398 protein-coding genes, 2 tRNA genes and 2 pseudogenes are annotated in these 427,721 nt (G+C 72.9%); 232 read left to right on the top strand and 170 right to left on the bottom strand.

Going from position 1 to position 427,721, the window contains the following annotated elements; genetic code table 11:
- The first annotated feature begins 622 nt into the window (after nt 1-622).
- Both AB0C21_RS02010 and AB0C21_RS02005 read left to right on the top strand, forming a co-directional pair.
- A complete protein-coding gene (locus AB0C21_RS02010) occupies nt 623-1,348 on the top strand; it encodes a ribonuclease HII (RefSeq protein ID WP_500202220.1) in 726 nt (241 codons plus the stop codon).
- On the top strand, nt 1,345-1,659 hold the full coding sequence (locus AB0C21_RS02005) for a DUF2469 domain-containing protein (RefSeq protein WP_500202219.1): 315 nt from the start codon (nt 1,345-1,347) through the stop codon (nt 1,657-1,659). The genes AB0C21_RS02010 and AB0C21_RS02005 overlap by 4 nt, the downstream gene beginning before the upstream one ends.
- 444 nt (nt 1,660-2,103) lie before the next feature.
- Here AB0C21_RS02005 and dprA read toward each other — a convergent pair whose 3' ends face one another.
- The 3 genes from dprA to AB0C21_RS01990 are packed head-to-tail and all read right to left on the bottom strand — an operon-like array spanning nt 2,104 to nt 5,210.
- On the bottom strand, nt 2,104-3,303 hold the full coding sequence (gene dprA, locus AB0C21_RS02000; protein ID WP_500202218.1) for a DNA-processing protein DprA: 1,200 nt from the start codon (nt 3,301-3,303) through the stop codon (nt 2,104-2,106).
- Nucleotides 3,300-4,856, bottom strand: a complete 1,557-nt coding sequence (locus AB0C21_RS01995) for a YifB family Mg chelatase-like AAA ATPase (protein WP_500202217.1) — start codon at nt 4,854-4,856, stop codon at nt 3,300-3,302. The genes dprA and AB0C21_RS01995 overlap by 4 nt, the downstream gene beginning before the upstream one ends.
- Entirely contained in the window at nt 4,857-5,210 is a 354-nt protein-coding gene (locus AB0C21_RS01990; RefSeq protein WP_500202216.1) for a YraN family protein, read from the bottom strand.
- Between the two features lie 157 nt (nt 5,211-5,367).
- Between AB0C21_RS01990 and AB0C21_RS01985 the strand changes: the two genes are divergently transcribed.
- Nucleotides 5,368-6,279, top strand: a complete 912-nt coding sequence (locus tag AB0C21_RS01985; protein ID WP_500202215.1) for a tyrosine recombinase XerC — start codon at nt 5,368-5,370, stop codon at nt 6,277-6,279.
- Nucleotides 6,280-6,685: 406 nt separating this feature from the next.
- Here AB0C21_RS01985 and AB0C21_RS01980 read toward each other — a convergent pair whose 3' ends face one another.
- Nucleotides 6,686-7,384: a murein hydrolase activator EnvC family protein gene (locus tag AB0C21_RS01980; protein ID WP_500202214.1), complete on the bottom strand. Its 699-nt coding sequence runs from the start codon at nt 7,382-7,384 to the stop codon at nt 6,686-6,688.
- Nucleotides 7,385-7,774: 390 nt separating this feature from the next.
- On the opposite strand from AB0C21_RS01980, the gene rpsB reads away from it, so the two are divergent.
- The 5 genes from rpsB (at nt 7,775) to AB0C21_RS01955 (ending at nt 12,150) form a co-directional block, all read left to right on the top strand.
- On the top strand, nt 7,775-8,764 hold the full coding sequence (gene rpsB, locus AB0C21_RS01975; RefSeq protein WP_500202213.1) for a 30S ribosomal protein S2: 990 nt from the start codon (nt 7,775-7,777) through the stop codon (nt 8,762-8,764).
- Between the two features lie 84 nt (nt 8,765-8,848).
- Nucleotides 8,849-9,685 (top strand): translation elongation factor Ts, encoded by an 837-nt coding sequence (gene tsf, locus AB0C21_RS01970; RefSeq protein WP_149257789.1) that lies wholly within the window; start codon nt 8,849-8,851, stop codon nt 9,683-9,685.
- A gap of 58 nt (nt 9,686-9,743) precedes the next feature.
- Entirely contained in the window at nt 9,744-10,523 is a 780-nt protein-coding gene (gene pyrH / locus AB0C21_RS01965; RefSeq protein ID WP_149257788.1) for a UMP kinase, read from the top strand.
- Between the two features lie 74 nt (nt 10,524-10,597).
- A complete protein-coding gene (gene frr, locus AB0C21_RS01960; protein ID WP_149257787.1) occupies nt 10,598-11,155 on the top strand; it encodes a ribosome recycling factor in 558 nt (185 codons plus the stop codon).
- A gap of 221 nt (nt 11,156-11,376) precedes the next feature.
- Nucleotides 11,377-12,150: a phosphatidate cytidylyltransferase gene (locus AB0C21_RS01955; RefSeq protein ID WP_500202212.1), complete on the top strand. Its 774-nt coding sequence runs from the start codon at nt 11,377-11,379 to the stop codon at nt 12,148-12,150.
- 72 nt (nt 12,151-12,222) lie between these two features.
- Here AB0C21_RS01955 and AB0C21_RS01950 read toward each other — a convergent pair whose 3' ends face one another.
- On the bottom strand, nt 12,223-13,368 hold the full coding sequence (locus tag AB0C21_RS01950; protein ID WP_500202211.1) for a suppressor of fused domain protein: 1,146 nt from the start codon (nt 13,366-13,368) through the stop codon (nt 12,223-12,225).
- Between the two features lie 161 nt (nt 13,369-13,529).
- Here AB0C21_RS01950 and rlmN point away from each other — a divergent pair, with 161 nt between their 5' ends.
- The 3 genes from rlmN to AB0C21_RS01935 all read left to right on the top strand — a co-directional run bounded on the left by rlmN (nt 13,530) and on the right by AB0C21_RS01935 (nt 16,134).
- The gene (rlmN, locus tag AB0C21_RS01945) at nt 13,530-14,675 is read left to right on the top strand and encodes a dual-specificity RNA methyltransferase RlmN (protein ID WP_500202210.1); all 1,146 of its coding nucleotides are present in this window, start codon (nt 13,530-13,532) and stop codon (nt 14,673-14,675) included.
- A 67-nt stretch (nt 14,676-14,742) separates the two neighbouring features.
- A complete protein-coding gene (locus AB0C21_RS01940) occupies nt 14,743-15,246 on the top strand; it encodes a DivIVA domain-containing protein (RefSeq protein WP_500202209.1) in 504 nt (167 codons plus the stop codon).
- A gap of 63 nt (nt 15,247-15,309) precedes the next feature.
- The gene (locus AB0C21_RS01935; protein WP_500202208.1) at nt 15,310-16,134 is read left to right on the top strand and encodes a DUF1963 domain-containing protein; all 825 of its coding nucleotides are present in this window, start codon (nt 15,310-15,312) and stop codon (nt 16,132-16,134) included.
- Between the two features lie 101 nt (nt 16,135-16,235).
- On the opposite strand, the gene AB0C21_RS01930 is transcribed toward AB0C21_RS01935, so the two are convergent.
- The 6 genes from AB0C21_RS01930 to AB0C21_RS01905 form a co-directional block, all read right to left on the bottom strand.
- The gene (locus AB0C21_RS01930; RefSeq protein ID WP_500202207.1) at nt 16,236-16,928 is read right to left on the bottom strand and encodes a hypothetical protein; all 693 of its coding nucleotides are present in this window, start codon (nt 16,926-16,928) and stop codon (nt 16,236-16,238) included.
- On the bottom strand, nt 16,925-17,641 hold the full coding sequence (locus AB0C21_RS01925) for an ATP-binding cassette domain-containing protein (protein ID WP_500202206.1): 717 nt from the start codon (nt 17,639-17,641) through the stop codon (nt 16,925-16,927). The genes AB0C21_RS01930 and AB0C21_RS01925 overlap by 4 nt, the downstream gene beginning before the upstream one ends.
- 351 nt (nt 17,642-17,992) lie before the next feature.
- Nucleotides 17,993-18,430, bottom strand: a complete 438-nt coding sequence (locus AB0C21_RS01920; RefSeq protein WP_500202205.1) for an HIT family protein — start codon at nt 18,428-18,430, stop codon at nt 17,993-17,995.
- Nucleotides 18,423-18,914, bottom strand: a complete 492-nt coding sequence (locus AB0C21_RS01915) for an NUDIX hydrolase (protein WP_500202204.1) — start codon at nt 18,912-18,914, stop codon at nt 18,423-18,425. The genes AB0C21_RS01920 and AB0C21_RS01915 overlap by 8 nt, the downstream gene beginning before the upstream one ends.
- 27 nt (nt 18,915-18,941) lie before the next feature.
- Entirely contained in the window at nt 18,942-19,199 is a 258-nt protein-coding gene (locus AB0C21_RS01910; RefSeq protein ID WP_500202203.1) for a type II toxin -antitoxin system TacA 1-like antitoxin, read from the bottom strand.
- Nucleotides 19,200-19,295: 96 nt separating this feature from the next.
- Nucleotides 19,296-19,757: an Lrp/AsnC family transcriptional regulator gene (locus AB0C21_RS01905; RefSeq protein WP_500202202.1), complete on the bottom strand. Its 462-nt coding sequence runs from the start codon at nt 19,755-19,757 to the stop codon at nt 19,296-19,298.
- A 164-nt stretch (nt 19,758-19,921) separates the two neighbouring features.
- On the opposite strand from AB0C21_RS01905, the gene AB0C21_RS01900 reads away from it, so the two are divergent.
- The 6 genes from AB0C21_RS01900 to AB0C21_RS01875 are packed head-to-tail and all read left to right on the top strand — an operon-like array spanning nt 19,922 to nt 26,950.
- Nucleotides 19,922-21,355 carry a gamma-aminobutyraldehyde dehydrogenase gene (locus tag AB0C21_RS01900; protein WP_500202201.1) on the top strand — a complete coding sequence of 478 codons (1,434 nt, stop codon included), beginning with the start codon at nt 19,922-19,924 and terminating at the stop codon, nt 21,353-21,355.
- Between the two features lie 37 nt (nt 21,356-21,392).
- Nucleotides 21,393-22,547 (top strand): ABC transporter ATP-binding protein, encoded by a 1,155-nt coding sequence (locus tag AB0C21_RS01895; protein WP_500202200.1) that lies wholly within the window; start codon nt 21,393-21,395, stop codon nt 22,545-22,547.
- Nucleotides 22,544-23,797 (top strand): polyamine ABC transporter substrate-binding protein, encoded by a 1,254-nt coding sequence (locus AB0C21_RS01890; RefSeq protein WP_500202199.1) that lies wholly within the window; start codon nt 22,544-22,546, stop codon nt 23,795-23,797. The genes AB0C21_RS01895 and AB0C21_RS01890 overlap by 4 nt, the downstream gene beginning before the upstream one ends.
- Nucleotides 23,797-24,660, top strand: coding sequence for an ABC transporter permease (locus AB0C21_RS01885; RefSeq protein ID WP_500202198.1), 864 nt, complete (start codon nt 23,797-23,799; stop codon nt 24,658-24,660). Before AB0C21_RS01890 ends, AB0C21_RS01885 begins: the two co-directional genes overlap by 1 nt.
- On the top strand, nt 24,657-25,508 hold the full coding sequence (locus AB0C21_RS01880; protein ID WP_500202197.1) for an ABC transporter permease: 852 nt from the start codon (nt 24,657-24,659) through the stop codon (nt 25,506-25,508). The genes AB0C21_RS01885 and AB0C21_RS01880 overlap by 4 nt, the downstream gene beginning before the upstream one ends.
- Nucleotides 25,505-26,950 (top strand): NAD(P)/FAD-dependent oxidoreductase, encoded by a 1,446-nt coding sequence (locus tag AB0C21_RS01875; RefSeq protein WP_500202196.1) that lies wholly within the window; start codon nt 25,505-25,507, stop codon nt 26,948-26,950. Before AB0C21_RS01880 ends, AB0C21_RS01875 begins: the two co-directional genes overlap by 4 nt.
- A 13-nt stretch (nt 26,951-26,963) precedes the next feature.
- Here AB0C21_RS01875 and AB0C21_RS01870 read toward each other — a convergent pair whose 3' ends face one another.
- Nucleotides 26,964-27,482 (bottom strand): PH domain-containing protein, encoded by a 519-nt coding sequence (locus AB0C21_RS01870; protein ID WP_500202195.1) that lies wholly within the window; start codon nt 27,480-27,482, stop codon nt 26,964-26,966.
- Nucleotides 27,483-27,618: 136 nt separating this feature from the next.
- Between AB0C21_RS01870 and AB0C21_RS01865 the strand changes: the two genes are divergently transcribed.
- On the top strand, nt 27,619-28,239 hold the full coding sequence (locus AB0C21_RS01865) for a hypothetical protein (RefSeq protein ID WP_500202194.1): 621 nt from the start codon (nt 27,619-27,621) through the stop codon (nt 28,237-28,239).
- Here AB0C21_RS01865 and AB0C21_RS01860 read toward each other — a convergent pair.
- From AB0C21_RS01860 to AB0C21_RS01825, 8 genes are all read right to left on the bottom strand, one after another.
- The gene (locus tag AB0C21_RS01860) at nt 28,200-29,399 is read right to left on the bottom strand and encodes a hypothetical protein (protein ID WP_500202193.1); all 1,200 of its coding nucleotides are present in this window, start codon (nt 29,397-29,399) and stop codon (nt 28,200-28,202) included. The genes AB0C21_RS01865 and AB0C21_RS01860 overlap by 40 nt on opposite strands.
- Nucleotides 29,400-29,573: 174 nt before the next feature.
- Nucleotides 29,574-30,419, bottom strand: a complete 846-nt coding sequence (locus AB0C21_RS01855) for a glutamate ABC transporter substrate-binding protein (RefSeq protein WP_500202340.1) — start codon at nt 30,417-30,419, stop codon at nt 29,574-29,576.
- Nucleotides 30,416-31,924, bottom strand: coding sequence for a GlnX family signal transduction membrane protein (locus tag AB0C21_RS01850; RefSeq protein WP_500202192.1), 1,509 nt, complete (start codon nt 31,922-31,924; stop codon nt 30,416-30,418). Before AB0C21_RS01850 ends, AB0C21_RS01855 begins: the two co-directional genes overlap by 4 nt.
- The gene (locus AB0C21_RS01845) at nt 31,921-32,823 is read right to left on the bottom strand and encodes an FHA domain-containing protein (RefSeq protein ID WP_500202191.1); all 903 of its coding nucleotides are present in this window, start codon (nt 32,821-32,823) and stop codon (nt 31,921-31,923) included. The genes AB0C21_RS01850 and AB0C21_RS01845 overlap by 4 nt, the downstream gene beginning before the upstream one ends.
- Nucleotides 32,824-32,825: 2 nt before the next feature.
- On the bottom strand, nt 32,826-34,157 hold the full coding sequence (locus tag AB0C21_RS01840; RefSeq protein WP_500202190.1) for a vWA domain-containing protein: 1,332 nt from the start codon (nt 34,155-34,157) through the stop codon (nt 32,826-32,828).
- The gene (locus AB0C21_RS01835) at nt 34,154-35,512 is read right to left on the bottom strand and encodes a PP2C family protein-serine/threonine phosphatase (RefSeq protein WP_500202189.1); all 1,359 of its coding nucleotides are present in this window, start codon (nt 35,510-35,512) and stop codon (nt 34,154-34,156) included. The genes AB0C21_RS01840 and AB0C21_RS01835 overlap by 4 nt, the downstream gene beginning before the upstream one ends.
- Nucleotides 35,509-37,890: a serine/threonine-protein kinase gene (locus AB0C21_RS01830; protein ID WP_500202188.1), complete on the bottom strand. Its 2,382-nt coding sequence runs from the start codon at nt 37,888-37,890 to the stop codon at nt 35,509-35,511. The genes AB0C21_RS01835 and AB0C21_RS01830 overlap by 4 nt, the downstream gene beginning before the upstream one ends.
- Nucleotides 37,887-39,137, bottom strand: a complete 1,251-nt coding sequence (locus AB0C21_RS01825) for a hypothetical protein (protein ID WP_500202187.1) — start codon at nt 39,135-39,137, stop codon at nt 37,887-37,889. Before AB0C21_RS01825 ends, AB0C21_RS01830 begins: the two co-directional genes overlap by 4 nt.
- 202 nt (nt 39,138-39,339) lie before the next feature.
- Here AB0C21_RS01825 and AB0C21_RS01820 point away from each other — a divergent pair, with 202 nt between their 5' ends.
- Nucleotides 39,340-39,846 (top strand): helix-turn-helix transcriptional regulator, encoded by a 507-nt coding sequence (locus AB0C21_RS01820; RefSeq protein WP_500202186.1) that lies wholly within the window; start codon nt 39,340-39,342, stop codon nt 39,844-39,846.
- Nucleotides 39,847-39,920: 74 nt separating this feature from the next.
- Here the strand turns inward: AB0C21_RS01820 and AB0C21_RS01815 are convergent, their stop codons facing one another.
- Nucleotides 39,921-41,051, bottom strand: a complete 1,131-nt coding sequence (locus tag AB0C21_RS01815; protein ID WP_500202185.1) for a glutamate--cysteine ligase — start codon at nt 41,049-41,051, stop codon at nt 39,921-39,923.
- 115 nt (nt 41,052-41,166) lie between these two features.
- Here AB0C21_RS01815 and AB0C21_RS01810 point away from each other — a divergent pair, with 115 nt between their 5' ends.
- The gene (locus tag AB0C21_RS01810; RefSeq protein WP_500202184.1) at nt 41,167-42,174 is read left to right on the top strand and encodes an NAD(P)H-dependent amine dehydrogenase family protein; all 1,008 of its coding nucleotides are present in this window, start codon (nt 41,167-41,169) and stop codon (nt 42,172-42,174) included.
- Here AB0C21_RS01810 and AB0C21_RS01805 read toward each other — a convergent pair.
- Both AB0C21_RS01805 and AB0C21_RS01800 read right to left on the bottom strand, forming a co-directional pair.
- Entirely contained in the window at nt 42,149-42,943 is a 795-nt protein-coding gene (locus AB0C21_RS01805; protein ID WP_500202183.1) for an alpha/beta fold hydrolase, read from the bottom strand. The genes AB0C21_RS01810 and AB0C21_RS01805 overlap by 26 nt on opposite strands.
- Before the next feature lie 62 nt (nt 42,944-43,005).
- Nucleotides 43,006-44,628 carry a PucR family transcriptional regulator gene (locus AB0C21_RS01800; protein WP_500202182.1) on the bottom strand — a complete coding sequence of 541 codons (1,623 nt, stop codon included), beginning with the start codon at nt 44,626-44,628 and terminating at the stop codon, nt 43,006-43,008.
- 147 nt (nt 44,629-44,775) lie between these two features.
- Between AB0C21_RS01800 and AB0C21_RS01795 the strand changes: the two genes are divergently transcribed.
- The 5 genes from AB0C21_RS01795 to AB0C21_RS01775 all read left to right on the top strand — a co-directional run bounded on the left by AB0C21_RS01795 (nt 44,776) and on the right by AB0C21_RS01775 (nt 51,575).
- Complete coding sequence (locus AB0C21_RS01795) at nt 44,776-46,119, top strand: aspartate aminotransferase family protein (RefSeq protein WP_500202181.1); 1,344 nt, start codon at nt 44,776-44,778, stop codon at nt 46,117-46,119.
- Nucleotides 46,116-47,615 carry a CoA-acylating methylmalonate-semialdehyde dehydrogenase gene (locus AB0C21_RS01790; RefSeq protein ID WP_149257762.1) on the top strand — a complete coding sequence of 500 codons (1,500 nt, stop codon included), beginning with the start codon at nt 46,116-46,118 and terminating at the stop codon, nt 47,613-47,615. The genes AB0C21_RS01795 and AB0C21_RS01790 overlap by 4 nt, the downstream gene beginning before the upstream one ends.
- 226 nt (nt 47,616-47,841) lie before the next feature.
- The gene (locus AB0C21_RS01785) at nt 47,842-48,207 is read left to right on the top strand and encodes a hypothetical protein (protein ID WP_149257761.1); all 366 of its coding nucleotides are present in this window, start codon (nt 47,842-47,844) and stop codon (nt 48,205-48,207) included.
- Between the two features lie 466 nt (nt 48,208-48,673).
- On the top strand, nt 48,674-49,879 hold the full coding sequence (locus AB0C21_RS01780) for an ABC transporter substrate-binding protein (protein ID WP_500202180.1): 1,206 nt from the start codon (nt 48,674-48,676) through the stop codon (nt 49,877-49,879).
- Between the two features lie 712 nt (nt 49,880-50,591).
- Nucleotides 50,592-51,575, top strand: a complete 984-nt coding sequence (locus tag AB0C21_RS01775) for a sensor histidine kinase (RefSeq protein WP_500202179.1) — start codon at nt 50,592-50,594, stop codon at nt 51,573-51,575.
- 1 nt (nt 51,576) lies between these two features.
- On the opposite strand, the gene AB0C21_RS01770 is transcribed toward AB0C21_RS01775, so the two are convergent.
- Nucleotides 51,577-52,425, bottom strand: a complete 849-nt coding sequence (locus AB0C21_RS01770; RefSeq protein ID WP_500202178.1) for an NAD(P)H-binding protein — start codon at nt 52,423-52,425, stop codon at nt 51,577-51,579.
- A gap of 103 nt (nt 52,426-52,528) precedes the next feature.
- Between AB0C21_RS01770 and AB0C21_RS01765 the strand changes: the two genes are divergently transcribed.
- The 11 genes from AB0C21_RS01765 to AB0C21_RS01715 all read left to right on the top strand — a co-directional run bounded on the left by AB0C21_RS01765 (nt 52,529) and on the right by AB0C21_RS01715 (nt 66,680).
- On the top strand, nt 52,529-52,930 hold the full coding sequence (locus AB0C21_RS01765; RefSeq protein WP_235036598.1) for a winged helix-turn-helix transcriptional regulator: 402 nt from the start codon (nt 52,529-52,531) through the stop codon (nt 52,928-52,930).
- Nucleotides 52,931-52,978: 48 nt separating this feature from the next.
- Nucleotides 52,979-54,196: a 1-deoxy-D-xylulose-5-phosphate reductoisomerase gene (gene dxr, locus AB0C21_RS01760; RefSeq protein ID WP_353820207.1), complete on the top strand. Its 1,218-nt coding sequence runs from the start codon at nt 52,979-52,981 to the stop codon at nt 54,194-54,196.
- A gap of 36 nt (nt 54,197-54,232) precedes the next feature.
- Nucleotides 54,233-55,432, top strand: coding sequence for a M50 family metallopeptidase (locus tag AB0C21_RS01755; protein WP_500202177.1), 1,200 nt, complete (start codon nt 54,233-54,235; stop codon nt 55,430-55,432).
- Between the two features lie 115 nt (nt 55,433-55,547).
- Nucleotides 55,548-56,741, top strand: a complete 1,194-nt coding sequence (ispG, locus tag AB0C21_RS01750; RefSeq protein ID WP_500202176.1) for a flavodoxin-dependent (E)-4-hydroxy-3-methylbut-2-enyl-diphosphate synthase — start codon at nt 55,548-55,550, stop codon at nt 56,739-56,741.
- A gap of 293 nt (nt 56,742-57,034) precedes the next feature.
- Nucleotides 57,035-58,696, top strand: coding sequence for an alpha/beta hydrolase (locus AB0C21_RS01745; protein ID WP_500202175.1), 1,662 nt, complete (start codon nt 57,035-57,037; stop codon nt 58,694-58,696).
- Nucleotides 58,697-58,850: 154 nt separating this feature from the next.
- On the top strand, nt 58,851-60,452 hold the full coding sequence (locus tag AB0C21_RS01740) for an alpha/beta hydrolase (protein ID WP_500202174.1): 1,602 nt from the start codon (nt 58,851-58,853) through the stop codon (nt 60,450-60,452).
- Nucleotides 60,453-60,649: 197 nt separating this feature from the next.
- On the top strand, nt 60,650-62,239 hold the full coding sequence (locus tag AB0C21_RS01735; protein WP_500202173.1) for an alpha/beta hydrolase: 1,590 nt from the start codon (nt 60,650-60,652) through the stop codon (nt 62,237-62,239).
- A 126-nt stretch (nt 62,240-62,365) separates the two neighbouring features.
- Nucleotides 62,366-63,208, top strand: coding sequence for a GNAT family N-acetyltransferase (locus AB0C21_RS01730; protein WP_353820209.1), 843 nt, complete (start codon nt 62,366-62,368; stop codon nt 63,206-63,208).
- Nucleotides 63,209-63,303: 95 nt separating this feature from the next.
- A complete protein-coding gene (locus AB0C21_RS01725) occupies nt 63,304-64,218 on the top strand; it encodes a helix-turn-helix domain-containing protein (protein ID WP_500202172.1) in 915 nt (304 codons plus the stop codon).
- Nucleotides 64,219-64,345: 127 nt separating this feature from the next.
- Complete coding sequence (locus AB0C21_RS01720; protein WP_500202171.1) at nt 64,346-65,494, top strand: S8 family peptidase; 1,149 nt, start codon at nt 64,346-64,348, stop codon at nt 65,492-65,494.
- A 277-nt stretch (nt 65,495-65,771) separates the two neighbouring features.
- Entirely contained in the window at nt 65,772-66,680 is a 909-nt protein-coding gene (locus tag AB0C21_RS01715) for a hypothetical protein (RefSeq protein ID WP_149257749.1), read from the top strand.
- A gap of 24 nt (nt 66,681-66,704) precedes the next feature.
- Here AB0C21_RS01715 and AB0C21_RS01710 read toward each other — a convergent pair whose 3' ends face one another.
- Nucleotides 66,705-67,121, bottom strand: a complete 417-nt coding sequence (locus tag AB0C21_RS01710) for a DUF3037 domain-containing protein (RefSeq protein WP_500202170.1) — start codon at nt 67,119-67,121, stop codon at nt 66,705-66,707.
- Nucleotides 67,118-67,945, bottom strand: a complete 828-nt coding sequence (locus AB0C21_RS01705; RefSeq protein WP_500202169.1) for a HipA family kinase — start codon at nt 67,943-67,945, stop codon at nt 67,118-67,120. The genes AB0C21_RS01710 and AB0C21_RS01705 overlap by 4 nt, the downstream gene beginning before the upstream one ends.
- A 45-nt stretch (nt 67,946-67,990) precedes the next feature.
- Here AB0C21_RS01705 and AB0C21_RS01700 point away from each other — a divergent pair, with 45 nt between their 5' ends.
- From AB0C21_RS01700 to AB0C21_RS01690, 3 genes are all read left to right on the top strand, one after another.
- A complete protein-coding gene (locus AB0C21_RS01700; RefSeq protein ID WP_500202168.1) occupies nt 67,991-68,674 on the top strand; it encodes a cyclase family protein in 684 nt (227 codons plus the stop codon).
- A 65-nt stretch (nt 68,675-68,739) separates the two neighbouring features.
- Entirely contained in the window at nt 68,740-69,483 is a 744-nt protein-coding gene (locus tag AB0C21_RS01695) for a hypothetical protein (RefSeq protein WP_500202167.1), read from the top strand.
- Nucleotides 69,484-69,529: 46 nt separating this feature from the next.
- Nucleotides 69,530-70,372, top strand: coding sequence for an LLM class F420-dependent oxidoreductase (locus AB0C21_RS01690; protein WP_500202166.1), 843 nt, complete (start codon nt 69,530-69,532; stop codon nt 70,370-70,372).
- A 1-nt stretch (nt 70,373) separates the two neighbouring features.
- Here AB0C21_RS01690 and AB0C21_RS01685 read toward each other — a convergent pair whose 3' ends face one another.
- The gene (locus AB0C21_RS01685; protein WP_500202165.1) at nt 70,374-71,018 is read right to left on the bottom strand and encodes a DUF4870 domain-containing protein; all 645 of its coding nucleotides are present in this window, start codon (nt 71,016-71,018) and stop codon (nt 70,374-70,376) included.
- 178 nt (nt 71,019-71,196) lie between these two features.
- Here AB0C21_RS01685 and AB0C21_RS01680 point away from each other — a divergent pair, with 178 nt between their 5' ends.
- Nucleotides 71,197-71,829 carry a PaaI family thioesterase gene (locus AB0C21_RS01680; protein ID WP_500202164.1) on the top strand — a complete coding sequence of 211 codons (633 nt, stop codon included), beginning with the start codon at nt 71,197-71,199 and terminating at the stop codon, nt 71,827-71,829.
- Here AB0C21_RS01680 and AB0C21_RS01675 read toward each other — a convergent pair.
- Both AB0C21_RS01675 and AB0C21_RS01670 read right to left on the bottom strand, forming a co-directional pair.
- The gene (locus AB0C21_RS01675) at nt 71,813-73,144 is read right to left on the bottom strand and encodes an MFS transporter (protein ID WP_500202163.1); all 1,332 of its coding nucleotides are present in this window, start codon (nt 73,142-73,144) and stop codon (nt 71,813-71,815) included. The genes AB0C21_RS01680 and AB0C21_RS01675 overlap by 17 nt on opposite strands.
- Nucleotides 73,145-73,266: 122 nt before the next feature.
- Nucleotides 73,267-73,788, bottom strand: a complete 522-nt coding sequence (locus AB0C21_RS01670; protein WP_500202162.1) for a hypothetical protein — start codon at nt 73,786-73,788, stop codon at nt 73,267-73,269.
- A 27-nt stretch (nt 73,789-73,815) separates the two neighbouring features.
- On the opposite strand from AB0C21_RS01670, the gene AB0C21_RS01665 reads away from it, so the two are divergent.
- The 3 genes from AB0C21_RS01665 to AB0C21_RS01655 all read left to right on the top strand — a co-directional run bounded on the left by AB0C21_RS01665 (nt 73,816) and on the right by AB0C21_RS01655 (nt 76,113).
- On the top strand, nt 73,816-74,496 hold the full coding sequence (locus tag AB0C21_RS01665; RefSeq protein WP_200841696.1) for a response regulator transcription factor: 681 nt from the start codon (nt 73,816-73,818) through the stop codon (nt 74,494-74,496).
- Nucleotides 74,493-75,836: a sensor histidine kinase gene (locus AB0C21_RS01660; RefSeq protein WP_500202161.1), complete on the top strand. Its 1,344-nt coding sequence runs from the start codon at nt 74,493-74,495 to the stop codon at nt 75,834-75,836. Before AB0C21_RS01665 ends, AB0C21_RS01660 begins: the two co-directional genes overlap by 4 nt.
- Before the next feature lie 88 nt (nt 75,837-75,924).
- Nucleotides 75,925-76,113 (top strand): hypothetical protein, encoded by a 189-nt coding sequence (locus AB0C21_RS01655; RefSeq protein ID WP_500202160.1) that lies wholly within the window; start codon nt 75,925-75,927, stop codon nt 76,111-76,113.
- Here AB0C21_RS01655 and AB0C21_RS01650 read toward each other — a convergent pair.
- The 3 genes from AB0C21_RS01650 to AB0C21_RS01640 form a co-directional block, all read right to left on the bottom strand.
- Entirely contained in the window at nt 76,110-76,613 is a 504-nt protein-coding gene (locus AB0C21_RS01650) for a DinB family protein (protein WP_500202159.1), read from the bottom strand. The two genes, AB0C21_RS01655 and AB0C21_RS01650, sit on opposite strands and share 4 nt — an antisense overlap.
- A gap of 68 nt (nt 76,614-76,681) precedes the next feature.
- Nucleotides 76,682-77,176 carry a hypothetical protein gene (locus AB0C21_RS01645; RefSeq protein WP_500202158.1) on the bottom strand — a complete coding sequence of 165 codons (495 nt, stop codon included), beginning with the start codon at nt 77,174-77,176 and terminating at the stop codon, nt 76,682-76,684.
- Nucleotides 77,177-77,601: 425 nt separating this feature from the next.
- The gene (locus AB0C21_RS01640) at nt 77,602-78,162 is read right to left on the bottom strand and encodes a TetR/AcrR family transcriptional regulator (RefSeq protein WP_353821832.1); all 561 of its coding nucleotides are present in this window, start codon (nt 78,160-78,162) and stop codon (nt 77,602-77,604) included.
- 72 nt (nt 78,163-78,234) lie between these two features.
- On the opposite strand from AB0C21_RS01640, the gene AB0C21_RS01635 reads away from it, so the two are divergent.
- Nucleotides 78,235-79,611: an amidase gene (locus AB0C21_RS01635; RefSeq protein ID WP_500202157.1), complete on the top strand. Its 1,377-nt coding sequence runs from the start codon at nt 78,235-78,237 to the stop codon at nt 79,609-79,611.
- A 52-nt stretch (nt 79,612-79,663) separates the two neighbouring features.
- On the opposite strand, the gene AB0C21_RS01630 is transcribed toward AB0C21_RS01635, so the two are convergent.
- The 5 genes from AB0C21_RS01630 to AB0C21_RS01610 all read right to left on the bottom strand — a co-directional run bounded on the left by AB0C21_RS01630 (nt 79,664) and on the right by AB0C21_RS01610 (nt 84,781).
- Nucleotides 79,664-80,425, bottom strand: coding sequence for a glucose 1-dehydrogenase (locus AB0C21_RS01630; RefSeq protein ID WP_500202156.1), 762 nt, complete (start codon nt 80,423-80,425; stop codon nt 79,664-79,666).
- Nucleotides 80,426-80,495: 70 nt separating this feature from the next.
- Complete coding sequence (locus tag AB0C21_RS01625) at nt 80,496-81,065, bottom strand: TetR/AcrR family transcriptional regulator (RefSeq protein ID WP_500202155.1); 570 nt, start codon at nt 81,063-81,065, stop codon at nt 80,496-80,498.
- Between the two features lie 86 nt (nt 81,066-81,151).
- Entirely contained in the window at nt 81,152-81,847 is a 696-nt protein-coding gene (gene nfi, locus AB0C21_RS01620; protein WP_500202154.1) for a deoxyribonuclease V, read from the bottom strand.
- A gap of 21 nt (nt 81,848-81,868) precedes the next feature.
- Entirely contained in the window at nt 81,869-83,041 is a 1,173-nt protein-coding gene (locus AB0C21_RS01615; RefSeq protein ID WP_500202153.1) for a serine hydrolase domain-containing protein, read from the bottom strand.
- 69 nt (nt 83,042-83,110) lie between these two features.
- Complete coding sequence (locus tag AB0C21_RS01610) at nt 83,111-84,781, bottom strand: bifunctional lysylphosphatidylglycerol flippase/synthetase MprF (protein WP_500202152.1); 1,671 nt, start codon at nt 84,779-84,781, stop codon at nt 83,111-83,113.
- 166 nt (nt 84,782-84,947) lie between these two features.
- Between AB0C21_RS01610 and AB0C21_RS01605 the strand changes: the two genes are divergently transcribed.
- Nucleotides 84,948-85,403 (top strand): flavodoxin family protein, encoded by a 456-nt coding sequence (locus AB0C21_RS01605; protein ID WP_149257727.1) that lies wholly within the window; start codon nt 84,948-84,950, stop codon nt 85,401-85,403.
- Between the two features lie 30 nt (nt 85,404-85,433).
- Entirely contained in the window at nt 85,434-85,733 is a 300-nt protein-coding gene (locus AB0C21_RS01600; protein ID WP_149257726.1) for a Dabb family protein, read from the top strand.
- Nucleotides 85,734-85,916: 183 nt separating this feature from the next.
- On the opposite strand, the gene AB0C21_RS01595 is transcribed toward AB0C21_RS01600, so the two are convergent.
- A complete protein-coding gene (locus AB0C21_RS01595) occupies nt 85,917-86,147 on the bottom strand; it encodes a hypothetical protein (protein ID WP_149257725.1) in 231 nt (76 codons plus the stop codon).
- Between the two features lie 275 nt (nt 86,148-86,422).
- Between AB0C21_RS01595 and AB0C21_RS01590 the strand changes: the two genes are divergently transcribed.
- On the top strand, nt 86,423-88,564 hold the full coding sequence (locus AB0C21_RS01590; protein ID WP_500202151.1) for an MMPL family transporter: 2,142 nt from the start codon (nt 86,423-86,425) through the stop codon (nt 88,562-88,564).
- Here the strand turns inward: AB0C21_RS01590 and AB0C21_RS01585 are convergent.
- Nucleotides 88,551-89,216, bottom strand: coding sequence for a TetR/AcrR family transcriptional regulator (locus AB0C21_RS01585; protein ID WP_500202150.1), 666 nt, complete (start codon nt 89,214-89,216; stop codon nt 88,551-88,553). The genes AB0C21_RS01590 and AB0C21_RS01585 overlap by 14 nt on opposite strands.
- Nucleotides 89,217-89,343: 127 nt before the next feature.
- Here AB0C21_RS01585 and AB0C21_RS01580 point away from each other — a divergent pair, with 127 nt between their 5' ends.
- On the top strand, nt 89,344-89,931 hold the full coding sequence (locus AB0C21_RS01580) for an HAD family hydrolase (RefSeq protein ID WP_500202149.1): 588 nt from the start codon (nt 89,344-89,346) through the stop codon (nt 89,929-89,931).
- A gap of 54 nt (nt 89,932-89,985) precedes the next feature.
- On the opposite strand, the gene AB0C21_RS01575 is transcribed toward AB0C21_RS01580, so the two are convergent.
- Nucleotides 89,986-91,692: a LamG domain-containing protein gene (locus AB0C21_RS01575; protein ID WP_500202148.1), complete on the bottom strand. Its 1,707-nt coding sequence runs from the start codon at nt 91,690-91,692 to the stop codon at nt 89,986-89,988.
- A 179-nt stretch (nt 91,693-91,871) separates the two neighbouring features.
- Nucleotides 91,872-92,942 carry an Rv1352/Rv1906c domain-containing protein gene (locus AB0C21_RS01570; protein ID WP_149257720.1) on the bottom strand — a complete coding sequence of 357 codons (1,071 nt, stop codon included), beginning with the start codon at nt 92,940-92,942 and terminating at the stop codon, nt 91,872-91,874.
- Nucleotides 92,943-93,042: 100 nt separating this feature from the next.
- Between AB0C21_RS01570 and AB0C21_RS01565 the strand changes: the two genes are divergently transcribed.
- Nucleotides 93,043-93,717, top strand: coding sequence for a hypothetical protein (locus AB0C21_RS01565; RefSeq protein ID WP_500202147.1), 675 nt, complete (start codon nt 93,043-93,045; stop codon nt 93,715-93,717).
- 58 nt (nt 93,718-93,775) lie between these two features.
- On the opposite strand, the gene AB0C21_RS01560 is transcribed toward AB0C21_RS01565, so the two are convergent.
- Both AB0C21_RS01560 and AB0C21_RS01555 read right to left on the bottom strand, forming a co-directional pair.
- The gene (locus tag AB0C21_RS01560; RefSeq protein WP_500202146.1) at nt 93,776-96,304 is read right to left on the bottom strand and encodes a M14 family zinc carboxypeptidase; all 2,529 of its coding nucleotides are present in this window, start codon (nt 96,302-96,304) and stop codon (nt 93,776-93,778) included.
- 58 nt (nt 96,305-96,362) lie between these two features.
- On the bottom strand, nt 96,363-96,992 hold the full coding sequence (locus AB0C21_RS01555) for a hypothetical protein (RefSeq protein WP_500202145.1): 630 nt from the start codon (nt 96,990-96,992) through the stop codon (nt 96,363-96,365).
- Nucleotides 96,993-97,167: 175 nt separating this feature from the next.
- On the opposite strand from AB0C21_RS01555, the gene AB0C21_RS01550 reads away from it, so the two are divergent.
- From AB0C21_RS01550 to AB0C21_RS01525, 6 genes are all read left to right on the top strand, one after another.
- Nucleotides 97,168-97,461, top strand: a complete 294-nt coding sequence (locus AB0C21_RS01550; protein WP_500202144.1) for a hypothetical protein — start codon at nt 97,168-97,170, stop codon at nt 97,459-97,461.
- 505 nt (nt 97,462-97,966) lie between these two features.
- Nucleotides 97,967-99,043: a sugar ABC transporter substrate-binding protein gene (locus tag AB0C21_RS01545; RefSeq protein ID WP_149257716.1), complete on the top strand. Its 1,077-nt coding sequence runs from the start codon at nt 97,967-97,969 to the stop codon at nt 99,041-99,043.
- 119 nt (nt 99,044-99,162) lie between these two features.
- Nucleotides 99,163-99,948: an ATP-binding cassette domain-containing protein gene (locus AB0C21_RS01540; protein ID WP_500202143.1), complete on the top strand. Its 786-nt coding sequence runs from the start codon at nt 99,163-99,165 to the stop codon at nt 99,946-99,948.
- Nucleotides 99,949-99,959: 11 nt separating this feature from the next.
- Nucleotides 99,960-101,243, top strand: coding sequence for a sugar ABC transporter permease (locus AB0C21_RS01535; protein WP_500202142.1), 1,284 nt, complete (start codon nt 99,960-99,962; stop codon nt 101,241-101,243).
- 235 nt (nt 101,244-101,478) lie between these two features.
- A complete protein-coding gene (locus tag AB0C21_RS01530; protein WP_149258063.1) occupies nt 101,479-102,237 on the top strand; it encodes an ATP-binding cassette domain-containing protein in 759 nt (252 codons plus the stop codon).
- Nucleotides 102,237-103,457 (top strand): ROK family transcriptional regulator, encoded by a 1,221-nt coding sequence (locus AB0C21_RS01525; RefSeq protein WP_500202339.1) that lies wholly within the window; start codon nt 102,237-102,239, stop codon nt 103,455-103,457. The genes AB0C21_RS01530 and AB0C21_RS01525 overlap by 1 nt, the downstream gene beginning before the upstream one ends.
- Here AB0C21_RS01525 and AB0C21_RS01520 read toward each other — a convergent pair.
- The gene (locus tag AB0C21_RS01520; protein ID WP_500202141.1) at nt 103,435-103,980 is read right to left on the bottom strand and encodes a flavin reductase family protein; all 546 of its coding nucleotides are present in this window, start codon (nt 103,978-103,980) and stop codon (nt 103,435-103,437) included. The genes AB0C21_RS01525 and AB0C21_RS01520 overlap by 23 nt on opposite strands.
- Nucleotides 103,981-104,109: 129 nt before the next feature.
- Nucleotides 104,110-105,312 (bottom strand): lysylphosphatidylglycerol synthase transmembrane domain-containing protein, encoded by a 1,203-nt coding sequence (locus AB0C21_RS01515; protein WP_500202140.1) that lies wholly within the window; start codon nt 105,310-105,312, stop codon nt 104,110-104,112.
- 227 nt (nt 105,313-105,539) lie between these two features.
- Between AB0C21_RS01515 and AB0C21_RS01510 the strand changes: the two genes are divergently transcribed.
- Nucleotides 105,540-106,970, top strand: a complete 1,431-nt coding sequence (locus tag AB0C21_RS01510) for a hypothetical protein (RefSeq protein ID WP_500202139.1) — start codon at nt 105,540-105,542, stop codon at nt 106,968-106,970.
- An 86-nt stretch (nt 106,971-107,056) separates the two neighbouring features.
- On the opposite strand, the gene AB0C21_RS01505 is transcribed toward AB0C21_RS01510, so the two are convergent.
- Together AB0C21_RS01505 and AB0C21_RS01500 are read right to left on the bottom strand one after the other, a co-directional pair.
- A complete protein-coding gene (locus AB0C21_RS01505) occupies nt 107,057-107,326 on the bottom strand; it encodes a hypothetical protein (RefSeq protein WP_149257711.1) in 270 nt (89 codons plus the stop codon).
- Between the two features lie 61 nt (nt 107,327-107,387).
- Nucleotides 107,388-108,932, bottom strand: a complete 1,545-nt coding sequence (locus AB0C21_RS01500) for a hypothetical protein (protein ID WP_500202138.1) — start codon at nt 108,930-108,932, stop codon at nt 107,388-107,390.
- 106 nt (nt 108,933-109,038) lie between these two features.
- Between AB0C21_RS01500 and AB0C21_RS01495 the strand changes: the two genes are divergently transcribed.
- Complete coding sequence (locus AB0C21_RS01495; protein ID WP_500202137.1) at nt 109,039-109,740, top strand: HAD family hydrolase; 702 nt, start codon at nt 109,039-109,041, stop codon at nt 109,738-109,740.
- On the opposite strand, the gene AB0C21_RS01490 is transcribed toward AB0C21_RS01495, so the two are convergent.
- The 3 genes from AB0C21_RS01490 to AB0C21_RS01480 all read right to left on the bottom strand — a co-directional run bounded on the left by AB0C21_RS01490 (nt 109,732) and on the right by AB0C21_RS01480 (nt 112,310).
- Nucleotides 109,732-110,796, bottom strand: coding sequence for a TRM11 family SAM-dependent methyltransferase (locus tag AB0C21_RS01490; protein ID WP_500202136.1), 1,065 nt, complete (start codon nt 110,794-110,796; stop codon nt 109,732-109,734). The genes AB0C21_RS01495 and AB0C21_RS01490 overlap by 9 nt on opposite strands.
- A 91-nt stretch (nt 110,797-110,887) precedes the next feature.
- Nucleotides 110,888-111,250, bottom strand: a complete 363-nt coding sequence (locus AB0C21_RS01485) for a hypothetical protein (protein ID WP_500202135.1) — start codon at nt 111,248-111,250, stop codon at nt 110,888-110,890.
- An 82-nt stretch (nt 111,251-111,332) separates the two neighbouring features.
- Nucleotides 111,333-112,310, bottom strand: coding sequence for a ferritin-like domain-containing protein (locus AB0C21_RS01480; protein WP_500202134.1), 978 nt, complete (start codon nt 112,308-112,310; stop codon nt 111,333-111,335).
- Between the two features lie 265 nt (nt 112,311-112,575).
- Here AB0C21_RS01480 and rimP point away from each other — a divergent pair, with 265 nt between their 5' ends.
- The 17 genes from rimP to AB0C21_RS01395 all read left to right on the top strand — a co-directional run bounded on the left by rimP (nt 112,576) and on the right by AB0C21_RS01395 (nt 129,992).
- A complete protein-coding gene (gene rimP, locus AB0C21_RS01475; RefSeq protein WP_149257706.1) occupies nt 112,576-113,238 on the top strand; it encodes a ribosome maturation factor RimP in 663 nt (220 codons plus the stop codon).
- Between the two features lie 26 nt (nt 113,239-113,264).
- Nucleotides 113,265-114,314 carry a transcription termination factor NusA gene (nusA, locus tag AB0C21_RS01470; protein WP_500202338.1) on the top strand — a complete coding sequence of 350 codons (1,050 nt, stop codon included), beginning with the start codon at nt 113,265-113,267 and terminating at the stop codon, nt 114,312-114,314.
- Nucleotides 114,280-114,621, top strand: coding sequence for a YlxR family protein (locus AB0C21_RS01465; RefSeq protein ID WP_308800780.1), 342 nt, complete (start codon nt 114,280-114,282; stop codon nt 114,619-114,621). The genes nusA and AB0C21_RS01465 overlap by 35 nt, the downstream gene beginning before the upstream one ends.
- 108 nt (nt 114,622-114,729) lie before the next feature.
- A complete protein-coding gene (infB, locus tag AB0C21_RS01460) occupies nt 114,730-117,756 on the top strand; it encodes a translation initiation factor IF-2 (protein ID WP_500202133.1) in 3,027 nt (1,008 codons plus the stop codon).
- 210 nt (nt 117,757-117,966) lie between these two features.
- Complete coding sequence (locus AB0C21_RS01455; protein ID WP_353821427.1) at nt 117,967-118,263, top strand: DUF503 domain-containing protein; 297 nt, start codon at nt 117,967-117,969, stop codon at nt 118,261-118,263.
- Between the two features lie 86 nt (nt 118,264-118,349).
- Nucleotides 118,350-118,898: a 30S ribosome-binding factor RbfA gene (rbfA, locus tag AB0C21_RS01450; protein WP_500202132.1), complete on the top strand. Its 549-nt coding sequence runs from the start codon at nt 118,350-118,352 to the stop codon at nt 118,896-118,898.
- Nucleotides 118,895-119,953 (top strand): DHH family phosphoesterase, encoded by a 1,059-nt coding sequence (locus AB0C21_RS01445; RefSeq protein ID WP_500202131.1) that lies wholly within the window; start codon nt 118,895-118,897, stop codon nt 119,951-119,953. The genes rbfA and AB0C21_RS01445 overlap by 4 nt, the downstream gene beginning before the upstream one ends.
- A 60-nt stretch (nt 119,954-120,013) precedes the next feature.
- Nucleotides 120,014-120,886: a tRNA pseudouridine(55) synthase TruB gene (truB, locus tag AB0C21_RS01440; RefSeq protein WP_500202130.1), complete on the top strand. Its 873-nt coding sequence runs from the start codon at nt 120,014-120,016 to the stop codon at nt 120,884-120,886.
- Between the two features lie 104 nt (nt 120,887-120,990).
- Nucleotides 120,991-121,659 carry a PAQR family membrane homeostasis protein TrhA gene (gene trhA, locus AB0C21_RS01435; protein WP_500202129.1) on the top strand — a complete coding sequence of 223 codons (669 nt, stop codon included), beginning with the start codon at nt 120,991-120,993 and terminating at the stop codon, nt 121,657-121,659.
- A 135-nt stretch (nt 121,660-121,794) separates the two neighbouring features.
- Nucleotides 121,795-122,736 carry a bifunctional riboflavin kinase/FAD synthetase gene (locus tag AB0C21_RS01430; protein ID WP_500202128.1) on the top strand — a complete coding sequence of 314 codons (942 nt, stop codon included), beginning with the start codon at nt 121,795-121,797 and terminating at the stop codon, nt 122,734-122,736.
- Between the two features lie 465 nt (nt 122,737-123,201).
- Nucleotides 123,202-123,471, top strand: a complete 270-nt coding sequence (gene rpsO / locus AB0C21_RS01425) for a 30S ribosomal protein S15 (protein ID WP_067792110.1) — start codon at nt 123,202-123,204, stop codon at nt 123,469-123,471.
- A 271-nt stretch (nt 123,472-123,742) separates the two neighbouring features.
- On the top strand, nt 123,743-126,091 hold the full coding sequence (locus tag AB0C21_RS01420; protein WP_500202337.1) for a polyribonucleotide nucleotidyltransferase: 2,349 nt from the start codon (nt 123,743-123,745) through the stop codon (nt 126,089-126,091).
- A 93-nt stretch (nt 126,092-126,184) separates the two neighbouring features.
- Nucleotides 126,185-127,504 carry a M16 family metallopeptidase gene (locus AB0C21_RS01415; protein WP_500202127.1) on the top strand — a complete coding sequence of 440 codons (1,320 nt, stop codon included), beginning with the start codon at nt 126,185-126,187 and terminating at the stop codon, nt 127,502-127,504.
- A 123-nt stretch (nt 127,505-127,627) separates the two neighbouring features.
- Nucleotides 127,628-128,251 carry an FMN-dependent NADH-azoreductase gene (locus AB0C21_RS01410; protein WP_500202126.1) on the top strand — a complete coding sequence of 208 codons (624 nt, stop codon included), beginning with the start codon at nt 127,628-127,630 and terminating at the stop codon, nt 128,249-128,251.
- 36 nt (nt 128,252-128,287) lie between these two features.
- Nucleotides 128,288-129,025: a 4-hydroxy-tetrahydrodipicolinate reductase gene (gene dapB / locus AB0C21_RS01405; RefSeq protein WP_500202125.1), complete on the top strand. Its 738-nt coding sequence runs from the start codon at nt 128,288-128,290 to the stop codon at nt 129,023-129,025.
- A complete protein-coding gene (locus AB0C21_RS01400; RefSeq protein ID WP_500202124.1) occupies nt 129,025-129,552 on the top strand; it encodes a transglutaminase-like domain-containing protein in 528 nt (175 codons plus the stop codon). The genes dapB and AB0C21_RS01400 overlap by 1 nt, the downstream gene beginning before the upstream one ends.
- Nucleotides 129,552-129,992 carry a GNAT family N-acetyltransferase gene (locus AB0C21_RS01395; protein WP_500202123.1) on the top strand — a complete coding sequence of 147 codons (441 nt, stop codon included), beginning with the start codon at nt 129,552-129,554 and terminating at the stop codon, nt 129,990-129,992. Before AB0C21_RS01400 ends, AB0C21_RS01395 begins: the two co-directional genes overlap by 1 nt.
- A gap of 6 nt (nt 129,993-129,998) precedes the next feature.
- On the opposite strand, the gene sigJ (AB0C21_RS01390) is transcribed toward AB0C21_RS01395, so the two are convergent.
- Nucleotides 129,999-130,880, bottom strand: coding sequence for an RNA polymerase sigma factor SigJ (gene sigJ, locus AB0C21_RS01390; protein ID WP_500202122.1), 882 nt, complete (start codon nt 130,878-130,880; stop codon nt 129,999-130,001).
- Nucleotides 130,881-130,981: 101 nt separating this feature from the next.
- On the opposite strand from sigJ (AB0C21_RS01390), the gene AB0C21_RS01385 reads away from it, so the two are divergent.
- A complete protein-coding gene (locus tag AB0C21_RS01385; RefSeq protein WP_500202121.1) occupies nt 130,982-131,821 on the top strand; it encodes an SCO6745 family protein in 840 nt (279 codons plus the stop codon).
- A gap of 36 nt (nt 131,822-131,857) precedes the next feature.
- Here AB0C21_RS01385 and ftsH read toward each other — a convergent pair whose 3' ends face one another.
- A complete protein-coding gene (ftsH, locus tag AB0C21_RS01380; RefSeq protein ID WP_500202120.1) occupies nt 131,858-133,927 on the bottom strand; it encodes an ATP-dependent zinc metalloprotease FtsH in 2,070 nt (689 codons plus the stop codon).
- Between the two features lie 144 nt (nt 133,928-134,071).
- Complete coding sequence (modA, locus tag AB0C21_RS01375; protein ID WP_500202119.1) at nt 134,072-134,851, bottom strand: molybdate ABC transporter substrate-binding protein; 780 nt, start codon at nt 134,849-134,851, stop codon at nt 134,072-134,074.
- A gap of 112 nt (nt 134,852-134,963) precedes the next feature.
- On the opposite strand from modA, the gene AB0C21_RS01370 reads away from it, so the two are divergent.
- The gene (locus AB0C21_RS01370) at nt 134,964-135,638 is read left to right on the top strand and encodes a uracil-DNA glycosylase (protein ID WP_500202118.1); all 675 of its coding nucleotides are present in this window, start codon (nt 134,964-134,966) and stop codon (nt 135,636-135,638) included.
- 258 nt (nt 135,639-135,896) lie between these two features.
- Nucleotides 135,897-136,907, top strand: a complete 1,011-nt coding sequence (locus tag AB0C21_RS01365) for a hypothetical protein (protein ID WP_500202117.1) — start codon at nt 135,897-135,899, stop codon at nt 136,905-136,907.
- Here the strand turns inward: AB0C21_RS01365 and AB0C21_RS01360 are convergent.
- From AB0C21_RS01360 to AB0C21_RS01345, 4 genes are all read right to left on the bottom strand, one after another.
- Nucleotides 136,871-137,737: a 1,4-dihydroxy-2-naphthoate polyprenyltransferase gene (locus AB0C21_RS01360; RefSeq protein ID WP_500202116.1), complete on the bottom strand. Its 867-nt coding sequence runs from the start codon at nt 137,735-137,737 to the stop codon at nt 136,871-136,873. The two genes, AB0C21_RS01365 and AB0C21_RS01360, sit on opposite strands and share 37 nt — an antisense overlap.
- A 34-nt stretch (nt 137,738-137,771) precedes the next feature.
- The gene (locus AB0C21_RS01355) at nt 137,772-139,421 is read right to left on the bottom strand and encodes an MFS transporter (protein ID WP_500202115.1); all 1,650 of its coding nucleotides are present in this window, start codon (nt 139,419-139,421) and stop codon (nt 137,772-137,774) included.
- Nucleotides 139,422-139,469: 48 nt separating this feature from the next.
- A complete protein-coding gene (locus AB0C21_RS01350; protein ID WP_149257687.1) occupies nt 139,470-140,030 on the bottom strand; it encodes a GNAT family N-acetyltransferase in 561 nt (186 codons plus the stop codon).
- Between the two features lie 70 nt (nt 140,031-140,100).
- Nucleotides 140,101-140,697, bottom strand: a complete 597-nt coding sequence (locus tag AB0C21_RS01345; RefSeq protein WP_500202114.1) for a CGNR zinc finger domain-containing protein — start codon at nt 140,695-140,697, stop codon at nt 140,101-140,103.
- A gap of 105 nt (nt 140,698-140,802) precedes the next feature.
- Between AB0C21_RS01345 and AB0C21_RS01340 the strand changes: the two genes are divergently transcribed.
- Both AB0C21_RS01340 and AB0C21_RS01335 read left to right on the top strand, forming a co-directional pair.
- A complete protein-coding gene (locus AB0C21_RS01340; RefSeq protein ID WP_500202113.1) occupies nt 140,803-141,057 on the top strand; it encodes a hypothetical protein in 255 nt (84 codons plus the stop codon).
- On the top strand, nt 141,054-141,407 hold the full coding sequence (locus AB0C21_RS01335; RefSeq protein WP_500202112.1) for a VOC family protein: 354 nt from the start codon (nt 141,054-141,056) through the stop codon (nt 141,405-141,407). The genes AB0C21_RS01340 and AB0C21_RS01335 overlap by 4 nt, the downstream gene beginning before the upstream one ends.
- Before the next feature lie 45 nt (nt 141,408-141,452).
- Here the strand turns inward: AB0C21_RS01335 and AB0C21_RS01330 are convergent, their stop codons facing one another.
- Entirely contained in the window at nt 141,453-142,847 is a 1,395-nt protein-coding gene (locus AB0C21_RS01330; protein ID WP_500202111.1) for an aminotransferase-like domain-containing protein, read from the bottom strand.
- Here AB0C21_RS01330 and AB0C21_RS01325 point away from each other — a divergent pair.
- Entirely contained in the window at nt 142,846-143,823 is a 978-nt protein-coding gene (locus AB0C21_RS01325) for a DMT family transporter (RefSeq protein ID WP_500202110.1), read from the top strand. The genes AB0C21_RS01330 and AB0C21_RS01325 overlap by 2 nt on opposite strands.
- Nucleotides 143,824-143,825: 2 nt before the next feature.
- On the opposite strand, the gene AB0C21_RS01320 is transcribed toward AB0C21_RS01325, so the two are convergent.
- A complete protein-coding gene (locus AB0C21_RS01320; RefSeq protein WP_160160852.1) occupies nt 143,826-144,002 on the bottom strand; it encodes a hypothetical protein in 177 nt (58 codons plus the stop codon).
- 238 nt (nt 144,003-144,240) lie between these two features.
- Here AB0C21_RS01320 and AB0C21_RS01315 point away from each other — a divergent pair, with 238 nt between their 5' ends.
- The 8 genes from AB0C21_RS01315 to pgsA all read left to right on the top strand — a co-directional run bounded on the left by AB0C21_RS01315 (nt 144,241) and on the right by pgsA (nt 154,220).
- A complete protein-coding gene (locus AB0C21_RS01315) occupies nt 144,241-145,275 on the top strand; it encodes a hypothetical protein (RefSeq protein ID WP_500202109.1) in 1,035 nt (344 codons plus the stop codon).
- A gap of 138 nt (nt 145,276-145,413) precedes the next feature.
- Nucleotides 145,414-145,635, top strand: coding sequence for a hypothetical protein (locus AB0C21_RS01310; protein ID WP_149257682.1), 222 nt, complete (start codon nt 145,414-145,416; stop codon nt 145,633-145,635).
- A gap of 155 nt (nt 145,636-145,790) precedes the next feature.
- Entirely contained in the window at nt 145,791-146,729 is a 939-nt protein-coding gene (gene dapA / locus AB0C21_RS01305) for a 4-hydroxy-tetrahydrodipicolinate synthase (RefSeq protein WP_500202108.1), read from the top strand.
- Nucleotides 146,726-148,411 carry a ribonuclease J gene (locus tag AB0C21_RS01300; RefSeq protein WP_500202107.1) on the top strand — a complete coding sequence of 562 codons (1,686 nt, stop codon included), beginning with the start codon at nt 146,726-146,728 and terminating at the stop codon, nt 148,409-148,411. Before dapA ends, AB0C21_RS01300 begins: the two co-directional genes overlap by 4 nt.
- Before the next feature lie 123 nt (nt 148,412-148,534).
- On the top strand, nt 148,535-151,201 hold the full coding sequence (locus AB0C21_RS01295; RefSeq protein ID WP_500202106.1) for a DNA translocase FtsK: 2,667 nt from the start codon (nt 148,535-148,537) through the stop codon (nt 151,199-151,201).
- Between the two features lie 145 nt (nt 151,202-151,346).
- Complete coding sequence (locus AB0C21_RS01290; protein ID WP_500202105.1) at nt 151,347-152,099, top strand: helix-turn-helix domain-containing protein; 753 nt, start codon at nt 151,347-151,349, stop codon at nt 152,097-152,099.
- A gap of 106 nt (nt 152,100-152,205) precedes the next feature.
- A complete protein-coding gene (gene rimO, locus AB0C21_RS01285; protein WP_500202104.1) occupies nt 152,206-153,630 on the top strand; it encodes a 30S ribosomal protein S12 methylthiotransferase RimO in 1,425 nt (474 codons plus the stop codon).
- Nucleotides 153,627-154,220 carry a CDP-diacylglycerol--glycerol-3-phosphate 3-phosphatidyltransferase gene (gene pgsA, locus AB0C21_RS01280; RefSeq protein WP_149257676.1) on the top strand — a complete coding sequence of 198 codons (594 nt, stop codon included), beginning with the start codon at nt 153,627-153,629 and terminating at the stop codon, nt 154,218-154,220. The genes rimO and pgsA overlap by 4 nt, the downstream gene beginning before the upstream one ends.
- A gap of 4 nt (nt 154,221-154,224) precedes the next feature.
- On the opposite strand, the gene AB0C21_RS01275 is transcribed toward pgsA, so the two are convergent.
- Complete coding sequence (locus AB0C21_RS01275; RefSeq protein ID WP_500202103.1) at nt 154,225-155,028, bottom strand: MOSC domain-containing protein; 804 nt, start codon at nt 155,026-155,028, stop codon at nt 154,225-154,227.
- 88 nt (nt 155,029-155,116) lie between these two features.
- Between AB0C21_RS01275 and AB0C21_RS01270 the strand changes: the two genes are divergently transcribed.
- The 5 genes from AB0C21_RS01270 (at nt 155,117) to AB0C21_RS01250 (ending at nt 159,084) form a co-directional block, all read left to right on the top strand.
- Nucleotides 155,117-155,629: a DUF1990 domain-containing protein gene (locus tag AB0C21_RS01270; protein WP_500202102.1), complete on the top strand. Its 513-nt coding sequence runs from the start codon at nt 155,117-155,119 to the stop codon at nt 155,627-155,629.
- Nucleotides 155,630-156,079: 450 nt separating this feature from the next.
- Complete coding sequence (locus AB0C21_RS01265; protein WP_500202101.1) at nt 156,080-157,375, top strand: CinA family nicotinamide mononucleotide deamidase-related protein; 1,296 nt, start codon at nt 156,080-156,082, stop codon at nt 157,373-157,375.
- A gap of 111 nt (nt 157,376-157,486) precedes the next feature.
- Complete coding sequence (locus AB0C21_RS01260; protein WP_141577403.1) at nt 157,487-157,840, top strand: helix-turn-helix domain-containing protein; 354 nt, start codon at nt 157,487-157,489, stop codon at nt 157,838-157,840.
- A 131-nt stretch (nt 157,841-157,971) separates the two neighbouring features.
- A complete protein-coding gene (locus tag AB0C21_RS01255) occupies nt 157,972-158,439 on the top strand; it encodes a Dps family protein (RefSeq protein WP_500202100.1) in 468 nt (155 codons plus the stop codon).
- A 144-nt stretch (nt 158,440-158,583) separates the two neighbouring features.
- Nucleotides 158,584-159,084: a hypothetical protein gene (locus AB0C21_RS01250; protein WP_500202099.1), complete on the top strand. Its 501-nt coding sequence runs from the start codon at nt 158,584-158,586 to the stop codon at nt 159,082-159,084.
- Here AB0C21_RS01250 and AB0C21_RS01245 read toward each other — a convergent pair whose 3' ends face one another.
- The 3 genes from AB0C21_RS01245 to AB0C21_RS01235 all read right to left on the bottom strand — a co-directional run bounded on the left by AB0C21_RS01245 (nt 159,085) and on the right by AB0C21_RS01235 (nt 161,370).
- On the bottom strand, nt 159,085-159,969 hold the full coding sequence (locus AB0C21_RS01245) for a LysR family transcriptional regulator (protein WP_500202098.1): 885 nt from the start codon (nt 159,967-159,969) through the stop codon (nt 159,085-159,087).
- Between the two features lie 131 nt (nt 159,970-160,100).
- Nucleotides 160,101-160,904: a DNA-formamidopyrimidine glycosylase family protein gene (locus AB0C21_RS01240; RefSeq protein WP_500202097.1), complete on the bottom strand. Its 804-nt coding sequence runs from the start codon at nt 160,902-160,904 to the stop codon at nt 160,101-160,103.
- 1 nt (nt 160,905) lies between these two features.
- On the bottom strand, nt 160,906-161,370 hold the full coding sequence (locus tag AB0C21_RS01235; protein ID WP_500202096.1) for an RrF2 family transcriptional regulator: 465 nt from the start codon (nt 161,368-161,370) through the stop codon (nt 160,906-160,908).
- Between the two features lie 111 nt (nt 161,371-161,481).
- Between AB0C21_RS01235 and AB0C21_RS01230 the strand changes: the two genes are divergently transcribed.
- The gene (locus AB0C21_RS01230) at nt 161,482-161,865 is read left to right on the top strand and encodes a tautomerase family protein (protein ID WP_500202095.1); all 384 of its coding nucleotides are present in this window, start codon (nt 161,482-161,484) and stop codon (nt 161,863-161,865) included.
- A 252-nt stretch (nt 161,866-162,117) separates the two neighbouring features.
- Here the strand turns inward: AB0C21_RS01230 and AB0C21_RS01225 are convergent, their stop codons facing one another.
- Genes AB0C21_RS01225 through AB0C21_RS01210 form a run of 4 tightly spaced genes read right to left on the bottom strand, consistent with a single transcriptional unit; the run spans nt 162,118 to nt 166,676 of the window.
- Nucleotides 162,118-163,575 carry a glycoside hydrolase family 3 protein gene (locus tag AB0C21_RS01225; RefSeq protein ID WP_500202094.1) on the bottom strand — a complete coding sequence of 486 codons (1,458 nt, stop codon included), beginning with the start codon at nt 163,573-163,575 and terminating at the stop codon, nt 162,118-162,120.
- A complete protein-coding gene (locus AB0C21_RS01220) occupies nt 163,572-164,411 on the bottom strand; it encodes a carbohydrate ABC transporter permease (RefSeq protein WP_500202093.1) in 840 nt (279 codons plus the stop codon). The genes AB0C21_RS01225 and AB0C21_RS01220 overlap by 4 nt, the downstream gene beginning before the upstream one ends.
- The gene (locus tag AB0C21_RS01215) at nt 164,408-165,379 is read right to left on the bottom strand and encodes a carbohydrate ABC transporter permease (RefSeq protein WP_500202092.1); all 972 of its coding nucleotides are present in this window, start codon (nt 165,377-165,379) and stop codon (nt 164,408-164,410) included. The genes AB0C21_RS01220 and AB0C21_RS01215 overlap by 4 nt, the downstream gene beginning before the upstream one ends.
- Nucleotides 165,380-165,401: 22 nt before the next feature.
- Nucleotides 165,402-166,676 (bottom strand): extracellular solute-binding protein, encoded by a 1,275-nt coding sequence (locus tag AB0C21_RS01210; protein WP_500202091.1) that lies wholly within the window; start codon nt 166,674-166,676, stop codon nt 165,402-165,404.
- Nucleotides 166,677-166,930: 254 nt separating this feature from the next.
- Between AB0C21_RS01210 and AB0C21_RS01205 the strand changes: the two genes are divergently transcribed.
- Nucleotides 166,931-168,151 carry an ROK family transcriptional regulator gene (locus AB0C21_RS01205; protein WP_500202090.1) on the top strand — a complete coding sequence of 407 codons (1,221 nt, stop codon included), beginning with the start codon at nt 166,931-166,933 and terminating at the stop codon, nt 168,149-168,151.
- A 119-nt stretch (nt 168,152-168,270) separates the two neighbouring features.
- On the opposite strand, the gene AB0C21_RS01200 is transcribed toward AB0C21_RS01205, so the two are convergent.
- A complete protein-coding gene (locus AB0C21_RS01200; RefSeq protein WP_500202089.1) occupies nt 168,271-168,405 on the bottom strand; it encodes a hypothetical protein in 135 nt (44 codons plus the stop codon).
- Nucleotides 168,406-168,639: 234 nt separating this feature from the next.
- Here AB0C21_RS01200 and secA2 point away from each other — a divergent pair, with 234 nt between their 5' ends.
- Nucleotides 168,640-170,973, top strand: coding sequence for an accessory Sec system translocase SecA2 (gene secA2, locus AB0C21_RS01195; RefSeq protein WP_500202088.1), 2,334 nt, complete (start codon nt 168,640-168,642; stop codon nt 170,971-170,973).
- On the opposite strand, the gene AB0C21_RS01190 is transcribed toward secA2, so the two are convergent.
- Entirely contained in the window at nt 170,954-171,526 is a 573-nt protein-coding gene (locus AB0C21_RS01190) for a TetR/AcrR family transcriptional regulator (RefSeq protein ID WP_500202087.1), read from the bottom strand. The two genes, secA2 and AB0C21_RS01190, sit on opposite strands and share 20 nt — an antisense overlap.
- 90 nt (nt 171,527-171,616) lie before the next feature.
- Between AB0C21_RS01190 and AB0C21_RS01185 the strand changes: the two are divergent.
- Nucleotides 171,617-172,402 (top strand): annotated as a pseudogene (locus AB0C21_RS01185) (DMT family transporter); the annotation flags it as partial.
- 77 nt (nt 172,403-172,479) lie between these two features.
- Here AB0C21_RS01185 and AB0C21_RS01180 read toward each other — a convergent pair.
- The gene (locus tag AB0C21_RS01180) at nt 172,480-177,306 is read right to left on the bottom strand and encodes an Lhr family helicase (protein WP_500202086.1); all 4,827 of its coding nucleotides are present in this window, start codon (nt 177,304-177,306) and stop codon (nt 172,480-172,482) included.
- Nucleotides 177,307-177,480: 174 nt separating this feature from the next.
- On the opposite strand from AB0C21_RS01180, the gene AB0C21_RS01175 reads away from it, so the two are divergent.
- Both AB0C21_RS01175 and AB0C21_RS01170 read left to right on the top strand, forming a co-directional pair.
- Nucleotides 177,481-178,773 (top strand): alpha/beta hydrolase fold domain-containing protein, encoded by a 1,293-nt coding sequence (locus tag AB0C21_RS01175; protein WP_500202085.1) that lies wholly within the window; start codon nt 177,481-177,483, stop codon nt 178,771-178,773.
- 10 nt (nt 178,774-178,783) lie between these two features.
- Entirely contained in the window at nt 178,784-178,978 is a 195-nt protein-coding gene (locus AB0C21_RS01170; RefSeq protein ID WP_500202084.1) for a DUF3046 domain-containing protein, read from the top strand.
- A 7-nt stretch (nt 178,979-178,985) separates the two neighbouring features.
- Here AB0C21_RS01170 and AB0C21_RS01165 read toward each other — a convergent pair whose 3' ends face one another.
- From AB0C21_RS01165 to AB0C21_RS01155, 3 genes are all read right to left on the bottom strand, one after another.
- Entirely contained in the window at nt 178,986-180,143 is a 1,158-nt protein-coding gene (locus AB0C21_RS01165) for a glutathionylspermidine synthase family protein (RefSeq protein ID WP_500202083.1), read from the bottom strand.
- 3 nt (nt 180,144-180,146) lie between these two features.
- A complete protein-coding gene (locus AB0C21_RS01160) occupies nt 180,147-180,458 on the bottom strand; it encodes a hypothetical protein (protein ID WP_149258052.1) in 312 nt (103 codons plus the stop codon).
- 168 nt (nt 180,459-180,626) lie between these two features.
- Nucleotides 180,627-181,496: an ATP-grasp domain-containing protein gene (locus tag AB0C21_RS01155; RefSeq protein WP_500202082.1), complete on the bottom strand. Its 870-nt coding sequence runs from the start codon at nt 181,494-181,496 to the stop codon at nt 180,627-180,629.
- Nucleotides 181,497-181,738: 242 nt separating this feature from the next.
- On the opposite strand from AB0C21_RS01155, the gene recA reads away from it, so the two are divergent.
- From recA to AB0C21_RS01135, 4 genes are all read left to right on the top strand, one after another.
- Complete coding sequence (gene recA / locus AB0C21_RS01150; protein WP_141577386.1) at nt 181,739-182,854, top strand: recombinase RecA; 1,116 nt, start codon at nt 181,739-181,741, stop codon at nt 182,852-182,854.
- 205 nt (nt 182,855-183,059) lie between these two features.
- Nucleotides 183,060-183,659: a recombination regulator RecX gene (gene recX / locus AB0C21_RS01145; RefSeq protein WP_500202081.1), complete on the top strand. Its 600-nt coding sequence runs from the start codon at nt 183,060-183,062 to the stop codon at nt 183,657-183,659.
- 993 nt (nt 183,660-184,652) lie between these two features.
- The gene (rny, locus tag AB0C21_RS01140) at nt 184,653-186,212 is read left to right on the top strand and encodes a ribonuclease Y (protein WP_500202336.1); all 1,560 of its coding nucleotides are present in this window, start codon (nt 184,653-184,655) and stop codon (nt 186,210-186,212) included.
- Between the two features lie 125 nt (nt 186,213-186,337).
- A complete protein-coding gene (locus AB0C21_RS01135) occupies nt 186,338-187,570 on the top strand; it encodes a glycerophosphodiester phosphodiesterase family protein (RefSeq protein WP_500202080.1) in 1,233 nt (410 codons plus the stop codon).
- Nucleotides 187,571-187,574: 4 nt separating this feature from the next.
- On the opposite strand, the gene AB0C21_RS01130 is transcribed toward AB0C21_RS01135, so the two are convergent.
- The 5 genes from AB0C21_RS01130 to AB0C21_RS01110 all read right to left on the bottom strand — a co-directional run bounded on the left by AB0C21_RS01130 (nt 187,575) and on the right by AB0C21_RS01110 (nt 193,189).
- Entirely contained in the window at nt 187,575-189,611 is a 2,037-nt protein-coding gene (locus AB0C21_RS01130) for a S9 family peptidase (RefSeq protein WP_500202079.1), read from the bottom strand.
- A gap of 174 nt (nt 189,612-189,785) precedes the next feature.
- Entirely contained in the window at nt 189,786-190,769 is a 984-nt protein-coding gene (locus AB0C21_RS01125) for an amino acid ABC transporter permease (protein ID WP_500202078.1), read from the bottom strand.
- A complete protein-coding gene (locus AB0C21_RS01120) occupies nt 190,766-191,449 on the bottom strand; it encodes an amino acid ABC transporter permease (RefSeq protein WP_500202077.1) in 684 nt (227 codons plus the stop codon). The genes AB0C21_RS01125 and AB0C21_RS01120 overlap by 4 nt, the downstream gene beginning before the upstream one ends.
- Nucleotides 191,450-191,558: 109 nt before the next feature.
- Nucleotides 191,559-192,428 (bottom strand): glutamate ABC transporter substrate-binding protein, encoded by an 870-nt coding sequence (locus AB0C21_RS01115; protein ID WP_500202076.1) that lies wholly within the window; start codon nt 192,426-192,428, stop codon nt 191,559-191,561.
- Nucleotides 192,429-192,466: 38 nt separating this feature from the next.
- Complete coding sequence (locus tag AB0C21_RS01110) at nt 192,467-193,189, bottom strand: amino acid ABC transporter ATP-binding protein (RefSeq protein ID WP_500202335.1); 723 nt, start codon at nt 193,187-193,189, stop codon at nt 192,467-192,469.
- A 283-nt stretch (nt 193,190-193,472) separates the two neighbouring features.
- On the opposite strand from AB0C21_RS01110, the gene miaB reads away from it, so the two are divergent.
- Nucleotides 193,473-195,002 (top strand): tRNA (N6-isopentenyl adenosine(37)-C2)-methylthiotransferase MiaB, encoded by a 1,530-nt coding sequence (gene miaB / locus AB0C21_RS01105; protein WP_500202075.1) that lies wholly within the window; start codon nt 193,473-193,475, stop codon nt 195,000-195,002.
- 54 nt (nt 195,003-195,056) lie between these two features.
- Nucleotides 195,057-195,770, top strand: a complete 714-nt coding sequence (locus tag AB0C21_RS01100; protein ID WP_500202074.1) for a class III extradiol ring-cleavage dioxygenase family protein — start codon at nt 195,057-195,059, stop codon at nt 195,768-195,770.
- Here AB0C21_RS01100 and AB0C21_RS01095 read toward each other — a convergent pair.
- Nucleotides 195,767-196,066: an antitoxin gene (locus AB0C21_RS01095; RefSeq protein WP_500202073.1), complete on the bottom strand. Its 300-nt coding sequence runs from the start codon at nt 196,064-196,066 to the stop codon at nt 195,767-195,769. The two genes, AB0C21_RS01100 and AB0C21_RS01095, sit on opposite strands and share 4 nt — an antisense overlap.
- A 121-nt stretch (nt 196,067-196,187) precedes the next feature.
- On the opposite strand from AB0C21_RS01095, the gene miaA reads away from it, so the two are divergent.
- Nucleotides 196,188-197,099: a tRNA (adenosine(37)-N6)-dimethylallyltransferase MiaA gene (gene miaA / locus AB0C21_RS01090; RefSeq protein ID WP_500202334.1), complete on the top strand. Its 912-nt coding sequence runs from the start codon at nt 196,188-196,190 to the stop codon at nt 197,097-197,099.
- 8 nt (nt 197,100-197,107) lie between these two features.
- The gene (gene dapF, locus AB0C21_RS01085) at nt 197,108-197,920 is read left to right on the top strand and encodes a diaminopimelate epimerase (RefSeq protein WP_500202072.1); all 813 of its coding nucleotides are present in this window, start codon (nt 197,108-197,110) and stop codon (nt 197,918-197,920) included.
- A gap of 259 nt (nt 197,921-198,179) precedes the next feature.
- Here the strand turns inward: dapF and AB0C21_RS01080 are convergent, their stop codons facing one another.
- Together AB0C21_RS01080 and AB0C21_RS01075 are read right to left on the bottom strand one after the other, a co-directional pair.
- A complete protein-coding gene (locus AB0C21_RS01080) occupies nt 198,180-200,141 on the bottom strand; it encodes a sensor histidine kinase (RefSeq protein ID WP_500202071.1) in 1,962 nt (653 codons plus the stop codon).
- A gap of 293 nt (nt 200,142-200,434) precedes the next feature.
- Nucleotides 200,435-201,046, bottom strand: coding sequence for a TetR/AcrR family transcriptional regulator (locus tag AB0C21_RS01075; RefSeq protein WP_353820278.1), 612 nt, complete (start codon nt 201,044-201,046; stop codon nt 200,435-200,437).
- 103 nt (nt 201,047-201,149) lie between these two features.
- Here AB0C21_RS01075 and AB0C21_RS01070 point away from each other — a divergent pair, with 103 nt between their 5' ends.
- The 5 genes from AB0C21_RS01070 (at nt 201,150) to AB0C21_RS01050 (ending at nt 207,491) form a co-directional block, all read left to right on the top strand.
- Entirely contained in the window at nt 201,150-202,133 is a 984-nt protein-coding gene (locus tag AB0C21_RS01070) for a hypothetical protein (RefSeq protein ID WP_500202070.1), read from the top strand.
- Between the two features lie 90 nt (nt 202,134-202,223).
- Nucleotides 202,224-203,216 (top strand): ABC transporter permease, encoded by a 993-nt coding sequence (locus AB0C21_RS01065; RefSeq protein WP_500202069.1) that lies wholly within the window; start codon nt 202,224-202,226, stop codon nt 203,214-203,216.
- Nucleotides 203,213-204,022, top strand: a complete 810-nt coding sequence (locus AB0C21_RS01060) for an ABC transporter permease (RefSeq protein WP_500202068.1) — start codon at nt 203,213-203,215, stop codon at nt 204,020-204,022. The genes AB0C21_RS01065 and AB0C21_RS01060 overlap by 4 nt, the downstream gene beginning before the upstream one ends.
- Nucleotides 204,019-205,821: a dipeptide ABC transporter ATP-binding protein gene (locus tag AB0C21_RS01055; protein WP_500202067.1), complete on the top strand. Its 1,803-nt coding sequence runs from the start codon at nt 204,019-204,021 to the stop codon at nt 205,819-205,821. The genes AB0C21_RS01060 and AB0C21_RS01055 overlap by 4 nt, the downstream gene beginning before the upstream one ends.
- Nucleotides 205,818-207,491 (top strand): ABC transporter family substrate-binding protein, encoded by a 1,674-nt coding sequence (locus AB0C21_RS01050; RefSeq protein WP_500202066.1) that lies wholly within the window; start codon nt 205,818-205,820, stop codon nt 207,489-207,491. Before AB0C21_RS01055 ends, AB0C21_RS01050 begins: the two co-directional genes overlap by 4 nt.
- Before the next feature lie 20 nt (nt 207,492-207,511).
- On the opposite strand, the gene AB0C21_RS01045 is transcribed toward AB0C21_RS01050, so the two are convergent.
- The 5 genes from AB0C21_RS01045 to aceB form a co-directional block, all read right to left on the bottom strand.
- The gene (locus AB0C21_RS01045; RefSeq protein ID WP_500202065.1) at nt 207,512-208,225 is read right to left on the bottom strand and encodes a hypothetical protein; all 714 of its coding nucleotides are present in this window, start codon (nt 208,223-208,225) and stop codon (nt 207,512-207,514) included.
- A gap of 103 nt (nt 208,226-208,328) precedes the next feature.
- Nucleotides 208,329-209,615 carry a (Fe-S)-binding protein gene (locus tag AB0C21_RS01040; RefSeq protein WP_500202064.1) on the bottom strand — a complete coding sequence of 429 codons (1,287 nt, stop codon included), beginning with the start codon at nt 209,613-209,615 and terminating at the stop codon, nt 208,329-208,331.
- The gene (locus AB0C21_RS01035; RefSeq protein WP_500202063.1) at nt 209,615-210,811 is read right to left on the bottom strand and encodes an FAD-binding oxidoreductase; all 1,197 of its coding nucleotides are present in this window, start codon (nt 210,809-210,811) and stop codon (nt 209,615-209,617) included. The genes AB0C21_RS01040 and AB0C21_RS01035 overlap by 1 nt, the downstream gene beginning before the upstream one ends.
- Nucleotides 210,811-212,259: an FAD-linked oxidase C-terminal domain-containing protein gene (locus tag AB0C21_RS01030; RefSeq protein ID WP_500202062.1), complete on the bottom strand. Its 1,449-nt coding sequence runs from the start codon at nt 212,257-212,259 to the stop codon at nt 210,811-210,813. Before AB0C21_RS01030 ends, AB0C21_RS01035 begins: the two co-directional genes overlap by 1 nt.
- A 113-nt stretch (nt 212,260-212,372) precedes the next feature.
- A complete protein-coding gene (gene aceB, locus AB0C21_RS01025; protein ID WP_500202061.1) occupies nt 212,373-213,980 on the bottom strand; it encodes a malate synthase A in 1,608 nt (535 codons plus the stop codon).
- Between the two features lie 219 nt (nt 213,981-214,199).
- Between aceB and hflX the strand changes: the two genes are divergently transcribed.
- The 3 genes from hflX (at nt 214,200) to AB0C21_RS01010 (ending at nt 218,199) form a co-directional block, all read left to right on the top strand.
- Nucleotides 214,200-215,636 (top strand): GTPase HflX, encoded by a 1,437-nt coding sequence (hflX, locus tag AB0C21_RS01020; protein WP_500202060.1) that lies wholly within the window; start codon nt 214,200-214,202, stop codon nt 215,634-215,636.
- A gap of 450 nt (nt 215,637-216,086) precedes the next feature.
- Nucleotides 216,087-217,301 carry an imidazolonepropionase gene (gene hutI, locus AB0C21_RS01015; protein ID WP_141577361.1) on the top strand — a complete coding sequence of 405 codons (1,215 nt, stop codon included), beginning with the start codon at nt 216,087-216,089 and terminating at the stop codon, nt 217,299-217,301.
- A 34-nt stretch (nt 217,302-217,335) separates the two neighbouring features.
- Nucleotides 217,336-218,199, top strand: coding sequence for a DegV family protein (locus AB0C21_RS01010; protein ID WP_500202059.1), 864 nt, complete (start codon nt 217,336-217,338; stop codon nt 218,197-218,199).
- Here the strand turns inward: AB0C21_RS01010 and AB0C21_RS01005 are convergent.
- On the bottom strand, nt 218,118-218,975 hold the full coding sequence (locus AB0C21_RS01005; RefSeq protein ID WP_500202058.1) for a helix-turn-helix domain-containing protein: 858 nt from the start codon (nt 218,973-218,975) through the stop codon (nt 218,118-218,120). The two genes, AB0C21_RS01010 and AB0C21_RS01005, sit on opposite strands and share 82 nt — an antisense overlap.
- 66 nt (nt 218,976-219,041) lie before the next feature.
- Here AB0C21_RS01005 and AB0C21_RS01000 point away from each other — a divergent pair, with 66 nt between their 5' ends.
- The 4 genes from AB0C21_RS01000 to holA all read left to right on the top strand — a co-directional run bounded on the left by AB0C21_RS01000 (nt 219,042) and on the right by holA (nt 224,482).
- Nucleotides 219,042-220,352, top strand: a complete 1,311-nt coding sequence (locus AB0C21_RS01000; protein WP_500202057.1) for an MFS transporter — start codon at nt 219,042-219,044, stop codon at nt 220,350-220,352.
- A gap of 67 nt (nt 220,353-220,419) precedes the next feature.
- Nucleotides 220,420-221,154: a ComEA family DNA-binding protein gene (locus AB0C21_RS00995; RefSeq protein ID WP_500202056.1), complete on the top strand. Its 735-nt coding sequence runs from the start codon at nt 220,420-220,422 to the stop codon at nt 221,152-221,154.
- A complete protein-coding gene (locus tag AB0C21_RS00990; RefSeq protein WP_500202055.1) occupies nt 221,151-223,454 on the top strand; it encodes a ComEC/Rec2 family competence protein in 2,304 nt (767 codons plus the stop codon). The genes AB0C21_RS00995 and AB0C21_RS00990 overlap by 4 nt, the downstream gene beginning before the upstream one ends.
- 74 nt (nt 223,455-223,528) lie before the next feature.
- Nucleotides 223,529-224,482, top strand: a complete 954-nt coding sequence (gene holA, locus AB0C21_RS00985) for a DNA polymerase III subunit delta (protein WP_500202054.1) — start codon at nt 223,529-223,531, stop codon at nt 224,480-224,482.
- A gap of 35 nt (nt 224,483-224,517) precedes the next feature.
- On the opposite strand, the gene AB0C21_RS00980 is transcribed toward holA, so the two are convergent.
- Nucleotides 224,518-224,922 carry a nuclear transport factor 2 family protein gene (locus AB0C21_RS00980; protein ID WP_500202053.1) on the bottom strand — a complete coding sequence of 135 codons (405 nt, stop codon included), beginning with the start codon at nt 224,920-224,922 and terminating at the stop codon, nt 224,518-224,520.
- A gap of 85 nt (nt 224,923-225,007) precedes the next feature.
- On the opposite strand from AB0C21_RS00980, the gene AB0C21_RS00975 reads away from it, so the two are divergent.
- Nucleotides 225,008-225,553, top strand: a complete 546-nt coding sequence (locus tag AB0C21_RS00975; protein WP_500202052.1) for a TetR/AcrR family transcriptional regulator — start codon at nt 225,008-225,010, stop codon at nt 225,551-225,553.
- A gap of 11 nt (nt 225,554-225,564) precedes the next feature.
- Here the strand turns inward: AB0C21_RS00975 and AB0C21_RS00970 are convergent, their stop codons facing one another.
- Nucleotides 225,565-225,984, bottom strand: a complete 420-nt coding sequence (locus AB0C21_RS00970) for an SRPBCC family protein (RefSeq protein WP_500202051.1) — start codon at nt 225,982-225,984, stop codon at nt 225,565-225,567.
- Nucleotides 225,924-226,844, bottom strand: a complete 921-nt coding sequence (locus AB0C21_RS00965; protein ID WP_500202050.1) for a LysR family transcriptional regulator — start codon at nt 226,842-226,844, stop codon at nt 225,924-225,926. Before AB0C21_RS00965 ends, AB0C21_RS00970 begins: the two co-directional genes overlap by 61 nt.
- Nucleotides 226,845-226,913: 69 nt before the next feature.
- On the opposite strand from AB0C21_RS00965, the gene AB0C21_RS00960 reads away from it, so the two are divergent.
- Nucleotides 226,914-227,441 (top strand): hypothetical protein, encoded by a 528-nt coding sequence (locus tag AB0C21_RS00960; RefSeq protein ID WP_500202049.1) that lies wholly within the window; start codon nt 226,914-226,916, stop codon nt 227,439-227,441.
- Here the strand turns inward: AB0C21_RS00960 and AB0C21_RS00955 are convergent.
- Together AB0C21_RS00955 and rpsT are read right to left on the bottom strand one after the other, a co-directional pair.
- Nucleotides 227,383-227,919, bottom strand: a complete 537-nt coding sequence (locus tag AB0C21_RS00955) for an RNA 2'-phosphotransferase (RefSeq protein WP_500202048.1) — start codon at nt 227,917-227,919, stop codon at nt 227,383-227,385. The two genes, AB0C21_RS00960 and AB0C21_RS00955, sit on opposite strands and share 59 nt — an antisense overlap.
- 46 nt (nt 227,920-227,965) lie before the next feature.
- The gene (gene rpsT / locus AB0C21_RS00950) at nt 227,966-228,235 is read right to left on the bottom strand and encodes a 30S ribosomal protein S20 (protein WP_149257619.1); all 270 of its coding nucleotides are present in this window, start codon (nt 228,233-228,235) and stop codon (nt 227,966-227,968) included.
- A 241-nt stretch (nt 228,236-228,476) separates the two neighbouring features.
- Between rpsT and lepA the strand changes: the two genes are divergently transcribed.
- Nucleotides 228,477-230,321 (top strand): translation elongation factor 4, encoded by a 1,845-nt coding sequence (gene lepA, locus AB0C21_RS00945; protein WP_149257618.1) that lies wholly within the window; start codon nt 228,477-228,479, stop codon nt 230,319-230,321.
- 21 nt (nt 230,322-230,342) lie between these two features.
- Here lepA and AB0C21_RS00940 read toward each other — a convergent pair whose 3' ends face one another.
- The 3 genes from AB0C21_RS00940 to AB0C21_RS00930 all read right to left on the bottom strand — a co-directional run bounded on the left by AB0C21_RS00940 (nt 230,343) and on the right by AB0C21_RS00930 (nt 233,403).
- Entirely contained in the window at nt 230,343-230,861 is a 519-nt protein-coding gene (locus AB0C21_RS00940; protein WP_500202047.1) for a DUF4870 domain-containing protein, read from the bottom strand.
- Between the two features lie 147 nt (nt 230,862-231,008).
- A complete protein-coding gene (locus AB0C21_RS00935) occupies nt 231,009-232,415 on the bottom strand; it encodes a hypothetical protein (protein WP_500202046.1) in 1,407 nt (468 codons plus the stop codon).
- Nucleotides 232,416-232,518: 103 nt separating this feature from the next.
- A complete protein-coding gene (locus AB0C21_RS00930; protein WP_500202045.1) occupies nt 232,519-233,403 on the bottom strand; it encodes a hypothetical protein in 885 nt (294 codons plus the stop codon).
- 217 nt (nt 233,404-233,620) lie between these two features.
- Between AB0C21_RS00930 and AB0C21_RS00925 the strand changes: the two genes are divergently transcribed.
- Nucleotides 233,621-234,013, top strand: a complete 393-nt coding sequence (locus AB0C21_RS00925) for a hypothetical protein (RefSeq protein WP_500202044.1) — start codon at nt 233,621-233,623, stop codon at nt 234,011-234,013.
- A gap of 39 nt (nt 234,014-234,052) precedes the next feature.
- Nucleotides 234,053-235,261, top strand: a complete 1,209-nt coding sequence (hemW, locus tag AB0C21_RS00920) for a radical SAM family heme chaperone HemW (protein WP_500202043.1) — start codon at nt 234,053-234,055, stop codon at nt 235,259-235,261.
- A 184-nt stretch (nt 235,262-235,445) separates the two neighbouring features.
- On the opposite strand, the gene AB0C21_RS00915 is transcribed toward hemW, so the two are convergent.
- Nucleotides 235,446-236,258, bottom strand: coding sequence for a DUF3097 domain-containing protein (locus AB0C21_RS00915; RefSeq protein WP_500202042.1), 813 nt, complete (start codon nt 236,256-236,258; stop codon nt 235,446-235,448).
- Between the two features lie 204 nt (nt 236,259-236,462).
- Between AB0C21_RS00915 and hrcA the strand changes: the two genes are divergently transcribed.
- From hrcA to AB0C21_RS00900, 3 genes are all read left to right on the top strand, one after another.
- On the top strand, nt 236,463-237,473 hold the full coding sequence (gene hrcA, locus AB0C21_RS00910) for a heat-inducible transcriptional repressor HrcA (RefSeq protein ID WP_500202041.1): 1,011 nt from the start codon (nt 236,463-236,465) through the stop codon (nt 237,471-237,473).
- A complete protein-coding gene (gene dnaJ, locus AB0C21_RS00905; protein WP_149257609.1) occupies nt 237,474-238,607 on the top strand; it encodes a molecular chaperone DnaJ in 1,134 nt (377 codons plus the stop codon). It begins immediately after the preceding gene.
- A gap of 160 nt (nt 238,608-238,767) precedes the next feature.
- A complete protein-coding gene (locus tag AB0C21_RS00900; RefSeq protein ID WP_149257608.1) occupies nt 238,768-239,499 on the top strand; it encodes a 16S rRNA (uracil(1498)-N(3))-methyltransferase in 732 nt (243 codons plus the stop codon).
- A gap of 6 nt (nt 239,500-239,505) precedes the next feature.
- Here AB0C21_RS00900 and AB0C21_RS00895 read toward each other — a convergent pair whose 3' ends face one another.
- Nucleotides 239,506-240,192: a hypothetical protein gene (locus AB0C21_RS00895; RefSeq protein WP_500202040.1), complete on the bottom strand. Its 687-nt coding sequence runs from the start codon at nt 240,190-240,192 to the stop codon at nt 239,506-239,508.
- Nucleotides 240,189-240,776 carry a SigE family RNA polymerase sigma factor gene (locus tag AB0C21_RS00890; protein ID WP_396080258.1) on the bottom strand — a complete coding sequence of 196 codons (588 nt, stop codon included), beginning with the start codon at nt 240,774-240,776 and terminating at the stop codon, nt 240,189-240,191. Before AB0C21_RS00890 ends, AB0C21_RS00895 begins: the two co-directional genes overlap by 4 nt.
- A 301-nt stretch (nt 240,777-241,077) precedes the next feature.
- Between AB0C21_RS00890 and AB0C21_RS00885 the strand changes: the two genes are divergently transcribed.
- The 4 genes from AB0C21_RS00885 to AB0C21_RS00870 all read left to right on the top strand — a co-directional run bounded on the left by AB0C21_RS00885 (nt 241,078) and on the right by AB0C21_RS00870 (nt 244,442).
- Entirely contained in the window at nt 241,078-241,422 is a 345-nt protein-coding gene (locus AB0C21_RS00885) for a histidine triad nucleotide-binding protein (protein WP_500202039.1), read from the top strand.
- Nucleotides 241,423-241,546: 124 nt separating this feature from the next.
- A complete protein-coding gene (locus AB0C21_RS00880) occupies nt 241,547-242,623 on the top strand; it encodes a PhoH family protein (RefSeq protein WP_500202038.1) in 1,077 nt (358 codons plus the stop codon).
- Complete coding sequence (gene ybeY, locus AB0C21_RS00875) at nt 242,620-243,096, top strand: rRNA maturation RNase YbeY (protein WP_149257603.1); 477 nt, start codon at nt 242,620-242,622, stop codon at nt 243,094-243,096. Before AB0C21_RS00880 ends, ybeY begins: the two co-directional genes overlap by 4 nt.
- On the top strand, nt 243,096-244,442 hold the full coding sequence (locus AB0C21_RS00870; RefSeq protein ID WP_500202037.1) for a hemolysin family protein: 1,347 nt from the start codon (nt 243,096-243,098) through the stop codon (nt 244,440-244,442). Before ybeY ends, AB0C21_RS00870 begins: the two co-directional genes overlap by 1 nt.
- 170 nt (nt 244,443-244,612) lie before the next feature.
- Here AB0C21_RS00870 and AB0C21_RS00865 read toward each other — a convergent pair whose 3' ends face one another.
- Nucleotides 244,613-244,951 (bottom strand): cytidine deaminase-like protein, encoded by a 339-nt coding sequence (locus tag AB0C21_RS00865; RefSeq protein WP_500202036.1) that lies wholly within the window; start codon nt 244,949-244,951, stop codon nt 244,613-244,615.
- A 179-nt stretch (nt 244,952-245,130) separates the two neighbouring features.
- Here AB0C21_RS00865 and AB0C21_RS00860 point away from each other — a divergent pair, with 179 nt between their 5' ends.
- The 3 genes from AB0C21_RS00860 (at nt 245,131) to era (ending at nt 251,842) form a co-directional block, all read left to right on the top strand.
- Entirely contained in the window at nt 245,131-247,263 is a 2,133-nt protein-coding gene (locus AB0C21_RS00860; protein ID WP_500202035.1) for an MMPL family transporter, read from the top strand.
- A gap of 52 nt (nt 247,264-247,315) precedes the next feature.
- Nucleotides 247,316-250,657: an ATP-binding protein gene (locus AB0C21_RS00855; RefSeq protein WP_500202034.1), complete on the top strand. Its 3,342-nt coding sequence runs from the start codon at nt 247,316-247,318 to the stop codon at nt 250,655-250,657.
- 294 nt (nt 250,658-250,951) lie between these two features.
- Nucleotides 250,952-251,842: a GTPase Era gene (gene era, locus AB0C21_RS00850; protein ID WP_500202033.1), complete on the top strand. Its 891-nt coding sequence runs from the start codon at nt 250,952-250,954 to the stop codon at nt 251,840-251,842.
- A gap of 9 nt (nt 251,843-251,851) precedes the next feature.
- On the opposite strand, the gene AB0C21_RS00845 is transcribed toward era, so the two are convergent.
- Nucleotides 251,852-252,691 (bottom strand): hypothetical protein, encoded by an 840-nt coding sequence (locus tag AB0C21_RS00845; protein WP_500202032.1) that lies wholly within the window; start codon nt 252,689-252,691, stop codon nt 251,852-251,854.
- Between the two features lie 101 nt (nt 252,692-252,792).
- On the opposite strand from AB0C21_RS00845, the gene AB0C21_RS00840 reads away from it, so the two are divergent.
- From AB0C21_RS00840 to leuA, 3 genes are all read left to right on the top strand, one after another.
- On the top strand, nt 252,793-253,404 hold the full coding sequence (locus AB0C21_RS00840; RefSeq protein WP_500202031.1) for a hypothetical protein: 612 nt from the start codon (nt 252,793-252,795) through the stop codon (nt 253,402-253,404).
- A gap of 1 nt (nt 253,405) precedes the next feature.
- Nucleotides 253,406-254,182 carry a dimethylargininase gene (ddaH, locus tag AB0C21_RS00835; RefSeq protein ID WP_500202030.1) on the top strand — a complete coding sequence of 259 codons (777 nt, stop codon included), beginning with the start codon at nt 253,406-253,408 and terminating at the stop codon, nt 254,180-254,182.
- A gap of 212 nt (nt 254,183-254,394) precedes the next feature.
- On the top strand, nt 254,395-256,122 hold the full coding sequence (leuA, locus tag AB0C21_RS00830) for a 2-isopropylmalate synthase (RefSeq protein ID WP_500202029.1): 1,728 nt from the start codon (nt 254,395-254,397) through the stop codon (nt 256,120-256,122).
- Between the two features lie 57 nt (nt 256,123-256,179).
- On the opposite strand, the gene AB0C21_RS00825 is transcribed toward leuA, so the two are convergent.
- Both AB0C21_RS00825 and AB0C21_RS00820 read right to left on the bottom strand, forming a co-directional pair.
- Nucleotides 256,180-256,431, bottom strand: a complete 252-nt coding sequence (locus AB0C21_RS00825) for a protealysin inhibitor emfourin (protein ID WP_353820246.1) — start codon at nt 256,429-256,431, stop codon at nt 256,180-256,182.
- Nucleotides 256,428-257,447, bottom strand: coding sequence for a M4 family metallopeptidase (locus AB0C21_RS00820; RefSeq protein ID WP_500202028.1), 1,020 nt, complete (start codon nt 257,445-257,447; stop codon nt 256,428-256,430). Before AB0C21_RS00820 ends, AB0C21_RS00825 begins: the two co-directional genes overlap by 4 nt.
- Before the next feature lie 209 nt (nt 257,448-257,656).
- On the opposite strand from AB0C21_RS00820, the gene recO reads away from it, so the two are divergent.
- Complete coding sequence (gene recO, locus AB0C21_RS00815; RefSeq protein WP_500202027.1) at nt 257,657-258,421, top strand: DNA repair protein RecO; 765 nt, start codon at nt 257,657-257,659, stop codon at nt 258,419-258,421.
- Entirely contained in the window at nt 258,418-259,224 is an 807-nt protein-coding gene (locus AB0C21_RS00810) for an isoprenyl transferase (protein WP_500202026.1), read from the top strand. The genes recO and AB0C21_RS00810 overlap by 4 nt, the downstream gene beginning before the upstream one ends.
- Nucleotides 259,225-259,377: 153 nt before the next feature.
- Here the strand turns inward: AB0C21_RS00810 and AB0C21_RS00805 are convergent, their stop codons facing one another.
- The 5 genes from AB0C21_RS00805 to AB0C21_RS00785 all read right to left on the bottom strand — a co-directional run bounded on the left by AB0C21_RS00805 (nt 259,378) and on the right by AB0C21_RS00785 (nt 263,724).
- A complete protein-coding gene (locus tag AB0C21_RS00805; protein WP_500202025.1) occupies nt 259,378-259,803 on the bottom strand; it encodes an OsmC family protein in 426 nt (141 codons plus the stop codon).
- A 98-nt stretch (nt 259,804-259,901) separates the two neighbouring features.
- Nucleotides 259,902-261,515, bottom strand: coding sequence for a M4 family metallopeptidase (locus AB0C21_RS00800; protein WP_500202024.1), 1,614 nt, complete (start codon nt 261,513-261,515; stop codon nt 259,902-259,904).
- 210 nt (nt 261,516-261,725) lie between these two features.
- Nucleotides 261,726-262,112, bottom strand: a complete 387-nt coding sequence (locus AB0C21_RS00795; protein ID WP_500202023.1) for a Fur family transcriptional regulator — start codon at nt 262,110-262,112, stop codon at nt 261,726-261,728.
- Nucleotides 262,109-263,011 carry a metal ABC transporter permease gene (locus AB0C21_RS00790; RefSeq protein WP_149257587.1) on the bottom strand — a complete coding sequence of 301 codons (903 nt, stop codon included), beginning with the start codon at nt 263,009-263,011 and terminating at the stop codon, nt 262,109-262,111. Before AB0C21_RS00790 ends, AB0C21_RS00795 begins: the two co-directional genes overlap by 4 nt.
- Complete coding sequence (locus AB0C21_RS00785) at nt 263,008-263,724, bottom strand: metal ABC transporter ATP-binding protein (RefSeq protein ID WP_500202022.1); 717 nt, start codon at nt 263,722-263,724, stop codon at nt 263,008-263,010. Before AB0C21_RS00785 ends, AB0C21_RS00790 begins: the two co-directional genes overlap by 4 nt.
- Before the next feature lie 131 nt (nt 263,725-263,855).
- On the opposite strand from AB0C21_RS00785, the gene AB0C21_RS00780 reads away from it, so the two are divergent.
- Nucleotides 263,856-265,127: an RNA-guided endonuclease InsQ/TnpB family protein gene (locus AB0C21_RS00780; protein WP_500202021.1), complete on the top strand. Its 1,272-nt coding sequence runs from the start codon at nt 263,856-263,858 to the stop codon at nt 265,125-265,127.
- Here the strand turns inward: AB0C21_RS00780 and AB0C21_RS00775 are convergent.
- The gene (locus AB0C21_RS00775) at nt 265,078-266,025 is read right to left on the bottom strand and encodes a metal ABC transporter substrate-binding protein (protein WP_500202020.1); all 948 of its coding nucleotides are present in this window, start codon (nt 266,023-266,025) and stop codon (nt 265,078-265,080) included. The two genes, AB0C21_RS00780 and AB0C21_RS00775, sit on opposite strands and share 50 nt — an antisense overlap.
- A 32-nt stretch (nt 266,026-266,057) precedes the next feature.
- Nucleotides 266,058-266,366 (bottom strand): DUF6703 family protein, encoded by a 309-nt coding sequence (locus AB0C21_RS00770; protein ID WP_500202019.1) that lies wholly within the window; start codon nt 266,364-266,366, stop codon nt 266,058-266,060.
- A 28-nt stretch (nt 266,367-266,394) separates the two neighbouring features.
- On the opposite strand from AB0C21_RS00770, the gene AB0C21_RS00765 reads away from it, so the two are divergent.
- From AB0C21_RS00765 to AB0C21_RS00755, 3 genes are all read left to right on the top strand, one after another.
- The gene (locus AB0C21_RS00765) at nt 266,395-266,679 is read left to right on the top strand and encodes an antibiotic biosynthesis monooxygenase family protein (RefSeq protein ID WP_149257583.1); all 285 of its coding nucleotides are present in this window, start codon (nt 266,395-266,397) and stop codon (nt 266,677-266,679) included.
- Between the two features lie 165 nt (nt 266,680-266,844).
- A complete protein-coding gene (locus tag AB0C21_RS00760; protein WP_500202018.1) occupies nt 266,845-268,233 on the top strand; it encodes a DUF1906 domain-containing protein in 1,389 nt (462 codons plus the stop codon).
- Between the two features lie 169 nt (nt 268,234-268,402).
- The gene (locus tag AB0C21_RS00755) at nt 268,403-269,791 is read left to right on the top strand and encodes a glycine--tRNA ligase (RefSeq protein ID WP_500202016.1); all 1,389 of its coding nucleotides are present in this window, start codon (nt 268,403-268,405) and stop codon (nt 269,789-269,791) included.
- 129 nt (nt 269,792-269,920) lie between these two features.
- Here the strand turns inward: AB0C21_RS00755 and AB0C21_RS00750 are convergent, their stop codons facing one another.
- Entirely contained in the window at nt 269,921-270,598 is a 678-nt protein-coding gene (locus tag AB0C21_RS00750) for a hypothetical protein (RefSeq protein ID WP_500202015.1), read from the bottom strand.
- Between the two features lie 297 nt (nt 270,599-270,895).
- Between AB0C21_RS00750 and AB0C21_RS00745 the strand changes: the two genes are divergently transcribed.
- Together AB0C21_RS00745 and secD are read left to right on the top strand one after the other, a co-directional pair.
- Complete coding sequence (locus AB0C21_RS00745) at nt 270,896-271,339, top strand: hypothetical protein (RefSeq protein WP_500202014.1); 444 nt, start codon at nt 270,896-270,898, stop codon at nt 271,337-271,339.
- Between the two features lie 63 nt (nt 271,340-271,402).
- A complete protein-coding gene (gene secD, locus AB0C21_RS00740; protein ID WP_500202013.1) occupies nt 271,403-273,673 on the top strand; it encodes a protein translocase subunit SecD in 2,271 nt (756 codons plus the stop codon).
- Between the two features lie 76 nt (nt 273,674-273,749).
- Here the strand turns inward: secD and AB0C21_RS00735 are convergent, their stop codons facing one another.
- On the bottom strand, nt 273,750-274,928 hold the full coding sequence (locus tag AB0C21_RS00735; RefSeq protein ID WP_500202012.1) for a septum formation family protein: 1,179 nt from the start codon (nt 274,926-274,928) through the stop codon (nt 273,750-273,752).
- Nucleotides 274,929-275,041: 113 nt separating this feature from the next.
- On the bottom strand, nt 275,042-276,928 hold the full coding sequence (locus AB0C21_RS00730; protein ID WP_235036578.1) for a glycoside hydrolase family 15 protein: 1,887 nt from the start codon (nt 276,926-276,928) through the stop codon (nt 275,042-275,044).
- Nucleotides 276,929-277,253: 325 nt separating this feature from the next.
- Here AB0C21_RS00730 and ppdK point away from each other — a divergent pair, with 325 nt between their 5' ends.
- The 7 genes from ppdK (at nt 277,254) to sigJ (AB0C21_RS00695) (ending at nt 286,296) form a co-directional block, all read left to right on the top strand.
- Nucleotides 277,254-279,953, top strand: coding sequence for a pyruvate, phosphate dikinase (gene ppdK / locus AB0C21_RS00725; RefSeq protein WP_500202011.1), 2,700 nt, complete (start codon nt 277,254-277,256; stop codon nt 279,951-279,953).
- Nucleotides 279,954-280,078: 125 nt separating this feature from the next.
- The gene (locus AB0C21_RS00720) at nt 280,079-280,927 is read left to right on the top strand and encodes a YdcF family protein (RefSeq protein ID WP_500202010.1); all 849 of its coding nucleotides are present in this window, start codon (nt 280,079-280,081) and stop codon (nt 280,925-280,927) included.
- 33 nt (nt 280,928-280,960) lie between these two features.
- Nucleotides 280,961-282,235, top strand: coding sequence for a deoxyguanosinetriphosphate triphosphohydrolase (locus AB0C21_RS00715; protein ID WP_500202009.1), 1,275 nt, complete (start codon nt 280,961-280,963; stop codon nt 282,233-282,235).
- 134 nt (nt 282,236-282,369) lie between these two features.
- Nucleotides 282,370-283,596 (top strand): NAD(P)/FAD-dependent oxidoreductase, encoded by a 1,227-nt coding sequence (locus tag AB0C21_RS00710; RefSeq protein WP_500202008.1) that lies wholly within the window; start codon nt 282,370-282,372, stop codon nt 283,594-283,596.
- Between the two features lie 48 nt (nt 283,597-283,644).
- Nucleotides 283,645-284,811, top strand: a complete 1,167-nt coding sequence (locus tag AB0C21_RS00705) for an MFS transporter (RefSeq protein WP_500202007.1) — start codon at nt 283,645-283,647, stop codon at nt 284,809-284,811.
- A 115-nt stretch (nt 284,812-284,926) separates the two neighbouring features.
- Nucleotides 284,927-285,379, top strand: a complete 453-nt coding sequence (locus tag AB0C21_RS00700) for a GtrA family protein (RefSeq protein WP_235036632.1) — start codon at nt 284,927-284,929, stop codon at nt 285,377-285,379.
- A gap of 56 nt (nt 285,380-285,435) precedes the next feature.
- Entirely contained in the window at nt 285,436-286,296 is an 861-nt protein-coding gene (sigJ, locus tag AB0C21_RS00695; protein WP_500202006.1) for an RNA polymerase sigma factor SigJ, read from the top strand.
- A 53-nt stretch (nt 286,297-286,349) separates the two neighbouring features.
- Here sigJ (AB0C21_RS00695) and AB0C21_RS00690 read toward each other — a convergent pair whose 3' ends face one another.
- Nucleotides 286,350-287,219, bottom strand: a complete 870-nt coding sequence (locus AB0C21_RS00690; RefSeq protein ID WP_500202005.1) for an LLM class F420-dependent oxidoreductase — start codon at nt 287,217-287,219, stop codon at nt 286,350-286,352.
- 123 nt (nt 287,220-287,342) lie between these two features.
- On the opposite strand from AB0C21_RS00690, the gene AB0C21_RS00685 reads away from it, so the two are divergent.
- Nucleotides 287,343-287,732 carry a MerR family transcriptional regulator gene (locus AB0C21_RS00685; RefSeq protein WP_149257567.1) on the top strand — a complete coding sequence of 130 codons (390 nt, stop codon included), beginning with the start codon at nt 287,343-287,345 and terminating at the stop codon, nt 287,730-287,732.
- Here AB0C21_RS00685 and AB0C21_RS00680 read toward each other — a convergent pair.
- A complete protein-coding gene (locus tag AB0C21_RS00680) occupies nt 287,684-288,109 on the bottom strand; it encodes a hypothetical protein (RefSeq protein WP_500202004.1) in 426 nt (141 codons plus the stop codon). The genes AB0C21_RS00685 and AB0C21_RS00680 overlap by 49 nt on opposite strands.
- Entirely contained in the window at nt 288,097-288,705 is a 609-nt protein-coding gene (locus AB0C21_RS00675) for a TIGR03086 family metal-binding protein (RefSeq protein WP_500202003.1), read from the bottom strand. The genes AB0C21_RS00680 and AB0C21_RS00675 overlap by 13 nt, the downstream gene beginning before the upstream one ends.
- Before the next feature lie 82 nt (nt 288,706-288,787).
- Between AB0C21_RS00675 and pdxR the strand changes: the two genes are divergently transcribed.
- The gene (gene pdxR / locus AB0C21_RS00670) at nt 288,788-290,221 is read left to right on the top strand and encodes a MocR-like pyridoxine biosynthesis transcription factor PdxR (protein WP_500202002.1); all 1,434 of its coding nucleotides are present in this window, start codon (nt 288,788-288,790) and stop codon (nt 290,219-290,221) included.
- On the opposite strand, the gene AB0C21_RS00665 is transcribed toward pdxR, so the two are convergent.
- The gene (locus AB0C21_RS00665; protein ID WP_149257563.1) at nt 290,218-291,492 is read right to left on the bottom strand and encodes an ABC transporter ATP-binding protein; all 1,275 of its coding nucleotides are present in this window, start codon (nt 291,490-291,492) and stop codon (nt 290,218-290,220) included. The two genes, pdxR and AB0C21_RS00665, sit on opposite strands and share 4 nt — an antisense overlap.
- Before the next feature lie 427 nt (nt 291,493-291,919).
- On the opposite strand from AB0C21_RS00665, the gene AB0C21_RS00660 reads away from it, so the two are divergent.
- From AB0C21_RS00660 to AB0C21_RS00605, 12 genes are all read left to right on the top strand, one after another.
- Nucleotides 291,920-293,446, top strand: a complete 1,527-nt coding sequence (locus tag AB0C21_RS00660; RefSeq protein ID WP_500202001.1) for a flavin monoamine oxidase family protein — start codon at nt 291,920-291,922, stop codon at nt 293,444-293,446.
- Nucleotides 293,447-293,448: 2 nt separating this feature from the next.
- Nucleotides 293,449-294,084 (top strand): Rid family hydrolase, encoded by a 636-nt coding sequence (locus tag AB0C21_RS00655; RefSeq protein WP_500202000.1) that lies wholly within the window; start codon nt 293,449-293,451, stop codon nt 294,082-294,084.
- A 172-nt stretch (nt 294,085-294,256) separates the two neighbouring features.
- The gene (locus tag AB0C21_RS00650) at nt 294,257-295,456 is read left to right on the top strand and encodes an RNA-guided endonuclease InsQ/TnpB family protein (RefSeq protein WP_500201999.1); all 1,200 of its coding nucleotides are present in this window, start codon (nt 294,257-294,259) and stop codon (nt 295,454-295,456) included.
- 134 nt (nt 295,457-295,590) lie between these two features.
- On the top strand, nt 295,591-297,570 hold the full coding sequence (gene dnaG / locus AB0C21_RS00645) for a DNA primase (protein ID WP_500201998.1): 1,980 nt from the start codon (nt 295,591-295,593) through the stop codon (nt 297,568-297,570).
- Between the two features lie 72 nt (nt 297,571-297,642).
- Nucleotides 297,643-298,788 carry an RNA polymerase sigma factor RpoD gene (rpoD, locus tag AB0C21_RS00640; protein ID WP_500202333.1) on the top strand — a complete coding sequence of 382 codons (1,146 nt, stop codon included), beginning with the start codon at nt 297,643-297,645 and terminating at the stop codon, nt 298,786-298,788.
- 205 nt (nt 298,789-298,993) lie between these two features.
- Complete coding sequence (locus AB0C21_RS00635) at nt 298,994-299,461, top strand: YbjQ family protein (protein ID WP_500201997.1); 468 nt, start codon at nt 298,994-298,996, stop codon at nt 299,459-299,461.
- A 157-nt stretch (nt 299,462-299,618) separates the two neighbouring features.
- Entirely contained in the window at nt 299,619-300,752 is a 1,134-nt protein-coding gene (gene efeO / locus AB0C21_RS00630) for an iron uptake system protein EfeO (protein WP_500201996.1), read from the top strand.
- A 36-nt stretch (nt 300,753-300,788) separates the two neighbouring features.
- Nucleotides 300,789-302,036, top strand: coding sequence for an iron uptake transporter deferrochelatase/peroxidase subunit (efeB, locus tag AB0C21_RS00625; RefSeq protein WP_500201995.1), 1,248 nt, complete (start codon nt 300,789-300,791; stop codon nt 302,034-302,036).
- A gap of 277 nt (nt 302,037-302,313) precedes the next feature.
- The gene (locus AB0C21_RS00620) at nt 302,314-302,856 is read left to right on the top strand and encodes a gas vesicle protein (protein WP_500201994.1); all 543 of its coding nucleotides are present in this window, start codon (nt 302,314-302,316) and stop codon (nt 302,854-302,856) included.
- Nucleotides 302,857-302,875: 19 nt separating this feature from the next.
- Entirely contained in the window at nt 302,876-303,832 is a 957-nt protein-coding gene (locus AB0C21_RS00615; protein ID WP_500201993.1) for a gas vesicle protein, read from the top strand.
- The gene (locus AB0C21_RS00610) at nt 303,816-304,145 is read left to right on the top strand and encodes a gas vesicle protein K (RefSeq protein WP_500201992.1); all 330 of its coding nucleotides are present in this window, start codon (nt 303,816-303,818) and stop codon (nt 304,143-304,145) included. Before AB0C21_RS00615 ends, AB0C21_RS00610 begins: the two co-directional genes overlap by 17 nt.
- Nucleotides 304,142-304,954 carry a GvpL/GvpF family gas vesicle protein gene (locus tag AB0C21_RS00605; RefSeq protein ID WP_500201991.1) on the top strand — a complete coding sequence of 271 codons (813 nt, stop codon included), beginning with the start codon at nt 304,142-304,144 and terminating at the stop codon, nt 304,952-304,954. Before AB0C21_RS00610 ends, AB0C21_RS00605 begins: the two co-directional genes overlap by 4 nt.
- A gap of 55 nt (nt 304,955-305,009) precedes the next feature.
- Here the strand turns inward: AB0C21_RS00605 and AB0C21_RS00600 are convergent, their stop codons facing one another.
- A complete protein-coding gene (locus AB0C21_RS00600; protein WP_500201990.1) occupies nt 305,010-306,263 on the bottom strand; it encodes a molecular chaperone DnaJ in 1,254 nt (417 codons plus the stop codon).
- 216 nt (nt 306,264-306,479) lie between these two features.
- Here AB0C21_RS00600 and AB0C21_RS00595 point away from each other — a divergent pair, with 216 nt between their 5' ends.
- From AB0C21_RS00595 to AB0C21_RS00550, 10 genes are all read left to right on the top strand, one after another.
- A complete protein-coding gene (locus AB0C21_RS00595; protein WP_149257552.1) occupies nt 306,480-307,055 on the top strand; it encodes a TerD family protein in 576 nt (191 codons plus the stop codon).
- A 49-nt stretch (nt 307,056-307,104) separates the two neighbouring features.
- Nucleotides 307,105-307,683: a TerD family protein gene (locus AB0C21_RS00590; protein WP_149257551.1), complete on the top strand. Its 579-nt coding sequence runs from the start codon at nt 307,105-307,107 to the stop codon at nt 307,681-307,683.
- A 62-nt stretch (nt 307,684-307,745) separates the two neighbouring features.
- Nucleotides 307,746-308,876, top strand: coding sequence for a DUF475 domain-containing protein (locus AB0C21_RS00585; RefSeq protein ID WP_500201989.1), 1,131 nt, complete (start codon nt 307,746-307,748; stop codon nt 308,874-308,876).
- Nucleotides 308,877-308,927: 51 nt separating this feature from the next.
- On the top strand, nt 308,928-309,506 hold the full coding sequence (locus AB0C21_RS00580; protein ID WP_500201988.1) for a TerD family protein: 579 nt from the start codon (nt 308,928-308,930) through the stop codon (nt 309,504-309,506).
- A gap of 72 nt (nt 309,507-309,578) precedes the next feature.
- Nucleotides 309,579-310,802 carry an HpcH/HpaI aldolase/citrate lyase family protein gene (locus AB0C21_RS00575; RefSeq protein ID WP_500201987.1) on the top strand — a complete coding sequence of 408 codons (1,224 nt, stop codon included), beginning with the start codon at nt 309,579-309,581 and terminating at the stop codon, nt 310,800-310,802.
- Nucleotides 310,799-312,157 carry a phosphoribosyltransferase family protein gene (locus AB0C21_RS00570; protein WP_500201986.1) on the top strand — a complete coding sequence of 453 codons (1,359 nt, stop codon included), beginning with the start codon at nt 310,799-310,801 and terminating at the stop codon, nt 312,155-312,157. The genes AB0C21_RS00575 and AB0C21_RS00570 overlap by 4 nt, the downstream gene beginning before the upstream one ends.
- Complete coding sequence (locus AB0C21_RS00565) at nt 312,154-313,266, top strand: cysteine protease StiP family protein (RefSeq protein WP_500201985.1); 1,113 nt, start codon at nt 312,154-312,156, stop codon at nt 313,264-313,266. Before AB0C21_RS00570 ends, AB0C21_RS00565 begins: the two co-directional genes overlap by 4 nt.
- Nucleotides 313,263-314,099 carry an HAD family hydrolase gene (locus AB0C21_RS00560; protein WP_500201984.1) on the top strand — a complete coding sequence of 279 codons (837 nt, stop codon included), beginning with the start codon at nt 313,263-313,265 and terminating at the stop codon, nt 314,097-314,099. Before AB0C21_RS00565 ends, AB0C21_RS00560 begins: the two co-directional genes overlap by 4 nt.
- Before the next feature lie 96 nt (nt 314,100-314,195).
- Complete coding sequence (locus AB0C21_RS00555) at nt 314,196-315,515, top strand: MGH1-like glycoside hydrolase domain-containing protein (protein WP_500201983.1); 1,320 nt, start codon at nt 314,196-314,198, stop codon at nt 315,513-315,515.
- Between the two features lie 17 nt (nt 315,516-315,532).
- The gene (locus tag AB0C21_RS00550) at nt 315,533-316,027 is read left to right on the top strand and encodes a hypothetical protein (protein WP_500201982.1); all 495 of its coding nucleotides are present in this window, start codon (nt 315,533-315,535) and stop codon (nt 316,025-316,027) included.
- On the opposite strand, the gene AB0C21_RS00545 is transcribed toward AB0C21_RS00550, so the two are convergent.
- Nucleotides 316,024-316,287, bottom strand: a complete 264-nt coding sequence (locus AB0C21_RS00545; protein WP_500201981.1) for a YtxH domain-containing protein — start codon at nt 316,285-316,287, stop codon at nt 316,024-316,026. The two genes, AB0C21_RS00550 and AB0C21_RS00545, sit on opposite strands and share 4 nt — an antisense overlap.
- Before the next feature lie 143 nt (nt 316,288-316,430).
- Here AB0C21_RS00545 and AB0C21_RS00540 point away from each other — a divergent pair.
- A tRNA-Asn gene (locus AB0C21_RS00540) sits at nt 316,431-316,503 on the top strand.
- Nucleotides 316,504-316,599: 96 nt separating this feature from the next.
- Here AB0C21_RS00540 and AB0C21_RS00535 read toward each other — a convergent pair.
- The 5 genes from AB0C21_RS00535 to AB0C21_RS00515 form a co-directional block, all read right to left on the bottom strand.
- Nucleotides 316,600-317,016 (bottom strand): tyrosine-type recombinase/integrase, encoded by a 417-nt coding sequence (locus AB0C21_RS00535; RefSeq protein WP_500201980.1) that lies wholly within the window; start codon nt 317,014-317,016, stop codon nt 316,600-316,602.
- Nucleotides 317,013-317,279 (bottom strand): hypothetical protein, encoded by a 267-nt coding sequence (locus tag AB0C21_RS00530; protein ID WP_500201979.1) that lies wholly within the window; start codon nt 317,277-317,279, stop codon nt 317,013-317,015. Before AB0C21_RS00530 ends, AB0C21_RS00535 begins: the two co-directional genes overlap by 4 nt.
- A 324-nt stretch (nt 317,280-317,603) precedes the next feature.
- Nucleotides 317,604-317,837, bottom strand: coding sequence for a helix-turn-helix domain-containing protein (locus AB0C21_RS00525; protein ID WP_500201978.1), 234 nt, complete (start codon nt 317,835-317,837; stop codon nt 317,604-317,606).
- Nucleotides 317,838-317,994: 157 nt separating this feature from the next.
- Nucleotides 317,995-318,381, bottom strand: a complete 387-nt coding sequence (locus tag AB0C21_RS00520) for a DUF3631 domain-containing protein (RefSeq protein WP_500202332.1) — start codon at nt 318,379-318,381, stop codon at nt 317,995-317,997.
- Between the two features lie 244 nt (nt 318,382-318,625).
- A complete protein-coding gene (locus tag AB0C21_RS00515) occupies nt 318,626-318,748 on the bottom strand; it encodes a hypothetical protein (protein WP_500201977.1) in 123 nt (40 codons plus the stop codon).
- Nucleotides 318,749-319,842: 1,094 nt separating this feature from the next.
- Between AB0C21_RS00515 and AB0C21_RS00510 the strand changes: the two genes are divergently transcribed.
- Both AB0C21_RS00510 and AB0C21_RS00505 read left to right on the top strand, forming a co-directional pair.
- Nucleotides 319,843-320,997: a hypothetical protein gene (locus AB0C21_RS00510; RefSeq protein WP_500201976.1), complete on the top strand. Its 1,155-nt coding sequence runs from the start codon at nt 319,843-319,845 to the stop codon at nt 320,995-320,997.
- A gap of 529 nt (nt 320,998-321,526) precedes the next feature.
- A complete protein-coding gene (locus tag AB0C21_RS00505) occupies nt 321,527-322,021 on the top strand; it encodes a hypothetical protein (RefSeq protein WP_500201975.1) in 495 nt (164 codons plus the stop codon).
- Here AB0C21_RS00505 and AB0C21_RS00500 read toward each other — a convergent pair.
- Nucleotides 322,013-322,903: an LLM class F420-dependent oxidoreductase gene (locus AB0C21_RS00500; protein WP_500201974.1), complete on the bottom strand. Its 891-nt coding sequence runs from the start codon at nt 322,901-322,903 to the stop codon at nt 322,013-322,015. The two genes, AB0C21_RS00505 and AB0C21_RS00500, sit on opposite strands and share 9 nt — an antisense overlap.
- Before the next feature lie 90 nt (nt 322,904-322,993).
- On the opposite strand from AB0C21_RS00500, the gene AB0C21_RS00495 reads away from it, so the two are divergent.
- The 7 genes from AB0C21_RS00495 to mnhG all read left to right on the top strand — a co-directional run bounded on the left by AB0C21_RS00495 (nt 322,994) and on the right by mnhG (nt 329,627).
- A complete protein-coding gene (locus AB0C21_RS00495; RefSeq protein ID WP_500201973.1) occupies nt 322,994-323,524 on the top strand; it encodes a TetR/AcrR family transcriptional regulator in 531 nt (176 codons plus the stop codon).
- 231 nt (nt 323,525-323,755) lie between these two features.
- A complete protein-coding gene (gene mbhE / locus AB0C21_RS00490; protein WP_500201972.1) occupies nt 323,756-326,566 on the top strand; it encodes a hydrogen gas-evolving membrane-bound hydrogenase subunit E in 2,811 nt (936 codons plus the stop codon).
- Nucleotides 326,563-326,985: a Na(+)/H(+) antiporter subunit C gene (locus AB0C21_RS00485; RefSeq protein ID WP_500201971.1), complete on the top strand. Its 423-nt coding sequence runs from the start codon at nt 326,563-326,565 to the stop codon at nt 326,983-326,985. The genes mbhE and AB0C21_RS00485 overlap by 4 nt, the downstream gene beginning before the upstream one ends.
- Nucleotides 326,982-328,505 carry a Na+/H+ antiporter subunit D gene (locus tag AB0C21_RS00480; RefSeq protein ID WP_500201970.1) on the top strand — a complete coding sequence of 508 codons (1,524 nt, stop codon included), beginning with the start codon at nt 326,982-326,984 and terminating at the stop codon, nt 328,503-328,505. Before AB0C21_RS00485 ends, AB0C21_RS00480 begins: the two co-directional genes overlap by 4 nt.
- Entirely contained in the window at nt 328,502-329,038 is a 537-nt protein-coding gene (locus tag AB0C21_RS00475; protein WP_500201969.1) for a Na+/H+ antiporter subunit E, read from the top strand. Before AB0C21_RS00480 ends, AB0C21_RS00475 begins: the two co-directional genes overlap by 4 nt.
- Nucleotides 329,035-329,301, top strand: a complete 267-nt coding sequence (locus AB0C21_RS00470) for an MrpF/PhaF family protein (protein ID WP_149257533.1) — start codon at nt 329,035-329,037, stop codon at nt 329,299-329,301. The genes AB0C21_RS00475 and AB0C21_RS00470 overlap by 4 nt, the downstream gene beginning before the upstream one ends.
- Nucleotides 329,298-329,627 (top strand): monovalent cation/H(+) antiporter subunit G, encoded by a 330-nt coding sequence (gene mnhG / locus AB0C21_RS00465; protein ID WP_500201968.1) that lies wholly within the window; start codon nt 329,298-329,300, stop codon nt 329,625-329,627. The genes AB0C21_RS00470 and mnhG overlap by 4 nt, the downstream gene beginning before the upstream one ends.
- 16 nt (nt 329,628-329,643) lie before the next feature.
- Here the strand turns inward: mnhG and AB0C21_RS00460 are convergent, their stop codons facing one another.
- Together AB0C21_RS00460 and AB0C21_RS00455 are read right to left on the bottom strand one after the other, a co-directional pair.
- Nucleotides 329,644-330,477: a siderophore-interacting protein gene (locus AB0C21_RS00460; protein ID WP_500201967.1), complete on the bottom strand. Its 834-nt coding sequence runs from the start codon at nt 330,475-330,477 to the stop codon at nt 329,644-329,646.
- A 10-nt stretch (nt 330,478-330,487) separates the two neighbouring features.
- Entirely contained in the window at nt 330,488-331,516 is a 1,029-nt protein-coding gene (locus tag AB0C21_RS00455; RefSeq protein WP_500201966.1) for an ABC transporter substrate-binding protein, read from the bottom strand.
- Nucleotides 331,517-331,653: 137 nt separating this feature from the next.
- Here AB0C21_RS00455 and AB0C21_RS00450 point away from each other — a divergent pair, with 137 nt between their 5' ends.
- The 5 genes from AB0C21_RS00450 (at nt 331,654) to AB0C21_RS00430 (ending at nt 336,605) form a co-directional block, all read left to right on the top strand.
- Nucleotides 331,654-332,712, top strand: coding sequence for a FecCD family ABC transporter permease (locus tag AB0C21_RS00450; RefSeq protein WP_500201965.1), 1,059 nt, complete (start codon nt 331,654-331,656; stop codon nt 332,710-332,712).
- Nucleotides 332,713-332,801: 89 nt separating this feature from the next.
- Nucleotides 332,802-333,806 (top strand): FecCD family ABC transporter permease, encoded by a 1,005-nt coding sequence (locus AB0C21_RS00445; RefSeq protein ID WP_500201964.1) that lies wholly within the window; start codon nt 332,802-332,804, stop codon nt 333,804-333,806.
- Entirely contained in the window at nt 333,806-334,615 is an 810-nt protein-coding gene (locus tag AB0C21_RS00440; protein ID WP_500201963.1) for an ABC transporter ATP-binding protein, read from the top strand. The genes AB0C21_RS00445 and AB0C21_RS00440 overlap by 1 nt, the downstream gene beginning before the upstream one ends.
- Nucleotides 334,616-334,695: 80 nt before the next feature.
- The gene (locus AB0C21_RS00435) at nt 334,696-336,168 is read left to right on the top strand and encodes an MFS transporter (protein WP_500201962.1); all 1,473 of its coding nucleotides are present in this window, start codon (nt 334,696-334,698) and stop codon (nt 336,166-336,168) included.
- Nucleotides 336,165-336,605, top strand: a complete 441-nt coding sequence (locus tag AB0C21_RS00430) for a MarR family winged helix-turn-helix transcriptional regulator (RefSeq protein ID WP_500201961.1) — start codon at nt 336,165-336,167, stop codon at nt 336,603-336,605. The genes AB0C21_RS00435 and AB0C21_RS00430 overlap by 4 nt, the downstream gene beginning before the upstream one ends.
- 13 nt (nt 336,606-336,618) lie before the next feature.
- Here the strand turns inward: AB0C21_RS00430 and AB0C21_RS00425 are convergent, their stop codons facing one another.
- Genes AB0C21_RS00425 through AB0C21_RS00405 form a run of 5 tightly spaced genes read right to left on the bottom strand, consistent with a single transcriptional unit; the run spans nt 336,619 to nt 341,494 of the window.
- Nucleotides 336,619-337,899 (bottom strand): ABC transporter substrate-binding protein, encoded by a 1,281-nt coding sequence (locus AB0C21_RS00425; protein WP_500201960.1) that lies wholly within the window; start codon nt 337,897-337,899, stop codon nt 336,619-336,621.
- Nucleotides 337,896-338,996, bottom strand: a complete 1,101-nt coding sequence (locus AB0C21_RS00420; protein ID WP_235036572.1) for a branched-chain amino acid ABC transporter permease — start codon at nt 338,994-338,996, stop codon at nt 337,896-337,898. The genes AB0C21_RS00425 and AB0C21_RS00420 overlap by 4 nt, the downstream gene beginning before the upstream one ends.
- Nucleotides 338,989-339,879: a branched-chain amino acid ABC transporter permease gene (locus AB0C21_RS00415; RefSeq protein WP_500201959.1), complete on the bottom strand. Its 891-nt coding sequence runs from the start codon at nt 339,877-339,879 to the stop codon at nt 338,989-338,991. Before AB0C21_RS00415 ends, AB0C21_RS00420 begins: the two co-directional genes overlap by 8 nt.
- Complete coding sequence (locus AB0C21_RS00410) at nt 339,876-340,697, bottom strand: ABC transporter ATP-binding protein (protein ID WP_500201958.1); 822 nt, start codon at nt 340,695-340,697, stop codon at nt 339,876-339,878. Before AB0C21_RS00410 ends, AB0C21_RS00415 begins: the two co-directional genes overlap by 4 nt.
- Nucleotides 340,694-341,494: an ABC transporter ATP-binding protein gene (locus AB0C21_RS00405; protein WP_500201957.1), complete on the bottom strand. Its 801-nt coding sequence runs from the start codon at nt 341,492-341,494 to the stop codon at nt 340,694-340,696. The genes AB0C21_RS00410 and AB0C21_RS00405 overlap by 4 nt, the downstream gene beginning before the upstream one ends.
- Before the next feature lie 184 nt (nt 341,495-341,678).
- Here AB0C21_RS00405 and AB0C21_RS00400 point away from each other — a divergent pair, with 184 nt between their 5' ends.
- Complete coding sequence (locus AB0C21_RS00400) at nt 341,679-342,425, top strand: neutral zinc metallopeptidase (protein ID WP_500201956.1); 747 nt, start codon at nt 341,679-341,681, stop codon at nt 342,423-342,425.
- Here AB0C21_RS00400 and AB0C21_RS00395 read toward each other — a convergent pair.
- Nucleotides 342,418-342,708, bottom strand: coding sequence for an MTH1187 family thiamine-binding protein (locus AB0C21_RS00395; protein ID WP_141577257.1), 291 nt, complete (start codon nt 342,706-342,708; stop codon nt 342,418-342,420). The genes AB0C21_RS00400 and AB0C21_RS00395 overlap by 8 nt on opposite strands.
- A gap of 16 nt (nt 342,709-342,724) precedes the next feature.
- Complete coding sequence (locus tag AB0C21_RS00390; protein WP_149257516.1) at nt 342,725-343,117, bottom strand: DUF7715 family protein; 393 nt, start codon at nt 343,115-343,117, stop codon at nt 342,725-342,727.
- A 63-nt stretch (nt 343,118-343,180) separates the two neighbouring features.
- Between AB0C21_RS00390 and AB0C21_RS00385 the strand changes: the two genes are divergently transcribed.
- Nucleotides 343,181-343,951 (top strand): enoyl-CoA hydratase-related protein, encoded by a 771-nt coding sequence (locus tag AB0C21_RS00385; RefSeq protein WP_149257515.1) that lies wholly within the window; start codon nt 343,181-343,183, stop codon nt 343,949-343,951.
- A gap of 60 nt (nt 343,952-344,011) precedes the next feature.
- Here the strand turns inward: AB0C21_RS00385 and AB0C21_RS00380 are convergent.
- A tRNA-Ile gene (locus AB0C21_RS00380) sits at nt 344,012-344,085 on the bottom strand.
- Nucleotides 344,086-344,359: 274 nt separating this feature from the next.
- On the opposite strand from AB0C21_RS00380, the gene AB0C21_RS00375 reads away from it, so the two are divergent.
- From AB0C21_RS00375 to AB0C21_RS00360, 4 genes are read left to right on the top strand one after another with little or no spacing between them, the layout of a single operon-like run.
- Complete coding sequence (locus AB0C21_RS00375) at nt 344,360-345,601, top strand: RNA-guided endonuclease InsQ/TnpB family protein (protein WP_500201955.1); 1,242 nt, start codon at nt 344,360-344,362, stop codon at nt 345,599-345,601.
- Nucleotides 345,602-345,634: 33 nt separating this feature from the next.
- Entirely contained in the window at nt 345,635-346,318 is a 684-nt protein-coding gene (locus AB0C21_RS00370; protein WP_500201954.1) for an LppX_LprAFG lipoprotein, read from the top strand.
- Nucleotides 346,315-347,946, top strand: a complete 1,632-nt coding sequence (locus AB0C21_RS00365; RefSeq protein ID WP_500201953.1) for an MFS transporter — start codon at nt 346,315-346,317, stop codon at nt 347,944-347,946. The genes AB0C21_RS00370 and AB0C21_RS00365 overlap by 4 nt, the downstream gene beginning before the upstream one ends.
- A gap of 42 nt (nt 347,947-347,988) precedes the next feature.
- Nucleotides 347,989-348,600, top strand: coding sequence for an Rv1733c family protein (locus AB0C21_RS00360; RefSeq protein WP_500201952.1), 612 nt, complete (start codon nt 347,989-347,991; stop codon nt 348,598-348,600).
- 17 nt (nt 348,601-348,617) lie between these two features.
- Here the strand turns inward: AB0C21_RS00360 and AB0C21_RS00355 are convergent, their stop codons facing one another.
- The 7 genes from AB0C21_RS00355 to AB0C21_RS00325 form a co-directional block, all read right to left on the bottom strand.
- Nucleotides 348,618-349,319, bottom strand: a complete 702-nt coding sequence (locus AB0C21_RS00355; RefSeq protein ID WP_149257510.1) for a 3-keto-5-aminohexanoate cleavage protein — start codon at nt 349,317-349,319, stop codon at nt 348,618-348,620.
- Nucleotides 349,320-349,343: 24 nt separating this feature from the next.
- On the bottom strand, nt 349,344-351,311 hold the full coding sequence (locus AB0C21_RS00350) for a hypothetical protein (RefSeq protein ID WP_500201951.1): 1,968 nt from the start codon (nt 351,309-351,311) through the stop codon (nt 349,344-349,346).
- Nucleotides 351,312-351,354: 43 nt separating this feature from the next.
- Nucleotides 351,355-352,689 carry an adenylosuccinate synthetase gene (locus AB0C21_RS00345; RefSeq protein ID WP_500201950.1) on the bottom strand — a complete coding sequence of 445 codons (1,335 nt, stop codon included), beginning with the start codon at nt 352,687-352,689 and terminating at the stop codon, nt 351,355-351,357.
- Nucleotides 352,690-352,692: 3 nt separating this feature from the next.
- On the bottom strand, nt 352,693-353,664 hold the full coding sequence (locus AB0C21_RS00340; protein ID WP_500201949.1) for a hypothetical protein: 972 nt from the start codon (nt 353,662-353,664) through the stop codon (nt 352,693-352,695).
- Between the two features lie 10 nt (nt 353,665-353,674).
- Entirely contained in the window at nt 353,675-354,703 is a 1,029-nt protein-coding gene (locus tag AB0C21_RS00335; protein ID WP_500201948.1) for a molecular chaperone DnaJ, read from the bottom strand.
- Nucleotides 354,704-354,860: 157 nt separating this feature from the next.
- A complete protein-coding gene (locus AB0C21_RS00330; protein WP_149257506.1) occupies nt 354,861-355,694 on the bottom strand; it encodes an NUDIX hydrolase in 834 nt (277 codons plus the stop codon).
- Between the two features lie 229 nt (nt 355,695-355,923).
- Nucleotides 355,924-357,906, bottom strand: coding sequence for an APC family permease (locus AB0C21_RS00325; RefSeq protein ID WP_500201947.1), 1,983 nt, complete (start codon nt 357,904-357,906; stop codon nt 355,924-355,926).
- Between the two features lie 380 nt (nt 357,907-358,286).
- Between AB0C21_RS00325 and ggt the strand changes: the two genes are divergently transcribed.
- The 3 genes from ggt (at nt 358,287) to AB0C21_RS00310 (ending at nt 361,634) form a co-directional block, all read left to right on the top strand.
- Nucleotides 358,287-360,218 (top strand): gamma-glutamyltransferase, encoded by a 1,932-nt coding sequence (gene ggt / locus AB0C21_RS00320; RefSeq protein WP_500201946.1) that lies wholly within the window; start codon nt 358,287-358,289, stop codon nt 360,216-360,218.
- A gap of 52 nt (nt 360,219-360,270) precedes the next feature.
- Complete coding sequence (cutA, locus tag AB0C21_RS00315; RefSeq protein WP_149257505.1) at nt 360,271-360,633, top strand: divalent-cation tolerance protein CutA; 363 nt, start codon at nt 360,271-360,273, stop codon at nt 360,631-360,633.
- A gap of 86 nt (nt 360,634-360,719) precedes the next feature.
- Nucleotides 360,720-361,634 carry an oxygenase MpaB family protein gene (locus tag AB0C21_RS00310; protein WP_500201945.1) on the top strand — a complete coding sequence of 305 codons (915 nt, stop codon included), beginning with the start codon at nt 360,720-360,722 and terminating at the stop codon, nt 361,632-361,634.
- Between the two features lie 3 nt (nt 361,635-361,637).
- Here AB0C21_RS00310 and AB0C21_RS00305 read toward each other — a convergent pair whose 3' ends face one another.
- The 6 genes from AB0C21_RS00305 to AB0C21_RS00280 form a co-directional block, all read right to left on the bottom strand.
- Nucleotides 361,638-363,179 carry a DHA2 family efflux MFS transporter permease subunit gene (locus AB0C21_RS00305; protein WP_500201944.1) on the bottom strand — a complete coding sequence of 514 codons (1,542 nt, stop codon included), beginning with the start codon at nt 363,177-363,179 and terminating at the stop codon, nt 361,638-361,640.
- Between the two features lie 104 nt (nt 363,180-363,283).
- Nucleotides 363,284-363,583, bottom strand: coding sequence for a metal-sensitive transcriptional regulator (locus AB0C21_RS00300; protein ID WP_117399389.1), 300 nt, complete (start codon nt 363,581-363,583; stop codon nt 363,284-363,286).
- 89 nt (nt 363,584-363,672) lie between these two features.
- Nucleotides 363,673-364,263, bottom strand: coding sequence for a histidine phosphatase family protein (locus AB0C21_RS00295; RefSeq protein WP_500201943.1), 591 nt, complete (start codon nt 364,261-364,263; stop codon nt 363,673-363,675).
- A 69-nt stretch (nt 364,264-364,332) separates the two neighbouring features.
- Entirely contained in the window at nt 364,333-365,448 is a 1,116-nt protein-coding gene (gene ald / locus AB0C21_RS00290; protein WP_500201942.1) for an alanine dehydrogenase, read from the bottom strand.
- A gap of 164 nt (nt 365,449-365,612) precedes the next feature.
- Nucleotides 365,613-366,779, bottom strand: a complete 1,167-nt coding sequence (locus AB0C21_RS00285) for a glycerate kinase (RefSeq protein WP_500201941.1) — start codon at nt 366,777-366,779, stop codon at nt 365,613-365,615.
- Nucleotides 366,780-366,958: 179 nt separating this feature from the next.
- The gene (locus tag AB0C21_RS00280) at nt 366,959-368,404 is read right to left on the bottom strand and encodes an NCS2 family permease (RefSeq protein WP_149257501.1); all 1,446 of its coding nucleotides are present in this window, start codon (nt 368,402-368,404) and stop codon (nt 366,959-366,961) included.
- 170 nt (nt 368,405-368,574) lie between these two features.
- Between AB0C21_RS00280 and AB0C21_RS00275 the strand changes: the two are divergent.
- The 9 genes and pseudogenes from AB0C21_RS00275 to AB0C21_RS00235 all read left to right on the top strand — a co-directional run.
- Nucleotides 368,575-368,907: pseudogene (locus AB0C21_RS00275) on the top strand (PucR family transcriptional regulator); the annotation flags it as partial.
- A 14-nt stretch (nt 368,908-368,921) separates the two neighbouring features.
- On the top strand, nt 368,922-370,220 hold the full coding sequence (locus AB0C21_RS00270; RefSeq protein WP_353821751.1) for a helix-turn-helix domain-containing protein: 1,299 nt from the start codon (nt 368,922-368,924) through the stop codon (nt 370,218-370,220).
- Nucleotides 370,221-370,289: 69 nt separating this feature from the next.
- Complete coding sequence (locus tag AB0C21_RS00265; protein WP_500201940.1) at nt 370,290-371,396, top strand: DUF5685 family protein; 1,107 nt, start codon at nt 370,290-370,292, stop codon at nt 371,394-371,396.
- Between the two features lie 110 nt (nt 371,397-371,506).
- Complete coding sequence (locus tag AB0C21_RS00260) at nt 371,507-372,136, top strand: copper resistance CopC family protein (RefSeq protein ID WP_500201939.1); 630 nt, start codon at nt 371,507-371,509, stop codon at nt 372,134-372,136.
- Entirely contained in the window at nt 372,129-374,198 is a 2,070-nt protein-coding gene (locus AB0C21_RS00255; protein ID WP_500201938.1) for a bifunctional copper resistance protein CopD/cytochrome c oxidase assembly protein, read from the top strand. The genes AB0C21_RS00260 and AB0C21_RS00255 overlap by 8 nt, the downstream gene beginning before the upstream one ends.
- A 58-nt stretch (nt 374,199-374,256) precedes the next feature.
- Nucleotides 374,257-375,489 carry a sensor histidine kinase gene (locus AB0C21_RS00250; protein ID WP_500201937.1) on the top strand — a complete coding sequence of 411 codons (1,233 nt, stop codon included), beginning with the start codon at nt 374,257-374,259 and terminating at the stop codon, nt 375,487-375,489.
- A complete protein-coding gene (locus AB0C21_RS00245) occupies nt 375,486-376,136 on the top strand; it encodes a response regulator transcription factor (RefSeq protein ID WP_500201936.1) in 651 nt (216 codons plus the stop codon). Before AB0C21_RS00250 ends, AB0C21_RS00245 begins: the two co-directional genes overlap by 4 nt.
- 17 nt (nt 376,137-376,153) lie before the next feature.
- Entirely contained in the window at nt 376,154-377,089 is a 936-nt protein-coding gene (locus AB0C21_RS00240) for a TIGR03621 family F420-dependent LLM class oxidoreductase (protein ID WP_500201935.1), read from the top strand.
- Nucleotides 377,090-377,223: 134 nt separating this feature from the next.
- Nucleotides 377,224-378,342: a baeRF3 domain-containing protein gene (locus AB0C21_RS00235; RefSeq protein WP_500201934.1), complete on the top strand. Its 1,119-nt coding sequence runs from the start codon at nt 377,224-377,226 to the stop codon at nt 378,340-378,342.
- On the opposite strand, the gene AB0C21_RS00230 is transcribed toward AB0C21_RS00235, so the two are convergent.
- Entirely contained in the window at nt 378,336-380,087 is a 1,752-nt protein-coding gene (locus tag AB0C21_RS00230) for a hypothetical protein (RefSeq protein ID WP_500201933.1), read from the bottom strand. The two genes, AB0C21_RS00235 and AB0C21_RS00230, sit on opposite strands and share 7 nt — an antisense overlap.
- A gap of 101 nt (nt 380,088-380,188) precedes the next feature.
- Between AB0C21_RS00230 and AB0C21_RS00225 the strand changes: the two genes are divergently transcribed.
- Genes AB0C21_RS00225 through AB0C21_RS00215 form a run of 3 tightly spaced genes read left to right on the top strand, consistent with a single transcriptional unit; the run spans nt 380,189 to nt 382,862 of the window.
- Nucleotides 380,189-380,863, top strand: coding sequence for a response regulator (locus tag AB0C21_RS00225; protein ID WP_160160848.1), 675 nt, complete (start codon nt 380,189-380,191; stop codon nt 380,861-380,863).
- Entirely contained in the window at nt 380,860-382,323 is a 1,464-nt protein-coding gene (locus AB0C21_RS00220; protein ID WP_500201932.1) for an ATP-binding protein, read from the top strand. Before AB0C21_RS00225 ends, AB0C21_RS00220 begins: the two co-directional genes overlap by 4 nt.
- The gene (locus tag AB0C21_RS00215) at nt 382,320-382,862 is read left to right on the top strand and encodes a hypothetical protein (protein ID WP_500201931.1); all 543 of its coding nucleotides are present in this window, start codon (nt 382,320-382,322) and stop codon (nt 382,860-382,862) included. Before AB0C21_RS00220 ends, AB0C21_RS00215 begins: the two co-directional genes overlap by 4 nt.
- Here AB0C21_RS00215 and AB0C21_RS00210 read toward each other — a convergent pair whose 3' ends face one another.
- Both AB0C21_RS00210 and AB0C21_RS00205 read right to left on the bottom strand, forming a co-directional pair.
- Entirely contained in the window at nt 382,863-383,579 is a 717-nt protein-coding gene (locus AB0C21_RS00210; protein WP_200841685.1) for a metal-dependent hydrolase, read from the bottom strand.
- 142 nt (nt 383,580-383,721) lie between these two features.
- Nucleotides 383,722-384,072, bottom strand: coding sequence for a winged helix-turn-helix transcriptional regulator (locus AB0C21_RS00205; protein WP_500201930.1), 351 nt, complete (start codon nt 384,070-384,072; stop codon nt 383,722-383,724).
- Between the two features lie 86 nt (nt 384,073-384,158).
- Here AB0C21_RS00205 and AB0C21_RS00200 point away from each other — a divergent pair, with 86 nt between their 5' ends.
- The gene (locus AB0C21_RS00200; RefSeq protein WP_500201929.1) at nt 384,159-384,782 is read left to right on the top strand and encodes an NAD(P)-dependent oxidoreductase; all 624 of its coding nucleotides are present in this window, start codon (nt 384,159-384,161) and stop codon (nt 384,780-384,782) included.
- A gap of 1 nt (nt 384,783) precedes the next feature.
- Here AB0C21_RS00200 and AB0C21_RS00195 read toward each other — a convergent pair whose 3' ends face one another.
- From AB0C21_RS00195 to map, 3 genes are read right to left on the bottom strand one after another with little or no spacing between them, the layout of a single operon-like run.
- Nucleotides 384,784-385,818 carry a DNA polymerase ligase N-terminal domain-containing protein gene (locus AB0C21_RS00195; protein WP_500201928.1) on the bottom strand — a complete coding sequence of 345 codons (1,035 nt, stop codon included), beginning with the start codon at nt 385,816-385,818 and terminating at the stop codon, nt 384,784-384,786.
- Nucleotides 385,819-385,837: 19 nt separating this feature from the next.
- The gene (locus AB0C21_RS00190) at nt 385,838-386,524 is read right to left on the bottom strand and encodes a ComEA family DNA-binding protein (protein WP_500201927.1); all 687 of its coding nucleotides are present in this window, start codon (nt 386,522-386,524) and stop codon (nt 385,838-385,840) included.
- A gap of 58 nt (nt 386,525-386,582) precedes the next feature.
- Nucleotides 386,583-387,434: a type I methionyl aminopeptidase gene (gene map / locus AB0C21_RS00185; RefSeq protein ID WP_500201926.1), complete on the bottom strand. Its 852-nt coding sequence runs from the start codon at nt 387,432-387,434 to the stop codon at nt 386,583-386,585.
- A gap of 69 nt (nt 387,435-387,503) precedes the next feature.
- Here map and AB0C21_RS00180 point away from each other — a divergent pair, with 69 nt between their 5' ends.
- Entirely contained in the window at nt 387,504-387,680 is a 177-nt protein-coding gene (locus AB0C21_RS00180; RefSeq protein WP_200841684.1) for a hypothetical protein, read from the top strand.
- On the opposite strand, the gene AB0C21_RS00175 is transcribed toward AB0C21_RS00180, so the two are convergent.
- On the bottom strand, nt 387,681-388,277 hold the full coding sequence (locus tag AB0C21_RS00175) for a hypothetical protein (protein WP_149257485.1): 597 nt from the start codon (nt 388,275-388,277) through the stop codon (nt 387,681-387,683).
- Nucleotides 388,278-388,365: 88 nt separating this feature from the next.
- On the opposite strand from AB0C21_RS00175, the gene npdG reads away from it, so the two are divergent.
- The 4 genes from npdG to AB0C21_RS00155 all read left to right on the top strand — a co-directional run bounded on the left by npdG (nt 388,366) and on the right by AB0C21_RS00155 (nt 391,327).
- Nucleotides 388,366-389,058 (top strand): NADPH-dependent F420 reductase, encoded by a 693-nt coding sequence (gene npdG, locus AB0C21_RS00170; RefSeq protein WP_500201925.1) that lies wholly within the window; start codon nt 388,366-388,368, stop codon nt 389,056-389,058.
- Nucleotides 389,059-389,095: 37 nt separating this feature from the next.
- Complete coding sequence (locus AB0C21_RS00165) at nt 389,096-390,181, top strand: potassium channel family protein (protein ID WP_500201924.1); 1,086 nt, start codon at nt 389,096-389,098, stop codon at nt 390,179-390,181.
- Between the two features lie 77 nt (nt 390,182-390,258).
- A complete protein-coding gene (locus AB0C21_RS00160; RefSeq protein WP_149257482.1) occupies nt 390,259-390,579 on the top strand; it encodes a hypothetical protein in 321 nt (106 codons plus the stop codon).
- Nucleotides 390,580-390,589: 10 nt separating this feature from the next.
- Nucleotides 390,590-391,327, top strand: a complete 738-nt coding sequence (locus tag AB0C21_RS00155) for a hypothetical protein (protein ID WP_235036563.1) — start codon at nt 390,590-390,592, stop codon at nt 391,325-391,327.
- Between the two features lie 95 nt (nt 391,328-391,422).
- Here the strand turns inward: AB0C21_RS00155 and panB are convergent, their stop codons facing one another.
- Nucleotides 391,423-392,274, bottom strand: coding sequence for a 3-methyl-2-oxobutanoate hydroxymethyltransferase (gene panB / locus AB0C21_RS00150; RefSeq protein WP_500201923.1), 852 nt, complete (start codon nt 392,272-392,274; stop codon nt 391,423-391,425).
- 153 nt (nt 392,275-392,427) lie between these two features.
- Here panB and AB0C21_RS00145 point away from each other — a divergent pair, with 153 nt between their 5' ends.
- The 3 genes from AB0C21_RS00145 to AB0C21_RS00135 all read left to right on the top strand — a co-directional run bounded on the left by AB0C21_RS00145 (nt 392,428) and on the right by AB0C21_RS00135 (nt 396,877).
- Nucleotides 392,428-393,999 carry an MFS transporter gene (locus AB0C21_RS00145; protein ID WP_500201922.1) on the top strand — a complete coding sequence of 524 codons (1,572 nt, stop codon included), beginning with the start codon at nt 392,428-392,430 and terminating at the stop codon, nt 393,997-393,999.
- A gap of 29 nt (nt 394,000-394,028) precedes the next feature.
- Nucleotides 394,029-394,658, top strand: coding sequence for a TetR/AcrR family transcriptional regulator (locus AB0C21_RS00140; protein ID WP_500201921.1), 630 nt, complete (start codon nt 394,029-394,031; stop codon nt 394,656-394,658).
- An 86-nt stretch (nt 394,659-394,744) separates the two neighbouring features.
- Nucleotides 394,745-396,877: a SpoIIE family protein phosphatase gene (locus tag AB0C21_RS00135; protein ID WP_500201920.1), complete on the top strand. Its 2,133-nt coding sequence runs from the start codon at nt 394,745-394,747 to the stop codon at nt 396,875-396,877.
- 196 nt (nt 396,878-397,073) lie between these two features.
- Here the strand turns inward: AB0C21_RS00135 and AB0C21_RS00130 are convergent, their stop codons facing one another.
- Entirely contained in the window at nt 397,074-398,864 is a 1,791-nt protein-coding gene (locus AB0C21_RS00130) for an NAD+ synthase (protein WP_500201919.1), read from the bottom strand.
- Nucleotides 398,865-398,896: 32 nt separating this feature from the next.
- Nucleotides 398,897-400,156, bottom strand: coding sequence for an MDR family MFS transporter (locus tag AB0C21_RS00125; protein WP_500201918.1), 1,260 nt, complete (start codon nt 400,154-400,156; stop codon nt 398,897-398,899).
- A gap of 55 nt (nt 400,157-400,211) precedes the next feature.
- On the opposite strand from AB0C21_RS00125, the gene AB0C21_RS00120 reads away from it, so the two are divergent.
- On the top strand, nt 400,212-401,237 hold the full coding sequence (locus AB0C21_RS00120; protein ID WP_500201917.1) for an ArsR/SmtB family transcription factor: 1,026 nt from the start codon (nt 400,212-400,214) through the stop codon (nt 401,235-401,237).
- Here AB0C21_RS00120 and AB0C21_RS00115 read toward each other — a convergent pair.
- The gene (locus AB0C21_RS00115) at nt 401,177-402,196 is read right to left on the bottom strand and encodes a terpene synthase family protein (RefSeq protein ID WP_500201916.1); all 1,020 of its coding nucleotides are present in this window, start codon (nt 402,194-402,196) and stop codon (nt 401,177-401,179) included. The two genes, AB0C21_RS00120 and AB0C21_RS00115, sit on opposite strands and share 61 nt — an antisense overlap.
- Nucleotides 402,197-402,368: 172 nt before the next feature.
- Here AB0C21_RS00115 and AB0C21_RS00110 point away from each other — a divergent pair, with 172 nt between their 5' ends.
- The 5 genes from AB0C21_RS00110 (at nt 402,369) to AB0C21_RS00090 (ending at nt 409,412) form a co-directional block, all read left to right on the top strand.
- On the top strand, nt 402,369-403,193 hold the full coding sequence (locus tag AB0C21_RS00110; RefSeq protein ID WP_500201915.1) for a substrate-binding periplasmic protein: 825 nt from the start codon (nt 402,369-402,371) through the stop codon (nt 403,191-403,193).
- A complete protein-coding gene (locus AB0C21_RS00105) occupies nt 403,151-404,020 on the top strand; it encodes an amino acid ABC transporter permease (RefSeq protein WP_235036561.1) in 870 nt (289 codons plus the stop codon). Before AB0C21_RS00110 ends, AB0C21_RS00105 begins: the two co-directional genes overlap by 43 nt.
- Nucleotides 404,017-404,844 carry an amino acid ABC transporter ATP-binding protein gene (locus AB0C21_RS00100; protein ID WP_500201914.1) on the top strand — a complete coding sequence of 276 codons (828 nt, stop codon included), beginning with the start codon at nt 404,017-404,019 and terminating at the stop codon, nt 404,842-404,844. The genes AB0C21_RS00105 and AB0C21_RS00100 overlap by 4 nt, the downstream gene beginning before the upstream one ends.
- A 125-nt stretch (nt 404,845-404,969) precedes the next feature.
- Complete coding sequence (gene glnA2, locus AB0C21_RS00095; protein WP_500201913.1) at nt 404,970-406,331, top strand: gamma-glutamylpolyamine synthetase GlnA2; 1,362 nt, start codon at nt 404,970-404,972, stop codon at nt 406,329-406,331.
- Between the two features lie 27 nt (nt 406,332-406,358).
- Entirely contained in the window at nt 406,359-409,412 is a 3,054-nt protein-coding gene (locus AB0C21_RS00090) for a bifunctional [glutamine synthetase] adenylyltransferase/[glutamine synthetase]-adenylyl-L-tyrosine phosphorylase (protein ID WP_500201912.1), read from the top strand.
- Nucleotides 409,413-409,484: 72 nt separating this feature from the next.
- Here the strand turns inward: AB0C21_RS00090 and AB0C21_RS00085 are convergent, their stop codons facing one another.
- Nucleotides 409,485-410,366, bottom strand: coding sequence for a phosphatase PAP2 family protein (locus AB0C21_RS00085; protein WP_235036560.1), 882 nt, complete (start codon nt 410,364-410,366; stop codon nt 409,485-409,487).
- Between the two features lie 238 nt (nt 410,367-410,604).
- Between AB0C21_RS00085 and AB0C21_RS00080 the strand changes: the two genes are divergently transcribed.
- Entirely contained in the window at nt 410,605-412,215 is a 1,611-nt protein-coding gene (locus AB0C21_RS00080; RefSeq protein ID WP_500201911.1) for an alpha/beta hydrolase, read from the top strand.
- A gap of 25 nt (nt 412,216-412,240) precedes the next feature.
- On the opposite strand, the gene AB0C21_RS00075 is transcribed toward AB0C21_RS00080, so the two are convergent.
- Together AB0C21_RS00075 and AB0C21_RS00070 are read right to left on the bottom strand one after the other, a co-directional pair.
- Nucleotides 412,241-412,633 (bottom strand): OsmC family protein, encoded by a 393-nt coding sequence (locus AB0C21_RS00075; protein ID WP_353822109.1) that lies wholly within the window; start codon nt 412,631-412,633, stop codon nt 412,241-412,243.
- Between the two features lie 81 nt (nt 412,634-412,714).
- Entirely contained in the window at nt 412,715-414,850 is a 2,136-nt protein-coding gene (locus AB0C21_RS00070) for a DEAD/DEAH box helicase (RefSeq protein ID WP_500201910.1), read from the bottom strand.
- A 299-nt stretch (nt 414,851-415,149) separates the two neighbouring features.
- On the opposite strand from AB0C21_RS00070, the gene AB0C21_RS00065 reads away from it, so the two are divergent.
- Nucleotides 415,150-415,731: an LppU/SCO3897 family protein gene (locus AB0C21_RS00065; protein ID WP_500201909.1), complete on the top strand. Its 582-nt coding sequence runs from the start codon at nt 415,150-415,152 to the stop codon at nt 415,729-415,731.
- A 105-nt stretch (nt 415,732-415,836) separates the two neighbouring features.
- Here AB0C21_RS00065 and glnA read toward each other — a convergent pair whose 3' ends face one another.
- Nucleotides 415,837-417,261: a type I glutamate--ammonia ligase gene (gene glnA / locus AB0C21_RS00060; protein ID WP_149257469.1), complete on the bottom strand. Its 1,425-nt coding sequence runs from the start codon at nt 417,259-417,261 to the stop codon at nt 415,837-415,839.
- 154 nt (nt 417,262-417,415) lie between these two features.
- Here glnA and AB0C21_RS00055 point away from each other — a divergent pair, with 154 nt between their 5' ends.
- Nucleotides 417,416-417,892, top strand: a complete 477-nt coding sequence (locus AB0C21_RS00055; protein WP_149257468.1) for an RDD family protein — start codon at nt 417,416-417,418, stop codon at nt 417,890-417,892.
- Between the two features lie 102 nt (nt 417,893-417,994).
- Here AB0C21_RS00055 and AB0C21_RS00050 read toward each other — a convergent pair whose 3' ends face one another.
- On the bottom strand, nt 417,995-418,690 hold the full coding sequence (locus AB0C21_RS00050) for a DUF4191 domain-containing protein (protein ID WP_353822105.1): 696 nt from the start codon (nt 418,688-418,690) through the stop codon (nt 417,995-417,997).
- A 47-nt stretch (nt 418,691-418,737) separates the two neighbouring features.
- On the bottom strand, nt 418,738-419,664 hold the full coding sequence (gene lipA / locus AB0C21_RS00045; RefSeq protein ID WP_500201908.1) for a lipoyl synthase: 927 nt from the start codon (nt 419,662-419,664) through the stop codon (nt 418,738-418,740).
- Between the two features lie 205 nt (nt 419,665-419,869).
- Between lipA and AB0C21_RS00040 the strand changes: the two genes are divergently transcribed.
- Entirely contained in the window at nt 419,870-420,370 is a 501-nt protein-coding gene (locus tag AB0C21_RS00040) for a YfbM family protein (RefSeq protein ID WP_149257465.1), read from the top strand.
- Here the strand turns inward: AB0C21_RS00040 and lipB are convergent.
- From lipB to AB0C21_RS00010, 6 genes are all read right to left on the bottom strand, one after another.
- The gene (gene lipB / locus AB0C21_RS00035) at nt 420,352-421,065 is read right to left on the bottom strand and encodes a lipoyl(octanoyl) transferase LipB (RefSeq protein ID WP_500201907.1); all 714 of its coding nucleotides are present in this window, start codon (nt 421,063-421,065) and stop codon (nt 420,352-420,354) included. The genes AB0C21_RS00040 and lipB overlap by 19 nt on opposite strands.
- A 37-nt stretch (nt 421,066-421,102) precedes the next feature.
- Nucleotides 421,103-421,840 carry a Type 1 glutamine amidotransferase-like domain-containing protein gene (locus AB0C21_RS00030; protein ID WP_500201906.1) on the bottom strand — a complete coding sequence of 246 codons (738 nt, stop codon included), beginning with the start codon at nt 421,838-421,840 and terminating at the stop codon, nt 421,103-421,105.
- A gap of 84 nt (nt 421,841-421,924) precedes the next feature.
- On the bottom strand, nt 421,925-422,812 hold the full coding sequence (locus tag AB0C21_RS00025; protein WP_500201905.1) for a TIGR01777 family oxidoreductase: 888 nt from the start codon (nt 422,810-422,812) through the stop codon (nt 421,925-421,927).
- Nucleotides 422,813-422,938: 126 nt separating this feature from the next.
- Nucleotides 422,939-424,438: a 2-oxoglutarate dehydrogenase, E2 component, dihydrolipoamide succinyltransferase gene (gene sucB, locus AB0C21_RS00020; RefSeq protein ID WP_500201904.1), complete on the bottom strand. Its 1,500-nt coding sequence runs from the start codon at nt 424,436-424,438 to the stop codon at nt 422,939-422,941.
- A 36-nt stretch (nt 424,439-424,474) separates the two neighbouring features.
- Nucleotides 424,475-425,866: a dihydrolipoyl dehydrogenase gene (gene lpdA, locus AB0C21_RS00015; protein WP_500201903.1), complete on the bottom strand. Its 1,392-nt coding sequence runs from the start codon at nt 425,864-425,866 to the stop codon at nt 424,475-424,477.
- A 157-nt stretch (nt 425,867-426,023) separates the two neighbouring features.
- Entirely contained in the window at nt 426,024-427,556 is a 1,533-nt protein-coding gene (locus AB0C21_RS00010; protein ID WP_500201902.1) for a leucyl aminopeptidase, read from the bottom strand.
- On the opposite strand from AB0C21_RS00010, the gene AB0C21_RS00005 reads away from it, so the two are divergent.
- Nucleotides 427,526-427,721, top strand: a 196-nt coding sequence (locus AB0C21_RS00005; RefSeq protein WP_500202344.1) for a hypothetical protein, incomplete at its 3' end; no start/stop codon positions are given. The genes AB0C21_RS00010 and AB0C21_RS00005 overlap by 31 nt on opposite strands.

Genomic DNA, 427,721 nt, shown 5'->3' with positions numbered 1-427,721 from the left:
CTGGAGGCGGCGGGGTGGTGCGGGGCCTGGGCCTGTCACTGCTGGGCCGCGTCCTTGCGCCGGTCGGCTCGACGGCAGGTCTGGCGGCTGCATAACGCGGGGTTCTGGGCGCGGTGCCTGGAGGCGGCGGGGTGGTGCGGGGCCTGGGCCTGTCACTGCTGGGCCGCGTCCTTGCGCCGGTCGGCTCGACGGCAGGTCTGGCGGCTGCATAACCCGGGGTTCTGGGCGCGGTGCCTGGAGGCGGCGGGGTGGTGCGGGGGCCTCGGGCGGTGGCGGCTGAGGTGCGTCCATGTGGGGCGGCTTGACGCAATGTTCGGCCACCGCGTGATCGGGAGGTCTGGACGCGGCTTCTGGGGGCTCGCTGAGTCGCTCGGCGGCTCCGGCCAGTGCCTGACTCGGGCCTGGTGCCTGAGGTCGGCGGCCCAATCGACGTCCACAGGATCGCGTTGCTCCGGTGACGGTTTGCCGGGTGCGTGGATATGGGCGCTGCTCGCGTTTTGAGCGGAGCGAGCCTGGGGTGGGCTGCGTTCTGGGTTGGGTGGATTCGGTGGGGTGGGGCATACGCGAGTAAGGGGCGCGTTCGGGGAGCGGTCGGGGCTTGGTGGGACGTACGCTGCGGAGCATGAACGGTCGTCCACTCCGCTTCACGCCGCGCCGGGACGCAGGGCTGTTCGCGTACGAGCGGGCTCTCGGTCACGCCGGTTTCAGCCCCGTCGCGGGCGTCGACGAGGCGGGGCGGGGGGCGTGTGCGGGACCGATGGTCGTCGCTGCGGTGATCCTCCAGGGCGGACGGGGCAAGATCGAAGGCCTCACGGACTCCAAGCTGCTCACCCCCGCGCGCCGGGAGCGGCTGTACGCGGAGATCATCGAGCGTGCCTACGCGTGGAGCGCCATCGTGATCCCGTGCCACGACATCGACCGGATAGGGCTGCACCGGTGCAACGTCACCGGGATGCGGCGGGCGCTGGCCGCCCTCGACAAGCGTCCCGCGTATGTGATCAGCGACGGGTTCCCGGTGCCGGGGCTGGACGTCCCCGGGCTTCCGATGATCAAGGGCGACCAGGTTGCGGCCTGCGTCGCCGCGGCGTCCATCGTCGCGAAGGTCACCAGGGACCGGATCATGGTGGATCTCCATGAGCGGTATCCGGAGTACGGCTTCGACGTCCACAAGGGCTATGTGACCCGTGCGCACGGCAAGGCGCTCGCCGCGCACGGCCCGTGTCCTGAGCATCGGTTCTCCTACGTCAATGTCGGGCGTGCCTTGCGCAACAATGGAGATGTGGTCCTGGAGGAGGAGACCGAGGGGGAACTCCCCGACCAGGACCGCACGGAAGGGGCACGAGCGTGAGCGCGGAGGATCTCGAGAAGTACGAGACCGAGATGGAGCTTCAGCTCTATCGCGAGTACCGCGACGTCCTCGGGCTGTTCAGCTACGTCGTCGAGACCGAGCGCAGGTTCTACCTCACGAACTCGGTCGACCTCCAGGTGCGCAGCGTCGACAACGGCGAGGTCTTCTTCGAGGTCACCATGCAGGACGCGTGGGTCTGGGACATGTACCGCCCGGCCCGCTTCGTCAAGAACGTCCGCGTTGTCACGTTCAAGGACGTCAACGTCGAGGAACTGGCGAAGAGCGAATTCGAACTCCCCGCCGACCAGTAGCCCGCTTCGACGCCCGACGGCGTCCCGGGCGCATGCCGTGGCGGTCTGCAAACGCGATCGCGATGGGATCCGCTGTCGTCCGGTTCGTACCCGAGGGGTTCCGGGCGGGTGCTGTGGCGGTTTGGCAACGCGATCGCGATGAGTTCCGCTGTCGTCCGGTTCGTACCCGAGGGGTTCCGGGCGCGTGCTGTGGCGGTCTCCCAGCGCGATCGCGATGAGAGCCTCTGCGGTCCGTTCTGTGTTCGACGGGGTTCCGAGCGCGTGCTGTGGCGGTCTGCCAACGTGATCGCCGCGAGATCCTCTGCCGTCCGGTCTCGTGTGGGGGGGCGGCCATCACCTGCGGATTTTCGGGCCCATGCGTTTGGTGGGTGGGGCTTTGTGCTGCTTCCTCTGAGGGCTTCGGTCCGCTCTTGGCGGGTGAGCATGGGGGATCGGGGTGGCTCATCAGGGCTCCTGGGAGGGGGCGTTGCCGGCGTCCGGGCGAGCGGGTGGGGGCGGCTCGGGTGGGCTGTTCGACTTGCCGGATTTCGTCAGGCGCCAGCCGGAGGGCGTGCGTTCTATGAAGCCGCCGGCGGCGAGGAGGCCGAGTTTGGCGTTGACGGTGTTCAGGTCCACGCCCGCCTTGACGGCGAGCTGGGCGGGGCCGGTGGTGCCGCGGGCCGGGAACGCCTCCAGGACGGAGCGGGTGACCGGTTCCAGGCGGTCGCGGGGCAGGACGGGGGTGGCCGGGGGAGGGGCCAGGTCGGCGCCGATGCGGCCGACGGCCTCGATGATCTCCTCGGGGCGGGTGACGAGGGTGGTGCCCTCCTCACGTAGGAGGCGGTGGCAGCCGACCGAGGAGCGCGAGGTGATCGGGCCCGGGACGGCCATCACCACGCGGCCGAGCCTGGCGGCCCAGCTCGCGGTGTTGAGGGCACCGCTGCGCGCCTCCGCCTCGACGATGACGGTGCCGCGGGAGAGCGCGGCGATCACCCGGTTGCGGACGAGGAAACGGAGGCGGTGCGGGTGGGTGCCCGGCGGCGACTCGCTCACCAGCAGCGCTCGCCGCGCCATCTCGGCGAAGAGCCCCTCGTTGGACGCCGGATAGGGGACGTCCACCCCGTTCGCCAGGACCGCGACCGTCGGGCCGTCGGCGGCCAGGGAGCCGCGGTGGGCGGCCGCGTCGATGCCGAGGGCGCCGCCGGAGACCACCGTCCACCCCCGGTCGGCGAGCTCGGAGGCGAAGTCGGCGGCGGCGCGCAGGCCGTAGGGGGACGCGGCGCGGGAACCGACGATGGCGACCGAACGCAGGCAGCTGTTGCGCAGGTCGCCGGGGCCGCGCAGCCACAGGGCGTACGGGCGCCCGGTGCCGAGGTCGTCGAGGGTCGTCGGCCATTCGGGCTCTCCCGGGCAGATGAGGCGGCCGCGGAACCGGGCGCACACGGCCATGTCCTGGTCGGGTTCGGCGGCGATGAGGCGGATCCGCCAGGTGTCGAGACGCCGCGCCTCCTGGGGTGTGGTCGGCACGCCGGGCGGGACGCGCGTGGTTCGGATCGCCTCCAGCGACTCTTCGGGGCCGCAGTGGTCGATCATGCGGTTGAGGAAGGCGTCGCCGGGCTCGGCGACCGCGGTCAGGGTGGCGCGGGCGGTTCGCTCGTCGCTCATTGGCGCCCCGCCGACCAGAGGGTGAGCGCGCCGCCGACGTCGTCGGGCCCGGGTTCGTCATGGCCCGCGAGGTCGGCGATCGTCCACGCCACCCGCAGGACCCGGTCGAGGCCGCGTGCGCTGAGGGTGCCTCGTTGCAGGGCCTCGTCGACCCCCTGCATCGCCTCCTGGGCCGGGGTGAAGCGGCGGCGCAGTTCCGGCCCGGGGACCTCGGAGTTGGACCGCCACGGGGTGCCGGCCAGGCGCCTTATCGTTCGCTCGCGGGCCGACATGACCCGTTCGGCCACGACCTTGCTCGACTCGGCGAACTCCAGGTCGTAGCGGAGCTCGGCCCGGCTGGCCGGGGTGAGCTCCAGTTTGAGGTCGATGCGGTCGAGGAGGGGGCCGGACAACCGGCTGGCGTACTTGCGGCGGACGCCCGGGGCGCAGGAGCAGTCGATCTGCTTCGCCGCGGCGCACGGGCACGGGTTGGCCGCCAGCACGAGCGTGAACCGTGCGGGGAAGTGCGCCATGCCCTCGATGCGGCTGATCCGTACTTCGCCCTCCTCCAGCGGCTGCCGGAGGGCGTCGAGCGTCCCGGCCATGAACTCCGGGGCCTCGTCCAGGAACAGGATCCCGCGGTGTGCGAGGGACACCGCGCCCGGCTGGAGCACGCGTCCCGAACCGCCGCCGACCATCGAGGCGCGGGAGGCGGTGTGGTGCGGCGCGTAGAACGGCGGCTGCGTGATCAGCGGCTGGCCCGGCCGGAGGGTTCCGGCGACCGAGTGGATCGCGGTGACCTCCAGGGCGACCTCCGGTTCGAGCGGCGGCATCAGCGTCGGGAGCCGTTCCGCGAGCATGGTCTTCCCGCACCCGGGAGGGCCCGCGAAGAAAAGGTGGTGCCCTCCCGCGGCGCTGATCTCCAGGGCGCGGCGGGCCTCGGCCTGGCCCCGGACGTCGGCCAGGTCGAGGTCGGGCGCGATCTCCTGCTGCCGCAGGGCGAAACCATTCGCGGGCGCGGAGGCACCCTCCTCCTCTCCGTCATCCTCGACGGGCGGCGGTTCGTCGCGCAGTAAGCACAGGAGTTCGCGGAGGGTGCCCGCCGGCACGACCTTCATGTCCGGGACGAGTTCGGCCTCCGCGGCGTTGGCGCGCGGGACCACGACCGTGCGGCACCCGCGGTTGGCGGCGGCCAGCACCGCGGGCAGCACGCCCTGGATGGGGCGGATTCGCCCGTCCAGGCCCAACTCGCCGACCAGCACCAGGTCAGCGCACCCGCGCGGCGGCACGACCTCCGCCGCCCCGAGCAGCGCGATCGCTATGGCCAGGTCGAAGGCCGAGCCCTTCTTCGGCATGCTCGCGGGGAACAGCGAGACCGTGACGTGGCGGTTGGGCCAGTCCTCGCCCGAGTTGAAGATCGCCGCCCGGACGCGGTCGCGGGCCTCGCTGAGGGCGGTGTCGGGGAGGCCGACGAGGTGCAGGCCGGGCACTCCGCTGGTGATGGCGGCTTCGACGTCCACGACGAATCCGTCGACACCGACCAGGGAGACCGAGCGCGTCTTCGCCAGCGTCATTCAGCACACCTCCCGGAGGTGATCGATCGAGAAGTCGTCGCCGTCGCCGATCAGGCCGAGCACGTCGACCCGGATCTGTGCGCCGCGGACGCCGTGCGCGGCCGCCCACCGCCACGCCAGCCGGCGCAACCGGGCGGCCTTGTCGGTGGTGATCGCTTCGAACGGATCACCGAATCGGGCCGACCTGCGGGTCTTCACCTCGCATGCGACGTGTCTTCGCCCGTCGTGGGCGATGATGTCCAGCTCGCCCTCGTTGCACCGCCAGTTGCGGTCGAGGATCGTCCAGCCGAGCCCGGCCAGGTACGCGGCCGCGGCGTCCTCGCCGCGGCGGCCGAGATCGATGTGGGTGTTCATAGGCCTCACCTCCGGCCTTCGACGGTGCCGGAGCGTGGCGGAGAGTAGTCATAGAACAGCGTTCTGTGGATAACGCCCTGCGGGCATTCCGGGTGATTCGCTCGAAACCGGGGGTCGGTGCTTGCTTCGGCCGTGACCTTGGCGCAGCGTGGCGCCTGTGACCAACGCGCTGGAGGACGCCGTCGCCGAGTTCGGGCGCCATCTGCGCGCCGAACGGGACGTCTCGCCCCACACCCTGCGGGCCTATCTCGGCGACCTGGCAGACCTCTGCGCCTATGCCGCCCTTGCCGGTCTGACGGAGCCGGCAGAACTGGACGTCACGGTCCTGCGGGCATGGCTCGCCCGTCAGCACGCTCTCGGCCGTTCCCGGGCGACCTTGGCTCGCCGGACGGCCGCGGTCCGCGCCTTCACCCGCCATCTCCACCGGCGGCGGCTCCTTGAGGACGACCCTGGCCTGCTCCTAGGCACACCCAAGCGGCGGCGTGACCTGCCCACAGTCCTCACACAGGACGATGCGGCACACCTCCTCGACACCGTGGACCCCGAAGGCCCCCTGGGGCTCCGCGACCTGGCCGTCCTGGAGGTCCTCTACGGGACGGGTGTCCGCGTGAGCGAACTGTGCGGGCTCGACATAGACGACCTGGACACCGGTCGCAGGACCGTGCGAGTGCTGGGGAAGGGCGGGCGTGAGCGGACGGTCCCCCTAGGAGAGCCCGCTGCCCGCGCCGTCCAGGACTGGCTGCGCGCAGGGCGCCCCGCGCTCGCGACGGACCACAGCGGCCCGGCCCTCTTCCTCGGCGCGCGCGGAGGCCGCCTGCACCCGACGAGCGCCCGGCGGATCGTCCACACGAGGATCTCGGAGGTCGGGCGGATCCCGGACCTCGGCCCGCACGGCCTGCGCCACTCCGCCGCCACCCACCTTCTCGAGGGTGGCGCCGATCTCCGGAGTGTCCAAGAGATCCTCGGCCACGCGTCCCTGCAGACGACCCAGATCTACACGCACGTGTCGGCCGAACGCCTGAAGCAGGTCCACCGCCAAGCCCACCCCCGAGGAACCCGCTCCGACTAGATCGTCTTTCAAAGTCCCGGCCCACTTCGCTCGCCTTGCGGCTGTGTTAACGCAGTCCCGGCCCACTTCGCTCGCCTTGCGGCTCGCTACGTGACCGGGCCTGGGCGAACGCGGCATCGCTTCGCGATCTGCCCGGTTCCGCTCGCCTCCGGCTTCCCTCCACCGGCCAGGTCACGCGTTCGCGCGCGTGGCCGAGGGCCACTTCGAGACAGGCCTGTGAGTCTTGTGCTGGCTGGTCTGGGATCGGCTGGCAAGGATGGTGTCGGCTGCTGCGGCCTTGGTCGTGACTCGAGACAGGCTCCCTAGCCGCAGCATTCCTCCCCGTCGAACCGGTCGTAAGTGCTTGATGGCTGGAGCAGGGCTGCCGCCCGGCTGGCGGAGCCGGGCGGCAGGAGTGAGAGGCGGGTCAGGGAGCGCGCCGCAGGCGGCGTTCCTGGGAGAGGTTGATGACGCCCGGTGGCTGACGGCGGCGGCGGTGCAGGCGGAAGCGGATGCGGGTCCGGTGCCAGGCGAAGACCAGGGCGAAGGACAGGACCATGCCCGTGAGCGCGCCGCCCGTGGCCGTGGCAGCGCCGCGCAAGGCCATCCTCGGCTGCGGAGACGGCGGATCGTCCGCGCGGGGAGCCGCCGACGGGGAGGGCCGCTGCCAGAGGGGCAGGAGGCGGACCTGATGCTGGACGAGGTTCAGCGGGTTCAGGTACAGGGCACCGCGGCGCAGGCCCCAGTGCAGGCACGCCGTGGGGCAGTGGAGCGTCCCGCGCTGCAGGACGCCGATCCGCGTGCCGGACGTGACGCGGCGGCCGACGTGGACGCTGGGCCGGACGGGCAGGTAGGTGGTCCGCAGGGCGCCATGGTCGATCGCCACGACGCCCCGTCCGGCCAGGTCGTCGGCGTACGCGACGCGTCCCGGCCCGGCGGCGTAGACGGCCTGCCCCGGACGGGCCGCGAGGTCGACGCCGCGGTGGCCCGCGCCCCACGGGACGGCCGGCGGCGAGAAGCCCCGGACCACCCGGGGAGCGGGCGGCCCTAACGGCCGGCGCCAGGCGTCCAGGCCGGGAGAGCCGATGGCGATCATGCAGGTGAGGAGCAGCGAGAACACGGTCATGGACCGAACCCTGCCCGGCGGAGGAGCGCCCCGTCGACAGGGTCCGCGAACTGTGGATAACCGCGGGGATCGATGAGGCCCGGACACCTTCGCGCCCTGATAATCTGTAGGGGTGTCCGAAAGGGCACCGGTCAGGGCCAGGCCGTCGTCGTCCCGCTTCTTGGCGGGCAGGCGAGAAGCCGCTCCCAGAGCGGGCGGGGCCCAGACCCGGAGACGGGTCACAGCCGCCTGGAGGTATCCCGGCGGCTGATTTCACGCGTCCGCATGCCACCGCAATCCTGGTGGGGCGCAGTCCCTCGGTCCGTCGCCTCGGCGACGGTGGGGCAGCACCCGGGCGCAGGCAGACAACCAAATGCGGCCCGGCAGGGCCAGAGAAGGAGAACACGGGCAATGGCACCCGTCGTCACCATGCGGCAGCTCCTTGAGAGCGGCGTCCACTTCGGCCACCAGACCCGCCGGTGGAACCCGAAGATGAAGCGCTTCATCCTCACCGAGCGCAACGGCATCTACATCATCGACCTGCAGCAGTCGCTGTCCTACATCGACCGCGCCTTCGAGTTCGTCAAGGCCACCGTGGCCCACGGCGGGACGATCCTGTTCGTCGGCACCAAGAAGCAGGCCCAGGAGTCCATCGCCGAGCAGGCCACCCGGGTCGGCATGCCCTACGTCAACCAGCGCTGGCTGGGCGGCATGCTCACGAACTTCTCCACCGTCCACAAGCGGCTCACCCGGCTCAAGGAGCTGGAGGAGATCAACTACGACGACGTGGCCGGCTCCGGCATGACCAAGAAGGAGCTCCTCGGCCTGCGCCGCGAGAAGGACAAGCTGGAGCGCACCCTCGGCGGTATCCGCGACATGGCGAAGGTTCCGAGCGCCATCTGGATCGTGGACACCAAGAAGGAGCACATCGCGGTCAACGAGGCCAAGAAGCTCGGCATCCCGGTCGTCGCCATCCTCGACACCAACTGCGACCCCGACGAGGTCGACTACCCGGTCCCGGGCAACGACGACGCCATCCGCAGCGTCAGCCTGCTGACCCGCGTCGTGGCCGACTCCGTCGCGGACGGCCTCATCGCCCGCGCGGGCGCCGCGTCCGGTGGCGACGAGAAGCCCGCCGCGGCCGCCGGCGGCGAGGAGCCCCTGGCCGAGTGGGAGCGCGACCTGCTGAAGCCCGCCGAGGCCGAGGACGCCGCGCAGGCGCCCGCCGAGGCTCCGGCTGAGGCCCCCGCCGAGGCCCCGGCTGAGGCCCCCGCCGAGGCTCCGGCTGAGGCCGCCGCCGAGGCTCCGGCCGAGGCCCAGGCCGACGCCGCCGAGGCCGCCCCGGCAGAGGAGGCCCCGGCCGAGGAGGCCCCGAAGGCCGCCGAGGCCGAGCAGGCTTGATCCCGCGGTCCCGGCGGCTCCCGTGCGGAGCCGCCGGGACCGTCGCGGGTCCCACGACCAACGACGAGAGAAGCGAAGAGAGCGATGGCCAACTTCACCGCCGCTGACGTCAAGCGGCTGCGCGACCTGACCGGCTCCGGCATGATGGCCGTGAAGAACGCCCTCACCGAGGCCGACGGCGACTTCGAGAAGGCGACCGAGCTGCTGCGCCTCAAGGGCGCCAAGGACGTCGGCAAGCGCGCCGAGCGCACCGCCGCGAACGGACTGGTCGCCGAGCACTTTGCGAACTCCGGTGACGGGGCGCTGCTGGAGCTCAACTGCGAGACCGACTTCGTCGCCAAGAACGCGCAGTTCATCGAGCTCGCCCAGCGCCTGGTCGAGTTCGCCGCCGGCAGCGGCGCCGCCGACGCCGACGCCGTGCTGGCCGCCGAGATCGAGCCCGGCAAGACCGTCCAGGCCCTGATCGAGGAGAACAGCGCCAAGATCGGCGAGAAGCTGGAGCTGCGCCGGTTCGCCCACTTCCAGGGCGCCTACGTGGCCAGCTACCTGCACAAGTCCGACCCGTCCCTGCCGCCGACCACCGGCGTGCTGGTCGAGCTGGACACCGAGAACGCCGAGGTCGCCAAGGACGTCGCCCAGCAGATCGCGGCGATGGCCCCCAAGTACCTCACCCGCGAGGAGATCCCCGCCGAGGCGATCGAGAAGGAGCGGGCGCTCGCCGAGCAGCTCACCCGCGACGAGGGCAAGCCCGAGAAGGCCATCCCGAAGATCGTCGAGGGCCGGGTGAACGCCTACTTCCGCGACTTCGTGCTCGTGGAGCAGGCGTTCGTGAAGGACAACAAGAAGACGATCGCCAAGGTCCTCGACGAGGCCGGCGTCAAGGTCGTCCGCTTCGCCCGGTTCAAGGTCGGGCAGGCGTAAGGGCACTCTGGAGACGAGTACCCGTCAGAAGCAGCGACGCAACGAGGAGGCCGCCGACGTGCCGGACAAGACGACCAGTAGCGCGACGGCGGCCTCGTCGTCCCGCCAGCACGCACCCCGCTCGGGCTGGAAGAGGGTGCTGCTGAAGCTCTCGGGCGAGGCCTTCGCCGGACGCGACCCGCTCGGCATCGACCCGGAGGTCGTCCAGCACGTCGCCGAGGCGATCGCCGAAGCCGTCCGGGACGGCGTGCAGGTGGCGGTCGTGTGCGGCGGCGGCAACATGTTCCGCGGCGCCGTCATGGCCGAGCGCGGCATGGACCGCGGCCGCGCCGACTACATGGGGATGATCGGCACCGTCATCAACTGCCTGGCCCTGCAGGACTTCCTGGAGAAGCTGGGGCTCGACACCCGCGTGCAGACCGCCATCACCATGAGCCAGGTGGCCGAGCCGTACATCCCGCGCCGCGCCATCCGGCACCTGGAGAAGGGCCGCGTGGTCATCTTCGGCGCCGGGCTCGGCCAGCCCTTCTTCTCCACCGACACCACCGCCGCGCAGCGCGCGCTGGAGATCGGTGCGGAGGCGGTGCTGAAGGCCACGCAAGTGGACGGTGTCTACGATGCCGATCCCCGAAAGAATCCAGACGCGGTCAAGTTCGACCGTTTGGAATACGGTGAAGTTCTACAGCGGGGCCTGAAGGTCATGGACGCCACGGCCATCAGCCTCTGCATGGACAACGCGCTCCCCATCGTGGTCTTCGACCTCATGGGGCAGGGCAACATCGTCCGGGCCGTCCGGGGTGAGAAGATCGGCACGCTGGTCAGCCCGGCGGAGGGCTGACCGCAGCCCCGGACCGCGCCGGACGCGGCGCGGAACCGCAGGACCAGGGCCGACCAGATGACACGGGAGTCACAGTGATCGACGAGACCCTCCTCGAAGCCGAGGAGAAGATGGAGAAGGCGGTCGCGGTCGCCAAGGAGGACTTCCAGGCCATCCGCACCGGCCGGGTCACCCCCGCGATGTTCAACAAGATCACCGCCGAGTACTACGGGACGCCGACGCCGGTCAACCAGCTCGCGTCGTTCACGCTGCCCGAGCCGCGGATGGTCATCGTCCAGGTCTTCGACAAGTCGTCCATGCAGGCCGTGGAGAGGGCCATCCGCGACAGCGACCTCGGCGTGAACCCCACCAACGACGGCAACGTCATCCGGGTGGTCTTCCCCGAGCTGTCGGAGGAGCGCCGCAGGGAGTTCATCAAGGTCGCCGGCACCAAGGCGGAGGAGAGCCGCGTCTCCATCCGCAACATCCGGCGCCGCGCCAAGGACGCCCTCGACAAGCTCGCCAAGGACGGCGAGGTCGGCGAGGACGAGGTCAGGCGTGCCGAGAAGGAACTCGACGACACGACGCACCGCTACGTGGCGCAGATCGACGAGCTGCTCGAGCACAAGAAGGCCGAACTGCTCGAAGTCTGATGGAACTCGACGACGCCGGGGAGCCCTCGGGCTCCCCGGACGAGCCGGAGGTCGACATGGCCGGCCCACCCCCCGGAGAAGCACTGGACTCGCCCCCCGGGCAGGGGCCGGACGGCTCCGGCGACTCCTCTCCTCCTAGCGGCGCGACTCCTTCCGGTGGCGCGACGTCCGCCGGAAAGCCTCCGAGCAGGACAGGGCGAAACCTCCCGATCGCCATAGGCGTGGGCGTCGCGCTCGGCGCCCTCGTGCTGGTCTCGCTGTACACGATCAAGGAGATCTTCCTTGGCGTGATGGTCGTGTTCCTGTTCCTCGGCATGCGGGAACTGACCGAGGCGCTCAAGAGCCGCGACATCCGCGTCCCGTTCATCCCCGTCGCGACCGGCATGGTCGGCACGCCCGTCGTCGCCTACGTGTGGGGCGCGACGGCGACCGTCGCGGCGGTCTCGCTGACGGTCCTGGCGCTGCTGATGACGCGCATGGCCGAGGGCGCCTCCGGATACGTGCGGGACGTCACCGCCGGGTCGCTCGTGGCCGGCTACCTGGTGCTGATGGGCGGGATCGTCGCGCTGCTCATGCGCCCGGCGGACGGTGACCACCGCATCGTCATCTTCATCGCCACCACCGTCGCCAGCGACATCGGCGGCTACTTCGCCGGATCCTTCCTGGGCAAGCACAAGCTGGCGCCCACCATCAGCCCGAAGAAGACCTGGGAGGGCGTCACCGGGTCCGCCCTCACCTGCATGGCCGTCGGCGGATGGCTGGTGTGGTGGCTCCTGGACGGCGGCCACGTCTGGCAGGGCGTGATCATCGGGCTCGCGGCCGTGGTCACCGCGACCGCCGGCGACCTCGTCGAATCGATGATCAAGCGGGATCTCGGCATCAAGGACATGGGAACGCTCCTGCCCGGACACGGCGGGGTCATGGACCGCCTCGACTCCCTCGTCGCAACGGCTCCCGTCGTCTGGCTGCTGCTGGAACTGTTCGTCCCCAGCTAAAGCGACCCCAGGGGACGAGAGTCCCTGGCCCGGCTGCGGGCCATTTCTGGGGCAGTCCCAGAGACGAGTCGCCTAGGAGACGATCCAGGAGCGGCCCTGCTGGGCCAGACGCCGTATGAGCGCGTCCGACCCCTCGCTCTTGGCGAAGCGGTGCTCCTCGCCCGTGATGGGCACGAGCCACAGCCATCGGACGGCGTCTCCGTTGAGCGTCAGCCCGGTCATGGCAGGCGCCCCGGGACCTGCGAGACGGTTCGGGTCGTCCAGGAGGAGCACCCCTTCCCAGGACGCCTCACCGGTGCTGAGCGGGAACGTGCGCGCCTCGTGGTACCACTTCACGACGTCCCCCGGGGCGAACCAGGTCACCGACCGCCACGGGTACTGCGCCAGCCACGGGAAGATGCTCCCCGCGCGCTGGCTGGGCAGAGTGCTGGCGACGGCCAGCTCGATGCGTCCGTATGGGGCGACGTCGTCCTCGTACAGCTCGACTGTGGGCATCCGCTGGCGGCTCATTCCGACCGTGCTCAGAACCGTGAACTCCCGGCCGCCCCTTGCGGGCCGCTCCGACACACCTACGGTCGGGGCCATGCTCGGCCTGCCGCTCGCCAACTGCCGTCCGACATCGTGCCAGTAGTGGCCGCTGGGGCCGAGACGTTGCAGCAGGTGGCCGAGCACCGACTGCTGGAACTCCGCCCAAGAACCGTCCGCGCGGCACCTCTTCCAGTGCTCGCGCGCTAGGTCGATACGCGGCCCGAAGTCCTCGATCTCCTCGTCCAAGGGGAAGGCGAAGGGGCTCTGTAGCGTGGCGTCGCGCGCGTAGCCCGGGATGCCGCGGCCCATGTCCGACCAACCGGGGATCACCAGCAGCGGGTCGCCCGCCTCCAGGACGGCGACCCCGTCGCCCTCCTCGAACCACACGACCTCCAGCGCCTCGGCGTCCAGCGGGGGGCGTCCCGCGGGGTGGCGCACATGGGTCTCCGGGAGGAGCGGCGTGAGGCCCGCGTCGAGCCGCGCCACGTCCAGCTCCCGCGGGGCCTCGCGGTGGTTCGCGACCCAGACCGCCCCGACCACCGAGTCGCGCGCGTCCTTCAGGTAGGCCGCGGTGACCTCGCCGTCGGTCTCGACGGTGAGCCGCCGGCTGCCGTACGGGCTGGCCGCCGCGTGGACGACCGTGGCCGCTGACCCCCGGGGCGAGGCCGCGCCCCTGCGCAATACCGACATGATCGAGACCTTAGCCGCAGACAAGACCGTGTGCAGGGATGTCGCCGTTCGGGAATGGCGGTGCTGGAAGCGTCCCCCGCCGCGGGAGCGGCGCCGTCCGGGGATGGCGGGCGTCCCGGACGGACGATGCACGCGCGGGTGTTTGCGACACTGGAAGCACCATGTCTACCACCCAGCCCGCCGCGACCGGCGCCGCGTCCGAGAAGACCCCGGCGAAGCTCGTCTTCGCCGCCCCCAGGCGCGGCAAGCCGCCGAAGCACCTCGCCGACCTCACCACGGCCGAGCGCCGCGAGGCGGTCGCCGCGCTGGGGGAGAAGCCGTTCCGCGCCGACCAGCTGTCGCGCCACTATTTCGCGCGCCTCGTCGACGATCCCGCCGAGATGACGGACCTGCCGGCCGCCGTCCGGGAACGCCTCGTCTCCGAACTGCTGCCGTCGCTGCTGACCCCCGTACGCGAGATGGACTGCGACGGGGGGACGACCCTCAAGACCGTCTGGAAGGCCTTCGACGGCGTCCTGTTCGAGTCGGTCCTGATGCGGTACCCCGACCGGGCCACGATGTGCGTCTCGTCCCAGGCGGGCTGCGGGATGAACTGCCCCTTCTGCGCGACCGGTCAGGCAGGGCTCACCCGCAACCTGTCCACGGCCGAGATAGTCGAGCAGGTCGCCGCCGGCGCGCGCGCACTCGCCCGTGGACGCATCCCAGGCGGTCCCGGACGCGTCTCCAACATCGTCTTCATGGGCATGGGCGAGCCCCTGGCCAACTACAAGGCCGTGATAGGCGCGGTCAAGCGCATCACCGATCCGGCGCCCGCCGGCCTGGGCATCTCCCAGCGGTCGGTGACGGTCTCCACGGTCGGGCTCGTTCCGGCCATCGAGAAGCTCGCCGCGGAAGACATGTCGGTCAGGCTGGCGGTGTCCCTGCACGCGCCCGACGACGAGCTCCGCGACGACCTCGTGCCCGTCAACAACCGGTGGAAGGTCGCCGAGGTGCTGGACGCGGCCTGGGCCTACGCCGACCGCAGCGGCCGCCGCGTCTCGATCGAGTACGCCCTCATCAAGGACGTCAACGACCAGGCGTGGCGGGCCGATCTTCTCGGAAGGCTCTTGCGCGGGCACCTCGTGCACGTCAATCTGATTCCGTTGAACCCAACGCCGGGTTCCAAGTGGACCGCCTCACGGCCCGAGGACGAGCGCGAGTTCGTCCGCCGCCTGGAGGCCCACGGGGTCCCGGTCACGGTGCGCGACACTCGGGGCAGGGAGATCGACGGGGCCTGCGGGCAGCTGGCCGCGGCGACCAAGGACTGAGCGCGCCGCCGGTGCGTCCCTGGCGCCGCGCGGGGCGCAGGGGACACGGCTGAGGAGCGCGGTGCCGGTGAAGACGGGTACACGGCTGCCGGTGGTCTTGCGGGGCTACGACCGGGACGAGGTCGACGCCCTGCTGAAGCGGGTCTCGCAGGCGCTGAGCGGCGGACCGCAGATGGCCGCGGACGAGGTGCGCCAGGCGCGCTTCACCACCGTCCTGCGCGGCTACGAGCATCGCGCGGTGGACGAGCTGCTCCGCGAGTGCATCAGGGAGCTCCAGGCCATGGCGCCGTTCGGGGAGCGACCCGGCCGCACGCGCGCCCAGCCGGCCTGGCTGATCAACTGGATCCAGAACGCGCGGTTCTCGGGCGCCGGGCTGCGCCCCGGCTACGACGTGCGGGACGTGGACGCGTTCCTCGACCGCGTGATCGCCGGGCTGCGCGGCGTCGCCCCGCCCGTGACCGCCCGCGACGTGCGGGAGAGCGCGTTCCGCACCGTCCGGCTCGGGCCCGGCTACGACGAGCAGGAGGTCGACCGCTTCCTGCTGCAGCTGTCGGCCGCGCTCGAACGCTGACGCGGTTATCCACAATTTCGCGGGATGCTGCGCGCCGGGTGAGGTCCGCGCCACGCTACGTGCATGGACCCCTTCGCCGCACAGTACCGACGGCTCCGCGCCCTGTTCGACTCCTTCCTCGCCCCCGAGATCACGGCCCTCCTGCTGCCCCTGATCAAGCCTGCGCTGCGCCTGTCCGGCCATGGCGAGGTGCCCGTCCGCCTCGGCGGCGCGCCGCTGCTGCCGCCGGGCGAGCCGTGGCCGACGTGGAAGGGCCGCCCGCTCGACTTCTTAGGCGCGATCGACATCGCGGGCCTCGCCCGCCTGGCCGAGATCCCCGGCCTGCCCGCCTGCCGCGCCGCGTTCTACTACGCGAGCGAGATTCCCCGCCCCTGGGGCGACGAGCCCGATCACCGCGGCGGCTGGCGCGTCCTCACCGGCGACCTCCGCCCTACGGCCACGCCACCGGGCAGCGTCTCCTACCCGGAGACCACACTGGGCGCCGCTCCGTTCCTCTCCCTGCCCTCTCCCCAGGAAGCCGTCATCCAGCGCCTGGAGAGCGTCTACGACGGCATCGTGCCCGTGTACGAACAACTGCACGCCGCCTGGACGCGCCACACCTGCCCGGACGACGCACCCGCCCACCAGTTGGGCGGCTGGCCGACGCTCGTCCAGCGTCCGCTCGGCCCCGACTGCCTGTACGCCTCGACCGGCCGCACCCTGAACTCCCTCCACCCGCCGGCCCTTACACCCGACGAGCAGCGCGCGGTCGGGGAGTGGCACCTCCTCCTCCAGCTCGACTCCGACGACCGCCTCGGCTGGTACTGGGGCGACCCGGGCCGCGTCTATTTCTGCAACCGCCGCGACACCCCCTTGGAGCAGACATGGCTGACCGTCCAAGCCGCCTGACACAGGCCACACCGCTCCTGGAGGGGCGGGCTTCTCCCGGCCGCGAACGTGGCGGAAGAGGCCACCCCTGGGCCGTCCTGCGGACGACCCCCGCCGGGCTCTCAGAGGGTGCGGCGGGGGACGGTGAGGAGGTAGGCGGCGCCGACCACCGCGGACCAGACGAGCACGTGGAGGGCGGTCGCGGGAAAGTGCGAGACGAAGGCGCTCGGGCCGTCGTGGGCCGCGTGCATCCAGCCGATCATCGGGACGGAGAGCCAGGAGAGCCGTCCCATGCCGAGGAGCAGGAGCGCGGTCGCGCCGCCGAGGAGCGCCAGCAGCGAGACGCCGGGATCGGGGATGAGGGCGCGGCTCGTCCATGCCCCCAGCAGTGTGCCCGGGACGGCGACGAGGAGGTTCAACGCGCAGCCCGCCAAGATGGCTTCCCCTGGCGAACCGACCTGGAAGGCCTGAATGAGAGGAACGGCCAGTGCCAGCGCGCCCAGTGAGACGTTCACGCAGTAAGCGGCGAGCAGACCGGCCCACGTGGGCGCGGACGGGTGGCGGGCCGCGGTGGCGGTCAGAGCGCGTTGCTCGTCGGGCTGGGTGTCGAGGAGGGCGCGGGCCGCCCACGCCCACACGGGGAACAGGATCGCCGCGACGTCCGCGAGCGTCCGCACGGCGAGGGCGGCGGCGTCCGGGCCGCCCGGCCCCTGCGAAAGGACCAGCGCGACGATCAGCGCCACGACGATCAGCGGCTGCAGGACGCGCAGCGAGCGGAGGTATCCCGCCACCTGGAACCGGACGAGCGCGATCACTCCGCGGGCCTTCGGACCCGGTAGCCGTCGGCGCGCAGCTTCGTCTCCACGGTGTCGGCCTCGTCGGCGGGCACCTCGACCTCCAGGACGGTCCAGGAGCTTCCGTCCCCGGCCGCCAGCGGGGTCACGGAGCCGTCGGCGACGTGCAGGCGGTCGACGCCCGGCATCGCCTCGATGCAGCGCTGGTGGTCGCTGACGACGACGGTGGAGCCGCGCGCCGCGAACTCGGAGATCAGCTCGGGAAGCGCATCGCGTGTGGCGGCGTCCAGGCCGGCGAAGGGCTCGTCGAGGACCAGCAGTTCGGGGTCCGCCATGAGCGCCTGCGCGATCCCGATCTTCTGGGCGCTGCCCTTCGACAACTCGGGCAGTCGGACATCGAGGAGGTGGTCGAAGCTCAACCGCTCCGCCCAGGCGTCGCAGGCGGCGGCGGGGACGCGTCGTATGGCCGCCATGTGGCCCAGGTAGGCGCGGACGCTGAACGGCTGGTCCACCGGGAACCGCTCAGGCGCGTAGCCGACCCTCGCGGGACGGCCCTTGACGGCGCCCGCACGGGGCCTGCGCAGGCCGGCCATCACGCGGAGAAGAGTGGACTTCCCCGCGCCGTTATGCCCGGTCACCTCGGTCACACTTCCTTCCGGAAGCGACAACGTGACGTCCCGGAACACCCACGGATCCCGCCGACGGTATCGAAAGGCGACACGCTCCAGCCGCATGACAACCAGACGCTAGAGCCAACCGCATAAGGACGCCGTTAGACCCGCCACCCCAAGAGTCGCCCCACCGCGGTGGAGTGCGCTGGGCGGGACTGTCCTAAAGATCGTGTGGGTGGGGTGGTGATCCGGAAGGCTGGGGCCTTTGCCTTGGCCGGGAAGGATCACACGTGACCAACCACGATGAGGACGAGCCGTAGGGCGGGCTGGAGGTCCAGCTCGCCGCCGATCTGGTCGAGAAGGCCAAGGCCGAGGGGGTGTCGCTGGCTTCGAGAGGGGGCGCTGGCGTGGGGGAGGGGTGGGGGATTCGGGGTGGGGTGTATTGGGGGCGGGTGGTTTTGCGGGTTGGGGTTGTTAGGTGGGGGTGGTTAGGGCTTGGGAGAGGCGGGTTGCGTAGGTGGCGGCTTCGGTTTCGGAGGCGTATTTCTGGCGGGGCCAGAAGAAGCCGCGGAGGCCGTCCTTCGGGTTGCGGGGGACCACGTGGACGTGCAGGTGCGGGACGCTTTGGCTGATCCGGTTGTTCATGGCGACGAACGAGCCGGCTGCTTCGAGGGTGTCTTCCATCACCTTCGCCAGGCGTTGGGCCTGGGCGAAGAACGGTCCGAGGAGGTCTTCGGGCAGGTCCGTGAGCGTCTCGTAGTGCGTCCGGGGGACCAGGAGGGTGTGCCCCTTGAACAGTGGCCGAGTGTCGAGGAACGCCATCGCGTCCGGTGCGTCGAGCACGATGTGCGCGGGACGCTCTCCCTTGATGATCTCGCAGAACAGACAAGCCCTGCTCGCAGCTTCAGCCATCCCCCCATTCTCCAGCCCCGCGCACCAGCCGGCCGGGTGGGGTCATCAGGGCCAGGGTCGTGTCGAGGGGTTGCGCGTCGTGGGGACGGGGGGTGGTCGGGTCCCACAAGCGGATCGCGGCTATTTCGTCGGTGGGGGTGAAGGCGCTGGGGCGGGTGGGGGATTCGCCCGTGTAGATGGCCGCGTACTCCTCTCGGAGCGGCGAGACCAGGCGGAAACGGGCGTAGCCGGCGAGGGTCAGACCCGGGAGGTGGAGGCCGGTCTCCTCATGGAGTTCGCGGACCGCCGCTTCCAGGGGCGACTCGCCCGCCTCGATGGCTCCGCCCGGGAGTTCCCATTGGCGGCGGTGGCGGTCGTAGACCAGCAGGAGGTGATGGTCGTGCCAGACCGCCGCCAAGGCCGCGGGCATCGGGGCGTCACTGGGGACGGGATGGGCGGCCGGGAGGAAGTCCGTCAGCTCGTTGCCTTCGCGGTCCTCCGCCAACGGGTTCCCTCGGCCTGGCATGGCGGGTCAGGTCAGGGCCAGCAGAAGGGCCGTGTAGGGAGGGATCGGGTCGGGGGCGGGTGCCGCCGCCTCCTGTGCGGCGGCGTGTTCGTAGAGGTCGCGTTCGGCGCGGTCCAGGGCGGCTGACAGGACGTAGTCGGTGACCGTCCAGCCGATCAGCTCGGCCGCCGTGCGGATCACGAGGAACTGCTCCGCGGAGGTCCGGAAGGCGATGTGATCGTCGGCGGGATCGACCGGAAGGTCCTGGCGAACCGACTCGGGCATGGCCGGTCTCCCTTCCTTGCGGCCTTTAAAAGTACGCCGCGAGGTGTTGCCAGAACATCCCCTCAGAGAACGAGAATCGTCGGGTGTCTGATGGAGTCAGCGGGTTCCCCAGGAGTAGGTCTGTTTGCGAAGTTTGAGGTAGACGAAGCTCTCGGTGGAGACAACGCCGGGTATGGCGCGGATTCGGCCGAGAAGTTCCAAAAGGCGTTCGTCGTCCTCGCAGACGAGTTCCAGGAGGATGTCGAACGAGCCGGCGGTGATCACCACGTAGTCGATCTCGTCGAGCGCCGCGAGCTCGTCGGCGGTCTTCTCCAGGTCGCCCTCGCACCTGACGCCGATCATCATCTGCCGGTGGAAGCCGAGCATGAGCGGGTCGGTGACGCCGACGATCTGCATGACCCCCGTGTCGAGGAGCTTCTGCACGCGCTGGCGCACGGCGGCCTCGGAAAGGCCCACGGCCTTGCCGATGGCGGCGTAGGAGCGGCGGCCGTCCTGCTGGAGCTGCTCGATGATCTGCTTGGCGGTCTCGTCGAGCTGGACGCGGGGGGCCCGTTCCATCAGGATCTCCTAGCTGCGGCATCGAGGGTGTGAGGCCTCTGGGTCAAGTGAATCAGTCGTGAAACTGGATCGTAACAACGGAATCACTTGTGTTGGGCTGAATCCTCTGTCAGGGTCGGGCCAACAGGACACAACGGGCGAAGATGCCCAGGAGGGACCTGAGGATGAGCGGCGAGCGGCTGCGCAACTTTATCGGCGGAGAGTACGTCGACGCCAAGGACGGGCGGACGCTGGAGGTGGTCGACCCCAGCACCGGCGAGACGTACGCGGAGGCGCCAGTGTCCGGCGCCGAGGACGTCGACGCCGCGTTCCGCGCGGCGGCCGACGCGTTCCCCGCCTGGCGCGACGCCACGCCGGGCGAGCGGAGCCTCGCGATGCTCCGCTTCGCGGACGCGGTCGAGAAGCGGGCGGAGGAGCTCGTCAGGGCGGAGAGCCGGGACACCGGCAAGCCGCTCCAGATGACGCTCGAAGAAGAGGTGCCGCCGATGGTGGACAACCTCCGGTTCTTCGCCGGCGCGTCCCGGGTGCTGGAGGGCAAGGCGTCCGCCGAGTACATGGCGGACCACACCTCCTCGATCCGGCGGGAGCCGATCGGGGTGTGCGCCCAGGTGACGCCCTGGAACTACCCGATGATGATGGCGGTCTGGAAGATCGGGCCGGCGCTGGCGACGGGCAACACCGTCGTGCTCAAGCCGTCCGAGACGACCCCCGCGAGCACGCTCATGCTGGCTGAGATCGCGGCCGAGTTCCTGCCCCCGGGCGTCTTCAACGTCGTCTGCGGCGACCGCGAGACCGGGCGTTCGCTGGTGGAGCACCCGACGCCGCAGATGGTGTCCATCACCGGGAGCGTGCGGGCCGGCATGGAGGTCGCCGCGTCGGCGGCCAAGGACCTCAAGCGGGTGCACCTGGAGCTCGGCGGCAAGGCGCCGGTGATCGTCTTCGACGACGCCGACGTCGAGGCGGCGGCGACGGGCATCGCCGAGGCGGGGTACTTCAACGCCGGCCAGGACTGCACGGCCGCCACCCGCGTGCTGGTCGCCGACCGGCTGCACGGGGAGTTCACCGAGGCGCTCACCGAGGCCGCCAAGGGGACGGTCGTCGGGCCTCCCAGCGACGCCGACGCCTTCTACGGGCCGGTGAACAACGCGAACCAGCTGGAGCGCGTCCAGGGCTTCATCGAGCGGGCGCCGAGCCACGCGAAGGTCCTCACCGGCGGTGAGCGCGTGGGTGACCGCGGCTACTTCTTCGCGCCGACCGTCGTCGGCGGCCTCCGCCAGGACGACGAGATGGTGCAGAACGAGGTGTTTGGTCCGGTCATCACCGTCCAGAGCTTCTCGGACGAGGCGCAGGCCGTCGAGTGGGCCAACGGCGTCCAGTACGGGCTGGCGGCCAGCGTGTGGACGCAGAACCACGGCCGCGCCATGCGGATGACCAAGGCACTGGACTTCGGGGCCGTGTGGGTCAACACCCACATCCCGCTGGTCTCGGAGATGCCGCACGGCGGCTTCAAGCATTCCGGCTACGGCAAGGACATGTCGATGTACGGAATCGAGGACTACACCCGCGTCAAGCACGTCATGCACTACATCGGCGGCTGAGCGCCGCCGACCGGAGCCCGTGAAGGAAGTCCCGCCCATGACCGAGACCCGACCCGTCGCGGCGCCGCGCGACGATCCGGCCAGCGCCGTCCCCGCCATCGAGCTCGAGGGCGTCGAGAAGTCGTACCACGCCTACGGCGAGACCGTGGCGGCCGTCCGCGGCGTCGACCTGACGATCGCGGAGGGGGAGTTCTTCTCCCTGCTCGGCCCGTCCGGATGCGGCAAGACGACGACCATGCGCATGATCGCCGGCTTCGAGGAGCCGTCGGCGGGCCGGGTCCGGTTGCACGGGCAGGACGTCACGGACGTGCCGGCCAACCGGCGCGACGTGAACATGGTGTTCCAGTCGTACGCGCTCTTCCCGCACATGAGCGTCTTCGAGAACGTCGCGTTCGGCCTGCGCCGGCGCGGCGTTCCGAAGGCGGAGATCACGCGGCGGGTGGGCGAGATGCTGGAGATCGTCGACCTGACGGGACGGGAGAAGCGCCGTCCCGCCGAGTTGTCCGGCGGCCAGCAGCAGCGGGTCGCGCTGGCCCGGGCGCTGGTGAACGAGCCCCGGGCCCTCCTGCTGGACGAGCCGCTCGGCGCCCTCGACCTGAAGCTGCGCCAGGCCATGCAGGTCGAGCTGAAGCGGATCCAGCGGGGGGTCGGCGTGACGTTCGTGTACGTGACGCACGACCAGGGCGAGGCGCTGACGATGTCGGACCGCGTCGCCGTCATGAACGACGGGGTGATCGAGCAGCTCGGCACGCCGCGGGAGATCTACGAGCATCCCGCGACGCGCTTCGTGGCCGGCTTCATCGGGACGTCCAACCTGCTGGAGGGGGAGGTCGCCGGCACCGAGCCGGGCAGCGCGGTGCTCTCCCACGGCCCGGACGGGCGGATCGAGGTCCCGATGCGGCACGGCCGCGAGGCCGCCGAGGGGGACCGCGTGGAGCTGACGGTCCGCCCCGAGAAGATCTGCATCGGGCTGGACAAGCCCGGTGACGGGCTGTGCGCGGTCCGGGGGACCGTGACCGAGGTCGTGTACCTCGGGACGTCGACGAACTACAACATCACCACCTCGGCCGGCGCCGACGTCGTGGTGTTCCTCCAGAACGCCACGTCCGCCGAAGACGTCGCCGCGCGCGGCGACAGCGTCTGGCTGTCGTGGGACCCGTGCCACTCGTACGCCATAGGAGCCCCACAGTGAGCCAGTTCGACCCCGCCTTCCTGCGCGGACTCACCAGGCCGCGCCTGGCGCGTTCCAGCGCGGGCGGCCCCGCCCGCCGCGACGTCCTCAGGCTGATGGGCGCGGCCGGCGCCGGGCTCGCCCTGTCGGCGTGCGGGGTGAAGGGCCAGGGCGGCAAGGAGAAGGTCAGCCAGAGCGACGTCGAGAAGTACTGGGCGGGCAAGACCAAGAACGGCACGCTCAGCTGGGCGAACTGGCCGGGCTACATGCAGGACGACAGGGAGACCATCAAGGCGTTCGAGAAGGAGACGGGCGTCAAGGTGACCTACAAGGAGGTCATCCAGGAGATGGGCCCCTGGTTCGGCAAGATCCAGGCGCCGCTGGCCGCCGGCCAGTCCATCGGCTTCGACCTGATGGTGATGACGAACGGGATCCAGCTGGAGCAGTGCCGCCAGCTCGGCTACCTGGCGCCGCTCGACCTGTCGAAGCTGCCGAACTTCCAGGCGAACGCCGGCCCGTCGTTCAAGAACCCCTCCTACGACCCCGGCAACGCCTTCACGATCCCGTACGAGTCGGGCGTCACCGGGATCGCGTACAACACCAAGTACGTGAAGGAGGAGATCACCAGCATCGCCCAGCTGTTCGACCCGAAGTACAAGGGCAAGGTCGGCATGATGGGCGACTCGCAGGAGCTCGGGAACTTCGGGATGTTCCTGCTCGGCATCGACCCGGAGAAGTCGACGAAGGCGGACTGGGAGAAGGCCGCCGCGAAGCTGCGGGAGCAGCGCGACAAGGGCATCGTCCGCAAGTACTACAGCCAGGACTACGTCGACGCCGTCAGCAAGGGCGACGTGTGGATGACCATGGCGTGGTCCGGCGACGTGTACAGCCTGACCAGCCCCGACGTGAAGTTCGTGGTGCCCGAGGAGGGCGGCACGATCTGGACCGACAACCTGTGCGTCCCGAAGACCGCCGAGAACCCGGTGGACGCGCTGATGCTGATGAACTGGCTCTACGTCCCGGAGAACAACGCGCCGCTGACCGAGTTCATCAACTACATGCCGCCGATCCCGGCCACCCAGAAGCTCATCGCGCAGAAGGCGGAGCAGGCCGGCGGCTCTGACAAGAAGGACCTGATCCGGCTCAGCACCAGCCCCCTGATCTTCCCCTCGCAGGCCGACCTGGCCCGGCTGCGGCACTACCGGCGGCTCACGCAGGCCGAGGAGGCCGAGTACCAGAAGATCTTCGAGCCGATCTCCAAGGGCTCGTGATGGGCGGGGCGCGGGGGCGGCTCGCGCCGTACCTCATGATCCTGCCGGGCGGGCTGTGGCTGGCGGCGTTCTTCCTCGTCCCGCTCGTGCTGATGGTCTCCCTGTCGCTGCAGACCGGGAACCTCATCGACGGCTTCCAGCAGACGCTGCACTGGCAGAACTACACCGACGGGCTGAGCACCTACGGCGACAAGTTCGTCCGGTCGCTCTGGTACGGGCTGCTCGCGACGATCGCGTGCATCGTGCTCGCCTACCCGGCCGCCTACTGGATCGCGTTCCGGGGCGGGCGCGCCAAGTCGACGTACCTGTTCATGCTGCTGCTCCCGTACTTCGTCTCGTTCATCCTGCGGACGGTCTCGTGGAAGCTCGTCCTCACCGACAACGGGCCGATCCTCGGGCCGCTGCGCGACCACGGCGTCCTGCCGCAGGGGTTCCACATCCTCGACACCGGCGCCGCGGTGGTGTCCGGGCTCGCGTACAACTTCCTGCCGTTCATGGCCCTGCCGATCTACGTGGCGCTCGAACGGGTCGACCCGCGCGTGGTGGAGGCGGCCTACGACCTGTACGCGAGCCGCACGCAGGCGTTCCTGCGGGTCATCCTGCCGCTGTCGCTGCCCGGCGTGTTCGCCGGCGTGATCATGACGTTCGTGCCGGTGTCGTCGGACTACGTCAACGCCGAGGTGCTCGGCGGACCGCAGAACACCATGATCGGCAACGTCATCCAGACCGAGTACTTCAACAACAGCGCCTACCCGATGGCGTCCGCGCTGTCGTTCGCGCTGATGGCGATCCTGCTCGTCGGCATCTTCGCCTACGCGCGCACGCTCGGCACGCAGGACGTCCTGGAGGCGGCCGGCCGATGACGACGCATACCGAGGCCCCGGTGACCCTCACCAAGCAGCCCCCGCGGCCGCGCCGCGCACCCCTCAGGCGCCGGATCTCCGTCCTGCACCTCTACACCCTCGCGCTGATCGCGTGGCTGATCCTGCCCATCGCGATCATGATCCTGTTCGGGTTCAACGACACCCGCAGCAAGCAGAACTTCCAGTGGCAGGGCTTCACGCTCAAGTGGTACGCCCACCTGTTCGACAAGAGCGACCTCACCGCGGCGGTCGTCAACTCGCTGACGATCGCGGTGTTCAGCACGCTGATCACGACCGTCATCGGGACGTTCGCGGGCCTCGCGCTCGGACGCTACCGGTTCCGCGGCAAGGGCTCGACGAACCTGGTGCTGTTCATGGCGATCTCCTGCCCGGAGATCGTGATGGGCGCGTCGCTGCTGTCGATGTTCGTCACGTTCAACCTGCCGCGCGGCTACCTGACGATCCTCCTCGCGCACGTGATGTTCTCGATCGCCTTCGTGGCCGTGACGGTCCGCGCCCGCGTCGTCGGGCTCGACCCCTCGGTGGAGGAGGCGGCGCAGGACCTCGGGGCCGGCCCGTGGACGCGGTTCCGCCTGGTCACCCTGCCGATGATCATGCCGGGCGTGCTGGCGGGCGCGCTGCTGGCGTTCGTGCTGTCCATCGACGACTTCGTCATCACGAACTTCACCAGCGGCGCCACCGTGACGTTCCCGCTGTGGATCTACGGCTCCACCAGGACCGGCACGCCGCCGCAGGTCAACGTGATGGGGACGATCATCTTCGGGGTCGGCGTGGTGATCGCGGTGGTGTCGGCGCGGCGTAGCGCCCGCGCGCGGACGCGAACGTGAACGTGGCCCAGTCGCTCGCCGACGCCGCCCCGGAGCCCATCTGGCTCCAGGACCCGGCCCGCCCCGCCGCGGGCCCGGCCCTGACCGGTGCGCTGGCATGCGACCTCGCCGTCGTCGGCGGCGGGTACAGCGGCCTGTGGACGGCGCTGCTCGCCAAGGAGCGCGACCCGTCCCTGGACGTGGTCGTGCTGGAGGCCGGCCGCATCGGCGCCGCCGCGTCCGGACGCAACGGCGGGTTCTGCGCCGCGAGCCTCACCCACGGCCTGGAGAACGGCCTCGGACGCTGGCCGGACGACGTCCACACCCTTGAACGCCTCGGCTGGGACAACCTGTGCGCCATCGGCGAGACCCTCACCCGCCACGGCATCGACGCCGAATGGGAGCCCACCGGGGAGATGAGCGTCGCGACCGAGGAGTGGCAGGTCCCGCTGCTCCAGGAGGCGGCGGAGAAGGCCTACGAGCACGGCTGGGAACCGATCCTGCTCGGCCCGGAGGCGGTCCGCGCCGAGGTCGACTCGCCCACCTACCTCGCGGGCCTGTGGGACCGCGACGCCGTCGCCATGGTGCACCCGGCCAAGCTCGCCTGGGGCCTGGCGGACGCCTGCCGCTCCCTCGACGTCCGCGTCTTCGAGAACACCCGCGTCACGGCCATGCGTTCCGACGCCCGCGGGCTCCGGCTCACGGCCGCCGCGCCCCCGCGCCGGAACGGCGGCGAGCCCGGTCCGCTCGGGACGGTCACCGCCCGGAAGGTCGCCCTGGGAACCGGCGCCTTCCCGCCGGTCCTGCGGCGCCTGCGCCACTACGTCGTCCCCGTGTACGACTACGCGCTCGTCACCGAGCCGCTCTCCGCCGCCCAGCGCGAGGCCATCGGCTGGCGGCACCGGCAAGGGCTCGGCGACAGCGCCAACCAGTTCCACTACTACCGGCTCACCGCCGACGACCGGATCCTGTGGGGCGGCTACGACGCCGTCTACCACTTCGGCAACGGCTTCCACCCCGGCCTGGAACGCCGCCCCTCCACGTACGCGACGCTGGCCCGGCACTTCTTCGCCACGTTCCCGCAGCTGGAGGGCGTCCGCTTCAGCAACGCCTGGGGCGGCGTCATCGACACGTGCAGCCGCTTCTGCGCCTTCTTCGGGACGGCCTACGACGGCAGGCTCGCGTACGCGGCGGGCTACACCGGCCTCGGTGTCGGAGCCACCCGCTTCGGCGCCGACACCATGCTCGACCTGCTGAGCGTCGGCCTCGCACCCGGCGAGGAGACCGAGCGGACGCGGCTGGAGATGGTGCGCACCAAGCCCGTCCCGTTCCCGCCCGAACCGCTGCGCTACGGCGTCATCGAACTGACCCGGCGCGAGATCGCCCGCGCCGACCGCAACGCCGGACGCCGCGGCCTCTGGCTCCGCACCCTCGACCGCATGGGCCTCGGCTTCGACTCCTGACCCCGGAGGGGGATCAGTCCGGCGACTCGTCGACGGAGCCGAAGATGACGGACGAGACCTCCAGGTACAGCTGCTCCGGGTACGGCATGAAGCCGACGTTGCGGAGCGCCTGCTTCTGGCCCGCGGACTCCATCACGAACTCGCCGTAGCCGAGGATCCGCCCGATCACCGAGCGGTTCAGCGCGATGTCGGTGACCTTGGCGAGCGGCATCATCGCGACGTTGCGGTTGAGCACGCCGTTGACGACCATCACCCGGTGCTCGGTGACGAGGAAGAAGTCCACCGACCAGGCGATCACCTTCCAGGTCAGGTAGCCGACGGCGATCAGCCACAGCCACCAGAGCCACACCTGCCCGGTGACCGCGCTCGCCGCGCCGCACGCGATGAGCCCGAGCACGACGACCGACACCGGCAGCAGCAGGACGGCGGGGTGCCGCCGCACAGCGATGACACGGCCCTCGTAGGACATCAGATACTTGTCGACGGTCCGCGACGAGGTGTCGCGGTGCACCATCATGTCCTGCAGATTCACGGCGGCGTCCTCGTCATGATCCGGGTGGGTCAACCGTAGCCGACGCGGAACCGGCGGTGCAGGGGCCGCGCGGTAAGGGCTCCGCCCCCGTGCGGGGCCTTGTCGCAGGCGGATCCGTTCGCCGATCATGGTTCTCATGGACGGTGACGCCGCGAAGCCGCAGGGGGCCGGCGGCCCGCGCGGCGAGTTCGCTCCCGACGTGACCGGACGTCCCATCTGGCGGCTGCTGCTGCGGGGCCTCGGGGTGTACCTGCCCGGCTGGGAGATGCCCGCGGGCGCGCTGCGCGTCCGCGAGGGGGCGCCGGCGCCCGGGTTCGGCCCGCCCGCCTACCTGAACGGCGACGCCGGCTTCGGCGTGCACGTCCCGGACCGCCGCCGCGGCCTCGAACCGGATCGCGAGATCTACGTACGCGGCCGGGAGGACCCGAGCTTCGGCATCGTCGTCGCGGGCCCGTCGGCGGCGATCGGCAGCCGCGTCGTGGACGCCGCCGTGCTGATGCGGTTCGCGCGGCGGCTGACGTTCGAGGAGCTCCTCGACACCGGCGACGCCGACTCCGTGCCGTACGCGGTGCGCGGTGCGCGGGCGGTGGAGAACGCGGTGTTCCTCGACCGCGCCGCCGGGATCGGGCTGTGCGTCGAGGCCGACCCGTGGACCGGCGCCCTGACGTGCCCCCTCTACGTGCGCATCGGCGGCCCTTCGGAGCGTGCCGTGCGGGCCTACGGCGCGGTGGCCCAGCCGGTGAGGTCCCACAGCTGATGGGACGGCAGCCGCCGCAGCCGGACGCTCGCGGCGGCCGGGTCCCAGAACACCTCGTCGCTCTCCAGCTCCAGTGACTGCGCGGCCGTCAGCACCGCGCACAGCAGCTCGTCCCGCGTCCGGACGGCCATGAGCGGGCCGATCTGCGCGACGGCGCCCGAGCACTCCGCCAGCGTCCGCAGGAGCGCCTTGAGCGCCGCCTCGTCCTCGGGGGCGCGAACCGGCTCCACGCCCGGCGGGACGCCCGGCTCGACCCTGGCGAGCCCGCGCTTGGCCTCGCCGCCCGACAGCCCGCCGTTGGGGCGCGCCCCGGCGCCCGCCGAGATCAGCAGCGCGCTGAACACCCCTGCGAGGTCCTCGCTGGCGTGGCCGCCGAGGAAGTAGCGGCGGCGCTCCGGGGAGCCGGGCGCCGGGCCGTTCGCGTCCTCGGCGGTGCGGAACCGGACGTCCAGCCGGCTGGCGCGCACGCAGCGCTCGTAGATGTCGCAGAGGATGTCCTCCAGCTGCTCGTCGCGCGTCCATAGCCGCCCCGTAGCGGTGACGGCGCCGCCGTGGGCGCGGGGACGCCCGGTGAGCGCCGCCGTGACGGTGTCGTCGAGCTCGCCCTCGGTGAACTGCAGCAGCTCGGCGACGACGTCCTCGACGTCCTCCAGGGTGCGGGTGAGGGCGCGCTGCAGCTCCAGGATCTCCTCGCCGCCGCGTTCGAGCTCCGCGAGCCGGCCGAGCGCCGCGTCGACCCTGCCGTCGGCGGTCTCGCCGCCCGCGCGGGTGACGGACCGCACCGACGTCTCGACCTCGCCGAGCTTGCGGCGCAGCGCGGCGAGGGTGATGCGCTGCTGCTCCAGCTCGTGCAGCCTGCCCGCCTGGGTCCGCAGGTAGTCGTCCGCCTGGTGGACGAGCCCGGCCAGCTCCTCCACCTGCCCGGTGTTCTGCCGGAGCCGGTTGTCGAGCGCGGGCAGCACGTCCTGCTTGACCCGCGACAGCTCCGCGGTGAGCTGCTCGCCGACGGTGACCAGGACGTTGTTCTGCTTGGTGACCTGGTCGTTCAGCTCGTCGATCCGGCGGGTGAAGGCGTTGGCCTGGTCCCGGCTCTGCTTGCCCGCGTACAGTTCGAGCGCCCCCACCACGACGCACATCACCACCAGGATGACCGTCGTCATTGCACTCCTCGGGCGTGACGCTGATTACCGGAACGGGTTTTGATCGCGACCATAACTTACGATCACGTGGGCCGACCAAAACTTACGTAACCGACTGATCTCAGTGACCGGTCGGCCTCACCGGTCCGTCCCGTGCCATTGCGTGACACTTCCCATGCGCTCGGTGACGAATTCTCAGACGCAGCCCTCGAATTGCGGGACGGTGGTGGTGACTTTCAGCCCGGCGGGGCGGAACCATTTGTCCAGCAGCCGCGGGGCGGTGCCGTCCTGGTACATCCCCGTGATCGCCTTGTTGACCGCCTCGCAGCCGTTGACGTCGCCCTTCCTGATGCCGACGCCGTAGGGCTCGTCGGTGAACGGGGCGTTGACGATCGTGAGCCCGCCGCCGCTCCCGGACGCCTTCGCCGCGAGGCCCGCGAGGATCAGGTCGTCGGTCGAGACGGCGTCGAGCCGCCCCCCGGTGAGCTCGGTGAGGCACCCGGCGTACCCGCCCGCCTCGACCGGCAGCGCCGCGACGCCCTGCTCGTCGTGGACGCGCGGGAACGACACCGACCCGGGGACACGGCACAGCCGCCGCCCTTTCAGGTCGTCGATGTTCCGGATGCGGCCGGCGTCGGAACGGCGGACGAGAATGTCCTGGTGGGCCACATAGTAGGGACCCGCGAACGACACCTGCACCTTGCGTTCGGGCGTGACGGAATAGCTGGCCACCACGAGGTCGACGTCGCCGTCCTGGAGCATTTTCTCGCGGGTCGCCGACGTGACCCGCTTGAACGTCACGTCGCCGGCGCGCACTTTCAGGCGCCGGGCGATCTCCTTGGCGATGTCGACGTCGAATCCGGTGAACGAGCCGTCGCCCTGGCGCTCGCCGAGCCCCGGCTGGTCGCCGTTCACGCCGATGACGAGCGCCTTCTTGCCGGCGACGGAGTCCTCCCGGGCGTCCGCGATCGCGCAGGCCGTCCCCGCGCCGAGGACGGCCGCGGCCGCGAGCGCCGCCGCCGCGAGGCGCCGGGCCCTCACTTCGACCACCGGTACTCGGCCAGGCGGGGGCGCACGCCGATGAGCACGAGCGCCGCGATGACGACGCCCGCGGCGGGCAGGACTGCGTACCAGCCGCTCGTCCCGCCGTCCCCTTCCTTCACTGCCTCGTCGAACGCCCTCTGGTGGATGGAGACCAGCGCCTGGAGGGAGCGGTCGTACCGGGTGAAGTCGGCGGCGGCCGCACCGCGGGCGGCGACCGCCTGGTCGCGCTGCCCTCCGTCCACGAGGTCGCGCATCCGGCGGTCGTTCGCCTGGACCTTCTGGTAGTCGGCGAGCACCTTGTTCATGCCGTCCGCGAGCCGCGCCTTCTGCGCGGCCGACCGCGCCGGCCGCCCGGCCTCGGCGCCCAGGAAGCCGAGGAACGGCACGCGTCCGGGCTCGAAGGACAGGTCCTTCTGGACGGCCGCGTTGTACTGGGTCAGGTTCCCGGCCTTCAGGTAAAGGACGGTCTGGGACTTGCTCAGGTACACCTGCTCGTAGGCGTCGGCCCGCCCGGGGTCGAGCAGGAACCGGGTCTCGTCGGCGTTCGCGCTGTTGCTGATGGCGCGGGTCCGCGAGAGCCCCAGGATCGAGTCGAATCCCTCCTCCTTGGCCTGGCGCAGATGGTCCGCCTGGCCGGTGAGCATGAGGGAGCCCGCCGCGACAAGGACGAGCGTGCCGAGCGTCGCCAGCGCGAGCGGAACGTTCAGCAGCCGGCGGAAGCGCCGGGCCAGGTAGAGCTGGAATCCGGCGAGGACGGCCACGAGCGCCAGGCCCGTGGCGAGGATGCCGGTGCGGCCCGCGAGGACCGCCGACCGCTTGTCCTCGTAGGTGTGCCGGACGAGCGTGCCGTTGTCGAGCGTCAGGTTGTACGCCTTCGGCAGCAGGTCCAGCTTCATCAGGTCGGTCGCCTGCCGGTAGAGGTCGACGACCTTCTGCGCCGGCGGCCCGGACGCGTGGGGGCTCTGCCGGTCCAGCAGCAGGGCCTGCCCGGCGAGGCGCTCGTAGCGGGCCAGCGCGTCCAGCAGGTCGCGGGCCGTGTTGTTCTCGGTCGTCTCGTCGGCGAGCTTGGCGGCCTTCAGCAGCGCGTCGCCGGCCCTGCGCCGGTTCTGGTCGTAGCGGGCGAGCGCCTGCTCGCGCCCGCCGCCCGCCGCGTCGCCGATCAGCAGCGCGTTCGCGAGCTGCGCGTCCATGTCGCTGAGCTGGAAGTACAGGTCGCCGGTGGCGACGACCTGCGGGCCCGCGTCGTGCCCGATGACCCGCACCCCCTCGCGGGCGTCGCCGATCGCCGCCCAGGCGACGCCGAGCAGCGCCACCAGCAGCACCAGCGACAGCGCGGTCAGCGCCCGGACGCGGGCCGCGACGGTGCGGGGCAGCAGCCGCGCGACACCGGTCGGCGCGGCGGCCGGGCGGAGGTCCCCGCCGCCTCCGCCCCGGGCCGGGGGCGGCGCGGTCGCCGCGGGGCTCGGCGGCCCCGCGGGCGGGGACTGCTGGACGGCCGTCATGACGCCTCGCCTCGGGTGAGGGTGATCGTGGTCCAGGCGCCCACGTGGATCCGGTCGCCGTCGGTGAGCGGGACCTCCACGTTGTAGGGGATGGGGGCGGTGGAGCCGTTCACGCAGGTGCGGTTGGTGGAGCCGGGGTCGACCAGCGTCCAGGTGCCGTCGGGCTTCGCCAGCAGCACCGCGTGCACGTGGGAGACGCCGGGGTCCTCGGGGGGCTCGCGCAGGTCGATCTCGGGCGGAGAGGGTTGCGAGGAGCTGCGCCGCCCGATGCGGACCTGCCCCCCGGTGAGCGGGATGCGCCGCTCGGGCGCGTACGGCGGGAACGCCAGCGACGCCGAGTCGGGCCCCTCCTCGGCGATGACCGTGTTGTAGTACTCGCGGTCGGCGCGGACGACCGCCGTCCACACCGCCCCGGGGGCGGACGGCTCCGGGACGGGATGCGTCGGAACCGGCGGCGCGGGGACCGGCGGAGCCGGGACCGGGGGAGCGGGCACGGGCGGCGCCGGCACGGGCGGTGCCGGGACGGGAGGCGCGGGCGGGCGCCGCGGGTCGGACGGCCCGCGCTGCGCCACGTCCGGTCCGGACGGGACGGACGCAGGGGACCCGGACGGAACGGACTCAGGGGACATGGCCTCATACGGCGCGGTCTGCGCCGGTGAGGGGGCGGTCTCCGCCGCCGGGGTGGGCTTGCCGCCCCCGATGGCGAAGTCGTAGCCGCACGCCTCGCAGAAGCGGTCGGTGCTCGGCGTCCCGCAGTCGGGGCACGGAGTCCCGCCCGGCGACGGCTGCGGGGCGGACGCGCCCGCGGCGGCGCCGGAGGGGGCGCCGCCGATGCGCTCGCCGCAGACGTCGCAGTAGTCCTGCGACTGCGAGGTGTGTCCGCTGGGGCAGCTCGCCATGCTCAGCCCTCGCTCCTCCTGGTGGTCACCGTCTCGTCCTTGCGTGTCCGGACCGTCTTGCTGGAGCGCGTGTCGAGCTCCATCTCGTCGGCCTTGGCGACGTCGCGCTTCAACCGGACGGTACCGGTCGCCTCGTCCACGACGTCCACCACCTTGCGCAGCATCGCGGTGATCTCGTCGTTGCCGGCCTCGCCCGCGAGCACCACGGCCCGGCCGAGCCGCGCCGTCGCGGTGTCGACGTCGCCGTCCTTGCGCGCCTGGAGGCCCTCCTGGATCGCCGTGGCCAGCTCCGCCTGCCCGGTGTAGCCCGCGACCCGCGGGTTGATCCGGGTGGACTCCGCCTCGTCGTCGGTCCACTGGGCGAGGACGTTCGCGCTCGCGGCGACCCGCGCCTCCTCCCCGGGCGGACCCGGCACGACGAGCTTCACCCACGCGGCGCGCAGCTCCTTGCCGACCTCTCCGGGCGGCAGCTCCACGCAGATGTGGTAGTCGCGGCTCTCGGCGCCCCACGCGCCGAGCGGGTAGTCGCCGGCCTGCGGGCCCGACTCGGTGCGCTTGGCGGTGAGGTCCTCCACCGACGGGGAGACCTGCTTGACGAACCGCAGCCGCGCCGTCTGGGGCGTCCACACGCGCAGGGCGACGTCGGCGACGGACTTGCCCATCGCCGCCTCCGTCATGGCGCGGAAGTCGGCCACCAGCCCCGCCGGGTCGGCCACGATGTCCACGCTGCCGAGCAGGGCGGACGCCACCTTGCGCAGCTCGGCGACCTCCCAGTCGGTGCCGACGCCGCGGCAGTCGCAGACGAACCGCCCGCCGCAGCGGGCCAGGGCCGCGTCGAGCTGCTCCGGCGTCTCGTGCTGGTTCTTGCCGTCGGTCAGCAGGATCGCGTGCCTGATGCCGTCGCGGCCGGCGAAGAGGTCGTCGGCCAGCCGCAGCCACGATCCGATCGCGGTGCCGCCGGACGCCTTCAGCCGGCTCAGCACGTGCTTGGCCTCGGCGCGGGTCTCCGGCGACGCCGCGACCAGCCCCTGGTGCCGGGGGAAGACCATTGAGGCCGTGTTGGAGCCGGAAACGACCGCGAACTCCACGCCGTCGCGCAGCGTGTCGATCGCGACCTGCGCGGCCGCGATCGCCGCGCGCAGCTTGGTCTCCGGGTAGGACATCGAGCCCGAGGTGTCGATGATGACGACCTCGGCCGCCCGGGTCGCGGACGGGGCGGGGGCGCCGCCCGGGGCGGCGACCGCCTCGACCGACACGATGGCGTGCATCTCGCGTCCGCCCACGGGCAGGTACTTGTTCTGGTCGATGGAGAGGGTGAACTGCGGCTCGCTCATCGGGGCTGCTCCGTGGTCTGGGAGATGCTCTCGTGGACGCGGCTGCCGGAGCCGCCGGGGGAGGGGACCGGGATCACGGCGACGGTGATGTTGTCGCGGCCGCCTGCTTCGAGGGCGCGGCGCACCAGAGTCCGCGCGGCGCCGAGCGGATCGGCCGCCGGGCCGGAGGAGCCCGCGTCCCCGGGTTCGCCGCCCTCAGGCTCACCGCCCTCGGGATCGCCGGCCAGCAGTGCCGCCAGGTCGGCGGCGTCGGGGAAGTAGTTCCACAGCCCGTCGCTGCACACCAGGAGCGTGCCGGGGCCGCTGGGCCGGAACGTCGCCACGTGCGGTTCGACCTGCCCGGCGTCGGCGCCCAGCCACGCGGTGATGACGTGCGCGTTCGGGTGCGCCTCCGCCTCCGCCTCCGTCAGCGAGCCCGTGGAGACCATGAACGCGGCCCACGAGTCGTCCTCGGTGAGCCGGCGGGACGGGCCGAGCTCGGCCATGTCGCCGGTGCTGACCTCGGCCTCGTCCACCTCGTCGGGTGCCGGGCCCGTCGCGGCCTCCCCGCCCGCCCCGGATGAGCCGTCAGCGGCCAGCCAGTAGGCGCGGCTGTCGCCGACCCAGCCGACCGTGACCGCGGGGCCGCGCGTCACCGCGGACACGTAGGTGCACGACGGCGCGTCCGACGGCGACGTGGCGAGCGCGGCGACGGCGGCGGCCGCCCGCAGCGCCGCGTGGCGGGTGGCGTCCTCGGCGTCCTCCCCGGCGTCCAGCCTCGCCACCAGTTCGGCGACGCCGGTGTCGGCGGCGGCGCGGGACGCCTCGTCGGGGCGCTGCGAGGACCCGACGCCGTCCGACACGACGGCCGCGACGCCGGTGGTGTGCGCGGCGAGGGCCAGCGCGTCCTCGTTGCGGCTGTAGCGGCGGCCGCGGTCGCTCGCGCCCGCCGCGACGACCGGCCGGGTGCCGTTGCCGCCGGCCGCGGCCGGCAGTTCGATCTCGACGTGGTCGCGTTCGGCGGGCTGGCGCAGGCCGCACGTCTCGCAGTAGCCGTCCGCGCCGATCGCCGTCCCGCCGCACCCCGGGCACGGGCCCGCGGTGCTGCGGCGGGCGGACGGCGCGGACTCCTGCCGGACCGTCGCGCCGTCGCGCCCGGCGGCCTCGGCGGGCGGTCCGTCGGCGAGCCGGTGCCCGCACTCCTCGCAGAAGATCTCCTCGGCGAACACCACGGCGCCGCAGGCGGGGCAGGACAGCTCGGCGGGCTTCCCCTGGTCGGTCAGGGCCGCGTCGGTTCCCGGGGTGTCGGGTCCGGGGGTGTCGGGTCCGGCGTCGGGACCGGTGGGGCGGTCGGCTCCGGTGGGGTCGTCGGTCACAGCAGCGTCCTCGGGCGTACGGCGTTGGCGGAGTCGACGAGCCGGCGGCACTCGTCCCGGTCGCGGGTGCGGCGCGCCAGCTCCCGGTACGTCCCCTCGAGCAGGCGGCGCAGCGGGGTCTCGGCGAGCGGGGCGCCGAACAGGGAGCCGCCCCGGGGCCCGGCCGCCGTGCCGGGTCCCGCCAGGAGCCAGCCGAGCGCGGCCTCCAGCACCTCGGCGGCGAGCCGGTCGCGGCGCTCGGCGTCCAGGTCGAGGGCGGCGAGCCGGTCGCCCGCGGCGACCAGCTCGGCCGCCGTCAGCTCGGCGGGGGGACGGCCGCGCACCGCCGTCACGACGGCCGCGACCTGGGCGGGCACGTACCGGATGGAGATCTTCGGTACCGAGTCGAGCGCGGCGACGGCGGCGCGGCGGTCGCCCGCCGCCAGATGCACCCGGGCGAGGCCGAAGGCGGCGTTGATGTAGCTCTGGTCGGTGCGCCACACCGTCTCGTACAGGCGGACGGCGTCGTGGGGCGCCGACCGCTCGCGGCAGTAGGCGAGGCCCAGCTTGGGGGCCGCCTCCCCGGGCAGCAGCCCGTACAGCCGGTCGAACAGCGGGGCGGCGTCGTCCACGCGGCCCCGCGCGAGCAGCCCGACCGCGCGGTACCAGCCGATCCGCCAGTCGGAGGGGCGCTCCGCGGCCAGCGTGTCGAGCAGCTCGTCGGCCTCCTCGGCCTCGCCCAGCTCGATCTTGGCGCGGGCGAGCGCCAGCCTGACCTCGGGCGTGCGCTCCGGCGCGTTCGCCGCCGCCTCGGCGGCCTGCGCCGGCTCCAGCGCGCCGAGCCCGGACACGAACGCGGCCGCGGGGTCGGCGCCGTCCACGAGCGGCGCCGGCAGCGCGGCGGCGGCGACCGGCGGCGGGACGGGCGGAAGCGCGGCCTCCTCACGCGTTCCCCCCGCCATCCGCGTCGTGAACCGCTCCGGGCCGAAGAGCCCGGACGGCGCGGGACGCGGCGCGCCGTCCTCGGCCGCCAGCACCTCCCGCAGCACGCCGGTCAGCTGCTCGGCCATCTCCGCCGCGTCCTGGAAGCGGGCGCTCGGCTCCTTGTGCGTGGCGCGGCGCAGCAGCCGGTCGTAGGACTCGAAGCGCCGCAGGACGGGGATCTCCTCGCGCGGCGGCAGCGAGTGGACGTACGCGCGGGTGTAGCCCTTGAAGGGGAAGCTCAGCACGGCGAGGGCGCGGCCGACCGTGTACAGGTCGGAGGAGACCGACGGGCCGGCGTCGGCGATCTCGGGGGCCTGGTAGCCGACCGTGCCGTAGATCGCGCCGTCCGGGTCGTCCAGCCGCCGCACCCCGCCGAGGTCGATCAGCCGGAGCTGCTCCTCGGACTGGATCACGTTGTCCGGCTTGAAGTCGCAGTAGACGAGGCCCTGCGCGTGCAGGTACTCGAACGCCCGCAGCACCTCCAGCCCGTAGGCGATGGCCTGCGCGAGGGGCAGGTGCTTCTCGCCGGACGGGTGCGGCTGAGCGAGCAGGATGTCCTTGAGCGACTGCCCGCCCACGTACTCCATGACGATGTAGCCGTCGCCGTCGTGCTGGACGAAGTTGTAGATCTTGACGATGTTGGGGTGCTCGACCTCCGCGAGGAACGCGCGCTCGGCCGCCGCCGCGGCCATCGCGTCGGCGTCGCCGCTGTCGAGCAGGCCCTTGAGGACGACCCAGCGGTCGCTGACGTTCTTGTCCTTGGCCAGGTAGATCCAGCCGAGCCCGCCGTGGGCGAGGCAGCCCAGCACGCTGTACTGGCCGCCGACGAGGTCGCCGGGGCTGAGCTTCGGGGTGAAGGAGAAGCGGGCGCCGCACTTGGGGCAGAAGCCCTCCGACCGCCCCGGCCGGTCGCCGCGCCCGCGGCCGACGGGCTCGCCGCAGCTGCTGCAGTACCGCTTGGCCTCCGCGACCTGCGGGTCGCTCATCACCGCGCTGGACGGGTCGCGGTAGGGGACGCGCGGCACCTCGACGAGCCCGGCGCCGAGCATGCCGCGGCGGCCGGACGAGCGGGTCGACCCGGTGCGGGTGCTGCCCGTCCGGGTGCTGCCGGTCGCCGTGCTCCCCGAGGTGGCCGCGCTGCCCGTGCCCCCGCCTCCCGATGTGCCCGTGCCCGGGACGCGCGCGGTGTGCGCGGGAGGCGAGCCGCACACGTCGCAGTAGCCGTCCATGATCGTGCCGGTGCACCCGGCCTGCCCGCACCGGTCGGGCCGCTCGGCGGACGGGCGCGGTGCCGGGACGCTCGCCGCGGGCGCGGCGGCCGCGGGAGCCGCCTGGGCCGCCGGGGGATTGCCGCAGACGTCGCAGTAGCCGTCCGCGATCGTGCCGCCGCACCCGGGCTGTGCGCACTGGCTCATCGATCCGCTCCCTTCGCCCGCGAGGTGACGGCCCGCTGGTACGCGGTCAGCGCCACGGTGGCCTTCCGCAGATCGCAGGGGGAGGTCCACAGCAGCTCGCGTGCCTGCTCGTAGGCCAGGGCCAGTTCAGGATCCTCGGCGTGGCCGAGCCGTGCGGCCTTCACCCGGTAGGCCTGGAGGCGGCCGCGCAGCTCCTCGCGCCGGTCCAGCAGGCCCCGGATCAGGCCGGCGGTCTCGCGGGCCCGCGCGAGCGCCGTGTCCGCCGCGCGCTCCAGATCGGCGACGCGTTCCGCGGCCTCGCGCCAGCCGCCGCCCCGCGCGGCGGCGCCCTGCCGGGGCCGGGTGACGGACGCGAGGCGGCCGGCGAGGGCGGCGGAGGCCTCGGGCAGGTCCGGCAGCGCGGAGGTGGTGATCTTGGCGAGGACCTCGTCCCGCGCGGCGCGCGCCTCCGCCTCGGCCTCGCGCAGCAGGTCCAGGACGGCGGCGACGCCGCGGAGCCGGGCGGCGAACCCGTCGCGCAGCCGCTCCGCCTCCTCCAGACTCCGCCGCACCTCGGCGAAGCCGGAGCGGACCGCGTCCAGCCGCGCGGTGTCGGCGTGGCCGTCCCGCGCCAGCGCGAGCGGGTCGGCGCGCACGACCGCGGCGACGCTCTCCAACTCGTCGCGGAGCCTCTCGAACTCGGGGTCCGCGCCGCCGAGGGACTCCAGCAGCTCCTCGGCCGCCCGCCGCTCGGCCTCCACCTCGGCGAGCCGCGACAGCAGCGTCGACCAGACGGCGTCCAGCGCGGACACCGCCCGCGCGACGTCCTCGTACAGCGGCGTCATCCGGTCGACGGCCGCCCGCAGCGTCAGCCGCTCGCCGGACGGGACGGCCAGCAGCGTCCGCCGCTCCAGCGGCACCTCCGGAGCGGGCAGCTCCACCGACGGCCCCTCCAGGAGGCGGGTGAGCTCGGCGAGCCGCGCCTGCCCGGGTCTGCCGGGGCGGGACCACAGCTCCTCGGCGGCGGAGAGCGCGCGCCCGTAGAGGTCGAACAGGAGCCACAGGGAGGCCGCCCGCGACCGCACGTCGGACTGGACGCGCAGCGTCGCGCCGCGCAGCGTCGCCCCCTCCAGCAGCTGGTAGCCCTGGTGGGCCTCCAGCTCCAGCAGGGCGGTGCCGATGCGCTCCCTCTCGTCGCGGAGGCGCGCGAGCATCCTGTCCGCCTCGTCCCGGCTCATCGGGGGCCGGTCCAGGCGCGGTTCACTCAACGCCGATCCACGGCTTGACCCATGTTCGCCCCTGATTCCCCCGAATAGAGCATGTTTTCCGAGCCTCAGTTTTCACCATGCGAGGCCGCCTTCTCAAGCGCGAAGCCGATCAACGCTCCGGACCGGCCCGCGGCGCGCCGCGCGCCGCGTCCACCCGCGCCGGGACCTCCAAAATGTCAGTGTTCGAACGTATGATCGAACCATGGCGAACGTTGCGACGCACCCCCAGTCCGCGCCTACCGTGCACACCGCACCCGCGCTCACGGCGGCGGAGATCGCCGCCCTCGCGCTCTCCCTCGCGCACCTCGGCGGCGGCCCGCAGGCCACCACCGCGCGCCGCGCCCTGCACACCCTCCTCGACGCCGCTCCGCACGACGACGTGGTCACCACCACGCTCGCCACCCTCACCGCGCCCCTGGACGCCTCCACCTCCGACCGGGCCCGCGTGATCGCCGCCGCCATCACCGAGCACCGCGTCGTCCGGCTCTGCTACGGCGACGCCGGCGCCAACGTCACGATCCGCGAGGTCGAGCCGGTCACCTGCCTCGTCCACCGCGACCACTGGTACCTCGTCGGCTGGTGCCGCATGCGCCGAGGCGTGCGCGCCTTCCGCTTCGACCGCATCCTCGCGGTCGAGTCCACCGGCCTGCTCGCCCGGCACCGGCGCGCCGACCGCTACCTCCCCTTCCAGAAGCGCCGCCCGGCCTGACCGCCCGGCCTGACCGCACCCGGCGCCGGGGCCGCACGACCGCGGCTCCGGCGCCGATCCGCACCCGCCCTCCCTCAGACCGACACCGTCTCCTGGACGGCGGCGGTGACCACGCTCGGCACGTCACCGGTCCGGGCGTAGACGGCGCGCTGGAACCGGGCCCCGTTCCCGCGCTCCAGCACGCCGCGGAGGAGCTTGGTGACGGTGTCGAGGTCCCCCGCGCGGTCGAGCGCGGGGGACAGGTGGTCGAGCAGCGCCTCCACGACCTCGCGGGCGGGGGCGGCGAGGTGGGTGCGGGGGTGGACGAGCTGTTCGCGCAGGCCGGAGCGTCCGGCCCGCCACATCGCCAGGCGCATCAGGTCCGCGCGCACCGGGTCGGGCGGCTCGCCCCGGTGCCACGCGTCCGCTGCGGTCTCGACGAGCGCCCGGACCAGCGCGGCCGTCAGCACGGCGTCGTCGGCCTCCAGGCACACGTCCGCGACGCGGATCTCCACGGTCGGGTAGTGCCGGGACAGCCGGGCGTCGAAGTAGATCATGCCCTCGTCCACCAGGGCGCCGGTCGCGAGCAGCGCCTCCACCGTGGCCCGGTAGGCCTCCGCCGAGCCGAACAGCTCGGTCGGGCCGCTGGACGGCCAGCGGCCCCAGACCTGGTGCCGCCAGCTGTCGGAGCCCGTGTCGGCGCCCTGCCAGAACGGGGAGTTCGCGCTGAGCGCGAGCAGCGGGGGCAGCCATGGCCGGATCCGGTCGAGGACGGCGACGCCCTCCTCCGCCGACTCGATGCCGACGTGCACGTGGCAGCCGCAGGTGAGCTGCTCGTCGGCGGTGGGGCCGTAGGCGTCGGCCATCCGCAGGTAGCGGTGCGACGGGGTCAGCGACGGGCGGACGCTGACCGGCGAGGTCGCCAGCGCGGCGACGGCGGCGCCCACCCCGGCCGCCGACTGGGCCGCCGCGATCCGCGCCGACCGGACGTGGTCGGACACCTCGTCCAGCGAGACGCAGACCGGGGTGGCCGTCTCGACCTGCTCGCGCTGGAGCTCGGTCTCCAGCGTCTTGGAGCGCCGCCCGCCGGTCAGGAACAGCTCGTCGTGGCGGCGGGCGTAGTGGATCACAGAGCCGGAGAGTGCCTGGGGCGCGCCCGTGTCCGGGTCGACCAGGAGCAGTTCCTCTTCCACCCCGAACGTGCGTGCACCCGCGCGAAGTGTCACCAGATGTTCCTTCCCGGCCTGCACGGATGTACGTCCCCGGGGAGGGTCGTTCTGGCCGGACCGGCGTGCCTAGAATGCGCCCGGTCAACCGAGCGCTTGGTCAAAAGGTGGTGGTATGTCCTATCTCGTCGGCCAGTGGGGCACCGGGCCCGTCGGCAGGTCGGCGCTCGGAGCGCTGCTCGGGCACCCGGACCTCGAACTGGCCGGGGTCGTCGCCACCGACCCCCGGCACGCCGGCGTCGACGCGGCCGAGCTGGCCGGAAGCGGCCGCCCCGCCGGGATCCGCGCCACCGAGGACCCGGCGGCGCTCCTGGCCCGGCGCCCCCACGTCGTCTGCCACACGGACTCCCGCGCCCGGGACGTGGCCGGGGAGCTGTGCCGCATCCTGGAGGCGGGCACCGGCGTGGTGTCGGACGCCCTGCCCTCGCTGGTCCATCCGCCCTCCGCCGACCGGGCCCTCGTCCGCCGGCTGCGGTCCGCGTGCGCGACCGGCGGCGCCGCCTGCCTCACCCTCGCGCCCGGCCCGGTGGACGACGTGCTCCCGCTGCTGCTGAGCGGCGGCTGCCGGCGCGTGCACGGCGTCACGATCACCCGGTTCACCTGCGGGGACGATCCCGAGGCCGGCGACCGGTTCGGCTTCGGCGGCCCCCTCGGGCACCGCCCGCCGATCGTCCGGCCGGGCGGCCCGCGACGGAGCTGGGGGCCGATCGTGCGCCTCCTCGCCGAGCACCTGGCGGTGCCGCTGGACGACGTGCGCGAGACCTACGAGTCGTGCCCGGCTCCCGATGACGCCGGGCGCGTCGCCAAGGGGACCCTGGCCGGGCTGCGGTTCCAGGTGTCGGGACTGCTGCGCGGCCGTCCCGTGATCACCGTCGAGCACGTCGCCCGGCTGCGCGCGGACATCGCCCCGCACTGGCCCGCGCCGCCGTCCGGCGGGACGGAGGGCCACCGCGTCGAGATCGACGGCGAGCCGCCCTGGCGGATGGACCTCGCGGGGCCCGGCGCCGCCGAGTCCGCCGCGCTGCGCATGGCAAGCGCCGTGACCGCCCTGGCGGAGGCGCCGCCGGGACTGCACACCCCGCTGACCCTGCCGCCGTTCACCGGCCGGCGCCGCCTCCGTTGAGCCACGCGGCGAGCAGCGTCCCGGTCTCCTCCTGGCGGTCGACGTAGAGCATGTGCCCGGCCTGGATCTCGCTGATCACGAGGCCGGGGCCGAGCGCGGCGCGCAGGTCGACCACGAACTCGGGCCGGACGAAGTCGGCCTCCGTCGCGATGACCAGGTGGGTGGGCATGTCCGCGGGCGGGGCGAGGTGGGGGCGGGCCATCTCCGAGTACGCGGTCACGGCGGCCGCGGGCTCGAACCGCCACCGCAGCCGCCCGTCCGGACCGTGCTCCAGGTGCTCGGCGACCTCCTCGTCCACGGCCTCCGGCGGCGCCGCCGGCCAGCGCGCCGCCCGGTCGGCCCGCGCCTCGGCGGCGTCGGCGAAGGACGTCGGCGACAGGTGAGCGCGCGCCTCGCGGCCCGCCGCCGCCGGGTCGAGCCCGATGGCCGGGTCCAGCAGCAGGAGCCGCCGCACCCGCCGCGGGGCGGTCCGTGCCAGATGCAGCGCGATCATCCCGCCGTAGGAGTGCCCGACGAGGTCGGCCCGCGCGACCCCCTCGGCGTCCATCACCGCCAGGACGTCGGCCACATGCCGCTCGACCGTCCACGGCGGCTCGTGCGTCGAGCGCCCGTGGCCGCGCAGGTCGGGGGCGAGGACCGAGCGGTCCGGAAGGTACCGCTCGGCGGTCCGCCGCCAGCGCGCCCCGTGCCCGCAGACCCCGTGGAGCATGACCACCGGCGCTCCGCCCGGGTCCCCGTAACGATGAACGTGCAGTACCGCGTCCGCCATGGCCTAAAGGGTAAGCGGGGCGGGGCCGCCGCGGACGGCCTTCACCGGTCACCGGCCCCGGATCAGGACCTTTCCCAGCGCACCGACGACAGGGCCAGCAGCGCCACATGGAGGGACACGCACGACTCCACGTCGTCGAGATCGGCGTCCAGGACCCGTTCGATGCGGCGGAGCCGCTCGTAGAAGGCGGGGCGGGACAGGTGCGCCTGCTGGGCGGCGACGGCCTTGTTCCGGCCGGACTCCAGGTAGAGCTCCAGGATGCGGGTGAGGTCGCTGCCGCGCTGGGCGTCGTACTCCAGGAGCGGGCCGAGCTCGCGCTCGACGAAGGTCTGCACGCGGACGTCGTCGCGGAGGAGGTGCAGCAGCCCGCGCAGGCGCAGGTCGGGCAGGCGGTAGAAGAGGCGGGCCCCGGAGCCGCGCGCCGCGACGTCGGCGACCTGCTCGGCCTCCAGGAAGGAGCGGCGGACGTCGCGGATCGTCTCCACCACCGAGCCGGCGGCCATGACGGTGTCGCCGGACTGCTCGCGGATCCGGGTGGCGACCTCGGTGAGGGCGGTCTCCACGTCGGCGCGGGCGGGCAGGGAGGCCAGGACGCCGACGCGGGCCTGCGGGCCGCCCTCGTCCAGGACGCCGACGAGCGCGGCGAGGCGCGCGTCCTTGCAGGCGGACGCGGCCGTCTCGGCGAGCTGCGACAGCTCCCCGACGGGCGGGGCGGTCCGCGTCAGGGCGGGGCCGCGGTGCCGGAGCACCGCGCCGAGCAGCCGGCGGCCGGACAGCGGGACCCCGAGGGCGCGGGCGCGGGCCGCCGCCTCCTGCGGGTCGGAGTAGGCGTGCGCGAGGATGCGGGCGATGATCGTCCCGTGCGCCTGGCGCTCGACGCTCTCGGCGTGCCGGTCGAGGAGCCGGCCGAGGGCGAGGGTGGTGGCGGCCCGCTCGATCAGCACGGTCTCGCGCGGGGTCGGCGGCGAGCCGAGGTCGATGATGAGCCGGCCCCAGTCCTCCCCCCGCGCGCCGACCATGGTGACCAGCCAGCCGGACGCCTCGTCGTAGCCGGTGCGGCGGCCGGGCCGGACGGCGCGCGACCGGGTCTCCCACGCCGACAGCAGCTCGGCCGGGTCGGCGCCGCCGGCGTCCGCGGCGAGGACCTGGTGGGCGAGGTTCTCCAGCACCACCGGGTGCCCGCCGAGCGCCGCCACCTGCCGGACGACCTCGTCGGTGGAGGCCCCCTCGACCGACAGCTGGGTGAAGATCTCGTGCAGCTGCTCGGAGGCGCGCAGCTCGGCGAACTGCTCCTGGACGATCCGGGCGTGCACCGATTCGGTGATGTCGACGAACGCGGGCTCGTGCGCCAGCACGATCACCGGCAGGCCGAACTCCTCGGCCGCGGCGATCAGGGCGGGCGGCAGCACGCTGGCGTAGCGCCGGCCCAGCTCGATCATCAGGCCGCTGACGCCGACCTCGGCGAGGTCGGCGATGTAGGCGCGCAGCCGCTCCGGCTCGTCCGGCAGCGCGATCCCGGTGGTGAGGACGAGCTCGCCGCCGTGCAGCAGGTGCGCGATGTCGGTGACCTCGGCGACGTGCACCCAGCGGACCCGGTTGCCGGTGCGGTCCGCGCCCGCGACGACGTGCGGCTGGCCGCGGCGCACCGCGTCGAGCTGGAGGACGTCGTCGACAGTGGGCAGCATCACCGGCGATGATATCCGGACAGGGTGTCAGCTGCGCTGATGCGGTCGTTACAGGGTGTCAGCCGCCAGCAGACCGTTAAGCGGAGCCCCCCGGTCCTGACACTCTGCGGGTGGCCGCGGCCGCCCGCGGGAAACCAGACTTGGGGCATGTCGGAACACGCGAACCTGCTCCGGCGCCACCGGGCGGTCATGCCGTCCTGGATGGCGCTCAACTACCGGGACCCCATCGAGATCGTCGGCGGCAAGGGCAACCGCGTGACCGACGCCGAGGGCAACTCCTACCTCGACTTCTTCATCGGCATCCTGACGAACATGCTCGGGTACGACGTGCCCGAGGTCCGGGACGCGGTCGAGCGCCAGCTCGCCACCGGCGTCGTGCACACCTCCACCGCGTACCTGCTGCGCGGCCAGATCGAGCTGGCCGAGAAGATCGCCCGCCTGTCGGGCATCCCGGACGCGAAGGTGTTCTTCACCAACTCCGGGACCGAGGCCAACGAGACGGCGCTGCTGCTGGCCGCCTATGCGCGGCGCAGCAACCAGGTCCTCGCGATGCGGCAGAGCTACCACGGCCGGTCGTTCGCCGCGACGGGCGTCACCGGGAACCGCGGCTGGACGAACCTGCCGTACTCCCCGCTGGACGTCCACTTCCTGCACGGCGCCGACCGGCGGCTCCCGCAGTTCGCCGGGATGTCGGACGAGCAGTACATCGACGCGTGCACGCAGGACCTGCGGCACGTGCTCGCCACCGCGACCGGCGGCGACGTCGCCGCGCTCATCGCCGAGCCGATCCAGGGCGTGGGCGGCTTCACGATGCCGCCGGACGGCCTGTTCGCCGCCTACAAGCGCGTCCTCGACGAGCACGGGATCCTGTTCATCTCCGACGAGGTGCAGACGGGGTGGGGGCGGACGGGCCAGGGCTTCTGGGGGATCGACGACCATGGCGTGACCCCGGACGTGATGACGTTCGCCAAGGGCCTCGGGAACGGCTTCGCCGTCGGCGGCGTCGTCGCGCGCGGCGACCTCATGGACGGCCTCCACGCGGTCGGCATCTCCACGTTCGGCGGGAACCCGGTGTCGATGGCCGCCGCGAACGCCACGCTCGACTACGTCCTCGACCACGACCTGCGGGCCAACGCGGCCCGGCAGGGGGCGAAGATCATCGGCGGGCTGTCGGCGGCGGCCGGCCGGTTCCCGATCGTCGCGGACGTGCGGGGCAAGGGGCTGATGTTCGCGGTCGAGCTGGCCGATCCGGAGACCGGGGAGCCGAGCCCGCCGCTGGCCGCCGCGCTGATGGAGGCGGCCCGCGAGCGGGGGCTGCTGGTCGGCAAGGGCGGCCTGTACGGCAACGTGGTGCGCATGGCGCCGCCGCTGACCCTGACCGATGACGAGGCCGGGGAGGGCCTCGGCATCCTGGTCGCATCGCTGGAGGACGTGAACGGGACCGCCGCCGCCGCAGGGCGCGGCTCGTCCCCTCGCCGGGAGGACGCATGACCAAGCATGTGACGCACTGGATCGGCGGGAAGCCGTTCGCCGGGGAGGGCGACCGGTGGGGCGAGATCTACGAGCCCGCGTCCGGCCGCGTGGCCGGGAGGGTCGGCCTCGCCGGGGACCGGGAGGTCGACGCGGCCGTGGCCGCCGCGAAGGCCGCCTTCCCCGCATGGCGGGACGCCTCGCTCTCGCAGCGCACGAAGGTGCTGTTCCGCTTCCGCGAGCTGGTCGACGCGCACCGCGCGGAGCTGGCGCGGCTGATCTCCGCCGAGCACGGCAAGGTGGTCTCCGACGCGGCCGGCGAGGTCGCCCGCGGACTGGAGGTCGTCGAGTTCGCCTGCGGCATCCCGCACCTGCTCAAGGGCGGGTTCTCCGAGAACGTCTCCTCGCGGGTGGACGCCTACTCGATCCTCCAGCCGGTCGGCGTGGCCGCCGGGATCACCCCGTTCAACTTCCCGGCGATGGTGCCGATGTGGATGTTCCCGGTCGCGATCGCGTGCGGGAACACGTTCGTGCTCAAGCCGTCCGAGAAGGACCCGTCGGCGTCGGTCCGGCTCGCGGAGCTGTGGGCCGAGGCGGGGCTGCCGGACGGCGTGTTCAACGTCGTCCACGGCGACAAGGCGGCGGTGGACGGACTGCTGCGCCATCCGGACGTGCGGGCCGTCAGCTTCGTCGGCTCCACCCCGATCGCCCGCTACATCTACGGGACGGCGGCGGCGAACGGCAAGCGCGTGCAGGCGCTCGGCGGCGCCAAGAACCACATGCTCGTGCTGCCGGACGCCGACCTCGACCTCGCGGCGGACGCCGCGGTGTCGGCCGGCTTCGGCTCGGCGGGGGAGCGGTGCATGGCGATCTCCGTCGTGGTCGCCGTGGACCCGGTCGGGGACGAGCTGACGGCCAGGATCAGGGAGCGCGTCGCCGGCCTCAAGATCGGCCCTGGTGACCACCCCGAGGCGCAGATGGGGCCGCTCGTCACGAAGGCGCACCGGGACAAGGTGGCCTCCTACCTGGACGGCGCCGTCGCCCAGGGCGCCACGCTCGCCGTAGACGGGCGCGACCCGGAGGTGCTGGGCGGCGCCGGCGGCGGGTTCTGGCTCGGCCCGGCCGTGCTGGACCACGTCACCCCGGACATGGACGCCTACAAGGACGAGATCTTCGGGCCGGTGCTGTCGGTCGTGCGGGCCGGCTCCTACGACGCGGCCATGGAGCTGATCTCCGCCAACCCGTACGGCAACGGGACCGCGATCTTCACCAACGACGGCGGGGCCGCGCGCCGCTTCCAGAACGAGGTGGAGGTCGGCATGGTCGGCGTGAACGTGCCGATCCCCGTGCCGATGGCCTACTACTCCTTCGGCGGTTGGAAGGACTCGCTGTTCGGCGACAGCCACGCCCACGGCATGGAGGGCGTCCACTTCTACACCAGGACGAAGGCCGTCACCGCCCGCTGGCTCGACCCGTCCCACGGCGGGGTGAACCTCGGCTTCCCCACCAGCGGCTGAGGAGCGGCGCGGGAATTACCTACCGAGCGCGTTTTACCGTTGTCAATTTCCGTCCGGGGCGGCCGGGTGAATAATGGCTCCACCCCATTGACGGGGTCTGTGTCCGGCGACACAATCTGACTGTCTCCATTAATTGGGGAGAATTCAAAAGTCAGGGTCGGCAGTCAGAAACCCGTGGTCTCCGGGCCGCGGGCCGGTGGAGCCGGACGTGCAGGAGAGCCGCGCTATGACCGCAGGCGACCACGCCGCCGAGGTGGACGCCCTCGGAAGGCGATTTCCGGGCTGGACCATTTGGTTCGGCCTCTTCACCGGCCATTGGTGGGCGCTGCCGCCCAAGGACCGCGACGTCGGCGACTTCCTCGAGGCCGACACCCCGCAGCGGCTCATCGCGCGGATCGAGGTGGTCGCGGGCGCCGCGCCGACACGGCGGCCGGCCGGCGGGCCGGCGCCTCCCGGCGGCCGCGCGCGGCCGCCCCGCGACACCCGGCAGGACGTGCGGCGTCCCTCGAACCTCCTCCGTCTCGAGGGCGTCACACCGCCGCCGTCAGGTCGGGTACCGGTGATCGCGTGGCCGGGCGGCACCCCTCGGTGATCCGCTGTTCCCCACCCCCCGCCACGCCCACCGGTGCCGCCGCGGCCCCGGGCAGGACGCCGGCCCGCGCCATATCCTCTCCAGCAACCTCCGTGTATGGCGCGGACGCCAGCACCCGCCGTCCCCCGGGGCCCCGGTGGTCTCCCGCTCACCGGCTCGGTCGAAATACGCATTGAAGAGTGCGGGAATGGTCATGGAGTTCTCACCTTCCGGAAAGTAGACCGGTCGCCGAAAGAGTCGCGATCTTCGGTAATTCCGGCCGCGGAGGCCCCGGGTCGGCGGGAAAGTTCCGCCAGAGCGCCGATCACGTCGTCCGTATCCGCGACGACGCGCGCAATGGCGGCCGGAGGCGCCGAGAGGCGGCGCGGGGCGCCGGGGCGGATGGGTCCGGCCGTGCCGGAGACGCTACGCTGCGCCGACGGGCCCGTTCACGAGGGGGAGGGCCCTGGCACGGATCGGGAGCGACATGCGGCTGAAGGCCACGGCACGGGTCAAGGCGGCGACGGCCCTGGCGGCGGCCGCGGCGCTCGCCGCCGCGGCGCTCGGCGGCTGCAGCGGCGGGGACGACAAGCCCGTCGGCGCCGCCAAGGTGATGAGCACCCTCGGCCCCGGCGAGGGGGCGTTGAACCTCCTCACGCTGCCCGGCTCGGTGGAGAGCGGTGCCACCGACCCGCGCGTGGACTGGGTCACCCCCTTCCAGGAGCGCACCGGCTGCAAGATCGGGATGAAGGTCGTCAAGACGCCCGAGGAGATGGCCGACCTCATGCGCGACGGGAACCGCCGCTACGACGGCGTCGCCGCGCCGCCGGAGGTCGCCGGGCGGCTGGTCGAGGAGAACCAGGTCGTCCCGATCAACCCCGACCTCGTGGACGGCTACAAGAAGCTCGAGCCGAAACTGCGCAAGCTCCTGGAACGCGACGGCAAGCACTACGGCCTGCCGTACGTGTGGGGCTCCAACCTGCTGATGTACGACACCCGGACCGTCCCGCCGCCGGCGGGCTGGGCCGCGCTGTTCGACCCCGCCCAGGCCCGCCGCTACGCCGGGAGGATCGTCATGCGGGACAGCCCGCTCGCGATCGCCGAGGCCGCGCTCTACCTCAAGGGCAGGCAGCGCAAGCTCAAGATCCGCGACCCGTACTCGCTGACGCCGGCGCAGCTCGCCGCCGCCGGCCGGGTCCTGGTCGCGCAGCGCCCGTTCGTGGGGGAGTACTGGGATCGTCCGGCCGACGCCGTCAGCGCGTTCGCCGGGGGCCGGGCGGTGCTCGGCCAGGCGTGGCCCTACCACCTGGACGTGCTGAACCGCGCGTCCCGGCCCGTCCAGGGCGTCATCCCGGCCGAGGGCGCGACCGGATGGATGGACGCGTGGATGATCGGCGCCCGCGCGGAGCACCCCAACTGCATGTACCAGTGGCTCCAGTGGACGGCCTCGCCGGACGTCCAGCAGCAGGTCGCCGAGTGGACCGGGGTCGCGCCCGCCAACCCGCAGGCGTGCTCGGGCGACCGCCTCAAGTCCGGGTTCTGCGCCGCCTACCACGTCGGCGACCGCGGCTACCTAGGAAAGATCATCTTCGCGCACGCGCCGTCGAAGGCGTGCGGCGGCGGGTCGGACAAGAAGGACTGCACGGACTACGCCGAGTGGACGCGGACCTGGATCCAGGCCACCAAGGCCTGAGGTCCGCCGAAGAGTCTCTCCGGCGTGCCCGACCGCCCCCAGTCGGGCACGCCTGACGGGTGGTCCCGGACTTCCCCCCGAAACGCCCGGGTCACCCTCTCCCTGGAGAGATCTCCATGACGGCGGCGCCGTGCGCCGCAGTCCGCGCCGGCGGCGGCTCCCCCACCGCCGGACCGGCGCCCGTGAGCGGCTCCCGGGGGCCCCGCCGTGCGCGGGGTACCGGCGGGGCGGGTGCGCAGTCGTCGCACGCGAACACCCCGGACGAGTCCGGCAGGCGGCCGACGCGGACGCGCGGCCGGGGCCACCTCTTGCGGCAGACGACGCAGGCGTCGCCCAGGCGCTGGGCTGTGCTCAACCCCCGCGGGTCGACGACCCGCTCGCCCGTTTGGCCCATGTCTCCATCCCCCCGGTGGGAGTCGCCATCACGTGTCTCCTTTATAGGCGGGGGAGCGTGTTGTGGCTGTTACGGAAGGTGAAAAGGGCGGCAAAGCCTTACGTGTCGACCCGCCGCCCGCGATCCACCGGGGCTATGCGCGGTGCCGAGACGCGCGTCGACGCCCCCGGTCGCGGGGCCGCCGACCAGGCTATGCGGACCCCGACCGGGCGCTTTACCCGCTTTTGGAGGGTGGTTGCGTACAAAGGAGGCATGTCGGCCAGGAACGTCGATGATCGGCGAGTCCGGCCGCGCAGGCCCCGCCCCCTTCGGGCGCGTGTGACGTCGGCGCCGTTCACAGCACTCGGCTCCCTGCTGGTGGCCGCGATAGCCTTGGCGGCCGCCGCCCTTCACGTGCTCGCCGGCGTCGGCCGCCCGGGGGTGCTCGCGGCCGTCATGGCGGGGCTCGCGGCGGTGGCCGTCGGGTCGGCCCGGTGGGGGGTCGCGCACTCCGCGCGCGGGTCGCTCCGCCCGGTGGAAAGGCTCCGGCAAGAGCTGGACAGGCTCACCGAGGACGGCGCGAGCGGCCGCGTCGACGTCCCGGCGACCGGCGACGAGATCGAGCGCCTGGCCGAGCGCGTCAACGAGCTGCTCGGCCGCCTGGAACGCGCGGTCCTGCAGCGGCGCTCGTTCGTCTCCGACGCCTCGCACGAGCTGCGCACGCCGATCGCCGGGCTGCGCACCCGCATCGAACTGGCCCTCTCCGCCCCCGACGACGGCGAAGCCGCGGACACCCTGCGGCAGTCGCTCGCCGACATCGACCGGCTGCACCGCATCGTCGAGGACCTCCTCGTCCTCGCCCGCATCGACTCCGGCGACCTCCTCGTCCGGGAGCCCGTCGACCTCGGGGCGCTGGTCGAAGCGGAGGCGGCGCGCCGCACCCCGCCGGTTCCGACGGTCGTCAAGGCCGAGCCGGGCCTCGTCGTCGCGGGCGACCGGCAGCGCCTCGCCCGCGCGGTGGACAGCCTGCTCGCCAACGCCGAGCGCTACGCCGCCGCGCAGATCGAGGTCGAGGTGCGCGCGGACGGCGACGGGGCCGTCGTCGAGGTGCACGACGACGGCCCGGGCATCCCGCCCGCCGACCGGGACCGCGTCTTCGAGCGCTTCGCCCGGCTCGACCCCGCCCGCAGCCGCGACAAGGGCGGCAGCGGCCTCGGCCTGCCGATCGCGCGGGAGATCGCCCGGGCCCACGGCGGGACCGTGCGGGTCGCCGACGTCGCCTACGGCGCCCGCCTCGTGCTCCGGCTCCCGCTGGCCCGCTGACTCACCGGAACGCGGCGACGTTCTCCTCGGCCCACCGCGCGAACGACCGGGCCGGGCGCCCGAGCACCTTCTCCACGTCGGGGCTGACGCGCCGTTCGGCCGCGGTGGGCTCGCCCAGGATGTCCAGGGTGCCGTCCACGACCGGTGCGGGCATGAACGCCAGCATCTGCTCCCGGGCCTCCTCCCGGGTCTGCTCCGCGAACGCCACCGGCTCGCCCAGCGCCTCGCCGATCGCCTGCGCCCGCTCCCGCGGCGAGACAGGGGCGGGCCCGGTGAGCTCGTAGACGCGGTCCTCGTGCCCGTCCTCCCGCAGGACCGCGGCCGCGACCTCGGCGATGTCGGACGGGTGGACGAACGGCAGTGCGACGTCGGCGAACGGCGCTGCGGCCGCCCGGTGGGCGCGGATCGGCTCCGCCCACGCGAACGCGTTGCTGTCGAAGCCGCCCGGCCGCAGGATCGTCCAGCGGAGCCCCGACTCCCGCACGGCGTCCTCGAACGCCCTGAGGTGGCTGTGGCTGTGCGCCGTCGGGCGCGTGCCGGCGCCCTGCGACGACATCAGCACGACCCGCTGCACGCCCGCGGACTTCACCACATCCAGGACGGCGCGCGGGTCCAGGTCCTCGGGCGAGCCGAGCAGGGGCCCGGCGACGAGCAGGAAGAGCGCGTCCGCTCCGTCCAGGACGGGCCGGAGGGTCTCCGGCTCGGCGAGGTCGGCCGCGCGGTGCGCGACCCCCTCGGGCAGATCGCCGGGATCGGTGCGCGACACCGCCAGCACCTGCTCGCCCGCCTCCGCCAGCGCCCGCACGAGCGGCCGTCCGACGTTCCCCGTGGCGCCCATGACAACGATCATTGCTTTCTCCTCCTGAGCTGCACTGGCGCCGCCGGAGGGCGGCGCCGTCGCGGTGCGACCCGGCGAAGCTAGCATCCTGGATATAGTAGGTACCTAGAAGAAAGTGACTACCCGGGAGGTCGCCATGGTGGACGCCAGGACCGAGGAGGCGCTCGACCCCGAGCTGGCCTGTCCGATCGCCCCGGTGGTCGACCTCGTCTTCAGCCGCTGGACGACGCCGATCCTCTGGACGCTGCACGAGTACGGGCGCCAGCGGTTCGTGGAGCTGCAGCGCCGCATCGGCACGATCACGCCGAAGGTGCTGACCCAGCGCCTCCGGCAGATGGAGCGCGACGGGCTCGTGGTCCGCACCTACCACCCGGAGGTGCCGCCGCGCGTCGAGTACGAGATCAGCGAGCTGGGGCGCAGCCTCGCACCGCTGTTCGCGGCGCTCGCGGAGTGGTCCGCCGAGAACATGGAGAAGGTCGAGCGGGCGCGGCGCGCCCACGACGGGGACGGCGGCTGAGCGGTCCGCGCGGTCCCGGCGCGTCCGATGCCCGACAATGGACGCGTGATGCCTTCTTCAAGCCCCGACGCGGCCGCCCGCGAGCTGGTCGTCCTCGGCTCCACCGGATCGATCGGCACCCAGGCGCTCGACGTGGTCCGCCGCAATCCCGGCCGGTTCCGGGTGGCGGGGCTCGCGGCGGGCGGCGGGCGGGTCGAGCTGCTGGCCGAGCAGGCGCTGGAGTTCCGTCCCGACGTCGTCGCCGTGGCCAAGGCGTCCGCGGCACAGGATCTCCAGCTCGCCTTCTACGCCGAGGCCAAGCGGCGCGGCTACGCCTCCGGCGCCTACCCCATCCCCAAGATCGTGGCGGGCCCGGACGCGGTCGCCGAGGTCGCCGCCTGGCCGTGCGACGTGGTGCTGAACGGGGTGACCGGCGCGCTCGGCCTCGCCTCGACGCTGGCCGCGCTGGACGCGGGGCGCACGCTCGCCCTCGCCAACAAGGAGTCGCTCATCGTCGGCGGCCCCCTCGTGCAGGAGCGGGCGCGGCCGGGGCAGATCGTCCCCGTCGACTCCGAGCACTCGGCGCTCGCCCAGTGCCTGCGCGGCGGGCGGGCCGAGGAGGTGCGGCGGCTCGTGCTCACCGCGAGCGGCGGGCCCTTCCGGGGGCGCGGGCGCGACGAGCTGGCGGACGTCACCCCGGAGCAGGCGCTGAACCACCCGACCTGGGACATGGGCCCGGTCGTCACGATCAACTCCGCGACCCTGGTCAACAAGGGCCTGGAGGTCATCGAGGCGCATCTGCTCTTCGACATCCCGATGGACCGCATCGAGGTCATGGTGCACCCGCAGTCGTTCATCCACTCGATGGTCGAGTTCGTCGACGGATCCACGCTGGCGCAGGCCAGCCCGCCCGACATGCGGCTGCCGATCGCGCTCGGCATGGACTGGCCCGACCGGGTGCCGGACGCCGCGCCCGGCGTCGACTGGACCAGGGCGCACACCTGGGAGCTGTTCCCGCTCGACGACGAGGCGTTCCCGGCCGTCGCGCTGGCGCGCCGCGCCGGCGAGCTGGGCGGGACGGTCCCCGCCGTCTACAACGCCGCCAACGAGGAATGCGTGGACGCGTTCCGCGCCGAACGGCTCCCGTTCCTCGGGATAGTCGACACTGTCGCGCGGGTAATGGAGGAGCACGGTTCGGGCACCACCGGCGGCCTGACGCTCGACGACGTCCTCGCGGCGGACGCGTGGGCGCGGACCAGGGCCAGGGAGCTGACCGCAACCGCCTGACCCGGGGACCCGCCTCGGGACGAACCCGGAGGGGCGATGGCCTTCTTCCTCGGCGCGGTGGCCTTCGTGGTGGCACTGCTGGTGTCGGTGATGCTCCATGAGGGCGGGCACCTGCTCACCGCCAAGCGGTTCGGGATGAAGGCCACGCAGTACTTCGTGGGGTTCGGCCCGACCCTGTGGTCCACCCGCCGCGGCGAGACCGAGTACGGCGTGAAGGCGATTCCGCTGGGCGGCTTCGTCAAGATCGTCGGCTACACGCCGCTGGAGGAGATCAGCCCGGCCGACCGGCCGCGCGCGTTCTACCGGCAGCCCGCCGGCCGCCGCGCCGTCGTCATCGCCGCCGGGGTGGTCGCCAACTTCGCGTTCGCGTTCCTGCTGCTCATGGCGATGGCCATGACGGTCGGGGTACGGGAGTCCGGCACGGTGACCAGCACCGTCGACCAGGTCACGAGCTGTGTGCCCGCCTCGCTGTCCGGCGGCTGCGGCGGGGACCGGCCGCCCTCCCCGGCCGCGCGGGCCGGTCTGCGCCCGGGCGACCGCGTCGTCTCGTTCAACGGCACGCCGGTCTCCGACTGGAACGACCTCACCAGGGCGATCGACGCGGCGAAGCCGGGCCAGACCGTCACCGTGGTGGTCGCGCGTCCGGGCGCGGCGCGGCCGGTGGCGCTGCCGGTCACGCTCGCGGACGTGGACGGGGGGCCGTTCGTCGGCATGGCGGCGAAGGTCGTCGGCGCCGGGTACGAACGGACCGGGCCGCTCAACGCGGCCGTGTTCGCCGGGCAGGGCATCGGCCGCACCCTCGCCGGCGTCGGCCGGGCCGCGGCGGACCTGCCGTCCGCCGTCCCGAAGCTGTTCTCGCCCGAGCGGGGGAGCACGCCCGGCGGCCAGGTCGGCAGCGTGGTCGGCGCGACCGAGGTGTCGGGGCAGATCTTCTCCTCCCAGAGCTCCGCCCGCGACAAGCTGACGCTGTACCTGTCGCTCGTCGTCTCGGTGAACATCTTCCTCGGCGCGCTCAACGTCCTGCCCCTGCTTCCGCTGGACGGCGGGCACCTCGCGGTCGTCGCCTACGAGCGGGCCCGGGCGGGCGTGAACCGGGTCAGGGGACGGCCGGATCCGGGCACGGTCGACATGACCCGGCTCATGCCCTTGACATACCTGGCCATCCTGCTGCTGGTGGGGTTCGGGGTGCTGCTGATCCTCGCCGACCTCCTCAACCCCCTCCGACTACCGGAATGACACACGATGTTTACCGAGTGTGGTCATATGGTCACACTGTTGGACGACGGGTGCCGTCAACTCAGCCGCGCGGGGCACCTAGGCTTTGTACGGGGCCGAAAACATGAGGAGAGGGATGAGCGTTTCACTGGGAATGCCGAGCGTCCGCGGCGATGGCGACGGGCAGGGGGCGCCCGATCCGATCGCGCCCCGCCGCAAGTCCCGGCAGATCATGGTCGGTGACGTACCGGTCGGCGGCGACGCCCCGGTGTCGGTGCAGTCGATGACCACCACCCTCACCGCCGACGTGAACGCCACGCTCCAGCAGATCGCGGAACTGACCGCGTCCGGATGCCAGATCGTCCGCGTCGCGGTGCCGTCGCAGGACGACGCCGAAGCGCTGCCGGCGATCGCGCGCAAGTCGCCGATCCCCGTCATCGCCGACATCCACTTCCAGCCGAAGTACGTGTTCGCGGCGATCGACGCGGGCTGCGCGGCCGTCCGGGTCAACCCGGGCAACATCAAGAAGTTCGACGACAAGGTCGGCGAGATCGCCCGCGCCGCCAAGGACGCGGGCGTGCCGATCCGCATCGGGGTCAACGCCGGCTCGCTGGACAAGCGGCTGCTGGAGAAGTACGGCAAGGCCACCCCCGACGCGCTGGTGGAGTCGGCGCTGTGGGAGTGCTCGCTGTTCGAGGAGCACGACTTCCGCGACATCAAGATCTCGGTCAAGCACAACGACCCGGTCGTGATGATCGAGGCGTACCGCAAGCTCGCGGCGGCCTGCGACTACCCGCTGCACCTCGGCGTCACCGAGGCGGGCCCGGCGTTCCAGGGCACGATCAAGTCGGCCGTCGCGTTCGGTGCGCTGCTCGCGGAGGGCATCGGCGACACCATCCGGGTCTCGCTGTCCGCGCCGCCGGTCGAGGAGGTCAAGGTCGGCACGGCGATCCTGGAGTCGCTGGGGCTGCGCAAGCGCGGCCTGGAGATCGTCTCCTGCCCGTCCTGCGGTCGCGCGCAGGTGGACGTGTACTCGCTCGCCGAGCAGGTGACCGCCGGCCTGAAGGACTTCCCGGTCCCGCTGCGCGTCGCGGTGATGGGCTGCGTGGTGAACGGCCCCGGCGAGGCCCGCGAGGCCGACCTCGGCGTCGCGTCCGGCAACGGCAAGGGCCAGATCTTCGTCAAGGGCCAGGTCGTCAAGACCGTCCCCGAGGCGCAGATCGTCGAGACCCTGATCGAGGAGGCGATGCGCATCGCCGACGAGATGGGCATCGAGATCGACGAGGACGGCGCGGTCTCCGGACCGGGCGCCGACGTGGTGGTCGGCTGACGAAGCGGCCTGCCGGCGGCGCGCCTGCCGGCCGGCGCCGCGGGCCGGCGCCGTAGCGAAACCCCCAGAGCCCCGGGTCTGCGACCCGGGGCTTTCGCATGTCCGGAACCCGTGTCGCAGGCGGGCATCCGGGACCGGAACGTCCGCAGATATCACAGAGTTCCGCTGATCTTGTCACGATTCAGCATCCACTGTGATGGGCCCCTGTCGGGTCGGAAGTCGGAACCGCCACAATCTTCGCTCATTGACCCGTATGTCTGACTCAACCGAGAGTCGGCGCGATAGGGGGATATGTGAAGAGGACTGTTGTCGTGGCCGCGGTGGCCGGGCTCGGTCTCACCGGTCTCGCCGCCACAAGCGCGCAGGCCGCGAGCCCCTCCGCCGGAACGGCCGGAGGATTCAACCCCGCCGCGGCCCAGTGGCACGCCTGCCCCGCGGACTTCGTCCAGACGGTGCACGACTTCTACGACGCGCTGTACCCGGTCTCCAAGATCGTGCAGTGCGCCGAGCTGTCGGTGCCGATGGACTACTCCAAGCCGAACGGCAAGAAGATCACGCTCCAGCTCACCAGGACGCCCCACACCGGATCCGGTCCGGCCAAGGGCGACATCGTGGTCAACCCGGGCGGCCCGGGTGGCGGCGGCGCGCTGTTCGGACCTCGCGTGTTCGCGCAGAACTCCGCCCCGATGCGCGAGGCGTACAACGTCATCGGCTTCGACCCGCGCGGCGTCGGGATGAGCGTCCCGGCGCTCACCTGCGACCCGAACTACACCAACGCCCCGCGCCCGGACTACGGCACCGGCGACCGCAAGTCGGTCAGCACGTGGCTGAAGCTGTCCAAGGGCTACGCCGAGGCGTGCGGCAAGGCCGACAAGACCGGGCTGCTCAACCACATCAAGACCATCGACTCGGTCAACGACGTGGAGTCGATCCGGCGGGCGGTCGGCAGCAAGAAGCTGGACTACTACGGCGCCTCCTACGGCACGTACCTCGGCTCCGCCTACGCCACCGTCTACCCCAAGAACGTCGGGAAGATGGTGCTGGACGGCAACGTCGGCCCCTCCGACGCCTGGTACGACGCCAACCTCAACCAGGACGTCCAGTTCGACATCAACATCGACTACTACTTCGGCTGGATCGCCAAGTACGACTCGGTGTACCACCTCGGCACCACGCAGAAGCAGGTCCGGAGCTACTTCTACGACCTGCGCGCGAAGCTCAAGGACAAGCCGGTCTACTACACCGACCCCGACAGCGGGCAGACCCTCGCCGTCGGACCGGACGAGCTGACCGACGTGATCCTGAACGCCGGGTACCGGCGCAGCCAGGCCATCTGGCACGGCTACGCCGCCGCGCTGTCGGCCTACAAGTCGGGCGACACCGCCACGTTCGCGGGGACGTTCGGCGCGCCCACGACCGGCGGCTCCGACGACAACGGCTACGCCGTCTACCTCGGCGTGCAGTGCACCGACGTGCAGTGGCCGCTGAGCTGGAAGAAGTGGCAGCGCGACAACGAGCGGGTGAACCGCAAGCACCCGTTCGAGACCTGGGGCAACGCCTGGTACAACGCTCCGTGCCTGTACTGGCCCGCCAAGGCCGGCAAGCCGGTGAACATCGGCCACACCCGCGACCTGCCGCAGAACATCCTCATGTTCCAGTCGACCGCGGACGCGGCCACGCCGTACGCGGGCGCGCTGGAGATGCACCGCAGGCTCAAGGGCTCGCGCCTGGTCGTCCAGGACGGCGACCGCACGCACTGCATCGTGCACCGCGGCTCCGCCCAGGTGGACGCCTACTTCGACGCGTACTTCCTGCGGGGAGAGCGTCCGGCGGCGCGCACCGTCCACGTCCCGCAGCTCGGTGACCCGAAGCCGCCGTCCACGGCGACCGCGCGGACGCTGAGCGGCACGGGCTCGCTGAAGGCCGCGCAGCTGAAGTCCGACGTCATCCGCTGACGCCGGTCGCAGGTCATGCGGACCGGACCCCGGGGGAGCGATCCCCGGGGTCCGGCATGGCCGGCCACACGCAGGAATCCGCATTCCGCTACGCATCGGCGACACCCCCCTCCGGCATGGCGCCGGCCCGGAGTCGCCGATCTGAGGGGGTCAAGTGAAAAGGATCGTTCTCGTCGCGACCGCTGCGGTCGTGGCGGCGGGCGGGGCGGGGTACGCCGTCTCCGCCAGCGCGGACACCGGGCGGTCCGGTGCCGCCACGGTCGCGGCCACGGGCATCGACTGGGGCAAGTGCGAGGTCAGCGGCCCGAATGACCCGATGAACAAGGCGCAGTGCGCCCAGGTCGAGGTGCCCCTCGACTACAGCCGGCCCAACGGCCGCAAGATCTCCATCGCGGTGTCGCGCTTCAAGCACACCGACGACAAGAACTACCAGGGCACCCTGTTCGTGAACCCGGGCGGCCCGGGCGGCTCCGGCCTCCAGTACGCGCCGGCCCTCGCCCGCTGGATCGGCGGCACCGGGCACGCGGACGTCGCCGCCAAGTACGACATCATCGGCTTCGACCCGCGCGGCGTCGGCTCCAGCAAGCCCGCGCTGACCTGCGACCCGCACTTCTCCGACCCGATCCGGCCGGACTACGTCCCCTCCTCCGCCAAGGAGGAGAAGGCCTGGATCGCCAAGTCGAGGAAGTACGCGCAGGACTGCGCGAAGAAGTTCGGCTGGCTGCTGCCGCACATGCGCACCACCGACGCCGCGCGCGACGTCGACGCGATCCGCGCCGCGCTCGGCCAGGACAAGATCAGCTGGTACGGCTTCTCGTACGGCACCTACTTCGGCGCCACCTATGCCACGCTCTTCCCCAAGCGCGTGAACCGGATGGTGCTGGACGGCAACGTCAACCCGAAGACGGTCTGGTACGACGCCCAGCTGGAGCAGGACAAGGCCTTCGAGCACAACATGAAGGCCTGGTGGGCCTGGATGGCCAAGTACGACTCGCTCTACCACCTCGGCAAGACCGAGAAGGCGGTCGAGGCCAAGTACTACGCCGTCCGCGCCGCCGCGAAGAAGGCGCCGATCGGCGGCCAGATGGGGCCGGACGAGCTGGACGACACCGTGCTGTCCGCCGGCTACAACACGGGCTACTACATCCCGTTCGCGCAGGCGCTCTCGGCGTGGGTCAACGACAACGACGCCTCCGGCCTCCTCGACTGGATGAGCCCCGGCGGCGACGACAACGGCTTCGCCGTCTACAACGCCGTCCAGGCCGCAGACGCCCGGTGGCCGCGCAGCTGGAGCAAGTGGCACAACGACGCCGCCAAGCTCTACCGGCAGGGCTACCGGTTCAACACCTGGAGCAACGTCTGGTTCAACGCCCCGATCGCCTTCTGGCCGTTCCAGGGCGGTCCGGCGTTCAAGCTGAAGGGCGCCAAGGGCCTGGCCGGCATGCTGCTCGTCCAGTCCACCCAGGACGCGGCGACCCCGGTCGCGGGCGGCCTGGAGATGCACAAGGTCTTCCCGTCCTCGCGCCTGGTGTTCGAGGTCGGCGGCAAGACCCACGCCAACACGCTCAACGGCAACGCGTGCCTGGACGACAAGGTCGCGGCGTACCTCGACACCGGCGCGCTGCCGGCGAGCCACCGCGGTCCGGACGCCTACTGCAAGGCCGTCCCGGCGCTGAACGACCCCGACCCGACGGCCATGACCGCGAAGGCCGCGCGGGCCTCCGCGGGCAAGGACCTTCCGGTCGGACGCCCCTAGCGCTCGGGCAGCCCCGGGTGGCACGGCACCCGGGTAGAGCGCCGTGACGCGGCGTGCCCGTCCCGCCCCCTCTCCGGGGCGGGCCGGGTACGCCGCGTTCGCTTTTCGAGGTTTGCCGAGGGCGGTCCCGTTTGAGGGTGGAATCGCGCGATCCCGGGATGCGCGACTCCGGGACCTCCCACCGGTAGAAAGCGAAGGTGCTGACCGACGCTGGAAAGAGGGCCGTGGCGGGGACGGCGGCCGTCGCGGCCGCGCTCGCGGTCGCCGGGGCCGCCGCATTGGGGGCGCCCGTTGCCGCCGCGCCCGCGCCCCCTCCCGAGCCGAGGCCCGCCGGCCTCGCCTGGAAGCCCTGCCCCGCCAAGGACCCGGTGGAGGGCGCCCGGCTCAAGGGCCTGCAGTGCGCGTCCCTCCGGGTGCCGCTCGACCACGCCGACCCGGCCGGCGAGCAGATCACCCTCGCACTCACCCGGGCCCCGCACACCGCGCCGAGGTCCCAGGGCGTGGTGCTGCTCAACCGGGGCGGGCCCGGCGCGCACGGGCGCGACCTCCCCGCCTTCTTCACGGACTCGCTGCCGAAGCGGGTCGCCGCGTCCTACGACTGGATCGGCTTCGACCCGCGCGGCGTCGGCGCCAGCGAGCCGGAACTCGTCTGCGACCCGAAGTACCAGAACCCGGGCCGCGCCCGCCCCGACTCCGTCCCCGCGAGCGCGGCGGAGGAGGAGGCCTGGAAGGACGGGGCCCGGCGGTACGCCGACGACTGCGCCCGAAGGTACGGCAGGATCCTCCCTCACATGGGCACCGCCGACTGGGCCCGCGACATGGACGCCGTCCGCGCCGCCCTCGGCCAGCAGAAGATCAACTACTTCGGCTACTCGTACGGCACGTACCTCGGCGCGGTGTACGCGACGATGTACCCGCAGCGGGTCCGCCGCATGGTGCTCGACAGCGTCGTCCGGCCGAGCGGGGTCTGGTACGGCGACAACCTCGACCAGAACGTCGCCTTCGAGAAGCGCATCAACGCGTACTTCGCCTGGATCGCCCGCCACCACGCGGCCTACCGGCTCGGGGGCTCCGGCGCCGAGGTCGCCGCCGCCTACGCCAGGGTGCGGGCCGAGCTCAAGGCCAAGCCGCTCGACGGGCGGATCGGGCCCTCCGAGCTGGACGACGTGTTCCTCGCCGACGGCTACGGCGACTACGGCTGGGCCGCGCACGCGAGGGCGCTGTCGGCCTACGCCGTCCGGCACGACCCGGCGCCGCTGCGCAAGGCGTGGCAACCACCGTCGCGGCTCGAGCAGAACAACTACACGGTCTACAGCGCCGTCCAGTGCCGCGACGCCGCCTGGCCGCGCGACTGGGGGCGCTGGCACGCCGACAGCGAGCGCCTCTACCGCCAGGGCTACCGTTTCGAGACCTGGAGCAACACCTGGTACAACGCGCCCTGCGCCTTCTGGGGGATTCCCGGCGGCCCGCCGCCGCGGGTGGAGGGCGGCCCCGCGCTGCCGCCGATCCTGATGGTGCAGGCCACCGAGGACGCCGCGACCCCCTATCCGGGTGCGCTGGAGATGCACGGCCTGTTCCCGACGTCCCGGCTGCTCGTCCAGGCCGGCGGGCACAACCACGGCGTCTCGCTGTCCGATGACAAGTGCGTCGACGGGGCCGTCGCCGCCTATCTCGACGCCGGGAGGCTGCCCGCGAACCGGCCCGGACCGGACCAGAGCTGCACGGCCGGGCCCGAGCCCGCCGCGGCCAAGGCGGACAGGGCGGAGCAGGCGGCGGCACACCGGTGACGCGCCGCTGATCCGCCGCCGGACGGGCCTGTGACCGAGGGCGCGGAGGTGCGCGGCCTCCGGACGGCATAGGCTTGTCCACGTGGAGCTTTCAGTGGTGAGGCCCGGGGGCCGGTAGCCGTGCGGATGCTGGGCTCGATGCCGGTGCGCGTGCTGGACGACCGGTACCGTGCGGAGGCCCTCGCGATCCTGGACGCCGACCCGGTGTCCAACGTGTTCGTCAGTTCCCGCGTGCACGCCGCGGGGCTCGATCCGCGCCGCCTCGGCGCCCAGATGTGGGGCTACCTGCGCGAGGGCCGGCTCGTCTCGCTGTGCTACTCGGGCGCCAACCTCATCCCGGTCGCGGCCGGGCCGGAGGCGGTCCGGGCGTTCGCCGAGCGGGCCCAGGCCCAGGGGCGGCGCTGCTCGTCCATCGTCGGGCCCGTCGACGCGGTCGGGGAGCTGTGGGAGATCCTGGCGCCCTACTGGGGGCCGCCCAGGGCCGTCCGCGCCGAGCAGCCGGTGATGGCGACCTCCACCGTCCCGGACGTGCCCGCCGACCCCGGCGTGCGCCGGGTCCGGATGGAGGAGTTCGACATCGTCTACCCGGCCTGCGTGGCAATGTTCACCGAAGAGGTCGGGGTGTCGCCCAACGCCGGCGACGGAGGCGTGCTCTACCGGGCCCGCGTCGCCGAGCTGATCCGTGACGGCCGCGCCTTCGCCCGGATCGAGGACGGCCGCGTCATGTTCAAGGCCGAGGTCGGCGCCGTCACCCCGCTGGCCTGCCAGGTGCAGGGCGTGTGGGTGCCCCCCGACCTGCGGGGGCGGGGCCTGTCGGAGACCGGGATGTCGGCGGTGGTGCGGGAGGCGCTGCACAGCATCGCGCCGACCGTCTCGCTGTACGTCAACGACTACAACACGCGGGCGCGGGCGGCCTACCGCCGGGTGGGGTTCACCGAGTCGGGCTCGTTTATGTCGATTCTGTTCTGAAACGCTCCTTTCCTGGGATTCTCAGGTGATTGTCATTACGTGCCTGATCTGCCCTGGTCTCTGATTCGATCTTCCCTGCCGGGTACCATCCCGCCGTGGAGTTCGCCGGGGCACTGCGGCAGGCGATCCAGTCGAGCGGGCTGACCCTGGAGCGGATCCGCCACCGGCTCGGCCGGCGCGGCCTCACGGTCAGCGTGGCCACCCTCAGCTACTGGCAGCGGGGCCGCAGCAGACCGCGCTCGCGCACCGTGGTCGTCGCGCTGGAGGAGATCCTTCAGGTGCCGTCCGGCGCCCTCACCGAACTGCTGGACGACCCCGCGCCCGCCGCCGCGCCCGTCCGGGGGCCCGCCGCGCGCGGCGGGGGCGGCGCCGGGCAGCCGAACGCGGGGGACCGCGGCCGGGGCGTCCGGGACCTGTGGCCCGATCCCGAACGCTACGCCTGCCTGGTCGGCCAGCTCGACCGGTCCGGCGACCACCGGCTCGAACGGCTCAGCGTCCACGACGTCTTCCGGCTGGACGAGGCCCGCCGGTCCTGGACGCTGTCGGTGCGGACCGTCCTGCGGGCGGCCGGCGACGACATCGACCGCGTGGTCTGCGTCCACCAGACGGGCAACGGGGCGGGCGGCGACCCGGCCGGGCTGGTGGACGTTCGGTACTGCCGCCCCGGCCGGATCCGCGCCGAGGGCGGCCTGGTGGCGTTCGAGCTGGTCTTCGACCGGGTGCTGTCGACGGGGGACACGGCGGTCGTCGAGTACGAGCTCGGTCCGGTGGGGCAGCCCGCACCCGACAGCTACGACCGGCGCTTCTCCCATCCGGTCCACGACTACGTGGCGCTCGTCCAGTTCGACGGCGACCGGCTGCCCGCGCGCTGCTACGGGTTCACGGCCGAGAGCTCCGCGTCCCCGCGCCGGCGGCTCGGCGAGCTGTGGATCGGCACCTCGGGCAGCGCGAACCTCGCGGTCGGGGCCGTCAGGCGCGGCATCGTCGGCATCGAGTGGGAGTGGCATTAACAGCTGAAATCCAGTCGGCGTCGAAATGTTGACGCTTTCTCGCGTTCTCGCAGAGCATTCACATCGATCGGCTTCGTGACCCCGGCCTCCCCCTGTGGCCGGGGTGCCCCCCACGAACGGAGTTTCGATGAAGAAGCCCCTGCTCGCGGCCCTCGCCGCGGCGCCCCTCGCCGCCGTCCTCGCCACCCCCGCCCAGGCCGTGACCCCCAACGCGCCGCTCACCCTCGCCGCCCCGGGCCAGGGCGTCGCCGGCCAGTACATCGTGACGCTGAAGTCCGGTGTGTCGGTCGGCGCCACCGTGTCCAAGCGCGGGATCAGCACCACCCACCGCTTCGGCAAGGTGCTGAACGGATTCGCCGCCAAGCTCAGCTCCGACCAGCTCACGAAGCTGCGCCGCACGCCCGGCGTCGCGTCGATCGAGCAGGACGCGGTCGTCCGCGCCGACACCACGCAGTCGAACCCGCCGTCGTGGGGCATCGACCGCATCGACCAGACCGCCCTCCCGCTGTCGAAGAGCTACACCTACAACTCGACCGGCGCGGGCGTGTACGCCTACATCATCGACACCGGCATCTACACCTCGCACCCGCAGTTCGGCGGGCGCGCGTCCAACGTGTACGACGCGACCGGCGGCAACGGCGTCGACTGCAACGGCCACGGGACGCACGTCGCCGGGACGGTCGGCTCCACCTCCTACGGCGTCGCCAAGAACGTCTACCTGCGCGGTGTCCGCGTGCTGAACTGCCAGGGCAGCGGCACCTACTCCGGCGTCATCGCGGGCATGAACTGGGTGGCGAGCAACCACTCCAACCCGGCGGTGGCCAACATGTCGCTCGGCGGCGGATACTCCTCCTCGGTGAACTCCGCCGCCAACAGCCTCGCGAGCTCCGGCGTCTTCCTCGCCGTCGCCGCGGGCAACGACAACGGCAACGCCTGCAACTACTCGCCGGCGAGCGCGGCGAACGCGACGACCGTCGCGGCGAGCACGAGCAGCGACGCCAAGGCCTCCTACAGCAACTACGGGTCCTGCGTCGACCTGTACGGACCGGGATCGTCCATCACCTCGACCTGGCTGAACGGCGGGACGAACACCATCAGCGGCACCTCGATGGCCACCCCGCACGTCACCGGTGTCGCCGCCCTCTACAAGGCCGCGAACGGCAACGCCTCCTACAGCACCATCCGCAGCTGGCTGACCTCCAACGCGGTCAGCGGCGTGATCAGCGGCAACCCGTCCGGGACGCCGAACCTCCTGCTCAACAAGCGCAGCCTCTGACAGAGCCTCCGGGTCCGGTCCGCGCCGGCGGACCCGGGAATCCGGCACCCCGCCCGCCGTGCGAGCGGCGGGCGGGGACCGGATCACGTCGGTAGGATTCATCGCCACGGCGCGACCGGGCCCCGGTGACCGCTTCGGCGGAAGCCGGGGCCGACGGTTGTGACAGTTTGCCTGTTGGCATCCCGCCCGCGGAGCCTTACAGTGAGCGCGGAAGTTGCAATTGCGGTAGTCAAGGCCGTTTTGCGGGGGCCGGCCGGAGCCGATCCGGAGGCCGAGCATGCAGAGTGTCGCAGAGGACGATCTTCTCCAGGTCCTCCAGTACGGGCCGTTCAACGTCGCCCTGCACGCCGCCATCCAGGCGCGCGGACTGAGCCTCGACTCGCTGCGGCGCCGCCTGGAGGAGCAGGGCATCGCGGTAAGCCTGTCCACCCTGAGCTACTGGCAGCGCGGCCGGACCCGGCCCGAGCGCGCCGACTCCCTGCGCGCCGTCCGCGGCCTGGAGACCATCCTCGAGCTGCCGCGGCACTCCCTGCTGACGCTGCTCAGGCCGACCACCGACCGTCCCGCCGGGCCCTGGCTGCCGGTCGAGGAACTGTGCCCCGAGCCCGGCGTCCGCGACCTGCTGGACGAGATCGGCGACCGCGGCGAGCGGCAGCTCACCGGCCTCAGCCTGCACGACCAGTACATCATCGGGCGGCGCCGGGAACTGCGCGAGGTCCGGGTCCGCGCGGTGTTCCAGGCCCAGCAGCGCGGCGTGGACCGCTGGATCGCCGTCTACCACCACCCGCAGGGCGTGCTGCCCTCGTCGCGCACCGTGCGCGGCTGCCGGTTCGGCCGCGTCCGGATGGACGAGGCGAGCGGCCTCATCGCCGCCGAGCTGCTGTTCGACCGGGCGCTCGGCCGCGGCGAGACCTACCTGCTGGAGTACGGCTTCGGGTTCGAGGAGACCGGCCCGCCCGTGACCGAGGAGGGCCGCGGCTTCCGCACCCCGCAGCACGAGTACCTCATCGAGATCCGGTTCCATCCGGCGGCGCTGCCCGCCCGCTGCTACCGGACGTGGCGCCCCGACGGGCACACCGCGCTGAAGGACACCGCCGACCTGCGGCTGTCCAGCTACCAGAGCGTCCACTTCATCGAGTTCGGGATGGCCGCCGGCTACCACGGCATCCGCTGGGAGTGGACCTGATCCGGAACCGGGCCCGGCCGGCCGCTACCGGACGAGCAGGTCGAGGAGCCGGTCGAGCTCGGCGGCCGGGTCGCCGGTGAGGCCGGCGTGCACCGGGCCCGGCTGCACGATCGTGCTGCGCGGCGCGGTCAGCCACCGGAACCGGGCGCCGGGGGCCTCCTTCGCGGCCTGGCCGGCGCGCTCCCCGCCGCAGCAGACCGCGTCCACCGCGTTGAGGGCGGCCCGGACGCCCGCCAGGTCGAGCGCAGGGTCCAGGGCGAGCAGGCGCCGCTCGTCGAGGTGCGTGCGGCACCCGAGGTAGTCGAGGGCGCGGCAGTACACGACCACGCCGACGTTCATGGACTCGCCCCGCTCGACGCGCGGGACGACGCGCAGCGCGGCGTACTCGAACACCGTGGGCTCGGCCGCCGTCCTGATGTTGGTCGTCCTGCCGGAGGTCACGAGGCGCCTCCGAGCCAGCCGGGACGGTTCTGGCCGCGCCGGGCGGAGGTGTCCGGGCGGTGGCCGCTGACGTCGAGGCCGGGCAGCCAGTCGCGCGGCTTCCCGGCGCGCGGCAGCAGGATGTCGACGTAGGCGTCGCGGAGGGCCTGCGGGTCGGCGAAGCCGGGCTCGCCCTCCAGCCAGTGGTCGGGCACGAGGCCGGCGACCTCGCGCAGCAGCCCCTCGGTGATCCTGGGGGCGAGCTCCGCCTCGGCCTCCTCCAGCCGGGTCGCGTACGGGGTCAGCACGTGGTCGTCCACGTCGTACGGGCCGGAGAACAGCCGGGCCGCGTTGGACCACGCGTGGTGGAAGATCAGGCTCGCGCCGTGGTCGATGAGCCACACGTCGCCGTGCCACACGAGCATGTTCGGGTTGCGCCAGCTGCGGTCGACGTTGCCGATGAACGCGTCGAACCACAGCACCCGGGAGGCGAAGCCGGGGTCGGGGCTCCAGCCGAGCGGGTCGAAGCCGAGCGAGCCGGGCAGGAAGTCGACGCCGAGGTTCCAGCCGGGGCTGGCCTTCAGCAGGTCCTGCACGTCGGGGTCGGGCTCGTGCCGTCCGATCGCCGGGTCCAGGTCGATGAGCACCTGCTCGGGCACCCGCAGGCCGAGGCGGCGCGCCAGCTCACCGGCGATCACCTCGGCGATCAGCGCCTTGCGGCCCTGCCCGGCCCCGTGGAACTTCATGACGTAGGTGCCGAGGTCGTCGGCCTCGACGACGCCCGGAAGCGATCCGCCCTCGCGGAGCGGCGTCACGTAGCGGATGGCGGTCACATGTGGCAACACGCCGCAACGCTACCGGGTGGGGGTGCGGCCGGGATAATCGATTACATGGGCGTTGAGCTGCTCGACCTGTCGGTGCCGATCACCACGGGCATGCCGGTCTACCCGGGCGACCCCGAGGTGGAGGCCGTCCCGGCCCTCACGGTCGCGGAGGCCGGCGTGAACGTGCTCCGGCTGCACATGGGTTCGCAGACCGGCACGCACGTGGACGCCCCGTTCCACATCGACGACGCGCTGCCGAAGCTGGACGAGCTGCCGCTGGCACGGTTCACCGGGCCGGCCGTGGTGATGGACGTGCGGGGCCTGCCGCCCCGCGCGCCGATCCCGCCGGACGCCGTCCCGACCGGTCTCGCGCCGGGCGACGTCCTGCTCATCGCGACGGGCTGGTCGGAGCGCTGGGGGACCGCCGACTACCTGGCCCACCCCTATCTGGCGCCCGAGACGGCGGAGGCCATCGTCGCCGCGGGCGTGCGGACGGTGGGCATCGACGCGCTCAGCGTGGACCGCACCCCGCCGCCCGGCTCCGACGACTTCTCGCTCGCCGCCCACCGCGTCCTCTGCGGCGCCGGAGCGGTGATCGCGGAGAACCTGACCGGTCTCGGCCGCCTCGCCGACGCCCAGGCGGCGGGCTGCGCGATCGACGTCTCCCTGTTCCCGCTGGCCCTGGCGGGCGCGGACGGGGCCCCCGTCCGGGCCGTCGCGCGCGTGGACGACCGGGCCGTCCTCGTCTGAGAGCGCGTCCGCGCCGTCCGGCCCATACTGGGGACCGGCCGACGGGAGGACGTGGACGGATGCGGGTGGAGTGGGCGACGGACCAGGGCAGCCCAGAGCGGCCCAACGAGGACTTCGTGGCGGCCGCCGCCGGAGCGGTCGTGGTGCTCGACGGGTGCGGGCTGCCCCTCGGCACCGACCTCGGCTGCGCGCACGGGACCGCCTGGTACTCCCGGTCGCTCGGCACCCGGCTCCTGGCGCGGCTGCTCGAGGGGTTCGGGCCGCAGGCCGGCCCGCCGGTGGGACCGCCCGAGGGCGCGCACCGGCCCGGCGCCCGGCCGCTGGTCGCGCGGCTCGCCGGGGCGATCGCGGACGTGGCCGCCGCGCACCGGGCCACCTGCGACCTGCGGGTCCCGACGACCCCGGCGGCGACCGTGCTCGCGCTGCGGCGGCGGGGCGACCTGGTCGACTACCTGGTGCTCGCCGACTCGACCGTCCTGCTGGACGGCCGCGACGGCCTGCGGGAGATCACCGGGGGCCGCGACTACGCCGCCGCGGACCCGGCCGTGGCCGACGCCGCGATCACCGGTACGGTGCCGGCCGCCGACCTGCGCCGCGCGTTCCTGCTGACCGACGGCGCGACGCGCCTCGCCGACATGTTCGGCGCCACCGGATGGGCCGGGCTGGCGGCGCTGGCCGCCGACCGGGGGCCCGCGGCGCTGATCGAGCGGACGCGGGAGGTCGAGCGCACCGACCCCCGGGCCGTCCGCTGGCCGCGGGGCAAGGTCCACGACGACGCCACCGCGGCCGTCTGCGATCTCGGCGGCTGAGCCGCGCCGAGCTATCGCTTGGTCACGCCGATAGGCTGCGGGGACCTTGACGGAGGGACCCGGCATGCGCCTCGGCATCACGATGTTCGCGACCGACCTGACCATGGCGCCGCACGAGCTGGCCGCGGAGGCGGAGGCGCGCGGGTTCGCCTCCCTCTACCTCCCCGAGCACACCCACATCCCCGTGTCCCGCGCCACCCCGGCGCCGACGGGCGCCGAGACCCTGCCCGAGGAGTACTCCCGCACCCTCGACCCGCTCGTGTCGCTCGCCGCGGCCGCCGTCACGACCGAGCGGATCGTCCTCGGCACCGGCGTCCTGCTGCCCGCCCAGCGCGAGCCGATCGTCACCGCCAAGGCCGTCGCCACCCTCGACCGGCTGGCCCCCGGACGGGTCGCGCTCGGCATCGGCTACGGGTGGAACGCCGAGGAGGGCGCGGACCACGGCGTCCCCTGGAAGCGGCGGAGGGCCGTGGCGCGCGAGCACGTCCTCGCCATGCGGGCCCTCTGGACGGACGAGGAGGCGTCCTTCGAGGGGGAGTTCGTGAGCTTCGCCGCGAGCCGCGCGTGGCCCAAGCCGTCCCGCCGCGTCCCCGTGCTGCTCGGCGGTGCCCCCGGCCCCACCCTGTTCGCGCACATCGCCGAGTACGGGGACGGGTGGATGCCGATCGGCGGCGCGGGCGTCCGCGAGGCCCTGCCCGCGCTGCGCCGCGCCTGCGAGGACGCGGGCCGCGACCCGGTGCCCGTGATCCCGTTCGGGACGCTGCCCACCCCGGGGAAGCTCGACCACTACGCCTCGCTCGGGATCGAGGAGGTCGTGCTGCGCGTCCCCGCGGGCGGCCGCGACGCGGTCCTGCCGGTGCTGGACGAGTACGCCCGCGCCCACCTGTGAGCTAGCGGATCATGCGGAAGCAGAAGAAGGTCGGGAACCGGTAGTACTGCCCCTTGCCGGCCTTCACCGCGCCGAGGATGAGGAATACCCAGCCCCCGATCAGCACCTCCAGGTACGGGAGGATGAGCGGGACGAGGAACGCGGGCTCCTTCATCACGATGGCCGGCGGGGCGCAGAGCGCAGCCACGGCCAGCAGGTGGATGAGCATCGTGAGCTGGTAGTTCATCGACTGCGCCGCGTGGAACCGGGTGAACGGCGAGGTGTTCTTCTTCACCAGGTAGATGACCAGCGGCGGGATGAAGCCGATCAGCACGTTCCCGACGTAGGCGAAGATCGCCCAGGTCGTCTCCTCGCCCGGGTTCTGCGCGGCGTACGGGACGCCGGGAGGGCCGTACCCGTAGCGCGGGTCGTACGCGGCGCCGGGCTGCGCCCCGGGCGGCGGACCCGGCGGCAGGCCGGGCTGCCCGGGCGGCTGGCCGTAGGCGCCGTAATAGGGCGGCGGCTGCTGGGGAGGCGGGGGCTGGTCGGAAGGCGGCGCCTGGTCCGAAGACGGCGCCTTGTCGAAGGACGGCGGCTGGTCGGAAGGCGGCGGCTGGTCGGAGGGCGGGGGCTGGTCGGAAGGCGGCGGTGGGGGGTGGTCCGTCACGGGGCGTCCTCATGTCCTCGTCGAGAGTCCCTGCAGGGGATACGCAGGAATCTATAGGAGCCGGGCGCGCCCGCGCGGCGACCGCTCAGCGGGACCGGTGTCCGGACCGGTCGCCCGCATCTTCTAGAATTTCGTTCGGCCAATGGGGCGAGGGGGCATGCCCCGCGAGGAGGCTGAGTTGAGCGAGATCCCGATGGACCGGCCCGTGCTGGGGGACGACGAGGCCGCGGCGCTGACGGGTCTCGCCGCCCGCGTGCGCGAACTCGCCGAGGCCACCGTCCTCACCGCCGCCGGGGCCGCCGAGGCCGCCGCGGTGGCGGACGAGATCGCGGCGCTGACCGCCCGGCTCACCGCCGAGCGCCGCGACGCGCCGCCGTTCGCCACGCCCGGCGAGACCCGCATGGACCGCCAGATCGCCAACCCCGTCGCCGGGGCGCTCAACCCCCTCGCGCCGCCGATCGCCCTGGAGGCCGACTCGGACGGCATCGTCCGCGGCACGTTCACGCTCGGCGCCGTCTACGAGGGCCCGCCCTCGTACGTGCACGGCGGCGTCTCCGCGATGGTGCTCGACCAGGCGCTCGGCATGGCGGCGGCCGCCAGCGGCAACCCGGGCATGACCGCGACCCTGGAGACGCGCTACCGGCGCCCCACCCCGCTCGGCGTCCCGCTCCAGGTGGAGGCGAAGGCGAGCCGGGTGGAGGGGCGCAAGGTCTACGCGTCCGGGACGATCAGCGCGCCGGACGGGCGCGTCACGGTCGAGGCGACCGCGATGTTCATCATGCCGCAGCGGTTCGTCACGTCGCAGTACTGACCTCCGTCCGGTCCGGGACCGGCGCGGGCAGCAGGGCGAGCGCACCGAGGGTCAGCGCCGAGGCCACGATCATGCTGATCGAGATGGCCTGCCAGCCGTAGTCGTGCAGCAGCCACGTCGCGAGCAGCGGCGCGGGGCCGCCTGCGAACACCGAGGCGAGCTGGTAGCCGATGCCCGCCCCGCCGTAACGCAGCCGCGTGGGGAACGTCGAGGCGATCAGCGACGCCTGCGGCCCGTACTGGACGGCGTGCGGGATCTGCGCCACCACGACCGCGACGACGACCAGCGCCGCGATCTCGGTGTTGAGCAGCGCGAAGTACGGGAACGCGAACAGCGCCACGCAGATCGAGCCGGCCGCGTACACCCGCCGGGGGCCGATGCGGTCGCCGAGATGCCCGGCGGCGGGGATCGTGAACAGCTCCAGCGCGGCCGCCGCCGTCACCGCGCTGAGCGCGAGCCCCTGCGCCATGTCGAGGTGCTTGTGCACGTAGGTCAGCGCGAACGAGGTGAACAGGTAGAACGGCATCTGCTCCGAGCAGCGCAGCAGCGCGCTCAGGATGATCTCCTTGGGGTGGCGCCTGACGACCTCGACGACCGGTACCCGGGCGACCTCGTCGCGCTTGACGACCTCGGCGAACAGCGGCGTCTCCATCACCCGGACCCGCACCCACAGCCCGATCGCGACGAGGACGAGGCTGAACAGGAACGGGATGCGCCATGCCCAGGCGCGGAACGCCTCGTCCGCGGAGAGGGCGATGGCGGTCATCATGCCGGTGCCGAGGATGAGCCCGATCGGGACGCCGAGCTGCGGCAGGCTCGCCATCAGCCCGCGCCGTTCCCGGTCGCCCCACTCCATCGACAGCAGCACCGAGCCGCTCCACTCGCCGCCGACCGCGATGCCCTGCAGGATCCGCAGGAACACCAGCAGGGCGGGCGCGGCCCAGCCGATCGTCTCGGTGCCCGGCAGCACGCCGATCAGCGCGCTCGACACGCCCATCAGCACGAGCGTGACGATCAGCGTGGCCTTGCGGCCGAGCCGGTCGCCCCAGTGCCCGAAGACCGCCGCGCCCACCGGACGGGCCGCGAAGCCCACCGCGTAGGTCGCGAACGCCGACAGCGTGCCCGCGTAGTCGCTCGACTCGGGGAAGAAGACGTCCTTGAAGACGATGGCCGCGGCGGTGTTGTAGAGGAAGAAGTCGTACCACTCGATGGAGGTGCCGATCACGCTCGCGGCGGCGGCCTTGCGGACCTGCGCGCGGCGCTCCTCGGCGTCCGCGGCGCCGGCGCGCCCGGCCTCTCCGGGATCCAGAACCATGGGAGCCGTTGACCTTTCCGACCGCCCCCGCCGGTCCCAGCGATTTGACCCACTGTTTCCCGCTGGGTTCGCCGCCGAAACCGTCGCGGCACGAAACAGTCGACAAACGGGTGGATCCCCGCTCAGTACTCGTAGACCTTGACGGTCGGGGCGTGCTGGTACCAGGACGCGATGATCGACGAGGTGTGCTCGTCGGACAGGAAGTCGACGCGCAGCCAGCCCTCGGTCTGCGTCACGCGCGTCTCGTAGCCGGGGTTGGGCGTCGCCGACACCAGGCGCACCCGGTCCTTCTCGATCGACATCGCCGCGCTTCCGCCGCGCGTGGCGTAGCTGCGCACGTGGTCGGTCGGCTTGGGCGAGGCGGAGCCGTCCGGCCTGCCGGGCGGCGTCTTCGGGGTCTTGGACGGCCGGGGCCCCTGGTCCTGGCCCGTCGGCGGACTCGACCGCGCGGTGGGCGACCCGATGCCCGTCGGCCCCGGCGGCGGGGACGGGCTGGAATGGATCACCGGCCCGGCGATCGGCGGCGGGGCCGACCGGTCCGACACCGCGCTGCGCACGACGCCGCGCACCCCGAGCCAGGAGAGCGCCACCGCGAGCGCGGTCACCCCGGCCCACGGGGCAACATACGACATCGCGCGACGCATGGGCACATGGTGGCATACGGTTCCGCCATGGCGAGTGTGTTGGTGGTCGAGGACGACGCGAACGTCCGGACCGCCTTGATCAGGGAGCTGAGCGTCCGGTCGCACGTCGTGCGCAGCGTCGGGACCGCGATGGACGCGCTGCGCGAGGTCACGCAGTCCCCGCCCGACGTCGTCGTGCTCGACCTCGGGCTGCCCGACCTCGACGGAGCCGAGGTGCTGAAGATGCTGCGCGGCATCTCGGACGTGCCGGTCATCATCGCGACCGCGCGCGACGACGAGCCCGAGATCGTCCGGTTACTGAACGCGGGCGCCGACGACTACCTCATCAAGCCGTTCTCCATCGAGCACCTCAGCGCCCGGCTCGCCGCGGTGCTGCGCAGGTCCGCGCGGTCCGGCCCCACCGCGGAGCTCAGCGTGGGCGGCCTGCACATCGACCTCGACCGCCGGGAGGCGCTGCTGGACGGCAAGCCGCTGGAGCTGACCCGCCGCGAGTTCGACCTGCTGGCCTACCTCGCCGCCCGGCCCGGCCGGGTCGTCGCGCGGCGCGAACTGCTCGCCGAGGTGTGGCGGCAGGCCTACGGCGACGACCAGACCATCGACGTCCACCTGTCCTGGCTGCGCCGCAAGCTGGGCGAGACCGCCGCCGCCCCCCGCTACCTGCACACGGTCCGCGGGGTCGGGGTCCGGCTGGCGGACCCGGGCGCATGAGGCGGACGCTCGTCCTGGTGTCGCTGGCGGTCACCTCGATGGTCGCGCTGGCGTTCCTCATCCCGCTCGCCCTCACCGTCCGGGAGATCGCCCGCGACCGCGCGCTGACCACCGCCGAGCGGCAGGCCAGCGCGCTCGGCCCCGTCCTCGTCGTCACCGAGGACCCGGCCGCGCTCGAACGCGCCGTCGCCAGCACCCAGGCCGGCGCGGCCGGGCGGATGACCGTGCACATGCCGGACGGCGGGCTCGTCCCGAAGAACCCCCGCGCCGAGAACGCCGCCCGGCCCGACCAGCTCGCCGAGGCCGGGCGGCGAGGCCGCTCCTACACCGCGCGCGTGGAAGGCGGGTACGCGCTGCTCCAGCCGGTGTCGCTGGACGCGGGCCGCACCGCCGTCGTCGAGGTGTTCCTGCCCGACGAGGACCTGTCGCGCGGCGTCTGGAAGGCGTGGCTCGTCATGACGACGGTCGCCGCCGCGCTCGTCGCCGGGTCCGTCGCCGTCGCCGACCGGCTGGGCGCGCGCATGATCCGCTCCACCCGCCGCCTCGCCGAGGCGGCGGGCGCGTTCGGCGACGGGGAGCTGTCGGTGCGGATCGAGCCGGACGGGCCGCCCGAGCTGGTCGAGGCGGGCCTGGCGTTCAACGCGATGGCCGACCACGTCGTCCAGCTGCTGTCGGCCGAGCGGGAGATGGCGGCCGACCTGTCGCACCGGCTCCGCACCCCGCTCGCCGCGCTCCGCCTCAACGTCGAGGCCCTCGGGGACGGGCACGTCGCCGAGCAGACCCGGGAGGCGGTCGACCGGATCGAGCGCGAGGTCGACCAGATCATCCGGACCGTCCGGCGGCCCACCGGCCGGGGCAGCTGCGACGCCTCCAAGGTGCTGCGCGACCGCGTCGCGTTCTGGTCCGTCCTCGCCGAGGACGAGGGGCGCTCCTGCGAGCTGATCGGCGCCGAGGGCCCCGCGCCGCTGCCGATCCCGGGCACCGAGCTCGCCGCCGCCGTGGACGCGCTGCTCGGCAACGTCTTCCGGCACACGGCCGAGGGCACCGGTTTCGTCGTCACCCTCCACCAGGGGCAGGGCGTCACCGGCATCCTCGTCGCCGACGGCGGCCCCGGCATCAGCGACCCGGACGCGGCGCTGAAGCGGGGCAGCAGCGGCGGCGGCTCCACCGGCCTCGGCCTGGACATCGCCCGCCGCGCCGCCGAGTCGACCGGCGGCTACCTGCGCATCCACCGGAGCGTCCTCGGCGGCGCCCAGGTGCAGATGTGGTTCCGGACGAGGTGGCTGCCGCCGGCCCGCCGCTCCCGCCGCCTCGTCCGCCGCCGCCACTCACGCACCTGATCGGCGCCCGGTATGCCAGGTATAGAGCCGCCTTAAATCCGCCTTAACCAGGGTGGAGACGCCGTGGAGCGCGCCTACCGTGGCCGGCATGAGACGCCCCCGCCCCCAGTACGTCGCCGCCGGACTCATCGGCGTCGTCGGCCTCGTGGTCGCCGTCCTCATCGCCGTCGCGGGCCTCGTCGCCGGCGGGAACGTGCCCACAGTGCCCAGCTCCTACACGATCCAGGTGGTGGGCCTCGCGGACCCGCACGACCTCACCCACGCGCCCGGGGGCTAGCCCTCCTCACGGACATGGTCACCGGTCGCGCCGTCGAGCAGCTCGCGGAGGATGTCCATGTGGCCGGCGTGCCGCGCCGTCTCCTCGACCATGTGGATCAGCACCCATCGCAGGGAAACTTCGGCGCCGTGCCAGGCGGTGCCCCGGTCCTCGAGGCCCAGCTCCTCGATGGCCTTGTCGGACGCGGCCCGCGCCCGCCCGTAGAACGCGGCGATGCCCTCGATCGTCTCGCCGGGCTCGATCCTGAGGTCGGCCTCCGGGTCGTCGTCGTTGAACGGAAGCGGCTCGGTCTCCCGCCCGAACGTCCTGGAGAACCAGTCGTACTCGACCGCGGCGAGGTGCTTGGTCAGGCCGAGCAGGCTCGTGCCGGACGGCGTCATGGGGCGCCGCGCCTGCTCCTCGTCCAGGCCGTCCAGCTTCCACAGGACCACGTCCCGATGCCGGTCGAGGGCGGCCTTCAGACTTTCCTTCTCATCACCGGTGTACGGCACTTCTTCCATGCGGGGACGCTATCAGCGCGACCGAACCGAGCCGGAGCCCTGGGGACGCCGGCCCGGTGGGCGTGCGGTCAGCAGTTGAAGTACTTGACGTACCACTTCCCGACGGTGTCCCCGTTGTCAGGGCCGAGCTTGTAGTCGGCGATCCAGCGGTGGGGAGTCAGCATGACCCACAGGTAGCCGTCCCTGCGCTCGATGGTGTCCCAGTCGGTCTTGACCTTGGAGTCCCTCGCCAGGACGCCGACCACCGGGTAGTCGAGGCTCGGCCCGGTGCGGACGTTGAGCCCGTTCTCCGGCAGGACCTCCCCGTAGCACCAGTGGCTGCGCCCCCCGTCGCGGGCGAGGAGCCGGTTCATCGCCTCGGCCGCGCCCTGCGGCCCGACCTCGATGGCGCCCGGACCGTGGCCCTCCTCCTGCGGCTGCGAAGGGCTGGGATGGGCCGCGTGCGACCCGTTCTGGCCCGGAACCGGCGGTGGCGCGGCCGAGGCGGTCGCGCCGAGCCCGAGCGCACCGCCGGTGAGCGCCGTAGCGGCCGCGGCGACGCCGAGCTTCATCCTTACGTGCATCTGAAACCTCCCCCTTGAGGCGGCGGACTTACACCAGCATGTTACCCAGAGTCATGCCAGATGTGCAGAGAGTCGCGAAGCCACTTCTTACTCCCCCGACCCGGGCACTCCCGCAGGCCCCCCAACCGAGCACCCACCCATCCACGCAGGTGAACGACTCCAGCCCCCCTCCCCGGCCACCCTCGGACGGGTCGTGAATAAGGGTGGCTCAGGGGTTCCCTAAGTGAGGCTTAAAGGGGTTCTGGTGGGGGGTGGGGCGGCTTAGCGTTGCGGGTGTCAGATCGGAGACACGGCGGAGGTGCACAGGCGGAGAGCACAGAGCGAGACGTCGGCTGAGGTTCCGACTGAGGTTCCTGATTGAGACAGGTTTCTGGCCCGCACGGCCCCCTTACCCCGCTCTGGGGCCGTGCGGGCCAGAAGTCTTTTCAGGGGCGGGGGAGGGCGCCGAGGAGGAGCAGGCGGAAGGCGTCGGCGGTGCCCGTGGCGGTGGTGTCGCCGGTGGCGAGGCGGCGGACGGCCAGGCCGTAGAGCATCGCGACGACCGCGGGGGCGTGGCGTTCGGCGTCCGGGATGCCGAGGGCGGTCAGAATGGCGGCGGCCAGGCGGTCGTAGGCCTCGACGGAGCGCGTGGAGGTCTCGCGGAGGGCCGGGTTTCGGGCGGCGTGCAGGTGGAGTTCGAGGTTCGCGAGCTGCTCGGGGTCGTGGGCGACGCCGAGGACGGCCTTCTCGACCTCGTCGGCGGCCTCGACGGGCGCGATGCCCGACTCGGCGAGGGCCTGGACGTAGGCGGTGATGCGGGCGATCTCCTGCTCGACGAAGGTGTGCAGCGCCTCGCGGAGCAGGTCCTCCTGGCTGGGGAAGTGGTAGGTCAGGGAGCCGAGGGAGACGCCGGCCGCGCGGGCGACGGCCCGGTTGGTCACGGCGCCGATGCCCTGCTCGCCGATCAGGCGGAGGGTGGCGTGGAGGATCTGGTCGCGGGCGCTCATCGAAGCACAGTCTTCCCTAGTACCGGTGGCTTCAGTATCGTTCGTTCGAACGAACGATAGCGGGAGGCTGCGGTGGAAGCGGGACTGGCCGGGCAGGCGGAGGCGCTGGCGAAGGGTGAGGTCTCCTCGAGCGACCTGGTGGAGGAGAGCCTCGAGGCCATCGGCCGGCAGGAGTCGCTCGGCGCGTTCCGGGTGGTGCGGGCCGAGGCGGCCGCGCAGGAGGCGCTGGAGGCCGACAAGCGGCTGGCGGACGGGGAGCGGCTGCCGCTGCTCGGGGTGCCCGTCGCCATCAAGGACGACACGGACCTGGCGGGGGAGACCACGCCCTTCGCGGTCGCGGCGGACCACCGGCCGGTGACGCGGGACGGGGAGGTCGTGCGCAAGCTGCGGGCGGCCGGGGCCGTCATCGTGGGGAAGACGACGACGTGCGAGCTCGGGCTGTGGCCGTTCAGCGAGTCGCGCGAGTACGGGATCGCGCGGAACCCGTGGAACCCCGACTACTCGCCCGGCGGGTCGTCGGGCGGGTCGGCGGCGGCCGTGGCGGCGGGCATGGTCGCGGCGGCGGTCGGTTCCGACGGGGCCGGTTCGGTCCGCATCCCGGCGGCGTGGACGGGCCTGGTCGGCATCAAGCCCCAGCGCGGGCGGGTGTCCGCCTATCCGCAGACGGATCCGTTCAACGGGATCACCGTGTGGGGGCCGCTGGCGCGGACCGTGGGGGACGCCGCCCTGCTGCTCGACGTGCTGACCGGCAGCCACCCCGAAGACGTCCACCAGCTCGACCCGCCCATCACCTCGTTCGCCGAGGCGGCGAAGCGGGAGCCGGGGAGGCTGCGGATCGCCGTGTCCTACCGGACGGCCCTCGGGGTCAGCGGGAGGCTCGACCCGCAGATCCGGTCGGCCGTGGAGCGGCTCGCGCGGAGGCTGACCGCCCTCGGGCACAAGGTGTTCCCCGCCGACCCCGACTACGGGCCGGTGGCGCTCGGGCTCGTCCCGCGCGGGACGGCCGGCGTCGCCGACTGGCTGGAGTCCCTGCCCAACCCGCGGCCCGATCCCCGGACGGAGGCCGAGGCGCGGATCGGGCGGGTCCTCGGCCGGCGGCTGCTGCCCCTGGCGAAGCGGATGGACCCGTACCTGAGGAGGCGGGTCGGGCGCATCTTCCAGGTCGCGGACGTGGTGATGACGCCCACGACCGCGCAGCCGCCGTTGCGCGTCGGAGCCTTCGACGGGGCCGGCTACCAGAAGACGCAGTCGGGCGTCGCGGCCGCGTGCCCGTACGCGTGGACGTGGAACGTCCTGGGGTGGCCCGGGGTGAACGTGCCGGCGGGGTTCACGAAGAACGGGCTGCCGATCGGCGCCCAGCTGCTCGGGCACGACTCCGACGAGGCGACGCTCATCTCGCTCGCGGCGCAGCTGGAGTCGGTCGAAGGATGGGCCGAGCGGCGCCCGTAGGCCCCGCGACGGGCCGCCGGTGCCTGCGAGCAGGCACCGGCGGCCCCTTCGCTCAGTAGCCGGCGCCCGTGAGCATGCCGCCGTCGACCAGGACCTCGCTGCCGGTGCAGTAGGTCGAGTCGTCCGAGGCGAGGAAGACGACCAGCCCGGTGATCTCCTGCGCCTTGCCCATGCGCCCGAGGGGCAGCGCCTTCATGAACGCGTCGGCGCTGTCGGCCGTGGCCGAGACGATGTCGTCCTGCATGGTGAGGGGCGTCAGCACGCCGCCGGGGTGGATGGAGTTCACGCGGATGCCGTACTGGCCGAGCTCGCGGGCGGCGGACTTGGTCAGCCCGCGGACGCCGAACTTGCTGGCGCTGTAGGCGGCGAGGCCGGCCGCGCCGATGAAGCCCTCGGTCGAGGAGACGTTGACGATCGAGCCGCCGCCCGCCGCGCGCATCGGGGCGGTCACCGTCTTCACGCCGAGCCACTGGCCGACCAGGTTCACGTCCAGGATCTGGCGGAACTCCTCGACCGCCATGTTCTCGATGGTCTTGTGCCGGAGGATCCCGGCGTTGTTGACCAGGACGTTCAGCGCCCCGAACGTCTCGGTCGCGGTCTGGACGGCGCGCTGCCAGTCCTCCTCCCGGGACACGTCCATCCGGACGAAGCGGACGTCGTCCCCGAGGTCGGCGGCCAGCTTGGCGCCCTCCTCCTCCAGGACGTCGCCGAACACCACTTTGGCGCCCTCGTCCAGGAACCGGCGGACGTGCGCCTTGCCCATGCCGCGCGCGCCACCGGTGATCAGCGCCACCTTGCCGTCAAGCTGCCCCATCAACGCTCCTCGTCGCCCGTTGCCTCCTCGCCAACCTAGCGAACGCTTGGTCAACAGAACAAGGCGGCCCCTATCCCGCGCGCAGCCCTCCGAACAGCAGCGCGAGCATCCGGTCGGCGTACCCGCCCGGGTCGGGGGTGCGCTCGGACGCCACGCCGATCGCGTTCGTGAGCCGCAGCAGGTCGCCCGGGTCGATCTCGGCGCGGACCGTCCCGGCCAGCTGCGCCCGCTCCAGCAGCCGGCCGAGCGCGGCGCGGATCGCGGCGGCCGCGGCGCCGAGCCCGGTGTCCGCCCACTCCGCGCCCATCGCCTCGATGATCAGGGTGCAGGTGCCGCGCGGGGTCGCCGCGCCCGCCAGGTAGGTGCGCAGCCAGCGGCCGAGCGCGGCCTCGGGGTCGGGTTCGGCGAGCAGCGCCTCGGCGTGCCCGAGCAGGCCGTCGATCCGCTCGCGCAGGACGGCGTGCAGCAGCGCGTCCCGGGTGGGGAAGTGGCGGTAGAGCGTTCCCGAGCCGACGCCCGCCCGCTTGGCGATGTCGTCGAGGGACGCGCCCGTGCCGTGCTCGGTGAAGGCGGTGCGGGCCGTCGTGACGAGTCGTTCGTAGTTGCGGCGGGCGTCGGCCCGCATCGGCCGGGTCTCCATGGGCACCGTCCAGCGGTCGCGGGTGGCCTGACGCGGCCCCCGGCCTGCTTCTTTGGACGAGCGTGCCATCTGACGGGCCGGATGCGCTACCCGGACCGCGCGGCGAGTGCGTCCCGCGACAGCCGGTCGGCCCTGCGCGTCGTCTCCGGCAGCCGGTACTCGGGCGTCAGGGCGAGGACGGCGCGGCACGCGGCGTCGAGGCCGGCCCGGTGCCCGACGGACACGAACACCGGCTTCACCCCGTCCCGGGTCCGCAGCACCCGGCCGACCGTCTCGCCGCCGTCCACCAGCGGGCTCGCGTCGCCGCGCCGCGGCCCCGGCTGCTCGTACGCGCCGACGAACGCGGTCTTGCCGACGCCGATGGACGGCAGGCCGGTCAGCACGCCGAGATGGCACGCCAGCCCGAAGCGGCGCGGGTGCGCGATCCCGAAACCGTCGCAGACGAGCAGGTCGGGCGTGGTCTCCAGGGCGCGGAGGGCCTCCAGCAGCGTGGGCAGCTCGCGGAAGGCGAACAGGCCCGGGACGTAGGGGAACGCGGCCGTCCCCACGGCGACCGACTCCTCCACGACCTCCAGCGTCGCCGCGTCCAGGACGACCGCGGCGGCGGCCAGCCGGTCGCCGGAGCCGCCGCCGTCGCCCGCGTAGGACACGTCCAGGCCCGCGACCGTGCGCGGCGCGGCCGGCCCCGGGACGTCCAGTTCGAGCATCGGGCGCAGCCGGTCCTGGATCGCCTCGGCCTCCTGCGGTGTGGCCGGCCAGGGATGCAGCTCGCGTACGTCCATGGCCCGGACGCTACCGTCCCGTCAGGCCAGCGACGCGTACACCGCCTGCGTCAGCCGGTAGGCGCGCAGGTCGCCGGACGCCTGGTCGCCCATCAGGTTCGGCAGGTAGGCGAGCGCCAGCCCGGCCTCGGGGTCGCCGAGGCCGATCGAGCCGCCCGCGCCGGTGTGGCCGAACGCCGACTCCCGGCCCGCCCGCGGAGTGAAGAAGGTCTGCGACGGGCGCATGAAGCCGAGGCCGAAGGAGCTCCGCACCAGCAGGGTGCGGTCGGGTCCGCCGGCGCGCGGGCGGACGGCCTCGCGCAGCGTGTCGGGACGCAGGATCCGGCCCGCGAGGAGGTCGCGGTAGAAGCCGGCGAGCGCGGGCGCGGTCGCCGTCATCCCGGCGGCCGGCCATCCGGCGCGCAGCACGACCGGGTTGTTGTAGCCGCCCTTGCCCGGGTTCGGGTTGTTCAGCGACCGGTTCATCAGGCTCCCCGGGTCGAGGTAGGCCTCGGCGAGCCGGGTCAGGACGTCGGGCTCGGTGGTCTTGGGCGCGTCGGCCCCGCCGCCCGAGCGCCGGCCCGACGACAGCTTCGCGGCCCGCTCGATCACCGCGTCCGGGGCTCCGACCCACAGGTCGAGGTCGCGGGCGAACGACTCCTTCACGAACGCGCCGACCGTCCGGCCACCGGAGTGGCGGCGGACGATCTCACCGGCCAGCCAGCCGTAGGTGAGCGCGTGGTAGCCGTGGGCCTCGCCCGGCGTCCACTCGGGCTCCTGCGCGGCCAGTTCGGCCGCGCGGGCGGGGGCGTCCGCGGCCTCCTCGGCCGAGACGGGACGCGCGAACGCGGGCAGGCCCGCCTGGTGCGACAGCAGGTGCGCGGCCGTCGCGCCGTCCTTGCCCGCGGCGCCGAACTCCGGCCACCAGTCCGTCACCGGGCCGTCCACCTCGTAGGCGCCGCGCTCGGCGAGCAGCAGCGCGGCCGCGGCCGTCACCGCCTTGGTGCAGGAGAAGCCGAAGCAGGGCGTGTCGGGCTGCCATGCGCGTCCGGTGCGGCGGTCGGCGACACCGCCCCACAGGTCGACGACCTTGCGGTCGCCCGCGTAGACGGCCACGGCGGCGCCGAGCTCGCGGCCTTCGGCGAAGTTCGCTTCGAACACCTCGCGGACGCCGGCGAACGCCGGATCGCAGTGGCCCTGCACCGTGCTGCTCATGCGCGATCCTCTCAGGCGGGGGCCTCCATAGAATCACGTTCTAGGACGCCCCGCCGAACCGGGATCGCCTCAGTACCGGCCCAGGTGGTGGACGGGTTCGGTGACGGGGCCGGCGGCCCGCTGGGCGGGACGCGTCCGGCCGAACTCCAGCGTGAGCAGCGCCGCCGCCAGCCACGCGATGTCCGACCAGGACCGGAAGACCACGTTGCGCGGCTTGTAGGACGGCCTGAACTTCTTGTCGAACAGGTACAGCGACTCGACCGCGATCCACGGATCGAGCAGGTGCAGGGCCCGGTAGCCGGCCTTCTCCAGCGGCCCGCGCTCGTCGGCGTCCAGCAGCTCGCGGAAGGCGGCGAAGTTCAGCGAGACGAGCCCGTGCCCGCGCCGGGCCGCGTACTCGATCATCTCGACGATGAGGCGCTCGTTCACGCCGTTCGGGCCGCCGGGGGTGCGGCGCATCGCGTCCAGGCTGATGCCCTCGCCCGCCGTGACGTAGCGCTGGAACGCGATGGGCTCCTTGTCCTCGTCGTAGGCGACGGCGACGACCGCGCCCGGGTGGTACCCGGTGAGCAGCTCGTCCAGGTTCATGGAGAAGCCGCGCTCGGCCGCGCCGCCGAGGGACTCGGACGCGACGTCCAGCAGCTTCTCGCGGAGCGCGGGCGTGAGCTCCCGCTCCGGGAGGATCTCCGACGAGACGCCGAAGTTCTCGGTGCGCTTGACGGCCTGCCGGACGTTGCGCATCTTCCGCCCCGACAGCGTGAACTCGCCGGGACGGATGACGACCTCGTCGCCGAAGCCGATCGAGCGGCACGGCCCCCAGGCGGGCAGCAGGGCGTCGCTCGCGCCGAGGACGGCCGGACGCCAGCCCGTCGTCCGGCACATCGCGAGGAAGGCCCGCACGGCGTCGGCGTGCGAGGCGGGGTCGCCGACCGGGTCGCCGCCCGCGACCGCCATGCCGAACAGGACCCGGTAGCCGATCGCGGCGCGGCCGTCCGCGCTGAACACGTACGCCTTGTCGCGCCGCAGCGCGAACGGGGAGAGGGTGTCGGAGCCGGGATGCAGGACGAGGCCCGCGACGCGGACGCGCTCGGCCTCGTCGCCGGGTGGGGGCGCCGGGTCGGGCGCCAAAAGTGTGATCACCAGCACGAGCAGTCCCGCCGCGCCGGCGAGGCCGAGCACGCCCGGCAGCCAGGACGCCCCGTCCATGGGCGCGCCGGTGGCGCCGAGGCCGCTCGCGACGTCGCCGACCGACCGCACCGACACCCCGCCGAAGAGCAGCGACACCGCGGTCGCGGCGGCGAGCAGCAGCGCGCCGGTCTTCACGGCCGCGCGGACGCGCTCGGGATGCGGGCGCACCGGGAAGCGGTCGCGCTCCAGCCACAGCCCGCCGAGGACGGCGGCGAGCAGGGGCAGGCGCCACAGCGGGTCGTCGCCGGACACGACGGCGAGCAGCCCGAGGACCACCAGCGTGGCGAGGCCGTACCAGGCGGCGCGGCGCCGCAGCAGCACGCCGCGGGCGACCAGCGCGAGCGCGAGGGCCAGCACGACGGCGTGCTCCGGCTTGAGCGGGCTCCCGGTGACGAGCTGCGACAGCCGTCCGAGGACGTGCGGGGATCCGGAGAACGCGGGCACCGCGATCAGCGCGGCGACCAGGGCCGCGGTCAGCGCGAGCGGCCAGACGGGCCGCGCATGGGGCGGCGCCCCCGGCCCGCCCTTGCGGGAAGACTCGTCCGTCAGCACGAAGCACACCTCCGCTGAGCCCCCAACCAAGATCTTCCGGAACTCATTCCCGGGTTCGGTCGTTCGTATGGGGCCTGAAATCAGCGTACGGCCGAATCCCCAGGCCGGGCGCTTCAACTCGGCCATACCCGGCCGGGGGCGGTAGGACACCGCTAGCCTCGGAGTGATGAAGAGGCTCCTGCTCGTGCACCACACGCCGTCGCCGTCCGTCCAGGCGATGTTCGAGGCGGTGCGCGCCGGCGCGTCGACCGACGAGATCGAGGGCGTGGAGGTCGTGTCCCGCGCGGCTCTGACCGCCTCCGCCGTGGACGTCCTGGAAGCGGACGGCTACCTGTTGGGCTCTCCGGTCAACCTCGGCTACCTGTCCGGGGCGCTGAAGCACTTCTTCGACCAGATCTACTACCCGTGCCTGGAGGAGACGGTCCGCCGCCCGTTCGGGGCCTTCCTGCACGGCAACAACGACGCCACCGGCGCCGTGCGGGCCCTGGACTCCATCACCACGGGGCTGAAGTGGAAGGCCGTCCAGCCGCACGTGGTGGTGACGGGCGAGCCGAGCAAGGCCGACCTGGAGGCGTGCTGGGAACTCGGCGCGGTCACGGCCGCGGAGCTCGGTGACGTCTGAGACGGGTGGGGCGCCTGTAGCGTGCCGACCATGAGTGGTTTCCGGCACATAGCGCTGTTCAGATGGATCGAAGGCACGACGACCGGCCAGCAGGACGAGGTGGCGGCGAAGCTGCGCGGGCTGCCCGGCGCGATCCCGGAGATCCGGGAGTACAGCGTGGGCGCGGACGCGGGGCTCAACCCCGGCGCATACGACTTCGCGGTGGTCGCGGACTTCGCGGACCGGGACGCCTACCTCGCCTACCGCGACAACCCCCTGCACCGGGCGACGGTCAACGACTACATCACGCCGATCACGGCGGAGCGCGCGTCCATCCAGTACGAGTTGTAAGCGGTACGGAATGTAACGCTCCAGCTCAGAGGGCGGCCCGGCGGAGAGCGCGGCGGCGCCGGCGGGCCGCCCGATACCGAAACCGAGCAAGCGCTTGTGCTGAAAGACTTTTCGGGTTAGTTTCCTCAGAGACGCCCGCTGGGAACGGATCGCGCCCCGTTCCCGGCGGGCGGCGAGCCAAGGTCACCCCCACCTGCGCAGACTCATGATCTCCTCGCGGAGCTGCTGCGCGGACGGCGCCTCCAGCAGCCGCGGGCCCTCGCGCAGCGGCACCATCGCCCACCAGGATCCGGTCGCCTCGCCGTACCAGACCCGCACGCCGGGGAACTGCTCCTGAAGGGTGCGCGCGGTGGCCGCGCGCAGGGCCGCGGGCGTGGGCTCGTCGCGACCGGCGGCCCCTTGGTCGGCCGTCATGCCGCCCTCCCCCCGTAGACCTCTCCCGTACCAGCGTCCCCACGGACCAAAGCGTCACCCCTACTCGGCAAATCGTGACTAAGCACACTATGGGCCTTCCGGGCGCCGAACCATGGGATACCGCGCCGGATGTACGCCGCCAGATGTAGCCGGCGCCCACGGGTGAGGCCGTCCGCCGGATGCCCGGGGCCCGACCCGGAGAGGACGCTGGGCGCGACAGCACATCCCCCAGGTGCGGCGCGACCGCGGAAGGCGCGTCCGCGGAGGCGGTACCCATGAGACTCGCAAGACTTGCCCGGTTCTGCTACCGGAGACGGCGACTGACGGTGGCGGGCTGGATCGTCGGGACGATCGCCGTCATGGCGCTGGGCTTCGGCCTCGCCGCCGAGCCCCTCAACGACTTCTCGGGCGGCGGCTCCGACGCGGCGAAGGCGTCGGACCTGCTGGAGGAGCACTTCCCGCAGCGCAGCGGCGACTCCATCACGCTGGCGGTGCGCGCCGAGGGCGGCGTCCGGGACCCGGGGGTGAAGGCGCGGGTCGAGCAGGCGATCGACAGGCTCGGCAGGACGCCGCATGTCGCCTCGGTGTCGTCGCCCTACGAGGCGCCCGGACAGATCTCCCGGGACGGGAGGACGGCGTTCGCGACGGGCGGCCTCGACATCTCGTCCGACGACATGCCCCGGGACGACGTGATCGCGCTCCTGGACGACGTGCGCACCGACTCCGGCCCCGTCCGGATCCAACTCGGCGGATCGGCGGTGGACGCCGCCGAGACGCCGGGCGGCGGCCCGTCCGAGGGCATCGGCGTGCTCGCCGCCGTCGTGATCCTGCTGATCGCGTTCGGGTCGGTGCTCGCCATGGGCCTGCCGATCGTGACCGCGCTGTTCGGCATCGGCACCGGCCTCGCGCTGATCATGCTGCTCGGGCACCTGCTGCCCGCGCCCTCGTTCAGCCCCATCGTCGCGGCGCTCATCGGGCTCGGCGTCGGCATCGACTACGCGCTGTTCATCGTCACCCGGCACCGGGAGGAGATGCACGCCGGCGCGGACCCCGAGGAGGCGGCGGTCACCGCCGTCACCACCGCCGGGCGGGCCGTGCTGTTCGCCGGCACCACCGTGGTGATCGCGCTGATGGGCCTGTTCGTCATGCAGCAGAAGCTGCTCAACGGCGTCGCGGTCGCGGCCGGCGTCGCCGTGCTGATGACGATGCTCGCCTCCGTGACGCTGCTGCCCGCGCTGCTCGGCTTCGCCGGGCACGCCATCGACCGGCTCCGCGTCCCGGGCCTCGGCCGGGCCCGCCGTCCGCTCGCCGAGCGCTGGGCGCGGGTCGTCCAGGCGCACCCGGTGCTCGCCGGCCTGTGCGCGGCCGCCGTCCTGCTGGTCCTCGCCGTGCCCGCGCTGTCGATGCGGCTGAGCCTGCCGGACTCCAGCACCCAGCCGCACGACCACTCCGGCTACCAGGCGAGCCGGATCATGGCGGAGGGCTTCGGGCCCGGGACCGCCGCGCCGCTGATCGTCGTCACCGAGGGCGGCGGGCTCGCTGAGACGGGACGGATCGCCGACGCGGTCGGCAGGACGCCGGGGGTCGCGGCCGTCCAGCCGCCTCGTCCCAGCCGGGACGGCAAGGCCACGATCGTCATGGCGTTCCCGAAGACCGGCCCGCACGACGAGCGGACGTCCGACCTCGTCCACACGCTGCGCGACGACGTCATCCCCGGCGCCGTCGCCGGGACGAGCGCCCGCGCCTACGTCGGCGGACCGAACGCCGCCTCGATCGACTTCGCCGAGAGCGTCTCCACCCGGCTGCCGCTGCTGATCGCCGTGGTCGTCGGCCTGTCGCTGCTGCTGCTCGTCGGGCTCGTCCGGTCGGTCACGGTGGCGGTGCAGGCCGCCCTCATGAACCTGCTCTCGATCGCGGCCGCGTACGGGGTGCTGACGGCCGTCGTCCAGTGGGGCTGGGCGGGGCGCGCGCTGGGATTCCCGACGGACATGCCCGTCACCACGTGGGTGCCGCTGATGATGTTCCCGATCCTGTTCGGGCTGTCCATGGACTACGAGGTGTTCCTGGTGTCCCGCGTCCGCGAGATCTACGAGGAGGGGGTGGCCACCCGCGAGGCCGTCGCGCTCGGCCTGTCCCGCACCGCCCGCGTGATCACCGCGGCGGCGGCCATCATGGTGATGGTGTTCCTGTCGGTGCTCCTCGGCGCGGACGTCGCCGTGAAGCAGATGGGGCTCGGCCTGGGCGTCGCGATCCTGATCGACGCGACCATCGTGCGGCTGGTGCTCGTCCCGGCCCTGATGGAGGTGTTCGGCGAGGCGAACTGGTGGCTTCCCGGGCCGCTGCGGCGGATCCTGCCGTCGCGTCCCGCGCGGGCGGCCGCTCCGGAGCGGCCGAGCGTGCGGGCTAGTGCAGGTTGATGCCGTCGAACATCACCTTGAGGTAGTGCTCGGCCAGCCCCTGGGCGTTCAGGCGGCCGCCGGGCCGGAACCAGCGGACGGCCACCCAGACCGTGTCGCGGATCATCCGGTAGGTCAGCTCCGGGTCGAGGTCGGGACGGAACAGCCCTTCCGCCTGGCCCGCCTGGAGCGTGGTGACCCACATCTTCTCGATCTCGGCCTCGGACTTGGTCAGGTAGGCGAACCGGTCCATGCCCCGCAGGTAGTTCCAGTCGTTCTGCATGACCGTGATCGCGGCCCGGTGCGGCTCCAGGGTGCCGAACGCGACGCGGACGAGCCCGGCGATCGTGGCCTGCGGGTCCAGGTTCTCGTCGATCACCGCCTGGTAGGCGGCCATGACCTCGGTGAAGAACCCGGACAGGATCTCGTCCACGATCGACTCCTTGGAGTCGAAGTGGTGGTAGAGGCTGCCGGACAGGATGCCGGCCTCGTCGGCGATGTTGCGGACGGTGGTGGCCTGGAACCCCTTCTCGGCGAACAGCTCGGCCGCGAGCCTGACCAGGTGGGCGCGCCGTTCGGACGCCAGCGCGGGGGCTCCGCGGCCGCGGCGGCGGGGGGCGTCCTCGCCGGTGCGGGTTCTCGATCGTCCGGACTTGGCGCTCGTGGTCGTCACCCTCTCATTATGCCGTGTCGCCCAACCGCTTGCTCGATTCGGCGGCCGGACCAGCGTACGGGTTGCAACAAGCGCTTGCTACCTGCCGTTCCGGGACCGGCCGCGGCGGCCGATTAGGCTCGGGGGCATGCCCGATGTGATCGTGTTCGACCTGTACGGAGTGATCGCCCGCACCCAGACGCCCGAGGCGGTGCGGCGCATCGAGGAGACCGCCGGGGACCCCGGCCCCGCGTTCTGGGACGCCTACTGGGCCTGCCGCCCCGCCTACGACGCCGGCCAGGAGAGCGCGTCCTACTGGGCGGACGTCGCGGGCCTGCTCGGCACCGCGTTCCCCGACGTCCCCGCGCTGGTCGAGGCCGACCTCGACAGCTGGACCGAGGTCGACGAGGAGATGGTCGCCCTGGTCGGCGAGCTGGCCGACCGGGGCCGCACGCTCGGGCTGCTGTCCAACATCATCGGCGACCTGGTGCCCCGCTTCGAGGCCCGGCACGGCGCCTGGCTCGCCCGCTTCGACGCGCGCGTCTACTCCTGCCGCATCGGCGTCGCCAAGCCCGACCCCCGCGCCTACGAGATCTGCGCCGAGACCCTCGGCGTCAAGCCCGCCGACGTCCTCTTCTTCGACGACAACGAACGCAACGTCCTCGCCGCCCGCGAGACCGGCATGCGCGCCGAACTCTTCACGTCCCTGTCCCAGGTCCGCACCCTCACCGCCTGACCGTCCGCGGGCGAGCGGTGGCGACTCCGGAGAGCCGCCACCGCTCACGCCGCCTCAGTCGAACTGGTCCGGGGTCTCCAACTCGACGCCGCCCGCGAGGATGGCGACGTCCTGCTGCTCCAGCGCTCCCTGGAACGCCCACACGTCGTCGACGGCGCCCGGCCAGTACTCGGGGTCGCCGAGCGCCGAACGCCCGACCTGGAGGGCGCCCCCGGCGTCGAACGCCCCGACCCCGCTCTTGATCGACCTGTTCTCGTCGGGCTGGCCGTTCACGTACAAGGTCATCGTCCTGGTGGGAGCGTCATAGACGACGGCGATGTGATCCCACCACCAGGAGGACGCCGTGTGTTCGGCGACGGTGACCTTCGCGTCCGCTGCGTCCGAGTCGGCCATCGCCAACTTCCAGGCGTACGTGCCGGGCTCGTCTCCCGGCACGAAGCGGAGCGCGAACCGGTTGATGTTCCGGCCCGGGAGCGAGAGGAGGGTCGAAGCCCTCGTCGGCATCTGCTCCGTGTTCACCCAGGTGGAGACGGTGAAGCTCCGGTCGGTGCGGATGACGGGACCTGAGGTCTCCGCGTACGCCGCCGTGCCGTCCAGCCTCAGTCCGGCCGGAGACGCCCACCCGGAGAACCCGGCGTTCGGGTCGATCGCCGCCCCGCCCCGGAGCGCCATGTCGTTCCCGAGCGCGGAGTCGTCGTCGCCGTCGACGTTGAACTTCCAGCGCCCGTGCACCTTCTTCGGGAGTTTCGGGAGCGCCGCCGCCTCGGCCGGGACGATGATCCGGTCGTACACCCGGACCTCGTCGAGATCACCGAGGAAGGGGTGCGCCCGGGGCCGGACGCCGGCGCCGAGCCGCAGCGGGCCCTGCGCGCTCCACGCCGGGTCACCCGACGCGACGTCGGACGCGAGGGCCCCGTTCACGTAGAGCCGCAGCCTCTTCTGCGTCGCGTCATAGGAGCCGGTCAGATGGGCCCAGGTGCCGGGGTGGACGGGCTGTTCCGCGACGGCCCGCCTGATCGCCGCGCCGCGGGCGTCGGCGTCGGACTTCACGAACGCCCAGTGCCCGCCCCGCGACTGGAGCGAGAACGCGTTCTTGTGCTCCCCGGTCGCCGCCACGACGACGGAGTCGCCGTCCGTCGCGGGCCTGGCCCATGCGGACACCGTGAAGCTCTTGGCGGTGTCCACGAGCGCCGGGGTGTCGGCGTGGCCGCCGTCCAGGCGCGCCGCCGTCCCGAGCTGCCCCTCGGCGCCGGCGGAGATCAGGCCGGCCGCCTCGGCGACGGCCGGGTCGTCGCCCTCCCGCGCCTCCGCCGTGAACCTGCGGGCCCCGGCGGGCTCGTCGAGTTTCCAGTGCGCCTTCGGGGCGCTGCCCGCGTTCACCCGGAACAGGTAATTCGTCGTCGGGCTGTTCTCGCCCGCCGGGCCGAAGGACTGGACCGTCAGGTAGACGGGCCCGCTGCGGTAGGGGGCGATCGCCACGGTCACGGGCGCGCCGTCACGGGTGGCGAGATCCAGGCCCGGCTGGCCGGTGATGGACACCGAGTACCGCGCCGCCTGGTCGCTGGGGTCGTCGATCGTGAACTCGCCGTAGATCCCGACACCGTCGTGCCAGGCGTCGTCGTCGGGATAGTCGGCCGATGTGACGGTGGGGGCCGGAATCGACGCCTGGGCCAGCGCCGTCCCCGCACTCCCCGCGATGGACGCCGGGACCGTCACCGCGAGGGCGGCGAGCAGCACCGGAACGGTTCGACGTGGAAGCATCCACACCTCCTGGTCGCGGCACGCGGCGCAGCGGGGAGGGAACACCGTCCATGCCGGGTTTCAGTTGTGTTGTGATCTTGACACCTTTCTGGCGGTTTGTGGGTGCAGGGGAGATCACAATCTCGACAAGCGCAACCACCCGGACCTGTGCGAACGCGGCCCGGGGGCGGGAGCGCGGTTCAGGAGGGAGGCGGGAGTTCTCCGCCTGCCTCGGCGGCCTGGGCGAGGCGTTCGCGGAGGGTTCGGAGGAGTTCGTCGCCCTGCTCGGTCAGGCGCTCGATGGCGGGGAGGGCCAGGTCGTCGCGGACGGTGTCGGCGAGCAGTTCGTCGTACTGGTGCGCCTTCTCCGCGATCGCCTCCAGGTGGCGCTGGGCGCGCAGGACCTCGTCGGCCGACTTGGCGCGCTCCGCGTAGCGCTCCAGGGCCTCGATGCGGCGGGTCACCGCCTCGACCGAGGTGTCGAGCTTGTCGCGCAGCGGCCGCAGTGCCGCCTCCACCTCCGGGAGCGTCTCGGTCTCGGCCATCTCGGCGTGGTCCGCGCGCAGCCTCGACTGCTTCGCCAGGACCTGCGCGATCTCCCATTCCTGGCGCGGCAGCGTGACGGCGTTGTCCACCGCGTCGAGCAGGCCCTCGCGGTTGACCTGGGAGTCGCGGACGGCGTCGACGGCCGCCTGGACGCGCGCCAGCAGCACGCGGCCCTCGTCGTCGAAGTCCTCGGGGACGAGGTAGCGGTCGCGGCGGCGCTCCAGCTCCCGGGCCCGCCGCAGGTCCAGCGAGACCGACGGGGTGCCGAGCGCGACCAGCACCGCCAGCATGCCGAGGCCGATCAGCCACAGCGAGCCGAGCAGCGGGGAGCCGACCAGGCCGAGGGCGAGCACCGACAGCGGCGCCAGCCACACCAGCGGCTTGCGGCGCGCGACGATCGTGTCCAGCTCGGCGCGCAGCGCCGGGTCGGCGACGGGGCGCGGCTCGGCCGGGGCGCCGTCCTCCGGGGCGCGCGGCGGCGCGATGCGCCGCCAGGACGTGGAGACGTGGGTCTCGAACGCGAAGTCGCTCTGCGCGATCTCGATCTCGGTGGGGCCGGCGGGCAGCGGCCACGAGCCGACGGGATCGCCTCCGCCCGGGCCGGTGAAGCGCACCCACCAGCCGCCCTTGCCGTCCTCGCAGCGGTAGCGGCCGGGGGCGACGTCGATGCCGACGAAGAACGTCCCGACTCCCGGTATGGAATCACTCCATGCGCCACTGGTCACCGGCGACCTCCCGTACCTGAACGACGTCCGGGGGACGGTAAGAGTTGCAGTACCCACTACCGCTCCCGGGAAGCGGAACGGGGTTTGGAATACTCCACGCGTGCGACCCGACTATGATCCCCTGGACGATCCGCCGTGGGCGATGCAACTGGTGGTACGTGCCGAGAAGGCCGATCCGCCCAGTCACGGCGCGGTCTGCGAGGCCGCGGCGACCGCGGTCGTCCGGCTGCTGACCGACCCGCGCGCCGCCGACCCCGAGGGGGAGTGGCGGGAGGCCGTCCGGGAGTGGGAGTCGCGCCGGATCAGGAAGGTGACGCGGCGGGCCCGCGGGGTCCGGTGGCCGGAGGCGGAGGCGCTGCCCGGCGTCACGGTCCGGCACGCGGGCGCGCAGGTGCGGGCGTTCCCGCCGGGACCGGTGTCGGACGTCCCGCCCCAGCTGGCGAAGCTCCAGGTCGCGGGCCTCGATCTGGCCGAGGCGCAGGAGCCGGCGCCCCCGCCCGAGCCCCCGTACGCGGCGATCGCGCTCAACCCTGACGTGACGATGACGACGGGGAAGGCCGCCGCCCAGTGCGGGCACGCCGCCCAGTTGCTGCTCCGCCAGGGCCGCCGCAGGCACGTGGCGGCGTGGGTCGAGGCGGGCGCCCCCGTCCGCCTGGCGCGGGACGTGCCGTGGAGCGAGTGCGTGAAGAAGGCGGCGGTCGCGGTCCGGGACGGCGGCTTCACCGAGGTCCCGCCCGGCACGATGACCGCGATCGCCTGGCTGGTCCGGAAGTAGGGCGCGGCGCAGGGCAGGGCGCGGCGCGCCGGACGGGCCGGCGCACCGCGCGGAACGGTCAGGGAAGCGTGACCGCGACCGGTGCGATCCCGGCCTTGCGGATCAGGGACGGCAGGCGTCCGGCGAACGGGTGGTGGTCCAGCGGCAGGCCGCGCGGGTTGTCGATCACGTAGTGGACGACGCCGCCGGAGCCGCTGCGCGTCCACGCCGCTCCGACGGACCGCAGCAGCGACGCGGTCTTCGCGGCGTCCGCGGCCTTGACCGACACGCGGATCGGCGACTCGTACGACGGAAGCTGCGCCGCCTCCTGGGCCGCCCTCGCGGTCGCGGTGGCCTGCGGCGCCGCGGCCTTCGCCGGGTCGGGGCCGAGGATCGCGTTGTAGAGCAGCTTGGCCGTCCCGTCGCTGAACGCGCGGAAGTTCGGCTCGGCCGCGAACAGCACGGACCGGCCCGTCCCGACGGGCTGGTCAACGACCGCCGCCGTGCCGCCCAGTTCGGAGCCGCCCCGCTCGAACCCGGACACGAACCAGTCGGGCGAGTCCGACTGCGGGTACGACACCACGACGCCGCTGGACGCCCTCATGACCGGGTCGTAGGAGGTGAAGTTCCACGCCGTCGCGCCGACGCCCTTCGCCAGCGGGCTCGCCTTGTCCACCTTCACGCGGAACAGCGTGCCGGGGACGTCGGACGTCGGCTCCGCGAGCGTCGCGGTCGTCAGGCCGAGACGCGCCGCGAGCTGCGTGCCGCCCTGCCAGCCGATGTAGCGGCCGCCGTCCCGCGTCCACTGCTGGAGCGCCGCGCGCCCGGCGTCGCCGAGGGCCGTGTAGGCGGACGAGGCCGGGCCGTTCGGCGTGACCAGGACCTCGACGCCCTTGAGCTTGCCCGCCGCGACGTCAGCCGGGGTGAGCAGCGTGAACGGCAGTTTCCAGTCGCGGTCGAGGCGGTGCCTCAGCCACCCGGCCGACTGCCGCGCCGACGACGACGTGGCCGACAGCTGGAGGACGCCCAGCTTGGGCGCCTTGCCCTCGTGCCCCGGACGCGGCGCCGGGAGCGTCCGCAGCGGGGCGGTCCGCGGGTGCAGGACGGCGCCGGACGACCCGCCGGACACGTTCCCCAGCAGCGGCAGGCTCCACGCCGTCACGTCGTAGAAGTACGGGAACGGCGTGTAGGAGTCCTCGTTCAGCATGGCCTGGATCCAGTGCTTCTGGCCCTGCGCCATCGAGATCCAGTACGTGCCCGCCGGCAGCGTCGTCGCGGCCTCAGGGCGCCCGTACGCCTTGTAGTCCGGCACGGCCAGCGGCCTGGCCAGCCTCTCGACGCGCACGCCCATGCGCTGCAGCCGCCGGACGATGAGGGCGGTCTCCGCGCGCTTGGCCGGGTCGTCGTCGCGCAGGAAGTAGCTCCGCACCTTCCGGTCGGGCACCTGCCGGTCGACCGTGTTCGGCGGGTTGTAGACCTGGTTGGGCTCGAGCTTCCCGGCCTTGCCCTGCTCGTAGGCGTCGACCGTCATCTGCCGCCACTCGGTGAGGATCCGGTGCCGGCTGCGCGCCGCCGCCGACAGCGACACCCACTGGGTGAGGTACTGCTCCTTCACCCGGTCCGGGTACGGGCTCTCGTCGCCCTTCTCGTACGTCATCCCGGCGGCGTGGAACGCGCTGGTCGGCACCGTGTCGCCGTACCCCTGGTAGAAGAGGTCGTAGACGTCGCGGTTGAAGAAGTCGATGCCCTGCCGCGTGAACTCGGCGGCCATCGCCGGGCCGTAAAGGTCGTTGATCCAGCCGACCGCCTGCTCGGGGGTCTCGTGGTAGATCGGGTCGGCGTTCGGCGGGAAGAAGTAGGAGTCGCCGCCCATCTCGTGCGCGTCGATGTACAGCGCGGGCGGGTACTGGTTCAGCATCGCGAGCTTGCCGTCGGTCTCCGGCTGCGTGCGCGCGAACCAGTCCCGGTTCATGTCGAAGCCGTAGGCGTTCTGCCGCGTCTCCAGCGTGCGCCCGTCCGGGTTCTGCGTCGGCAGGACGACCACGAGCGCGTTGGCGAGGATCCCGGTCGCGGCGCAGTCGGCGCGGTCGCCGAGGTCGCGCAGCACCCGCAGCGCCGCGTCCGTGCCGCTCGGCTCGTCGCCGTGGACGTTGCCGCTGACCCACAGGATCGGGACGCCGCGGTCGGTGATCCGCTTGGCGAGCGCGGCCGGGGTGCGGGGGTCGCGCAGGAGCCCGGCCTCCGTCCGCACCTTGGCCAGCCCCGCCTTGGAGACCAGTTCGGGCCGTCCGGCGATCGCGTACTTCAGCGGACGCCCCTGCGCGGTGGTGGCCAGCGTCCCGGACACGACGCGCTCGCTCTTGGCGGCGACCGTCTCCAGGTAGGTGTCGGACTCGGCGGCGCTGACCGGCCGCTCACCGAGGTCGAAGCCGAGGACCTGTTCGGGGGAGGGGACCTTGCCCCGGTAGACCGGTGCGGTCCGGGTCGGGTCGCAGTCGGCCGCGGGTGCGGCGGGCAGCGCGGCCGCGGGCGCGGGCGCGGCGAGCGACGCCGGGACCGCCAGGGACACCGCCATCACCACAGGCAGTGCCAGTTTTCGGGCTCTCATGAGCCACAACGTGACACCGGCCGGAGCCGCCACCAAGGGCAACTTCTGCCAAGAAAGATCAGCCGCGCTTCTCCGGGCGCGGGCGCGGGCCGGTGAGGGCGGCGGCCCGGTTGATGGCCTGGAGCGCGAACTCCTGCGTCCGGGTCAGCCCGCCCGGACCACGCGGGGAGCCCTCCGGCGGCGCGGGCTCCTTCGGCGCGCCCGCGAGCTGGGCCTTCGCGCTCAGCCCGTAGGACAGGAAGAGCAGGACGACGAACCCCGCCAGGTAGGCCAGGTGCTCGACGAGACCGCCCCACCTGCCGGTGAAGACGTCCAGGACGGCGAACATCGCGAACCCGGCCATCCACCCCGCGACGGGCGGGACCAGGAGCAGGTCGCGGCGGAGCACCACCCCCGCCGCGGCGGTGAGCACGAGCAGCGCCTCGACCGCCTTGACGAAGACGAGGATCCCCGTGGCGGGCCCGGACCCGAAGTAGCCCTCCACCTCGTCCAGCCGGTCGCCCCACAGCGCCACCGCGGTCGCGAGGCTCGCCACGCCGTAGGCGACGACGAACACGCCGACCGCGTAGTGGAACCGGTGCCACGTCCGCCCGCCCCGCGCCCCGCCGCCGGCCGGTGCGGCGGACGGCCCCGGTCCCGGCCGGTCACCCGCGCCCACCGTCATTGTCGCCCCCATCTGCCGGTTCATCTGCCAAGCGCAAGATATCCCGGATAGGGTCCGGGCGACCTCCGAAACGCGGTGCGCCCTCGCGGCCCCGCCCCGCCCGCCTCCCCGCCGACAGGCCGGGGTGCTTGCGCGCGGGCGGGTGAAGAGGGAGGCTGAATCGCACGTCGGGCCGCACGGAGTCCGTGAGGAAACAAGGATGACGCCTGACGACACGGGAACAGCCGCGCCCTCGAAGACGCGGATCGAATATCTGGAAGAACTCGGCGAGGAGCTGGTCAAGCGCGGTCTCCGGGTGCGTCTCACCCTGCCCCGCGGCCAGTCGCCCAGCCTGCACGTGATGAATCCGGAAGCGGCCGCCCTGACCGAGAACATCCTGGCGGAGCAGGGCGCGGACGGCTGGTGGTACTGGTGGTCGTGGGCCGAGCGCATCGCGCCCGCCTCCGACGCCTCCGCCGCGGCCGACCGCGTCGCCCGCGTCCTGTCCGCCTGAGCCCGGCCGCGCGGCCCGGGCAGGGCCCGAGCCCGACCCTGCCCGAGACCACCTGATCGCGAGACGGCCCGGGCCCGGAACGACCCGATCCCGGAGCCGCCTGATCCCGGAGCCGCCTGATCCCGGAGCCGCTTCGGATCGCGGTGGCGCCGCCCCTGCGCGTGCGGTGCCGCCGGAGTGAGCCATGCCGTGACCGCGGGCCGCGGTGAATGTTGACCCGCGGAACATTTCGCCGACCTGGGCCCATGCGAGCGCGCCCGCGCGGCGTCGGGCGCCTTCCCGCCCCCACCTCCCGCCCCCTTGTGTTCCACCCGTGTTGATCTCGTGTTACGTGATTGTTACCGCCGACAACAAATCAACACGGTCCCAGGTCTGGCGCGACGGACAAGCGCGACATAAGTTGCGGGACACAACATTCCCGTCGGTAGCATGTGATCTCGCTCACCGGCACCGGCTACACCCCCCGGCCGCGGCACGGCGGCCACCCCCAGAAAGGACCCGGGCAATGCGCAAGGGGATCCTCAGCCTGCTGGCCGTCACGACGGCGGCGGCGCTCAGCCTCACCGCGTGCGGGGACGGCGACTCCGACAGCAAGAGCGGTTCCGGTTCGAAGGGCAAGGTCGGCGTGATCCTGCCCGACACCACCTCCTCCGTCCGGTACGAGAGCTTCGACCGGCCGTACCTGGAGCAGGCCTTCAAGGCCGCCGGCGTCGCCTACGACATCCAGAACGCCGAAGGCTCGACCCAGCGCTTCCAGACGATCGCCGACCAGATGCTCACCAGCGGCGTCACGGTCCTCGTCGTGGACGGCATCGACTCCAACTCGGCGGCCGCCGTCCAGCGCAAGGCGCAGGCGCAGGGCGTCAAGACCATCGACTACGACCGGCTCACCCTCGGCGGCGTCGCCGACTACTACGTCTCCTTCGACAACGTGAAGGTCGGCGAGGAGCTCGGCAAGGGCCTGCAGAAGTGCCTCGGCGACAAGAGCGCCAACATCGCCTACCTCAACGGCGCCCCGACCGACAACAACGCGACGCTGTTCGCCAAGGGCGCGCACAACGTGCTCGACCAGGCGAGCACCTACAAGAAGGTCGCCGAGCAGCCCGTCCCGGACTGGAAGGCGGAGAAGGCCGCCACGATCTTCGAGCAGATGTGGACCGAGCAGCACGGCAAGATCGACGGTGTGCTGGCCGCCAACGACGGCATCGGCAACGCGGTCATCTCGATCCTCAAGAAGAACAAGCAGGCCGGCAAGGTCGCCGTCACCGGCCAGGACGCCACCCTGCAGGGTCTGCAGAACATCCTGGACGAGACCCAGTGCATGACGGTCTACAAGCCGGTCAAGCAGGAGGCCGACGCGGCCGCCAAGCTCGCCGTGTCCCTCATCAAGGGTGAGAAGGGCGAGACCAACGGGACCACGAACGACCCGGAGGGCAAGCGCGACGTCCCCTCGGTGCTGCTGACCCCGATCGGCGTCTACAAGGACAACGTCAAGCAGGTCACCGACGACGGCTTCGTCAAGAAGGAGGACCTGTGCAAGGGCTCCTTCGCGGCCAAGTGCAAGACCGCGGGCATCCAGTAGGAGCCCCGCGCTGACCTCGTGGCGGGCCCCGCACCGCTGAGGGCGCCCCGGGTCCCCGGAAACCCGGGACGCCAGGGGCCCGCCACGGGCATGACGCCCGAACCCGTGGAAGGAAACACGTGGCTGAAAACGGAGATCCCGTCCTCCGCCTGACCGGGCTCAACAAGAGCTTCGGCGCCGTCCATGTGCTGCACGACGTGGACTTCACCGTGCGGCTGGGCGAGGTGATGGCCCTCGTCGGCGACAACGGCGCCGGCAAGTCGACCCTGATCAAGTGCATCGCCGGGATTCACCCCGTCGACTCGGGACGGATCGAGTTCGAGGGCCGGCCCGTCACGATCGACGGGCCGCGGACGGCGTCCGAACTCGGGATCGAGGTCGTCTACCAGGACCTGGCGCTCGCCGACAACCTCGACATCGTGCAGAACATGTTCCTCGGCCGCGAGCGGCGCAAGGGCATCGTGCTGGACGAGCCGTCCATGGAGGAGGCGGCCCGGGAGACCCTCGCCCGCCTGTCGGTCCGCACCGTCAAGTCCGTCCGGCAGCAGGTGGCGAGCCTGTCCGGCGGGCAGCGGCAGACCGTCGCCATCGCCAAGGCGGCGCTGTGGGAGTCCAAGGTCGTGATCCTGGACGAGCCCACCGCCGCGCTCGGCGTCGCGCAGACCCGGCAGGTCCTCGACCTCGTCCGGCGCCTCGCCGACACCGGGCACGCCGTCGTGCTCATCTCGCACAACATGAACGACGTGTTCGAGGTGGCCGACCGCATCACCGCCCTCTACCTCGGCCGGGTCGCCGCGGACGTCGCCCGCTCCGAGGTGACCCACGGCCAGGTCGTGGAGCTCATCACCGCCGGCCGTTCCGGTGATCTCGGCCTCGCGCCGCAGACCGCCGCCGAGAGCATCTGAAAGGGGACCAGGTGTCCACCGACCTCCCCAACGGCAAGGAGACCGCCATGAAGCTGGCGGACTCGGACTTCTCGACCGACCGGCGCAAGCACGACTCCAGGTCCGCGCTGCTGGACTACTGGTACAAGATCAAGGCCGGCGAACTGGGCGCGCTCCCCGCCGTCCTCGGCCTGATCTCGCTGGTCGTGCTGTTCACGATCCTGAAGCCCGACACGTTCCTCAGCAAGGGCAACATCGCCAACCTGTCCACGCAGGCGCTGCCCATCACGATCCTCGCGATGGGGCTCGTCTTCGTCCTGCTGCTGGGCGAGATCGACCTGTCGGCCGGCGTGGCCAGCGGCGTCTGCGCGGCGGTGATGGCCAAGCTGATCGTCGACGCGGGGCAGCCCTGGTACGTCGCGGTGATCAGCTCCGTGGCGATCGGCATCGTCATCGGCACCACGATCGGCTGGCTCGTCGCCTTCCTGCGCATCCCCTCGTTCGTGGTGACGCTGGCGTTCTTCCTCGGCCTCCAGGGCATCACGCTGAGGCTCATCGGCGAGGGCGGCACGGTGCCGGTCCGCGACGACTTCGTCGTGGCGCTGTCCAACAAGAACATGCCGGTCTGGCTCGGCTGGACGCTCGCAGTCGCCTGCGTCGTCGGCTACACCGCGACGCTGCTGCTGCGCTGGCGCCGCCAGCACCTCCGCAACCTGCACTCCAAGCCGCTGGGCTTCGTGATCGCCCAGTGCGCCGTCGTCGCCGCCGCGCTCCTGATCAGCACCTACGTGCTGAGCCTGGACCGCGCCCCGAGCCCGCTGATCGACCTCGGCGGGATCCCGTGGGGCGTGCTGCTCGTCGGCGTCCTGCTCGTGGTCTGCACGTTCGTGCTCGGCCGCACCGCCTACGGCCGGCACATCTACGCGGTCGGCGGCAACGCCGAGGCCGCCCGCCGGGCCGGCATCAACGTCACCCGCATCCGGATCTCCGTCTTCATGATCGCGTCCGGGATGGCCGCGATCAGCGGCATCGTCGCCGCGTCCCGCCTCAACTCCGTCGCCACCGACGCGGGCGGAGGGAACACGCTGCTGTACGCGGTGGGCGCCGCGGTCATCGGCGGGACGAGCCTGTTCGGCGGGCGCGGCAAGGCCCGCGACGCCGTGCTCGGCGGCCTGGTCATCGCGCTCATCGACAACGGGCTGGGGCTGCTCGGCACCAAGGCCTACCTGAGCTACCTCATCACCGGGGTCGTGCTGCTGCTCGCCGCGAGCATCGACGCCCTGGCGCGGCGCCGCCGCTCCAGCACGGGACGGTGACCGCGTGGGCGCGGTGACGCCGTGAACACGGTGAAGCCATGAACACGGTGAAGCCATGAACGCGGCCGGGGAGCCCGGGGAGCCGGTGGCCCGCCACATCGGCTCCCCGGCCTGGCCGGAGGACCGCCCCGAGCGGTCCTCCGGCGGTATCGGGCCGGGCAATCCTGCTGATACCCTCACTGATCACGACCGCCTGGCGCGCGGCGGCGGTGTGGCACGGTGGGAGCCCCTCGGCATGTCAGTGACGCCGGTCCTGGACCTGCGCGGTATCGACAAGAGCTTCGGCTCCGTGAAGGTGCTGCAGGACGTCGCCTTCTCCGCCTATCCCGGCGAGGTCACCGCGCTCGTCGGCGACAACGGCGCCGGCAAGACCACCCTGGTCAAGTGCATCGGCGGCATCCACCCGTTCGACCGGGGCGAGTACCGCTTCGAGGGCCGGCCGGTGCGGGTCGGCAGCCCCCGCGACGCCACCCGCCTGGGCATCGAGATCGTCCACCAGGACCTCGCGCTCTGCGAGAACCTCGACATCGTCCAGAACCTGTTCCTCGGCCGCGAGGAGCGGCGCGGTCTCGCCCTGGACGAGACCCTCATGGAGGAGATGGCGCGCTCGACGCTGTCGGGGCTCGCCGTCCGCACGATGGGCTCGGTCCGCCAGCGGATCTCGACGCTGTCGGGCGGGCAGCGGCAGACGGTGGCGATCGCCCGCGCCGTCCTGTGGGACAGCAAGCTCGTGGTGCTGGACGAGCCCGCCGCCGCGCTCGGCGTCGCGCAGACCCAGCAGGTCCTGGAGATCGTCCGGCGGCTCGCCGACAAGGGCCTCGCCGTCGTGCTGATCTCGCACAACATGAACGACGTGTTCGCGGTCTCCGACCGGATCGCCGCCCTCTACCTCGGCCGGATGGTCGCGCAGGTCCGCACCGCCGACGTCACCCACCGGGAGGTCGTCGAGCTGATCACCTCCGGGACCAGCGGAGAGCTGGGGCTGCGCCGATGATGAAGGCGGGCCCGTCACAAGAGGACATCCGGCGCCACAACCTCGGGACGCTGCTGCGCTTCGTGCACCTGCGGGGCCCCGCGTCCCGGGCCGTGCTCGCCGAGTCCCTCGGCCTCAACCGCAGCACGATCATGGCGCTGACCTCCGACCTCACCACCGCCGGGCTGGTGCGCGAGGAACTGCCGCGCGGGCCGGGACGCCGCGCCGGGCGCCCGTCCCTGGTGGTGCGGCCCGAGTCCACCCGCGTGTACGTGCTGGCGTTCGAGGTCGGCGTCGACCGGCTCGTCGTCGCGCGCGTCGGCCTCGGCGGCGTCGTGCTGGACCGCCGGGAGGGCGTCCGGGCCCGCGACGCCGACCCGGGCGACCTGCTGGGCGTGCTGGTGGCCGGCGCCCGCTCCCTCGTCCGCAAGGCCGAGCGCGATGCCGTCTGCGTCGGGGCCGCCCTCGGCTTCCCCGGCACCGTCCGCCGCTCCGACGACACGATCATGTTCGGGCCGAACCTGGACGTGGGCGACCTGCGGCTCGGCGACGCGCTGTCCCGCCGCCTCGGCCTCGGCATCCCCGTCTCGGTCTGCAACGACGCCAACCTCGGCGCCCTCGCCGAGCACGAGCGCGGCGCGGGGGTGAACTGCGACAACCTCATCTACCTGCACGGCGACGTCGGCGTCGGCGGCGGCATCATCGCGCACGGCCGGCTGCTCGGCGGCGACGAGGGCTTCGGCGGCGAGATCGGGCACATGGTGATCAACCCCGGCGGCCGGCCCTGCGCCTGCGGCTCGAAGGGCTGCCTGGAGGCCGAGGTGGGGGAGCGGACGCTGCTGGCCCACGCCGGCCGCGAGGAGATCCCCGGCCAGGCCGGGCGCGACGCGGTCCGCGACATCGTCGCCGCCGCCGACGCCGGCGACATCACGGCCCGGGAGGCGCTGCACCGCGTCGGCACCTGGCTCGGCCTCGGCGTCGCCAACCTCGTCAACGTCTTCAACCCCGGCCTGGTCATCTTCGGCGGCACGCTCCGCGACATCTACCTGGGCGCCGCCGCCCAGATCCGCAGCGTCCTCGCGACCAGCGCCCTCGCCGCCCCCAGGGAGAAGGTGAAGCTCCGCACCGCCGCCCTGGGCGACGACACCACCCTGGTGGGAGCGGCCGAGTTCGCCTTCGCCGAGGTCCTGGCCGACCCCGTCCAGGTCCTGGCCCGTCTCAGAGCCCCCGAGACGGTGTGAAGCGCGTGAAGGCGCCGTAACCGCTCCGGTAGAAGACCAGGGGATCGCCGTCGTGGTGCTCGGCGAGGTCGTGGACGCGGGCGACGACGAGCAGGTGGTCGCCGGCCGTGTGCTCCTGTTCCACCGAGCACTCGATCCACGCCAGGGCGCCCTCGATCAGCGGGGCGCCGCCCGGGCCGTGCGTCCAGTCGACGCCGGTGAACTTTTCGGGGCCGCTGCCGAAGGCGAGCTGCTCGGAGACCTCCAGTTGCGGCGCGGCGAGGATATTGACGCAGAAGCGGTCGGAGGCGCGCAGGATCGGCCACGTCCTGCTCGTGTGCGCCACGCAGAACGCCACGAGGGGCGGGTCGAGGGAGACGGACGTGAACGAGTTCACGGCCAGGCCCGCGGGGAGGCCCGAGGCGGAGTCGATGGCGGTGACGGCGACCACGCCGGTCGCGAACCTGCTCAGCACCGAGCGGAACGCGGCCGGGCCGGGGCCGGTCGCCGAGGGTCCGGACGAGCGGTCGGGCGATCCGTGCATGGTGGTCCGTTCCGTGGCGGGGGTACGTCGACGACCACTAAAGCCCTTGTCGCGGGGCCCTGATTCCCCGGGACGGCGATCTCGGTCGAAGGTCCCGCCGGGTCGTCGGTCTCCGGACGGAGGCGGAGCCTACGGGCGCGGCGCCTCGGCGGGGGTCTGGGCCGGGACGGCGGCATAGGGCGTGAGGAACGCCACTGCGGACATGCCATCGACGATCAGGCGGCCGGTACCGGCCAGCCACGCCTTGGCGCGGGCCGGGACGCGCGGCCCCTCGTGCAGCGCGGCCCAGGCGATCCAGCCCACCGCGACGACGGCCCAGTAGGACACGAGCCGGTAGAGGCCGACGGCCGCGGCGGCGGGCGACAGCGTCGCGCCGAACGCGACCAGGGAGGCGGCCATGCTGCCCTCGATGGCGCCGAGGCCGCCGGGCAGCAGCGGGAGCAGGCTGCCCGCCGCCTGGGCGGCGAAGTAGGTGAGGGCGACGCCGTTCGGGGCCACCTGGATGCCGACCGCGTGCGCCGCCGACAGCAGCGCCAGGATGTCGAACACCCAGTTCAGCAGGGCCAGCGCGATGAGTGCGGCCCAGTCGCGCAGGGTCGGGCGCAGGATGTCGCGGACGCCGGCCAGCCGCTCCGCGTACGGGGCGATCCTGGGGTTGGCGAGCGCGGCCCGGTAGCCGCGGCGCAGCGGGGCCGTCAGCAGGGCGCGGAGGGGGCGCCACCGCAGCGCGGGCACCAGCAGGACGGCCAGGACCAGCGGGACGGCGAGGGCCAGCAGCGCGATACCGCGGGCGTGCGGGTCGGCCACCAGCGCCAGGAGGGCGATCAGGGAGTAGGCCGACGTGGTGATCACGCCACCGGCCAGGATCACCGCGGTGGCGAGTTGCGCCGAGGCGCCGGCGCGGCGGAACTGCCGGAACGTGTAGACGACGCTCACCGCCGGCCCCGCCGGCAGCGTCGTGGACAGGGCGTTGCCCGCGTAGGTGATCGCGAACGCGCGGCGCAGCGGCATCCGCAGCCCGCCGACGCGCAGCAGCCGGCGCTGCAGCCGGGCGAACGCGCCCATCGAGCCCGCCACGGCCAGCACGACCACGGCCAGCCAGCCCGGGTCGGCGTGCGTCACGGCGGTCCAGATGGTGCCGAAGTCGGGAAGCTCGTCGCGGTACAGGGGGAGCGCGGCGAGGGCGCCGAGGATCAGGGCCCACTGGACGATCAGACCGGCCTTGCGCCGCCACCACGGGCGCCGCGGGGCCTGCTCGTCGGGCTCCTCCCGGAGCGGGAACGGGTCGGCTTCGGCCGGGGGACGGACCGGTGCCGTGACTGCCTCGTACATGTCCCGGTCACCTCGCAAGCTCGCCCGCATTGCGCAACCTATGGCCCGGCTAAGACATTCCCCCGGGGTGGAAAACGAACCGCAAAGTGACGTGCGCCACGCCCGGCGCGGGCGGAGGGTCGGCGGGCGGAATCAGGAACCTTTCACAACGCTCTGACAGATGATCATGCGGTGTCTAACATCTCCGTTCTGTCCTACTTCCTGCCCGCCTCCACGGAAAGGACTCCATGTCCCCCCGCCTAAGGACGCCGAGCCGCGGAAAGGCCGCCCGCGGAAGAACGGCCGCGATCGGCCTCGGTGCGGGCGCCGCCTCGCTCGCCGTCGCCGTGGCGCTGGCACCGCCGTCCGGGGCGACGCGCGACCTGGCGGTCTCGGCCGTCGCCGCGGCCGCCGCTCCCGGCGACACCGCGCCCCTGCCCGGAGTGTCGTTCACCCTGAAGGCCGCCCCCGTCCCGGCGGAGGCCCTGAGGCAGCTCGACGCCATGGCCGCGGACCCCGCGCGCGGCATGACGCGGCAGAAGGACCTCGCGGCGGCGGCGGCCGGCGCGGCGAACGGCCTCACCTGGAAGAGCGGCTGCGGATCCAACGACGCGGTCAAGGCCGTCGACGCGAAGGTGACGCTCGGTGCGTGGTGCTTCGACAACGGCGACAAGAGCAGCCAGTACTGGATCCCGCAGGGCGTCGCCATCAGCCGGACGGCGCAGCTCGACGGCGTGGCGCTCAGCTGGTACCACCGGCACAGGTCGGGGTCCGACTGGGTGACGGACGGGTCGCGCGTCACGGTGGGGCCCCGCCCCCGGGTGGACGCCAAGGGCGCCTACCAGCCGGTCACGCTGGCCATCCCCACGGTGACCGCCGGCGGGAAGCTCGCCGTCCAGGATGTCTCGCCCGCCAACTCCCCGGCCGGGCCCGTCTCGGTCAAGGGCGTCGACGACGCCAAGCAGCACCAGGGCGGCGTCGCGCTGGCCGGGAACTTCCTCTACACGGCCGACACGTCCGGTCTGCGCGTGTACGACGTCCGCCGCACCTACCGGGTGGCGACAGGCCAGAACATTTTGGGCGTGGGCGCCGACGGCCGGTTCTACGCGCACAACGAGAAGTACGCCCTGTTCCAGACCGGCATGTACCGGCCCGAGAACACCGGGGCCTGCCCGGCCTGGGACGTGGTGCCGTCCGCCAGGAACAAGGACCTGTGCTTCAGCACCGTCACCTACGACCCGACGACCTCGCCCGCGAGCCTGCTCACCGCGGAGTACAAGATCGAGGGCGGGGTGACGTCCGCCAGGCCCATGCGCGCGGTGCGCTGGCCCCTCAACGCCGACGGGTCGCTGAAGACCGACGGGTCGGGACGGGTGACCTCGACGACCGTGTTCGGGACGAACCTCACCCACGTCCAGGGAGCCGCCGTCTATCACAGCGGGACGGGCGACACCCTCTACTACGACGTCTCCAACGGCGCCTCGCCCGGCAGCGTCTACAGCGATCGCGACGGCGACGGGAACGGGCCGTTCCACGTGGTCGGGCCGATCGGCGGGGAGTCCCTGGCGTTCGACCCGTACTCGGGAGGCCACCGCATCTGGGGCATCACCGAACGCCCCGGCCAGCGGATGCTGTTCTGGATCTACCGCAAGGAACTGCAGAAGCCGGGCATGCCCTAGCCCGGCGGGCCCCGGCGGCGCCCGCACCGGCCCGGTGCGGGCGCCGCCGCGTTCACGGCCTGCGAATGTTCACGGCCTGCGGGTGTTCACGGCCTGCGGGTGGGGTTGACCGCGTCCTCTTCGGCGGCCCTCATCGGCGCGGGGCGCTCCTCGTCGTGCTCCCCGCGGGCCTCCCGCTCGTACTCGGTGATGCCCAGGCCGTCCCGGCTCTCCTCGGGCTCCTCGATCCGCAGGTCCTCGGGAGGGTCGTTCACGTACTCCTCGGTCAGGGCGATCTGCTCGTCCTGGGTGTTGTCGCCCATGTCGTCCATGTCCTCGCGGAAGTCGCGGGACTCACCCGGCTCGCGTGCCCTCATGACTCCTCCCCTGTCCGTCTCGGTTTCGCTGATCGGACCGGTATCCCCGAAGACCGGCGCCCTACTCGCGGTCGCGGACGGCGACGAGCCCGCCGACGACGCCCACGTACGCGGTCCCGTCCGGGCCGATGGTGACGGGCGCCCAGCTGTTGTCGAACCACTTGCCCGTTCCGGTGAGCACCTTGTAGGCCGTCCGGCCCGTGTGGACGTCCACCGCGGTGAGGTACCAGGCGTCGATGAGGTCCTTGCGCGGCTCCTTCGTGTAGAGGTACAGCAGCCCGGCGGGCACGGAGACCTTGGCGACGGTGGACGGCGAGCGCTCCGTGCTCGTCCAGACGGTCTCGCAGCCCGTCCCGTCCGGTCTCACGTCCACGCGGCTCGCCCCGCCCGTCGACGACCCGCCCGGCGGCAGTTCGAAGAAGTTGCGGTAGCCGTAGTTGTTCTCCACGAACAGGCTCCGGCCGTAGCCGATGAGCGAGTTGTCGGTCGCGCTCGCCCCACTGCCGAACATGGGCACCTGGCACACGAGCCCGCCGTCCTCGGCGCGCCGGACGATCACGTGCATGCGGTCGTCGGCGTTGTCGGTGATGGCCACGTAGCCGTCGCCGAAGAACGTGGGGGTCGTCCCGGAGCCCTGGTCGATCTGGCCGGGCTTGCGTCCGCTGCCCCTGTCGTACGGCTCGCGCCACACGATCCGCGGCGTTCCGTCCGCGTCCGCCCGCATCTGGTAGAGCGCGTGGTCGGACACGACCGAGACGCCGTTCTCGGCGGCCGCGAACGAGTTCTGTATCGTCTCGCCCTCCAACCGCGTCATCCGGACCTTCCCGGACTCCGGATCCACCGTGCCGACGCGGCCGCCCTTCGTGACCCACCAGATGAGGCCGCCCCAGTCGGGCCCGACCGCGGTGACCGGGTCGCATTCCCCCTTCGGCCACGGGTTCGTCCAGGTCGCGCAGTCGTGGGGGAGGTGCGCGCCGAGGTCCCAGTCGTCGGTGACCGTGAAGCGCCATTGGCCGTCCGAGCCCTTCTCGTGCGCGAAACGGCGCAGGTGGAAGGCCGAGTCCGCGAGCACGGCGCGGTCCTGCGGGTCCAGGTAGTAGTAGGCCCCGCCCGAGGTGTCGGTGAACACCTTGTCGAGGCTCAGCGAGAACACCGCCTGGACGGTGGACGGCCTCGGCGGCAGCTCGTAGGTCGCGAGGTCCTTCAGCGTCCCCGGATCGATGAGCCGCAGCACGAGGTTCTGCCCGCGCGTGCACTGCGCGACGATCAGCCCCGTCCGGCGGGCGAACGTCACCGTCGAGCACAGGCCGGGCAGGCCGCCGCCCTTGGCCTCGTCCCGCACCTGCGGATCACGGCCCAAGGGGCCCAGGAACGGATAGGTGTCGGAGGCGTAGCTGTCGGCGTGCATGGACGAGGTTCCGACCGGTCCCTGGTGCGGGTTGGCCGGGACGGGCCGGCCCGCGAGCGGCGCGGGCGCGGCGGGCGCGCCGACGTACGCCGGGACGAGCCCCGTCCCGGGGCCGTCGGGGATCGGGTCGGCCGCCGCCGGGACCGCCGCGCCCACCAGGGCGGCGGCGAGGAGGACGGCGAGCAGGGGTCTGCGCATGGAGGGCTCCCTTGACCGGACAGGGTGGCCCCGGTCGCGCCCTCCGGGACGACCACCGCGTAAAAGGGTGATCGTCCGGCGCCCCCCGATGGTTACGATCCGGGGCATGGGCGTACAAGCTGTGATCTTCGACTGGGGCGGCACGCTGACCCCCTGGCACGACCTCGAACTCGCCGACATGTGGCGCGCGATCTGCGCCGCCCACCTCCCCCCGGACACCCTGGAGGAGGCCGTCGCCGCCCTCGTCGCCGCCGAGGACGAGCTGTGGCGCCGCGGCACCGAGGAGCACCGCAGCGCCACGCTCGCCGAGGCGTTCGCGATGGCCGGGCTGGAGCCGACCGAGGCCCTGCTCGACACCCACTTCGAGACGTGGACCCCGCACACCCACACCGACCCCGCCGTCCCCGGCCTGTTCAACGCCCTCCGCGAGCGCGGCATCAAGATCGGCGTGCTGTCCAACACCATCTGGACCCGCGACTGGCACGAGCGCGTCTTCGCCCGCGACGACGTCCTCGACCTGCTCGACGGCGCCGTCTACTCCAGCGAGATCCCCTGGACCAAGCCGCACGCCCAGGCGTTCCGCGCCGCCATGGACGCGGTCGGCGCCACCGACCCCGGCTCCTGCGTCTTCGTCGGCGACCGCCCGTTCGACGACATCCACGGCGCCAAGTCCGCCGGTCTGCGGGCCGTCCAGATCTGGCACCAGACCACCCACGCCTTCGAGCGCCCCGGCCTCACACCGCCCGACGCCCTCATACACGAACTGGACGAGCTGCTCCCGCACGTGGAGCGGTGGCACTCAGCCTGACGGCTTCGCGGCCACGATCAGGTCGCGGGAGATGGCCTGGTCGACGCGGTGGCGGAAGCCGCGGTAGGCGTCCGAGTCCCGGACGTCCAGACCGCTGGAGGCGAGGATCTCCGCGAGCTGCTCGCGGCGGCCGACGAAGGTGTTCCAGGAGATGCCGATGGCGCCGCCCGGACGCAGCAGCCGCACCCACTCGGGAACGGCCGCCGCCAGCAGCTCCACGGGGCTGCGCGACAGCTGCGGCTTTCCCCTGCGGCCGGGCTGCGTCCCCTTGGCGCGGCTCCCGTGCTGGACGCCGTAGGGGGCGTCCGTCACGATCAGGTCGAACGACGCCGGCCGGAAGAACCGCCCGGCGCCCAGGGAGTCGGCGTTCACGACGGTGATCTCCATCGTCTCGCCGCTCTTGTAGCGCTCCTTGGACGCGCCGAGCGTCACGTGCAGGCGCCGCCCGAGGACGGCCTTCTCGCGGCGCACGTTGGCGACCTCGGCCTGGTGCTTGACCCGGTTGTTCTTCAGCCAGGTCTTGATGAAGGCCGCATAGGCGTCGAAGTCCTTGCCGTCGACGTCCATCCCCGCCGCGTCCAGCCCGTACATCATGGCCTGGTTGAGCGTCGTGCCCCGCCCGCACATGGGGTCGAAGACGCGGGGGCGCCCGGTGACCAGGTCCATGGGGGAGTCGGTCGCCATCGCCGTGACGTTCAGCAGCAGCTTGGTGAAGTACTCGTTCGTCTTGCCCGAGTACTTCTGGATGGTGAGCAGGTCGCTGCCGAACAGGTCGAGGGGCTGGAGCCCGACCGGGCGGAGCAGCTCGCCCTCGATCTGGAACAGCGCGTAGAGCGACGACAGGTTCGACAGGAGGCGGACGTCCTGGTCCGTCAGAGCGTCGGCGGAGAACGTGACGTACGGGACGCCGCCGATCGCGGTCTCCTCGATGTCGCGGACGCGCCCGCCGAGGGCCCGTTCGCTGAACACAGCCAGCTCCGCTTTCACCAGGTCGGCGGCGGACTGTGCATAGACCCGGTTGTGCGAAGGGGAGACGAGAAGGCCGTACGCGGTCATTTGGTGGACCCTACTGGACCCGGAGAGCGGAGACCGCCGGGACGGGGCTCCGGCGGTCTCCGCGCGGCCTGTGACGGCCGATCCTCCCTCGTCAGGCGGCTCGCGGGGACCGATCCTCGGCCTTGTCGCCCGCCTCTGCGGACGGCTCCGGAGCGGGACCGCGCGAGGCGGCGGGCAGGGCCCGCGCCTCCCGGGCGGCCGGAAGCTCCGCCGCGTCCGGGCCCTCCACCGGCGGAAGGTCCGGGAGGTGGCGCGCGGCGGCGTTCAGGAGTTCCGCGACGCGGCTCTTGAGGCTGGCCAGATCGGACCGCGCCACGTCCGCCTGCGCCTGGGCCCTGCGCGCCTGGCGCCGCGCGGCGTCGCGCTCGGCCGCCAGCCGCGTCAGCTGCTCGTGGTAGGCGGCCCGCAGGTCGTCGAGGGCGCTCGTCCCGCCCGTCTGCGGAGTCGTGGTCACGTGGGCTCCCTCCCCCGAAGTCATCCCGTGGCAACAGGACTAACGACACCGAACGGGCCCTTCGTTCCCACCGTGCCGAAGATCACTCACCGGGTTCGGGACGCGGGGACAGGGCCGCCGGCGGCAGCCCCGGGAACGCCTCGGAGGGCGCCGCGGCACCCGCCCTGGACCGCCAGCGCGCCGCCCACGCCATGGCCCGCTGCGCGCTGTCGGCGGCGAAGGCGCGCAGGTCGGGGGAGGAGGCGCCCGCGAGACCGATGTAGGCGGGGACGAGGTCGCCCTCCAGCGCCGCCGCGAGCTGGGCCGCGCTGCGGACCGAGGTGACCCGCACGGGCAGCCGGTAGGAGGCCGCCGCGGGGACCGGCGCCGCCGACAGGATGGAGACCAGTTCGTCGCGCCGGGCGCGATGGGCGTTCCACAGGTCCTTCGCGGTCTGGTGGAGGGGGCCCCGGAGCCGGGCCCCGAGCACCCCGTACCCGTACACGGCCGCGTGCTCGGCGGACAGCGCGGCCTGCAGGGCCTCGGCGTCCGACCTGGCCCGGACGGGCGGCGCCGCGCCGCTGACGGTCATGGCGTGGCCGGCCTCGCAGGCGCCGATGCTCGCCAGCAGCTGGGCGAGCGCCGGACCGGCCTTGGCGGCGTCGGCCATGCGGGCCCGCGCGGCCCGGTCCTCCAGGTCGCGCAGGGCGGCGAGCCCCGCGGCGCCCGAGGGGACGGGCGCGGCGCTGGGGGAGGGTATGGCGCCGCCCTCGTCGGCCCGATCGCCCGAGCCGGGGACGTAGTGCCGCCTCAGAACGGCCAGATGCCTGCGGTGATGGGCGAGGACCGGGTCCAGCCGGCCGGCCAGCGAGGCGTTCGCCGACCGCGCCGCCTCGTACGAGGCGATCAGGTTCTGCTCGGACGCGATCGCGCCCACGAGCGTCGGCACGTCCTTGCGCGGGGCGGCCGCCTCCGCCGCGCAGGAGGCCAGCCACGGCAGCACCGGCACCGCGGCGCCTCCCAGCAGCACGGCGCGGCCCAGCAGCGCGCGGCGTGACAGCGCCTGCGTCGAGCGTGACATCGCTTGCCCCGGCGGCGGTGCGGCCTCTGGCAAAGGGAGTCTCCTCACCCGGTGGCGGAGATGGCAGCGGCCCGCGGCTGCGGCGGTCCCCGGACGCGCCCATCGGGCCAGCTCAAGCATTCCATATCCGCCGCGCCGGAGAGCCGCCGTAAAGACCGCCGCGGTCCCCGGCTGTCGATAGTCTTGAGGTGTCGGCGGACGAGCGGCGATCCCGCCGCCGCGGGCGGCGGTACGGATCGCAGGCGGCACAACAGGAGGAGGACCCATGAGCGTCGAGTCCCGTGGCGGCCGCGCTCAAGGGAGGCGCGGCCGATCGGATGAGGCGGCCCCGGCGCGCGAGGGCGCGCGCCCGGTGCGCGACACCGCCCGGCCCGGCCGCGACGCGGCCGCCGCGGCCCTCACCCGGCTGCTCGCTCCCGCGGTGACCGAGGCGGGCTACGACCTGGAGGAGGTCGACGTCCGGCCCGCGGGCCGCCGCCGGCTCGTCCGGGTCGTCGTCGACGCCGACGGCGGGATCAGCCTCGACGACATCGCCCGGCTGAGCGAGACGACCTCCGAACTGCTCGACGGGTCCGACGTCATGGGGTCCTCGCCCTACGTGCTGGAGGTGACCTCGCCGGGCGTCGACCGCCCCCTCACCGAGCCGCGGCACTGGCGCCGCGCCGTCGGCCGGCTGGTCGTCGCCCCGCTGACCGAGGGAGGCCAGATCGAGGGCCGCGTGGTGGCGGCCGACGACGAGGCCGTCGAGATCGACGTCGTCCGGAAGCGCCGGGGCAAGGGAGCCGGGGCGGGCGGCGGGAAGTCCGCCGGGCCGGAGACCGTGCGGCGCCGGTTCGGTCTCGGCGAGCTGGGGCGCGGCCGTGTGCAGGTGGAGTTCAAGCCTTCGTCGCCGGCCGAGGAAACGCGTTCTCCGGCGGAGCCGGACTAGAGGGGGGAACTCTCGTGGACATCGACATGACCGCCCTACGGGGCCTGGAGAGCGAGAAGGACATCTCGCTCGACGTGGCCGTCAAGGCCATCGAAGACGCCCTGCTGATCGCCTACCACCGGACGGAGGGCGCGGCGCCGAAGGCGCGCGTCGAACTCGACCGGCAGAGCGGCCACGTGACCGTGTGGGCGACCGAGACCGACGACGAGGGCAACGCCGTCGGCGAGTACGACGACACCCCGACCGGGTTCGGCCGCATCGCCGCGACCACCGCCAAGCAGGTGATCCTCCAGCGCCTCCGCGACGCCGAGGACGAGCTGACCTTCGGCGAGTACGCCGGCCGCGAGGGCGACATCGTCAGCGGCATCATCCAGCAGGGCAAGGACCCGCGGAACGTGCTGGTCGACCTCGGCAAGATCGAGGCGATCCTGCCGCCGCAGGAGCAGGTGCCCGGCGAGCGCTACGAGCACGGCGAGCGGCTGCGCGCCTACGTGGTGCAGGTCCGCAAGGGCCACCGCGGCCCCTCGGTGCAGCTGTCGCGCACGCACCCGAACCTCGTCCGCAAGCTGTTCGCGCTGGAGGTCCCCGAGATCGCCGACGGCACGGTGGAGATCGCCGCGATCGCCCGGGAGGCCGGCCACCGCACCAAGATCGCCGTGCGGTCGCGCAAGTCCGGGGTGAACGCCAAGGGGGCCTGCATCGGCCCGCTCGGCAGCCGGGTCCGCAACGTGATGGGCGAGCTGCACGGCGAGAAGATCGACATCGTGGACTGGTCGGAGGACCCCGCGGAGTTCGTCGGGAATGCCCTGTCCCCGGCGCGTGTTTCGAGTGTCGAGGTGGTCGACGCCGACGCCCGGGTCGCCCGGGTGGTGGTGCCCGACTACCAGCTGTCCCTCGCCATCGGCAAGGAGGGGCAGAACGCCCGGCTCGCCGCGCGGCTCACCGGCTGGCGGATCGACATCCGGTCCGACACCGAGCCCGCACAGACGCCCCCGAACAGCGCCGGACCCGGCGAATCTGGATCTTCTGCGTCAGGAGAACATGCGACAGGCCCCGCCGACGCCTCGGCGCGGTAGACTCATGGGACGTGGCCGGGCGGCCCCTGTTCGCACGTGCGTGGGTTGCCGGGTTCGCACGGTCAAGTCCGACTTGCTGCGCCTCGTGGCGGTCGAGGGCGTCATCGTCCCCGATCCTCGCGGGCGGCTGCCGGGACGGGGTGCGCATCTGCATCCCGATCCGGAGTGTCTCGCACTCGCAGAGCGGCGTCGGGCGTTCCCGCGGGCGTTCCGCCTGCCGGGCCCGCTCGACGCCGGTCCGCTGCGGGAGCGACTTGCGGCCCTCGCCGCGCGGCAGCAGGATGGCCGAATGGTAAGCGACGTCTAGTCGGAAGCAGGTCGAGATTGCTATGAGCGCTCGATGAGCACGCCGCGATGAGTACGGCAAGTTAGCGACGGTCCGGAGGCCGCACCCCCGGACCGAGTAGGGAGTGCAGTGGCGAAGGTCCGGGTTTATGAACTCGCCAAGGAGTTCGGTGTAGAGAGCAAGGTCGTCATGGCCAAGCTCCAGGAAATGGGCGAGTTCGTACGGTCGGCGTCCTCCACGATTGAGGCGCCGGTCGTTCGCAGGCTGACAGAAGCCTTCTCAAATTCTTCTTCCGCCCCCAAGCAGGGCGACCGACGGGCCGCGGGCAAGAAGCCCGCTCCGCGCCCGTCCGCACCGCCGCGTCCGGGTCCGTCCGGCGGCGGTGGTTCCGATTCTCAGGGCGCGCGTCCTGGGCCCCGTCCGGGCCCGCGGCCGTCCGTGCCCAGGCCGGGCCCCGGTGGTCCCGGTGGCCAGAGCGCCCCCGGCGCCCCCAGTGGTCCCGGTGGCCAGGGCGGCCAGGGCGGCGCGCCCAAGCCCGGCCCTCAGCCGGCGCCGCGTCCCGTCCCGCCCGCGCCGAGCATGCCGGTGAACGCGCCCGCGGCGCAGGGCCCGAGCGCCCCGCCCGCGTCCGGTCCCGGTACCGGGGCGGGCAACCGCGCACCCGGCGGCCCGAAGCCGGGCCCCCGCGCGCCGAAGCCCGGCCCGCGCCCCGCGCCGCGCCAGGGTGGCGGCGGCGGTGGCCGCGGCCCCGGTGGGCCGCGTCCCGGCAACAACCCGTTCAGCTCGACCAACACCGGCATGGGCCAGGCGCCCAAGCCGGGGCCGCGTCCCGGCCCCCGTCCGGCCGGTGACCGGCCGGAGCGCGGCGGGCCCGCGGGCGGTCCGCGTCCCGGCCCGCGGCCGGGCGGCGCCCCTGGCGCCGGCGGTCCGCGCCCGAATCCGGGCGGCATGCCGCCCCGTCCGGGCGGCCCGCGTCCGAGCCCGATGAACATGCCGTCCTCCAGGCCCGCGGGCGCCCCAGGGCGCGGCGGACCCGGCGGTGGCGGCGGCGGTCGCGGTCCCGGCGGCGGCGGTCGCGGCCCGGGCGGCGGCGGTCGCGGTCCCGGTGGCGGCGGCCGTCCCGGTGGCGGCGGCGGCTTCGGCGGCGCCCGCGCGGGTGCCGGCGGTCGTCCCGGCGGTGGCGGCGGCTTCGGCCCCCGTCCCGGTGGCGGCGGTCGCGGTCGCGGCGGCACGCAGGGCGCCTTCGGTCGCCCCGGCGGTCGCCCGGCGCGCGGACGCAAGTCGAAGCGGGCGCGTCGTCAAGAGTTCGAGAACATGCAGGCGCCCGCCGTCGGCGGCGTCTCGGCTCCGCGCGGCAACGGCAAGACGATCCGGCTGCCGCAGGGCGCGTCCCTGACCGACTTCGCCGAGAAGATCGGCGCCAACCCGGCGTCGCTCGTCGCGATCATGATGCACCTCGGCAAGATGGTCACCGCGACCCAGTCGGTCGACCCCGACGACCTGATGGCGCTCGGGCTCGAACTGGACTTCGACGTCCAGGTCGTCAGCCCCGAGGACGAGGACCGCGCGCTGCTCGAGTCCTTCGACATCGAGTACGGCGAGGACGAGGGCGGCGAGGAGAACCTCCAGTCGCGTCCGCCGGTGGTCACCGTCATGGGCCACGTCGACCACGGTAAGACCAAGCTGCTGGACGCCGTCCGGCACGCCAACGTGCAGGCGGGCGAGGCCGGCGGCATCACCCAGCACATCGGCGCCTACCAGGTCGAGACCGAGGTCGACGGCGAGGAGCGCAAGATCACCTTCATCGACACCCCGGGTCACGAGGCGTTCACCGCCATGCGTGCCCGCGGTGCCGACACCACCGACCTGGTGGTGCTGGTGGTCGCGGCCGACGACGGCGTCAAGCCGCAGACCACCGAGGCGATCGACCACGCCACCGCGGCGGGGGTCCCGATCGTCGTCGCGGTCAACAAGATCGACGTCGAGGGCGCGGACCCGAACCGGGTCCGGGCGCAGCTGACCGAGTACGGGCTGGTGGCCGAGGAGTTCGGCGGCGACACGCAGTTCATCGACGTGTCCGCCAAGCAGGGCACCAACATCGACGGGCTGCTGGAGGCGATCGTCCTGACCGCCGACGCCACGCTCGACCTGAAGGCCAACCCCGACATGCCCGCCCAGGGCTCGGCCATCGAGGCCCACCTGGACAAGGGCCGGGGCGCCGTGGCGACCGTGCTGGTGCAGCGCGGCACGCTGCGGGTCGGCGACTCGATCGTCTGCGGCGTGGCCAACGGCCGCGTCCGGGCGATGCTCGACGAGAACGGCAACAGCGTCGAGGAGGCGGGCCCGTCCCGTCCGGTGATGGTGCTCGGCCTCGCGGCCGTGCCCGGCGCGGGCGACAACTTCCTGGTCGTCGAGGACGACCGGGTCGCCCGGCAGATCGCCGACAAGCGGGTCGCGCGCAAGCGCAACGCCGAACTGCTCAAGAGCCGCAAGAGCAGCTCCCTGGAAGAGCTGTTCAAGGACCTGGAGCGGGGCGAGCGGCAGGAGCTGCTGCTCATCCTCAAGGGCGACGTGTCCGGTTCCGTCGAGGCGCTGGAGGACTCCCTCCTCAAGATCGACGTGGGCGACGAGGTCAACCTGCGGATCATCCGCCGCGGTGTCGGCGCGATCACGCAGGACGACGTCAACCTGTCGCTGGCGTCCGAGGGCGCGGTCATCATCGGCTTCAACGTGCGGCCGGAGCGCAACGCGCAGGAGCTGGCCGACCGCGAGGGCGTCGACATCCGGTACTACTCGATCATCTACCAGGCGATCGAGGAGATCGAGGCGGCCCTCAAGGGCATGCTCAAGCCGGAGTTCGAAGAGGCCCAGCTCGGCACCGCCGAGGTCCGCGAGATCTTCAAGGTGCCGCGGATCGGCAACGTCGCGGGCTCGATGGTCCTCTCGGGGATCATCCAGCGCAACGCCAAGGCCCGCCTCGTCCGCGACGGCGTCGTGGTCGCCGACAACCTCACGGTGTCGTCGCTGCGTCGCTTCAAGGACGACGCGACCGAGGTCCGCGAGGGCTTCGAGTGCGGCATCGGTGTCGGATACAACGACATCAAGCTCGGTGACGTCATCGAGTGCTTCGAGATGCGGGAGAAGCCCCGCGACTGAGGCGGTCGGCAGGTCCGCGCGGCCCCGCGAGGGGCCGCGCGGGCGGTCGGCCCGGCGGGCCCGTCCGGGCCCGCCGGCGACGTGATCGTTTAATCGGGTGACAGGGCGCCAGGCGGATCTTCTAGCCTGGCGTCCGTCATGTCCTGCCGGGAACACGGCGGAAGACCTCCGTCGTTCCACCTTCTGACGACCCCCGAGGTGATCGACCAGGTGTACGTGGGTGCGTTGACGCTCGACCTGCTGCTGGGAGACGTCCGCTCGCTGAAGCAGAAGCGGTCCGTCCTCCGCCCCCTCATCGCCGAGGTGCACAAGCGCTTCCCGGCGGTGGCCGTCGCCGAGACCGGTGACCACGACCTGCACCGCAGGGCGGAGATCGGGGTGGCGGTGGTGTCGGGCACGGCGGCGAACTGCACCGAGGTCCTCGACCAGTGCGAGCGGCTCGTGGCCGGACGGCCGGAGATCGAACTGCTGTCCGCCCGGCAGCGGCTGTTCAGCAGCGAGGACTGACGGCCGGGCGCGGAGGCGGGCGCCGCCTCACAATGAAGGAGCGGGGACCGACCTTCCCGCTCAGACCATAGAAAGGGAGTGCGATCATGGTGGACGCAGCTCGGGCGCGCAAGCTCGCCGACCGCATCCAGCAGATCGTCGCCGAGATGCTGGAGAGGCGGATCAAGGATCCCCGGCTCGGCTTCGTGACCGTGACGGACACCCGCATCACCAACGACCTGCGCGACGCCACCGTGTACTACACGGTGTACGGGTCGGATGGCGAGCGCGCCGAGACGGCCGCCGCGCTGGAGAGCGCCAAGGGCGTCATCCGGTCGGAGGTGGGCAGGAAGACGGGCGTCCGCCACACGCCCAGCATCACCTTCGTCATGGACTCCCTCATGGAGAACGCGGCGCACATCGACGACCTGCTGGCCCAGGCCCGCGCCAAGGACGCCGAGGTGGCACGGGCCGCGCAGGGCGCGTCTCCCGCGGGTGACGCCAATCCCTACCGCGAGCCCGGTTCGGCCGAGGACGAGGACGACCTCGACGACGACTTCGACGAGGACGACCTCGACGAGGACGGGCCCGCCATCGACGGGCGCGACGCCGCTGGGGACGGTGAGGACGGCCGCCCCGGACGCCCGTCGTCGTGAACGGCCCGGCCGAGACCGCGGCCCCCGCCGAGCCGGGCGCACCGCCCGCCGACCTCGAATGGGACCGCGCGGTCGAGCTGATCCGCGGTGCCCGTGAGATCTGCCTCGCGTGCCACGTGGCGCCCGACGGCGACGCTCTCGGCTCGATGCTGGCGCTCGGGCAGGCGCTGCGCGCGTGCGGCAAGCGCTGCGTGGCCTCGTTCGGGGAGCCGTTCGGCGTCCCGGCGATCCTGCGGTTCCTGCCGGGCCAGGAGCTGCTGGTCGAACCGTCCCGGGTGCCGTCCGCCCCGGAACTGATGATCTCGCTGGACGCGGCGGGCCGGGCGCGGCTCGGTTCGCTCGCCGGCGCCGCCGACCGGGCCGGCGCCCTGATCGTCATCGACCACCACGCGTCCAACACCGGGTTCGGCGGCGTGCGGCTGGTCGACCCGGCCGCCGCGGCGACGGCGGTGCTGGTCGAGGAGCTGATCCGCAGGCTCGGCGTGCCGCTCGACCGCGACATCGCCCAGGGCCTGTACGCGGGGCTGGCCAGCGACACCGGCTCGTTCCGTTACCCGTGCACGACCCCGGAGGTCCACGACCTCGCGGGGCGGCTGCTGACCGCGGGCGTCCGGCCGGAGGCGGTCAGCCGCGAGCTGTGGGACCGGGCGCCGTTCGGCTACCTGCAGGTCCTCGCGGGCGCGCTGGCGCGCGCCCGGCTCGAGCGCGACGCGGCCGGCGGCCGCGGCCTGGTGTGGACGACGGTCGCGCGGTCGGACCGGGACGCCCGCGACGTGCCCTACGACCAGCTCGAAGGCGTCATCGACCAGCTCAGGCGCACCGACGAGGCCGAGGTCGCCGTCGTGTGCAAGGAGAACGACCGGGGCGAGTGGTACGTGTCCACCCGCTCCAAGGGCTCGGTCGACGTGGGCCGCGCCTGCGTCGACCTCGGCGGGGGCGGGCACCGCACCGCCGCCGCGTTCACCATGGGCGGGGAGCCCGCCTGGATCATCGACCGGCTGCGCGCCGCGCTGCGCGTCCCGGGCGGGCCGGACGAGGAGGAGCCCGGCGACTGACCGGGCCGACGACCGAACAGGCCCGCGAACGGCAGGCCGACGACTGGGAGCGGAGCGCGCGTGGAGAACTCGGGACTCGTCATCGTGGACAAGCCCGCCGGCTGGACCTCGCACGACGTCGTGGGGAGGATGCGGCGGCTGGCGAAGACCCGGCGGGTCGGCCACGCGGGCACGCTCGACCCGATGGCGACGGGCGTGCTCGTCCTCGGGATCGGCAAGGCCACCCGCCTGCTCGGGCACCTCGCGCTGACCCGCAAGGGCTACGACGCCACGATCCGGCTGGGCGAGTCGACCAACACCGACGACGCGGAGGGCGAGACCACCGCGACCGCGTCGGCCGCGTCCGTCACCGAGGAGGCGCTGCGGGCCGGCGTCGCGGAGCTGACCGGGACGATCCAGCAGGTCCCGCCGCAGGTCAGTGCGATCAAGGTGAACGGGGAGCGGGCCTACAAGATGGCGCGCAAGGGCGAGGAGGTGGAGCTCGCCGCCCGGCCGGTGACCGTGGACGAGTTCACGATCCTGGACGTCCGGCGGCACGGCGACCTCGTCGACGTGGACGCCTCGGTGTCCTGCTCGTCCGGGACCTACATCCGGGCGCTGGCCCGCGACCTCGGTTCCTCGCTCGGCTGCGGCGGCCATCTCACCGCGCTGCGGCGCACCCGTGTCGGACCCTACGACCTCTCCATGGCGCGGACGCTCGACCGGCTCGGCGAGGAGCTGGAGATCCTGCCCATGGCCGAGGCCGTGGCGGCGGTGTTCCCGCGCCGGGACGTGTCCGAGGACGACGCCCGCAAGGTCGCCCACGGGGGACGGCTGGCGGCCGCCGGTCTCGGGCCGGGCCCGGTGGGCGTCTTCGCGCCGGACGGGACCCTGCTCGCGCTGGTCGAGGAGCGGGGCCCGGTGGCCAAGCCCCTCGCCGTGTTCGTCCCGTGACGGGCGCGCGGCGGAGCCGTGGCGAGCATCACCGGGCGAAAGGGATGCGCAGTCAACCTACGCACGCGTAACCTACGTAAGCGTAGGTTAGTGAGGAGGTGTCCGTGACCACGGTGAAAGACGACCCCCCGGTGGCGTCCCCCACCCGGCCGCGGCTGCGCGGCTGGCTGCACCTCGGCGCGTTCCCCGCGGTGCTCGTCGCGGGGCTCGTGCTGGTGGCGCTCGGCCCCAGCCTGGAGGCGCGGCTGGCGTCGGCGCTGTACGTGGCGACATCGGGGATGCTGTTCGGGATCTCGGGAACGTACCACCGGCAGCAGTCGCACCGGCTGATCGAGGTGCTGCGCCGCTTCGACCATGCCAACATCTACCTGATCATCGCGGGGACGTACACGCCCTTCGCGGTGCTGGCGCTGGACGGCGGCGTGCGCGTGGCCGTCCTCGCCATCGTGTGGACCGGGGCCGTCGCCGGGGTCGTCTTCCGGACGACCTGGATCGGCGCTCCCCGCGCCCTCTACGTCGCCCTCTACATCGCGCTGGGCTGGGTGGCGGTGCTCTTCCTGCCGCAGTTCCTGTCCGGGGCGGGCGTGGCCGCCTGCCTGCTGGTCGCGATCGGAGGCATCTGCTACAGCGTCGGGGGAGTGGTGTACGGGCTGCGCCGCCCCGACCCGTTCCCGGACTGGTTCGGGTTCCACGAGGTGTTCCACGCCTGCACGCTGGCGGCCTACGTGCTCCAGTACATCGCGGTGTCCCTCGTCGTCTACCAGTCCGGCTGAGAGCGTCCACCCGGCCCGTGCCGGGCCGGGTGCCGCACACCACGCACCCTGGGTGCGACCGGTACCGCCCCCGCATGGCACTCTTGAGGACGGCAAGAAGTACCGGACAGGAACGTCCTACGCAGGGAGAGCATGGTGCGGCGCTGGAATGGCCTCGACGAGGTTCCCGCAGACTGGGGCCGTTCGGTGATCACGATCGGGGTGTTCGACGGCGTGCACCGCGGCCACCAGCGGATCGTGGGCGCCGCCGCCGAGGAGGCGCGCCGCCGCGGGCTGCGCTCTGTGGTCATCACGTTCGACCCGCACCCGGACGAGGTCGTCCGGCCCGGCACGCACCCGCCGCTGCTCGCCACCACCAAGCGCCGCATCGAGCTGCTGGAGGGCCTCGGCACCGACGCGGTCGTGGTCGTGCCCTTCACGCTGGAGCTGTCGAAGGTGCCGCCGGACGAGTTCGTCCAGTCGGTCCTGGTCGACCGGCTGCACGCCGCCCACGTGATCGTCGGTGAGGACTTCCGGTTCGGGCACAAGGCCAAGGGCGACGTGGCGCTGCTGCGGGAGCTCGGCGAGAAGTACGACTTCACCGCCGAGGGCATGCCGCTGGTCGCCGACGGCGACACGATCTCGTCCACCTACATCAGGGGACGGCTCGACGCGGGCGACGTCGAGGCGGCCGCGCACGCGCTCGGCCGCCCGCACCGGGTCGAGGGCGTCGTCGTGCGGGGCCACCAGCGGGGCCGCGCGCTCGGGTTCCCCACGGCGAACCTGGAGACGCTGCCGCACACCGCGATCCCGGCGGACGGCGTCTACGGCGGCTGGCTTGCCTGCGACTCCGACCGCTACCCCGGCTTCCGCTGGCCGGCCGCGATCTCCATCGGGACGAACCCGACCTTCGAGGGCGCGGGGGAGCGCACCGTCGAGGCCTACGCCCTGGACCGCGACGACCTCGACCTCTACGGCGAGCACATGGCCGTGGACTTCGCCGCCCGCATCCGCGACACCTTGAAGTTCGACTCGATCGAGGCCCTGATCGAGGAAATGCACCGCGACGTGGCCCGCGCCAGGCAGATCACGTCCTAAGCGTCTTCAAAACGCCCCGCCACGCTGGCAAGGAAGCCTCAACTGCCAGGCGAGCGCGATGGGACGAAGCTGGCCCGAGAGAACGCCAGCCGTCACGCGAGCGCGCGACGTGACGGGTGGGACGAAGCTGGCCCGGGAGAACATCAGCCGTCACGCGAGCGCGCGACCTGACCGGTGGGGCGAAGCCGAAGGCGAGCCCCACCGGGAAGCTCGCGAAGCGAGGTCGCGCTCGCCTCGAGAACGGTCGAGGTGCGAGCCGCCAGGCGAGCCCCTCGGGCCGGGCTTGCTGCCAGCACAGCCGGTCTTGCAGTAAACACGACATGGTACGGTGAAGAGTCGCCGGGAAGGGCCCCGGCGCGGCTGGCTGCACCCTCATGCGGCCCGCCACCCTCTTAAACGCACCATGCGGACCCGTGCGCCCTCCGGGCCAGGATCTGCGGGTGACGAATCCATCGAAGGAGCCACGTGTCGCTCGACACCGCCACCAAGAACCAGATCATCGCCGAGTACGCGACCACTGAGGGTGACACCGGATCCCCGGAGGTCCAGGTCGCGCTGCTGACGCGCCGCATCAACGATCTGACCGAGCACCTGAAGGAGCACAAGCACGACCACCACAGCCGCCGCGGTCTGCTGCTGCTGGTCGGCCGTCGTCGCCGCCTCCTGAAGTACCTCGCGAACAAGGACATCAACCGCTACCGGCAGCTGATCGAGCGACTCGGGCTGCGCCGCTAGCACGGTGAGGGAGTGGCCCGCGGGGCCACTCCCTTCCTTTATGGCCGGCGGGCCCCGCCCGGCCCCGGCCGCAAATTACAGACAAGCCTCGCGGACACCGCTGGTGCGGGCCGGTCCTCGGTAGTGGCTTCCGGATCCGTTCCGCCGCATCGGCGGCGCTCTCGATCCGGGTGCTTCGATCGAAGACCGGCAGCGTGAACAGCCAACGGGAAACGGCCGCGAGGACCGACATGGAACCCTGAGGAGGTTTCCCGTGACAGAAGCCGTGCGCATCGACGGTGCGCAGAGCACCGAAGCCGTGATCGACAACGGCACGTTCGGCACCCGCACCATCCGCTTCGAGGCCGGCCGGCTGGCCCGGCAGGCGGCCGGCTCGGCCGTCGCCTACCTCGACGACGAGACGATGGTGCTGTCGGCGACCACCGCGTCGAAGAAGCCCAAGGAGAACCTGGACTTCTTCCCGCTGACCGTGGACGTCGAGGAGCGGATGTACGCGGCCGGGCGCATCCCCGGCTCGTTCTTCCGCCGCGAGGGCCGTCCCTCCGAGGACGCGATCCTGACCTGCCGGCTGATCGACCGGCCGCTGCGCCCGTCGTTCACCAAGGGCCTGCGCAACGAGATCCAGGTCGTCGAGACGATCATGGCGCTGCACCCCGACCACCTGTACGACGTCGTGGCGATCAACGCCGCCTCGATGTCCACGCAGCTGGCGGGCCTGCCGTTCTCCGGCCCGATCGGCGGCGTCCGCGTCGCGCTGATCGACGGCCAGTGGGTCGGCTTCCCCACCCACCCCGAGCTGGAGCGCGCGACCTTCGACATGGTCGTGGCCGGCCGGGTGCTGGCCGACGGCGACGTCGCGATCATGATGGTGGAGGCGGAGTCCACCCGCGACACCATCCGGCTCGTCGGCGAGGGCGCGACCGCCCCGACCGAGGAGACCGTCGCCGAGGGCCTCGAGGCGGCCAAGCCGTTCATCAAGGTGCTGTGCAAGGCGCAGAGCGACCTCGCGGCCGTGGCCGCGAAGGAGACCGCCGAGTACCCGATCTTCCTGGACTACCAGGACGACGTGCTCGCCGCCGTCACCGACGCCGTCAGCGGCGACCTGGCCCAGGCGCTGACCATCGCCGGCAAGCAGGAGCGCGAGGCCCGGCTCGACGAGATCAAGGCGGCCGCCGCCGAGAAGCTCGCCGAGCAGTTCGAGGGGCGCGAGAAGGAGATCTCCGCCGCCTACCGCGCCGTCACCAAGAAGCTGGTCCGCGAGCGGGTCATCCGCGACGGGCTGCGCATCGACGGCCGCGGCCCGAAGGACATCCGCCAGCTGACCGCCGAGGCGCACGTCGTCCCGCGGGTGCACGGCTCGGCGCTGTTCGAGCGCGGCGAGACGCAGATCCTCGGCGTGACGACGCTGAACATGCTCCGCATGGAGCAGACGATCGACACGCTGAACCCCGAGCGCACCAAGCGCTACATGCACAACTACAACTTCCCGCCGTACTCCACCGGCGAGACGGGCCGCGTCGGCTCCCCGAAGCGCCGCGAGATCGGCCACGGCGCCCTCGCCGAGCGCGCCCTGATCCCGGTGCTGCCGTCGCGCGAGGAGTTCCCGTACGCGATCCGGCAGGTGTCGGAGGCGCTCGGCTCCAACGGCTCCACCTCGATGGGCTCGGTCTGCGCGTCCACCATGTCGCTGCTCGACGCGGGCGTCCCGCTCAAGCAGATGGTGGCGGGCATCGCGATGGGTCTGATCAACGAGGGCGGCGAGTACGTCACGCTGACCGACATCCTCGGCGCCGAGGACGCGTTCGGCGACATGGACTTCAAGGTCGCCGGCACCCGTGACCTGATCACGGCGCTGCAGCTGGACACCAAGCTCGACGGCATCCCGGCCTCGGTGCTGGCCGCCGCGCTGAAGCAGGCCAAGGGCGCCCGCCTGGCGATCCTGGACGTGATGCAGGAGGCCATCGAGGCGCCCGCCGAGATGAGCCCGAACGCGCCGCGGATCATCACGATCAAGGTCCCGGTCGACAAGATCGGCGAGGTCATCGGCCCCAAGGGCAAGATGATCAACTCGATCCAGGACGACACCGGCGCCGACATCACGATCGAGGACGACGGCACCATCTACGTCGGCGCCACCGACGGGCCGTCCGCCGAGGCCGCGCGGCAGGCGATCAACTCGATCGCCAACCCGCACATGCCGGAGGTCGGCGAGCGGTTCCTCGGCACCGTCGTCAAGACCACGACGTTCGGCGCGTTCGTGTCGCTGCTGCCCGGCAAGGACGGCCTGCTGCACGTCTCGCAGATCCGCAAGCTGCACGGCGGCGCCCGGATCGAGAACGTCGAGGACGTGATGGGCGTCGGCGAGAAGATCCAGGTCGAGGTCACCGAGATCGACCAGCGGGGCAAGCTGTCGCTGGTGCCGGTCGAGGTGGTCGAGCGCGAGAGCGCCGAGAAGGCCGAGCGGGCCGAGGGCGGCGCGGGCGAGGAGCCCGCGACCGCGTCCGGCGACGGCGACGGCGACTCCGGTGAGCGCCGGGAGCGCCGGGAGGACGGCCGCGGCGGTCCGCGGCGCCGCCGCACCCGGCGCGGGTCCGACGACGCCGGCCAGCGCAACTCCTGATCCAGACGATGACCGGCCGGCCGGTTCCGCAGCGCGACGAGCACTGCGGGACGGCCGGCCGGCCGCTTTCCCCCGACGGAATGTGAGCGACACGTGACCCTGCCGGCGAGGGCGCAGGAGCCCGGCACCACCACCACGATCCACACCGACGGGGCCGGCGCGGTGCGCCGCACCGTCCTGCCCGGCGGGCTGCGGATCATCACCGAGACGATGCCGACCGTGCGCTCCGCCGCGTTCGGCATCTGGTCGGCGGTCGGCTCCCGCGACGAGGACCCCGCCGACGCGGGCGCCAGCCACTACCTGGAGCACGTGCTGTTCAAGGGCACGAGGCGGCGGTCGGCGCTGGAGATCTCCGCGGCGATCGACGCGGTCGGCGGCGACCTCAACGCGTTCACCGCCAAGGAGTACACCTGCTACTACGCGCGGGTGCTGGACTCCGACCTCCCGCTCGCCGTGGACGTGGTCTCCGACATGGTCGCGGAGTCGGTGAACCGCCCCGAGGACGTCGAGGCCGAGCGCGGCGTGATCCTCGAAGAGATCCACATGCGCGACGACGATCCGGGCGACCTGATCCACGACGAGTTCTCCACGGCGCTGTACGGCGACACCCCGCTCGGGCGCCCCATCCTCGGCACCGAGGAGTCGATCAACGCGCTGTCCCGGGACCGGATCCACGGCTACTACCGGCAGCACTACGTCCCGTCCAACCTGGTGGTGTCGGTGGCGGGCAACATCGACCACGACGAGGTGGTCCGGCTGGTGTCCGCGGCGTTCGCCGAGCACCTGCACGGCGACGACGCGCCCGCGCCGCCGCGGCTGGACGGCGCGCCCGTGCCGCTGGACCCGCGCAGCGTGGTGATCGACAAGGACACCGAGCAGGCCCACATCATCCTCGGCGGCGCCGGCACGTCCCGCACCGACGAGCGCCGGTTCGCGCTCGGCGTGCTGAACGCGGCGCTCGGCGGCGGCATGTCGTCCCGCCTCTTCCAGGAGATCCGCGAGAAGCGGGGCCTCGCGTACTCCGTCTACAGCTACACGGCTCAGTACGCCGACTCCGGAGTCTTCGGCGTGTACGCGGGCTGCCAGCCCGCCAAGGCCGAGGAGGTCCTGTCGATCTGCCGTGAGGAGCTGGCCGGCGCCGCCGAGGGCGGCCTCACGGACGAGGAGCTGGAGCGCGGCAAGGGCCAGCTGCGCGGCGCCATGGTCCTCGGGCTGGAGGACACCGGCTCCCGGATGAGCCGCATCGGCAAGAGCGAGCTGGTGTACGAGTCGCTGCTGCCCGTCGACGAGGTGCTGGCGCGCATCGAGGCCGTCACGCTCGACGACGTCCGCGCCATCGCCCGCGACGTGCTCGCGGGCCCGCGGGCGCTCACCGTGATCGGCCCGGTGGGGGACCGCGAGTTCGGCGCCTGACCCGCGGGGCGGCCGCCTCGGCGGCGGTGCCGGACACCCCGACTTGTTAACCGGACCAAGGTCCGCTACTCTCCAGGGAGTAAGCGGACTCTGGTCCGTATGCTTGTTCGGAGAGGATCCCTCATGTCCCGTCTGCTGCACGTCTCCGCCTCCCCGCGGTCCGCCGCCTCCGAGTCGCTGGCGATCGCCGGAGTGTTCCTGGACGCCTACCGCGAGACCCACGGCGACGTCGTCGACCACCTCGACCTGTGGGAGGCCGGCCTTCCCGCGTTCGGTCCCGCCGGAGCCGGCGCGAAGATGTCCGTCTTCGCGGGGGAGGAGCTGTCCGGGGAGCAGGCCGCCGCATGGCGGGCCGCCCGGGAGGTGTTCGAGCGCTACGACTCCTACGACCGCTACCTGTTCAGCGTCCCGATGTGGAACTCCAGCGTCCCCTACATCCTGAAGCAGTTCATCGACGTGGTCTCGCAGCCGGGCTGGGTGTTCCGGTTCGACCCCGAGAAGGGCTACTCGGGCCTGCTCCAGGGCAAGAAGGCCGCCGTCGTCTACACGAGCGCCGTCTACGGCGAGGGCCGCCCGCCCGCGTTCGGCAGCGACCACCAGGCCCCGTTCTTCGAGGGCTGGCTGCGCTGGACGGGCGTCACCGACATCAGCACGGTCGCGTTCCGCCCGAACCTCGCCACGGCCGACGCCGAGACCGGGCGCCGCGCCGCGCACGCCGAGGCACGGGAGCTGGGCAAGCGCTTCTGACGGTAGGGTCGGGGCGAGGCCAACCAGGAGGAACACGTGACAAAGGTCGGGGTGCTGGGCGCGCAGGGGCGGATGGGCGCCGAGGTGTGCCGTGCCGTGGAGAACGCCGACGACATGGAGCTCGTCGCCGCCGTCGACCAGGGCGACAAGCTCGACGCGCTGACCGCTGCCGAGGTCGTCGTCGACTTCACCCATCCCGACGTCGTCATGGACAACCTCCAGTGGTGCGTCGAGCGCGGCCTGCACGCGGTCGTCGGCACCACCGGGTTCGACCCGTCCCGGCTCGACACGGTCCGCTCCTGGCTGACCGACGACTCGTCCGGAAACGTGATCATCGCCCCGAACTTCGGGATCGGCGCGGTGCTCATGATGCACTTCGCGCAGAAGGCGGCCCCGTTCTTCGAGTCCGTCGAGATCGTCGAGACCCACCACCCGAACAAGGCGGACGCCCCGTCCGGCACCGCCTACCGCACCGCCGAGCTGGTGGCCGCCGCGCGCGCCGAGGCGGGCGTCGCCCCGCCCCCGGACGCCACCACCTCCGAGATCGACGGCGCCCGCGGCGCCGACGTGGACGGCGTCCGCGTGCACGCCGTCCGCATGTCCGGCGCCGTCGCCCACCAGGAGGTGGTCCTCGGCGGCCACGGCGAGCTGTTCACCATCCGGCACGACGCGATGAACCGAGAGTCGTTCATGCCCGGGGTGCTGCTGGCCGTCCGCAGGGTCCCCGAGCTCGACCGCCTCACGCTCGGCATCGAGGCGCTCCTCGGCCTGTGATGGACTTCGACGCCGAGCCCTGGGACTACCTCGCCGCGTCCGAGGCGGTCGACATCGAGCACCCGCTCGTCCAGTCGATCGCCTCGGAGCTGCGCACCGGCGACGACATCGCCTACGCGCACGCGGCGTTCGACCACGTCCGCGACCGGATCTCGCACCCCATGGACACCGGCGACACCCGTGTCCCATGGAGGGCCTCCGACGTCCTCGAACAGGGCACGGGCCTCTGCTTCGCCCAGTCCCACGCCTACGTCGCCCTCCTGCGCGCGGGCGGCATCCAGGCGGGCCTGTGCTACCAGCAGCGCCACGGCTTCGTCCACGGCCTGGTCGCCGCCCTCATCGACGACCGCTGGGTCCGCCTCGACCCCCGCGACCCGGCCGTGCGGTTCTCCGCGTCCGCCGACGCCTTGGCCTACCCGGACGACCCGATCCACCCGACGGTGTACGCGGCCCCGCATCCCACGGTCCTGAACGCCCTGAAGGGCATGACGGCCCTGGACGCCGCGGCCCTTCCCGCCAGCCTGTGATGCGGGTCCGCCCGGCCGCCGCCGCCGACTACGACCGCATCATCGCCGTCGTGGACGACTGGTGGGGCCGCGAGGTCCACGGCATCCTGCCCCGCCTCTTCCTCGACCACTTCCATCGCACCAGCCTCGTCGCCGAGACCGGTGACGACCTCGCGGGCTTCCTCGTCGGGTTCCTCTCCCCGTCCCTCCCCGACACCGCCTATATCCACTTCGTCGGCGTGAACCCCGCCTTCCGCGGCGCGGGCCTGGCCCGCCGGCTGTACGAAGACTTCTTCGCGCTGGCCCGCGCGGACGGCCGCACGGCCGTCCGCGCCCTGACCTCGCCCCAGAACACCGGCTCCATCGCCTTCCACAAGGCCATGGGCTTCACCGCCGACCACGCCCCCGCCCACGACGGCCCGGAGACGCCCAGAGTCCTCTTCCGGCGCTCCCTCGCCTGAGGCACGTCAGCCGGGGTAGGCGACGTCGAGGGCGGCGAGGCGGTCGGGGTCGGCGAGGATCTCGATCGCGGTGACCCTGTCGTCGGTGACCGTGAAGGCCAGCACGGACCGCGGGCGTCCGTCCTCGAACCACACGATCCCGGCGGTCCCGTTGACCAGGGCGGGCATGACCTCCCCCGGGGTCTCCCTGCGGAACATGAGGGCCCGGCCGGCGACGTTCTCGGCGCCGTCGACCCGGGTCCAGCCGCCGGCCGTGGCGCCGACGTCGGCGCGCAGCACCACGTCCGGGTGGAGGACGGCGACGAGCGCCTCGAAGTCGCCGTCGCGGGCGGCGGCGTTGAAGGCCTCGACGACCGCGCGCTGCCGGACCGGGTCGCGCTCGGGCTCCGGGGCCGTCCCGCGCACCCGGCGGCGGGCGCGGCTGGCCAGCTGGCGGGCGGCGGCCGGGGACCGGCCCACGATGGGCGCGATGTCCTCGAACGGCACCCCGAACGTGTCGTGCAGGACGAACGCCAGCCGCTCCGCCGGAGTGAGCGACTGCAGCACCACGAGGAGAGCGAGCCCGACCGAGTCGGCCACCAGCGCCTCGTACTCGGGGTCGGGGCCGTCGGCGGGCCTGATGACCGGGTCGGGGAGGCGCTCCTCCAGCGGGTCCTCCCGGCGGGACGTGCGCGAGCGCAGCATGTCGAGGCACACCCGCCCCACGACGGTGGTCAGCCAGCCGCCCAGGTTCTCGATGTCGTCCGCGTCGGAGCGGTTGAGCCTGAGCCACGCCTCCTGGACGGCGTCGTCGGCCTCCGCGAGCGAGCCCAGCATCCGGTAGGCGACCGCCTTCAGATGCGTGCGGTGGCCCTCGAACCGCTCTGCCAGGAACTCGCGCTCGTCCATCACGTCCCCCTCGGTATCACTCGGTCGTAACTCTGACGGACGCCGCGGCCCGGGTGTGACGGGGGTTGTGCCGGGACGGCGGCGGGCCTAGCGTTCGGCGGGTGGAAGCGTCGTTCGCGCGGGACATGTGGAAGGTCGTCGAGCCGCTGCACGCGGTGACCTACTTCGCCGAGGAGTGCCGGAAGGCCAACAGCGACGTCGGCCTCAAGGGCTTCTGGATGGGGTACTTCGGAAGCCGGGGGGCGCCGCTCGGCGCGGTGTCGGCGGGGACGATCCAGGCGACGTTCTTCGGCTTCCACCCGGCGCGGGTGCGGCGGGCCGTTCCGGACGCGTGGCGCTTCGCATCCCCGGAGAGCATCCTCCGGGCGCGGAGTGACGCGGCGGCGCGCGTGCTGCGCAGGACCGTCCCGGGCATCGAGGACGTGGCGGTGAAGGCCGCACCGCTCCTGCAGGAGGTCGTGATGGCGGCGGACGCCTCCGGCCGCCCGCTGTTCGCGGCCAACCAGGACCTGCCGCTCCCAGAGGACCCCGTTGAGGCGCTCTGGCAGGCGACGACGTCCTTGCGCGAGCACCGAGGAGACGGGCACGTGGCCCTGCTCACCGCCGAGGGGCTGAGCGGCCTGGAGGCGAACGTCCTGGTCTCCGCCATCGGCGTGGTGCCCCCGGAGCGCTTCTACGAGAGCCGCGGCTGGTCGCCCGAGGACTGGGCCGAGGCCACCGAGGAACTGACCCGACGCGGCCTCGTGGCCCAGGGAGAGGCCACCGCAGAAGGACGCGACCTGAAGGCGCGCATCGAACAACGCACGGACGAACTGGCAGCAGCCCCCTACAACGTCCTGAGCGACCCCAAAACGCTCTACGAGTCCCTCATACCGGCGTCCAAGGCCGCAGCGGCCGAGATGCCCTTCCCCAACCCGATAGGCCTTCCTCGACCCGACTAGGCCCGATGGGACGCCCCTCAGCCCCGCCGCCGTGGGTCAGTGGTGGGATTTGGAGAGGTCCACCTCGCGGATGGTGCGGTCGATGCCGGCGGCGGCGTAGGCGGCGGACTCGTCGAGGGTCTCGTTCTCCAGGAGGGCGGCGGCCAGGGAGTCGAGCTTGTCGCGGTTGGCGCGGAGGGTCTCCAGGGCCTCGGCGTAGCACTCGTCGACGATCCGGCGGGCCTCCAGGTCGACGGCGTCCAGGGTGCCCTGGGCAGCGTACTGGCCCATCGGGTCCGATCCGTCCGCGGGCAGGATCGACAGGGGGCCGATCTTCTGCGACATGCCCCAGCGGCCCACCATCCCGCGGGCGATCTTGGTGACCTGCTCCAGGTCGCTCTCCGAGCCGGTGGTGACCACGCCGAAGACCAGCTCCTCGGCCGCCATGCCGCCGAGCGCGCCGATGATGCGGCCGCGCAGGTAGCGCTCGTCGTAGGCGTAGCGGTCGTCGTCCGGGGTGGACACGGTGACGCCGAGCGCCCGGCCGTGCGGCACGATCGTGATCTTGCGGACGGGGTCGGCGCCCGGCTGCAGCATGCCGAGCAGGCCGTGCCCGGACTCGTGGTAGGACGTGCGGCGGCGCTCCTCGAACGGCATGACCAGGGAGCGCCGGGTGCCGAGCTGCACCTTCTCCAGCGCGCTCTGGAAGTCGTCCATGTCCACGGCGCCCTTCTCGCGCTTGACGGCGAGCAGGGCGGCCTCGTTGACCAGGTTGGCCAGCTCGGCGCCGGTCATCCCCGGCGTCATCCGCGCGATCGAGGTGAGGTCGGCGTCGGCGGCGAGCGGGACTTCGCGGGTGTGCACGCCGAGGATCGCGACGCGGCCGTCCAGGTCGGGCGGGGACACCGCGACCTGCCGGTCGAACCGGCCGGGGCGCATGAGGGCCGGGTCCAGGATGTCGGGGCGGTTCGTCGCGGCGACCACGACGACGCCCTCGGAGCCGGAGAAGCCGTCCATCTCGGTGAGGATCTGGTTGAGGGTCTGCTCGCGCTCGTCGTGCCCGCCCATGCTCGCGCCGCCGCCGCGCGCCCGCCCGATCGTGTCGATCTCGTCGATGAAGATGATCGACGGGGCGGTCTTGCGGGCCTCGGTGAACAGCTCGCGGACGCGGGCGGCGCCGACACCGACGACCATCTCGATGAACTCCGACGCGGCCGCGGAGTAGAACGGGACGTCCGCCTCGCCGGCGACGGCGCGGGCGAGCAGCGTCTTGCCGGTGCCGGGCGCGCCGGTCAGCAGGACGCCGCGCGGGACGCGGGCGCCCATCCGGCGGTACTTGCCGGGGTCCTTGAGGAAGTCGACGACCTCGCTGAGCTCCGCCTCGACCTCGTCGATGCCGGCGACGTCGGCGAACGTGGCGCGCTTGTCGTCCGCCGCGACGGGCTTGGGGGAGCGGTTGAAACCGCCCATGAGGCCGCCCCCGCCGGCCATGCGGCGCTGCAGCCACACCATCACGCCGATCCACAGGCCGACGAACAGCAGCGTCGGCAGCAGCGACAGCAGCAGGTTGGCGAGCAGGCCGCGGTCCTCGTTGACCGGCTTGGCCTCGACCTCGACGCCCTTCTGCACCATCTCGGTGTAGATCTTGTCGTCGGCGAACGCGGGGCGCAGCGTCTCGAACGAGGTGTAGGTCTTCTCCCCGTGCCCGGGGACGGGCTGCCTGCTCTTCAGCTGGCCCTGGATCTGGTAGCCCTTGGTGTAGACGTCCTTGACGTTCCCGGCCGCGACCTGCTGGGTGAACGCCGTGTAGGGGACCGTCACCCGCTCCTTCTGGCCGCTGAGGTGCATGGAGACGTAGCTCAGCCCGAAGACGACCAGCAGCAGCGCCCAGAAGACCGCGTTGTTGCGGTTCGGCTTCCACCCGCCTCCGCGCAGGCCCGGCGCCCGGCCGTCCCGCCGGTCGGGGACGCCTTCGGCGCGCCAGGGCTGCTCAGGGTCGCGGCGGGGCGGCACCGACTGGCGCCTGCCGGGCTCGGCCGTGCCGGAGCGATGCGCGCCGGAGTTCGGCGGCGTCCCGTTCGGTCGCGGTGTCCCGTCGGGCTGTGGCGCGGGTCGCTCGTCCGGCACGTCTCGCATCTCCCCGTCCAAGGCGCCCCGCGGACCGGGGCGGTCAGGTGGTCGCACTGGGGCCCGGCGTCGCGGCGCCGGGCCCGGAACCCTGGGGGCTCCGGGGAGGTAAACGGAAGTCGGCGCCCATCCGTTCCCCGCGCGTCACCGGGGGGCGGTCGGTGTGACGAAGCCGTACTTGTTGAACAGCCGCTGCGCTCCGGGCGTGAGCAGCCACGACACGAACGCGTTCGCGGTGTCCTCGTGCTCTCCGCCGCGGACGGCGGCGGCGGGGAAGGCCGCGGTGACGTTGAGGTCCGCGGGGATGGGCACGCTGCTCGCCGCGATCCCGGCCGAGCGGAGGTCGGTGATGAAGACGAGCCCCGCGTCGGCCTCGCCGGCGCGGATCCGGTCCAGGACGGCCCGGGCGCTGGTCTCCTCGCTGGTCCACCGGACCTGGACACCGGCCCTGGCGAGGACCTGGCGGGTGTAGCGGCCGACCGGGACCGTCCCGGCGCCGACGGCCACCCGCAGGCCGGGCCGCGCCAGGTCGCGCAGGTCCCGGACGCGGCGGGGGTTGCCCGGCCCGACCGCGATCGTGAGCGAGTCGTGGGCGATGACGCGGCGGCGCCCGCCGAGGTGCTCGCGCTCCTCGTCCATGCTCGCCCCGTCGGCCGTCACCAGGACGTCGGGGGGCTCGTGCTCGGCGAGGCGGTCGGCGATCTCGGGGGTCCCGCCGAAGGCGAACCGCACCCTGACGTCCGGGTTCTCCTGCTGGTAGGCCGTCCCGATCTCGCCGAGCACCTCGGTCATCGAGGAGGTCGCGAGAACGGTGAGCGTGACCCGCCCGGACGAGTCGCCGCAGCCGGCGCCGAGGGCGGGCAGGACGAGCGCGGCGAGCAGTGCGGACGCGCGGAAGCGGCGCCGACGGGGGGAATCGGGCATTTGATCTCATCCTAGGGTCGAGGGGTCCGGAGTCCCCGGATTCGGCCCTGGCGTGTCAGAGGCCCGCACTAGTGTTCCGACCAACTGGAGATCACTTCTCGGAGGCCCGACGATGTCCCTCGACCTGATGGAACTGCTGCCCGGCGACTGGCGGGAGCGGCTCGAACCGCTGCTCGACCCGATCGGCACCGCCGCGCTGGGCGCGTTCGTCGAAGGGGAGTACGCCGGGCAGACGGTCTACCCGCCGCGCGAGGACCTGTTCAACGCGTTCCGGCACTGCCCGTTCGAGGGCGCCCGGGTCCTGATCCTCGGGCAGGACCCCTACCACGGCCCCGGCCAGGCGCACGGCCTCAGCTTCAGCGTGCGGGAGGGCGTGCGCCTCCCGCCGTCGCTGCGCAACATCTACAAGGAGCTGGCGGCCGACCTCGACGTCCCGGCGCCGGTGTCGGGCGACCTGACCCGCTGGGCCGACCAGGGCGTCCTGCTGCTGAACGCGGTGCTGACCGTCCGCGGCGGCGAGGCGGGCTCGCACGCGGGCAAGGGCTGGGAGGACTTCACCGACGCCGCGATCCGCGCGCTGAACGACAAGAGCGAGCGGGTCGTGTTCGTCCTCTGGGGCGCCTACGCCCGCAAGAAGGCCCGGCTGATCACCGGCCCTCAGCACACCGTGATCGAGTCGGCGCACCCGAGCCCGCTCAGCGCCAAGAAGTTCTTCGGGACGCGCCCGTTCAGCGCCGTCAACAAGGCCCTCGTCGACGCCGGCCGCCCCGAGATCGACTGGGCCTAGCGGGCCTGTCTCGAAGCGGCCTCGGCCACGCGCGAACGCGTGACCTGCCCGGTTCTGCGAAGCCGGAGGCGAGCGGAACCGGGCTGATCGCGAAGCGATGCCGCGTTCGCCCAGGCCCGGTCACGTAGCGAGCCGCCAGGCGAGCGAAGTGGGCCGGGACTCCGAAACACGCGGCCTCACCCGCGCGGGGGACGGGGGCGGCCGGCCTCACCCCGCGGCGGGAGGCGCGGGGCGGCCGGTCCGGTGGATCGTCGTCGCATGACCGTTTCCGTTCACCGGCCCGCCGTACGCGCGCGCGCCGCGCACGGCGGGCCCGGGCCGCTGCGCCTGGCCGTCTGCGCGGCGACGATCGCCGCGTGCGTCCCCTACCTCACCATCAAGATCGCCTGGCTGTCCGGCAGCACGGTCGGCTGGAACGACGCCTCCGCCGCCGAGGGCTCCGCGCTCTACGTGGGCAACGCGATCACCCTGGGCATGGACGCGGCGGCCGTGCTGGTCGCGCTGGCGTTCACCTTCCGCTGGGGCCGCCGCATCCCGGCGTGGCTGGTGCTGGCGCCGATCTGGGTCGCGGTGGGGCTGCTCGCGCCGATCGTCCTCGCCGTCCCGCTGGGGACGCTCCTGCAGGCGCTGTTCTCGTCCGAGCCGCTGACGGGCGGTGACAACGCGCTGCAGGGCTGGGTGTACGGCATGGTCTACACCGGCTTCACCGTGCAGGGCGTCGGGCTGCTGGCGGCGTTCGTCCTGTACGCGCGCGACCGGTGGCCGCGGATCTTCGAGATCCGCACCGCGAGCGTGCCCAAGGGGCCGACCCACTCGCTGCAGGTGCTCCTGGCGCGCGGGGCGGCCGTCCCGGGCGCGGTCTTCACGGCGGTGCAGCTCTTCTGGGCGTTCGGGGGGACGGCAGGCCTGCGCGGCCACGAGCTCACCGACCGGAACCTGCCCCAGCAGATGGCCGACGGGGTGGAGGGCCTGCTCGGGGCCGCCTGCGTGGTCGCGCTCATACTGATCGTCCAGCGCGCGGGCCGCCCGGTACGGTTCGCGGTGCCGCTCGCCGTCGCCTGGGCCGGCTCAGGCGCGATGTTCGCGGCGTCCCTCTACGGGCTGCTCGTGGTGCTCGCCCAGCCCGGCTTCCTGGCCCCGGACGCCGCGTCCGCCACAGGGCTGGTCGCCCTCGCCGGGGTGCTCACCGGGCTCGTCACCGGCCTCACCGGCGCGTTCCTGCTGGCCGAGGGTCAGAGCGCCAGGCCGATGGCCAGCAGCACGCCGTAGGCGATCTGGAGCCGGCCGGTCTCGCCCAGCACCGGGATCAGGGCGGGGCCGGTCGCGCCGTTCAGGACCTTCTGCGTCGGCGGGAGCGACAGCGGCGCCGCGAGCAGCGCGAGCAGCGCCCACGGGTGCGCGGCCCCCAGGACCAGGGCGAACATGAACGGCAGCGCGGTGCACGCCGCGTACATGATCCGGGTCCAGCGGTCGCCGAGCACGACGGCGAGGGTGCGCTTGCCCGACTCCCGGTCGGTGGGGATGTCGCGCAGGTTGTTGGCGACGAGCAGCCCGCACGCCAGCAGCCCGATCGGCACGGCGGCCGCCCACGCCTCCCACGGCAGCTCCTCGATCAGGACGTAGGTCGTCCCGACGACGGCGACCAGGCCGAAGAAGACGAAGACCGAGACCTCGCCCAGCGCGCGGTAGCCGTAGGGCGTCTTGCCGCCCGTGTAGAACCAGGCCGCGAGGATCGCGAACGCGCCGACGAGCAGCAGCCACCACGTCGTGACGGCGGCCAGCACGAGCCCGGCCACGGCGGCGGCGAGGAAGCAGCCGAGCGCGGCGGCGAGCACCTGCCTGGGCGGCGCGACCTTCGACCCGACGAGCCGCAGCGGGCCGACGCGGTCCTCGTCGGTGCCGCGGATGCCGTCGCTGTAGTCGTTGGAGTAGTTCACCCCGATCTGGAGCACGAGGGCGACGACCGCGGCGAGGGCCGCGCGCCACCAGACGGGGTCGTCCGCTCCGGCGGCGACGCCGGTGCCGACGACGACGGGTACGAGGGACGCGGGCAGGGTGCGGGGCCGGGATCCGGCGACCCATTGGGAGAGCGTGGCCACAGTTACCGCTTGTTCTCGTAGGACGACAGGGGGACTAGCGCTTCGATTCTTCCCGATGATCATCAGTGCTCGGGCGCAGCCGCAGCGCCGGCCCGAGCCCGAGCGCGAGGATCGCCGCGGTGGTCAGGGCGGCGTTCCGCGTCGCGACGGCGAGGCTGGCGTCCGCGGCGTGCGCCTCGGCGGCGAGGCCGGGGGCGGCGTGCAGCTCGCGCCCGTACGTCCCGGCGCTGCCGCGCAGGTCGTGGGCGACGGCCGCGCGCCGCTCCGGACTCAGCGACGAGCCCGCCAGCCGGTCGGTCATCGCGTGCCCGAGGCTCGTCGCGAACACCGTCCCGATCGCGGCGATGCCGAGCGCCGCGCCGACCTGCCGGGCCGTCGACTGGGTCCCGGACGCCTGGCCCGACTGCGCGGCCGGGACGTCCGCCAGCGACACGTTGGCCAGCTGCGCCGAGGTCAGCCCGAGGCCCAGCCCGTACAGCAGCATCCACGGCGCGAGGCCGAGCCCGCCCGTCGTCGCGGAGACGGTGAGGGCCAGCGCGACGACCGCGGCCACCTCCAGCACCATGCCGATCTGCACGACGCGGTGGGCGCCGCGCCGGTTCGCGAGCCTGCCCGCGTACCCGCCGGACAGGAACGCGCCGACGGCGAGCGGCAGGATCGCCAGGCTGATCTGCAGCGGGTTGGTGCCGTGCACGCCCAGCAGGAACAGCGGCAGGACGAACAGCAGCCCCAGCTCGCCGACGCTGATCAGTGCGGAGGCCAGGTTGCCGCGCCGGAAGTTCGGGACGCGGAACAGCGCGAGGTCGAGCATCACCGGCCGCCCGGACGCCGCCCGGGCCCGCTCCACCACGACCAGCGCCGCGATCAGCACGACGCCGAGCGCCAGCACCGCCGGGACGGGCGACAGGGCGGTCTCCGGCCAGTCGAACCCGGCGGCGGAGAACGGGCGCGTCGGGGTCCACCAGCCGTACGTCTGCCCCTCGATGATCCCCCACACCAGCGCGCCGAGGCCGAGGGCGGCGAGCGCGCCGCCCGCCCAGTCGATCTCGTGCCGCGCGCCGCCCGGCGCGGGCGAGCGCGTCTCGGGCAGGAACCGCAGCGCGCCGGCGATCAGGGCGGCGCCGAGCGGCAGGTTGATCCCGAACGCCCACCGCCAGCCGCCGCCGGTGGCGAGCGCGCCGCCGGCGAGCGGCCCGAGCGCGGCCATGCCGCTGATCATCGAGCCCCAGACGCCGAAGGCGACGGCCCGGTCCCGCCCGGTGAACACCGCGTTCAGCGTGGACAGCGTCGCCGGCATGACCATGGAGGCGCCGACGCCCTGCAGCGCCCGCGCGCCGATGAGGGCCGAGCCGCCGGGGGCGAGCACGGCGCCGAGGCTCGCCGCCGCGAACACCGCCACCCCGAGGACGAACATGCGGCGGCGCCCGACCAGGTCGCCCGCCCGCCCGAACGGGATGAGCAGCGCGGCGAACACCAGCGAGTAGACCGAGGTCGCCCATTCGGCGTCGGACGTCGACAGGCCGAGGTCGGACACGATCCGGGGCAGCAGCACCCCCATGATCGTGGCGTCCACCACGACCAGCGAGACGCCGAGGCTCAGGACGACCAGGCCGAGCCGGCGTTGCCGGCCGGAGGGCGCCGGTGCGGAGGCACGAGGCGGCGTCAGGGAGGTGGACTCGGGCACGACCTCAAAGATATGGCCGGGGCGCCGGTGCGTCTCACCGGCCCCTCGCTAGGAGCCCGCCTCGTCCGGCGCGGTGCTGATGTCGGTGTGCAGCCGGATCTGCCGGACGGGCTCGCCCATGTCGAGGGTGCGAGCCGTCCCGTCGGGCGCCCACCCGGCCGAGCCGAGGAACGTCCGGGTGGCCTCGTCGCCTTCGAACACCCAGGAGACCAGGGTGTCGAAGCCGTCCTCGCGGAGCAGGTCCACGGTGGCGGCGAGCAGCCGGCTGCCGTGCCCGGCGCGGGTGTGCGGCGGGTCGACCAGCAGGGTGATCAGCTCGGCGGCGCCGGCGGGATCGAGGTCGGCGTCCTCGGCCGGGCCGTGCGCGGCGAACCCCACGACCAGGTCGGACGCCACCGCGACCAGCAGCCGGTGCCGGGGGCTCGGCGGCGCCGTCGCCGCCTCGGCCCACTTCTCCCGCCACCGCTCCAGAGCGGCGTCGCTGGTCACCTGGCTCAGGACGTCCGCCGGAAGCAGGTCGCCGTACCCGTGCCGCCACGCCCGCACCTGGACGGCGGCGACGGCGGCCGCGTCCGCGCGCCGCGCGGGCCGCACCCCCACATCCGCCATGCCGTCCCACGTCCTCTCGCCGGGATCCGCGCCCTCCGCCGGGCTCGCGGTCCACCCTAGCGAGCGCCGGCTACCCGGGAGCGCGCCGCCGTGCCCGGTAGGCGCGGGTCTTGGCGCGGTTGCCGCAGACCTTCATCGAGCACCAGGTGCGCGAGCGGTTCTTGGAGGTGTCGAGGAACGCCCAGCGGCAGTCGTCGACCTGGCAGGTCTTCAGCCGCGGCCAGGTCCCGGCCGCGACCGAGTCCATGATCGCGGCGGCGATCCGGGCGAGCCCGCCGGCGGCGGTGCCGGGCGGGTCGATCGGGACGAGCGCGGGACGCGGCCCGGTGAGGACGACGCGCAGCGGCAGGGCGGCGAGGGCGTCCTCGAGTTCGTCCGGAAGGTCGGCGTCCTGCGGTCCGTGGTGGGCGGCCATGGCCTCGCGCAGGCCCTCACGAAGGGCGACGGCGGTGCCGAGGTCGGCCTCGGCGGCGACGGCGCCGCCGGGGACGAGCCCGCGCCCGGCCAGCCATCCGGCGAGCCCGGCGGGCGTCGCGATGTCGTCGGCGGCCGATTCGACGTCGAGGGTGTTGACGAAGTCGATCAGCAGCGCCGCGGGATCGCTCGGCGCCGCCGCGGGCTCGTCGCCCGTGTGAGTGCCGGCCATCGCGTCCTCCCGCTCGTCCACGGAGCACTCTACCAAGTGGCAACACCGGCATAAAGCTTTTACCGGTTGCGCGGATCGGGACACCGGCATTACGGTTTAGGTGGTGTCAACGAACGAGGGGACGACATGAACGAGCTGCCGTACTTCGGGGTGCTCGCGATGCGCCATGCCTGGGCCGACCGCGAGTACGCCCGCCTGCACGCCGACATCGTCGAGGCGCGGCTCGTCGCCCGCGCCCGGGCGGAGGAGCGCGCCGCGCGGCGGCGGGCCCGGGTCCTCGACATGGTCGGCGGGCTGCACCGGGCGCGCCGCACGCCGCCCGCCCCGTACTGCGCCCGCGCCGCGGCGCACTCCGCGCGGACGGCGGGAGGCGCGCGATGATCCCGAAGGTGGGCAACCTCGTCATCGACTGCGTCGACCTGGACGCCATGGCCGCCTTCTGGGGCGGCCTCCTCGGCATGAAGACGACGGTGGCGAGCGGCGACTGGCTCGACCTGGAGCCGCTCGGGACGGGCGGGCCGATCCTGTCGTTCCAGCGCGTCCCCGAGGGCAAGAAGACCAAGAACCGGCTCCATCTCGACCTCGACGTCCCGGACATCCGCCTCGCCGGCGAGCGGGCCGCGAGCCTCGGCGCGACCCCGGCCGCCGGGCCCATGGGGAACCCGGCGAACCCGTTCCAGGTCTGGCGCGACCCCGAGGGCAACGAGTTCTGCTTCTGCACCGCCTCCTGACCGACGCCCCCTCGTAGGGGCGACACCGGCACGGCCGGGGGCGGTTCAGGCGCGCAGGACGGCGGCGAGGCGGCGCACGCCCTCGGCCAGTTCCGCCTCAGAGGCCGCCGTGCCGTAGCTGATCCGCAGGTGGGGAGCGGGCGCCTCGGCGGGGAAGAACGGTCGGCCCGCGCTGACCAGGACGCCGGAGCGCAGCGCGGCCTCGGCCAGTGCGGTGTCGTCCACGCCGTCCGGCAGCCGGGCCCACAGGTGCAGCCCGCCCGCCGGACGGTTCGCCCGCAGCTCCGGCAGGTCGCGGGCGAACGCGGTGAGGAGGGCGTCCCGGCGCGACCGCAGGGCGGCCCGGACGGTGCGCAGGTGCCGCGGCCAGCCCGGGGAGCTGAGGAGTTCGAGCAGCGTCTCCTGCAGCGGCCTGGCGGGGAAGAACTCCTCGACGAGCTGCGTCGCGCGGATCCGCTCGGCGACCGGGCCCCGGGCGATCACCGCCGCCACCCGCAGGCTGGGCGCGGTCGCCTTGGTGAGCGAGGCGATGTGGACGACCCGGCCGTCGGCGTCCTGCGCGATCAGCGGCGGCGGCGGAGGCGCGTCGATGCCGAGGTACCGCGCGAAGTCGTCCTCCACCACGAACGCGCCCGCCGCGCGCGCCGCGGCGAGGACCCGCTCGCGCCGCTCGGCGGCCAGCACCGTGCCGGTCGGGTTGTGGAAGGCGGGCTGGGTGTAGAAGGCGCGGGCCCCGCTCATCGCGAACGCCTCGGCGAGCAGGTCGGGACGGACGCCGTCCGCGTCCACCGGCACGGGCACCGGATGCAGCCCGCTCGCCCGCGCCACCGCGAGGACGCCGAGGTACGTCGGCGACTCGACCAGCAGCGGGGCGCCCGGCGGGAGCAGCGCGCGCAGCACGGTCGTCAGCGACTGCTGGCCGCCGCTCGTGACCAGCACGTCGGCGGGGGAGACGCCGCCGCCGACCGTGCGGGCGAACCAGGCGCACAGCTCCGGCACGCCGCCGAGCCGCGGCATCTCCCACGCGTCCGGCCGGCGGGCCGCGCGCGCCGCCGCCGTGGCGAGCGCCCGCACCGGCTGGAGCGTCGGATGCAGGTAGCCGCCGCTGAGCGCGGCCGTGCCGTCCGGCGCCGGGGTGAGCAGCCACGACACCCCCGACCCGTCCACCGACCGGTCGCCGAGTGCCACCGCCTGCCAGTCGTGGTCGGGCGGTTCCGGGGCGGCCTCGGGCCGCGGCGCGGCGAACGCCCCGCTGCCCGGCCGCGTCACCACGAGGCCCTCGGCGGCCAGCAGGCCGAGCGCCCGCGACACCGTGACCGGGCTGACGCGGTGCCGGTCGACCAGCGCCCGGCTCGACGGGAGGCGCTCCCCGGGGCTCATCCGGAGGACCTCCGTGCGCAGCCTGCCGGCCAGCGCCGCCACACTGCTATCGTCTTTCATGAGGAAACAAGATAGCGCTACTGCCCGCCGGGCGATAGCGGCCGGCACTTCGGGGGCGGGGCTGGGGCTCGCGGCCCTCGGAGTCCTGACCTTCTCCCTCACCATTCCGACCACGGTCCTCGGGCTCGAAGGGCTCGACCCGTACGTCATCGGCATCGGCCGTTCCGCCGCCGCGGGCGTCCTCGCCGTCATCGCACTGCTATCGGTCCGGGCGCGCCCGCCGCGCCGCGGGCAGTGGGTGAGCCTGGCGGTCGTCGCCGCCGGAGTGGTCTTCGGGTTCCCGCTGTTCTCCACCCTCGCGCTGGACCACGGCGCCTCCGCCGCCCACTCGGCCGTCGTCGTCGGGCTGCTGCCCGCCGCCACCGCCGTGCTCGGGGTCCTGCGCGCGGAGGAGCGCCCGTCCCGCGTCTTCTGGCTCGCGAGCGCGGCCGGCGCGGCCTGCGTCACCGGCTTCGCCCTGGTCCGCGGGGCGGGCCGCGTCACGCCCGCCGACCTGCTGCTGTTCACCGCCCTCCTCACCTGCGCGGCCGGCTACGCGGAGGGCGCGCGCCTGGCCCGCGACATGCCGGGCTGGCGTGTCATCTCCTGGGCGCTCGTGCTGGCGGTCCCCGTCACCGTCCCGGTCACCGGGTGGCTGCTCGCCACGACCCGTCCCGTCTGGACGGCCCACGCCGTGCTCGGCTTCGGCTACGTGTCCGTCTTCTCCGCCTACCTCGGCTTCTTCGCCTGGTACGAGGGCCTGGCGCGGGCAGGGATCGCCCGCGCCAGCCAGATCCAGCTCACCCAGCCCATGCTCACGCTGCTCTGGTCGGGTGTGCTCCTCGGCGAGCGGATCGACGCCACGACCGCGCTGGCGGCCGTGGCCGTGCTGGTCTGCGTGGCCCTCACCCAGCGCGCCCGCATCCGGCGCACCCTGCCCGATCCCGCGCTGGAGCGCGCGGTCGGCATGCCCGCCGGGCACGCCCGGCACGGGTGAGGTCAGTCCTTGACGATCTGGGCCAGGAGCGTGACGACCGCCACGCCCACCCCGATCGGGATCGCCAGATCCGGGGCGGCGGCGGCGAGCGCGGCGGCGCCGACCGCCGCGAGGACGATCACGAGGGCCCGCGTACTGATCAGGGGGCGGGGCTCGCCCTGCCTCGGTGGGACTCGCATGCCGGTTGACCTCCATCCGCGTGGACGGTAAGGGCCGAGCGGCTCCCCATCGTGACCAACGGGCCGACACCACGAGCCGCCTCGTGAATACAAGGTTCCCCCGTTGTCAACCGCTGCCGCGCGCGGCGCGCGAACACGTCCCAACCATGATCATTTTATGGCCGGACCGTGGGGCGCGGCTGGGGCGCCGCTGGGACGGCGGCGCCCTCGCGCCCGGCTCATCCGCCATGATTGCGCGATGCGGGTTTTGGGGCGGGTCGGACGGATTCTGGGGTGGGCGGCGGCCTACGTGCTCGGCTTGGCCGCGCTCGTGTTCGCCGGGGCCTGGGTGTGGTGGCAGCCCGAACCCCTGGCGCGCGGCACCGAGGCCAACGCCCTGTGGGCGCGGCACCAGTGGGTTGGGGAGCCCCACAGCGACGCCGAGTACCAGGCGCTCGGAAAGCTCCTGGCGGAGAACCGCATCACTGACGTCTTCTTCCATACGGGGCCGTTCGAGGCGGACGGCACCGTGCCGGAGAGCAAGTACCGCTACGCGCGGCAACTCATCGCCGCCATGCGAAAGTACGCGCCGCGCGTCCGCGCGCAGGCGTACCTGGGGCAGATCCGGATGGTGGACGGCAAGGGCGTCATCGACCTCGACGACCCCGCCGTGCGCGCCCGGGTGGTCAGGACGGACGCGACCCTCCTCGATCTCGGGTTCGACGGCATCCACTACGACTTCGAGCCGATCTACCCCGACGACCGCGCCTTCCTCACGCTCATGGACGCCACCCGCGACTTGACCCGGGCCAAGGGGAGGCTGCTGTCGGTGGCGCTGGAGCAGCCGACTCTCCTGGACGCCGTCCAGCCCGTCTACAAGGCCCTCATCCCGCGCACGGGGAAGATCCACTATCCGCCGCGTCCGACGGAGGACTTCCTGCGCGCCGTCGCCGACCGCGCCGACCAGGTCGCGATCATGACCTACGACGTGGCGCTGCCGACGCGCGCCCTCGCCGGGTGGCACTTCGCCCGGCACACCCGCACGACGCTGGAGCTCATCGGCGACCGCACCACGGTCTTCATGGGCGTCCCCACCTACCGGCCCCTCGCGGAGTGGGCGGAGGACCTGTCCGTCGCGCTGCGCGGCATCCGGCGGGGGATCGACGACCTTGAGCGGCCGCCCAGGCGCCCGTACGGGGTGGGCGTGTACGCGGACTGGACCACGAACCCGTCCGAATGGTCACGTTACCGCGCAACCTGGCTACCCCGAGCGACAGGAAGTTTTGGCGGCTGAGAAACCCGCGCCGTCACGTTCCGAAACGCCGGTATCCCCAGGTAAAAAGGGGTGGATATCCGTACATCCACGCGGGTAGTGGAGGGTGCGGAAGGTCAAGCTTCGACTGGCGGATGCCAAAGGAAGTGGAGACGGCCGATGGGCACTCAGCAGTCCGCGCGGTACGACGCCGACCGGATCGGCGAACTGGCGGCCGAGTTCGCCGACTGGCGGATCGGCCGGGGCGGGTCCGGCCAATGGTGGGCGGTCCGGGGGAACGACCTTGTGCGCACCTCCGACGTCGAGGAGCTCCGTGTCCGACTCCATGAGATGACCGATGGGTCACGTTATCCAACCGAGTCCGGGACGTGGCCGGACTGACCCCGTAACGCGGCTTTTGCGTGCCACGATGTGCGTTGTGGGAGCCGCCGCCACGCGTACCCCCGAGCGTGTGGCGGCGGCTTCCTTCCGTTTTCGCTCGTTCTGCTTCGACCTGCGGGTCCAAGTGGATGGGCCGGAACGGTACCGTTCGTTGCATGGCACCCAGCACATCCACTGGCGCTCCGTTCGGACGGATGCTGACCGCCATGGTCACCCCGTTCCTGCCCGACGGCGGCGTCGACTACGACGGCGCCGCGCGCCTCGCGACCCACCTGGTCGATGAGCGGCGCCATGACGGCCTCGTCGTCAACGGGACGACGGGCGAGTCGCCCACGACGAGCGACGAAGAGAAGAGCACGCTCCTTCGCGCGGTCATCGAGGCGGTCGGCGACCGCGCGGTGATCGTCGCCGGTGCCGGGACCAACCACACCGAGCACAGCCTGAAACTCGCGCGGCAGGCCGAGGAGGCGGGCGCGCACGGCCTGCTCGTGGTCACGCCGTACTACAACAAGCCCCCGCAGGAGGGCCTCGTCCGCCACTTCACGGCGGTGGCCGACGCGACGGGGCTGCCCAACATGCTGTACGACATCCCGGGGCGCGCCGGGGTGCCGATCGAGAACGACACGCTCGTGCAGCTCGCCGAGCACCCGCGGATCGTCGCCGTCAAGGACGCCAAGGGCGACCTGTTCGGCGCGTCCAGGGTGATGGCCGAGACCGACCTCGTCTGGTACTCCGGTGACGACAACCTCAACCTGCCGTGGCTGTCGGTCGGGGCGGCGGGGTTCGTCAGCGTGGTCGGCCACGTGGTCGGGACCGAGCTCCATGAGATGATCGACGCCTATCTGGCCGGCGAGCACGGCCGGGCGCTGGAGATCCACCGGCGGCTGCTGCCCGTGGTCGCCGCCATCATGACCCGTACGCAGGGCGCCATCGCCGTCAAGGCAGCGCTGAACCTGCTCGGCCTCCCCGGAGGCGGCCCGCTCCGCGCGCCGCTGGTGGAGGCCTCGCCGGAGTTCGCGGCGCGCCTGCGAGAAGACCTCACGATAGGGGGAGTCAAAGTGCCGGAGGTCGTCATCCCGGAGGTCGCCCGGTGAGCCATCCTCACCCGGATCTCTCGGAACCGCCCGCACCGCCCAAGGGGGGCCTGCGGATCGTCGCGCTGGGCGGGCTCGGGGAGATCGGCCGCAACATGACGGTGTTCGAGTACGGCGGCCGCCTGCTCGTCGTCGACTGCGGCGTGCTCTTCCCCGAGACCGAGCAGCCCGGCGTCGACCTGATACTGCCCGACTTCGAGTACATCAGGGACCGGCTCGACGACATCGAGGCCGTCATCGTCACGCACGGCCACGAGGACCACATCGGCGCCGTCCCGTACCTGCTGCGCGAGCGTCGCGACATCCCGCTGGTCGGCTCGCGGCTGTCGCTGGCGCTGCTGGAGGCCAAGCTCACCGAGCACCGCATCAAACCCGTGACCGACGTGGTCGCGGAGGGGGAGCGCCGCTCGTTCGGGCCGTTCGACTGCGAGTTCCTCGCCGTCAACCACTCCATCCCGGACGCCCTCGCCGTCGCCGTGCGCACGCCCGCCGGGCTCGTCCTGCACACCGGCGACTTCAAGATGGACCAGCTCCCGCTGGACGGCCGGCTCACCGACCTGCCCGGGTTCGCCCGGCTCGGCGCCGAGGGCATCGACCTGCTGATGTCGGACTCGACGAACGCCGAGGTGCCCGGCTTCGTCACCAGCGAGCGCAACATCGGGCCGGTCGTGGACGAGGTGTTCCGCACCGCGCAGGGGCGGCTCATCGTCGCCTGCTTCGCCTCGCACATCCACCGCGTCCAGCAGGTCCTGGACGCCGCCGTCGCCAACGGCCGCAAGGTCTGCTTCGTCGGGCGGTCCATGGTCCGCAACATGGGCGTCGCGCGCGAACTCGGGTACCTGAACGTCCCCGAGGACATCATGGTCGAGCAGAAGGTGATCGACGACATCCCCGGCGACCGGCTCGTGCTGGTGTGCACCGGGTCGCAGGGCGAGCCGATGTCGGCGCTGTCGCGGATGGCCAACCGCGACCACTCGATCCGCATCACCGAGCGCGACACCGTGATGCTGGCGTCGTCGCTGATCCCGGGCAACGAGAACGCGGTCAACCGCGTCATCAACGGCCTCACCCGGTGGGGCGCCCGCATCGTCCACAAGGGCAACGCGCTCGTGCACGTGTCCGGGCACGCCTCGGCGGGCGAGCTGCTGTACGTGCTCAACATGACGAAGCCGGCGAACTTCATGCCGATCCACGGCGAGTGGCGGCACCTGCGCGCCCACGCCAAGCTCGCCGCGCTCACCGGCGTGCCGGACGAGGGCATCGTCATCGCCGAGGACGGCGTCGTCGTCGACCTCGTCGACGGCCAGGCCAAGATCGTCGGTGCGGTCCCCGCCGGATACGTGTACGTGGACGGCCTGTCGGTCGGCGAGGTCACCGAGACCTCCCTGAAGGACCGGCGCATCCTCGGCGAGGAGGGGTTCGTCTCCATCGTCATCGGCGTCGACTCCAGCTCCGGCAAGCTCGTCGCCGGGCCCGAGGTGCACGCCCGCGGCGCCGGCATCGTCAACGAGGACTTCGACGAGGTCATCGCGCGGATCGAGGACGTGCTGCGGGACGCGGCCGGCGACGGCGTGAACGACGTGCACCAGCTCAACCAGCTGATCCGGCGCACCGTCGGCAAGTGGGTGAGCGAGAACTACCGCCGCCGCCCGATGATCATTCCGGTCGTCGTCGAGGTCTAGCGGCGCCGCCGTCCGGACGGCCGCGGACCGGTCCCCGACCGGGGCCGGCGACCGCGGCCGTCCGCTCGACACGCCCGCCCGCCATCCCGGGAACCGGGAGGGTCCTTGGTTACTCTCATAACCATGGCCACACGTGCGTCTGGAGGCGCGAAAGCCTCCTCGCGTGCGGGGGGCACGGCGGCTCGCAAGCCCGCAGGTTCGTCCCCCCGGAAGCGACCGAGCGGCAACCCCAAGGGGAGCGGCGGCTCCAAGGGGGGCCGCGGCTCAGGCCGCGGGCGCCCTCCCCAGAAGCCCGACCCGTTCTCCCAGGCGGTGCTCGGGTTCTTCAAGCTCCTGTTCAGGCTGTACCTGCTCGCCGCGGTGACGGTCGGATCGGTGTTCCGCGCGTACGGGAACGGCGCCCGCAACCTCGACCCCGAGCACCGCCGCGACGGCCTCGGCCTCGCGCTGCTCGGCTCGTCCATCGTGCTGGCCTCCGTGACCTGGTTCCGGCCCGACGGCGTCGTCACCATCGCGTTGGAGAAGGTCGCGCGCGGCGGGCTCGGCATCCTGGCGATGGCGCTGCCCGTGCTGCTGGCGCTGCTGGCGTGGCGGACGCTGCGCCACCCCGAGCACCACGAGGACACCGGCCGCGTCGTCATCGGCATCACCGCGCTCGGCGTCGGCGTCCTCGGCATCCTGCACATCGCCGCGGGCGTCCCGTCCCCCGCGAAGGACATGGACGGCGTGCGCGGGTCCGGCGGCGTGGTCGGCTGGCTGGTGTCGGCCCCGCTGGACGCGGCGCTGAGCGGGTGGGTGGCCGTCCCGCTGCTGCTGCTCCTGTCCGGGTTCGGGCTGCTGGTCGTCACCGCGACGCCGATCGCGAAGGTCCCCGAGCGGGTCGCCGACCTGTGGGCGGTGGCGACGCTGCAGAACCGTCCCGAACGCCCCGCCGCCGACGAGGCCGAGGGCGAGAGCGCGCCGAAGAAGCGGCGCCGCAAGAGCAAGTCCGAGGACGGCGACGAGCTGGAGGTCGGCGAGCACTCCCGGCCGTACGACACTCCGCTGCTGGAGGACGCGCCGAAGAAGGCCGACCGGCCCCGCCGCGACCTCGCCGACGAGCTGTTCGAGCCCGACCCGTTCGGCGGGCAGGTCCCGCCCCCCGCCCCGGCCCCCGACGACGAGCCGATGGACGAGCACGTCGCCGGCGCGTCCATGGTCGACGATCCGATGGCCGCCGACCCCGTGTCAGCCGATCCGGCGACCGAGGCCGACCATCCCGAGGTCCGCGACCCGACGCCCGCGCCGCGCCGGACCGAGCAGCTGCCGCTGTCGTCGTCAGGCGAGATCTACGTGCTGCCCGACCCGTCGACGCTGCGGCCCGGCAGCGTGTCCAAGCCGCGCACGAAGGCCAACGACACGGTGGTGAACGCGCTCACCGGCGTGCTGGAGCAGTTCGACATCGACGCGCAGGTCACCGGGTTCACCCGCGGCCCGACGATCACCCGGTACGAGATCGAGCTCGGCCCGGCGGTGAAGGTCGAGAAGGTCACCGCGCTGACCAAGAACATCGCCTACGCGGTGAAGAGCGCCGACGTGCGCATCATCTCCCCGATCCCCGGCAAGTCCGCGATCGGCGTGGAGATCCCCAACACCGACAAGGACATCGTCAGCCTCGGCGACGTGCTGCGCTCGCCCGCCGCCACCAACGAGCACCATCCGATGATCGTCGGGCTCGGCAAGGACGTCGAGGGGCGCACGGTCGTGGCGAACCTGGCGAAGATGCCGCACATCCTCATCGCGGGCGCCACCGGCGCCGGCAAGTCGACGTGCATCAACGGCCTGATCACCTCGATCCTGATGCGCGCCACCCCCGACGAGGTGCGGATGATCCTGGTCGACCCCAAGCGGGTCGAGCTGACGATGTACCAGGGCATCCCGCACCTGATCACGCCGATCATCACCAACCCCAAGAAGGCCGCCGAGGCCCTCGACTGGGTCGTCGGGGAGATGGACCGCCGCTACGACGACCTGGCCGCGTCGGGGTACCGGCACATCGACGACTTCAACAAGGCGGTGAAGGCGGGCAAGCTCACCGCGCCGCCCGGCAGCGAGCGCGTCTACACCCCGTACCCGTACATGCTGGTGATCGTGGACGAGCTGGCCGACCTGATGATGGTCGCGCCGCGCGACGTGGAGGACTCGGTCGTCCGCATCACCCAGCTGGCCCGCGCCGCCGGCATCCACCTGGTCCTGGCGACGCAGCGCCCGTCCGTCGACGTCGTCACCGGCCTCATCAAGGCCAACGTGCCCTCCCGGCTGGCGTTCGCGACCTCCTCGCTGTCCGACAGCCGCGTCATCCTCGACCAGCCGGGCGCGGAGAAGCTCGTCGGGCAGGGCGACGCCCTGTTCCTGCCGATGGGCGCGAGCAAGCCCATGCGCATCCAGAACGCGTACGTGTCGGAGAAGGAGATCCACGGCGTCGTCGACCACTGCAAGGGGCAGATGGAGGCGAGCTACCGGGAGGACGTCGCCGCGGCCGGCGCGCCGAAGAAGGAGATCGACGAGGAGATCGGCGACGACATGGACCTGCTCGTCCAGGCCATCGAGCTGGTCGTGTCCACCCAGTTCGGGTCGACGTCGATGCTGCAGCGCAAGCTGCGCGTCGGGTTCGCCAAGGCCGGGCGGCTGATGGACCTGATGGAGAGCCGCGACATCGTCGGACCCAGCGAGGGCTCCAAGGCGCGCGACGTGCTGGCGAAGCCGGATGATCTCCCCGGGGTGCTCGCGGAACTGCGCGGCGGCGGCTGAGCGCGCGCTGCCGGGGCATTGCGGAATGATGCGAAATCTTGCCCTGTTTCGAACGTGTTGGCTGTCGCCGAACGGGCACGCCGGTTCCTAGACTGGTTTCACAGTCGTGCGTGATCGGCCACGAGCTCCTCAGAGGAGGCCCGGCGTGAGCATCGGTGAGACCTTGGCGGAGGAGCGTCAGCGGGCCGGTCTCTCGGTGACACAGGTGAGCCTCCAGACGCGGATACGCGAGACGGTCGTGCGCAGCATGGAGGCCGACGACTTCTCCGCATGCGGGGGCAACTTCTACGCCCGCGGCCACATCCGCAGCATCTCGCGCGTGATCGGCATCGATCCGGAACCGCTCGTCGCCGAGTTCGACGCCGCGCACGGCGGCGCCCCGCAGCCGGTCTCGGCGGTGTCGGCGTTCGAGCCGGAGCAGCCGGTCGCGTTCCGCGAGCGCCGGTCGCCGAACTGGAGCGCCGCCATGGCGCTCGCCCTCGCGCTCGTGGTGATCTACGGCATCGTGCAGGTGGTCGGGCACGGCGGCGGCGAGCGGCGCACCGCGCGGCAGGTCGCCGGGACGCCCGCGCCGCACACCCCGTCCGCCGCCCCGACCGCGCCGCCGACGAGCAGCTCCCCGGTCGCCGAGGCGCCGCGCACCAAGGTCGAGGTGCGGGTCGAGGCGAAGCGGACCACGTGGCTGAACGTCCAGGGCGACAAGGGCAAGACGCTGTTCAGCGGGATGCTCCGCCAGGGCGACCAGAAGGACTTCACCGCCAAGAAGAAGGTCCGGCTGGTGGTCGGCATCGGCGGCAGCGTCAACCTGACCGTCAACGGCAAGGACCTCGGATCGCCCGGCAAGGGCAAGGGCGTCCAGCGGCTGACCTTCGACCGCAACGACCCCGAGTCCGCCTGATCCGGACCCGGGGCTCCGGGACGGGCGCTTCCGGCGGGACGACTTCCCACGCCGATGCCGCGGGCCGATGGTCCGCTCCAGCGCGGGCGCCCATTACCTTAGGGGCATGTCCACTCGCCGCAAGGTCTCACTCATCACGCTCGGCTGTGCCCGCAACGAGGTCGATTCCGAGGAGCTCGCCGCGCGCATCGAGGGCGCGGGCTGGGACCTGGCGGACGGCGCGGACGGCGCGGACGGCGCGGACGTCGTGGTCGTCAACACCTGCGGGTTCATCGAGGCCGCCAAGAAGGACTCGATCGACACGCTGCTGGCCGCGCACGACTCCGGCGCCAAGGTCGTCGCGGCCGGGTGCATGGCCGAGCGGTACGGCAGCGAGCTGGCCGAGGCGCTGCCCGAGGCCGACGCGGTGATCGGCTTCGACGACTACACCGCGATCGGCGAGCGCCTCGACGACGTCATGGCGGGACGCCGGCGCGACGCGCACACCCCGCGCGACCGCCGCACCCTCCTGCCGATCAGCCCGGTCGAGCGGCACGGCGCCCGGGTCGCCGTCCCGGGGCACGGCGGCCAGGACGACCTGCCGGACGGCGTGGCCCCGGCGTCCGGTCCGCGGGTGCTGCGGCGGCGCCTCGGCGGCGGCCCGGTCGCGCCGCTGAAGCTGGCGTCCGGCTGCGACCGGCGCTGCACGTTCTGCGCGATCCCCGCGTTCCGCGGCGCGTACGTCTCGCGCCCGCCCGCGGAGGTGCTGGAGGAGGCGCGCTGGCTCGCCGGCCACGGGGTCCGCGAGGTGGTCCTCGTCAGCGAGAACTCCACGTCCTACGGCAAGGACCTCGGCGACCTGCGGGCCCTGGAGAAGCTGCTGCCCGCCCTCGCCGCCGTCGACGGCATCGAGCGGGTCCGGGTCAGCTACCTGCAGCCCGCCGAGACGCGCCCCGGACTCATCGAGGCGATCTGCGGCACGCCCGGCGTCGCCCCGTACTTCGACATGTCGTTCCAGCACGCGAGCGGCCCGGTGCTGCGCTCGATGCGCCGGTTCGGCGACCGGGAGCGGTTCCTCGGGCTGCTGGACCAGATCCGCGCGCTGGCGCCGGAGGCGGGCGTGCGCTCCAACTTCATCGTCGGGTTCCCCGGCGAGACCGAGGACGACTTCGAGGAGCTGGTGGAGTTCCTGTCGGCGGCCCGGCTCGACGCCGTCGGCGTGTTCGGCTACTCCGACGAGGAGGGCACGGAGGCCGCGAACCTGGACGGCAAGCTCGATCCCGCCGACGTCGCCGCCCGCGTCGAGGAGCTGTCCGGCCTCGCCGAGGAGCTGACCGCGCAGCGCGCGGAGGACCGCGTCGGCAGCCGGATCCGCGTCCTGCTGGAGGACAGGGCCGAGCAGGAGGGCGGCTTCGAGGGCCGCGCCGAGCACCAGGCGCCGGAGGTGGACGGGACGGTCCTCGTCCGCGGCGAGGGGCTCGCGCTCGGCGACATCGTGGAGGCCCGGGTCGTGGGCAGCGACGGGGTGGACCTCATCGCGGACGTGTCATGATCGCCGGCACCCCGGATCCGGTCGCGGGCGCGCAGGACCCGCCGCCGGCCGGCGTCTGGAACATCGCCAACGCCCTGACGCTCCTCAGGATCGCGCTGGTGCCGCTGTTCGTCTGGCTGTTCTTCCTGGACGGCACCGCCATGCGGCTCGCCGCCTTCGCCGTGTTCGCGGTCGCCTCGATCACCGACAAGATCGACGGTGACATCGCCCGGGCGCGCGGCCTCGTCACCGACTTCGGCAAGATCGCCGACCCGATCGCGGACAAGGCGCTCACCGGCGCGGCGCTGGTCAGCCTGTCGGTGATGGGCGAGCTGTGGTGGTGGGTGACCGCCGCCATCATGGTCCGCGAGATCGGCATCACGCTGATGCGGTTCGTCGTGATCCGCCGCGGCGTGATCCCGGCGAGCAAGGGCGGCAAGCTGAAGACGATGCTCCAGGTCATCGCCATCGGCTTCTACATCCTGCCGGGCCCGCTCGACTACGTCCGCTGGGCCACGATGGGCGCGGCCCTCGTCGTCACGGTCGTCACCGGCGTCGACTACGTCGTCCAGGCCTGGCGCATGCGCCGTCCGTCCGCCGACGCCTCCTGAACCTTCAGGACGCGGCCGGCTCACAGCTCGCGCTCAGTTCGTCGTCCACACGGAGGACGCCGAGCGCCCGCGGGATGCCGAGCCGGCCGAACATGATCTCGCGGACGCCGGCGAAGCGCTCGGTCCGGTAGCGGGCGAGGGCCCGCAGCGGCTCGGGGGACCGGCGCGCGGTGTCCTGGTCGGTGTTGACGATGACGCAGCGGCCGCATGGCCGGACGAGTTCGATCTCCACCCGGTCGCCGCGCAGCCGGGTGACGGCGTCCTCGCCGTAGGGGCCGAGGCCGCGCAGGACGATGTTGGGACGGAAGCGCGCCATGGAGAACCGGGCGTCCGCCCGCCGGTTCAGGTCGTCGAGCGACTCGGCCGACAGCACCGACACGGGGTAGCCGTCGGCGTACGTCAGGGTGCCGCCGCCGAGGAGGGTGGGACGGGTCCCGGTGAAGCGGACGAGGCGGCAGGGGAGTCCGAGGACCTCGGAGAACCAGCCGGCCGCGTCGTCGCCCTGGTCCATCCCCTGGCACGGGCGGCGGTGCACGGTCACGTCGAGGGCGGGGCCGTCCACCGCCTCGCACACCAGGGGCGACGGCGCGAGCGGGGTGTGGACGCTGAGCTTCACGCCGTCGAAGGCGGGGTGCAGCAGCGCCAGTTCGGGGGCCTCCCGCTGCGACAGGTGCCGCCCGTCCGGCCGGACGAGCATGAACTCCCGGTCGTGGCGCAGCCCGTCCGGGGTCAGTTCGGCCTCGGTGACCGGGACGGCCCCCGCGCTCTTGATCGGGAAGACGTTCAGCCCGGCGACGATGGCGTTCATGCGACGGACGTTACGGACCGGTTCGACCCGGTGGCCAGGGGCACGGGCCATACTTGACGCGGATTCGTCAGTTTGGAGGCCGGAGGGCATGACCGGGGACGACTTCACCTACGCCGAGGTCGGCGCGACGCACGAAGCGGAGCGCCCGGCCGGGTACCGGCACATGCGGCAGCGCATGCTCGTCGGGCAGGGGCCCGCGGCGTTCCGGAACGCCGCGGACGCGGTCATGGAGTTCTGGATGCACCGCGCGCTCCCGGTCCGGGTCGAGGCGTCGGCGCCGCGCGCCGCGCCGGGCGTGAGCGTCGTGATCGGGCTGGGCGTCGGGCCGCTGCGCCTGAAGGCGCCCTGCCGCATCGTGTGGACGCGCGAGGAGGAGCGCTACGCCGGATGGGCGTACGGCACGCTCCCCGGCCACCCGGAGTCGGGGGAGGAGTCGTTCGTCGTGCACCTGGACGACGAGGGCGACGTGTGGCTGACGGTCACCGCGTTCAGCCGTCCGGCGACGGCGGCGGCGAAGCTGGCGGGCCCGTTCGGAAGGCTGTTCCAGCGCTCCTACGCCCGCCGCTGCGGTGCCGTGCTGCGCCGCCTGTCGCGGGCCTAGGTGGGCCGCGGGACCACGCCCACCCCGGTCGTGGCCCCGCGGCCCCGCTCCAAGGGGTGCCGCGGTATTCGATTATCCCTGCCGGCGTCCGCCCGCACGAATCCACCGAATGAGTTTTGACTCACAATGTGACCTGCGCTTCCCTTGCTTGTCGGCGGCCGGAGCCGGCGACGTGCGGCGACGATGCGCGTTCCGCGCGGCGCCCGTGCCGCGCGCGGTGTTCCGAGGCCCGCGCGCGGCGGACAGAAAACGCGGCCGTCCCAATTCTCGACGACGGAAAAGCGTTATGCCGGTTGGACCGTGCGAAGCGGCCGGGGCCGGTGTCGTCCTCATTCGGCCGGTTCTTCCGGTGAACCGGCGGTCCTCCGGGCCCGTCGTCGGTGCCCGCCGGTAGATTCGGGGGCGCCTGGGATTCGGGGCGCCTGCGCAACGGGGACGGATGGGGACGCGATGCGGGTCGAACTGCTCACCGTCGGGGACGAGCTGCTCCTCGGCGACACCATCAACGGGAACGCCGCGTGGCTCGGCCGCCGGCTCGCCGACCACGGCGTCGAGGTCACCCGCAGCGTGGTCGTCGGCGACGAGCTGGACGTGATCGTCGCGGCGGTGGAGTCGGCGCTCGACCGGGCCGACGCCGTCATCACCACCGGCGGGCTCGGCCCCACCTACGACGACGTGACGCGCGACGCGCTCGCCAAGGCGGCGGGCGTCGCCCTCGTCCGCGACGCGGAGCTGGAGCGGCGGCTGCGCGAGCGGGTGGCGCGGGCAGGCCGCGAGTTGCAGCCGATGGCGCTGCGCATGGCCGACGTCCCCGAGGGCGCCCGGCCGCTGACCAACTCCGCCGGTTCGGCGCCCGCCCTGCGCGTCGAGCTGCCCGGCGGGGTCGTCTACGCCCTGCCGGGCGTCCCGTTCGAGATGCGCACGATCATGGACGAGATCGTGCTGCCGGAGCTCGCGGGGATCGCCGGGCTGCCCGCGGTGGCGCGCCGCACGCTGCGCACCGCCCGGCTGTGGGAGTCGGTCGCCGCGACCCGCCTCGCCGAGGTCGAGGCGATGGACGGCGTGAAGCTCGCCTACCTGCCCGATCCCGCCGAGGTGAAGATCCGCATCACCGTGTCCGGCGAGGACGCGGCCGGACGGCTGGCGGGCGTGGAGTCGCGCGTCCGGGAGCTGCTCGGCCCGTCGGTCTACGGGGTCGAGGACGAGTCGCTCGGGCTGGTCGTGCACCGGCTGCTCCTGGACCGGGGCGAGACCGTCGCCACCGCGGAGTCGCTGACCGGCGGCCTCATCGGCGCCGAGCTGACCGCGACGCCCGGGTCGTCCGCGACGTACGCGGGCGGCGTGGTCGCCTACGCGACCGGGCTGAAGGAGCGGCTCCTCGGCGTTCCGGGCGACCTGCTCGCCGAGCACGGGGCCGTCCACCCGGACGTGGCCGCCGCGATGGCCGCCGGCGTCCGCGACGCGCTCGGCGCGACCTACGGGCTCGCGGTGACGGGCGTGGCCGGTCCCGACCCGCAGGACGGCCGTCCGGTGGGAACGGTCTATGTCGGTTTGGCCGGACCCGGAGACTCGCCGACGGTGGTCGGCCCGAAACTCCCGGTGCCCGGCGCGGGGCCGGAGATCCGCGCGGTGATCCGGCGGATGACCGTCGTACACGCGCTTGAGCTGCTGAGACGCCGCCTTCTGGGGCTTGACGTCGAGGACGGGAGCGGACAGGCTCAGGAAGATCGGGAAGATAGGGGCTGATTACAGCGTTACGTTCCGAGCGAACACGAAATCAACGGTCTGCCATCGCCGCCGTCAAGGCGGGTACGGTGGAACCGGCAGATGGTCCGAACTGAGGGAGGGAGCGAGACGATGGTCCTGCTTCGCCAGCTGCTCGGTGACGTACTGCGGCAGCTGCGGCTGCGCCAGGGACGCACCCTCCGTGAGGTGTCCGCGGCAGCGCGGGTGTCACTCGGCTATCTCTCCGAGGTCGAGCGGGGGCAGAAAGAGGCCTCTTCGGAGTTGCTGTCCTCTATCTGCAAGGCCCTGGGCGTTCCGCTGTCGCACGTGCTGAGGGAAGTCGCGGATCAGCTCGCCCTCGCCGAGCTTCAGCACGAGCCCGTCATGGCGGGTGCGCCGGAGCACGAGCGGATCTCCGCCGAGAGCATTCCGGAGACCCCGGAGGAGATCACCGGCGAGTTCCGCGCCGACATGGTCGCCGCCTGACCGCGGGCGGCGCGTTCATGCCCCTGGCCGGGGCCGCGGGTGTGCGCGGCCTCACGGCATGAACTCGGCATTCGCGGGGATTCTCCCGTGTTGTAACGGATAAACCGTAACGATGCGGAAGGAGCCCGTTCATGGCGTCGGTCAAGAGCCCGCTCACCGAGTCGGACCTGAAGGCCGCCGGGGACGCCTTGCAGGGCGCTCTCGTCGACTTGATCGATCTTTCTCTGGTGGCCAAGCAGGCGCACTGGAACCTCACCGGCCGCAATTTCAAGGTCGTCCACGAGCACCTCGACGAGATCGTCGCGCTGGCCCGCAGCGGCCAGGACGACGTCGCCGAGCGAGCGGTGGCGATCGGGGCGAACCCCGACGGCCGCGTCCGCACGGTCGCCGACCGTACCCGGCTCCCGCAGCTGGAGGCCGGCTACCTCGACGACGACAAGGTCGTCGCCGCGATCACCGACATCCTTGCGCAGATCATCGCGCGGTTCCGGGAGCGCATCAAGGCGACAGACGAGCCGGACCAGGTGACCCAGGACCTGCTCATCGGCATCACCGCCGAGCTTGAGAAGCAGCACTGGATGTTCCAGGCGCAGACCTGACGGGACGAGACCGGTCCCGAGGCGCCGCGGCCCCGGTGCCCGTGCCGGACCGATCGATGAGCCCCGGCCCCGCCGTCTCCCGGCGGGGCCGGGGCTTTTCCGCGTTCGGCCGTGCTCTGCCCGCGATGCAGTGATGATGGGGGTATGCACCCTCTCTCCCGAGCCGTGCCGCTGGCCGCCGCTCTGCTCGCCCTGGCCGCCTGCGGCTCCGAAGGCGACGGCGCGGGACGGCTCTGCACGCTGATCGGGACCGATCCCGGGGTGAGCCTGGTCGTCCCCGACGGGTCCCGTGTCGCGTCCGCGTCCCTGCGGGTGTGCTGGGACGGGACGTGCCAGGAACCCCGGATCGAGCTGGGCCCGACCTCGAAGACCGTGCCGACCGGCTGCGACGGCGACGGGCCGGACGCCGTCTGCGGCGCCTCCGCCTCCCCTGACGGGGGCAAGAGGGCCTTCGCCCGAATCGAGGGTCTGCCCAAGGCGCCCGTGCGGGTGACGCTGAAGCTGCGCGACGCGGAAGGGCGGACGTTCGTCGACGAGCGGCTCGACGTCACGCCGAAGGCGACGTTCCCGAACGGGCGGCACTGCCCCGAGGGCGCGCCGCAGGTGGGGCTGACCGTCGCGAACGGCCGGGTGACCGCGCGCTGATCACGTGCGCAGGTGTGCCAGGACGGTCTCGGCGAACTCGACGGCGAGCGGGCTCAGGGCGTCCCAGCGGCGTGCCGCCCATCCCGCGGTGAGCGGCGGCAGGCCGGGGATCGGCACCAGCCGCACGTCCCCCGAGCCGTCTCCCCAGCCGGGCAGCGCGGGCAGGATCGCCTGGCCGAGGTCCAGTTCGGCCAGCAGGAGGGCGGTGTCCCAGTCGGCGACGCTCGTCGTGGACCTGAGCCGCACCCCGTGACGTTCCAGGTGCATTTCGAGGTGGACGCGGGACGTCGAATGCGCGGGCAGTTCGATGTAGCGGATCCCGGCGAGTTCCTCCAGCGCGACGGACGCCCGCGCGGCGAGCGGATCGGCGGCGTGCACGGCGAGCACCCACGGCAACTCCCGCGACGCCCGCTGCTCCACGCCCTCCAGCGGCGGCCCGATCGTCACCCACGCGAGATCGGCGGTGTGCGACCGCACCGCCTCCAGGCAGCGGCGGCTCGATCCGGCGGTCTCGAACTGGAGCGCGGCGTCGGGGTGCCGCGCCCGGAACGCCGCCACTCCCGCCGCCATGAAGTGCCGCACGGTCGTGGCCCCGGTCGCGACGCGGACCGTGCCCCCGACCCCGCGGCGCAGATCGTCGAGCCGGCGCAGCGCGGCGTCCAGCCCCGCGATGCCCTCCGCCGCGGCCGCGTGCAGGATGCGCCCCGCGCGGGTCGGCACCACGCCCCGCGGCCGGCGCTCCAGCAGCACGAGCCCGGTCTCGCGTTCGAGCCGCTTGACGTGCTGGCTGACGGCCGACTGGCTGCACGACAGGTCCCGCGCCACCGCGCTCAGGTTGCCCGCCGCGCAGACGGCCACGAACACGCGAAGGTCGTCCAAGGTCACAAAACCCCAAGCTAGACCTAGGGGACCGCCAAGAAAACCCGAGAATTGACTTGGAGTGCTCCTCGGGCAGACGATCTCCATGAGGGCGCAGGATCCGGCGACCCGCAAAGGCGGCGACCCGCCCTGGAGCCTCAGGGGGCAGGGCGGGCGCCGACCGGCTGGCAGCGGGGGCACCAGAAGGTCACCCGTGCCTCGCCCGGAGGGCCCTGGTCCGCCCGCTCGATCCGGGTGCCGCATCGCCGGCACGGACGGCCCGCCCGCCCGTACACCCAGTGCTCCCGCCCGCGCCCCAGCTGACCGGTCGTGATGTGGCCGTGCCGCTCCTTGTTGGCGTCCAGAAGGCGCTGAGCGAGCTGCACGAGGCCCGAGATGTCGGGAACGTTCCCAACGGCGGTCCACGGGTGCACGCCCCGCAGGAACAGGACCTCGGCCTTGTAGACGTTGCCGATCCCGGCGACCCTCGTCTGGTCGAGCAGCGCCTCGCCGACCGCCCGGTCCGGGTCCTCCGCCAGCCGCGCGACCGCCTCGGCCTCCAGCCGCGGCCCCCAGTCGGGATCGAGGAGATCGGGCCCGAGATGCCCCACCGCCGCGTCCTCCTCGTCGGTGCGCAGCAACTCGACCAGCCCCAGCGAGGACCCGACCGCCTGCCACTCGGCGTTCGCCAGCACGAGCCGCACCCGGTGGTCGCGCGGAGGAGGCCCGGCCCTGCGGATCTGCCAGCGCCCCTCCATCATCAGGTGCGTGTGGACGGTCAGCCCGCCCTCCACCCGCACCAGGAGGTGCTTGCCGCGCGACACCGCGTCCAGCACGGTCCGCCCGCGCAGATCGGCCGTCGCGTACCGCGGCACGCGGAAGTCCGAACGCGTCAGCACCCGCCCCTTCAGCGCCTCGCGCAGGCGCCGGGCGGTCAGCCAGACGACGTCGCCTTCGGGCATCTCAGATCAGCGAGGGGCTTTCCCAGGCGGAGGGGTCCTCGGTCAGCTTCTGGACGGGCTCCGGCAGCTCCCCGGCGGCGATGTGCGCGAGCGTGACCTGCTCCAGGATCGCCCGCTCGCTGGCGCGCAGCGCGATCCACACCTCCTGCAGGGAGTGCGCGGGCCCCTCGTACCCCACGTGCTCGGGCCGCTCGCCCCGCACGCCGAGCAGCGGCCCGTCGACGGCGCGGATGATGTCGGCCAGCGAGATCCGCTCGGCCGGACGCGCCAGCCAGTAGCCGCCCTCGGGCCCCCGCTGGCTCCGGACGATCCCGGACCGGCGCAGCTGTCCGAGGATGTTCTCCAGGAATTTGGGCGGAATCTGCTGGGCCTCCGCGAGCTGCACCGCGGTCACCGGATGACTCCCGGCGACCGCCAGCTCGGCGGCGGCACGCAGCGCGTAGTCGACCCGGGCGGACAATCGCATAACCCCATTATCCCTTGCCGATAGAACTACTTCGGTTCCTTGCCCGTCAGGATTTGTACCTACAAGTATGTACACTTCGATGACGACCCGATCCCGAAGGGATGCGTGACCATGCCGCTCGTCCGTATTGATGCCCTCCGCATGGACCCGCACCGGCTGGAGGTCCTGGGAGACGCGGTACACCAAGCCCTGATGGAATCGATCGGGTTCCCCGCCGAGGACCGCTTCCAGATCCTGACGAGCCACGACGGCGCCGCGAGCACGCTCAAGCACGGCACCTACCTCGACATCCCTCGCGACGACGGCATCGTCTACATCGACATCACCATGCGCGCCGGCCGCACCGACGACCAGAAGAAGAAGCTCTACGCGCGCGTCTGCGCCCTGGCCCACGAGCGCGCCGGCGTGGCCCCTCACAACGTCTTCATAGTCGTCCACGAGAACACCCCCGCGGACTGGTCCTTCGGCCACGGCCAAGCCCAGTACCTCGAATAACACGACGCGCCCCCCGGAACCGGGCTCTTGTCCGGAGGGCGCGCCGTGGGTCCTGCTAGCCGCGCGACGAGCTCAGCCACCACCGCAACCACGCAACGACCTCAATGGTCGCGATCGCGTCCGAAGGCAGGTTCGAGCGAAGCAAGAACCTGATCGCGCAGCGAGCCGCAAGGCGAGACGGAGCGATGCCAGCGATCGCCGCTTTTCTCGACGATGGAGGGCCGCCAGGCCCGAAGGAGGAGAGAAATGCAATCAGCACAGACCCAAGAGCTCTGCGGCGGCTTGGGCGTTGGCGGCGGCGGCGCCGTAGGTGGCCAGGTGGACGGCGGGGACGGGGCGCCAGACGGGGAGGCCCATCTCGACGACGACGGTGTCGGGGCGGGCGGCCAGCAGGGCCGTGGTGAGGGCGCGCTGGGCGGCGTGGCGGTGGGCGTCCCGGAGGACGACGATGAGGCCGCGTCCCTTGGCACGGTCCAAGACACCCTCCACCGTCCCGTCCGCGTCGTCGGCCCGGACGGCGTCGGGCGCCCACGGGTGCAGGCCCCAGGGGGTCGGGCCGACCGCGATGTTGCCGGACGACTCGGTCTCGACGACCAGGGGCGGCCCGCTCCAGGCGGGCAGCGTGCCGGTCAGGCGGAGGGCGCGGCGGGCGGCCTCCAGGCCGGCGGACCGGTCGACGACGGCGGGGCTGCGCCCGGCGAGCCACTCCCGGAGCAGGCGGGTGCGCTCGGCCGCGGCCGCCAGCCTGGCGAGGGGGAGGCGCCCGGTCCGGACGGCCTCGTCGATCGCCGCGAGGGTGGCCTCCACGGTCTCGGCGTGCTCGTTCGGGCCGAGGCACAGCAGGTCGGCGCCCGCGATGAGGGCCCGCACGGACGCCTCCGGGATGCCGATCGCGCCGCTCGCGCCCTCCATGTCGAGCGCGTCGGTGACGATCACGCCCTCGTAGCCGAGGCGCTCGCGCAGGAGGCCGGTGATCGCGTCCTGGGAGAGGGTGGCGGGCGCCCCGCGCGTGATGGACGGCAGGTTGAGGTGCCCGGTCATCACCGCGCGGGTGCCGGCCGCGATCGCCGCCCGGAACGGGACCAGCTCGCGCCGGTCCAGCAGGTCCAGGTCGGCGTCGACGAGGGGGATCGCCAGGTGGGAGTCCTCCACGGTCGCGCCGTGGCCGGGGAAGTGCTTCGCGCAGGCGGCGACGCCCGCCTCCTGCGTGCCGGTGACGGCGGCGGCGGCGTGCCGCGCGACCAGTGCGGGGTCGGAGCCGAACGAGCGGGTGCCGATGACCGGGTTGTCGTCGGCGGTGTTGACGTCGACCGACGGCGCGAAGTTGAAGTTGACGCCGACCTCGGCCAGTTCGGCGCCGAGCGAGCGGTAGATGCGGCGGGTCAGCTCCGGGTCGTCCACGGCGCCGAGCGCGGCGTTGCCCGGGTAGGGGCTGCCGGTCGCGTGGCCGCCGAGCCGGGTGACGTCGCCGCCCTCCTCGTCGATCGTGACGAACGGGTCGCCGGCCTTGCGCATCTGCGCGGTGAGCGCGGCCAGCGACTCCGGGCTCGGGACGTTGCCGGTGAGCGCGAACAGCGTGACGCCGCCGAGTCCCGCCTCCAGCTCGTCCAGGAGCCAGCGCGGTGCGGTCGCGCCGGGGAACGACGGGAGCAGCGTGCCGCGGGCGAGCCGGGCGATCTCCGCCGTGGTCGCGATGTCGTCGGTCGTCACCCCTTCACCGCCCCGGCGGTGAGGCCGGACACCATGCGGCGCTGGACGACGAGGAAGAAGGCGATGACGGGAATGGTGAGCAGCGTGGACGCTGCCATGATGGGCCCCCAGGCGTTGCCGCTGCGGCCGAAGAAGAACTGCAGCATGATCGGCAGGGTGTACTTGGTCTGGTCGTCCAGGAACGTGAACGCGAAGATGAACTCGTTCCAGGCGGTGATGAAGGAGAAGATGCTGGTCGCCACCAGGCCGGGGGCGACGAGCGGGAGCAGGACCCGGAAGAACGTCCGGACGGGCCCGGCGCCGTCGATGGCGGCGGCCTCCTCCAGCTCGCGCGGCACCGCGGCGACGAAGCCGCGCAGCATCCAGATCGCGAACGGGACGGCGAAGCCGATGTAGACGACGACGAGGCCGGCCAGGCTGTTCAGCAGGTCCAACTGCTTCAGGTCGAGGAACAGGGGGATGACCAGCGCCTCGCACGGGACCATCTGCACCACCAGCAGCATGATCAGGAACGTGGTGCGGAACCGGAACCGGAAGCGGGCGACGGCGATCGCGGCCATCAGCGAGAGCAGCCCCGACACCAGGACGGTGACGAGCGCCAGGATGGCGCTGTTGCGGAAGTACTCCCAGAAGGAGACCTCCGCGATGCCGCCGTTCAGCACCAGGTCGAAGTGCTCCAGCGTCGGGTGGGACGGCAGCGGCTTCGGCGTCGTGCTGAAGATCTCGGTGTTGGGCTTGAAGGCGGTGGAGGCCATCCAGAAGACGGGGAACACCGCGATCGCGAAGACGAGCAGCCCCGTCCCGTTCAGCAGCAGCTTGCGCGGCAGGCGCCTCATCGGGTCTCCCCCTGACGGACCATGACCCGCACGTAGAGGGCGGTGACGACGAGCAGGATGAGCGTCAGCACGAGCGCGATCGCCGAGCCCATGCCGAGCTTCGGATTCAGCGAGCCGAACGCCTCGGAGTAGCCGTACAGCGACAGGTTGAACGCGTCGCGGTTGGCCATTCCGGCCATGATGAACAGCTGCGTGAAGACCTTGAAGTCCCAGATGATCGACATGACGATCAGCACGAGGAAGATCGGCTTGAGCATCGGGTAGGTGAGGCTCCAGAACGTCCGCCACGGGCCCGACCCGTCCACGCGGGCCGCCTCGTACAGCTCGCCCGGCACGCTCTTCAGCCCGGCCAGCACGGACACCGCGACGAACGGGCACGCCTGCCAGACGACGCACACGGTGAGGACGGTGTAGGTGGACAGGGGCGTGGCGAACCAGTTGTAGTCGCTCCAGCCGCCGCCGACGAGGAAGTCCGGCAGCAGGTCCAGGCACCAGTTGACGAGGCCGCCGGTGGTGCCGAACAGCCAGCTGAAGATGATCGCGGCGGTGACCGGCGGGGTCGCCCAGGCGACCATCACGCCGCCCGCGACGAAGCCCGACATCCGCTTGCCGAGCTTGTGGAGCAGCAGCCCCACCAGCGTGCCGACGACCAGGGTGAGGGACACCGCGACGGCGGCGAACAGCACGGTGTGCCGGAGGGTCTGCCAGAAGAACGGGTCGTTGAAGATCTTGTCGAAGTTCTCGGTCCCCACCGACTCGGCCGGCTCGCCGCGCAGCTGGCGGTTGCCGACCTTCTGGAACGACATGATCCCGATCTGGATCATCGGCCAGAACATCAGGACGGCGATCACGACCACGGTGGGCGCGATCAGCAGGTAGGGCCCGAGGCGGGGCGCGCGGCGGGGCCGCGCCCGGCCGGAGGATCTCCGGCCGGGCGCTTTCCGCACCGCGGGAGCGGTGTCGAGCATGGACGTTCCGATCAGCCGGGTACTAGGGGTTCAGCAGCGTGTTGGCCTGCTCGTTCGCCTTCTTCATCTCCTCCTCGGCGGACTTGCCCTGCATGATGGCCTTGACCGCGTTCGGCAGCACCTTCTTGGCCTGCTCGAACTCGCCCCAGCCGGCGCTGATCGGCGGGAACTTCGTGTTGCCCGCGATCGAGGTGAAGACCTCCAGCTTCGGGTCGGAGAACTTCACGTCCGACCGCATGGAGGAGAAGCCGCTGTAGTCCGCCCAGATCTTGGCGTTCTTGGCGTTGTTGAGGATCGTGATGTAGTCGAAGGCCGCGGCCTTGGCCTTGCTGTCGTTCCACACCGCGAGGTCGGAGCCGCCCGCCATGACCGGGGCGTTGCCGCCGGTCTTGCTCGGGATCGGGAAGACGCCCCACTTGTCGGCGTTCTTCGCGGAGACCTTCTTCATCTCCTTGAGCGCCCAGCTGCCGTCGACGTACATGCCGAGCTTGCCGAGCGCGAAGTCGCGCTGCGGGCCCTCCAGCTCGTTCTTGCCCACGTACTTCTCGGGCGCGACCTTCTCGGTGGTGACGAGGCCGGCGTAGTACTTGACCGCCTCGACCGCCGGCGGCTGGTCGAGCTGCCCCTTGAAGCCGCCCTTGCCGTCGTCGACGGCGACCTCGCCGCCGTTGCCCCAGATGAAGCTGAGCAGCGCGTTGGTCTGGTCGCTCGGGATGCCGATGCCGGGGACCTTCTTGGAGTCCTGCACCTTCTTGGCCGCGGCGGTCAGGTCCGCCCACGTCTTCGGCGGCTGGATGCCGAGCTCCTGGAACCAGTCCGTCCGGTACCAGACGCCGCGGACGCCCCCGTACCACGGCACGGCGTAGGTCTTGCCGTCCGCGGTGTCGTTGCCGAGGGCGGACTTGTTCAGCGTCTTGCCGTCCGCCCAGCCCTCGTACTCGTCGGTGATGTCGGCCAGGCTGCCCTGCTCGATGTGGGACTGGACGTCGGTGTTGCCGAGCTCGGTGACGTCGGGCCCCTCGCCGCCGGCCGCCGCCTTCTGGAAGGTGGTGGCGACCTGCGGCCACGGCACGTACTTGATCTGGACGTCGGTGTTCGGGTGCTTCTGCTTGAACTCCGCCTCGACGCCGTCGAGGATCTTGGTCTGCTCGGGCGTGCCGTCGCCCATCATCCAGACCTTGAGCTGCGCCGGGTCCTTGCCCCCGTCCTTGCCGTCGCCGTCCTTGCTGTCGCCGCCGCAGGCCGTGGCGGCCAGGGCGATCGCGGCCGTCGCGGCCGCAACCTTGATGTACTTCACTGGGGATCCTTTCCGGCATCGCCTCGCGCGGCCTTGTGGCCTGCGGTGCGGGTGGAGACGGCGCGGACCCTTTAGGGTCCCAGCCATGCCCTCCTCGCGTTCGCATCGCTCGCGGGCGCCCTGCTCGCCAGTCCGCGCTCTGCGCGCGCCTCCGGCCCGGGGTACCGTGCCGGTCGGCGCTTGGGCGTAAACTAACAAGAAACTTTCCTAAACAAAACTGCTCGTTAGCGGATTGAGACATCAGGGGTGCCAGGATGGCAAGACGCCCGGGAACGCCGCGGCTGCTGCGTGAGCTGAACGACCGCGCGGCGCTGGACCTGCTCGTGGAGCAGGGCCCGCTGACCCGTGCCCAGATCGGCGAGCACACCGGGCTGTCGAAGGTGACCGCGTCCCAGTTGCTGTCCCGGCTGGAGGAGCGCGGGCTGGTCTCGGTCGTGGGGGAGCAGGCCGGGGGGCGGGGCCCGAACGCCGCGCTCTACGCGGTCGTCCCGTCCAGCGCGTACGTCGCGGGCCTGGAGGTGGGACCGGACGGGGTCACGGCCGGCGTCGCCGACATCACCGGGAACATCGTCGCCCAGGTCACCGTCGACCCGAACGGCGCCGACGAGCCGGTGAAGATGGTGCACAGCGCCGTCGTCAAGGCGTGCCGCTCGGCCAAGGTCGCGGTGTCGAGGCTGAGCGCCTTCGTCATCGGGACGCCCGGCGTCGTCGACCCGCGCTCCGGCGACGTCCAGTTCTCCTTCGACCTGCCCGCCTGGCACGAGGGCGTCCTCGCCGCGCTGCGCACCGACCTGCGCCGCCCCGTGACCATCGAGAACGACGTGAACCTCGCCGCCATCGCCGAGCGGGCCTACGGGGCCGCGCGCGACGCCGACGACTTCGCGCTCATGTGGTTCGACCGCGGCATGGGCCTGTCGGTGATGCTGGGCGGGCGGCTGCACCGCGGCCGGTGGGGCGGCGCGGGGGAGATCGGCTACCTGCCCGTCCCGGGGGCGCCGCTGCCGGTCGGCGCCGCCCGCCGCGCGGCGCAGGACGAGGGCGTCACCGAGTCGACGACCTGGGGGATCCCGACCCTCGCCGGCGGGTACGGGGCCCTGGTGGGCGCGGACGCGGTCCGCGCGCTCGCCCACCAGCACGGCATCGCCGAGCCCACCGCCGTCGACTGCGTCCGCGCGGCCGCCGCCGACGAGGACCGCGGCGGGGCGTTCCTCGACGAGCTCGCCGACCGCATCTCCTACGGCGTGACCTCGGTCAACATCGTCCTGGACCCCGGGCTCGTGGTGCTGTCGGGAAGCCTCGGCCGGGCCGGCGGGTGGCCGCTCGCCACCCGCATCGAGGCGATCGTCGGCCGGATCAGCCCGACCCGTCCCGCCGTCGCCGTCACCGGCGTCACGGGCAACCCCGTCCTGCGCGGCGCGCTGCACGCGGCCCTGGAGCAGGCCCGCGACGACGTCTTCTCGGCCGCGGGGGCCTAGCAGGACGACGCGTGCGGGAGGACGCGCCCGCGGAAGCGGGAAGCGCCCCCGCCCGGCCGGCGGAGGCGCTTCCCGATCGCGCGATGGACCGTTCCCCTACGCGTCCCCCGGAGCGGCTCCTACTTGGCGGACGCCGCCGCGACGGCGGCCTCCTTGTGCCGCCGCGGATCGTTCAGCGCGCGGTCGATGACGGTCTGGCTGATGATCTGGCGCTTGCGCCGGAGCGCGGCGGCCTTGCGTGCCGTAGGTGTCATGGCGAAACCCCGTTCCGCGGTGGCGCTTTCCCCTTGGCCACCGCAAACCCCGTGATGCGTCCATGGTCTCAAACGAAAGGGCCGGGGGGTATCCGCCCGAGGAATGAATTCGAGGTCAGACCAACAGCGGAGGAGCACCCTGGACACCCCCCGGGGCCGCGCGCTGAGATCATGGGAACGCCGTCTTCCACCTGCCCGTTGGGGGAACCGTGAGCGACGAACCGAGGGGACGCCATGGCGCTGCGTGACCGGCTGCGGCGCCTCGTCCAGAAGCCGGGGAGCGTCGATCTGGCGCCGCTGCGCGCCCTGGCGGACGAGGCCGGGGCGCGCGAGTCCCGCGTGCGGGAGCTCTCCGACGCCGAGCTGACCGCCGCCGCGTCCGTCCTCCGCGAGAAGGAGGACCTCGCCGAGCTGTGCGCCCTCGGCCGGGAGGCCGCCCGCCGGACCCTCGGGGAGCGCCCCTTCGACGTCCAGCTCGTCGGGACGCTCGCGCTGCTGTCCGGGCACGTCGCGGAGATGGCCACCGGCGAGGGCAAGACCCTGGCCGGCGCCCTGGCGGCGGCCGGGTACGCGCTGCGCGGCCACCGGGTCCACGTGATGTCGGTCAACGACTACCTGGCGCGGCGCGACGCCGAGTGGATGGCCCCGCTCTACGCGATGCTGGGGGTCACCGTCCGCTGGGTCGGCCAGTCGTCCACGCCCGACGAGCGGCGCGAGGCGTACCGGGCGGACGTGACGTACGCGCCGGTCAGCGAGGTCGGGTTCGACCTCCTGCGGGACCGGCTCGCCACCGGCGCCGCCGACCTCGTGCTCCCCGAGCCGTCCGTCGCGCTCATCGACGAGGCCGACTCGGTGCTGGTGGACGAGGCCATGGTCCCGCTCGTGCTCGCGGGCGCGGCCGACTCGGGCACCGCCGACCCGCGGCACGCCGACCTGGTCCGGCGGCTGCGCCCCGGGCTGCACTACTCCACCGACGACGAGGCGCGCAACGTCCAGCTCACCGCGGCCGGGGCCCGCGAGGTGGAGCGCGTCCTCGGGCTCGACCTCTACGCCCCGGAGAACCTCGGCACGCTCACCGCGGTGAACGTGGCGCTGCACGCGGAGGTGCTGCTGCAGCGCGACGTGGACTACATCGTCCGGGACGGCGCGGTGAAGTTGATCAGCGAGTCGCGGGGCCGGGTCGCCCTGCTGCAGCGCTGGCCGGACGGCCTGCAGGCGGCGGTCGAGGCGAAGGAGGCGCTCGACGCCTCCCCGAGCGGGGAGATCCTCGACTCGATCACCGTGCAGGAGCTGATCGGGCGCTATCCCGTGCGGTGCGGCATGACGGGCACCGCGATGGCCGTCGCCGGGCAGCTGACCGAGTTCTACGGGCTGCAGATCGCGGTCGTCCCGCCGAACCGGCCGTGCGTCCGCGTGGACGAGCCCGACCGCCTCTACGCGACCGCCGCCGACAAGGAGGTCGCGATCGTCGAGGAGATCGCCGCCGCGCACGCCGACGGCCGCCCGGTCCTCGTCGGGACCGGCGACGTCGCCGAGTCCGAGCGGCTCGCGCGCCGGCTCGCCCGCGCCGGGCTGGACCGGGTCGTCCTCAACGCCAAGAACGACGCCGAGGAGGCCGCGATCATCGCGGAGGCGGGCGCGTACGGCGCGATCACCGTCTCCACGCAGATGGCCGGGCGGGGCACCGACATCCGGCTGGGCGGCAGCCCCTCGCCGACCGCGCCCGGGACGGCCCCCGCCGAGCACGACGGGACCGACCACGACCGGGTCGCGCGGGCCGGGGGCCTGCTGGTCATCGGGACCGGCCGCTACCACAGCAGCCGCCTGGACGACCAGCTCCGGGGCCGCGCGGGACGGCAGGGCGACCCCGGCGGCTCGGTGTTCTTCACCAGCCTCCAGGACGACCTCGTCACCCGCTACGCGCCGGACGAGGAGTCGAAGGCGCCCGCCGGCGACGACGGGCTCATCACCGACAAGGGCGCGCACTGGATCGTCGGCCACGCCCAGCGCGTCGCGGAGGGCGTCGACCTGGAGCTGCACCGCAACACGTGGCGCTACAACCACCTGATCGGGCTCCAGCGGCGCGAGGTGCTCGCCGAGCGCGACGCCGTCCTGCACGGCGACGCCGCCGACCGGGCCATGGCCGCCGACGCCCCGGCGCGGCACGCCGAGCTCACCGGGACCGCGGGCGCCGAGGCGGTGGCGGCCGCCGCCCGGCAGATCGTCCTGTACCAGCTCGACCGCTGCTGGGCCGAGCACCTGGCCTTCCTCGCCGACCTGCGCGAGGGCATCCACCTGAGGTCGCTCGGCCGGGGCCTGGACCCGCTCATCGAGTTCAACCGGGAGGCCGTCCCGGCGGGCAAGCGGCTCCTCGGCGACGCGCGGAAGCGCTCGGTGGCCGCCTTCGAGGCCCTCACCGCGTCCGAGGACGGCATCGACCTCGACTCGGCGGGGCTGAAGCGCCCCTCGGCGACCTGGACCTACCTCGTCCACGACAACCCGTTCGGGTCCCTGGACGAGCGGGCCCTGCGCGGGCTGATCAACATGTTCAGGGGGCGGCGGCGCTGAGCCTCCGGGGGATGATCGCCTCGGCGGCGGCCCGGGCGGCGGCGGCCGCGTCGCGGATGCCCGCGACGCTGAACGCGACGACCGCGCCCTCGTGCAGGATGAGCAGCTGGTCGGCGAGCACGCCGTCGCCCACCAGGTCGGCGTAGAGGGCGCGCACCCAGGCCTTCTGCTCGGCGGCGACCCCGTGCACCGGATGGGACGGGTCGGGCAGCTCGGCGCAGGCGTTCACCATCGAGCAGCCGCGCCCGCACTCGGTGGCCAGCCATTCCCCGAGGGCGTCGAACGTGGCGAGGACCCGCTCGCGGGGGTCGCCCGCCTCTGCGATCCGCTCGGTCATGAAGGCGCGCCACCGCTCGTCGCGGGCGCGCAGGTAGGCCAGGATCAGCGCTTCCTTGGAGCCGAACCGGTCGTAGACGGTCTTCTTCGTGACGCCCGCCTCGGCGGCGATCAGCTCCATGCCGACGGAGCCGATGCCGCGCTCGTAGAACAGCTCGCTCGCGACCTGGAGCACCCGCCGGGCGGCGGGGGTGAGCGGCCGGTCGTGCACGGGCATCGGGACTCCTTCCGCTGGGGTGACCCTGAGTATACATACCGGTATAGCTACCGTTGTAGCTATACCGGTATGTATACATAGGGAGGGTTCATGCGCGACCGCCGATCGGACGTCCTGCTGGGCGCCGCGTTCGTCGTCATGTGGAGCTCCGGCTTCGTCGGCGCCGAACTCGGCACCCGGGCCGCGCCCGCGAGCGCGCTGCTGGCCTGGCGGTTCATCATCGGCGCCGGCGCGCTCGCCGTGTGGCTGCTGTGGCGCCGGCGCCGGATCCCGCCCCGGGACCTGGCCCTGCACGCGCTCATCGGGACGCTGGGACAGGTCGGCTACCTCGCCGGCGTGTTCCTCGCCGCCCAGCACGGCGTCGCCGCGGGGATCAACAGCCTCATCACGGCGCTGCAGCCGCTCGTCGCGGTCGCGCTCGCCGCGCCCGTGCTCGGCGAGCCGGTCGGCCGCCGGCGGCTCGCCGGGTTCGTCGCCGGGCTCGGCGGCGTCGCGCTCGTCGTCGGCGGCGACCTGGACGGGAGCGCACCCGCCTGGGCGTACGCGCTGCCGTTCGCCGCGATGCTCTCCCTCGTCGGCGCCACCCTCGTGGAGCGCCGCACGCGCCCCTCGCTGGAGCTTCCGGAGGCCCTGGCCGTCCAAGCGGGGGTGAGCGCGGTGGTGTTCTCGGGCTTCGCCGGTGCGGACGGCTCCCTGGTCCCGCCCGCCGACCTCGTCTTCTGGACCGCCATCGCCATCCTCGTCGTGCTGGCGATGTTCGGCGGCTACGGGCTGTACTGGGTCAACGTCCGGCGGACGGGCGTCGGCCGCGTCTCCGCCCTGCTCTACCTCACCCCGCCCACGACGATGCTGCTGGGCTGGATGATGTTCGGCACGACGCTCACCCTGCCGTCACTCCTGGGCATGCTGGTGTGCGCCGCCGCCGTGACCGTGGCGCTCCGGCGCCCGCGGGATCAGGAGCGCAGGCGCAGCCCGCGCGGCGTGGGGTGGAATCCGGCCGACTCCAGGGCGGCGGCCAGCGGGGAGTCGCCGATCGCCTCGCCGTCGGCGCGTTCGACGGTCAGCTTGCCGAGCGCTCCCTCGCGGACGGCGAGGGCGAGCGCGTCCACGGCCGGTTGCAGGACGCCCGGATCGTCGTCCCAGGTCAGGAGCGTCCGGCCGCCGCGTTCGACGTAGAGGACGAGGCGCCCTTCGACGAGCACGACGAGCGCGCCGGCCTTGCGGCCCGGCTTGTGGCCGCCGGCGACCTCGTCGTCGCGCTCGGGCCAGGGCAGGGCCGCGCCGTACGGGTTGGCGGGGTCGGCCGCCGCCAGGACGAGCGCACGGACCTCGGGCTTGCGGGGCGTCTCCCAGAGGGCGGAGATGTCGTCCGGTGCGGCGGCCGTCGCAGGGCGGAGCGCGCGGAGCCGGTCGACGGCCCCCGGCAGCGCGAACTGGGCGGCTCCGAGCCCCTCGACGAAGTACCCCCGCCGGCAGCGGCCCGTCTCCTCGAACGCGCGCAGGACCGGGTAGACGGCGGAGAAGCCCCCAGGGGTGCGTTCGGCCGCGACGGCGCCGCGGATGACGATGCCGTACCGCTCCAGGAGCGATTCGGCGAGGGCGTGCGAGCGCAGGGTGGCGGTGGACTCGCGCTCGGGGAGCGGCCACCAGCGTCCCGCGACCGTGGGCGGACCGGTCCGGGACGGCAGGACGGGACGCCCGCGGCGCGTCGTCCGGGACCGGTGCGTCGGACGGCCGGACCCGAGCGCGGACCGCAGCGGGGCCAGCGTGTCGTTGGTGAGATGGCCGGCCCAGACGAGATCCCACACGGCGGTGACGAGGTCGGCGTCGCTCGCGGTGACCTGCTTGTTCACGCGGTCTGAGAGCGTCCGGAAGAACAGCGCGCCCCCGTCGCCGAGGGCGTCCAGGACGGCCTGGTGCGCGGGCGTGAGCGTGATCTCGGCCGGGTGCGGCATGAGCAGCGGGGCCGTGTCGGCCAGGTACAGCGCCACCCAGCCGTCGCCGCCAGGCAGCCCGCCCTGGCCCGCCCACACGACCTCGCCGGCGGACGTCAGCTCGTCCAGCATGGCCGGGGTGTAGCCGGGCACCCGCGAGGGGAGGATCAGCGACTCCAGCGCGGACGCGGGCACGGCCGCGCCCTGCAGCTGCTCGATCGCCTGGACGAGCGCGTCGATGCCCCGCAGCCGCGATCCGCCCGAGATGCCGTGCCAGGCCGGGAGGAACCGGCCGAGCGACTCCGGCGGGGACGGCTCGACCTCGGCGCGCAGCCGCGCCAGGGAGCGGCGCCGCAGCATGCGCAGCACGCCCGTGTCGCACCACTCGGTCGTCAGCGGCCCCGCCACGGACCCGACCGGCAGGAACTCGCCCTCGACGACGCGCCCCGCGCCGGACAGCCGCCGCAGCGTCTCGACGACCACGGCGACGCCGAGCCCGAACCGCGCGGCGGGCTCGGCCGCCCGGAACGGCCCGTGCGTGCGCGCGTACCGGGAGATCAGGTCGCCGAGCGGGTCGTCGACCGGTTCGAGGAACGCCTCCGGGACCCCCACCGGGAGCGGCGCGCCGAGCGCGTCCCGCAGCCGGCCGGCGTCCTCGATCGCGGCCCAGCGCTCCTCCCCGGCGATCCGCACGCGGATCGCCCGCCGCGTCGCCTCCAGCTCCGCCAGCCAACGCGACACCTGGACGAGCACCCCATCCGGGACGCCCCCGCCCGCGCCCGCGGCCCCAACCTCTCCCGCACGGGTCCCGGTACGCGCGGCCTCTGTACCGCCGGTGTCTGGACCGTCGGCGTCGGTACCGGCCGTTTCGGTACGGGCGGCCTCGATATTGGCGGCCTCGGTACCGGCGGTGTCCGTGCCGGTGGCCTCCGCCGCGCCTGGGGCAGGGCCGGCTGCCGCGTTCTCGGCCGATGGCAGTGCCGCGCCGTCGTCCGCTGGGGCGTCGACGCCCGCGAGGAGGGTGCGTTCGGCCGTTTCCGCCGTGGTGAGCGGGCCGAGGGTGCGCAGGAGGTCGGCGACGCCCTCCAGGTCGCGGGCGCGGCGGTCGGCTGCGAGGCGCTGGAGTTCGCGCTCGGTCTCGGCGACGGCGTCGGGGTCGAGCAGCTCGCGCAGGTCGGCCTGGCCGAGCAGCTCGGCGAGGAGCGCCGAGTCGAGCGCGAGGGCCTGCGCGCGGCGCTCGGCCAGCGGCGAGTCTCCCTCGTACATGAACGCGCCGACGTAGTGGAACAGCAGGGAGCGCGCGTAGGGGGACGGCTCGGAGGTCTCCACCTCCACCATGCGGACCTTACGCCCGGACATGTCGCGCATGAGCTGCACCAGGCCGGGGACGTCGAACACGTCCTGCAGGCACTCGCGCATCGTCTCCAGCACGATCGGGAACGACGGGTACTTGCTCGCCACGGCCAGGAGCTGCGCGGCGCGCTGGCGCTGCTGCCAGAGGGGCATGCGCTTGTCGGGACGGCGGCGGGGGAGCAGCAGGGAACGCGCAGCGCACTCGCGGAACCGGGCTGCGAACAGCGCCGATCCGCCGAGCTCGTCGACGACGATGCGCTCGATGTCGTCGGCGTCGAAGACGGCCAGGTCGAGGCCGGGAGGCTCGTCCATGTCCGGGATGCGGATGACGATGCCGTCGTCGGCGTGCATGGCCTGCGCGTCGACCCCGTACCGCTCGCGCAGGCGGCCGGCTATTGCGAGCGCCCATGGCGCGTGCACGCGCGCGCCCAGCGGTGAGTGGACGACCATGCGCCAGTCGCCGAGTTCGTCGCGGAAGCGTTCGACCACCATCGTGCGGTCGTCGGGTACGTGGCCGGTGGCCTCGCGCTGCTCGTTCAGGTAGGAGACGAGGTTGGCGGAGGCCCAGCCGTCCAGGCCGGAGGCGGTGACGCGCTCCTGCGCCTCCTGCGGGGACAGCCCGACCAGTTCCCGTGTGAACGTACCGAGCGCGCGGCCCAGTTCGGCGGGCCGCCCCAGCGTGTCGCCGTGCCAGAACGGCAGCTTGCCGGGCTGGCCCGGAGCGGGGGAGACGAGCACCCGGTCGGGGGTGATGTCCTCGATCCGCCAGGAGCTCGCACCGAGGACGAACACGTCGCCCACGCGCGACTCGTACACCATCTCCTCGTCGAGTTCGCCGACGCGCGACGCCTTCTCCCCGACGAGGAAAACTCCGAAAAGCCCCCGGTCGGGGATCGTCCCACCGCTGGTGACGGCGAGCCGCTGGGCGCCCGGACGGTCGCGCAGGACGCCGGTGACGCGGTCCCAGACGAGGCGGGGGCGCAGCTCGCCGAACTCGTCGCTCGGGTAGCGCCCGGCGAGCATGTCGAGGGAGGCCTCCAGCGCCGACCGGGGAAGCGTGGCATAGGGGGCGGCGCGCTTGACGAGGGCTTCGAGGTCGTCGACCGTCCACTCGTCCATGGAGACCATCGCGACGATCTGCTGGGCGAGGACGTCGAGGGGGTTGCGCGGGTACCGGAGCTCCTCGATCTCGCCGCCGCGCATGCGGTCGGCGACCACGGCCGTCTGTACGAGGTCGCCCCGGTACTTGGGGAAGATGACGCCCTTGGACACGGCGCCGACCTGGTGACCGGCCCGCCCGACCCGCTGGAGCCCGTTGGCGACCGAAGGCGGCGACTCCACCTGGACGACGAGGTCCACCGCGCCCATGTCGATGCCCAGTTCCAGGCTGGACGTCGCCACGACCGCGGGCAGGCGGCCCTCCTTCAGAGCGTTCTCGATGCCGGCCCGCTCCTCCTTGGAGACGGAGCCGTGGTGCGCCCTGGCGATCTCCAAGGGCGCCCCCTTGGCCGCACCCGCCTGGGCCATCGCCGCCGCGGGGGAGTGGTCCTCCGGCAGCGGCTCGCCGGCGGCGCGTTCGTAGGCGAGTTCGTTCAGCCGGCCGCACAGCCTTTCGGCAAGGCGCCGGGAGTTGGCGAACACCAGCGTCGAGCGATGCGCCTGGATGAGGTCGAGCAGGCGGTCTTCCACGTGGGGCCAGATGCTGCGCTGGCGCGGGTCGGCCGCCCCCGAGTCGTCGACGAACTGGCCGACCTCGCCCATGTCCTCCACCGGGACGACGATGTCGAGCTCGAAGACCTTCTCGGAGGGCGGCTGGACGACGGTGGCGGGCCGCGTCCCGCCGAGGAACGCCGCGACCTCGTCCGCGGGGCGGACCGTCGCCGACAGGCCGATGCGCTGGGCGGGGCGTTCGAGGAGCGCGTCCAGCCGTTCGAGGGACAGCGCGAGGTGCGCGCCGCGCTTGGTGCCCGCCACGGCGTGCACCTCGTCGACGATGACGGTCTCCACCCCGCGTAGCGACTCGCGCGCCCGCGAGGTGAGGATCAGGAACAGCGACTCCGGCGTCGTGATCAGGATGTCGGGCGGCTTGACGGCCAGCCGGCGGCGCTCGTCGGCCGGGGTGTCGCCCGACCGCATCCCGACGCGGACGCCGGGCTCGGGCAGGCCGAGGCGGCGCGCCGCGTGGCGGATGCCGGCCAGCGGGGCGCGCAGGTTGCGCTCGACGTCGACGGCGAGGGCCTTCAGCGGCGACACGTACAGGACGCGGCAGCGGCGCAGCGCCTCCTCGGGCACGGGCTCGGTGGCGAGCCGGTCGAGGGACCACAGGAACGCCGCCAGGGTCTTGCCGGACCCGGTCGGCGCGACGACCAGCGTGCTGTCGCCGCCGGCGATGGACTCCCAGGCCCCCGCCTGCGCGGGGGTGGGTGCGGCGAACGCCCCGGTGAACCAGGCGCGGGTCGCCGGGGAGAAGCGTTCGAGCACGTCACCGCCCATGGCGCCATACTGCCTCGCCGGTCGGACAGAATGCGCCCGAGTGGCGCGCGTCACCTCAAAAAGAGCGAAGCGATCGGAGGGTGTGGGGGTCGTCCCCCACAGAAACTCTTGTAAGCAAGCGCTTGTGTGGGCAAGGTATGGCGGGCACGCCAATGCTCCGCAAAGGGAGTCCTGATGCCTTACGTCCTCCTCGCCCTGGGCCTCCTGTTCGCCCTCACGGCCGCCAACGCGTACGCCCCGCGGCGCAGCCCCCTGCTGCTCGCGGGGAGCTTCTTCGCGGGCTGGCTGACGATCGAGCTGGCGCCGCATGTCCTGGTCGTCTGGGCCGCCGCCACGGCGCTCGCCGCGGCCTTCGGGGGACTGGACGGCTGGGCCGGGTGGGCGGGGCTCGTCCTGGCGATCCTCGGCATGGCGGGAGTCGCGGCCACTCTCGCGGCCTCGCGCCGTACGGTCGTCACCCTGCGGGAAAGCGGCGCGCCCCTCGACCTCGACCCGGAAGGCGCGCCGCGCTACCCGCTCGGCCACCTGATCGTGCCCCCGCTGTGCCTGGTCCCTCGCAGGGGAGTGAAGGTCGAACGCAACATCGTGTACCGGCAGGAAGGCCGCCTGCGCCTGAAGGCGGACGTCTTCCGTCCCGCCGGTGAGCGCGATGCCGCCGGACGTACCGGCGGCGGGCCGCGTCCCGGGCTCATGCAGATCCACGGCGGAGCCTGGGTGATCGGCGACAAGCGGGAGCAGGGTCTGCCGCTGCTCAACCACATGGCCCTCCAGGGGTGGGTCGGCTTCAACGTCAACTACCGGCTCAGCCCCCGCGCCACCTGGCCGGACCACCTGGTCGACCTGAAGCACTTCGTCGCCTGGTACAAGGAGCACGCCGAGGAGTACGGAGCGGATCCCGACTTCCTCTGCGTGACCGGCGGTTCGGCAGGCGGGCACCTCACCGCGATGGTGGCCCTCACCGCGAACGTCCCGGAGTTCCAGCCGGGCTTCGAGGACGCCGACACGACCGTGCAGGGCGCGGTCCCGTTCTACGGCGTCTACAACTTCTTCGAGCCGGGCCCATGGCCTCGCCCCATGGGCGACACACGTCTCCTGGAGCGGATGGTCGTCAAGCGGCCCTTCGCGGAGGACCGGGAGGCGTACGCCAAGGCGTCCCCGGTCACCTACATCCGCGAGGACGCGCCGCCCTTCCTCGTCATCCACGGCAGCCGCGACTCGCTCATCCCGGCGGCCGAGGCCCGCCGCTTCGTGGAGCGGCTGAGGGAGGTCTCGGACTCGCCCGTCCTCTACGCCGAGATGAAGGGCGCCCAGCACGCGTTCGACGTGTTCCCCTCCTACCGGACGGCCAGGGTCATCGAGGGCGTCGAACGGTACCTGACGGGACTGCACCGCCAGTACCGCCAGGGCCGCGCTCCCGAGGTCCCCGGCGAAGTGACGCGGTCCTTGGGAGAGCCGACCGTCGGATAGCGTGGGGCATGTGCGGCTCACAGTTTTCTGGGATCGGATGAACCAGCAGTTCGGCGAGCACTACGCCGAGAGCGTGGCCAAGGACTACGTCATGGCCGAGCTGGACGGCCGCACCATCGAGCAGGCCCTCGCCGACGGCGAATCCGCCAAGAGGGTCTGGCGGGCCGTCGTCGCCACCTTCGACGTCCCCTCGACCCTGCAGTAGGGGCCCGCTACAGCGGGATGCGGTGCGGGACGAACGACGACGTGTCGTCGGTGATGAGCCCGGACGTCTCCCTGATCCCGATCCCGGCCGCCCCGTCGTGGACGACCCACGCGCCGAGCACGGGGTGCTCCCCGTCGAACTCCGGCAGCGCGCAGAACTCCTGGAAGACGTAGCCTTCCGCGCCGTAGTCGCCCTGGGTCCGCTGCTCGGAGCCGTCCGGCGTGACGATGCGCATGCTCGCGCCCTCCCGTCCGAGCAGCGGCTTCTGCACGTAGGAGGTCAGGTCCGACGGCGTGTTCAGGTAGGTGGGCAGCAGGTTCGGATGGCCTGGGAACAGTTCCCAGAGCAGGACGAGCAGGGCCTTGTTGGAGAGCACCATCTTCCAGATCGGCTCTATCCAGGATGTGGGCGTGCCCGGGATGTGGCGCCCGAACGGCTCGGCGACGATCCACTCCCAGGGGTAGAGCTTGCAGAGCGTCCCGATCTCCCGCTCGTCGAGGTCGACGAACCGCCCGCGCGCGGCGTCCCAGCCGATGTCCTCCATGGCGATCGCCACACCCGGCAGGCCCGCCTCCTCGGCGGTCTCCTGCATGTAGGCGATCGTCATGACCTCCTCGCCGGTCTCGTCACCGGTCGTCCAGGCGAAATGGACCGGCCCGCCGTCCACGGCGGGAGCGAGTTCCTTCCAACGCGCCACGAACCGCTCGTGGATGGAGTTCCACTGGTCGTCCCCAGGATGGGTGTCCTGCAGCCAGTACCACTGGACGACGGAACTCTCCACCAGGGCGGTCGGCGTATCGGCGTTGTACTCCAGGAGCTTGGCGGGGCCCCGGCCGTCGTAACGCAGGTCGAACCGCCCGTACAGATGGGGGTCGCCGCGCCGCCACGACTCCTCGATCAGTGGCGCCACCCAGTCGGGGATGCCGAGGACGTGGTAGCGCCCGGTGGACACGACGTGCTCCACGACCTCCAGGCACATCCGGTGCAGTTCCTCGACGACGCCTTCGAGGGCCAGCACCTCGTCCATGTCGAAGACGTAGTGCACGGACTCGTCCCAGTAGGGCCGGGTCAGATGCTCGGGGTGCGCGGTGCGGTGGAAGGCCAGGCCGTGCGCCTCGACCTTCTCCGCCCAGCCCTCGCGCGGCTGAGAACGAACACGGCGCACGGGTCAGCTCCCGCCCCGGCCGCCGCCGCCGAAGCCGCCCCGGCTCAGCGTCCGCCCGCCACTCGACTTGATCTTCCCCTCCGGCCGGTACCGGCTGCCGCCGGACACGAAGCCGGAACGGCTCTTCCCGCCGTAGTACCAGAAGTAGCGGCCGTAGGAGGGCGACCCGTGGTCGATGTCGCCGGTGTCGCAGTAGCCGTCCGAAACGACCTTGTACCCGCTCTTGCCCTTGGCCGGCGCGTTCCGGTCCACGCACCGCGCCGTGGTCGAACCGGAGCCGCAGGCGACGAGGGTCAACGACAGGGCGCTCACCATCCCCACCTTCACGGCGCGGGAGCTGAGCCGGCGAGGGGGCTCCTGTGGGGGCAAGAGAACACGTCCTTCTCACGCAGGGACCGACCGGACGGTCAGGGCCGTCACAGGCCATAAGACGATGAAGACCTTAATCCGGTTCGATCACGCCCACATCAACCTGTGCGGCCGCTAGTCCGGTACCGGGAGATGCGCGTAGAGGTCCATCGCGTCCACGGACGACGGCAGGTCGCTGACCTGCCCGTCTCCGACCTCCACGACCCGCCAGGCGCCGTCCGTGCGGCGGGCCAGGTCGGTGGTGATGAACCGGCACCCCAGCGCGCGGACGGCGGGAGCCACCGTGCCCAGGTCGGGATCGAGCTCCACGCCCGGACTGTCGGGATGCGGACCGACCAGCGCGGGCTCGCCGTCCACCCACCACACGCGCGCTTCACCCGCGTCGTCGTACTGCTCGAACTCCCGCACGACGAGGCCGCCGGCCAGATGGTCGTCCCGGAGCGCGACCATCTTGGCCGCGATGTCGTGCAGTTGGGCGAGGTTCTTCACGTCGGGGACGAAGCACGCCTCCTCCCACTCGTGCTTGCACGACTTCACGTAGTCCTTGACCACGCCGGGCCCGCTGCGCAGCGGCTTGACGAGCTCACCCAGCTCGCCGAGGGGGCCGGGGTCCTGGCCCGCGCCGAGGGGGCGCCACACGCTGTGCGGGGTCAGCCCGGCGAACGTGTCGTGCCAACCCGGCAGCTCGTGTGCGCGGCGGTAGTCGTCCGGGTGCGTCAGGAGGACCGTGCCGCGCTGTTTCAAGGCGGCGGCCATGGCGCCGTACTCGTCCGCCGAGAGCATCCACCCGCGGTACCAGACGGGGCCCAGGTCCGAGGGGACCGCGTCGACGGCGTCCTCGACGTCCCCGCGCCGCAGCGCGTCGTGGTCGATCAGGGCGATCTCGCCGTAGTGGTCCCGCACGGCGGCGGCCTCGCGGGCGAAGTGGGGGTCAACGCGCCGGGGGTGGAGCGGATCGACGCAGAAGAGGACGGTCAGCGTCATGATTGGAACCCTCCGTCAACTCCGCCAGGTTACGGGTCGGGGGCCACGATCGCACGGAGATTCCACCGCAAATCGGCATGTGGGACGATGATCGAACGGATGTTCGGTAAGCTGGTCGCGGCCCGCGGCGCCGCCGTCGGAGCGTCCAGGGGTCGAAAGTGTCGGTGGCCCGCCGTAACGTCGCCCTCGACATCGCAAGCAGCGGCCGAGAGCCGACACACCACAACGAGAAGGACATCTCAATGGCAGCGAACGACCGGGAGAAGGCTCTCGAGACCGCACTCGCCCAGATCGAGCGGCAGTTCGGCAAGGGATCGGTCATGCGGATGGGCGAGGAGGCGCGGGCGCCCGTCGAGGTGATCCCCACCGGCGCGATCTCCCTCGACATCGCCCTCGGCATCGGCGGCCTGCCGCGCGGCCGCGTCGTCGAGGTGTACGGCCCCGAGGGCTCCGGCAAGACCTCCATCGCGCTCCACGCCGTGGCGAGCGTCCAGAAGAAGGGCGGCATCGCCGCGTTCGTCGACGCCGAGCACGCGCTCGACCCCGAGTACGCCGCGAAGCTCGGCGTCGACATCGACGCCCTGCTGGTCTCCCAGCCCGACACCGGCGAGCAGGCCCTGGAGATCACCGACATGCTGATCCGCTCCGGCGCGATCGACATCGTCGTCATCGACTCCGTCGCCGCGCTCGTCCCCCGCGCCGAGATCGAGGGCGAGATGGGCGACAGCCACGTCGGCCTCCAGGCCCGGCTCATGTCGCAGGCCCTGCGCAAGCTCACCGGGGCGATCAACCAGACCAAGACCACCGCCATCTTCATCAACCAGCTCCGCGAGAAGGTCGGCGTCATGTTCGGCTCCCCGGAGACCACCACCGGCGGCCGCGCGCTGAAGTTCTACGCCTCCGTCCGCCTCGACGTCCGCCGCATCGAGACGCTCAAGGACGGCACCGAGGCCGTCGGCAACCGCGTCCGCGTCAAGGTCGTCAAGAACAAGATGGCCCCGCCGTTCCGCGTCGCCGACTTCGACCTCCTCTACGGCCAGGGCATCAGCCGCGAGGGCGGCCTGATCGACCTCGGCGTGGAGCACGGCTTCGTCCGCAAGTCCGGCGCCTGGTACACCTACGACGGCGACCAGCTCGGCCAGGGCAAGGAGAACGCCCGCAACTTCCTCAAGGCCAACCCCGACCTCGCCGACGGCATCGAGAAGAAGATCAAGGAGAAGCTCGGCATCGGCCCGAAGGTCGACAAGGAGGCCGAGCCCGCCGCTCCGGCCGCCGCGCCCGAGCCCGCCGCCGCGGCCCCCGCGAAGGCCCCCGCCGCCAAGCGGGGCGCCAAGGCCGCCAAGGCGGGTGATTCCTGACCGGGAATCCCCCGAGGCGGGTGACTCTTGACGACGAGTAAGCGATGATCTCGTATGCAGGGCGGCGGCGCCTACCCCGGCACCGCACGACCGGTGCCCGGAACTTCCCCGATGGCGCCGCCGCTCCCACGCGCACTGCTCCCACGGCCCCCGCTTCGTCGGCCGCCGCTCCCACGGCCACCGGCACCGTCCGGACCGGCGCCCGATGACGGACGCGCGCGAGACGGCCCCGGAGACCGGGGCCCACGAGACCGCCCCAGAGGCGAGAACCCGCGAGACGGGCCCGGAGACGAAGGCCCGCGCGACCGATCCGGAGGCGAAGGCCCGCGAGATCTGCCTGCGCCTCCTGGCAGCCTCCCCCCGCACACGGGCCCAGTTGGCGGACGCGCTGCAACGCAAGCACATCCCCGACGACGTGGCCGAACGCGTGCTGGGCCGCTTCACCGACGTCGGCCTCATCGACGACGAAGCCTTCGCCCAGGCCTGGGTCCAGTCCAGGCACGCCGGCCGGGGCCTGGCCAAGCGCGCACTGGCCGCCGAACTCCGCCGCAAGGGCGTCCCCGACGAGACCGTCAACGACGCCGTGGACGCCCTCGACCCGGCGCAGGAAGAGCAGACGGCCCGCGCCCTGGTCGCCCGCAAGCTCCGGGCCACCCGAGGCGCCGACCCCGCCAAGCGCATGCGCCGCCTGGTCGGCATGCTCGCCCGCAAGGGCTACTCACCCGGCCTGTCCTACCGGGTCGTGAAGGAAGCCCTGGCGGAAGAGGGCACCGACCCGGAAACCCTCCCCACCCCTCTCGACTGATCGCCCGCCACCCCCGCCACGGCGCCACGAGCCCGAAGGACCGAGCGGCCCCAGAAGCCCACGCGATCCGAAAGGCCGTGTGAGCCCGGAAGGGCACGCCGGGTAGCGGCGCGTAAGCCGGAAGGCGCGTGAGTCTGCAACGGCACGTGAGCTTGGAAGGCCGTGCGAGCCGGAAGGGCGTGCGAGCCGGAAGGCCGGCGCGGGCCCGGAAGGCCGGCGCGGGCCCGGAAGTCCCTCCGAGCCGGAAGGCCGTGTGAGCCCGGGAGGGCACGCGAGCCGGAAGGCCGCGTGGGCTAAGAAGGCCGCGCGAGCCGGAAGGCCGCGCGCGGGCCCGGAAGGCCGTCCGGGCCGGAAGGGCGCAGGAGCCCGGAAGGTCGTATGAGCCAGAAGGGCACGCCGGGGTAGCGGCGCGTAAGCCGGAAGGCGCGTGAGTCTGGAAGGCCGCGTGAGTCCGGAAGAGCGCGCGGGGTGAGGGTGCGCGGGTGAGGGGCGCTGCGAGAGGGCGCGTGGGGGCAGGGGTGGGGTGGTGGGTGGGGAGCGGGGATGTGGCGGGTGCGGGGGTGTCGGGGGGCGACACGCCGGGGCGGGGGAGGGGATGACTCCGGGCGATCGGTTCGTGACTTCGGTGGGGGCGTGATGGTGCAGGTGGTGCGGGGTCAGAGTGGTCAGGGGAGGCGGTAAGGAAGGAGTCACGCCGACGTTCGGTTAGTCCGGAATGCCCGTCGTTTGCTTGCTCATTACCTCTGTGCCGCTTACCGTTACGGCAGTGAGGAGTTACTCCGCGTCTTGCGGATTGCCATACGACCGAGCACGTTCCAGCAGCTGAGAGGCATAAAGGACACGTTCGTCGACCGGATTCGGCCGGGTCGCCGGGACGCGCCGCGCGCGGTCCCGCGATGTCGTGCATCCGTGCGCGAGTAAATCCTCGCTAGGCAGGGCCCCGCACACCGGACGGGCCCGCGGCGAGGGAGGATCTGCCTCATGGAGAGCGTCCTGCTGGGTGCAGCGCTGCTGGTGACCCTGGTCGCTCTCGTGATCGTCGTCGTATGGCGTCCGGGCACGCCCGGCAAGGCCGCCGCGGAGATGGCGCGGGCGCAGGGTGACGCGGACGAAGTCAGGGCGAAGGCCGCCAAGGAGGCGCAGGCCGTCCTGGAGAAGGCCGAGCAGGAGGCGCAGCAGGTCGCCGCCGCCGGGCGCGCGGAACTGGACGAGGAAGGCCGCGCCCTGCGCGACGACATCCGCACCCTCCGCGAGGACCTGGAGCGCCGGGAGGCCCGCCTCGCGGAACGGGAGCAGCGGCTGGACGCCGAGATGCGCCGCCTGGAGGAGTGGCAGGGGCGGCTCGCCGAGACCAAGAAGGCGCTGGAGGCCCGCGGGCAGGAGCTCGACGGCATCGCGGAGGAGCGGCGCAAGGTCCTGGAGCAGGCGGCCGGCCTGACCGCCGAGCAGGCCAAGGCCGAACTCGTCGCGGCGGTCGAGAACCAGGCGAAGCGCGAGTCCATCCCCATCGTGCGGGAGATCGAGAACGCGGCGCGGGCGGAGGGCGACAAGCGCGCCCGCAAGATCGTCACGCTGGCGATCCAGCGGGTCGCGAGCGAGCAGACGGCCGAGTCGGTGGTGTCGGTGCTGCACCTGCCGAGCGACGAGATGAAGGGCCGCATCATCGGCCGCGAGGGCCGCAACATCCGCGCCTTCGAGACGACCACCGGCGTGAACCTCATCATCGACGACACGCCGGAGGCGGTGCTGCTGAGCTGTTTCGATCCCGTGCGCCGCGAGGTCGGGCGGCTGACGCTGGAGAAGCTCGTCCTGGACGGCCGGATCCACCCCCAGCGGATCGAGGAGATCTACGAGCGCAGCCGCAGCGACGTCGAGCAGCTGTGCGTCCGGGCCGGTGAGGACGCCCTGGTCGAGGTCGGCATCGGCGACATGCACCCGGAGCTGATCGCGCTGCTCGGCCAGCTGCGGTACCGGACGTCCTACGGGCAGAACGTGCTCAAGCACCTGATCGAGTCCGCGCACATCGCGGGCATCATGGCGAGCGAGCTGCGGCTGCCGGTGGAGGTCGCCAAGCGCTGCACGCTGCTGCACGACATCGGCAAGGCGCTCACCCACGAGGTGGAGGGCAGCCACGCGCTGATCGGCGCCGAGATCGCCCGCCGCTACGGCGAGCACGAGGACGTCGTCCACGCGATCGAGGCGCACCACAACGAGGTCGAGGTCCGGACCGTGGAGGCCGTGCTCACCCAGGCCGCCGACGCGGTGAGCGGCAGCCGGCCGGGGGCGCGCCGCGAGTCCCTGGAGGCGTACGTCAAGCGCCTGGAACGGCTCGAGGAGATCGCCCGCGACAAGCACGAGGGCGTGGAGAAGGTCTTCGCGATGCAGGCGGGACGCGAAATCCGGGTGATGGTGAAGCCCGACGCGGTCGACGACATCCAGGCGCAGGTCATTGCCCGCGACATCGCCAAGCAGGTCGAGGACGAGCTGACCTACCCCGGCCAGATCCGCGTCACCGTCGTCCGCGAGTCCAGGGCGATCGAGTTCGCCCGCTGACCCGCTGACCCGCTGACCCGCTGACCGAGGGGTCGGCGGAGCTGTTTCGGTGGAGTTCGGCCTCCGGTCTGGTGTTCGCCAACTTCCGCGGTGATGATCAAGTCATTTCCAGGCGGGAGGATGTCTTGAACAGGATCGCCATGATCGGGGGCGGGGCCGTGCTGGCCGCCGCCGTCGCCTTCGCGGGCAGTGCACAGGCCGCGCCGGAGACCACGGGCAAGCGGACGCACGTGGTGGTGCTCGGGCACCGCGGGTCGCCGGGGCAGGCCCCCGAGGAGACGCTCGCGTCCTACCGCAACGCGCTGCGCGACAAGGCGGACGTGCTCGAAGGCGACGTGCAGCTCACGTCCGACAAGCAGATCGTGCTCCTGCACGACGACACGCTCGCCCGGACCACCGACGTGGAGCAGGTCTTCCCCGACCGGGCGCCGTGGCGGGTGGGCCAGTTCACGCTGGCCGAGATCAAGAGGCTGGACGCCGGGTCCTGGTTCGACGCGCGGTACGCGGGCCAGCGGGTGCCGACCCTGAAGGAGCTCCTCGCCGTCAGGGACCGGCGGACCGGGCTGAGCCTGGAGCTGAAGTCCCCGGCCAACAGCCCGGGCATCGCCACGCTGCTCGCCCAGGAGTTGAACGCGGCGCGCGTCACCGACGGCGGGACGCTCCCATCGGGGGCCTACCGGGTGCAGGTCCATTCGCGCGACCAGGCGGCGCTCAAGGAGTTCCACGAGTCCGCGCCCAAGGTGCCGCTCTCGTACCTGACCGGCGGGAGGATGCTCGCCGACGACGAGCTCGCCGCGCTGGCGGGCTGGACGGTCAGCGTGTACGCCAACCCCCGGGTGACCAGTGCGGACGACGTCAGGCGCGCGCACGCCAAGGGGCTGAAGGTGTTCAGCGACCCGGTGGACAGCCCGGCCGAGGTCTCCATGGGGGCGAACCAGGGCTACGACTGGCTCGCGACGAACTTCCCGGCCACGACGCGGCGGATCCTCGACGGCCGGAAGCCGTTCCCCGAGGCGAACGGCATCGTGATCGACAGCGTGCTCCCTGACCCGAGCGGCGACGACGTGCAGCCGGAGAAGAGCGAGCACGTGGTGCTGCGGAACGCGACGTCGAGGCCGATCGACGTGGGCGGCGGCTACCTGCGCGACCAGGCGGGCAACCTGATGAAGATCGGCCCTGGCTACGTGATCCCGCCGGGCAGCCTGCTGCGCGTCCACGTCGGACCGGGCACGAACCGCCCCGACGCCTACTACAACGGCCTGACGGCCGGCTTCCTGAACAACACCTCAGGCGACACGGTGTCGTTCTTCGGGGCCGACCACAAGCTGCTCGACATCTCCTCCTACGTCCTGCCCTGAGCGGTCAGCCGACCGTCAGGTTGACGGGCTCGACGTCGCGAGGCTCGAACCCGAGGGTCTGGCCGTAGAACGCGAGTTCCGCCTCCAGGCAGCGGATGACCGTGTCGGCCTTGCGGAAGCCGTGCGACTCGCCCTCGAAGGTGAGGTAGGCGTACGGCATCTTCTTCTCGGCCAGCGCCTGCGCGAACCGCTCCGATTGGTCCGGCGGGACGATCGGGTCGTTCAGCCCTTGCAGGAGCAGCACGGGGCACGCGGTCCTGTCGGCGTGGTTGATCGGCGAGCGCTCCTCGTAGGCGCGCTCGAAGCCGGGGAGGGGGCCGATGAGGCCGAACAGGTAGTGGGACTCGAAGTCGTGGGTGCTCTCGGCGAAGCGCTGCAGGTCGCTGATCCCGAAGTAGGACGTGGCGGCCTTGAACACATCGGTCTGCGTGACCGCCGCGAGCGTCGTCCAGCCCCCGGCGGAGCCGCCGCGGATCGCCAGCCGCTGCGGGTCGGCGATGCCGCCGTCCACGAGGGCGCGGGCGGCGGCGACGGCGTCCTCGACGTCGACCACGCCCCACTGGCGGCGCAGCCGCTCCCGGTAGGCGCGGCCGTAGCCGGCCGACCCGCCGTAGTTGACGTCGATGACGCCGATGCCGCGGCTGGTGAAGTACGCGCGCTCCATGTCGAGCACCGTGGACACCCGCCCGGTGGGGCCGCCGTGCACGAACACCACGTAGGGCGGCAGCTCGTCCTCCGGACCGGTGGCCTCGGGGTTGGTCGGCGGGAACACGTAGGCGTGGACGGGCCGCCCGAACGGCCCCTCCAGGCGTTCGGCGCGCGGCCTGGACAGGTAGGCGACGTCGGGCAGTTCGGCCCGCTCCCGGCGCAGGCCCTCGACGCGCCCGGTCGTCGTGTCGACCCGCACGACCGAGGCCGGCAGGTCCGGGCCGCCGGCGATCCCCACGATCGTCGTGCCGTCCGTGGACAGCTGCGGCGCCCAGTGCTCGTAGGGGACCTCCAGGTCCACCAGGTCGAGCGTGTCGGTGTCGTAGACGCCGAGCCGCATGTCGCCCTCGCCGTGCAGGACGGCGAGGCGCCCGTCGCCGAGCAGCGCGTACGGCATGCCGCCGAGCTGCCACAGCGGCGCGGCGAACTCCTCCTCGGCCGGGTAGAGCGCCTGCGCGGACTCGCCGTGCAGGCCGACCTGGTAGATGTTCCACCAGCCGGGCCAGTCGGAGATCACGTACAGGGACTCGTCGTCGCGCCACAGCGGCGCCAGGGCCGACTCGGTGAGCCCGCCCTTGACGGTCCGGGGGGCGACCACCGCACCGTCCTCGATCGCCGCCACGCGCACCTCGGTGCCGTCCCACGGCATGCGCGGGTGGTTCCACTGGACCCAGGCCAGGTGCCCTCCGCTGGGGGACGGCGCCGGTCCGGCGTAGAACTGCGCGCCCGACACCATCTCGCGGATCGCGCCGGCGTCCCCGGCGGCGCTGCCGTCCAGCGGGACGGCCACGATGGCGCGCCGGATGCCCGTCACGGGCTGCTCGTCGGCGCTCTCCGCACCCTCGGGACCCTCGGCCCCCTCGGCGCCTTCAGGGGCCGGCTCGGCGATGTGCCCCTCGCAGACGCACCAGATCTCCGTACCGTCCGGGGACAGGACGTAGTCGGCGTACCGCAGCCCCGCCGGCACGGCCGGTTCGGGCGTCAGCGGGTAGGGCTTGGGGTCGCCCTCGTCGAGCCGGTGGAGCCGCTGGTCCTCGTAGTTGGAGAACACGATCGACCAGCCCGCGCCGGTACGGATAGGCAGGTACGACCGGCCCCCGTACTCGTGGACGCGGGTACGCGCGTCCCAGGGCGCCTGCAGCAACTCGGTGCGATGACCGTCCTTCAGATGGATGACCGTGGTCCGGCCGCCTTCCTCGGGCCGCGTCTCCTGCCACCACACATCGTCACCCGAGACGGTGGGAAAGCTGAGGCGCAGCCGGGCGCGGGCGACATCGGCCGCAGAGATGGGTGAAGGCCATGAGCCGTAGGGAAGGGTCGCACGAGCGGTCATAACAGGAATCGTCCCGCATACGGGGATCGGTTGGGGCCATGACGGGCCGTTTGAGGTCGGAAAGATACAAGCCCGTCGCCCGAAAACCCGCCGGTAACCCCGGGGTTCGCCCGTTCCGCGGACGGCGAAGGGCGCCGCCGGAACCGGCGGCGCCCTTCGCGGACGAGCGGACGTTCAGATCGCCTGCTGGCTGACCCCGACCCCAGCCACGGGGGGCGGGGCGGCCGAGCCCATGGTCTTGGCCTCGGTCTTGCGGCTGCGGCGGCTGCGGCCCTCCAGCCAGGTGGCCACCCGGCTCAGCGACATGTTGATCGCGATGTAGATGACCGCGACGACGATGCCGGCCTGCAGCACGTTGTTGCTGTAGTTCGCCGGCACCTGCTTGAAGCCGGCCTGCAGGAACTCGCCGTAGGCGATGATGAACCCGAGCGCGGTGTCCTTGAGCAGGACGACGATCTGGCTCACGATCGCCGGCATCATCACCGTGATGGCCTGCGGGAGCAGCACCAGCCGCATGACGCCGTTCTTGCGGAGCCCGATGGAGTAGGCGGCCTCCGACTGGCCCTTCGGGATCGACAGGACGCCCGCGCGCACCACCTCGGCGAGCACGGAGCCGTTGTACATCGTCAGGCCGAACACGACCGCGGCGAACGCGGGCACCGTGACGGTCCCGGCGTTGATCTCCACCCCGAAGATCGAGAAGAAGTAGTCCACCGACATGCGCTGCAGGGTGCCGAACGACGACTCGGCGACCGCGGGGCTGATCTTGTTCGGGACGAAGAACGCCAGGAAGATCAGGATCAGCAGCGGGATGCCGCGGAAGAACTCGACCACGGCGCCGGCCGGGACGCGGATCCACCAGTGGTCCGACAGCCGGGCCAGCCCGAACACGATGCCGAAAAGCAGGGCCAGCACCGTCGCGACGACGGCGGCCTTCAGCGTGTTCATCAGGCCGGGCAGGAGCAGGTGCCTCCACACCGTCCACTTCAGGAACGGCGTCCAGAGCTTCTCCTCGAACTGGCCCTTGTCGCTGAGGCGCCAGATCAGCGCGGCCAGGACGGCCGCGAACACGATCGACACGACCGTGGTCAGGACCGCGTTGCGCGCCCGGGCCCTGGGGCCGGGGATGTCGAAGAGAACGGTCGCTTCCTTGCTCATCGCGCCACCGCCATTCGCTTGGCGAGCCAGCCGAAGAAGTATCCGGTCGGCAGGGTGAGGATCAGGAAGCCGATCGACACGCCCAGGAAGAGGGGGATCACCCCGTTGGCGAACGTGGGCTTGTCGATGATGGTCTTGGTGACCAGCGCGACCTCGGCGTAGCTCGCGGCCGCGGCCACCGTGGTGTTCTTGATCATCGCGATGAACACGCTGCCCAGCGGGGCGATGATCGCCCGGAACGCCTGCGGAAGGATGATCATGCGGAGGGACTGGGTGAAGGTCAGCCCGATCGAACGGGCCGCCTCCGCCTGGCCCAGCGGCACGGTGTTGATGCCCGAGCGGAGGGTCTCGCAGACGAAGGCCCCGGTGTAGGCGGACAGGCCGAGGACCGCCCACCAGTAGTAGGTCGTCGACGAGTTGTCGGAGAACTTCAGCGCGAGGATGTCGTTCAGCCCCAGGCTGCACATCAGCAGCACCAGGGTGAGCGGCGTGTTGCGCACGATGTTGACGTAGCCCGTGCCGAACGCCCGGAGCACCGGAACCGGGGAGACCCGGAAGCTCGCCAGGAAGGTCCCGATGATCAGGGAGAGCACCGCCGCCGCGGCGGCGAGGCGCAGGGTCGCCCAGAATCCTTGGAGGATCTCGTCGAAGTTGTCGAAGAACGGGCTGAAGTCAAACATTGCTCAGCTGTTTCATCACGTTCCAGCGGGAGTCAGGCCATGCCGACGCGCCCCCGGGTGATGCGCTGGGGGACGCGTCGGCGTGACGGGCGTCAGTCGCGGCCCTGGATCAGGCGCAGCCTTCCATCTGCGGGGCGGTCGTGACGAGCTTGAGCCCGGTGCCCGCGAAGTGCTTCTCCAGCAGGGTCTTGGCCGTGCCGTCGGAGTACATCTGGGCGATGGCCTTGTTGACGGCCTCGCAGGTCTCGGTGTCGCCCTTCTTGAGGCCGACGCCGTACTTCTCGTCCGTGAAGGGGTCGTTGATGACCTTGAACGAGCCCTTCTGCTGGTTGGCGAAGCCGGCCAGGATCAGGTCGTCGGTGCTCACCGCGTCCAGCGCGCCGGACTTCAGCTTGCTCACGCACTCGGAGTAGCTGGAGGCGTCCACGAGGGTGACGCCCTTGATGTTGAGCTTGCCGTCCGGCGGGCCCTCGGTGATGCGGCGGAAGGAGTTGGAGCCGGCCGCCTTGCAGAGCTTCTTGCCCTTGAGGTCGGTGGCCTTCTTGATGCTGGTGTTGTTCGCCTGGACCATCGTGTCCTGGTGGGCGACGTAGTACGGGCCGCCGAAGGTCACCTGCGACTTGCGCGCGTCGGTGATGGAGTAGGTGGCGACCACGAGGTCGACCTGCCCGCCGCCGAGGAACGACTCGCGGTTGGCGGAGGTCGTCTCCTTGAACGTGATGCCGTTCTCGGGGACGCCGAGCGACTTCGCGATGTACTTGGCGACGTCGACGTCGAAGCCGTCGAAGGTGCCGTCGGGCTTCTTCAGACCGAGCGCAGGCTGGTCGTACTTGATGCCGATGGTCAGCTTCTTGTCGTCCTTGGCCTTCTGGACGACCGTCTTGGCCTCGGTCTTCTCGGTGTCGCTGCCGCACGCGCTGAGCGCCAGCGACAGCGCCATCCCCGCCCCGATGAGGGCGCCGAAACGACGTACTCGCATTTTCGTCCTACCTCTGCTCTCTGCCGGAGCCCCGCGGCTCAGTGCGTGAGGATCTTGGAAAGGAAGTCCTTCGCGCGCTCGGTCCGCGCGTTGGTGAAGAACTCGTCGGGGGTGTTCTCCTCGACGATCTGGCCGTCCGCCATGAACACGACCTTCTGGGCGGCCCGCCGCGCGAAACCCATCTCGTGCGTGACCACGATCATGGTCATGCCCTCGCGGGCCAGTCCCGTCATGACGTCCAGGACCTCGTTGACCATCTCCGGGTCAAGCGCCGAGGTCGGCTCGTCGAAGAGCATCACCTTGGGCTTCATCGCCAGGGAGCGCGCGATCGCCGCGCGCTGCTGCTGTCCCCCGGACAGCTGCGCGGGGTACTTGTGCGCCTGGTTGGCGATGCCGACCCGGTCGAGCAGTTCCATCGCGTGCTTCTGCGACTCCTGCTTGCCCTGCTTGCGGACCTTGATCGGCCCGAGCATGACGTTCTCGAGGATCGTCTTGTGGGCGAACAGGTTGAACGACTGGAACACCATGCCCACGTCGGCGCGGAGCTTCGCCAGCTCCTTGCCCTCCTTGGGCAGCTCCTTGCCGTCCACGAGGATCCTGCCCTCGTCGATCGGCTCCAGCCGGTTGATCGAGCGGCACAGGGTCGACTTGCCGCCGCCGGAGGGGCCGATCACGACGACGACCTCACCGGAGTCCACGGTGAGGTTGATGTCCTTCAGGACGTGCAGCTCGCCGAAATGCTTGTTGACGTGCTCGACCACGACGAGGGGCCGGTCACCTGCGGCGGCCGGCTCCGGGGTGGAGACCTCCGGCCCGGTCTTGGTGAGCTCGGGCCCGCTTTCGCTGTCCGTCATGGGCTCGGACTTTACGTCATCGCCGGCGGTGCCCGAGTTGCCCTGCGGTACCGATACGATCACGAATACCCACGTCGGACGGGGTCCGGCCGTGGCGGAGAGTGATCATCTGAGCTGGCGGCGCGGTGCGCCGCCCGTTCGGCCATGTCACCGCGGGCCCGTACCCTTGATGACTGTCATGAGTGCGCCTATGGAGACGGCACCGCGTACGTACGAGATCCGTACCTACGGGTGCCAGATGAACGTCCACGACTCCGAGCGGCTGTCGGGCCTGCTGGAGTCGGCCGGGTACGTCCGCGCGGTGGACGCCGAGCCCGACGTCGTGGTCTTCAACACCTGCGCGGTGCGGGAGAACGCCGACAACCGGCTCTACGGCAACCTCGGCCATCTGCGGCCCGTCAAGGACGGCCATCCCGGCATGCAGATCGCCGTGGGCGGCTGCCTGGCGCAGAAGGACCGCGACACCATCGTCAAGCGCGCTCCCTGGGTGGACGTGGTGTTCGGCACGCACAACATCGGGTCGCTGCCCGCGCTGCTCGAACGCGCGCGGGTGCGGAGCGAGGCGCAGGTCGAGATCGAAGAGTCGCTGGTGACCTTCCCCTCGACGCTGCCGACGCGCCGCGAGTCCCCCTACGCCGCCTGGGTGTCGATCTCCGTGGGGTGCAACAACACCTGCACCTTCTGCATCGTCCCGTCCCTGCGCGGCAAGGAGCGCGACCGCCGGCCGGGGGAGATCCTCGCCGAGGTCGAGGCGCTGGTCGCCGAGGGCGCCCTGGAGATCACGCTGCTCGGGCAGAACGTCAACGCCTACGGCTCGGGCTTCGGCGCCCTGTCCGCCGCGCCGGACGACGTCCGCGCGATGACCCGGGACGGGCAGTCGGCGTTCGCGGGCCTGCTGCGGGCCTGCGGCGGCGTCGAGGGCCTGGAGCGGGTCCGGTTCACCTCGCCGCACCCCAAGGACTTCACCGACGACGTGATCGCCGCGATGGCCGAGACGCCCAACGTGATGCCGTCCCTGCACATGCCCCTGCAGTCCGGGTCGGACGGCGTGCTGCGCGCGATGCGCCGCTCGTACCGGCAGGCGCGCTACCTCGGCATCATCGAGAAGGTCCGGGCCGCGATCCCGGACGCGGCGATCACCACCGACATCATCGTGGGCTTCCCCGGCGAGACCGAGGCCGACTTCGAGGAGACCCTGCACGTGGTGCGGGAGGCCCGGTTCGCGTCGGCGTTCACGTTCCAGTACTCCAAGCGCCCCGGCACCCCGGCGGCGACCATGGACGGCCAGCTGCCGAAGGAGGTCGTCCAGGAGCGGTACGAGCGGCTCATCGCGCTGCAGGAGGAGATCTCCTGGGCGGAGAACCGCAAGCAGCTCGGCCGCACCCTGGAGGTGCTGGTCGCCGAGGGCGAGGGCCGCAAGGACGAGGCGACGCGCCGGCTCTCGGGCCGGGCGCCCGACAACCGCCTGGTCCACTTCAGCGCGCCGGAGGAGCCGGTCCGCCCCGGTGACATGGTCACGGTCGAGGTCACCTATGCCGCGCCGCACCACCTGGTCGCCGACAAGCCCGCGCTGGGCGTCCGCCGCACGCGTGCGGGCGACGCGTGGGAGGCCCGCCAGGGCGGTGACGGCGGGGCCAGGGGCGTGTCGCTGGGCATGCCGTCGATCGGGCGGCCGGCCACGTCGGCCGCGCCCGCGCCGGGCTGCTCGACCCGCCCCTGAACTCCGGCATGATCGGGTCGTTCCGGGCGGCCGGTCCGCCCCCAAGGAGGCAGCGTGCTCGTATCGGCGGCGGTGTGCCCGCATCCGCCCCTCCTCGTCCCGGAGATGGCGGGGGAGGCGGCGCCGGAGCTGGACGCGCTCCGGGGCGCCTGCGACCGGGCCGTCCGCGGCCTGGCGGGGGCGGACGCCCTGATCGTGGTCGGGGGAGGGCCGGAGACCCGCGCCTACGGGGGGGACGCCTACGCGACGCTGCGCCAGTACGGCCTCGACTGGACGATCCCCACCCGGGTCAAGCGCGATGCCGAGGCGCTGCCGCTCTCTCTCACCATCGGGTTCTGGCTGCTGGAGCGGCAGGGCCTGGGCGCAGGGGTGCGCTACCAGGCCGTCGCATTCGACGCCTCTCCTGACGACTGCCTGGCGCTGGGACGTGAACTCGCCGAATCGGCCGACCGTGTCGCCCTTCTGGTGATGGGGGACGGCTCGGCATGCCGTTCGGAGAAGGCTCCCGGCTACCTCGACGAGCGCGCGGCCCCGTACGACGAGGGTGTGGCGCGCGCGCTCGGGCAGGCCGACGCGGGGGCCTTGGCCGCCCTCGATCCGGAGCTCTCCCGGGCCGTCCGGGCGGCCGGGCGTGCGGCATGGCAGGTGCTCGCCGGTGCGGCCGCTCAGGGCGGCGACGCGTTCACGGGCGAACTCCTCGCCGACGAGGCCCCTTACGGCGTCGGTTACCTGGTGGCGGGCTGGTCACGGGCAGGCGCGCCCGCCTAGTAGGGCTGCCCGCCGGTGCCGCCGGGCTGTTCCCCCGTGCCGCCGGCCTGCCCCGGCTGCCCCGGCTGCCCGGGCTGCCCGGGCTGTTCCCCCGCACCGCCGTGCTGCCCGGGCTGCGCGCCTTCGCCGCCCCCGCGGTCGATGTACTTCTCGGCCTGCTCCTGGACGCGGTCGACCTTGTCGGCGTACTTGCCGCCGGTGCGCTGGTCGAACTTGTCCCCGGCCTTCTCCACGCCCTCCTTGGCCTTGTCGGAGTGCTGTCCGAGCATCTGCTTGACCTTGTCGACGATGGACATCGAATCCCCCCGGATCCCTCGTCCCGTTCGGCGCCGCCGGGCCGGTGCGGCGCCCGTTCATCCCGGCCATACCCGTTCTGTTGCCACAATCGATCCCGTGACCCCACCCAATGCCCCGCATGTGATCGCGGTCGTCGGCGCCACGGCGGCCGGCAAGTCCGACCTGGCCGTCGAGCTGGCGCTCCGCCTGGACGGCGAGGCGGTGAACGCCGACTCGATGCAGCTGTACCGCGGCATGGACATCGGCACCGCGAAGCTGCCGGCGGACGAGATGCGCGGGGTCCCGCACCATCTCCTGGACGTCTGGGACGTGACGGTCACGGCGAGCGTCGCCGAGTACCAGCGGCTCAGCGCGGACGCCATAGCCGAGATCAGGGGCCGGGGGCGGTTGCCGGTCCTGGTCGGCGGGTCCGGGCTCTACGTCCGCGCGGCCCTCGACCGCCTGGAGTTCCCGGGCACGGATCCGGCCGTGCGGGGGCGCCTGGAGGAGGAGCTGGAGCGCGTCGGGCCCGGCGCCCTGCACGAGCGGTTGCGCGGCCTCGACCCCGCGGCGGCGGAGGCGATCCTGCCGAGCAACGGCCGCCGGATCGTACGGGCACTGGAGGTGATCGAGATGACCGGCCGCACGTTCACCGCGACCCTGCCCGAGCACCGGTACCGCTACGACTCCGTGGTGCAGATCGGGCTGAGCGTGCCCCGCGACGAGCTGGACGAGCGCATCGCCCTGCGGGTGGAGCGGATGTGGGAGGCGGGCCTGGTCGACGAGGTCCGGGAACTGGAGAAGCGGGGCCTGCGGGACGGCCTGACCGCCGGGCGCGCCCTCGGCTACGCGCAGGTGCTGCGGTTCCTCGCGGGGGAGTGGACGGAGGACCAGGCCAGGGAGGACACCGTCCGGACGACGCGGCGCTTCGCCCGCCGCCAGGAGTCGTGGTTCCGCCGCGACCCGCGCGTCGAATGGCTCCCCTACGACGCCCCGGACCTGGTCGATCGCGCCCTGGCGCTGGTGAGCCGGGGGGCGGCGGACCCCATATGATCGGGGGCATGCGGTTCGTCAAGGGGCACGGCACCGAGAACGACTTCGTGATCCTCCCCGATCCGGACGGCGTCCTCGACCTCACGCCGCGGGCCGTCGCGCGGCTCTGCGACCGGCGGGCGGGCATCGGCGCCGACGGCGTCCTGCGCGTGGTCCGGACGAAGGCCGCGGAGTTCGACGCCGACGCCGACGCCGACGCCGAGTGGTTCATGGACTACCGCAACGCCGACGGCAGCATCGCCGAGATGTGCGGCAACGGGGTGCGCGTCTTCGCCCGCTACCTGGTCGACGCGGGCCTGGCCCCGGCAGGGGAGTGGGACGTCGCCACCCGCGCGGGTCTGCGGCGCGTGTCGCTCGGCCCGTCCGGCGACGTCGGCGTGGAGATGGGCCTGCCCGAACTCCTCGGCCCAGGGGAGGCGGCCCTCGCGGGGGCGGCCTTCGCAGGCGAGCGGGTCAGCGTCGGCAACCCCCATCTGGCATGCCGTGTCACCGGGCCGGTCACCGCCCTGGACCTGTCGCGCGCCCCCGGGTTCGACCCGGCCGTCTTCCCCGACGGGGTGAACGTCGAGTTCTTCCGTAGCGTCGGGGAGCGGCACGTGGAGATGCGGGTGTACGAGCGCGGCTCCGGCGAGACGCGGTCGTGCGGCACCGGGACCGTCGCGGTCGCCGCGGCCGCGGCCCGCGGCGCCTTCGACGGCGCCGAGTGGACCGTGGACGTCCCGGGCGGCCGGGTGACCGTCGTCCTCGACGGCGACACCAGCCACCTGAGGGGCCCGGCCGTCCTGGTCGCCGAGGGCGAGACCCGGCCCGGCTGGATCTGACCGGCCTTCCCTCCGACCTGGACTGGTACGGGTGCTGCTCCCGGTCCCGGCACAGACGGGACAACGGTCCCTCTCCAGCGGGACCTTCCCCCGCATAACTTCTTTCTTGCACACCCTCTGGTGAATGGCCCGTATGGACCGGGATGGGAGCCCCGGGGCCGTACGGAGCCTGAGGGCCGGTGGCGACCTTCTTGGCGGGGGGCGGTCACCGGCCCTCCCACCCGGAGGGTGCGGCACCTCAGGGCTCTCGGGGGAGCCCTCAGGACGAGACGCCGTTGACCGGCAGTCTGGCGCGGACCAGGGTCCCGCCCTTGGGGCCGGGCCCCACCGTGCATGATCCGCCCAGTTCGGCCGCGCGTTCTCGCATGGAGGACATGCCGATGCCGGAGCGCACCTGGTAGGGCAGCCCCACACCGTCGTCGTCGACCGTGACGTGCAGATCACCGTTCAGATGCAGCCGCACCTCGGCGCGGCCCGCCTTGGCGTGCCGGTGGACGTTCGTCAGCGCCTCCTGGACGATCCGGTACGCGGCGACCTCGGCCGCGGCCGGCAGGCCCTTCAGGTCGCCCACGACGCGAACGTCCACCTGGGGGCCGTCCCCGGAGGCGACGACGCCGCCGAGCGCCTGGATCGCGCCCTCCAGCCCGAGGTCGTCCAGGGCGGGAGGCCGCAGGCCGTACACGAGCTCCCTGATGTCGCCGATGGTGCGCCCCATGGTGGCGCGCAGTTCCTCCAGCAGCCCGTCGACCGCCTCCGGGTCGGTCTTGAGCGTGATGCGCGCGGCGTCCACCGTCATGGCGAGGCTGGCCAGCGTCGGGCCGAGGCCGTCGTGCAGGTCGCGGCGCAGCCGGCGGCGCTCCTCCTCCCGCGTGCGCAGGATGTGCTCGCGGGACCGCTGGACGTCCGCGGCGAGCCGTGCCGCGTTCGCCAGCTCGGCCAGGTTGCGGGCGAGGACGTTCGACAGCCGCGCGTCCGGGGTGCGGGTGACGCCGAACAGCAGCCGCCCCACCGGCTCGCTGTGCCATACCAGCGGGATGAGCTGCGGGCGGTCGCCGAGCACGCCGTCCTCCGCCGCGATCTTCCGGCCGTCGCGGTCCAGCACCTCGATCGTGACGCCGGTCGCGTGCAGGGCCGAGCGCGCGACCTCGGCGGCGACGGCGAGCGCGGCGCCGGGGTTGGCGGCGGTCTGCAGCCGCCGGTTGAGGCGGTCGGCGATCCGGTACGGGTCGCGCTCGCCGTGGATGAACCCGTCCACCGTGCGCTGGAGCCGCCGCCGGACCGGTTCGAACACCGCGCCCGCGACGATCGCCCCGGCGAGCCCGGCGAGGGTGCCCCGGCCGTGCGCGAGCAGGCTCGCGGTGCCGACGAGCGCGAAGTACACGCCGGTGATCACGACCACGAGGCCCGCGTACACCAGCGTCCGGCTGACCACGAGGTCGATGTCGTACAGCCGGTAGCGGGTGATCGCTATCGCGATGCAGATGGGGACGGCGACGATGGTGAGGTCGCGCAGCGGGTCGCCGATCGGGCTGTTCTCGCCGACGAAGATGATCGCCTCGGCGACGATCCCCGGATAGACCACCCAGGCGATCTGCCGCCGGACGTCCGGCGGCGCCTGGACGAACCGCACGGCCACCGAGAACAGCCCCGCGGCCAGGGCGGTGACGATGACGACGCTGATCGGGAGCGGGATCCGGTCGAACGGGTAGACCGAGACGCCGTTGTGCCAGCGGCGCACGTCCGGGTCGATCGTGAGGTGCACGCACACGACGACCGGGACGAGGCAGGCGAGGGCGAGGGCCGGACGGAACCACCGCGACACCAGCCGCCCGTCCGGGAAGACCAGCGGCAGCACCAGTGTCAGGGCGTAGGTGTCAACGGCCCACAGCCAGACTCCGAGCCACTGGACGAACCCGGCCCCGGGCCAGCGGTGCAGCTCGAACCAGGGGCCGAGGTTGAGCGAGAGCACGTAGAGGGAGGCGCTGAACCCCGCGCCCACCATGAGCCAGGCGACCTTCAGCCCCGGCCGGTGGCGCAGCAGGACGGCGCCCACGGGCGTCCAGGCGAGGGCCACCAGGATCTCGGGATGCCACCACACCATCCGCTGCTCGGACGGGAGGCGGCCCCCGATGACCAGGGACGCCGCGACGGACACGACCGCGCCGAGCGCGAAGAGGGCGCCGATGCGCCGCGCCGCGCGGTCGTGCTCTTCCGTCTGCATGCACACTCCCCGCCGAAAGTAATGGAATGTTAAAACGCCCGGCTCTCTGTCCTGCAGTCCAAAACGCGACCGCCTCAGGACACCGCTGATCGGGTTCGGCGGAGGATTCCCCGGTCGTGGTGCGGGCGGACGTGTCGTGATGGTAACCGTGGATACGCCTGAAATGAACGGAAGACGCAGGTCAGCGTCCTGTTCCGGTCGCCTTACCACACGCTGGGCGCGGTCGGCGCGCTGTGCGGGCACGGTCGGCGCACGGGCGGCGCGTGCGGCCGGGAACCGGGGGCGGGCGCGGGTCAGACCGTGAGAGTCAACATGCTGTCGCGCGTCAGCGCCTTCACCCCGCGCCGCATGTCCTCGGGAGAGAAGTCCTTGAGGAGCAGGCGCTGGATCAGGAAGCCGGGGAAGAGTGCGAACAGCGTCTTCCCGGCGGCCGTGACATCGGTGTCGGCGGGGAGCAGGCCGGCGTCGACCAGCCGGCGGATGTAGCGGGTCCAGGTGTCGCGCAGGCCGATGACGTTGTCGGCGACGTACGCGGCGATCTCGGGGTCGTGCATGGCGAGCGCCCAGCCCTGGGGCGCGAGCCGGAGCGGGCCGTTCTCGCCGGAGAGGGCGACGATGTGGTCGGCGAGCCGCTCGGCCATCTCGTCGACCGGGAGCAGCGGGTCGCTCTCGGCGAGCGCCGTGAAGAACGCGTGCAGGTCGCCGACCACGGTGGCGATGTTCGCCTCGACGATCTCGTTCTTGCTCTTGAAGTACCGGTAGACGGCTCCGGCGGAGAGGCCGGCCTCGGCGAAGATGTCCTGCATGGACGTCGCGTGGATGCCCTTGCGGATGAAGCAGGTGCGGGCCGCTTCCAGGATCTGGCGGCGGCGGCGCTCCAGGTGCTCCTCGCTGACTCTCGGCATGGCGCCAATATAAAACGAACGTTCGTTTCTTGACAAGCTCAGAGCGCGGTGCGACTCTGGCGGCGACAAAAGAGAACGGACATTCGTTTTTTTGGAGGAGATCGTGCGGTCCTCCCCTGCCGCCCGCGCCACGGGCGCGGCCGTCGGCGCGGCGCTGCTGCAGCTCATCATGATCGTCGCCTTCTCGTGGCCCGCCGCGCGGACGGAGCCGCGCGACGTCCCGATCGTCGTGACCGGCCCGCAGGCCGCCGTGGTCGCCGACGCGCTCGACCGCCGGCGGCCGGGCGCCTTCGACGTGCGGGTCCGTCCGGACGAGGCGGCCGCGCGGGCGGCGATCGCCGATCGCGAGGCGTACGGCGCCCTCGTCACGGCGCCGTCCGGCCCGAAGGTGCTCACCGCCTCCGCCGCCTCGCCCCTGGTCGCCCAGCAGCTCGGAGCGATGGCCGCGGAGCTCCGGCCTGGGGGCGCACCGGCCTCCGCGCCCGTCCAGGACGTCGTCGCGGTGGACGCCGACGACCCCCGCGGGGCCGGTTTCGGCGCCCTCGCGCTCCCACTGGTCATGTCCGGGCTCGCGGCGGCGGTGCTGCTGACGTTCGCCCTCCCGTCCCTCGCCTGGCGCGCCGCCGGTACGGCGATCTTCGCCGTGCTGGGCGGGCTGGACGTCGCGTGGATCGCGCAGGGCTGGCTGTCGCTGCTTCCCGGTCCCTACGTCATGCTCGCCGGGGTCATGTCGCTGACCCTCTTCGCCGTGACCGGCACCGTCGTCGGCTTGGCCGCCGCCATAGGCCGCGCCGGAATCGGGCTCGGCGGGCTCACGCTGCTGCTGCTCGGCAATCCGCTGTCGGCGGCGACGTCGGCGCCGGAGCTGCTGCCGCAGCCGTGGGGGACGATCGGCCAGTACCTGCCGCCGGGTGCGTCGGCCACCCTGCTCCGGTCGGCCGCGTACTTCGACGGCGCCGGAGGCGCCGGCCCGCTCACCGTCCTCGCCGCCTGGGTCTTCGGCGCCCTCGTGCTCATGGCCCTTGGCGGTCTGCGGAGGCGCTCGGGAGGCGAGTTCGTGCCCGACCGCGAACCGGTGCCCGCGTGAGGTCCGTGTGCGACTCTTGGCGATTCCATGCGCGATCCGTGCTCCCTCAATAGCATTCTGTGACTCCTGAGTGGTGCGGAGGGCGAGACGGTGGCGGTGTTCGTGGTCCGGCGGCTGGCGAGCCATGCGGTGCTGGCCGTGCTCGCCGCCAGCCTCGGCTACCTGCTCGCCGCCGCGGCGCTCGATCCGCGGGCCGCTCTCGAGGGCGGCGCGCTCCGTCCGCCCGAGGCCGTCGTCGACGCCAGGCTGGGCGCTCTCAACCTCGATGACCGGACGCCCCTGGCCGAGCGCTACCTCACCTGGGCCGGGGGCGTCCTGCGCGGCGACTTCGGCCGGACGTGGGAGGGCGAACCGGTCAACGCCGAACTCCGGCGCCGGCTCGGTGTCAGCCTGCGCCTGGTCCTCCCCGGGGCGGTTCTGGGAGCCGCGATGGGGGTCGCCCTCGGCGCCTATGCCGCCGTCCGGCATGGTCGGGCGGCCGACAGGCTCATCTCGAGCGGCTCCTACCTGCTGCTGGCGGTTCCCGTGTTCGTCCTGGCGGTGCTCTTACAGATCGTCGCCGAAGAAGCCAACGACGCCATGGGCTTGCGGGTGTTCGCCTGGGTGGGCGAATCCACGCCGGGGGCGTCTCACGGCGCGCTGTGGAGCCTTGCGGATCGAGCACGCCACCTGCTGCTGCCCACGGCCGCGATCGCGCTGTGCCACTCGGCTCTCTACGCCCGCTACCAGCGGGGCCTGATGCTGGACGTGCTGCGTGCCGACCACGTGCGCACCGCGCGGGCCAAGGGCCTCCGGCGGCGCAGCGCGCTGCTTCGGCACGGGCTCCGGACCGCGCTCGTCCCGATGACGACCTACTTCGCCTACACGGCGGGCCTGGTGCTCCTCGGCGGGGTCTTCACCGAGACCGCCTTCGGGTGGCACGGCCTGGGGGAGTGGCTCGTCGACTCCATCTCCCGCGGTGACGTCAACGCGGTGGCCGCCATCGACTGCCTGGCCGCCTGCGCCGTCCTGCTGGCGGCTCTCGCGTCCGACGTCCTGACCGCCGCGCTGGACCCCCGCGTCCGCACGAGGGCACTGCCATGACCGGCGGACGGCGTGCGGTGGCCGGGGGCGTCCTGCTCGTGCTCCTGGTCCTGCTGGCGTTCGCGGGGCCGCTCGCGTCACCGTGGGGATGGGACGAGACGGACTTCACGGCCTTCCGGCAGGGGCCGTCCGGAGAGCACTGGCTCGGCACGACCCAGAGCGGGCGGGACGTCTTCTCGCTCACCCTGCGCGGGGCCCGGAACTCGCTGTCGGTCGGGTCATGCGCCGCGGTGCTGGCGACCGGATTCGCCGCCGTCGCGGGGACGGCGGCCGGGTTCCTGGGCGGCGCCGCCGACCGGATGCTGATGTGGGGCGCCGACCTGCTCCTGGTGCTCCCGTCCCTGCTCGTCGTCACCGTCCTGGCGTCCAGGGCCACCGGGGGATGGCCGGTGCTCGTGCCGCTGCTGGCCGCGTTCATGTGGATGCTCACCGCCCGCGTGGTGCGGGCCGCGACGCTCTCGCTGCGGGAGCGCGAGCACGTGCTGGCCGCCCGGTACCTCGGCCTGGGCGCGCCGCGCGTGATCGCGCGGCATGTGCTGCCCCATCTGGCGTCCCTGCTGGCCGTGGACGCGAGCCTGAACGTCAGCGTCGCGATCGTCGCCGAGAGCGGGCTGTCCTACCTCGGGTTCGGGGTGCGGCCGCCGGACGTCTCGCTCGGCACGGTGATCGCCGACGGCCGGGGCGGGGCGACCGCGCTTCCCTGGGCGTTCGGGTTCGCCGCCGGGCTGCTCGTCCTGATCGTCGTGGCGGTGAACCTGGTCGGGGACGGCCTGCGGGACGCTCTCCACCCGGAGGCGGGGCGTTGACCGTCCTGCGGGTCGCGGACCTGACCGTCCGCCACGCCTCCGGCGCACGAGCCGTCCGCGGGGTGGGCTTCGCCGTCGAGGAGGGGGAGGCGCTCGGGATCGTCGGCGAGTCGGGAGCCGGCAAGACCGCGCTGGCCCTCGCCCTGATGGGCCTGCTGCCAGAAGGGGCCCGCGTGGCCGGGAGCGTGCGGCTGCGCGGTGAGGAACTGCTGGGACGGACCGACGCCGAACTCTCCCGGGTCCGCGGCAAGGACCTGGCGATGGTCTTCCAGGATCCGCTGTCGGCCCTCTCGCCCGTCCAGAAGGTGGGCGACCAGATCGCCGAAGCCGTCCGAGTCCATTCGGCGGCGGGCCGCGCGGCGGCGCGATCACGCGCCGTCGACCTGCTCGAACTGGTCGGCATGCCCGATGCGGCCCGCCGGGCCCGCGCCTACCCGCATGAGCTCTCCGGCGGAATGCGGCAGCGCGTGATGATCGCCATGGCCCTCGCCCACGACCCGGTGGCGATCGTGGCGGACGAGCCCACCGCTGCCCTGGACGCGACCGTCCAGGCGCGGGTGCTGGACGTCCTGCGGGCGGCCCGGGAGGCGAGCGGCGCCGCCGTCGTGCTGATCAGCCATGATCCCGGCGTCGTCGCCGGGTTCGCCGACCGCGTGATGGTCATGCGCGAGGGACAGGTGGTGGAGGCGGGACCGGTGGAGGAGGTCTACCGGCGGCCTCAATCGCCGTACACGCGCGCCCTGCTGCGCTCGACGCCGCGCCCAGGCGATGTCTCTCGGCCCCGCACCGGCCGTCCGGTCGTGCTCCAGGTGGAGGGCCTGGCCCGTCACTATCCCCTCACCAGAGGGACGCTGACGCGGTGGCGGGTCGGCGAGGTGCGTGCCGTGGACGGCGTGAGCTTCGACGTCCGCGAGGGGGAGACGCTCGCGCTTGTCGGGGAGTCAGGGTCCGGCAAGACCACGACGCTGATGGAGGTCCTGAGGCTGTCCCGCCCGCAGGAGGGGCGCGTCATCGTCTTCGGCCACGACACGGCCGCCTTGCGCACCGCCCACCGCAAGGCCCTGCGCAAGGACGTCCAGGTGGTGTTCCAGGACCCGTACGCCTCGCTGAACCCTCGGATGCGGGTGGCAGACATACTCACCGAACCGCTCACAGCGCACCGCATGCCGATCGGCGGGCGCGTGGAGGAGCTTCTAGCGATGGTGGGTTTGGAACCCGGTCATGCGCGGCGCTTCCCCCATGCGCTGTCAGGCGGACAGAGGCAGCGCGTGGCCCTGGCCAGAGCGCTCGCCCTGGAACCCCGCCTTCTGCTCTTGGACGAGCCCGTGTCGGCGTTGGACGCCGCCGTGCAGGCGGGCGTCATGGAGCTGCTGGAGGGGCTGAGGCAACGCCTCGGCCTGGCGTGCCTGTTCGTCACCCACGACCTCGCCCTGGTCCGGGGCTTCGCCGACCGGGTCGCGGTCATGCACAGGGGCCGCGTCGTGGAGATCGGGGCGGTGCCCGATGTGTACGGCGCTCCCGCCCACCCGTACACGCGGGCGTTGCTGGACGCGATCCCTTCACCCGCCCCGGAACGAGACCGACGTACCCGCTTCCTTCTGCACGATGACCCGCCCGATCCCAGACCCATGGGCATTGCCTTGGGCTGCCGGTTCCGGGCCCACTGCCCGCACTACGCCACGCTCACCCCCGACGACAGACACCCATGCGAAGACCACGATCCGATGCCGCGTGCCATAGGCGCAGACCACTCCGCCGCCTGCCATCATCCGCTCGTCCCAGCGAAGGCCGGACGATGAGACAGTTCCTCGCCGCGGTCCTCCTGGGGATCGCGCTCCTGAACGGCACCGGATGCACGGCCCCTGAAGCGTCGACGCCGAGCACAGCTGGGCGCCTGCCGGCGGCGGACATCAACCCGACCCCGCGTGACCGTGTCTCCGGCGGCGGGACGCTGCGCTGGCCCCTGCCCGAATTCCCGTCCCAGTGGAACTCGGGCCATGTCAACGGCGCCAAGGGTGCGGTCGAGCACGTCATCCAGGCCGTCATGCCGTTTCTGATGCGCGCCGATGAGAAGGCCGTCCCGCGTCCCGTTCCGGAGTATCTGGAATCGGCCACGTTGAGGCGGACCCGGCACGGCCAGACCGTCACCTACAGGCTCAACCCGCGCGCCAGGTGGTCGGACGGCAGGCCCTTCGGGTACGCCGACTTCCGGGCGCAGGCTCATGCCCTGTCTGGACGCGACCCCCGCTACGAGATCTCCGCCGTCACCGGCTACCAGCAGATCAAGCGCGTCGAACGCGGCGCCGACGAGCACGTCGTCAAGGTGACGTTCGCCCATGCGTACGCGGACTGGCGCGGCCTGTTCAGCCCCCTGTATCCGGCTTCCGCCTACGCCAGCCCACGCGCGTTCAACACCGCATGGACGGACCGCATACCCGTCACGGCGGGCCCGTTCAGATTCCAGCGGATCGACAGGACGGCCAAGACGCTCACCCTGGTGCGGGACCCGGCGTGGTGGGGCGCGCCCGCGAAACTCGACCGGATCGTGTACCGCGCCATGGACACCAGCGCGATGCCCGGCGCGTTCGCCAACAACGAGATCGACCTGATGGACGTCGGCCTCGACGCTGATGCGCTGCAGCGCGTCCGGCACGTCCCCGGCGCCGTCGTCCGGAGGGCGGGCGGGCCGGACTGGCGGAACTTCACCTTCAACGCGGCCGGGCCCATCCTGTCGGACGCCCGGGTGCGGCGGGCGGTGATGCTCGGCATCGACCGGCGCGCCATCGCGCGGTCCGACCTGTCCGGTCTCGGCGTGCCGGTCCAGCCGCTCGGCAACCATTTCTACGTCGGCACCCAGGCCGGCTACCAGGACAACTCCAGCGAGCTCGGCGGCTACGACCCCGCGCGGGCCGGGCGGCTCCTGGACGAGGCGGGCTGGAAGCCCCACGGCAAGTACCGCGCCAAGGCGGGACGCACGCTCGCGCTGCGGTTCGTGGTGCCGTCGGGGGTCCCGATCAGCAGGCGGGAGGGGGAGCTGACGCGCGCGCTGCTCGAACGCATAGGCGTCCGAGTGGACATCCAGGTCGTTCCCGCCGACGACGTCTTCGAGCGGTACGTCACGCCGGGGAACATGGACATCGTCCCGTTCTCCTGGCTCGGCACCTCGTTCCCCGCTTCGGAGATGAAGGCGGTGTTCGCCCGGCCTCACGGACGCAACGTCCAGCAGAACTACTCCCGGATCGGCAGCGCCGCCATCGACGCGGCGATGGACCAGGCCATCGCGGAGGTCGACCCGGGCAGGGTCCACGTCCTGGTGAACAGGGCCGACCGGCTCATCTGGCGTCAGGCGTCGGTCCTGCCGCTGTACCAGCGCCCCCAGCTCGTCGCCGTGCGCGCGGACCTCGCCAACGTGGGGGCGGGCGGCTTCGTTGACCTCGCCTACCAGGACATCGGCTTCAGGAAGCGGTGAGGCTTCCGGATCCGTTCAGGTCAGGGAAAGGCGAGCTGGACGCCCTTGCGGTCGCTGGTGAAGCGGGCGTTCCACACGTACAGGCGCAGGTCGTCGGCGGAGAGGTCCTCCTTGACCGGGAGGTCGGAGGCGATGCGGACCACGTAGGAGGCGCCCGCCGGCATCATCGTGTCGCCGCCGTCCTCGACGGGTGCCTTGGACCCGCCCACCCGCGCGGTGATCGTGCTGTGGTTGGGGAGGGTGCACATGTCGTCCGGGATGCCGGCCTGCGGCATGCACCGCTCCTGCGCCGACGCCGGGACCTGCGACTTCGGCATGAACAGGTCGGCGGGGAAGTCCAGCAGGACGGGCCGCCGCTGGCTGTTGGTGAGGATGTAGTCGGCGTAGGCGTAGGTCGTCCCGTCCGGCGGGGCCTGCGTGGCGCCGAGCGGCTGCCGGGACGTCCCCGCCATGACGGCGGCGAGGCTGTAGCCGTAGCCCTCCGGCGTCGTGAAGCCGACCGGCGGGCCGGCCTTCGGGGCGGGCACGGACGAGCCGCCCCCGCCGTCGCCCTGGCTCGCGAGGACGGGCGGGGCGGGGTCCCCGCCGCCCGTGCCCGGCCGCAGGAACACGATCACGCCGGCCACCGCGGCGATCCCGACGGCGCCGGTGACGGCCCCCGCGAGGCCGAGCCTTCCTGCCTGGCTCTTCTTCCTGCGGCGGTGCGAGCGGTACGGCTGGCGGCTGTTGGCCATGGTCGCTCCCTCGGGCCCTCTCCAGCTCGGTCGGCGTGTCCTTCCCACGGCGGGCAGGCCACGATACCGGACAGCCGGATCGGCGGCGGTCCTGACCTGTGGGCTACGAACCGCGCGCGATAAGGGCGTCGCGGCCGAGTCCCCGCAGGGAGGCGTCCAGCACCTGCGCGGTGTGCGCGACGGCGATGCCGGCGCCGCGCCGGCGCAGCGCCGTGGCGATCTGCATCGAGCAGCCGGGGTTGGCGGCGACGAGCAGTTCGGCTCCGGTGGCGTCCACGTTCACCGCCTTCCGGTCGCCGAGTTCTCCGGCGGCCTCCGGCTGGAACAGGTTATAGGTCCCGGCGGAACCGCAGCAGATGTCGGGTTCGGCGATCTCCCGGACGGTGAGCTGGGGTATCGCGGCCAGCAGTTCGCGGGGCTGGAGGCGGATGCCCTGGGCGTGGGCGAGGTGGCAGGCGTCGTGGTAGGCGATCGTGACCGGAAGTGGCCGCCGTTCCGCGCGGGGCCCGAGTTCCACCAGGTACTCGGCGAGGTCACGGGTCTTGGCGGAGAGCGCCTCCGCCCGCCCGGACCATTCCGGGTCGTCGGCGAGCAGCGCCCGGTACTCCTTCATCGCGGACCCGCACCCGGCGGAGTTCACCACGATGACGTCGACGGCCTCGAACGTCTCGACCGTCCGGCGGGCGAACGCGCGGGCCTCGTCCTCGCGCCCGGAGTGCATGGACAGCGCCCCGCAGCACCCCTGAGAACGGGGGATGACGACGTCGCAGCCCTCCATCGCCAGGACCCGGGCCGTGGCAGCGTTGACGCCGGGGAAGAACTCGCTCTGGACGCATCCGGTCAGCATCCCGACCGTGGCGCGGCGCTCGCCGCGCGCGGCGACGCGCTCGGGAAGCCTCGGCGCCCTGCCGAGGGGCGGGGCCAGCCGTTCCATCGCGGCGAGGGACGGCGAGATGCGCTCCAGGATGCCGGTGCGCCGCACGAGCCGTTCCAGACCCGACCGCTGGTACGCGCGGAGGGGCCCGCGCAGGGCGCGGAGCCTCCGCTTGTACGGGAAGAGTTGGAAGACCATCTCCCGTATGACGCGCTCCTTGACCGGGCGGGGGTGCTCCCGCTCGACGTCGGCCCTGGTCGTCTCGATGAGACGGTCGTACTGCACCCCGGACGGGCAGGACGTCACGCAGGCCATGCACCCCAGGCACCGGTCGAAGTGCTCGACCATCGGTCCGCTGAGCGGTTCGCCGTCCGCGTGCTGCTGCATCAGATGGATGCGGCCCCGGGGAGAGTCCATCTCCTCGCCCCAGAGCACGTACGTCGGGCACGTCGGAAGGCAGAACCCGCAGTGCACGCAGTCGCTGAGCAGGTCCGGGAGGTCGTCCTGTGCGCTCATCAGATCCCTCCCACGAAGCGGCCGGGGGACAGCCGGTGATCCGGGTCGAACTGGTCCTTCACCCGCCGCATCAGCGCCAGCGCCGGAACCGGCCCCCACAGGTCGATCTCGCCGCGCACCTCCTGCGGCGCATAGCGGACGACGGCGTGCCCGCGGTGCTTCCTCAGCACGTCGCGTAGGCGGCCGAGGACGTCGGCCACCTCGTTCGGGCCGGACTCCGCGGGAAGGCCCACGTGGCCTTGCCCGCTGCCGCTCCAGGTGGCGGCGGCCCCCGGCCCGAGCACGGTGAGGACGTCGCGGAGCGAGGGCGGCGGGGCGCCGATGTCGATGAGGGTGGTGCCGTCCGGGTAGACGCCCCAGCCATCGGGTGCGGTGTCGGAGATCTCGGCCTTCTCGCCGAGGAGCTCCGCGGTCTGCCGGGCGCGCGCGGCGACACCGTCGGGAACGCCCTCCAGGAACACCGCCACCGTCCCTGGGCTGATGTACTCGACCGCACTCGGCGCGACAGGGGAGTGGAGGACGGTCTGGACCGCGTCGTGCGCGTCCTCGGGCCCGTCCACGGCGCAGGTCAGGTACGCGGTCGCGGCGGGGACCGGATGCAGGCGGAACGTGGCCTCCACGATCAGGCCCAGCGTCCCGTAGGAGCCGCAGAAGAGGCGCCCCAGGTCGTACCCGGCGACGTTCTTGACGACCTTGCCGCCCGACCGCGCGACCTGCCCGTCCGCCCGGACGACCGTGAGCCCGATGACCAGGTTCCTGGGCGTCCCGTACAGGGTGCGCAGGGGGCCGGCCGCGCCCGTGGCGACCGTCCCGCCGACGGTCGAGCCCGGCAGCGGCACGTCGAGCGCGAGCCGCTGCCCCCGCTCCGCCAGCCGCTCGGCGAACTCCTCCATCGCGAGGCCGGCCTCCGCCTTGGCGACGAGGTCCCCGGCCGTGTGCTCGACGAGCCGGCCGAGCCGGTGGGTGTCGACGATCAGGTCGCAGCGCTCCGGGGGCAGCCCCCAGTCCAGCCGGGTCTCGGCCCCGCGCGGGACGACGGCAAGCCCCTTCTCGGCGGCCACGCGCATGACGTCGGCGGCCTCGGCCAGGTTCTTCGGCGCCGCGACGATCGCGGGCTCCACGCCGAGCACGCCTTCCGCGGGCTCGCCGGGCCGGACGTCGCCGCAGACCTTCGCCAGGGCGTCCAGGGGCCGCATCAGAAGATGTCCGCCTTTCCCTCGTACGGGTGCGGGCCCTTGCGCTTGCCGGGCACCTCGCCGCACAGCCGCGGCGTGGGGAAGACCTTTCCCGGGTTGCACAGCCCCGCGGGGTCGAAGCCGCAGCGGACCATCTGCATCGTGTCCAGGTCGGCGTCGGTGAACATGCGCGGCATGTAGCGGGCCTTGTCCACGCCGACGCCGTGCTCGCCCGTGATGGAGCCGCCGTGCTCGATGCACAGGTCGAGGATCGCGCCCGACACCTCCTCGGCGCGCGCCTCCGCGCCCGGTTCGGCGTCGTCGAACAGCACCAGCGGATGCAGGTTGCCGTCCCCGGCGTGGAACACGTTCGCGACCCGCACGCCCGACTCGGCCGACAGGGCGTCGATCCGGGCCAGGACGTCGGGGAGGACCGTCCGGGGGATGACGCCGTCCTGGACGAGGTAGGCCGGGCTGATCCGGCCCACGGCCGCGAACGCCGACTTGCGCCCCTTCCAGATCAGCGCCCGCTGCACGTCGTCGGCGGCGATGCGGATCTCGAAGGCGCCCGCGTCCCGGCACAGCCGCTCCACCTCGGCGAACTGCGCGGCGACCTCGGCCTCCGGGCCGTCCAGTTCCACGATCAGCACCGCGCCGGCGCCCGGCGGGTACTCGCAGCGCACCGCCGCCTCGGCCGCCTCGATCGCGAGGGCGTCCATCATCTCGATCGCCGCCGGGAGGACCCCCGCGCCGATGATCGCCGACACCGCGGCGCCGCCCGCCTCGATCGACCCGAACGCGGCCAGCAGCGTCTGCACGGTCTCGGGGACCCGCGTCAGCCGCACCGTGATCTTGGTGGTGATGCCGAGCGTGCCCTCCGCGCCGACGAACACGCCGAGCAGGTCGTAGCCGGGCCCGTCCGCGGTGAGCTCCACGAGCTCGCCGTCCGGGGTGACGACCTCGCAGGCCAGCACGTGGTGCGCGGTGAACCCGTACTTCAGGCAGTGCGCGCCGCCGGAGTTCTCCGCGACGTTCCCGCCGACCGAGCAGATCTGCTGGCTGGAGGGGTCGGGCGCGAAGTAGTACCCGTACGGGCGGACGGCCCGCGTCACGTCCAGGTTGATCACGCCGGGCTCCACCACGGCCCGCTGCCCCGGGACGTCGATCTCCAGGATCCGGTTCATCCGGGACGTGACGATCAGCACGCCGTCCGCGCGGGGGAGCGCGCCGCCCGACAGGCCGGTCCCGGAACCGCGCGCCACGTAGGGGATCCCGGCGGCCGCGCACTCCCGGACGATCGCGGCGATCTGCTCGGCCGTGTCGGGCAGCACGACGACGCCGGGCGTGGACCGGTGGTTGGTCAGGCCGTCGCACTCGTAGGTGCGCAGCCGCACCGGATCGGTGATCACCCGGTCGGCCCCGAGCAGCGCCTCCAGCCGGGGCGCGAGCGCCGTGAGCATGGTCTCCATCTCCTCCACCATCCCTCGCACGCGAACCCGTCGCAAGGGCCATCGGGCCGTCCGGAAACCGTTTCCCGGACGGCCCGCGGTCCCTTGCGGACCGCCGGCGGGAGCCCGGCCCCTTACGGGAACTGCTGGTAGGCCGGCGTGGTGAGGAACTCGGAGTACTCGTCGGCGAGCGTGACCTCCTTGAAGAGCTCCACGGCCTGGTTGTAGCGGGGCTCGTTGTAGGCCTGGCCCAGGTCCTCGCGGATCTTGGCGAGCTCCTCGTCCAGGAGCTGCTCCACCCACTCCTTGGTGATCTTCTGGCCCTCGGCGGTGGCGACGCCGTTGTAGATCCACTGCCACACCTGGGAGCGGGAGATCTCCGCGGTGGCGGCGTCCTCCATCAGGTTGTGGATCGCGACCGCGCCGGCGCCGTCCAGCCAGGTGGCGAGGTAGCGCAGCGCCACGTCGATGTTGTTGCGCAGGCCCGCCTCGGTGATCTCGCCGGGGGTGGCCTTGACGTTGAGCAGGTCGGCGGCGGAGACGTGCACGTCCTCGCGGAGCCGGTCGCGCTGGTTCGGCTTGTCGCCGAGCACGCCGTCGAACACCTCGCGGCAGACCGGGACGAGGTCGGGGTGGGCGACCCAGGAGCCGTCGAAGCCGTCCCCGGACTCGCGGGTCTTGTCGGCGCGGACCTTCTCCAGCGCGACCCGGTTGACCTCCTCGTCGCGGCGGGACGGGATGAACGCCGCCATGCCGCCGATCGCGTGCGCGCCGCGCTTGTGGCACGTCCGGACGAGCAGCTCGGTGTAGGCCCGCATGAACGGCGCGGTCATCGTGATCGCGTTGCGCTCGGGCAGCACGAAGTCGGCGCCCCGGTCCCGGAACTTCTTGATCACCGAGAAGAGGTAGTCCCAGCGGCCCGCGTTCAGGCCGGCGGAGTGGTCGCGCAGCTCGTAGAGGATCTCCTCCATCTCGAACGCGGCCGGGATCGTCTCGATCAGCACGGTCGCGCGGATGGTGCCGCGCGGGACCTCCAGGGCGTCCTGGGCGAGGTTGAACGCGTCGTTCCAGAGCCGCGCCTCGAGGTGGCTCTCCATCTTCGGCAGGTAGAAGTAGGGGCCCTTGCCCTTGGACAGCTGCCTGCGGGCGCAGTGGAAGAAGTAGAGGCCGAAGTCGAACAGCGACCCGGACATGGGCTCGCCGTCGACGAGGAGGTGCTTCTCCTCCATGTGCCAGCCGCGCGGCCGGACGACGATCGTCGCGAGCTCCCCGTCGTCCTTCAGCGCGTAGGACTTGCCGCTCTTGGCGTCGGTGAAGTCGATGGTGCGGTCGAGGGCGTCCCGCAGGTTGAGCTGCCCCTCGATCATGTTGTTCCACAGCGGGGTGTTGGCGTCCTCGAAGTCGGCCAGCCACACCTTGGCGCCCGAGTTCAGCGCGTTGATCGTCATCTTCCGGTCCGTGGGGCCGGTGATCTCGACGCGGCGGTCCTCGAGGCCGGGCGCGGGCTCGGCGACGCGCCACGAGTCGTCGCCGCGGACGCCGGCGGTCTCGGGCAGGAAGTCGAGGGTGCCGCCCGCGGACAGCTTGCGCTGCCGCTCGGCGCGCGCCCCCAGCAGTTCCTTGCGGCGGGCGCCCAACTCGCGCTGCAGGGCGGCGAGCAGGCCGAGCGCGTCGGGGGTCAGGATCTCCTCGTACCGCTCGCCGAGGGGTCCGGTGACCTCGATGCCTTCCAGTCCAGCCATCTGCCTGCCCTTTCGTATAGCGAAATTCGACTTCTGTTACGTGGAGAACGGTACTCGCCGGTACGGAGACCGGTCAAAGCAGGGTTCCCTGCAGACCTCCCCGCGCGCGCTTGCGTCAACCCAAGGGGAAACCGGGTGATAAGCACGTGACCGCTGGGGAGGGTGCGTGAGACGATCGCGGGGAAGATTCGGCCGCGAAGCGGCGTTCTACGAGGACATATGACTGAACCTTTCTCTGCAGACCAGGCCCGGATCCAGGAGGAGCTCGAGTACGAGCCCCTGACGGGCGAACTCGATCTCGAAGACAGGCGGGCACTGCGCCGCGTCGCGGGCCTGTCCACCGAACTCACCGACGTCACCGAGGTCGAGTACCGCGCCCTCCGGCTGGAGCGGGTCGTCCTGGTGGGCGTCTGGACGGAGGGGACGGCCCAGGAGGCCGAGAACTCCCTGCGCGAGCTGGCGCTGCTCGCCGAGACCGCGGGCTCGGAGGTGCTCGAAGGGCTCGTCCAGCGCCGGACCCGCCCCGACCCGGCGACCTACATCGGCTCCGGCAAGGCCGCGGAGCTGCGCGACATCGTGATCTCCACCGGCGCGGACACCGTCATCTGCGACGGCGAGCTGGCCCCGAGCCAGCTGCGCCACCTGGAGGAGACCGTCCAGGTCAAGGTGATCGACCGGACCGCGCTGATCCTGGACATCTTCGCCCAGCACGCCAAGAGCCGCGAGGGCAAGGCGCAGGTCGAGCTCGCGCAGCTCGACTACCTGCTGCCGCGGCTGCGCGGCTGGGGCGGCAACCTGTCCCGGCAGGTCGGCGGGCGCGCCGCGGGCGGCGTCGGCATCGGCGGCCGCGGGCCCGGCGAAACCAAGATCGAGCTGGACCGGCGGCGGATCCGCACCCGGATGGCCAAGCTGCGCCGGCAGATCGCCGAGATGTCCAAGTCGCGCGACACCAAGCGCGGCGAGCGGCGCCGCCACCGGGTGCCCGCCGTCGCCATCGCCGGCTACACCAACGCGGGCAAGTCGTCCCTGCTCAACCGGCTCACCGGCGCCGGGGTGCTGGTGGAGAACGCGCTGTTCGCCACCCTCGACCCCACCGTCCGGCGCGCCGAGACGCCGGGCGGCCGCGCCTACACGCTGGCCGACACGGTCGGGTTCGTCCGGCACCTGCCGCACCAGCTCGTCGAGGCGTTCCGCTCGACGCTGGAGGAGGTCACCGACGCGGGGCTCGTGCTGCACGTCGTGGACGGCTCCGACGCCGACCCCGAGGCGCAGATCGACGCCGTCCGCGAGGTGCTGCGCGAGATCGGCGCCGACCGCATCCCGGAGATCATCGTGATCAACAAGGCGGACGCGGCCGACGAGCTGGCGATCGCGCGCCTGCAGCGCCGCGAGCCGCACAGCGTCGTGGTGTCCGCCCGCACCGGGTTCGGCATCGAGGAGCTGCGCGCCGCGATCGAGGCCGACCTGCCGGGCCTGGAGAGCGAACTGCACGTCCTCGTGCCCTACGAGCGCGGAGACCTCGTCGCGCGCGTCCACGAGCGCGGAGAGGTGCTCAAGCAGGAGCACGTCGCCGAGGGCACCGTCATGCACGCCCGGATGCCCGCCGACCTCGCGGGCGAACTCGCACGGTACGAGACCGTCTCCCCGACGGCCTGAAGTCCTGTCCCCGCCGGGCCCTTCCGAGGGTCCGGCGGGTTTTGGACCGGTCGTTCGGCCGGTTCGTGATCGTCCAAAGGGGCGTCCTGGTCCCCGAACGGTGACAGCTTGTCCATTCCGCTTGACGATGCGGTTGAAATCCGTACCGTCGAAGAGCCAAGGGGCGGGGTGATGGGTGTCGATGCGCTGCGATCAGAGGTTGTCGGACGGGCCTTCGGTGCACTACCGTGACGAAACCGATATCTCCGGTCTCGTTGCCAGTGGTGGCCCCCCGGTCACCCGACCCTCCACAGGTGGAGCCGCCGGCACCCAGCCGGCGTTTCGGATCGAGAGCAGGTGGCCCAACCATGGCAGGTCCGAACGCCGACACGAGGGCCCGCGGCCCGCACCTCCGCCCCGCATCCTGCAGCGCGCCCGCGTGCGCACGGCCCCATCCAGGTCGGTGACCCTATGACGGTACGGCTGTTGACGAACATCGGCAGGCTCTGGACGGGCACCGACGTCTGCAGCAACGCCGCGGTGCTCATCCACGACGACCGCGTCGTCTGGGCCGGGCCCGCCTCCGACCTCCCGCAGAGCGTCCCCGGCATCATCGACGACATCGTCGACGTCGACCACGTCGAGAACCTCGGCGGCGGCCTCGTCACGCCCGGCCTCATCGACGCGCACTCCCACCCCGTCTACGCGGGCAACCGCTGGGCCGAGCTCGCCATGCGCACCAGCGGCTCGTCCCACTCCGCCATCACCGCGGCGGGCGGCGGCGTCAACTCCACCGTGACCGTCACCCGGGGGACCGACCCCTGGACGCTGTGCAACGGCGTCCGCGAACGGCTCCGCCAGTGGATCCTCGCCGGGACCACCACCGTCGAGGCCAAGACCGGCTACCACCTCACCCGCGACGGCGAGCTCGCCGACATCCGGATGCTGCGGTCGCTGGAGGGCGAGCCCTCCATGCCCCGCATCCACGCCACGTTCCTCGCCGCGCACATCCTGCCGCCCGAGTTCTTCGGACGCCGCCGTGACTACATCGAGGCCGTCCGGCTCTGGGCCGGCGACGCCGCCGTCGCCGGGGCCGACTCGATCGACGTCTACTGCGACGAGGGCCACTTCACCGCCGAGGAGGCCCGCGCCCTCCTGCTCACCGGCAAGCGCGCCGGCCTCAAGGCCCGCATGCACGCCTGCGCCAACGAGCGCATCGGCGCCGCCCAGGTCGCCGCCGAGGTCGGCTGCGCGTCCGCCGACCTGCTCACCCAGGCCAACGACGACGACATCAAGGCCCTCGCCCACGCCGGCGTCACCGCCACCGTCTGCCCCGGCAGCTCCCTCAACAGCAGCCGCGCCCCCGCGCCCGTCCGGCAGATGCTCGACCGCGGCGTCACCGTCGCCCTCGGCACCGACCACAACCCCGGCCAGTGCGGCATCACGTCCATGCCCCTCGTCATCGGGCTGTCGGTCGCGATGTTCGGGCTCAGCGTGACCGAGGCGCTGCGCGCCGCCACCCTCGGCGGGGCCGCCGCGCTGCGCGTCGGCGACCGCGGCTCCCTCGCCCCGGGCATGCTCGCCGACATCGTCCTCTGGGACGCCGACCACGAGGGCGCGTTCGCCTGGGCGTTCGGGCTCCGCGCCCTGCGCATCTGGCGCGGCGGCGTGCCCGTCCAGCCCTGACGCGGAACCCGCGGCGGCGGGTAGGGTCGCCGGCATGGGCAGTGCGGGCGGCAGTGGCGGTGCGGTCGCGGTCGTCACCGATTCCACCGCCTACCTTCCCCCCGGGCTCGCCGAACGGCACGGGCTGACCGTCGTCCCCCTGCAGATCGCCGTCGGCGGCACCACGCGGGACGAGGGCGACATGAGCACCGCCGAGGCCGCCCGGGCGCTGAAGGAATGGCGTCCCGTCACCACGTCCCGTCCCGCGCCGCGGCGGTTCGCGGACGCCTACAAGGCCGCCGCCGCCTCGGGCGCGCGTGCGGTGGTCTCCGTGCACCTGGCCTCGGCCATGTCCGGGACGGTCGAGGCAGCGCGCCTCGCCGCGGAGGACGCGCCCGTGCCCGTGCGGGTCGTCGACAGCGGCACCATCGGCATGGGCCTCGGATTCGCCGCCCTCTCCGCCGCGGCCGCCGCGATGCGGGGCGGGTCCGCGGAGCAGGCCGTGTCCGCCGCCGTCCGGCGGGCCGGGCTCACCCGCTCCCTCATCTACGTCGACACCCTGGAGCATCTGCGGCGGGGCGGCCGGATCGGCGCCGCAGCCACCCTGTGGGGCTCCGCGCTGATGGTGAAACCGCTCCTCGAGATCACCGACGGCAGCATCGCGCCGCTGGAGAAGGTCCGCACGTCGTTGCGGGCGCTGGCCCGGCTGGAGGAACTGGCCGTGACCGAGGCCGGCGACCGGCGCGTCGACCTGGGCGTCCAGCACCTCGCCGCCGCCGCACGCGCCGAGACCCTGGCCGCCCGGCTCCGCGAACGCGTCCCGCACGTCCAGGACGTCTACGTCGGCGAGGTCGGCCCCGTCATCGGCGCCCACGTCGGCCCCGGCATGCTGGGCGTCGTCGTGGCGCCCCAGCTCTGACCCGCACCTGCCGCCGCCCGGGGCCCTGAGGGGCGCAGGAGGCGGCGCAGGACGGTCGGCGGATGACCGGTCTCCGCCCTGATCGTGCGAGTGAGATGCGCGTGGTCGGCGAAACCGAGGTCGGCGGCCAGGCCCGCCAGATCCCGCTCGCCCTGCTCCAGGCGGTCGAGGGCGCGCCCGACCCGGATCCGGTTCCGGTAGCGGGTGACGGACACGCCCGTCTCGCTGCGGAACGTCCGGCTCAGGTGGGAGGGGGAGACCTCCAGGAGGCGCGCCAGCGGGACCAGGCCGGCCGCCTGCGGATGGCCGCTCGCCATGGCCTCGCGCGCCTCGTCGACCAGGGCGCGGCGCCTGCCGCCCTGCTCGTCCACGGCCAGGTGGGCGAGGAGGTCCATGAGCCGCTCGGCGGTCTCGTATCCCACGTCGGGGCCGGCTCGCAGTAGGAGGCGATGGGCGAGGTCCGCGCGCGCGCTGACCCTGACCGTCCCGGACGGGCGTCGCCAGAGGGCGGGGGAGAGCATGATGGCCGTGCACACGTCGCCGCCCGCGGGATGCGCGAACTGGCCCTCCTCGCCGGTGGTCTGGGTGTAGCCCGTGGTGGGGTCGAGGACGTCGCGCCCATGGCGCGAACGCATGCGGAACCGTCCCGCCCGCACCAGGACGATCTGGTCGCCGTCGAACGGCTCGGGCTCCGACCAGCCGGGCCGGTGCCCGGTGCAGCGCACGGCGTGGACGGCGAAGTCGTCCGTTTCCGCCACGATGGTCGACTCGCGCATGCCCGCCATCGTACGCAGGGCAAACATGTTCAAGCGCTGGTGCGGGGCGGTCGGCACACTCGCGGAATGGTCAAACGATGGCTGCTCGCGGTGCTGCTCACCGGGCAGACGATGGTGTCGATGGACGGGTCCATCGTGGCGGTGGCGATGCCCGACATCGCGGAAGGGCTGCACTCGTCCGGCTCCCTGCTGCAACTCATCACGGGCGGCTACATCTTCGCCTTGGCCGTCCTCGTCGTCACCGGCGCGCGGCTGGGCGACGGCTACGGCCACCGCACGATGTTCTTCCTGGGGCTGTTCGGTTTCACCGCGTCGTCGCTGGCCTGCGGACTGGCGCCGACCGGTACCGTCCTGGTCGCGGCGAGGATCTTCCAGGGAGCGTCGGCCGCGCTGCTGCTGCCGCAGATCCTGTCGCTGATCCAGCTGGCCTTCGAGGGACCTGCCAGGGCGCGCGCGCTCGGCCTCTACTCCATGGTCCTGGCGCTGGGCGTCGCCCTGGGCCAGGTGGCCGGGGGCCTCATCGTGACCCTCGGCGGCAGCTGGCGGCCCATCTTCCTCGTCAACGTCCCCGTCGGAGCCGCGCTTCTCGTGATCGGGCCGCGCCTGATGCCGCCGGAGCACAGGAAACCCGTCCGCCTGGACCTGCCCGGCGTGGTGCTCCTCTCCCTCGGGATGATCGCCTTCGTCGTGCCCCTGGTACTGGGCAGGGAGCAGCACTGGCCGCTGTGGACGTGGCCGTCCATGGCGGTGGGGTGCGCGCTGCTCGCCGTCTTCTGCGTCTACGAGCTGAGGACGGCGTCACCGCTGCTGGACCTCTCGGTGCTGCGCAGACCCTTCGTCGCACCCGGCCTGTTCGCGTCCTGCGCGGTGATGGGCGCCTACACCGGCTTCCTGTTCACGCTCGCGCTCTACTTGCAGAACGTTCTCGGCTTCTCGCCGCTCCACGCCGGGCTCACCTTCATCCCGTACACGGCGGGTTTCGCGACGGCGGGTCTGGGATGGACACGTCTGCCCCCGCGGATGAGGGCGGATCTTCCGGCTTTCGGCCTGCTCGCCTTCGCCGCCGCCGCGTCGGCGCTGGCCCTGCTGACCGGGGACGGCTGGCCGGCGCTGCTGTCGATACCGCTCCTGTACACCGCCGGGCTGGGGCACGCGGCGGGCTTCAGCCCCCTGGTCGACCGGATCACCAGTGCGGTGGGGCCCGCCCAGGCCTCGTCCGTCTCCGCTCTGACGAACACGGGCGCGCTGCTGTCGAACGTCCTCGCGATCGCCGTCTTCGGCGGGGTCTACCTCTCCTCGCCCGGAACGCTGACCCGCGTCACGGCCCTTCTGGTCGCGCTCCTGGTGCTCGCGGCCGCGGCCTCCCGGAGGCGCTGACTCGGGGTTATCCACAATTTACGAACCGCACGCCCGCCCTCGTCCGGCCTCCTTAACGTCGGGCGCCATGAGACCCGACACGGAAGACCGCCTGCACGCGATCACAGGCCGGTGGAAGCCGTCCGCCGCTCCGGCCGACGCTCCGCCCGCGGCCCGGTTACGCGCGACGCCCGAACGCTCCCACGTCCGCATGCTCGTCCTCGCCGGGGTGCTCGCCGCGCTGGTGGCGGCCGGCTACCTGTGGCTCGCCCGGCCGCGTCCCCAGCCGGCGGCCCCGGCGGCCCCGGCGGCCAACGCGGCCGTCAGCGAACCGCGCCCCGCGCTCTCGGCGGGGGCGGGGGCTGCGGCGTCCCCGGCGGCGTCCTCCTCGGTGGTCGTCCACGTCCTCGGCAAGGTCGAGCACCCGGGCGTGGTCACCCTGCCGTCGGGCTCGCGGGTCGCCGAGGCGATCAAGGCCGCGGGCGGGGTGCGCCGGGGCGCGAAGACCGGCACCCTCAACCTGGCCCGCCCGCTGGTGGACGGCGAGCAGATCCCGGTCGGCGTCCGCGCGCCGTCACCGCCCCCACCGCCCCCGGCCGGCGCGGCCTCGCCCGCGCCGGGAGCACCCGGCACTCCGGTCGACCTCAACGCGGCGACCCCCGACCAGCTCGACGACCTCCCCGGCGTCGGGCCCGTCCTCGCCCAGCGCATCGTCGCCTACCGCACCCAGCACGGCCGCTTCCGCTCCGTCGAGCAGCTCCAGGAGGTCAGCGGCATCGGCGCCCGGCGCTTCGCCGACCTGAAGCCGATGGTCCGCGTATGACCCACGACCTCCGCCTCCTGGCCCCGGCCCTGGCCACCTGGCTAGCCGCCGCCGCGACCATAGGCCTCCCCCAGCCCCTGACCTACGCATTGGCAGCCACCGCCGCCATCACGTCCGCCTACCTCCTGGCAACCCACAAACCACCGCGCTCGACCAGCGCTCACCAAGCACACCAGTCGGGTGGGAGGCGGCGGCTTCTTGCGGGGGCGGCGCTGGCGTGTGCCGCGGCGTCCGCCTGCGGGGTCGGGCTGCGGACTACGGCGGTCGGCACGGGGCCCGTGCGGGAGATGGCACGGGCCGGGCGGTTCGGCACGGCCGAGGCCGTGGTGACCGGCGATCCGCAGGCGCGGCCTGGCAACGGACGGCAGATGATCATCATTCGGGCCCGTGCGGAGGCCGTCGGGCGGACCCGGGTCCGCGTTCCGGTCCTGCTGATCGCCGCGGACCCGCGCTGGCTCCGGCCGATCCCGAGCCAGCGCGTGCGGCTCCGCGGGCGCTTCGTGCCGCCGAGACGGCCCGGTCTGCTGGCCGCGGTCGTGATCGTCCGCGGGCCGCCCACCCTGCTCGGAGCACCGTCCGCGGTCCAGCGCGCCGCGGAACACGTGCGGGCACGGCTGCGAGCGGCGGTGGCGCGGCTCCCGCCCGACCGGCGCGGAGTCCTGCCGGGCATGGTCGTCGGCGACACCTCGCGGCTCGACCCGGCCCTCGCGGAGGAGTTCCGCATCGCCGGGCTCACCCACCTCCTGGTGGTCTCCGGCGCGAACCTGGCGATCGTCGTCGGGGCGGTCCTCGGGCTGTGCCGGCTCGCGGGCCTCGGACGGCGCCGCGCCCCACCCGTCGCCGTCCTCGCGGTGTGCGCGTTCGTCGTCGTGGCCCGTCCGGAACCGAGCGTCCTCCGCGCGACCGTCATGGGCCTGATCGGCCTCCTGGCGCTCTTCACCGGACGCGGCCGCCAAGGGCTCCCCGCACTGGCGGCGGCGGTGCTCCTCCTGGTCCTCGTCGATCCGGAACTGGCGCGCTCCTACGGGTTCGCCCTGTCGGTCCTCGCGACGGCCGGCCTGCTCGTCCTGGCCCCGCCCTGGCGCGAGCGGCTCGCCCGCCGGATGCCGGGTCCGCTCGCGGACGCCCTCGCCGTCGCGGCCGCCGCCGAGGTGGCCGTCGCGCCCGTCCTGGTGCTGCTGTCCGGTGAGATCGGCGTCGTCTCGGTGTTCGCTAACCTGCTCGCGGCCCCGGCCGTAGCCCCGGCCACCCTCCTGGGCGCGCTCGCCGCCGTCACCGCGCCCGTCTCCCTGCCGCTCGCCCGCCTGATAGTTCGGCCCGCCGGCCTGGCCGTCGGCTGGATCATCTGGGTGGCCCGGGCGGCCGCGTCGGTGCCCTACGCGACGATCCCCTGGGCAGGGGGCGCGCTAGGCGTCTCCACACTCCTCCTGGGCGCGGTGGCGGCGGCCCTGATCCTGCGCAGCCACCGCCTCCGCCTGCTCGCGGCCGCCGCCATGACCGGCGTCCTCATCGCGGTCGTCGCCCTGCGCGTCATCGCCCCTCCGTGGCCGCCACCCGGATGGCAGTTGGCAGCCTGCGACGTCGGCCAGGGAGACGCCCTGGCACTCGCCGCGGGCCCAGGCCAGGCGGTCGTCGTGGACACGGGCCCGGAGCCCGCGCCGGTGGACCGCTGCCTCCACCGCCTCGGCGTCACCGACGTCCCGCTCCTCGTCCTGACCCACCCGCACGCCGACCACATCAACGGCATCTCCGGCGTCCGCCACGGCCGCACCGTCCACCAGGTCCTGATCACTCCGCGCACCTCGGGCCGCGAGGCGCGCCGCACCTCCGGCCTCCGCACCGCCCCCGCCGAGCCCGGGCAGCAGTGGCGAGTGGGGGACCTCACCCTCTCCGTCCTCGCCCCGCTGACCACGAGCCCCGCCCTCTCGCCCGAGGACGACGGCACCGCGATCAACAACGCGAGCGTGGTCCTCGTCGCCCGCCGGCCGGGCTTCAGCGCCCTTCTGGCAGGCGACGTGGAACTGGAGGCACAACGCGCCCTGGAGGCGAGCGTCCCCCACGTCCAGGTCCTCAAGGTCCCCCACCACGGCTCACGCAGCCAGGACCCCGGCTTCCTCGCCGCCGCCCACGCGTCCATCGCCCTGATCTCGGTCGGCGCCCGCAACGACTACGGCCACCCGTCCTCCGCCACCTTGGCGCTCCTCCACCGCCTCCGCACCCAGATACACCGCACCGACAAGGAAGGCGACATAGCGATAGCCCGCACCCGCTCCGGCCTCACCACCGTCCCTCGCCACTGACCAACCCTCACCCCACACCAGGTCCGTGTCGTGGGGCGGGCGCGCGGGGTGGGGGAGCGTGGCATGCTGCTGGTGTGTCGGTTGAGTCCATCATTCTGGTCGTCGGTGATGAAGAGCTGCTCGTGGACCGGGCGGTCGCGGACGTCGTCGCGTCCGTGCGGGCGGGGGACCCGGAGATCGAGGTCATCGATCTGGCGCCCGGGGCGCTGGAGCCCGGCCGCATCTCGGAGCTGACGTCGCCGTCGCTGTTCGGCGGCGGGAAGGTGCTCGTGCTGCGGTCGGCGCAGGACCTGGGCAAGGACCTGACGGCCGAGGTGCTGAGGTACGCCAAGGCCCCGGCGGAGGACACCGTGCTCATCGCCGTCCACCCCGGCGGCGCCAAGGGCAAGGCGCTCGTGGACGGGCTGACCAGGCTCAAGGCGCGCAAGATCTCATGTCCGAAGGTCACGAAGGCCGGCGAGCGGGTCGACTTCGTCCGGAACGAGATCCGCAGGGCGGGCGGGAAGATCTCGGCGGACGGCGCCCGGGGGCTGATCGAGGCCGTCGGCAACGACCTGCGCGAGCTGGCCGCCGCGTGCAGCCAGCTCGTCGCCGACACCGGTGGGAAGATCGACGATGCGGCCATCGCCCGCTACTACCGGGGACGCGCCGAGGTCAGCGGGTTCACCGTGGCGGACAAGGCCATCGAGGGCCAGCTCGCCGAGGCCCTCGAACAGCTCCGCTGGGCGCTGGCGACGGGCGTCGCGCCCGTTCTGATCGTCAGCGCGCTCGCCCAGGGCGTGCGCGGACTGGCGAAGGTCGGCGGGGCGCCGCGGGGAGCGCGCGGCGCGGCGCTGGCCAAGGACCTCGGCATGCCGCCCTGGAAGATCGACCGGGTGCAGAAGCAACTGCGCGGCTGGTCCGGAGACGGGGTCGCGCGTGCGCTGACCGCCGTCGCCGAAGCCGACGAGGCGGTCAAGGGCGGTGCCGCCGACCCCGCCTACGCCCTGGAACGGACCGTCGCCCGAATCGTCGCCGCCCGAGGCTGACCCACGCCCGCCCGCCGCGACACCCGCAGCTTGTCCTAGGTGAGCGCCTGGATTATGGCCAGGGTGTTCTGGTATTCGCGCCACAGGGTTATCTGGGCGTCGCGGATCGTCAGGACGCCGATGAAGGTCGCGGTGGACCGCTTGGACGTGGTGGTGTTCGTGCCGGTCAGTTCGTACTCCACCACGATCGTGTTCGGGTCGGCGGTGTCGTGGACGGCGAGGGTGCGGCAGTCGTCGAACCGGACGGGGAGGGCCGCCCGCTGGGGCTCGGCGAACTCCAGGAAGCTCTGCCTGCCCTCGAACCTCGTCGGTCGGCCGAGTGGCGCGAAGGGGGTCTCGATGACGACGTCGTCGGCTAGGAGATCACCGATGAACGTCGTCGGGTGGCCGAGCCAGCGCTGCCGCATGTGCTGGAACATCTCGCGCGGCGTGGTCTGCATGGAGTCCGCCTCCTAAGATGAGTGGTGACTCATGATTGCGACGATAATGAGTCCAGACTCATGTTGTCCAGGGGAGGTCGGGCCGATGCGCGCGGACGCGCAGCGCAACCGGGAGCGGATCCTGGAGGCGGCGGAGGAGGTGTTCGCCGACGCGGGGCCGGAGGCGTCGACGGAGGAGGTGGCGCGGCGCGCGGGGGTGGCGATCGGCACCGTGTTCCGGCACTTCCCGACGAAGGCCGACCTGCTGCGCGCGTTGATGAAACGGCTGTTGCAGCAGGTCACCGACGACGCCGCCGAGCTCATGGCGCACGGGGATCCGGCAAGCGCGCTCTTCGAGTTCTTCGCGCGGCTCGTGGAGCGGACGGCCGCGAACCGGACGGTGGTCGGGCTGCTCGCGGGCGAGGGGATGGAGGTTCCGATCACCGCGCCGCTGGGATCGCTCAGCGGCGCGGTGGGAGAACTGCTCGCCCGCGGCCAGAAGGCGGGGGCGGTCGCCGCCGAAATCCGTCTGGACGAGGTGATGGCCCTGCTGGTCAGCGCATGTCAGGGCGCCCTGCTGGGCGGCTGGGACGCCGACCTGCGCCGGCGCACGCTCGACATCATGCTCGCCGGCCTGCGTCCGACCGCCTGACCGCGCGCGGTCTAGCCCTGTTCGGCCTTGGTCTTCAGGCCCTCGGCCTCCATCACGACGTAGCGGCGGGTGAGGCGGCCGGCCAGGAGGGCGAAGACGGGGGCCAGCGGGCCCTTCTGGTCGAGGGTGAGGCGGACGGTGGACTTGCCGTCGGGAGTGGGGACGATCTCGTGGGCCCCGGTCGTGGTGACGCCGGGGGAGCGGGACTCCCAGGTGAAGGTCCGGTTCTCGTCGTAGGCCGTGACCGTCCAGACGGCGGCGGGGAGCTTCGGCTGGCGGACGCGGGCCCGGCTGCCCAGGGTGAACGGCTCGTCCAGGACGTCGACGCGGTCCATCGAGGCGGTCATGTCGGGCCAGCGCTCGACGTCCTTCAGGAGGTTCCAGACGGTCTCGGGCGCGGCGTCGATGTCGACGGAGGTCTCGAAGTGCACGGCGTGCTCCTCAGCGATGTGCGGACGGCGGCCAGGAGGTCCGCGACGAGGGGGTCGTCGGCCCTGTCCGGCAGGTGGAGAGCGTAGTAGGGGACGGCGGGCAGGTCGATGATCTCGCGGGCCGTCATGCCCGGGGGAGGGGGGACGCAGCCGTTGACGACGGCGAGCCCGACGCCGAGGGACGCGAAGTGCAGCATCAGGGGCCAGCCCGCGGCCTCGACCGCCAGGGACCAGGGCACCTCGGCGGCGCGCAGGGCGCGTTCGAGGGTGGCGCGGTGCGGGCCCTCGGCGGGCGGGACGACGAGGGAGGCGCCGGCGAGGTCGGCGAGCGTGAGGTGCGGCTTCGCGGTGAGGGGGTGGCCGTCCGGCATGACGAGCGTCTGGGGGTAGGACGCCAGCGGGACGGCCGCGACGTCGGCGGGCAGGACGTCCAGGACGGCGACGCCGACGTCGGCGCGGCCGGTGCGGACGGCGGCGAGGGTGCGGGCGCGGTCGCCGTTGATCAGGCGGAGGCCGGGGCGGACGACGCCGCCGAGGAGGTAGAGGTAGGCGCCCTCGCCGGCGGCCAGGGTCGGGACGCGGGACGGGGACGTGCCCTGGACGTCCGCGAGGAACGCCGCCATCCGGGCGTCGAGGTCGCGGGCGAAGCGGGCGACCTGCTCGCCGGCGGGGGTGAGGGCGAGGCGGCGCCCGTGCCGGGTGTACAGGGGGCGGCCCAGGGTGTCGGCGAGTTTCTGCACCTTGACGTGGAGGGCCGGCTGGGAGATGTGGAGTGCCTCGGCGGCGCGGGTGAAGTTGAGGTGGTCCGCGAAGACGGCGAACGAGGCGAGCGCCTCCGTGGACAGGCGGCTCAGCTCCATAGGTGCCGACTATAGCCACCGCGATGATTAATAGTTCTGCTTTAGGGTGTTCGGCCCGAAGGTGGGGCCATGGACAACGAACCGCGACTCGGCGTCGATTTCGGCCGGGTCATCCACGGCGGGCTCAGTGCCCCAGGTGAGAACGACACGGTGTTCCTCGACGGGACCTTCGAGCAGGCACTCGCCTCCCCGGCGACGGACGGCGTCTACGAGGTGCTGCCCGGCCTGATCGAGGCGTTCGGAGGACGGGCGTGGATCATCTCCAAATGCGGCGACCGGGTGCGCGAAAGGACGCTGGCCTGGCTCGACCACCACGATTTCTACGAGCGGACGGGCCTGCCGCGGGGCAACGTGCGGTTCTGCCGGAAGCGGCAGGAGAAGGCGCTGCACTGCGCGGAACTCGGGATCACCCACATGATCGACGACCGCCTTGACGTGCACCGCGCCATCCGCGAGATCGTCCCGTACCGGTACCTGTTCGGGCCGAAGGGAGGGCCCGAATGGGTGCGGCACGTCCCCGACTGGGCGGCCGCGGAGGCTATTCGCTCAGATATCGCGGCGGGACCGCGTCGACCAGCCACACGCCGTTGGCGCTGACACGGAACTCGTGGCCGTCGGCCGCCATCCGCCCGGCCTGGACGGTCAGCACGACGGGGGCGCCGCGCCTGGCGCCGACGCGCCGGGCCGTCTCGCGGTCGGGGGACAGGTGGACGGCGTGCCGCCCCATGGGAAGCAGGCCCTCCCGCAGGATGGGGTCGACGGAGCGGCGCACGGTGCCGTGGTAGAGCAGGTCAGGCGGGGGCGTCGCCGGCAGGTTCAGCGCCACGGGGACCGAGTGGCCCTGGACGGCCCGGATCCGGTTCCCCGCGAGCTCGTACCGCTTCTTGTCGTTGACCGCCACCACGTGTTCGAGCTCCGCGCGGGTGAGCGCGAAGCCGTGGGCCGCGGCGGCCGAGAGCAGTTCGGTGACGTCCGCCCATCCCTCGGGATCGAGCGTGATGCCGATCCGTTCGGGGCGGTGCCGCAGATGCTTGGCGAGATACTTGGAGATCTTGACCGCGCGGCGCTCGTCCATGGACATGCGTCGGGGCCGGCGCGCGGCCGGCCCCGGGCGTGCGGTCCTACTTGGCCTGCAGGGCGGCGGCCTGCTTGGCGATCGCCGACTTGCGGTTGGCGGCCTGGTTCTTGTGGATGACGCCCTTGCTGACGGCCTTGTCCAGCTTGCGCGCGGCGACCCGCTGCGCGGCGACGGCGTCGTCCACGTTGCCGGCCTCGGCGGCCTCGCGGAACTTGCGGATCACCGTCTTCAGCTCGGACTTGACGGCCTTGTTGCGCAGGCGGGCCTTCTCGTTCTGCTTGTTGCGCTTGATCTGGGACTTGATGTTAGCCACGTCGTAGAGCCTCAGCTTGGTCGCGATCCTGGGCCTGCGCGTATCGGCAGGCGCTGACGAAATGTCTGAACGGGGGCGGGACGGTGCCCCCGGGGCACGACGCTACGCCACACGCAGTCGCACAGCTTACCAATCACCGGGGCCCGTCCCAAACCGGGCCGTGCACGGAGCATCGCGCCGGACATGGGACTATGGGAGACACAGATCCCTGTCCACCTGTGAGCATTGCGAACGGACCCCGGTGCCAGCGCCCCAGCCTGACAAGACCGATCCCGCGATCATCCGCAACTTCTGCATCATCGCGCACATCGACCATGGCAAGTCGACCCTCGCGGACCGGATGCTGCAGCTGACCGGAGTGGTCGAGGAGCGCCAGATGCGCGCCCAGTACCTCGACCGCATGGACATCGAGCGCGAGCGCGGCATCACGATCAAGAGCCAGGCGGTCCGGCTGCCCTGGACGTCGGGCGGCGTCGACCACGTCCTCAACCTGATCGACACCCCCGGGCACGTCGACTTCTCCTACGAGGTGTCGCGGTCGCTCGCGGCGTGCGAGGGCGCGGTCCTGCTGGTGGACGCGGCGCAGGGCATCGAGGCGCAGACGCTCGCCAACCTCTATCTGGCACTAGAGGCCGACCTGCACCTGATCCCCGTCCTCAACAAGATCGACCTTCCGGCGGCGCAGCCGGAGAAGTACGCCGAGGAGCTGGCCGGGATCATCGGCTGCGACCCCTCGGACGTGCTGCGCGTGTCGGGCAAGACGGGCGAGGGCGTCCGCGAGCTGCTCGACAAGATCGTCGAAGAGGTGCCCGCGCCGGTCGGCGACCCCGACGGGCCCGCCCGGGCGCTGATCTTCGACTCGGTGTACGACACCTACCGGGGCGTCGTCACCTACGTCCGGATCGTGGACGGGCGCCTCTCGCGGCGCGAGAAGAGCCTGATGATGTCGACCGGGGCCGCGCACGAGACCCTGGAGGTCGGCGTGATCTCCCCGGAGCCCAAGCCCGTGCAGGGCCTCGGCGTCGGCGAGGTCGGATACCTGATCACCGGGGTGAAGGACGTCCGGCAGGCGCGGGTCGGCGACACCGTGACCGGCGCGTCCCGGCCGGCCCCCGATTCGCTCGGCGGCTACCGCGACCCGAAGCCGATGGTGTTCTCCGGCCTGTACCCGGTGGACGGCGACCAGTACCCCGAGCTGCGCGACGCGCTCGACAAGCTGCGGCTGAACGACGCCGCGCTCGTCTACGAGCCGGAGACGTCGGCGGCGCTCGGGTTCGGGTTCCGCTGCGGCTTCCTCGGCCTGCTGCACATGGAGATCGTCCGGGAGCGGCTGGAGCGCGAGTTCGACCTGTCGCTGATCTCGACCGCGCCGAACGTGGTGTACCGGGTCGTGATGGAGGACGGCTCGGAGCACACCGTCACCAACCCCAGCGAGTTCCCCGAGGGCAAGATCGGCGCGGTGTACGAGCCGGTGGTGAAGGCGACGCTGCTGTCCCCGTCCGAGCACATCGGCGCGATCATGGAGCTGTGCCAGGGCCGCCGCGGCGTGCTGCTCGGCATGGACTACCTGTCGGAGGACCGCGTCGAGATCCGCTACACGCTGCCGCTCGCCGAGATCATCTTCGACTTCTTCGACCAGCTGAAGTCGAAGACGCGCGGGTACGCCTCGCTCGACTACGAGCCCAGCGGCGAGCAGGAGTCCGACCTGGTGAAGGTCGACATCCTGCTGCAGGGCGAGTCGGTGGACGCCTTCAGCCAGATCGTGCACAAGGACAAGTCCCGCGAGTACGGCCTGATGATGACGGCCAAGCTCAAGGAGCTGATCCCGCGGCAGCAGTACGAGGTGCCGATCCAGGCCGCGGTCGGGGCCCGCATCATCGCCCGTGAGAACATCCGCGCCATCCGCAAGGACGTCCTCGCCAAGTGCTACGGCGGCGACATCTCCCGCAAGCGCAAGCTGCTGGAGAAGCAGAAGGAGGGCAAGAAGCGGATGAAGACCATCGGGCGGGTGGACGTCCCGCAGGAGGCCTTCGTCGCCGCCCTCTCGACGGGCGGCGGCGGCGACGCCGACAAGGGCAAGAAGTAGCCGGCGCCGCTCCGGCGGCCGCTACTTCAGCAGGGGCCAGGCCACCGCGGACGGCACGCGCCGGAACTCGCCGCGGTTGGCGGCCCTGCCCGCGTAGACCAGGAAGAACATCACCACGGCCGTGAACAGCAGCGGCACCCAGATGAAGAAGTCGACGGCGAGCGACAGCAGCCCGAAGACGATCCAGACGGCGATGCTCGCGATGCCCATGTTGAGGCCCTGCGCGGCGTGCCTGCGCACGAACGGCGAGCGGGCCTTGCCGAGGTAGACCACGGCAGGGGCGATCGCGCCGAAGAGGAACTGGCCCACGTACGCCATCAGCGACCACGTCTTCTCGTCGTCGGTGACAGGGCCGAAGCTCCCGGGGATCTGGGCGGTGTTGCTCCCGCCCTGCGGCTGCTGCTGCCAGCCCATGCCGGGCTGCGGCTGCTGCGGCTGCTGCCAGGCGTTTCCGGGCTGCTGCCAGGGGGTCTGTTGTTGCTGCTGCTGCCACTGGGGCTGCTGTCCCTGGCCGGGCGGCGGGGGAGGCCCGTAGGCCATGGCGGACGTCCTCTCCGGGGTCGCTATGCAAGCTATTGGCGAAGTGTATGACTCCTTGGACGCCTGTGGAGTTCGCCCGGGTTCCCGATGAACAGGGACCCGTGGCCGATTCGCGCCACGGGTCCCTGTGCGGTGCCTGGTGTCGGGTCAGGGGTGCCAGATGACGGCGGTGGGAGCCGCCTGCGTGAGCGTGACCGAACCCGTCCACTGGACGGACGAAGCCTGCGGCTGGAACGAGTCGTCCAGGAAGAACCCGCGGTTGACGGACGTGACCGTGGCCGGCGCGCCGTTGTCCCCGAGCCCGGTGGGCCGGCGAAGGGCATCGATGCTCGCGATGTCGGCGACGCCCGTCCCCTCGGGCAGTTCGACGGTGGTGGCCACGGCGCCGTCCCGCTCGATCGACCAGGTCGGCTCGTCGTGGTCGGAGCGGTACAGCCGGGACGGGTCGGACTTCAGCCGCACCCCCAGCGCGACCCCCGGAGCCGACCCGGACCCGGTCGCGGCGCCCGTCGTCTTGGCGAACTCCACGAACAGGTACGTCCGCTGGTCGCCGACCTCGCGCGTCGCGGGATCGGACGGCTTCTCGATCTTCCCCTCGCGGACCATCTCCTGCGCCGCGATCCGGTAGGTCCACGGCTCCCGGTCCATGACGACCTCGCGGGCGCGGCCGTCCGGGCGCGTCCCGGTGGCGTCCGGCAGGAAGCGCAGCGGGGCGCCGGGCGAGACCACGTCGCACATGTTGTTGTTCTGGGTGCAGGTCTGCAGCACCGGGTGGTCGCCTTCGTAGCGGCCCGTGAACTTCAGGGTCATGTGCATGGGCGCCTGGTAGACGGCGGTGCCGTCCACGCGCCGGCCGGACGCGTCGACCTCGACCCGGTAGATCCACTCGATGTCGGTCGTCCGGCCCCAGCGGGCCATCAGGGCGGGCGTGTCGGTGCCGCCGTCCTCGTTGCTCCACACCACCGAGTACTCGATGATCTGGTGGCCGGGGGCGGCGGCGGGACGGGTCTCGTGCCAGGCGACCAGCGGGGTGTCGGTGGTGGCGTTCTGGTACGGGTCGCCGGTCGGCCACCCCGTCCGGCCGACGACGACGGGCGCGTGGCGCAGGGCGAGCGCCTCCGCGTCCGGCATGCTGACCCGGGGGTGGCGGAGCGTGACGCGGCGGGCCGCGGGCGCGCTGCCCTTGGCGAACCGCAGCGTCACCTTGTGGCGGCCCCGCCCGACGTGCCCGAGCCCGAGGCTGCGGGGGATCGGGTCGGACGAGGGGACGACGAGGTCGGTCACGTGGCGCCCGTCGACGGCGATCGACACGACGGCCGACTCGGCGCCCCGGCGGACCCAGGAGACGCCCGGGGCGGAGGCGGAGAAGGAGATCAGCGCCTCCCCGTCCCGGCGGGCGGTGAAGGGCAGCGACCGGGCGGGGCCGCCGCGGTGGACGTTGATCGTGCCGGGCGGTCCGGCGGCGTGGGCGGGGGAGGCGGTGAGGGAGAGGGGAGCGCCGGCGAGGACGGCGCCGGTCACGGCGAGCACGGCATGGCGCGCGCGGCTTCTCATGATCGGGGAACCTAGGCCGCCGCGGTTGCGTTCGGGTGACGAGGCGGTCCCCCGTGGGTGTCGTCTCCGTGTGCGCCGGGAGTCGGCCGAGGGCCCGGGTGCGTCAGGAGCCGGTCCACAGCGGCGACAGCGCCGCCGGCACCCCCAGGGACACGCCGGTGAACCGCTCCGCCCCGTCCGCCCCGTCCGGGGCGTGGAGCGTGAGCCCGGAGGCCGCCAGCCGGACGGACCGGCCGCGCCTGACGATCTCGTGGTCCAGCTCCCGCAGCAGCGCGACGACGTCGCCGGCGGGCTCGTCGAGCAGGTCGACCCCGTCGAGCCGGAACCGCATCTCCGGGTTGCCGCTCCAGCCGGGCGACCGCGTCCCGCAGATCTGCGCGAGCCGCTCCACGCCGTCCTCGCCCCGGCCGGTGGACAGCGCCAGCATGCCGCGCCCGACCCGGACGCTGCGGTGCCCGGTCCAGCCGCACAGGAACGACGGCTTCGGCGGGAGGGTGCCGCAGCGCTCGGCGACCGCGTCGAGGGTCGTCCAGGCGTCCGCGGCGCGGGTGGAGAACAGCAGGCTCGCGTCCGGCAGCAGCGCGCCGCGGCCCGGCTCCAGCGTGACCACGAACGGCGGCACCCGGCCGGGGAACCGCGCCGGGTCGGCCTCCCGCAGGGTGACGATGCCCTCCCACTCGACGGGCTCCGCCACCGCGAACCAGGTGATCACGGCCTCGGCGCCGAACTCGCGGAACGTCGCGTCGGTCAGCCGCTCGGCGACCGCCTCCCGCAGCCCCTCGGCCGTCTCGGCGAGCCTGCGGCGCCACCACGCCGGCTCCGGGTCCGGCCGGCCGCCCGCGGCCCAGCGCGTCCCCGCGCCGGCGAAGTCCGAGCGCCGCTCGGCGCCCGCGTCGTCCACCAGCACCCAGTGCCAGCCGTCCGGCTCGCCCCGCAGCAGCACCCGGGCGGGCACGCGCTCCCGGCCGGTCCCACCCTCGTTTCGCATCCGGACGACAATATCCGTATTCGTTGCGGTGTCTCAGCCGGTCGGCGGCCGAAGTGCCGCCGGTCGGCCGCGACACGGCGGCGGCTGCTTGGCACGGGCGCGGACGGAGGTACGGTCGGACGGGTACGGTGCCTGATCGAAACGAACCGGCCGACCTCGCGGAGGCAGTGTGACCCACCCCGAGCAGGTTCTGCGTTCCGCGAAGGAACGGGAAACGGTGAACGGCGCGGTCCGCGCGCTGCGCTCCGCCGCCCCCGCGGGCTGGCAGCGGCTCGACTTCGAGTTCCGCGCGACGGTCGGCATCGACAGCGCCTCCTTCGAGGTCGAGGGCCCGGACGGAGGACGCCGTACGGCCCTGCCCCCGGGCCAGGCCGTCGGGAAGATGGACGAGCTGCGCCGCGTCATGTACCGGTCCGACAAGGGGGCCTGGTTCACGGCGCGCCTCCAGGTGGAGCGCTCGGGCCACTTCAGCGCCGAGTTCGACTACGACGGCGAGCCCGAGTTCACCCCGCCGCTGGCCCCGTCCGCCTACGTCCAGGACCTCGACCGCTTCCCCCGCGCCGACGAGCACATCCCCGACTGGCTCCGCGACAAGCTGGGGGAGGCCTGAGCGGCCGAAGCAGGGGGCGGAGCGGGGCAGACTTGAGGGGTGCCCTCGACGCTTCCTGACGGCGACCCCGTACCGGCAGACGGTGCGCTGCCCCGCAGTGCCCTGCACGGCCTGGGTGAGCGCCCGTTCGCGTTCTACGTGCACGTGCCGTTCTGCGTGACCCGGTGCGGGTACTGCGACTTCAACACCTACACGGCGACGGAACTGGGGCCCGGGGCGAGCCGCGACTCCTACGCCGACACCGCCATCCGCGAGGTCCGGATGGCCCGGCGCGTCCTCGGGGACGCGGACCTGCCCGTCGAGACCGTCTTCGTGGGCGGCGGTACCCCGACCCTCCTGGCACCGGACGACCTGGGCCGCGTGCTGGCCGCGATCGACGCCGAGTTCGGCCTCGCCCCTGGGGCGGAGGTCACCACCGAGGCCAACCCGGAGTCGGTGGACGAGACGTACATCGGCAAGCTCCGCGAGGCCGGGTTCACGCGCGTTTCGTACGGCATGCAGAGCGCGCGCGAGCACGTCCTCGCCGTCCTGGAACGCGCGCATACGCCCGGACGCGTCCCGCAGGTCGTCGAGTGGACGCGCAAGGCGGGCTTCGAGCACATCAACCTCGACCTCATCTACGGGACGCCAGGGGAGACCGACGACGACTGGAGGGGCTCCCTGGAAGCGGCCTTGGCGGCGGAGCCCGACCACGTGTCCGCCTACGCGCTCATCGTCGAGGAGGGCACCCGCCTGGCGGCGCAGGTGAGACGCGGCGAACTGACCGCGCCCGACGACGACGCCATGGCCGACCGCTACCTGATCGCCGACGAGCTGCTCAGCGCCCACGGCCTGCACTGGTACGAGATCTCCAACTGGGCCGCCGACCCCCGCGCCGCCTGCCGGCACAACATGCTCTACTGGACGGGCGCCGACTGGTGGGGCGTCGGCCCGGGCGCCCACAGCCACGTCGGCGGAACCCGCTGGTGGAACGTCAAGCACCCCGCCGCCTACGCCGCCCGCCTCGCCGAGGGCACCACCCCCGCCCACGCCCGGGAGATCCTCACCGACGAGGACCGGCACATCGAACGCGTCATGCTCGAACTACGCCTGGCCCAGGGCTGCCCCACCCACCTCCTGGACGACGAGGCCGCCCGCACCCTGATAGACGAGGGCCTCCTAGAACCGACCCCCTACGAGCAGGGCCGAGCCATCCTGACCCTCAAAGGCCGCCTACTAGCCGACGCCGCAGTCCGAGCCCTCACGTGATCTCCCAGGGGGCGACCCCCTGGAACCCCCGTCACGAGCCGGGCGATCCTCTCGCCACGGCGCAGGTTGTCGTGCCCGTGCGGGTCATCGTCGTGGCGCTGCGGTCGTCCGGCTCGGCGGCTCGGGCGACCTCCAGGCGCCTAGAGCGCCTTCCGGCCGCCCAACCCGCACCCCGGCCGAGGTCCTACACAGTTACGAAGTCGATCAGTTCTTCTACGCGGCCCAGTAGGGCGGGTTCCAGGTCGGTGTAGGTGTTCACCGAGTTGAGGATGCGTTTCCAGGCGGCGCCCGTGTCGTCGCCCCAGCCGAGTTCGGCTACCACGCCCTCCTTCCAGGGGATGCCTCGGGGGATGCGGGGCCAGGCGCGGATGCCGACGGCCGCGGGCTTGACGGCCTCCCAGATGTCGATGAAGGGGTGTCCGGTGACGAGGACGTACGGCGAGGTGACCTGGGCGGCGATCCGGGACTCCTTGGAGCCCTCCACGAGGTGGTCGACCAGGACGCCGAGGCGCCGGTCCTCGCCGGGGTCGAACTCCTCGACGATGGCGGGCAGGTCGTCGACGCCTTCGAGGTACTCGACGACGACGCCCTCGACGCGCAGGTCGTGGCCCCAGATCTTCTCGACCAGCTCGGCGTCGTGGACGCCCTCCACGTAGATGCGGCTCTCCTTGGCGACCTGCGCCCGCAGGCCCTGGACGGCGACCGAGCCGGAGGCGGACCGGGCCGGGCCCCTGGGCGCGGCGCTCGGCCGGACGAGGGTGACCGGCTTGCCGTCGATGAGGAATCCGGACTTGGTCAGCGGGAAAACCCGGCGCTTGCCGAACCGGTCCTCCAGGGTGACCCCGAACTTGTCGCAGCCGACCACGGCGCCGCAGAAACCGCTGTCGGGGTCCTCGGCGACGAGGCCCGGCTCGGCGGGCACCTCCGGGATCTGCCCCTTGCGCGGCCTGCGCCAGTCGCCCGCCAGCACGTCGTTTCCGTACTTCTTACTCCGCACAGGTCCGCACATTAACCCGCCGGGAGGCGCGTGCCCGGGCGCCCCGCTTTCCTCGGCGTGGCGTCCGTTCCGGGGCCGGATAGGATCACGCAGCCATGCGGAGAGTGCGGGGGCGCTCCAGCCGAGCCTTCCGGGCCGTAGACTTGGCACTCGAAAGCAAGGAGTGCCAGGAGCACGGCCCGGCCGGACGAAGGAGGTGACCACGTGCTGGACGACCGGAAACTAGCGGTCCTGCGCGCCATCGTCGAGGACTACGTCTCCACCAACGAGCCGGTGGGGTCCAAGGCGCTGGCCGACCGGCACAACCTCGGTGTCTCGCCCGCGACCATCCGCAACGACATGGCGGTGCTGGAGGAGCAGGGCTACATCGCCCAGCCCCACACCAGCGCCGGGCGGGTCCCCACCGACAAGGGCTACCGGCTGTTCGTCGACCGGCTGTCCACGATCAAGCCGCTGTCGGTCGCCGAGCGCCGCGCCATCGAGACGTTCCTGACCGGGGCCTACGACCTCGACGACGTCGTGGGCCGCACGGTGCGGCTGCTCGCGCAGCTGACCCGGCAGGTCGCGGTGGTGCAGTACCCGTCGCTGACCCGCTCGGCGGTGCGGCACGTGGAACTGGTCCCGGTGGCGGAGGGGCGGCTGCTGCTCGTCCTGATCACCAACACCGGGCGGGTGGAGCAGCGCGTCATCGAGACGGGGCCGATCTCCGAGGAATCGATAGGGCACCTGCGGGCGTTGCTCAACACGTGCCTGGACGGGCTCGGCTTCGGCGAGGTCCCGGCCGCGGTGGCGGACCTGCCCGACAAGGTGGGCCCGGACGACCGGCCGGTGGCGGCGGCGGTGCTGTCGGTGCTGCTGGAGACGCTCGTCGAGAAGCACGAGGAGAAGATCGTCTTCGCCGGGGCGGCCAACCTCGCCGCCGTGGACTTCTCGCAGAGCCTGCGGGACGTCCTGGTGGCGCTGGAGGAGCAGGTGGTCCTCATGCGGTTGCTCGGCGAGACCGGCGACTCCTCTACAGTTACGGTGCGGATCGGCACCGAGAACCCCGACCAGGGGCTGAAGTCGACCTCGGTCGTCGCCGCCGACTACGGGGTGGGCGACCTCACTCTGGCCCGGCTGGGAGTGCTCGGGCCGACACGCATGGATTACCCCAGCACGATGGGAGCGGTACGGGCAGTGGCACGCTACGTGGGACAGATCCTGGCGGGGTCGTAAGTGGCGAACGACTACTACGCGACCCTGGGCGTCCGGCGGGACGCCAGCGCCGACGAGGTCAAGAAGGCCTACCGCCGGCTCGCGCGGGAGCTCCACCCGGACGTCAACCCGGATCCGGAGACCCAGGAGCGGTTCAAGGAGATCACCCAGGCCTACGAGGTGCTCTCCGACCCCAAGAAGCGCGAGATGTACGACCTCGGCGCGGACCCCTTCGCGTCCGCCGGGGGCGCGGGCGCCGGCGGGTTCGGCGGCGCCGGGTTCCCGTTCAGCGACATCATGGACGCCTTCTTCGGCACCGCGACCTCGCGGGGCCCGCGCTCGCGCGCGCGGCGCGGCCGCAACGCGACGCTGCGGGTCGAGCTCGACCTCGCCGAGACCGCGTTCGGTACGACGCGCGAGCTCTCCATCGACACCGCGGTCGCCTGCACGACCTGCGAGGGGTCGGGCTGCGCGCCGGGCACCCACCCGGAGACGTGCGAGACGTGCCACGGCCGCGGCGAGGTCCAGCAGGTCCAGCGCTCGTTCCTCGGCCAGGTCATGACGGCCCGGCCGTGCCCGGCGTGCGGCGGCTTCGGCTCGGTGATCCGCAACCCGTGCACCGAGTGCTCCGGCGACGGCCGGGTCCGCACCCGCCGCACCGTCAAGGTGAAGATCCCGGCCGGGGTGGAGAACGGCATCCACATCCAGCTCGCCGGCGAGGGCGAGGTCGGCCCGGGCGGCGGCCCGCCCGGCGACCTGTTCCTGGAGATCGTCGAGAAGCCGCACCCCATCTTCGAGCGCGAGGGCGACGACCTGCACTGCACGGTCGAGATCCCGATGACGGCGGCGGCGCTCGGCACCAGCGTCACGATCGAGACGCTGGACGCGGCCGAGAGCGTCGACATCAAGCCCGGCACGCAGTCGGGGCAGGTCATCACGCTCTACAACCGGGGCGTCCGGCACCTCAACGAGAGCGGCCGCGGCGATCTGATGATCCACGTCAACGTGGAGACGCCGAACCGGCTCGACGAGGAGCAGGAGGAGCTGCTGCGGCGGCTCGCGGTGCTGCGCGGCGAGGAGCGCCCGCCCGGCAGGTTCGCCCCCGGGCAGCGCGGCGTGTTCTCCCGCCTCAAGGACGTCTTCAACCAGCACTGAAGCGCGGTGGCGGCGGCCTACCAGGAAGGCCGCCGCGGCGACTAAGAGCATGGCGGCAGGCCCCCGTACGAGCGGATCGGAACCGGGTGCGGGGGACGGCCTCATGGGGAGCAGCGATGTGTTCAGCTGACCGGGCGCCCGCGCGCCGCGGGCGGTTCGGGTGAGCCCGCCGGTCTTCCTCGCCGGGACGGACGCGCTTCAGCGCGACAGCGTCCTGCTGGACGGCCCCGAAGGGCGGCACGCGGCGGCCGTGCGGCGGCTGCGGCCGGGGGAGCGGGTCGACCTGACCGACGGCGAGGGCCTGCTGGCCGAGTGCGTCGTCACCGCCGCCGACCGGGCGACGCTCACGCTCGACGTGCTGGCCCGGCACCGGGAGCCGCCGCCCTCGCCCCGCCTGGTGGTCGTGCAGGCCCTCCCGAAGGGCGACCGGGGCGAGCTCGCCGTCGAGACCATGACCGAGGTCGGCGTGGACGAGATCGTCCCGTGGTCGGCGTCCCGGTGCGTCACCCGCTGGCGCCCGGAGCGGCGCGACAAGGCCCTCGGGCGCTGGCGCGCGACCGCCCGCGAGGCCGGCAAGCAGGCCCGGCGCGGCAGGCTGCCCGCGATGCCGGAGCTGGCCTCCACCGAGGACGTCGCCGAGCGGATCTCCGCCGCGGCCCTCGCCCTGGTCCTGCACGAGGAGGCCGAGGCGCCGCTGAGCGCCGTGGAGCCGCCCGCGGAGGGCGAGATCATCCTCGTGGTCGGCCCCGAGGGCGGGATCAGCGAGGACGAGCTGGAGCGCTTCCGCGCCGCGGGCGGCCGTCCCACGCGGCTCGGCCCGACCGTGCTGCGCACCTCGACGGCGGGCGTCGCGGCGGCGAGCGTCCTGCTGGCCGCCACCGGCCGCTGGTAGCGCAGGTCAGGGCGTCGTCGACGCGCCCTGCTCGGTGACGCTCGCGGGCTCGCTCGTCTCGGCCGGCGGCGTCGGCTGCTCGGTCGGCTTGCTCGACGGCTCGGGCGTGGTCGGGGCGGGCGGCGACGAGGGCGTGGTCGGCGTCGTCTGCGTCGGCGTCTCGCTCGGGCACGGCGTGGTCGCCGGGGTCGGCGTGGAGGACGCGCCGGCCGAGGCGCCCGGCGAGGGTATGCGGCAGGACGAGAGCCCCGGCGAGGAACTGCTCGTCGGCGCCTCCGAGCTGCTCGGCTCGCCGGACTCGCTGCTCCCCGGCGACGCGGGGGCGGGGAACTGGGGGTCGTCGCCCTGTCCGGTGCGGTCGCCGGCGGAGTCGCCGCCCTCGTGCCCGGACCGGCTGCTGTTGCCGACCGACTGCTGGATCAGGTCGATCGTCCGGGGCGCCGTCACGCCCAGCCCGGCGATCAGCACGGCGGCGGCCACGGCGAGGACGGGCCGGGCCCAGTTCACGGTGAACCGGTCGAACCCGAAGCGCGCCGGGCCGAAACGTCCGAGACCGAACCGGCGGCCCTGGCCGTCGGCGATGCGGGCCCGGATGCGCTCCAGGCCGTCGCCCGCGGGGTTGACCGAGTCCGCCTCCGCGTGCAGGGCGCGGCGGAGGATCTCGCCGTGCTCGTCGTGGGGGTCGGTGGTCATGAGAACTGCTCCAGGACGTTGCGTAGCGCGGTCATGCCGCGCGCCGTATGACTCTTCACGGCGCCGCGGGAGATGCCCATCGCGTTGGCGATCTCCGCTTCGGACAGATCGGCGTAGTAGCGAAGGACGAGCGCCTCCCGCTGGCGGGCGGGGAGCCGGGACAGCGCGTCGATCACCGCTGAGCGTTCCAGCTCCCCGATGGCCCCGGCCTCCGCGCTCGGCGCGTCGGGCAGCCCCTTGGGGGCGTACTTCTCGACGACGGCGCGGTGCCGGAGCACCGATCGCGACCGGTTGACCACCGACTGCCGCAGGTACGACAGGGCCTTGTCCGGGTCGCGCAGCCGGCGCCAGCCGCCGTGCATCGCGACGAACGCGTCCTGCACGACCTCCTCGGCCGTTCCCGCGTCCCGGACGAGCATGGCCGCCAGGCGCACCAGCGAACGGTAGTTGGCGCTGTAGAGGGCGGTCACCGCCTGATCGGCGTCCCAGGCGGCGGCCACCGCGCCCGCCGTGCCCCTGGCCACGAGGGTCTCGGTCACGTCAGTGGGACGCGCACCCTCGTCGTTCGGTTTACGAAAGGGCATGTCCTGGTTTGCCTCGGTCACCTATCCGCCGCCTTTGCCGGCCCCCCGCCGTCCATTCGGACGATCGCGTCCGGCCGGCATGTACCGGGCGTTCCCGCCGGGGCGAGATGCGCCGCGACGCCTTGCGAACCGGGGGGTTGCGCCTTGAGCTGACAACCTTAGCCAGTGGCCGGTCGAAATGCCGACGGCTACAGGGAGTCGATTGACGAAACCCTATCCGCCACGGGCGGCCGTGATCCACGGCTCCGCCGGTCCCGATAGGATTTTCGGGCGGTCCGCGACCGCCCGCGAGGGGAGACAGATGACCGACTGCCTGTTCTGCAAGATCGTTTCCGGGGACGTGCCCGCCACGATCGTCCGCGAGTCGGCGGGGACGGTGGCGTTCCGCGACATCAACCCGCAGGCGCCGACGCACGTGCTGGTCATCCCGCGCGACCACCACGCCACGGCCGCCGAGCTGGCCGGAGCCGACGCCGAGCTGCTCGCCGAGCTGGTGCGCGAGGCCCACCAGGTCGCGGCGGACGAGGGCATCGCCGAGACCGGCTACCGGGTCGTGTTCAACACCGGCCCCCAGGCGGGGCAGACGGTGTTCCACGTGCACGCCCACGTGCTGGGCGGGCGCGGCCTGAACTGGCCGCCCGGCTGAGCCCGTCCGCCGCGCGGAGAAATGCGGCGGCGGTGTGTCGGGGGTCGCCAGTACGATGGAACCGGTACACCAGGACACCCGGAGCAGACAGAAGGCAGGTCCGATAGGCCGCAAGGCCCGGCTGATGGTCGAATCAACTCACGCGAGGGCAACCCGCACGGGGCGCGACGACCGGACAGGCTCGCGCTCGCAGATCAAGATCGTGGTGCCGGACGAGCATTCGATGGTGAGCCTGCTGGGCTCCCGCGACGAGCTGCTCCACGCGATCGAGCACGGTTTCGGCGCCGACATCGACATCCACGTCCGCGGCAACGAGATCACCGTGACCGGCCCGGAGGACGAGACCGACCTCGTCTCCCGGCTCTTCACCGAGATGCTCGAACTGCTGAAGGGCGGCACCCAGCTCACCCCCGACGCCGTCGAGCGCAGCCTGGCGATGCTGCGCGGCGAGAGCGGCGCGCGTCCCGCGGAGGTCCTCACCCTGGACGTGCTGTCCAGCCGCGGCCGGACCATCCGCCCGAAGACGCTGAACCAGCGGCGGTACATCGACGCGATCGACAAGCACACGATCGTGTTCGGCATCGGCCCCGCGGGCACCGGCAAGACGTACCTGGCCATGGCCAAGGCCGTCCGCGCGCTGCAGGACAAGCAGGTCAACCGGATCATCCTCACCCGTCCGGCCGTCGAGGCGGGCGAGCGGCTCGGCTTCCTGCCGGGCACGCTCTACGAGAAGATCGACCCGTACCTGCGCCCGCTGTACGACGCGCTGCACGACATGGTCGACCCCGACTCGATCCCGCGCCTGATGGCCGCCGGGACCATCGAGGTGGCACCCCTGGCCTACATGCGCGGCCGCACCCTGAACGACTCGTTCATCATCCTCGACGAGGCGCAGAACACCTCGCCCGAGCAGATGAAGATGTTCCTCACCCGGCTCGGGTTCGGGTCGAAGGTCGTCGTGACCGGCGACGTCACCCAGGTCGACCTGCCGAACGGGCAGATGAGCGGGCTGCGCGTCGTCCAGGAGATCCTCGACGGCGTCGGCGACATCCATTTCTGCCGGCTCGACAGCCGCGACGTCGTGCGGCACAAGCTCGTCACCGACATCGTCGACGCCTACAACCGGTACGACGAGAAGCAGGTGCCGCCGTTCAAGCAGGGCGCGGCGCGCGGCGGTCCCCGCAAGCGGGGGCGGCAGTGAGCGTCGAGGTGCTGAACGAGTCGGGCGTCGAGGTCGACGAGCAGGGCATCGCCGCCCTGTCCCGGCACGTCCTCGACGGGATGCGCGTCCATCCGCTGGCGGAGCTGTCGGTGCTGCTGGTCGACGAGGCCGCGATGACCGAGCTCCACGAGAAGTGGATGGACGAGCCGGGCCCGACCGACGTGCTGTCCTTCCCCATGGACGAGCTCCGCCCCGGGCACATGTCCGGCGGCGCCGACGAGGACGGCGAGACCGACCCGGGGCTGCTCGGCGACGTCGTGCTGTGCCCCGCCGTCGCCGAGAAGCAGGCGCGGGAGGCCGGGCACAGCACCGCGGAGGAGCTCGAGCTGCTGTGCACGCACGGCATCCTGCACCTCCTGGGCTACGACCACGCCGAGCCGGAGGAGCACCGGGAGATGTTCGGCCTGCAGGCCGAGCTCCTCACCTCCTGGCGGGAGGAACGCGGCGGCTGATGAGCACCGCGCAGGCGTGGCTGTCCGCCCTGGCGGTGGGCCTGGTCTTCCTGGCGGGCCTGCTGGCCGGCACCGAGACCGCGCTCGCCCGGGTGTCGCGCGTCACCGTCGAGGAGGCCGTCCGGGAGGGCCGCCGCGGCGCCCGGCGGCTGGCGGAGGTCGTCGCCGACCCGGCCCGCTACGTCAACATGGTCCTGCTGCTGCGGATCGGCTGCGAGCTGGTCGCCACCGTCATCGTCGCCGACCTGTGCATCTCCTGGCTGGACGAGACCTGGCGCGCCTACGTGACCGCCGCCGCCGTCATGATCGTCGTCAGCTACGTGGCGATCGGGGTGGGGCCGCGCACCCTCGGCATCCAGCACGCCGACCGGATCGCACTGGCGGGCGCCGCCGTGATCCACCCGGTGACCCGGGTGTTCGGGCCGCTGCCCCGGCTGCTGATCCTGCTCGGCAACGCCCTCACGCCCGGCAAGGGCTTCCGGGAGGGCCCGTTCGCCTCCGAGGCGGAGCTGCGCGACCTGGTCGACCTCGCCGAGCAGCGCAGCCTGATCGAGCCGGTCGAGCGGGAGATGATCCACTCGGTGTTCGAGCTGGGCGACACCCTCGTCCGCGAGGTGATGGTGCCGCGCACCGACATCGTGTTCATCGAGCGCACGAAGACGCTGCGGCAGGCGATGTCGCTGGCGCTGCGCAGCGGCTTCTCCCGCATCCCCGTCGTCGGCGAGAACGAGGACGACGTCGTCGGCATCGCCTACCTCAAGGACGTCGTCCGGCGCAGCCAGGAGCACCGCGAGGGCGAGTCGGTCGAGACGGTCGACTCGGTCATGCGCCCCGCCACCTACGTCCCCGACAGCAAGCCGATCGACGAGCTGCTGCGCGAGATGCAGGCGCGGCAGATCCACGTGGCGATCGTGATCGACGAGTACGGCGGCACCGCCGGCCTGGTCACCATCGAGGACATCCTGGAAGAGATCGTCGGGGAGATCACCGACGAGTACGACGTGGAGATCCCGCCGGTGACGTGGCTCTCCGACGACGCGGTCCGGGTCACCGCCCGCCTGCCCGTGGAGGACCTCGCCGAGCTGTTCGACCTGGAGATCGACGCCGAGGACGTCGAGACGGTCGGCGGGCTGCTCGCCCACGCGCTCGGCCGCGTCCCCATCGAGGGCTCCACCGCCGAGGTCGCCACCAGCGACGCCGGGACCGGCGAGCCGGGCCCCGCGCTGTCCCTCAAGGCCGAGACCATCGCCGGCCGCCGCAACCGGGTCGGCACCGTCCTGGTGCGGCGCCTCGGCGCACCGGCCGCGGACGCCGAGAGCCGCGCGGCCTCCGACCATTCCGGCTGACGCCTCGGCCGCCCCTCCGTCCCGGCCGCCCGTCTCGACCTCGAACCGTCTCCAGCTCTGACCCTCGGACGGCGTCAGCCTCGGATGGCGTCGGCCTGGGATGGCGTCGGCCTCGGACGGCCTGAGCCTCGGACGGGCTCGACCTCGGACGGCCTCAGTGTGGGGCGGGCTCAGGCGCCGATGGTGTCGCGGAGGGTCCCGTCGGGGGCGGCGAGCAGGACCGGGGCCTTGGGGCCGAGGTCGCGGACGGCGCTGACGTCGGCGGGGTCGGGCGCGTCCACCGCGGTGACGACGGCGGCGGCCTCCAGGTCCTCGGCGCCGCTGGAGACGGCCATCGCGACGGCGACCTTGAGCGCCGAGAGCTTCAGGGACGGCAGGTCCACGCTCGTGGCGGAGTAGGTGCGGCCGGTCTCGTCGCGCACGGCGGCGCCCTCGGCGGCGCCCGTGCGGGCCCGCGCGGACCGGGCCAGGGTGATGATCTTCGCGTCCTCGGCGTTCAGCTCGCTCACGCCCCCAGCGTACGGGCATCGCGAAGGGGCGGCGTGACCGGCGGGGCCATCCGCGCGGAACCGGGCGGCCCGCAGGTCCGCAGGCCGGTCAGGCGGGCCGCAAGTCGGCGGCAAGTGGACGGCAAGGGGCGCGCGCGAGCCTGTAGGGCGTCGAACAATGCCGTTCTGGGGGAGAAGTGATGTCCCGTCTGCTCTACCGCCTGGGGAGGGCCGCCGCCATGCGGCCCTGGCGGTTCATCGGGGTGTGGCTGGTGCTCGTCGCCGCGATGGCCGGGCTCTCCGGCGTCGCCGGGGGCACCCTGCACGACAACTACACGATGGCCGGGACGGGGTCTCAGCAGGCCACCGACCTGTTGAAGGAGCGGTTCCCCGCGCTGTCGGGGGCCGACGCCCGGGTCGTGGTGCACGCGAGGTCGGGGAAGGTCGACCCGGCGAAGCTGGCCGCGGCGGCGGGGGAGCTGCGCGGGCTGCCGCACGTCAGCGGCGTCGACCCGGCGCAGTTCGGCAAGGGCGGCGCCACCGCGCTGATGACCGTCCGGTACTCGGTGCCGGTCACCGACCTCGGTCCCAAGGAGACCCTCGACCTGCTGCGGTCGGCGACGCGGAACCTGGACGCCGCCGGCTACCAGGTGGAGTTCGGCGGCCAGGTCCCCGAGAACGTGACCGCGCCCGGCGGCGTCGCCGAGGCCATCGGGATCGTGGCCGCCCTGGTCATCCTGCTGCTGGCGTTCGGGTCGGTGGTGGCGGCCGGGCTGCCGCTCGCCGTCGCCCTGGCCGGGCTCGGCGTCGGCGTGTCCGGGATCACGCTGGTGGCCGCGTTCACCGACGTCGCGACCACCGCGCCGACGCTCGCCACCATGGTCGGGCTCGGCGTCGGCATCGACTACGCGCTGTTCGTGCTGACCCGCCACCGGGAGGGGCTCGCGGAGGGGCTCGACGTCCCGGAGTCGGTCGGACGCGCCAGCGCGACCGCGGGCCTGTCGGTGATCTTCGCGGGGTTCACGGTGCTGCTGGCGCTGTGCGGGCTGGTGCTGTCGCGGATCCCGGTGTTCATGACGATGGGGTTCACCACCGGCATCGTCGTCGCGGCGACCGTGCTGAGCGCCGTCACGCTGCTGCCGGCCGTGCTGGGCCTCGCCGGCCGCCGGGTGCTGCGCCGCCGCGACCGGGCCGCGGGCGCGGCGATCGCCGTGGACTCGCCGCGGGTCCGGCGGTGGGCCGTGCACGTCGGACGGCACCCCTGGCCGTGGCTGCTCGCCGCCGCCGTGCTGATGCTGACGCTCGCCGCCCCCGCGCTCGGCATGCGGACGTGGCCGAGCGACGCCAGCAGCGAGCCGACGTCCAACACCGTCCGCAACGCCTACGACCTGGTCGCCGACGGGTTCGGTCCCGGCGCCAACGGGCCGCTCGTCGTCGCGGTCGACCTGCGCAAGACCGACCGGGCCGCGCTGCCGGCGCTGCGGGACCGGCTCGAGGCCACCGAGGGCGTCGCGTCCGTCGCGCCTCCGCAGGCCTCCCCGCGCGGCGACGCCGCGGTGATCATGGTCACCCCGAAGTACGGGCCGCAGGACGAGCGGGTGACCGGGCTCGTCGACCGGATCCGCGCGGACGTGCTGCCGCCGGACACCGAGATCACCGGGCTGACCGCCGTCTACGTGGACCTGTCCCGGATGCTGTCGGACCGGCTGTGGCCGGTGATCGGCGTGGTGGTGGCGACCTCGTTCATCATGCTGATGATCGTGTTCCGGTCGCTGCTGGCGCCGCTGAAGGCCGCGGTGATGAACCTGCTGTCGATCGGCGCCGCGTACGGGGTGCTCACGGCCGTGTTCCAGTGGGGCTGGGGCGCCGAGCTGCTCGGCCTCCCGCACAGCGTCCCGGTGTCGTCGTTCATCCTGCTGCTGATGTTCGCCGTGCTGTTCGGCGTCTCCATGGACTACGAGGTCTTCCTGCTCTCGCGGGTCCGGGAGGAGTGGCTGCTGCACGGCGACGCGCGCGGGTCGGTGTCCACCGGGCTGGCCGCGACCGGACGGGTGATCAGCAGCGCGGCGCTGATCATGGTGGCGGTGTTCCTCGGCTTCGCCGCCGACCCCGGCCTGGTGATCAAGCAGATGGGGGTCGGGCTCGCGGTGGCGGTGGCGCTGGACGCGACGGTCGTCCGGCTGGTGCTGGTGCCCGCCACGATGTCGCTGCTCGGACGGGCGAACTGGTGGCTGCCGAAGCCGCTCGCCCGGGTGCTGCCGACGATCGACCTGCACGGCGGCGCGGCGCCCGCCGAGGCCCCCGTGCGGCGGCCCGAACCCAGCCGCGCGTAACCGGGGGAGTGATCAGAGGAGGGCGGCATGTCCCGGTTAGGCTGATCGGGACATGTCGCCTGTCGTACGCGTTCTCGGGGCCTTCGGAGCCGAGGTGGCGGGGGCCGCCGCCGACCTCGGCGGTCACCGGCAGCGCTCCGTGCTCGCCCGCCTCGTCGCCGCGCGGGGCCGGATGGTGCCCGCCGACAGGCTCGTCGACGACCTGTGGGCGGGCACGGCCCCGCCGCGCGCCGCCGCCGGCCTCCAGTCGTTCGTGTCCCATCTGCGCCGCGCGCTCGAACCGGACCGCCCGCCCCGCACGCCCGCGCGGGTCCTGGTCACCGAGCCGCCGGGGTACGCGCTGCGGCTGCCGGACGGCGCCGTCGACGCGTGGCGGTTCGACGCGCTGATCGACCAGGCCGCCGAGCTGTCGGACGCCGACCCGCCGGAGGCCCGCCGCCGCGCGGAGGCGGCGCTCGCCGAGTGGCGCGGGCCCGCCTACGCCGAGTTCGGTGACCTGTCGTGGGCGGCGGCCGAGGCCGCCCGCCTGGACGAGCGGCGCCGGCTCGCGGTCGAGCACCGCGCCGGGGCGATGCTCAGGCTCGGAGCCGCCGCCGAGGCCGTCCCCGACCTGGAGACCCACGCCGCCGCCAACCCGCTGCGCGAGGAGGCGTGGCGGCTGCTGGCCCTCGCCCTCTACCGCGCCGGACGCCAGGGCGACGCCCTCGGCGCGCTGCGGCGAGCCCGCGCGACCCTGACCGAGGAACTCGGCGTCGACCCCGGCCCGGCGCTGCGCCGCCTGGAGGCCGGCGTCCTTGCGCAGGACCCCGCCCTCGGGGAACCGGAGCGGCCGGCGATGGCCCGTCCCGCGCTGCGGCTCGCGTCCGAGCCCCGCGCCGAGGACGGCCCCGCCTTCGTGGGACGCGTCCAGGAACTGGCGCGGCTGGAGGAGGCCGCCCGGAGCACCGCCGCGGGCCGGGGCGGCGCCGTCCTGCTCTGCGGCGACGCCGGCATGGGCAAGACCGCGCTCGCCGAGAGGTTCTCGCGCGACCTGGCCGCACGGGGCTGGACGTGCGGGTGGGGGACGGCGCCGGAGACCGGGGGAGCGCCCGCGGCCTGGCCCTGGGCCGAGCTGCTGCGCGGGCTGGCGGCCGCTGCCCCGCCCGCCGCCGGCCTCGCCGGAAGGCTCGGACCCCTGCTGGACGACGCCGTCATCGAGCGCGGCGAGGCCGACGTCGTCACGGGACGCTTCCGCCTCCACCTGGCGGTCGGGGACTACCTCGCCGAGCTCGCGGACACCGCGCCGCTCCTGCTCGTCCTGGACGATCTGCACTGGGCGGACGAGGAGACCCTCGCCCTGCTCATCCGGCTCGCTGGGCGGCTGCGGGACCGTCCCGTCCTGCTGCTGGCCACGTTCCGGCAGACCGAGGTCCCGGACGGTCTCGCCGCCGCGCTGGCCGCCCTCGCCCGGCACGAGCCCGCGCGGATCGAGCTGGCCGGGCTGTCGCCGGCGGAGGTCGCGGTCCTCGTCCGGGACACCTGCGCCGCCGGGCTGGACGACGCGGAGCTGTCCGCGATCGCCGAGCGCACGGGCGGCAACCCGTTCTTCACCCGGGAGACGGCCCGGCTCCTGGACGCCGAGGGGCTGCCCGCCGCCACGCGCCGGGTCCCCGCCGGCGTCGGCGACGTGCTGCGGCGCCGCATCGCGCGGCTGCCGGGACCGGTCCAGACCGTGCTGCGGGACGCCGCGGTCGCCGGCCGGGACGCCGACCTGCGCGTCCTGGCCGACCTGTCCGGGGACGAGGAGACGGTGATCGACGCCGTGGAGGCGGGCCTGGCCGCGGGCCTCGTCACCGAGCCCGCGCCCGGCCGGATCCGGTTCGCGCACGCCCTCGTCCGCGACACCCTCTACACGGGCCTGTCCCGGGCCCGCCGCACCCGCGTGCACGGCCGGGTCGCCGCCGCGCTCGAACGGCACCTCCCGGACGAGGCCGCCGCGATCGCGCACCACTACCTCGAATCCGGCACGGACCCGGACAAGGCCGTCCGGTACGCGCGGCGCGCCGCCGCGGCCGCCGAGATGCGGTTCGCGCACGGCGCCGCCGCCGACCTGTGGGTCCGCGTCGTCGAGACGCTCCGCGCGCAGGGCCCCGAGGCGACCCGCGACCGGCTGGAGGCGGAGGTCGCCGCGATCCGGTCGAGCGCCCTCGCCGGGCAGGTCGTCGACGCGAGGGTCCGGCGGATCGCGGCCATCGCCGACGCCCGCGCGTTCGGCGACGTCCGGCTCCTCGCCCGGATCATCGTCGGCTTCGACGTCCCGACGCTGTGGACGAGCCGGGAGTACGGAAGCCTCGACCTCGACACCGTGGAGGCCACCGAGGAGGCGCTGGCACGCCTGCCCGAAGACGAGCCGGAGCTGCGGGTGAGGCTGCTGACCACGCTGGCGATCGAGCTGGAGGGCGAGCAGCACGACCGGGGCGCCGCGGCCGCCCGGGCGGCGCTCCGCCTGGCCCGCGAGCTGGGCGCGCCCGAGCTGGTCGCCCTGGCCCTCAACGGCGCGTACATCAACTCCTACCGGAGCGCGGAGGGGCTCACCGAGCGGCACCGGTTCGCGTCCGAGCTGCTGGCCCTCGCCACCGAGCACGACCTCGGCACCTACCGCGTCCTCGCCCACCTGCAGCTCCAGCAGACGAGCGTCGCCGCGCTCGACCTGCCCGCCGCGCACCGGCACCGTACGGAGGGGCGCCGGCTCGCCGAGCAGTACGGGCTGCCGCTGCTCGCCCGCATCGCCGACTGGTACACGGCGCTGGTGCGCGCCTTCGCCGCCCGGCCGGAGGAGGCGGAACGCGCGTTCGCCGAGGTCGGCGGCTCCATCGGCCGGACCCGGATCTGGTTCAGCGAGCGCGGCATGGCCCTTCTCGGCCCGTTCTGCCTGCGGCTGGTCCTGGGGCGGGCCGAGGAGGCGATGGACGAGGCCGCCTGGCTGCACGAGCAGTGGGGGCACGTCGGGGCGACCGCGGACATGTACGCGCTCACCCTGGCCGCCGCCGGCCGCCTCGCCGAGGCCCGCCGGGTCGTCGCCGGCGCCGGGCCCGTCCGGCGCGACTACTTCTTCGACCTGACCATGGCGGTCCGCGGCCTGCGCGCCGTCGCCCTCGGCGACCGCCCCCTGGCCGAGGAGGCCTACGCGGCGCTGCTGCCCTACGAGGGCCACTTCACCGGCGGCGCCACCGCCGTCGCCACGGTCGGCCCCGCCGCCCAGGTCCTCGGCGACCTCGCCCGCTTCCTGGAACGCCCCGCCGACGTCGCCGCCGCCCACTACCGCCGGGCCGCCGACGTCGCCGCCCGCCTGGAGGCCCCCTTCTGGACCGAGAAGGCCGCCGCGGCCCTCGACGCCCTCGGCACCGCAGCGTGACCGCCCTCTCCTGCAACCCGACTAAACTGGCATCCCCAGCCGCGGACGGAGGGCCGCTGGGCCCGAACAAGGAGAGAAAGCCATAAGCGCACCCGTCCCCATGGACGCACTGGCCCTGGCCACCGCCGCAACCCCGCAACGACCTCTATGGTTGCGATCGCGTCCGAAGGCAGATTCGAGCTTGCGAGAATCTGATCGCGCAGCGAGCCGCCAGGCGAGTCGGAGCGATGCCGGCGATCGCCCGCGTTTCTCGACGATGGAGGGCCGCCAGGCCCGAAGGAGGAGAGGAACGCAATGAATACAGGCTTTGCCTGTTTTATCGGGCGGCCCAATGTGGGCAAGTCGACGTTGATGAACGCGCTGGTCGGGACGAAGGTGGCGATCACCAGCAGCCGTCCGCAGACGACGCGGCGCGCCATCCGGGGGATCGTGCACCGTCCGGACGCTCAGCTCGTGGTCGTCGACACCCCCGGCCTGCACAAGCCCCGGACGCTGCTCGGGGAGCGGCTCGACAGCCTCGTCCGGTCCACGCTGACCGAGGTCGACGTGATCGGGTTCTGCGTGCCCGCCGACCAGCCGGTCGGCCCCGGCGACAAGTACATCGCCAGGGAGCTCGCGGGAGTCAAGAAGACGCCCGTGGTCGCGATCGTCACCAAGACCGACCTCGCCGCGCCCGAGCAGGTCGCCGAGCAGCTCCTCGCGGTCGGGGGGCTCGGCGAGTTCGCCGACATCGTGCCGTGCTCGGCCGAGAGCGGCTTCCAGGTCGGCCTCGTGGGCGACCTGCTGATCTCCCACCTGCCGGAGGGCATGCCGCTCTACCCGGAGGGCGACCTGACCGACGAGCCCGAGCAGGTCCTGGTCGGCGAGCTGATCCGCGAGGCGGCGCTGGAGGGCGTCCGGGACGAGCTGCCCCACTCGATCGCCGTCGTGGTGGACGAGATGGCGCCCCGCGAGGGCCGCGACGACCTCGTCGACGTCTACGCGCACCTGTTCGTCGAGCGGTCCAGCCAGAAGGGGATCATCATCGGGCACAAGGGCTCGCGGCTGCGGGAGGTCGGCGCGGCGGCGCGCCGCCAGATCGAGGCCCTGCTCGGCACGAAGGTGTTCCTCGACCTGCGCGTCAGCGTCCTCAAGGACTGGCAGCGCGACCCCAAGCAGCTCCGCAGGCTCGGCTTCTACGACTGACGGGCGGCGTCAGTCCGCTTCCCGGCGGGGCGCCGTCCCTTCGGGATCGGGCCGGTCCTTCCCGGGCTCGCCGTCGGGCGGCGCGGGTTCCTCGTGCGGCTGCCCGTGGCGGCCCCACGCCTGATCCTCCGAGGGCCAGGCGGCGTACTCACCCGTCGGGTACCGCTGGGCCGGGTACTGCTCGCCTGCGTACTGCTGGTCGGTGTACTGCTGGTCGGCATAGGGAGGCTGCGGGTAGTCCTGCTCCTCTTGGCGCTGCGACTTCGCGACGCGGTCGCTGACGGGGCGGGCGAGGCTGAAGCCGACCACGAGCAGGGACGTGATGACCGCGAGGTACCAGCCGAACCGGACGGTGATCTGGTAGCCGAGGTCGAGGCCGGTCTGGGGCAGGTCGTCGCGGACGTCGCCGAGCCGCAGCACGAAGATCCCGCACACCAGCAGGGCGAGCATGCCGGGGACCGCGGCGAGCCCGCCGATCCGGGCGTCCCGCCCGATCAGGTCCCAGGCGGCCAGCGCGATCGCGATCACGGCGAGGACCGGGACGGCGAGGACGATGTCGTCGGCGTCGATGCCCGCGATGCTGCCGAGGTCGCGGCTCAGCGAGCGGCCGAACAGGTCGACGACGACCTCGGCGCGCGCCCACGGCAGGAACGCCGACACCAGCAGCCCGGACGCGGCGGTGATCAGGGCGGCGATCCAGGCGCCGCCGCCCCGCCGCGGGTACGGGCCGGGAGCGGCGGGGACGGCCTCGGCCGGCCCGTCGTGCGGCGGCGGATAGCCGTCGACGGGCGGCAGGAAGGACGGGCGCGACCGCGCGCGGCCCGCGTCGGATCCCAGGTCACCGGTCATGAACCCAGCGTAAACGTACGAAGGGCATTGCCCGGGACGGCCACCTCGGCGCGCGCGGATCTGTAGTTTGGAACGAAGTCCGTTATGGGAGGAGAGCGCCGGTGTTGCTCGTTTTTGGCCTGACGGCGGTGTTCCGTACGGTCAGCGAGGGGACGTTCCACTGCCCGCAGTGCGGGGGAGACCGCGCCTACCGGAGGCGCGCCGGACGCCGCTGGTTCTCGGTGTTCTTCGTCCCGATGGTGCCGCTGTGGCGCCTCGGGCACGCCGTGGAGTGCCGCACGTGCCGCGCCCGCCTCCCCGTGTCCGCCCTGCGGACGCCGACCGCGCAGCAGATGGCCGAGTCCCTGGCCGCCGGGATGCGGGCGGCCGCGGCCCTGGTGCTGCGCTCCGGCGATCCCGCCGACGCCGCCGCCCGCGCCCGCGCGATCACGACGGTCACCGGCTACGGCGAGCCCGACTACGACGCGGCCGCCGTGGACGCCGACCTCGCGCTGCGCCGGACGTTCCTGGAGCAGGAGGTCGTCCAGGCCGGGGCGCACCTCGCCGTGGAGGCCAAGGAGTGGTTCCTCGCGCAGGCCGTCCGGATCGGGCTGGCGGACGGCCCGCTCGGCGAGGGGGAGCGGTCCGCCCTGCACGGCATCGCCGACCTGCTCGGCATGTCCCGCGCCTACGCGCTCGGCGTCATCGTGACCACGGAGGGGGCGGCGCGCTGACATGCCTTCCGCCGCAGGCCCCGCCTCCGCGGGCAGCGCACTGGTCAGGCCGCCCGGGCCGCGCCTCGCCGAGGGCATCGTCACCCACGCGGACCGCCGCCCGGTGGACGTCGGGCTCGCGGCGCGCCAGCACGAGGCGTACGTCGCGGCGCTGCGGGCCGCGGGCTGGCGCGTCCGCGCCGTCGCGCCCGCCGACGACCTGCCCGACGCCGTCTTCGTCGAGGACGCCCTGGTCGTCTGCGGCGACCTGGCCGTCGTCGGCCGGTCCGGTGCGCCGGGCCGCCGCGGCGAGACCCCCGGCGCGGAGCAGGCCGCGCGCGACCTGGGCCTGCGGGTCGAGCGGATCAAGGAGCCCGGAACGCTGGACGGCGGGGACGTCCTGCAGGCCGACGGCACCGTCTACGTGGGCCGCGGCGCCCGGACCAACGAGGAGGGCATCTGCCAGCTCGCGCACCTGCTGGGCGGGCGGAAGGTCGTCCCGGTGGACATCCGCGGCTGCCTGCACCTGAAGTCGGCGATGACCGCGCTGCCGGACGGCGGCCTGATCGGCGTCCCGGAGATGGTGGACACGTCGGTTCTGCCGTGCCTGCGGGTCGTCCGCGAGCCGGAGGGCGCCCACGTGGTGGTGCTGGGGCCCGACCACGTCCTCATGGCGGCGTCGGCGCCGCGCACGGCCGCCCGGCTGGCGGCTGACGGCCTGCGCGTCACGAGCGTCGACATCAGCGAGTTCGAGGCGCTCGACGGTTGCGTGACCTGCCTCTCCGTCCTCGTACCCTGACAGGGGCAGGACCGCGGGGGAGGAACGTTGTGTCTCAGGATGCGGACGTTCGTTTCCGTAACACGGATGGCATCTGTTAACTTGGCGAACGTGTTGCGTGAGCTGCTCCTCCTTAGCGGCCGCAGCGGGGCCCTGTAAGCAGGCCGGCTCCCTCGCTGCGGGGCTTCGCCGTGGACGTCGGCCGCGAGGTTCGAGCAGAGAGAACTCACAGGATGTATCCGCAACAGCAGACTTCCGGCATGCCCTTCCAGCGCTACGCGCCGTTCGCCCCCGTCAGGCTGGCCGACCGGACGTGGCCGGACCAGGTGATCACCGAGGCTCCGCGCTGGTGCGCCGTCGACCTGCGCGACGGCAACCAGGCGCTGATCGACCCGATGGACTCGCACCGCAAGCTCAAGATGTTCGAGCTGCTGGTACGGATGGGCTACAAGGAGATCGAGGTCGGGTTCCCGGCGGCGAGCCAGACCGACTTCGACTTCGTCCGGCAGATCATCGAGGAGGACCGGATCCCCGATGACGTCGTCGTCCAGGTGCTGACCCAGGCCCGCCCCGAGCTGATCGAGCGGACCTTCGAGGCGGTGCGCGGCGCCAAGCAGGCGATCGTCCACCTGTACAACTCGACCAGCACGCTGCAGCGCCGCGTGGTGTTCGGGCAGGACAAGGACGGCATCACCGCGATCGCGGTCGAGGGCGCCAAGCTGTGCGCGAAGCTCGCCGAGGACATGGGCGACACCGAGATCTACTTCCAGTACTCGCCGGAGTCGTTCACCGGCACCGAGCTGGAGTACGCCGTCGAGGTCTGCAACGCCGTCAACGACGTGTGGAAGCCGACGCCGGACCGGAAGGTCATCGTCAACCTGCCCGCCACGGTGGAGATGGCCACCCCGAACGTGTACGCCGACCAGATCGAGTGGATGAACCGGAACCTGTCCTACCGGGACTCGGTCATCCTGTCGCTGCACCCCCACAACGACCGCGGGACGGCCGTCGCCGCCGCGGAGCTGGGCTACATGGCGGGCGCCGACCGCATCGAGGGCTGCCTGTTCGGCAACGGCGAGCGCACCGGCAACGTGTGCCTGGTCACCCTCGGCCTGAACCTGTTCACCCAGGGCGTCGACCCGCAGATCGACTTCTCCGACATCGACGAGATCCGCCGGACGGTCGAGTACTGCAACCAGCTGCCCGTCCACGAGCGGCACCCCTACGGCGGCGACCTGGTCTACACCGCGTTCTCCGGCTCCCACCAGGACGCCATCAACAAGGGCTTCGACCACCTGCGCCGCGACGCCGAGGCCGCAGGCGTGCCGGTGGAGCAGTACCGGTGGGAGGTCCCGTACCTGCCGATCGACCCGCACGACGTCGGCCGCACGTACGAGGCCGTGATCCGGGTGAACAGCCAGTCCGGCAAGGGCGGCGTCGCCTACATCATGAAGACCGAGCACGCGCTGGAGCTGCCGCGCCGGCTGCAGATCGAGTTCTCCCGGGTCGTGCAGGAGCACACCGACGCCGCGGGCGGCGAGGTCACCCCCGAGCGCATGTGGGAGATCTTCGAGGCGGAGTTCCTCACCGGCGGCCCGCGCGCCGGGCTGCTGGCGCACCGCGCGACGTCCCGGGTGGACGAGAAGGACGCGCTCAGCTGCGACATCCGCGTGAACGGCGAGATCCGCGAGATCGAGGGCGTCGGCAACGGCCCCGTGTCGGCGTTCGAGGACGCGCTCGCCACGATCGGGATCCACGTCCGGGTGCTGGACTACGCCGAGCACGCGATGAGCGCGGGCGGCGACGCGCGCGCCGCCGCCTACGTCGAGTGCGACGTGCGGTTCGGCGACGGGGAGGGCGCGACGGTGTGGGGCGTCGGCATCGACGGCAACATCGTCACCGCGTCCCTCAAGGCGATGCTGTCGGCCGTCAACCGGGTGGCCCGCGCGCAGGGGCGATGAGCGGTCTGCGGCCTCGGGTTCAGGTCCCCCCGGGCGCCTGAACCCGAGCCAGGACGGTCATATGCGTCCGAGGACGTGGTGGACCAGCTCCCGGAGGGGGCCGTGGAGCTGGGTCTCGCCGACGGTGGTCCGGTCGCCGTCGATGTCGATCTCGTAGAGGAACTGGTCGGGGATTCGGCCCGGCGGCGGCACGCTTTTCAGATCGACGCGGCCGACGAGCCTGGACAGCATGGGATCGCTGGCGCTGTCGGACTCGCCGCGCCGCTCGATCCCCGCGAACCCACCGCTGCGGACGACTGTCACCTTCACTGCGTCTCGTTCGCCCCCAAGGAGACTCCTACCCCCGCCCAGGCCCTGCTCACCGCCTCGGTCTCGACGGCGCCGGCTCCGTAGAGCGCGGTCGCGGCCTTCACGGTCGCGGCGGCGAAGCCGGCGAAGTCGACGTCGGAGGCGAGGGAACCGCCGGTGAGCGTGTCGTACCAGATGCGGCCGGCCTTCTCCCAGGCGTTGCCGCCGATGGCGGTGGCGGCGAGGAAGAAGGCGTGGTTGGGGATGCCCGAGTTGATGTGGACGCCGCCGTTGTCGCGGTAGGTGTCGACATAGTGGTCCATATGGGCGGGCTGCGGGTCCTTGCCGAGCTGCGGGTCGTCATAGGCGGTGCCGGGCTCCTTCATGGAGCGGAGCGCGACGCCGTGGACGCCGGGGGCGAGCAGGCCCTCCCCGATGAGCCAGTCGGCCCGGTCGGCGGCGTGGCCGAGATGCCACTGCTTGACGAGCGAGCCGAACACGTCGGACACCGACTCGTTGAGGGCGCCGGACTGGCCGTAGTACTCCAGGCCCGCGGCGTACTGGGTGACGCCGTGGACGAGTTCGTGCCCGGTGACGTCGAGCGGGGCGGTGAAGTCGGTGAACAGGACGCCGTCGCCGTCCCCGTACACCATCTGCTCGCCGTTCCAGAAAGCGTTGTCGTAGCGGTCGCCGTAGTGGACGGTCGAGACCATCGGCAGGCCGGCGCCGTCGATCGAGTCGCGCCGGTACACGGCCTCGAAGAAGTCGAAGGTCGCGCCCAGCCAGTCGTAGGCCCGGTCGGCGGTCGCGTCGCCGGTGGCGGGGGCGCCCTCGGCCCGGACGGTGCGGCCGGGCAGGTCCTCGCGGTGCCCGGCGTCGTTGATCGTCCGGTTGGGGACGAAGTCCTCGGACGGGGAGGGCGCCGCGGCCGCGGCCGTCCGGCGCTCGACGAACTGGGCGGAGGTGAGCGCCAGCGTACGGCGGGCCCGGCCGCGTATGGCCGGGTCCTCGGCATCGCGGGCGATCCGTTCCAGCATGTGCGGTGGCACGATGTGGCATCTCATACCACAACGCTGCCAGCAACCCGCCGTGCGGGCCATGGCTTTCGGGGGACCACTACGGCCGAATCCGGTCACGTTGCGTGTTCGTTATGAAGCGCAGCGGGGTCACTGAGTGACTTGTGGAGATCCTGCGGAAATGCTCCCGGCGCACCGAGGCACCGGGTGACGTGCGTCAGAATGAACGGGTGACCCTGTACCGCGACGAAGGCATCGTCCTGCGCACCCAGAAGCTGGGCGAGGCCGATCGCATCGTGACGGTGCTGACCCGGCGGACCGGCCGGATCCGCGCCGCGGCGAAGGGGGTCCGCAAGACCAGGTCCAGGTTCGGCGCCCGGCTGGAGCCGTTCACCCACGTGGACCTGCAGCTCTACGAGCGGCGCTCGCTCGATCTGATCACGCAGGCCGAGACGCTGCGCCCGTACGGCGAGGCGCTCGTCAGCGACTACCCCCGCTACACGGCGGGGACGGCGATGCTGGAGACCGCGGAGAAGCTCGCCGGCGAGGAGGGCGAGCCCGCGCTGCGGCAGTTCCTGCTGCTGGTCGGCGGGCTGCGCACGCTCGCCGAGCGCGTCCACGACCCCCGGCTCGTCCTGGACGCCTACCTGCTGCGCTCGCTGTCGGTCGCCGGCTGGGCGCCCGCGCTCGACGAGTGCTGCCGGTGCGGCAACCGCGGCGGGCTGCGCGGGTTCGCGATCGCGGCGGGCGGGGCGGTGTGCGCGAACTGCCGCCAGCCGGGCGCCGCGACCCCGGCGCCGCCGACGTTCGCGCTGATGCTGGCGCTGCTGCGCGGCGACTGGGAGTACGCCGACGGCAGCGAGCAGCGCCACCGGATGGAGACCAGCGGCCTGGTGGCCGCCTACCTGCAGTGGCATCTGGAGCACGGGATCCGTTCCCTGCGCCATGTGGAGCGCGAGACGCGCGACGACGACACCGATAGGGAGAGAGTTTGAGCAGGGCCGTATCGCCTCCGGAACCGCACCGGGCCGGCGCCACCCCGCCCCCCATCCCCGCGGACCTGGTGCCGCGGCACGTCGCCATCGTCATGGACGGCAACGGCCGCTGGGCGAAGGAGCGCGGCCTGCCGCGCACCGAGGGGCACAAGCGCGGCGAGGACTCGCTCTTCGACGTGATCATGGGCGCGATCGAGCTCGGCGTCCCGTACCTGTCGGCGTACGCGTTCTCCACCGAGAACTGGAAGCGCTCGCCGGACGAGGTGCGCTTCCTCATGGGCTTCAACCGGGACGTGATCCGCCGCCGCCGCGACCAGCTCCACTCGATGGGCGTGCGGGTGCGGTGGGCGGGCCGGCGGCCCCGGCTGTGGCGCAGCGTCATCAAGGAGCTGGAGACGGCCGAGGAGATGACGCGCGACAACGACGTCCTCACCCTGCAGTTCTGCGTGAACTACGGGGGCCGCGCCGAGATCGCGGACGCGGCGGCGGCGATCGCCAGGGACGTCCGGGACGGCCGGCTCGACCCCGGCAAGATCAACGAGAAGGTCTTCGCCCGCTACCTGGACGAGCCCGGCATCCCCGACGTCGACCTGTTCCTGCGCTCCTCCGGGGAGCAGCGCACGTCCAACTTCCTGCTCTGGCAGTCGGCCTACGCGGAGATGGTGTTCCTCGACACGCTCTGGCCCGACTTCGACCGCCGCCACCTTTGGCACGCCTGCGAGATCTACGCCTCCCGAGACCGCCGCTACGGCGGAGCGGTGCCTAATGCGGTCTTTTCGGGTCAGGCGCCCGGGGGCGCCTGACCCGAAAAGACCGCGTGCGATCGCTGGCATCGCTCCGTCTCGCCTGGCGGCTCGCTGCGCGATCAGTTTCTTGCTTCGCTCGAAACTGCCTTCGGACGCGATCGCGATCGTTCAGGTCGCCGCATGGCCGGGGAGTGGCTGGGCTTGGCCGGGTCAGACCAGGCTGGCGTCTAGGGTGATCTTGGTGCCGGCGAGGGCCTTGCTGACCGGGCAGCCTTCCTTGGCGGCCTGGGCGGCCTTCTCGAAGTCGGCGGCGGACAGGCCGGGGACGCTGGCCCGGACGGTCAGGTGGATGCCGGTGATGCCCTCGCCCGGCTGGAAGGTGACCTCGGCCTTGGTGTCGACCTTCTCCGGCGGGGTCCCGGCGCCGGCGAGGCCGTGCGAGAGGGCCATCGAGTAGCAGGTGGAGTGGGCGGCGGCGATGAGCTCCTCGGGGCTCGTCCGGCCGTTCGGCTCCTCGGACCGCGACGCCCAGGTCACGTCGTAGGTGCCGAGCTTCGAGGAGTCCAGCGAGACGGTCCCCTGCCCCTCCAGGAGGGAGCCTTCCCAGTGCGCGTTCGCGGTTCGTGTCGTTGCCATGCCCCGATTCTTCACCATGGCGCGGCCGGTAGATCACCCGAACCGCGGGAACGCCCCGCGCCGGAGGCCGGCGAGGGGCGTTCCGCGAGGGGTCGGGGCTAGTTGACGTTCACCGCGGACCAGGCCGCGGCGACGGTGTTGTACTGGGTGCTGCCCGAGCCGTAGAGGTCCTTGGCCGCGTTCAGCGTCGCGGTGCGCGCGCCGGCGTAGTTGGTCGAGGACGTCATGTAGGTGGTCAGCGCCCGGTACCAGATCTTCGTGGCGGCGTCCCGGCCGATGCCGGTGATCGTGGAGCCGTTGGACGTGGGGCTGTTGTAGGAGACGCCGTTGATCGTCTTCGCGCCGCTGCCCTCGGACAGCAGGTAGTAGAAGTGGTTGGCGACGCCCGAGGAGTAGTGCACGTCGAGGTTCTTGGTGTTCGTCGACCAGGAGTCGGCGGAGCTGCCGTCCTTGCTGGGCTTGTCCATGAAGCGCAGCGCGGCCTTGCCGAAGCCGGGCAGGACGATCTCCTCGCCCACCAGGTAGTCGCCGACGTCGTTGGAGTTGTTCGCGTAGAACTCCACGGCGGCGGCCATGATGTCGGAGGTGGCCTCGTTCAGGCCGCCGGACTCGCCGCTGTAGGTGAGGTTCGCGGTGGAGCTGGTGACGCCGTGGCTCATCTCGTGCGCGGCCACGTCCAGGGACGTGAGCGGGCCGAGCTGGCTGCCGTCACCGTCGCCGTAGGTCATGCAGAAGCACGAGTCGTCCCAGAAGGCGTTGGCGTAGCCGCTGCCGTAGTGGACGCGGTTGTAGGACCCCTTGCCGTCGCCGGCGATGCCGGTGCGGCCGAAGACGTTCTTGTAGAAGTCCCAGGTCGTGTTGGTGCCGAACTGGGCGTCCACGGCGACGGTGGCGCGGTCGGACGTCGTGCCGCTGCCCCAGTGGTTGTCGGCGTCGGTGAACAGGGTGGCGGGGGCCCTCTGGAAGCACCAGATCAGGAAGCAGAGGTCGGTCTGGTTCTCGGCGTCCCCGGTGTAGGTGTTGCCGCGCGTCGGGTCCTTCAGCTGGTAGGTGCTGCCGGACAGCGTCGTCTCGAGCGGGACGGTCCCGGTGTAGAGCGACTTGCCGTCGCCCGCGGTGGTCCGGATCGTCTCCTCGCGCAGCAGCACCTTGCCGGTCGCGGCGTCCACGGAGGTGAAGACGCGGCTGGGCGTCCCGTCGGCCTTCTTCCCGACGGTCTGGACGCGCCAGGCGAGGCGGGGGGCGTGGTCGGCGGTGCGGGCCTCCACGACGAGCGCGGGGGCGCCGTCGGCCTTGCGGCTCTTGGTGGCGGCGCGCTTCTCGGCGGTCTTGGCGGAGACCTCCGGGCTGGAGTCCGACGGCGCCTTGGCGAGGGTGAGGCTGGTGCCGCGCCATGCGCCGGCCGCCGACTCGTGGACGACGATGTCGCCGCCCAGGACGGGAAGGCCGTTGTAGGTGCGGGTCATGCGGGTGTGGGAGGTGCCGTCGCGGTCGATGCCGACCCCGACCACCTGGAACGCCTGCCCACCGCCGCCGCGGACCTCCGCGGCGCGGCCGGTGAGCGCCCGGAGTGCGTGCTCGGCGGCGGCGCGCGGACCGGGTGGGGACGCCGGCTGGCGCGCGGAGGCGGGGAGCGCGGTGGCGGCCGTCGCGAGCAACGTCGCCGAGGCCAGGAGCGCGGTCCTTCGGCTGGTGAACGCCCGTCTTGTCATGAACGCCCTCTCGTGCGGGCGCCACGCTCCCCCGAGGGCCCGCCGTCGAGCCCGCCGTGGCGACGGGACATTTATGACATAGGGCTACTGGGAAGTAGATGTAGCAATTTGACAAGAAATGCCTACGCTGCGTGTGAGATACCGGCTCTGTCCGAGTTCAGAGGGCAGCGAGAGGTTGGCAAAAGTGCGCGGGAAGGGCGTTTTCGGACTTCAGGACTGCTTCGCGGCGCAGTTCGCGCAGGTCCCGAAGACCTCCACCGTGTGGGTGATGTCGGTGAAGCCGTGCTCGGCGGCGATCATGTCGGCCCAGCGCTCCACGGCCGGGCCCTCGACCTCGACCGTCCGGCCGCAGCCGCGGCAGACGAGGTGGTGGTGGTGCTGCTCGGTGCGGCAGGCGCGGTACACGGCCTCGCCCTCGTCGGTGCGCAGCACGTCGACCTCGCCCGCGTCGCTGAGCGCCTGCAGCGCGCGGTAGACGGTGGTGAGGCCGATCTTGGAGCCGTCGGCGCGCAGGTCGGCGTAGATGTCCTGGGCGCTGCGGAAGCCCTCGCAGCCGGCCAGCACCTGACGTACCGCGTCCCGGCGGGCCGTCGTCATCCCCCTAGCACCTCCGCCTCGGCATCCACGCGCGGCTCGACGCCGGGCCCGGCACCCCTCGCGGGGACGGCGCCGGCCACGGCACGGGCACGCCGGCGGCGCACCACCGAGCCCCCGGCGACCGCGGCCACGAACACCGCGAGCGCCAGCAACACGATCGAGGGGCCCGGAGGGAGATCGTACTGGAAGGAACCCGCCAGACCCGCCACGGCCGACAGTACACCGATCCCCATCGCGGCCAGCATGGTGCTCCAGAATCCCCGCGTGAGCTGCTGCGCCGCCGCGACCGGGACGACCATCAGCGCGCTGACGAGCAGCAGCCCGATCGCGCGCATCGAGATCACCACCGTCACCGCGGCGGTCGCGGCGATCAGCACGCTGAGGAACCGGACGGGCAGCCCGGCCGCCCGCGCGACCTCCTCGTCCTGGCAGAGCAGGAACAGCTCGCGGCCGAACACCGCGACGACCGCGAGCACCGCGGCGGCGAGCCCCGCGACGACGTAAAGGTCGCTCACCGTCACGCTGCTGATCGAGCCGAACAGGTAGGACTGCAGGCCCGCCGAGCCGCCGCCGGCGGCGCTGGTCAGGAGCACCCCGCCCGCCAGCCCGCCGTAGAACAGCAGGGCGAGCACGACGTCCGCGCCGCTGCGGCTGCGCGCCCGCAGGACCTCGATCGCGATGGCGCCGAGCACCGAGACGGCCAGCGCGGCGAGGACGGGGGAGGTGCTGGTGAGCAGCCCGAGGCCGATGCCGGTCAGCGCGATGTGGCCGATGCCGTCGCCGAGCAGGGACAGCCTGCGCTGGACGACGAACGTCCCCACGGCGGGGGCGGTGAGGCCGATGAGCACCGCCATCACCAGGGCGATGCGCATGAAGTCGTAGTGCAGCATCTCGCTCACGCGGGCCTTTCGAGGGTCTGCCGGGCGGTCTCGCGGACGACGCGGCCGTGGTCGAGCTCGACCGTGCGGGTCACGAGCGGCTCCATCGGCCCGAGCTCGTGGGCCACGAGGACGACCGTGCGCCCGGCCCGGGCCAGCCCGTGCAGCGCGGACGCGAGCGCCGCCTGGCTGCCGGCGTCCACCCCGGCGGTCGGCTCGTCCATCACGAACACGTCGGGCTCGCCGGCGAGCGCGCGGGCGATCAGCACCCGCTGCTGCTGGCCGCCCGACAGCAGGTGCGCCGAGTCGCGGGCCCGCGCGGTCAGCCCGACCGTCTCCAGGGCGCGGTCGACGGCGGCGCGGTCGGCGGCCCGGTCGGCGAACGGCGCGGGCCGCCAGCGCGAGCGCCGGGCCACCCGTCCGGACGCCACGACCTCGCGGACGGTCGCGGGCACGCCGCCGCCCATCGGCAGCCGCTGCGGCACGTAGCCGATCCGCCGCCAGTCGCGGAACCGCGCGGGCGGCTCGCCGAAGATCTCGGTCCGGCCGCCGGCCAGCGGGACGAGCCCGAGCAGCGCCCGGACGAGGGTGGACTTGCCCGCCCCGTTCGGCCCGAGGACGGCGAGCACGTCGCCGGCCTCCACCCGCAGGTCGACGCCGGCGAGCACCGCGCGGCCGTCCCGCCGGACGAGCCCGCCGGTCATCGCGAACGGCGGGGCGGTGGTCCCGGTCATTGGTTCTCCTCCGTGGACACCCCGGCCTTCGGGCCGGGGAGGAAACGGGTTCTTGTGGAGCAGGTCGGGTAGGCCAGGGCGTTTCGGCGTCCGCCGGGACGGCTCGCGCCGAGGCTGCTAGAACGTGGGTCATGGCGCGGCAGGTCAGGCGGGCGTTCAAGCACCGCTTCTACCCCACGAGCGAGCAGGCGGCTGAGCTGTCGCGCACCTTCGGCTGCGTGCGGCTGGTGTACAACAAGGCGCTGGAGGAGCGCACCCGGGCCTGGCGCGCCGAGCAGCGCCGCATCTCCTACGCGCAGTCCTCGGCCGCGCTGACGCGGTGGAAGAAGACCGAGGAACTGGCCTTCCTCACTGAGGTGTCCTGCGTCCCGCTGCAGCAGGCATTGCGGCATCTGCAGACGGCGTTCGCCAACTTCTTCGCCAAGCGTGCCGCCTACCCACGGTTCAAGTCGCGCAAGAGGTCCCGTGCGTCGGCCGAGTACACCCGCAGCGCCTTCACCTGGCGCGACGGCCACCTCACGCTGGCCAAGATGACCGAGCCCCTGGACATCCGCTGGTCGCGTCCGCTTCCTCAGGGGACCGAGCCGTCCACGGTGACGGTGTCGCGCGACAGCGCCGGACGCTGGTTCGTCTCGATGCTGTGCCAGGAGACCATCCCCGCGGCCCCCGCCACAGGCGCGGCGGTCGGGATCGACGCCGGGATCACCACACTGGTGGCCCTGTCCACCGGGGAAAAGATCACCAACCCCCGCCACGAGCACCGTGACCGCGCCCGCCTGGCCAAGGCGCAGCGGAACCACTCCCGCAAAGCCAAAGGGTCGGCGAACCGGGAGAAGGCCCGCCGGAAGGTGGCGCGGGTGCATGCGCGGATCGCCGACCGGCGCCGCGACTTCCTGCACAAGGTGTCGACTCGTCTCGTCCGTGAGAACCAAACGGTCGTGATCGAGGACCTCACGGTCGCCAACCTGCTCAAGAACCGCAGCCTCGCGCGCGCCATCTCCGATGTGGCGTGGCGTGAGCTGCGGTCGATGCTGGAGTACAAGTGCGCGTGGTACGGCCGCGACCTGGTCGTGGTCGACCGCTGGTTCCCAAGCTCGAAGCTGTGCGGGGGCTGCGGAACCGTCCGCGCCGAGCTGCCGTTGGACGTCCGCGAATGGACGTGCGGGTGCGGCGCGGTGCATGACCGCGATGTGAACGCGGCGCGCAACATCCTGGCCGCCGGGCTGGCGGCGTCCGCCTGTGGAGACGGTGTAAGACCTCAATGGGACTCCTCCCGGACGGGGCGGTCGTCGGCGAAGCAGGAAACCCAGCGGGCGACCGCCGGGATCTCCCGCCTTCAGACGGAAGAAGAAGTCAAGAGCACTCCAGCGCGGGCCGCAGGGCCCCCAGGTTCTGTCGCATGATCGTCAAGTAGTCGCCGGACGCCCCGTCCGCCGCGCCCTCGGCCGGGTCGAGCACGGCCGTCCGCACGCCCGCCTCCCGCGCCAGGGCGCCGGCGACCCTCGGGTTCGCCAGGGTCTCGGTGAAGACCGTCGTCGCGCCGGTGGAGGAGACGAGCCGCGCCAGCTCGGCCAGCCTCTTCGGGGACGGTTCGCCGGACGGGTCCACCCCCGCGACCGGGATCTGCCGGAGCCGGTAGCGGTCGGCGAGGTAGCCGAACGCGGCGTGCGCGGTCACGATCTCCCGCCGCGCGCACGTGGCCAGCCCGTCCCGGAACTCGCGGTCGAGCCCGGTCAGCTCCCGCGCGGTGGAGCGGGCGCGCTCCCGGTAGCCGGCCGCGTGCTCGGGGTCGGCGGCGGCCAGCCGCTCGCCGAGCGCGGTGGCCACGGTCGCCATCCGGCTCGGATCGAGCCAGATGTGCGGGTCGTAGGGCGCCTCCCGGTGCCGTATCCCGTCGTGGGCCTCTTCGTCGTCGGTCTCGCCCGGCGGAGGGAGCTTCGGCACGAGGCTCGCGGCGTCGAGCGACCTGCCCCGCGCGTGCTTGCGGACCGCGTCGTCCACGGCGGGCTGGACGCCCTTGACGTAGACGGCGTAGTCGGCGTCCTCGACGTTCGCGACCTGCCGCGCCGTCAGCTCCAGATCGTGCGGCTCGGTTCCGGGCCTGGTGAGGGTCCGGACGAACACGTCGTCGCCGCCGACCTTCCCGGCCAGCCAGGCCACCGGGTAGAAGGACGCGACCACAGCGGTCCTGCCGGGCGGGACGTCGGCGCCCGCGTCGGCGCAGGCCGTCAGGCCCGCCGCCGCGCCGGCCAGGGCGACGGCCGCGGCCGTGGTTCGCAGGGCTGCGCGGATACGGGGCACGATGCGATTATGGACGAAGATGAAAACGATTGTCAAAACCGACCGATGCCGCGTCCCAGGGCGAACCCGACCAGAACCACCAGTGCGGCGACGCGCAGGGCCCGTCCCGAGCCGTCCAGCGCGGGCCAGTTCAGGTAGGCGAACCAGCCCAGCGCCGCGGCCAGCACCAGCAGCCCGGCCGCGGCCACCCAGCCGGTCCCGGCCATGCCGACCACCAGCAGCACGAACACGGCGGCGAGCAGGACCCATCGCGGCAGCCGGTGCAGGAACACCACCGGCGCCGCGCTGCGCCGCTCGACGGCCGCCCGCAGCCCCGTCCCGCGCTCACCTCTCGTCTCCACACGCCCAACGTACTGCCAGGATGGACGGATGATCGCGATAACCCGGTACCGGGTGCCGGAGGAGGAGTCCGGCGGCTTCGCCGAGAGCATGACCGCGGTGCTGGAGGCGCTGGCCGCCAGCACCGGTTTCCGCTCCGGACGCCTCGCCCGGACCGTCGACGACCCCGGCCTGTGGGCCCTCGTCACCGAATGGGACGGGGCGGGGCACTACCGCCGCGCGCTCGGCGCCTACGAGGTGCGGCTCCGGTTCATGCCGCTCGCCGCCCTCGCCGTGGACGAGCCCGGCGCCTACGAGGTGGTCTCCTCGGCCTGAGCGGCCCGCCCCGGCGACCGTCTGGCGGCGCGCCCGGGCGGCCGCTCCGGAGGCACGGTCAGAGTGCGGGAAACCGGTGGTCAAGAAGCGACCCGTCCCGGTTTCGGCGACCCGGTCAAGGTCATCCTTTCCGCACATGATCATGCACTCTGCGGGGGAGATGTGATGCGCCGTGCCGTCCTGTTCAGCGTCTCGTCCGGGGCGGCGGCCGTCGCCGCCGCCCTCACCGTCGCCGGGACGGCCCCCGCGCGGCCCGCGCCCCATCAGGCCGCCGCGCTCACCGGACGGGGGCCCGCGGGGAGCGCGGCGACCGCGCACGGTCCCCGCGTGGTCGAGTACCGGGGTCTGCGCGTCCCCGTCCCGGCCGGCTGGGAGGTGCACCGGCTCGACCGGGAGCCGTCCCGCTGCGTCCGCTACGACCGGCACGCGGTCTACCTCGGCCGTCCCGGCCCGCAGCCGGACTGCCCGGCCCGGATCGTCGGCCGGACCGAGGCCCTCCACATCCAGCCCGCGGGGAACGGCCGCGCCGCCCGGACCGTGCACGCCCGGAGGCTCGCCTCGCTGACCGTCGCGCGGACCGCCGACCATGAGACGCGGCTCACCCTTTCCGAGGCCGGTGTCACGATCACGGGCGTGTACGGCACGGATCCGGCGAAGCTCCAGCGGATCCTGCGCGGCACCCGGCTGTCCGGGAAGTGGAAGGCCGGGCCGGGAGCCCGCCGCACCGCCGTCCCCTCGCCGCCGGACGAGGGCGGCTCCCCCGACGAGGGCGCGGAGTCCGGCGACGGGCCGGCGCCCGTAGGGAGCCCGGAGCCCAGCGGAGGCCCGGTGCCCACCGACGTCCCCTCGCCCAGCCAGGGGACGGCGCTGGAGCGCCCGTGGGTGCGCGGGAGGGGGTTCGACACCTGCACGGCCCCGTCCCTCGCGACGATGAGGGCCTGGCGCCCCTCCTTCAAGGTCACCAACATCTACATCGGGGGAGCGGCGCGCGGTTGCGCCCAGCCGAACCTGACGGCGTCCTGGGTGAGGCAGGTGCGCGCGATGGGCTACCGCCTCACCGCCACCTACGTGGGCCTTCAGGCGCCGTGCGGCTACCGCCGGCAGCGGTTCACCGCTGGGAACGCCGCGTCGCAGGGCACCCGGGCCGCCGTGGACGCGGCCCGCAGGGCCAGGGCACTCGGCATCCCGGAAGGCAAGCCGCTCTACTACGACATGGAGGCCTACAGGCACGGGGACAGCGCCTGCAGGGCCGCCGTCCTCCGGTTCGTCGACAACTGGGTCGACCGGCTGAAGTCCGAGGGGTACGTGCCGTGCCTCTACAGCAGCTCCACGTCCGGTATCCGCGACGTGGGCCGGTCCTCGATCAGCAAGCCGGTGGGCATCTGGTTCGCCAACTGGGACGGCCGGGCCAAGGTGTACGGCGACCCCCACCTGCCGGACGGCTGGTGGTCCCCGCACCGCCGCATCAAGCAGTACCGCGGCGGCCACCGGGAGACGCACGGCGGGGTCTCCCTGCTCGTCGACAGCGACATCGCCGACGGGCGCGTTTACTAGGTCCTGTCCAACGGCCCCCGTGCCCTAAGCTGGGGAACACTCTCCGGCGGCGGCGGCGACCGCGCCGGAGCACATCACCGGGGATCACACTCGCCGCCGCCCGCCGTCGCCGCGGGACCGGGGCGCACTCACTGTTCCCGCCGACCGCCAGCCGGATGGAGAATCTCTCATGGCACGCCGTTCCGATGTGCTGGACACGATCGTCAACCTCGCCAAGCGGCGGGGCCTGGTCTACCCGTCGAGCGAGATCTACGGCGGGCTCCGCGCCTCCTGGGACTACGGCCCGCTCGGTGTCGAGCTGAAGAACAACGTCAAGCGCCAGTGGTGGAAGTCGATGGTGCAGGGCCGCGACGACGTCGTCGGCCTCGACTCGTGCGTCATCCTGGCGCGCGAGGTCTGGGAGGCCAGCGGCCACGTCCAGGCGTTCGTCGACCCGCTCACCGAGTGCCAGTCCTGCCACAAGCGCTTCCGGGCCGACCACCTGGAGGAGGCCTACGAGGAGAAGCACGGCCGCCCGCCCGCGAACGGCCTCGCCGACATCACGTGCCCGAACTGCGGCGTGAAGGGCTCGTTCACCGAGCCGAAGATGTTCAACGGGCTGCTCAAGACCTACCTCGGCCCCGTCGAGGACGAGTCGGGCCTGGCCTACCTGCGCCCCGAGACCGCGCAGGGCATCTTCATCAACTACCTGAACGTCCAGCAGTCCGCGCGCCGCAAGGTGCCGTTCGGCATCGGCCAGATCGGCAAGTCGTTCCGCAACGAGATCACGCCCGGCAACTTCATCTTCCGGACCCGCGAGTTCGAGCAGATGGAGATGGAGTTCTTCGTCAAGCCCGGCAGCGACGAGGAATGGCACCAGTACTGGATCGACGAGCGCATGCAGTGGTACGTCGACCTCGGCATCCGCAAGGAGAACCTGCGGTTGTTCGAGCACCCGCAGGAGAAGCTGTCGCACTACTCCAAGCGCACCGTCGACGTGGAGTACCGCTTCGACTTCGTCGGCAGCGAGTGGGGCGAGCTGGAGGGCATCGCCAACCGCACCGACTACGACCTGACGACGCACTCCAAGGCGTCCGGCGCCGACCTGTCGTTCTTCGACCAGGAGTCCGGCGAGCGGTTCACCCCGTACGTGATCGAGCCCGCGGCGGGCGTCGACCGCTGCACGCTCACCTTCATGATGGACGCCTACACCGAGGACGAGGCGCCGAACGCCAAGGGCAAGATGGAGAAGCGCGCCGTCATGCGGCTCGACCGGCGGCTCGCCCCGGTGAAGGTCGCGGTGCTGCCGCTGTCGCGCAACGCCGACCTGTCCCCGAAGGCCCGCGACCTCGCCGCGCAGCTGCGCCGCAACTGGAACGTCGAGTTCGACGACGCCGGCGCCATCGGCCGCCGCTACCGCCGCCAGGACGAGATCGGCACCCCGTTCTGCGTCACCGTCGACTTCGACACCCTGGAGGACGACGCGGTGACCGTCCGGGAGCGCGACTCGATGAGCCAGGAGCGCATCGCGATCAGCCAGGTCGAGTCGTTCCTCGCCGCGCAGCTCGTCGGCTGCTGAGCCGGCTCCGGGGCCGGGGCCCCGGTGACGACGTGACGGGCCGCCCCGTGCCGGGGCGGCCCGCTTGCCTGGGAGCACGTTCTGGGAGGGGCCCTGCCGCCTCCTGGGGAGCTCCGTTCCGGCCTCCCGTCAGCTCGTGACGTAGAGGGCCTGGTCGTAGGTGCCGGATCCGGCGACCGACTCGCCGCGCAGCGCGTACGTGGCGGTCACGGTGGCGGTGGACGGGCAGAGGAAGCTGCTGCCCGACTGCTTGTTGACCGTGGCGTTCTGCACGCCGACCTGCGCGTCGCTGCTGGAGGTGACGGGCCGCGAGCCGTTGTCTCCGTTGTAGCCGTTGGCGGTGAGGTTGCCGCCGTACACGCAGGTGATGCCGCCGAAGAGGTTCACCACGGCCTTCACCTTGAAGTTCGCGATCGTGACGGTGGCGTCCCTGCCGCCGGTGTGGTTGGGGTCGTAGGTGACGTTGCCGCCTGTCCACGGCAGGCTCTGCGCGGTGATCGTCGAGCTGGTGCTGCCGCTGCAGGCACCGCCGCCGTCGCCGGTGAAGGTGGCCGAGCTGACGTTCAGCCCGCTGCCGTCCGAGCTGATGGCGCCGGTCATCGTCGACTGGCTGCAGGAGCCGCCGCCGAGCGAGCTGCTGACCGTCGCGGTGCCGAGCAGCGAGGCCTGCACGTTGCCGGAGTAGGCAGCGGCCGTGGCCGAGCCCTTGCGGATGGTCGTGCCCGCGGCGTACGCGGGGGCGACCCCCGCGGCGAGAACGGCCAGCGCGGCGGTCCCGACGATCGCGGTCTGTCTGATTCGTGCCACCGGATACTCCTCTGTCCGGTTCGGGGTGGGCATACGCGAAAGTAATTCGCATAAATGGCGCAGGCAATGGCGGGCGGTCGACTGCGACGTGGCCGGATCGGGACACCCGCCAGTGTCTGCTGGTAAGGCCGGGTGTGCGGGGGCGGGCAAGGGCTTTGTCACGCAACCCCTTCTTGACGGGCCTGCTTTCACGCCTTCGCCTGCCGGGTCAGGGTGCGCGCCGCCCGGAGGAAAGTGGGCTAGGTTGGCGGGAACGGCCGGGCGAGCGGCCGCCGGAGACCTGGGAGGGAGGGCGGAATGGGCGACGAGCGCCACCCCGCCTTCCGCCGCCCCGTCGCCCGGCTGCTCGTCGTCGTCCTCGGCCTCCTCGGCTTCGTCGCCGGACCGGTCGGCGCCGGCGTCCCAGCCGGCGCGTGCGCGCCGGGCAGGGCGCCCTCCACCGGGACGGTCTCCGGCGTCCGCGCCGGCGTGGTGCACCAGGCGCCGTCCCGCACCCGGCTCTCCGGCAAACAGCGCACGGCCGGGCGTACGCAGACCGCGATCGCCGCCGCCGCGCTCCACGCGGCGGGAGCGGCGGCGCCGAGCGCCCAGCCCGAGCACGCGACGCTCCCGGCGTCCGGCGCCGCGGCCAGGCCGTCGTCCGGACGCCTCGTCCGGGCCGCGGCCGCGCACGTCCCGCCCGACGTCGCGCCGAGGGGCGCCCCGCGCGGGCGCGCTCCGCCCGCCTCCACAGGGATCTGAGCTCTTCGTCCCCGGTGCCGCACGCCCGCGTGCGGCGCCGAAGCCCCTGTGTGGAGGTTCCCCTTGACTCGCGCCAACGTGGTGCGGGCGGTACTGGCGTTCGCCGTGCTCGCCACATCGTTCTACTTCGCCTGGTCCAAACCCGCCCGCCTCGGCCTCGACCTCCGCGGCGGCACCCAGATCGTCCTGGAGACGCAGGACTCGCCGACCGTGAAGGCCGACCGGGAGTCCACCGACCGCGCCCGCGAGGTGCTGCACCGGCGCGTCGACGCGCTCGGGGTCGCCGAGTCGTCCATCACCCGGTCCGGGGACCGGCGGCTGATCGTCGAGCTGCCGGACGTCCAGGACCCGACCCGCGCCGCCGAGGCCATCGGCAAGACCGCGCAGCTCACCGCCCATCCGGTGCTGGCCGGGGGCGGCGCGCCGGCCAAGGGGCAGCAGCAGATCCCGGATGAGAGCGGGCAGCAGATCCTCATCGGCCCCGCCGCGCTCACCGGTGCCGGGATCGGCTCGGCGAGCGCCTCCTACGACCCGCAGAACCTCGGCGGCTGGGCCGTCGACGTCAAGTTCAAGGGCGGCGGGGGCGCCATCTGGGAGCGGCTGACCGCCAAGGCCGCCTGCGCGGTCGGCGACGAGCGCCGCGTCGCCATCGTCCTGGACGGCAAGGTGATCTCCTCGCCGCAGGTCACCGAGAGCGTCGCCTGCGGCGTCGGCATCACCGGCGGCTCCACCCAGATCACCGGGGACTTCAGCCCGGACGAGGCCAAGGACCTCGCGGCGCTCATCCAGGGCGGCTCGCTGCCCGTCCCGGTGAAGATCATCGAGCAGCGGGTGGTCGGCCCGACGCTCGGCGACGAGGCGATCGACGCCAGCGCCCGCGCCGCCGTCATCGGCATCCTGCTGACCGGCCTGTTCATCGTGGCCGTCTACCGGCTGGCCGGCCTGCTCGCCACGGTCGCGCTCGCCGGGTACGCGCTGATCTCCTACGGCGCCCTCGTCGCCGTCGGCGCCACCCTCACGCTGCCGGGCCTCGCCGGGTTCGTCCTGGCCATCGGCATGGCGATCGACGCCAACGTGCTGGCCTTCGAACGCGCGCGGGAGGAGCGGGCCGCGGCGCCGGGCCGCGGCGCGCGGGCGGCGCTGGCCGTCGGGTTCGACAAGGCCTGGTCCGCGATCGGCGACTCGGCCGTCACGACCCTGCTGGCCGGTGGCCTGCTGTTCTTCCTGGCCTCCGGGCCGGTCCGGGGCTTCGGCGTCACGCTGACCATCGGCGTGCTGGGCTCCCTCGTCTCCGCGATGCTGCTGAGCCGGGTGCTCACCGACGCCGCCGCCGCGCGCATGCCGAGGCTCAGCAAGGGCAGGGCGGGCGGACTCGGCGGCTCCGGCCGCATCCGGGCGTGGCTGGAGAACAGCGGCCCCGACATCATGAAGCGCAGCCGGCTCTGGCTGGGCCTGTCCGCGCTCGCCGTCGTCATCGCGGTCACGGGGATCTTCGCCCGCGGCCTGAACTTCGGCGTGGAGTTCACCGGCGGACGCCTGGTCGAGTACTCCACCAGCAGGCACGTCGACATCGACGCCGCCCGCGCCGCCGTCGCCGACGCCGGGTTCCCGCGCGCCGTCGTCCAGACCTCGGGGAAGGACGACATCTCCGTCCGGACGTCCGACCTGGGCAACGCGGAGGAGAAGCGCATCCAGGACGCCCTCGCGAAGGAGGGCGGCGGCGCCGTCAAGCAGCGCGACGAGCTGATCGGCCCCAGCCTCGGCGACGAGCTGCGGACCAAGGCGCTCATCGCCCTCGCCGTGGCCCTGCTGGTCCAGCTCGCCTACCTGACGATCCGGTTCCGGTGGACGTTCGCGGCGGGCTCGGTCCTCGCGATGTTCCACGACATCACGATCGTCACCGGGGTCTTCGCCTGGCTCGGCAAGCCGATCGACGGCGTCTTCCTCGCCGCCCTGCTCACGATCATCGGGTACTCGGTGAACGACTCGGTGGTCGTGTTCGACCGCGTCCGGGAGATGTGGACGGCGAATCCGAAGGGCCGGTTCGCCGACATCGCGAACCGGGGCACCCTGCAGACCGTCCCTCGGACGATCAACACCGGGGTGGGCGCCCTGTTCATCCTGGCGGCCCTGGCCGTCCTCGGCGGCGACTCCCTGACGGACTTCGCCATCGCGCTCCTGATCGGCATCGTCGTCGGCACCTACTCCAGCGTCTTCACCGCGACGCCGCTGGCGGTCGTGCTGGAGCGCCGCACGAAGGCCCCGCCGCCCCAGCCGAAGCAGAAGTCCAGGCCCGTCCGCCGCACCCCCGACGACTCGGGCGCCGTCGTCTGACCCCCCGGGCCGCCGCCCGCCCCGGCGGCGGCCCGGCGGGGACGCCGCCCGCCCCGGCGGCGGCCCGGCGGGGACGTCACTTCTTCGGCACGAACGACCGCTTGAGCAGCCCGTTGCCCGCGATCAGGCAGTACACGTCCCGGTAGCCGCGTCTCCACTCCTGCTCGGTCGGCGTGGAGAACGTGGGGTAGACGCCGTCGGGCGGCGAATCGCTCCCCCAGATGTCCGCCGCCCGCTTCGCGCAGCCCTTCGAGGCCATCTTCTCGACTTTCCCTCTGCCCGGGTACTCCTTGCCCTGGAGCTTGTACGTCGCCAGTACCTGGAACTTATGCGGCCGATCGCAGTCCACGACCGGAGGGGTCATGCTCTCGTCCCACTTCTCCAGGCATTCCCCCTGCTCGAACATCGCCTCGTGCCGGGGAGTGATCACGGCGCGGCTGAGGGGAGTGACGAGCGCCTTGCCCTCGCCGACGTACTTGCCTTCGCCGACGTAGACGAGCGTGCACGTCACGGTCCGCTTCCCGTTCTCCCAGTCCTTGCGCTTGGGAAGCTCGGCCCGCGCGTCGAAATCGTCGTCCACGACCTTTTTCACGTTGTCCGGGGTGCGTTCCTTGCACAGCGCCGCCGCCTGGGCGGCGAGCCGTCCGACTCCGGGGAAGGGGCCGGCGGGGAGCGTCGGCTTGGCCACCACCTCACCGTTGTGGGGGCTCTCACAGGGGCTGGGGACCACGTTCGGGTCGGCCGAGTCACGGGTCTGCGCCGTGAAGCAGTCACCCACCTTCAAGGTCGACGACAGCACGTAGCCGTCCTGTTGACGCGGGTCGCCCTCTCCTCCTCCGGCCGAGAACAGCGAGTCGCCGAACAGCGCCGCGATGGTCGCCGCCGCCGCGAGCCAGGCCGCCGCGGCGCCGAGCCCGCCGAGAGCGAGGCCCCTGCCGCCGCCTCCCCGGCGGCGGATCTGCACCAGAGCGGTGACGGCGAAGGCGATCGCGAACAGGACCAGGCCCACGGCACCGGTGACCAGGGCGGCGATGGCGAAGCCGTTCGTCCGCGCCCGGTCGGGCCGCTCGCCCGCGATCGGCGAGGGTTCCGGATCGTCCGCGGGCGAGGTCCCGTCCGCGTCATCCGCCGGCGAGGCCGCGTCGGCCGGGCCGGGCGTGGCGTCCGCATCGGACGTGAGCCCGCCGGGAGGCGCCGAGGCGGGAGCGGGCGCGGGGTCGTCCGGGACGTCGTCAGGAGATGGTGGCGTGGTCACGGCGAAACGGTAGGCCGGACAATCGGTAAAAACCGGCTTTTCGGGCGGTCGTCGCCGAGTCGTGATCAAGGGATCCCGTGGCCGGGGACGGTCCCGGCCACGGGCATGGGGGGTCAGGCGAGGGGCGGCTGGTCCTCGGGGTTCTCGGCCCTGATCACCTGCATGACGGCGTTGATCAGTGCCAGGTGGGTGAAGGCCTGCGGGAAGTTGCCGAGGTGGCGGCCGGTGTGCGGGTCGATCTCCTCGGCGTACAGCTGCAGCGGGCTCGCGTAGGACAGCAGCTTCTCGCACAGGGCGCGGGCCCGCTCCAGCTCGCCGATCATCACCAGGGTGCTGACCAGCCAGAAGGAGCAGATCGTGAAGGTGCCCTCGTCCGACTCGAAGCCGTCGTCGGTCTCCGCCGCGCGATAGCGCAGGACGAGGTCGTCCTCCGACAGCTCGTCGGCGATGGCGAGGACGGTCTCCCGGACGCGCTTGTCGTCGGCGGGCAGGAAGCCGAGCAGCGGGATCAGCAGCGCCGAGGCGTCCAGCGCGGTCGCGCCGTAGTGCGCGGTGAAGACGCCGCGCTCGTCCAGCGCGTTGGCGAGCACGTCCGCGTGGATCTCGTCGGCCGCGGCCTGCCAGCGGCGCGCCCGCTCCTGGTCGCCGCGGATGCGGGCGAGCCGCGCCCCGCGGTCGGCCGCGACCCAGCAGAACACCTTGGAGGAGGTGAAGTGCTGCGGCTCGCCGCGCACCTCCCACATGCCGCAGTCGGGCGTCCGCCAGTTGGCCAGGGCGTCCTCGACCTGCTTGACGACGATCTTCCAGAGCCGGTCGTCGAGCCGGTCCCGCTTGCGCACGAACAGGTAGATGGAGCCGATGATCGCGCCCCACACGTCGTGCTGCGCCTGCATGTACGCCTCGTTGCCGATGCGCACCGGGCGGGCGTTGTCGTAGCCGGTGAGGTGGTCGAGCGTGGACTCGGGCAGCTCCTCCCGCCCGTCCAGCCCGTACATGATCTGCAGCTTGCCCTCGGCGGCCTCGGCGACGTCGGTGATGAAGTAGAAGAAGTCGTTGGCCTCCCAGTCGTAGCCGAGCGTGTAGAACGCCCACAGCGCCATGGTGGAGTCGCGGATCCAGGTGTAGCGGTAGTCCCAGTTCCGGTCGCCGCCCGGCGCCTCCGGCAGCGACGTGGTCGCCGCCGCGGCCACCGCGCCGGACGGGGCGAACGTCAGGCCCTTCAGGGTGAGCGCGCTGCGCTGCAGGTGGCTGCGCCACGGGTGGTCGGGGAATCGGCCCCGGTCGAGCCAGTGCTGCCAGTGGTGGACCGTCCAGACGAGCCGGTCCTGCGCCTCCTCCCACGACGAGGGCGCCGCGTGCTCGCTCCAGGACAGCGCGACGAACCGGGACTCGCCCTGCTTCAGCAGCGTCCGCGACGTGGCGAGCGACCCCTCGAACCCGACGTTCATGTCGGTGGTGAGCCGCAGCCCGACGCCGTTTCCGCGCGCGGCGGCCTCGTGGTAGCCGGAGCCGGTGTGCTCCCAGCGCGCCGGCGTCTGCCCGTAGTCGAACACCGGCATGCAGTCGAGCCGGACCTGGACCTGCCCGTTCACGCAGCGCACCATCCGCAGCAGGACGTGGTCGGCGTCGTAGTCGGTCGGCGCCCTGCGGTGCGTGTGGGACCGTTCCGTCTCGTGGTGCCAGGGCCCCATGAGGAGCGCGTCCGTCACGACGAGCCAGCCGCCGTGCACCCACCAGGTGGTCTCCATCACCATGGTCCCGGGGATGTAGCGCTGCGCGGCGGGCACCTCCACGCCCGCCGGGCCGACCCGGAAGTATCCGGCGTCGCGGTCCAGGATGGAGCCGAACACGCTCGGCGAGTCCATCCTGGGCAGGCACATCCACTCGATGTTTCCGCTGGGGGCGACCAGGGCGGTCGTCTCGCAGTCGGACAGGAACCCGAAATCGGCGATGGGGGCGAACGGGTCTCCCGCTCGGCCGCCGGCGACCTTCGGCCTCACAACGTCACCTCCTTGATTCATCATTCCCTCTCCCGCGCAGTGGGTACGTCATGGGTGCGCGCCGCTCCCGGGGCGGGGGTGCCCAGGGCGGCGGTTTGTGGCGGTGTGTCCTTGGTCTCCCTATTGGAATAGACCATTATCCGCGGTCTGACCTGCGATAACGCTCCTCGGCGCACCGGGCGCCGAGCAAGTCCCGAGTTCGCGGGTACAGTCCCGGCAAACAGGGCAGCGGACCCGCCGCCCGGGGCGACGCGACGCCGCGCCGCCCCGCGGGCGCGGGCCCGGAACTGCCACTGGGTGGAACCGGAGCGAGAAGGAGCTCCCCGTGCCGAAGTTCGTGTACGACTTCACTGAGGGAAACAAGGACCTCAAGGACCTCCTGGGGGGCAAGGGCGCCAACCTGGCCGAGATGACCAATCTCGGGCTGCCCGTGCCGCCGGGGTTCACGATCACGACCGAGGCCTGCCGGCACTACCTCGAGCACGGGAGCCTGCCCGAGGGACTGACGGACGAGGTGAACCGGCACCTGGCCGACCTGGAGTCGGCGATGGGCAAGAAGCTCGGCCAGAGCGACGACCCGCTCCTGGTCAGCGTGCGGTCCGGCGCCAAGTTCAGCATGCCGGGCATGATGGAGACCGTCCTCAACGTCGGGTTGAACGACGAGTCCGTGCACGGCCTCGCCACGCAGGCGGGCGACGAGCGGTTCGCCTGGGACTCCTACCGCCGGCTGATCCAGATGTTCGGCAAGACCGTCCTGGACATCGACGGCGACCTGTTCGAGGACGCCGTCGAGGACGTCAAGCGGGCCCGGGGCAGCGACGACGACGGGGACCTGACCGCCGAGGACTTCAAGGAGCTCGTCGACCGGTTCAAGGTCATCGTACGGGAGAAGGCGGGCCGCGAGTTCCCGACCGACCCGCGCGAGCAGATGGACCTGGCCGTCAAGGCGGTGTTCGACTCCTGGAACGCGCCCCGCGCCATCCTCTACCGGCGGCAGGAGCGCATCCCCGTCGACCTCGGCACCGCCGTCAACATCTGCTCGATGGTCTTCGGCAACATGGGGCTGGACTCGGGGACCGGCGTCGCCTTCACCCGCGACCCCGCGTCCGGCCAGCAGGGCGTCTACGGCGACTACCTGCAGAACGCCCAGGGCGAGGACGTCGTCGCGGGCATCCGCAACACCGTCCCGCTGAAAGAGCTGGAGCGCATCGACAAGGCGTCCTACGACCGGCTTCTCGAGATCATGGAGACGCTCGAGAACCACTACCGCGACATGTGCGACATCGAGTTCACGATCGAGCGCGGGAAGCTGTGGATGCTGCAGACCCGGGTCGGCAAGCGGACCGCCGGCGCGGCGTTCCGGATCGCCTGCCAGCTGCTCGACCAGGGGCTCATCGACCTGGACGAGGCGACCCGCCGCGTGACCGGCGACCAGCTCGCCCAGCTCATGTTCCCCCGCTTCACGGCCAAGGTGGACGGGGTCAAGAAGCTCACCAAGGGCATGAACGCCTCCCCGGGCGCGGCCGTCGGCAAGGCCGTGTTCACCTCCGAGCGCGCCGTGGAGCTCGCCGACCGGGGTGAGGACGTGATCCTCGTCCGCCGCGAGACCAACCCCGACGACCTCGCCGGCATGGTCGCCGCCAAGGGCGTCCTGACCTCCCGCGGCGGCAAGACCTCGCACGCCGCCGTCGTCGCCCGCGGCATGGGCAAGACCTGCGTCTGCGGCGCCGAGGAGCTCGACGTCGACGTCAAGGACGGGCACTTCACCGCGCCCGGCGGCGTCACGGTGCGGGAGGGCGACGTCATCTCGATCGACGGGTCGTCCGGCGACGTCTACCTCGGCGAGGTTCCCGTCGAGGACTCGCCCGTCGTCCGCTACTTCGAGGGGCAGCTGACGGCCGAGGACGGCGACGACCTCGTCAAGGCCGTGCACCGCGTCATGGAGCACGCCGACGCGCGGGCCGCGCTGAAGGTCCGCGCGAACTCCGACAACCCGGAGGACTCGGCGCGCGCCCGCCGGTTCGGCGCGGCCGGCATCGGGCTGTGCCGCACCGAGCACATGTTCCTCGGCGACCGGCGGCAGCTCGTCGAGAAGCTCATCCTCGCCGAGGACGGCGACGAGCGGCAGGCCGCGCTGGACGCCCTGGAGCCGCTGCAGAAGAGCGACTTCGAGGGCATCTTCGAGGCCATGGACGGACTGCCCGTCACGATCCGGCTCATCGACCCGCCGCTGCACGAGTTCCTCCCCGACATCACCGAGCTGTCGGTCAGGGTCGCGCTCGCGGGCGACGAAGCGGACGCCAAGGACCGGAGACTGCTCGAGGCAGTCAACCGACTGCACGAGCAGAACCCTATGCTGGGCCTGCGCGGCGTGCGGCTCGGTTTGGTGATTCCCGGCCTGTTCGCCATGCAGGTGCGCGCGATCGCCGAGGCCGCTGCGGACCGCAGGCGGGCGGGCGGCGACCCGCGTCCGGAGATCATGATCCCGCTGGTCGGCGCCGTCCAGGAGCTGGAGGCCGTCCGCGACGAGGCGCGCGGCATCCTGGCGGCGGTCAAGGAGTCGAGCGGGGTGGACGTCCCGGCGCTGATCGGCACGATGATCGAGCTGCCCCGGGCCGCGCTGACCGCCGGGCAGATCGCCGAGGCCGCCGAGTTCTTCTCCTTCGGCACCAACGACCTCACCCAGACGACCTGGGGCTTCTCCCGGGACGACGTCGAGGCGGCGTTCTTCTCCCGCTACCTGGACCTCGGGATCTTCGGGGTGTCGCCGTTCGAGACCCTCGACCGCGAGGGCGTCGGCAGGCTCGTGCGCATCGCCGCCGAGGAGGGCCGCAAGGCGCGTCCCGGCCTCAAGCTCGGCATCTGCGGCGAGCACGGCGGCGACCCCGACTCGGTGCACTTCTGCCACGAGGTGGGCCTCGACTACGTGTCCTGCTCGCCGTTCCGCATCCCCGTCGCCCGGCTGGAGGCGGGCCGCGCGGCCATCGAGGCCGCGGACGCCTCCGGCGGCAGCGACAGCCGCTGACGTCCCCCCGGCGGCCGGCCACCGCGCCTCCGGCACGGCCGCCGGGACCGATGTGGGACGGATGACACGCCGTCCTGGCGAACCTCGGGCGCTTGCCGCACCATCTCACTAACGTGTCCGATGCGATGACGGTGGAAGCGGAGTTGCCGGAGTTCAGGCCGGAAGACGACGAGGCGGACGGGCCCGACGAGCGGGCGGGCGGGCCGCGGCGGAGCCCTGGGCGCGGCCGGTGGCGCCGGTCGCCCTGGTTCAGGGTGCCCGCCGGCGTTCTCATCGGGCTGCTGGCGGTCGCGCTGCTGACGCCCCTCACGGTCGGGGCGCGGATCTGGTACCAGGCCCGCCAGGACGAGCGGCCCCGCTCCGACGCGATCATCGTGCTGGGCGCCGCGCAGTACAACGGGGTGCCGTCCCCGACGCTGAAATGGCGGCTCCAGCACGCCCTGGAGCTGTACCGCGCCGGCGTCGCGCCGGCCATCGTCACGGTCGGCGGCAAGGCGCCCGGCGACAACTACACCGAGGCCGGCGCCGGCCGCAGCTGGCTGATCGGCAAGGGCGGCGTGCCCGCCTCCCGGGTCTTCGCGGTGCCCGTCGGGCGCGACACCCTGGAGAGCATGAAGGCCGTCGGCAAGGAGTTCGACCGGCACCACTGGTCCTCGGGCGTGATCGTCACCGACCCGTGGCACGGGCTGCGCTCCAAGAAGATGGCCGAGGACAGCGGCATCAAGGCCGCCGCGTCGCCGACCCGCAGCGGCCCGAGCGTGCAGACCCGCGACACCCAGTTCCACTACATCGTCCGCGAGACCGGCGGGTACCTGTCCTACGTGCTGCTGGGCAAGAGCGTCCAGGTGCCCGACGAGACCATCAAGCGGATCCACATCGACCCGTCCGCGACGCCCTCCTCGTCGCAGGCCCCGCCGTCCTCGGCGGGCCCCTCCGCGTCGTCGGCCCCTTCCTCCCCGCCGCCGGGCCGCTGAGGCCCCCGGCGGCCCTTTACCCTGGATAGGGACATGACGATCAACACGACCCCGGGCTACGACGCCCGCGCCAGGGAGCGCTGGGCGCCCGAGCCCCCCAAGCGCCGCGACCGCACGGCGTTCGAACGCGACCGGGCCCGCGTCCTGCACAGCGCCGCGCTGCGCCGGCTCGCCGCCAAGACGCAGGTGGCCTCGCCCGGCGCCGACGCCGTGGCCGACACGGTGCAGAGCCTGCGCACCCGCCTCACCCACTCCCTGGAGTGCGCGCAGGTCGGCCGCGAGCTGGGCAAGTCCCTCGGCTGCGACCCCGACCTGGTGGAGACGGCCTGCCTGTCCCACGACATCGGGCACCCGCCGTTCGGCCACAACGGCGAGTACGCGCTCGACATCGTCGCGCGCGACTGCGGCGGGTTCGAGGGCAACGCGCAGAGCCTGCGCGTGCTGACCAGGCTGGAGCCCAAGTCGTTCGCGGCGGACGGCCCGCCCCTGCACGGCCGCAGCGTCGGCCTCAACCTGACCCGCGCCGCGCTGGACGCCGCGATGAAGTACCCGTGGTCGCAGGCCGAGGCGGTGAACGGCAAGTTCGGCGTCTACGACGACGACGCGGACGTGGCGCGCTGGGTGCGCGACGGCGCAGAGCCGGGCCGCACCTGCTTCGAGGCCCAGGTCATGGACTGGAGCGACGACGTCGCCTACTCCGTCCACGACCTGGAGGACGCGCTGGTCGCCGGGCACGTCGACTTCGTCCGGCTCGCCGACCCCGGCGAGCGCCGCCTCGTCGCCGCCACGGCGGCCAAGCTGTACTGCCCCGACGCCGGCCAGGCCGAGCTGGAGGAGCATTTCGCCGCGCTGCTCGCCGAGCCGTACTGGCCCGACCGCTACGACGGCACGCCCCGCAGCCTCGCCGCCCTCAAGAACCTGACCAGCACGCTGATCGGGCGGTTCTGCCTGGCCGCCGAGGCCGCCACGCGCGAGGCCTACGGCGACCGCCCGCTCACCCGCTACGCCGCCGAGCTGATCGTCCCGCGAGCGCAGCGGCTGGAGAACGCCCTGCTCAAGGGCATCACGGCGCACTACGTGTGGATCAGCCACGAGGAGGTCAGGGCCCGCCAGCGGACGCTGATCACCGAGCTGGCGGAGATGATGCTCGCGGGCGCCCCGGACACGCTCGACCCGGGCTTCCGCGACGCGTTCGTGGATGCCGGCGACGACGCGGCCCGGCTGCGCGCCGTGATCGACCAGATCGCCTCGCTGACCGACCTGTCGGCGATGGCCCGCCACCGCATGCTGGGCGGACGCGGGTACTGACCCGGGGCCGCGGGGTGCGGCCGCCCGGCCGCGGGCCGCGGAGAGGAATCCGCCCCGACGCGCCAGACGATGCCCCTTGTCTCGTTACAGAGGCCGCTGTAGGGATAGCTACAGGTCAACTACAGGAGGTCGCCATGCCCGAGGAGACGTTCGTCATCGCCGGCGCCGGCCTGGCCGGGGCCAAGGCGGCGGAGACGCTCCGGGAGGAGGGCTTCTCGGGCAGGGTGCTGCTGGTCGGGGAGGAGATCGAGCGGCCGTACGAGCGGCCCCCGCTGTCCAAGGGGTACCTGCTGGACAAGGAGCCCCGGGAGAAGGCCCACGTCCACGAGGCCGACTGGTACGACAAGCACGACGTGGAGCTGCGGACGGGCACGTCCGTCGCGTCCATCGACCGGGGCGCGCACCAGGTGCGGCTGTCCACCGGGGAGCCGGTGTCCTACGACAGGCTGCTGCTGGCGACGGGCGCCTCCCCGCGGCGGCTGGACGTGCCGGGGTCCAAGCTCCAGGGCATCCACTACCTGCGGACGATGGCCGACTCGGCGGCGCTGAAGCAGGCGCTCGCGCCCGGCGGCCGCCGGGTCGTGGTGGCCGGGGCGGGCTGGATCGGGCTGGAGACGGCGGCGGCCGCCCGCGCGCACGGCAACGAGGTGACGGTCATCGAGCCCGAGCCGGTGCCGCTGCACGCCGCGGTGGGGCCCGAGCTCGGCGGGATGTTCGCCGACCTGCACCGCGAGAACGGCGCCGTCCTGCGGATGGACGAGGGCGTGGCCGGGTTCTGGGGCGCCGGGCAGGTGTCTGCCGTGGTGACCTCCGGCGGCGCCGAGGTGCCCGCGGACGTCGTGGTCGTCGGCATCGGCGTGCGGCCCAACAGCGGGCTCGCGGAGCGGGCCGGGCTGGAGGTGTCCGACGGGATCCTGGTCGACCAGTCGCTGCGCACGTCCGACCCGGACGTCTACGCGGCCGGGGACGTCGCCAACGCCTACAACCCGCTGCTCGGCCGCCGGATCCGGGTGGAGCACTGGGCGAACGCGCTGAACGGCGGGCCCGCCGCGGCCCGGGCGATGCTCGGCCGGGACGTCGTCTACGACCGGGTGCCGTACTTCTTCAGCGACCAGTACGACCTCGGCATGGAGATGTCGGGCGTCGCGGCGCCGGGGGAGTACGACGAGGTCGTGTACCGCGGGGACGTCCCGGGGCGGGAGTTCGTCGCGTTCTGGTTGTCGGAGGGCCGGGTCGTCGCCGGCATGAACGTCAACGTGTGGGACGTCACCGGGGACGTCCAGGCGCTGATCCGCTCCGGTCGCCCAGTGGACGCCGCCCGGCTCGCGGACCCAGGGGTGCCGCTCGCGGAGCTGGCGTGACGCGGCCGGGCCCCGGCCCGGTCGCGTAAGCCACGTACAGTCTGCTGAGTGGTCACCGAGAAGATCGCGGTGCCGGCCCGCGCGCGCCTCGCGGTGACGCTGGCGTTCGCCGCGCACGGCCTGCTCGGCGCCGCCTGGGTCGCCCGCATCCCGCAGATCAAGGAGCATCTCGGGCTGAGCGAGGGCACGATGGGCGTGGCGCTGCTCGGCGCGCCCGTGGGCGTCGTCGCGGCCGTCCGGTTCGCTGGGCGCATCATCGGCCGGTGGGGCAGCCGCGCGACGACGGTCGCCGCCGGGGTCGCCGGGGCGCTGTCGCTGGTCCCCCTCGGCCTCGCCTGGAACCTCGGCGCGCTGGTCCTCTCGCTCCTCCTGCTGGGCGCCTCGCTCGGCCTGATGGACGTGGGGATGAACGCCCAGGGCGTCGCCGTCGAGCGCGGCCACGGGCGCCCGCTGATGTCCGGGCTGCACGGCTCCTACAGCATCGGGACGCTGCTGGCGGCGCTGGCCGGGGCGGCGGCCGCGCACGCGGGCGTCCCCGTCCCGCTGCACCTGGCGGCCGCGGCGGCCGTGCTGATCGCCTTGCTGGCCTTCGGCTGCCGGAGCCTGCTGGACCGCTCCGCCGACGAGCCGCCCGTGCCGCACGAGGACGCCGCCTCCGCGCGGTCCCCGCGCCTGCCGCTGATCATGCTCGGCGTGATCGGGCTGTGCTCGTTCGTCGGCGAGGGCGCCATGGCCGACTGGAGCGCGATCTACCTGCGGGAGGACCTCGGCACCGGCCCCGGGGTGGCCGGGCTCGGCTACGCCGGGTGCGCGGTGGCGATGACCGTGGGGCGGCTCACCGGGGACCAGGTCGTCGCGCGTTTCGGGCCCGTCCCGGTGCTGCGGGGCGGGTCGCTGGTGGCCGCGCTGGGGCTCGGCCTCGGGCTCGCCGCGGGCGACCCGACGGCGGCGGTGGCAGGATTCACGCTGTTCGGCCTCGGCGTCGCGGTCGTGGCACCCGTCACCTTCAGCGCGGCCGGCAACCTCCCCGGCGTCCCGGCCGCGACCGGCATCTCCCGGGTCACCGGGGTCGGGTACCTCGGCCTGCTCGGCGGGCCGCCCGTCATCGGGTTCGTCGCCCAGGGCGTGGGCCTGACATGGGCGCTGGCCGTGCCCGTCGCGCTGGTCGGGCTGATCGTCCTGCTCGCCCCGGCCGCGGTGACGGCCGAGCGGTGACCCTGCCGTTTCCGGCGGGACGCCGACGGCGCGACGGTAACGGTGGGTCACGGATCTTTGGGGTTACGACCTTCGTATATGTCCTACTCAGGTAAGGTCTGGGCGAGTGAGCACCATGCAGCGGTCGCGACCGGCGAAAACGGTCCCGCCCGCCCCGGCGTTCCGGACATTCCTGAGCGAGCTGCTCAGCTTCGGTTTCGTGGGATGCCTCGGCACGCTGATCATGATCTTCGGGGCCAACCTGATGCGCGCGTGGCTCGGCGGCAGCCCGGTCACGAGCGTCGTCGTGCCGACCGTGGTGTCCACCCTGTCCTCCTACCTGCTCAACCGGTTCTGGACGTTCCGGCACCGCGACAGCGACGGTTCCGGCCGGGAGGTCGCGATCTTCTTCGCGCTGAACGGCGTCGGGCTGCTGATCCAGGTGCTGTGCACCGGCTTCACCTACTACACCCTCGGCCTGCACGGCGGGATCGCCTACAACCTGGGGCTCCTCGCGGGGGTCGGCCTCGGCTCGGCGTTCCGCTACTGGTCGTACAAGAAGTGGGTCTTCACTCCCGCGGCGGCATGAATCCCGGGCCTCGCGAGTTGTCTCCCACGGAAGCCAAGCGGAAGCACGGAGCGGGCGTGAGCCGACTCGACGAGGAATGGGCCGAGCACCGGCCCGCGGTGTTCGGCGCCGCGTACCGGATCACCGGGAGCGTCGCGGACGCCGAGGACATCACCCAGGACGTGTGGCTGCGCGCCTCCGCGCACGAGCCGCTGGACGACGTCCGCGACCTGCGCGCCTGGCTGGTCACGGTGGCCGCGCGCCGCGCCTACGACGTGCTCGGGTCCGCCCACGCGCGGCGCGTCGACTACGTCGGGCCGTGGCTGCCCGAGCCGCTGCTCACCGGGCCGGACGCCGCCGAGCCGGTGCTCGTGGACGAGACGGCCGGCACCGCGATGCTCGTGGTGATGGAGGAGCTGTCGCCGCCGGAGCGCGTCGCGTTCGTCCTGCACCAGGCGTTCGAGGTGCCCTACGAGCAGATCGCCGGGGTCCTCGGCAGATCGGCCGCCGCGTGCCGGCAGCTCGCCTCCCGCGCCCGGCGCAAGGTCGCCGCTGCGCTGCCGGCCCGCCCGGCCCCGGCGCCGGAGCGCGACAGGGTGCTGGAGGCCTTCCGGTCCGCCTACGAGCGCGGCGACGAGGCCGCGCTGCTGGCGCTGCTGGACCCGGACGCCACCTACACCACCGACGGCGGCGGGCACGTCTTCGCCGCCCGCAAGGTCATCGCCGGGGCGGGCCGGGTGGCGACCGCCCTGCTGCGCGTCGGCGCCCGCAACGCGTTCCGGCTGGAGTTCGCGGAGGTCAACGGCCGCCGCGAGCTGCTGGTGCGGCGGGAGGGCCGGCTGGCCGCGGTCGACACCGTGGAGGTCGCGGACGGCCGCGTCACCGCCGTCCGCCGGGTCCTCAACCCCCGCAAGCTCGCGTCCCTGCGCGGAGTTTGAACCAGCCGGCCGTCCCGCGCGCCGCTCCGCACCGCGGCGCGCGGGACGGGGGCTCAGCGGCCCGCCGGGACGATCTTCTCGGTCTGGGCGAGGGCCTCGGCGAGGATGCCGGTCAGGTCCTGCCCGGTGCCCTGGGAGAAGATCACGTGGTCGATGCCGCGCTCGGCGAGCCGTCCGACGGTGTCGACGGCGGCGCCGACCGAGGGGGTGCCGGCGAAGAAGGTCAGGGCGGTCTTCTCGATCTCGGCGTGGTCGCGGCCCTCGCGCTCGCAGTGCTCGCGCAGGACGTCCAGCTTGCGGGGCAGTTCGTCGCCGTCGAAGATGTTGCACGCGTCGGCGTACTTCGCCACGAACCGCAGCGTCTTCTTCTCGCCGCCGCCCCCGATGAGGATCGGGGGGTGCGGGCGCCGCAGCGCGGGCGGCGAGTTGATCGGGCGCTCCAGCGTGTAGTGGCCGCCCTCGAACGCCGACTCGTCGCCCTCCCACATCCGGTGGGCGATGCGCAGCGTCTCCTCCAGCCGCTCGAACCGCTCCCCGGTCGGCGGGAAGGGGATGCCGAGGCCGCGCGACTCCTCGTCGTTCCAGGCCGCGCCGATGCCGAGCCACGCGCGCCCGCCCGACAGGACGTCCAGCGTGGTCACGGTCTTGACCAGGATGCCGGGATGCCGGTAGGTGACCCCGGTGACCATCGTCCCGAGCGTGATCCGCTCGGTCAGCGCCGCGGCGTACGCGAGCGCGGAGTAGGCCTCCAGCATGGGGTCCTCCGGCGGGCCCACCATCTCGATCTGGAAGAAGTGGTCCATCACCCAGAGCGAGTGCAGCCCGCCCTGGTCGGCCTCGCGGGCGATCCGGCCGAACGTCGGGCCGATCTGCTCGGGCCCTCCGGGGAAGGTGAAGCTCGGAACCTGCAGTCCAATGCGCATGGCATTCCTTTGTGCTTCGCGGTGTGCGTCTCCTTCCACTCTGCGACCTGGAGCGCGCTCCAGGTCAAATCACGCCCGCCGGGCGTTGACCTGGAGTGCGCTCCAGGTGCGATCCTTGGACGCGTGAGCTCCTACTCTCCAGGCGAGACCGCCGAGAAGAGCGGTTTCAGCATCGACACGTTGCGTTACTACGAGAAGATCGGGCTGCTGTCCGGCATCGCGCGGAACGCGTCGGGACGGCGCGTGTTCACCGACGACGACCTGCAGTGGCTCTGGATGCTGCGCTGCCTGCGCGGCACCGGGATGCCGATAGCCGAGATGCTGCGCTACTCCGAGCTGGCCCGCGGCGGCGCCGAGACCGTCCAGGAGCGGCTCGAACTGCTCCAGGCGCACGACCGCCGGGTCGAGGAGCAGATCGCCACGCTGCGCGCGCAGCAGGAGCAGATCAAGATGAAGATCGGCTTCTACCGGGAGGCGTCGACGATCTGCGGCGCCGCGCCCTCCTCGAACTGAGCGAGGACGCGCTCCGCGCGAGCCCACGTCCCCGCGGGCTCGAAGGCGTCCGCCCGCCAGGTGTCGGCACGGATCGTCCCGCGCCGCCGGAACCGGCGCATGACGGCGACGTGCGGCGGCCAGGCGACGAAGCCGCGTAGCGCGGCCTCGTCCGTCCACACCGAGACGGAGCCGCACCTGCGCCGGCGGAGGTCGGTCCACAGCCACAGGCCGACGGCGCCCTCCAGGTCCGGCCACGAGCGGCGCAGCGCCATCCCCGCGCGGAAGGCCCTCGGCAGGTCGAGCGCATACGCGCAGGTGAAGTCGGTGACGCTGACGAGGACCGGGCCGGTCGCCCGGACCGGCCCGGCGCGCCACGCCGTCCTCAGCAGCGCCATGAGGGGTCCCGGCCGAGGAGGGCGAGCAGGCGGTCCCGCGGCTCCGCGCCGTCCGAGGAGGGGACGGACGGGGCGAACGAGTCGCCGGGGCCCCGGCCCTCCGCGGGGACGATCGCGGCGACCCTGAGGGACGCCTCCACGAGTTCGCCGGACGGCTCCCAGGCGGCGCCGATCGAGGCGGCGACGTCCCAGGCGTGCACGACCAGGTCGACGAAGTGGAAGCTGATCGCCAGCGAGGCGGGGAAGGCGCCGCCGTCGCGGATCTCGGGAAGGGACAGCTCGGCGTCGAGGGCCACGTCGGCGAAGGCGTCCGCCACGAGGCGGGCGGACGCCTTCGCGGCCGCGTAGGGGTCGTCGCCGAGGTCGCCGCCGCGCCACTCCGACAGCCGCGCGCCGCCGCCCCGGGCGGCGGCCGCGAAGCCCTCGTCCTGGCTCACCTGGTGGCGCAGCAGGCCGTGCACCGTCCAGTCGGGGCAGGGCGTCGGAAGGCGCAGCGCGTCCGGCTTCACCTGCGCGACGACGGACAGGTAGAGATCGGCGGCCTTCCGGTCGAGCGGCCGGAAGTCGGTCGTGAGCAGTTCGGTCAACAGGTCCATGCGGCCACGCTAGGGACCCGTAGAGGCCCAGGTACAGGTCCAAAATTGCGCCAAATGACTGAGCCGATTTAGAGTCGGCGCCGTGGATCTCCACGTGAGCCTGGTGGGGCGCCGCGACCTCGCCGGCCAGATCTACGCCCAGCTGCGCGCCGCGATCCTGGACGGCCGGCTGCGCGCCGGGGACGCGCTGCCGCCCACGCGGGAGCTGGCGCGGCGCCTGTCGATCTCCCGCAACACGGTCGGCGTCGCCTACGACCGCCTCGCCGCCGAGGGGTTCCTGACGAGCCGGGTGGGCGCGGGGACGTTCGTCCGGGAGACCGGGTCCGCCGCGCGCGGCGCCCCCGCCGCGTCGCCGCTGCGGCCGCGCGGCGTGTGGAACGGGGTGTCCGTCTGGCCCCCGCCGATGCCCGGCGTCCGGTGGGACTTCCGCGCCGGCCTGCCCGACGTGCGGCTGTTCCCCTACGAGGCGTGGCGGCGGATCATGTCGGGGCTGCTGCGGCCGTCGGCGCTGGCCGATCCCGCGTCGGCGGCCGACCCGGCCGGGCTGCCCGCGCTGCGGGAGGCCGTCGCGAGGCACGTGGGCGTCTCGCGGTCGGTGCGGGCGAGCGGGGCCGACGTCGTCGTCACCTCCGGCGTCCAGCAGGCCCTCGACCTGATCGTCCGGGTGCTGCTCGAACCGGGCGACGTGGTGGCGGTGGAGGACCCCGGGTACCCGCCCGTGCGGATGCTCCTCACCGCGGCCGGGATGCGGGTGCGCGGGGTGCCGGTCGACGCCGAGGGTCTGCGGGTGGACGCGCTGCCCGGCGAGGCGCGGGCCGTCTACGTCACCCCGTCGCACCAGTTCCCGCTGGGCATGCCGATGTCCCTGCCGCGCCGCAGGGCGCTGCTCGACTGGGCGCGGCGCCGGGACGTGGTGGTCGTCGAGGACGACTACGACACCGAGTACCGGTACGGCGGGCGGCCCGTGGAGCCGCTGCAGAGCCTCGACGAGGACGGCCGCGTCCTCTACACGGGGACCTTCTCCAAGATCATGCGGCCGGTGCTGCGGCTGGGGTTCCTGGTGGCGCCGCCGTCGCTGCACCACGCGTTCCGGATGGCGCGCTACGTCTCGTCCTGGCACGCCGAGCTGCCCGCCCAGGCCGCGCTCGCCCGGTTCATCGACGAGGGGCTGCTCGCCCGCCACATCCGCAGGTCGCGCCGCGAGTACCGGGCGCGGCACGAGCGCGTCGCCGAACTGGTGGCCGGGCTGCCGGGGGAGCGGCTGGAGCTCGTCCCGTCCGAGGCGGGGCTGCATCTGAGCGCCGCGTTCCGGGACGGCACCGACGACGCCGCCGTGGCCGCGCGGGCGCTCGGCGCGGGCGTCGGGCTGTTCGCGCTGTCGGAGTTCGCCGTGACCGGGCCGCCGGTCGCGGGCCTGGTCTTCGGCTACGGCGCCGTGACGCCGCCCGAGATCGACGAGGGGATGCGCCGGCTCGCCGCGGTCCTGGCCCGACCGGCGGTGGACCGGCGCGGCTAGCGCTGGACGGGCGTGATGCGCCGGCCGTCCGCGCCGAAGAACAGGACCCGGTCGAGGTCGACCGCCAGCGCGACGCGGTCGCCCCGGTTCGGCCGCCCGCCGGGCGCGATGCGGAAGACGAGGTCGGAGCGCCGGTGGTGGCCCGCGTGCTCCTCGTGCGGCTCCTCCTCCTCGGCCGGCCGCCCGAACAGCGACCGCACCCGGTCGCGCAGCGCGGGCCGCTCCGCCGCGAGGACCTGCGGCCGCGCGGGGCGCCCGACCTCGTTCGCGTCGACGGTGGGGATGCCCGCCTCGGCGTAGGCGAGCCATTCGTGCCCGTGGAACTCCAGCGCGCGGACCTGGCCGGACAGGACGGTCCCGGGCGCCGCGGGCGAGCCCGGGGCGATCGGCATCATCGTGTCGGGGCGGATCCCGACGATCACGGGCCGGCCGTGGTGGCTGATGAGCGCGGACGCCCGCGGGTCGTCCCACGGCAGGGTCAGCCGCTGCGGCCCGAGGTCGAGCACGAGCCCCTCGCCCTCGACGGCCCAGAGGGTGGCCTGGAGCAGGTTGATCGGCGGGGAGCTGAGGAACGCGGCCACGAACACGGTCCCCGGGTCCTCGTAGATCTGCTCGGGGGTGCCGACGTCCTCCAGGACGCCGTCGCGCAGCACCGCCATCCGGTCGGCCATCGTCATGGCCTCGACCTGGTCGTGCGTGACGTAGACGGTGGTGGTGCCGCTCGAGCGGACCAGCGCGGCGATCTCGACGCGCAGTTCCGTGCGCAGCCCCGCGTCCAGGCTCGACAGCGGCTCGTCCATGAGGAACAGCGACGGCTCGCGGATCAGCGCCCGCCCGATCGCGGCCCGCTGCCGCTGCCCGCCGGACAGCGTGCGCGGCAGCCGGTCGATCATCGTGTTGATGCCGAGCGCGCGCGCCAGTTCGACGACCTTCGCCGACGCCTCGGCGCGGTCGTCCCCGGACACCTCCAGCGGGAACATCATGTTGCCCTTGACCGTGCGGTGCGGGTAGAGCGCGCCCTCCTGGAACACCATTGCCACGTTCCGTTCGCGCGGCGCCAGGTCGTTGGCGACGGTGCCGTTGAGCCAGAGGTCCCCCGCGGTGATCTCCTCCAGTCCGGCGATCATGCGCAGGATGGTCGACTTGCCGCACCCGGACGGTCCCAGCAGGACGAACAGCTCCCCGTCGTTGATGCGCAGGCGCACGTTCCTGACGGCCACCTGGCCGCCGGGATATACCTTGTCGACGCCGTCAAGCACAACATCCGTCATCGGGTCCGCCTGGGGGTGGGCAAATCTTCGGTGCGCCATCTCATCGCGGGGTGGTCCGCATTGTCCAGAGTGAATCCAGTGTTACCAGCCGTTAACCCGGCCGAGTTCGGCCACTGGATCGTATATTCCGGGCATCAAAGGATGTATCCGGCTCCGACCGGATTGGCGCATGCCGGCGGACGGGGACGCCCGCCGGCCGCCCCTGCCGCCCCGCCGCGCCCGTGAGGGTTGCGAAACCGGTTGATCACCGGAGCGCCCGGTCGGCAACACGGCTCTTACAGAACGCGGCGCCGCCCGAAATGGAACGCTCCCAGACTTCCCGGACGAGAGATCTTGGAGGTGTTCCTTGGCGGATACGGCAGAGCCGACGAGTGTCAGCAGACGTGGTTTCCTCACCCGGGTCGGGGCCACCGGCGGGGCGGGCGCGATGTTCGCCACCATGGGCGCGCTGGGCCTGGCCCCGAGTGCGGAGGCGCGCACCCGCGTCCCGTTCCAGCCCCCGCGGGAGTCGGACTTCCGGCTGCGCGGCCGTGCGGCCGCGAAGATCGTGGTGCTCGGCGCGGGCGTCGCCGGGCTGGCCACCGCGTACGAACTGGGCAAGGCCGGCTACCGGGTCACCGTGCTCGAGGCGCAGGACCGGGTGGGCGGGCGCAACCGCACGCTCCGCGGCGGCGACCGCCTCACCGAGACGGGCGGCGAGACCCAGCGGGTCGGGTTCGGCGACGGCACGTACATGAACGCGGGCCCGGCGCGCATCGCGCAGTGGATGACGACCATGGACTACTGCCGGGAACTGGGCGTCCCGCTGGAGGTCTTCACCAACGCGAACGCCCAGGCCTACCTCTTCAACGAGTCGGCCGGGATGACGTCCCCCGTGCGGTGGCGCACCGCGAAGGCCGACGTCTACGGTTACATCTCCGAACTGCTCGCCAAGGCCACCGACCAGGGCGCCCTCAACGAGCGGCTCACCTCGACCGACAGGGAGAGGCTGCTGTCGTTCCTGTCGGGCTTCGGCGCCATCGGGGCCAAGACCGACGGGTACGCGTACAAGGGCACCGACCGGCGCGGCTTCAGCGTCGACCCCGGGGCGGGCGACGTCGAGGGAACGGTCCTCGGCCCCCCGCCCTCGCTGTCGGACGTCCTGGCCAGCGGCGTGGGCCGCTACTTCTCCTTCGAGTTCGGCTACAGCCAGGCGATGCTGATGTTCCAGCCCGTCGGAGGCATGGACGCCATCCCGCGCGCGCTGGCCAAGGCCGTCGGGAAGGACCGGATCCGCACCGGAGCCAAGGTCACCCAGATCACGAACCTCGCTCAGGGCGTGCGGATCCAGTACGAGGCGCACGGACGCACCCGCGTCCTGGAGGCGGACTACTGCATCGCCACCCTGCCGCCGCAGGTGCTCGCGAAGATCCCGCACAACCTGGGCGCGGCGGTCCAGTCCGCGCTGGGCACGCCCGTCCCGGTCTCCACCGGCAAGATCGGACTGGAGTACCGGAACCGCTGGTGGGAGACCGAGGAGAAGATCTACGGCGGCATCACGAACACCGACCTGGACCTGTCCACCATCTGGTACCCCTCGTACGGCTACCACGGCCGCTCCGGCCTGCTCGTCGGCTACTACAACTTCGGCGCGCAGGCCGACACCTACGCGCGGATGGGGCACGCCGGACGGCTCGCCCGCGCCCTCGACCAGGGGGCGAAGATCCACGGCGACCGCTACCGCAAGGGCATCGCCGCGTCCGCGTCCATCGCCTGGATACGGCAGCCGCACATCGAGGGCGGCTGGGTGAGCTGGCCGTCCCTCGGCGCCGAGTACAAGCTCCTCAACCAGCCGCAGGGGAACGTCTACTACGCCGGCGACTGGCTCAGCCATGAGATCGCCTGGCAGCACGGCTCGTTCGAGTCCGCGCGCAAGGTCGTGACCGAACTCCACCAGCGCGTCCTGAAGGGATGACCGTGCTGAGAAGCAGAATCGTCGTCGGCGGACTCGCCACCGCCGCGTTCGTCGGAGTCGCGGGGGTCGCGTCCGCCGCGCCCCAGGGCTTCGTGAAGCCGCCTCGCCCCAACGAGGTGCGTCCCGCGCTCCCCGCCGGGCAGAACAACCCGGCCATCGCCGACGGCGTCGCCGTCGGCGGGCGCGTCGCGACCTACACGGCCAGCGGCCTCGGCCCCAAGGAGGTCGACACCTCCGCCCCGGCGGGCAGCCCCGAGCGCTACAGCGAGTACCCGGCGCCGCCGCCCGGCGTCACCATCACCGAGGCCCAGTCGCTCAACGTCCTCAAGCAGATCACCGCCAACCTCAGGGCCCAGGGCCTCACCCTCCGGGACGTGATCTCCATGCGGGCCTACCTCGCCAACGCCCCCGGCGCCGCCGCGGCGGACTTCGCCGGCTGGAACCGCGCCTACCGGCAGTACTTCGCCAACACCGACCTCTCCACCGGCGCGCCCGTGAACGTCCCGCTCGGCACCGCACCGCCCGCCCCTCCCATGTACGTCAATCCCGCGCGTCCGTCACGGGTGACACTGGAGATCGAGAACCTCCCCGTGTCAGGCTGGCTAGTCGAGGTGGAGGTCGTGGCCGCGTTCCGTTAGCGCGGCTCCGTCCGTCCAAGGTCCGGGAGCGTTCTGCGGCCCCCGCCGGGCGCTCCCGTCCGTCGAAGGAGGAGCTCCCCGGTACTTCCGCCAGGGCGGGGAGCAAGCGCGGGCACGGTCCGGCACAGTATCCCTCGTGGTTTTGTCGGTGGCGGTCGGTATGTTGCGGGGCGTGTCCCGGTACCGGCTGTGTCCGAGCCCTGCCCAGGAGGCGGGGTTGCTGGAACATTGCTTGCACGCCCGGTATGTGTGGAACCTGGCGGTGGAGCAGCATGCCTGGTGGACGCCGGGGCGCGGCCCGGCTCCGGGTTATGTCGCGCAGGCCCGCCAGCTCACCGAGGCCCGCGCCGAGTTCGCGTGGCTGGCGGCCGGTTCGCAGACGGTGCAGCAGCAGGCGCTCAAGGACTTCGCGCAGGCGATGGCGAACTTCTTCGCCGGGACGCATCGGCGCCCCACCTGGCGCAAGGCCGGGCTGCATGAGGGGTTCCGGATCGTCGGTGCCCGCGGCCGGGCGTGGGACGTGCGGCGGCTGTCGCGCCGCACTGGTGAGGTGCGGGTGCCGAAGGTGGGGTGGGTGCGGTTCCGCTGGTCCCGCCCCGTCCCGGCCGGAGTGAGGTCGTTCCGGGTGACCCGCGACCGCGCCGGACGCTGGCATGTCGCGTTCGCGCATGTGCCCGCCCCAGTGCCCGCGCCCGGCAACGGTGAGGCGGTCGGTGTCGACCGGGGCGTGGCGGTGTCCGCCGCGCTATCGACCGGCCAGTCCTCCACTGTGCCGGGTCTGACGCGTGGGGAGGCCGAGCGGTTGGGGCGGTTGCTGCGGCGCCTGGCCCGTGCGGAGCGGGGATCGAACCGGCGTGCCCGCGTCAAGGCCGCCATAGCGCGGCTGAAGGCGCGTGAGGCCGATCGCCGCAAGGACTGGGTGGAGAAGACCTCGACGGAGCTGGCGCGCCGGTTCGACGTCATCGCCGTCGAGGACTTGAATGTGCGGGGCATGACTCGCTCTGCCAAAGGCACCATCGACGCCCCCGGCGTCCGCGTCCGGCAGAAGGCCGGGCTCAACCGGAGCATCCTGGCCGCCGGGTGGGGGCGGCTCGTCACTCGGCTGGAGCACAAGGCGCCGGGGCGGGTCGTCAAGGTCGACCCGGCGTACACGTCGCAGACCTGTAACGCGTGCGGGCACCGTGCCCGGGACAACCGTGAGAGCCAAGCGGTGTTCCTGTGCGTGGCCTGCGGGCACCGGGCCAACGCCGACGTCAACGCCGCCCGCAACATCAAAGACACCGCCGTGGGGCGCACGGTGGCTGCGCGGGGAGGCACGCTGTTGGGCGGGCCGGTGAACCGCGAACCTCAACCCGCTCTCCTCTCCGTATAGGAGACGGGACGGGTTGGAATCCCCCGCCGTCAGGCGGGGAGGACGTCAAGTACCGGCTCTTCGGCCCGCGCGCACCCATGCCGGCCGCGGCGCGATGCCCTCGATGTCACGGGCCCGCCGTAGACTCCATGGTCGTGGCAGGCCGGATTCGCAATGAGGACATCGCGCTCGTGCGCGAGCGCTCGTCCATCGCCGACGTCATCGGCGAGTACCTGCAGCTGCGCAGCGCGGGCGGCGGCAACCTCAAGGGCCTCTGCCCGTTCCATGACGAGAAGTCCCCGTCGTTCAACGTGACGCCCTCGCGCGGGCTGTACTTCTGCTTCGGCTGCGAGGCGGGCGGCGACGTCATCAAGTTCGTCCAGGAGATCGAGCACCTCACGTTCACCGAGTCGGTGGAGCGGCTCGCCGCCCAGGCCGGCATCCAGCTGCGCTACGAGGAGGGCGGCGGACGCGGCCCCCGCCAGGACTCCGGGCAGCGCGCCCGGCTGGTCGAGGCGCACCGGGCGGCCGCCGAGTACTACGCCGAGCAGCTGGCCTCCGCCGCCGGCGCGCCCGGGCGCGCGTTCCTGTCCGAGCGGGGCTTCGAGGCCGCCGACGCCGAGCACTTCGGCGTCGGGTTCGCGCCCCGCGAGTGGGAGGGCCTGGTCCGGCACCTGCGCGGGCGCGGCTTCGCCGACCGCGACATCGTCGCCGGCGGCCTGGCCAAGGAGGGGCGGCGCGGCCCGATGGACCGGTTCCGCGGCCGGCTCATGTGGCCGATCCGCGACCTGTCCGGCGACGTCATCGGGTTCGGCGCCCGGCGCCTCTTCGAGGACGACGACGGGCCCAAGTACCTGAACACCCCCGAGTCGCCGCTCTTCCACAAGAGCTCGGTGCTGTACGGCGCCGACCTCGCGAAGAAGGAGATCGCGCGGCGGCGGCAGGCCGTGGTGGTCGAGGGCTACACCGACGTGATGGCCTGCCACCTCGCGGGCGTCCCGACGGCCATCGCCACCTGCGGCACGGCGTTCGGCGACGAGCACATCAAGGTGCTGCGCCGCCTGCTGATGGACCAGGACGAGTTCCGCGGTGAGGTGATCTTCACCTTCGACGGCGACGCGGCCGGGCGCAAGGCGGCGCTGCGCGCGTTCGACGACGAGCAGAAGTTCGTCTCGCAGACGTTCGTCGCCGTCCAGCCGGACGGCCTCGACCCGTGCGACCTGCGCATCCGGCACGGCGACGCGGCGGTGCGCGACCTCGTGGCGTCCCGGCTGCCGCTGTTCGAGTTCGCGGTGCGCAGCGCGATCGAGCAGCACGACCTCGACACGGTCGAGGGGCGGCTCAGCGCCCTGGACGCGGCCGCCCCGGTCGTCGCCGCGATCAAGGACCGCTCCCGCCGCCACATGTACGCGGTCAACCTCGACCGCTGGCTCGGCATCATGGACGAGCAGTTCGTGCTGCGGCGCGTCCGCGAGCTGGCCAACCGCGCGCACGGCCGCGCCCAGGCGGGGGGCGGCCGCGGCCGCCCCGGCGGCGAGCGGGGCCCGAACGGCAACGGCCGCGGGCAGGACGGCGGCGGCCGGGCGAACGGCTCCGCCGCGGAGAACGGGCGCAACGGCGACGCGGAGGCCCGGGCGCCGCGGCGGCCCGCCTTCGACCCCTCCGATCCCGAGGTCCAGCGCGAGCGCGAGCTGCTGAAACTGGCGGTCCAGCGCCCGGCGCTCCTCGGCCCGGCGTTCGACGAGGTCCCGGTGGAGGCGTTCATCGCGCCCCCGCACGCGGCCGTGCGGGCGGTGCTCGCCGAGGCGGGCGGCGTCACGGCAGCCGGGAACGTCGCCGAGTGGGTCGCGCTGCTGCTGGAGCGGGCGCCGAACGACCAGGTCAGAGATCTGGTGACCAAGCTCGGAGTGGAGCCCGTACGGTCCGCGCAGGAATCGGATGACCGATATGCCGCGGAATTGCTGGCCCGAATTCAGGAACGCCAGCTCACACGCATGATCGCGAGCGTGAAATCTAAACTCGGGCGGCTGAATCCGGTCGAGGCGGCCGAGGAGTACAACCGGCTCTTCGGTGATCTTGTCGCGCTTGAGCAGCAGAGACGGGTGTTGCGGGAGCGAGGGCTTGGGTCCCAGTAGGCGGCCGGCCCGCGAAAATGGGTCCTGTGATCTAGGCCCCATTTGACGCAGACTGTCTGCGTGGGCCCTTCGGTGCTGCCAAGCGAGGCGCCATCGGTTGATCAGGTGGCGGACCTCGTCGCACGCGGCAGAGAACGCGGCGGTGTGACCGTCGAGGACGTCGCTGCCGCGCTCGATCGCTCGGACTTGCCGGACGACTCCCTGGAGCGGGTCGTCCGGATGCTCGCAGAGCAGGGGGTGGAGGTCCTCGAGTCTCAGCAGGAGACCGAGGACGTCACGCGAGCGGATGAGGGAGACCTCGGCAAGCGGGCGCCGACGAGCGACCTGGTTCGCATCTACCTGAGAGAGATCGGTCGCGTACCGCTGCTCACGGCAGAAGATGAGGTAGAACTCGCGAAATCGATCGAGGCGGGACTCTTCGCCGAGGAGAAGATGGCGCGCACCGCCGTCCTCACCCGCGGCGAACTGCTCGACCTCGAACTGCTCTCCCGCGAGGGTGTGCGGGCGAAGCAACGGCTGATCGAGGCCAATCTGCGGCTGGTGGTCTCGATCGCCAAACGGTATGTCGGCAGGGGAATGCTGTTCCTCGACCTGATCCAGGAGGGAAATCTCGGACTGATCCGCGCGGTCGAGAAGTTCGACTACACCAAGGGGTTCAAGTTCTCGACCTACGCCACCTGGTGGATCCGGCAGGCGATCACCCGGGCGATCGCCGACCAGGCCCGGACGATCCGCATCCCGGTCCACATGGTGGAGACGATCAACAAGCTGGTCCGCGTGCAGCGCCAGATGCACCAGGACCTCGGCCGGGAGCCGACCCCCGAGGAGATCGGCCTGGAGATGGGCCTGTCGCCCGTCCGGGTCGTGGAGATCCAGCGGATCGCGCAGGAGCCGGTCTCGCTGCAGTCGCCGATCGGCGAGGAGGACTCCGACCTCGGCGACTTCATCGAGGACGCCGACGCCGTCGTGCCGATGGAGGCCGCGGCGTTCATCCTCCTGCAGGACCAGCTGGAGGACATCCTCGGCACGCTGTCGGAGCGGGAGCAGCGCATCATCCAGCTGCGCTTCGGCCTGACCGACGGCCACCCGCGCACCCTGGAGGAGGTCGGGCGCGAGTTCGGCGTGACGCGCGAGCGGATCCGCCAGATCGAGTCCAAGACGCTGGCGAAGCTGCGGCACCCGTCCCGGGCGCAGATGCTCCGCGAGTACCTGGACTGAGGCGCCGGCCCGCGAGGGCGACGGAGCGCCGGCCGTCCTCCCGGCCGGTCCGCCGGGAGGACGGCCGCATGCCCGGCCCCGGGCGCCGGCCCGCGCCGCCGGGCGCCGGTGGTGCCGCGCGGTGCGGAGTCGTGGTGAGCGGCGCGGTGCGTGAAAACCGGCTTCACGTCGCATTTCGTCCGGACAGTGTCCTACCGTGGTGACCATGCTGATCGTGACGACTGATGGCGTGGCCGGGTACGAGATCAGGAGCGTGCTCGGAGAGGTCCTGGGGACGGCCGTCCAAGCCGATCAGGGCGGGGTCCACCAGCCCGGACAGGGCGGGAGCAGCGCGACGTTCCGCGTGACGGGGGAGCAGCCGGCAGCCAGCCTGGCCGCGGCGCGCCGGGAGGCGGTGGACCGGCTCGGCGAGGAGGCCCGCCGCAAGGGCGCCAACACGGTGGTCGGCATGCGGTTCGACACCGCCGTGCTGGGCGGCGGCATCGAGGTGTGCGCGTACGGGACGGCCGTCTGGGCGGAGCCGGCCGCGCAGCAGCGCGAGCAGGCCCCCCAGTACCAGCAGCAGCCGCAGCAGCACCCGGGGCATCTGCCCCCCTACGGCGACCCGCAGGCCGGCGGCCCGCCGATGGCCGCGCGCAACCTCACGATGGGCCTCCACGACCGCCCGCGCTGAGGCCGCGACCGGATCCGCACCGGCATCGCGGGGAGGCCGCACCAGGTCGAACGGCGTGGGATGACTCACTGTCTCCCGCCCCCCTTGACGTGCTGAGGTTAGCTTTCGCTAACTTAGGAAAGCCTAACCATGTGTTGCACGTCTTCTGGAGAGCCTGATGCGTCCTGTGTCCGTCCTCGCGCTCGCCGGCGCCGCCGCGGTGTCGATGTCCCTTCTGACGGCGTGCGGCGGTGACGGGGACGAGGCGGGCGCGTCGGGCGCCGTCCCCGTGACGGCCACCGACGACACCTGCGAGGTCGCCAAGACCGACCTGCCCGCGGGCCGGACCACCTTCAAGGTCGCCAACAAGGGCTCGAAGGTCAACGAGTTCGAGGTGCTCAAGCCGGACGGCAAGATCCTCGCCGAGCGGGAGAACATCGGCCCCGGCACCACCGTCGACTTCGTCGTGAACCTGCCCGCCGGCCGGTACAAGCTGCTCTGCAGCGCCGGGCAGACCGGCAAGGGCCCGTCCGAGGACGTCACGGTCACCGGCGGATCCGCCGGCGGGGCGGACGCGCGCCTCGACAAGGCCGCGGCCGACTACAAGGCCTTCGTCATCGCCCAGACCGACGACACGATCGCCAAGACCAGGAAGTTCGTGGACGCGGTGAAGGCCGGCGACGTCGAGAAGGCCAAGGGGCTGTACGCGCCGTCCCGCGTCGGCTGGGAGACGATCGAGCCCGTCGCCGAGAAGTTCGGCGACCTCGACCCCAAGGTCGACGCGCGCGAGGCCGACCTCAAGCCGGAGGAGAAGAAGGACTGGTCCGGCTGGCACCTGCTGGAGAAGGCCCTCTGGAAGGACGGCTCCGTCAAGGGCAAGGAGAAGTACGGCGACCAGCTCCTGAAGGACCTGGACACGCTGAAGTCGCGGCTGCCCGGCCTCACCCTCGACCCGGTCAACGACATGGCGGGCGGCGCCAAGGAGCTGCTGGACGAGGTCGCCACCGGCAAGGTCACCGGCGAGGAGGAGGCGTTCAGCCACACCGACCTCGTCGACTTCAAGGCCAACGTGGACGGCGCCAAGAAGATCCACGAGCTGCTCAAGCCGGTCGTGCAGGAGCGGGACGCGCAGCTCGCGAAGGACCTCGACGACAACTTCGCCGCCGTCGAGGCGCTGCTGAAGAAGCACGAGAAGGGCGACGGCTACGTCTCCTACGACAAGGTCGGCGAGGACGAGCGCAAGGAGCTGGCCGACGCGGTGAACGCGCTGGGCGAGCCCCTGTCCAGGCTCGCCGCGGCCGTCGCGAAGTGATCCGGAAGTGAGCGGGACGAGAGGAGCCGTGGCGCCATGACGGGCGAGGGGACGCAGGAGCGGCCGGGCATGTCCCGGCGGCGGATGCTCGGGTTCTCGGGTGCGAGCCTGCTCGCCGGGGCCGCCGCGGGGGCCGGCGTCGACCGGGTCGCCTCCGCGCAGGAGGACGACCGCGCGGCCGCCGCGATCCCGTTCCACGGCGCGCACCAGGCGGGCATCGCCACCCCGGTGCAGGACCGGCTGCACTTCGCGGCGTTCGACGTGACGACGGGCGACCGCGACCGGCTCGTGCGGATGCTGAAGGAGTGGACGGCCGCGGCCGCCGCCATGACCGCGGGCAGGCCGGTCGGCGACGGCGCGGTCGGCGGCCCCGCCGTCGCGCCGCCCGACGACACCGGCGAGGCGCTCGGGCTGCCGCCGTCCCGGCTCACGCTGACGATCGGCTTCGGCCCCTCGCTGTTCGAGAAGGACGGCAAGGACCGCTTCGGCATCAGGGCGCGCCGCCCCGCCGCCCTCGTCGACCTGCCGCACTTCCCCGGCGACAACCTCGACCCGAACCGCAGCGGCGGCGACATCGCCGTGCAGGCCTGCGCCGACGACCCTCAGGTGGCGGTGCACGCCGTCCGCAACCTGGCCCGCATCGGGTTCGGGGTGGCCGCGATCCGCTGGTCCCAGCTCGGGTTCGGCAAGACGTCCTCGACGACGCCGGACGCGCAGACCCCGCGCAACCTGTTCGGGTTCAAGGACGGCACCGAGAACATCGCCGGGACCCAGGGCGACCTGCTCGACCGGCACGTGTGGGCGACCGGGAGCGACGGCTCCGACTGGATGGCGGGCGGCTCCTACCTCGTCACCCGCCGCATCCGGATGCACATCGAGACCTGGGACCGGACGTCGCTGCGCGAGCAGGAGGACATCTTCGGGCGGGACAAGGGCGAGGGGGCGCCCGCCGGGCTGAAGAAGGAGCGCGACAAGCCCGACCTCGCCCGCATGAAGCCGGACGCGCACGTCCGGCTCGCGCACCCCGACTCCAACCAGGGGACGCGCATCCTGCGGCGCGGCTACTCGTTCACCGACGGGTCGGACGGCCTCGGGCGGCTGGACGCGGGCCTGTTCTTCATCGCGTTCCAGCGCGACCCGCGGACGGGCTTCATCCGCGTCCAGAACTCCCTGGCCACCGACGCGCTGAACGAGTACATCCAGCACGTGGGGTCGGGCGTCTACGCGTGCCCGCCGGGCGTGCGCAAGGGCGGCTACTGGGGCGACACCCTCTTCGGCAAGTAGGGCCTGACGAGCGCGCGGCGCCGGCCGGGACGCCCCGGCCGGCGCCGCGGAATGCAGGAGGCTGTTCCGGTGCCCCGTGTCCAGCGGGGCCGCCGTCCCCGAGCGGTGAGCGTCCGATGACCCACGGCTTCTTTTCCGGATACGGCCATGCGCTGGATCGCGGCCACCGAGTTCTGGTGGGTTGATCCGCTAATCAGTGGATAAAAGGGCATGTATTCATGTCGGCGTGGGACTTCCGCGTGCGACGAGTGCGCACCGTAAACCGGACGAGGACGTGATGGACGAAGACAGGCAGCCGACGGGAACGCGGCGGCCGGGCCAGAGCGACGAGGTGGTCCGCCCCACCTCGATCGAGCGCGCGCGCCCCGCCTCGGCCGTGTCCGCACGGGACCTGAGCGGGCGCCCGATCGGCACGCGGCGCCCGATGGAGCCGCAGCGCGGCGGCGAGGGCGGCCTGGCCCACGTGGTGGAGGTCCTGCTGGACAAGGGGCTGGTGATCAATGCCGACATCATGGTGTCGGTCGCCGGCGTGGAGCTGCTCGGGATCCGGCTGCGGGCGGCGCTGGCCTCCTTCGAGACCGCGGCGCGCTACGGCCTGGAGTTCCCTTCGGGGACGAACCTGGAGACGGCCGCCTGGAAGGAGACCGAGGACCCGAAGGAGACCTGCCCCGAGTGCGGCAAGCGGTCTCCCACCAAGCAGCTGCTGGAGGAGTACTGCCCGTGGTGCGGCTGGCGCAGCGCCAAGTCGCTGACCGAGGCCGCCCGCGCGGACGGCACGGGCGACGCGGACGGCGCGTCCCAGGACGGCGACGCCGGCTGAGATGCGCACCGGATCTCCGATGACGGCGCCGTCCGCGCCGCTGCGCCCCACCCGCGACCCCCAGGTCACCTTGGACGACCTGCTGGAGGTCGTGCTGAACAAGGGCGCGGTGCTGCATCTGGACCTCATCATCGCGGTCGCCGACATCCCGCTGATCGGGGTCAACCTGCGCGCGGCCATCGCCGGCATGGAGACCATGCTGGAGTACGGGCTGCTGCGGCAGTGGGACGCCGACACGCGCGCCTGGGCCGAGCGCGCCACCGCCGCGACGCCCGAGCTGGAGGAGGGCGAGCGGGTGGTGATCCGGTCGTTCGGCGGCCACTATGACGACACCGGCCTGTCCCACGTCTGGCGGCCCGGCACCCTCTTCCTCACCGACCGGCGCGTCCTGGTCTACCGGCGCGAGCCGCGCGAGGTGCTCTGGGAGGCCCGGCTGGAGGACGTGGCCGCCACCCGCCTGCAGAGCGAGCGGACGGTCGGGGGCGAGGAGCGGCTGCGGGTGCGGGTGGAGCTGGCCGGCGGGGGCGGCGCCCTGCTGTCGGCCGCGAACCCCGAGGAGTTCGACGAGAGCCTGCGCCGGATCGCCCCGCACGTCCGGTCGCGCGAGCCCCGGCCCCTCGTCGCGGACGACGACGCCTCCGAGTACGAGGGCCATGTGTGGTACCACGAACCCCGCCGGGACGGCGCCGTGTGGCGCGGCGGCCGGGCCCGCCTGGAGAACGGCCGCCTGACCTGGAAGGCGCCGACCGACGGGCGTCCGGCCGTCGTCCTGGACATCGGTCGGATCAGCGACGTGCGGCTCGAACCCGGCTCCACGCCTTCGGGCGGCCTGGACCGCCTGGTCGTGGAAGCGCCGGGGGAGAGGATCGTGCTGGCCACCGAGGAGGCGCCGCGCTGGATGCGGGCCCTGGCCCCGAACGCCCCGGCCGCCGGCGCCGGCCCTGACCGGAAGGAGGCCCATGGCCATCACCGTTGACGAGAACAGCCTGAAGAACGGCGTGCTCACGCTCGTCGTCACCCTGGTCGAGGTGATCCAGGAGGCGCTGGAGCGGCAGGCCGTGCGCCGGATGGAGGGCGGCGACCTCACCACCGAGGAGCTGAACCGGCTGGGCGACGCCCTGCTGGAGCTGGACGAGGCCATGGAGGAGATCAAGGCCGACCACGGCATCACCGCCTCGGTGGCGGACCTGCACCGCGGGCTGGACGAGGTCGTGGACGAGGTCGTCGACCGGCTGGCCGACCCCGGGCGCTGGGCCGAGGAGATCGAAGGCGGGAGCGAGCGGCGGTGACCGGCGAAGCGCTGTACGTGTACGGGCTGGTCGCCGATCCTCCGGAGGGCGCCGAGCCGCCGGGGGAGGGGATCGGCGGCGCGCCGCTGCGGCTGGTCCACGCCGAGGACTGCGGGCTTGCGGCCCTCGTCCACGAGGCCCCGACGCAGCCCTACCAGGGACCGGACGACGAGGTCCGCCGCTGGATCCGCGCCCACGACGACGCCCTGGAGGGCATGCGGCGCGCGGCGGGCGGCGTGCTCCCGATGACCTTCAACGTGCTGGTCGCCCCCGGCCCGGACGGCGACGCCGCGAGCCGGCTGCGCGCCTGGCTGCGGCAGAACCGCGACGACCTGCGCGCCCGCCTCGACCGGCTGCGCGGGCGCGCCGAGTACCGGGTGGAGATCGCGCTGGAGTCCGCGGCCGTGCCCACCGGCGACGCCTCAGTGCAGGAGATCGAGGAGCGCATGCGCGACAGCTCCCCGGGCCTGCGGCGGCTGCTCGGCAAGCAGCTGGAGGCCAAGCGCAGGGCCGCGGCCGAGTCCTTCGCCGACGAGCTGCACGCCGACGCCCGGCGGCGCCTCGGCGCCGTCGCCGAGGACCTGGCCGACCGCCGGGCCGCGGCGCGCCGCCCCGAGGAGACCGAGGTGCTCTCCCTGGCCCTGCTGGTGCACGACGACGAGGTCGACGACGTGGGGCTCATCCTCTCCGACCTCCAGGAGAGCCATCCCGCCGTCCGCGTGCGCTTCCTCGGCCCGTGGCCTCCCTACTCCTTCACGGGGGACGAGCTCGCGACACCGGACGCCGCCCGCGCCGCGCAGTCTCGCTGAGGCGCGTCCGCGGCCTGCCGGGTCGCGGGCCACGGGCGTACCGCCCGCATCGCTTCTAGCGCTGCTGGGCTCGCTCCGAGCGGATCCGCGTGACGACGTCGCCGGCGGCCGTCTTGATCGACTCCAGCTCCTGGAGGTAGGCCCAGTAGTCGGGATGGGCGCCGGTGAGCCGCTGCGGCGCCCTCTCCAGCCGATCGACGAGCGAGTCGAGCACGCGGGCGTGCTGGGGCGGGGCGCCGCCGGGCTGCGCCATGGCGAGCCGCTGAGCGTCGCGCACCGCGAACCGGACGCTCTCGGCGGGCTTCGCCGGATCCTCGGCGACCGCCCTCAGCTCCTCCACCCGCCCGGTGACCTGCCCGGCGCGGCGGTCGGCGGCGTTCAGCTCGGTGCGCGCGGCGGTGAGCGACTGCTGCGCCTGCTTCCACTCGGTGCGGTTCGCGTGCGCGGACGCCTCGTTCAGCCGCTCGCGGGCCCGGGTGACGGCCGCCTCGATCGACTCGGGGGCGCCCTTGAGGTCCTGCCAGCACGCCTGCGAGTAGCCGCGCACCAGGACGCGCATCGCCTCCTGGACGGGCCCCACACGGTTCGCGACGGCGTCGGCCCGCGTCCGGACGGAGGCGAGCGAGTTGCGGACCTTCTGCGCCAGCAGGGGCAGCTCCGCGGCCGCCTCCCGCGCCCGCTCGGCGATGCCGCGGACCTCCTCGGCCGTGCGGATGGCGCCGTCGAGGCCGAGCCCGCCGAGCCCCTGCGAGCCGAGCTGCGCGAGGACCTGCTTGGCGCGCCCCAGCTCCGCCTCCGGATCGGAGGCGTCCATCCCGGCGGCCTTCGCCGCGGCCACGGCCGCGTCGGCGGCGGCGACGGCGTCGCGGGCGGCGGTGAGCCGGGGCGGGAGCTGGTCGAGCGCGGACTCCAGCCGGGCCATCTGCGGGGCGAGGCGCTCGGCGAAGCCGTTCAGGTCGTGGGTGATCTTCTGCAGCCGCTCGGTGGACGCGACGAACGCGCGCCGCGCGGCGTCGTACTCGGCCGGTGACCGGTCCCGGTCATCGAGATCGTGGGCGTCCAGGACGGAGATGTAGGCGACCGAGGCGGCGTCGGCGGCCTCGGAGAGCCGGGTGAACTCCCGGCGGGCGGGCTCGGCGGCCCTGGCGTCCAGGTCCTCGAACACGGTGACGCGGCCGTCGATGTACTTCTGCGCCTGGTCCATGTCGTAGAAGGCGGACGCGGCCGCCTCCCTGGCCTCGACGGCGCCGGCCGCCGCCTGTGCCCCGCGGCCGCCCCGGCGGCGCTGGTCGCCCGGTCCCCGCAACACAGCCTCCCTTCGTCCGCCCCCAGTCTTGCGCAACCCGCCCGGGTTTCGTCCATCCGCGAAGGCCGCCGGGGGCGGGAGGACGGCCGGGCGGCGGCCGAATCACAAATATTGTCGCCATCCCTTCATAAAGGATGGAACGGATAGCATCGCTGCTACGTCGATAAGGCTGGGCGCCGGTTCGGCGTCCGATCCGGCATGCGATCTTGGAGGCCCATCGTGCCCGTCAGCCTGAGCAAAGGCGGCAACGTCTCGCTCACCAAGCAGGCCCCCGGCCTGTCCGCGGTGACCGTCGGTCTCGGCTGGGACCTGCGCACGACCACCGGGACCGATTTCGACCTGGACGCCTCCGCGATGGTCCTGGACGCCTCCGGAAAGATCATCACCGACCAGCACTTCGTCTTCTTCAACAACCTGCGCACCCCGGACGGCGCCGTCGAGCACACCGGCGACAACACCACCGGTGCGGGCGAGGGCGACGACGAGCAGCTCAAGGTCAACTTCGGTGCGATGCCCGCCACGGCCGAGCGGGTCGCGTTCGCGGTGTCGATCTACGACGCCGACAGCCGCGGGCAGAACTTCGGGCAGGTCCGCAACGCCTTCATCCGGGTGCTGAACCAGGCCGACGGCGCGGAGATGGCGCGCTACGACCTCACCGAGGACGCGTCGATGGAGACCGCGATGGTCTTCGGCGAGCTGTACCGCAACGGGACGGAATGGAAGTTCAGGGCGGTGGGCCAGGGCTACGCGTCGGGCCTGGCCGGCATCGCGGCGGACTTCGGCGTCAACATCTGAGCAGTCTGAACAGCCCGAACGGACCAGACAGGAAGGGAGCAGCCCGCACATGGGGGTCTCACTCGCCAAGGGCGGCAACGTCTCGCTGACGAAGGCCGCGCCGAACCTCACCGCGGTCACCGTCGGCCTCGGATGGGACGTCCGCGCCACCACCGGCGCCGACTTCGACCTGGACGCCTCCGCGCTGATGCTGGCGAGCACCGGCAAGGTCATGTCGGACCAGCACTTCGTGTTCTTCAACAACCTGCGCAGCCCGGACGGCTCGGTGGAGCACACCGGCGACAACCTGACCGGTGAGGGCGAGGGCGACGACGAGTCGATCAACGTCGACCTCCGCGCGGTGCCGGCCGAGTGCGACCGCATCGTGTTCCCCGTCTCGATCTACGACGCCGACAACCGGCAGCAGAGCTTCGGGCAGGTCCGCAACGCCTTCATCCGGATCGTCAACCGGACCGACGGCAACGAGCTCGCCCGCTTCGACCTCACCGAGGACGCCTCCACCGAGACGGCGATGGTCTTCGGTGAGCTCTACCGGCACAGCGGCGAATGGAAGTTCAGGGCCGTCGGACAGGGGTACGCCTCCGGTCTGGCGGGCATCGCGATGGACTTCGGCGTCAACGTCGGCTGAGTGCCGGCGCCCCCGCAATCCGGCCGCACCGCCCGGCCGTCCTTCCTAGCAGAAATACGCGCATGATTCTTCGCACCTTCGGGTGGTCCTTCGGCGTCACGGTCGTCGGCCTGCTCCTCGCCCTGCTCTATGACGGGCCGACCGGGCTCGCCCTGGTCGCCGTTCTGGCCGTCCTCGAGGTCTCGCTGTCGTTCGACAACGCCGTGGTGAACGCCAAGGTGCTCGACCGGATGAGCGCCTTCTGGCAGAAGATCTTCCTCACCGTCGGCATCGCGATCGCGGTGTTCGGGATGCGGCTGGTCTTCCCCCTGCTGATCGTGGGGATCACGGCCAAGCTGTCCCCCGTCGAGGCGTTCGACCTGGCCCTCAACGACTCCCACCGCTACCACCAGCTGATGAACGACGCCTACCCGATGATCGCGGCGTTCGGCGGCATGTTCCTGTTGATGCTGTTCCTGGACTTCGTGTTCGAGGAGCGCGCCGACAAGTGGCTGCCGTGGCTGGAGCGGCCGCTCGCCCGCATCGGCAAGCTGGACCAGCTGTCGGTCGTGGTGGCGGGCGGCTCGCTGGCGTTCGTGGCGTGGCTGGCGGCCTCCGACCCGGGCAGCGTCATGATCGCGGGCGTGCTCGGCATGGTGACCTACATCCTGGTCAACGGGCTCGGCGAGCTGTTCTCCGAGGCGAGCGAGGACGACGACGAGGACGAGGCGGACGAGAAGGCGGGCGCGGAGGCCGGGAAGGGCGGCGGGCGGTCCGGGCCGAGCTCCCTGGCCCTCGCCACCGGCAAGGCGGGGTTCTTCCTCTTCCTGTACCTGGAGGTGCTGGACGCCTCGTTCAGCTTCGACGGCGTCATCGGGGCCTTCGCCATCAGCACCGACCCGATCGTCATCGCGCTGGGCCTCGGCATCGGCGCCATGTACATCCGGTCCCTCACGGTCTTCCTGGTCCGCAAGGGAACCCTGCACGAGTACGTCTACCTGGAGCACGGCGCGCACTGGGCGATCGGCGCCCTCGCGGTCTGCATGCTGGTCAGCATCGGCCACCACGTCCCCGAGTGGATCACCGGTGGGCTCGGCGCCGGGCTGATCATCGCCGCGTTCGCCAGTTCCGTGGTCCGCAACCGCAACCACGGCGGCGACTCGCCCGACTCGGCGGCGGGCGGCGACCGGCCGCTGCACTCCTCCCAGGTCTGACCGGCGTACCTCCGACCCCGCGACATACATCGATCATCGAAGGAGTCGACGATGTCCATTTCGCTGCAGAAGGGGCAGAAGGTCTCGCTGGCCAAGCCGGGCGGTGGCACCCTGACCAGAGTCAAGATGGGCCTCGGCTGGGACGCCGTCGCCAAGAAGGGGCTGTTCGGCAAGGGCAAGGCGCAGTCCATCGACCTGGACGCCTCGTGCCTGCTGTTCGACGCCTCCGGCAACCTCGCCGACCAGGTGTGGTTCCGGCAGCTGCGCAGCACGGACGGCTCCGTCCAGCACACCGGCGACAACCTGACCGGCGCGGGCGAGGGCGACGACGAGGTCATCAACGTCGACCTGCAGAACGTCCCCGCGAACGTGACCCAGCTGGTGTTCACCGTGAACTCCTTCACCGGCCAGGACTTCTCCCAGATCGCCAACGCGTTCTGCCGGCTGGTGGACGAGAGCACCGGCCAGGAGATCGCGCGCTACGACCTGAGCGGCGCGGGGCAGCACAACGCGCAGATCATGGCCAAGGTGTCGCGGGACGGGCAGGGCTGGTCGATGACCGCGATCGGCGCGACCGCGACCGGCCGCACGTTCCAGCACCTGCTGCCGGCCGTGGCGACGCACCTGTGACCCGGCACCGCTCCGCCGCCCGGGCACGACCATCGGCGCCCCCCGCCGAAAGCACCGTCTGACGAGGGGTTCATGCGGCATTTCGACCACATCGACGCCGCGCGTCGCAAGCACCTGTTCTACCGGCATCCGCGCCCGTTCGGCCGGCACGACGACCCGGACGTGCTGGCGGTCGCGCTCGGTGCGACGCTGTACTGCCCCGCCACGCGCCCGCTCCTCGCCGCCGACATCGAGCGGGCGGCGAGGCGGGGCGTGATGAGCATGGTGGTGTGCCTGGAGGACGCCATCGCCGACGACGAGGTCGAGGCCGGCGAGGCCAACCTCGTGACGCAGCTGCGGACGCTGCACGGCTCCGCATGCTGTGGGGGGACGACCCCCCACGCCCCCCGTTCGCTGCGCTCAGTTCTCTCGGAGACCCCCGGCGCGGAGGTCCCGCTGCTGTTCGTCCGCGTCCGCGACCCCCGGCAGATCGGCGACCTGATCCGCCGGCTCGGCGACGCGGCGGAGCTCGTCAGCGGATTCGTGCTGCCCAAGTTCACCGCGTCGGGCGGTGGAGCGTTCCTGGACGCGCTTGCGGACGCGGGCGACGCCTCCGGGCTGCGGCTGCTGGCGATGCCGGTGATCGAGAGCCCGGAGGCCGTGTACGCCGAGACGCGCGCGGAGATGCTGCACGACGTGGCGCGGCTCCTCGCCAAGCACCGGTCGCGGATCCTCGCCGTCCGGCTGGGGGCGACCGACATGTCCGCCGCGTACGGGCTGCGCCGCCCGCCCGACCTGACGATCTACGACATCCGGCCCGTCGCGGGCGTGATCTGCGACGTGGTGAACATCCTCGGCCGCGCCGACGGCACCGGCTACGTGGTGACCGGGCCCGTGTGGGAGTACTTCTCGCAGGGGGAGCGGATGTTCAAGCCGCAGCTGCGGCAGTCGCCGTTCGAGCGGCAGCACGCCGCGCCGCTGCGGCAGCGGCTCATCACCTCCGACCTGGACGGGCTGATCCGCGAGGTGCACCTCGACAAGGCGAACGGGCTCACCGGCAAGACCGTCATCCATCCGAGCCACGTCGCGGCCGTCCACGCCCTGTCGGTGGTGACGCACGAGGAGTACAGCGACGCCGCCGACATCCTCGGCGTCGCCGGGGGAGGGGCGATGGCCAGCTCCTACGCCAACAAGATGAACGAGGCCAAACCGCACCGCGCGTGGGCGCAGCGGCTGATGCTGCGCGCCCGGGTGTTCGGGGTGGCGGCGGAGGGCGTCACGTTCGTCGAGCTGCTGGAAGCGGCGGACAGCCCGTGACCGCTTCCTGGGTGGCCGCGCGGCTGGGCGTGCGCCTCGTGGACGGCGCGCGGCCCGCGGGCGCCGGGCTCTCGTCCCTCGTCGGGCTCGCCGTGCGCCGCAATCCGAAACGCGCGCACCTGCTGGTGTCCGCCGTGCTGGGCAAGCACGTGCCGACCGATCCGCGCCTGGTGTACGGGTCCGGGCTGCTGCTTGGCGAGCTGGTGCGCGCGCGCCTGCGAGGCGACGAGCCATCCCGGCCTGGTTCGCTTCTCTTGGACAGCCTGCGCGGCGAGCCGAACGCCGCCGCCGAGCTACGTGACCTCCTGCGCGTTCCCCAGGCCCCCGTGGACGCGATCGTGCTGGGCTATGCCGAGACCGCGACGGCCTTGGGGCATTCGGTGGCGGACGCTCTCGGCGGCGCCTACTACCTGCACTCCACGCGGCGTCCCGTTGAGGGGTTCGTCCCCTACGGCGGGTTCGAGGAGGAGCACAGCCACGCAACGAGCCATCTGCTGCTGCCCGCCGACCCCGCGCCGCTCGATCGCGACGTACCGGTGGTGCTGGTGGACGACGAGCTCTCCACTGGTCGGACGGTGCTGAACACCATCGAGGCCCTGCACGCCGTCCGTCCCAGGAGCCATTACGTGCTGGCGGCCCTGGTCGACCTGCGCGGCCCTGCCGACCGGGCCCGCATGGACGCTCTGGCCGCCCGCCTGGGGGCCCGCATAGACGCGGTGGCGCTGGCCGGTGGGCAGGTCGAGCTTCCTGAGGGCGTCCTTGAGGCGGGCAGGGCGCTCGTCGCCGGGATCTCGTCCCCGCCCGCCATGCCCGAGGGCAGGCCGGGCCTCGACGTCACCCGGGTCGAGCTGGATTGGCCCGCCGGACTGCCGGACGGCGGACGCCACGGCTTCCTGCCCGACCACCGGACGCGGCTGGAGAAGGAGCTGGCCCGGATGGGCGACGCCCTCGCGGCGGGCCTCGGGGGAGAGGCGTCCCGCGTTCTCGTCCTCGGATTCGAGGAGCTGATGTACGCGCCGCTGCGCCTAGCGGAGACGCTTGCCGACGCCCGGCCGGACGTGGACGTCCGCTACTCCACGACGACGCGTTCCCCGGTGCTTGCCGTGGACGACCCGGGCTACGCGATCAGGACCCGCCTGGTCTTCCCGTCCCATGACGACCCCGCCGATGGGCTGGGGGAGCGGTACGCCTACAACGTCGCCCCTGGGACAGGGCAACGCCCCTTCGACAGGATCGTGTTCGTGGTGGACGACGTCGGCGACACCCAGGCGCTCGCCGGCGGCCTCCTGGAACGGCTGCGCGCGCTCGCCCCTGTGACGGTCGCCACTGTCCCGTCCTATAGGAGGGCATCGTGAAGCCGCTGTACGGGCCGGCCTTCGGCAGCTACCCGGCGGAGGACGTCGCCTGGCTCCTCAAGGACCTCTCCCATGCGCGGCTGGAAGCGCCCACGGAGGAACGCGAGGCCGCCATCCAGTCGGGACGGGCGCACTACGCCGAGTCGCTTCCGGTCGAGTACCAGCCGGGTCCGGAGTACCGGAAGCTCTTCCACGAGGCCCTGGACGCGTCCGCCGAGCGGCTCGCCTACGCGACCGGGCTGGTCACCGAGATGATCCTCGCCGAGCGCGGGCCGGACGCCGTCCTGGTGTCGCTGGCGCGTGCCGGGACGCCGGTCGGCGTCCTGATGCGCCGCTGGGCGCGGTTCGCCCATGGCCTCGACGTCCCGCACTACGCGGTCAGCATCGTCCGGGGGCGGGGTATCGACACGGTCGCGCTCCGGTACCTCGCCGAGCACCATGACCCGGCGTCCGTCATGTTCGTGGACGGCTGGACGGGCAAGGGCGCCATCACCAAGGAACTCACCGCCGCCTTGGCCGCCCATCCGTTCCCGTCCGATCTCGCCGTGCTGGCAGACCCGGGGCGGTGCACCTCCCTGTACGGCACCCGCGACGACTTCCTGATCCCGTCCGCCTGCCTCAACTCGACCGTGTCGGGCCTGGTAAGCCGGACGGTTCTCAACGACTCCCTCATCGGGCCAAGCGACTTCCACGGCGCGAAGTTCTACGCCGAGCTGGCCTCGGACGACGTGTCGGAGGTGTTCCTCGCAGCGGTCTGCGCGCGGTTCGAGGGGGTCGCCGAACGCGTCGCCAAGGATCTGCCGACGCTCCGCGCGGCCGACCGCAAGCCCGACTGGTCGGGGTGGGAGGCCGTCCGGCGCTGCGCCGACGCGGAGGGCATCGACGACCTGAACCTCGTGAAGCCGGGGATCGGCGAGACCACGCGAGTGCTGCTGCGGCGCGTCCCGTGGAAGGTGCTCGTGCGCGCCGACGCCCACCAGGAGGTCGCCCACATCAGGCTGCTCGCCAGTGAGCGCGGCGTGCCCGTCCACGAGGTCGAGCCAGACCGGTTCCCCTACGCGTGCATGGGGTTCATCCATCCCCGGTTCGGCAAGGGGGCCGTTCAGTGACCGTCCTGGTGTGCTCCGACCTGGACCGCACGCTCATCTACTCGACCGCGGCCTTCGCCTTGGACGGCCCAGACGAGACCATGCCGCGGCTGCTGTGCGTGGAGTTCTACCAAGGCGCACCGCTCTCGTACATGACCGAAGCCTCCGCACGCGCACTGGAGGCCCTCGCGGCCGCGACCGCGTTCGTCCCGACGACGACGCGCACCCCCGAGCAGTACCGGCGCGTGAACCTGCTGGAGAAGCCGCCCCGGTACGCCATCTGCGCGAACGGCGGCCACATCCTCGTGGACGGCGAGGACGACCCTGACTGGGCGGCGGCCGTCCGGGAACGGCTCGCCGACGGGTGCGCGCCGCTCGCGGACGTCCGGGACCACCTCGCCCGCAACGGCGGCGACTTCGTCCTCAAGCGGCGCACCGCTTCCGACCTGTTCGCCTACACCGTCGTGGACCGGGCCGCGCTCCCGCCCGGCTGGGTCGAGGACCTCACCGGATGGTGCGCCGAACGCGGCTGGCGGACGTCCCTCCAGGGCCGCAAGGTCTACTGCCTGCCCGCCGGCCTGACCAAGGCCGCCGCCGCCCGGGAGGTCGCCCGCCGCGCCGGCGCGTCCACGATGATCGCCGCGGGGGACGCGCTCCTGGACGCCGAGCTGCTGGAGTCCGCCGACCTGTCGATCCGCCCTGCCCACGGGGAACTGCACGACACCGGCTGGACGGCCCCGGCCACCGCCGTCACCGCCGCGCGCGGCATCGCCGCCGGCGAGGAGATCGCGCAGTGGCTCCTGGCGCGGGCGGCGGCACCGCAAATATTCACCGGACGGGCTCCCGTCCGGTAGACAACCGTCGCCGCCCCAGGGGTCGCCGGGACCGCGATCTGAGGCGACAATCAAGGGGCACCCTTCTCGCGCGCAGGGGGAGGCCACCTGGATCACATGAGCTCCCGTCTCACCGGCGACGAGACCGCGCTGTGGAAGGCCGCGGCCCGGGTCCTCGACGCGAACTGGACGGGCACCGCCACCGCCGCCTCGCCCGGCCTCTACCCGCACCAGTGGAGCTGGGACTCGGCCTTCATCAGCATGGGCCTCGCCCGCCACCGCCACGACCGGGCCGAGGCCGAGCTGCTCTCCCTGTTCCGCGGCCAGTGGGCGGACGGGATGGTCCCCCACATCGTGTTCAACACGAGCCTCGACCGGCGCGCCTTCTTCCCCGGCCCGGAACTGTGGCGCAGCGACCGGCAGCCCGGCGCCCCGCGCGGCGTCCACACCTCCGGCCTCACCCAGCCGCCGCTGCACGCCCTCAGCGCCCTCCGCCTGCACGAGTGCGCCGCCGACAGGGATGGCAGCCGCGCGTTCCTGGCCCGCCTGTATCCAATGCTCACGGCCCAGCACGGCTACCTCGCCCGCTGCCGCGACCTCGACTCCAGCGGCCTCATCGCCATCTGCCACCCCTGGGAGTCGGGCCTCGACAACAGCCCCGCCTGGGACCGCCCCCTCGGCGCGCTCCCGCTCCCGCCGTCCTCCTACGCGCCCGGCCTGCGCCCCCACACCCTGCCGACCGGCGAGGACTACGACCGCTACGTCCGCCTCGTCGCGCTCATGCGGGACGCGGGCTACCGGCCCGGCTACCTCCGCGACACGCACCCCTTCGCCGTCGAGGACCCCCTCGTCAACGCCGTCTACCTCGCCTCCACGCACGCCCTCGCCGCCATAGCCGAGATCATCGGCGCCGACCCCGTCCCGCACCGCGAACGCGCCGAACGCGTCCACCGCGCCGTCCTCGACCGGCTCTGGGACGCCGAGACCGGCTGCTTCCGCGCCCGCGACCTGCGCGACGACCGGCTGCTGCCCGTCGTCACCGCCGGCTCGTTCGGCCCGCTGCTCGACCCCGACCTCCCCGAACCGGTCGTCCGGAGCCTCGTCGACCTCCTGCTGTCGGCGCGCTTCGCCGGCGCCGCCGGCTACCCCGTCCCGACCTGCGACATCCAGGCCCCCGCGTTCGACCGCGCCGGCTACTGGCGCGGCCCCACCTGGATCAGCACCAACTGGCTCGTCTGGTACGGCGCCCTAGGCCACGGCCTCCCCGTCGTCGCCGACCTGCTCTACGGCTCCACCATGCGGCTCGTCCGCCAGTCCGGGTTCCGCGAGTTCTTCGACCCCTTCGACGGAACCGGGCGCGGCAGCCACGACTACGCCTGGTCGGCGGCGCTCGTCCTCGACCTCCTCGGGGCCCGCCGCGCCCCCCAGGCCGCCTGATCGCCTACCGTGGGGGCATGCGCCTACACCGGGGCCCCCTGCCCGCCGCGGTCCGCGACGCGCTCGCGCTCGAACGCGGCGAACGCGTCCTCGCGGCGGCCCCCACCCGCGGCGGCTCCTACGTCACCGCCACCGTCCTCGCCCTGCACGTGCCGACCCCCTCCGGCGGCTTCGCCCGCATCCCCTGGGAACGCGTCGACCACGCCACCTGGAAGGACGGCTGGCTGCACGTCAAGGAGACCTCCGGCCGCGGCGAGCACCACGTCCGCCTCACCGACCCGGGCTCGGTGCCCGAGACCGTCCGGGAGCGCGTCACCGCCACCATCGCCGTCACCCACCAGGCGGCCCTGCCCGGGGGCGGCAAGGTGCGCATCGCCGGCCGGCGCCCCGCTGCCGGCGGCGATGTGCGCTGGACGTTCGTCTTCGATGCGGGGCTCGACCCGTCCGACCCGGGCCTACGCGCCCAGGCCGAACAGGTCCTCGAAGAGCTGCGCCGTCAGACCGGCCTCTAGCCGGGGTACGGCTGCTCCTCCTTGCGGCCCCCCGTCACCTGGTCGGGCACGCGGTCCTTCAGGTGGCCCGCCTTGTCACGCGCGACCTCGGCGAACGTCTCGCCCTTCGACCGCAGCTTCCCCGCGGCCTCCTGCACGTTCGGGTTCTCCGAGACCTGCTTGGACAGCTGCCTGAGCTGCTCGTACCGCTCACGTCCGGCCTTCGTCCCGAAGACGTAGCCGACCGCGGCGCCTGCGATGAACATCGTGCGAGCCTTCATGTCCAACTCCTACTGACGGCGGAATCGTGACACCCCCTATACCCGCCCTAGGCGCCTCAACCCCTGCGCGTGCGCGAACAGCCCCGGACATGCGCTAACCTAGACCCGCCGCCAGGGGCCGACAGACCCCGGCGGACGCACGATCCCGCGTAGCTCAATCGGCAGAGCAGCCGGCTGTTAACCGGCAGGTTATTGGTTCGAGTCCAATCGCGGGAGCTTCCTTACCTCGGCGTTACACCAGATCAGGCCCGTTCCCAGCGTGGGAAGCGGGCCTGACCCGTCTAGTGAGTACCGAACCGAGTACCAGACGCCCTAGTTGGGGTTCGGGAAGATCAGATCCATGGCCTGTGCGCCGTCCTGGATCACGGGCCGGATCTGCTGCCGGTACACCTTCTCCGTCACCTGTGTCCCGCTGTGGCCCACCAACAGGGCGATCTTGTCCAGCGGCATCCCGTTGTCCGACAGCAGGGAGACGAAGCTGTGCCGCAGCTCGCGCGGCGTCCAGGCGTCCGGGTCCAGCCCGGCGGGCGCGATGACCTCGCGGCGGAACGCTCGTAGCACGGTCATCGCCCCTCGCACGGCGCCGGCCTCACCGGGGAACAGAAGCGCCTCGGGATCGAGTGGCTGGGGGAGACTCGCCCAGAGGTCCCGTAGGGCCACCACGCAGCGGCGGGGGAGTTTGAGCGTGCGGCGGGACTTCTTGGTCTTGGTGTCGCCCCGTGCCCTCACAGAACGCCAGACGTAGACGGCGAACTCATCGTGCCCCCCCCTGCTTCATGCACCGGGCGCCACTGCCCGCGGCCCTTGTCGTAGGCGACGACATGCGACCAGGTGAGTTTCCGGAGTTCCTCCGTCCGCGCGCCGGGGAGCAACGCGAGAATGACGTACTGCCGCATGTCCGACTGCGCACGCTCGGTGGCGGCGAGCACCTGCATTGCTTGCGCGAAGTCCAGCGCTTTGGACGGGCGGCCGGTGCGCTTGCCGGTCGGCACCTCGCAGAGCTGGACTACGTTCCGGGAGGCTACGCGCGTTCGTGACGGTCGATTCGTCACGCCCTATGAGCCCGTACCGCAGGAACCCGGCGACCGCTTCGGCAATCGTCACGTCCGCCGTTGCTTTCGGTGCTTGCTTCTCCTCCCGACGCTTCAAGCTCTCCTTGAGCTTCTTAAGCGCCTCCGTCTGAGTCTTCCCTCGGCCACGGACGATGATCCGGCGCCCATTGGGCGGATAGCCGATGCTCTGGGACGCCACCCACCTATTGCGGGAAGCGTCCCAACTGAGACCGTCTTCCCCCGGAGAACGCCGCTTCTTACCGCTCACGCCGCCTCAGCCTCCCTTTCCAGTAGTTCGATGTACTCGACATGTGCGCTTGCAGGCACAAGGCGAACGCTGTGCTCCGTGACGGTCCTGATGCGCCCCGCGCGAACCAGCTCGTAGATCCGGCTCCGGCTGAACGGGAGGATGCCGGGCAGTTTGGAGATCTTGTACAGGGGCTTGAGGCCGAAGAGTTCGGCCGGACTGGGCTTCCCGGTGTCCATCTCGCAGTCCATCCCTCGGCTTCTGGCGATCGGGGAACTTGGGCGGCGCGGCGGCGTGCGGGGTGGCTTGGGCGCCGTGCCGGTGGCGGTCGGGTGAGGGGTAGCCGTCCCAGCAGTCCCAGGGTCATTTCTGCTGGTCAGGCTGGGACGGCTTGTTCGGCTGGGACGGCTAAGCCGTCCCACGGTTTCGAGCCGTCCCGCGTTGACCTGCGATGACGAGGCTGGCACGGCTACCCGGCTCGCCAGGGGCGTTCTCGCCCTCGGGCGGGGCGATCTCGGGGCAGTAGCGGGCCCATGCGTCGGTGAAATCGGCGCGCTGGTAGCCCTTGGCCTGGGTGCCGTCGAGGTACCGGATGTTGCCGGATCTGATCTCGTATTCGCGCAGGATGGTTCCGAGCTTCATCGTGGTCAGGCCGTTGGGTCCGTAGTCGTGCCAGGGCGCTTCCGGGTCGGTCGGTAGAGCAGGGGCGGTGCCGAACGCGGTCCGGCAGTCGGTGAGCAGGCGGAGCCGGGTGGACATCTGGTCGTTGTCGTCGGCGTCGGCGGTGAGGGCCAGGACGGCGCAAGCAATTTCTCTCCGCCGACGACCGGGTTATCATGATTTCCGACGTCTCATATCCTCGCGATCGCTACGACGCGTTCGTGTGTTCCGCATGCCCCTCAGGAAGGGGAGATGGTAAAGGGGGCGCCGAGTATCCGATACCCCTTTACCATGTGTGGATTCAGGCTCGGACCCACCCTTGGGCAACGTCTGTGTCTGTCCACCAAGAAACGAAGTGGCGGGTCCACGGAGTGGAGTCTCAGCGTGCGGGCAGGGCATCGAAGAAGGCATCGTTGCCTGTCTTTCCGACCTTGCGTTCCCCGATGTAGATCAGCCGTTCACCTCCGGCTTTCTCGAACAGGGTCAGCGCTTCAGAAGACATCGGGTCTCCCCAGCCAGGCGGCCCGCATAAGACCACCGCGTAACCTGCTGGGTCGGCACGAACTCGAACTCGGTTAGATGCCTGCCGGTGTGCCAGACGTCTGCCTGGCCGGCCGCTTTCGAGAATGAGGCGTTCCGAGTCTTATCTGGGGGTTCTGAATCGTACGCATCAACGCTCAGCCCCCCGCGTGAGCCAATTGTGCTGCCCAATAGCCTCGTCCGGCTCCAAGTTTTACGATCGGCCTATCCGCGCAGAAGTCCGCCGCCCAGTCGATAGTCTGTGGTGAGGGTACGGCGTACGTGTAGCTCGCCTGCAAGAACATCTGTGCGAAGGCAAGTCGGGCACTTCCTTCCGACCGACCGCCGTTGACCGTGCTCCTCATCCACGAACGGTTCAACGATCTCCCAGTGCGGGTTCGGCCTTACGGCGATACCACCGGTCATGTAGTGCACGAGTCGCAAGTTGAACTCTGCATCGACTTGATCGTTATCGGTGCCCGCCAGCCCTGCAGCCACCTCCAGGTACTCGGCAACCTTGGGGACCCAGACCGAAGCCTCTGCTCATCCTGCAGTAGCGCGGTAAGTTCATCCCGTCGGCTTGAGGTCAAGGTCAGCTTAGCCATGCTCCGAGTCTCTCGCACTACCTTCCAACGGTCCAGCTTCTTTGGTGTCTGGCAGCCAGGGTCTTGCGCTAGTCCCGCAAGTCCGGAACCGGCCAGCTTGTCAGCAACTCTGTTGACAACAATAGGCTAAGCCCTGCTATATCATCACCGGAACGAACGCATAAGTCGGCGTCCTAGTTATTGCAGGGATCATTGTTGTCGTCGCGATCATTGCCCCAGTCTAACTCGTGATTTCGAGCTAGTGCGGCATCGATTCGGCCGCGTCGCTGTTCGCTCTGCGGATGCGCTGAATATTGCCGCACCATAGCAGGTGACACTTGGCGGGCGACAATTAGAAATAGCAGAGAAGATCCGCAAGAAATAAGCGATCCCTATATTGCATGGGAGTCTTCCTAAATTGGCCAGAAGCAAGCAATTTGCCCTGCGATGCTACAAGCTCACAATGGAAACTTACGCTCTTAAGAGCGTTTACATGGAGAATATTTCCCAGAATCCCGCACCAGTAAGAACGGAGATTGAAGCAAGGTTTCGCAGACTGTCTGTCCAACGGGCTGCATATTTGATTAGACAAGACAACATAGAAGGAGGGTTCTCGATTTTGATATTTGCCTTCGGGGCATTTTTTTCCTATCTTTTTGCGAGTTCCGTAGCCAAGGTTTTTCCTGGCGCTTTTATTCTGTATGCTCTATTGGGGCTAGTTGTATTGGGAGGACCCATAACCGTCCCGTTCATCGGTAGAAGAAAGCTTCTTTCTGGCGCCTGGATGTTCTTGTCGGGTCCGCTTATTATCCTTGCAGCATCCAGTGAGCTGCAATGGCAAATGCGCCAAACTCCACGAGTTGTGTCAGGCGTACATGCTGACTCATTTCACATTCTAAATATCGGAATAACGACAACTGTACTAGCCCTCACCTTCTATTTTAGTACTTTTATCTTTAGTTCTTTGGAGAATGCTTACAAAGTGAGAAAATGTGCCGACATTGAGATTTTTCACAATCTGCTCAAAGTCCTAGCTTTTACTCATACGCCGCTGAGGCGCTATGCAGATCTTAAGTATCGCAATCGTGCGATTTTGCAGCTACATAGGGCTGCTTACTTTCTTGAGAACGGAATTCCTCGAATAGTGCGGTGCCCTAGTGCATCACAACATGAACAAGTAAAAGAGCGATGTGCGCGTTCTGCAGAGGCGTTGAGAGGACTAGAACTCAGGCTGGCGCTATCCGACCAAGAGGCTAGGCAAGAAGTTAGCAGTCAATTGAGGGCGGTCGTCAGAGCAGTCCTGACGAGTGATTATGGAGCATTGATACTCGTGGAAGCGAGATCAAGTGGCAAACGCAAGCGCTTTGCGGTGCAAATTTACCGAACAATGCAAACTCTCATTGTCGGGATTGTGCCATTGGGAGTTATTGTCGCATGCAATGCGCTGGGGGTAAAGCTCAGTCAAACATGGGGAAATGCTGCTACAATATTCGCAATTGGCTGGGCAGTGGTGACATATCTTGCCCTAGTGGACCCATCTTATCGAACCAAGATATCTACAATTCAAGAGATGACAAGTCTTTTCAAAATCGGCATTAGGGGTACTGAAAAGCCGTCAACTTCGCCAAAGGGTGAATCGCAAGCTTAATTACCTGCTGCGTGGTCATTGGCCTTGCTGGTGATCTGTATGGGAGATTTTTGATCGATGTCCGTCCAGTCGACGACGTCGTGTTCCCCGTCCACGTCACGTCGACCGGCAAGGTGCTGGCCTGCGAGTTGCGCATGGCTCCCGACACCGCGAGCCGGCTGGGACGCGGAGGCGCCGTTCGTATCGGTCGTCGACCTGGCGAAGGGGACGCTTACCGCCAAGGTCGAAGTACCGGGCAGCGAGGGGCTGGCGGTGTCCCCCGACGGGACACGGGTCTTCGCCGCCGCGCCCTACGGCTCGTTCGCCGCGGACGCCGAGCCGCCCTCCCCTGGAATCCGCGTCATCGCCGCGGTGACCGCTTGTTGCTGGCGTAGCCAGTGGTCTCGTCGGGGCTGATGACGAACCAGTGCGGCCACGGAGCCTCGGTGTCGATCCGTTCGATCGGACGTCGCGTGGCCGTGTCAACGACCACGACGCCGCCGGGCCCGTCGGCGGATCCTTCGACGCTCGCGTACACCCGCGGCCCCGGGTGCGGGCCGAAGCGGTGCGGGCCGTCCGGCGCCTGGGCGGGCCCGCCGCCCCGATCGGCGGCATGCTCGCCGATCCCGCCCCGGTGGTGGTCCGAGCGGTCAGACGGGCGCTGCGCGGCGAGCCTGGTGCGGTGCCGGCCTCGCGCCTGTGGGCCCTGCTGGCCGCCGATTCACCGCCGCACGTCCGCGTGGGGGCCTACGAGCAGCTCTGCGGCATGGACACCTGGACCCGCCTCCATGCCGACCTCCACCTGCTGGCCGCCCGCGACGCGGAACTCGGCGCCCGGGCTCGCGACGACCTGATCGACTGGTCGCGCCGCAGTGCCGTCACCGCGTACCGGATGCCGCCCGAGGAAACGGCGCTACGCCTCGGACGGCTGATCGACACGGCCGAGCCGGTGCTCGGCGCCCAGCAAGCCGGCCGGCTGCGCTGGATCCTCGGGCTGCGTGCGGCCGGACCGGCAGGCGGCGGAGGCGGGAGCCGGTCAGCGTAGGGCGGCGGCGAACTCCAGCAGGCGCGCCGGGTCGCCGTAGGGGCTGATCAGGAGGTCTGTGGCGCCGGCGTCGGCGAAGCGGCGCAGGTGGCGGGCGACGGTTTCCTCGTCTCCTACGATCACCGTCTCGTGGACGCCGGTCAGGCCCTGGCGGTCGAGGACCGCCCGGTAGGCGGGGAAGTCCGACGCGGGGCCGAAGCGGTCGGCCAGGTCGCGGCGGACGCCGTCCGGGTCGTTGGTGAGGGCCGCGATGACGCCTGCGAGCACGCGCGGTGCGGGGCGTCCCGCGGCCTCGGCGGCCTTGGTGATCGACGGGACGATGTGGTCGGCGATCGTGTCGGCGCCCACCCAGGTCGTCACGGTGCCGTCGGCGAGTTCTCCCGCCGCCCGCAGCATGGCCGGGCCCAACGCCGACACGATCACCGGGGGCGGGGTGGCGCCGGGGGCGTCGAGAGTTCCTACCGCGGTCAGCGTCTCGCCGTGGTGGTCGACCTCCTCACCGCGCAGCAGCGGACGCAGCGCGGACAGGTATTCGCGGACGTGCCGCACCGGGCGCTCGTAGGCGATGCCGTGCAAGCCCTCGATGATCTGCGGGTGGCTCGGCCCGATGCCCAAGGTGAAGCGGCCGCCCGTCATCGCCTGCGCGGTGAGCGCCTGGCTCGCCAGCGCGAGGGGGTGGCGCGGGTAGGTCGGGACGATCGCGGTGCCCACCTCGATGCCGGGGACCTCGCGTCCGGCGACCGCCGCGGTCATGAGGGCGTCCCAGGACGCGGTGTGCCCGAAGAAGACGCTGTCGAGGCCGGTGTCCCGGGCAAGGCGGACCTGGGCGACGAGGTCGTCCAGGGGCGCCGCTCCGGCGATGGCGAACAGTCCGATGCGCATGAGCCGCTCCAAAGGTGAATCGGATCTTCCGGTTCTGCTTGTGCAGGATAACCTGAATCCCTTGTTCCGGTTACCTCTGGGAGTGACACGATGCGGGCCGACGCGAAGCGCAACCGCGAGCGGATCGTCACCTGCGCCCTCGACCTGTTCGTCGAGCGCGGGCCCGGCGTCAGCATGGAGGAGATCGCGCGGGCGGCCGACCTCGGCGTGGGCACCCTCTACCGGCACTTCCCGGACCGGCGAGCGCTCGTCGAGGAGATCGCGAGCAGTGCGCTTCGGCGCCTCGGCTCGGAGATGCGGCGGCTTCGGGAGCCGGAGATCCCGCGCTGGGACGCGCTGACCGAGGTGGTGGCCTTCTGCGCGAGCCAGCCGTTCGCGCTCGTGAAGTCCGTCGCGGACGGTGATGCTCCGAAGGAGCGGCTCGCCTTGCAGGACGAGGTCGACGGGCTTTTCCTGGAGTTCGTCAAGGAGGTGCAGGAAGCGGGCGCGATGCGCGACGACATCAGCCCCGCCGAGGCCGTCGAGATCCTCAGCACCGCCGTCTGCCGTCCTGGCGCCGAGCCGGGCGACGCCGTCACCCGCGTAGTGCTGGACGGCCTCAGAGCCAAGCCTCCGAAGTAGTGACGTCCACCGGTGGCCGGGGAACTCCGGGGGTTCGGTCGCTGAGTTGAAGCGCTGACGTCCCCTTGCTCGGAGTTGGAGCGCCCGGCCCGTGTGCGGGTCGGGCGCTCTTTTGTGTGTCGGTGCTGTTGAGGGGCCGCGCGGTCTTCCCATACGGCGGGATGGTCGTTTCGGGGGTGATGATCGGGTAGGTGGGAGGCGACGTGCCTTGCGGAGGGGGGCTGCGGCGGCATGCTCGCGCTGGTTCTCGCCTATGCCGTCGTCGCGGTCGCGGTGCCCTGGGCGCTCGGGCGGCGTCGGCGCCTGATGGCGTGTGCGGCGGCGGTCCTGCCGGCGGTGACGGCCGGGTGGGCCGCCGCGCAGGTCGGGCGGGGGCCGCTCACGGCGCGGCTGGACTGGGCGCCGGATCTGGGGCTGGTGTTCGACTTCCGGCTGGACGCGCTGTCCATCGTCATGCTGCTGCTGATCGGCGGGGTCGGGGCCGTCGTCCTGTGCTACGCGGGGTGGTACTTCGAGCGTTCCGAGAGGCTGATGGTCGGGACCCTCGTCGCGTTCGCGGGGGCGATGACGGGGCTGGTGCTGTCCGACAACCTGCTCGTCCTGTACGTGTTCTGGGAGCTGACCACGCTCAGCTCGTTCGTGCTCATCGGCGCGCCGCGGCCCGAGCGGGCGGAGGACCGGCGGGCGGCCGCGCAGGCGCTGCTCATGACGACCGCGTTCGGGCTGGTCATGCTCGCCGGGTTCGTGCTGGTCGGGCAGACCGCCGGTACGTACCGGATCTCCGCGATCGTGGCCGATCCGCCGGGCGGCGGCCTCGCGACGGCGGGGGTGGTGCTGGTGCTGCTCGGCGCGTTCGCCAAGTCGGCGCAGGTGCCGCTGCACGCGTGGCTTCCCGCCGCGATGGTGGCGCCCACTCCGGTCAGTGCCTATCTGCACGCCGCGGCCATGGTGAAGGCCGGCGTCTACCTGGTGGCGCGGCTGACGCCCGCGTTCGCCGAAGCCGGGGTCTGGCGCCCGCTGGTGCTGAGCGTGGGGCTGCTGAGCCTGCTGACGGGCGGGGTCCTCGCGCTGCGGCAGCATGACCTGAAGCGGCTGCTCGCCTACGGGACGATCAGCCAGTTGGGCTTCCTCATGGTCCTGCTGGGGGACGGGACGCGGGTCGCGGCGCTGGCGGGCACCGCCTTGCTCCTGGCCCACGGTCTGTTCAAGGCACCGCTGTTCCTGACGGTCGGCGCGCTGGAGCACGAGACGGGCACGCGCCGCGCCGACCGGCTCTCGGGGGCGTGGGGACGGCTGCCGGTGCTGGCGGTCGCGGCGGCGGCGGCCACGGCGTCCATGATCGGGCTGCCGCCCTTCCTGGGGTTCGTGGCGAAAGAGGCCGCCATGGAGGCCTTCGCCCATGGGGGCTGGGCGGTCGTCGTCCTTGTTGGGGTGGTGGCCGGGTCCACGCTGACCGTGGCCTACGGGATCCGGTTCCTGTTCGGTGCCTTCGCCGGTCAGGCGGACGTGTCGCCCAGGGAGCGCTGGGGATTGGTGGGGCCCGTCGTGGTCCTCGCTGCGGCCGGATTCGCCTTGGGCGTCGTCCCCGGGGTGATGCAGAAACTCGTCGGGCCGTACGCGGACACGCTGCCGGGGGACGGCGAGTACAAGCTCGCGCTGTGGCACGGGCTCGCGCTGCCGATCGCCCTGTCCATGCTCGCGCTCGTGCTGGGCGTCGTGGTGTTCGTCCTGTTCGGGCGGACGTTCCCCGTCGGGCGGGCGCGGTGGCGGTTCCTGGACGCGCAGCGCGGCTACGACGGCGCGGTCGAGGGGGTCCTCGCCGGGGCGCACGCGCTCACCGCGCGCGTGCAGATCGGCTCGCTGCCCGTCTACCTCGGTGTGATCGGGGCGACGGTGCTGGTGGTGCCCGGCTCGGCGCTGGTGGCCGGGCTGGTCCGCGGGACGGGACCCGGCATGCCGGTGGACCGGTTCCGGGCGTGGGACGATCCCGCGCAGGTGGTCCTCGCCGTCGTCGTGATCGGGTGCGCGCTCGCGGCGCGGCGGGCCCGCCGCAGGCTCACGGCCGCGCTGCTGCTCGCCGGGACGGGCTACGCGATCGGCGGGCTGTTCGTGGCGCAGGGCGGGCTCGACCTCGCGCTGACGCTCTTCGTCGTGGAGACGCTCTCGCTGATCATGCTGGTGCTGGTGCTGCGGCGGCTGCCGGTGCGTTACCCGCCGCGCCGCCGCACGGGTCCGGCCAGGGCCGCGGGGGGAGCGATCAGCGCGTGCCTGGGCGGGTTCGTCGCGCTGTTCCTGGTGGTGGCGGCGCTGAGCCGGAACACCCGGCCGGTCGGCGCCGGATACGCCCCTCTCGCGGCCGAGGAGGGGGCCGAGAACATCGTGAACGCGATCCTCGTCGAGATGCGGGCGCTGGACACCCTCGGCGAGATCGCGGTGCTGGGCGTCGCGGCGATGGGTGTCGTCGGCCTGGTGACGAGCGGACGGCGGCTGCCGAGTCCGACCGGCGGGGAGCGCGGGCCCGGGGAGCCGGGGAGCCGCTGGCTCGCGGCACCGGGACGGCCGCCGCTGGGCGGTTCCTCGGTGGTCCTGGAGGCGGCGGCGCGGCTGATCGGCCCGACCGTCCTGGTGTTCTCCCTCTACCTGCTCGTCGCGGGCCACAACCGCCCGGGAGGCGGGTTCGTGGGCGGGCTCGTGGCGGGCATGGCGTTCGCCCTGCGCTACCTGCCGGGCGGCCGGCGGGAACTGGCGAGCGCGCTGCCGGTGCGGCCGAGCGTCCTGCTCGGCGGCGGTCTGGGCCTCGCGGTCGCGACGGGGGCGGCCGGGTGGGCGGACGGCGGGTTCCCGCACGGGCAGTTCCTCCAGGGCGAGGTCTGGAGCGCCTCGCTGCCGGTCCTCGGCGAGGTGAAGCTGCCCACCAGCCTGTTCTTCGACATCGGGGTCTACCTGCTGGTGCTCGGGCTGGTCCTGACGATCCTCTCCACGCTCGGGGCGAGCCTGGAGGACGAACCGGATGAAGAGGACGAAGAGGAGGAGACGGCATGACCGGTCCCGCGCTCGTCCTCGTGCTGACCGTCGCCGTGCTGTTCGCCGCCGGATTCGACCTGCTGATGCAGCGGTCCCTCATCCGCGTCGTGGTCGGCTTCATGCTCCTCGGGCACGGCGCCAACCTCGTCCTGCTGCTGGCGGGCGGGGCCGCCGGGGCGCCGCCGCTGCTCGGCGCGAAGGCGGACCGGGCGATGGCCGACCCGCTGCCGCAGGCCATGGCGCTCACCGCCATCGTGATCACGTTCGGCGTCACGGCGTTCCTGCTGGCGCTGGCCTACCGGAGCCGGCGGCTGCTCGGCGAGGACGAGGTGCAGGACGACGTGGAGGACCGCCGGATCTGCGCCGAGCACGTCCGCGCGTCCTGGGACGAACCGCCGGAGCGGCACGACCCGCTGGAGGAGGACGAGAGCGGATGAACGTCCTGCTCCCCATGCCGTTCGCGCTGCCGCTGCTCGGGGCGGCGCTCGCGATGGCCAGCCGCCGGCGCCGGTCCTGGCTGCGGATCCTCGCGCCGCTCGTCGGGGCGGGCGTGGTGGCGGCCGCCGTGGCGGTGCTGGTCGCGGTGGCGCGGGACGGGGTCGTCGCGGTGCAGGCCGGGGGCTGGGCGGCCCCGCTCGGGATCACGCTCGTCGCCGACCGGCTGTCGGCGCTGCTGCTCGTGGTGTCCAGCACCGTGCTGCTGGCGATCATGCTGCACGCGGTGGCGGAGGGCGCGGGTGCGCTGGAGCGCCGGAGCGAGCCGGGGGTGTTCCATCCCGCCTACCTCGCGCTGACCGCCGGGGTCTGCCTGGTCTTCCTCGCCGGGGACCTGTTCAACCTGTTCGTCGCGTTCGAGGTGATGCTCGCGTCGAGCTACGTGCTGATGACCCTCCAGCCGACGGCCGCGCGCCTCCGGGCGAGCATGACCTACACGGTCGTCAGCCTCACGTCGTCCATCATGTTCCTCACCGCGCTCGGCCTGACCTACGCGGCGGCGGGGACGGTGAACCTCGCCGACCTGTCCGAGCGCGTCCCGCACCTGCCGGCGGGCACCCGCACGGCGCTCGGGCTGCTGTTCCTCGTGGTGTTCGGGATCAAGGGCGCGATCGTGCCGATGCACCTGTGGCTGCCCGACAGCTACCCGGCCGCCCTCACCAAGGTCACCGCCGTGTTCGCCGCGCTGCTGACGAAGGCCGCGGTGTACTCGCTCATCCGCGTCCAGACGCTGGTGTTCCCCCGCGAGCACGGGTCGTGGGTGATGCTCCTCCTCGCCGCCGCGACGATGGTCGTGGGCACGCTCGGCGCGCTGGCGAACGACGACATCCACCGGGTGTTCTCGTTCACCCTCGTCGGCCACATCGGCTACATGCTCTTCGGCCTCGCGCTGTTCAGCGTCGCCGGGCTCACCGGGGCGATCCTCTACCTCGTCCACCACATCGTGGTGCAGGCGACGCTGTTCCTGGTCAGCGACCTGATCCAGGCGCGCACGGGGGAGATCTCCCTGCACCGCCTCGGCGGCATGGCGCGCCTGTCGGCCTTCATCGCCGTGCTGTTCTTCATCCCCGCCATGAGCGTGAGCGGGGTGCCGCCGACCTCCGGGTTCGTCGCGAAGCTCGCGCTGTTCCAGGCGGGCCTCGGGTCGGGACGGCCGCTGGCGTACGCCGTCACGGGGTTCGCGGTGCTCGCGAGCCTCCTCACGCTCATGGCGATGGCGCGGATCTGGGCGCTCGGGTTCTGGCGCCCACGCCCGGAGGAGGCGGGGGAGCCGCCCGCCGCCGAGCCCTACGCGCGCGGCGGCGTGCGGGCCATGCAGACGGTGACCGCACTGATGGTCGCGGGCGGGCTCCTCATCGCCCTGTTCGCCGGTCCGCTGTCGGCATGGAGTGCGCGCGCCGCGGCCGACCTGTTGGAGCCCACCGCCTACCGGCACGCCGTGCTGGACGGGAGGACGCCGTGAACCACACGCTCCGCAGGGTCGGCGCCCGGCTGGGCATGACGGCATGGCTGCTCGCCGTCTGGGTGCTGCTGTGGGGACGGGTCGACGCCCTGATCGTCGTCGGCGGGGTCATCGCCGTGGTCATCGCCTACGCGGCCAGCAGGCTGCCCGCCGTCCCGCTCGTCAGGCGGATCCGGCCGCTCCGCCTCGCCGAGGCCGGCGCGGAGCTCGCGTGGGACCTGCTCGTGTCGAGCCTCGTCATCGGCTGGCACGCGCTGCGCGCACCGCGCCGGGTCAGGGGCGCCGTCATCGAGGTGAGGGCCCGGACGCGCTCGGAGCTCCTCCTGCTCATGGTCACGGCGAGCATCTCCCTGCGCCCCGGCACCCTGCTCGTCGACCTCGACTGGGACCGGTCGATCCTGCGCATCCACTGCATGCCGGTCCGCGGCCGGCGGGAGGCCGACGCCGCCCGGGACGGCGTGCTCCGGACGGAGCACAGGCTGATGCAGGCCCTCGTGACACCGGAGGACACAGCGGAGGAGGAACCGCGTTGACCGTCGTCTACACCCTCACCATGGCCCTGCTGGGCGCGGCGATCCTGATGACCGCCGCGCGGCTCGTCCGCGGCCCGACCTCCTTCGACCGGATCATGGCCGTGGACGTCCTGGCGGTCCTGCTGGTCAGCGGCATCGCGGTGCACTCGGCCGTGTGGGGGGAGCCCGCGCAGGCCACGATCCTGGTGGCCTTCGTGCTGCTGGGGTTCGTCGGGTCGGTCACCGCCGCCCGGCTCGCGGCGCGGCGGGAGGGGGACTCGTGAACGCCGGCGACGTCGCCACCGCCGTCCTGATGCCCGCGGGCGCCGCCTTCTGCGCGGTGGGCGCGCTCGGCGTGCTGCGCTTCCCCGACCTGCTCACCCGGCTGCACGCCGCGACGAAACCGCAGACGATCGGGCTGCTGCTCGTCCTCGCGGGCGCGGCGCCGCAGGCGGAGTCCGTCGCGGCCGCCGCGCCGCTGCTGCTGGTCGCGGTCTTCCAGCTGATCACCGCGCCCGTCGCCGCCCAGACGATCGGCGCCGCCGCCTACCGCGCCGGCGCCCTCGACCGGTCCATCCTCGCCATCGACGAGACCGACCGGAAATCCTGACCGCCGTCCGGCCCGCTCACTCCTCGGTGGCGGGGCTGCCGCCGGCGACGACCTCGGCGAGCAGGTCCTCCTCGGTGGAGCCGCGCCGCCAGTAGCCGGTGAACACGACGCCGCGGCGGTCCAGCCCGCGCTCGGCCACCAGGTGCCGCCGCAGCGCCTTGACCACGGCGGACTCGCCGGCGATCCACGCGTAGGCGCCGTCCGGGACCTCCGCCGCGCGCACGGCGTCCAGCAGCCCGCCGGGGGAGACCCAGGTGACCTGCGCGTCGGCCGCGGTCGGCAGGTCCTGCCTGTCGCCGGGATGCGGGACGTCGATCCAGACCCGCGCGGGCGTCCCGGCGGGCAGCCAGGCGAGGTTCCCGGCGATGGCGGGCAGCGCCGTGAGGTCGCCCGCCATCACGACCGGGGCGCCGGGCGGCGGCCGGAAGTCGCAGCCGCCGTTGTCGGGACCCGTCGGGCCGAGGACGGTGACGCGGTCGCCCGCGCTCGCCGCCGCCGCCCAGCGGGCCGCCGGGCCGGACGCGCCGTCCATGTGCAGCGCGAAGTCGACGTCCAGCTCGCCGGGGCGCTTGTCGCGGACGGTGTAGGACCGCATGATGCCGCGCACCGCCGGGTCCAGCGCCCGCCAGTCGGCGAACCACGTGTCGGCGCCGCTCCCGCGCGGCATCACGGGGGCGTCCTGGTGCGGGTGCGGCAGGAACAGCTTGAACCGCTGGTCGCGCCCTCCGCTGACGAAGCCGTCCACGGACTCGCCGCCGAAGGTGACGCGCACCATGGACGGGCCGAGCCGCTCGGCCCGCAGGACGTGCAGGTCGAAGAAGGCGTACGGGTGCGCCGGTGTCCTCGGCATCGTCCGCCTCTCAGCCCGTCTTCTTCGCCGACCGGATGGCCGCGGCGAGCGCCTCGACGACCGGCGCGCAGCCCTCGTAGGAGAAGCGGGGCTCGGCCTGCCACGCGATGACCTGGCCCGCCTTCACCGCCGGCAGGTCCTTCCAGGACGGCTTGGAGCCGAGGTCCTTCGGCTGGAGCGCCTGCGTGCGGGAGTCGAGCATGATGACGTCGGCCTTGTACTTGTCGGCGTTCTCCCAGCTCAGCTCCTCGAAGTAGCCGTCCTTGCCCGGCTTCTCCGGGACGATCAGGTCGACGCCGAGCTCCTTGAAGTAGATGAGGTCGGTGTTCTTGGCCGGGCTGGAGGCGTAGAACAGGTCGGGGCTCGCGGAGGCCGCCAGCACCTTCAGCCCCGGCTTGGCCTCGGCAGCGGCGCGCAGGGACTCGGCCGCCTTGTCGAACCGCGCCTTGGCGGCGGTGACCTTGGCCGACTTCAGGTCGGCGCCGAGGGCCGCGGCGAGCGCGGCGGTCCGCTCGATCGGCTTCGGCAGCGGGACGGCGCCCGTGGAGATGCCGGCGGAGGCCGCCAGCGCGAAGATCTTCTCCTTGCTCTCGGCCGGGACGTAGAAGAGCTCGCCCGGCACGAACATGTTGTCGACGAGCAGGTCGGGGCGCAGCGCGGCGTACTTCTCGATGTTGAACTCGCCGTAGGCGTTGCCGATGATCTCCAGCCGGTCCACGGGCAGGTTCCCGGCCTGCGGGTCGGGCTTGCCGTCCGCGAGCTTCGTCGGGCCGTACACGCCGACGAGCTGCCGGTCCACGCCGAAGTCGTAGAGCGCGGCGGCGGCGCCGACGTACGCCACGACCCGCTGCGGACGCGCCTTCAGCCGGATCCGCGTGCCGCGGTCGTCGGTGAACGTCCAGGCGCCGCCGCCCGGCGAGGCCGTTCCGCCCGCGTCGGAACCGCTTCCGCACGCGCTGATGAGCGCCCCGAGGGCGAGGGCGCCGCCCGCGCCGAGCAGGCCGCGGCGGGTAAGGCTCTGTGCCCCGATGTTCGACATTTTCCGACGTTCTCCCAAATCAAGGTGCACGGCCGGATGGTCGGCCGATGGGGACTTAGGTTAACCTAACCTAAGATCTTGTCCAGAGTGGGGACCGTCACGGTGGTCCCCGGCCCTCCCCCCCCGGAGCCCGTCACGTGTCGTCGACGAAGTCGCCGCCGGTCGCGCCGCCCGCGCCCGCCCCGCGGCCGGCGCCCGCCCCGCCGCCGCCGGGCGCGCGGTGGGCCGCCGGGCTCGCCGGCGCGCTGCTGCTCCTGCTCGCCGCCGTCGTGCTGAGCCTCGGGGTCGGCGCGAAGCCGCTGCCGCCCGGCCAGGTCTGGGACGGGCTGCTGCACGCCGATTCGCCCGCGTACGCGCTCGTCCACGAGATGCGCCTGCCGCGCACCCTGCTCGGGCTGCTCGCGGGGACGGCGCTCGGCCTCGCCGGCGCGGTCATGCAGTCGCTCACCCGCAACCCGCTCGCCGACCCCGGCATCCTCGGCATCAACGCGGGCGCCGCCGCCGCGGTCGTGTCGGCCATCTCGTTCCTCGGCGTCACCTCGTTCACCGGGTTCGTCTGGTTCGCGTTCGCCGGTGCGGGCGCCGTCGCGGTCCTGCTCTACGCGGTCGGCGGCGGGCGCGCCGCCACCCCGGCCCGGCTGGCCCTCGCCGGGTCGGCGCTGAACGCCGCGCTCTACTCCTACGTGAACGCGGTGCAGCTGCTCGACACGGCGTCCCTCGACCGGATGCGCTTCTGGACGGTCGGGTCGCTCGCCGCCGCGCAGGGCTACACCGTCGTCCGCGTCGCGCCGTTCGTCCTGGTCGGCCTGGCGGCGGCGCTGCTGCTCGCGCGCCCGCTGAACGCGATGGCGATGGGCGAGGACGCCGCCCGCGCGCTCGGCGCCGACCCCGTCCGCGTCCGGATCGCCGCGATCGTCACCGTCACGCTGCTGTGCGGCGCGGCGACGGCGGCGTGCGGGCCGATCGTCTTCGTCGGCCTGATGGTGCCGCACCTGGTCCGCGCGCTGACCGGTCCCGACCTGCGCCGGCTGATCCCGTACTGCGCGGTCCTCGCGCCCGCCCTGATGCTCGCGGCGGACGTCCTCGGCCGCGTCGCCGTGCGCCCCTCGGAGCTCCAGGTCGGGGTCGTGATGGTCGTCGCGGGCGGGCCGGTCTTCCTGTACTTCGTGCGGCGGCCGAGGAGGTCGCTCTCATGAGCGGAGCGGACCGGGGGGCGTGGGGGGTCGTCCCCCCACAAGGAGGTCGCAGCGGGGCGACCCGTTCCGTCGTTGTCCGGGCATCGGGGGTGTCGTTCCGGTTCCGGCCGCGGGCCCTCGTCGTCGCCGGGGCCTGCCTCGCCGTGGCGCTGGGCACGGGCGTGCTGCTCATCGGCAGCGGCGACTTCCCGATGAGCCCCGCCGACGTCGTGCGGACGCTCGCCGGGCGGGGGTCGCCCGCCGACTCGCTCATCGTGAACCGGATCCGGCTGCCGCGCGTGGCGGCCGGGCTGGCGGTCGGCGCGGCGCTCGGGCTCGCCGGCGCGGTCTTCCAGTCGCTGGTCCGCAACCCGCTCGGCAGCCCCGACATCCTCGGGTTCAGCCAGGGCGCCGCGACCGGCGTCCTCGCCGTGATCGTGCTGACCGGCGCCGGAAGCGTCGCGGTCGCTGCGGGCGCGGCCGCCGGCGGCCTGCTCACCGGCCTGGTCGTCTACTTGGTGGCCGGGCGGCACGGCGCGCACGGGCAGCGGCTCATCCTGGTCGGCATCGGCGTCGCCGCGATCCTCACCGGCGTCAACGGCTACCTGATCACCCAGGCGCAGATCACCGACGCGGCCCGCGCGGTGCTGTGGCTGACCGGCAGCCTGGACGGCCGCGACTGGGCGGACGCCGCGCCCGTCATCGCGGCGCTCGCGGTCCTCGGTCCGCTCGTCCTCGCCGGGTGCGGGCGGGCGCTGCGGATGCTGGAGATGGGCGACGACGCGGCGCACGGCCTCGGCGTCCCCATCGAGCGGGTCCGGGTGCTGCTCCTGGCCGCGGCGGTGCTGCTGACCGCGCTCGCCGCCGCGGCGGCCGGGCCGGTCTCGTTCGTCGCGCTGACCGCGCCGCAGCTCGCCCGCCGCCTCACCCGCACGGCCGGGCCGAACCTGCTCCCGGCCGCGTGCATGGGCGCGGCGCTGCTCGTGGCCGCCGACTTCGCGGCGCAGCGCGGGTTCCCCGGCCACCAGCTCCCGGTCGGCGTGGTGACCGGGCTGCTCGGCGGCGGGTACCTGGTCTGGCTCCTCGTGACCGAACGCAAGACGGGACGGATGTGATGAAGGACGCGACCGCGCGGCTCGCCGGCGCCGGGCTCACCCTGGCCTACGACAAGCGCACCATCGCCGAGGACCTCGACGTGGCGGTCCCGGAGGGCTCGTTCACGGTGATCGTGGGCCCGAACGCGTGCGGGAAGTCGACGCTGCTGCGGGCACTGGCGCGGATCCTCAAGCCCGCGGCCGGGACGGTGGTGCTGGACGGCCGCCCCATCGCCGACTGGCCCGCCAAGAAGCTGGCGCGGACGCTCGGGCTGCTGCCGCAGTCGTCCATCGCGCCGGAGGGCATCACGGTCGCCGACCTGGTCTCGCGCGGCCGGTACCCGCACCAGAGCCTGCTGCGGCAGTGGTCGAGGGAGGACGAGCGGGTCGTCGCCGAGTCGATGGCCGCGACCGGCGTCGGGGACCTCGCCGACCGGCATGTGGACGAGCTTTCGGGCGGGCAGCGCCAGCGCGTCTGGATCGCCATGGTCCTCGCCCAGCAGACGCCGCTGCTGCTGCTGGACGAGCCGACGACCTACCTGGACATCGCGCACCAGATCGAGGTCCTCGACCTGTGCGCGCGGCTGCACGAGCAGGGCCGGACGGTCGTCGCCGTCCTGCACGACCTCAACCACGCCGCCCGCTACGCCACGCACATGATCGCGATGCGGGACGGCCGGATCGCGGCCGAGGGCGACCCGTCGGCCGTCGTCACCGCCGAGCTGGTGGAACAGGTCTTCCGGCTGCCGTGCCGGGTGATCGACTGCCCGGAGACCGGGACCCCGCTGGTCGTCCCGGCCGCCCGCACCCGCGTCGCCGCGCCGAACTGAGGCGCCCCCCGCCGGACGGGCGGCGCCCGGAATCGTTGTAGTCTAATAATGGTTGTACGGCTATAACGATTGGAGGCGGCGTGCCCGAACTCAGCCCCCGGCGCAGGCTGGCGGTCCTGGCCATCTGCTGCCTGAGCCTGCTCATCGTCAGCCTGGACAACACCATCCTCAACGTCGCGCTCCCGTCCCTGCAGCGCGACTTCGGCAGCTCCCTGTCGGGGCTCCAGTGGACGATCGACGCGTACCTGATCGTCCTGGCGTCCCTGCTGATCCTGTCCGGGTCGACCGCCGACCGGCTCGGGCGGCGCCGCGTGTTCCAGACGGGGCTCGCCCTGTTCTCCGTCGGGTCCGTGCTGTGCAGCCTCGCGCCGTCCCTCGGCCTGCTCGTCGCGGCCCGCGTCGTGCAGGCGGTCGGCGGATCCATGCTCAACCCGGTCGCGATGTCGATCATCACGAACGTGTTCACCGGGCCGCGCGAGCGGGCCCGGGCCATCGGCGTCTGGGGCGGGGTCGTCGGGCTCAGCATGGCGATGGGGCCGCTCGTCGGCGGGGTGCTGGTCGACTCGGTCGGCTGGCGGTCGATCTTCTGGCTGAACGTGCCGATCGGGCTGGCGGCGCTCGTGCTGACCGCGCTGTTCGTCCCGGAGTCGCGCGCCCCGCGCCCGCGCCGCCCCGATCCGCTCGGCCAGGCGTTCATGATCCTGCTGCTCGGGACGCTGACCTACGCGATCATCGAGGCGCCCGGGCGCGGCCTGGCCGACCCGGCCGTCTACGGCGCCGCGCTCGTGGCCGCCGCGTCCCTCGCCGGGTTCGTCGTGCACGCTCTCCGCGCCCCGGAGCCGCTGATCGACCTGCGCTTCTTCCGCAGCGTCCCGTTCTCCGGGGCGACCGTCATCGCCGTGAGCGGCTTCGCGGCGCTCGGCGGGTTCCTCTTCCTCAACACCCTCTACCTGCAGAACGTGCGCGGGCTGTCGGCGCTGCACGCGGGCCTGTTCCTGCTGCCGATGGCGGCGATGACCGCGGTGTCCGCCCCGCTGTCGGGACGGCTCGTCGGCAGCCGCGGGCCGCGGCTCCCGCTCCAGATCGCGGGGGCGGCGATGCTCGCCAGCACGCTGCTGTTCGCCGCGTTCGACGCCGAGACGCGCAACGCCACGCTGTTCGCCGCGTACGTGCTGTTCGGGATCGGGTTCGGCATGGTGAACTCGCCGATCACGAACACCGCCGTGTCGGGGATGCCGCGCGCCCAGGCGGGCGTCGCCGCGGCCGTCGCCTCCACCAGCCGGCAGATCGGGCAGGCGCTCGGCGTCGCGGTCATCGGCGCCGTGCTCGCGGCCGGGACGACCGCCGCCGCGCACGCCGCCGCGCCGGCCTTCGTCTCCGCCGCCCGTCCGGCATACTGGGTCCTCGCCGGATGCGCCGCCGCCGTCCTGGCGCTGGGCACGGCCACCACCGGCCGGCGGGCCGCCCGCAGCGCCGCGCGCACCGCCGACCTGCTCGGCGCCGACGAGCCGGCGCCGGACGCACGCGATGTGACGGGAGCGAGCGCGCGATGACCGATCCCGCCGTCCAGCACGCCGACACCGCCGCGCGGGCCTGGCACAACCTGCGGGTCCTGCTGCACGAGCGCGGCGACCGGCGCCGCGAGGCGACCGAGGCCCTCGGCATGAGCTTCTTCCGGGTCAAGGCGCTGCGGTACATCGCCGCCGCGACCGCGCCGCTGACGCTGCGCGGCCTCGCCGAGCTGCTGCTCACCGACCGCCCCTACGTCACCCTGGTGGTGGACGACCTGGTCGGGCGGGGCCTCGTCGAGCGGACCGAGAACCCCGCCGACCGCCGCTCCAAGCTCGTGACCGCGACGGCGGCGGGGCGGGCCGCGGCGGCGGAGGCCGAGCGGATCCTGGACACCCCGCCGCCCTCGCTCTACGACCTCCCGGCCGAGGACCTGGAGGTCCTCGACCGGATCGCGGCGCGGCTCGTCTCCGAAGGCTGACCGGGCCGGGACCTCAGGAGCCGGCGGGGACCTTGTAGGTCTCGGCGGCCTCCGACTCCATGGGCTGCCGCTCGACGACCAGGCCGCCGAGGGCCTTGGCGTCCGTCCGCAGGATGTAGGTCTTGCGGGTGCCCGGCTCGTCCACCTTCGAGAAGTCCATCGGCGTGCCGTAGCCGCCGTCGTGGGCGGTGGTGGAGCGGTGCGCGGTGACCAGGCCCTCGCGGGTGAGGTCCTTGGCCGCGCACGCCTTCTTCAGCGCGTCGGTGAAGATGACCGCACCCGTGTAGCCGTTGACGACGGCGCTGTCGCGCGGCTGCCCCGGGTACTTCCTGCCGTAGTCGTCCGCCAGCTTCTTGATCGGCGCGAGGTCGGCGGAGACGGGCGCGCCGGCGCTGGCCAGGTAGAAGTCCTTGAGCAGCGCGGGCGCCGCCGCGGTCTGCAGGAGCTGCGGGGAGAACCCGGAGTTGCTCGCCACGATCGGCGCCGTCATGCCCTTGGCGCGGGCGAGGCCCGCCAGCGACGCCGACTGCTTCGGTCCGGCGCTCATCAGGATCGCCTTCACGCCCGCGCTCTTCAGCGCCGCGACCTGGGCCGACATGTCGTTGTCGGTCGCCTTGATCTTCTGCTCGACGAGCGTCAGGCCGAGCTCGCCCGCCGCGTACTTCGCGCCGGCGAGCGCGCTCTCCCCGTAGTCGCCCTCGAAGTACACGTGCCCGACCTTGTCGCCCTTCGCGATGCCCTTCTCCCGGGTGAGGAAGTCCAGCGCGTTGATCATGTCGATGTCGTAGGTGGTGCCGGTCACCTGGATGTACCTGCTGCCGAGCAGCGTCGTCGACCAGGCGTTCGGGATGACGAACATCTTGTCCGCCGTGATGCGCCGCTTGAGCGCCGTCACCATCGGCGAGCCGACGAACTGGGCGATGCCGATGACGCTCGACTGCATCTCGCTGTACCCGGCGACGGCCTTCTGCACGTCGTAGCCGTGGTCGCGGACGACCAGCTCGATCTTGCGGCCGCAGACGCCGCCCTGGGCGTTCAGCTGCTCGAAGTACAGCTGCTGCGCCTGCGTGAGGCTCTTGCCGAGCGGCGCGTACACGCCGGTCAGGTCGGTCTCGACGCCGACGCGGATCGTGTCGTCGGTGACGCCGGGCCCGGTCTTGACGCCGTCCTTGCCGGTGCCGCCGGACCCGCCGGACGCCTTGCCGCTGCAGCCCGCCGCCATGCCCAGCGGCAGCGCCACGGCCAGCGCGGCCGCGGCGACGCGGACCGCACGCGGCCTTCGTATGCGCTTCATATGGGTTGCTCCTCTTGCTCGAATCGGGTGAGGGGACGGGCGGCCCGGCGCCGGGACGCGGCGGCGCGCAGCCGCGTCCACGCCCCGGTCAGGCCGCCGGGAAGGAACAGCACGACGGCGACGACGGCGGCGCCGTACAGGATCCGGGCGGCCTCGGCGGGGGAGACGCCGCCCGAGCCCGGCGCGGCGACGAGCGGCAGGTCGTCGCCGAAGCGGGTGAGGAGCTGGGGCAGGACGGAGACGAAGACCGCGCCCGCGACGGCACCGGCCGCGGTGCCGAGCCCGCCGATGACGATCATGGCGAGGTAGTCCAGGGACAGGAACACGCCGAAGTAGTCGGGGACGGTCCGCCGGAACGCCAGCGCGAGCAGCGCCCCGGCCGCGCCCGCGTACATCGACGACAGCACGAACACCCCGGCCCGGTAGCGCGCCACCGGGACGCCCATCACCGCCGCCGCGGTCTCGTGGTCGCGGATGGTGTTGAGGGCCCGTCCCGGCCGGCCGCGCAGGATGCCGCGCGCGATCCACACGGCCGGGACGAGCAGCGCGACGGCGAGGAACCACAGCCGCTCCAGCGCGCCGAGCGGCACGGCGAACACCACCAGCTCGGGCGCGTCGTCGAAGCGGAACCCGGCGATCTCCAGCGGCGGGACGTCCCTCCCGTTGAACCCGCCGGTGACGCTCTCGGCGTTGAACAGCAGGTGCTGCCCGATGAAGATCAGCGCCAGGGACGCGATGCCGAGGTAGGTGCCGCGCAGCCGCCCGGCGATGGGGCTGAACAGTCCGCCCGCGACGCCCGCGAGCACGATCGCCCCGGCGAACGCCAGCGGCGTCGGCAGCCCGAGCCCCGCGAGGCGCGGTCCGGAGTCGGACGCGAGGTAGACGTACCCGTACGCGCCGACCGCCAGGAAGAAGGCGTGCCCCATCGACAGCTGCCCGGTGGCGCCGGTCAGCAGGTTCAGGCCGATGGCGCCGATCGCCGCCGACATCGCGAACAGGCCCGTCTGCAGCCAGAACGCGTCCAGGTAGAACGGCAGGGCGAGCAGGACGAGGGTGCAAGCGGCGGCCGCCGCGCACCGGATCCGGAGGTCAGACACGCGACAGCTCCCTCGTCCCGAACAGCCCGGCGGGGCGGACGAGCAGCACCGCGAGCATCACCAGGAACGGCGCCACGTCGCCGATGCCGCGCCCGAGGAACGCGAGGTCGCCCTGGTACCCCGTCACCAGCGACTCGGTGAGGCCGACGGCGAGGCCGCCGACGAGCGCGCCCGTCGTGGAGTCCAGGCCGCCGAGGATCGCGGCCGGGAACGCCTTCATCGCGGCGAACGAGGTCGCCCGGTCCAGGCCCGGGGTGGGGAAGACGGTCAGGAACAGCGCCGCCACCGCCGCGAGCGCCCCCGCGATCGCCCACGCGGCGAGCGAGACGCGGGTCAGCCGGACGCCCATGAGCGCGGCGGTCTCGCCGTCCTCGGCCGCCGCCCGCATCGCCACGCCCCACGGCGTGAAGCGGAACGCCAGCAGGAACGCGCCGATCAGGACGGCCGCGGTCACGAAGGCGGCGATGCGCGTCTGCGCGATGCCGACGCCCGCGACATGGACGATCCGGTCGCCCCACGGGTCGCCCAGCGACAGGACCTGCGTGCCGATCTCGCGGGTCAGCGCCGTGGTCAGCACGATGTCGACGCCGATCGTGACGATCGCCAGCACCGAGTGGTCCTCGACCCGGGCGCGCCGCAGCACCAGCAGCTCCACCAGCGCCCCCGCCGCGGCGGCCGCGGCGACGCCCGCGCCGAGCGCCGGCAGGAAGCCGATGTCGTCGTGCAGCACGGCGGTCACGTAGCCGCCAGCCAGCAGCAGCGACGCGTGCGCGAAGTTGACCACCTCGGTGGCCTTGAAGATGATCACGAAGCCGAGGGCGATCAGCGCGTACACCGATCCCGCCGACACCCCGTTGACCACCAGCTCGATGAACGTGCTCAAGGATTTCCCTCCGAGTCGGGGGCGGCCGCGGGCTCGTGCGCGGCGCCGAGGTAGGCGCGGACCACCGCGGGGTCGCGCTGCACGGCCTCGGGCGCGCCGCCCGCGATGCGCCTGCCGAAGTCCAGGACGGTGACCTCGTCGGCCAGCCGCATGACCATCCCCATGTCGTGCTCGACGAGCAGGACCGAGAGGCCGAGGTCGGCGCGGGCGCGGAAGACGACCTCGGCCATCCGCCGCCGCTCCGCGCCGTTCATCCCGGCCACCGGCTCGTCCAGGAGCAGCAGCCGGGGCTCCATCGCGAGCGCGCGGGCCAGCTCGACCCGCTTGCGCACGCCGTAGGACAGCAGCCCGACGGGCGCCGCCAGGTGCTCGCCGACGCCGACGAACCCGGCGATGTCGCGGACGCGGGCACGGTGCCGCGCGTCCTCCCGGCGCGCCCGGGGCAGCCGCAGGCCCGCGGAGGCGAACCCGGCCCGGGTCAGGCGGTGCCGCCCGAGCATCAGGTTGTCCTCGACGGACAGGTGCCGCGACAGCGCGATGTTCTGGAACGTCCGGGCGACGCCGAGGGCCGCGATCCGGTGCGGCGGCAGCGCGGTCAGCTCCGCCCCGCCGAACCGCACGCTGCCCTCACTGGCCCGGTAGACGCCGGACAGGACGTTGAAGCAGGTCGACTTGCCCGCGCCGTTCGGCCCGATGATCGCGTGGATGCTGCCGGGCGCGACGGTGAAGTCCACCCCGTCCAGCGCCGTCAGCCCCGCGAACCGCACCGTGAGCCCGCTGACGCGCAGCTCGTCCGCCTCTTCCCCGCCGCCGCTCATCCCGCGGACCACCGCTTCAGCGAGGGGCCGTCCTCGCGGCCGGGCGCGGCGGCGTCCTCGCCGCCGACGCCGAGGTAGCGGCGCCTGACCTCGTCGCTCGCCGCCAGCTCCGCCGACGGGCCGTGCAGCGTCACCGCGCCGACCTCCAGCACGTGCGCGGACGACGACAGCTCCAGCGCCAGCGCCGCGTTCTGCTCGATCAGCAGGATCGCGGTGCCCTGCAGGTTGATCTCCCGGACGGTCTCGGCGATGCGCTCGGCCATCAGCGGCGCGAGCCCGAGCGTCGGCTCGTCCAGCAGCAGGACGGCCGGGCACGCCATGAGCGCCCGCCCGATCGCGAGCATCTGCTGCTCACCGCCCGACAGCAGCCCGGCGCGCTGGCGCGCCCGCTCGGCCAGCAGCGGGAACAGCGCGAGCACCCGCGCGCGGGCCTTCGCGGCGTCGGTCCGGCTCGGCGCGCCGAGCGCGCCCGCCCGCAGGTTCTCCTCGACGCTGAGCCGGCCGAACACCCGGCGGCCCTCCGGCACCTGCACCACCCCGGCCGCCACGACGGTGGCCGGGTGCAGCCCCACCAGGGACCGCTCGCCGAGCCGCACCGTGCCCGCGTCCACCGCGCCGCGGTGGAACGGCAGCGTGCCCGAGATCGCGCGGAGCAGCGTCGTCTTGCCGGCCCCGTTCGCGCCGAGCACGGCCGTGACCGATCCCGCCGGGACGTCCAGCGAGACCTCGCGCAGGGCCCGCACCGCCCGCCCGTAGCTCACCGACAGACCACGGACCGCGAGGGTCCCGTTCGCCATGCGCCCCTCCAGAAGACTCGTGTGACCGGCACCCCAGCACGGGCCCCCGACCTGCGTCCACGGGCCGCGGGCAAGACGTGGCGGGCGTCCAATCGAACGTTGTTCGGGTTGTGCGGGGAGCACAGTGCGGCCCGATTCGGGCGGGCGTTCGACCTTCCGGGGCCCCGGGTGCGTATGACCCGTCATGAGGCAGACGGCACGGAACCGTTCGCGGCGGCCCGGCGCTCTCGCCGGCGCTCTCGCGCTGGCCGCCGCGCTCACGGGCGCCTGCGGGTTCGACCCCGCCCAGCTGGGCGCGGCCCGTCCCGCCGCGCAGGGCACCCGGGCCGCGTCCGGCGCGCCGGCGGAGGGGACTCCGCGCGGGTTCGACGAGCGCGAGTTCCAGGAGGACGTCGGAACCGCCGTGACGATCACAGACGACTTCTGGCGGCGGCACTGGGACCGCCTGTTCACCGGCGCGTACGACTCACCGCGCGTCGCCGGCCTCTACGACGGCCGCGACCCCGCCTCGGCGCCGGTGTGCGGCCGCGAGCGCCTCGAACCCGACAACGCGGCCTACTGCCCGGCCGGGGACTTCGTCGCCTGGGACGCGCACCTGATGCGGTCGGGCTACGCGCGCGGCGACGCGTGGGTCTACCTGGTGATCTCGCACGAGTGGGGCCACGCGATCCAGAACCGGCTCCGCCGCGGGCTGGTGTCGCCCGCGGCGGAACTCCAGGCCGACTGCCTCGCGGGCGCCGTCCTCTACGGCTCGTCCGACGACGGCACGCTGAAGTTCGAGGACGGCGACGAGCAGGAGCTGGTGGACGCCTTCAAGGTCATCGGCGACAAGGCGCCGTGGACCAAGCCCGGCGACCACGGCTCGGCTGTCCAGCGGCTGCGCAGCTTCTCGCGCGGCGGCGAGAACGGCGTGCGCGCCTGCTTCACCTGAGGCGGCGCTCCACCGACTCGACCTTGGCGTCGAGGGCGCCGGTCACGCCGGGCCGGATGTCGGCCTTGACGACGAGGCTCACCCGCGGCGCCCTGGCCGCGACCGCATCGGTGGCGGCCTTCACCACGGCCATCACCTCGTCCCACTCGCCTTCGATCGTGGTGAACATGGCGTCGGTCCGGTTGGGCAGGCCGCTCGCCCGCACCACCCGGACCGCCTCGGCGACGAGTTCGCCGACCTCCTCGCCCGCACCGAGCGGGGTGACCGAGAACGCGACGAGCATCGCGCACCTCCCGAACCTAGGGCTGGACGACCTGCCTCACCACGATCTCATCCAGCCGGCGCTCGACGACCACCCCCACCGGCCAGTCGCGCACGAGGCAGCGCAGCAGCGCCGCCTCGTGCTCGGCGAAGGAGGGGTCGCAGCCCTGCTGCTCGAGGCTGGAGCGGATCGCCAGGACGTAGTCGGCGTCGGTGAAGCCGGGGACCTCGCGGACCATCGCGGTGGTCGTGGCGCGGTGGGAGTTGAGCCCGGCGAAGGAGCGGCCGCATCCGCAGCCGCCGTCGGGGTCGTTCCGGTCGCGGGCGCACACCATGCCGATGTGGACGAGTTCGCCTTCGACGCACCAGTCGAAGTCGTTGTCGCGGAATCCCTGGCTGGAGTTGGTGGCGGTGAGAAGTTTCAAGGCCATGCCCCCCTCGGCTCGCGGACGCCCGACCACCGTACGACGAGGGTCTGACGTAACGTCGGGGACATGAGCGAAGACGACGTCCTGCTGCACCGCGACGGCCCCTTCACCACGATCACGATGAACCGGCCGCGCCGCCGCAACGCGCTCTCCCGCGCCTTCCTCGTCCGGCTCACCGAGGCGTTCCAGGAGGTCGGCGGGACCGACGCCCGCGGGGTGGTCCTCGCCGCGAACGGCCCGGTCTTCTCCGCCGGGCACGACTTCGCCGACATGGCCGGGGCGTCCCACGCCGACGTCCGCGACCTGCTGCGGGTGTGCACCGACCTGATGCGGACGATCCAGTCCGTGCCGCAGGTGGTGGTGGCGCGCGTGCACGGCCTCGCGACCGCCGCCGGCTGCCAGCTCGTGGCGAGCTGCGACCTGGCCGTCGCCGCGCGGAGCGCGGGCTTCGCGGCGCCCGGCGGCAAGGGCGGCTGGTTCTGCCACACGCCCCTGGTGGCGATCTCCCGCAACGTCGGCCGCAAGCGCGCCGCCGAGATGGCCCTCACCGGCGAGGTGTTCGACGCCGCCACGGCCGCCGAGTGGGGCCTGGTCAACTACGCGGTGCCCGACGAGGAGCTCGACAAGGCCGTCCAGGACCTCCTGCGGCGCGCCACCCAGGGCAGCCCGCGCAGCAAGGCCCTCGGCAAGCAGGCGATGTACGCCCAGTTCGACCGTCCCGAGCAGGACGCCTACGCCTACGCGGTCGAGGTGATGGCCGCCTCCAGCCAGACCCCGGAGGCTCAGGAGGGCATGACGGCGTTCCTGGAGAAGCGCCGCCCGGAATGGCCCGCCTAGGGCCTGTACAGGGGATACCGGAAAGGCCGCTCCGCAGTCGGGAACGGCTCGCCGGGTGTGTAGGGCGGGCGGGACTCGAACCCGCGACCGGGAGATTATGAGTCTCCTGCTCTGACCAGCTGAGCTACCGCCCCGAGGCGTCCCCCCGCACCGTCCGGGGCGTTCGCCGGGTGCAATCCTAGCGGCGGGCGTTTCACGGCGGCCACCGCGAACGCCGATGTCCCCTCAAACGCGATGTCCCCGCAACGGGATGTCCTACCTGAGGGGTGGGATGTCATAGGTCTCCTTCGTGGACGCCCAGGTCTTCAGGGAGGGGAGGAAACGGGAGATTGGGGGCAAGGTTAGGAAAGGCGGGACGTTTCGGTGTCCGCCAGGCTGGCTGGCACCGAGGCTGCTAGAACATGAGCCATGGCGCGGCAGGTCAAGCGTGCGTTCAAATACCGCTTCTATCCCACGAGCGAGCAGGCGGCCGAGCTGTCGCGCACGTTCGGCTGTGTGCGCCTGGTGTACAACAAGGCCCTGGAGGAACGCACCCGGGCCTGGTACGACGAGCAGCGCCGGATCTCCTACGTGCAGTCGTCGGCCGCGCTGACGCAGTGGAAGAAGACCGCGGAACTGGCCTTCCTGTCCGAGGTGTCGTGCGTGCCGCTCCAGCAGGCGCTGCGGCACCTGCAGACGGCGTTCGCCAACTTCTTCGCCAAGCGCGCCGCCTACCCGCGGTTCAAGTCGCGCAAGCGGTCGCGGGCGTCGGCCGAGTACACCCGCAGCGCCTTCACCTGGCGCGACGGGCGTCTGACGCTGGCGAAGATGACGGCGCCGCTGGACATCCGCTGGTCGCGTCCGCTGCCCGAGGGAGCGGTGCCGAGCACGGTGACGGTGTCGCGCGACAGTGCCGGACGCTGGTTCGTTTCCCTGCTGTGCCAGGACACCATCCCTGCGGCGCCGGCCACGGAGAACGCGGTCGGGGCGGACGCGGGGATCACCCGTCTGATGGCCCTGTCCACCGGGGAGAAGATCGCCAACCCTAGGCACGAGCGGCGTGACCGCGCCCGCCTGGCCAAGGCGCAGCGAGACCTGACCCGAAAGGCCCCCGGTTCGGCGAACCGGGACAAGGCCCGCCGCAAGGTCGCGCGCGTGCACGCGCGGATCGCCGACCGGCGCCGCGACTTCCTGCACAAGCTGTCGACCCGTCTCGTCCGTGAGAACCAAACGGTTGTGATCGAAGACCTCGCCGTCGGCAACATGCTCAAGAACCGCAGCCTCGCGCGCGCCATCTCGGACACGGCGTGGCGGGAACTGCGCTCGATGCTGGAGTACAAGTGCGCCTGGTACGGCCGCGACTTGGTCGTGGTCGACCGCTGGTTCCCCTCCTCCAAGCTGTGCGGGAACTGCAGAACCGTCCGAGCCGAGCTGCCGCTGGACGTCCGCGAATGGACGTGCGAGTGCGGCAGCGTGCATGACCGCGACGTGAACGCCGCGCGCAACATCCTGGCCGCCGGGCTGGCGGTGTCCGCCTGTGGAGACGGTGTAAGACCTCAACGGGACTCCTTCCGGACGGGGCGGTCGTCGGCGAAGCAGGAAACCCAGCGGGCGACCGCAGGGGTCCTCCGCCTTCAGGCGGAGGAGGAAGTCAAACCCGCTACCGAGTGACGGGTCCGGGTACCCGTCGGTAGGGTCCCGCGTATGTCCAGACGCATCCTCGCTCTCGTGCCCGTCCTGCTGGCGCTGGTCTTCGCCGGCGCCTGCGACGGCGGGTCCGGCGGGCCCGCGAAGAAGGCCGACTTCGACGCCGCGCAGACGCTTCGGCAGGCCGCGCAGGCCATGGGGGCCCTGAAGAGCGTCGCGTTCACCCTGGAGTCCGACGGCAAGACCCCGGTCATGGTGAAGAGCGGCGACATGAAGCTGCTCCGCAGCGGCGACGCCCAGGGGACGCTGACGGTCGAGCAGCAGGGCCAGAACGTCGAGATGAAGGTCGTCGCGGTCGGCGACAGCATCTACCTGGACGCCGGGACGGGCGGCTGGCGCAAGCTGCCGAAGGCCCTGGCGGCGAGCGTCTACGACCCGGCGGCGGTGCTCGATCCGCAGCGGGGCATCGCGAAGCTGCTGACCTCGGCGCGGGAGCCGTCGCCGGAGGCGGTGGAGAAGGTGGACGGCAAGGAGGCCTACCGGGTGGCCGCGAAGCTGCCGAAGGACCAGGTCGCCGGCCTCATCCCCGGCATCAACGAGGACATGGACGGCCAGGTGTGGGTGAGCAAGGCCGACCACCGGCTGCTCAAGGTGCGGGGCGCGTTCCCGAAGGGGCAGGGCGCCGTGGTGATCGGGTTCACCGAGTTCGACGCCCCGTACAAGATCAGCGCGCCGCGGTGAGCGCGCGTCGCCGGGTCGCGATCGGGGCCGGCGGCGCGGTGGTGCTGCTGGCCGCGCTGGACGCCTACGTCGTCACGACGATCCTGCTGCCGGTGGTCAAGGACCTCGGGATCCCGGTGAACCGGCTGGAGCGGGTGACGCCGGTCCTGACCGGGTTCCTGCTGGGGTACGTGGCGGCGATGCCGCTGCTGGGGCAGCTCTCGGACCGGTTCGGGCGCCGGCCGGTGCTGCAGGCCTGCCTGGTGTTCTTCGCGGCCGGGTCGGTGGTGACGGCGCTGGCGCAGGACGTCCCGGTGCTGACGGCGGGCCGGGTGGTGCAGGGCGTGGCGGGCGGTGCGCTGCTGCCCGTGACGATGGCGCTGGCCGGTGACCTCTGGGAGGAGCGGCAGCGGCCGGTCGTGCTCGGCGCGGTGGGTGCGGCGCAGGAGCTGGGGAGCGTGCTGGGCCCGCTCTACGGGGCGGGGATCGCGGCGGCGCTCGACTGGCGGGCGGTCTTCTGGATCAACCTGCCGCTCGTGGCGGTCGCGATGGCGGCCGTGCAGGCCGCCGTGCCGGGCGGGCGCGCGGCCGGGTCCCCACAGGAAGCGCGGCCGGGCGTGGACGTCGTGGGCGGCCTGCTGCTGGCGCTCGGTCTCGGGCTGCTGGTCGTCGCCGTCTACAACCCCGAGCCGGAGGAGGCGGCGCTGCCGTCGTGGGGCCTGCCGGCGCTGGGCGCGGGCGCCGCCGTCCTGGCGGTGTTCGTGCTGTGGGAGATCCGGTCCCGGACGCGGCTGCTCGACCTGTCGGGTGTGCGGCGCGGGCCGCTGCTGGCGACGCTCGGTGTGAGCCTGCTGTCGGGCGCGGCGCTGATGGTGACGCTGGTGGACGTCGTGCTGGTCGCGCAGACCGTCCTGCACAAGGACGCGACGGACGGCGCGCTGCTGCTGACGCGGTTCCTCGTGGCGCTGCCCGTCGCGGCGGTGGCGGGCGGACTGGTGGCGCGGCGGGTGGGGGAGCGGTGGCCGATGGCGGTGGGGATGGCCGTCTCCGCCGGCGGCTACCTGCTGATCGCCGGCTGGCCGGCCGACCTGGCGAGCGCCTCGTACGGCCCGCTGCCGAGGATGGACGTCGACCTCGTGGTGACGGGCCTCGGCCTCGGCCTGGTGATCGCCCCGGTGTCGTCGGCGGTGCTGGCGTTCGTCCCGGCGGCGCGGCACGGCGTCGCGTCCGCGGCCGTGGTCGTCGCGCGGATGATGGGGATGCTGCTCGGGATCTCCGCGCTGACCGCGTGGGGGTTCCACCGGTTCCACGCCCTCACCGCCGACCTGAAGCCCCCGCTGCCGTTCCTGATGTCCAAGGACGAGTTCGCGCGGCAGCTGAAGACCTACAACGCCGCCCTTCAGGACGCGCTGCGGACCGAATACCAGGAGATCTTCTGGATCACCGCCGGAATGTGCCTGCTGGGCGCAATCCTCGCCCTGGCCGCCGGGGGCCCGCGAGGCGCCGGGATGCCGGAGGGCGCGGGGGCCCTGCCCGATGGCCGGATCCGGTCATCGGCTCGGCATAACGGCCCTGAAATGGGAAATGATTCGGCCACCGGAGATGTGCCGATCAACGAACGCGGGAATATCCTGGGAAAGGACGGCTAAAGGCCTCTTGCCGGGAGGGCACACCCGGGGAGGTGATCGCAGATGCGCGGGTACGGCATCGGGCCGGGAGGCACGCCGGCCGCCAGGCTGCGCCGGCGGCTCGGTCTGGAGCGCAGTGAACTGCGCCGCCCGGTCGACCGCGTCCAGCGGCTGATCGCCCTCGGCCTCCTCCTGCTGCTGCTCGCCGTCGCCCCGCCGCTCGCCGCCTGGACGGCGTCCTGGTCCTACTCCGCGGGGACGCGCGCCGAGCAGGCGGAGCGGGCGGAGCGCCACCAGGTCGTCGCCACGGTCACCTCGACCGGCGGCCTCGGCTCCTCCGGCGACCGCTACATCCACGAGACCGTCCAGGCCAGCTGGCCGGGCGCGGACGGCCGGCCCCACGTCGGGACGCTGCCGAGCTGGAAGAACGCCAAGGTCGGCGCGCACCGGACGATCTGGGTGGACCGGCAGGGCGAACCGACCGTCCGGCCCCGCCCGCACAGCCGCACCGTCACCGACGCCGCCTACGCGGCCGGCGCCACCGGGCTCGGCTGCGCGGTCCCCGTCCTGTGCGCCTACGCCCTCGTCCGCCGCCGCTGCGACCGGCACCGCGACGAGATGTGGGAGGCCGACTGGGCGCGCCTGGACTCCGCGGGCCACAACCCGCGCTCCTGACGCGGGCCCCGCACCGCCTAGGGCAGGAGGGCGCGGGCCGTCTGGACGAGGACCGCGTTGTCGGTGGCGGGCGAGCCGTCGGGCAGTTCGAGGGTGTCCTCCAACCCGATGCGGACGTCGAGGTTCAGCCGGACGGCGAGCCGCAGCACCGGCCAGGCGCCGCCCTCCTCGCCGTGCAGCAGGATCGGGCGCGACAGCCGGGTGCCGAGCTCGTGCAGGAGATCCTTGGCGGTGTCGGTCGCCGTCTCCGGGTCGGTGTCGGTGACCTCCGCCAGGATCCGCAGCACGTGGTGGGCGTGCGGCCAGCGCAGGAACCGCTCGGCCGCGTCGGTGCCGGAGAAGACGCCGGCCTCGATCGCGACGCCGCGTTCGAACAGCGCCTCGGCGACCAGCTCGGCGCCCTCCTCGTGGAAGTTCACCGAGGCGTGGTCGGGAAGCACCGTCCAGGAGCGCACCAGCGCGGCGCGCTCGACCGGGTCGGGCGCGGCCCAGGCGCCGGTCGTCACGCCGACGGGCATCGACGGGACGGCGGCGCGGACGGCGGCGACGGTCTCGGCGACGCGGGGCGCCCGCAGGGTGTCGGCGCCCGCGTCGTCCTTCGGGTGCAGGTGGGCGTCCTGAGCGCCCACGTCGGCGGCGGCGCGGACCGCGGCGGCGATCTCCTCCGGGGACGTCGGCACGCCCTCGGTCCGGCTTCCGTTCGGGCAGACCTGGAGCATGCCCACGATCATCTCAGGTGCCGGTCAGGGCGTGATCACGCAGGGTCCCCCGCCGCAGACGTCCACGACCGTGCCCGTCGTGAGGAACACCGCCTTCTGCCGGCGCGCGTCGGCGTTGTTGCGCGGATCCGAGTGCGGGTCGCGCCCCTCGGTGGGAGGCGTGTTCGTGAGCGGCGGGACCGGCGAGCCGCTGTCCCAGACGACCATGGCGGAACCGCCGTAGGACGAGCCGAACGTCGGGATGCCCCAGTAGGGCGCCTTGTCCGGGACCCGCCCGGGGACGACGGTCGGCGCGTGGACGCGGGCGCCGATCGTGCGCGCCTCGACCTCGGCGGCGACCGGCGCGACCTGGTGGTCGCCGAACGCCACGTGCATGAGCACCCGGTGCTTCGGCGTGTTCGGTAGCGGGTCGTCCGTCATGTGCCACGCGTAGCCGTTGGCCTCGCCGCGGTCCCACAGCATCTGGATCAGCGCGAGACCGATCTGCTGGTCGAGCCTGTCCGGGTAGAACAGGTCGAGGACCTTCGCGTACTGCGGGAAGTCGGCGCTGCGGTTGAGCAGCGTGCTGTAGTTCATCGCCGGGACGCCGAGGACGGCGCGGCGGACGTCGGGCGAGACCGCGGTGAGCGCGCCGCCCATGATGCCGCCCTGGCTGTTGCCGTCGTAGGTCAGTTCGGCCCCGGTGTCGATCAGGGGCGCGCCCGCGGCGTTCTGGAACGCCTTGTTCCCGGCGAACCCGCGGGTCATCGCGCGTCCGAGGAAGGTGAAGTTCACGAGGCTCTGCTGGAGGCGGTCCGCGACCGTGCGGAAGCGGGTGAGGTCGGCGAGCGCGGAGACGACGTTCGGGACGTCCTCGTCCGCCATGCCGATCCACTTGGTCGCGCAGAACACGAAGCCGTGCTCCGCGGCCATCGCCTTGACGTTGCCCGCGTCGACCTCGCCCTCGTTGCCGAGCAGGCCGTGCCCGTAGAGGGCGGGGCGCGCGGGCCGGGTGAGCGCCGAGCGCGGGATCTCGCACTGGAACGGGACGGCCTGGGAGTTGCCCGGCAGCCGCGAGGGCAGGCCGTCCGCGCCGCGGTGCAGGGCCGATCCGGGCACCCCGCCGTACTGGTCGAGGTAGCTCGGCGCCCAGACGATCCCCTTCACCTCGCGGGCGATCTTGTCGTCCACGTCGTCGGCGACCTGCGTCACGAGGAACGAGGGGGAGCGGTCGCCGAGCCCGCGCAGCGCGTCGTCGCGCATGTGCAGCACGGGCCCGGTGAGGCTCTGCCGGCTCGCGACGGTGAAGTCCCAGGCGAGGTAGAGGCCGTCACGGCCCACCCCGCGGGCCTGGAGCGCGGCGAGGACCCGCTTCTCCTGGCGCTGCCGCGCCGCGAGCTGGTCGGTCGATGGCAGGTCCGGCCCGAGGATCTTGGCGAACGCGGCGTTCGGCCCGATCGGGTTCCCGGACGCGTCGCGCAGGTTGCGCAGCGCCACGGCGTAGCGGTGGCCCTCGCGGAAGTTGCGGGCCGGGCGGATGATCAGCGCCTGGCGGTCGGCGGGCGCGTTCGCGTCCAGTTCCGCCCAGTACGGCCAGCGCTCGCCGGTCGCGGTGTCGACGATGACGATCGGGGCGTCGTCGCGCAGCGAGGCGCCGATGTCGGTGACGGGCGCGGCGCCGGTGCGGGCGAGGTCGAGGCCGGGGACGCGGCTGAGCAGCATCGAGCCGGGGGAGAAGCCGTCCGCGCGGTTCCACTCGGCCGGCGACACGGGCACGCCGAGCGCGTTCTTCAGCGTGGTGCGCATGTGGACGCGGCGGCCGGTGGCCGTGCCTCCGTCCGCGACCGTGTACCAGTCGTTCGGGAACGGCAGCAGGCACGCGGCCGGGTCGATCGGGTCGCAGCCGTCGCCCTCCTGCGCCGCGGCCGGCGGCGCGGCGGCCGGGCCGGTCAGCAGCGCGAGGGACGCGGCGAGCGCCGCGAATGCCGACAGGGTGCGCTGGGGGAGACGCAACGTCCACCTCCGGGGGATCCGCGGCGATAGCGGGATCTTGGTCTCAGCGCACGCTCAGGTCAATGGGTGTCCGGAAGTGGTCAGCCTTCTTGTCGGCTGAGGTCGGGCCGTAGGAGCGCAGGACGACGGGCGCGCCCAGCGCCTCCTCGATCGTCTCGACGGGATCGCCGAGCGGCGAGTACACGGGGCGTGCCGCCAGGAGGCGGCGGGAGAGGGCGGCCTGGCGGTCGAGGTCGGGCGGCCCGGTCTCCAGCCGTCCGACCCGTCCGCCGTCCATCTCGTAGGAGCGGCAGACACGCAGGTCTGGACGTGCCCCCGCTACGTCCAGGTGCGTGACCGCCAGGCCGTCCACGCCGCCCGCCGCCTCCAGCGCATACCGGAGGGCGACGGCGTCCAGGTGGCCGACGCGGAACGCGCCCTGCCAGCGTCCCGTGCCGTTGTGCGGGTCGGGGAGGTCCGCGGTCAGCGCCGGGTCCTCGGTGACGAACGGGCCGGGGCCGTGGCGCGTCGCGTACGCGCGCAGCACCCCGAGCCGCGCCGCGGACGCGCCCGCCTCGGCGAGCAGCACCTCGGCGTTGGCGAACGTCGTCGTCGACCACGTCGTGTACGGGTGGAAGCCGTGCCACTCGTCCAGCAGGACGCCCTGGGCGCCCTCGAACACCACGTCCCCGGCGCGGAGCAGGGCGGCCAGGTGGTCGGGGCCGACCATCCGCACGTGCTCGGCGAAGGCGATGAAGGCGTCGGCGCAGGCGCCGACGTCCGGGACGTCCTCGCCGCCGGGGAACGCGGCCCGGTACCAGTCGCGGACGGCGGCGAGCCGGCGCCGCAGCCGGGCGGGCGACAGGCAGTCGCCCGCCCGCGGCGCGTCGTCGTGCGCCAGGGCGTAGGACGCGGTCTCGCCGACGCCCATCCCGCACGACCCGTGCCTGGCCGCGCCGCGCGCCGACTCCCGCGCGCGGTTGGCGGCCCGGTGGTAGGGCGTCGTCAGCAGCGCGTCCCGGTCGACGGTGAGCCGGTCGAGCGCGTCCGGGACGCCGAGCGCCCGCAGGTGGTCGGCCTCGGCCGCGAGCGCCAGGGGGTCGACCAGCATGAACCGCGACAGGTGCGTGCGGACGCCCGGCACGAACGTGCCCGAGCCGAACTGGGCGAACGTGTGGTGCCGCCCGTCCGGCGCGACGACGTTGTGCGCCGCCTGTGCGCCGCCGTTGAACCGCACGACCGCCGTGGGGTGTGCGGGGAGCGCGGTTGAGCGGAGCGAGTCGGGGGGTGTGGGGGGTCGTCCCCCCACAGGGAGCGCGGCGGTGCGGCAGAGGTGGTCGACCACCGTGCCCTTGCCCGCGTCCCCGAAGCCGAGGTCGACGACGATCACGTGGCCCATGGCTCAGAGGCGGGTCGTCGCGGACGGGCCGGCGGAGTCCAGGCCGGGCGGCGTGGCGGACACCGCGACCGGCGCGCGGGCGGCGTCCAGCCGGGCGAGCGCCCGCGACACCGAGGCGCCGGCGTCCGAGCCCGCCTCCGCCAGGTGCTCCAGCCCCTCGCCGAGGTCGATGGCGTCCTCGGCGAGCCCGATCGTCAGCGCGATCGTCTCGCAGACCGCGTCCAGGTCGTCCAGGTAGAGCACGTTCTGGCCGAGCAGGCCCTGCCAGAAGTCCTTCAGCTCGCGGCTCCCGGAGTGGTAGGCGCCCTCCGGGATGATGAAGTACACGTCGTACTTGCGCCGCAGCTCGCGGACGAGCTCGGCGATCGGCACGTCCTCGTCCGGCTCGCCGCCGATCACCGCGGCGATCTCGCGCCGCTTCGCCGCCGGGTAGGCCAGCTCGTCCCCGATCATGAAGAGGTAGCCGCGCCTGCCGCGCTTCTCGAAGCAGTCGATCGAGGTGTGCCGCGCCATGAAGTACATGGCCAGCTCGTACGACTCGCGCATCTGGCCGCCGCCCCCGCCCTCGAGGAGGATCTTGCCGAGGTCGTCGTCCATCCGGTTGTCGGCCTCGAACTGCCCGATCTGCAGCGGCGCCCGGTCGCAGGTCGCGTCGCCGACCGCGCCGAACAGGATGTGCGGGTGCTCGACGTACCCCTTGCGCAGCAGCAGCCCGAGCAGGTCGGGGAGCTTGGACTGGAGCGTGCGCGGCACGGTCCCCATCGAGCCGGTCACGTCGAACAGCACGCCGATCGCGAGCGACTCGGGGTGGTCGTCCGAGTCCCGGCTCTCCCGGGCGGTCACGCCGCGCGGGTCGAGGTCGGGGTGGACGGCGGTGGCGCCGCCGTCGGAGTAGGCGAACGCGCTGGCGCCGGTGGACGCGCGGTAGCTCGCGCGGGCGGCGTAGACGTCGGTGGACCAGTTTCCGCTTCCCATGGTCTCTCCTTCAGGCGGGAACGGGCAGGTGGAAGGGGCGGAAGCGGCGCGGGCCGTAGAGCCGCTCCAGCAGCTCGTCGAGTTCGGCCAGCAGCCGCCAGGCGTCGGAGGGGCGCCGGTTCTGCGCGGGCAGCGTGCAGCCGCGCGCGAACGAGCGCATCGCCTTCGGGGCCTTGTCGCCCATGAGTTCGGTCATGCACCGGGTGGCCATGAAGATGTCGGTCGCCGGGCTCGCCGGCCGCCGTCCCGGCACCTCGGGCGGGTACCGGTCGGCGTACCGGTCGACCATCGCGGGGACGCGCCCCGAGGGGTCGGTGTGCGCGTAGCAGCCGGGGACGGAGTAGCACCAGTCGACCAGGACCAGGCCGTGCTTTTCCGGATGGATCATCACGTGGTCGGGGAGCACCGCGCCGTGCAGCACGCCGGCGCGGTGCGCGAAGCCGAGGCCCGCCAGCAGCCGCCGCCACATCCAGGCCGCGTCGCGCGGGTCGACGCCGCCGGGGCAGGCGCGCCCGACCTCGGCCAGGCTGTGGAAGCCGTCCAGCGCCTCGATCGCGTTGACCTGCCGCTGCGCCCCGCTGGCGGCGTCGCGGTGCCGGAACGACTCGACCAGCCGCGGGACGTACGGCAGGAACCGCCCGTCGCCGTCCTCGACCAGCTGGCGGAGCGCCACGGCCTCCCGTTCGAGCAGGTCGCCGTCGGCCGGGTCGCGCGGCATCTTCAGCAGCACCTCGCGGCCGGGCTCCGGACGCGCCGCGTACAGCACCGCGAGGTCGCCGCCGATGGGGTCGCCCTCCAGCCGGTAACCGTGGCGGCGCGTGGTGATCAGCGTCTCGTCTCCGCGGCTGTAGGCACGCCAGAGCGAGGTCAGCCTGACGAACGCGTCCCGGGTCCGGCCGCCGTTCGCGTCGGGGTGGACGAGCCGGGCCAGCCGCCGGTAGCGCCGCACCGCCTCCGCCTCGTCGTCGCCGAACAGGTCCGCGGCCACGCGCGCCCCGTCCAGCAGCGCCAGCGCATCCTCCAACTCGCTCGCACTCATCTGTGCTCCCTGTGGGGGGCGACGCCCCACACCCCCCGGTTCGCTCTGCTCATCTGTGTTCTCTGTGGGGGGGCGACCCCCCACACCCCCCGGTTCGCTCTGCTCATCTGTGTTCTCTGTGGGGGGGCGACGCCCCACACCCCCCGGTTCGCTCCGCTCATCTGATTTCCTCCTCCCTGCTGGGGCGCAACAGCGCGGGGTGCAGGAGGCGGGCGTCGCCCGCGCGGTAGAGGCGGGGGCGCGGGCCGCCGCGCCGGCCGCCGCGGTCGGACGTCGCGCCGGTGCTCTCCACGAACCCGGGCACCGACAGGACCTTGCGGTGGAAGTTGCCGGCGTGCAGCTCCTCGCCCCACACCGCCTCGTACACCGCGCGCAGTTCGGGGATGGTGAACTCGCCGCCGCAGAACGCCGTGGCGAGCGGGGTGTACTCCAGCTTCCCGCGGGCCCGCTCCAGCCCGTCCGACAGGATCCGCGCGTGGTCGAACGCCAGCCGGCGGGTGGTGCCGGGGCGCTGGTCCCCGGACTCGGTCAGGCCCAGCGCGTCCACCGGCACCCACGCGGCGTCGGCCGCGTCGCCGCCCGCCTCGGGATCCGGCAGCTCGGGCGCGAACGCCAGGTGGGCGACGGAGATGACGCGCATCCGCGGGTCGCGGCCGGGGGAGCCGTAGGTGCCGAGCTGCTCCAGGTGGACCCGGCCGAGCATGCCGCCCTTGGCGCTCAGCCCGGTCTCCTCGGCCAGCTCCCGGACGGCCGCGTCGGGCAGGTCCTCGGCGTCGGTGCCCTGGAGCGGGCCGCCCGCCTGGACGAATCCGCCGGGCAGCGCCCACATCCCTTCGTAGGGGGCGTTCCCCCGCCGCACCAGCAGGACGTGGAGGGCGCCGTCGCGGATGGTGAGCGCGACCACGTCCACCGTCACGGCGACCGGGTCGTAGTCGCGCGGATCGTAGTTCGCGAGGAACTCGCTCTCTTCGCGCCTCGGCTCGGGGGCCATCCGCTTCCTCCCGTCGATCTCGGACTGAGTAAATCTCAAGGTGAGTTCATCTCGGTATGAGAAGAACATAACCCGGACGGGGACCGCTGTCCAGTCCGTTCCCCGGAGACGGAACGAGGGCGCCGCCCCGGGAAGGGGGCGGCGCCCTCGTTCGAGACGCCCTCGGGTGTCCGGCGGAGCCTCGGTTCGGCGGAACTCTACAAAACAGAAGTTCTCCGGCGCGGACTCGTCAGCGGCGGTGCCGGCCGCCGTGCGGCGGCTCGTGGTGCTCCCCGCCCTGGCCGCGCCCGCCCTGCGGGCCGTACGGTCCGGCCGGGTGGCCGCCGGAGTCGTGGCCGCCGGACGAGTACGGGTCCGGGACGCCCGGATCCAGCGCGTACGGGTCTTCGACCGGGCCGGACGGGTACCGCTCGCCGGGCTGGGGCTCGCGGGCGAACTGGCCGCCCGCCTGCCGTCCCGCCGAGTACCGGCCGGTCGGGTAGGGGGTCTCCGGCGTACCGGGCCGCCGCTCGGCCGGCCACCCTCCCGTCCCGTAGGGCCCGGGGGAGGAGTAGGGGTCCCGCGCGCCGGGCGGCGGCGCCATGCCCGGAGGCGGCGCCATGCCCGGGGGCGGTGCCATGCCGGGCGGCAGCGCCATGCCGGGAGGCGGCGCCATTCCGGGCGGCGGGGCCGGGGCGAGCCGCGCGGCGAGCGGGCGCTCGGGCGGCGAGTCCAGGAGCAGCTTCATCTGGCTCTTGCGGCGCCCGTAGAGCAGGTAGATGACGAGCCCGACGGCCATCCAGACGGCGAAGTACCCCCACGTCCGCACGTTGAGGTTCAGCATCAGCCAGCCGACCGCGACGATCGTCACGAGGACGACCAGCGGCGCCGCGGGCATCCGGAACGGGCGGTGCAGGTCGGGCTGCGAGCGGCGCAGCGCCAGCACGGCCGCCGCGACGAACAGGAACGCGAACAGCGAGCCGATCACGACGAGCTGCTCCAGGGTGAGCACGTCGATCGTCTGCGACATCACCACGGCCGCGCCGCCGGCGAGGAGCGTGGCGCGGGAGGGCACCTTGTAGCGGCTCATCGCGGCCAGGGGGCGCGGCAGCAGGCCGTCCCGCGAGATCGAGAACACCACCCGGGTCAGGCTGATCATCAGCACCAGGATCACGGTGGTCAGCGCGAGCATCGCGCCCACGTCGACGATCTTGCCCATCGCGCCCGCGCCGACCGAGTCGAACGCGGCGGCGAGCAGCAGCTTGTCGGAGTTCAGCTTGGCGATGCCGTCCATCCCCATCATGCCGACCAGCGCGAACGCGACGGCCACGTACAGCACGATCGCGGTGAGCAGGGCGGTGAGGATCCCGCGCGGGACCTTGCGGGGCGCGTCGTCGGTCTCCTCCGACGCCGTCGCGATCAGGTCGAACCCGATGTAGGCGAACGCGATCACGGGCGCCGCCGCGAACATCCCCCAGGCACCGAACACGTGCGGGGTGCCGCCGCCGACCGCGCCGAGTACGGCGTCCAGCACCGTCTTGTCGCCCTCGGGCGCGGGCTGGGAGGGCGGCAGGAACGGGGTGAGGTTTCCGGGGTGGAAGAACTTCAGCGCGGTCGCGATCACGAGGCCGATCACGATGACCTTGGCCATCACCATGAACCACAGCGACTTCAGGCTCAGCCGGCTGCCGCTGGCGAGCATCAGGACGACCAGCAGCAGGATGCCGAGGGCGAACACGTCCGGCCCCTTCTGCTGCCCGATCACCTCGCCGAGCCAGCCCGGGATCGGCACCCCGAAGTCGTGCAGGGCCTGCGTCGCGTAGAGGGACCAGACGCGCGCGAGCACCGACGCGGCGAGCAGCAGCTCCATGAGCAGGGCCCAGCCGACGACCCACGCCCAGACCTCGCCGAACGCGACATAGCTGAACGAGTAGGCGCTGCCCGCGACCGGGATGATCGAGGAGAGCTCGGCGAAGGCGAGCGCCGCCAGCACGCACACGCCGCCCGCGATGAGGAACGACACGAGCACGCCGGGTCCCGCCGTGCTGGACGCCTGCTCGCCGGCGATCTTGAATATGCCGGAGCCGATCATGACGCCGAGGCCGAGCACCACGAGGTCGCGGGTCCGGTAGACCACGCGGAGCCGGTGCCGCCCGCCGTAGAGCCGGCCGGTCGCCTGCTCGACGGGCAGCCGGCGGAACATGTTGTTGCGCATGCGCATGTCCAAGGTCATAGGTGGTCCCCCAGGGCCTGAACCCGCGCCGCTGTTCGCGAGGTGATGGCTTGCCGAAGTCCCTAAGAATTCACCAAGTATGGGCAAAATAGCAACGTTTTGTGGGTGATTGCTGTACTCGCGCCGTTGGCGGATGCTGCCAAACCGCAGGTCGACGACGTGCCGCAGCGGGTCCCTCACGCTCGGCACAGGGAGGCCGAATCCCTTTCTGGTGGAGCGTTCCGAGCGAATACGCCTCATTTCCAATGGGGAAAGCGCTTAATGATCTTTGCTTCGCGTGGACCACCCCGGGGGACGCGTCCGGGGTCGGCCGACGCGGACGGTGGCGCGGGGCCAAGATCGATGGCACCGTAGGGGCGCCGCGTTCGTCTGGAGGTCCGGTGTTGCGCTCCCCGTCGCCCTCGCAAGCGTCGTCGTTCTCCCGAGCATCGTCCCCGCTCCGCCCGCCCGCACCGCCGGCGCGCAAGAGGCGGCGCACGGCCGTCACCGCCGCCCTGGCCGCGCTGACGGTCGCCGCGTCCCTCACCACCCCGGCCGCCGCGGGCGCCGCGCCGGTTCCGCGGCCCGCGCCGGGGCATCCCGCACCGCCGGCCAAGCAGGCGGTCGCGACCGGGTTCGGCGGCGCGGTCTCCACCGTCGACCCCGACGCCAGCCGGACGGCGCTGGAAGTCCTCAGGCGCGGCGGCAACGCGATGGACGCGGCGGTCGCGTCCGCCGCCACGCTCGGGGTCACCGAGCCGTACGTGTCGGCCATCGGCGGCGGCGGCTACATCACCTACTACGACGCGAGGACGCGCCGCGTCCACACGTTCGACGGCCGCGAGTTCGCGCCGCGGCGGATGCGGCCGGACTCGTTCCTCGACCCGGCGACGGGCAGGCCGCTGCCGTTCGACCAGGCCGTCACCAGCGGGCTGAGCGTCGGCGTGCCGGGCACCCTCGCCCAGTGGGACCTCGCGCTGCGCCGCTTCGGCACCCGCGACCTCGGCGCCCTGCTGCGTCCGGCGATCAGGGTGGCGGACCGGGGGTTCGTCGTCGACCAGGAGTTCCACGACCAGACCGCGGTGAACGAGGCGCGCTTCCGCGACATCGTCCCGACCCGCGAGCTGTTCCTGCCCGGCGGGAAGGTGCCCGAGGTCGGCTCGGTGTTCCGCAACCCCGACCTCGCCGACACCTACCGCCAGCTGGCGAGGCGCGGCACGGACTGGTTCTACGGGGGCGGGCTCGGCCAGGAGGTCGTCCGGACGGTCGCCAAGCCGCCGGTGGACCCGAAGGCCGAGCGCAACGTCCGCCCCGGCCTGATGGAGCGCGGCGACCTCGCCGAGTACCGGGCGGTGCCGCGCAAGCCCACCCACGTCTCCTACCGGGGCACGGACGTGTACGGCATGCCGCCGTCGTCGTCCGGCGGATCCACGGTCGGGGAGGCGCTCAACATCCTCGGCAACTTCCGGCTCGACCCGCGCGACCCGGTCACGGCCCTGCACTACTACCTGGAGGCGTCCAAGCTCGCCTACGCCGACCGCGGCCGCTACGTCGGCGACGCCGACAAGGTGGACGTGCCGCTGGACGAGCTGCTCTCCTCCGGGTTCGCCCGCGAGCGCGCCTGCCAGATCAAGCCGGACCAGGCGGCCCCCGCGCCGGTCGCCCCCGGCTCGCCCGACGGGCGCTACGACCCGTGCGTCCCGGCGGGCACCCAGACGAGGGCGCTGGCGTTCGAGGGCCCGCAGACCACCCACCTCGTCGTCGCCGACAAGTGGGGGGACGTCGTCTCCTACACGCTGTCGATCGAGCAGTTCGGCGGCAGCGGCATCACCGTCCCGGGACGCGGGTTCCTGCTGAACAACGAGCTGACCGACTTCTCCTTCCAGCCGCCGGCGCCCGGCCAGGCGCCCGACCCGAACCTGCCCGGCCCGCACAAGCGGCCGCGCAGCAGCATGGCGCCGACCGTCGTGCTGAAGGACGGGCGTCCGATGCTCGCGGTCGGCACGCCCGGCGGCTCGACGATCATCACCACCGTGCTGCAGATCCTGATGAACCGCGTCGACCTCGGCATGGACCTGCCGACCGCGCTCGCCGCGCCGCGCGCGACGCAGCGCAACACCCCGCAGGTCTTCGCCGAGCAGGCGTTCATCGACCGGTACGGCCGCGACCTCGCGGCGCGCGGCCACCGGCTGGAGCTGTTCCCGGGCCCGCCGCGGGGCGTGATCGGCGCCGCGACCGGGCTGGAGTTCCTGCGGCCCGGCCTCGTCCAGGCGGTCGCCGAGCCGACCCGGCGCGGCGGCGGCAGCGCGCTCGTCGTCCGTCCGGCCCGTTGACACTTGCCTACCCGGGTGCGTGCCCGGGCGGTGAACGGGAAGGAGTCGTGCCATGGCGCACTCATACGTGCAGGTGACGACCGCGACCGACTCCCGCGCCGAGGCCGCCGAGCTGGCCCGGTCGGCGGTCGCCGAGCGGCTCGCGGCCTGCGCGCAGCTGGTGGGCCCGATCGCCAGCACCTACTGGTGGGAGGGCGAGATCGAGTCGGCGGAGGAGTGGCTGGTGCTCTTCAAGACCTCCGCCGACCGGTTCGACGAGCTGGCCACCCTGATCACCGAGGGGCACTCCTACGACACCCCGGAGATCATCGCGACGCCGGTGGTGGCGGGCAGCATGGACTACCTCGCCTGGGTCACCGAGCAGACCGAGCCGGGGGAGCGGGACGAGGCGATCGCGGAGGACGACCAGGATTGATCGTGTGACCGCCGTCATGGCAGGGTAAGCCTCCAATTACGCGGTATGGGCGAAATGCCTGGCCGCGACGGCGGAAGGCGGTCGAGGTGCACGAGATCAACGGGGTGCCCGAGGCTGGCGGCGGAGTACAGGAGCCCGGCGCGGGCCACGGGGCCGGCGAGGACCACGGGCTGTTCGGGCCGGGCTCGGTGACGTGGCACGTCATGGGCGAGCCCGTGCTGATCGTCGGCGGGATCCGGGCGCTGCTGCTCCAGGCGCTCCACCCGCGCACGATGTGGGGGACCGCGCAGAACTCCGAGCTCATGGACCCCTCCGCGGCCTGGGCGCGGCTCGTCCGGACGGTCGAGTTCGTCCGCGTCCGCACCTACGGGACGCACGAGGAGGTCGAGCGGGTGGGCCGCCGCGTCCGCCGGCTGCACTCCAAGCTGACCGGCCTCGACATGCGCACCGGCGAGGCGTTCCCCGTGGACGACCCCGAGAACCTGCTGTGGGTCCACATGGGCGAGGTCGACTCCTACCTGGACGTGGCGCGCCGTGCCGGGGTGCCGCTGACCGCCCGCGACGCCGACGCGTTCGTCGACGAGCAGCGCCGTGCCGCCGCGGTCGTCGGCCTCGACCCGGCGGACGTGCCGGCCACCGTCGCGGAGATGCGCGACTACTACGAGGAGATGCGGCGGCGGATCTGGGCGTGCCGGGAGGCGCGCGAGGGGCTCCGCCGCATGTTCAGCCCGGCCGTGCCGCGGCCGCTGCTGCCATTGAAGCTCGCGGCGCCCGGTCTCGGGGTGCTGGTGGTGTCGACGCTGCCGCGCTGGGCCCGCCGCATGTACGGGCTGCCCGGGCTGCCGACGTCGGACCTGGCCGCGACGGTGACGCTGAAGGGGCTCTACCGCACCACGCAGGTCGTCCCGGAGCGGTTCCGGTACTCGCCGGACGCCCGGCGGGCCAAGCGGCTCACGCGCGAGCAGGAGACGGGCCTGCCCACCTGGTCGATCGCCTCCTGAGCCTCACCCCGTCGGGGGAGCGTCCGGCACGGTGTCGCGGTCGCGGGCGCCGTGGCGGGGGAGGAGCAGCGCGGGCAGGATCAGCAGCGCGGTGAGGATGAGGGCGACCCAGAACGTGTGCGCGAACGCGGCCGCCAGCTTGGGCGCGAGCTGCTCGCGGACCCGCTCGGGGAGCTGCCCCATGGCGCCCGCGGCGCCGCCCCCGCCGCCCGCCTGCGGGATCCGGTCGCTGATCTGGCGGGACAGGACGACGGCGAGCAGCGCCGTGCCCACCGACCCGCCGAGCTGGATGATGATGTTCAGCGTGCTGCTCGCCCGCGGCACCACCGCCCGGCCCAGCGTCGTGAGCGCCGCCGACATCGTGGGCATCATCGTGCAGCCGAGCCCGAGGCCCCGCACGTAGAGGGCGCCGCCGAGCAGCCAGTAGGAGGTGTCCGCGCGCACCATCGCGAACGGGACGGTGCCGAGGACCAGCACGACGATGCCGACCGGGACGATCCGCCCGGCGCCGAGCTTGTCGGTGACCACGCCGGCGAGCGGCATCGCGGTCGCGGCGCCGAGGCCCTGCGGGGCGAGCAGCAGGCCCGCCGCGAACGCGCCCTCGCCGCGGGCGGTCTGGAAGTACAGCGGGATCAGCAGCATCGAGCCCATCAGCGCGATCCCGACGAGGAACACCGCGACGGCCGCGGTCGCGAACGTCCGGTCGGCGAACAGCCGCACGTCGATCAGCGCGCGTTCGCGCCGGCGCAGGCTGTGCAGCGCGAACAGCCCGACCAGGGCCGCGCCGCAGGCCAGCCAGGCGATCGTGGCCGGCCGCCCGAAGCCGCCGCCGCTGCTCGCCGTGGACAGGCCGTAGATGAGCAGGACGAACCCGGGCGGCAGCAGGGCCAGGCCGCGCAGGTCGAGCCCGGGCGCCGTGTGCGCCCCGTGGTCGTGCGGCACCTTCCACCAGGCGAGCGCGAGGGCGAGCGCGCCGACGGGCAGGTTGACGAAGAAGATCCAGCGCCAGTCGACGTCCTGGACCAGCCAGCCGCCGAGCACGGGGCCGAGCACGGGCCCGAGCAGCATCGGGACGCCGACGATGCTCATGACGCGGCCCATCCGGCGCGGCCCGGCCGCCATCGTCAGGATGGCCATGCCGGTCGGCATGAGCATGCCGCCGCCGAGCCCCTGCACGACCCGGAAGACGATCAGCGATCCGATGTCCCAGGCCGCGCCCGACAGCACCGACCCGAGGACGAAGAGCACGATGGAGGTCATCCACACGCGGCGCCCGCCGAACCGGTCGACGGCCCACCCGGTGAGCGGGATGACGGTGCCCATCGCCAGCATGTAGCCGGTGATCACCCACTGGATCGTCGACAGGCCGGTGGAGAAGTCGCGCCCGAGCGTCTCCAGCGCGACGTTGACGATCGTGGTGTCGAGGATCGCCATGAGGGTCCCCGACACGATGACCAGGCCGAGGACGATCGTCGGCCGGTCGAGGCGTTCGCCGCCCGCGGCGCCTCCCGGCGGCGCCACCCCCGTGGACGGGCTCTCGGCCATGGCCGGCCTCCTCGCGTCGGGTTCCGGTTGCCCCGTTTCCGTCGGTCGGGGCGCGAAACGCCCCGAGATCCGTCAGTCGTCGGCCGCCGCCCCCGGCGGGTCGCTCAGCCGCGGCGCATGAGCCGCCCGACGGCCGCCATCAACTCGGTCGACATCGCGTCGCCCTTGCCCTCCTCGGCGCCCTCGGCCACGCAGTGCCGGACGTGCCCGTCCAGCAGGCCGAGCGCCACCTTGTCCAGCGCCGCCTGGACGGCGCTGATCTGCGTGAGGATGTCGATGCAGTAGCGGTCCTCCTCGACCATCCGGTCGATGCCGCGCACCTGGCCCTCGATCCGGGCAAGCCGCGTCTGCAACTGGTCCTTGGTGGCGGTGTACCCGCGGGTGGGGGTCTCGCTGGTCGCCATCTCCGTCCTCGCAATCCTTCCGGGGGCGCACGCCCGGGTACCCCTGGGGGACATCCCCCAACAGGTACCTTATGCGCTGGACGTCGCGCTCACGGTGCAGGCACGTTCCATGCGCTGATGACCGGCCGGTCGTGCTCGGTGCCCAGCGCCGAAACGGTCCCGGTGTCGAGCGCGAACAGCCGCCCCAGCGCGGGCTCCAGTCCGAGCCACCGCGCCGTCAGCACCCGCAGGACGTGCCCGTGCGCGACCAGTGCGACGTCGCCGTCCGCGAGCAGCGGCCGCGTCCGCGCGAGGACCGCGTCCGCCCGCGCGCCGACCTGCCCCACCGTCTCACCCGGATGGGCGGCGTCGCCCGGGACCACGCCGTCGTCCCACAGGTACCAGCCGGGGCGCTCCTCGCGGATCTCCTGGGAGCTGACGCCCTCGTAGCCGCCGTAGTCCCACTCCCACAGGTCGGGGTCCGCATCGTCCGCCGGCAGGCCCGCGAGCTCGGCCGTCCGCCGTGCCCGCTCCGCCGGGCTGACCAGCGTCCGCGTGATGGTCCGCCCGGCCAGCGCGCCGCGCAGCGCGCCGGCCTGCTTCTCGCCCAGCGCGGTCAGCGGCACGTCCGTCCGCCCGGTGTGCCGCCGCGCCCGGCTCCACTCGGTCTCCCCGTGCCGCACCAGGATCAGTTCGCCCATGACCGCCTGTCTACCCGGCGCCTGCCATTCGAAGAACCCCCGGAACGGGTGAGAGGGCGGGTGAGTCCGTCAGGCGAGGACCTCGGCGAGGGGCGTGCGGGGGAGCCCGTGGGCCTCGGCGACGTGGTCGTAGACGAGCGCGCCGGCGTGGGTGTTGAGGCCGAGGGCCAGCGCGGCGTCGGCGCGCAGGGCCTCGCGCCAGCCCTTGTCGGCGATCTGGACGGCGTAGGGGAGCGTCACGCCGGTCAGGGCGTAGGTGGAGGTGTTGGGGACGGAGCCGGGCATGTTCGCGACGCAGTAGAACGTCGATCTGTGCACCTTGTACGTGGGGTCGGCGTGCGTGGTGGGCCGGGAGTCCTCGAAGCAGCCGCCCTGGTCGATGGCGATGTCCACCAGCACCGAGCCGGCCTTCATGCCGGCCACCAGCTCGTTGGAGATCAGCTTGGGCGCGCGGGCGCCGGGGATGAGGACCGCGCCGATCACCAGGTCGGCGGCGCGGGCCTCCTGCTCGATCGTGTAGGCGCTGGACACGAGGGTGCGCAGGCGGCCCTGGTAGACGGCGTCGATCTCGCGCAGCCGGTCCACGTCGACGTCCAGGACGGTGACGTCCGCGCCCATGCCGACGGCGATCTGCGCGGCGTTGAGGCCGGACACGCCGCCGCCGATGACGACGACCTTGGCGGGCGCGACGCCGGGCACGCCGCCGGGCAGGACCCCGCGGCCCCCGTTGGACGCCATCAGGTTGTAGGCGCCGACCTGCGGGGCGAGCCGTCCGGCGACCTCGGACATGGGGGCGAGCAGCGGCAGCGAGCCGTTCGGGAGCTGCACGGTCTCGTACGCGATCGCGGTGGAGCCGGCCGCCAGGAGCGCGTCGGTGCACTCCCGCGAGGCGGCCAGGTGCAGGTAGGTGAACAGGACCTGCCCCTCGCGCATCCGGTGGTACTCGGGCGCGATCGGCTCCTTCACCTTGAGGACCAGCTCGCCCTCGGCCCAGACCTCGTCCGGGCCGTCGAGGATCTTGGCGCCGGCGGCGGCGAAGTCGTCGTCGGGGATCGCCGAACCGGTCCCCGCGCCCCGCTCCACGAACACCTCGTGGCCGCGCCGCGTGAGCTCGTGCACGCCCGCGGGGGTGATCGCCACCCGGTACTCGTGGTTCTTGATCTCTCGTGGGATACCGATCTTCACCGGGGGCTCCTCCGTCAACGCTGACCAGGACGTACGCCTCCAGCGTGCGGCGCGGAGCCGACCCCGGGCTATGTACAGCCTGTCAAGGCATCGACCCTTTCGACGACATGGTGTAAAGAGCGGTCCGCGGGGGCCGCCCGACGCGGCCGTTGGAGCGCTCCGAACTAGGCCGGGGCCGGGGGGAGCCACTCGTCGGCGATCGCGACCGTCAGCTGCTCCAGCAGCGGGCCCGCGCGGCGCACGCGGCGCTCGTCGTCGGGCTCGATGTCGGCCAGCGCGTACGCCGCCTGGATCCGGGCCTTGCGCAGCTGCTCGCCGGTGAGGCTCCGGCGGCCGGCCACCGCGACGACCGGCGCGCCCGCGCGGGCGGCGGCGCGGGCGACGTGGACCGGCGCGCCGCCGCGCAGCGACCGGGCGTCGAGCACGCCCTCCCCGGTGACGACCAGCCGGGCGCCGCGGGCCTTCTCGGCGAATCCCAGCAGGTCGAGCATCAGGGCCGGACCGGGCTCGATCGTCGCGCCGAGGAAGGTGAGGGCGGCGAACCCGACGCCGCCCGCCGTCCCGGCGCCGGGCAGGTCGCGGGCCGCCCGGCGGGCCGCCGCCTCGGCCAGGTCGGCCCAGCGGCGCAGGCCCAGGTCCAGCAGGCGCACCTCGTCGCGGTTCGCGCCGCGGCGCGGCCCGTCCACGGCGGCGGCGCCGGTGCGGCCGAGCAGCGGCCCGGCGGGCTCGCCCGCCACCACCACCTCGACGCCCGACATGTCGACCAGGCCGCGCAGGTCGAGGGCGTGCAGCGAGCGCAGCGCCGCCCCGCCGGGCGGCAGATCCCTGCCGAGCGCGTCCAGCAGCCGCCCGCCGAGGCCCTGGACGAGGCCCGCGCCGCCGTCGGTGCACGCGCCGCCGCCGAGGCCGAGGACGATCCGCCGCGCGCCGAGCCGCACGGCGTGCGCGAGCAGCTGCCCCGTCCCGAGGCTGGAGGCGGTGAGCGGGCGCGGCCTGCCGCCGGGCAGCCGCCGCAGCCCGGACGCCTCCGCCAGCTCGACCACCGCGCTGTCGCCGTTCAGCGCCAGCCGCGCCGTCACCGGCCGGCCGGTCGGCCCGCACACCTCGACCTCGACCCGCCGCCATCCGGCCGCCACCGCGGCCTCGACGGTGCCGTCGCCGCCGTCGGCCACGGGCAGCTCCACGAGCGCGACGCCGGGCCGCGCGCGGCGCAGCCCGGCGGCGAGATGCCGGGCCGCCCGCGCCGCGGTCAGCGCTCCCGGGAACCTGTCAGGCGCCAGCAGGACGTGACCTGGCGGGGACGGGTGGGAGGGAGAGTCCGCGGACACCACAGCCACGCCTTTCACGCCGGGGGGTAAGGCCCTACCTTCTGCTTACGCCATGACGGCACTATTTGACACCCGCAACCGCCCCTGAGACTTCCAAACGGGCGAGTTCTGTCGCGGAGCGGTCACCGTGCGTCCGGTGTTTCCCCGGCCGGGGCGTATCGTGCGCGGACGATCCGGCGGGATCAGGTGACGCCGAGCCACTCCTCGATCGGATGGATGGCGAAGAAGACCACGAAAAGGGCGGCCACGATCCAGAGCGCGGGGGAGACCTCGCGGGCCTTCCCGCGGGTGACCTTGATGACCGCGTAGCCGACGATGCCCATGCCGAGGCCGGTGGTGATCGAGAACGTGAAGGGCATCAGCACGATGGTGAGGAACGCCGGGATCGTGATCTCCAGGTCGTTCCAGTCGACCTTCGAGACCTGCGTCATCATCAGCGCGCCGACGACCACCAGGGCGGGCGCCGCGGCCTGCGCCGGGACGGTCGCCGCCAGCGGGGTGAGGAACAGCGTCACCGCGAACAGCGCGCCCGTGGCGATGTTGGCCAGGCCCGTGCGCGCGCCCTCGCCGACGCCCGCGGCCGACTCGACGAACACCGTGTTCGCGGACGAGCTGGTGAGGCCGCCGAACGCGGCGGACAGGCCGTCCACCGACAGGATCCGGCCGAGGCGCGGCACCTCGCCCTTCTCGCTCACCAGGCCCGCCTCGTCGCTGATGCCGAGGATCGTGCCCATCGCGTCGAAGAACCCGGAGAGCACCAGCGTGAAGAGCACGACCAGCGCGGTGATGACCCCGGCCCGGCCGAACCCGCCGAACAGGGAGATCTCGCCGAACAGCCCGAAGTCGGGGGCGGCGAACAGCTTGTCGGGCATGTCCGGGGTGACCACGCCCCAGCCGCCCTGCTTGACGGTGGCGTTCTCCTGGATGAGCACGGCCCCGACGGTCCCGGCGATGATGCTGATCAGGATGGCGCCGGGCACCCGCCGCACGTACAGCACGATCATCAGCAGCAGGGTCGCCGCGAACACCAGCGTCGGCCACGTCTCCAGGCGGCCGCCGGTGCCGAGGGACAGCGGGGGGCTGGTGGCGCTGGAGGTGACGAACCCGGCGTCGTAGAGGCCGACCAGCGCGATGAACGCGCCGATCCCGACCGCGATCGCGTGCTTGAGCGCCAGCGGGATCGCGTTCATGATCCGCTCGCGGATGCCGGTGACCGCCAGCAGCACGATGACCGCGCCCTCGATCACCACGAGGCCCATCGCCTGCGGCCAGGTCATCACCGGGGCCGCCTGGAACGCCACGACCGCGTTGATGCCGAGGCCCGCGGCGAGCGCCAGCGGGGCGTTGCCGACCAGCCCCATGATCACGGTGGTGACCGCGGCGGACAGCGCCGTCATCGTGGTCAGCTGCGGGATCGACAGGGTCGCGCCGGTGACGTCCTTCGCGCCGCCGAGGATGAGCGGGTTCAGCAGGATGATGTAGGCCATCGCGAAGAACGTGGTGACGCCGCCGCGCAGCTCGCGCGGGACGGTGGTGCCGCGCGCGGTGAGGTCGAACAGCCGCTCCAGCGGCCCGCGCCCGCCCGCCGGCGGTGAATCGTCGGTCGGTCCGGCTTTGGTCTTGGACATGACGGGCGCTCCGCTTTCAGCAGCATTGTCTTCGGAAACGGCGAGCACAGGGTAGCCCTACCGGGCGGGGGTGTGGCCACCGGCTCCCCCCGGGAAGAAGGTGTCGGGACGTGATTTCCGCCCTCCGCAGCGTGACGGGGGCGATGCGTCCCCTATAGCCTGCCCTGGTGCGAATGCGAGACTCCGCCGGGGCGACGGCCCTGGACTCCTACGCGTGGCTGCTCGCGTCCGTCCCTGAGCGGACGCGGTCGTCGTTCCGCGCGCGGATGCTCGGCCCGCTGGAGGAGTACGACAGCACCAGGCAGGCCGATCTCGTGCACACGCTGGAGGTCTTCCTGTCCTGCTCGGGCTCCTGGAGCCGCACCGCGACGCGATTGCACGTCCATGTGAACACGCTTCGGTACCGAATCCGGCGAATCGAGGACCTGACCGGACGGGATCTCGGCAGACTTGAGGACCGAGTCGACTTCTTCCTCGCCCTGCGCGCGGCGAGCACCTTGTAGGCGGTGGTCACACGATGGATCGGGAGACACTGGGGCAGCGCATCCGCGCCCTGCGGATCCGGCAGGGCGTGAGCCAGGCGCAGCTCGCCTTCCCCGAGCTGTCCGACAGCTACATCTCGCTGATCGAGAGCGACAAGCGGGTGCCGGCCCCGAGCGTCGTCGAGCTGCTGGCGGCGAAGCTGAACTGCTCGGCGACCTACCTCGTCAGCGGCGTCAGCGAGGACGTCGTGGACGAGCTGCGCGTCACCCTCGACTACGCCGAGATCGCGCTCAGCAACGGCGCGGCGGCGGAGGCGCGGGCCCGCTACGCCGAGGTGCTCGGCAGCGCCGACGCGGTCGCGCTGCCCGAGATGCTGCACCAGGCGCGGTGGGGCCACGCCCTCGCGCTGGAGGCCGCGGGCGAGCTGGAGGCCGCGATCGCCGAGCTGAAGGCGCTGACCGAGCAGGCCTCGGCCGAGGCCGACCTCGACCACTGGGCGAAGGTGCACGTCGCGCTGAGCCGCTGCCTGCGCGAGCGCGGCGACATCAGCGCGGGCGTGGAGGCCGCCGAGACCGCGCTGCGACACCTGATCGCCACCGGCGCCGACTCCACCGACGCCGCCGTGGACCTCGGCGCGGCGCTGCTGTCGGCGTTCATCGAGCGGGGCGACCTCGTCCGGGCCCGCCAGCTCGCCGCCCAGCTCGTCGAGCGGGCCGAGCGGATCGGCAGCCCCCGCGCCCGGATGGTCGCCTACTGGGAGGCCGCCTACGTCGCGGAGATCCGCGGCGAGTACGACGAGGGCGTCGCGCTCGCCGAGCGGGCGCTCATGCTGGCCGGCGACGGCGAGGACCCCCGCAACCTCAACCGGCTCCGCGTCATCTACGCCGGACTGCTGCTGCGGGCCAAGCCCGACCAGGCCGCCCGCGCCCGCGAGCTGCTCGCCCGGGTGCGCGAGGAGATCAGCGCCAGCTCGTCCGGCGAGATCGACGTCGCCTGGTGCCTGACCGAGCTGGCCCGCGCCGAGACCGCGCTCGGCCGCCCCGCCGAGGCGGTGGCCCTCGCCGAGGAGGCCCTCGACCTGCTCGGTGACGCCCCGCGCCGCGCCACCGCCGGGGCGCTGACCGTGCTCGGCGAGGCGTCGGTGCGGCTCGGCCGGCACGACCGCGCGGTCGAGGTGCTGACCCGGGCCGCGACCTGCCTGGAGGAGATGGAGTCCTCCCGGGAGGCCGCGCAGGCGTGGTTCGACCTCGCCGAGGTGCTGGCCGGGACGGGGACGTCCGACGAGCCCCGCATGGCCGCCTACCGCCGCGCCCTGACCTGCGTGGGGGTGTAACCGAACCGTCCCGGGCGCCGCCGCGTCAATGAATAATGCTGCGGTTGGCCTGAGATGGGGGAGTTGCCCGTGTTCGGTGTTGTACGTCCGTGCCGTCATGTTCTGTGCGGGTCGCTGTTCAAGGACTGGATGGCCCACCTGTGCGGGCTGTGCCTGACGCTGCGGGCCGAGCACGGCCAGGCCGCGCGGCTCGTCACCAACTACGACGGGCTGCTCGTCTCGGTGCTGGTGGAGGCGCAGTCCCCGGAGCTGTCGCCGCGCCGCAAGGCGGGGCCGTGCGCGCTGCGGGGGATGAAGACCGCCGAGGTCGTCACCGCGCGGGCGCAGGGCGCGCAACTCGCCGCGGCCGCGTCCCTCCTGCTCGCCGCGGGCAAGACCCGCGACCACGTGGCCGACGGCGACGGGCCCTACGCGCGGCGGCTCGTCGCCACCGCGGCCGGGCGGATGGCCGACAGGTGGGACGCCGCAGGCGGCCGCACGGGCGCCGCCGTCGGGTTCGACCCGGCGGTGCTGCGCGACGCCGTCGCCCGGCAGCCGGTCCTGGAGGCGGCGCCCGGCCTCGGGCTGCTCGACCTGACCGAGCCCACCGAGACCGCCGTCGCCGCCGTGTTCGCGCACACGGCCGTCCTCGCGGGCAGGGAGGCCAACGCCGAGACGCTCGCCGAGGCGGGCCGCTTCTTCGGGCGCCTGGCGCACCTGATCGACGCCGTCGAGGACCTCGCCGCCGACGAGGAGGCGGGCGCGTACAACCCGCTCCTCGCCACCGGCACCACCCCCGAGGAGGCCCGCCGGCATGCCGACGACGCGCTGCACGGTCTGCGGCTCGCGCTCGCCGACCTGGAGCTGGAGCGGCCGCGCCTCGTCCGGGCCCTGCTGGACCGCGAGGCGGGCCGCTCGGTCGAGCGCGCCTTCGCCGCCCCCGTCGACCTGTCGAAGGGGCCGCGCCCCCCGCGGCCCGGGCTGCCGATCCCGTGCTTCACCGGGGCGCTGGTCTGCGCGACCTGCGGGATCTTCCAGCCCGAGTGGAGCGAGCACCACGGCGAATCGTTCTGCGACCGCTGCTGGTGCAGTCGGCACGCCGACGGCTGCGACTGCTCGGGCTGCGACTGCTCCGGCTGCTGCGACTGCTGTGACTGCGACTGCGATTGCTGCGACTGCGACTGCGGGTGCAACTGATCGGTACCGTTTCTCCCCGATTGCGCCATCGCGCGACCCGGGACGTGCCATGGTGGCGGGCTCAGTAGGGTAGACGGAGCCCTTCGACTCACTAGAGAACCCGGCCATCCATGAACATGTTCACGTCCCGCCGCCCCCTGCGCCGCCTCGGCCTGATCGCCGCCGCCGCCCTCGCCTTCGGCGCCCTCAGCGCGCCGCCCGCGCTGGCGCACACGAAGCTGGTCGGCAGCACGCCCGAGAAGGGCAAGGCGGCGGACTCGGTCACCGAGGTCACGCTGGTCTTCAGCGACAAGATCAGCGTGGCGAAGGTCGTCGTCAGCGACGGGCAGAAGAAGGAGTTCCAGGCGGGCGCGGCCGAGCGCGCCGGGACCAAGGTCACGCAGAAGCTGACCGGCCCGCTGCCCGCCGGCTCCTACACGGTCGCCTACCGGGTCGTGGGCGAGGACGGGCACCCGATCGAGGGCGACGACCTGGCGTTCAGCGTCACCGGCGGCGGGGCGGCCGCCTCGCCCGGGCCGTCGGCGGGCGGGGTCGGCGCCGAGGAGCAGACGGGCCCGGCCGCCAACACCGACGAGCAGCCGCTCAAGATCGACCAGGAGCAGGCCGCCGAGAAGGACTCCGGCTCCGGGATGCTCCTGTGGGTGCTGATCATCGCGGGCCTGCTCGTGGGCGTCGGCATCGGGGTGCTCATCGTGTTCCGCGCCAAGCGCAAGCACCAGGCGGCAACCGGCGGTGAGTAAGGGCAGCCTGGCCGTCTGGCGGGCGGGGGCGGCCGCCCTGGCCGCGTCCGCCGTCCTGCTGGTGGCCGGGCTCGTCCTCGGCGGCTCGGTCACCGAGAAGGTCATCCCCGGCCTCGGCGACGCGGGCGCGCTCACCCGGTGGGGGCTGCCGGTCTCCCGGATGGCGATGGACCTGCTGTCCGCGCTGACCGTCGGCGCCCTGCTGGCCGCGGCCGCGTTCCTGCCCGTCGAGGGCGGCCGCGCCGCGCCGCGGCTGTCGAAGGACGCCCTCGGCTACCTGGGCGCCGCCTCCTGGATCGCCGCCGCGTGGGCCGCCGCCGCGGCGGCCACGCTGGTGTTCACCGTCGCGGACGTGCTCGGCCAGCCGGCCGGCGACGTCCTCACCGGCAGCGAGCTGAGCAGTTACGTCGGCTCGCTGCCGCAGGGCACCGCCCTCATGATCGTGGTGCTCCTCGCCGTGGTGGTGGCGCTGCTGGCGCGCACCACCACCACGCCCGCCGCCGCGTTCGGGCTGCTCGCCATGGCCGGGATCGCGCTGCTGCCCGCGCCGCTCACCGGGCACTCGGCCTCGGCCGCCAACCACTCCACCGCGACGACGGGCGTGGCCCTGCACGTCGCCGCGGTCGCCCCGTGGGTCGGCGGGCTCGCGATCGCCTGCGTCCACGCGCTGCTGCGCCGCGACCGGCTGGCGCTGGTCACCGAGCGGTTCAGCCGGATGGCCCTGTGGTGCTACGTCATCGTCGGCGCCAGCGGCCTGGTGAACGTGATCGCCCGGCTGCCGGACCCGCGGGAGATGGTCGAGACCGACTACGGGCGGCTCGCGCTCGGCAAGATCATCGCGTTCTGCCTGCTCGGCTGGTTCGGCTGGTGGCACCGGACGCGCACGCTGCCCGCGGTGGCCGGCGGCAGGCCGGGGGCGTTCGCCCGGTTCGCCTCCGTCGAGGCGGCCGTGATGGCCGCCACCATGGGCCTCGCCGTCGCGCTGGCCCGCACCGCGCCGCCCCCGCCGGCCGAGCCGGAGTCCGCGGTCAAGTCGCTGCTCGGCTACGACATGCCGCCGCAGGTCACCCCGGTCCGGCTGCTGACGCTCGGCCAGTTCGACCTGTTCTTCGCCGCCCTCGTCGCCGTGCTCGGCGGGCTGTACCTCGCCGCCGTGGTCCGGCTGCGGCGGCGCGGCGACTCCTGGCCCCTCGGCCGCACCGCCTCCTGGCTCATCGGGCTCGTGACGATCCTCGCCGTCACCCAGACCGGCATCGCCCGGTACGCGCCGATCCTGTTCAGCGTCCACATGGCGCAGCACATGGTGCTCAACATGCTGACGCCGATCTTCCTGGTCATCGGGGCACCGGTGACGCTGGCGCTGCGGGCGCTCAAGCCCGCCCGGCTGCGCGGCGACCGCGGGCCGCGCGAGTGGCTGACCGCCGTGCTGCACAGCCGGTACCTCGCGGTCGTCGCCCATCCCGCGGTCGCGACGCTCGTCTTCGTGGTGAGCACGTTCGCGCTGTACTTCACGCCGCTGTTCGAGGCCGCGATGCGCAACCATCTCGGCCACATCGCGATGATGGTCCACTTCCTGGCCAGCGGCTCCCTGTTCTTCTGGGTGCTGCTCGGCGTCGACCCGGCGCCCCGGAAGCTGCCCTACCCCGCCCGCCTCGTGCTGCTGTTCGTCACGATGCCGTTCCACGCCTTCTTCGGCATCGCCCTGATGAACATGAGCCAGGCGCTCGCCCGCGGCTGGTACACCTCCGTCGACCCGCCGTGGGGCACCACGATCCTGCACGACCAGCACACCGGCGGCGCCATCGCGTGGGGCTTCGGCGAGGTGCCGACGTTCCTCGTCCTGATCGTGCTGGCGTTCCAGTGGTACGTCCACGACCAGCGGCAGGCGCGGCGCATGGACCGCAAGGCCGACCGGGCGGCGAAGGCCGGCGGGCGGCCCGAGGACGACGAGCTCGCCGCCTACAACGCCCGCCTCGCGAAGCTCGCCGAGCGCGACCGCGCCGCCGGGCCGCAGGGCGCCGCGGAGCAGCGGGGCGCCGCGGAGCAACAGGACCGGGCGTGAGCGTGCGCTCCCCCGTGCGGGGGAGGGGCCCGACCGCCCGTTCTGCGAGGATCGAGCCGTGCTCCGTGTGCTCCGCCCGCTGATCGAGCCGGTGACCTGGCGGCGCTGGTCCCACCTCGTCGTGGGCGGCGCGCTGCTCATGCCGTACTGGTTCCTCGCGATCAGCCTGATCCCGCTGCTGCCGATGGGCAACGGCCTGTTCAAGGCCGTGCTGATGCTGGTCGTCATGCCGGCCGCGGCGACGTTCGTCACCGGGCTCGTGCCGACGGTGCGGCTGCTGGAGAGCTCTCTCGCCAAGGAACTCCTCAAGGGCCCCGCCGCGGCGCTCGTGCCCGGCTCGGCGGTCTCCTGGGAGAGCCGCGCCCGGGCCGCCGCGTGGTTCACCCTGCACCTCGGCACGGGAGTGGTGGTCAGCGGGCTGAGCCTGGCCCTTCCGCCGGCCGCCGTCGTGATGGTCCTCGCGCCGGCGGTGAGCTGGGACACCCGGTTCCTGGAGTCCTGGGGATGGCAGAGCGCCTGGCACCAGTGGCCCGCGCCGCCGATCGGGGTGGCGTCGCTGGCCCTGCTGCTGGCGCTGATCGTCGGGGCGGGCGCGCTGCTGGCCCGGCTGGCGCCGGTGTTCCTCGGGCCGTCCGCCGCCGAGCGGCTGGCGGACATGCGGGCCGAGGCCGTCAAGCTCGCCGAGCGCAACCGGCTGGCCAGGGAGCTGCACGACTCGGTGGGGCACGCGCTCAGCGTGGTGACCCTCCAGGCCGGCGCGGCCGGGCGGGTGCTCGACAGCGACCCCGGGTTCGCGCGCGAGGCGCTCGCCGCGATCGAGGAGTCGGCGCGGGCGGCGCTGGAGGACCTCGACCACGTCCTCGGCCTGCTGCGCGACGACCGGTCCCGCCCGGCCCCGCAGGCCACGCTGAAGGACCTCGGCCGGCTGCTGGAGCAGACGCGGATCGCGGGGGTGGCGCTGGACGCGGAGGTGGACCCGGAGGTCGAGCACGTCCCGGCCGCGGTGTCGCGGGAGGCGTACCGGATCGTCCAGGAGGGCCTGACGAACGCGCTCCGGCACGCGGGGAAGGTACCGGTGCGGCTCCGGCTCGGCACCGACGGAGAACGGCTGGAGGTCGAGATGACCAATCCGCTCGGCGCGACCCGCGGCGAGGGCGCCGGCCACGGCGGCGGCCGCGGCCTCGGCGGCGTCCGCGAGCGCGTCACCGTGCTGCGCGGCGAGATGTGCGCGGGGGCCGACGGCGACCGCTGGCGCCTGCGCGTCTCCCTGCCGCTAAGGTCCGGGGCATGACGATCAAGGTTCTGCTGGTCGACGACGAGCGGCTGATCCGGGCGGGGCTGGCCGCCATCATCGACGCCGAGGACGATCTCGCCGTCGTCGGGGAGGCCTCCGACGGGTCGGAGGTGCCGGGCGAGGTGCGCCGGCTGCGCCCGGACGTCGTCCTGATGGACGTGCGGATGCCGCGGCTCGACGGCATCCAGGCGACCCGGCACCTCCTGGCCACCGTGCCGGAGCCCCCGCGGATCATCGTCGTCACCACGTTCGAGAACGACGAGTACGTCTACGACGCGCTGAAGGCCGGCGCCAACGGCTTCCTGCTCAAGCGGACGCGCCCGGAGGAGATCCTGCAGGCGATCCGGATGGTCGCGCACGGCGACAGCCTGCTGTTCCCGGCGGCGATCCGGGAGCTGGCCGGGCGGCACGGGCCGTCCGGCGCCGGGGGCGCGGACTGGCACGGCCGGCTGACCGGCCGGGAGGGGGACGTGCTGCGGCTGATGGCCAAGGGCTACTCGAACGCGGAGATCGCCGAGGAGCTCTTCGTGAGCCCGCAGACGGTGAAGACGCACGTCGGGAACGTCCTCGCGAAGACGCAGGCCCGCGACCGGACGCAGGCGGTGATCTTCGCCTACGAGACGGGCTTCATCACGCCCGGGTGAGGTGGCAGGGTGACCGCATGAGGGACTTCCGCTTCGGGTTCAACGTCTTCGACATCGTCTCCCGGGAGGACTTCGCCGAGCGGTGCCGCCGCGGCGAGCGGTACGGCTACGACGTCGCGCTCGTGCCCGACCACCTCGGCGCCCCGGCCCCGTTCCCGACCATGGTGGCCGCAGCGGACGCGACCGAGCGGCTGCGCGTCGGCCCGCTCGTGCTGAACGCGGGGTTCTGGAACGCGCACCTGCTCGCCCGGGAGGTCGCCACCGCCGACCGGCTCACCGGGGGGCGGGTGGAGCTCGGGCTCGGCGCCGGGCACATGAAGTGGGAGTTCGACGCGGCCGGGATCCCGTGGGAGCCGTTCGGCGCCCGCGCGGAGCGGATGACCGGGCTGATCGAGGAGCTGGGCCGGCTGTTCGGCGGGGGCGACTACGAGCGGCACCGGCCGGTGGCCGAGTTCTTCGGGCTGGCGGAACTGGCGCCCGTGCAGCGCACCGGGTTCGGCGGGTCGGGCCCGCCGCTGCTGGTCGGCGGCACCGGCGACACGATCCTGCGGGCGGCGGCCCGGCACGCCGACATCGTCGGGATCGCCGGCGCGTACCAGATGAAGGGCGAACCGCCCGGGACGTTCCGGTTCGGCACCGCCGAGGAGGCGGAGGAGCGGGTCCGCTTCGCCCGCCGGCACGCCGGGGACCGGGCGGCGCGGATCGAGTGGAACGTGCTCGTCCAGCATGTGCAGGTGACGCCCGACCGGCGGGCCGAGGCCGAGCGGATGCGCGCCGAGCGCGTCCCGTACATGACGGTCGAGCAGATCCTCGACACCCCGTTCGTCCTGCTCGGGACGGAGGCGCAGATCGCCGAGCAGCTCCGGGAGCGGCGCGAGCGGTACGGGTTCTCCTACATCACGGTGCACTCGCCCTTCATGGACGTCCTCGGCCCGGTGATCGAGCGGGTCTGAGCCCCTCGGCGGCCGGACGGGCGCCGGGCGCGCCGGGCGTCCTCGGCCCGCAATTCGAACAGGGCTTACACCTCATTTACTTACAGGTAGCTACAAAAGAGACAGAAAGGAATAAGAGCGACGATCGGGGGATCATGGACGCCGTTACCCTGGCCGGGCTGCGCAAGCCGAGGCCCTATCCGGCGGTGTCGGTGCTGATGCCGACGCACCGCTCCGCCCGGGACGTCCGCGAGGACCGCATCCGGCTGCGCAACCTGCTGGGGGAGGTCCGGCGCCGGCTCCACGACGACCCCAAGGTGGCGCCCGACGCCGCCGACCAGGTCGTCCGGGGGCTGGAGCGTGCCGCGGGCGAGGTCGATCCGCGGCACGCGTCCGACGGGCTGGTGCTCTTCGCCGCCCCGCGCGGCGAGCACCACGCGTTCACGATCGGCCAGCCCGTGGACGAGCGGGTGGTCGTCGACACCGGGTTCGCCACCCGCGACCTCGTCGCCGACTACACCCGCACGCCGCGCTACTGGCTGCTGTCCCTGTCGGACCACTGCACGCGGCTCTGGAGCGGTCTCGGTACGGAGCTGGTCGAGCACGCGCGCGGCGGGTTCCCGGTCGAGCCGGAGCCGATCGACGAGGCGAGCGCCGGGCGGCCGGCCCGCCGGGCCGGGCGGCAGTCCCGCCGGGCCGCCGAAGGCGGCGATGGCGAGCGCCGGCGCCAGGCCATGCGGGACGTGGTGTCCGCGCTCGAACGCGTCCTCGCGCGGGACCGGCGCCCGCTGATCGTCGCCGGCGTCACCCGGCACCAGGCGCTCTTCGACGAGGTCGCCGGGCCGCACGTCACCGTGGCGGGCCGCGTCGACGGCAGCTTCGAGGGCGTCGCGCCGAGCGCGCTCGCCGAGGCGGCCCGGCCCGCGCTCGCCGCCTACGAGGACCTCCGCGAGGTCGGCGTGCTGTCGGAGCTGGAGGCCGCGCGCAGCATCCAGCGGTACGCGGGCGGGCTCTGCGAGGTGGCGGAGCTGGTCGAGGAGGGGCGCGGCGAGCACCTGGTCGTCGAGCGCGGCTACTACGCGCCCGCGGTGCGCAGCGGGGGCGAGCTGATCCCGGTGGACGGCATGCCCGGCGTGCTCAAGGGCGCGGACGTGGTCGACGACGCCGTCGACCACGTCATCGAGACGGTGCTGGAGTACGGGGGCGAGGTCACCTTCGTCTCGGACGGCTTCCTGATCGACCACGACCGGATCGCGCTGGTGACGCGCTACTGAGCCGGGCCCGCGCAGGACGGGTCGTGCCAGCCCACCCAGCCCAGCGACCAGAACCGTCCGGCGTGCGGCCGCCAGCCCGCCGGGTGCGCGGGCCAGGACGCCTCCGGCGGCGTCCCGTCCGGGAGGGGGACGACGACCGTGCACACGCCCGGCGCGGGCGGCCGTCCGGCGCGGACGTCGAAGGTGCCGAGGCGCGTCCACCACACGGGGTACATCAGGGCGGTCCTGACGGCCCAGTTGAGCGACGCGTCCGTGACGACCCCGCCGGACGCCGGACCGGCGAGCGGGGGCTCGGCCGGCACGCGCGCGTGCGGTCCCATGACGAACGCCAGCGCCGCGAGGTTCACGCCGGCGAGCGCGACGGCGGTCAGGCCCGTTCTGTTCAGCCTGGACGCCACGAGCAGACCGCAGAGCAGGGCGAGCGCGGCGAGCGTCGCCTCGCGCAGATGCAGCGCGCCCCGGTCGGCGGTCAGGAACGTGACCTCGGGGAAGTCGAACCCGATGAAGACGTGGGTGCGGAGCCGCTCGCCGGCGTAGGCGGCGACCCAGAGCCCGGATCCGCCCAGCAGCAGCGCGCACGCCGCCGCCAGTCCGACCGCCCTGCCGGTGGCGAGGCGCATGAGGGCGGCGGCCCCGGCGAGCGCGTAGACCAGCGCCACGCACGCCAGGTAGCGGCCGTAGGCGAAGTTGCCCACCCGGTGCTCGTCCGGCAGCGCGGCCGAGGAGGCGTAGGCGATGCCGCAGGTCGCCGCGAGCAGCACGCCCGCCATGACCCTGTCCGCCGCGGGCGCGCGCCGCCGCGCGAGGACCGCCGCGACGGCCACCAGCCCGGCCCCCGCCAGCCCCCAGGTGGACACGATCAGGTACCAGAGCTGCCCGGCCGCCCCCGACAGCGCCCACTCCTGCCCGGGGACCGTGGTCAGCCGCGACGTCAGGATCCCGGCGAGGTCCCGCGTCCCGCGCGGATACAGCTCGGCGCGGATGTGCGCGTTCAGCGCCGCGCCCGCCGCGTACCCGGCGACCGTGACCGCGCCCCCGGCCAGCACGGCGCGGACCCTCCGGCGTCCGGGCAGGGCCATGACCAGCAGGGCGGCGCAGTGGACGGCGAGGAGGACCGACCCGCGGGTGTGCACCGCCGCCGTGCAGGACGCGACCAGGCTCGCGAGGGCGGCGTCGAGGGCGCGGCCGCCGCGGACGAAGCGGTCCAGGGCCAGCAGCCACGCCAGGACGAGCGTCGGCAGGACGGCGTCCGCGAGCGCGAAGGCGCCGAAGAACGTCGTCGCGGGCAGCAGCGCCGCCGCGAACGCGAGCGGCAGGGCGGACCGGCGGGCGAGCCCGAACCGGCGCGCCGCCGCGTACCCGAGCGGGAACAGCAGCGCGCCCAGCACCGCGTTGATCGCCATGACGGTCGTGTAGACCGTCGCCGGCTCGTGGGAGAACCAGTAGGCGGGGGCGAGGACGAGGGGGTACCCGCCCTGGTAGAAGGTGTTGCCGGACAGGTCGCCGCCCGGCCCCCCGGCCAGCAGCCGGGCGGCGAGCAGGTAGCCGGTCTCGTCCGGGTTCGCGGCCGGGCCGGTCCGCGCCCAGGCGAACCAGAGCCGGACGGCCGCCTGCGCGAGCACGCCGGCCGCGAGGAGCCAGGGCAGCGCGCGCGGGAACCGCCGGGCGCGGTCCGGCGGGGCGGTCGGTGCCTCGGCGGCCGGCCGGGGACCCTGGCGGCGGGGCGGGAGCAGGGCGAGCGTCATGCGCCCCACGGTTCCGGCGGCCTGTCATGATCGTGTGCCGGTGATGTCCGGATCTCGTGACACGAGCGGCCAGATGATCGGGAGCGGCCGATAATGTGCGGGTGGCGAGCATTCTGTTCATCGAGGATGATCCGTCCGCCCGGGCGGCGCTGGAGCTGGCGCTGACCCGCCAGGGGCACGGGGTGACGTCCCGGGCCACCGGCGAGGACGGGCTGGAGGCGCTGCGGGCGCGGCGTCCCGAGATCGCGATCCTGGACGTGATGCTGCCCGGCATCGACGGGATCGAGGTGTGCCGCCGCATCCGCCGGGAGGACCCGCTGCCGGTCATCCTGCTGACGGCGCGGGGCGACGACCTCGACGTCGTCCTCGGCCTGGAGGCGGGCGCCGACGACTACGTGGTCAAGCCCGTCGAGCCCCGCGTCCTGGACGCCCGGATCCGCGCGGTCCTGCGCCGCGCCGACCAGACCCGCATGGACCGGTCCGTCTACGGCGACCTCGTCATCGACCGGACCTCGCTGAAGGTCACCAAGGACGGCGCCGACCTGCGCCTCACCCCGACCGAGCTGCGCCTGCTGCTGGAGCTGACGCGGCGGCCCGGCCAGGCCCTCACCCGCCAGCACCTGCTGGCCGAGGTGTGGGAGCACACCTACCCGGGCGACTCGCGGCTCGTGGACGCCTGCGTGCAGCGCGTCCGCGCCAAGATCGAGGACGAGCCGGCCGAGCCGCGGCTGATCGAGACGGTCCGGGGCTTCGGCTACCGGTTCACGGCGCCGTGAGGCGCCTCCGGTTCGGGCTGCGGATGCGGCTCGCGGCCGCGTTCACCGCGGTCGCGCTGCTGGCGTCCGTGCTCGCCTCCGGCATCTCCTACGTGCTCCTGCGGCGGGTGATGCTGCAGCGCGCCCAGGACGCGGTGCTCAACGACGTCCGCACCGCCCTCGCCCGGCAGGTCCCGTCCAACCTGCCGCCCGACGCGGAGCCCCTGGTCGCCGCGGCCCTGGAGGAGGCGCTCGGCTCGGGCCAGGGACGCGAGGCGGTGGCGGTGCCGTTGCGGCTGGACGGCGGCGTCTCCCTTCCGCCCCCGGGCAGCCTGAACGTCGTCGTCACCCGCGAGTTCGCGCGGCGCGCGACGCGGGGGGTGGTGTTCCAGCGCGTCGTGAAGCACGACAGGGCGTTCGGCAGCGATCCCTACCTGCTCGTCGGCGCCCGCGTCACCGGCTACGAGACCACGGTGGACGAGCCGTCGCGGACGACGCCGCCGATGGTGTTCGTCACCGCGAGCCTGCGCCGGGAGGCCGCCGACCTGGGGCTGTTCACCCGCACCCTGCTGATCGCGGACGCCGCGGCGCTGGCGGCCGCGCTCGGCCTCGCGCTGCTGGCCACCGGGGGCGTGCTGCGCCCGGTGCGCCGCCTCGGCGCCGCCGCCCGTGCGCTCGGCGAGGGGAGGCTGGACACCCGCGTGCGGGTGCGGGGCCGCGACGAGCTGGCCGACCTCGCCGTCACCTTCAACCGGACCGCGCAGGCGCTGGAGCGGACGGTGACGGAGCTGCGGGCGATGGAGGCCGCGTCCCGCCGGTTCGTCGCCGACGTCTCCCACGAGCTGCGCACGCCGCTGACCTCGATGATCGCCATGACGGGCGTGCTGGCCGAGGAGGCGGACGAGGGCGGCGACGGGGCCGCGGTCCGGCTCGTCGCGGAGGAGACGCGGCGGCTCGTCCAGCTCGTCGAGCACCTGATCGAGATCAGCCGGTTCGACGCGGGCGCCGCCGCCCTCGTCCTGGACGACGTCAACGTCGCCGACGCGGTCGCGGCCACCCTGGACGCGCGCGGCTGGCGGGAGGAGGTGGCGGTGGAGGGCCCCGCGGACCTGTTCGTCCGGCTGGACCCGCGGCGGTTCGACGTCATCGTCGCCAACCTCGCCGGCAACGCCCTCAAGCACGGGCGCCCGCCCGTCTCGCTGCGCTTCGGACGGCCCGAGGACCCGGAGGCCGGCGGCGTCCGGCTCGTGGTCGCCGACCACGGCCCCGGCCTCCCCGACGACGTGGTCTCCGTGGTCTTCGACCGGTTCGTCAAGGCGGAGGCGGCGCGCTCGCGCAGCGAGGGCAGCGGTCTCGGCCTGTCGATCGCGAAGGAGAACGCCCTGCTGCACGGGGGCACGCTGGAGGCGGCCAACGGGCCGGAAGGCGGCGCCGTGTTCACCCTGTGGCTGCCCGACGGAGAAGGAGGCGAGGGCTCATGAGGCGACGGCGCCGGGTGCGGGCGCTCCTGGCGGCGGCGTCCTGCGCCGCCCTGGCCGGCTGCGGGATCCGGCCGACCGGGATCATCACCGCGGGGGACCCGCCGATGGCCCAGGCGCACGCCGCCGCGATCACCGTCTACCTCGTGCGGGGCGGCGAGCCCGGGAGGGGCGGTGAGCTCGTGCCGGTGACGAGGCCGGGGCTGCCCGGGGAGCCGAACCTGGCCATCGAGCAGCTCACCGTGCCGCCGACCGAACGGGAGCGGCTGATGGGGCTGCGCACCGAGGTCCACGAACGGCTCGACGCCTACTCGGTCGACGACGTGTCCACCCCGGTGGGCCGTCGTGCCCAGCTGGTCGTCCGGCCGGCCGACCGGAAGACCGGGACGAGGAAGTGGTCGCGGACGGCCATGGCCCAGATCGCGTGCACCGGGCAGACCATCCAGGGCATCCAGAACGTCAACCTGTGGAGCACGTTGAGCACGACCAGGAGCGAATGGAGGGTCCTGAACTGCGACGACTTCTCCGACCTGCTCGGGTGATCAGCCCCGCGTCAGCCACTGGGCGGTGATGTCGCCGAGCACGGACCGGACGGTCAGGATCGCGATGCCGAGGACCAGGACCGGCATCACCACCCACCGCTCCACCTTGCCGTCCGTCCGGGGGATGACGGGCAGTTCGACCCGCCACGGCAGCGGCCAGAACACGGGACAGCCCCGCGGTGTCAGGCAGTCGCCGGCGACGTGGGCCAGGCAGCCGAGCGTCACCGCGAACCCGACGAAGCTCATGTCGATGTTGCGCATGAGCCAGACGGCGATCAGGGCCAGCGCGCAGTCGGCCAGCGCCGACTGCGGCTCCGCACCCTCGAAGTCGAGCCCGACGCCGCGCAGCCCGAGGCCCACGATCATGAACAGGCAGGCCCACCAGGCCCAGATGTAGTGGGTGGCGAGGGTGTCCATCGCCCAGCCGATGCCGACCGCGAACAGGATCGAGTGGGTGGCGTGCCGGTGCCCGCCCGACACCTTCCCGATCCACTTGCACATGTGGTTCGTGATCGGCCCGAAAGTGTTGGCGATCCGGCCGTTGTGGTGGTCGATGTCCGGCAGGATCGCGGCGCCGGCGCACACCACGGCGCCCGCCATGACCTGCTCCGGCGACAGCGCCACCGCGTGCTCGCCGAGCAGCCGCTCCTGCCCGATGATCGGGACGGCGGCCAGCCACGCCAGCGCGCCGCTCAGGGCATGCGTCTTGCCCATCATGTGCCGTTCCCCCGCCTTCCAGCGCGTATCGCCGCCCGTCTCAGGGCGGGACTCTAATCCGCTCCTGATCGTTTTCGGCGAAGACGCGCCGAAGGGGGCGTCACGTCCCTTTGATGCGCGGAGGGACCCGCCGGTTCCGCCGTCAGACGGCGTTGCGCTCCCGCGCGGAGACGACCGCCTCGACGTTCTCCTCGGCCCATTCGGTGATGGCCCCGATGGGCTTCCGGAGCGAGTGGCCGAGCGGCGTGAGGGCGTACTCGACGCGCGGCGGCACCTCGGCGAAGACGGTCCGGGTGAGCAGGCCGTCGCGTTCCATGGCGCGGAGCGTCTGGGTGAGGACCTTCGGCGTGACGCCGCCGATCAGGTTGCGCAGCTCGGTGAACCGGCGGGGGCCGCCGCTCAGGCTGAGCACGACGAGGACCGACCACTTGTCGCCGATCCGGTCCAGGATCAGCCGGGTCGGGCAGTCGGGGTCGAACGCGTTGCCCTTCATGGTTTCCACAGGGTACCTACGGCACGTTGAAGTGACCAGTATCTGATGGATACTTTCGGCGATGACGACGTTCGAGGAGGTCATCCATGAGGATTCTGCTGATCGGCGCGACCGGCATGGTCGGCCGGCGGATCGCCGCCGAGGCCCGCGGCCGCGGTCACGAGGTCACCGGTGTCACCCGCGGCGGGAGCGAGGGGACGGCCCGGGCCGAGGCGAGCGACGCCGCCGCGATCGCCCGGCTGGCCGAGGGGCACGACGCCGTCGTGCTGAGCGTGCCGCCGCCCCGGGACGGTTCGGAGACCGAGGGGCCCCTGCTGGCCGTCACCCGCGGCGTCCTGGACGCCCTGCGTCGGGCCGGCCTCCGCCGCCTCGTCGTGGTCGGCGGCGCCGGAAGCCTGGAGGTCGCGCCCGGGGTGCGGCTGGTGGACACCCCCGAGTTCCCCGCCCTCTACAAGAACGAGGCGCTCGCCGCGGCCGCGCAGCTCGGCGCGATCCGGGCGGAGGCCGGCGACCTGGACTGGACGTTCATCTCGCCCGCCGCGGTCATCGCGCCCGGCGAGCGCACCGGCGTCTTCCGGCTGGGCGGCGACCGGCTCCTCACCGACGCCGGCGGCGACAGCCGCATCAGCGCCGAGGACTACGCCGTCGCCCTGGTGGACGAGCTGGAGAAGGGCAACGCCGTCCAGCGCCGGATCACCGTGGCGTACTAGGTCAGGAGGGGATGAAGCGCCAGGCGCCGGACTCCTCGCCCGGCTCGTAGGGGGAGTCCAGGCGCTTGGCGACGACGCCGGGCAGCCCCTGCTCGCGCGCCGCGTCCAGGACGGCGCCGCCGTCGCCGGGGAACCAGGGGGCCGTCTGCCAGCGCGGGCCCGACAGGCCGAGGCCGTCGAGGCGCTCCCGCCGCTCCCGGTACGGGACGTCCAGCAGCGGATGCCCGTCCAGGTGCAGCACGTCGTAGACCATGTAGGTCTCGCGGCCGTCGAGGACGGCCAGCTCCCCGTCCAGCAGCGCGGGCCGGACGCCGAGCTCCGCTCCGAGCCGGGAGCCGAGCCCGCCGGGGCCGTCCACGGCGCGGCCCCGCTCGTCGGTGAACCGCGTCCGGCCGCCCTCGACGTAGGCGGCCATCCGCCTGCCGCCCCACGCGAACTCGAATCCCCACGCCCGCGGGTCGCGGGGCAGGCGGGCCCGCTCCTGCGGCCGCATCGGGCGCAGCGACTCCGGGAGCGGCTCGGCGTCCGGGTCGGCGGGCGGGTCCATCCGGTGGATCATCCAGTTCTTCCCGCGCGTCCTGAACAGCACGTAGCGGCCGGAGACGCGCGAGCCGTGGATGACGACCTTGACCTCGCGCTCGGACCACTTCTCCGTCTCGTAGGTCCCGCGGTCCCAGATCGTCATCCTGCCCGCGCCGTACTCGCCGCGCGGGATCTCGCCCTCGAAGGCGGCGTACTCCAGGGGATGGTCCTCGGTGTGCACGGCGAGGTGGTCGGTCTCCGGGCTCCACGGCAGGCCCTTCGGCACGGCCCACGAGACGAGCACGCCGTCGCGTTCGAGCCGCAGGTCCCAGTGCAGGCTGGTCGCGTGGTGCTCCTGGATGACGAACGTGTCGTCGTTCCCGCGGGGGACTGCCGCGTCCTCGGGGACGGGCTCCGGCGTCCGCCCCGGATCCCGCCTGCCCCGGTACTCGGCGAGCCGGTCGCCCTCGCGGGCCGGGGGAGAGGAGTGCTTCGCGGTCTTCTTCGGGGTCACGCCCGCTGCATACCCGCGATCAGCGGATGAAGACGGCGTAGTCGGCCAGATCGCCGGTGAGGGAGGGCGGCAGCCCCGCGACGGCGGACAGCTCCTCGGCGGAGAGGAACCCGCCCGTCTCCGCCCGCACCCGCTCGATCCTGTCCGCCAGCTCCGCGGTGATGCCGGGCAGCAGCTTCAGCGCCTCCGCGGGCGCGTGGTTGACGTCGACCAACCCACCGTCGTTGTACTGGCGCGGCAGGTCGGGCCGTCCGATGCGCAGCTCCTTGGCGAGGCCCGGGTCGGACGCGGCCAGCTCCCGCGCCTTCTCCCGCAGCAGCCGCTGCCGCTTGACCCGCTCCACGACGGCCTCGTTGTCGACGCCCGACAGCCCGTGCGGGTCGAACACCCCCCGCCGGATGAGGAAGGCGTGCCCGCAGCCCACCACCGCCAGGACGGCCATCAGCATGCCGGCGAACCGCACGTTGCCCCGGTCGTCGGCGGCGGACAGCACGGACAGCAGCAGCGCGAACAGCCCGGCGTACGCGACCGTCGACACCAGCAGGTGCAGGCTCCGCCGCCACAGCAGCGCGGCGGCGAACGTGAACGGCGTCGCGAAGCCGAGGCTCAGGAACGGCAGCGCCGCCCACGTCACGCTCAACGCCGCCCGCCCCGGCGGCATGGTGTCGGACGGCACCCTCGGCTCGTACGGCGCTGGGGCGTTCATCTCTTGAGAGTCTCCCGGCCGGATGTGGGGCGAATCGGACTCTAGATCGAGGTGTGGGTCACGGGAGGGTGAGGATTTCGTGGCCGTCGTCGGTGACCAGCAGCGTGTGCTCGAACTGCGCCGTGCGCCTGCGGTCCTTGGTGACGACCGTCCAGCCGTCCGCCCAGATGTCGTACTCGGGGGTGCCGAGGGTCAGCATCGGCTCGACCGTGAACGTCATGCCCGGCTCGATGATCGTGGTGGCTCCCGGGTCGTCGTAGTGGGGGACGACGAGGCCGGAGTGGAACGTTGTGCCGATCCCGTGCCCGGTGAAGTCGCGCACGACCCCGTACCCGAACCGCTTGGCGTAGGACTCGATGACCCGCCCGACCACGTTCAGCGCCCGGCCGGGCTTGACCGCGCGGATGCCGCGCATCGCCGCCTCGCGGGTGCGCTCCACCAGCAGCCGCGACTCCTCGTCGACGTCCCCGCACAGGAACGTCGCGTCGGTGTCGCCGTGCACGCCGCCGATGTAGGCGGTGATGTCGACGTTGACGATGTCGCCGTCGCGCAGGACCGTGTCGTCCGGGATGCCGTGGCAGATCACCTCGTTGATCGAGGTGCACAGCGACTTGGGGAACCCGCGGTAGCCCAGCGTGGAGGGGTAGGCGCCGTGGTCGAGCATGAACTCGTGGCCGACGGCGTCCAGCTCGTCGGTGGTGACCCCCGGGCGGACGTGCTTGCCGACCTCCTCCAGCGCCTGCGCGGCGATCCTCCCGGCGACCCGCATCCGCTCGATGGTCTCGGGCGACTTGACGTCGGGCTCGCCCGTCCGCGGCCGCTTCTTCCCCACGTACTCCGGGCGCGGAATGTTCGAGGGAACCTTGCGCATCGGGGAAACGCGTCCGGGCCGGAGCAACTGCGTCGTCATAGTGATGGAGTGTAGTCAGCGCGGTCCGGGCAACAATCCCGTGCCAGCGCATGATCGAGAGGAGCGCCCATGGCCGGTGACGACGGTGACTGGTGGTTCTGCCTGAAGCACATGAAGGTCGAGCACGGGGCCGGCTGCCCCGGCAAGGACCGGATGGGGCCGTACAAGACCGAGGGCGAGGCCGCGAACGCCCTGGCCATCGCCCGCGAGCGCAACGAGGCGTGGCGCAGGCAGAACGAGGACTGACTAGTCCGGGACCGGGCCGGAGACGGCGTCGAGGAGCCGGGCGAGGCGGCGCCGCAGCCCGCGCGGCGTCCGCGCCGGCTCCCGGCCCGCGGCCGCGCTGACGAGGTGCTGCGCCCCGTCGAACGACATGAGGGCCTCGTCAGGCGGGACGGTCAGCGCCTCGTGGGCGAGGCCGCGCAGCTCCCGGTCGCCGCCCTCCAGCGCGAGGACGGTCGCCCCGGTGCGGCGCGCGTCGTCGACCCGCTCCAGCAGCGGGACGGGCGCCTCGTCCTCGGCGACGACGAACAGCGTCTCGCCGCGCCGCGCCGCCTCCAGCCGCTCCAGCCCGATCCGCAGGTGCGCGGGCGCCCCGGCCGGCGGCTCCCAGCGCACCAGCGTGGGGGCGAGGCCCGGGGCGCCGCCGAGCCGGCTCTCGTCGTCGAGGTGCGCCGCCAGATGCCACGGGTCGCCCCCGGGCGTGCCGACCAGCAGCAGCCCTCCGGGGGTCCGGGAGGTGACGCGCAGCGCCCGGCCGAACTCCTCGGTCCGCTCCAGCCAGCCGGTCGTCGACAGGACCTCGCGCAACATCGTCATCTGCTCGGCGTCCACGGGCACCATGGTGCCTCACGCGGCGGCCGGTGCAGGCCCTTTCCCGGAGCCGACCCGGCGGCGGGCGTCCGGACCCGCGCCTGGCAGACTCGGCCGCATGACTGAGCAGCAGAAGACGCCCTACGACCTCCCCGACGCGAGCGGCCTGTCCATCGGCATCCTGGGCGGGACGGGGGACCAGGGCAAGGGCCTCGCGCGCCGGTTCGCGCTCGCCGGGCACAGGGTGACGATCGGGTCGCGCAGGGCCGAGCGCGCCCAGGCCGCCGCCGACGAGCTCGGCGCGGACCTGCCCGTCTCCGGCGCCGAGAACCCGGTCGCGGCCGGCGAGTCCGACGTCGTGATAGTCGCGGTCCCGTGGGAGGGGCACAAGGCCACGCTGGAGTCGCTGCGCGCGGAGCTGGCCGGCAAGATCGTCGTGGACTGCGTGAACCCGCTCGGCTTCGAGAAGGGCAAGGGCGCGTTCGCGCTGCCGGTCGAGGAGGGCAGCGCCGCCGAGCAGGCCGCCGCCGTGCTGCCGGACAGCCGGGTCGTCGCCGCGTTCCACCACGTGTCGGCCAGGCTGCTGCTCGACCCCGAGGTGAACGAGATGGAGCTGGACGTCCTGGTGCTCGGCAACGACCGGGAGGCCACCGACCTCGTCCAGGCCCTCGCCGGGCGGATCCCCGGGATGCGCGGCGTCTACGGCGGGCGGCTGCACAACGCCCACCAGATCGAGGCGTTCACCGCGAACCTCATCTCCATGAACCGCCGCTACAAGGCCCACGCCGGGCTCCGGATCACGGACGTCTGACCGGGGCGGACCGGTACGGTGCCAGGATGATGCCGGAATGAACGGCGCGGACGCCGCGCGGCGGCCGCTCGTCATGCTGCCGTCGTCCAGGACGGGGCCGCTGCGCGCGGTGGCGAAGCGGGTCGGGCTGGCGCTCGTCCTGCTGTTCCTCGTCGTGGCCGTCGTGTACCTCGACCGCGACGGATACCGTGACAGCGGCGGCGGGCGGCTGTCGCTGCTGGACGCCTTCTACTACGCCTCGGTGACCATGTCGACGACCGGGTACGGAGACATCACCCCGGTCAGCGACGGCGCGAGGTTCGTCAACATCGTCTTCATCACGCCCGTGCGGGTGCTGTTCCTCATCGTCCTCGTGGGCACGACCCTCGAGGTGCTGGCGGAGCGCACCCGCGACGACTGGCGAAAGTCCCGCTGGAGGGCACGCGTGCGCGACCACGTCGTGGTGGCCGGTTACGGCACGAAGGGCCGGAGCGCCATAAGGACCCTGCTGAGCACCGGGGTGCCGCCCGAGTCGATCGTGGTCGTGGACCCGGACCCGCGGGTGGTGGCCGAGGCCGCCGAGGCGGGGTTCGTCGGCATCGTCGGGGACGCGACCCGCAGCTCGGTGCTGAAGCAGGCGTCCGTCCAGCGCGCCCGCGAGATCGTGGTGGCGAGCGCCCGCGACGACACCGCCGTGCTGATCACCCTGACCGCCCGGCAGCTCAACCCGCGCGCCGGCATCCAGGCGGCGGTGCGCGAGTCGGAGAACGCCCCGCTGCTGCGGCAGTCGGGCGCCGACCACGTGGTGACCTCGTCGGAGGCGGCGGGCCGGCTGCTCGGGGTCTCCACCACGCAGCCGAACGTCGGCGAGGTCATCGAGGACCTGCTGGACCAGGGGAGCGGCCTCGACCTGGTGGAGCGCGAGGTCCTCCCGGAGGAGGTCGGCCGTCCGCTCGGCGCGGTCGGCGACCCGGCGCTCGCGGTGGTCCGCGGCGGCCGGCTGCTGCCGTTCGACGACGTCCGCTGCGCCGTCCTCGAACCGGGCGACCTGCTGATCGTGGCGCGGTCCCTCGGCCGGCGCCGCGGCCCGTCCGGGCCCGACGGGTCCGACGCTCCGGACGACCCGGGGGAGCGGACTTCCTGACGCGGGCGGGAGCGGTTTCGCCCTGCGCCGCGTCCTACTCCTGACATACCATCGGAGTGGCGACAGGCAGGGTGGAGATGAGAGAGAACCGGTCGGCAGACCCGTGGAGCGCGTTCCTGGCCCCTTCCGGGCGGAACGACGCGGTGCGGGCGCCCGGGGCCGCCCCCGCCGGGGAGCCCGGCGTCGCCGGCTACATCGAACCCGGCGCGGAGGACGCGTGTCGCCGCGTGCTCGCCCAGTTGCGGGCGGCCAACGGCCCGATGTCGCTGGAGCAGATCCACCACGCGACCCGGCTCGGGCTGCTGGAGGTCGCGAGCGCCGTCGACACGCTCCGCGAGCGCGGCCTGGTCGCGGTGGAGCGGGAGATCGACGAGGTCGTCCGGCTGACCGGCGAGTGACCGCGGCCCGATGATCGGATACGTCGTCGCCGTCTCGCTGAGCTGCCTCGTCGGCATCGCCGAGCTGGTCAGCCGGTACCGGGACCGGCCCACCACGCTGGTCCGGGTGCCGAGCACCTGGGCGTACGTGCTGATCAACGGGGGAGCGGGCGCGGGCTCGCTGCTGCTCCTGCACACCTTCGACTGGCGCTTCGGCGTCCAGTCCGCCCACGTCGCGGAGGCGACGCAGGTGCTCGTGGCGAGCCTCGGCTCGATGATGGTGTTCCGCAGCGCGGTGTTCACCGTCCGGGTCGGCGACGAGGACGTCGCGGTCGGGCCGAGCACCCTGCTGACCTCGCTGCTGGCCGCCGCCGACCGGGGCGTCGACCGGATGCAGGCCAAGACCCGCGCGCACGAGGCGGGCGAGATCATGCGGGGCGTCTCGTTCGCCAAGGCGCGGCTGGCGCTGCCGACGTACTGCCTCGGCCTGCTGCAGAACGTGCCCGCCGAGGACCAGGCCGACCTGCGCACGGCCGTGGACGCCCTCGCCGGCAGCGAGATGACCGACGGTCAGATGGCCCTCAACCTGGGGCTGCTGCTGATGAACGTCGCCGGCCCCGACGTGCTGCGCTCCGCCGTGGAGACGCTCCGCGACGAGATCACGGCGGACGACGCGGCCCCGCGCCGCGTCCCGCCGCCGCGCGACGGCCAGGTCCACGAGGGCGGGCGGCCCCGTCCCGAGCCGGTCCGCTCCGACCCCGACCAGTAGCGAACGTCACACCGCGCAGGGAACGGCACACGGCCGCGCCGGTGACGGCGCGGCCGTGTGGGGGTGGGCCCGTTCGGCGCTGAGGCTCGCGCGGGCTAGTGGTAGGTGTGCTCGGGCCCTGGGAAGACTCCGCCCACGACCTCGTCGGCGTAGGCGCGGGCCGCCTCGCCGAGCAGGGTGTTCATGTCGGCGAACTTCTTGACGAACTTCGCGGTGCGCGGGGTGAGCCCGGCCATGTCCTGCCAGACGAGGACCTGCGCGTCGGTCCGGCCGCCGCCGCCGATGCCGATCGTCGGGATGGACAGGGACGCGGTGACGCGGGCGGCGAGGTCCTCGGGGACGCATTCGAGGACGACGGAGAACGCTCCCGCGGCCTCCAGGGCCTTGGCGTCGGCCATCAGCTCGTCGCCGTCCTGGCCGCGGCCCTGCACCCGGTAGCCGCCGAAGGCGTTCACCGACTGCGGGGTGAGGCCGAGGTGGCCCATCACCGGGATGCCGGCCGCCACCATCGCCTCGGCCTGCGGGAGGACCCGGCGCCCGCCCTCCAGCTTGACGGCGTGGGCGCCGGTCTCCTTGAGGAACCGGGTGGCGGTCGTCAGCGCCTCGGCGACGCCCGTCTGGTACGAGCCGAACGGCAGGTCGGCGACGACCATGGCGCGCTTGGAGCCGCGGACGACGGCCGCGGTGAGCGGGATCAGGTCGTCCACGGTGACGGGGATGGTCGAGTCGTAGCCGTAGACGACCATCGCGGCGGAGTCGCCGACGAGCAGCACGGGGATGCCGGCCTCGTCGAAGATCCGCGCGGTGAGCGCGTCGTAGGCGGTGAGCATCGGCCACTTCTCGTGCCGCTCCTTGGCCGCGGCGATGTCGCGTACGGTGACCCTGCGCCCGCTCGTACCGCCGTAGAGTGCGGTCGGCTGCGCCGGGGATGCGACGGAAGAAGACATGCAGAACCTCCGCTGGTCTTGAGGCGCCACTGTGGCGTACCCAGACGGAATCGATGGTGCCACCTGACCAACGATTCGGGTACCCCTCCCCATTCCGAAAATTTCTTCGCCGGACCGGGAAGAGATTCCGAAACGATACCGTTGCGTATCGACATGGACCCCCAGACGATCCAGCGGCGCCGGTGGTACATCCTCGGCGTCCTGACCATGAGCCTGCTGGTGGTGGTGCTCGACAACACCATCCTGAACGTCGCGCTCAAGACCATCGCCGACCCCGACAAGGGCCTGGGCGCCACCCAGAGCCAGCTCGAGTGGGCGATCAACTCCTACACGCTCGTCTTCGCCGGCCTGCTGTTCACCTTCGGGGTGGTCGGCGACCGGATCGGCCGCAAGCGCGTGCTCGTCGGCGGCATGGCGGTGTTCGCCCTCGCCTCGCTGGCCTCGGCCTACGCACAGTCGCCCGAGCAGCTCATCTACGCCCGCGCCCTGATGGGCCTCGGCGGCGCCGCGGTCATGCCGCAGACGCTGTCGATCATCACCAACGTCTTCGAGCCGCACGAGCGCGCCCGCGCCATCGGCATCTGGGCCGGCGCGGTCGGCCTCGGCGTCGCCATCGGCCCGCTCACCGGCGGCCTGCTGCTCGCCCACTTCTGGTGGGGCTCGGTCTTCCTCATCAACGTGCCGGTCATCGCGGTCGGCGTCCTCCTGATGGCGTTCCTGGTCCCCGAGTCGCGCAACCCCGCCCCCGGCCGCCTCGACCCGGTCGGCGTGGTGCTGTCGGTGATCGGCCTGGTCGTCCTTTCGTACGGGATCATCCAGGGCGGCGAGAAGGGCGACTGGCTCCAGTTCCCCGTGCTCGGCCCGATCCTCGCCGGCGCCGCCTTCCTCGCGCTGTTCGTGTGGCACGAGGCCCGCACCGCGTCCCCTGCCTTCGACGTCCGGCTGTTCAAGGACGCGCGGATGTCGGCCGCCGTCGCGTCCATCGCGCTGTGCTTCTTCGCCGCGACCGGCGTGTTCTTCTTCGCCAACTTCTACATGCAGTCGGTGCGCGGCCTGACGCCGCTCCAGTCCGGCGCCATGGTGCTGCCGTTCGCGGTCGCCCAGCTCGCCTTCGCGCCGCGCAGCGCCGCGATGGTCCGCCGCTACGGCGCCAAGGCGGTCTGCACCGCCGGGCTGCTGCTGGTCTCCGCCGCGCTGGCGAGCTACCAGTTCGTCGGCGTCCACACCTCCATGTGGATCCTCGGCGCGATCTTCTTCGTGCAGGGCGTCGGGATGGCCAACGTGATGCCGCCCGCCACCGAGTCGGTCATGTCCGCGCTGCCGCGCGAGAAGGCCGGCGCCGGATCGGCCATCAACAACACCGCCCGCCAGGTCGCGGTCGCGATGGGCGTGGCCGTGCTCGGCTCCGTCGTCGCCTCCGTCTACCGCGGCGACCTGCGCGACGAGCTCGCCGCGCTGCCCGCGGGCGCGCGGCAGGCCGCCGCCGAGTCGATCGAGGGCGCGCACGCCGTCGCCGCCCAGATGGGCCCCGCCGGCCAGGGCCTGGTCGGCCCCGCCGACGCCGCCTTCGTGCACGCCATGCACGCCGCGTCCGTCGCCGCGGCCGTGATCTCCTTCCTCGGCGCCCTGGTCGTCCTGAAGTGGATGCCGGGACGCGGTGCCGCGGCGACGCCCGAGCAGGCGCCGGCGCCGGCCGAGCGGCGGCCGGAGAAGGCAGCCGTGTGACGGGGCCGGTGTGGCAGGGTGAGGGCATCATGACCGGGACCGAGCGGCGGCACGCGGGGCGGCCTCGCAGCGAGCGCGCCGAGAAGGCCATCATCGAGGCCACCCTGGACCTGCTGGCCGAGGAGTCGGGGGTGGCGGGCGTCTCCATCGAGGCGGTCGCCGCCCGCGCCGGCGTCGGCAAGACGACGATCTACCGGCGCTGGCCCAGCAAGGAGGCGCTGATCGTGCACGCGCTCGGCGCCGTGAAGGAGCCGCTGCCCGAGCCGTCCGGCGCGTCCGTCCGCGAGGACCTCACCGCGATCGCGCGGCGCCTCGCGGGCGACCGGCACCGCCGCTACTCCCGGTGCTTCTGGAACGTCGTCGGCGGCGCGGAGAAGCACCCGGAGCTGTACGCCCGCTACCGGCAGGACGTCATCGAGCCGCGGCGCGACGTCGTCCGCAGGGTGATCCAGCGCGGGGTCGACTCGGGGGAGCTGCGCGCCGGCCTCGACGTCGAGGTCGCGATGTCGCTGCTGCTCGGCTCGCTGACCGCCAAGCGGCCGCAGGAGACGTTCCCCGAGGGGTACGCCGAGGCGGTCGTCGACACCCTCTTCGAGGGCATCGGGAGCGCCCGCGAAGGCCGTCCGGAAGCGGACGACGAGCGGTTTTCGGCGCGGTAAGCGCGATCTTCTCCCCTTACCGCTGCGTCATGCCCCATACTGTCGCTGGGTAGTGGTGAGACGACCGGCTGTCTGGAGCGCGTCACGTGAGATCCGTCATGGCGCCGCGAGGCGATGCCCCCGCCACCGATTCGGCGTCCCGGACCCTTGTCCTGGGCATCGACGGTGCCCGGCGAATCGTGCAGTGCGGCCCCAACGCCAAGGCCGTCCTCGGCCGTGCCCCCGAGGACCTGATCGGCCGCCCGGCCACCGACCTGGTGGGCGACGAGGCGAAGGCCGAGCTCGAGACGCTGCTGGAGGCCAACGACGCCGGCCAGGAGCGCAACGGCGTGATGGGCGTGCTGCGCGGCGACGGCGGCGCGTCCGCCGACGCCCTGGTCACCGTGCAGCCGATGCTCGGCGGCGGCCCGGGCACGGCGCCCTCCGCGCTGCTGTTCGTCCGGGTCGAGCTGCCGCCGAGCGAGCGCTACCAGGACCCGGCCCTCATGCGGCGCGCCCTGATGGACGACCCGCTCACCCGGTTCGGCGCGACCCTCGACCTCGACCAGTCCGCCCGCGGCCTCGTCGACGTCGTCGTCCCGCACTTCTGCAACGCCGCCTCCGTGCTGGTCCTGGAGAGCCTGGTCGCCGCCGACGAGGTGCACACCGAGTCCGGCTCGGCGGTGCTGCGCCGCATCGCGGTCACCTCCGACGACGGCAACCCGGCCTGGACCTCCACGTTCCCCGTCGGCGAGGTGCTCGTCTTCCCCGAGGGCACCCCGTACCGGCAGGTGATGGAGACCGCGCGGCCCGTCCACCTGCCGCACATCGAGGTGGACGCCGCGAGCGAGATCGCCCGGCGGTGGCGGCGCGGCCCGGCGGGCGAGCTGCTGTCCAACGTGTCGATGGTGCTGCTGCCCATGATCGCCAGCGACACGCTGCTCGGCTTCATCGCCTGCACCCGCATCCCCGGGTTCCGCAAGTTCGACGCCTACGACGTCGAGATCGGCATGGAGTTCGCCGCCCGCGCCGCCATCGTCATCGACAACGCCCGGCGCTACAGCCGCGAGCGGGCCACCGCGCTCGCGCTGCAGCGCAGCCTGCTGCCGCTGCGCCTGTCCGCGCCGTCCTCCGTCGAGGTCCGGCACCGCTACCTGCCGGGGAGCAAGCTCGTCGAGGTCGGCGGCGACTGGTACGAGTCGATCGCGCTGCCCGGCGCCCGCGTCGCCCTGATCGTCGGCGACGTCGCCGGGCACGGCGTCCGCGCCGCCGTCACCATGGGCCGGCTGCGCACCGCCCTGCACACGCTCGCGAACCTGGAACTGCCGCCCGCCGACGCCCTGCACGTCATGCACGAGCTGATGATCGAGCTGGGCGAGCAGGAGCCGCACTTCGCCACCTGCGTGTACGCGGTCTACGACGCGACCACCGGCACCATCGAGATCGCCTCGGCCGGGCACCTGCCGCCGCTGCTTGCGAGCCCCACCGGCGACAACGAGTACCTGAAGGTCCCACCCGCCCCGCCGCTCGGCGTCGCGGGCGGCGCCGCCATCGAGAGCCGCGAGTTCACCGTCGAGGACGGCAGCCTCTTCGTCATCTACACCGACGGCCTCGTCGAGAACCGGGGCCGCGACATCGACGACGGCCTCGCCCGCCTCCAGAAGATCTTCGGGCGCGACTCGGTCGACCGCTCCATGGAGGACCTCGCCAAGACCACCCTCGCGGGCGTCTACGCCGACCAGCACCGCGACGACATCGCCGTCCTGATCGCCCGGCTGCGCCGCCTCCCGGCCGACCGCTACTCCTCCTGGACGCTGCCCGCCGACCCGGCCGCCGTCCGCCGCGCCCGCGGCCTCGTCCGCGCCCGCCTGGCGGAATGGGACCTGGAGGACCTCGACTACACCACCGAGCTGCTGGCGTCCGAGCTCATCACCAACGCGCTCCGCTACGCCCCCGGCGCGATCGAGCTGCGCCTCCTGCTGGAGCGCACCCTCGTCGTGGAGGTCCTCGACCGCTCCGCCGCCCTGCCGCGCCTCCGCCGCGCCGAGGACGACGACGAGAACGGCCGCGGCCTGCTGGTGGTCAGCCAGCTGGCCCACCGCTGGGGCAGCCGCCGCACCGCCGCCGGCAAGGTCGTCTGGTGCGAGCAGATCGTCCCCGGCGTAGACCCCGACGCCTCAGAACAGGTCCCCGCCTGGCCCGAAGAGGCCTGGCCCGGCGAACTCCACCACAGAGAATAAAGGGGGGCGACCCCCCTTACCCCCCGTTGCGAGCCGGGCGATCCTCACGCCCCGGGTGCGGTTCCTGTGCCCGTGCAGGTTTGTTGCGTGGCGCTGCGGTCGCCCGGCTCGGCGGGTCGGGCGACCTCCAGGCGCCAGAGCGCCTTCCGGCCACCCGACCCGCGCCCTGGCTCAGGTTGGGGTCGCTACTCCTGGGCTAAGACGGCTTCTCCTTCCAGCGGTTGGTGATGGGGAGGCGGCGGTCGCGGCCGAAGTTCTTCGGGGTGATCTTGGGGCCGGGCGGGTACTGGCGGCGCTTGTACTCGGCGATGTCGACGAGGCGGATGGCGCGTTCGACCAGGGCGGGGTCGTGGCCGGCGGCGACGAGGGCGTCGCGGCCCATGTCGCGTTCGACGTAGTCGGCCAGGACCGGGTCGAGGAGGGCGTACTCGGGGAGGGTGTCGCGGTCGCGCTGGTCCGGGCGCAGCTCGGCGGACGGCTCCTTGACGATGATCGCCTCGGGAATGGGCTCCTGCTCGAAGGGGTGCAGGAGCGGCGAGTCCGCGCCCACCTGGGTGTTGCGCCAGCGGGCGAGCTCCCAGACGGTGAGCTTGAAGACGTCCTTGATGGGGCCGAAGCCGCCCGCGGAGTCGCCGTAGAGGGTGGAGTAGCCGGTCGCGAGCTCGCTCTTGTTGCCGCCGGTGAGGACGAGGTGGCCGTGCTCGTTGGACAGGGCCATCCAGACGTTGGCGCGGATGCGGGCCTGGAGGTTCTCCTCGGCGAGGCCGTGGAGGTCGAGCTGCTCCTCGAACGCCTCGACCATTCCGGGGATGGGGACGATGCGCGAGTTGATCCCCTGCCGCTTCACGAGCTCCTCGGCGTCCACGACGGAGCCCTCGGAGGAGTAGCGGCTCGGCAGCAGGACGGCGTGCACGTTCTCCGGGCCGATGGCGTCGGAGGCGATGGTGGCGACGAGGGCGGAGTCGATGCCGCCGGACAGGCCGAGGACGACGGAGCGGAAGCCGTTCTTGCGGACGTAGTCGCGGGTGCCGAGGACGAGCGCCGCGTACACCTCGGCGAGGTCCTCCAGGGGCCGCGCGACCGCCGGCGGCTCCGCGGGGTAGGCGGGCAGCGGGTCGGCGGACAGCACGCGCCGCTCGATCGTGATCGTGGTGCCGTCGTGCGCGTCGACGCGGGTGGGGCCCTCGTCGGCGGCGGGGCCGGCGGCGGGCAGGTCGAGGTCGGCGACGAGGAGGTGCTCGACGAACTGGGGGGCGCGGGCCAGGGGGGAGCCGTCCGGGCCGACGATGACGGAGTCGCCGTCGAAGACGAGCTCGTCCTGGCCGCCGACCAGGTTGACGTAGGCGAGCGCGCAGCCGGCCTCGCGGGCGCGGTCGGCGCACAGTTCGAGGCGGACGTCGTCCTTGTTGCGCTCGTAGGGGGAGGCGTTGACCGCCAGCAGCAGGCCGGCGCCGGTGGCCCGGGTGACGCCGACCGGGCCGCCGTCCTGCCAGAGGTCCTCGCAGATGACGGTGGCGACGTCGACGCCGTGCACCCGGACGACCGGCAGCCGGTCGCCGCGCGCGAAGATCCGGTACTCGTCGAACACGCCGTAGTTGGGCAGGTGGTGCTTGGCGGAGCGGACGACCACCTCGCCGCCGTGCAGCCATGCGGCGGCGTTCAGCGGAAGGGCGCCGGGTCGCCGGGCCTTGCCCTCGCCGACGGGCGGGCAGTCGAGGTAACCGGTGACGACGGGCAGGTCGCCGAGGCCCTCGTCGGCGAGCCGGCGGGCGAGGCGTTCGAGGACGTCGCGGGACGCCTCGACGAAGGACGTGCGGAGCGCGAGGTCCTCCACGGGATAGCCGGTCAGCATCATCTCCGGGAATGCGACGAGGTGCGCGCCCGCCTCGGCGGCGCGGCGCGTCCACGCCACGATCTGGTCGGCGTTGCCGTCGAGGTCGCCGACGGTCGAGTTCACCTGTGCGAGAGCGATCCTGAGTTGTGCCACGGTCCAAGGGTAGAACCCCCGGCCCGGTTTCGTCATTCTGACGAGAAGTGGGCGTCGAGCACGGCGGCGTGCCGCCGCCGGATCGCGGGGCCGAGCGCGAGCTGCGCCGCGGCGGCCGCGAGGGCGAGACCCCCGCAGGTCAGCCACAGTGCGGGGCCGCCGCCGGCACCGAGCAGCTGGGTGCCGCCGAGCGGCGCCAGGAGGAAGCCGCCCGACCACGCCATCCCGTACAGGCCGCCGTACCGGCCGCGCAGGGACGCGGGCGCGAGGTCGGCGACCACGGCCTGCAGGACGGACGCGGCGGTGATCTCCCCCAGCGTCCACACCAGGATCGTCGCGGTGTAGGCGGCCACCGACGAGGCGAGCGAGGTGAGCCCGTAGCCGACTCCGACCAGCGCGAACCCCGCCACCAGGACCAGGGTGTGGTCGCGCCGGGCGAGCCACGCGTTCACCAGCGGCTGGACGATGACGATCAGCACGCCGTTCGCGGCGATCGCCAGGCCGTAGGACCGCGGGCCGAGCCCGTCCTCCTTCATGGCGAGCGGCATGGTCGTCATGCCCTGCATGAGCACGAACGTGTAGACGAGGGTGACCAGCACGTAGCCGACCATCACCCGGTCGCGCAGCACCCGGCCGAACCCGCCCGCCGGGCCCGCGTGGACGTCCCGGACGCGCGTCTCGGGGACCGCCCGCCACACGAGCAGCCCGAAGGCCGCGCAGGTGAGGGCGTCGATCCAGAACAGCCAGAGGAAGCCCTCCTGCGCTAGCGTCCCGCCGAGCACCATGGCGACCGCCCAGCCGAGGTTGACCGCCCAGAACAGCAGCCCGAACGCGCGCGGGCGGTCGGCGGGGGAGATGATGTCGGCCACCATCGCCTGCGCGGCGGGCCGGTACATGTCCAGCAGCAGGCCGAGCACCAGCGCCGCCGCGAGGATCGCGGCGAGGCCCTGGGCGTAGCCGAGCGCGAGCATGGCCGCGCCGGTGCCGACGGTCGCGGACGTCAGCGTCACGCGGCGGCCGAAGCGGTCGGCGAGCGCGCCGCCCGCGAGCTGCCCGACGAGCGAGCCCGCGCCCAGGACGGCCATCGCCACACCGGCCTGGGCCAGCGACAGCCCGCGCACGGTCGTCAGGTAGAGGCCGAGGAACGGCTCGACCATGGTCCCGAGCCGGTTGAGCAGGGTGCCCGCCCACAGCACCCAGTAGGTCCGGGGGAAGCCGCCGACACGGGGGCGCAGGAACGCCGCGAACCTGCCGGGCGCTGGACCGACAGGAGTCTCTTCCAGAGTGGTCACTTTCACGATGGTGGGGGCCTCGCGCGTGCCGAGACATTTATTTAGTCTGGGCTAAATGATCGAGTTCGTCCTCGCGCCGGACGACGTGGCGCGGGTCCGGTTCGCGTTCTCACCGCTGTGGGAGATGGTGCGCAGCGTGCGGGTGCTCGCCGACCCGTCCGGCCACGCGCTCCACCTGCCGTGGGTGCGCAGGGTCCGGCCCCGGCTGCGCGGGCTCGGCATCGAGCCGCTGCTGGAGGTCGTCTCGCCCGCCGGGTACATCCCCGACTTCCTCACCCCGCCCCCGGACACGCCGCTGCCCGACCTCGGCGCGGAGCTCGCGGCCGTGCGCGCCACCCCGCCCGAGGTCGTCGCCGCGGAGCTGACCTGGACCGGGCACGGCAGGCGGCTCGCTCCCGCCCGCCGCGCCATGGCCGCCGATCCCGTCCGCGCCCTGGAGACGCTCGCCGACCTCCTCGAACGGTACTGGGAGGCCGCCGTGGAGCCGTTCTGGCCGCGCGTCCGCGACCTCCTGGAGGGGGACGTCCTGCGCCGCAGCGGCGCGCTCGCCGCCGAGGGCGCCGCGGGCGTGTTCGCCGACCTGCACGAGGCCGTCTCCTGGCGCGCCGGGACGCTCACCGTCGACCGCCCCTGGGACTTCCGCGGGGAGCTGGCCGGGCGCGGGATCCTGCTCGTCCCGAGCGCGTTCGTGTGGCCGCAGGTCTCGGTGATGGTGCCGCCCTACCAGCCGATGCTCAGCTACCCGCCGCGCGGCGTCGCGACGCTCTGGGAGACCGGGCCGGCGGACGGGCCGCGCGCCGGCGCCCTGGCCGCGCTCATGGGGCGCCGCCGGGCCGAACTGCTCACGGCGCTCGCCACGCCCGCCTCAACCACCGACCTTGCGAGGCGGACGGGGGTGACCGCGGGGGCTGTCAGCCAGCATCTCGGCGTGCTGCGCGCCTGCGGCCTCGTCACCGGGCACCGCATGGGCCGCCGGGTCCTGTACGTCCGCACGCCGGCCGGGGACGCCCTCGCCGGCGCTCAGCGCAGCGACGCGAGCGCGTCCAGGCGCGGCGGCGCCGGGGAGGCGTCCGGCCCGTAGCGGCCGGACTCGGCGAGCCAGTCCATGTGCGCGCGCGGCGTGTCGAGCAGGACCTTGACGACCTGCGCGGCGGCGGCGCGCTGCGCGACCGTGAGGTCCAGCCGGTCGAGCATCGCGGGCAGGCTGCGCGCCGCCGACCACGCCTCCTCCAGCCGGTCCGCGATCCGGTCGGCCACCAGGGCGGCCGCGCGCGCCGCGTCCAGCCCGTGCTCCCCGGCGAGGACCGACGGCAGGTCGTGGACGTCGCCGCGCGCGGCCTCCATGTCGTGCGAGGCGAGGTCGTTGGCCCAGGCCACCGCGTCGGCGACGCCGTCGGCGAGGGTCTTCCACCGGGGCGTGCGCAGCAGCCGCGCGGGCAGTTCGACGCCGAGGACGGCCTCGATGAGGTCGAACAGGAACGGGCCGCACGCCCGGCGGCGCAGCGCCGGGTACTCCGCCTCGGTCGGGACGTGCCCGATCCGCCGGTTGACCGCCTCCTCGGCGCAGCCGTCCCGGTGCGCCTCCAGGTGCAGCATGAAGCGGCGGCGCCAGTCGCGGCTCATCCCCTTGGACGTGGCCTGCCACAGCTCCACCAGCACCGCCTCCAGCGGGCGGGCGCCGGGCCGGGCGTGGCCGCGCCGCATCGCGCGCAGCAGGTCGTCGTAGAGCGCGTGGACGGCGCTGCCGCTGTCGGCGAGGGGCGTGTGGTCCAGCGTGTCGTCCAGGGCCAGCGTCCAGGTGAGCCAGCGGGCGAACAGGTCCACGGCGGCGAGGTCGGCGGACGGCAGGACGCGGGCGGCGAGCCGTTCGCAGCGGGCCCGGCCGAGCGGGGAGGTGTCCGGATCTCCGAGCACCAGTCCGCGGCCGCGGGCCCAGGCCTCGACCTGCGCGCACAGCTGCCACGACTCCGGGTGCATGGCCGACGGCGTGGCCAGGGCGGTCACCCGGTCGGTCATCGAGAGAAGAAGTGAGATGTCCACGACGCGACCCACGCTAACGATCAGTGCGGCGGCCGCCCATGATCGCCACGTCAATTTCCGGGAAACGGATATCCGGGGACGGTCACGGGCGAGTCAGCCCCCGCCCCTGCCGTCCACCCGGGCGGCCGTGCGATAGTGCGTTGATCAGAAGGCAGCATGATCAGGAGGAAACGTGTCGAGACGGACGACACTCCGGGCGCTCGGCGCGGGGCTCGCGGCCCTGGCGCTGACGGCGTCGGCGTGCGGCGGCGACAAGGGCGCGACGGTGCAGGGCGTGAAGCTCATCGAGAAGGGCGCGCTCACCTCGTGCACGCACCTGCCCTATCCGCCCTTCCAGTCGGAGGACAGGAAGTCGGGCAAGGTCGTCGGCTTCGACGTCGACCTCATCGACCTGGTCGCCAAGCGGCTCGGCGTCACCCAGAAGATCGTGGACACCCCGTTCGAGACGATGAAGACGGGCTCGGCGCTCAACGCCGGCAAGTGCGACATCCAGATGGGCGGCATGACGATCAAGCCCGACCGGGTGAAGTTCATGGACGTCTCCGCCCCCTACTTCGACGCCACCCAGTCGCTGATGGCGAAGAAGGGCAGCGGGATCACCTCGCTCGACGACGTCAAGGCCAAGAAGCTCAAGCTCGGCTCGCAGGCGAGCACCACCGGCGAGGACTTCGTCAAGGGCAAGGGCTTCGACCCGCGCTCGTTCGACAACTCCAACGCCGAGCTGAACGGCCTGCGCACCGGCCAGGTGGACGTGATCGTCCAGGACGACCCGGTCGTCAAGGGCTGGCTGAAGGACCCGGCGAACTCCGGCTTCGAGATCGCCGCGAACCTCAACACCGGCGAGCAGTACGGGTTCTGGATGCGCAAGGGCCACAACCCCGAACTGGTGAAGATCACCAACCAGGTGATCGCGCAGGCGAAGTCGGACGGGACCTACAAGCGGATCTACGAGAAGTGGATCGGTCCAATGCCGCCGAGCGCCGGCGGCGGATCGTGACCGCCGAGCCGGCCGGGGCGGCGGCGCCGGGCGGGCTGACCCGCCGGCGCCGCCGGCAGCTCTCCCTCGGCGGCCAGTACGGGATCTTCATCGTCGTCATCGTGCTGGTCGCGGCGCTCGCCGACTGGGGCACCCTGCGGCTCAACTTCGCCAACTGGGACGTCGCGAAGAGCCTGTTCCCCGACATCATCACGATCGGGCTGCGCAACACCGCCGTCTACACCGCGGTCGGGTTCGGCCTCGGCCTCGGCGGCGGGCTGGTCGTCGCGCTGATGCGGCTGTCGTCGGTGCCGCCGTACCGGTGGTTCGCCACCGGCTACATCGAGGTCTTCCGCGGCCTGCCGCTCCTGCTGATCTTCATCTTCGTGGGCGTCGGCGTGCCGCTGGCCTTCCCCGGCACCAACATCCCCGGCGGCGCCGCGGGGCAGGCGGGCCTGGCCCTCGGCCTCGCCGCCACCGCGTACATGGCCGAGACGATCCGGGCCGGGATCGAGGCCGTCCCGAAGGGGCAGCTGGAGGCGGCGCGGTCGCTCGGCATGTCGCACACCCGCGCGATGCGCTCGATCGTCATCCCGCAGGCGTTCCGGATCATCATCCCGCCGCTGACCAACGAGCTGGTGCTGCTCTGCAAGGACTCCTCGCTGGTGCTGTTCCTCGGCATCACGCTCGAACAGCGGGAGCTCACGAAGTTCGGCCGCGACCTCGCGGGCGAGCAGGGCAACACCACCCCGATCATCGTGGCCGGGATCTGCTATCTGCTCATCACGATCCCGCTGAGCCTGCTGGCCCGGCGGCTGGAGGCGCGGCAGCGCAGGGGGCGGCGATGACGAGCCTCGGCAAGGACACCGGGAACCCGGCGGCCATCGAGATCAGCGGTCTGCACAAGTCGTTCGGGGCGAACGAGGTGCTGCGCGGCATCGACTTCCGCGTCGAGGCGGGGGAGGTCGTCTGCGTGATCGGCCCCTCCGGCTCGGGCAAGTCGACGCTGCTGCGGTGCGTCAACCTGCTGGAGGAGCCCTCCGCCGGGACGGTCCGGGTCGGCGGCGCCGAGGTCACCGACCCCGAGGTCGACATCGACGCCGTCCGCCGCCGGATCGGCATGGTCTTCCAGTCGTTCAACCTGTTCCCGCACCTCACCGCGCTCGGCAACGTCATGATCGCCCAGCGGAAGGTGCTGCGGCGCGGCCGGGCGGAGGCCGAGCGGACCGCCCGGGAGAACCTGGAGCGGGTCGGGCTCGCCGACAAGGTCGACGCCTACCCGGCGCAGCTGTCCGGCGGCCAGCAGCAGCGCGTGGCGATCGCCCGCGCGCTCGCGATGGGCCCCGAGGTGATGCTGTTCGACGAGCCGACGTCCGCGCTCGACCCCGAACTGGTCGGGGACGTCCTCGGCGTCATGCGCGGGCTCGCGGAGGCGGGGATGACGATGCTCGTCGTCACCCACGAGATGAGCTTCGCCCGGGAGGTGGCCGACCGGGTGGTGTTCATGGACGGCGGGGTGGTCGTGGAGGAGGGCCCGCCCGCCCGGGTGATCGGCGATCCGGAGCACGAGCGGACGAGGACCTTCCTTTCGCGCGTCCTCGACCCGGCCGCCGCGCGGATCGAGGACGGTCCCGGGTCGGATATGTTCCGATCACCGGCCGCGGACGCGTAACGTCGCGGTAACAGCGGCCGGGCATACTGCAGATGTAGCCGGACCGGCTCAGCACGGCCGGCATGCCGGGCCCGCGTCGTCGACACCGCAGTCCCGCCGACAGGGCAGTACCGAGGGAGAGGGCATTGGACCGTCAGCAGGAGTTCGTGCTCCGCACTCTTGAGGAGCGCGACATCCGCTTCATCCGGCTGTGGTTCACCGACGTGCTCGGGTTCCTGAAGTCGGTGGCCGTCGCCCCCGCCGAACTGGAGGGCGCCTTCGGCGAGGGCATCGGCTTCGACGGCTCGGCGATCGAGGGCTTCGCCCGGGTGTACGAGGCCGACATGATCGCCAAGCCGGACCCGTCCACCTTCCAGGTACTGCCCTGGCGGTCGGAGTCGCCGGGCGTCGGCCGCATGTTCTGCGACATCCTCATGCCGGACGGGACGCCGAGCTTCGCCGACCCCCGCTACGTGCTCAAGCGCGCCCTCGCGCGGGCCGCCGACCTCGGGTTCACCTTCTACACCCACCCCGAGATCGAGTTCTTCCTCCTCAACGACAAGCCCGAGGACGGCCGCGAGCCCGAGCCGGCGGACTCGGGCGGCTACTTCGACCACACCCCGCACAGCGCCGCGCACGACTTCCGGCGCAACGCGATCACGATGCTGGAGGCGATGGGCATCTCGGTGGAGTACAGCCACCACGAGGGCGCCCCCGGCCAGCAGGAGATCGACCTCCGGTACGCCGACGCGCTCACCACCGCCGACAACATCATGACGTTCCGGCTCGTCATGAAGGAGGTCGCGCTGGAGCAGGGCGTCCACGCCTCCTTCATGCCGAAGCCGTTCACCGAGTACCCCGGCTCGGGCATGCACACCCACATGTCGCTGTTCGAGGGCGACCGCAACGCCTTCTACGAGCCCGGCGCGGAGTTCAAGCTCTCCAAGGCGGGACGGGCGTTCATCGCCGGGCTGCTGCGGCACTCCGCGGAGATCACCGCCGTGTGCAACCAGTGGGTCAACTCCTACAAGCGGCTGTGGGGCAACGTCGGCTCCACGGCGGGCCTGGGCGGAGAGGCCCCCTCGTACATCTGCTGGGGGCACAACAACCGGTCCGCCCTCGTCCGCGTCCCCATGTACAAGCCGCACAAGGGCCACTCGACCCGCATCGAGTTCCGGTCGCTGGACACGGCCGCGAACCCCTACCTGGCGTTCGCGGCGATCCTCGGGGCCGGGCTCAAGGGGATCGAGGAGGGCTACGAGCTGCCGCCGGGCGCCGAGGACGACGTCTGGGCCCTCACCGTGGCCGAGCGGCGCGCCCTCGGCATCGAGCCGCTGCCGCAGAACCTGGACGAGGCCATCCACGCGATGGAGCGCAGCGAGCTGATGGCCGACGTCCTCGGCGAGCACGTCTTCGACTTCTTCCTGCGCAACAAGCGCCAGGAGTGGGAGGACTACCGCCGCCAGGTGACCGAATTCGAGCGGAAGCGGCTGCTGGCCGTCCTCTGAGGCCCGTACCGGATTACGGTTGGTCCTGTGACCGAGTCCTGGACTTCCGACCGCCGTCCCTCGCTCGCCGGACGCCTGGCCCGGCTCGGCTTCACCCACGCGGCGCGGGCGGAGCGGCTGCTCGCGGAGGCCGAGCGGGACGGTTCGGGGCCCGATGACCGCCTGCTCGACGCGCTCGGCGGCACCGCCGACCCCGACCTCGCCCTGGACGGGCTGCTGCGCCTGCTCCCCGCCGCCGGCGGCGAGCTGCGCGCGGCGCTCGCCGCCGAGCCGGGGACAAGAGAGCGGCTGACCGCCGTCCTCGGGGTGAGCGCGGCGCTCGGCGACCACCTGGCGCGGCACCCGGACCACTGGCGGGTGCTGCGCGACGGCTTCGCGGGCCCGCTCGGCACCCCCCGCGACGACCTGCTCGCCGCCGTGGGCGCCGACCCGTCCGCCGAGGAGCCGGTGGCCGGCGGCGAGGACGCGCTCGTCGCGCTCCGCGTCGCCTACCGGCGCCGCCTCCTCGCGCTGGCCGGACGCGACCTGATCGGCCTGGCCGACGTCGCCGAGGTCGCCGCCGAGCTGGCCGACCTCGCCGCCGCCGCGCTGGAGGCCGGCCTCGCGATCGCCCGCGCCGAGGTCCCCGGGCACGAGGCGTGCCGGCTCGCCGTGATCGGCATGGGCAAGTGCGGGGGCCGCGAGCTGAACTACGTCAGCGACGTCGACGTGGTCTTCGTGGCGGAAGCGCGGGGCGCCGGCGAGACCGGTGAGGGGCAGGACGAGGACGCCGCGCTGCGCACCGCGACCCGCCTCGCGTCGGCGATGATGCGGGCCTGCTCGGCCTCGACCGAGGAGGGCTCGCTCTGGGAGGTGGACGCGGCGCTGCGCCCGGAGGGCAGGTCCGGGCCGCTCGTGCGGACCCTCGCCAGCCACCGCGCCTACTACGAGCGGTGGGCCAAGACGTGGGAGTTCCAGGCGCTGCTGAAGGCCCGTCCCGTCGCGGGCGACGCCGGCCTCGGCGCCCGCTACCTCGACATGATCACCCCGATCGTGTGGAAGGCGGCCGAGGGGGAGAGCTTCGTCGAGGACGTCCAGGCCATGCGGCGCCGCGTCGAGGCCGACCTGAACCAGCGCACCGCCGACTCCGAGCGGCAGCTCAAGCTCGGGCCGGGCGGGCTGCGCGACGTCGAGTTCGCGGTGCAGCTGCTCCAGCTCGTCCACGGCCGCGCCGACGGGAAGCTGCGCAGCCCGACCACGCTGGACGCCCTCGCCGACCTGTCCCAGGGCGGCTACGTCGCGCGCGACGACGCGGCGGCGCTGGCGTCGGCGTACCGGTTCCTGCGGCGCGTGGAGCACCTCGTCCAGCTGCACCGGCTGCGCCGCACCCACCTCGTCCCGGACGACGAGGGCGGCCTGCGCCGCCTCGGCCGCGCCCTCGGGCTGCGCACCGACCCGGTCGGGGAGTTCACCGCGCTGTGGCGGCGGCACGCCCGGGAGGTCCGCCGCATCCACGAGAAGCTGTTCTACCGGCCGCTGCTGCGGGCGGTGGCCCGGCTGCCGGGGGAGGAGTCCCGGCTCACCCCGGAGGCGGCCCGCGTCCGGCTGGAGGCGCTCGGGTACGCCGACCCGGCGGGCGCGCTCCGGCACATCGAGGCGCTGACCGCGGGCGTGTCGCGGCGGGCCGCGATCCAGCGGACGCTGCTGCCGGTCATGCTCGGCTGGTTCGCCGACGCGCCCGATCCCGACGCGGGGCTGCTCGGGTTCCGGCAGGTCAGCGACGCCCTCGGCACCACGCCCTGGTACCTGCGGCTGCTGCGCGACGAGGTGACCGTCGCCGAGCGGATGGCGTGGCTGCTCGGCTCCAGCCGCTACGCCACCGACCTGCTGCTGCGCGCCCCCGAGGCGGTCGCCCTGCTCGGCAGCGACACCGGTCTGGAGCCGCGCCCCTGCGAGGCGCTGCGCGCTGAGGCGCTCGCCGCCGTCCGCCGCCACAACGAGGGGCCGGGCGGCGCCGCCGCGCCGGAGGCGCGGGTGAGCGGCGGCGCCGAGGAGGCGGTCGGGGTGGTGCGGGCGCTGCGGCGCCGCGAGCTGTTCCGCGTGGCCGTCGCCGACCTGCTCGGCCTCGTGGACGTCCGCGCGGTGGGCGAGGCGCTGACCGGCATCGCCGCCGTCACCGTCGAGGCCGCGCTCCAGGCCGCGATCAACAAGATCGAGATGGAGTCCCGGGGTCCGCTGCCGACCCGGATGGCGGTCGTCGCGATGGGCCGCTTCGGCGGCCACGAGCTCGGCTACGGCAGCGACGCCGACGTGATGTTCGTGCACGACCCGCTGACCGGCGCGGACGAGGGCGCCGCCGGGCGCGCCGCGCACGCCGTCGCCGAGGAGCTGCGCCGCCTGCTCGCGCTGCCCGCCCCCGACCCGCCGCTGGTGGTCGACCCGAACCTGCGCCCGGAGGGGCGCCAGGGGCCGCTCGTGCGCACCCTCGCGTCCTACGCCGCCTACTACGCCCGCTGGTCGGAGCCCTGGGAGGCGCAGGCGCTGCTGCGCGCCGACCCGATGATCGGCGATCCGGAGCTGTGCGAGCGGTTCCGCGCGCTGATCGACCCCGTCCGCTGGCCCGAGGACGGGATCGGCGAGGACGCCGTCCGGCAGATCCGGCGGCTGAAGGCGCGGATGGAGTCCGAGCGGCTCCCGCGCGGCGTCGAGCGGCGCCTGCACACCAAGCTCGGGCCGGGCGGGCTCGCCGACGTGGAATGGGTCGCGCAGCTGCTCCAGCTCCGGTACGCCCACGAGGTCCCGGCGCTGCGCACCACCCGCACCCTGGACGCGCTGGACGCCGCGGTCGAGGCCGGCCTCCTGAGCGCCGAGGACGCCGAGGTCCTGGCGGAGGCGTGGTGCATGGCCACCCGGATCCGGGGGGCGCTCATGCTGGTGCGGGGCCGGGCGTCCGACCTGCTGCCCACCGACCACCGCCGCGAGCGCAGCGCCGTCGCCCGCGTCCTCGACTATCCCGGGACGGGCGACCTCCTGGAGGACTACCGGCGGCACGCCCGCCGCGCCCGCACCGTCGTCGACCGCGTCTTCTACGGCGCCGACTGAGCCCCCGGCCCGCGGGACCGGGCGGCGCGTAGTCCCCGGGATGTACGCGGTCGGCCCGGAGTCGTACGCCGGTCAGGGGCGGGTGGCGCCGCCGGTGGCGGCGGAGCCGGCCCCGGAGCCGCCCGTGCGCCGCCCGGTCCACTGGTGGAGCCGGTGCGCGACGTGGGTCCTCGCGATGATGAGCGGCGCGGGGCAGCGGGTGTACAGGATCCACGACACCCACAGCGCGCCGCCGATGAGCGCCATGCCCGCCACCGCGTCCAGCACGTAGTGGTTCGCGGTGGAGAGGATCACGACCACGGTGGTGGCGGGGTAGAGCACGCCGAGGAGCTTGGCCCACGTCTGCGTCGCCAGCTTGACCAGGACGAGCCCGCACCACAGCGACCAGCCGGCGTGCATGGACGGCATGGCCGCGTACTGGTTGGTCAGGCTCCCGGACGCGTCGCTGGCGTACAGGCCGAGCGAGTGCAGCGCGGTCACCGGGTCGACGAAGCCCTCGCTGTGCAGGAACCTCGGCGGCGCCAGCGGGTACAGCCAGAAGCCGATCAGCGCCACGCCGGTGGCGACCATGATCGACGTGCGGAGCCACCGGTAGTGCTGCGGCCGGTAGCGGTACAGCCAGACCACGACGGCGAGCGTCACGATGAAGTGCATCGTGGCGTAGAAGACGTTGGCGGTCCGCGCCAGCCAGGGCACGGTCAGCAGCGTCTGGTTGAGGTGCAGCTCGAAGTCCAGCCCCAGGTAGCGCTCCACGCGCAGGATCTCGTCGGCGTGCGCGAACGCCGGCCCGGTGCCGTCCTGAACCAGGACGATGCGCGTCAGCGTATAGCCGGTGTAGAAGAGGACGACCAGCAGGAGCTCGCGCCAGACAGGGGGCGCGGTGAGGATGCGGCGCCGCATTCCGGTGGCGCCGGCCTCGCTTCTGCGGGCCGCTGGGGGGGCGGGTTGAGCCATGGTACCTATCTTTGCCGCACGGCCCCCGAATGAGATCACCGCGACGAATGGTCTTCATCTCAGACTTGAGTAGTACGACCCTGATGCGGTATCCGGACTTTCGGGGGAGGGCCTCAGGGACGCCGGGGGGACCCCCGCCGCTCCTCCTCCCACCGGACCCGATGGAGCCGACCAGGAGTCAGCATAGAGGGCCCTGGGTAGATCCCGATCGCTTCACACGATGCGAACGGGAGGACGAATGGCCAGGTATCGGGGGACATCCGGCGTGATGCCGGTGGGCGGCGCGGCCCTGGCCGTCTTAGTGCTGCTCTCCCTCTCGGCGGGGGCGGGCCGCCCCCGCACGGCGCCCGGCGAGTCGCGCACCGCGCTCGGCGAGCCCCGCGCGGCGACCGGCACCCCGCCGGCGGCGACCGGCGCGCAGGCGGCGGCCGTCCCGCGGCCGGCGTGGGGGCGCTGCACCGGCCTGCCGTCCCCGGCGCCCGGGAGCAAGCGGCCGCGCGGGGTGCGCTGCGCGACGCTCCGGGTGCCGCTCGACCATGCCAAGCCGTCCGGGGAGCGGATCGGCATCGCGCTGATCAAGGTGCCGGCGGCCGATCCGCACCGGCGCATCGGCTCGCTGGTGTTCAACTTCGGCGGCCCCGGCGGTGAGGGCGTCGACACGCTCGCCCAGGCCGCCGGCCAGTACGCCGACCTGCGCGCCCGCTACGACCTCATCGGCTTCGACCCCCGCGGCGTCGGCCGCAGCAGCCCCGTCGCCTGCGCGGACGCCCGCCGCATGGACGCGCTCGCCGCCATGGACGACAGCCCCGACACCGCCGCCGAGGAGCGGGCGTACGCGGCCGGGCGCGCCGCCTTCGTGCGGCAGTGCGAGGCGCGGTCGGGACGGCTGCTGCCGCACGTCGGCACCGTCGACGCGGCCCGAGACCTGGACATGATCCGCGCCGCCGTCGGCGACGAGCGGCTGCGGTACTTCGGGATCTCCTACGGCACCTGGCTCGGCGGCAGCTACGCGCACCAGTTCCCCGGCAGGGTCGGGCGGGCCGTCCTCGACGGGGCCGTCGACACCCGGCTCGACCGCGCCGACCTGGCGCGGCAGCAGGCGGCCGCGTTCCAACGCGCCGTCGGCGAGTTCGGGGCCGCCTGCGCCCGGCTCGGCGCCAAGCAGTGCCCCCTCGGCAGGGACGGCCCGTCCGTCGCCGCGTCCATCGGCCGGTTCCTGGCCGGGCTCGACCGGAAGCCGCTGCGCACCTCGTCCGGGCGGAGGCTCACCCAGAGCCTCGGCACGGCCGGCGTCGCCGCCGCGCTCTACTCCCAGGACGCCTGGCCGTACCTCGCGCAGGGCCTGGTCGACGCGGTGAAGCGCCGCGACGGGAGCCTGCTGCTGATGCTCGCCGACGTCCAGAACGGGCGGCGGCAGGACGGCACCTACAGCAGTCTCGCCGCCGCCAACACCGCCATCACCTGCGCCGACAGCACCGACCGCTACACCGTCCGCGACGTGCGCCGGCTCCTGCCGCGGTTCCGCGCGGCCTCGCCGATCTTCGGGGCTCCGCTGGCGTGGGGCCTGCTCCAGTGCACGGGCTGGCCGGTGCAGGGCGACCCCGCCGCGCGCGAGGTGTCCGCGCCGTCCGCGGCGCCGATCCTCGTCGTCGGCAACACCGGCGACCCCGCCACCCCGTACGCGTGGGCGGCCGCGCTGACCGAGGCGCTCGGCGGCGGGGCCGCGCTCCTCACCCTCAAGGGCGAGGGGCACGGCGCCTACGACACCGGCGACCCCTGCGTCCGCGAGGCCGTGCACGCCTACCTGCTGCGCGGCGCGCTGCCGGCGGCGGGCGCCACCTGCGGCTAGCGGCCCGCGGCGCGCCCGGGGGCCGCTACACGACCTGGTCGACCTTCATCGGCTCCCGGAGCGCGTTGCCGACGGTGCAGTACTTCTCGTGGACGCGCGCGGCCACGGCCTTCAGGACGTCCTCGGCCTCGTCGTCGCCCTCGGGCAGCTCCACGTCGTAGGTGACCGTGATCGTGCCGAGGGTGCTCGTCGCGACCTTGTCGGCCTGGACGGTAGCGGCGAGGCGCGCCATCCGGTGCCCGCGCTTGGCCGTCAGCGGTTCGACGGTGACCAGCTCGCAGCCGCCGAGCGCGGCCAGCAGCAGCTCGACCGGCGTGAAGACGCCCTCGGTGTCCCCGTCCCCGATCGCGACCGCCGCGCCCCGGCCGTTGACGGCCCGGAAGCCGTCCTCGGTGCGCTCCACCCTGACCTCCGCCATGACAATCCCCTTTGATCGGCTGGTCTCCGCCCGCGAGAACGCGGGCATGCCCCGCGTTCTTCCCTGCGTCCCGGGCCTTCCCTACGTCCCGAGTCTCTCCTGCTCCTCGGCGACGATCTGCCGGGCGAGGTCGCGCTCGGAGATGTCGACCGCGTCGGGGGTCTGCTCCGCGAGGTCGCTGCGCCGCGCGTACTCGTCGAAGAGCATGGTCTTGACGTGCAGGATCTCCAGCATCCGCTCGTCCACGCCGCCGGGCGTGATCAGCCGGTGCACCTGGACGGTCCGCACCTGCCCCATCCGGTGCGCCCGCGCGATCGCCTGCGTCTCCATCGTCGGCTTCACCTGCGGCTCGCAGAGGATCACCACCGACGCCGCCTGCAGGTTCAGCCCGACTCCGCCCGCCTGGATCTGCGCGAGCAGCACGGCGTGCCCCGGCTCGGCGGTGAACTCGTCCACGATCTCCTGCCGCCGCGCCGGCGGGGTCTCGCCCGAGATCGGCCCGCGGGTGTCCGGCCCGAGCGCCTCCCCGACGGCGGCCAGCACGTCCCGGAAGTAGGAGAACACCACGACCTTCAGGTCGTTCTCGGCGGCCTCGACCACCAGCTCCTTCAACCGGTCGAGCTTGGCCGACCGCTTCGGGACGGCGTAGGCGGCCCGGCGCATCGCCATGAAGTTGCCCGCCGCCACGGCCTTGCGGTAGGCGGCCGCGTCGGCCCGGCTGAACTCCTCCAGCTCGTCCACGTGCACGACCTCGGGCAGCTCGACGAGCACGTCACGCTGGTTGCGCCGCAGGTACACCGGCGCCACGGCCGACCGGAACGCCCGCGCCCCCATCGCCGCGTCGTGCGGGCGGACCCGCTCGGCGACCTCGGGCCGCAGATGGGCGACGAGGCTCCGGAACTCCTCGACCCGGTTCTCCATCGGCGTCCCGGTGAGGAACAGGACGTTCTCCGTCCTGCGGCACCACTCGGCGACGGCGCGGGCGCGGCGGGTCTCGTGGTTCTTGGCGTAGTGGGCCTCGTCCACCACGAACATGCCGACCCGCACGTCCTCCGGGACGCCGAGGGAGTGGAGGGTGGCGAGCGTCGTCACCGCGATGCCGCCGTCCCCGGCCCACTTGCGCAGCGCCCCCGCGCGGCCGGACCCGTGCAGCGGGTGCGCGGCGATCGTGCTGCGGGTCTCGATCTCCCGGACCCAGTTGATCAGCACGCTCGCCGGGCACGCCACCAGGAAGTGCGTGGCCCCCCGCGCCCGCAGATGGGCCATCGCGGCGATGGCCTGGACCGTCTTCCCGAGCCCCATCTCGTCGCCCAGGATCACCCGCTTCTGGACGAGCGCGAACCGCGCCCCGAACGCCTGGTACCCGCGCAGCGACACCCGCCGGAACCGGTCGTCGAGCGGCTGAGCCTTGACCCGCGCCGCGAGGTCGGTCGGCAGGAAACCCTCGGCGGCCTCCCGCTCCGGGTCCGCCGCCGCGAGCTCGGCCAGGAGCGTCTGGTAGTCGGCCGCCCGCAGCTCGAAGTCGATCCAGGCCTCGTCGGCCGACACGTGCGGCCGCAGCAGGTCGACCGACGCCTGGGAGATCAGCAGCCGGGTGCCGCGCGCCTCCTCGGCGGCCAGGGCCTCGGCCAGCTCGCCGACCGCCGCCCGCGCCCGCTCGCGCCGCGCCGGCGGCGCGAGGAGCCTGCGCCACCACGACCCGGCCGGCCGCGCGTCCTGCACCAGCGGCGCGACGCGCTCGTCGACCTCCTCCGCCACCGCGCGCGCCCGCGGCAGCTCCGGCCCCGCGTTCACCAGCCGGTGCAGCGCGACGACGGCGGGCGTCATCGCCTCGTCCCGCCGGTCGACGTCGATCCGCACCGTCGCCGACCGCTCCGCCGCCTCCGCCAGGCTCCCGGCCGCCGCGTGGAGCTGCTGCGCCGTCTGCGGCCCGAGCCCGGGCAGCAGTTGGAGCCGGTACGGCGTCGAGTCGAGCACGTCCGCGACGCTGGTGAACCCGGCCTCCTCCAGCGGCCCGAGCCGCAGCCGCCCGTCCGTGACGTCCTTCAGCCGGGCCAGCGGTATCGAGGTGAGCTGCTCGCGCGCCGCCTCGGTCCGCAGCGGCGCCAGCGCCGCGTGCACGTCGGCCAGCGCCCGCCGGTGGTCGGCGACCAGGTCCCGCGCGGCGCCCAGCAGCGAGTACCCGCCCCTCAGGACGTCCTTGGCGTCGTATGCCATCCCGCCCTCCAACCCGCGCGTTCGGCCCACATGATGCCAGCCCCGCACGCGTGCGGCGGCCGCCCCGCCCGGGCGGCCGTGCGCCCGAGCCGATCCCTCACGCCGCCCCACCGTAGGCGGCCCCACCGACACGACACTGGAGCGGCCGGAGGAACGGCGAGAGCCCTGCCGCGCGCGGCGTCGCCGCGGAACCGATGGAGGTACGGGAGCGTCCCAGCACCACGGGTGAGAACTACGGCCGAGCGCTGATGTCCCGGTCGCGGACACCGGCCAGGTCACGGGCGGAAAGGCGAAGACCGATGGAGCCGCAGAGACTGCGGATAGACCTGCCGGACCCGTCACCTGGCTTGAGCCGGCAGACCAAGTTCTGGCTGGTCTTCACGAGCGTGTTCATGGTGGCGGTGCTTGTGGGCGTACCCGTCATCGCTCATCTGGTCGGGGACGGTCTTCCCCGGAAGGGCGAGTGCCTGGAGGCCAAAGCGCGCGGGGGTCTGATCGTGAACGCCGACGACTTCCGCGTCGTCCCCTGCACCGCCCCGACGGCCGCTTACCAGGTGGTCACGGTGCGCGAGGGAGACTGCAAGGGCGACGCCTATGGGGAGGCCTCCACATCGAAGGGCCGGGGTAGCGATGACCTGTGCCTCATGCTGAACGCGAAGGTCGGAGACTGCTTCTACCAGGACGCCGGGCTCCCGCACGGCAAGGCCACCAAGGTGGCGTGCGGGCCGTCGGCGACCTACCGGGTCGCCGCCGTGGTCCCGGGCAGGACGGACCCCGCCCTCTGCGGCCGGGATGTCAATCCGCTCGAGGTCGACCCCGGACGGCCCTTCGCGCTCGCCTATCCCGATCCGCCCGTGACGATGTGCACGGTCGGCGTCTGACCGGGAGCGGTCCTTCGAGCAGGCGGTCCGCGGTCGCTCGCGGAACCGGGCCGGAACCGGGCTGAGGCGCGCTGACGACATGCCGCGTCAGCGCGCCTCCGCGGCCTAGATGTCGTAGTAGAGCTCGAACTCGTGGGGGTGGGGGCGCAGGCGGATGGGGTCGATCTCGAACTCGTTCTTCATCGTGATGTAGGTCTCGATGAGGTCGGAGGTGAAGACGCCGCCCTCCAGCAGGTAGTCGTGGTCGGCCTCCAGGGCGGCGAGGACCTCGGGGAGGCTGCCGGGGACCTGCGGGATGGCGCGGGCCTCCTCGGGCGGCAGCTCGTAGAGGTCCTTGTCGACCGGCTCCGCGGGCTCGATCTTGTTCTTGATGCCGTCCAGCCCGGCCATCAGCATGGCGGAGAAGGCCAGGTAGGGGTTGCAGGACGGGTCCGGCACGCGGAACTCGATCCGCTTGGCCTTCGGGTTCGAACCGGTGATCGGGACGCGGATGCAGGCCGACCGGTTGCGCTGGGAGTAGACCAGGTTGACCGGGGCCTCGTAGCCGGGGACGAGACGGTGGTAGCTGTTCACCGTGGGGTTGCTGAAGGCCAGCAGGGACGGGGCGTGCTTGAGCAGGCCACCGATGTAGTAGCGCGCGTTGTCGGACAGGCCCGCGTAGCCGACCTCGTCGTAGAACAGCGGCGAGCCGTCCTTCCAGAGGGACTGGTGGCAGTGCATGCCCGAGCCGTTGTCACCGAAGATCGGCTTCGGCATGAACGTGACGGTCTTGCCCTCGGCGCGCGCGACGTTCTTGACGATGTACTTGTAGAGCATCAGGTTGTCGGCCGTCTTCAGCAGCGTGTCGAAGCGGAAGTCGATCTCGGCCTGGCCCGCGGTGCCGACCTCGTGGTGCTGCATCTCGACGTGGATGCCCGACTCGATGAGCTGGGCCACCATCTCCGAGCGCAGGTCGGTGTAGTGGTCCATCGGCGGGACGGGGAAGTAGCCGCCCTTGTAGGGGGGCTTGGCTCCGAGGTTGCCGCCGGGCTCCTCGCGGCCGGTGTTCCAGGCGCCCTCGACGGAGTCGAGGTAGTAGTAGCCGGCGTTCTGCTTGGTCTCGAAGCGGACGTCGTCGAAGATGTAGAACTCGGCCTCGGGGCCGAAGTAGCACGTGTCGGCGATGCCGGTGCCGCGCAGGTAGTCCTGGGCCTTGCGGGCGATGTTGCGCGGGTCGCGGCTGTAGGGCTCGCCGGTCAGCGGGTCGTGCACGAAGAAGTTCAGGATCAGCGTCTTGTGCTGGCGGAACGGGTCCACGACGGCGGTGCTCGGGTCCGGCAGCAGGAGCATGTCGGACTCGTGGATCTCCTGGAAGCCGCGGACGGACGACCCGTCGAACATCAGCCCGTCGGTGAAGACGCTCTCGCCGAAGCTCTCGACGGGGAAGGTGAAGTGCTGCATCTTGCCCGGCAGGTCCACGAACCGGCAGTCGACGAATCGCACACCTTCGTTCCCGATGTAGCTCAGGACCTCTTCGGCGCTGCTGAACATCCAGCCTCCTCAGGGCGGTTCTCGGCTTACAGCACGCTATGGCGGCGCCGTTTCCCGGCCATGTCTCGTATGTTTCCGCTGTGTTACGGGTCACTCCGGGCCTCCCCCCGGGAGCCGTGTCCGAACCTTCGGAGGGACCGGATAGCGTAGGGGCATGAGCGGTGGTAAGGCGGCCGGGCCGCGGTGGACGCAGACGTGGCTCGGCGGTGCGCGCTCGGCCGGCGCCGACCTCGGCGAGCCCGGGAAGCGGATCGGCCTCCCGGAGAGCGGCAGCGGATCCGTCGCGCCCTACGGCCGCCGGCTCCTCGCCCTGTTCATCGACTGGGGCCTGTCGATGCTCGTGGCGAGCCTGCTCGCGCGCTCGTTCGGGTGGGAGCCCGCCGAGCGCAGCACGTGGACGCTGCTCATCTTCGGCCTGCAGGCGTGGGTGCTCACCGCGTTCCTCGGCACGACGATCGGCAAGCGGCTGTGCGGCATCCGGGTCGCCCGGCTGGACGGGCGCCCCGTCGGCCTCGGCTGGGCTCTCGCCCGGACCCTGCTGCTGCTCCTGGTCATCCCCGCGCTGATCTGGGACCGCGACTACCGCGGCATGCACGACCGCGCGAGCAACACGGTCGTCGTCACCATCTAGCCTCGCCGTCACGATCCGGCGGGACGGCCGGCCCGGAAAGCCGGAAGCCGGCCATCCAAAAAAGAAAGCGCCCCCGAGGGGGCGCTTTTTCTGTGGGGGGCGTCAGCGCAGCTTGGGCTTGGGGCCCTTGGGCATCTTCGCGCCCCTCGGCATCGGGCCCTTCGGCATCTGCATCGACCGGGGGAGCGCCTGGAGCCGGTCGTTCAGCTCGGCGACCTGCCCCTTGGTGAGGTTGCGTGGCAACTTCATCAGGTGGCGCTGAAGCTTGTCGACCGGGACCTGCCCCTCGTCGTCGCCGACCTGCAGGTCGTAGATCGGCACCTGCTGGGCGGCGCGGGAGATGCGCTTCTTCTCCGCGCCGAGCAGCGGACCCACGCGGTTGCGCGGGCCCTCCGAGACGAGCACGACGCCGGGGCGCCCCACCACGCGGTGCACCATGTCGAGGTTGCGGTTGCCGCTGACCGCCTCGGTCACCGACCAGTTGCCGCGCATGTTCTTCAGGATCGCGGCGGCCGCGCCGGGCTGCCCGGCGATCACCTTGTACTGGGCGCGCTGCGCCAGCTGCCCGAAGACGATCATGCCGACGGCGAACGCGGCGAGGACGCCCAGCGGGATGAAGAACCAGAGCTGGCCGATGAGCAGCCCGATGAGGATGACGACGACGAGCGTCCCGATCGCGGAGGCGAACACGATCGGCAGGGCCTTCGGGTCGGCCTGGCGGAGCACCTGGGCGACCATGCGGATCTGCTTGAGGCGCCCTGGACTCTCCTGGGCCCCGTCCGTGGGCTTTTTCGACATGCGTCCAAGGATAGTCGGGTCGGGCGGCCGCCCCGCCAGCCCGGTCGTCAGCCGCGCGCGGAGACGGCCTGCTTGTAGAGGCGGCCGGCGCGGTAGCTGGACCGCACCAGCGGCCCGGACATCACGCCCGCGAAGCCGATCTCCTCGGCCTCGGCCGACAGCTCCACGAACTCCTCGGGCTTGACCCACCGCTCCACCGGGTGGTGGCGGGGGCTGGGCCGCAGGTACTGGGTGATCGTGATGAGCTCGCAGCCGGCCTCGTGCAGGTCGCGCAGCGCCTGGGAGACCTCCTCGCGGGTCTCGCCCATGCCCAGGATCAGGTTCGACTTGGTGACCAGCCCGTCCTCGCGCGCCCGGGTGATGACCTCCAGGGAGCGCTCGTACCGGAACCCGGGCCGGATCCGCTTGAAGATCCGCGGGACGGTCTCCACGTTGTGCGCGAGCACCTCCGGCCGGGCCGAGAACACCTCGGCGAGCTGCTCGGGGACGGCGTTGAAGTCGGGGATCAGCAGCTCGACGCCGCAGCCGGGGACCGCGGCGTGGATGCGCCGGACGGTCTCGGCGTACAGCCAGGCGCCGCCGTCCTCCAGGTCGTCGCGGGCCACGCCGGTGACGGTCGCGTACTTCAGCCCCATCGTGGCGACGGACTCGGCGACGCGGCGCGGCTCGTCGCGGTCGAGCGCGGCGGGCTTGCCGGTGTCGATCTGGCAGAAGTCGCAGCGCCGGGTGCACTGGTCGCCGCCGATGAGGAAGGTGGCCTCGCGGTCCTCCCAGCATTCGAAGATGTTGGGGCAGCCCGCCTCCTGGCACACCGTGTGCAGGCCCTCGGACTTCACCAGGCCGGTGAGCTCGCGGTACTGCGGGCCCATCTTCATCCGGGTCTTGATCCACTCGGGCTTGCGCTCGATCGGGGTCTGGCTGTTGCGCGCCTCGACGCGCAGGAGCTTGCGCCCCTCAGGTGTCACCGTCGTCACGGGTCCCAGAGTACGTCGCGATCTGCGGTCCCGGCACACCGGAGCCCTCCGCCGGGAGGGGCATCGATGGCGTATCGGAGCGATCTCGAACGTATGACGGTACTCCGCCGGTGCAGCCGATTCGCGTGTTTCGGCCATCTCCGTCAATGGATCTCTCTAGGGTGACTCCCTGTCGTCACGCAACAGCGTCAGCAGGAGGACCACCGTGGGTCTGGCAATGTCGTACCTCAGGGTGCCGCCCGTGCTGGAGGGCGAGCCCGATCCCGGCCGGATCGCGCGCCACGTCTTCGGCGACGCGAACTGGCGGCGGCGCGGCGCGGGCGCGCTGTTCGACCTCGGCCGGGCGTGGCAGGCCATGCACTACCTCGTCACCGGCGACCCGTGGGAGGGGCGGCAGCCCGAGGCCGACGTCGTCTGCGGGGGGCGGCTGCTCACCGAGGACGGCGCCGACGAGCTCGGCATGGACGTCATCTACCTCGCCCCGGACCGGGTCAAGCCCGCCGCCGACCACCTGGCCGCGACGCCGTTCGCCCAGATCGCCGGACGCTACGACCCGGCCGCGATGGTCCAGGCGGGCGTCCAGGACGCCGGGCGGCTGGACGGCGCCGCCCGCGAGCGGGTCTTCCAGCCCGCCTACGCGGGGCTGGCCGAGTTCTTCCGGCTCGCCGCGACCGAGGGCCAGGCCGTCTACAAGGTGATGGCCTGACCGGCGACCCCGAGCTGCGCCGTGGTGCGGTGGAACGTCTCCGCCGCGCCCAGCGCCGCCGCCAGGTGCCGTTCGACGAGCGGGACGATCTCGGCGACCGTCACGTCCCGGCCCAGCTCGCGGCTGAGGTTGGTCGACTGGGCGTCCCGGATCCCGCAGGGGATGATCCGGTCGAACCAGCTCATGTCGTTGTCGCAGTTGAGCATGAAGCCGTGCATCGCGACGCCGCGCGCCACCCGGATCCCGATTGAGCCGATCTTGCGGTCCGGGGTCCCGGGGACCCACAGGCCGCTGCGCCCCTCCACCGTCGCCGTCCTGAGCCCGAGGTCGGCGCAGACGTCCATCATCATCTGCTCCAGCAGCCGCACGTAGCCGACGACGTCCACGGGGTCGGGCAGCCGGACGATCGGGTAGCCGGTGAGCTGCCCCGGACCGTGCCAGGTGATCTTCCCGCCGCGGTCGACGTCCACGACCGGTGCGCCGGGGTCGCCGAACGGGCGGTCGAGCGCCTCGGTCCGCTTCCCCGCCGTGTAGACGGGGCGGTGCTCCAGCAGCAGGACGGTGTCGGGGATCGCGTCGTCCACCCGCAGCGCGTGGGTGCGCTTCTGCAGCTCCCAGCCGTCCTCGTAGGGGACGGCCGCCTCGCCGAACCCCGCGTGCACCACCACCAGCTCACGTACGTCCACATCGCTCACACGGGCAAGCTTATGCCGTGATCGCCCGGACCGCTCCTCAGAACGCGGCGAGCAGCCGGGGCTCCAGCCGGTACTCCTTCGCCGTCCCCGGCCCGTCCGGCTCGATCCGGTAGGCCCCCGCGTCCCGCCGGTAGGACACGGCCTGGACGAACTCGGTGCCGACGTAGTGCAGGCCCACCGCCTCGTCGGCCGCGTACCCGCCCGGCAGCGTCCCCTCGCCGACGAGCTGCTGGAGCAGCGGGCGCCGCTGCGGGTCGCTGTCGTAGTGGACGCCGCACGAGTACGGCAGGAGGCCGAGGCCGTCGGTCAGCGGGCGCAGCTGCGGCCCGAACGAGTCGGTGTTGCCGCCGGCGTGCCAGCACAGCGCTCCCGCGCTCTGCCCGGACAGCACGACGCCCTCCTGCCACGCCTCCCGCAGGATCTCGTCGAGGCCGTGCAGCCGCCACAGGGCCAGCAGGTTCGCGACGCTGCCGCCCGACACGTACAGCAGGTCCTGGCCGAGCAGGTGCGCCCGGACGTCGGGCACGTTCGGCATCGGGAACAGCGCGAGATGGCTGACCTCGGCGTCCATGGAGGAGAAGGCGGAGTAGGAGCGGGCGATGTACTCGGCGCCGTCGCCCATGGCGGTCGTCAGGAAGCACACCCGCGGGCGGTCCTGGCCGGTCAGGTCGAAGGCGTAGCGCAGCAGCGGGCTCGGGGCGAGCCCCTCCCTGCCGTCCGGCACGAAGCTGCCGCCGCCGATGGCGAGGATGTGCGGCTGTCCGTCGGTGCTCATGCATCCCCCTCGTAGGCGATCCGTCTCACCGCCACCGTATGGCCGCCGAGGGGGGCCGCCCGGGACTTTGACGTTTCTTGAGGGTCAAAGGACGGCGGCGAGGGCGGAGTCGACGTCCTCGTGCGCGAACCCGAACCCGGCGCCCAGCAGCCGGCGCGGCAGGACCCGCTGGCTGACCAGCGGCCCCTCGTCGGCGAAGCCGCCGAGGGCGGCGCGCAGCGCGAACTTCGGGACGGACAGCCGGGCGGGCCGGTGCAGGGCGCGGCCGACCGCCTTGGTGTAGGCGTCGTTGGTCACCGGGTTCGGCGCGGTCAGGTTGACCGGCCCGGCGATCTCGGTGTCGATGAGGAACCGCAGCGCCGCCACCACGTCGGGCAGGGAGATCCAGCTCGTCCACTGGCGGCCGTCGCCGAGGTCGCCGCCGAGGCCGAGCCTGAACAGCGGGAGCGTGCGCCCGAGGACGCCGCCCTCGCGGGCCAGCACGACGCCCGTCCGCGGGTGGACGACCCGGACCCCCGCCTCGCGCGCGGGCGCGGCGGCGGCCTCCCAGTCGCGGACGAGGTCGGCCAGGAAGCCCTGCCCGGCGGGGGAGTCCTCGTCGACCTCCCGGTCGCCGGTGTCGCCGTAGTACCCGATCGCCGACCCGCAGACCAGCACGCGCGGCCGTGGCGAGGCCGTCGCGATCGCCTCGGCGAGCGTGCGGGTGCCGACCAGCCGGCTGTCGCGGATCTTCTGCTTGTACGCCTTCGTCCACGGCCGGTCGCCGACCCCGGCGCCCGCCAGGTGCACGACGGCGTCCGCGCCCTCCAGCGACTCCTTGTCGACGCACCCGTCGGCCGGGGACCAGCGCGCCTCCCCGGGCCCGGACGGCTCCCTGCGCACCAGCCGGACGACGTCGTGGCCGTCCCCCCGCAGCGACTGCACCAGCGCCGAGCCGATGAGGCCCGACGACCCCGTGACGGTGACCCTCATATCCCCAGCGTAGAGGGACGGCGCCACCGGGCGGTGGAACTCTCCGGCGGGTCCCGCGTTTCCCCGGACGCGCCGGACCCCGCCGGCCGTGCGGCGCGGCGGGGTCCGGGCGGACGTGCGGGAGGGTCAGAGGCCGAGCTCGGCCTCGAAGTTGCCCTCCTCAAGGCGGTGCTTGACCGTGGCGAGGAAGCGGGCGGCGTCCGCGCCGTCGATCAGGCGGTGGTCGTAGGTCAGCGCCAGGTAGACCATCGACCGGACCGCGATGACCTCGCCCAGCTCCGGGTCGTCGATGACGGCCGGGCGCTTGACGACGGCGCCGGTGCCGAGCATGGCGACCTGCGGCTGGTTGAGGATCGGGGTGTCGAACAGGGCGCCGCGGCTGCCGGTGTTGGTCAGCGTGAACGTGCCGCCGGCCAGCTCGTCCGGGCTCACCTTGTTGGTGCGGGTGCGCTCGGCGATGTCGGCGATCCGCTGCGCGAGGCCGCCGAGGTTGAGCTGGCCCGCGTTGTGCACGACCGGGACCATCAGGCCGCGCTCGGGCACGTCCACCGCGATGGAGAGGTTCTCCACCTCGTGGTAGGTGACCTCGTTGGTCTCGCTGTTGATGACCGCGTTCAGCTTCGGGTGCGCCTTGAGGGCCTCGACCGCCGCCAGCGCGAAGAACGGCATGAACGACAGCTTGACGCCCTCGCGGGCCTGGAAGTCGGCCTTGGCCTGCTCCCGCAGCCGCGCCAGCTTGGTGATGTCCACCTCGACCACGGTGGTGAGCTGCGCCGACACCTGCAGCGACTCGACCATGCGGCGGGCGATCGTCTGCCGCATGCGCGACATCTTCTCGGTGCGGCCGCGCAGCGCCATCTGCTCGGCGGGGGCGCCGGCGGGCGCCGGGGCGGCGTGCCGGCCGACGGAGGCCGGGGCCGGCGCGGGGGCCGGGGCGGCGGGCGCGGCCGGGCGCTGGGCGGCCTGCTGGGCGGCGCGGGCCGCCTCCAGGACGTCCTGCTTGCGGATGCGGCCGCCGACGCCGGTGCCCTTCACCGTGCCGAGGTCCACGTTGTGCTCGGCCGCCAGCTTGCGCACCAGCGGCGTGACGTACGGGCCCTCGCCCGGCTCGGCCTGCTGCTGGGCGGGCTGCTGGGCGGGCTGCTGGGCCGCGGGAGCCGGCGCGGGCGGCTGGGGGGCGGGCTGCTGCGGCGCGGGCTGCTGGGCCTGCGGCTGCGGTGCCGGAGCGGGCGCCGGGGACGGCGGGGCGGCGGGGTGCTGCTGGGCCGGCGGCGGCCACGCCGCGGGCGGCGGGGCCTGCTGCTGCGCCTGCTGCGGGGCCTCCTGCCGCTCGGGCTCCGCCTCCTGCTCCTCGGCGGCCGGGGCGCCGCCGCCGGACGGCGCCTCGCCCTCGTCGCCGATGACGGCCAGCTCTGCGCCGACCTCGACGGTCTCGTCCTCGGCGACGGTGATGCTGGTGAGGATGCCCGAGGCGGGGGAGGGGATCTCGGTGTCGACCTTGTCGGTGGACACCTCCAGGAGCGGCTCGTCGGTCTCGACGCGCTCGCCCTCCTTCTTGAGCCAGCGGGTGACGGTGCCCTCGGTGACGCTCTCGCCGAGCTGGGGCATGGTGACGGAGACCGGCATGTCTCAGCGACTCCTTCGGAATACTTGTGCGGCTTGTCAGCCGTGCACGTGCAGTGGTTTGCCGGCGAGGGCGAGATGCGCCTCGCCGACCGCCTCGGACTGGGTCGGGTGGGGGTGGATCAGCTGGGCGACCTCGCCGGGCAGGGCCTCCCAGTTGTAGATGAGCTGCCCCTCCGCGATGAGCTCGCCGACGCGTGCGCCGACCATGTGGATGCCGAGGACGGGGCCGTCCGCGGCCGCGATCACCTTGACCTCGCCCTGCGTCCCCAGGATCTTGCTCTTGGGGTTGCCGGCGAGGTCGTAGGTGACCTCCTTGATCTCGTACCCGCGCTCGCGGGCCACGGCGGACGTGATGCCGACCGAGGCCACCTCGGGGTCGGAGTAGGTGATGCGAGGGACGCCGTCGTAGTCGATCGGCGGCGGGGTGAGCCCGGCCAGCCGCTCGGCGACGAGGATGCCCTCGGCGAAGCCGACATGCGCCAGCTGGGGGGTCGGGACGAGGTCGCCGACCGCGGAGATCGTGGGGACGTTCGTCCGGCAGTACTCGTCGACCTTGACGAACCCGCGCTCGGTCTCGACGCCGGCCTCGGCCAGGCCGATGCCGTCGGAGACCGGACCGCGGCCCACCGCCACCAGCAGCAGCTCCGCGTCGATCGTCTTGCCGCCCTCGAGGGTGACCGAGACGCCGCCCTGCGTCGTCTTGGTGCTCTCGAACCGGGTGCCGAGCTCGAACTTGATGCCGCGCTTGCGGAAGGCGCGCTCCAGGCGCTTGGAGCTGGACTCCTCCTCCAGCGGGAGCAGGTGCGGCAGCGCCTCGACGATCGTGACCTCGGCGCCGAACGAGCGCCACACGCTGGCGAACTCGACGCCGATGACGCCGCCGCCGAGGATGACGACCGAGCCGGGGACGTGCTCCAGCCGCAGCGCGTGGTCGCTGGAGATGACGCGCTCGCCGTCGATCTCAAGGCCGGGCAGCGACTTCGGCACGGAACCGGTGCCGAGCACGATGTGCGCGCCCTCGATCCGGCGGGTCCCCTCGGCGGTGTCGACCTCGACCGCCGTCGGGCCGGCCAGCCGGCCGGTGCCGTGCACGACCTCGATGCCCCGGGACTTGATCAGCCCGGTGAGGCCCTTGACGGTCGTCGAGACGACCTTGTCCTTGTAGGCGTTCACTCCGGCGACGTCGATGCCCTCGAAGGTGGTCTTCACGCCGAACTTCGCGGCCTCGCGGGACTGGTCCGCCACCTCGGCCGCGTGCAGCAGCGCCTTGGTGGGGATGCAGCCGCGGTTGAGGCACGTCCCGCCGAGCGACTCGTCCCGCTCGATGAGCGCGACCGACTTGCCGAGCTCGGCGGCGCGCAATGCGCACGCGTAACCGCCGCTGCCGGCACCTAGGACGACGATGTCGAAGGGGCCGTTGTTGGCCACTGGACGCTCCCTTTCCCCGGTTGTGGCGCCGCGTGGATCGCGGCGCCCTGGGCGGGGCGGGGCGCACCGGTACCCGGGCCCCCACCGCCACAAGAAAACCTATTCTGTTCTCCGCCCGCTCACAGCGCGCGGGGCCCCCGCGGGATTCCCGTGGCGACTACAGCACGCCCGCGGCGACGTCCTCGGCGATCTGGACCAGCGTGCGGGCCGCCGCGCCGGTGCCGCCCTTCGGCGTGTACCCGTACGGCTCGCCCTTGTGGAAGGCCGGGCCCGCGATGTCGAGGTGCGCCCACTTGACGCCGTCCGGCACGAACTCCTTGAGGAACGTCCCGGCGACCAGCATGCCGCCCCACCGCTCGCCGCTGATGTTGGCGATGTCGGCGACCGCCGAGTCGAGGCCCTTGCGCAGCTCCGCGGGAAGCGGCATGCCCCAGGCGGCCTCGCCCGCGCGCTCGGCCGCCGCGACCACCTTCTCACGCACGTCGTCGTCGTTGGCCATGACGCCGGCGGTGCGGGTGCCGAGGGCGACGAGCTGCGCGCCGGTCAGGGTGGCGACGTCCACGATGAGGTCGGGGGAGTCCTCGCCGGCGCGGACGAGGGCGTCGGCCATGACGAGCCGGCCCTCGGCGTCGGTGTTGAGGACCTCGACCGTCTTGCCGCCGTAGATGCGCAGCACGTCGGACGGGCGCTGCGCGGTGCCGCTCGGCATGTTCTCGGCGATCGCGAGGTAGCCGACGACGTTGACCGCGGGGCGCAGCTCCGCGATGGCGGCGAGCGCGCCGAGCACCGCGGCGGCGCCGCCCATGTCGGACTTCATCCAGTCCATCGCCTCGCTGGGCTTGAGGGACAGGCCGCCGGAGTCGAACGTGATGCCCTTGCCGACGAGGGCGAGGGTCCTGGACGCCTCGGGGTGGGCGTAGGCCAGCCGGACGAGGCGCGGCGGGTTCACCGACCCCTGCCCGACACCCGTGATGCCGCCGTACCCGCCCTCGACGAGGGCCTTCTCGTCCAGCACCTCGATGGCGAGGCCGGTCTCGCCGGCGACCCGCTCGGCCTCGCCGGCGAAGTCCTCGGGGGACAGGTGGGACGGCGGGGTGTTCACCAGGTCGCGGACGAGCTTGACGGACGCGGCGAGGGTGCGGGCGCGCCCGACGGCGGCCTCCTCGGACGCGGGCGCGAGCAGCCGGATCTCCTCGACGGGGCTCTTGTGGTCGTCGCCGGTGCGGAAGGAGTCGAAGGAGTAGGCGCCCAGCAGCGCGCCCAGCGCGACGGCCTCGACGTCCGCGGCGCCGGAGGCGGGGAGCGCGACCGCGACCCGGGCGGTGCCGGCGAGGGAGCGGACGGCGGCGCCCGCGGCGCGGCGCAGGTCCTCGGCGGAGGGGCTCTCGCCCAGCCCGGCGGCCACGACGATCTTGGCGGGGACGGCGCCGAGCGACGGCAGCCTGGTCACCTCGCCGGCCTTGCCGGTGGCGCCGAGCGCGCCCAGCGCGTCGGCGAGCCTGCCGTCCATCGCGCGGTCGAGTGCTTCGGCGCCGGCGGCCGGTGCGGCACCCGCCTCCGCGGGGGCGACGCCGATCACGATCGCGTCGACGTCGAGTCCGGCCAGGTCTGCGCTGTCAAGGCTGATGCTCGTCACGTAGCCCGATGTTAGTCCTCTTGGTGACCGGTTTCGCCCTTTTGGATCAAGCATTGCCCGCCCGGGCGCTCCCCGGCCCGCGCGCCCGCGCGGGCCGGGGAGGCCGCCGCGCCCTCAGGGCAGAGAACCGCTTCTACGCGCGAGACGACGAGCCTGAGCTCCGTGAGCGGCTGTCAGTGCCGGCCAACGTGCTGGACAACTACATCCCGTATCGATGGG

Source organism: Spirillospora sp. NPDC049024 (assembly GCF_040649235.1).
In the GTDB taxonomy this organism is placed as follows: domain Bacteria; phylum Actinomycetota; class Actinomycetes; order Streptosporangiales; family Streptosporangiaceae; genus Spirillospora.
This window is presented reverse-complemented; position numbering and strand designations above follow the sequence as displayed.

What these genes read in the sequence shown, in the direction of transcription:
- AB0C21_RS01130 (WP_500202079.1), bottom strand. Translation starts at nt 189,611, where the DNA reads ATGACCGCTCGTGCGACCCTTCCCTACGGCTCATGGCCTTCACCCATC.
- AB0C21_RS01885 (WP_500202198.1), top strand. Translation starts at nt 23,797, where the DNA reads ATGGGCGGGGCGCGGGGGCGGCTCGCGCCGTACCTCATGATCCTGCCG.
- AB0C21_RS01675 (WP_500202163.1), bottom strand. Translation starts at nt 73,144, where the DNA reads ATGGTTCTGGATCCCGGAGAGGCCGGGCGCGCCGGCGCCGCGGACGCC.
- AB0C21_RS01880 (WP_500202197.1), top strand. Translation starts at nt 24,657, where the DNA reads ATGACGACGCATACCGAGGCCCCGGTGACCCTCACCAAGCAGCCCCCG.
- AB0C21_RS01830 (WP_500202188.1), bottom strand. Translation starts at nt 37,890, where the DNA reads ATGAGCCAGTGCGCACAGCCCGGGTGCGGCGGCACGATCGCGGACGGC.
- AB0C21_RS01810 (WP_500202184.1), top strand. Translation starts at nt 41,167, where the DNA reads ATGTCCTATCTCGTCGGCCAGTGGGGCACCGGGCCCGTCGGCAGGTCG.
- AB0C21_RS00230 (WP_500201933.1), bottom strand. Translation starts at nt 380,087, where the DNA reads ATGACGCTCGCCCTGCTCCCGCCCCGCCGCCAGGGTCCCCGGCCGGCC.
- AB0C21_RS00675 (WP_500202003.1), bottom strand. Translation starts at nt 288,705, where the DNA reads ATGGACCTGTTGACCGAACTGCTCACGACCGACTTCCGGCCGCTCGAC.
- AB0C21_RS01795 (WP_500202181.1), top strand. Translation starts at nt 44,776, where the DNA reads ATGTCGGAACACGCGAACCTGCTCCGGCGCCACCGGGCGGTCATGCCG.
- AB0C21_RS00690 (WP_500202005.1), bottom strand. Translation starts at nt 287,219, where the DNA reads ATGCGCATTGGACTGCAGGTTCCGAGCTTCACCTTCCCCGGAGGGCCC.
- AB0C21_RS00550 (WP_500201982.1), top strand. Translation starts at nt 315,533, where the DNA reads ATGCGCCTACACCGGGGCCCCCTGCCCGCCGCGGTCCGCGACGCGCTC.
- AB0C21_RS01900 (WP_500202201.1), top strand. Translation starts at nt 19,922, where the DNA reads ATGAGCGGCGAGCGGCTGCGCAACTTTATCGGCGGAGAGTACGTCGAC.
- AB0C21_RS01370 (WP_500202118.1), top strand. Translation starts at nt 134,964, where the DNA reads ATGTCCCTCGACCTGATGGAACTGCTGCCCGGCGACTGGCGGGAGCGG.
- AB0C21_RS01310 (WP_149257682.1), top strand. Translation starts at nt 145,414, where the DNA reads ATGGGCACTCAGCAGTCCGCGCGGTACGACGCCGACCGGATCGGCGAA.
- AB0C21_RS01190 (WP_500202087.1), bottom strand. Translation starts at nt 171,526, where the DNA reads ATGCCCGTGCACGACCGGCCGCTCACCCCCGCCGCCCGGCGGGTGCTC.
- AB0C21_RS00355 (WP_149257510.1), bottom strand. Translation starts at nt 349,319, where the DNA reads ATGCTCCAGGTCTGCCCGAACGGAAGCCGGACCGAGGGCGTGCCGACG.
- AB0C21_RS01315 (WP_500202109.1), top strand. Translation starts at nt 144,241, where the DNA reads ATGCGGGTTTTGGGGCGGGTCGGACGGATTCTGGGGTGGGCGGCGGCC.
- AB0C21_RS00930 (WP_500202045.1), bottom strand. Translation starts at nt 233,403, where the DNA reads ATGCGAAACGAGGGTGGGACCGGCCGGGAGCGCGTGCCCGCCCGGGTG.
- AB0C21_RS01500 (WP_500202138.1), bottom strand. Translation starts at nt 108,932, where the DNA reads ATGCGCAGACCCCTGCTCGCCGTCCTCCTCGCCGCCGCCCTGGTGGGC.
- AB0C21_RS00180 (WP_200841684.1), top strand. Translation starts at nt 387,504, where the DNA reads ATGGCCGGTGACGACGGTGACTGGTGGTTCTGCCTGAAGCACATGAAG.
- AB0C21_RS00385 (WP_149257515.1), top strand. Translation starts at nt 343,181, where the DNA reads ATGAGCGAAGACGACGTCCTGCTGCACCGCGACGGCCCCTTCACCACG.
- AB0C21_RS01645 (WP_500202158.1), bottom strand. Translation starts at nt 77,176, where the DNA reads ATGCACGTAAGGATGAAGCTCGGCGTCGCCGCGGCCGCTACGGCGCTC.
- map (WP_500201926.1), bottom strand. Translation starts at nt 387,434, where the DNA reads ATGACGACGCAGTTGCTCCGGCCCGGACGCGTTTCCCCGATGCGCAAG.
- AB0C21_RS00205 (WP_500201930.1), bottom strand. Translation starts at nt 384,072, where the DNA reads ATGAAGGGCAACGCGTTCGACCCCGACTGCCCGACCCGGCTGATCCTG.
- AB0C21_RS00070 (WP_500201910.1), bottom strand. Translation starts at nt 414,850, where the DNA reads ATGGCATACGACGCCAAGGACGTCCTGAGGGGCGGGTACTCGCTGCTG.
- AB0C21_RS01275 (WP_500202103.1), bottom strand. Translation starts at nt 155,028, where the DNA reads ATGAACGCCATCGTCGCCGGGCTGAACGTCTTCCCGATCAAGAGCGCG.
- efeO (WP_500201996.1), top strand. Translation starts at nt 299,619, where the DNA reads ATGCGTCCTGTGTCCGTCCTCGCGCTCGCCGGCGCCGCCGCGGTGTCG.
- AB0C21_RS00200 (WP_500201929.1), top strand. Translation starts at nt 384,159, where the DNA reads ATGAGGATTCTGCTGATCGGCGCGACCGGCATGGTCGGCCGGCGGATC.
- hflX (WP_500202060.1), top strand. Translation starts at nt 214,200, where the DNA reads ATGACTGAACCTTTCTCTGCAGACCAGGCCCGGATCCAGGAGGAGCTC.
- AB0C21_RS01340 (WP_500202113.1), top strand. Translation starts at nt 140,803, where the DNA reads ATGAACGAGCTGCCGTACTTCGGGGTGCTCGCGATGCGCCATGCCTGG.
- AB0C21_RS01615 (WP_500202153.1), bottom strand. Translation starts at nt 83,041, where the DNA reads ATGAGCAGCACGGTGCAGGGCCACTGCGATCCGGCGTTCGCCGGCGTC.
- AB0C21_RS01525 (WP_500202339.1), top strand. Translation starts at nt 102,237, where the DNA reads ATGAAGGCGGGCCCGTCACAAGAGGACATCCGGCGCCACAACCTCGGG.
- AB0C21_RS00100 (WP_500201914.1), top strand. Translation starts at nt 404,017, where the DNA reads ATGACGAGCCTCGGCAAGGACACCGGGAACCCGGCGGCCATCGAGATC.
- hutI (WP_141577361.1), top strand. Translation starts at nt 216,087, where the DNA reads ATGACGGTACGGCTGTTGACGAACATCGGCAGGCTCTGGACGGGCACC.
- efeB (WP_500201995.1), top strand. Translation starts at nt 300,789, where the DNA reads ATGACGGGCGAGGGGACGCAGGAGCGGCCGGGCATGTCCCGGCGGCGG.
- AB0C21_RS00145 (WP_500201922.1), top strand. Translation starts at nt 392,428, where the DNA reads ATGGACCCCCAGACGATCCAGCGGCGCCGGTGGTACATCCTCGGCGTC.
- dapF (WP_500202072.1), top strand. Translation starts at nt 197,108, where the DNA reads ATGCGGTTCGTCAAGGGGCACGGCACCGAGAACGACTTCGTGATCCTC.
- AB0C21_RS01575 (WP_500202148.1), bottom strand. Translation starts at nt 91,692, where the DNA reads ATGCTTCCACGTCGAACCGTTCCGGTGCTGCTCGCCGCCCTCGCGGTG.
- AB0C21_RS01410 (WP_500202126.1), top strand. Translation starts at nt 127,628, where the DNA reads ATGTCCCGTCTGCTGCACGTCTCCGCCTCCCCGCGGTCCGCCGCCTCC.
- AB0C21_RS01270 (WP_500202102.1), top strand. Translation starts at nt 155,117, where the DNA reads ATGACCGGGGACGACTTCACCTACGCCGAGGTCGGCGCGACGCACGAA.
- AB0C21_RS00080 (WP_500201911.1), top strand. Translation starts at nt 410,605, where the DNA reads ATGGCCAGGTATCGGGGGACATCCGGCGTGATGCCGGTGGGCGGCGCG.
- era (WP_500202033.1), top strand. Translation starts at nt 250,952, where the DNA reads ATGAATACAGGCTTTGCCTGTTTTATCGGGCGGCCCAATGTGGGCAAG.
- dxr (WP_353820207.1), top strand. Translation starts at nt 52,979, where the DNA reads ATGCCTTCTTCAAGCCCCGACGCGGCCGCCCGCGAGCTGGTCGTCCTC.
- AB0C21_RS00515 (WP_500201977.1), bottom strand. Translation starts at nt 318,748, where the DNA reads ATGTCTTCTGAAGCGCTGACCCTGTTCGAGAAAGCCGGAGGTGAACGG.
- AB0C21_RS01655 (WP_500202160.1), top strand. Translation starts at nt 75,925, where the DNA reads ATGAGACGCCCCCGCCCCCAGTACGTCGCCGCCGGACTCATCGGCGTC.
- AB0C21_RS01350 (WP_149257687.1), bottom strand. Translation starts at nt 140,030, where the DNA reads ATGGCGGATGTGGGGGTGCGGCCCGCGCGGCGCGCGGACGCGGCCGCC.
- ddaH (WP_500202030.1), top strand. Translation starts at nt 253,406, where the DNA reads ATGCCTTCCGCCGCAGGCCCCGCCTCCGCGGGCAGCGCACTGGTCAGG.
- AB0C21_RS01860 (WP_500202193.1), bottom strand. Translation starts at nt 29,399, where the DNA reads ATGACGACGGTCATCCTGGTGGTGATGTGCGTCGTGGTGGGGGCGCTC.
- AB0C21_RS01335 (WP_500202112.1), top strand. Translation starts at nt 141,054, where the DNA reads ATGATCCCGAAGGTGGGCAACCTCGTCATCGACTGCGTCGACCTGGAC.
- AB0C21_RS00895 (WP_500202040.1), bottom strand. Translation starts at nt 240,192, where the DNA reads ATGACCACCGACCCCCACGACGAGCACGGCGAGATCCTCCGCCGCGCC.
- AB0C21_RS00580 (WP_500201988.1), top strand. Translation starts at nt 308,928, where the DNA reads ATGTCCATTTCGCTGCAGAAGGGGCAGAAGGTCTCGCTGGCCAAGCCG.
- AB0C21_RS01780 (WP_500202180.1), top strand. Translation starts at nt 48,674, where the DNA reads ATGCGGCTGAAGGCCACGGCACGGGTCAAGGCGGCGACGGCCCTGGCG.
- miaB (WP_500202075.1), top strand. Translation starts at nt 193,473, where the DNA reads ATGGAGACGGCACCGCGTACGTACGAGATCCGTACCTACGGGTGCCAG.
- AB0C21_RS00800 (WP_500202024.1), bottom strand. Translation starts at nt 261,515, where the DNA reads ATGACAAGACGGGCGTTCACCAGCCGAAGGACCGCGCTCCTGGCCTCG.
- AB0C21_RS01845 (WP_500202191.1), bottom strand. Translation starts at nt 32,823, where the DNA reads ATGGCGAGCTGCCCCAGCGGACACACCTCGCAGTCGCAGGACTACTGC.
- AB0C21_RS00085 (WP_235036560.1), bottom strand. Translation starts at nt 410,366, where the DNA reads ATGGCTCAACCCGCCCCCCCAGCGGCCCGCAGAAGCGAGGCCGGCGCC.
- AB0C21_RS01995 (WP_500202217.1), bottom strand. Translation starts at nt 4,856, where the DNA reads ATGACGCTGGCGAAGACGCGCTCGGTCTCCCTGGTCGGTGTCGACGGA.
- panB (WP_500201923.1), bottom strand. Translation starts at nt 392,274, where the DNA reads ATGTCTTCTTCCGTCGCATCCCCGGCGCAGCCGACCGCACTCTACGGC.
- AB0C21_RS01625 (WP_500202155.1), bottom strand. Translation starts at nt 81,065, where the DNA reads ATGGAGACCCGGCCGATGCGGGCCGACGCCCGCCGCAACTACGAACGA.
- npdG (WP_500201925.1), top strand. Translation starts at nt 388,366, where the DNA reads ATGACTGAGCAGCAGAAGACGCCCTACGACCTCCCCGACGCGAGCGGC.
- AB0C21_RS00885 (WP_500202039.1), top strand. Translation starts at nt 241,078, where the DNA reads ATGACCGACTGCCTGTTCTGCAAGATCGTTTCCGGGGACGTGCCCGCC.
- AB0C21_RS00245 (WP_500201936.1), top strand. Translation starts at nt 375,486, where the DNA reads ATGACGATCAAGGTTCTGCTGGTCGACGACGAGCGGCTGATCCGGGCG.
- AB0C21_RS01980 (WP_500202214.1), bottom strand. Translation starts at nt 7,384, where the DNA reads ATGACCGTGTTCTCGCTGCTCCTCACCTGCATGATCGCCATCGGCTCT.
- AB0C21_RS01530 (WP_149258063.1), top strand. Translation starts at nt 101,479, where the DNA reads ATGTCAGTGACGCCGGTCCTGGACCTGCGCGGTATCGACAAGAGCTTC.
- AB0C21_RS00545 (WP_500201981.1), bottom strand. Translation starts at nt 316,287, where the DNA reads ATGAAGGCTCGCACGATGTTCATCGCAGGCGCCGCGGTCGGCTACGTC.
- ispG (WP_500202176.1), top strand. Translation starts at nt 55,548, where the DNA reads ATGAGCGTTTCACTGGGAATGCCGAGCGTCCGCGGCGATGGCGACGGG.
- AB0C21_RS01520 (WP_500202141.1), bottom strand. Translation starts at nt 103,980, where the DNA reads ATGCACGGATCGCCCGACCGCTCGTCCGGACCCTCGGCGACCGGCCCC.
- recA (WP_141577386.1), top strand. Translation starts at nt 181,739, where the DNA reads ATGGCAGCGAACGACCGGGAGAAGGCTCTCGAGACCGCACTCGCCCAG.
- AB0C21_RS00440 (WP_500201963.1), top strand. Translation starts at nt 333,806, where the DNA reads ATGAAGGACGCGACCGCGCGGCTCGCCGGCGCCGGGCTCACCCTGGCC.
- AB0C21_RS00575 (WP_500201987.1), top strand. Translation starts at nt 309,579, where the DNA reads ATGCGGCATTTCGACCACATCGACGCCGCGCGTCGCAAGCACCTGTTC.
- AB0C21_RS01295 (WP_500202106.1), top strand. Translation starts at nt 148,535, where the DNA reads ATGGCCACACGTGCGTCTGGAGGCGCGAAAGCCTCCTCGCGTGCGGGG.
- AB0C21_RS01255 (WP_500202100.1), top strand. Translation starts at nt 157,972, where the DNA reads ATGGCGTCGGTCAAGAGCCCGCTCACCGAGTCGGACCTGAAGGCCGCC.
- AB0C21_RS01665 (WP_200841696.1), top strand. Translation starts at nt 73,816, where the DNA reads ATGGCGAGTGTGTTGGTGGTCGAGGACGACGCGAACGTCCGGACCGCC.
- modA (WP_500202119.1), bottom strand. Translation starts at nt 134,851, where the DNA reads ATGCCCGATTCCCCCCGTCGGCGCCGCTTCCGCGCGTCCGCACTGCTC.
- AB0C21_RS00980 (WP_500202053.1), bottom strand. Translation starts at nt 224,922, where the DNA reads ATGCAGACCACGCCGCGCGAGATGTTCCAGCACATGCGGCAGCGCTGG.
- AB0C21_RS00295 (WP_500201943.1), bottom strand. Translation starts at nt 364,263, where the DNA reads ATGGGCGAACTGATCCTGGTGCGGCACGGGGAGACCGAGTGGAGCCGG.
- sucB (WP_500201904.1), bottom strand. Translation starts at nt 424,438, where the DNA reads ATGCCGGTCTCCGTCACCATGCCCCAGCTCGGCGAGAGCGTCACCGAG.
- AB0C21_RS00525 (WP_500201978.1), bottom strand. Translation starts at nt 317,837, where the DNA reads ATGGACTGCGAGATGGACACCGGGAAGCCCAGTCCGGCCGAACTCTTC.
- AB0C21_RS01580 (WP_500202149.1), top strand. Translation starts at nt 89,344, where the DNA reads ATGCCCGATGTGATCGTGTTCGACCTGTACGGAGTGATCGCCCGCACC.
- AB0C21_RS01215 (WP_500202092.1), bottom strand. Translation starts at nt 165,379, where the DNA reads ATGCTCGACACCGCTCCCGCGGTGCGGAAAGCGCCCGGCCGGAGATCC.
- AB0C21_RS01220 (WP_500202093.1), bottom strand. Translation starts at nt 164,411, where the DNA reads ATGAGGCGCCTGCCGCGCAAGCTGCTGCTGAACGGGACGGGGCTGCTC.
- AB0C21_RS01840 (WP_500202190.1), bottom strand. Translation starts at nt 34,157, where the DNA reads ATGAGCGAGCCGCAGTTCACCCTCTCCATCGACCAGAACAAGTACCTG.
- AB0C21_RS01820 (WP_500202186.1), top strand. Translation starts at nt 39,340, where the DNA reads ATGGCGAACGTTGCGACGCACCCCCAGTCCGCGCCTACCGTGCACACC.
- AB0C21_RS00175 (WP_149257485.1), bottom strand. Translation starts at nt 388,277, where the DNA reads ATGGTGCCCGTGGACGCCGAGCAGATGACGATGTTGCGCGAGGTCCTG.
- AB0C21_RS01865 (WP_500202194.1), top strand. Translation starts at nt 27,619, where the DNA reads ATGGACGGTGACGCCGCGAAGCCGCAGGGGGCCGGCGGCCCGCGCGGC.
- AB0C21_RS00400 (WP_500201956.1), top strand. Translation starts at nt 341,679, where the DNA reads ATGAGGCAGACGGCACGGAACCGTTCGCGGCGGCCCGGCGCTCTCGCC.
- AB0C21_RS00025 (WP_500201905.1), bottom strand. Translation starts at nt 422,812, where the DNA reads ATGAGGGTCACCGTCACGGGGTCGTCGGGCCTCATCGGCTCGGCGCTG.
- mbhE (WP_500201972.1), top strand. Translation starts at nt 323,756, where the DNA reads ATGCTCGCGCTGGTTCTCGCCTATGCCGTCGTCGCGGTCGCGGTGCCC.
- rimO (WP_500202104.1), top strand. Translation starts at nt 152,206, where the DNA reads ATGTCCACTCGCCGCAAGGTCTCACTCATCACGCTCGGCTGTGCCCGC.
- AB0C21_RS00010 (WP_500201902.1), bottom strand. Translation starts at nt 427,556, where the DNA reads ATGCTTGATCCAAAAGGGCGAAACCGGTCACCAAGAGGACTAACATCG.
- rpsB (WP_500202213.1), top strand. Translation starts at nt 7,775, where the DNA reads ATGGCACCCGTCGTCACCATGCGGCAGCTCCTTGAGAGCGGCGTCCAC.
- AB0C21_RS00745 (WP_500202014.1), top strand. Translation starts at nt 270,896, where the DNA reads ATGGGCGACGAGCGCCACCCCGCCTTCCGCCGCCCCGTCGCCCGGCTG.
- dprA (WP_500202218.1), bottom strand. Translation starts at nt 3,303, where the DNA reads ATGAGCGACGAGCGAACCGCCCGCGCCACCCTGACCGCGGTCGCCGAG.
- AB0C21_RS01910 (WP_500202203.1), bottom strand. Translation starts at nt 19,199, where the DNA reads ATGCCCGAGTCGGTTCGCCAGGACCTTCCGGTCGATCCCGCCGACGAT.
- aceB (WP_500202061.1), bottom strand. Translation starts at nt 213,980, where the DNA reads ATGGCTGGACTGGAAGGCATCGAGGTCACCGGACCCCTCGGCGAGCGG.
- AB0C21_RS00340 (WP_500201949.1), bottom strand. Translation starts at nt 353,664, where the DNA reads ATGGGAAGCGGAAACTGGTCCACCGACGTCTACGCCGCCCGCGCGAGC.
- AB0C21_RS01325 (WP_500202110.1), top strand. Translation starts at nt 142,846, where the DNA reads ATGAGGAAACAAGATAGCGCTACTGCCCGCCGGGCGATAGCGGCCGGC.
- AB0C21_RS00965 (WP_500202050.1), bottom strand. Translation starts at nt 226,844, where the DNA reads ATGGAGCTGAGCCGCCTGTCCACGGAGGCGCTCGCCTCGTTCGCCGTC.
- nfi (WP_500202154.1), bottom strand. Translation starts at nt 81,847, where the DNA reads ATGGACGTACGCGAGCTGCATCCCTGGCCGGCCACACCGCAGGAGGCC.
- AB0C21_RS01670 (WP_500202162.1), bottom strand. Translation starts at nt 73,788, where the DNA reads ATGCGTCGCGCGATGTCGTATGTTGCCCCGTGGGCCGGGGTGACCGCG.
- AB0C21_RS01555 (WP_500202145.1), bottom strand. Translation starts at nt 96,992, where the DNA reads ATGAACCGGCAGATGGGGGCGACAATGACGGTGGGCGCGGGTGACCGG.
- AB0C21_RS01235 (WP_500202096.1), bottom strand. Translation starts at nt 161,370, where the DNA reads ATGCGATTGTCCGCCCGGGTCGACTACGCGCTGCGTGCCGCCGCCGAG.
- AB0C21_RS01180 (WP_500202086.1), bottom strand. Translation starts at nt 177,306, where the DNA reads ATGGGCGGTGACGTGCTCGAACGCTTCTCCCCGGCGACCCGCGCCTGG.
- AB0C21_RS00075 (WP_353822109.1), bottom strand. Translation starts at nt 412,633, where the DNA reads ATGGCGGAGGTCAGGGTGGAGCGCACCGAGGACGGCTTCCGGGCCGTC.
- AB0C21_RS00855 (WP_500202034.1), top strand. Translation starts at nt 247,316, where the DNA reads ATGTCGCCTGTCGTACGCGTTCTCGGGGCCTTCGGAGCCGAGGTGGCG.
- AB0C21_RS00050 (WP_353822105.1), bottom strand. Translation starts at nt 418,690, where the DNA reads ATGTCGAAAAAGCCCACGGACGGGGCCCAGGAGAGTCCAGGGCGCCTC.
- AB0C21_RS01850 (WP_500202192.1), bottom strand. Translation starts at nt 31,924, where the DNA reads ATGACGGCCGTCCAGCAGTCCCCGCCCGCGGGGCCGCCGAGCCCCGCG.
- AB0C21_RS00960 (WP_500202049.1), top strand. Translation starts at nt 226,914, where the DNA reads ATGGACAACGAACCGCGACTCGGCGTCGATTTCGGCCGGGTCATCCAC.
- AB0C21_RS00935 (WP_500202046.1), bottom strand. Translation starts at nt 232,415, where the DNA reads ATGAGAAGCCGCGCGCGCCATGCCGTGCTCGCCGTGACCGGCGCCGTC.
- AB0C21_RS00390 (WP_149257516.1), bottom strand. Translation starts at nt 343,117, where the DNA reads ATGGCCTTGAAACTTCTCACCGCCACCAACTCCAGCCAGGGATTCCGC.
- AB0C21_RS00995 (WP_500202056.1), top strand. Translation starts at nt 220,420, where the DNA reads ATGAGACCCGACACGGAAGACCGCCTGCACGCGATCACAGGCCGGTGG.
- AB0C21_RS01790 (WP_149257762.1), top strand. Translation starts at nt 46,116, where the DNA reads ATGACCAAGCATGTGACGCACTGGATCGGCGGGAAGCCGTTCGCCGGG.
- AB0C21_RS01045 (WP_500202065.1), bottom strand. Translation starts at nt 208,225, where the DNA reads ATGGCCAACAGCCGCCAGCCGTACCGCTCGCACCGCCGCAGGAAGAAG.
- AB0C21_RS01715 (WP_149257749.1), top strand. Translation starts at nt 65,772, where the DNA reads ATGCAGAGTGTCGCAGAGGACGATCTTCTCCAGGTCCTCCAGTACGGG.
- AB0C21_RS01030 (WP_500202062.1), bottom strand. Translation starts at nt 212,259, where the DNA reads ATGGAGACCATGCTCACGGCGCTCGCGCCCCGGCTGGAGGCGCTGCTC.
- AB0C21_RS00345 (WP_500201950.1), bottom strand. Translation starts at nt 352,689, where the DNA reads ATGGGCCACGTGATCGTCGTCGACCTCGGCTTCGGGGACGCGGGCAAG.
- AB0C21_RS01155 (WP_500202082.1), bottom strand. Translation starts at nt 181,496, where the DNA reads ATGACGCTGACCGTCCTCTTCTGCGTCGATCCGCTCCACCCCCGGCGC.
- AB0C21_RS00760 (WP_500202018.1), top strand. Translation starts at nt 266,845, where the DNA reads ATGCGCCGTGCCGTCCTGTTCAGCGTCTCGTCCGGGGCGGCGGCCGTC.
- AB0C21_RS01510 (WP_500202139.1), top strand. Translation starts at nt 105,540, where the DNA reads ATGTCCCCCCGCCTAAGGACGCCGAGCCGCGGAAAGGCCGCCCGCGGA.
- pgsA (WP_149257676.1), top strand. Translation starts at nt 153,627, where the DNA reads ATGATCGCCGGCACCCCGGATCCGGTCGCGGGCGCGCAGGACCCGCCG.
- AB0C21_RS00300 (WP_117399389.1), bottom strand. Translation starts at nt 363,583, where the DNA reads ATGGCGACCAGCGAGACCCCCACCCGCGGGTACACCGCCACCAAGGAC.
- AB0C21_RS00500 (WP_500201974.1), bottom strand. Translation starts at nt 322,903, where the DNA reads ATGCGCATCGGACTGTTCGCCATCGCCGGAGCGGCGCCCCTGGACGAC.
- AB0C21_RS01250 (WP_500202099.1), top strand. Translation starts at nt 158,584, where the DNA reads ATGCACCCTCTCTCCCGAGCCGTGCCGCTGGCCGCCGCTCTGCTCGCC.
- AB0C21_RS01395 (WP_500202123.1), top strand. Translation starts at nt 129,552, where the DNA reads ATGCGGGTCCGCCCGGCCGCCGCCGCCGACTACGACCGCATCATCGCC.
- AB0C21_RS00955 (WP_500202048.1), bottom strand. Translation starts at nt 227,919, where the DNA reads ATGGACGAGCGCCGCGCGGTCAAGATCTCCAAGTATCTCGCCAAGCAT.
- AB0C21_RS01730 (WP_353820209.1), top strand. Translation starts at nt 62,366, where the DNA reads ATGCTGGGCTCGATGCCGGTGCGCGTGCTGGACGACCGGTACCGTGCG.
- AB0C21_RS01095 (WP_500202073.1), bottom strand. Translation starts at nt 196,066, where the DNA reads ATGTCCATCGTCGACAAGGTCAAGCAGATGCTCGGACAGCACTCCGAC.
- AB0C21_RS01160 (WP_149258052.1), bottom strand. Translation starts at nt 180,458, where the DNA reads ATGGTGAGCGCCCTGTCGTTGACCCTCGTCGCCTGCGGCTCCGGTTCG.
- AB0C21_RS01905 (WP_500202202.1), bottom strand. Translation starts at nt 19,757, where the DNA reads ATGGAACGGGCCCCCCGCGTCCAGCTCGACGAGACCGCCAAGCAGATC.
- AB0C21_RS00455 (WP_500201966.1), bottom strand. Translation starts at nt 331,516, where the DNA reads ATGTCGAACATCGGGGCACAGAGCCTTACCCGCCGCGGCCTGCTCGGC.
- AB0C21_RS00585 (WP_500201989.1), top strand. Translation starts at nt 307,746, where the DNA reads ATGATTCTTCGCACCTTCGGGTGGTCCTTCGGCGTCACGGTCGTCGGC.
- AB0C21_RS01640 (WP_353821832.1), bottom strand. Translation starts at nt 78,162, where the DNA reads ATGAGCGCCCGCGACCAGATCCTCCACGCCACCCTCCGCCTGATCGGC.
- AB0C21_RS00590 (WP_149257551.1), top strand. Translation starts at nt 307,105, where the DNA reads ATGGGGGTCTCACTCGCCAAGGGCGGCAACGTCTCGCTGACGAAGGCC.
- AB0C21_RS01240 (WP_500202097.1), bottom strand. Translation starts at nt 160,904, where the DNA reads ATGCCCGAAGGCGACGTCGTCTGGCTGACCGCCCGGCGCCTGCGCGAG.
- AB0C21_RS01365 (WP_500202117.1), top strand. Translation starts at nt 135,897, where the DNA reads ATGACCGTTTCCGTTCACCGGCCCGCCGTACGCGCGCGCGCCGCGCAC.
- AB0C21_RS01005 (WP_500202058.1), bottom strand. Translation starts at nt 218,975, where the DNA reads ATGCGCGAGTCGACCATCGTGGCGGAAACGGACGACTTCGCCGTCCAC.
- AB0C21_RS02010 (WP_500202220.1), top strand. Translation starts at nt 623, where the DNA reads ATGAACGGTCGTCCACTCCGCTTCACGCCGCGCCGGGACGCAGGGCTG.
- AB0C21_RS01400 (WP_500202124.1), top strand. Translation starts at nt 129,025, where the DNA reads ATGGACTTCGACGCCGAGCCCTGGGACTACCTCGCCGCGTCCGAGGCG.
- sigJ (WP_500202122.1), bottom strand. Translation starts at nt 130,880, where the DNA reads ATGGACGAGCGCGAGTTCCTGGCAGAGCGGTTCGAGGGCCACCGCACG.
- AB0C21_RS01950 (WP_500202211.1), bottom strand. Translation starts at nt 13,368, where the DNA reads ATGTCGGTATTGCGCAGGGGCGCGGCCTCGCCCCGGGGGTCAGCGGCC.
- AB0C21_RS00375 (WP_500201955.1), top strand. Translation starts at nt 344,360, where the DNA reads ATGGCGCGGCAGGTCAAGCGTGCGTTCAAATACCGCTTCTATCCCACG.
- AB0C21_RS00635 (WP_500201997.1), top strand. Translation starts at nt 298,994, where the DNA reads ATGCTGATCGTGACGACTGATGGCGTGGCCGGGTACGAGATCAGGAGC.
- AB0C21_RS00240 (WP_500201935.1), top strand. Translation starts at nt 376,154, where the DNA reads ATGAGGGACTTCCGCTTCGGGTTCAACGTCTTCGACATCGTCTCCCGG.
- AB0C21_RS00065 (WP_500201909.1), top strand. Translation starts at nt 415,150, where the DNA reads ATGGAGCCGCAGAGACTGCGGATAGACCTGCCGGACCCGTCACCTGGC.
- AB0C21_RS01755 (WP_500202177.1), top strand. Translation starts at nt 54,233, where the DNA reads ATGGCCTTCTTCCTCGGCGCGGTGGCCTTCGTGGTGGCACTGCTGGTG.
- AB0C21_RS01330 (WP_500202111.1), bottom strand. Translation starts at nt 142,847, where the DNA reads ATGAAAGACGATAGCAGTGTGGCGGCGCTGGCCGGCAGGCTGCGCACG.
- AB0C21_RS00325 (WP_500201947.1), bottom strand. Translation starts at nt 357,906, where the DNA reads ATGACCTTGGACATGCGCATGCGCAACAACATGTTCCGCCGGCTGCCC.
- AB0C21_RS01935 (WP_500202208.1), top strand. Translation starts at nt 15,310, where the DNA reads ATGGACCCCTTCGCCGCACAGTACCGACGGCTCCGCGCCCTGTTCGAC.
- AB0C21_RS01265 (WP_500202101.1), top strand. Translation starts at nt 156,080, where the DNA reads ATGCGGGTCGAACTGCTCACCGTCGGGGACGAGCTGCTCCTCGGCGAC.
- AB0C21_RS01770 (WP_500202178.1), bottom strand. Translation starts at nt 52,425, where the DNA reads ATGATCGTTGTCATGGGCGCCACGGGGAACGTCGGACGGCCGCTCGTG.
- AB0C21_RS00395 (WP_141577257.1), bottom strand. Translation starts at nt 342,708, where the DNA reads ATGCTCGTCGCGTTCTCGGTCACCCCGCTCGGTGCGGGCGAGGAGGTC.
- AB0C21_RS00720 (WP_500202010.1), top strand. Translation starts at nt 280,079, where the DNA reads ATGACGGTGGAAGCGGAGTTGCCGGAGTTCAGGCCGGAAGACGACGAG.
- leuA (WP_500202029.1), top strand. Translation starts at nt 254,395, where the DNA reads ATGTATCCGCAACAGCAGACTTCCGGCATGCCCTTCCAGCGCTACGCG.
- AB0C21_RS01925 (WP_500202206.1), bottom strand. Translation starts at nt 17,641, where the DNA reads ATGCGGCTGGAGCGTGTCGCCTTTCGATACCGTCGGCGGGATCCGTGG.
- AB0C21_RS00140 (WP_500201921.1), top strand. Translation starts at nt 394,029, where the DNA reads ATGACCGGGACCGAGCGGCGGCACGCGGGGCGGCCTCGCAGCGAGCGC.
- AB0C21_RS01490 (WP_500202136.1), bottom strand. Translation starts at nt 110,796, where the DNA reads ATGACCGCGTACGGCCTTCTCGTCTCCCCTTCGCACAACCGGGTCTAT.
- AB0C21_RS01805 (WP_500202183.1), bottom strand. Translation starts at nt 42,943, where the DNA reads ATGGCGGACGCGGTACTGCACGTTCATCGTTACGGGGACCCGGGCGGA.
- AB0C21_RS00710 (WP_500202008.1), top strand. Translation starts at nt 282,370, where the DNA reads ATGCCCGAGGAGACGTTCGTCATCGCCGGCGCCGGCCTGGCCGGGGCC.
- AB0C21_RS00485 (WP_500201971.1), top strand. Translation starts at nt 326,563, where the DNA reads ATGACCGGTCCCGCGCTCGTCCTCGTGCTGACCGTCGCCGTGCTGTTC.
- AB0C21_RS00780 (WP_500202021.1), top strand. Translation starts at nt 263,856, where the DNA reads ATGGCGCGGCAGGTCAGGCGGGCGTTCAAGCACCGCTTCTACCCCACG.
- AB0C21_RS00785 (WP_500202022.1), bottom strand. Translation starts at nt 263,724, where the DNA reads ATGACCGGGACCACCGCCCCGCCGTTCGCGATGACCGGCGGGCTCGTC.
- AB0C21_RS00940 (WP_500202047.1), bottom strand. Translation starts at nt 230,861, where the DNA reads ATGGCCTACGGGCCTCCCCCGCCGCCCGGCCAGGGACAGCAGCCCCAG.
- AB0C21_RS00460 (WP_500201967.1), bottom strand. Translation starts at nt 330,477, where the DNA reads ATGCCGAGGACACCGGCGCACCCGTACGCCTTCTTCGACCTGCACGTC.
- AB0C21_RS01545 (WP_149257716.1), top strand. Translation starts at nt 97,967, where the DNA reads ATGCGCAAGGGGATCCTCAGCCTGCTGGCCGTCACGACGGCGGCGGCG.
- AB0C21_RS01320 (WP_160160852.1), bottom strand. Translation starts at nt 144,002, where the DNA reads ATGCGAGTCCCACCGAGGCAGGGCGAGCCCCGCCCCCTGATCAGTACG.
- AB0C21_RS01595 (WP_149257725.1), bottom strand. Translation starts at nt 86,147, where the DNA reads ATGACGGCCGACCAAGGGGCCGCCGGTCGCGACGAGCCCACGCCCGCG.
- AB0C21_RS00860 (WP_500202035.1), top strand. Translation starts at nt 245,131, where the DNA reads ATGTCCCGTCTGCTCTACCGCCTGGGGAGGGCCGCCGCCATGCGGCCC.
- AB0C21_RS01590 (WP_500202151.1), top strand. Translation starts at nt 86,423, where the DNA reads ATGAGACTCGCAAGACTTGCCCGGTTCTGCTACCGGAGACGGCGACTG.
- AB0C21_RS01260 (WP_141577403.1), top strand. Translation starts at nt 157,487, where the DNA reads ATGGTCCTGCTTCGCCAGCTGCTCGGTGACGTACTGCGGCAGCTGCGG.
- AB0C21_RS00305 (WP_500201944.1), bottom strand. Translation starts at nt 363,179, where the DNA reads ATGGCCGAGAGCCCGTCCACGGGGGTGGCGCCGCCGGGAGGCGCCGCG.
- AB0C21_RS00160 (WP_149257482.1), top strand. Translation starts at nt 390,259, where the DNA reads ATGAGAGAGAACCGGTCGGCAGACCCGTGGAGCGCGTTCCTGGCCCCT.
- AB0C21_RS01120 (WP_500202077.1), bottom strand. Translation starts at nt 191,449, where the DNA reads ATGTTTGACTTCAGCCCGTTCTTCGACAACTTCGACGAGATCCTCCAA.
- AB0C21_RS01075 (WP_353820278.1), bottom strand. Translation starts at nt 201,046, where the DNA reads ATGCCGAGAGTCAGCGAGGAGCACCTGGAGCGCCGCCGCCGCCAGATC.
- AB0C21_RS01920 (WP_500202205.1), bottom strand. Translation starts at nt 18,430, where the DNA reads ATGGCTGAAGCTGCGAGCAGGGCTTGTCTGTTCTGCGAGATCATCAAG.
- AB0C21_RS01660 (WP_500202161.1), top strand. Translation starts at nt 74,493, where the DNA reads ATGAGGCGGACGCTCGTCCTGGTGTCGCTGGCGGTCACCTCGATGGTC.
- AB0C21_RS00615 (WP_500201993.1), top strand. Translation starts at nt 302,876, where the DNA reads ATGACGGCGCCGTCCGCGCCGCTGCGCCCCACCCGCGACCCCCAGGTC.
- AB0C21_RS01080 (WP_500202071.1), bottom strand. Translation starts at nt 200,141, where the DNA reads ATGCAGACGGAAGAGCACGACCGCGCGGCGCGGCGCATCGGCGCCCTC.
- AB0C21_RS01560 (WP_500202146.1), bottom strand. Translation starts at nt 96,304, where the DNA reads ATGAGAGCCCGAAAACTGGCACTGCCTGTGGTGATGGCGGTGTCCCTG.
- recX (WP_500202081.1), top strand. Translation starts at nt 183,060, where the DNA reads ATGACGGACGCGCGCGAGACGGCCCCGGAGACCGGGGCCCACGAGACC.
- AB0C21_RS01550 (WP_500202144.1), top strand. Translation starts at nt 97,168, where the DNA reads ATGACGCCTGACGACACGGGAACAGCCGCGCCCTCGAAGACGCGGATC.
- AB0C21_RS01600 (WP_149257726.1), top strand. Translation starts at nt 85,434, where the DNA reads ATGAGTGGTTTCCGGCACATAGCGCTGTTCAGATGGATCGAAGGCACG.
- AB0C21_RS00335 (WP_500201948.1), bottom strand. Translation starts at nt 354,703, where the DNA reads ATGAGTGCGAGCGAGTTGGAGGATGCGCTGGCGCTGCTGGACGGGGCG.
- AB0C21_RS01990 (WP_500202216.1), bottom strand. Translation starts at nt 5,210, where the DNA reads ATGAACACCCACATCGATCTCGGCCGCCGCGGCGAGGACGCCGCGGCC.
- AB0C21_RS01720 (WP_500202171.1), top strand. Translation starts at nt 64,346, where the DNA reads ATGAAGAAGCCCCTGCTCGCGGCCCTCGCCGCGGCGCCCCTCGCCGCC.
- AB0C21_RS00680 (WP_500202004.1), bottom strand. Translation starts at nt 288,109, where the DNA reads ATGGCGCTGCTGAGGACGGCGTGGCGCGCCGGGCCGGTCCGGGCGACC.
- dapA (WP_500202108.1), top strand. Translation starts at nt 145,791, where the DNA reads ATGGCACCCAGCACATCCACTGGCGCTCCGTTCGGACGGATGCTGACC.
- AB0C21_RS01115 (WP_500202076.1), bottom strand. Translation starts at nt 192,428, where the DNA reads ATGCGAGTACGTCGTTTCGGCGCCCTCATCGGGGCGGGGATGGCGCTG.
- AB0C21_RS00990 (WP_500202055.1), top strand. Translation starts at nt 221,151, where the DNA reads ATGACCCACGACCTCCGCCTCCTGGCCCCGGCCCTGGCCACCTGGCTA.
- AB0C21_RS00715 (WP_500202009.1), top strand. Translation starts at nt 280,961, where the DNA reads ATGACGATCAACACGACCCCGGGCTACGACGCCCGCGCCAGGGAGCGC.
- AB0C21_RS01050 (WP_500202066.1), top strand. Translation starts at nt 205,818, where the DNA reads ATGAGACAGTTCCTCGCCGCGGTCCTCCTGGGGATCGCGCTCCTGAAC.
- AB0C21_RS00480 (WP_500201970.1), top strand. Translation starts at nt 326,982, where the DNA reads ATGAACGTCCTGCTCCCCATGCCGTTCGCGCTGCCGCTGCTCGGGGCG.
- AB0C21_RS00555 (WP_500201983.1), top strand. Translation starts at nt 314,196, where the DNA reads ATGAGCTCCCGTCTCACCGGCGACGAGACCGCGCTGTGGAAGGCCGCG.
- AB0C21_RS01700 (WP_500202168.1), top strand. Translation starts at nt 67,991, where the DNA reads ATGGGCGTTGAGCTGCTCGACCTGTCGGTGCCGATCACCACGGGCATG.
- AB0C21_RS01205 (WP_500202090.1), top strand. Translation starts at nt 166,931, where the DNA reads ATGGCAAGACGCCCGGGAACGCCGCGGCTGCTGCGTGAGCTGAACGAC.
- AB0C21_RS00260 (WP_500201939.1), top strand. Translation starts at nt 371,507, where the DNA reads ATGAACATGTTCACGTCCCGCCGCCCCCTGCGCCGCCTCGGCCTGATC.
- AB0C21_RS00425 (WP_500201960.1), bottom strand. Translation starts at nt 337,899, where the DNA reads ATGAAGCGCATACGAAGGCCGCGTGCGGTCCGCGTCGCCGCGGCCGCG.
- AB0C21_RS00405 (WP_500201957.1), bottom strand. Translation starts at nt 341,494, where the DNA reads ATGGCGAACGGGACCCTCGCGGTCCGTGGTCTGTCGGTGAGCTACGGG.
- AB0C21_RS00190 (WP_500201927.1), bottom strand. Translation starts at nt 386,524, where the DNA reads ATGAACGCCCCAGCGCCGTACGAGCCGAGGGTGCCGTCCGACACCATG.
- AB0C21_RS00510 (WP_500201976.1), top strand. Translation starts at nt 319,843, where the DNA reads ATGGAGAATATTTCCCAGAATCCCGCACCAGTAAGAACGGAGATTGAA.
- AB0C21_RS00165 (WP_500201924.1), top strand. Translation starts at nt 389,096, where the DNA reads ATGAACGGCGCGGACGCCGCGCGGCGGCCGCTCGTCATGCTGCCGTCG.
- AB0C21_RS01605 (WP_149257727.1), top strand. Translation starts at nt 84,948, where the DNA reads ATGAAGAGGCTCCTGCTCGTGCACCACACGCCGTCGCCGTCCGTCCAG.
- AB0C21_RS01230 (WP_500202095.1), top strand. Translation starts at nt 161,482, where the DNA reads ATGCCGCTCGTCCGTATTGATGCCCTCCGCATGGACCCGCACCGGCTG.
- rbfA (WP_500202132.1), top strand. Translation starts at nt 118,350, where the DNA reads ATGGTGGACGCAGCTCGGGCGCGCAAGCTCGCCGACCGCATCCAGCAG.
- AB0C21_RS01000 (WP_500202057.1), top strand. Translation starts at nt 219,042, where the DNA reads ATGGTCAAACGATGGCTGCTCGCGGTGCTGCTCACCGGGCAGACGATG.
- AB0C21_RS01040 (WP_500202064.1), bottom strand. Translation starts at nt 209,615, where the DNA reads ATGAGCGCACAGGACGACCTCCCGGACCTGCTCAGCGACTGCGTGCAC.
- AB0C21_RS00890 (WP_396080258.1), bottom strand. Translation starts at nt 240,776, where the DNA reads ATGCCCTTTCGTAAACCGAACGACGAGGGTGCGCGTCCCACTGACGTG.
- AB0C21_RS00870 (WP_500202037.1), top strand. Translation starts at nt 243,096, where the DNA reads ATGAGCACCGCGCAGGCGTGGCTGTCCGCCCTGGCGGTGGGCCTGGTC.
- AB0C21_RS01010 (WP_500202059.1), top strand. Translation starts at nt 217,336, where the DNA reads ATGGGCAGTGCGGGCGGCAGTGGCGGTGCGGTCGCGGTCGTCACCGAT.
- AB0C21_RS00820 (WP_500202028.1), bottom strand. Translation starts at nt 257,447, where the DNA reads ATGCTGGAACGGATCGCCCGCGATGCCGAGGACCCGGCCATACGCGGC.
- AB0C21_RS00610 (WP_500201992.1), top strand. Translation starts at nt 303,816, where the DNA reads ATGGCCATCACCGTTGACGAGAACAGCCTGAAGAACGGCGTGCTCACG.
- nusA (WP_500202338.1), top strand. Translation starts at nt 113,265, where the DNA reads ATGACCGCCCTACGGGGCCTGGAGAGCGAGAAGGACATCTCGCTCGAC.
- AB0C21_RS00410 (WP_500201958.1), bottom strand. Translation starts at nt 340,697, where the DNA reads ATGAGCGGCGGCGGGGAAGAGGCGGACGAGCTGCGCGTCAGCGGGCTC.
- AB0C21_RS00755 (WP_500202016.1), top strand. Translation starts at nt 268,403, where the DNA reads ATGGCACGCCGTTCCGATGTGCTGGACACGATCGTCAACCTCGCCAAG.
- AB0C21_RS00845 (WP_500202032.1), bottom strand. Translation starts at nt 252,691, where the DNA reads ATGACCGGTGACCTGGGATCCGACGCGGGCCGCGCGCGGTCGCGCCCG.
- AB0C21_RS01785 (WP_149257761.1), top strand. Translation starts at nt 47,842, where the DNA reads ATGACCGCAGGCGACCACGCCGCCGAGGTGGACGCCCTCGGAAGGCGA.
- AB0C21_RS00120 (WP_500201917.1), top strand. Translation starts at nt 400,212, where the DNA reads ATGATCGAGTTCGTCCTCGCGCCGGACGACGTGGCGCGGGTCCGGTTC.
- AB0C21_RS00155 (WP_235036563.1), top strand. Translation starts at nt 390,590, where the DNA reads ATGATCGGATACGTCGTCGCCGTCTCGCTGAGCTGCCTCGTCGGCATC.
- AB0C21_RS01650 (WP_500202159.1), bottom strand. Translation starts at nt 76,613, where the DNA reads ATGGAAGAAGTGCCGTACACCGGTGATGAGAAGGAAAGTCTGAAGGCC.
- rlmN (WP_500202210.1), top strand. Translation starts at nt 13,530, where the DNA reads ATGTCTACCACCCAGCCCGCCGCGACCGGCGCCGCGTCCGAGAAGACC.
- AB0C21_RS00055 (WP_149257468.1), top strand. Translation starts at nt 417,416, where the DNA reads ATGAGCGGTGGTAAGGCGGCCGGGCCGCGGTGGACGCAGACGTGGCTC.
- cutA (WP_149257505.1), top strand. Translation starts at nt 360,271, where the DNA reads ATGGCGCACTCATACGTGCAGGTGACGACCGCGACCGACTCCCGCGCC.
- AB0C21_RS00030 (WP_500201906.1), bottom strand. Translation starts at nt 421,840, where the DNA reads ATGAGCACCGACGGACAGCCGCACATCCTCGCCATCGGCGGCGGCAGC.
- AB0C21_RS01505 (WP_149257711.1), bottom strand. Translation starts at nt 107,326, where the DNA reads ATGAGGGCACGCGAGCCGGGTGAGTCCCGCGACTTCCGCGAGGACATG.
- AB0C21_RS01125 (WP_500202078.1), bottom strand. Translation starts at nt 190,769, where the DNA reads ATGAGCAAGGAAGCGACCGTTCTCTTCGACATCCCCGGCCCCAGGGCC.
- AB0C21_RS00430 (WP_500201961.1), top strand. Translation starts at nt 336,165, where the DNA reads ATGACCGATCCCGCCGTCCAGCACGCCGACACCGCCGCGCGGGCCTGG.
- glnA (WP_149257469.1), bottom strand. Translation starts at nt 417,261, where the DNA reads ATGTTCAGCAGCGCCGAAGAGGTCCTGAGCTACATCGGGAACGAAGGT.
- tsf (WP_149257789.1), top strand. Translation starts at nt 8,849, where the DNA reads ATGGCCAACTTCACCGCCGCTGACGTCAAGCGGCTGCGCGACCTGACC.
- AB0C21_RS00330 (WP_149257506.1), bottom strand. Translation starts at nt 355,694, where the DNA reads ATGGCCCCCGAGCCGAGGCGCGAAGAGAGCGAGTTCCTCGCGAACTAC.
- AB0C21_RS00620 (WP_500201994.1), top strand. Translation starts at nt 302,314, where the DNA reads ATGGACGAAGACAGGCAGCCGACGGGAACGCGGCGGCCGGGCCAGAGC.
- rimP (WP_149257706.1), top strand. Translation starts at nt 112,576, where the DNA reads ATGAGCGTCGAGTCCCGTGGCGGCCGCGCTCAAGGGAGGCGCGGCCGA.
- AB0C21_RS00795 (WP_500202023.1), bottom strand. Translation starts at nt 262,112, where the DNA reads ATGACGACGGCCCGCCGGGACGCGGTACGTCAGGTGCTGGCCGGCTGC.
- AB0C21_RS01515 (WP_500202140.1), bottom strand. Translation starts at nt 105,312, where the DNA reads ATGTACGAGGCAGTCACGGCACCGGTCCGTCCCCCGGCCGAAGCCGAC.
- AB0C21_RS01630 (WP_500202156.1), bottom strand. Translation starts at nt 80,425, where the DNA reads ATGGGGCAGCTTGACGGCAAGGTGGCGCTGATCACCGGTGGCGCGCGC.
- AB0C21_RS01495 (WP_500202137.1), top strand. Translation starts at nt 109,039, where the DNA reads ATGGGCGTACAAGCTGTGATCTTCGACTGGGGCGGCACGCTGACCCCC.
- AB0C21_RS00765 (WP_149257583.1), top strand. Translation starts at nt 266,395, where the DNA reads ATGATCGCGATAACCCGGTACCGGGTGCCGGAGGAGGAGTCCGGCGGC.
- AB0C21_RS01035 (WP_500202063.1), bottom strand. Translation starts at nt 210,811, where the DNA reads ATGCGGCCCCTGGACGCCCTGGCGAAGGTCTGCGGCGACGTCCGGCCC.
- secA2 (WP_500202088.1), top strand. Translation starts at nt 168,640, where the DNA reads ATGGCGCTGCGTGACCGGCTGCGGCGCCTCGTCCAGAAGCCGGGGAGC.
- AB0C21_RS01175 (WP_500202085.1), top strand. Translation starts at nt 177,481, where the DNA reads ATGCCTTACGTCCTCCTCGCCCTGGGCCTCCTGTTCGCCCTCACGGCC.
- AB0C21_RS01480 (WP_500202134.1), bottom strand. Translation starts at nt 112,310, where the DNA reads ATGTCACGCTCGACGCAGGCGCTGTCACGCCGCGCGCTGCTGGGCCGC.
- AB0C21_RS01895 (WP_500202200.1), top strand. Translation starts at nt 21,393, where the DNA reads ATGACCGAGACCCGACCCGTCGCGGCGCCGCGCGACGATCCGGCCAGC.
- AB0C21_RS00270 (WP_353821751.1), top strand. Translation starts at nt 368,922, where the DNA reads ATGGATCGGGAGACACTGGGGCAGCGCATCCGCGCCCTGCGGATCCGG.
- AB0C21_RS00880 (WP_500202038.1), top strand. Translation starts at nt 241,547, where the DNA reads ATGGTCGAATCAACTCACGCGAGGGCAACCCGCACGGGGCGCGACGAC.
- AB0C21_RS00975 (WP_500202052.1), top strand. Translation starts at nt 225,008, where the DNA reads ATGCGCGCGGACGCGCAGCGCAACCGGGAGCGGATCCTGGAGGCGGCG.
- AB0C21_RS00235 (WP_500201934.1), top strand. Translation starts at nt 377,224, where the DNA reads ATGGACGCCGTTACCCTGGCCGGGCTGCGCAAGCCGAGGCCCTATCCG.
- AB0C21_RS00215 (WP_500201931.1), top strand. Translation starts at nt 382,320, where the DNA reads ATGAGGCGACGGCGCCGGGTGCGGGCGCTCCTGGCGGCGGCGTCCTGC.
- AB0C21_RS00700 (WP_235036632.1), top strand. Translation starts at nt 284,927, where the DNA reads ATGCAGCGGTCGCGACCGGCGAAAACGGTCCCGCCCGCCCCGGCGTTC.
- AB0C21_RS00210 (WP_200841685.1), bottom strand. Translation starts at nt 383,579, where the DNA reads ATGATGGGCAAGACGCATGCCCTGAGCGGCGCGCTGGCGTGGCTGGCC.
- AB0C21_RS01465 (WP_308800780.1), top strand. Translation starts at nt 114,280, where the DNA reads ATGCGACAGGCCCCGCCGACGCCTCGGCGCGGTAGACTCATGGGACGT.
- AB0C21_RS01800 (WP_500202182.1), bottom strand. Translation starts at nt 44,628, where the DNA reads ATGCTGCCCACTGTCGACGACGTCCTCCAGCTCGACGCGGTGCGCCGC.
- AB0C21_RS00360 (WP_500201952.1), top strand. Translation starts at nt 347,989, where the DNA reads ATGCGCGGGTACGGCATCGGGCCGGGAGGCACGCCGGCCGCCAGGCTG.
- AB0C21_RS00660 (WP_500202001.1), top strand. Translation starts at nt 291,920, where the DNA reads ATGTTCGCCACCATGGGCGCGCTGGGCCTGGCCCCGAGTGCGGAGGCG.
- AB0C21_RS00495 (WP_500201973.1), top strand. Translation starts at nt 322,994, where the DNA reads ATGCGGGCCGACGCGAAGCGCAACCGCGAGCGGATCGTCACCTGCGCC.
- AB0C21_RS01200 (WP_500202089.1), bottom strand. Translation starts at nt 168,405, where the DNA reads ATGACACCTACGGCACGCAAGGCCGCCGCGCTCCGGCGCAAGCGCCAG.
- AB0C21_RS00280 (WP_149257501.1), bottom strand. Translation starts at nt 368,404, where the DNA reads ATGTCCAAGACCAAAGCCGGACCGACCGACGATTCACCGCCGGCGGGC.
- AB0C21_RS00370 (WP_500201954.1), top strand. Translation starts at nt 345,635, where the DNA reads ATGTCCAGACGCATCCTCGCTCTCGTGCCCGTCCTGCTGGCGCTGGTC.
- AB0C21_RS00805 (WP_500202025.1), bottom strand. Translation starts at nt 259,803, where the DNA reads ATGGCAACGACACGAACCGCGAACGCGCACTGGGAAGGCTCCCTCCTG.
- AB0C21_RS00665 (WP_149257563.1), bottom strand. Translation starts at nt 291,492, where the DNA reads ATGACGGATGTTGTGCTTGACGGCGTCGACAAGGTATATCCCGGCGGC.
- AB0C21_RS01060 (WP_500202068.1), top strand. Translation starts at nt 203,213, where the DNA reads ATGACCGGCGGACGGCGTGCGGTGGCCGGGGGCGTCCTGCTCGTGCTC.